The organism is Paraburkholderia sp. CI3 (assembly GCF_050436505.1).
GTDB lineage: Bacteria > Pseudomonadota > Gammaproteobacteria > Burkholderiales > Burkholderiaceae > Paraburkholderia > Paraburkholderia tuberum.
On sequence record NZ_JBNDMI010000004.1, the window covers coordinates 114,780 to 576,152 of the forward strand.

At 63.5% G+C, this 461,373-nt stretch carries 383 protein-coding genes, 4 tRNA genes, 30 pseudogenes and 1 riboswitch (1 of these 418 cut by a window edge); of the genes and pseudogenes, 246 read left to right on the forward strand and 171 right to left on the reverse strand.

Annotated elements, in window-relative coordinates; genetic code table 11:
- The first annotated feature begins 106 nt into the window (after window positions 1-106).
- Together OKW29_RS22075 and OKW29_RS22080 are read left to right on the forward strand one after the other, a co-directional pair.
- Window positions 107-991, forward strand: coding sequence for a LysR family transcriptional regulator (locus OKW29_RS22075; protein ID WP_184039479.1), 885 nt, complete (start codon window positions 107-109; stop codon window positions 989-991).
- Between the two features lie 342 nt (window positions 992-1,333).
- Complete coding sequence (locus tag OKW29_RS22080) at window positions 1,334-1,600, forward strand: hypothetical protein (RefSeq protein WP_429292625.1); 267 nt, start codon at window positions 1,334-1,336, stop codon at window positions 1,598-1,600.
- 58 nt (window positions 1,601-1,658) lie between these two features.
- Here the strand turns inward: OKW29_RS22080 and OKW29_RS22085 are convergent, their stop codons facing one another.
- Complete coding sequence (locus tag OKW29_RS22085) at window positions 1,659-2,651, reverse strand: LacI family DNA-binding transcriptional regulator (protein ID WP_184009354.1); 993 nt, start codon at window positions 2,649-2,651, stop codon at window positions 1,659-1,661.
- Between the two features lie 331 nt (window positions 2,652-2,982).
- Between OKW29_RS22085 and OKW29_RS22090 the strand changes: the two genes are divergently transcribed.
- Both OKW29_RS22090 and OKW29_RS22095 read left to right on the forward strand, forming a co-directional pair.
- On the forward strand, window positions 2,983-3,750 hold the full coding sequence (locus tag OKW29_RS22090) for a sugar phosphate isomerase/epimerase family protein (RefSeq protein ID WP_429292626.1): 768 nt from the start codon (window positions 2,983-2,985) through the stop codon (window positions 3,748-3,750).
- A gap of 3 nt (window positions 3,751-3,753) precedes the next feature.
- On the forward strand, window positions 3,754-4,893 hold the full coding sequence (locus tag OKW29_RS22095) for a Gfo/Idh/MocA family protein (RefSeq protein WP_429292627.1): 1,140 nt from the start codon (window positions 3,754-3,756) through the stop codon (window positions 4,891-4,893).
- Window positions 4,894-4,998: 105 nt separating this feature from the next.
- On the opposite strand, the gene OKW29_RS22100 is transcribed toward OKW29_RS22095, so the two are convergent.
- Together OKW29_RS22100 and OKW29_RS22105 are read right to left on the reverse strand one after the other, a co-directional pair.
- Window positions 4,999-6,246 carry an MFS transporter gene (locus tag OKW29_RS22100; protein WP_187612001.1) on the reverse strand — a complete coding sequence of 416 codons (1,248 nt, stop codon included), beginning with the start codon at window positions 6,244-6,246 and terminating at the stop codon, window positions 4,999-5,001.
- The gene (locus OKW29_RS22105) at window positions 6,243-7,310 is read right to left on the reverse strand and encodes a PRC-barrel domain-containing protein (protein ID WP_429292628.1); all 1,068 of its coding nucleotides are present in this window, start codon (window positions 7,308-7,310) and stop codon (window positions 6,243-6,245) included. Before OKW29_RS22105 ends, OKW29_RS22100 begins: the two co-directional genes overlap by 4 nt.
- Before the next feature lie 444 nt (window positions 7,311-7,754).
- Between OKW29_RS22105 and OKW29_RS22110 the strand changes: the two genes are divergently transcribed.
- Together OKW29_RS22110 and OKW29_RS22115 are read left to right on the forward strand one after the other, a co-directional pair.
- Window positions 7,755-9,149, forward strand: a complete 1,395-nt coding sequence (locus OKW29_RS22110) for an NCS2 family permease (protein ID WP_429294905.1) — start codon at window positions 7,755-7,757, stop codon at window positions 9,147-9,149.
- Window positions 9,150-9,238: 89 nt separating this feature from the next.
- Window positions 9,239-9,985 carry a DUF899 domain-containing protein gene (locus tag OKW29_RS22115; RefSeq protein WP_429292629.1) on the forward strand — a complete coding sequence of 249 codons (747 nt, stop codon included), beginning with the start codon at window positions 9,239-9,241 and terminating at the stop codon, window positions 9,983-9,985.
- Window positions 9,986-10,093: 108 nt separating this feature from the next.
- On the opposite strand, the gene OKW29_RS22120 is transcribed toward OKW29_RS22115, so the two are convergent.
- Window positions 10,094-10,276, reverse strand: a complete 183-nt coding sequence (locus OKW29_RS22120) for a hypothetical protein (protein WP_018418561.1) — start codon at window positions 10,274-10,276, stop codon at window positions 10,094-10,096.
- Between the two features lie 130 nt (window positions 10,277-10,406).
- The gene (locus OKW29_RS22125) at window positions 10,407-11,321 is read right to left on the reverse strand and encodes an NAD-dependent epimerase/dehydratase family protein (RefSeq protein WP_429292630.1); all 915 of its coding nucleotides are present in this window, start codon (window positions 11,319-11,321) and stop codon (window positions 10,407-10,409) included.
- 158 nt (window positions 11,322-11,479) lie between these two features.
- Between OKW29_RS22125 and OKW29_RS22130 the strand changes: the two genes are divergently transcribed.
- The 8 genes from OKW29_RS22130 (at window position 11,480) to hutG (ending at window position 20,961) form a co-directional block, all read left to right on the forward strand.
- Complete coding sequence (locus OKW29_RS22130) at window positions 11,480-12,403, forward strand: LysR substrate-binding domain-containing protein (RefSeq protein ID WP_429292631.1); 924 nt, start codon at window positions 11,480-11,482, stop codon at window positions 12,401-12,403.
- 328 nt (window positions 12,404-12,731) lie between these two features.
- The gene (gene hutH, locus OKW29_RS22135) at window positions 12,732-14,252 is read left to right on the forward strand and encodes a histidine ammonia-lyase (RefSeq protein ID WP_429292632.1); all 1,521 of its coding nucleotides are present in this window, start codon (window positions 12,732-12,734) and stop codon (window positions 14,250-14,252) included.
- 25 nt (window positions 14,253-14,277) lie between these two features.
- Window positions 14,278-14,973, forward strand: coding sequence for a histidine utilization repressor (hutC, locus tag OKW29_RS22140; protein ID WP_090803957.1), 696 nt, complete (start codon window positions 14,278-14,280; stop codon window positions 14,971-14,973).
- 61 nt (window positions 14,974-15,034) lie between these two features.
- Window positions 15,035-16,723, forward strand: coding sequence for a urocanate hydratase (gene hutU, locus OKW29_RS22145; protein ID WP_429292633.1), 1,689 nt, complete (start codon window positions 15,035-15,037; stop codon window positions 16,721-16,723).
- Window positions 16,724-16,731: 8 nt separating this feature from the next.
- Window positions 16,732-17,382, forward strand: coding sequence for a HutD/Ves family protein (locus OKW29_RS22150; protein ID WP_429292634.1), 651 nt, complete (start codon window positions 16,732-16,734; stop codon window positions 17,380-17,382).
- An 84-nt stretch (window positions 17,383-17,466) separates the two neighbouring features.
- A complete protein-coding gene (hutI, locus tag OKW29_RS22155; protein ID WP_429292635.1) occupies window positions 17,467-18,696 on the forward strand; it encodes an imidazolonepropionase in 1,230 nt (409 codons plus the stop codon).
- Window positions 18,697-18,711: 15 nt separating this feature from the next.
- Entirely contained in the window at window positions 18,712-20,097 is a 1,386-nt protein-coding gene (locus OKW29_RS22160) for a formimidoylglutamate deiminase (protein ID WP_429292636.1), read from the forward strand.
- Window positions 20,098-20,148: 51 nt separating this feature from the next.
- Entirely contained in the window at window positions 20,149-20,961 is an 813-nt protein-coding gene (gene hutG, locus OKW29_RS22165; protein WP_429292637.1) for an N-formylglutamate deformylase, read from the forward strand.
- Window positions 20,962-21,239: 278 nt separating this feature from the next.
- On the opposite strand, the gene OKW29_RS22170 is transcribed toward hutG, so the two are convergent.
- Window positions 21,240-21,374 (reverse strand): hypothetical protein, encoded by a 135-nt coding sequence (locus OKW29_RS22170; protein ID WP_277621025.1) that lies wholly within the window; start codon window positions 21,372-21,374, stop codon window positions 21,240-21,242.
- Between the two features lie 342 nt (window positions 21,375-21,716).
- Between OKW29_RS22170 and OKW29_RS22175 the strand changes: the two genes are divergently transcribed.
- Window positions 21,717-22,379: a hypothetical protein gene (locus tag OKW29_RS22175; protein ID WP_429292638.1), complete on the forward strand. Its 663-nt coding sequence runs from the start codon at window positions 21,717-21,719 to the stop codon at window positions 22,377-22,379.
- Between the two features lie 187 nt (window positions 22,380-22,566).
- On the forward strand, window positions 22,567-24,495 hold the full coding sequence (locus tag OKW29_RS22180) for a DUF3857 domain-containing transglutaminase family protein (RefSeq protein ID WP_429294906.1): 1,929 nt from the start codon (window positions 22,567-22,569) through the stop codon (window positions 24,493-24,495).
- A 58-nt stretch (window positions 24,496-24,553) separates the two neighbouring features.
- Here OKW29_RS22180 and OKW29_RS22185 read toward each other — a convergent pair whose 3' ends face one another.
- The 5 genes from OKW29_RS22185 to glgC all read right to left on the reverse strand — a co-directional run bounded on the left by OKW29_RS22185 (window position 24,554) and on the right by glgC (window position 30,721).
- Window positions 24,554-25,705, reverse strand: coding sequence for a branched-chain amino acid ABC transporter substrate-binding protein (locus tag OKW29_RS22185; RefSeq protein ID WP_429292639.1), 1,152 nt, complete (start codon window positions 25,703-25,705; stop codon window positions 24,554-24,556).
- 420 nt (window positions 25,706-26,125) lie between these two features.
- The gene (locus OKW29_RS22190) at window positions 26,126-26,587 is read right to left on the reverse strand and encodes a hypothetical protein (protein ID WP_429292640.1); all 462 of its coding nucleotides are present in this window, start codon (window positions 26,585-26,587) and stop codon (window positions 26,126-26,128) included.
- Window positions 26,588-26,732: 145 nt separating this feature from the next.
- Window positions 26,733-27,599 carry a pyridoxal kinase PdxY gene (gene pdxY, locus OKW29_RS22195; protein ID WP_184070025.1) on the reverse strand — a complete coding sequence of 289 codons (867 nt, stop codon included), beginning with the start codon at window positions 27,597-27,599 and terminating at the stop codon, window positions 26,733-26,735.
- A 268-nt stretch (window positions 27,600-27,867) separates the two neighbouring features.
- Window positions 27,868-29,328 (reverse strand): glycogen synthase GlgA, encoded by a 1,461-nt coding sequence (gene glgA / locus OKW29_RS22200; protein WP_429292641.1) that lies wholly within the window; start codon window positions 29,326-29,328, stop codon window positions 27,868-27,870.
- 130 nt (window positions 29,329-29,458) lie between these two features.
- On the reverse strand, window positions 29,459-30,721 hold the full coding sequence (gene glgC / locus OKW29_RS22205; RefSeq protein ID WP_429292642.1) for a glucose-1-phosphate adenylyltransferase: 1,263 nt from the start codon (window positions 30,719-30,721) through the stop codon (window positions 29,459-29,461).
- 476 nt (window positions 30,722-31,197) lie between these two features.
- Between glgC and OKW29_RS22210 the strand changes: the two genes are divergently transcribed.
- Window positions 31,198-32,310, forward strand: coding sequence for an alpha/beta fold hydrolase (locus tag OKW29_RS22210; protein ID WP_429292643.1), 1,113 nt, complete (start codon window positions 31,198-31,200; stop codon window positions 32,308-32,310).
- Between the two features lie 267 nt (window positions 32,311-32,577).
- Here OKW29_RS22210 and OKW29_RS22215 read toward each other — a convergent pair whose 3' ends face one another.
- Both OKW29_RS22215 and OKW29_RS22220 read right to left on the reverse strand, forming a co-directional pair.
- Window positions 32,578-33,969: a hypothetical protein gene (locus tag OKW29_RS22215; RefSeq protein WP_429292644.1), complete on the reverse strand. Its 1,392-nt coding sequence runs from the start codon at window positions 33,967-33,969 to the stop codon at window positions 32,578-32,580.
- Between the two features lies 1 nt (window position 33,970).
- Entirely contained in the window at window positions 33,971-34,336 is a 366-nt protein-coding gene (locus OKW29_RS22220; RefSeq protein ID WP_429292645.1) for a hypothetical protein, read from the reverse strand.
- A gap of 721 nt (window positions 34,337-35,057) precedes the next feature.
- Here OKW29_RS22220 and OKW29_RS22225 point away from each other — a divergent pair.
- Window positions 35,058-35,387 carry a hypothetical protein gene (locus tag OKW29_RS22225; RefSeq protein ID WP_429292646.1) on the forward strand — a complete coding sequence of 110 codons (330 nt, stop codon included), beginning with the start codon at window positions 35,058-35,060 and terminating at the stop codon, window positions 35,385-35,387.
- Between the two features lie 267 nt (window positions 35,388-35,654).
- Here OKW29_RS22225 and OKW29_RS22230 read toward each other — a convergent pair whose 3' ends face one another.
- Complete coding sequence (locus tag OKW29_RS22230) at window positions 35,655-35,981, reverse strand: HdeA/HdeB family chaperone (protein ID WP_429292647.1); 327 nt, start codon at window positions 35,979-35,981, stop codon at window positions 35,655-35,657.
- Window positions 35,982-36,297: 316 nt separating this feature from the next.
- Here OKW29_RS22230 and OKW29_RS22235 point away from each other — a divergent pair.
- From OKW29_RS22235 to OKW29_RS22245, 3 genes and pseudogenes are all read left to right on the forward strand, one after another.
- Window positions 36,298-36,943, forward strand: a pseudogene (locus OKW29_RS22235) (hypothetical protein).
- Between the two features lie 538 nt (window positions 36,944-37,481).
- Complete coding sequence (locus OKW29_RS22240) at window positions 37,482-39,896, forward strand: filamentous hemagglutinin N-terminal domain-containing protein (protein ID WP_429292648.1); 2,415 nt, start codon at window positions 37,482-37,484, stop codon at window positions 39,894-39,896.
- 124 nt (window positions 39,897-40,020) lie between these two features.
- Window positions 40,021-40,253: pseudogene (locus OKW29_RS22245) on the forward strand (alpha/beta fold hydrolase); the annotation flags it as partial.
- Between the two features lie 159 nt (window positions 40,254-40,412).
- On the opposite strand, the gene OKW29_RS22250 reads toward OKW29_RS22245, so the two are convergent.
- Entirely contained in the window at window positions 40,413-41,345 is a 933-nt protein-coding gene (locus OKW29_RS22250) for a DMT family transporter (protein WP_429292649.1), read from the reverse strand.
- Window positions 41,346-41,474: 129 nt separating this feature from the next.
- Between OKW29_RS22250 and OKW29_RS22255 the strand changes: the two are divergent.
- A pseudogene (locus OKW29_RS22255) lies at window positions 41,475-42,393 on the forward strand (LysR family transcriptional regulator).
- A gap of 272 nt (window positions 42,394-42,665) precedes the next feature.
- Here the strand turns inward: OKW29_RS22255 and OKW29_RS22260 are convergent.
- The gene (locus tag OKW29_RS22260; RefSeq protein WP_184044241.1) at window positions 42,666-42,866 is read right to left on the reverse strand and encodes a hypothetical protein; all 201 of its coding nucleotides are present in this window, start codon (window positions 42,864-42,866) and stop codon (window positions 42,666-42,668) included.
- A gap of 516 nt (window positions 42,867-43,382) precedes the next feature.
- Between OKW29_RS22260 and OKW29_RS22265 the strand changes: the two genes are divergently transcribed.
- The gene (locus OKW29_RS22265; protein WP_429292650.1) at window positions 43,383-44,174 is read left to right on the forward strand and encodes an SDR family NAD(P)-dependent oxidoreductase; all 792 of its coding nucleotides are present in this window, start codon (window positions 43,383-43,385) and stop codon (window positions 44,172-44,174) included.
- Window positions 44,175-44,300: 126 nt separating this feature from the next.
- On the opposite strand, the gene OKW29_RS22270 is transcribed toward OKW29_RS22265, so the two are convergent.
- Complete coding sequence (locus OKW29_RS22270; RefSeq protein WP_090805675.1) at window positions 44,301-45,296, reverse strand: LLM class flavin-dependent oxidoreductase; 996 nt, start codon at window positions 45,294-45,296, stop codon at window positions 44,301-44,303.
- A gap of 325 nt (window positions 45,297-45,621) precedes the next feature.
- On the opposite strand from OKW29_RS22270, the gene OKW29_RS22275 reads away from it, so the two are divergent.
- The 15 genes from OKW29_RS22275 to OKW29_RS22345 all read left to right on the forward strand — a co-directional run bounded on the left by OKW29_RS22275 (window position 45,622) and on the right by OKW29_RS22345 (window position 63,029).
- A complete protein-coding gene (locus tag OKW29_RS22275; RefSeq protein ID WP_429292651.1) occupies window positions 45,622-47,223 on the forward strand; it encodes a rhodanese-related sulfurtransferase in 1,602 nt (533 codons plus the stop codon).
- A gap of 546 nt (window positions 47,224-47,769) precedes the next feature.
- Window positions 47,770-48,321: an outer membrane protein assembly factor BamE domain-containing protein gene (gene bamE / locus OKW29_RS22280; RefSeq protein ID WP_090803993.1), complete on the forward strand. Its 552-nt coding sequence runs from the start codon at window positions 47,770-47,772 to the stop codon at window positions 48,319-48,321.
- A 59-nt stretch (window positions 48,322-48,380) separates the two neighbouring features.
- Entirely contained in the window at window positions 48,381-49,334 is a 954-nt protein-coding gene (locus OKW29_RS22285; protein WP_184069999.1) for a patatin-like phospholipase family protein, read from the forward strand.
- A gap of 355 nt (window positions 49,335-49,689) precedes the next feature.
- Window positions 49,690-50,379, forward strand: coding sequence for an ABC transporter permease (locus OKW29_RS22290; protein WP_090805677.1), 690 nt, complete (start codon window positions 49,690-49,692; stop codon window positions 50,377-50,379).
- A gap of 5 nt (window positions 50,380-50,384) precedes the next feature.
- Complete coding sequence (locus OKW29_RS22295; protein ID WP_184044231.1) at window positions 50,385-51,098, forward strand: ABC transporter permease; 714 nt, start codon at window positions 50,385-50,387, stop codon at window positions 51,096-51,098.
- 91 nt (window positions 51,099-51,189) lie between these two features.
- Window positions 51,190-51,981: an ABC transporter ATP-binding protein gene (locus OKW29_RS22300; protein ID WP_184044229.1), complete on the forward strand. Its 792-nt coding sequence runs from the start codon at window positions 51,190-51,192 to the stop codon at window positions 51,979-51,981.
- A gap of 28 nt (window positions 51,982-52,009) precedes the next feature.
- The gene (locus OKW29_RS22305) at window positions 52,010-53,053 is read left to right on the forward strand and encodes a GlxA family transcriptional regulator (RefSeq protein WP_184032924.1); all 1,044 of its coding nucleotides are present in this window, start codon (window positions 52,010-52,012) and stop codon (window positions 53,051-53,053) included.
- Window positions 53,054-53,210: 157 nt separating this feature from the next.
- The gene (locus OKW29_RS22310) at window positions 53,211-54,446 is read left to right on the forward strand and encodes an aspartate aminotransferase family protein (protein ID WP_429292652.1); all 1,236 of its coding nucleotides are present in this window, start codon (window positions 53,211-53,213) and stop codon (window positions 54,444-54,446) included.
- Between the two features lie 67 nt (window positions 54,447-54,513).
- Window positions 54,514-55,566, forward strand: coding sequence for an arginine/ornithine succinyltransferase subunit alpha (gene aruF / locus OKW29_RS22315; protein WP_429294907.1), 1,053 nt, complete (start codon window positions 54,514-54,516; stop codon window positions 55,564-55,566).
- The gene (gene astA, locus OKW29_RS22320) at window positions 55,563-56,600 is read left to right on the forward strand and encodes an arginine N-succinyltransferase (RefSeq protein WP_187626712.1); all 1,038 of its coding nucleotides are present in this window, start codon (window positions 55,563-55,565) and stop codon (window positions 56,598-56,600) included. Before aruF ends, astA begins: the two co-directional genes overlap by 4 nt.
- 2 nt (window positions 56,601-56,602) lie before the next feature.
- Complete coding sequence (gene astD / locus OKW29_RS22325) at window positions 56,603-58,066, forward strand: succinylglutamate-semialdehyde dehydrogenase (RefSeq protein WP_184069990.1); 1,464 nt, start codon at window positions 56,603-56,605, stop codon at window positions 58,064-58,066.
- A 12-nt stretch (window positions 58,067-58,078) separates the two neighbouring features.
- Window positions 58,079-59,419, forward strand: a complete 1,341-nt coding sequence (gene astB / locus OKW29_RS22330; protein ID WP_090805678.1) for an N-succinylarginine dihydrolase — start codon at window positions 58,079-58,081, stop codon at window positions 59,417-59,419.
- On the forward strand, window positions 59,403-60,461 hold the full coding sequence (gene astE, locus OKW29_RS22335; RefSeq protein WP_429292653.1) for a succinylglutamate desuccinylase: 1,059 nt from the start codon (window positions 59,403-59,405) through the stop codon (window positions 60,459-60,461). The genes astB and astE overlap by 17 nt, the downstream gene beginning before the upstream one ends.
- Before the next feature lie 146 nt (window positions 60,462-60,607).
- Window positions 60,608-61,402 (forward strand): ABC transporter substrate-binding protein, encoded by a 795-nt coding sequence (locus tag OKW29_RS22340; RefSeq protein WP_429292654.1) that lies wholly within the window; start codon window positions 60,608-60,610, stop codon window positions 61,400-61,402.
- Window positions 61,403-61,652: 250 nt separating this feature from the next.
- Window positions 61,653-63,029, forward strand: a complete 1,377-nt coding sequence (locus OKW29_RS22345) for an EAL and HDOD domain-containing protein (protein ID WP_429292655.1) — start codon at window positions 61,653-61,655, stop codon at window positions 63,027-63,029.
- Window positions 63,030-63,129: 100 nt separating this feature from the next.
- On the opposite strand, the gene OKW29_RS22350 is transcribed toward OKW29_RS22345, so the two are convergent.
- Both OKW29_RS22350 and OKW29_RS22355 read right to left on the reverse strand, forming a co-directional pair.
- Window positions 63,130-64,587 carry an HDOD domain-containing protein gene (locus OKW29_RS22350; protein WP_429292656.1) on the reverse strand — a complete coding sequence of 486 codons (1,458 nt, stop codon included), beginning with the start codon at window positions 64,585-64,587 and terminating at the stop codon, window positions 63,130-63,132.
- 95 nt (window positions 64,588-64,682) lie between these two features.
- Window positions 64,683-66,497 (reverse strand): putative bifunctional diguanylate cyclase/phosphodiesterase, encoded by a 1,815-nt coding sequence (locus tag OKW29_RS22355; RefSeq protein ID WP_429292657.1) that lies wholly within the window; start codon window positions 66,495-66,497, stop codon window positions 64,683-64,685.
- 353 nt (window positions 66,498-66,850) lie between these two features.
- Between OKW29_RS22355 and OKW29_RS22360 the strand changes: the two genes are divergently transcribed.
- The 3 genes from OKW29_RS22360 (at window position 66,851) to OKW29_RS22370 (ending at window position 69,439) form a co-directional block, all read left to right on the forward strand.
- Window positions 66,851-68,152 carry an EAL and HDOD domain-containing protein gene (locus OKW29_RS22360; RefSeq protein WP_429292658.1) on the forward strand — a complete coding sequence of 434 codons (1,302 nt, stop codon included), beginning with the start codon at window positions 66,851-66,853 and terminating at the stop codon, window positions 68,150-68,152.
- A gap of 171 nt (window positions 68,153-68,323) precedes the next feature.
- Complete coding sequence (locus tag OKW29_RS22365) at window positions 68,324-68,887, forward strand: peroxiredoxin (RefSeq protein WP_184032947.1); 564 nt, start codon at window positions 68,324-68,326, stop codon at window positions 68,885-68,887.
- Window positions 68,888-68,974: 87 nt separating this feature from the next.
- Window positions 68,975-69,439: a hypothetical protein gene (locus tag OKW29_RS22370; RefSeq protein ID WP_429292659.1), complete on the forward strand. Its 465-nt coding sequence runs from the start codon at window positions 68,975-68,977 to the stop codon at window positions 69,437-69,439.
- Window positions 69,440-69,456: 17 nt separating this feature from the next.
- Here OKW29_RS22370 and OKW29_RS22375 read toward each other — a convergent pair whose 3' ends face one another.
- The 9 genes and pseudogenes from OKW29_RS22375 to otsA all read right to left on the reverse strand — a co-directional run bounded on the left by OKW29_RS22375 (window position 69,457) and on the right by otsA (window position 84,961).
- A complete protein-coding gene (locus tag OKW29_RS22375) occupies window positions 69,457-72,783 on the reverse strand; it encodes an efflux RND transporter permease subunit (protein ID WP_429292660.1) in 3,327 nt (1,108 codons plus the stop codon).
- Between the two features lie 3 nt (window positions 72,784-72,786).
- Window positions 72,787-75,922 (reverse strand): annotated as a pseudogene (locus OKW29_RS22380) (MdtB/MuxB family multidrug efflux RND transporter permease subunit).
- A gap of 23 nt (window positions 75,923-75,945) precedes the next feature.
- Window positions 75,946-77,325, reverse strand: coding sequence for an MdtA/MuxA family multidrug efflux RND transporter periplasmic adaptor subunit (locus tag OKW29_RS22385; RefSeq protein WP_429292661.1), 1,380 nt, complete (start codon window positions 77,323-77,325; stop codon window positions 75,946-75,948).
- A 433-nt stretch (window positions 77,326-77,758) separates the two neighbouring features.
- Complete coding sequence (locus OKW29_RS22390; RefSeq protein WP_184062044.1) at window positions 77,759-78,604, reverse strand: IclR family transcriptional regulator; 846 nt, start codon at window positions 78,602-78,604, stop codon at window positions 77,759-77,761.
- Window positions 78,605-79,069: 465 nt separating this feature from the next.
- Window positions 79,070-79,552 (reverse strand): annotated as a pseudogene (locus OKW29_RS22395) (IS5 family transposase); the annotation flags it as partial.
- Window positions 79,553-80,189: 637 nt separating this feature from the next.
- The gene (locus tag OKW29_RS22400; protein WP_187618878.1) at window positions 80,190-81,434 is read right to left on the reverse strand and encodes a cation:proton antiporter; all 1,245 of its coding nucleotides are present in this window, start codon (window positions 81,432-81,434) and stop codon (window positions 80,190-80,192) included.
- Between the two features lie 256 nt (window positions 81,435-81,690).
- On the reverse strand, window positions 81,691-82,815 hold the full coding sequence (locus tag OKW29_RS22405) for a mechanosensitive ion channel family protein (protein ID WP_429292662.1): 1,125 nt from the start codon (window positions 82,813-82,815) through the stop codon (window positions 81,691-81,693).
- A 335-nt stretch (window positions 82,816-83,150) separates the two neighbouring features.
- Window positions 83,151-83,372 (reverse strand): hypothetical protein, encoded by a 222-nt coding sequence (locus tag OKW29_RS22410; RefSeq protein ID WP_184039803.1) that lies wholly within the window; start codon window positions 83,370-83,372, stop codon window positions 83,151-83,153.
- Between the two features lie 149 nt (window positions 83,373-83,521).
- Window positions 83,522-84,961 (reverse strand): alpha,alpha-trehalose-phosphate synthase (UDP-forming), encoded by a 1,440-nt coding sequence (otsA, locus tag OKW29_RS22415; RefSeq protein ID WP_429292663.1) that lies wholly within the window; start codon window positions 84,959-84,961, stop codon window positions 83,522-83,524.
- Window positions 84,962-85,026: 65 nt separating this feature from the next.
- Here otsA and OKW29_RS22420 point away from each other — a divergent pair, with 65 nt between their 5' ends.
- Complete coding sequence (locus tag OKW29_RS22420) at window positions 85,027-85,716, forward strand: PDC sensor domain-containing protein (protein WP_429292664.1); 690 nt, start codon at window positions 85,027-85,029, stop codon at window positions 85,714-85,716.
- A gap of 238 nt (window positions 85,717-85,954) precedes the next feature.
- Here the strand turns inward: OKW29_RS22420 and OKW29_RS22425 are convergent, their stop codons facing one another.
- The gene (locus OKW29_RS22425) at window positions 85,955-86,314 is read right to left on the reverse strand and encodes an SDR family oxidoreductase (RefSeq protein ID WP_429292665.1); all 360 of its coding nucleotides are present in this window, start codon (window positions 86,312-86,314) and stop codon (window positions 85,955-85,957) included.
- Window positions 86,315-86,694: 380 nt separating this feature from the next.
- On the opposite strand from OKW29_RS22425, the gene OKW29_RS22430 reads away from it, so the two are divergent.
- From OKW29_RS22430 to OKW29_RS22465, 8 genes and pseudogenes are all read left to right on the forward strand, one after another.
- On the forward strand, window positions 86,695-87,441 hold the full coding sequence (locus OKW29_RS22430) for a GntR family transcriptional regulator (RefSeq protein WP_429294908.1): 747 nt from the start codon (window positions 86,695-86,697) through the stop codon (window positions 87,439-87,441).
- A 168-nt stretch (window positions 87,442-87,609) separates the two neighbouring features.
- Window positions 87,610-89,178 (forward strand): gamma-glutamyltransferase family protein, encoded by a 1,569-nt coding sequence (locus tag OKW29_RS22435; RefSeq protein ID WP_429292666.1) that lies wholly within the window; start codon window positions 87,610-87,612, stop codon window positions 89,176-89,178.
- A 112-nt stretch (window positions 89,179-89,290) separates the two neighbouring features.
- The gene (oxlT, locus tag OKW29_RS22440; RefSeq protein WP_429292667.1) at window positions 89,291-90,601 is read left to right on the forward strand and encodes an oxalate/formate MFS antiporter; all 1,311 of its coding nucleotides are present in this window, start codon (window positions 89,291-89,293) and stop codon (window positions 90,599-90,601) included.
- Window positions 90,602-90,653: 52 nt separating this feature from the next.
- Window positions 90,654-91,430, forward strand: coding sequence for an ABC transporter ATP-binding protein (locus OKW29_RS22445; protein ID WP_184044181.1), 777 nt, complete (start codon window positions 90,654-90,656; stop codon window positions 91,428-91,430).
- Window positions 91,427-92,281, forward strand: coding sequence for an ABC transporter permease (locus OKW29_RS22450; RefSeq protein WP_429292668.1), 855 nt, complete (start codon window positions 91,427-91,429; stop codon window positions 92,279-92,281). The genes OKW29_RS22445 and OKW29_RS22450 overlap by 4 nt, the downstream gene beginning before the upstream one ends.
- 41 nt (window positions 92,282-92,322) lie before the next feature.
- On the forward strand, window positions 92,323-93,303 hold the full coding sequence (locus OKW29_RS22455; RefSeq protein WP_184039821.1) for an ABC transporter substrate-binding protein: 981 nt from the start codon (window positions 92,323-92,325) through the stop codon (window positions 93,301-93,303).
- Window positions 93,304-93,323: 20 nt separating this feature from the next.
- Window positions 93,324-94,688 carry an amidase gene (locus OKW29_RS22460; RefSeq protein WP_429292669.1) on the forward strand — a complete coding sequence of 455 codons (1,365 nt, stop codon included), beginning with the start codon at window positions 93,324-93,326 and terminating at the stop codon, window positions 94,686-94,688.
- Between the two features lie 116 nt (window positions 94,689-94,804).
- Window positions 94,805-94,958 (forward strand): annotated as a pseudogene (locus OKW29_RS22465) (IS6 family transposase); the annotation flags it as partial.
- 414 nt (window positions 94,959-95,372) lie between these two features.
- On the opposite strand, the pseudogene OKW29_RS22470 reads toward OKW29_RS22465, so the two are convergent.
- Window positions 95,373-95,615: pseudogene (locus tag OKW29_RS22470) on the reverse strand (transposase); the annotation flags it as partial.
- 183 nt (window positions 95,616-95,798) lie between these two features.
- Here OKW29_RS22470 and OKW29_RS22475 point away from each other — a divergent pair.
- From OKW29_RS22475 to OKW29_RS22520, 10 genes are all read left to right on the forward strand, one after another.
- Complete coding sequence (locus OKW29_RS22475; RefSeq protein ID WP_184071171.1) at window positions 95,799-96,149, forward strand: hypothetical protein; 351 nt, start codon at window positions 95,799-95,801, stop codon at window positions 96,147-96,149.
- A gap of 475 nt (window positions 96,150-96,624) precedes the next feature.
- Window positions 96,625-97,926, forward strand: coding sequence for an ATP-binding protein (locus OKW29_RS22480; protein ID WP_429292670.1), 1,302 nt, complete (start codon window positions 96,625-96,627; stop codon window positions 97,924-97,926).
- Window positions 97,927-98,190: 264 nt separating this feature from the next.
- Window positions 98,191-99,189: an efflux RND transporter periplasmic adaptor subunit gene (locus tag OKW29_RS22485; protein WP_187626734.1), complete on the forward strand. Its 999-nt coding sequence runs from the start codon at window positions 98,191-98,193 to the stop codon at window positions 99,187-99,189.
- A gap of 12 nt (window positions 99,190-99,201) precedes the next feature.
- Window positions 99,202-102,276 (forward strand): efflux RND transporter permease subunit, encoded by a 3,075-nt coding sequence (locus tag OKW29_RS22490; protein WP_429292671.1) that lies wholly within the window; start codon window positions 99,202-99,204, stop codon window positions 102,274-102,276.
- On the forward strand, window positions 102,273-105,425 hold the full coding sequence (locus tag OKW29_RS22495; RefSeq protein ID WP_429292672.1) for an efflux RND transporter permease subunit: 3,153 nt from the start codon (window positions 102,273-102,275) through the stop codon (window positions 105,423-105,425). The genes OKW29_RS22490 and OKW29_RS22495 overlap by 4 nt, the downstream gene beginning before the upstream one ends.
- Window positions 105,422-106,840 (forward strand): efflux transporter outer membrane subunit, encoded by a 1,419-nt coding sequence (locus tag OKW29_RS22500; protein ID WP_429292673.1) that lies wholly within the window; start codon window positions 105,422-105,424, stop codon window positions 106,838-106,840. Before OKW29_RS22495 ends, OKW29_RS22500 begins: the two co-directional genes overlap by 4 nt.
- A gap of 278 nt (window positions 106,841-107,118) precedes the next feature.
- A complete protein-coding gene (locus tag OKW29_RS22505) occupies window positions 107,119-107,259 on the forward strand; it encodes a hypothetical protein (protein WP_429292674.1) in 141 nt (46 codons plus the stop codon).
- A 2-nt stretch (window positions 107,260-107,261) separates the two neighbouring features.
- Window positions 107,262-108,062, forward strand: a complete 801-nt coding sequence (locus OKW29_RS22510) for a MipA/OmpV family protein (RefSeq protein ID WP_429292675.1) — start codon at window positions 107,262-107,264, stop codon at window positions 108,060-108,062.
- Window positions 108,063-108,101: 39 nt separating this feature from the next.
- Complete coding sequence (locus tag OKW29_RS22515) at window positions 108,102-108,656, forward strand: glycine zipper domain-containing protein (RefSeq protein WP_429292676.1); 555 nt, start codon at window positions 108,102-108,104, stop codon at window positions 108,654-108,656.
- 118 nt (window positions 108,657-108,774) lie between these two features.
- Window positions 108,775-109,026 (forward strand): EF-hand domain-containing protein, encoded by a 252-nt coding sequence (locus OKW29_RS22520; protein WP_429294909.1) that lies wholly within the window; start codon window positions 108,775-108,777, stop codon window positions 109,024-109,026.
- 805 nt (window positions 109,027-109,831) lie between these two features.
- Here OKW29_RS22520 and OKW29_RS22525 read toward each other — a convergent pair.
- Window positions 109,832-110,578, reverse strand: a complete 747-nt coding sequence (locus OKW29_RS22525; RefSeq protein ID WP_187619078.1) for a response regulator — start codon at window positions 110,576-110,578, stop codon at window positions 109,832-109,834.
- Between the two features lie 558 nt (window positions 110,579-111,136).
- Here OKW29_RS22525 and OKW29_RS22530 point away from each other — a divergent pair.
- On the forward strand, window positions 111,137-111,883 hold the full coding sequence (locus OKW29_RS22530) for a response regulator (protein ID WP_184071184.1): 747 nt from the start codon (window positions 111,137-111,139) through the stop codon (window positions 111,881-111,883).
- A gap of 223 nt (window positions 111,884-112,106) precedes the next feature.
- Here the strand turns inward: OKW29_RS22530 and OKW29_RS22535 are convergent, their stop codons facing one another.
- A complete protein-coding gene (locus tag OKW29_RS22535) occupies window positions 112,107-113,066 on the reverse strand; it encodes a response regulator (protein WP_429294910.1) in 960 nt (319 codons plus the stop codon).
- A gap of 10 nt (window positions 113,067-113,076) precedes the next feature.
- Window positions 113,077-116,505 carry a hybrid sensor histidine kinase/response regulator gene (locus tag OKW29_RS22540; RefSeq protein WP_429292677.1) on the reverse strand — a complete coding sequence of 1,143 codons (3,429 nt, stop codon included), beginning with the start codon at window positions 116,503-116,505 and terminating at the stop codon, window positions 113,077-113,079.
- Between the two features lie 181 nt (window positions 116,506-116,686).
- Here OKW29_RS22540 and urtA point away from each other — a divergent pair, with 181 nt between their 5' ends.
- From urtA to OKW29_RS22605, 13 genes and pseudogenes are all read left to right on the forward strand, one after another.
- A complete protein-coding gene (urtA, locus tag OKW29_RS22545) occupies window positions 116,687-117,961 on the forward strand; it encodes an urea ABC transporter substrate-binding protein (protein WP_429292678.1) in 1,275 nt (424 codons plus the stop codon).
- Window positions 117,962-118,016: 55 nt separating this feature from the next.
- The gene (urtB, locus tag OKW29_RS22550; RefSeq protein ID WP_429292679.1) at window positions 118,017-118,934 is read left to right on the forward strand and encodes an urea ABC transporter permease subunit UrtB; all 918 of its coding nucleotides are present in this window, start codon (window positions 118,017-118,019) and stop codon (window positions 118,932-118,934) included.
- A 53-nt stretch (window positions 118,935-118,987) separates the two neighbouring features.
- Window positions 118,988-120,154, forward strand: coding sequence for an urea ABC transporter permease subunit UrtC (urtC, locus tag OKW29_RS22555; RefSeq protein ID WP_184071190.1), 1,167 nt, complete (start codon window positions 118,988-118,990; stop codon window positions 120,152-120,154).
- A 3-nt stretch (window positions 120,155-120,157) separates the two neighbouring features.
- Window positions 120,158-120,901, forward strand: coding sequence for an urea ABC transporter ATP-binding protein UrtD (gene urtD, locus OKW29_RS22560; protein WP_090804072.1), 744 nt, complete (start codon window positions 120,158-120,160; stop codon window positions 120,899-120,901).
- Between the two features lie 20 nt (window positions 120,902-120,921).
- A complete protein-coding gene (gene urtE / locus OKW29_RS22565) occupies window positions 120,922-121,611 on the forward strand; it encodes an urea ABC transporter ATP-binding subunit UrtE (RefSeq protein ID WP_429292680.1) in 690 nt (229 codons plus the stop codon).
- A 52-nt stretch (window positions 121,612-121,663) separates the two neighbouring features.
- On the forward strand, window positions 121,664-122,902 hold the full coding sequence (gene fmdA, locus OKW29_RS22570) for a formamidase (RefSeq protein WP_429292681.1): 1,239 nt from the start codon (window positions 121,664-121,666) through the stop codon (window positions 122,900-122,902).
- A gap of 25 nt (window positions 122,903-122,927) precedes the next feature.
- Window positions 122,928-123,263 carry an FmdB family zinc ribbon protein gene (locus OKW29_RS22575; protein WP_184039868.1) on the forward strand — a complete coding sequence of 112 codons (336 nt, stop codon included), beginning with the start codon at window positions 122,928-122,930 and terminating at the stop codon, window positions 123,261-123,263.
- A 72-nt stretch (window positions 123,264-123,335) separates the two neighbouring features.
- Complete coding sequence (locus OKW29_RS22580; protein WP_184039871.1) at window positions 123,336-124,361, forward strand: aliphatic amidase; 1,026 nt, start codon at window positions 123,336-123,338, stop codon at window positions 124,359-124,361.
- 118 nt (window positions 124,362-124,479) lie between these two features.
- Window positions 124,480-124,581, forward strand: a pseudogene (locus OKW29_RS22585) (IS6 family transposase); the annotation flags it as partial.
- Between the two features lie 79 nt (window positions 124,582-124,660).
- Window positions 124,661-125,812: an IS110 family transposase gene (locus tag OKW29_RS22590; protein WP_429290624.1), complete on the forward strand. Its 1,152-nt coding sequence runs from the start codon at window positions 124,661-124,663 to the stop codon at window positions 125,810-125,812.
- A 447-nt stretch (window positions 125,813-126,259) separates the two neighbouring features.
- Window positions 126,260-126,437 (forward strand): annotated as a pseudogene (locus OKW29_RS22595) (IS6 family transposase); the annotation flags it as partial.
- 422 nt (window positions 126,438-126,859) lie between these two features.
- A complete protein-coding gene (locus OKW29_RS22600) occupies window positions 126,860-128,116 on the forward strand; it encodes an acyltransferase family protein (protein ID WP_429292682.1) in 1,257 nt (418 codons plus the stop codon).
- 23 nt (window positions 128,117-128,139) lie between these two features.
- A pseudogene (locus OKW29_RS22605) lies at window positions 128,140-128,313 on the forward strand (ubiquinone-dependent pyruvate dehydrogenase); the annotation flags it as partial.
- Window positions 128,314-128,383: 70 nt separating this feature from the next.
- On the opposite strand, the gene crcB reads toward OKW29_RS22605, so the two are convergent.
- The 3 genes from crcB to OKW29_RS22620 all read right to left on the reverse strand — a co-directional run bounded on the left by crcB (window position 128,384) and on the right by OKW29_RS22620 (window position 130,542).
- Window positions 128,384-128,764: a fluoride efflux transporter CrcB gene (gene crcB / locus OKW29_RS22610; RefSeq protein WP_184071198.1), complete on the reverse strand. Its 381-nt coding sequence runs from the start codon at window positions 128,762-128,764 to the stop codon at window positions 128,384-128,386.
- Between the two features lie 72 nt (window positions 128,765-128,836).
- Window positions 128,837-128,898: riboswitch (Fluoride riboswitch) on the reverse strand.
- 77 nt (window positions 128,899-128,975) lie between these two features.
- A complete protein-coding gene (locus OKW29_RS22615; RefSeq protein WP_090804085.1) occupies window positions 128,976-130,163 on the reverse strand; it encodes an ammonium transporter in 1,188 nt (395 codons plus the stop codon).
- A gap of 31 nt (window positions 130,164-130,194) precedes the next feature.
- Window positions 130,195-130,542 carry a hypothetical protein gene (locus tag OKW29_RS22620; RefSeq protein WP_429292683.1) on the reverse strand — a complete coding sequence of 116 codons (348 nt, stop codon included), beginning with the start codon at window positions 130,540-130,542 and terminating at the stop codon, window positions 130,195-130,197.
- Window positions 130,543-130,594: 52 nt separating this feature from the next.
- Here OKW29_RS22620 and OKW29_RS22625 point away from each other — a divergent pair, with 52 nt between their 5' ends.
- Entirely contained in the window at window positions 130,595-132,352 is a 1,758-nt protein-coding gene (locus OKW29_RS22625) for a sensor histidine kinase (RefSeq protein ID WP_429292684.1), read from the forward strand.
- Window positions 132,353-132,394: 42 nt separating this feature from the next.
- On the opposite strand, the gene OKW29_RS22630 is transcribed toward OKW29_RS22625, so the two are convergent.
- Together OKW29_RS22630 and OKW29_RS22635 are read right to left on the reverse strand one after the other, a co-directional pair.
- Window positions 132,395-132,658: a hypothetical protein gene (locus OKW29_RS22630; protein ID WP_429294911.1), complete on the reverse strand. Its 264-nt coding sequence runs from the start codon at window positions 132,656-132,658 to the stop codon at window positions 132,395-132,397.
- Window positions 132,659-132,734: 76 nt separating this feature from the next.
- Entirely contained in the window at window positions 132,735-133,592 is an 858-nt protein-coding gene (locus tag OKW29_RS22635; RefSeq protein ID WP_429292685.1) for an oxidoreductase, read from the reverse strand.
- A gap of 321 nt (window positions 133,593-133,913) precedes the next feature.
- Between OKW29_RS22635 and OKW29_RS22640 the strand changes: the two genes are divergently transcribed.
- The 4 genes from OKW29_RS22640 (at window position 133,914) to OKW29_RS22655 (ending at window position 138,670) form a co-directional block, all read left to right on the forward strand.
- Window positions 133,914-134,378 carry a hypothetical protein gene (locus OKW29_RS22640; RefSeq protein WP_429292686.1) on the forward strand — a complete coding sequence of 155 codons (465 nt, stop codon included), beginning with the start codon at window positions 133,914-133,916 and terminating at the stop codon, window positions 134,376-134,378.
- 90 nt (window positions 134,379-134,468) lie between these two features.
- Window positions 134,469-134,918 (forward strand): Rrf2 family transcriptional regulator, encoded by a 450-nt coding sequence (locus OKW29_RS22645; RefSeq protein WP_184029975.1) that lies wholly within the window; start codon window positions 134,469-134,471, stop codon window positions 134,916-134,918.
- A gap of 181 nt (window positions 134,919-135,099) precedes the next feature.
- Complete coding sequence (locus tag OKW29_RS22650; protein ID WP_429292687.1) at window positions 135,100-135,747, forward strand: NAD(P)-dependent oxidoreductase; 648 nt, start codon at window positions 135,100-135,102, stop codon at window positions 135,745-135,747.
- Between the two features lie 118 nt (window positions 135,748-135,865).
- On the forward strand, window positions 135,866-138,670 hold the full coding sequence (locus OKW29_RS22655) for a mechanosensitive ion channel family protein (protein WP_429292688.1): 2,805 nt from the start codon (window positions 135,866-135,868) through the stop codon (window positions 138,668-138,670).
- Window positions 138,671-138,701: 31 nt separating this feature from the next.
- On the opposite strand, the gene OKW29_RS22660 is transcribed toward OKW29_RS22655, so the two are convergent.
- Complete coding sequence (locus OKW29_RS22660) at window positions 138,702-139,370, reverse strand: cysteine dioxygenase (RefSeq protein WP_429292689.1); 669 nt, start codon at window positions 139,368-139,370, stop codon at window positions 138,702-138,704.
- A gap of 138 nt (window positions 139,371-139,508) precedes the next feature.
- Between OKW29_RS22660 and OKW29_RS22665 the strand changes: the two genes are divergently transcribed.
- Together OKW29_RS22665 and OKW29_RS22670 are read left to right on the forward strand one after the other, a co-directional pair.
- Entirely contained in the window at window positions 139,509-139,994 is a 486-nt protein-coding gene (locus OKW29_RS22665; protein ID WP_090804098.1) for an Lrp/AsnC family transcriptional regulator, read from the forward strand.
- 286 nt (window positions 139,995-140,280) lie between these two features.
- Window positions 140,281-140,490: a hypothetical protein gene (locus OKW29_RS22670; RefSeq protein ID WP_184029963.1), complete on the forward strand. Its 210-nt coding sequence runs from the start codon at window positions 140,281-140,283 to the stop codon at window positions 140,488-140,490.
- A 19-nt stretch (window positions 140,491-140,509) separates the two neighbouring features.
- On the opposite strand, the gene OKW29_RS22675 is transcribed toward OKW29_RS22670, so the two are convergent.
- A complete protein-coding gene (locus OKW29_RS22675) occupies window positions 140,510-143,038 on the reverse strand; it encodes an FUSC family protein (protein ID WP_429292690.1) in 2,529 nt (842 codons plus the stop codon).
- A 213-nt stretch (window positions 143,039-143,251) separates the two neighbouring features.
- Between OKW29_RS22675 and recC the strand changes: the two genes are divergently transcribed.
- Genes recC through OKW29_RS22690 form a run of 3 tightly spaced genes read left to right on the forward strand, consistent with a single transcriptional unit; the run spans window position 143,252 to window position 152,444 of the window.
- Window positions 143,252-146,644 (forward strand): exodeoxyribonuclease V subunit gamma, encoded by a 3,393-nt coding sequence (gene recC / locus OKW29_RS22680; protein WP_429292691.1) that lies wholly within the window; start codon window positions 143,252-143,254, stop codon window positions 146,642-146,644.
- Window positions 146,641-150,366, forward strand: a complete 3,726-nt coding sequence (gene recB, locus OKW29_RS22685; RefSeq protein ID WP_429292692.1) for an exodeoxyribonuclease V subunit beta — start codon at window positions 146,641-146,643, stop codon at window positions 150,364-150,366. Before recC ends, recB begins: the two co-directional genes overlap by 4 nt.
- On the forward strand, window positions 150,363-152,444 hold the full coding sequence (locus OKW29_RS22690; RefSeq protein ID WP_429292693.1) for an AAA family ATPase: 2,082 nt from the start codon (window positions 150,363-150,365) through the stop codon (window positions 152,442-152,444). The genes recB and OKW29_RS22690 overlap by 4 nt, the downstream gene beginning before the upstream one ends.
- A 55-nt stretch (window positions 152,445-152,499) precedes the next feature.
- Here the strand turns inward: OKW29_RS22690 and OKW29_RS22695 are convergent, their stop codons facing one another.
- Window positions 152,500-153,141 carry a VC0807 family protein gene (locus OKW29_RS22695; RefSeq protein ID WP_090804107.1) on the reverse strand — a complete coding sequence of 214 codons (642 nt, stop codon included), beginning with the start codon at window positions 153,139-153,141 and terminating at the stop codon, window positions 152,500-152,502.
- A gap of 189 nt (window positions 153,142-153,330) precedes the next feature.
- Here OKW29_RS22695 and arfB point away from each other — a divergent pair, with 189 nt between their 5' ends.
- Window positions 153,331-153,735, forward strand: a complete 405-nt coding sequence (gene arfB, locus OKW29_RS22700; RefSeq protein WP_184029945.1) for an alternative ribosome rescue aminoacyl-tRNA hydrolase ArfB — start codon at window positions 153,331-153,333, stop codon at window positions 153,733-153,735.
- 12 nt (window positions 153,736-153,747) lie between these two features.
- Here arfB and OKW29_RS22705 read toward each other — a convergent pair whose 3' ends face one another.
- Window positions 153,748-155,043, reverse strand: a complete 1,296-nt coding sequence (locus OKW29_RS22705; protein ID WP_429294912.1) for a sensor domain-containing phosphodiesterase — start codon at window positions 155,041-155,043, stop codon at window positions 153,748-153,750.
- A 492-nt stretch (window positions 155,044-155,535) separates the two neighbouring features.
- Between OKW29_RS22705 and OKW29_RS22710 the strand changes: the two are divergent.
- A pseudogene (locus OKW29_RS22710) lies at window positions 155,536-155,697 on the forward strand (putative quinol monooxygenase); the annotation flags it as partial.
- Between the two features lie 80 nt (window positions 155,698-155,777).
- On the opposite strand, the gene OKW29_RS22715 reads toward OKW29_RS22710, so the two are convergent.
- The 3 genes from OKW29_RS22715 to OKW29_RS22725 form a co-directional block, all read right to left on the reverse strand.
- Window positions 155,778-156,035 carry a DNA-binding protein gene (locus OKW29_RS22715; RefSeq protein ID WP_090804111.1) on the reverse strand — a complete coding sequence of 86 codons (258 nt, stop codon included), beginning with the start codon at window positions 156,033-156,035 and terminating at the stop codon, window positions 155,778-155,780.
- A 236-nt stretch (window positions 156,036-156,271) separates the two neighbouring features.
- Window positions 156,272-156,511 (reverse strand): hypothetical protein, encoded by a 240-nt coding sequence (locus OKW29_RS22720; RefSeq protein ID WP_429292694.1) that lies wholly within the window; start codon window positions 156,509-156,511, stop codon window positions 156,272-156,274.
- Between the two features lie 202 nt (window positions 156,512-156,713).
- Complete coding sequence (locus tag OKW29_RS22725; RefSeq protein ID WP_429292695.1) at window positions 156,714-157,433, reverse strand: YdcF family protein; 720 nt, start codon at window positions 157,431-157,433, stop codon at window positions 156,714-156,716.
- A gap of 265 nt (window positions 157,434-157,698) precedes the next feature.
- Between OKW29_RS22725 and OKW29_RS22730 the strand changes: the two genes are divergently transcribed.
- Window positions 157,699-158,022 carry a hypothetical protein gene (locus tag OKW29_RS22730; protein ID WP_187626757.1) on the forward strand — a complete coding sequence of 108 codons (324 nt, stop codon included), beginning with the start codon at window positions 157,699-157,701 and terminating at the stop codon, window positions 158,020-158,022.
- Window positions 158,023-158,394: 372 nt separating this feature from the next.
- Here the strand turns inward: OKW29_RS22730 and OKW29_RS22735 are convergent, their stop codons facing one another.
- On the reverse strand, window positions 158,395-158,646 hold the full coding sequence (locus OKW29_RS22735; RefSeq protein ID WP_090804114.1) for a hypothetical protein: 252 nt from the start codon (window positions 158,644-158,646) through the stop codon (window positions 158,395-158,397).
- 332 nt (window positions 158,647-158,978) lie between these two features.
- The gene (locus OKW29_RS22740; protein WP_429292696.1) at window positions 158,979-159,380 is read right to left on the reverse strand and encodes a transposase; all 402 of its coding nucleotides are present in this window, start codon (window positions 159,378-159,380) and stop codon (window positions 158,979-158,981) included.
- 400 nt (window positions 159,381-159,780) lie between these two features.
- On the opposite strand from OKW29_RS22740, the gene OKW29_RS22745 reads away from it, so the two are divergent.
- From OKW29_RS22745 to rluB, 4 genes are all read left to right on the forward strand, one after another.
- Window positions 159,781-160,683, forward strand: coding sequence for a LysR family transcriptional regulator (locus OKW29_RS22745; RefSeq protein ID WP_184071227.1), 903 nt, complete (start codon window positions 159,781-159,783; stop codon window positions 160,681-160,683).
- Window positions 160,684-160,873: 190 nt separating this feature from the next.
- Window positions 160,874-162,094 (forward strand): pyridoxal phosphate-dependent aminotransferase, encoded by a 1,221-nt coding sequence (locus OKW29_RS22750; protein ID WP_429292697.1) that lies wholly within the window; start codon window positions 160,874-160,876, stop codon window positions 162,092-162,094.
- 375 nt (window positions 162,095-162,469) lie between these two features.
- Complete coding sequence (scpB, locus tag OKW29_RS22755; protein WP_429292698.1) at window positions 162,470-163,513, forward strand: SMC-Scp complex subunit ScpB; 1,044 nt, start codon at window positions 162,470-162,472, stop codon at window positions 163,511-163,513.
- Window positions 163,514-163,576: 63 nt separating this feature from the next.
- On the forward strand, window positions 163,577-165,352 hold the full coding sequence (gene rluB, locus OKW29_RS22760; protein WP_429292699.1) for a 23S rRNA pseudouridine(2605) synthase RluB: 1,776 nt from the start codon (window positions 163,577-163,579) through the stop codon (window positions 165,350-165,352).
- 302 nt (window positions 165,353-165,654) lie between these two features.
- Here the strand turns inward: rluB and OKW29_RS22765 are convergent.
- A pseudogene (locus tag OKW29_RS22765) lies at window positions 165,655-166,124 on the reverse strand (IS110 family transposase); the annotation flags it as partial.
- Between the two features lie 654 nt (window positions 166,125-166,778).
- Between OKW29_RS22765 and rimP the strand changes: the two are divergent.
- The 5 genes and pseudogenes from rimP to truB all read left to right on the forward strand — a co-directional run bounded on the left by rimP (window position 166,779) and on the right by truB (window position 173,328).
- Window positions 166,779-167,237, forward strand: coding sequence for a ribosome maturation factor RimP (rimP, locus tag OKW29_RS22770; protein WP_006052964.1), 459 nt, complete (start codon window positions 166,779-166,781; stop codon window positions 167,235-167,237).
- Complete coding sequence (gene nusA / locus OKW29_RS22775) at window positions 167,234-168,709, forward strand: transcription termination factor NusA (RefSeq protein WP_176120042.1); 1,476 nt, start codon at window positions 167,234-167,236, stop codon at window positions 168,707-168,709. The genes rimP and nusA overlap by 4 nt, the downstream gene beginning before the upstream one ends.
- A gap of 94 nt (window positions 168,710-168,803) precedes the next feature.
- Window positions 168,804-171,725 (forward strand): translation initiation factor IF-2, encoded by a 2,922-nt coding sequence (infB, locus tag OKW29_RS22780; protein WP_429292700.1) that lies wholly within the window; start codon window positions 168,804-168,806, stop codon window positions 171,723-171,725.
- A gap of 222 nt (window positions 171,726-171,947) precedes the next feature.
- Entirely contained in the window at window positions 171,948-172,313 is a 366-nt protein-coding gene (gene rbfA / locus OKW29_RS22785; protein WP_008922231.1) for a 30S ribosome-binding factor RbfA, read from the forward strand.
- A gap of 78 nt (window positions 172,314-172,391) precedes the next feature.
- A pseudogene (truB, locus tag OKW29_RS22790) lies at window positions 172,392-173,328 on the forward strand (tRNA pseudouridine(55) synthase TruB).
- A 124-nt stretch (window positions 173,329-173,452) separates the two neighbouring features.
- On the opposite strand, the gene OKW29_RS22795 reads toward truB, so the two are convergent.
- The 4 genes from OKW29_RS22795 to OKW29_RS22810 all read right to left on the reverse strand — a co-directional run bounded on the left by OKW29_RS22795 (window position 173,453) and on the right by OKW29_RS22810 (window position 178,475).
- Window positions 173,453-175,015, reverse strand: coding sequence for a DHA2 family efflux MFS transporter permease subunit (locus tag OKW29_RS22795; RefSeq protein WP_429292701.1), 1,563 nt, complete (start codon window positions 175,013-175,015; stop codon window positions 173,453-173,455).
- A 34-nt stretch (window positions 175,016-175,049) separates the two neighbouring features.
- Window positions 175,050-176,291: an EmrA/EmrK family multidrug efflux transporter periplasmic adaptor subunit gene (locus OKW29_RS22800; protein ID WP_429292702.1), complete on the reverse strand. Its 1,242-nt coding sequence runs from the start codon at window positions 176,289-176,291 to the stop codon at window positions 175,050-175,052.
- Between the two features lie 83 nt (window positions 176,292-176,374).
- Complete coding sequence (locus OKW29_RS22805; protein ID WP_429292703.1) at window positions 176,375-177,907, reverse strand: efflux transporter outer membrane subunit; 1,533 nt, start codon at window positions 177,905-177,907, stop codon at window positions 176,375-176,377.
- A 52-nt stretch (window positions 177,908-177,959) separates the two neighbouring features.
- Window positions 177,960-178,475, reverse strand: a complete 516-nt coding sequence (locus OKW29_RS22810; RefSeq protein WP_429292704.1) for a MarR family winged helix-turn-helix transcriptional regulator — start codon at window positions 178,473-178,475, stop codon at window positions 177,960-177,962.
- 326 nt (window positions 178,476-178,801) lie between these two features.
- On the opposite strand from OKW29_RS22810, the gene typA reads away from it, so the two are divergent.
- From typA to OKW29_RS22840, 6 genes are all read left to right on the forward strand, one after another.
- A complete protein-coding gene (gene typA / locus OKW29_RS22815) occupies window positions 178,802-180,631 on the forward strand; it encodes a translational GTPase TypA (RefSeq protein WP_429292705.1) in 1,830 nt (609 codons plus the stop codon).
- Between the two features lie 405 nt (window positions 180,632-181,036).
- Window positions 181,037-183,898 carry a 2-oxoglutarate dehydrogenase E1 component gene (locus OKW29_RS22820; protein WP_429292706.1) on the forward strand — a complete coding sequence of 954 codons (2,862 nt, stop codon included), beginning with the start codon at window positions 181,037-181,039 and terminating at the stop codon, window positions 183,896-183,898.
- A 141-nt stretch (window positions 183,899-184,039) separates the two neighbouring features.
- The gene (gene odhB / locus OKW29_RS22825; protein WP_184029896.1) at window positions 184,040-185,314 is read left to right on the forward strand and encodes a 2-oxoglutarate dehydrogenase complex dihydrolipoyllysine-residue succinyltransferase; all 1,275 of its coding nucleotides are present in this window, start codon (window positions 184,040-184,042) and stop codon (window positions 185,312-185,314) included.
- Between the two features lie 138 nt (window positions 185,315-185,452).
- Window positions 185,453-186,895 (forward strand): dihydrolipoyl dehydrogenase, encoded by a 1,443-nt coding sequence (lpdA, locus tag OKW29_RS22830; RefSeq protein ID WP_429292707.1) that lies wholly within the window; start codon window positions 185,453-185,455, stop codon window positions 186,893-186,895.
- Between the two features lie 88 nt (window positions 186,896-186,983).
- The gene (zapE, locus tag OKW29_RS22835) at window positions 186,984-188,081 is read left to right on the forward strand and encodes a cell division protein ZapE (protein WP_429292708.1); all 1,098 of its coding nucleotides are present in this window, start codon (window positions 186,984-186,986) and stop codon (window positions 188,079-188,081) included.
- Between the two features lie 99 nt (window positions 188,082-188,180).
- A complete protein-coding gene (locus OKW29_RS22840; protein WP_429292709.1) occupies window positions 188,181-188,639 on the forward strand; it encodes a transposase in 459 nt (152 codons plus the stop codon).
- A 159-nt stretch (window positions 188,640-188,798) separates the two neighbouring features.
- Here OKW29_RS22840 and OKW29_RS22845 read toward each other — a convergent pair whose 3' ends face one another.
- Together OKW29_RS22845 and OKW29_RS22850 are read right to left on the reverse strand one after the other, a co-directional pair.
- The gene (locus OKW29_RS22845) at window positions 188,799-189,284 is read right to left on the reverse strand and encodes a DUF2147 domain-containing protein (protein ID WP_429292710.1); all 486 of its coding nucleotides are present in this window, start codon (window positions 189,282-189,284) and stop codon (window positions 188,799-188,801) included.
- 201 nt (window positions 189,285-189,485) lie between these two features.
- Window positions 189,486-189,683: pseudogene (locus tag OKW29_RS22850) on the reverse strand (ShlB/FhaC/HecB family hemolysin secretion/activation protein); the annotation flags it as partial.
- On the opposite strand from OKW29_RS22850, the gene OKW29_RS22855 reads away from it, so the two are divergent.
- Together OKW29_RS22855 and OKW29_RS22860 are read left to right on the forward strand one after the other, a co-directional pair.
- On the forward strand, window positions 189,604-189,870 hold the full coding sequence (locus tag OKW29_RS22855; RefSeq protein WP_429292711.1) for a hypothetical protein: 267 nt from the start codon (window positions 189,604-189,606) through the stop codon (window positions 189,868-189,870). The pseudogene OKW29_RS22850 and the gene OKW29_RS22855 overlap by 80 nt on opposite strands.
- Window positions 189,871-189,977: 107 nt before the next feature.
- Window positions 189,978-190,694, forward strand: a complete 717-nt coding sequence (locus OKW29_RS22860) for a DUF2968 domain-containing protein (protein ID WP_429292712.1) — start codon at window positions 189,978-189,980, stop codon at window positions 190,692-190,694.
- Between the two features lie 241 nt (window positions 190,695-190,935).
- Here OKW29_RS22860 and OKW29_RS22865 read toward each other — a convergent pair whose 3' ends face one another.
- Window positions 190,936-191,127: a hypothetical protein gene (locus OKW29_RS22865; protein WP_090805694.1), complete on the reverse strand. Its 192-nt coding sequence runs from the start codon at window positions 191,125-191,127 to the stop codon at window positions 190,936-190,938.
- Window positions 191,128-191,335: 208 nt separating this feature from the next.
- Here OKW29_RS22865 and OKW29_RS22870 point away from each other — a divergent pair, with 208 nt between their 5' ends.
- Complete coding sequence (locus tag OKW29_RS22870; RefSeq protein WP_429292713.1) at window positions 191,336-191,563, forward strand: hypothetical protein; 228 nt, start codon at window positions 191,336-191,338, stop codon at window positions 191,561-191,563.
- Between the two features lie 30 nt (window positions 191,564-191,593).
- Here OKW29_RS22870 and hfq read toward each other — a convergent pair whose 3' ends face one another.
- A complete protein-coding gene (gene hfq, locus OKW29_RS22875; protein WP_187626770.1) occupies window positions 191,594-192,079 on the reverse strand; it encodes an RNA chaperone Hfq in 486 nt (161 codons plus the stop codon).
- A gap of 438 nt (window positions 192,080-192,517) precedes the next feature.
- Between hfq and OKW29_RS22880 the strand changes: the two genes are divergently transcribed.
- The 5 genes from OKW29_RS22880 (at window position 192,518) to OKW29_RS22900 (ending at window position 196,313) form a co-directional block, all read left to right on the forward strand.
- Window positions 192,518-192,655, forward strand: coding sequence for a hypothetical protein (locus OKW29_RS22880; RefSeq protein ID WP_167368637.1), 138 nt, complete (start codon window positions 192,518-192,520; stop codon window positions 192,653-192,655).
- 26 nt (window positions 192,656-192,681) lie between these two features.
- Window positions 192,682-193,242: a sigma-70 family RNA polymerase sigma factor gene (locus tag OKW29_RS22885; protein ID WP_184029852.1), complete on the forward strand. Its 561-nt coding sequence runs from the start codon at window positions 192,682-192,684 to the stop codon at window positions 193,240-193,242.
- Window positions 193,242-194,150, forward strand: a complete 909-nt coding sequence (locus tag OKW29_RS22890; protein WP_429292714.1) for an anti-sigma factor family protein — start codon at window positions 193,242-193,244, stop codon at window positions 194,148-194,150. The genes OKW29_RS22885 and OKW29_RS22890 overlap by 1 nt, the downstream gene beginning before the upstream one ends.
- 96 nt (window positions 194,151-194,246) lie before the next feature.
- A complete protein-coding gene (locus OKW29_RS22895; protein ID WP_429292715.1) occupies window positions 194,247-195,824 on the forward strand; it encodes an FAD-binding oxidoreductase in 1,578 nt (525 codons plus the stop codon).
- A gap of 60 nt (window positions 195,825-195,884) precedes the next feature.
- Window positions 195,885-196,313 (forward strand): hypothetical protein, encoded by a 429-nt coding sequence (locus tag OKW29_RS22900; protein ID WP_184071265.1) that lies wholly within the window; start codon window positions 195,885-195,887, stop codon window positions 196,311-196,313.
- On the opposite strand, the gene OKW29_RS22905 is transcribed toward OKW29_RS22900, so the two are convergent.
- From OKW29_RS22905 to OKW29_RS22940, 8 genes are all read right to left on the reverse strand, one after another.
- Window positions 196,310-197,248 (reverse strand): DUF1571 domain-containing protein, encoded by a 939-nt coding sequence (locus OKW29_RS22905; RefSeq protein WP_429292716.1) that lies wholly within the window; start codon window positions 197,246-197,248, stop codon window positions 196,310-196,312. The two genes, OKW29_RS22900 and OKW29_RS22905, sit on opposite strands and share 4 nt — an antisense overlap.
- Before the next feature lie 97 nt (window positions 197,249-197,345).
- Window positions 197,346-199,133, reverse strand: a complete 1,788-nt coding sequence (locus OKW29_RS22910; protein ID WP_429292717.1) for an AMP-binding protein — start codon at window positions 199,131-199,133, stop codon at window positions 197,346-197,348.
- Window positions 199,134-199,458: 325 nt separating this feature from the next.
- Entirely contained in the window at window positions 199,459-200,760 is a 1,302-nt protein-coding gene (locus OKW29_RS22915) for an acetyl-CoA C-acetyltransferase (RefSeq protein ID WP_429292718.1), read from the reverse strand.
- Window positions 200,761-200,819: 59 nt separating this feature from the next.
- Window positions 200,820-201,752 (reverse strand): MaoC/PaaZ C-terminal domain-containing protein, encoded by a 933-nt coding sequence (locus OKW29_RS22920; protein WP_090804158.1) that lies wholly within the window; start codon window positions 201,750-201,752, stop codon window positions 200,820-200,822.
- Between the two features lie 14 nt (window positions 201,753-201,766).
- Window positions 201,767-203,182 carry a 3-oxoacyl-ACP reductase gene (locus OKW29_RS22925; RefSeq protein ID WP_429292719.1) on the reverse strand — a complete coding sequence of 472 codons (1,416 nt, stop codon included), beginning with the start codon at window positions 203,180-203,182 and terminating at the stop codon, window positions 201,767-201,769.
- 144 nt (window positions 203,183-203,326) lie between these two features.
- Window positions 203,327-205,825, reverse strand: a complete 2,499-nt coding sequence (locus OKW29_RS22930; protein ID WP_429292720.1) for an acyl-CoA dehydrogenase — start codon at window positions 205,823-205,825, stop codon at window positions 203,327-203,329.
- 212 nt (window positions 205,826-206,037) lie between these two features.
- Entirely contained in the window at window positions 206,038-206,901 is an 864-nt protein-coding gene (locus tag OKW29_RS22935; RefSeq protein WP_429292721.1) for a TetR/AcrR family transcriptional regulator, read from the reverse strand.
- Between the two features lie 333 nt (window positions 206,902-207,234).
- On the reverse strand, window positions 207,235-208,485 hold the full coding sequence (locus OKW29_RS22940) for an MFS transporter (protein ID WP_429292722.1): 1,251 nt from the start codon (window positions 208,483-208,485) through the stop codon (window positions 207,235-207,237).
- A 371-nt stretch (window positions 208,486-208,856) separates the two neighbouring features.
- Between OKW29_RS22940 and OKW29_RS22945 the strand changes: the two genes are divergently transcribed.
- Window positions 208,857-210,266 carry a 3-deoxy-D-arabino-heptulosonate 7-phosphate synthase gene (locus OKW29_RS22945; RefSeq protein ID WP_429292723.1) on the forward strand — a complete coding sequence of 470 codons (1,410 nt, stop codon included), beginning with the start codon at window positions 208,857-208,859 and terminating at the stop codon, window positions 210,264-210,266.
- A 118-nt stretch (window positions 210,267-210,384) separates the two neighbouring features.
- Window positions 210,385-210,630 (forward strand): hypothetical protein, encoded by a 246-nt coding sequence (locus OKW29_RS22950; RefSeq protein WP_429292724.1) that lies wholly within the window; start codon window positions 210,385-210,387, stop codon window positions 210,628-210,630.
- A 164-nt stretch (window positions 210,631-210,794) separates the two neighbouring features.
- Here OKW29_RS22950 and OKW29_RS22955 read toward each other — a convergent pair whose 3' ends face one another.
- Window positions 210,795-211,196, reverse strand: coding sequence for a DUF6566 family protein (locus OKW29_RS22955; protein WP_429292725.1), 402 nt, complete (start codon window positions 211,194-211,196; stop codon window positions 210,795-210,797).
- A 224-nt stretch (window positions 211,197-211,420) separates the two neighbouring features.
- Between OKW29_RS22955 and OKW29_RS22960 the strand changes: the two genes are divergently transcribed.
- From OKW29_RS22960 to OKW29_RS22970, 3 genes are all read left to right on the forward strand, one after another.
- Window positions 211,421-211,795, forward strand: coding sequence for a phage holin family protein (locus OKW29_RS22960; protein WP_429292726.1), 375 nt, complete (start codon window positions 211,421-211,423; stop codon window positions 211,793-211,795).
- Window positions 211,792-212,094: a hypothetical protein gene (locus tag OKW29_RS22965; RefSeq protein ID WP_429292727.1), complete on the forward strand. Its 303-nt coding sequence runs from the start codon at window positions 211,792-211,794 to the stop codon at window positions 212,092-212,094. The genes OKW29_RS22960 and OKW29_RS22965 overlap by 4 nt, the downstream gene beginning before the upstream one ends.
- Before the next feature lie 208 nt (window positions 212,095-212,302).
- Entirely contained in the window at window positions 212,303-212,491 is a 189-nt protein-coding gene (locus OKW29_RS22970; RefSeq protein ID WP_090805701.1) for a hypothetical protein, read from the forward strand.
- Window positions 212,492-212,721: 230 nt separating this feature from the next.
- On the opposite strand, the gene OKW29_RS22975 is transcribed toward OKW29_RS22970, so the two are convergent.
- Window positions 212,722-213,024, reverse strand: a complete 303-nt coding sequence (locus tag OKW29_RS22975; protein WP_429292728.1) for a DUF4148 domain-containing protein — start codon at window positions 213,022-213,024, stop codon at window positions 212,722-212,724.
- 293 nt (window positions 213,025-213,317) lie between these two features.
- Window positions 213,318-214,082, reverse strand: coding sequence for an SDR family oxidoreductase (locus OKW29_RS22980; RefSeq protein ID WP_184029733.1), 765 nt, complete (start codon window positions 214,080-214,082; stop codon window positions 213,318-213,320).
- Between the two features lie 138 nt (window positions 214,083-214,220).
- On the opposite strand from OKW29_RS22980, the gene OKW29_RS22985 reads away from it, so the two are divergent.
- From OKW29_RS22985 to OKW29_RS23015, 7 genes are all read left to right on the forward strand, one after another.
- Window positions 214,221-215,129 carry a LysR family transcriptional regulator gene (locus OKW29_RS22985; RefSeq protein ID WP_429292729.1) on the forward strand — a complete coding sequence of 303 codons (909 nt, stop codon included), beginning with the start codon at window positions 214,221-214,223 and terminating at the stop codon, window positions 215,127-215,129.
- A 239-nt stretch (window positions 215,130-215,368) separates the two neighbouring features.
- Window positions 215,369-216,439, forward strand: a complete 1,071-nt coding sequence (pstS, locus tag OKW29_RS22990) for a phosphate ABC transporter substrate-binding protein PstS (RefSeq protein ID WP_429292730.1) — start codon at window positions 215,369-215,371, stop codon at window positions 216,437-216,439.
- A gap of 190 nt (window positions 216,440-216,629) precedes the next feature.
- Window positions 216,630-217,058: a YciI family protein gene (locus OKW29_RS22995; protein WP_184071339.1), complete on the forward strand. Its 429-nt coding sequence runs from the start codon at window positions 216,630-216,632 to the stop codon at window positions 217,056-217,058.
- Between the two features lie 338 nt (window positions 217,059-217,396).
- Window positions 217,397-217,792: a tautomerase family protein gene (locus OKW29_RS23000; protein WP_187619013.1), complete on the forward strand. Its 396-nt coding sequence runs from the start codon at window positions 217,397-217,399 to the stop codon at window positions 217,790-217,792.
- A 129-nt stretch (window positions 217,793-217,921) separates the two neighbouring features.
- Window positions 217,922-218,854 (forward strand): hypothetical protein, encoded by a 933-nt coding sequence (locus tag OKW29_RS23005; protein WP_429292731.1) that lies wholly within the window; start codon window positions 217,922-217,924, stop codon window positions 218,852-218,854.
- A gap of 183 nt (window positions 218,855-219,037) precedes the next feature.
- A complete protein-coding gene (locus tag OKW29_RS23010) occupies window positions 219,038-219,466 on the forward strand; it encodes a YybH family protein (protein WP_429292732.1) in 429 nt (142 codons plus the stop codon).
- Between the two features lie 93 nt (window positions 219,467-219,559).
- Window positions 219,560-219,961: a GFA family protein gene (locus OKW29_RS23015; protein WP_429292733.1), complete on the forward strand. Its 402-nt coding sequence runs from the start codon at window positions 219,560-219,562 to the stop codon at window positions 219,959-219,961.
- Window positions 219,962-219,970: 9 nt separating this feature from the next.
- Here OKW29_RS23015 and OKW29_RS23020 read toward each other — a convergent pair whose 3' ends face one another.
- On the reverse strand, window positions 219,971-220,948 hold the full coding sequence (locus OKW29_RS23020; RefSeq protein ID WP_429292734.1) for an alpha/beta hydrolase family protein: 978 nt from the start codon (window positions 220,946-220,948) through the stop codon (window positions 219,971-219,973).
- Between OKW29_RS23020 and OKW29_RS23025 the strand changes: the two genes are divergently transcribed.
- The 6 genes from OKW29_RS23025 (at window position 220,941) to OKW29_RS23050 (ending at window position 226,526) form a co-directional block, all read left to right on the forward strand.
- Window positions 220,941-221,108, forward strand: coding sequence for a hypothetical protein (locus OKW29_RS23025; RefSeq protein ID WP_184071345.1), 168 nt, complete (start codon window positions 220,941-220,943; stop codon window positions 221,106-221,108). The two genes, OKW29_RS23020 and OKW29_RS23025, sit on opposite strands and share 8 nt — an antisense overlap.
- Window positions 221,109-221,237: 129 nt before the next feature.
- Window positions 221,238-222,359 (forward strand): AI-2E family transporter, encoded by a 1,122-nt coding sequence (locus OKW29_RS23030; RefSeq protein WP_184071299.1) that lies wholly within the window; start codon window positions 221,238-221,240, stop codon window positions 222,357-222,359.
- 29 nt (window positions 222,360-222,388) lie between these two features.
- Entirely contained in the window at window positions 222,389-223,930 is a 1,542-nt protein-coding gene (locus tag OKW29_RS23035) for a TolC family protein (RefSeq protein ID WP_429294913.1), read from the forward strand.
- Window positions 223,927-225,063: an HlyD family secretion protein gene (locus OKW29_RS23040; protein WP_429292735.1), complete on the forward strand. Its 1,137-nt coding sequence runs from the start codon at window positions 223,927-223,929 to the stop codon at window positions 225,061-225,063. Before OKW29_RS23035 ends, OKW29_RS23040 begins: the two co-directional genes overlap by 4 nt.
- A 16-nt stretch (window positions 225,064-225,079) precedes the next feature.
- Window positions 225,080-226,093 (forward strand): DUF2955 domain-containing protein, encoded by a 1,014-nt coding sequence (locus OKW29_RS23045; RefSeq protein WP_090804186.1) that lies wholly within the window; start codon window positions 225,080-225,082, stop codon window positions 226,091-226,093.
- A gap of 52 nt (window positions 226,094-226,145) precedes the next feature.
- Window positions 226,146-226,526: a potassium channel family protein gene (locus OKW29_RS23050; protein ID WP_184029705.1), complete on the forward strand. Its 381-nt coding sequence runs from the start codon at window positions 226,146-226,148 to the stop codon at window positions 226,524-226,526.
- A gap of 123 nt (window positions 226,527-226,649) precedes the next feature.
- On the opposite strand, the gene OKW29_RS23055 is transcribed toward OKW29_RS23050, so the two are convergent.
- From OKW29_RS23055 to imuA, 8 genes are all read right to left on the reverse strand, one after another.
- A complete protein-coding gene (locus tag OKW29_RS23055; protein ID WP_429292736.1) occupies window positions 226,650-227,117 on the reverse strand; it encodes a DUF4440 domain-containing protein in 468 nt (155 codons plus the stop codon).
- 116 nt (window positions 227,118-227,233) lie between these two features.
- The gene (gene glgX, locus OKW29_RS23060) at window positions 227,234-229,330 is read right to left on the reverse strand and encodes a glycogen debranching protein GlgX (protein WP_429292737.1); all 2,097 of its coding nucleotides are present in this window, start codon (window positions 229,328-229,330) and stop codon (window positions 227,234-227,236) included.
- On the reverse strand, window positions 229,320-231,815 hold the full coding sequence (locus tag OKW29_RS23065; protein WP_429292738.1) for a glycogen/starch/alpha-glucan phosphorylase: 2,496 nt from the start codon (window positions 231,813-231,815) through the stop codon (window positions 229,320-229,322). Before OKW29_RS23065 ends, glgX begins: the two co-directional genes overlap by 11 nt.
- A 33-nt stretch (window positions 231,816-231,848) precedes the next feature.
- The gene (locus OKW29_RS23070) at window positions 231,849-234,245 is read right to left on the reverse strand and encodes a phosphoketolase family protein (protein ID WP_184071315.1); all 2,397 of its coding nucleotides are present in this window, start codon (window positions 234,243-234,245) and stop codon (window positions 231,849-231,851) included.
- A 232-nt stretch (window positions 234,246-234,477) separates the two neighbouring features.
- Window positions 234,478-235,437 carry an SOS response-associated peptidase family protein gene (locus OKW29_RS23075; RefSeq protein ID WP_429292739.1) on the reverse strand — a complete coding sequence of 320 codons (960 nt, stop codon included), beginning with the start codon at window positions 235,435-235,437 and terminating at the stop codon, window positions 234,478-234,480.
- A gap of 47 nt (window positions 235,438-235,484) precedes the next feature.
- Window positions 235,485-238,634, reverse strand: a complete 3,150-nt coding sequence (locus OKW29_RS23080) for an error-prone DNA polymerase (protein WP_429292740.1) — start codon at window positions 238,632-238,634, stop codon at window positions 235,485-235,487.
- 19 nt (window positions 238,635-238,653) lie between these two features.
- Window positions 238,654-240,123 (reverse strand): Y-family DNA polymerase, encoded by a 1,470-nt coding sequence (locus OKW29_RS23085; protein ID WP_184071321.1) that lies wholly within the window; start codon window positions 240,121-240,123, stop codon window positions 238,654-238,656.
- Window positions 240,053-240,760 (reverse strand): translesion DNA synthesis-associated protein ImuA, encoded by a 708-nt coding sequence (gene imuA, locus OKW29_RS23090; protein ID WP_184029676.1) that lies wholly within the window; start codon window positions 240,758-240,760, stop codon window positions 240,053-240,055. The genes OKW29_RS23085 and imuA overlap by 71 nt, the downstream gene beginning before the upstream one ends.
- An 82-nt stretch (window positions 240,761-240,842) precedes the next feature.
- Here imuA and OKW29_RS23095 point away from each other — a divergent pair, with 82 nt between their 5' ends.
- The 4 genes from OKW29_RS23095 to OKW29_RS23110 all read left to right on the forward strand — a co-directional run bounded on the left by OKW29_RS23095 (window position 240,843) and on the right by OKW29_RS23110 (window position 242,372).
- Window positions 240,843-241,127: a hypothetical protein gene (locus tag OKW29_RS23095; protein WP_429292741.1), complete on the forward strand. Its 285-nt coding sequence runs from the start codon at window positions 240,843-240,845 to the stop codon at window positions 241,125-241,127.
- Between the two features lie 30 nt (window positions 241,128-241,157).
- Window positions 241,158-241,565, forward strand: coding sequence for a GFA family protein (locus tag OKW29_RS23100; RefSeq protein ID WP_429292742.1), 408 nt, complete (start codon window positions 241,158-241,160; stop codon window positions 241,563-241,565).
- A 244-nt stretch (window positions 241,566-241,809) separates the two neighbouring features.
- Window positions 241,810-242,058 carry an AbrB/MazE/SpoVT family DNA-binding domain-containing protein gene (locus OKW29_RS23105; RefSeq protein ID WP_187626797.1) on the forward strand — a complete coding sequence of 83 codons (249 nt, stop codon included), beginning with the start codon at window positions 241,810-241,812 and terminating at the stop codon, window positions 242,056-242,058.
- Complete coding sequence (locus tag OKW29_RS23110) at window positions 242,052-242,372, forward strand: type II toxin-antitoxin system PemK/MazF family toxin (RefSeq protein ID WP_090804212.1); 321 nt, start codon at window positions 242,052-242,054, stop codon at window positions 242,370-242,372. Before OKW29_RS23105 ends, OKW29_RS23110 begins: the two co-directional genes overlap by 7 nt.
- Before the next feature lie 204 nt (window positions 242,373-242,576).
- Here OKW29_RS23110 and OKW29_RS23115 read toward each other — a convergent pair.
- The 5 genes and pseudogenes from OKW29_RS23115 to OKW29_RS23135 form a co-directional block, all read right to left on the reverse strand.
- Window positions 242,577-242,685: pseudogene (locus tag OKW29_RS23115) on the reverse strand (dihydrodipicolinate synthase family protein); the annotation flags it as partial.
- A gap of 247 nt (window positions 242,686-242,932) precedes the next feature.
- A complete protein-coding gene (locus OKW29_RS23120; RefSeq protein ID WP_429292743.1) occupies window positions 242,933-243,364 on the reverse strand; it encodes an RNA polymerase sigma factor region1.1 domain-containing protein in 432 nt (143 codons plus the stop codon).
- Window positions 243,348-243,662, reverse strand: coding sequence for a high-potential iron-sulfur protein (locus OKW29_RS23125; protein WP_429292744.1), 315 nt, complete (start codon window positions 243,660-243,662; stop codon window positions 243,348-243,350). The genes OKW29_RS23120 and OKW29_RS23125 overlap by 17 nt, the downstream gene beginning before the upstream one ends.
- An 86-nt stretch (window positions 243,663-243,748) precedes the next feature.
- Entirely contained in the window at window positions 243,749-245,020 is a 1,272-nt protein-coding gene (locus OKW29_RS23130; RefSeq protein ID WP_429292745.1) for a c-type cytochrome, read from the reverse strand.
- Window positions 245,021-245,136: 116 nt separating this feature from the next.
- A complete protein-coding gene (locus OKW29_RS23135; RefSeq protein ID WP_187626801.1) occupies window positions 245,137-246,864 on the reverse strand; it encodes a methanol/ethanol family PQQ-dependent dehydrogenase in 1,728 nt (575 codons plus the stop codon).
- 369 nt (window positions 246,865-247,233) lie between these two features.
- Here OKW29_RS23135 and OKW29_RS23140 point away from each other — a divergent pair, with 369 nt between their 5' ends.
- From OKW29_RS23140 to pqqD, 4 genes and pseudogenes are all read left to right on the forward strand, one after another.
- Window positions 247,234-249,219 carry a sigma-54-dependent Fis family transcriptional regulator gene (locus OKW29_RS23140; RefSeq protein ID WP_429292746.1) on the forward strand — a complete coding sequence of 662 codons (1,986 nt, stop codon included), beginning with the start codon at window positions 247,234-247,236 and terminating at the stop codon, window positions 249,217-249,219.
- A gap of 304 nt (window positions 249,220-249,523) precedes the next feature.
- Window positions 249,524-249,598 carry a pyrroloquinoline quinone precursor peptide PqqA gene (gene pqqA / locus OKW29_RS23145; protein ID WP_090805708.1) on the forward strand — a complete coding sequence of 25 codons (75 nt, stop codon included), beginning with the start codon at window positions 249,524-249,526 and terminating at the stop codon, window positions 249,596-249,598.
- Window positions 249,599-249,663: 65 nt separating this feature from the next.
- A pseudogene (locus OKW29_RS23150) lies at window positions 249,664-249,762 on the forward strand (pyrroloquinoline-quinone synthase PqqC); the annotation flags it as partial.
- Window positions 249,759-250,040, forward strand: coding sequence for a pyrroloquinoline quinone biosynthesis peptide chaperone PqqD (gene pqqD, locus OKW29_RS23155; RefSeq protein WP_184029584.1), 282 nt, complete (start codon window positions 249,759-249,761; stop codon window positions 250,038-250,040). The pseudogene OKW29_RS23150 and the gene pqqD, both read left to right, overlap by 4 nt.
- Window positions 250,041-250,195: 155 nt before the next feature.
- Here pqqD and OKW29_RS23160 read toward each other — a convergent pair whose 3' ends face one another.
- The gene (locus OKW29_RS23160) at window positions 250,196-250,321 is read right to left on the reverse strand and encodes a hypothetical protein (protein ID WP_429292747.1); all 126 of its coding nucleotides are present in this window, start codon (window positions 250,319-250,321) and stop codon (window positions 250,196-250,198) included.
- Window positions 250,322-250,481: 160 nt separating this feature from the next.
- Here OKW29_RS23160 and OKW29_RS23165 point away from each other — a divergent pair, with 160 nt between their 5' ends.
- Complete coding sequence (locus tag OKW29_RS23165; protein WP_429294914.1) at window positions 250,482-251,231, forward strand: SDR family oxidoreductase; 750 nt, start codon at window positions 250,482-250,484, stop codon at window positions 251,229-251,231.
- Between the two features lie 121 nt (window positions 251,232-251,352).
- Here the strand turns inward: OKW29_RS23165 and OKW29_RS23170 are convergent, their stop codons facing one another.
- The 3 genes and pseudogenes from OKW29_RS23170 to OKW29_RS23180 form a co-directional block, all read right to left on the reverse strand.
- Window positions 251,353-251,637, reverse strand: coding sequence for a VOC family protein (locus OKW29_RS23170; RefSeq protein WP_429292748.1), 285 nt, complete (start codon window positions 251,635-251,637; stop codon window positions 251,353-251,355).
- 14 nt (window positions 251,638-251,651) lie between these two features.
- A complete protein-coding gene (locus OKW29_RS23175) occupies window positions 251,652-251,783 on the reverse strand; it encodes a VOC family protein (protein ID WP_429292749.1) in 132 nt (43 codons plus the stop codon).
- 29 nt (window positions 251,784-251,812) lie between these two features.
- Window positions 251,813-252,286 (reverse strand): annotated as a pseudogene (locus OKW29_RS23180) (glutathione S-transferase C-terminal domain-containing protein); the annotation flags it as partial.
- Between the two features lie 403 nt (window positions 252,287-252,689).
- Here OKW29_RS23180 and OKW29_RS23185 point away from each other — a divergent pair.
- The 6 genes from OKW29_RS23185 (at window position 252,690) to OKW29_RS23210 (ending at window position 257,620) form a co-directional block, all read left to right on the forward strand.
- Window positions 252,690-253,244 carry an RNA polymerase sigma factor gene (locus OKW29_RS23185; protein WP_429292750.1) on the forward strand — a complete coding sequence of 185 codons (555 nt, stop codon included), beginning with the start codon at window positions 252,690-252,692 and terminating at the stop codon, window positions 253,242-253,244.
- Entirely contained in the window at window positions 253,241-254,173 is a 933-nt protein-coding gene (locus OKW29_RS23190) for an anti-sigma factor (RefSeq protein WP_429292751.1), read from the forward strand. Before OKW29_RS23185 ends, OKW29_RS23190 begins: the two co-directional genes overlap by 4 nt.
- Window positions 254,157-255,221 (forward strand): catalase family peroxidase, encoded by a 1,065-nt coding sequence (locus OKW29_RS23195; protein WP_429294915.1) that lies wholly within the window; start codon window positions 254,157-254,159, stop codon window positions 255,219-255,221. The genes OKW29_RS23190 and OKW29_RS23195 overlap by 17 nt, the downstream gene beginning before the upstream one ends.
- Window positions 255,222-255,443: 222 nt before the next feature.
- The gene (locus OKW29_RS23200) at window positions 255,444-256,328 is read left to right on the forward strand and encodes an anti-sigma factor family protein (RefSeq protein ID WP_429292752.1); all 885 of its coding nucleotides are present in this window, start codon (window positions 255,444-255,446) and stop codon (window positions 256,326-256,328) included.
- A 513-nt stretch (window positions 256,329-256,841) separates the two neighbouring features.
- Window positions 256,842-257,396 (forward strand): RNA polymerase sigma factor, encoded by a 555-nt coding sequence (locus OKW29_RS23205; RefSeq protein WP_429292753.1) that lies wholly within the window; start codon window positions 256,842-256,844, stop codon window positions 257,394-257,396.
- Window positions 257,393-257,620, forward strand: a complete 228-nt coding sequence (locus OKW29_RS23210; protein ID WP_090804235.1) for a hypothetical protein — start codon at window positions 257,393-257,395, stop codon at window positions 257,618-257,620. The genes OKW29_RS23205 and OKW29_RS23210 overlap by 4 nt, the downstream gene beginning before the upstream one ends.
- Window positions 257,621-257,649: 29 nt before the next feature.
- Here the strand turns inward: OKW29_RS23210 and OKW29_RS23215 are convergent, their stop codons facing one another.
- The 3 genes from OKW29_RS23215 to OKW29_RS23225 are packed head-to-tail and all read right to left on the reverse strand — an operon-like array spanning window position 257,650 to window position 260,940.
- The gene (locus OKW29_RS23215; RefSeq protein WP_429292754.1) at window positions 257,650-259,056 is read right to left on the reverse strand and encodes a serine/threonine-protein kinase; all 1,407 of its coding nucleotides are present in this window, start codon (window positions 259,054-259,056) and stop codon (window positions 257,650-257,652) included.
- 28 nt (window positions 259,057-259,084) lie between these two features.
- The gene (locus OKW29_RS23220; RefSeq protein ID WP_184064128.1) at window positions 259,085-259,975 is read right to left on the reverse strand and encodes a c-type heme family protein; all 891 of its coding nucleotides are present in this window, start codon (window positions 259,973-259,975) and stop codon (window positions 259,085-259,087) included.
- Entirely contained in the window at window positions 259,972-260,940 is a 969-nt protein-coding gene (locus tag OKW29_RS23225) for a hypothetical protein (RefSeq protein ID WP_429292755.1), read from the reverse strand. Before OKW29_RS23225 ends, OKW29_RS23220 begins: the two co-directional genes overlap by 4 nt.
- 418 nt (window positions 260,941-261,358) lie before the next feature.
- Here OKW29_RS23225 and tssB point away from each other — a divergent pair, with 418 nt between their 5' ends.
- The 18 genes from tssB to OKW29_RS23315 all read left to right on the forward strand — a co-directional run bounded on the left by tssB (window position 261,359) and on the right by OKW29_RS23315 (window position 285,983).
- Window positions 261,359-261,880, forward strand: a complete 522-nt coding sequence (gene tssB / locus OKW29_RS23230; RefSeq protein WP_184064122.1) for a type VI secretion system contractile sheath small subunit — start codon at window positions 261,359-261,361, stop codon at window positions 261,878-261,880.
- Window positions 261,881-261,888: 8 nt separating this feature from the next.
- The gene (tssC, locus tag OKW29_RS23235) at window positions 261,889-263,382 is read left to right on the forward strand and encodes a type VI secretion system contractile sheath large subunit (RefSeq protein WP_429292756.1); all 1,494 of its coding nucleotides are present in this window, start codon (window positions 261,889-261,891) and stop codon (window positions 263,380-263,382) included.
- Between the two features lie 112 nt (window positions 263,383-263,494).
- Window positions 263,495-263,998 carry an Hcp family type VI secretion system effector gene (locus OKW29_RS23240; RefSeq protein ID WP_090804249.1) on the forward strand — a complete coding sequence of 168 codons (504 nt, stop codon included), beginning with the start codon at window positions 263,495-263,497 and terminating at the stop codon, window positions 263,996-263,998.
- Window positions 263,999-264,055: 57 nt separating this feature from the next.
- The gene (locus OKW29_RS23245) at window positions 264,056-264,868 is read left to right on the forward strand and encodes a type VI secretion system accessory protein TagJ (RefSeq protein WP_429292757.1); all 813 of its coding nucleotides are present in this window, start codon (window positions 264,056-264,058) and stop codon (window positions 264,866-264,868) included.
- A gap of 13 nt (window positions 264,869-264,881) precedes the next feature.
- On the forward strand, window positions 264,882-265,385 hold the full coding sequence (tssE, locus tag OKW29_RS23250) for a type VI secretion system baseplate subunit TssE (protein WP_184029511.1): 504 nt from the start codon (window positions 264,882-264,884) through the stop codon (window positions 265,383-265,385).
- Window positions 265,386-265,390: 5 nt separating this feature from the next.
- Window positions 265,391-267,283 (forward strand): type VI secretion system baseplate subunit TssF, encoded by a 1,893-nt coding sequence (gene tssF, locus OKW29_RS23255; protein ID WP_429292758.1) that lies wholly within the window; start codon window positions 265,391-265,393, stop codon window positions 267,281-267,283.
- Window positions 267,247-268,263, forward strand: coding sequence for a type VI secretion system baseplate subunit TssG (tssG, locus tag OKW29_RS23260; RefSeq protein ID WP_429292759.1), 1,017 nt, complete (start codon window positions 267,247-267,249; stop codon window positions 268,261-268,263). The genes tssF and tssG overlap by 37 nt, the downstream gene beginning before the upstream one ends.
- 84 nt (window positions 268,264-268,347) lie before the next feature.
- Window positions 268,348-271,152: a type VI secretion system ATPase TssH gene (tssH, locus tag OKW29_RS23265; RefSeq protein ID WP_429292760.1), complete on the forward strand. Its 2,805-nt coding sequence runs from the start codon at window positions 268,348-268,350 to the stop codon at window positions 271,150-271,152.
- A 64-nt stretch (window positions 271,153-271,216) separates the two neighbouring features.
- The gene (locus OKW29_RS23270) at window positions 271,217-272,221 is read left to right on the forward strand and encodes a TcdA/TcdB catalytic glycosyltransferase domain-containing protein (protein WP_429292761.1); all 1,005 of its coding nucleotides are present in this window, start codon (window positions 271,217-271,219) and stop codon (window positions 272,219-272,221) included.
- Window positions 272,222-272,610: 389 nt separating this feature from the next.
- Window positions 272,611-274,497 (forward strand): type VI secretion system tip protein TssI/VgrG, encoded by a 1,887-nt coding sequence (tssI, locus tag OKW29_RS23275; RefSeq protein WP_429292762.1) that lies wholly within the window; start codon window positions 272,611-272,613, stop codon window positions 274,495-274,497.
- Window positions 274,494-275,048, forward strand: a complete 555-nt coding sequence (locus OKW29_RS23280) for a DUF6931 family protein (protein ID WP_429292763.1) — start codon at window positions 274,494-274,496, stop codon at window positions 275,046-275,048. The genes tssI and OKW29_RS23280 overlap by 4 nt, the downstream gene beginning before the upstream one ends.
- Window positions 275,045-276,640, forward strand: a complete 1,596-nt coding sequence (gene tagH / locus OKW29_RS23285; RefSeq protein WP_429292764.1) for a type VI secretion system-associated FHA domain protein TagH — start codon at window positions 275,045-275,047, stop codon at window positions 276,638-276,640. The genes OKW29_RS23280 and tagH overlap by 4 nt, the downstream gene beginning before the upstream one ends.
- A 105-nt stretch (window positions 276,641-276,745) precedes the next feature.
- Window positions 276,746-278,083: a type VI secretion system baseplate subunit TssK gene (gene tssK, locus OKW29_RS23290; protein ID WP_429292765.1), complete on the forward strand. Its 1,338-nt coding sequence runs from the start codon at window positions 276,746-276,748 to the stop codon at window positions 278,081-278,083.
- On the forward strand, window positions 278,080-279,504 hold the full coding sequence (icmH, locus tag OKW29_RS23295) for a type IVB secretion system protein IcmH/DotU (RefSeq protein WP_429292766.1): 1,425 nt from the start codon (window positions 278,080-278,082) through the stop codon (window positions 279,502-279,504). Before tssK ends, icmH begins: the two co-directional genes overlap by 4 nt.
- Before the next feature lie 4 nt (window positions 279,505-279,508).
- Window positions 279,509-283,105, forward strand: coding sequence for a type VI secretion system membrane subunit TssM (gene tssM / locus OKW29_RS23300; protein WP_429292767.1), 3,597 nt, complete (start codon window positions 279,509-279,511; stop codon window positions 283,103-283,105).
- Window positions 283,102-284,613, forward strand: a complete 1,512-nt coding sequence (gene tagF / locus OKW29_RS23305) for a type VI secretion system-associated protein TagF (protein WP_429292768.1) — start codon at window positions 283,102-283,104, stop codon at window positions 284,611-284,613. Before tssM ends, tagF begins: the two co-directional genes overlap by 4 nt.
- Complete coding sequence (locus tag OKW29_RS23310; protein ID WP_184064080.1) at window positions 284,610-285,329, forward strand: PP2C family protein-serine/threonine phosphatase; 720 nt, start codon at window positions 284,610-284,612, stop codon at window positions 285,327-285,329. The genes tagF and OKW29_RS23310 overlap by 4 nt, the downstream gene beginning before the upstream one ends.
- 300 nt (window positions 285,330-285,629) lie before the next feature.
- Window positions 285,630-285,983, forward strand: coding sequence for a hypothetical protein (locus tag OKW29_RS23315; RefSeq protein ID WP_429292769.1), 354 nt, complete (start codon window positions 285,630-285,632; stop codon window positions 285,981-285,983).
- A 66-nt stretch (window positions 285,984-286,049) separates the two neighbouring features.
- On the opposite strand, the gene tssA is transcribed toward OKW29_RS23315, so the two are convergent.
- The 12 genes and pseudogenes from tssA to OKW29_RS23375 all read right to left on the reverse strand — a co-directional run bounded on the left by tssA (window position 286,050) and on the right by OKW29_RS23375 (window position 297,269).
- The gene (gene tssA / locus OKW29_RS23320) at window positions 286,050-287,093 is read right to left on the reverse strand and encodes a type VI secretion system protein TssA (protein WP_429292770.1); all 1,044 of its coding nucleotides are present in this window, start codon (window positions 287,091-287,093) and stop codon (window positions 286,050-286,052) included.
- Window positions 287,094-287,337: 244 nt separating this feature from the next.
- Window positions 287,338-288,131: pseudogene (locus tag OKW29_RS23325) on the reverse strand (IS630 family transposase).
- 130 nt (window positions 288,132-288,261) lie between these two features.
- Window positions 288,262-288,861, reverse strand: coding sequence for a tyrosine-type recombinase/integrase (locus OKW29_RS23330; RefSeq protein WP_429292771.1), 600 nt, complete (start codon window positions 288,859-288,861; stop codon window positions 288,262-288,264).
- Window positions 288,862-289,263, reverse strand: a pseudogene (locus OKW29_RS23335) (phage integrase central domain-containing protein); the annotation flags it as partial.
- Window positions 289,193-289,369 carry an Arm DNA-binding domain-containing protein gene (locus OKW29_RS23340; protein WP_429294916.1) on the reverse strand — a complete coding sequence of 59 codons (177 nt, stop codon included), beginning with the start codon at window positions 289,367-289,369 and terminating at the stop codon, window positions 289,193-289,195. The gene OKW29_RS23340 and the pseudogene OKW29_RS23335, both read right to left, overlap by 71 nt.
- A gap of 576 nt (window positions 289,370-289,945) precedes the next feature.
- Window positions 289,946-290,896, reverse strand: a pseudogene (locus OKW29_RS23345) (ATP-grasp domain-containing protein); the annotation flags it as partial.
- A 221-nt stretch (window positions 290,897-291,117) separates the two neighbouring features.
- Window positions 291,118-292,434 (reverse strand): MFS transporter, encoded by a 1,317-nt coding sequence (locus OKW29_RS23350; protein WP_429292772.1) that lies wholly within the window; start codon window positions 292,432-292,434, stop codon window positions 291,118-291,120.
- 66 nt (window positions 292,435-292,500) lie between these two features.
- Window positions 292,501-293,715 (reverse strand): tricarballylate utilization 4Fe-4S protein TcuB, encoded by a 1,215-nt coding sequence (gene tcuB / locus OKW29_RS23355; protein WP_429292773.1) that lies wholly within the window; start codon window positions 293,713-293,715, stop codon window positions 292,501-292,503.
- Window positions 293,702-295,111 carry an FAD-dependent tricarballylate dehydrogenase TcuA gene (tcuA, locus tag OKW29_RS23360; protein WP_429292774.1) on the reverse strand — a complete coding sequence of 470 codons (1,410 nt, stop codon included), beginning with the start codon at window positions 295,109-295,111 and terminating at the stop codon, window positions 293,702-293,704. Before tcuA ends, tcuB begins: the two co-directional genes overlap by 14 nt.
- Before the next feature lie 95 nt (window positions 295,112-295,206).
- Window positions 295,207-296,127 carry a LysR family transcriptional regulator gene (locus tag OKW29_RS23365; RefSeq protein WP_429292775.1) on the reverse strand — a complete coding sequence of 307 codons (921 nt, stop codon included), beginning with the start codon at window positions 296,125-296,127 and terminating at the stop codon, window positions 295,207-295,209.
- Window positions 296,128-296,370: 243 nt separating this feature from the next.
- A pseudogene (locus OKW29_RS23370) lies at window positions 296,371-296,466 on the reverse strand (LysR family transcriptional regulator); the annotation flags it as partial.
- Between the two features lie 179 nt (window positions 296,467-296,645).
- On the reverse strand, window positions 296,646-297,269 hold the full coding sequence (locus tag OKW29_RS23375; RefSeq protein ID WP_429292776.1) for an IclR family transcriptional regulator: 624 nt from the start codon (window positions 297,267-297,269) through the stop codon (window positions 296,646-296,648).
- Window positions 297,270-297,550: 281 nt separating this feature from the next.
- Here OKW29_RS23375 and OKW29_RS23380 point away from each other — a divergent pair, with 281 nt between their 5' ends.
- Complete coding sequence (locus OKW29_RS23380) at window positions 297,551-297,733, forward strand: hypothetical protein (RefSeq protein WP_429292777.1); 183 nt, start codon at window positions 297,551-297,553, stop codon at window positions 297,731-297,733.
- A gap of 157 nt (window positions 297,734-297,890) precedes the next feature.
- Here the strand turns inward: OKW29_RS23380 and OKW29_RS23385 are convergent.
- The 3 genes and pseudogenes from OKW29_RS23385 to OKW29_RS23395 form a co-directional block, all read right to left on the reverse strand.
- A pseudogene (locus tag OKW29_RS23385) lies at window positions 297,891-299,052 on the reverse strand (IS30 family transposase).
- A gap of 248 nt (window positions 299,053-299,300) precedes the next feature.
- On the reverse strand, window positions 299,301-299,507 hold the full coding sequence (locus OKW29_RS23390; RefSeq protein ID WP_429292778.1) for a DUF6494 family protein: 207 nt from the start codon (window positions 299,505-299,507) through the stop codon (window positions 299,301-299,303).
- Between the two features lie 1,339 nt (window positions 299,508-300,846).
- Entirely contained in the window at window positions 300,847-301,281 is a 435-nt protein-coding gene (locus tag OKW29_RS23395) for a phosphate-starvation-inducible protein PsiE (RefSeq protein WP_429292779.1), read from the reverse strand.
- 261 nt (window positions 301,282-301,542) lie between these two features.
- Here OKW29_RS23395 and OKW29_RS23400 point away from each other — a divergent pair, with 261 nt between their 5' ends.
- Window positions 301,543-301,761, forward strand: a complete 219-nt coding sequence (locus OKW29_RS23400) for a lytic transglycosylase domain-containing protein (protein ID WP_262413625.1) — start codon at window positions 301,543-301,545, stop codon at window positions 301,759-301,761.
- Window positions 301,762-302,069: 308 nt separating this feature from the next.
- Here the strand turns inward: OKW29_RS23400 and OKW29_RS23405 are convergent, their stop codons facing one another.
- From OKW29_RS23405 to OKW29_RS23420, 4 genes are all read right to left on the reverse strand, one after another.
- The gene (locus OKW29_RS23405; RefSeq protein ID WP_429292780.1) at window positions 302,070-303,098 is read right to left on the reverse strand and encodes an alpha/beta hydrolase; all 1,029 of its coding nucleotides are present in this window, start codon (window positions 303,096-303,098) and stop codon (window positions 302,070-302,072) included.
- A 50-nt stretch (window positions 303,099-303,148) separates the two neighbouring features.
- Window positions 303,149-303,574, reverse strand: a complete 426-nt coding sequence (locus OKW29_RS23410; RefSeq protein WP_429292781.1) for an organic hydroperoxide resistance protein — start codon at window positions 303,572-303,574, stop codon at window positions 303,149-303,151.
- A gap of 293 nt (window positions 303,575-303,867) precedes the next feature.
- Entirely contained in the window at window positions 303,868-304,443 is a 576-nt protein-coding gene (locus tag OKW29_RS23415) for a TetR/AcrR family transcriptional regulator (RefSeq protein ID WP_429294917.1), read from the reverse strand.
- A 161-nt stretch (window positions 304,444-304,604) separates the two neighbouring features.
- On the reverse strand, window positions 304,605-305,825 hold the full coding sequence (locus tag OKW29_RS23420) for a class I SAM-dependent methyltransferase (RefSeq protein WP_429292782.1): 1,221 nt from the start codon (window positions 305,823-305,825) through the stop codon (window positions 304,605-304,607).
- Window positions 305,826-306,298: 473 nt separating this feature from the next.
- On the opposite strand from OKW29_RS23420, the gene OKW29_RS23425 reads away from it, so the two are divergent.
- Window positions 306,299-307,489: a D-alanyl-D-alanine carboxypeptidase family protein gene (locus tag OKW29_RS23425; protein ID WP_429294918.1), complete on the forward strand. Its 1,191-nt coding sequence runs from the start codon at window positions 306,299-306,301 to the stop codon at window positions 307,487-307,489.
- Window positions 307,490-307,590: 101 nt separating this feature from the next.
- On the opposite strand, the gene moaD is transcribed toward OKW29_RS23425, so the two are convergent.
- From moaD to OKW29_RS23455, 6 genes and pseudogenes are all read right to left on the reverse strand, one after another.
- Window positions 307,591-307,848, reverse strand: coding sequence for a molybdopterin converting factor subunit 1 (moaD, locus tag OKW29_RS23430; RefSeq protein ID WP_429292783.1), 258 nt, complete (start codon window positions 307,846-307,848; stop codon window positions 307,591-307,593).
- A 169-nt stretch (window positions 307,849-308,017) separates the two neighbouring features.
- Window positions 308,018-308,737, reverse strand: a pseudogene (locus OKW29_RS23435) (radical SAM protein); the annotation flags it as partial.
- Between the two features lie 146 nt (window positions 308,738-308,883).
- On the reverse strand, window positions 308,884-309,018 hold the full coding sequence (locus OKW29_RS23440) for a hypothetical protein (RefSeq protein WP_429294919.1): 135 nt from the start codon (window positions 309,016-309,018) through the stop codon (window positions 308,884-308,886).
- A gap of 236 nt (window positions 309,019-309,254) precedes the next feature.
- Window positions 309,255-310,241: a cytochrome d ubiquinol oxidase subunit II gene (gene cydB / locus OKW29_RS23445; RefSeq protein ID WP_429292784.1), complete on the reverse strand. Its 987-nt coding sequence runs from the start codon at window positions 310,239-310,241 to the stop codon at window positions 309,255-309,257.
- A 45-nt stretch (window positions 310,242-310,286) separates the two neighbouring features.
- Complete coding sequence (locus OKW29_RS23450; RefSeq protein WP_429292785.1) at window positions 310,287-311,681, reverse strand: cytochrome ubiquinol oxidase subunit I; 1,395 nt, start codon at window positions 311,679-311,681, stop codon at window positions 310,287-310,289.
- A gap of 59 nt (window positions 311,682-311,740) precedes the next feature.
- A complete protein-coding gene (locus OKW29_RS23455; RefSeq protein WP_429292786.1) occupies window positions 311,741-314,068 on the reverse strand; it encodes an FdhF/YdeP family oxidoreductase in 2,328 nt (775 codons plus the stop codon).
- Between the two features lie 197 nt (window positions 314,069-314,265).
- Here OKW29_RS23455 and OKW29_RS23460 point away from each other — a divergent pair, with 197 nt between their 5' ends.
- Window positions 314,266-315,690, forward strand: a complete 1,425-nt coding sequence (locus OKW29_RS23460; protein WP_429292787.1) for a PLP-dependent aminotransferase family protein — start codon at window positions 314,266-314,268, stop codon at window positions 315,688-315,690.
- Between the two features lie 196 nt (window positions 315,691-315,886).
- Here OKW29_RS23460 and OKW29_RS23465 read toward each other — a convergent pair whose 3' ends face one another.
- From OKW29_RS23465 to OKW29_RS23490, 6 genes are all read right to left on the reverse strand, one after another.
- A complete protein-coding gene (locus OKW29_RS23465; RefSeq protein WP_429292788.1) occupies window positions 315,887-316,807 on the reverse strand; it encodes a bestrophin family protein in 921 nt (306 codons plus the stop codon).
- 284 nt (window positions 316,808-317,091) lie between these two features.
- Window positions 317,092-318,027, reverse strand: coding sequence for a sterol desaturase family protein (locus OKW29_RS23470; RefSeq protein WP_429292789.1), 936 nt, complete (start codon window positions 318,025-318,027; stop codon window positions 317,092-317,094).
- 38 nt (window positions 318,028-318,065) lie between these two features.
- Window positions 318,066-319,094 (reverse strand): YncE family protein, encoded by a 1,029-nt coding sequence (locus tag OKW29_RS23475; RefSeq protein ID WP_429292790.1) that lies wholly within the window; start codon window positions 319,092-319,094, stop codon window positions 318,066-318,068.
- Window positions 319,095-319,271: 177 nt separating this feature from the next.
- Window positions 319,272-320,219, reverse strand: a complete 948-nt coding sequence (locus tag OKW29_RS23480; RefSeq protein ID WP_429292791.1) for an NAD(P)-dependent oxidoreductase — start codon at window positions 320,217-320,219, stop codon at window positions 319,272-319,274.
- A 532-nt stretch (window positions 320,220-320,751) separates the two neighbouring features.
- Window positions 320,752-321,678: a LysR substrate-binding domain-containing protein gene (locus tag OKW29_RS23485; RefSeq protein WP_429292792.1), complete on the reverse strand. Its 927-nt coding sequence runs from the start codon at window positions 321,676-321,678 to the stop codon at window positions 320,752-320,754.
- 268 nt (window positions 321,679-321,946) lie between these two features.
- Entirely contained in the window at window positions 321,947-324,088 is a 2,142-nt protein-coding gene (locus tag OKW29_RS23490; RefSeq protein ID WP_429292793.1) for an FUSC family protein, read from the reverse strand.
- A 287-nt stretch (window positions 324,089-324,375) separates the two neighbouring features.
- Between OKW29_RS23490 and OKW29_RS23495 the strand changes: the two genes are divergently transcribed.
- Window positions 324,376-325,320 (forward strand): cupin, encoded by a 945-nt coding sequence (locus tag OKW29_RS23495; protein ID WP_187616210.1) that lies wholly within the window; start codon window positions 324,376-324,378, stop codon window positions 325,318-325,320.
- Between the two features lie 429 nt (window positions 325,321-325,749).
- Here the strand turns inward: OKW29_RS23495 and OKW29_RS23500 are convergent.
- The 6 genes and pseudogenes from OKW29_RS23500 to OKW29_RS23525 all read right to left on the reverse strand — a co-directional run.
- A pseudogene (locus OKW29_RS23500) lies at window positions 325,750-326,568 on the reverse strand (peptidoglycan D,D-transpeptidase FtsI family protein); the annotation flags it as partial.
- Between the two features lie 49 nt (window positions 326,569-326,617).
- Window positions 326,618-327,883 carry an IS256 family transposase gene (locus OKW29_RS23505; RefSeq protein ID WP_429292794.1) on the reverse strand — a complete coding sequence of 422 codons (1,266 nt, stop codon included), beginning with the start codon at window positions 327,881-327,883 and terminating at the stop codon, window positions 326,618-326,620.
- Window positions 327,884-327,998: 115 nt separating this feature from the next.
- A complete protein-coding gene (locus tag OKW29_RS23510) occupies window positions 327,999-328,304 on the reverse strand; it encodes a penicillin-binding transpeptidase domain-containing protein (protein WP_429292795.1) in 306 nt (101 codons plus the stop codon).
- Window positions 328,273-328,806 carry a hypothetical protein gene (locus tag OKW29_RS23515; RefSeq protein ID WP_429292796.1) on the reverse strand — a complete coding sequence of 178 codons (534 nt, stop codon included), beginning with the start codon at window positions 328,804-328,806 and terminating at the stop codon, window positions 328,273-328,275. The genes OKW29_RS23510 and OKW29_RS23515 overlap by 32 nt, the downstream gene beginning before the upstream one ends.
- A 101-nt stretch (window positions 328,807-328,907) precedes the next feature.
- Window positions 328,908-329,720 (reverse strand): IS5 family transposase, encoded by an 813-nt coding sequence (locus OKW29_RS23520; protein WP_429292797.1) that lies wholly within the window; start codon window positions 329,718-329,720, stop codon window positions 328,908-328,910.
- Window positions 329,721-329,971: 251 nt separating this feature from the next.
- Window positions 329,972-330,691, reverse strand: coding sequence for a YoaK family protein (locus tag OKW29_RS23525; protein ID WP_429292798.1), 720 nt, complete (start codon window positions 330,689-330,691; stop codon window positions 329,972-329,974).
- A 482-nt stretch (window positions 330,692-331,173) separates the two neighbouring features.
- Here OKW29_RS23525 and OKW29_RS23530 point away from each other — a divergent pair.
- The 9 genes and pseudogenes from OKW29_RS23530 to OKW29_RS23570 all read left to right on the forward strand — a co-directional run.
- A pseudogene (locus tag OKW29_RS23530) lies at window positions 331,174-331,581 on the forward strand (L-lactate permease); the annotation flags it as partial.
- 521 nt (window positions 331,582-332,102) lie between these two features.
- Window positions 332,103-333,878, forward strand: coding sequence for a glyoxylate carboligase (gene gcl, locus OKW29_RS23535; protein ID WP_429292799.1), 1,776 nt, complete (start codon window positions 332,103-332,105; stop codon window positions 333,876-333,878).
- Window positions 333,879-333,959: 81 nt separating this feature from the next.
- The gene (gene hyi / locus OKW29_RS23540) at window positions 333,960-334,751 is read left to right on the forward strand and encodes a hydroxypyruvate isomerase (RefSeq protein WP_429292800.1); all 792 of its coding nucleotides are present in this window, start codon (window positions 333,960-333,962) and stop codon (window positions 334,749-334,751) included.
- Complete coding sequence (locus OKW29_RS23545) at window positions 334,741-336,057, forward strand: glycerate kinase type-2 family protein (protein ID WP_429292801.1); 1,317 nt, start codon at window positions 334,741-334,743, stop codon at window positions 336,055-336,057. Before hyi ends, OKW29_RS23545 begins: the two co-directional genes overlap by 11 nt.
- Window position 336,058: 1 nt before the next feature.
- Complete coding sequence (gene pyk / locus OKW29_RS23550) at window positions 336,059-337,483, forward strand: pyruvate kinase (RefSeq protein WP_429292802.1); 1,425 nt, start codon at window positions 336,059-336,061, stop codon at window positions 337,481-337,483.
- A gap of 134 nt (window positions 337,484-337,617) precedes the next feature.
- Window positions 337,618-338,901: a phosphopyruvate hydratase gene (gene eno, locus OKW29_RS23555; protein ID WP_429292803.1), complete on the forward strand. Its 1,284-nt coding sequence runs from the start codon at window positions 337,618-337,620 to the stop codon at window positions 338,899-338,901.
- Window positions 338,902-339,226: 325 nt separating this feature from the next.
- The gene (locus tag OKW29_RS23560) at window positions 339,227-339,355 is read left to right on the forward strand and encodes a hypothetical protein (RefSeq protein ID WP_429294920.1); all 129 of its coding nucleotides are present in this window, start codon (window positions 339,227-339,229) and stop codon (window positions 339,353-339,355) included.
- 304 nt (window positions 339,356-339,659) lie between these two features.
- The gene (locus tag OKW29_RS23565; RefSeq protein ID WP_121325038.1) at window positions 339,660-340,337 is read left to right on the forward strand and encodes a heavy metal response regulator transcription factor; all 678 of its coding nucleotides are present in this window, start codon (window positions 339,660-339,662) and stop codon (window positions 340,335-340,337) included.
- A complete protein-coding gene (locus OKW29_RS23570) occupies window positions 340,337-341,911 on the forward strand; it encodes a heavy metal sensor histidine kinase (RefSeq protein WP_429292804.1) in 1,575 nt (524 codons plus the stop codon). Before OKW29_RS23565 ends, OKW29_RS23570 begins: the two co-directional genes overlap by 1 nt.
- Here OKW29_RS23570 and OKW29_RS23575 read toward each other — a convergent pair.
- The 3 genes from OKW29_RS23575 to OKW29_RS23585 form a co-directional block, all read right to left on the reverse strand.
- Complete coding sequence (locus tag OKW29_RS23575) at window positions 341,892-343,400, reverse strand: efflux transporter outer membrane subunit (RefSeq protein ID WP_429292805.1); 1,509 nt, start codon at window positions 343,398-343,400, stop codon at window positions 341,892-341,894. The two genes, OKW29_RS23570 and OKW29_RS23575, sit on opposite strands and share 20 nt — an antisense overlap.
- 27 nt (window positions 343,401-343,427) lie before the next feature.
- Window positions 343,428-344,585, reverse strand: coding sequence for an efflux RND transporter periplasmic adaptor subunit (locus OKW29_RS23580; protein WP_429292806.1), 1,158 nt, complete (start codon window positions 344,583-344,585; stop codon window positions 343,428-343,430).
- A gap of 217 nt (window positions 344,586-344,802) precedes the next feature.
- Entirely contained in the window at window positions 344,803-348,042 is a 3,240-nt protein-coding gene (locus tag OKW29_RS23585) for an efflux RND transporter permease subunit (protein WP_429292807.1), read from the reverse strand.
- Between the two features lie 290 nt (window positions 348,043-348,332).
- Between OKW29_RS23585 and OKW29_RS23590 the strand changes: the two genes are divergently transcribed.
- The 33 genes from OKW29_RS23590 (at window position 348,333) to OKW29_RS23750 (ending at window position 386,653) form a co-directional block, all read left to right on the forward strand.
- A complete protein-coding gene (locus tag OKW29_RS23590; protein ID WP_121323990.1) occupies window positions 348,333-348,623 on the forward strand; it encodes a DUF4148 domain-containing protein in 291 nt (96 codons plus the stop codon).
- 849 nt (window positions 348,624-349,472) lie between these two features.
- Window positions 349,473-349,889: a hypothetical protein gene (locus tag OKW29_RS23595; protein WP_429292808.1), complete on the forward strand. Its 417-nt coding sequence runs from the start codon at window positions 349,473-349,475 to the stop codon at window positions 349,887-349,889.
- A gap of 827 nt (window positions 349,890-350,716) precedes the next feature.
- Complete coding sequence (locus OKW29_RS23600) at window positions 350,717-351,550, forward strand: phytanoyl-CoA dioxygenase family protein (RefSeq protein WP_429292809.1); 834 nt, start codon at window positions 350,717-350,719, stop codon at window positions 351,548-351,550.
- Between the two features lie 17 nt (window positions 351,551-351,567).
- The gene (locus OKW29_RS23605) at window positions 351,568-351,981 is read left to right on the forward strand and encodes a RidA family protein (protein WP_429292810.1); all 414 of its coding nucleotides are present in this window, start codon (window positions 351,568-351,570) and stop codon (window positions 351,979-351,981) included.
- A gap of 76 nt (window positions 351,982-352,057) precedes the next feature.
- Window positions 352,058-353,422: a DUF1329 domain-containing protein gene (locus tag OKW29_RS23610; protein WP_429294921.1), complete on the forward strand. Its 1,365-nt coding sequence runs from the start codon at window positions 352,058-352,060 to the stop codon at window positions 353,420-353,422.
- Between the two features lie 77 nt (window positions 353,423-353,499).
- Entirely contained in the window at window positions 353,500-355,332 is a 1,833-nt protein-coding gene (locus OKW29_RS23615) for a DUF1302 domain-containing protein (protein ID WP_429292811.1), read from the forward strand.
- Window positions 355,333-355,396: 64 nt separating this feature from the next.
- Window positions 355,397-357,757, forward strand: coding sequence for an efflux RND transporter permease subunit (locus OKW29_RS23620; protein ID WP_429292812.1), 2,361 nt, complete (start codon window positions 355,397-355,399; stop codon window positions 357,755-357,757).
- Window positions 357,758-357,774: 17 nt separating this feature from the next.
- Window positions 357,775-358,842: a WD40/YVTN/BNR-like repeat-containing protein gene (locus OKW29_RS23625; RefSeq protein WP_429292813.1), complete on the forward strand. Its 1,068-nt coding sequence runs from the start codon at window positions 357,775-357,777 to the stop codon at window positions 358,840-358,842.
- Between the two features lie 88 nt (window positions 358,843-358,930).
- On the forward strand, window positions 358,931-360,409 hold the full coding sequence (locus tag OKW29_RS23630; RefSeq protein ID WP_429292814.1) for a flavin monoamine oxidase family protein: 1,479 nt from the start codon (window positions 358,931-358,933) through the stop codon (window positions 360,407-360,409).
- Complete coding sequence (locus tag OKW29_RS23635; protein WP_429292815.1) at window positions 360,410-361,090, forward strand: c-type cytochrome; 681 nt, start codon at window positions 360,410-360,412, stop codon at window positions 361,088-361,090. It begins immediately after the preceding gene.
- A gap of 187 nt (window positions 361,091-361,277) precedes the next feature.
- Complete coding sequence (locus OKW29_RS23640) at window positions 361,278-362,411, forward strand: saccharopine dehydrogenase family protein (RefSeq protein ID WP_429292816.1); 1,134 nt, start codon at window positions 361,278-361,280, stop codon at window positions 362,409-362,411.
- Window positions 362,412-362,456: 45 nt separating this feature from the next.
- Window positions 362,457-364,010, forward strand: a complete 1,554-nt coding sequence (locus OKW29_RS23645) for a class I adenylate-forming enzyme family protein (RefSeq protein WP_429292817.1) — start codon at window positions 362,457-362,459, stop codon at window positions 364,008-364,010.
- 25 nt (window positions 364,011-364,035) lie between these two features.
- Window positions 364,036-365,277 carry a thiolase family protein gene (locus tag OKW29_RS23650; RefSeq protein WP_429292818.1) on the forward strand — a complete coding sequence of 414 codons (1,242 nt, stop codon included), beginning with the start codon at window positions 364,036-364,038 and terminating at the stop codon, window positions 365,275-365,277.
- A 178-nt stretch (window positions 365,278-365,455) separates the two neighbouring features.
- Window positions 365,456-366,799 (forward strand): NAD(P)/FAD-dependent oxidoreductase, encoded by a 1,344-nt coding sequence (locus OKW29_RS23655; RefSeq protein ID WP_429294922.1) that lies wholly within the window; start codon window positions 365,456-365,458, stop codon window positions 366,797-366,799.
- A gap of 256 nt (window positions 366,800-367,055) precedes the next feature.
- Window positions 367,056-367,742: a TetR/AcrR family transcriptional regulator gene (locus OKW29_RS23660; protein WP_429292819.1), complete on the forward strand. Its 687-nt coding sequence runs from the start codon at window positions 367,056-367,058 to the stop codon at window positions 367,740-367,742.
- A 197-nt stretch (window positions 367,743-367,939) separates the two neighbouring features.
- The gene (locus tag OKW29_RS23665; protein ID WP_429292820.1) at window positions 367,940-369,229 is read left to right on the forward strand and encodes an acyl-CoA dehydrogenase family protein; all 1,290 of its coding nucleotides are present in this window, start codon (window positions 367,940-367,942) and stop codon (window positions 369,227-369,229) included.
- 281 nt (window positions 369,230-369,510) lie between these two features.
- Window positions 369,511-370,995, forward strand: a complete 1,485-nt coding sequence (locus tag OKW29_RS23670; protein ID WP_429292821.1) for a flavin monoamine oxidase family protein — start codon at window positions 369,511-369,513, stop codon at window positions 370,993-370,995.
- Window positions 370,996-371,005: 10 nt separating this feature from the next.
- Window positions 371,006-371,662, forward strand: coding sequence for a c-type cytochrome (locus tag OKW29_RS23675; RefSeq protein WP_429292822.1), 657 nt, complete (start codon window positions 371,006-371,008; stop codon window positions 371,660-371,662).
- Between the two features lie 34 nt (window positions 371,663-371,696).
- Window positions 371,697-372,374 carry a hypothetical protein gene (locus OKW29_RS23680; RefSeq protein ID WP_429292823.1) on the forward strand — a complete coding sequence of 226 codons (678 nt, stop codon included), beginning with the start codon at window positions 371,697-371,699 and terminating at the stop codon, window positions 372,372-372,374.
- 84 nt (window positions 372,375-372,458) lie between these two features.
- Window positions 372,459-373,190, forward strand: coding sequence for a hypothetical protein (locus OKW29_RS23685; protein ID WP_429292824.1), 732 nt, complete (start codon window positions 372,459-372,461; stop codon window positions 373,188-373,190).
- Between the two features lie 36 nt (window positions 373,191-373,226).
- A complete protein-coding gene (locus OKW29_RS23690; protein WP_429292825.1) occupies window positions 373,227-373,523 on the forward strand; it encodes an EthD family reductase in 297 nt (98 codons plus the stop codon).
- 147 nt (window positions 373,524-373,670) lie between these two features.
- The gene (locus tag OKW29_RS23695; RefSeq protein ID WP_429294923.1) at window positions 373,671-375,263 is read left to right on the forward strand and encodes a Re/Si-specific NAD(P)(+) transhydrogenase subunit alpha; all 1,593 of its coding nucleotides are present in this window, start codon (window positions 373,671-373,673) and stop codon (window positions 375,261-375,263) included.
- Between the two features lie 13 nt (window positions 375,264-375,276).
- Entirely contained in the window at window positions 375,277-376,689 is a 1,413-nt protein-coding gene (pntB, locus tag OKW29_RS23700; protein WP_429292826.1) for a Re/Si-specific NAD(P)(+) transhydrogenase subunit beta, read from the forward strand.
- Window positions 376,690-376,800: 111 nt separating this feature from the next.
- Window positions 376,801-377,112, forward strand: coding sequence for a high-potential iron-sulfur protein (locus tag OKW29_RS23705; protein ID WP_429292827.1), 312 nt, complete (start codon window positions 376,801-376,803; stop codon window positions 377,110-377,112).
- Between the two features lie 199 nt (window positions 377,113-377,311).
- Window positions 377,312-378,880 (forward strand): methyl-accepting chemotaxis protein, encoded by a 1,569-nt coding sequence (locus OKW29_RS23710; RefSeq protein WP_429292828.1) that lies wholly within the window; start codon window positions 377,312-377,314, stop codon window positions 378,878-378,880.
- Window positions 378,881-378,975: 95 nt separating this feature from the next.
- On the forward strand, window positions 378,976-379,875 hold the full coding sequence (locus tag OKW29_RS23715) for a LysR family transcriptional regulator (protein WP_429292829.1): 900 nt from the start codon (window positions 378,976-378,978) through the stop codon (window positions 379,873-379,875).
- 100 nt (window positions 379,876-379,975) lie between these two features.
- A complete protein-coding gene (locus OKW29_RS23720; protein WP_429292830.1) occupies window positions 379,976-380,650 on the forward strand; it encodes a histidine phosphatase family protein in 675 nt (224 codons plus the stop codon).
- Window positions 380,651-380,672: 22 nt separating this feature from the next.
- Window positions 380,673-381,692, forward strand: coding sequence for a phosphotransferase (locus OKW29_RS23725; RefSeq protein WP_429292831.1), 1,020 nt, complete (start codon window positions 380,673-380,675; stop codon window positions 381,690-381,692).
- 46 nt (window positions 381,693-381,738) lie between these two features.
- Window positions 381,739-382,500 (forward strand): SDR family oxidoreductase, encoded by a 762-nt coding sequence (locus tag OKW29_RS23730; RefSeq protein ID WP_429292832.1) that lies wholly within the window; start codon window positions 381,739-381,741, stop codon window positions 382,498-382,500.
- Between the two features lie 67 nt (window positions 382,501-382,567).
- On the forward strand, window positions 382,568-383,812 hold the full coding sequence (locus tag OKW29_RS23735; RefSeq protein WP_429292833.1) for an acyl-CoA dehydrogenase family protein: 1,245 nt from the start codon (window positions 382,568-382,570) through the stop codon (window positions 383,810-383,812).
- A gap of 937 nt (window positions 383,813-384,749) precedes the next feature.
- Window positions 384,750-385,214 carry a hypothetical protein gene (locus OKW29_RS23740; protein WP_429292834.1) on the forward strand — a complete coding sequence of 155 codons (465 nt, stop codon included), beginning with the start codon at window positions 384,750-384,752 and terminating at the stop codon, window positions 385,212-385,214.
- A gap of 10 nt (window positions 385,215-385,224) precedes the next feature.
- Window positions 385,225-385,932, forward strand: a complete 708-nt coding sequence (locus tag OKW29_RS23745; RefSeq protein ID WP_429292835.1) for a protein mobD — start codon at window positions 385,225-385,227, stop codon at window positions 385,930-385,932.
- The gene (locus OKW29_RS23750) at window positions 385,922-386,653 is read left to right on the forward strand and encodes a hypothetical protein (RefSeq protein ID WP_429292836.1); all 732 of its coding nucleotides are present in this window, start codon (window positions 385,922-385,924) and stop codon (window positions 386,651-386,653) included. Before OKW29_RS23745 ends, OKW29_RS23750 begins: the two co-directional genes overlap by 11 nt.
- A 1,017-nt stretch (window positions 386,654-387,670) precedes the next feature.
- Here the strand turns inward: OKW29_RS23750 and OKW29_RS23755 are convergent.
- The 4 genes and pseudogenes from OKW29_RS23755 to OKW29_RS23770 all read right to left on the reverse strand — a co-directional run bounded on the left by OKW29_RS23755 (window position 387,671) and on the right by OKW29_RS23770 (window position 392,243).
- Window positions 387,671-388,504, reverse strand: coding sequence for a DUF932 domain-containing protein (locus OKW29_RS23755; protein WP_429292837.1), 834 nt, complete (start codon window positions 388,502-388,504; stop codon window positions 387,671-387,673).
- Window positions 388,505-389,316: 812 nt separating this feature from the next.
- A pseudogene (locus OKW29_RS23760) lies at window positions 389,317-390,344 on the reverse strand (tyrosine-type recombinase/integrase).
- On the reverse strand, window positions 390,319-391,293 hold the full coding sequence (locus tag OKW29_RS23765; protein ID WP_429292838.1) for a tyrosine-type recombinase/integrase: 975 nt from the start codon (window positions 391,291-391,293) through the stop codon (window positions 390,319-390,321). Before OKW29_RS23765 ends, OKW29_RS23760 begins: the two are co-directional and overlap by 26 nt.
- Entirely contained in the window at window positions 391,290-392,243 is a 954-nt protein-coding gene (locus OKW29_RS23770) for a tyrosine-type recombinase/integrase (protein WP_429290777.1), read from the reverse strand. The genes OKW29_RS23765 and OKW29_RS23770 overlap by 4 nt, the downstream gene beginning before the upstream one ends.
- Window positions 392,244-392,802: 559 nt before the next feature.
- On the opposite strand from OKW29_RS23770, the gene OKW29_RS23775 reads away from it, so the two are divergent.
- Window positions 392,803-395,070, forward strand: a complete 2,268-nt coding sequence (locus OKW29_RS23775) for a filamentous hemagglutinin N-terminal domain-containing protein (protein ID WP_429292839.1) — start codon at window positions 392,803-392,805, stop codon at window positions 395,068-395,070.
- 1,324 nt (window positions 395,071-396,394) lie between these two features.
- Here OKW29_RS23775 and OKW29_RS23780 read toward each other — a convergent pair.
- The 3 genes from OKW29_RS23780 to OKW29_RS23790 form a co-directional block, all read right to left on the reverse strand.
- Entirely contained in the window at window positions 396,395-397,621 is a 1,227-nt protein-coding gene (locus OKW29_RS23780; RefSeq protein WP_429292840.1) for a tyrosine-type recombinase/integrase, read from the reverse strand.
- A gap of 155 nt (window positions 397,622-397,776) precedes the next feature.
- Window positions 397,777-397,863: transfer RNA gene (locus OKW29_RS23785), tRNA-Leu, on the reverse strand.
- Window positions 397,864-398,089: 226 nt separating this feature from the next.
- Window positions 398,090-398,176: transfer RNA gene (locus OKW29_RS23790), tRNA-Leu, on the reverse strand.
- A gap of 414 nt (window positions 398,177-398,590) precedes the next feature.
- Here OKW29_RS23790 and rnr point away from each other — a divergent pair.
- The 3 genes from rnr to rpiA all read left to right on the forward strand — a co-directional run bounded on the left by rnr (window position 398,591) and on the right by rpiA (window position 402,784).
- On the forward strand, window positions 398,591-401,074 hold the full coding sequence (gene rnr, locus OKW29_RS23795) for a ribonuclease R (protein WP_429292841.1): 2,484 nt from the start codon (window positions 398,591-398,593) through the stop codon (window positions 401,072-401,074).
- A gap of 132 nt (window positions 401,075-401,206) precedes the next feature.
- A complete protein-coding gene (gene rlmB, locus OKW29_RS23800) occupies window positions 401,207-401,950 on the forward strand; it encodes a 23S rRNA (guanosine(2251)-2'-O)-methyltransferase RlmB (protein ID WP_184029367.1) in 744 nt (247 codons plus the stop codon).
- 138 nt (window positions 401,951-402,088) lie between these two features.
- A complete protein-coding gene (gene rpiA / locus OKW29_RS23805) occupies window positions 402,089-402,784 on the forward strand; it encodes a ribose-5-phosphate isomerase RpiA (protein ID WP_018418246.1) in 696 nt (231 codons plus the stop codon).
- Between the two features lie 49 nt (window positions 402,785-402,833).
- Here rpiA and OKW29_RS23810 read toward each other — a convergent pair whose 3' ends face one another.
- Window positions 402,834-403,112: a hypothetical protein gene (locus OKW29_RS23810; protein WP_429292842.1), complete on the reverse strand. Its 279-nt coding sequence runs from the start codon at window positions 403,110-403,112 to the stop codon at window positions 402,834-402,836.
- Between the two features lie 311 nt (window positions 403,113-403,423).
- Between OKW29_RS23810 and OKW29_RS23815 the strand changes: the two genes are divergently transcribed.
- Both OKW29_RS23815 and OKW29_RS23820 read left to right on the forward strand, forming a co-directional pair.
- Entirely contained in the window at window positions 403,424-404,653 is a 1,230-nt protein-coding gene (locus OKW29_RS23815) for a glycosyltransferase family 4 protein (RefSeq protein ID WP_429292843.1), read from the forward strand.
- A 494-nt stretch (window positions 404,654-405,147) separates the two neighbouring features.
- Window positions 405,148-405,570 (forward strand): helix-turn-helix domain-containing protein, encoded by a 423-nt coding sequence (locus tag OKW29_RS23820; protein ID WP_429292844.1) that lies wholly within the window; start codon window positions 405,148-405,150, stop codon window positions 405,568-405,570.
- Window positions 405,571-405,846: 276 nt separating this feature from the next.
- On the opposite strand, the gene OKW29_RS23825 is transcribed toward OKW29_RS23820, so the two are convergent.
- Together OKW29_RS23825 and OKW29_RS23830 are read right to left on the reverse strand one after the other, a co-directional pair.
- Window positions 405,847-407,232 (reverse strand): undecaprenyl-phosphate glucose phosphotransferase, encoded by a 1,386-nt coding sequence (locus OKW29_RS23825; protein WP_429292845.1) that lies wholly within the window; start codon window positions 407,230-407,232, stop codon window positions 405,847-405,849.
- 36 nt (window positions 407,233-407,268) lie between these two features.
- Window positions 407,269-408,003, reverse strand: a complete 735-nt coding sequence (locus tag OKW29_RS23830) for a Crp/Fnr family transcriptional regulator (RefSeq protein WP_090804319.1) — start codon at window positions 408,001-408,003, stop codon at window positions 407,269-407,271.
- A 324-nt stretch (window positions 408,004-408,327) separates the two neighbouring features.
- Between OKW29_RS23830 and OKW29_RS23835 the strand changes: the two genes are divergently transcribed.
- A complete protein-coding gene (locus tag OKW29_RS23835) occupies window positions 408,328-408,468 on the forward strand; it encodes a hypothetical protein (protein ID WP_429292846.1) in 141 nt (46 codons plus the stop codon).
- Window positions 408,469-408,632: 164 nt separating this feature from the next.
- Here OKW29_RS23835 and OKW29_RS23840 read toward each other — a convergent pair whose 3' ends face one another.
- The 5 genes from OKW29_RS23840 to OKW29_RS23860 are packed head-to-tail and all read right to left on the reverse strand — an operon-like array spanning window position 408,633 to window position 415,029.
- Entirely contained in the window at window positions 408,633-411,320 is a 2,688-nt protein-coding gene (locus OKW29_RS23840; protein WP_429292847.1) for a glycosyl hydrolase 2 galactose-binding domain-containing protein, read from the reverse strand.
- 15 nt (window positions 411,321-411,335) lie between these two features.
- Window positions 411,336-412,409 carry a DUF1839 family protein gene (locus OKW29_RS23845; protein ID WP_429292848.1) on the reverse strand — a complete coding sequence of 358 codons (1,074 nt, stop codon included), beginning with the start codon at window positions 412,407-412,409 and terminating at the stop codon, window positions 411,336-411,338.
- Window positions 412,406-413,473: an amino acid--[acyl-carrier-protein] ligase gene (locus OKW29_RS23850; protein WP_429292849.1), complete on the reverse strand. Its 1,068-nt coding sequence runs from the start codon at window positions 413,471-413,473 to the stop codon at window positions 412,406-412,408. The genes OKW29_RS23845 and OKW29_RS23850 overlap by 4 nt, the downstream gene beginning before the upstream one ends.
- Window positions 413,474-414,781: an acyl-CoA dehydrogenase family protein gene (locus OKW29_RS23855; RefSeq protein ID WP_429292850.1), complete on the reverse strand. Its 1,308-nt coding sequence runs from the start codon at window positions 414,779-414,781 to the stop codon at window positions 413,474-413,476.
- Window positions 414,778-415,029, reverse strand: a complete 252-nt coding sequence (locus OKW29_RS23860) for an acyl carrier protein (RefSeq protein ID WP_013089253.1) — start codon at window positions 415,027-415,029, stop codon at window positions 414,778-414,780. Before OKW29_RS23860 ends, OKW29_RS23855 begins: the two co-directional genes overlap by 4 nt.
- 368 nt (window positions 415,030-415,397) lie before the next feature.
- Here OKW29_RS23860 and OKW29_RS23865 point away from each other — a divergent pair, with 368 nt between their 5' ends.
- Window positions 415,398-415,931, forward strand: coding sequence for a GNAT family N-acetyltransferase (locus OKW29_RS23865; RefSeq protein ID WP_184029325.1), 534 nt, complete (start codon window positions 415,398-415,400; stop codon window positions 415,929-415,931).
- 98 nt (window positions 415,932-416,029) lie between these two features.
- Here the strand turns inward: OKW29_RS23865 and OKW29_RS23870 are convergent, their stop codons facing one another.
- Window positions 416,030-417,499, reverse strand: coding sequence for an oligosaccharide flippase family protein (locus tag OKW29_RS23870; protein WP_429292851.1), 1,470 nt, complete (start codon window positions 417,497-417,499; stop codon window positions 416,030-416,032).
- Between the two features lie 471 nt (window positions 417,500-417,970).
- On the opposite strand from OKW29_RS23870, the gene OKW29_RS23875 reads away from it, so the two are divergent.
- From OKW29_RS23875 to OKW29_RS23890, 4 genes are all read left to right on the forward strand, one after another.
- Window positions 417,971-419,821 carry an alpha/beta hydrolase gene (locus OKW29_RS23875; protein ID WP_429292852.1) on the forward strand — a complete coding sequence of 617 codons (1,851 nt, stop codon included), beginning with the start codon at window positions 417,971-417,973 and terminating at the stop codon, window positions 419,819-419,821.
- Between the two features lie 135 nt (window positions 419,822-419,956).
- Window positions 419,957-421,099, forward strand: a complete 1,143-nt coding sequence (locus OKW29_RS23880; protein WP_429292853.1) for a mannose-1-phosphate guanylyltransferase — start codon at window positions 419,957-419,959, stop codon at window positions 421,097-421,099.
- A gap of 388 nt (window positions 421,100-421,487) precedes the next feature.
- Window positions 421,488-422,207 carry a FadR/GntR family transcriptional regulator gene (locus tag OKW29_RS23885; protein WP_184029312.1) on the forward strand — a complete coding sequence of 240 codons (720 nt, stop codon included), beginning with the start codon at window positions 421,488-421,490 and terminating at the stop codon, window positions 422,205-422,207.
- A 186-nt stretch (window positions 422,208-422,393) separates the two neighbouring features.
- The gene (locus OKW29_RS23890; protein ID WP_429292854.1) at window positions 422,394-423,440 is read left to right on the forward strand and encodes a Gfo/Idh/MocA family protein; all 1,047 of its coding nucleotides are present in this window, start codon (window positions 422,394-422,396) and stop codon (window positions 423,438-423,440) included.
- Between the two features lie 34 nt (window positions 423,441-423,474).
- Here OKW29_RS23890 and OKW29_RS23895 read toward each other — a convergent pair whose 3' ends face one another.
- The 7 genes from OKW29_RS23895 to OKW29_RS23925 form a co-directional block, all read right to left on the reverse strand.
- Window positions 423,475-424,134 (reverse strand): amino acid ABC transporter permease, encoded by a 660-nt coding sequence (locus OKW29_RS23895; protein WP_027197491.1) that lies wholly within the window; start codon window positions 424,132-424,134, stop codon window positions 423,475-423,477.
- 183 nt (window positions 424,135-424,317) lie between these two features.
- Entirely contained in the window at window positions 424,318-425,112 is a 795-nt protein-coding gene (locus tag OKW29_RS23900; RefSeq protein ID WP_090805719.1) for a cystine ABC transporter substrate-binding protein, read from the reverse strand.
- 105 nt (window positions 425,113-425,217) lie between these two features.
- Window positions 425,218-426,240, reverse strand: coding sequence for a quinone-dependent dihydroorotate dehydrogenase (locus OKW29_RS23905; protein WP_429292855.1), 1,023 nt, complete (start codon window positions 426,238-426,240; stop codon window positions 425,218-425,220).
- Between the two features lie 126 nt (window positions 426,241-426,366).
- Complete coding sequence (locus OKW29_RS23910; protein WP_429292856.1) at window positions 426,367-427,200, reverse strand: arginyltransferase; 834 nt, start codon at window positions 427,198-427,200, stop codon at window positions 426,367-426,369.
- 101 nt (window positions 427,201-427,301) lie between these two features.
- Entirely contained in the window at window positions 427,302-428,039 is a 738-nt protein-coding gene (aat, locus tag OKW29_RS23915) for a leucyl/phenylalanyl-tRNA--protein transferase (RefSeq protein ID WP_429292857.1), read from the reverse strand.
- Window positions 428,040-428,048: 9 nt separating this feature from the next.
- A complete protein-coding gene (locus tag OKW29_RS23920) occupies window positions 428,049-428,594 on the reverse strand; it encodes an NUDIX hydrolase (RefSeq protein ID WP_429292858.1) in 546 nt (181 codons plus the stop codon).
- A 361-nt stretch (window positions 428,595-428,955) separates the two neighbouring features.
- A tRNA-Met gene (locus tag OKW29_RS23925) sits at window positions 428,956-429,032 on the reverse strand.
- 223 nt (window positions 429,033-429,255) lie between these two features.
- Here OKW29_RS23925 and OKW29_RS23930 point away from each other — a divergent pair.
- Together OKW29_RS23930 and OKW29_RS23935 are read left to right on the forward strand one after the other, a co-directional pair.
- Window positions 429,256-429,753, forward strand: a complete 498-nt coding sequence (locus OKW29_RS23930; protein WP_429294924.1) for a heme-degrading domain-containing protein — start codon at window positions 429,256-429,258, stop codon at window positions 429,751-429,753.
- A gap of 4 nt (window positions 429,754-429,757) precedes the next feature.
- Window positions 429,758-430,096, forward strand: a complete 339-nt coding sequence (locus OKW29_RS23935) for a DMT family transporter (protein ID WP_429292859.1) — start codon at window positions 429,758-429,760, stop codon at window positions 430,094-430,096.
- A 46-nt stretch (window positions 430,097-430,142) separates the two neighbouring features.
- Here OKW29_RS23935 and OKW29_RS23940 read toward each other — a convergent pair whose 3' ends face one another.
- Window positions 430,143-430,532: a hypothetical protein gene (locus tag OKW29_RS23940; protein ID WP_429292860.1), complete on the reverse strand. Its 390-nt coding sequence runs from the start codon at window positions 430,530-430,532 to the stop codon at window positions 430,143-430,145.
- A gap of 82 nt (window positions 430,533-430,614) precedes the next feature.
- Window positions 430,615-430,806: a hypothetical protein gene (locus OKW29_RS23945; protein WP_184029291.1), complete on the reverse strand. Its 192-nt coding sequence runs from the start codon at window positions 430,804-430,806 to the stop codon at window positions 430,615-430,617.
- Between the two features lie 288 nt (window positions 430,807-431,094).
- On the opposite strand from OKW29_RS23945, the gene OKW29_RS23950 reads away from it, so the two are divergent.
- Complete coding sequence (locus OKW29_RS23950; RefSeq protein ID WP_429292861.1) at window positions 431,095-431,382, forward strand: hypothetical protein; 288 nt, start codon at window positions 431,095-431,097, stop codon at window positions 431,380-431,382.
- A gap of 197 nt (window positions 431,383-431,579) precedes the next feature.
- A complete protein-coding gene (locus OKW29_RS23955) occupies window positions 431,580-431,864 on the forward strand; it encodes a DUF1488 domain-containing protein (RefSeq protein ID WP_429292862.1) in 285 nt (94 codons plus the stop codon).
- A 93-nt stretch (window positions 431,865-431,957) separates the two neighbouring features.
- Here OKW29_RS23955 and OKW29_RS23960 read toward each other — a convergent pair whose 3' ends face one another.
- A complete protein-coding gene (locus OKW29_RS23960; protein WP_429292863.1) occupies window positions 431,958-432,932 on the reverse strand; it encodes an NAD-dependent epimerase/dehydratase family protein in 975 nt (324 codons plus the stop codon).
- Between the two features lie 143 nt (window positions 432,933-433,075).
- Between OKW29_RS23960 and OKW29_RS23965 the strand changes: the two genes are divergently transcribed.
- The gene (locus OKW29_RS23965; RefSeq protein WP_429292864.1) at window positions 433,076-433,936 is read left to right on the forward strand and encodes a TetR/AcrR family transcriptional regulator; all 861 of its coding nucleotides are present in this window, start codon (window positions 433,076-433,078) and stop codon (window positions 433,934-433,936) included.
- 46 nt (window positions 433,937-433,982) lie between these two features.
- The gene (locus OKW29_RS23970) at window positions 433,983-435,119 is read left to right on the forward strand and encodes an enoyl-CoA hydratase/isomerase family protein (protein ID WP_429292865.1); all 1,137 of its coding nucleotides are present in this window, start codon (window positions 433,983-433,985) and stop codon (window positions 435,117-435,119) included.
- 64 nt (window positions 435,120-435,183) lie between these two features.
- Here the strand turns inward: OKW29_RS23970 and OKW29_RS23975 are convergent, their stop codons facing one another.
- Complete coding sequence (locus OKW29_RS23975) at window positions 435,184-435,609, reverse strand: hypothetical protein (protein WP_429292866.1); 426 nt, start codon at window positions 435,607-435,609, stop codon at window positions 435,184-435,186.
- Between the two features lie 530 nt (window positions 435,610-436,139).
- Between OKW29_RS23975 and ssuD the strand changes: the two genes are divergently transcribed.
- The 4 genes from ssuD to OKW29_RS23995 all read left to right on the forward strand — a co-directional run bounded on the left by ssuD (window position 436,140) and on the right by OKW29_RS23995 (window position 439,512).
- Window positions 436,140-437,255, forward strand: a complete 1,116-nt coding sequence (gene ssuD, locus OKW29_RS23980) for an FMNH2-dependent alkanesulfonate monooxygenase (protein ID WP_429292867.1) — start codon at window positions 436,140-436,142, stop codon at window positions 437,253-437,255.
- Window positions 437,256-437,374: 119 nt separating this feature from the next.
- Window positions 437,375-438,223 (forward strand): aliphatic sulfonate ABC transporter permease SsuC, encoded by an 849-nt coding sequence (gene ssuC / locus OKW29_RS23985; protein WP_429292868.1) that lies wholly within the window; start codon window positions 437,375-437,377, stop codon window positions 438,221-438,223.
- Entirely contained in the window at window positions 438,220-439,239 is a 1,020-nt protein-coding gene (locus tag OKW29_RS23990) for an ATP-binding cassette domain-containing protein (protein ID WP_429292869.1), read from the forward strand. The genes ssuC and OKW29_RS23990 overlap by 4 nt, the downstream gene beginning before the upstream one ends.
- A 57-nt stretch (window positions 439,240-439,296) precedes the next feature.
- Window positions 439,297-439,512, forward strand: coding sequence for a TOBE domain-containing protein (locus OKW29_RS23995; RefSeq protein WP_008922916.1), 216 nt, complete (start codon window positions 439,297-439,299; stop codon window positions 439,510-439,512).
- A 35-nt stretch (window positions 439,513-439,547) separates the two neighbouring features.
- Here OKW29_RS23995 and OKW29_RS24000 read toward each other — a convergent pair whose 3' ends face one another.
- On the reverse strand, window positions 439,548-439,808 hold the full coding sequence (locus OKW29_RS24000) for a hypothetical protein (protein ID WP_429292870.1): 261 nt from the start codon (window positions 439,806-439,808) through the stop codon (window positions 439,548-439,550).
- Window positions 439,809-440,048: 240 nt separating this feature from the next.
- Between OKW29_RS24000 and OKW29_RS24005 the strand changes: the two genes are divergently transcribed.
- Complete coding sequence (locus OKW29_RS24005) at window positions 440,049-440,246, forward strand: hypothetical protein (protein WP_013089281.1); 198 nt, start codon at window positions 440,049-440,051, stop codon at window positions 440,244-440,246.
- A gap of 147 nt (window positions 440,247-440,393) precedes the next feature.
- Window positions 440,394-440,636: a DUF6566 family protein gene (locus OKW29_RS24010; protein ID WP_429292871.1), complete on the forward strand. Its 243-nt coding sequence runs from the start codon at window positions 440,394-440,396 to the stop codon at window positions 440,634-440,636.
- Between the two features lie 224 nt (window positions 440,637-440,860).
- On the opposite strand, the gene OKW29_RS24015 is transcribed toward OKW29_RS24010, so the two are convergent.
- From OKW29_RS24015 to OKW29_RS24025, 3 genes are all read right to left on the reverse strand, one after another.
- Window positions 440,861-441,130 carry a hypothetical protein gene (locus OKW29_RS24015; protein WP_018418204.1) on the reverse strand — a complete coding sequence of 90 codons (270 nt, stop codon included), beginning with the start codon at window positions 441,128-441,130 and terminating at the stop codon, window positions 440,861-440,863.
- Between the two features lie 489 nt (window positions 441,131-441,619).
- Window positions 441,620-442,054 carry a DUF4148 domain-containing protein gene (locus tag OKW29_RS24020; protein ID WP_429292872.1) on the reverse strand — a complete coding sequence of 145 codons (435 nt, stop codon included), beginning with the start codon at window positions 442,052-442,054 and terminating at the stop codon, window positions 441,620-441,622.
- 358 nt (window positions 442,055-442,412) lie between these two features.
- Window positions 442,413-442,778: a hypothetical protein gene (locus OKW29_RS24025; RefSeq protein WP_429292873.1), complete on the reverse strand. Its 366-nt coding sequence runs from the start codon at window positions 442,776-442,778 to the stop codon at window positions 442,413-442,415.
- Here OKW29_RS24025 and OKW29_RS24030 point away from each other — a divergent pair.
- The 5 genes and pseudogenes from OKW29_RS24030 to OKW29_RS24050 all read left to right on the forward strand — a co-directional run.
- Window positions 442,738-443,001: a hypothetical protein gene (locus OKW29_RS24030; RefSeq protein ID WP_429292874.1), complete on the forward strand. Its 264-nt coding sequence runs from the start codon at window positions 442,738-442,740 to the stop codon at window positions 442,999-443,001. The genes OKW29_RS24025 and OKW29_RS24030 overlap by 41 nt on opposite strands.
- Window positions 443,002-443,181: 180 nt before the next feature.
- The gene (locus OKW29_RS24035) at window positions 443,182-444,327 is read left to right on the forward strand and encodes a C1 family peptidase (RefSeq protein WP_429292875.1); all 1,146 of its coding nucleotides are present in this window, start codon (window positions 443,182-443,184) and stop codon (window positions 444,325-444,327) included.
- 496 nt (window positions 444,328-444,823) lie between these two features.
- A complete protein-coding gene (locus OKW29_RS24040; protein ID WP_429292876.1) occupies window positions 444,824-445,294 on the forward strand; it encodes a DNA cytosine methyltransferase in 471 nt (156 codons plus the stop codon).
- The gene (locus OKW29_RS24045; protein WP_429292877.1) at window positions 445,291-446,049 is read left to right on the forward strand and encodes a hypothetical protein; all 759 of its coding nucleotides are present in this window, start codon (window positions 445,291-445,293) and stop codon (window positions 446,047-446,049) included. The genes OKW29_RS24040 and OKW29_RS24045 overlap by 4 nt, the downstream gene beginning before the upstream one ends.
- Window positions 446,046-446,150: pseudogene (locus tag OKW29_RS24050) on the forward strand (phosphoadenosine phosphosulfate reductase family protein); the annotation flags it as partial. The gene OKW29_RS24045 and the pseudogene OKW29_RS24050, both read left to right, overlap by 4 nt.
- 54 nt (window positions 446,151-446,204) lie before the next feature.
- Here OKW29_RS24050 and OKW29_RS24055 read toward each other — a convergent pair.
- The 3 genes and pseudogenes from OKW29_RS24055 to OKW29_RS24065 all read right to left on the reverse strand — a co-directional run.
- On the reverse strand, window positions 446,205-446,405 hold the full coding sequence (locus OKW29_RS24055; RefSeq protein WP_429292878.1) for a hypothetical protein: 201 nt from the start codon (window positions 446,403-446,405) through the stop codon (window positions 446,205-446,207).
- Between the two features lie 32 nt (window positions 446,406-446,437).
- On the reverse strand, window positions 446,438-446,716 hold the full coding sequence (locus tag OKW29_RS24060) for a BrnA antitoxin family protein (protein ID WP_429292879.1): 279 nt from the start codon (window positions 446,714-446,716) through the stop codon (window positions 446,438-446,440).
- A pseudogene (locus OKW29_RS24065) lies at window positions 446,676-446,867 on the reverse strand (BrnT family toxin); the annotation flags it as partial. The gene OKW29_RS24060 and the pseudogene OKW29_RS24065, both read right to left, overlap by 41 nt.
- Window positions 446,868-447,176: 309 nt before the next feature.
- Between OKW29_RS24065 and OKW29_RS24070 the strand changes: the two are divergent.
- Entirely contained in the window at window positions 447,177-447,386 is a 210-nt protein-coding gene (locus tag OKW29_RS24070) for a hypothetical protein (RefSeq protein WP_429292880.1), read from the forward strand.
- Window positions 447,387-447,429: 43 nt separating this feature from the next.
- Window positions 447,430-447,819, forward strand: a pseudogene (locus tag OKW29_RS24075) (SOS response-associated peptidase family protein); the annotation flags it as partial.
- 155 nt (window positions 447,820-447,974) lie between these two features.
- On the opposite strand, the gene OKW29_RS24080 reads toward OKW29_RS24075, so the two are convergent.
- Window positions 447,975-448,241 (reverse strand): hypothetical protein, encoded by a 267-nt coding sequence (locus tag OKW29_RS24080; protein WP_429292881.1) that lies wholly within the window; start codon window positions 448,239-448,241, stop codon window positions 447,975-447,977.
- A 754-nt stretch (window positions 448,242-448,995) separates the two neighbouring features.
- Between OKW29_RS24080 and OKW29_RS24085 the strand changes: the two genes are divergently transcribed.
- Together OKW29_RS24085 and OKW29_RS24090 are read left to right on the forward strand one after the other, a co-directional pair.
- Window positions 448,996-449,982: an aldo/keto reductase gene (locus tag OKW29_RS24085; protein ID WP_429292882.1), complete on the forward strand. Its 987-nt coding sequence runs from the start codon at window positions 448,996-448,998 to the stop codon at window positions 449,980-449,982.
- A gap of 301 nt (window positions 449,983-450,283) precedes the next feature.
- Window positions 450,284-450,464: pseudogene (locus OKW29_RS24090) on the forward strand (SOS response-associated peptidase family protein); the annotation flags it as partial.
- A gap of 310 nt (window positions 450,465-450,774) precedes the next feature.
- On the opposite strand, the gene OKW29_RS24095 reads toward OKW29_RS24090, so the two are convergent.
- The 3 genes from OKW29_RS24095 to OKW29_RS24105 form a co-directional block, all read right to left on the reverse strand.
- Window positions 450,775-450,850 (reverse strand) — tRNA-His (locus OKW29_RS24095).
- Between the two features lie 90 nt (window positions 450,851-450,940).
- Entirely contained in the window at window positions 450,941-451,942 is a 1,002-nt protein-coding gene (gene dusA / locus OKW29_RS24100) for a tRNA dihydrouridine(20/20a) synthase DusA (RefSeq protein ID WP_429292883.1), read from the reverse strand.
- Between the two features lie 124 nt (window positions 451,943-452,066).
- Window positions 452,067-452,432: a hypothetical protein gene (locus OKW29_RS24105; protein WP_429292884.1), complete on the reverse strand. Its 366-nt coding sequence runs from the start codon at window positions 452,430-452,432 to the stop codon at window positions 452,067-452,069.
- Window positions 452,433-452,703: 271 nt separating this feature from the next.
- Here OKW29_RS24105 and OKW29_RS24110 point away from each other — a divergent pair, with 271 nt between their 5' ends.
- Window positions 452,704-453,309: a sulfotransferase family protein gene (locus OKW29_RS24110; protein WP_429292885.1), complete on the forward strand. Its 606-nt coding sequence runs from the start codon at window positions 452,704-452,706 to the stop codon at window positions 453,307-453,309.
- On the opposite strand, the gene OKW29_RS24115 is transcribed toward OKW29_RS24110, so the two are convergent.
- Together OKW29_RS24115 and OKW29_RS24120 are read right to left on the reverse strand one after the other, a co-directional pair.
- Window positions 453,285-453,530 carry a hypothetical protein gene (locus tag OKW29_RS24115; RefSeq protein ID WP_429294925.1) on the reverse strand — a complete coding sequence of 82 codons (246 nt, stop codon included), beginning with the start codon at window positions 453,528-453,530 and terminating at the stop codon, window positions 453,285-453,287. The two genes, OKW29_RS24110 and OKW29_RS24115, sit on opposite strands and share 25 nt — an antisense overlap.
- A 247-nt stretch (window positions 453,531-453,777) precedes the next feature.
- Window positions 453,778-454,005 (reverse strand): DUF3820 family protein, encoded by a 228-nt coding sequence (locus tag OKW29_RS24120; RefSeq protein WP_184029242.1) that lies wholly within the window; start codon window positions 454,003-454,005, stop codon window positions 453,778-453,780.
- 168 nt (window positions 454,006-454,173) lie between these two features.
- On the opposite strand from OKW29_RS24120, the gene OKW29_RS24125 reads away from it, so the two are divergent.
- Window positions 454,174-455,226, forward strand: a complete 1,053-nt coding sequence (locus tag OKW29_RS24125; protein WP_429292886.1) for an NADP(H)-dependent aldo-keto reductase — start codon at window positions 454,174-454,176, stop codon at window positions 455,224-455,226.
- A gap of 95 nt (window positions 455,227-455,321) precedes the next feature.
- Here OKW29_RS24125 and OKW29_RS24130 read toward each other — a convergent pair whose 3' ends face one another.
- A complete protein-coding gene (locus tag OKW29_RS24130; protein WP_429292887.1) occupies window positions 455,322-456,746 on the reverse strand; it encodes a M20 family metallopeptidase in 1,425 nt (474 codons plus the stop codon).
- Between the two features lie 263 nt (window positions 456,747-457,009).
- On the opposite strand from OKW29_RS24130, the gene OKW29_RS24135 reads away from it, so the two are divergent.
- On the forward strand, window positions 457,010-457,993 hold the full coding sequence (locus OKW29_RS24135; RefSeq protein ID WP_429292888.1) for a LysR family transcriptional regulator: 984 nt from the start codon (window positions 457,010-457,012) through the stop codon (window positions 457,991-457,993).
- A 280-nt stretch (window positions 457,994-458,273) separates the two neighbouring features.
- Window positions 458,274-458,696, forward strand: a complete 423-nt coding sequence (locus OKW29_RS24140; RefSeq protein ID WP_090804526.1) for a hypothetical protein — start codon at window positions 458,274-458,276, stop codon at window positions 458,694-458,696.
- Between the two features lie 92 nt (window positions 458,697-458,788).
- Here the strand turns inward: OKW29_RS24140 and OKW29_RS24145 are convergent, their stop codons facing one another.
- Together OKW29_RS24145 and nodI are read right to left on the reverse strand one after the other, a co-directional pair.
- Window positions 458,789-459,616 carry an ABC transporter permease gene (locus OKW29_RS24145; protein WP_429292889.1) on the reverse strand — a complete coding sequence of 276 codons (828 nt, stop codon included), beginning with the start codon at window positions 459,614-459,616 and terminating at the stop codon, window positions 458,789-458,791.
- Between the two features lie 19 nt (window positions 459,617-459,635).
- A complete protein-coding gene (nodI, locus tag OKW29_RS24150; RefSeq protein ID WP_429292890.1) occupies window positions 459,636-460,550 on the reverse strand; it encodes a nodulation factor ABC transporter ATP-binding protein NodI in 915 nt (304 codons plus the stop codon).
- Between the two features lie 421 nt (window positions 460,551-460,971).
- Between nodI and OKW29_RS24155 the strand changes: the two genes are divergently transcribed.
- Window positions 460,972-461,373, forward strand: partial view of a universal stress protein gene (locus OKW29_RS24155; RefSeq protein ID WP_018418191.1) — the 5' portion only. The gene runs 66 nt beyond the window's last position; the window shows 402 of its 468 coding nt (coding positions 1-402); the start codon lies at window positions 460,972-460,974; its stop codon lies off the right edge, out of view.

Here is a 461,373-nt window from a genome sequence, read left to right on the forward strand (position 1 = left end):
TGCGTAACGGAAAAAGACTTTGTAGGCTTGCCGGCATGCCTTGGAAGCATGGTCCGGAAGCATGGCCCGAAGTGGGGCGATAGAACGGAGCAAAACAGGAGAACGCATGGAGCTACGTCATCTGCGCTATTTCGTTGCCGTTGCGGAAACGGGCAGCCTCACCGTCGCCGCAGAACAGCGGTTGTACACGTCGCAGCCTTCGCTGAGCCGACAGATCCGCGATCTCGAGGACGAGGTTCGTGCGGAACTGTTCAGCCGCAGCGCGCGCGGCGTCGAGTTGACCGCGTCCGGCAAGGCTTTTCTCGACCATGCACGGCTTGCGCTAGCGCAGGTCGACGCCGCGATCGAAGCGGCGCGCCGTGCGGCGCGTCCCGCGAAGCAGGTTTTCGCGCTCGGCTTTCTGACAGGCCAGGAAATGACCTGGCTGCCGCGCGCGATGCAGGTGCTGCGCGACGAGTTGCCGAACATCGACGTGACCGTGTCGAGCGGCTATTCGCCCGATCTCGCCGATGCCGTGGCGCGCGGCAAGCTCGATCTTGCATTCGTGCGCATGGAGCCGGGGCTGGATCTCGACTATCGCGTTGTCTATCGCGAGAAACTTGTCGTGCTGATGCCGAGCGATCATCGGCTGACGGCGAAGCAAGCCATTCATCCGTCGGACCTGCAAGGCGAGACGTTTGTGATGGCGTCGAACAAGGCGCGCGTGCTGCACGATGTGGTCGCGGGCTATCTGCACGAGAACGGGCTCGACCCCAAGCCGGAGCACGGCGTCGACAACCTGGCGATGGCCATGTCGCTCGTCGCTTCGACGCGCGGGCTGTCGCTGATGCCCGAGTATGCGATTAACCTGTTGCCGTGGTCGGTGGTGAGCCGGCCGCTGGAAGGCGAAGCGCCGACCGTCGATCTCGCGATCGGCTACAGTCGTTCGAATGCATCGCCTGTGCTTAAGATGTTTCTGTCGAGAGCGGATGAACTGATTGCCGCCAACTGAGTGAGGGAGAATCGCATGGACCGCCTCGCGGCGATCGAGATCGTTGCTGTGCAATGTATCCATTCGCAACCAGCGCGGGAACTGGCGGAAAGGAATGCGGCTCATTCCAGATCGGGATAGGTCCGAGGGACGTTTTGACTGCTTCCCGCCGTTTGCCATCGCGGCGTCGAGGAGCCCGTTGGCTGCTCCACCTCGGGAACCGGTCGTTCGACTTGAGCGGCGGTGAACGTCTATAAAGGGTCGACAACAACCGAGCGCATCGGGTGGTAGCCGGCCCATCTCCAGCCATTCGCTCGCGTGCGCCCGCACGTGCTCTATCGGCGGTTCCGCAGTAGCCAGCGGATGTTCACGCTCGGCGCGTCATCAGCCTTAATCAACAAATACCACAGGGCAACCACTGCGGCGCAAAGGTTGAGCGCTGCCGGGAATTCCGATCTGAACCAGTTCTTCAAGCATTTGCTGATGGGTCTTCGGCTGGCTCGACTGAGCAAAACCGCCACAGCGACGGCGCCAACCACGGCGACCACGAAAGCTTCAACGAACGATTTCATGAGCCGTGGGAGCAAGGTGGCCGAAATGCATCGGCGTCGGCAGCTTCACCAAAACTGAGCCAGCTACAAACCACCTCAGTGGGCAAAGCAGATCTTGACTTCTCCCGATCGACCGCTCAAACCGACTCCCGCAGCACCAGCTGATGCTGCAGGATGCGCGACGCTGGGCGTTGGCCGTCGAGCAGCGCCAGCAGCATTTCGGCCGCCGCGGCGCCCAGCTCGACCATGGGCTGGGCCACGGTCGTCAGCCCCGGCTCGAAAATGCCAGCGATGGGTACGTCGTCGAAGCCCATTACCGCCACGTCGTGCGGCACCCGCCGGCCGGCTTTGCTAAAGCCCTTGATCGCGCCGATGGCCAACGTGTCCGACACGGCGAACACGGCGCTCGGCGGATCCACCACCGCCAGCAGCTTTGCCGCCGCCTGGCTTCCGGCGGCGTAACTATTGTCGCCAGTAACGCAGACAAGCTCGGGCGCAGGCGCGAGACCGGCGCGCAGTAGTGCTGCGTCATAGCCCTCGCGGCGCTGACGCGCATACAGGAAGCGCTCATCGCTGGTGATGAAGCCGATGCGCCGGTGGCCCTTGTTGATGAGGTACTGCACGGCATCCGTACCGGCCTGGCGGTGGTCGATGCTGACATAAGGCACGTCACTACCGGGCAAGAATTCCGAGCAATTGACCCATGGCTTGCCGTTCGCCGCCTCGCGCCGGGCTGCCGGGTCGGACATGGGCACGAGATTGATGACGCCGTCGCTCAGACTGCCAGCCAGCGTCGGCAGCGAGGCGTCCGCCGTGCCAGTCCAGGCTTCCAGGTCCGCCGGAAGCAGCGTGTAACCGGCCTGGCGACTGACCGCGCCGGCCCCGCGCACGATCTCGGCGTAGTAGGGGTTGGCGAAATCCGGCATGAGCATCAGCAGAATGCGACTCTGACCGGTACTCAGGCTGCGGCCGAACGGATTGGCCCGGTAGTTCAGTGCCCGTACGGCTGCCTCGACCCGCTCACGCGTGGCCGCCGTCACGGCCTTCGTCCCGTTGAGCACACGCGACACCGTGGCAATGGAAACGCCAGCCTCGCGGGCAACGGCTTCGATGGAGGGTTTGCTTCGCATTGGTTCGTTCAGGCAGCGGCGCGTCTGTCACCAGCAGGAAGGTAACAATTTTAGCATCACGGGAAAAGGTTTTCCCCTCATGCGTCATCGAACCTCGAAACTGAGCGGGGATTCAGACTCGGCTTGCGGGAATCCATGGTGTTGCTGCAAACCGCGGCGTTATGCAATCCGCTTATCCGAAGCTTCTCGCGTACTCCTGTTTGTGCCGGTCCCTGCTGCATAGGGTAAAGCCCCTGTTCCAGGTAAACGGGAAAGCGCTTACCTTTTGACTTGCGCCCAGCTCCGTAGGCCATCCGTGCCGCATCCACCTTGACTCGTTGGATTGACGACCATGAATCAAGCCTTGCCCATTTCCATCCAGATTTACAGCCTGCGCAATGCGGGCGAACTCGACCGGCAGTTCGACATTGCCGCCCAAGCCGGATTTCGCCAGGTGGAGCTGATCGGGTCCTTGCTCGAAAATGCGGCCGACACCCGGAACAAGCTTCAGGCGCGCGGCCTTAGCGCCTCCTCCAGCCACCTCAGCATGGCCATGCTGCGTGAGCGTTTGCACGAAGTGGCCGCGGCGTGCGAGACCCTCGGTATCACCCAGTTGGTCATGCCCGCGGTGCCGCCCGCCGAGCGCGACAGTGACGCCGCATACTGGCGGGCGCTCGGCAACGAGTTGGGCAGCCTCGCCCATCGGCTAGCCGCTCAGGGCATCGCCCTCGCATACCACAACCATGATTGGGAACTCAGCGCCAAGGAGAATGGCGCAACGGCGCTGGAACTGCTGTTCGAGTCCGCCGGGGCAAGCCCGCTCGGCTGGCAAGTGGATGTAGCCTGGCTCGTGCGCGGCGGCGCCGATCCTCTGCCATGGCTTCGTCGTTATACGGGCCGCGTGGTCTCCGCCCATGCGAAAGACCTCGCGCCCGCGGGTGAAAAACTGGACGAGGACGGCTGGGCCGACGTCGGTCACGGCGTCATGGATTGGTCCACGCTGGCCGCCGCCTGCCGCGAAGCGGGGGCGCGTTTCCTCGCCGCCGAGCACGACAATCCCAGCGACGGCGAACGCTTCGCCCGCAATGCCTTTGCCTATCTGCACCAGCTCGGAGCCTGATCCATGAAACCTGTCTTCGTCGGCATCATCGGTTGCGGCAACATCAGCGATGCCTATTTCACCGGCGCGGCGAATTCGGAATTCGTCCGCATCAAGGCCTGCGCCGACTTGCGTCCGGAGGCCGCCCGGGCCAAGGCCACGCAGCACGGCGTTGCCGCGATGACGGTGGATGCGCTGCTGGCCGACCCCGACATCGAAATCGTCATCAACCTTACGGTGCCGCACGCGCATGTGCCGGTAAGCCTGCAGATTCTGCAGGCGGGCAAGCACGTCTACCTCGAAAAGCCCCTGGGTACCGAGTTTGCGTCCGCACGCGCGATGCTGGCGCGAGCCGAGGCTTCGGGATTACGCGTGGGCTGCGCACCGGACACGTTCTTCGGCGCGGCCCATCAGGCGTGCCGCGCGGCGCTCGATGCGGGCCGCATTGGGCGTGCCATTGGCGGGGCCGTGGCCGTGTTGTCCCGCGGCATGGAGTCCTGGCATCCCAATCCTGAGTTTTTTTTCAAGCCTGGCGGCGGCCCGATTCACGACATGGGCCCGTATTACGTGACGCAGTTGGTCAACCTGCTTGGGCCGGTGGCACGCGTGTCCGCTTGCGCCACCATCGGTTTTCCCCAGCGCATCATCTCCAGTGAGCCGCTGAGGGGCCAGGTCATCGAGGTCGAGGTGCCCACCACGGTCAACGGTATCCTGCATTTTGCGGGTGGGGCCAACGTGGTGATGAGCGCCTCCTGGGACGTGTGGGCCCATCAGCGTGCGCCTATCGAGATCTATGGCACGGAAGGTAGCCTGTTGGGCGTCGATCCCAATTTCTTTGGCGGGAGTCCGCGCGTGGCTGAACGTGATAGCGGCTTTGAGCCGCTCGACACACAGGTCCATGCTTTTGGCGTCGACAACTTCACGTTGAGGAGCGGTGCGCGGGTGGCCAATTACCGCGCTGTGGGCGTGCTGGATATGGCCATGGCGTTGCGCCGAGGTCGGCCGCATCGCGCGAGCGGCGAACTGGCGTTACACGTGCTGGAGGTGCTGGATGCCTTCGAACGCTCGTCGCGCGAGGGGCGGCACATCGATATGGAGACCGTCGTGCAGCGACCCGTCGTCGTGCCATTGGGTCGAGGCGAAGAGGTGTTTCTCGCCGACTGACTCACCTGACTTCCGGAGTGGTCAAGCCGGTTGCGACGTAATCCGACTGCGACCATCAGATCACGCCCCTGCTCATACAGCTCGCGCGCCTCACCTCGCCGCCGACTATCCACGACCGGGCACAGCCGCGCCGTCGCCGTTGCTGGCCGTCGCCGCGTCGCGCGTCTCGGGCATCGCCGCCCACACCAGCAGCACCGCGAGCGCACCGGCCGCCGCGAGGCCGAAGAAGCTCACCGTGTTGCCGAAACGATCGGCGACGAAGCCCGCCGCCGTCGTGCTCAACGTCGCGCCGATGCCGGCCGCGAGCCCGAACAGGCCGATACACAGGTTGTAGCGGCCCTTGTCGCCGGCGACGTCGGCGGCGATCAGCGGCAGCATCACGCCGAACACCGCGGCGCTCAAGCCGTCGAGCATCTGCACCGGCACGAGCAGATAGGGGCTGCTGATGCCCGCGAACAGCAGCGCGCGGATCGGCAACGCGGAGAAGCCGAGCAGCAGAATCGGCCGGCGGCCCCAGCGTTCGGCCGAGCGCCCGACCCACGGCGACATCATCGCGACGATCGCCTGCGGCACGATGATGCATGCCGCGATCACGAGCTGCACGTTGTCTCCCATGCCGGCCGTCACTTCGCCGGCGGCCAGGTTCAGCATCGCCGCGTTCGACAGATGGAACAGCACGATGCACGCGGCGAACAGCAGCATGCGCTTGTCGCGCAGCAGCTCGCGCAGGCTTTCGCGCCGCTCGAGCTGCTCGGGGGTGGGCGCCGCTTGCGGCAGCTCGATCGTGTCGGTGCGCTGGATCATCGCGAGCGCGATCAGCGCGGGAACCGCGAGGCCCGCGGTCAGGACGAACACCGCGCGCGGCGAGTAGTACTCGCCGAACAGTCCCATCAGACCCGCCGCGACCGCGCTGCCGATCGATGCCCAGCGCGCATTGCGGCCGAGCCGGTCGCCGAGATTCGCGCGACCCACCAGCGCGAACGAGATCGCCGCGAGCGCCGGCGTCAGCATGCAGCTCGCGAAGCCGTGGAACACCTCGGCGGCGATCACCGGCAGCACGGTCGGGCTGATCGCGAGCAGCATCGCGCTGAGGATGATCGCGCCGATCGCCCACGCGGCCGCCGCTTTCTTGTTGCGCAACGCGTCGACCGCGGCGCCGCCGGGCACCTGGCTGACCATCGCGCTGATCGTGCCGACCGACAGCACCATGCCGATCTCGCCCTGGGTCCACTTGTGCGATGCGAGGTAGGACGCGATGAACGGCCCGAAGCCCGTCTGCACGTTGGCGACGAAGAAGTTGAGCCAATCGAGCGCGCGCAGACTTCGCGCCGTGACCATAGTACGGACCGTCATCGGACCGCCCGTGCGTTGGAAACCGCGACGGCCGACGACGCGGCCGGCGGCGCCGAGACCGCCGGCGCGGCGCTGGCGGCAGGCTGCGCGGGCGGCGCTGGCGACACCGCGCGAATCGGCTTGTCGCTCGCGTAGGGCGGCGTCGCGTTGATCTGCGCGTCGCTCAGATCGATCTGCGGATGCAGTTCCTTGTCGCGCGTGACGAAGCGCAGCGCCGACCAGTTCGCGGCGATCGTGCGCCGGTCGGGGCTGACCATGCCGCCGACGTCGAGGACGATCGCCTGCGGCTGCGCGTTGCCGTCGATCAGCACGTCGACCACACGGCCCACCTTGGCGCCGTTCGCGCGCTCGACGGTCGCATCGAGCAGCGGCAGTTCCAGCGGGTTCGATTTGTTCGCGGTGCTCGGCACGGCCGTCGGGTTCAGCGTGATCGGCGCCCCCTTCGCGGTCGGCGTGAAGTGGAACGCGCCCCACGGGAAGTTCACCTTGCGGTCGCCGACGCCGAGGAAGCCCTGCAGATTGACGACCATCTCGCGCGGTTTGCCGGCTGCGTCGGCGATCATGTCGACCGCGCGGCCGACCACCTTGCCGTCGGGCTTCTGCACCTGGCTGTCGAGCAGCGCGCGCGCGTCGCTGCGCTCGATCGTGCGCAGCACGATCAGCGGCGGCGGCGGCGGGGGCGGCGGCGGAGCCGGCACGACCACGGGCGGCGGCGGTTCGACCTTGTGCGGCTTCACGACCGGCTTCTTCGGTTTCTTCGGCTCCTCGGGCCCCTCGTTCGCCTCGCTCTCGACCGGCTCGGACGCGGACGCGGCGACCGGCGCGCTTGCCGGCTCGACCGGCATCACCGTCGCATCGACGATCGGCGCCTGCTGCGTACCCCACAGCAGGCTGCTGCAGCCGGACAGCGCGGCGAACGCGAACAGCGCGGCCACGGTGCACAGCCAGCGGAACAGTCGAAGCACATCGAGCGAATCAGGCGAATCGAGCGGGCGAAGCGATCCAAGCGGTCCAAACGGGACAATCGGCAGGCGCCCGGCGGGGCGCGGAAAACCGCCAGTCATCAGGAAAAACTCCACGGGCAGGTGCGGACGGGCGCGATGAGCCGCCGCGGTTGGATGGGGTACGGCCCAGAGTTTAACCTGCGCTGCCGCGCGGGCAGCCTTTCGCCGGTTGCGTTGCAGGCGGTTCCGCCGATGCGCTGGCGGTATGGCGCTGCACGCCGCGTGCCTGGAACGCGATCGCCGGGGTGGGTTCGGCGCGTTTCGCGGCTGCCCGTATGCCGTAGGTGTATACGCGCGCAGCGCTCGCGCGAGCGACCGTCGCGCAAAAGATATAAGTCGCGCGACATGTCCGGCATGCCATTCATGCGATTGGACACATAGTTCGCTTCACCTACATTTCGACTCAGAAAAGCGTTACCCACACCAACCAATCCACGAGACGAACCTGATGACGGCCGCTTTGGCGGCCGTTTCAGCGCGCTGATAAAGGAGGCACTCATCATGATGGAACCCCAGGCCCTCGCGAATTCCGACGTCGCGAGCGAATCCTTCGACACCGAATCATTCCGCGGTAAGGGCTTTCTCGACCGCTACTTCGACATTTCCGCGCGCGGCAGCACGCAGCGCCAGGAGATCGTCGCGGGCATCACGACCTTCCTCGCGATGGTCTATTCCGTGTTCGTCGTGCCCGGCATGTTCGGCAAGGCGGGCTTCGATACCAGCGCGGTGTTCGTCGCCGTGTGTCTGACCACGGCGTTCGGCTCGCTGCTGATGGGCGTGTGGGCGCGTCTGCCGATCGCGATCGGCTGCGCGATCTCGCTCACCGCGTTCACCGCGTTCGGCCTCGTGCTCGGCAAGGGCCTGCATCCAACCGTTGCGCTCGGCGCGGTGTTCCTGATGGGCGTCGTGTTCACGACGATTTCGGTGACCGGCGTGCGCTCGTGGATTTTGCGCAACCTGCCTGTCGGCATCGCGCACGGCACCGGGATCGGCATCGGCCTGTTCCTGCTGCTGATCGCCGCGAACGACGTCGGGCTCGTGGTCAAGAATCCGGGCGCGGGGCTGCCGGTGTCGCTCGGCAAAATTGCGGCGTTGCCGGCGCTGATGTCGGTCGCCGGACTCGCCGCGATCGTCGGGCTCGTGCGGCGGCGCGTGCCGGGCTCGATCCTGATCGTGATCGTCGCGATCTCGGCGATCGGGCTCGCGATCGATCCGGCCGTGGCGTTTCACGGCATCTTCGCGGTGCCGTCGTTGAGCGCGCCGGGGCATGCGTCGCTGATCGGCGCGATGGACGTGAAGGGCGCGCTGTCGATGGCGGTGCTGCCGAGCGTGCTCGCGCTCGTGATGACCGCCGTGTTCGACGCGACCGGCACGATCCGCGCGGTCGCGGGCCAGGCGGGGCAGCTCGACGAAAACGGCCGCATCATCAACGGCGGCCGCGCGCTGAGCGCCGATTCGCTGAGCTCGATCTTCTCGGGCCTGCTCGGCGGCGCGCCGGCGGCCGCGTATATCGAGTCGACGGTCGGCGTCGCGGCGGGCGCGAAGACGGGGATGGCGGCGGCGGTCGTCGGTCTGCTGTTTCTCGTCGTGATGTTCTTCTCGCCGCTCGCCGCGCTGGTGCCTTCGTATGCGACCGCGCCCGCGCTGATGTACGTGGGGCTGCTGATGCTGTCGAACGTCAGCAAGCTGCATATGGACGACATGGTCGACGCGATGGCGGGGCTCGTGTGCGCGGTGTTCATCGTGCTGACCGCGAACATCGTGACCGGCATCATGCTCGGCTTCGCGACGCTCGTGATCGGACGCGTCGTCAGCGGCGAGTATCGCAAGCTCAATGTCGGGACCGTGGCGATCGCAGTCGTGCTGGTCGGGTTTTATGTCGGCGGCTGGGCGATCTGAGTTTCGTTGCGGCTCCTTGACTTTCGCGTCAGCGTCTCTAAACCTTAACCTTGAGGTCAAGCCCTGCATCCGCAGGAAAGGAGACGCAGATGGAACCGCAACATCGCATCGGCAGCCGGGAAGAGTGGCTCGCCGCGAGCCGCGCGCTGCTCGCCGACGAAAAAGCGCATATGCGCGCCGGCGACGAACTCGCGCGCAAGCGCCGCGAATTGCCGTGGGTCAAGGTCGACAAGGTTTATACGTTCGATACGCCGGAAGGCCGCAAGACGCTCGCGGAGCTGTTCGACGGCCGCAGCCAGCTGATCGTTTATCACTTCATGCTGGGCCCGGACTGGGAAGAGGGGTGCGTCGGCTGCTCGTTTCTGTCGGACCATATGAGCGGCATTCTCACGCATCTGGTCCATCACGACGTCAGCTATGTGACGGTATCGCACGCGCCGCTCGAGAAGATCGACGCGTTCAAACGGCGCATGGGGTGGACCTTTCCGTGGGTGTCGTCGAGCGGCAGCGATTTCAATTTCGACTACCACGTGTCGTTCACGCCGGAGCAGCTCGCGAGTAAAAAGGCGTTCTACAACTTCGCCGAGCAGGACGTCGGCATCGACGAACAGCACGGTCACAGCGTGTTCTACAAGGACGCAAACGGCGACGTGTATCACACGTACTCATGCTACGCACGCGGCGACGAGCGCTTCGTGAACACCTACGCGCTTCTGGACATCGCGCCGAAAGGCCGCAACGAGAACAGTAATCTGACCGACTGGGTCAGGCATCACGACCGCTACGACGACCATGCGCGCGCGGCTTGCCCGGCGTGCGGATCGTACACGGTGTGAAGCGGTGAAGTGGTGAAGCGGTGAAGCGGGTCGACGAAGGGGGCGAGGGGCGCGCGCCGCGCTAGCTGGCGCGGCGCCTCTGTGCTGCACGAGCGCTGCATCAGCTCGCTACAGCGCCATCTCGAAGGCGGGTCTGAGGAACATTTCCATCGCCATCACGATGAGGCTCATCGCCGCGGCCGCGAGCGTCAGCACGCCGTATTCGTCGTAGCGCGTGTCGTACAGACACGCGACGACGAACAGAATCGCCATCAGGTTAGTCAGCCAGTCGAAGTTCAGCGCGAAGCTCATCGGTCGAATCGGGGCGTGTGTGCGACGGTGGAATCGCACCGTCAGGTGCCCGCGATTTTATCGAAAGGAGCTTACGGATTCGCAACGACCGCGCTTACACAGCTTACGTCGCGCGGCGCGCAAAGCCGCGTCAAACGGTGCTTTGCGGCCCCATCATGTCGCGTTCGATCCATTCGATCACCGACCTGCGCCGCGGTTGCCAGCCGAGCAGTTTGCGCGCGCGTTCGCCGCGCACGCGGCTGTTCGAGCCAAGACCGTACGAGGCCATTTCGTAGCCCCATTCCTGTATCGCGTCTTCGAGCGGCCAGTCCTGCGGCGCGCCGAGCTTCATCGCGCGTGCGATCGCGGCGCTCATGTCGCGGAACGACGCTTCGCTGCTTTCGACGAAATAGAACGTGCCGGCAGGGGTTTTATCGAGTGCGAGGCGATACAGCTCGGCGACGTCGTCGATATGCACGTTCGACCAGACGTTGCCGCCGCTGCCCACATGACGCACGACGCCGCTTTTCTGCGCCTGGCGCACGAGTCGCGGCAACTGCACGCTCGCGCTGCCGGCCACCGCGCCGTGACCGTAAATCAGCGTGTTGCACAGCACGGCCGAGCGCACGTTGCGTTGCGCGGCGTCGAGCACCAGTTGATCGATCGCGACGCGCGCGGCCTTGTCGGCGGTCGGGGTGGGCAGCGCGTCTTCGTGATAGATGCGTGCTTCACCCGCTTCGCCGCCCGACGCATCGCCGACGATGCTCGACCCGCTCGTGTGCAGGAACACCTTGCCCGAACCGGCGAGTCCGTCGATCAGCGCGCGTACCGCGCCTTCGTGATCGCTGCTCGCGGCGTTGATCACCGCGTCGGCCGCTTGCGCTTCGGCGATCAGCAACGCTCGGTCGTCGAGCGTGCCGGGCACGGGCTCGATGCCGAGCCGCTGCAACTCGCCGCTGTGTTCGGGTTTGCGAATCAGCCCGCGCACCTGATGGCCGGCGCGCGCCAGATGCGCCGCGATCGAGCCGCCGATAAAACCGCTTGCGCCAGTAACGAAAATCTTCAAGACGTTCTCCTGAGGGAAATGCCAAGACCGCAATCTCTTGCATGGGATCGGAGTAAGCGCTAAAGCGCCAACTCCGATCGACAGGCACGCAGTATCGCTCGCGCGGATTCTCGCAAAAAGCGTGTTAGTCTCAAATCAATCTTGATCTGAAATCAACAATGAAAACCTCCACCGACGAATTGCTGGTGTTCGTCACCGTGATCGACAGCGGCTCGATTACCGCAGCGGCCGAGAAGCTGGGGCAGACCGTCTCCGGCGTGAGCCGCGCGCTCACGCGCCTCGAGCAGAAGCTCGACACCGCGCTCGTGCGGCGCACGACGCGGCGTCTGCATCTGACCGAGGAAGGCGACGCGTTCCTGCGCCGCGCCCGCGCGATCCTCGACGCGCTCGAAGAGGCCGAGGAGTCGGTCGCGCGCGGCCGGCAACGGCCGTCGGGGCGCTTGCGCGTCGATGCGGCGTCGCCGTTCATGCTGCATTGCGTGGCGCCGCATATGACCGCGTTTTCGGTGCTGTATCCGGAGATCCGGCTCGAATTGACCAGCAACGAGCGGATCGTCGATCTGCTCGAACAGAAGGTCGACATCGCGATTCGCATCGGCGCGCTGCAGGATTCGACGCTGCATGCGCGCGCGCTCGGCGAGAGCAGACTGCGCGTGCTCGCGAGCCCGGCGTATCTGGCCGAGCACGGTGAGCCGACCACGCTCGACGCGCTGCACGCGCATCGGCTGATCGGCTTTACGGCGCCGGAGCATTTGAATCGCTGGCCGTTGCGCGAAGGGGGCAGGGGAACGAAGCGCGCCAAGGGGCAGCGGGACGAAGCCGCGCTGCTGAAGATCGAACCGTCGATCACCGCGTCGAGCGGCGAAACCTTGCGGCAACTGGCGCTGTCCGGCTGGGGCGTCGCCTGTCTGGCCGACTTCATGACCGCCGGCGACGTGCGCGAAAACCGCCTCGTGCCGATTCTCGGCAACCTGCTCGTCGATGAACGGCAGCCGGTGCATGCGGTGTACTACCAGAGCGCATCGCTCGCGGGGCGCGTGCAGTGCTTTCTGGATTTCATCGCGGCGCGGGTCAAGCTCTGATCCGCGTCGCAGAGCCTTCTGTCCTATAACCCAGATATCGGCGGAGCCGGCGTGTCCGGCTTCCCGCCAGCGAGAGCGCGCCAATTTTGGCCAGATGGCGACCCGCGTCGCGAAGGTGTATATACAACTGTGGGCTAAATCACGGCGGCCACGCCGACCCATGCGTCCAGGACCCGCCGCCTACGACCTGCCGCCAAACCCGCCGCGCTGCCGCCGAGCCATGTGCCAAATAATGGAAATCCCCAGGCACGAAATCTCGAAAAACAAGTTGTATATACAAGGCCCGCCGGCTAGACTTATTTGAACTTGTATAGACAGGACGACAACCATGATTCTGAAGCCCGGCTACCTGACCCTCCCGCAACTGCGCCAGATCGCGCGAGAGCACTTCACCCTGCAACTCGATCCCGCGAGCCATGCCGCCATCGACGCGTGCGCGCAGGCCGTCGCCGACATCACCGCCAGGGGCGAGCCGGCTTATGGCATCAATACCGGCTTCGGCCGCCTCGCCAGCACGCACATTCCGCGCGATCAGCTCGAACTGCTGCAACGCAATCTGGTGCTGTCGCACGCGGTCGGCGTCGGCGAGCCGATGTCGCGACCGGTCGTGCGTCTGTTGATCGCGCTGAAGCTGTCGAGCCTCGGCCGCGGCCACTCGGGCATCCGCCGCGAAGTGATGGAGGCGCTGATCGCGCTGTTCAACGCCGACGTACTGCCGGTGATCCCGGTCAAGGGCTCGGTCGGCGCGTCGGGCGACCTCGCGCCGCTCGCGCATATGTCGGCGACCCTGCTCGGCGTCGGCGAAGTGTTCGCGAAGGGCGAGCGCATGCCGGCCACCGAAGGCCTCGCGCTCGTCGGTCTGAAGCCGCTGACGCTGCAGGCGAAGGAGGGTCTTGCGCTGCTGAACGGCACCCAGGCTTCGACCGCGCTCGCGCTGTACAACATGTTCGCGATCGAAGACCTGTACCGCACGGCGCTCGTCGCCGGCGCGCTATCGGTGGATGCGGCGATGGGTTCGGTCAAGCCGTTCGACGCGCGCATCCACGAACTGCGCGGCCATCGAGGCCAGATCGACGCGGCCGCGGCTTATCGCTCGCTGCTGCAAGGCTCGGCGATCAACGTGTCGCACGCCGATTGCGACAAGGTGCAGGACCCGTACAGCCTGCGCTGCCAGCCGCAGGTGATGGGCGCGTGTCTGGACCAGATGCGTCAGGCCGCCGAAACGCTGCTGAAGGAAGCGAACGCGGTCTCCGACAATCCGCTGATTTTCCCGGACACCGGCGAAGTGCTGTCGGGCGGCAACTTCCACGCCGAGCCGGTCGCGTTCGCGGCCGACAACCTGGCGCTCGCCGTGGCGGAAATCGGCGCGCTCGCCGAACGCCGCATCGCGCTGCTGATCGACGCGACGCTGTCGGGCCTGCCGCCGTTCCTCGTCAAGGATGGCGGCGTGAACTCCGGCTTCATGATTGCGCACGTGACGGCCGCCGCGCTCGCGTCGGAAAACAAGACGCTCGCGCATCCGGCTTCGGTCGATTCGCTGCCTACGTCCGCGAACCAGGAAGACCACGTGTCGATGGCGACGTTCGCCGCGCGCAAGCTCGGCGATATCGCCGACAACACCGCGAACATCCTGTCGATCGAACTGCTCGCCGCCGCCCAGGGTGTCGATCTGCGCGCGCCGCACAAAACCAGCCCGAGCCTGCAGAAGGTGATGGACCTCGTGCGCAAGGACGTCGCGCATTACGAGCTCGATCACTACTTCGCGCCGGACATCGCGGCGGTCACGAAGCTCGTGCAGGCCGGCGCGGTCGCGAAGCTGAGCCCGTTCTCGTTCGCGTCGGAACAATGAGTCGTCGAGAGCGCGGATCACACCGATGAACGCACCCGCTTATCAGGGCATCAAGGACTTCATCCTCGCGCGCATTCATGCGGGCGAGTGGGCCGAAGGCGACCAGGTGCCCTCCGAAAACGAGCTTGCGCGCGAATTCAGCGTCGCACGCATGACGGTCAACCGCGCGTTGCGCGAGTTGACCTCGGAGCAGGTGCTGACACGTGTACAAGGCTCGGGCACTTTCGTCGCCCGTCCCAAGTACGAGTCGACCCTGGTGGCGATCCGCAGCATCTCCGATGAAATCGTTGCGCGCGGTCATCGCTATCAGGCGAGGGTGCTGAACATCGGCGCCAGCATCGCCGATGCGGCGCTCGCCGAAGAGATGCAGGTGAGCGCGGGCAGCCCCGTGTTTCATTCGCGCCTGCTGCATTTCGAAAACGAGGAGCCGGTGCAGCTCGAGGAACGCTGGGTCAATCCGGCCGTCGCACCCGAATACGCGCTGCAGGACTTCACGAACACCACGCCCAACCAGTACCTCGTGCGCGTCGCGCCGCTGCAGCGCGTCGAGTACCGCATCGAGGCGCTCGCCGCCGACGAGATCACGCGCGAGCTGTTGAACATGAGTGAACGCGAGCCGTGTCTCGTGCTGCACCGGCGCACGTGGTCGCAAGGCGAGGTCGCCTCGATCGCGAATCTGTGGCATCCGGGCACCCGTTACCGCTTCACTGGGCATTTCTGAATTCGCTTTTTCGTCTTCGCCGAATCTTTATCGAACCTCTTCACGCATTATTGGGGACACCATGAACAATCCGCAACACGCCGATCCGCGTCTCGATCCGACTCGCACGATCCGCGCACCGCACGGCGCGGAAAAGACCTGCAAGACCTGGATCGCGGAAGCCGCGTACCGGATGATCCAGAATAATCTGGACCCCGAAGTCGCCGAGCACCCGCATGCGCTCGTCGTGTACGGCGGCATTGGCCGCGCCGCGCGCAACTGGGATTGCTTCGATCAGATCCTCGCGTCGCTGAAGGACCTGAACGAAGACGAAACGCTGCTGATTCAGTCGGGCAAGCCGGTCGGCGTGTTCCGCACCCATGCGGACGCGCCGCGCGTGCTGCTCGCGAACTCGAACCTCGTGCCGCACTGGGCGACGTGGGAACACTTTCACGAACTCGACCGCAAGGGCCTGATGATGTACGGCCAGATGACCGCGGGCAGCTGGATCTACATCGGCAGCCAGGGCATCGTCCAGGGCACCTACGAGACCTTCTTCGCGGTCGCGAACCAGCACTTCAACGGTGACCCGACGGGCCGCTGGATTCTGACCGGCGGTCTCGGCGGCATGGGCGGCGCGCAGCCGCTCGCGGCGACGATGGCGGGCTTCTCGATGATCGCGGTCGAATGCGACGAGACGCGCATCGACTTCCGTCTGAAGACGCGCTACGTCGACAAGAAGGCGAAGACGCTCGACGAGGCGCTCGCGATGCTCGACGAAGCGAAGCGCGCCGGCAAGCCGATCTCGGTTGGCCTGCTCGGCAATGCCGCCGACGTGTTCGCCGAGTGCGTCGCGCGCGGCATCACGCCGGACTGCGTGACCGACCAGACGAGCGCGCACGATCCGATTCACGGCTACCTGCCACAGGGCTGGACGGTCGGAGACTGGCGCGAGCGCATGAAGACCGCGCCGGAAAGCATCGTCACGCCGGCCAGGCAGTCGATGGCCACGCAGGTGCAGGCGATGCTGACGCTGCAGGAACGCGGCGCGGCAACGCTCGACTACGGCAACAACATTCGCCAGATGGCGCTCGAAATGGGCGTGGAAAACGCGTTCGATTTCCCGGGCTTCGTGCCGGCGTATATCCGGCCGCTGTTCTGCGAAGGCAAGGGCCCGTTCCGCTGGGTCGCGCTGTCGGGCGATCCCGAGGACATCTACAAGACCGATGCGAAGGTGAAGGAACTGATCCCCGACGATCCGCATCTGCACAACTGGCTCGACATGGCGCGCGAGCGCATCGCGTTCCAGGGTCTGCCGGCGCGGATCTGCTGGGTCGGCGTGAAGGATCGCTATCGTCTCGGCCAGGCGTTCAACGAAATGGTCAGGAACGGCGAGCTGAAGGCGCCGATCGTGATCGGCCGCGATCACCTCGATACCGGTTCGGTCGCGAGCCCGAACCGCGAAACCGAATCGATGAAGGACGGCTCGGACGCGGTCAGCGACTGGCCGTTGCTGAACGCGCTGCTGAACACGGCGGGCGGTGCGTCGTGGGTGTCGTTGCATCACGGCGGCGGCGTCGGAATGGGCTTCTCGCAGCATGCGGGCGTCGTGATCGTCGCGGACGGCACGCAAGCCGCGCACCAGCGCCTCGGCCGCGTGCTGTTGAACGATCCGGCCACCGGCGTGATGCGTCACGCGGACGCGGGCTATGAACTCGCGCAGCAGACGGCGCGCGAGGCCGGTCTCAATCTGCCGATGCTGGGCCGCTGATCGTGACCATGGCCAACCACGCGGGCGGCATGGCAGGCGTCACGCTGATTCGCGGCGCCGACCTCGTGGCGGCGCCGTGGAAAAACGGCGGCGGGCTCACGCGTGAGGTCGCGGCGTTTCCGTCGCCAGGCGGCGGGCAGCGCGCGGCGAGCGCCGACTTCGTGTGGCGCGTGAGCGTCGCCGAGGTTGCGCAGGCGGGACCGTTCTCGCGCTTCGACGGCGTCGACCGGACGCTGGTGTTGCTGTCTGGCGCGGGCATGCTGCTCGATGAGCTGGGCGAGGCGGGCGTTGCCTCGACGCATGTGTTGCGGCAGCCGCTCGACATCGCGCGCTTCGATGGCGCGACGCGCATCGACGCGCGGCTCGTCGACGGCGCGACGCGCGACTTCAACCTGATGGTGCGGCGCGACGTGGCGCAGGGCGAGTTGGACGTGTGGCGCACTGGCACGCAGCAGGATGCGCCGCGCGTGCTCGACGGCGACGTGGCGCTGCTGTTTTGCGCGGGCGGCGCGGTCACGCTCGGACTGGCGGCGGACCACGCGCAAGCCGTGCGGCTCGACACCGGCGACACGCTACGCGTCGATGGGCCGAACGCGCTCACTTGCACGCTGACGGGCGACGGCGCGGTGCTCGCGATCACGATCCGCTACACGCGATGACGAATCAACCGTGATAGGGCCTCACATGCGCTCCATCACGGACAACCCATCCACAGACACGCAACGAGCGGCAAAGAGCACGCGATGAAGCAAACCGTCTGGCATCACCTGAATTTGTGCCCGCAGGGCGATCCTCGCCACACGCTCGCCGATGCCGCGATTGCGGTCGACGGCGGCCGTATCGCGTGGCTCGGCGCTTTCGCCGATTTACCCACGCCCTATGCCGCATGGCCGCGCGAAGATCTGCGCGGCGCATGGGTGACGCCGGGCCTGATCGATTGCCATACGCACCTCGTGTACGGCGGCCAGCGCGCCGACGAATTCGCGCAGCGGCTCGCGGGCGTCAGCTACGAAGCAATCGCGCGACAGGGCGGCGGCATCGTGTCGACGGTGCGCGCGACGCGCGCCGCGGACGAAGCGTCGCTGTTCACGCAAGCGGCCGCGCGGCTCGAACCGCTGCTCGCCGAAGGCGTGACGGCGATCGAAATCAAATCGGGCTACGGCCTCGATCTCGCGAGCGAGCGCAAGATGCTGCGCGTCGCGCGGCAACTCGGCGAGCGCTATCCGGTCACGGTCCATACGACGTTTCTCGGCGCGCACGCGTTGCCGCCCGAATTCGCGGGCCGAGCGGACGCGTATATCGACGAAGTCTGCAACACGATGCTGCCCGCGCTCGCGGACGAAGGCCTCGTCGATGCGGTCGACGTGTTCTGCGAGCGCATCGGTTTTTCGCTGGAACAGAGCGAGCGCGTGTTCAACGCGGCCGCGCGCTACGAGCTGCCGGTCAAGATGCACGCCGAGCAGTTGTCGAACGGCGGCGGCACCGCGCTCGCGGCACGGCATCGCGCGCTATCGGCGGATCACCTGGAGTTTCTCGACGAAGCCGGCGTCGCCGCGATGAAGGAAGCGGGCACCGTCGCGGTGCTGCTGCCGGGCGCGTACTACTTCATCCGCGAGACCCAGTTGCCGCCGCTCGAACTGCTGCGGCGCTACGAGGTGCCGATCGCGATCTCGACCGACAGCAACCCGGGCACCTCACCGGCGACTTCGTTACTGCTGATGATGAACATGGCGAGCACGCTGTTTCGCATGACCGTGCCCGAGGTGCTGCAAGGCGTCACCACGCACGCTGCGCGCGCGCTCGGCAAGAGCGATCGGCACGGTGCGCTGCAGGTCGGTCGCGCGGCCGACTTCGCGGTGTGGTCGGTCGATTCGCTGGCGGAGCTCGCTTACTGGATTGGCCGGCCGCTCTGCGCGCGCGTCGTGCGCGCGGGCGAAACCGTTTATACGCGGCACGAGTCGCGTGTGACCTGAACTAGAACCTGAGAGATGACGCAATCCAATCAATCGCTGTTCGCCGCTGACGCGTATCTGCCTGAGGGCTGGCGCCGCAACGTGCTGCTCGAATGGGACGCTCACGGCACGCTGAGCGCGGTCACGACGAATCAACCCGAGGCGCCGGCGGGTGTGCCGAAGGCGGCGGGCCCGCTGATGCCAGGCATGCCGAATCTTCACTCGCACGCGTTTCAGCGCGCGATGGCGGGGCTCACCGAATATCGCGCCAATGCGACGGATAACTTCTGGTCGTGGCGCGACCTGATGTATCGCTTTGCCGCGCGCATCACGCCGGAAGGCCTCGCGAGCGTCGCGCAGTGGCTCTACATCGAGATGCTGAAGGCGGGCTATACGTCGGTGTGCGAGTTCCACTACGTGCACCACGCGCAGGACGGCCAGCGCTACGCGAATCAGGCCGAGCTTGCGCAACGCGTGGTGGACGCGGCATCGGCGAGCGGTATCGGCATCACGATGCTGCCGGTGCTGTATCAGTACAGCGGCTTCGGCGCGCGCGCGCCGCGCGACGATCAGCGGCGCTTCATCAATACGCCTGAGAGCCTGCTCGATCTGCTCTGCACGCTACGTGCCGCGCGCCCCGAACATGCGGCGCTGCGTTACGGCGTGGCGCCGCATTCGCTGCGCGCGGTATCGGAGGCGTCGCTGCGCACGTTGCTCGGCGGCATCGACGCAACCGTGCCTGTCCACATCCATATCGCCGAACAGACCGCCGAGGTCGACGCGTGCCTCGAAACCGAAGGCACGCGGCCGGTGCAATGGCTGCTCGATCGTTTCGATGTGGACAGCCGCTGGTGTCTCGTGCACGCGACCCACGTCGATGCGAACGAAACGCTCGCGCTCGCGAAGAGCGGCGCGGTCGCGGGTTTGTGTCTGACCACCGAGGCCAATCTCGGCGACGGCATTTTTCCCGCGCAAGACTATCTCGACGCGCACGGCCGCATCGGCGTCGGCTCGGATAGCCATGTCGGCGTCGATTGGCGCGCCGAGTTGCGTCTGCTCGAATACGGCCAGCGTCTGACGCGCCGGCAGCGCAACGTGCTGGCGTCGGCGCAAGCTCCGCATGTCGCGGATCGTCTGTACGCGGCCGCGCTCGGCGGCGGCGCGCGTGCGACCGGCCGCGCGGTCGGCGCGTTGCAGCCGGGCCATCGCGCGGACTGGCTCGTGCTCGACGCCGACCATACGAGCATCGCCGGGCATGAGCGCGAGGCGTGGCTGTCAGGCGTCGTATTCTGCGAGCACGGCGATACGCCGATCCGCGACGTCTACGCGGGCGGCGTCAAGGTCGTCGACGATCGCCGGCATCGCGACGAAGAGGGTGCCTATGCGCGCTATCGCGCGGCGCTCGCGGAACTGCTCAAATAACGGCCATGACCCGCCGAACTGATTCTCCGATCCCACTGATTCCGGACTGACATGACTGCTTCGAACCTCACGCCGGTTTTCTCGCTGCATCAGGGAAGCCTGCCGCTGCTGATCTCGATCCCGCATCTGGGCACGCAAATCCCCGCCGACATCGCCGTGACGATGACACCGGTCGCGCAACGCACCGACGATTGCGACTGGCATCTCGATCGCCTGTACGCATTCGCGAAGCGCCTCGGCGCGTCGATCCTGACGCCGACCTACGCGCGCTACGTGGTCGACCTGAACCGTCCGCCCGACGGCGCGAACCTGTACCCGGGGCAGGACACTACGGGTCTGCTGCCGGTCGATACGTTCGACAGGGAGCCGCTCTATCGCGACGGCCATCTGCCCGACGACGCCGAAATCGCGCGCCGTCGCGACGCTTACTGGAAGCCGTATCACGACGCGCTGACCGGCGAGCTCGCGGCGCTGAAGGCGAAGCACGGCAAGGTGCTGCTGTGGGAAGCGCATTCGATCCGCTCGCGCGTGGCGCGTTTTTTCGACGGACGTCTGCCGGATTTCAACTTCGGCACGTCGAACGGTGCGAGCGCCGCGCCGGGCCTGGCTGACGAACTGGCCGCGCTGGTCGGGCGTCACGGCGGCTATACGGCAATCGCGAATGGCCGTTTCAAGGGCGGCTATATCACGCGGCAATACGGGCAGCCCGAGCAGGGCGTGCATGCGGTGCAACTCGAGCTGTCGCAGATCACGTACATGGAAGAGCGCCTGCCTTATGCATACGATGAAGACCTCGCCGCGAAGGTCGCGCCGCTGCTCGAAGCGCTGGTAACGACGGCGCTCGCTCGCGTGAAATCCGCCTGAAGCTTGTATTCCTTTCTCACCACGCGGATCACGATTGCTGCAGGAACGCGCGGCATCGCGGTCCGCGTCGGCCTGCATCGGTCAGCGTATCGCGAAGGTGTAACAGCATGTGTCCGTGATTGCGTGCCGGCGCGTTCATATGGAATGGTTTGAGCGTCGAGCGCGCACGGCGTATCGTGCGCCGGCTGTTTCAAGACGCGGCGCGCCATGAAAAAAAGCCCCGCGAAAACGGGGCTTTTTGATGTGCACCGCGTCCATCGGACACGGTTTCACCGCCATTAGTGGCAGCGCTTTTCCCAATGATGATGCACGCGCACCTTATGGCACTCGTGGTGATGCTCATCGGCCTGAGCGGGGGCGATCGCGCTCAGGGTGGCAACGGCTGCGGCGATGGCGAGAACGATTTTCTTCATTACAAAACCCTTAAGTCAGTGTTGTGGAGCAAGCCATGCGGCACGACGCGTGCCGCATCGGCGTGTAAGCATGCCACATCAAGCGGCCGCGGATAGGACCGGCGCGCGAATACGTGTGTCAATGCAACACGCGATGTGTCGTAAGCCCTGTTTTAACGCGCTTTGCGCTGAATTGGCCGGTGCGTACCGTGTCAAATGTGTACCTTCGACATCTGGGCCCCACCGCACGCAAAGCGGCATAGCGGCATTGAACGCGACACCGCGAGACGACGACCCTTTCAAAACGATGACATGCGCGACGCGGTCATCGATTCATCAGGCGAAAAGATGGAAGACCCAGCGATGGAAGATTCCGACGAATTGCTGCTGCCAGTCTGGCGCGCGAACCTGGTGTTGCTGACCAGCGAGGTCGGCGCCGCGAGCCGGCTCGCGCGCATGATGACGTTTTCCGCGAGCTACCTGAAGCTGATGCTGTCCGGGCAACGCGAATTCAGCGAGGAATTCGTGCGCGGCGTCGAGGCCGTCACCGGTTTGCCGGGCGGCTGGATGAACGTGCCGCACACCGGTCACGAGATTCCGGCGAATGCGCGCGAGGCGATCGACAACGAGCAGCCGCTCGCGCGCTTTCGGGGCACCGCGCATCCGGTGCGCAAGAAGACGGTGTTGCGGCCCGAGCCGATTTTTGGGCAGCCGCCGCCCGCGCGACGCCTCGAGGAAGAAACGCTCGATGTCGAAGCGCACCGCCGTCATGCGCATTTTCGCAAGGTGCGCGATCTCGCGACGCAGGAAGTGCGGCGCTTCGAGCGGCATCTGCTGCACGCGCCGGTGGAGCTCGCATCGATGCGCACGAAGGTCGAGGACGTGATGGCCGCGGCCGAACTCGACGACCGCATTCAAGCCGACCTGGAGGGCCGGCTTGAACAGATCGACAAGCACCGGCACATGCTGCTGCGGCACGTGGAAAAACTGCAGGCGCTGCTGAGCCAGCTCGACGACGGCGAGTGAAGACGATCGACGCCGGCCGCTGCGTCGCGGGTGCGCCGGTGACTTCAATGCCGCTCGAGCGCGATTCGGCAACGCCGACCCCGGCCCGAAACGCACGGGTCGGTGATGTGCTACAACGACGACACGAACCTGTCCGAGGTGGATCTTGGGGAACGTCGTCGTCACGTTGGCGCACACGTCGATCGCGATGATCGGGCTCGCGTGCCGCGTGCGCGGCGTGCGCGCCGCGGCGTTGCTTGCCGCGCTATCCGCCGCGAGCGGCATCGCCTTGCCCCTTTGCGCGGCAGCCGGCGAAATCGCCACCTCCACCAACGAACGTGCCCCTGCGACGATCGAGCGCGACGTCCATTTGTTCGTGATCCAGAAGGACGGTTCCATCGAGGAACACGACGACACGCTGATGCGCGCGGACACGGCCAGCGGCGTCGACGAGATCGCGCAACGCTACGTGTGGTTCAACAAGGACATCGAGCAGGTGCAACTGCTGGCCGCCGAAACGATCGACCCCGACGGCACCGCGCATGCGGTCGGTCCCGAGGCGATCCGCGACGTGCAGGAGCCGCGCTCGTCCGGCGCGCCGAGCTTCGAGGACGGTGTGTTGCGCACCGTGATCTTCCCCGGCGTCACGATCGGCTCGCGCGTGCACCTGGAATTTCGCAAGACCCGCGCGAAGCCGCTGCAAGCGGGCACCTTCGCCTATCTGGTCGAGCCGTCGCTCGAGCCCGTCGACGAGCAGCGTCTGATCTTCGATCTTCCCGTCGACGTGCCGCTCTATGCGGATGCGCGCGGCTACGTCGCGATGCCGCCCGTCACCGCGAACGGCCGCACGCGCTACGAGTTCGACTACCGGCACGGCCCCTATGCGCGGCTCGAAGCGGGCGCGGTCGGCTACGCGAACTGGGGCGACCGGCTGATGGTGTCGACGGTGCCGGACTTCGCGAGCTTCGCCGCGCGCTATCGCGGTCCCGCCGAGAACGACGCGACCCGCGACGATCCCGCGATCATCGGTCTCGCACAGCAACTGACGGCCGGCCTTACCGATCCTCGCGACAAAGCCCGCGCGCTGTACGACTGGATGCGTCTGAACATCCGCTACGTCGCGCTTTTTCTCGGCGAGACGGCGGCGATTCCGCACAAGGCGGCCGACATCCTGCGCAACCGCTATGGCGACTGCAAGGACCACGTCGCGCTATACGGCGCGCTGCTCGCGGCCGTCGGCATTCGCAGCGAGCCGGTGCTGCTCAATCTCGGTCCGTACTACACGTTGCCCGAGGTCCCCGGCTACGGCGCGAGCGCGATCAATCACGCGATCATCTGGATTCCCGGGCTGGCGCAATTCGCGGACACGACGGCGGGCGGCACCGCGTTCGGCTATCTGCCTGGCGGCGTCATGGACCGGCCGGTGCTGCTCGTCGACGACGGCGTGCTCGCGCGCACGCCGGCCACTCAACGGCGCGAACGCAAGGCGCGCGTGCAGATCGACATCGACGAAAACGGCACCGCACATTATGCGTACCGCGTCGAGGATCGGGGCTATACCGCGGAGCTCGAACGCAACACGTTCCGCCGCGCGACGCGCCAGGGCGCGCAGCAGCTTGCCGCCAGGCGTCTGCTGCAAACGGGCTTGCACGGCTCCGCGCAATTGCAGACCGACGACGTCGCCGTGACCGGCGGTCCGTTCGCGACGACGATGCAGGGCAGCGTGCCGCATCTGATCTGGCCGGACGGCACGACCGCCGTGCGGGCGCTCACGAGCCTCGCCGGCGGCATGGGCTCGCAGGTCGAGGCGTGGCTCGCGGAGCCCGTCAGAACGCAGCCGTGGGCGTGCATCGGCGGGGAGTTCGATGAAACGCTGGAAATGAGCTTGCCGCGCTTCGTGCGCGTGACCGACCTGCCGACCGACAGCACGGTCGAGGACCCGTTGCTCACGTTTGCGTCGCACTACGTCTTCGATCCGGCGACGCGCACGTTGCAGGTCAACCGGCATCTGCGCGCCGCGTTCGGCCATCAGATGTGTACGCCAAACGAATTCGCGGCGATTCGCGACGACCTCGTGCGCATCGAGCGCGATCTCGATGCCGAGGTGGTCGTCCGGGCGGCGAGCGCGTGGCAGTAGCGCGCCCCGCGCCGGCCACGCGCCGGGCAGGGCCGCGACGATCTACTGGACGTGGAGCTTAGGTGCCGCTCTTCGTCACGACCGGCACCCACGCGCCGTTCTTCACCTGATACAGCGTCGACGCGCCGCTCTTCAACGCGCCGGTGCTGTCGAACGAGATCTTGCCGGTCACGCCGTCATAGTCGATCGACTTGAGCGCCGGACGGTACACGTTCGGCGAGTCGGATTTGGCCTGCTGCATCGCCTTGATCGCGACCCACGCGCCGTCGTAGCCGAACGGCGCATAGGACAGCACGTCCGCGCCGAAGCGCTTCTTGAACTTCGCGTTGAAGTCCTTGCCACCCGGCAGTTGCGCGAGCGGGCGGCCGTATTCCCAGGCCATCGCGCCGTCGGACGCATCGCCCGCGAGCTTGATGAAGTCCTCGTCCATCACGCCGCCGCCGCCGACCAGCTGTGCGTTCAGGCCGAGCTGCTTCATGCGCCGCGCGAAGCCCGCCGCCTGGCTGTCGAGGCCGGCGAAGAACACGAGGTCCGCATTGGCGCCCTTGAACTTGGTGATCTGCGTGCTGAAGTCGACCGCGTGGTTGTCGGTGTAGTCGCGCGCGACGATGTTGCCGCCGTGCGCCTTCACGGCCTTCTCGAACTCGTCGGCTTCGCCCTGGCCGAACGCGGTGCGATCGTCGATGATCGCGATGCGCCTGGCCTTCGTCACGTCGACGGCATAGGCGCCCGCATTGCCGGCGTTCTGCGCGTCGGTCGAAATCACCATGAAGGTGTTCGCGAAGCCGCGGCCCGTGATGATCGGATTCGTCGCGGCGGGATCGAGCACCGGAATGCCAGCCTGCTCGTAGACCTGCGAGGCCGGGATCGTCGTGCCCGAGTTGAAGTGGCCGACGACCACCGAGACGCCCGAGTCGACCAGCTTCTGCGCGGCCTGCACGCCGACGCGCGGGTCGGCCTGGTCGTCCTGCGAGACGATCTCGAAATGCGCGACCTTGTCGCCGATCTTGATCTTCTGCGCGTTGGCTTCGTCGATCGCGAGCCGCACACCGTTTTCCAGATCCTTGCCGTAGCCGGCATTGGCGCCCGTCAGCGGCGCGGCAAAACCGATCTTGACCGGCAGGTCGTCGGCGAAACTGGCAACAGGCGCGACGGCAAACATCGCACCCACGAGCATGGCCAGCGGTTTCAGCGTGTTGCGAAGACTCATGGTCTCTCCTTGCATCGACGGTTGTTATGAAAGCGGTACGACAGCAAAGCGGTACGACACGTGAGGCCGAGGCAAGCCCTCGCGCATCGCAAGACTACGAAGGATCGCTCGCCGCTCACAATGCTGGAATACGCGCACTGGCGTTGAGCCTCGCAGCGTGTTCGCGACGTCAATCTGGGGCGAATATAGAAAGCCAAATTGCCGTCGTCTTGGCAATTCGTGGCGTTTTGGATGAGCATTTCGGCATAGGCCGCAACAGGTGCATGTGGTGCACATGGAGCGTGCGTGAGGCATGCAAGCTGGCTTGCCGTGCGAAGGTCCGCCTGAGCTGCGGATTACGGCATATGCTTAAAAAGCCGGCGCGAGCGCGCCGGCCGGTGTTGCGGTGTTGCGTTGTCGGAGGAGATTCGGGCCTTTCGCCTAGCGCTCGCCTTGCTGGCGCAGCAGCTCTTCACGCAGACGCAAAAGCGGCGCTTTCGTGTCTTCGTCGGCCCACGTGTCGAGGTCGTCGATCGCGCGCTGGCAGCCGTCGAGCACCACGTCGAGATCGACCGGCACGCCGTTGTTCAGCGCGAATTCGATCGTCTCGGCGAACTGCTGGCACTCGTCCTCGCCGTACGAGATGTCGAGATTGTCGGCGATGATTTCGGCGATGTTGCTGCGTGCCTTGTCGTCGGCCGTCACCATCTCGACGATGCCGCGCGCGACGGCGGCCGAGTAGTAGAGCGCGATATCGAGCCATTGCGCGGGATCGAAGTCGGGCTGGTCGAACTGGTTCTCGAAGAACTCGATCGCTTCCTGTTCGTGCGCTTCGTCCGCGTCGACGCTGATGCACAACTGCTCAAAAAATTCTTCCCGCTCGCTGCGGATATAACCGTCCATCGAATGCCTCGTCTGCTGAATGCCGGATGCTGAAAATGCCGTGGCGCGAGGGCGCAAGCCCTGGTCCACGCGGCACGCATTATAGGACGGCCGCCAGCAGGGTGTTGGCGAGGGCGCTCGGCAACGAGCGACGTGCCTAAGTTATCTAAGCCGTTTCCGCGACCCACGCATCGAACCACTCGCGCGGCTGGGCGATTTCGTTTTGCATCGCCACCAGTTCGAGTTCATAGCGTCCGGCCTGCCAGGTCGCCTTGACGACCGCGTTGACCGCGGCGAGCGTGTGCTCGAAGGCCGAGCGGATCGAATCGCCGAGCAGCGTGCGCGCGACGAAGACCGCGCTCGTCAGATCGCCGACGCCGACCGGCTGGCGCGCGAACGGATAGAGCGGACGCTGTCCCATCCAAGCTTCGCGTTCGGTGACGACGAGCATGTTGAAGCGGTCGGCGGGGCTGTTGCGATCGAGCAGATGCTTGACGAGCACGAGCTTCGGCCCTCGCGCGAGCAACTCGCGGCACGCGGTGACGGCTTCCTCGAACGTCTCGATCTCGCGACCGACGAGGCGCTGCAATTCGATGTGATTCGGCGCGATCCCGTCGGCGACTTGCGGCATTTCTTTCACGAGGAATTCCTGGATGCCGGGCTCGACCTTGTAGCCGCCCGTGGCGCCCATCACCGGATCGCAAAAGTACCAGGCGCGGGGATTGGCCGCCTTCACGGCCTTGACGATGTCAATCACCGCCTGCGCCTGTTCCTTCGTGCCGAGATAGCCGGAGAGCACTGCGTCGCAGCGCGGCAGCATGCCGATCGCGCCGATGCTGTCGACGAGATCTTCCATCTGCGATGCGTCGATCGCGCTGCCGCTCCAATGCCCGTATTGCGTGTGATTCGAGAGCTGCACGGTGTTGAGCGGCCACACGTTGACGCCGAGCCGGCACATCGGAAACACGGCCGCGCTGTTGCCGGCGTGACCGAACACGACATGGGACTGGATGCTCAGAACGTTTTTCGTCATGGTAAGGCTCGCGCAACCGGTCATGCGCGGTCAGCAAAACACTCGAAGGGGAGGCTCGCGCGGGCGGGCCGATGGCCCGGGCGCCGTGCGGCAGACATGCCTGATACAGATGGTGCAGGAAAAGTGCACGAACTGCATGGCCGGCAAGCCAGCAAACGATACAGGAGTATGACAGCCGCGAGTTGATCCGTCCCCGTGCTGTTGCGCCGAACCATCAAACGCGCGTGAAGATTAACGAAACCTGACAGTTCAGCGTGCGGCGGATGCTTCAGACGAGCTCGCGATACAAGGCCAGATAGCGCTCGGCCGACGCGCCCCAGCCGAAGTCCTGGCGCATCGCGCGCCGCTGCGTGGCCTTCCATTCGGTGCGGCGTCCGTACAGCGCGAACGCGCGCCGGATCGCCGAGGCGAGTCCCTTCGGATCGAAGCGTTCGAACACGAAGCCGGTGGCGAAATCGTCGGCGAGGTTTTCGAGCGATGCGTCGGCGACCGTATCCGCGAGACCGCCGATGCAGTGCACGAGCGGCAGCGACCCGTAGGCGAGCGCATAGAGCTGGGTGAGCCCGCACGGCTCGAAGCGCGACGGCACCGCGACCACGTCGCTGCCGGCGATGATCGTGTGCGCGAGGGTTTCGTCGAAGCCGAGCTCGACCGCGACCGATTCCGGATGCGCCTGCGCGACCATCCTGAGGCCATTCTCGAGCGCCGGATCGCCGGTGCCGAACACGACCAGTTGCCCGCCGCGCTTGACGATCTCGGGCACCGCGCCGAGCAGCAGATCGAGGCCTTTCTGCTCGGTCAGCCGGCTCACCACGCCGAACAGCAGCGCGTCGCTTCTCTGCGCGAGGCCGAAGCGCTTTTGCAGCGCTTCCTTGCAGGCGAGCTTGCCCGCCAGTCTCGACGCGCTGTAGTGCGTCGCGAGCAGCGTATCGGTGGCGGGATTCCACACCGTGTAGTCGACGCCGTTCAGGATGCCGCTCAGATCGTGTGCACGATGGCGCAACAGTGCATCGAGCCCGCCGCCGTGCGCGAGCGTCTGGATTTCGCGCGCATAGGTCGGGCTGACGGTCGTGATGCGCTCGGCGTAGTAGAGCCCCGCCTTCAGGAACGACAGCTGACCATAAAACTCGACGCCGTGCATGTTGAAGAAATCGTGCGGCAGGCCGAGCAGGCCGAACTGATGCGCGGGAAAAATCCCCTGGTAGGCGAGGTTGTGGATCGTGAACACGCTGCGCGCGGGCGCGCGGCCGTGCTCGCGTTCGGCGGCCTTCAGGTAGGCGGGCGCGAGCCCCGCGTGCCAGTCGTGCGCGTGGACGATCTGCGGCGACCACGTCGGGTCCGTTTGCTGCGCGAGTTGCGCGGCGACCCAGCCGAGCAGCGCGAAGCGCTGCGCGTTGTCGCCGTACGGCACGTGTTCGTCGTTCAGATACGGGTTGCCGGGGCGATCGTACAGCGACGCGGCGCGGATCACGTAGACGGCGAGCCCGTTGGTGGGCAGCGTGCCGCGTTCGAGCGTCACGTTCGGCGCGCCGAAGCGGCTGCCCAGTTGCGCGACCGGCTGCAGATCGCGCAGGCCGGCGAGCACGGCCGGAAAGCCCGGCAGCAGCACGCGCACGTCGGCGCCGCGCTCGATCAACGCGGACGGCAACGCGCCCGCGACGTCGGCGAGACCGCCCGTTTTGAGGAGGGGATACAGCTCGCTTGCGACGTGCAGGGCGCGAATCGTCATAGGCCGGGTCTCTGTCGGGGTGGCAGGGTTGCTCGGGGTCGGCAAATAGTCAGCGGTGGTTCGGGCGAAGCCGGGTGACGCCTGGCCGGCGGCGCGTGGCCGCCGGCGCGGGCAGGCGGCGGGCGCGCTACTACGGATGCTCGCGCAACGCCTCCTGCGTGACCAGCACGACGCCTTCGTCGGTGCGATAGAAGCGCTCGGCGTCGCGCGCCGGGTCTTCGCCGATCACCGTGCCTTCCGGAATCGTGCAGCCACGGTCGATCACGACCTTCTGCAGGCGGCAACTCGCGCCGACCGTGACCTGCGGCAATAACACTGCCTCATTGATATTACAGAACGAACTCACTTTCACGTTCGATGACAGCACCGAGCGCGAAATCTGCGAGCCCGAGATCACGCAGCCGCCGCAGACGATCAGATTGGTTCCCGAGCCCTGCAGCCCCTTCATGTCGCGTACGAACTTCGCGGGCGGCAGCTGCTCCTGGTATGTCCAGATCGGCCATGACTCGTCGTACAGGTCGAGCGTCGGTATCGTCGACGCGAGGTCGAGGTTCGCGGCCCAGTATGCGTCGATCGTGCCGACGTCGCGCCAGTACGGCTCGACGCTCGGGTCCGACGACACGCACGACATGCTGAACGGATGCGCGATCGCCACGCCCTGCGTGACGACGCGCGGCAGGATGTCCTTGCCGAAGTCGTGATCGGTATCGATCGCGGCGATGTTCTCTTCGAGCTGGGTGTACAGGTAGTCGGCGCTGAACACGTAGATGCCCATGCTCGCGAGCGCCGTGTCGGGGCGACCGGGTATCGCAGGCGGGTCGGCCGGTTTTTCGACGAAGCCGGTCACGCGACGATTTTCGTCGACGGCCATCACGCCGAACGCGACCGCTTCCATGCGCGGCACCTCGATGCAGCCGACCGTGCAGTCGGCGCCGCTGTCCGCGTGATCGGCGATCATGCGCGTGTAGTCCATCTTGTAGATGTGGTCGCCCGCGAGCACGACTACGTACTTCGGGCGGATCGAGCGGATGATGTCGAGGTTCTGGAACACCGCGTCGGCGGTGCCGCGATACCAGTGCGCGCCTTCGACGCGCTGCTGCGCGGGCCACAGGTCGATGAACTCGCCCATCTCGCCGCGCAGGAAGCTCCAGCCGCGCTGCAGATGCCGCAGCAGCGAATGCGCCTTGTACTGCGTGACCACCGCGATGCGGCGGATGCCGGAATTCAGGCAATTGGACAGCGCGAAGTCGATGATCCGGTATTTGCCGCCGAAGTGCACCGCCGGCTTCACGCGCTTGTTCGTGAGCGGTCCGAGCCGGGTACCGCGTCCGCCGGCGAGGACGATCGCGAGGGTAGTGCGCTGTAAGTCGTTCAGCCGTGCCGGAGTATTCATATTTGTCTCCTGTCGATCGGCGTGAGCCCTTCAGCACTCGCTCCGACCGCATGCAAGATGGTTGCTTGATTGATATACCCCCGGGGATGATCTGGTCGCTTCCTCTGCGCTGATGATTCGGGCTGCCTGGCAGTCGTGCCGCATTGCCGTTCTTCGCTGCCTGTTTTCGCGGGTCCGTCAGTCAGTTCTAGCACCGATTGGACGCGAGCGAATAATCTTTATTGCGGGGGCCGCGTGGCGGACCATCCTCAAACGATCGCCTGTTACGGCGCGCTTTTCGGTGCGGCGCAACACATTGGCCACGAGGTGGTGTCCGGACGATGCTTGAGCCCAGAAGGCGCAATATGCATGCCATCTCGCCGCGGCCGTGTGCCGTGCCTGCAGTGCGCGACTGGCGGCGGAGTTCGGCGGCGCATCGTAGAATCGTGCGCTTCCTGCCTCGTGCATCCCTATTGCGTTTTTTGCAGAGCATCCCGATGAATCTTCACCGCCCATTCCTGCTTGCCCTGTCGAGTGTCTGCGCCTGCGCCATGTTGTGCGCGGCGTCCGTCGCGGAGGCCGCCACGCCGGCGGGCGTGCCGGTCAGCGAGGCGAGCCCGGCCGTCGCGAGCGCCGCGGCCGCGTCTTCGCTCGACGATTCCGGCCCGGCCTACGGTCCGGAGCTGCAGGGCTTCAGCTACCCGGCGCCGGTCGAACGCTTCGAATTCACCTCGCAGGGCGTGCCTTTGCAGATGGCCTACATGGACGTGAAGCCCGCGCATGCGAACGGCCGCACCGTGGTGTTGCTGCACGGCAAGAATTTCTGCTCGGCGACGTGGGACGCGACGATTCGCCGGCTGAGCGATGCCGGCTATCGCGTGATCGCACCGGACCAGATCGGCTTTTGCAAATCGAGCAAGCCCGAGCATTACCAGTACAGCTTCCAGCAACTCGCGCGCAATACGCATGCGCTGCTCGATTCGCTCGGCGTCAGCGAGGTGACGGTGGTTGGCCATTCGACGGGCGGCATGCTCGCCGTCCGCTATGCGCTGATGTATCCGCGCGAAACACAGCAACTGGTGCTCGTGAACCCCATCGGACTCGAGGACTGGAAGGCGAAGGGCGTGCCGTCGCTGTCGGTCGACCAGTGGTATCAGCGGGAGCTGAAGACCACCGCCGACGGCATCCGCCGCTACGAGCAGGCGACCTATTACGCGGGGCAATGGCGCGCGGACTACGAACCGTGGGTGCAGATGCTCGCGGGCATGTATCGTGGGCCGGGCAAGCAGATCGTCGCGTGGAATTCCGCGCTGCTCTACGACATGATTTACACCCAGCCGGTTTTTTATGAGCTCGGCCAGCTCAGCATGCCGACGCTGCTGCTGATCGGTCAGAAGGACACGACCGCGATCGGCAAGGATGCAGCGCCGCCCGAGGTGCGCGCGAAGCTCGGCCATTACCCCGAATTGGGCCGCGCGGCCGCGAAGGCGATTCCCCATGCGACGCTGGTCGAGTTCGCGGGGCTCGGTCACGCGCCGCAGATGCAGGACCCGCAGGCGTTTCATAAGGCGCTGTTGGAGGGGCTGACAGCGGCGCCGGAAAACCGTTGATCGATCACGTGGGTTTCTGTCCCGCAGTCATAGTCCTGCGTCGCTCGCCGTTAAGCGAAGCTGCCTGGGGCTATTTTGCGGTCCGTCGCGGTGTTGCGGAGAGGGCCGGCTGCGGATAGGCGGTAGTCGGCCATGACGCGTCATTCAATACATGACTTGCTTTGAAGTTCCGGTGTCCTGTCGAGACCACAAAACGGTCCTTCAAAGGGCGAATTGCGTTTCGGACCGCGCTTCGTCAGGTCGTAAGCGCTTCGCTCCCTTTTCCCGTCACAACAACTCAAGCGTTGCGACGCCGATTTCGCGAAGTTTCTGCCGAGCAAGCCGGAAGTCCCAATCGTCCCGACTCAAATCAGAAAACAGGTAGTCGGATACCATGAGTTGGATCGCAACGCGGCTGGCGACCCGCCCGTCGATCGCATTGGGTCCGTTGGGATGCAACGTGGCTGTCAACGCGACTTGCTCACGACTCTGACTATCGAGGATCTCAACGTCGACCTCAAAACCGCAGCCTCGCAGCGCATCGGAGCGATAACCCATGTCGAGGAAGTCAACTCGAACCGGCGCGAGAAGATTTCGGCCGCTGTCGATGTACGCGTCTGGATACACGTACGAATCCGGGTTCGCAAGATATACAGAGGCCACTGCGTTATTTGCCGCGATCAGAGTCTGGATGCCTTCACGACAGGTTTCTGTGATTGCGCGAAAGAGCGTGTCGCCGGAGTCTGGCGGTACACTATCAAACCACCGGGCGAATTCCTCGTTCGCCGCCCCATTCTCGCGTATGGCTTCCTCAATCGACACGTAACCGAGAGCCGCATCCCACCCGGCATAGAGATCCTTGAGCCCGCAGCCGAAGTCGCAGGCTTGCTCGCGCGTAAGGTGCTCAAGCAGCCGAAAGAAGCGCTGCGTCGGAGGGTCATCATCAGGTTGCTTGCCAAAGGTCCCAAGCAGCGACCAACTAACCACAGCAGCAAACTCATGGGCATCGGCATCGCGGCCGAGCTCGCGCCAGAGCGTGAAGAGCGAGCGCAATACCCGTACATACCGCGACGGGGCGCTACCATTAACGATCTCTTTAAGGAACATTAACGCGCTCTTCTTCCCGGCGATACGGTCGATCGCGAAGACTTGCGCAAGCACGGCCGACGCCTCGTACAAGTCAACCGGTTGGATCTCAGACTCCGCGACCATGCACCTGCGGATCTGCGCATAGTTTTTTGCGGCTTGCGCAAGCGCGGCCGCATCTAGGCGATCGAGCGGCAATACTTGTTGCGCCCATAGTTGCTCTTGTGAGCGCCGCTCCTCCTCCGTCAACCGAGACCAGCGCAGAAGCGGTGTTGGTACAGGCAGCACGCTAAACCCTGCCCCGATACTTTGCATGCCGTTGAAGAAAGCCGCGAGGCGTAGGCGGAAGATCTTGTTCCCGTGCGTCGACAGCACAAAGTCGTGCAGATGCCGAAACTCGTGATCAAGCACGCTCGCGACTGCAAGATCGTGGAGACTTTCGTGATCGAAATTCGCGTGGGCCGAGGGTTCGCCCGTGACAAGCGCTAAAAGCTTTTCAAATGAGTCGGGCGCGTCCGAATGGAACCGCAGACAGACACCGAGAAACTTTGTGTCAAATGCGCCGTAGTCTGCCTGAAGGAATGGCAGCGTCATGCTAGTCTGGCTTGGCAACCGATTCGATCAGTTTCTTGACCTGATCCTCGGTCAGATCGGCGCGCCAACGAATCTCGACTTCACCTTCTGAGGTCACCACTCTAATTTTCTTCTTCTGATCCGGCGCATTGCGCAAGAAGTTCAGCAACGTGAGGGAGAAGTTTCCAACTGCGAATCCCGACGATACGATGGCGGAGATAGCCGCGGCCTCGATCAATCCAAATTCGAAGCCGCGCGGACCGTCAACCTTCTGCGCGGAATTGACGGTCACGTCATCTGGATGCTTGCGCAACTCCTCCGCGAGCGGGTTAATGAGTTCGGGAGCGCCTACGATTCTGATCTGGATCTTCCGAGTTGCAGCCATCATCTCCTCCGTAGGCGAACCACGGTACCGTTCCCGGTGATGCAGTCGTAGACGTGATACTCGCCTCTGCGGCGCGTTCCCGTCAAGAGGAGCTTCCTCCGGCGTCATAAGCAGCCCTTGGTTCGCGGTGCCGCAGGGACAGTCAAACGTTGGCTGCGCCTTGGGTAGGGCACCTTCGCACTCTCAATGAGCCTGCCACGCGGTCGGCCGCGAACTGGTAGCCGAACTTGCCGTGGTGGGCACTCATCAAGCGAACGCAACTGACGTTACAGAGGAACAAAAGTGTGTGGCTGCGCGATAACCGCCAAATGTGCAAGTTTTGGCTAGCCAGGAAGGGCGGCGGCTGTCTTCGAAACGGTCGTAGCGGTTTCGCGGGCTTGAGTGACCGTTCCGGGTCGAACTGGGACCTTCAAAGTTGCTTTGCCCCTTCACGTGGGCGATAGTTCAGAGGGTGGAATGACAAACCCAAGGCCCGCCAGATATAGCCGCTCACTCCAGCAGTAGCAATTCTGTAGCAAACCAAAATTCACCCCGCGGTACCGCGCCCATAGTCCCGCGCGGCAACAATCGACCGATATCCGAACGTTGCGATATGACAGCGCCTCTTCATCCAAAAAAAATCGTCTTATTTTCGCTCGAAATCTGTCACCATTTCATGCGACACCGACTGTGAGCATAGCGTCGGTCCTGCATTGCGGAAGTGTGTCCTAACGGGAGAGTCCTGATGAGCAAGAAGTCCGAAACGAGCGGTAAGAGCGGCGCGAATGAGTCGACCGCTGCGACGCTGGCCGCGCTGGCGATTTACATCAGTGAGTTCGTCGTCAATGGGACGCTCGACACCAGATGCGCCGCGAAACTAGTTAACCGCCTGAGAAAGGAAGCCGAAACCATTTTGGAAAATGGAAGCGCGACAAAGCTGGCACAAAAGGATCTGAAGAAAGCGTTCGACACGGTTGACGCTGCAGTCCAAGACCACGATGCGAAACTGCTGGTCACAGCTAACGCAGCATTACGTACAGCAGACGAGGGGAAAAAGGCGGAAAAGTCGCACTGAAGACTCGCACGCCTTGACGCTGTAGTAGCTGCGTCCCTCAGATAATGTTTTCAACGGCGAGATACGCCGCAGAATCACCTGTAGAACGGTCAGTACCGCCCAGGAAGCGCCGGTCGCCTGTATCGCCAGGCAGACTTTCGGGTGAGCATTTTGCACCAGCAAGCGGCCGTTCGCGCGCCGACCTCGTCCACGCAACCGCGTGGCATCCGCAGTCCGCGCGGCCGCCTCGTCCTCTCACGTGCACTGACATGGACCCGACCGGCCCGCTCAGTGATGGTCGAAGAGCGCGAGTTGACCGCTCTTGTACATCTGCCGGACCTTCGTACGAAACGACGCCTTCGGCGACTTCTGGCACTCGGCAACAAGCGCGCCGATTGGTGTCGCAGTATCCTCCACCATCGTGTCAGTTTCCGTTACGCCGAGCTTGTCCACTCCCGCCACGTAGTAGACGACAGCGGGTCGGTAAGCTTCATCTACCGCCACGAAGTCCTCGCATTTCATTTTCAGCGGATTCATTTTTGTCGGGGCTTGCGCCCATGCCGGCATCACGATAACGGCTCCCAGAAGACAGGTGGCAGTCACAAAGCGCTTCATGTAACACTCCCAGACTCATGCGGGGGACGGCAAAAAAGGCCACCCGCTATTGATGACCCTCGGAAAGAACAAGGGAACTGACCGATTCGGCGATTCCGCAAGGTCTGCGTGCAGCGTGCGGAATTTCCTTCAAGCAGTATCGACGCCGTCGGGAGTGAAGGCAATTGGACTTTGGTATATATCGCGCCAACTTGACTCAGAACCTAGGCGGCGTCGGTTCGGCGTGGCCTCCCCCGAAATTGCCCGCCTCTTGTAACGAACGCGAAGAGCGATACCGCCGCCCACGTCCCAGCAGTCGGCGTCAGACGCGCGCCAAATGTTTCTTTTCCCTGGCCTTGGCAGTTTGGTCTACTTCTTTGTCATTTACTTGCCCACTCTGCGGCAGTCGCGTGGTGCGAGGGCGGCAACGAGGGCCATCTCGCAGCTTGTCGATCCCAACCGAGCGGTGCGCGAGGCGCGCACGGAATTCGATCGCGCGCCGACCGTCGCGCATCGCATGCGGCTGGGTGCCGCGCTGCTCGATGCCGGAAATGCCGCCGAAGCCCTGGAGCATTACCGATCGGCGGCCAATGGGCCGTTCTCATCGAATCCGGCTGTACTCCAAGGGCTGGCGCGCGCGCAGTTTGCCAACGGCAATGCTTCGGCCACGCAGACACGCTGGAAAAACCGTTCGCCGTTCATCCCCTCGGCCGCCAGCAACCCGAGCCTGCCTTGCTGTATGCACGGCTTTGGCCACGATTTGCGCACCAGGCACGCGCGCCGCGGTCGAGACGGCGCTCACCAGCGCAAGCGACGCTGCACCCCGTCGCCTGTACGCCGATTGGCTAACGGCGCAGCCCGACGATGCCGACCGCCAGCGTGCGCGCGAACTTTTCGTGCACGATGCCAAGCATTGGCCATGCCACGCCCGTGATCATAACAGCGAGTGGCTGCAACGGGCCCAGGCCGCCCTAAGCCGATAATCCACGGGCGCTCGCGGCAGAGCGGCAGACTTTGAAAGGCGCCAGGCGTCAACGAATGGCGGCTGGACTTTTAGAACGGGACGTTGGGGGCACGAAGACCCGAAGGTCTGCAAGGGGTCGGCATGAGCCAAAACGCATCGGGCAGCACGCGGCCATCAAGCGTCATTCGCCCCTCCCGTTAGACAGACGTTCAGACGTCGGCTCCGCATTGCAAACGGTCCCTGGCCTTTGGGACACGAGCGCCGGTATCGTCCGTCGCCATAGGCTGTCCACAGCAGGTGTCACAGGCGACTGGCAGAACCCAGTCGCGTCGTGGCGCAGTTTCGCGTTGATTTCGTAAAAGCATCCGCAGATGCCGGTACACGCCAGGCGGCCACAAGCGCACAGAATAAAAGGCGAAGAAGGCGCAAAACGCAGAGATATCGGCATGCGTCGGCGACGCCAGCGGCTATTCTTCAGACGCTACGACTATTGCGTTTCCGGTCGGCTCTGCGGGTCGTCGGCAGCCATTCCGCACCCCACGCGGAAAGGGGGGTGTATGTCACGTCCAGAACTACCTCGGCCCGCGCGACGCGCACTGCGTCGTCGGCAGTCAGCCGGACGCCGGTGGCTCGTCATCGGCGGCGCGCTCACCGGACTGTCCTTTGCCCATGCGGCGCTCGCAGCAGGCAAACTTCCACAAGGCGGCACCTACGTGGCCGGCGCCGGCGCGATAGCAAGCCAGGCCAACGGCCTCGTGATCACGCAACCGGGTTCGACGCGCGGCGTGATCGAGTGGAACAGTTTTTCGATCGGCAGGAACAACAGCGTGACGTTCGACAACGGCTCGGGCGCGACGCTGAACCGCGTGACGGGCGGCTCGCCGTCCGCCATCTTCGGCCGGCTCAGTGCGACGGGCAGCCTGTATGTGATCAATCCGCAAGGCATCGTTGTGGGGCCATCGGGCGTGATCAGCACGGGAGGCCGTTTCGTCGCGTCAACGCTCGATGTCTGCAACGACGCGTTCATGCAGGGTGGTGGTTCCCTCACGTTGTCGGGCGACCCGAACGCAAGCGTGATCAACCTCGGCAAGATCAGTTCGAGCAGCGGCGATGTGTTCCTGATCGCGCGGCGTGCCGTCATCAACGCCGGGACCGTGGCGGCACCCAATGGCACGGCGGAACTGGCCACGGGCGAGCAGGTGCTGCTGCAGGACTCGGGCAGCAGCAGACAGGTATTCGTGCAGTTGGGCAGTCAGGGCACCGTGGTCAACAAAGGGCGCATTAACGCTGCGCAGGTCAGCCTGCAGGCCGCCGATGGGAACGTCTATGCGTTTGCTGGCGGCGGCACGCGCATCCGCGCGACGGGCACGGCGGATCGTGACGGCCACGTGTGGCTCGTCGCCGATGGCGGTCGTGTGAGTCAACTCGGCAAGATCTCCGCGAGCAACGCGGATGGCAGCGGCGGAACGGTCGACACACAAGCGGCGCAACTCGCATTCGGCAGGCATGCAGCCGTTCACACGGGCCAATGGAACCTTCTGACGCCGGCTTTCACGATCGATGACGCCGCCGCGCGCGCCTTGCAGCGCAGCCTGAACGCGGGCACGTCGATCGATGTCACGACCACAGGCGCGAACGGCGCAACGGGCGACCTGGGCATTGCTTCGAGCCTGAGCTGGAGCGGTCCGGCTTCGCTCACGCTTGCCGCGTACCACGACGTGTCGGTGGCGACGGGCACGACCATCGCCAACTCCGGTGCGGGCAACCTGACGTTGCGCGCCGACGCAGCCGGCATCGACAATGGCGACAGCGTCATCAACAACGGCACGATCGACTGGTCGCGCAGCACGGGCATCGTGAGGGCATTGCATGACATAACCGGTGGATACTTACCCGGAAACATTCTCTCAAACAACACCTGGTCTGCCCCTCCAGACAGTGGTCTGGTGACGCAAGTTACCGCCTATGCGCTGGTGAATACCGTCTCCGATCTGGGCGCAGTTGGACTCAGCCCCTCAGGCAACTACGCGCTCGGCAGGGACATCGACGCCACGCCCCCGCCCGGTGAATTCAGTCCGGCCGTGGCTTCGTTCTCGGGCCAGTTCGATGGCATGGGACACACGATTTCGCATCTTTGGTTATCTGGATCGCTTCTCGGGGACATCGGCTACTCGGGCGTCGTTCGGAACCTCAACATTGAGGGCAGTGCCGCCAACTTCCCCGAGTCTGCCACCTGGGCGGGCCTTCTCGCAGACACGAACTACGGTACGATCGCATCCGTGCACTCAAGCGGCAGTGTTACTTCAAGCGGTCCTCTTTCAACTGGCATCGGTCCTGTTTCAACTGGCGGACTTGTGGGCTTGAACGGCGGCACGATCACGCGTTCGTCCAGCACCGCCGACGTTTCATCCTATTACGCCGCGGGAGGCCTGGTCGGGACTAACGGTTTCGGAGTAATCCGAGAATCGTTCGCATCGGGCGATGTCACCTCGACCCATTACCAGGGAGCGGGCGGTCTGGTCGGCTACAATTTTGGCGTTATCACAGAGTCTTATGCGACTGGAACAGTTCATGTGCAGCCGCAATGTGACACCGTCAATGCGTGCGGGGGTGGGTTAGTTGGCGGGACTTCAGGCACGATCAGTCAGTCGTTCGCAACCGGCAAGATTGACCAGCCATCCGGACCTGCGGGGGGGCCGGGCGGCATCGCGGATTACAACGCAAATTACATCGCGTCTTCCCCGGGGACCATCACCAACGATGTCTACTGGGATACGCAAACGACAGGCGCGACAGTTGGCGTCCGCACCACGCTCCCAGGCGCGACACTAGGGGACGCTAAAGGCTTGACTACTATGCAGATGAGCACGCCGTCCAGTTTCGGTCCGACATACGACTTCGGCCCAGGCGGCGTTTGGGCGATGCCCGTTGGAGCGACGCATCCGATATTGCAGTGGCAACTGGCGCAATGAGACCGACTGATATCCACAACCATCAGCGAACAGTCATCCTGTTTCATTGTGGCGGTAGCGGGTCAACCAGCCGCCGCCCCACGACTGCCGACCGGCGGGAGATTCGCGAACAACCATTTCGGCGCTCCTGATGATCGGCCAGAAGGACACGACGGCGATCGGCAAGGGACGCCTCGCCGCCCGAGGTGCGCGCGAAGCTCGGACATTACCCCGAATTGGGCCGCGGCCGCGAAGGCGATTCCCCATGCGACGCTGGTCGAGTTCGCGGGGCTCGGGCACGCGCCGCAGATGCGGGACCCGGACGCGTTTCATCAGGCACTGCTCGATGGACCCGCGGCGGTGCCGACCAATCGTTGAGCGTTCAAACGGCTTTCTGTCCCGCTACCGTACTCCTGCGTCGTTCACCGCCAGGCGAAACGTCCTGGTAGCTACTTTATGGCTCTTCGCGGATTTTCACGGAGGACGCTTGCGGACAGGCTCTAGTCGGCCAGGAGCTGCTTGCGACCTGAAGACAGGCTAACCGTCGACCGAGGTGGCGGGATGCATTTCAAGCGCCGCGTTGGCGTCCCTTTTAAACGGAACCGCCGCCAGCACCGATGCAAGTACCATCAGACCTCCGCCAAACCATGCCCAGCCAGAAAGATGCTCACCGAGCCATACGTATGCGAATAGCGCACCGAACGCGGGCTCGCTTCCCATCAGCAAAGCGACGCGCGTTGGGTTGCTGCGCTTGACGGCAAAGTTCTGTGCGAAGAAAGCGAACAACGTACAGGCGAGCACGAGGTAAGCGATGCTCGCCCAGAAGTCACCGTGCCCGCTGAGCGACGGCAGCGCATCCCAATGTCGTGACGGCAACACGAACGCCGCCAGGACACTGCCCAATGCAACGACGCCTGCCTGGACCGCCGTCACCGACAGCGCAGCAAGTTCCGATTCGCGCATCACACGCGTGGTCACGCACACCATCAGCGCACGCAGTAACGCCGCAAGAAGAATCAGCGCGTCGCCCGCGGTCGGAATGATCACGCCTCCGTTCACGAACGCGGCGCCCGTCAGCGACAGGCCCACGGCGATCCATTCGCCACTCGACGGCTTTCGTCGTAGCAACACCCATTCGACCAGCGGCGTAAGCGCGACACACAGACTGATAAGGAACGCCGCATTCGACGCGCGTGTGTGCGCTATCCCGAAAGTCTCGGCCAAAAAGATGCTGAGCAGGATTGCACTGGAGCCGAGCGCACCCAGCAAGGCGGACGCTTTGACGTGTCGGAGCGAGCGCAACGCCGGCGACAACACGAGGAACGTCAGTCCGAAGCGCAACGCCAGCAGACCGAGCACGGGATAGATCGTGAGCGCGCCTTTCACGACCCCATAACTCGTGCCCCACACCATCGCGACCGCAAGCAGCATCAGGTCGGATATCCATAACGCGCTCTTTTGCTTCGACACGACGGACCTTCTGTTTTCATTCGAACGGCCCAAATTGTCGGGTATTGCATTGACAAATATAATCCGGGGAAGCGGAACATCTTTTATGTTTGGCATGCACAAATGACTGGTGCGGGTACGAGGGTCGCGATGAATCCCAATGAACTCTTTGCGTTGCTACCCGACATGGCGACGTTCGCGAGGGTTGTCGACGCCGGCAACTTCTCCATTGCAGCGCGGCAACTGGGCAGTACACCGTCGACTGTCAGTCGGCAGATCAAGCGCCTTGAGGATTCGCTTGGCACGCGGTTGCTCGAGCGCTCGACCCGTAGCATCCGTTTGACGGATTCAGGCGCGCAGATCTACCGGTATTGCCGGGATATGGTCGGCGCAGCGTCGGGCGCCGTCGACGTCGCTGGACAAGTGACGGGTGATCCGCGAGGCAAGGTCAGCATCAGTGCGCCGATTTCATTTGCGAGATCTGTCATCCATCCGCTTGTTCCCGAATTTCTGCGCATGTGGCCCGACGTGGATGTCCATCTGGTCTTCGCCGACCACGAAGTCGATCCGCTACGTGACGATGTCGATATGGTGATCCGACTCACGCGTTCGCCTCCGCCGGGCCTTGCTGCCCGGCGACTTGGAGCGGTCAAATGGGTTCTATGCGCGTCACCTGCCTATCTCGCGGAACGGGGGACACCGGCCGAGCCGCACGACCTCGCTCGGCATGCATGCATGTATCTAGGGGGAGACGGTCGACGACAATCGATGGCATTTCCGCCGCGACTCTGAGACACAGTCGCTCGAAGTGAAGGGGCGATACATCGCCAATGATGCGGGCGCGCGATTGGATGCTGCGCTGCATGGCCTGGGCATTGCGAGCTTGCCCGATTTTGCTGCCGCGCAGGCGATTTCGAGGGGCGACATTGTCCGGGTGCTGACCGACTGGGAATTCGAGGCCCGTACATATATGGGACCGGTCTGGCTGCTTTATCCGTCGAGCCGTTTTTTACCGTCTCGAGCACGTGCGCTCATCGATTACCTGGTGAGCCAGCTCCGCGACACGTAGGCTGGGTGACCAATCGCAGCGACGAATGACCGGTTTTCACCCAGCAATGCAGTCGTACGACCGCAGCATGCCTCCAGGCGAATCCCAACGCGACATAGCCCGATCCTGATATGGTCGCAAGGTCGTACGGGGTCCCGAGTGTTGGCCTGGGATTGCAGTTAGGGATGTCATGTGCCAAAGCGTGGCTCGATTCGAACTTCCAGGGTGCCGTCACGCACGCACTGGCCACACCGACGGCATCAGGCGCGCAGGGCTGCGCGCCTCCTTTGCTGTCAGCCGTGATAGAAGCCGTCGGTGACCGAATTTTGCAGCACGCCGTCGACATAGACGCCGACAGGGTCGCCATCAGCGGACGTGAGGATCGAGCCGATGTGCTGGCCGGGTAGTTTCATCCGGCCACCTTGGATTTTGGTCATCTCCTGGTGATCAAGTTCTGCAGCGTTCTGGATGTCGTCGATGGTCAGCGTATTCATGATGTGTCTCCTTGAACAAGAGGGTTGTAGAAACATTTAAGCGGCCGGCTGCTTGCAGCACACAACGCACATGTCATGCCATCCGGGCGTGATCTGCGCGGAGCGCGCATCCCCCGGTGAATCGCGATGATGCCAGTTTGGGCGCCACCATCACTTAGCCAAACGAAGTTGGAAAATCGCTGACATGGCCTTGTTTTCCTTCTCCTACACGTACTTCAGGTCTGCCCGCTTCGCTGTGCGCCCGCCACTCATGTGCGTTCCCCCACATACACGCCGAGGAAGCCGCCGCGCCAAGGTGTTCGTTGCGCCCCGGATTACCGTGCACAGGGCATCTGTGCTCGTGCCACTTTTCGCCGCAGAGACGGGAGACAGAGACGATGCAGACGCGTGAACACTGGCACCAACTGGCGTTTCCCGGCACTGCGGCGATTACACGTACGTGAACCTCACGGCGGCATCCGACGTTCAAGACCCGATGTCGCCATTTTTAATTCATCCATTGAAAGGAAATCACCCATGGACCTGAACCTGACAGGCAAGCTCGCACTGGTGAGCGGCAGCACAGCCGGCATCGGTTTCGCTATCGCCAGCACGTTGGCGCAGGAGGGCGCTCGTGTGATCGTGAACGGCCGCGCCCAGTCATCTGTGGACGACGTGGTCGCGCAGCTGAAAGCGCAGACGGGCAGCGACGTGCAGGGATTTGCGGGCGATCTCAGTACCGCCGCTTCAGCAGAAGAGCTCGCGCGACGCTATCCGGACGTGGAAATTCTGGTCAACAACCTGGGCATCTTCGAGCCCAAGCCGTTTGAAGAGATTCCCGATGCGGACTGGCAGCGGTTCTTCGACGTCAATGTCTTGAGTGGGGTACGCCTCGCTCGCCTGTTTTTGCCTGCGATGAGGCAGGCCAACTGGGGGCGCATCATTTTCATTTCGAGCGAAAGCGCGGTGCAGATTCCAGCAGAAATGATCCACTACGGGATGACGAAAACCGCGCAGCTGGCGGTCTCGCGGGGGCTCGCCGAAGCCGTTGCCGGCACGGGCATTACAGTCAATAGCGTGCTGCCGGGGCCGACGAAATCGCGGGGAGTGGGTGAATTCGTGGAGACCCTTGCCAAGGCCGACGGCAAATCGTTTGAAGCGTTCGAAACAGAGTTCTTCGAGAAGGTCCGTCCCACCTCGCTCATCAAGCGATTTGGTTCGCCGCAGGAAATCGCGTCGCTCGTGGCCTATATCGCCAGTCCGCTTTCGTCCGCCACGACGGGAGCCGCGTTGCGGGCCGACGGGGGCGTTATAAAAAGCGCCTTCTAGACCCCGAAGGCATTGGGCCGGCTTCTCACACGACCGGCCCCAACTCAGTGCAAAGACAAGCGCGGCTTGCCATGAGCCGCCCTTTTTTCGTGCGTCGCCGCGTCCGCCGATCGGTTCGCGAACCGCTTATCTGGCCGCCATCATTTCATCGCGAACCTCGGCGCCGATCTCGAACGAGCGCAGCCGCGCGGCGTGATCGTAAATCTGCGCGGTCAGCATCAACTCGTTCGCGCCGGTCTGCTCGATGATCGATTGCAGACCTTCGCGGATTGCGTCGCGATCGCCGAGCACCGTGCAGGCGAGCGCACGCGCGACGTTGTTCAACTCCATCTCCGACGCGTCGAGCCGCTCGACCGGCGGCTGCAATTGTCCCGGCGTGCCGCGCCGCAGATTGATGAACTGCTGCTGCAGCGACGTGAACAGCCGTGCGGCTTCGTCGTTCGTGTCGGCGGCGAACAGATTGACGCCGACCATCGCATAGGGCTTCGCCAGCGTCGCGGACGGCCGGAACTGCGTGCGATACACCTGCAACGCGGTCATCATGTAATCGGGCGCGAAGTGCGACGCGAACGCGAACGGCAGCCCGAGCGCCGCGGCCAGTTGCGCGCTGTACAGCGACGAACCGAGCAGCCACAGCGGCACGTTCAGGCCCGCGCCCGGCACCGCGCGAATGCGCTGGCCCGCGACCGGCTCGGCGAAATACCGTTGCAATTCGACGACGTCGTCGGGGAAGGTTTCGGCGCTCGCCTGGAGATCGCGGCGCAGCGCGCGAGCGGTGGTCTGATCGGTGCCGGGCGCGCGGCCGAGGCCGAGATCGATCCGCCCCGGATACAGCGACGCGAGCGTGCCGAACTGCTCGGCGATCACGAGCGGCGCATGGTTCGGCAGCATGATGCCGCCGGAGCCGACGCGAATCGTCTTCGTGCCGCCGGCCACGTAGCCGATCACGACCGAGGTCGCCGCGCTCGCGATACCGGTCATGTTGTGATGCTCGGCGAGCCAGTAACGCTTGTAGTTCAGCTTTTCCGCGTGCTGCGCGAGTGACAGTGTGTTCCTGAACGCGTCAGCCGGCGTGGCACCCGCGGTGACCGGCGAAAGATCGAGAACCGAGAAGGGGATCATTGTCTGTTGATTGCGATGGGCGGCGCTTTCGCGCGATGGGGCATTGTGGCAAAGCGGCGCCTTTTCTGCTGGCGGCGCGGCGATGCCCCTGTCGACGGAAGGGTCGGCAGGACCGATGAGGTGCGCTGAGGCGCGACCCATGGCGCGGAAATTGCGCATGCGTAGCGTGTTCGTGCGGCGGTGCTTCGCATTCGCAGTGCGCCCGAATCAGCAATCCAGCGAGTGACCGTGCGCCGATCGGAATTCGAGTGTACGGTTAAGTATCGGTGCGGTGACGCGACCCGTTGCCGGACATCCGGAATGTAGCGAAGGAGTTCCCGATCCCATGAATGTCGTCAAAGAGTTTCGTACCCGGTCATTCCAAGACGTGTCCCATGCATTGCTCGACCGCGAGGAGATCGCGCTTGTCGACGTGCGTGAGGAAGATCCGCACGCGCGCAGTCATCCGTTGTTCGCCGCCAATCTGCCGCTGTCGCGGCTCGAACTCGACGCGCCCCTGCGGCTGCCTCGCCCGGCCGTGCCGATCGTCGTGTTCGATGCCGGCGAAGGCCTCGCGAGGCGTGCGGCCGAGCGCTTCGCCGAACTCGGCTATACCAACGTCGCCTTGCTGGAAGGCGGCCTGCAAGGCTGGCGCGAAGCGGGCGGCGAGTTGTTCAAGGATGTCAACGTGCCGAGCAAGGCGTTCGGCGAACTGGTCGAAAGCGTGCGTCATACGCCGTCGCTGTCCGCGCAGCAGGTGCAGGCGCTGCTCGATCGCGAGGCCGATGTCGTGGTGCTCGACGCGCGCCGCTTCGACGAGTTTCAGATCATGAACATTCCCGGCAGCATCAGCGTGCCGGGTGCGGAGCTGGTGCTGCGCGCGCGGCAGCTCGCGCCGGATCCGGCCACGCGCATCATCGTCAATTGCGCGGGGCGCACGCGCAGCATCATCGGCGCGCAGTCGCTGATCAACGCGGGCGTGCCGAATCCGGTGGCCGCGCTGCGCAACGGCACGATGGGCTGGACGCTCGCCGGTCAACCGCTCGCGCATGGCAGCGCTCGGCGTGTCGAAGGCGCGGTCGACGACGCTTCCCGTCTCGCCGCGGCAGACGGCGCGCGCGCGCTTGCCGACCGGGCGCGCGTGCGCCGCACGTCGCGCGACGAAGCGCGCCGCTGGGCCGACGAAGCGATGCGTACCGTCTATCGCTTCGACGTGCGCAACCCCGAGGAATACGAGGCGGGCCACGTGCCCGGTTTTCGCAGCGCGCCGGGCGGCCAGCTCGTGCAGGAAACCGACCTGTTCGTGACGGTGCGCGGCGCACGCGTGATCCTCGCGGACAGCGACGGTGTGCGCGCGAACATGACCGCATCGTGGCTCGCGCAGATGAACATAGAGGCGTACGTGGTCGATGGCCTGACGGCGGCCGATTTCGCCGAGAAGGGCATGGCGCCGTTGGCGCGCAACGCGGTCACGCCGCCCGACGTCGACGACATCGCGCCGGCCGAGCTCGCCGCGCTGCTGCAGTCGACGGGAACGGTCGTGCTCGACTTCACGAGCAGCACGCACTATCTGAGGCGGCATATTCCGGGCGCGTGGTTCGTGATCCGCAGTCAGCTCGCCGACGCGCTGCGCACACTGCCCGACGCGAAGCGCTACGTGCTCACGTGCGGCAGCGACGTGCTCGCGCGCTTCGTCGCGCCGGAGCTCGCCGCGGCGACCGGGCGGCCGGTGCAGGTGCTGCGCGGCGGCACGATCGCGTGGATCGACGCGGGCTTGCCCGTGGAGTCGGGCGGCACGCGGATGGCGTCGCCGCGGATCGATCGTTATCAGCGGCCGTATGAGGGCACCGAGAACGCGCTCGAAGCGATGAGCGCGTATCTGGAGTGGGAGCATGGGCTCGTCGCGCAACTCGCGCGCGACGGCACGCACGGCTTTCGTGTGATTTGATGGGCCGGCCATCCGGGGGCCGGCGAGCCGGCGGCCGGCCATCCGGCACCCCTCTTGCGCCGCGCGAATCTTCTGCCGATTCGGTGTAAACGCGCTCTCGTCGAAACCCTCCGATGCGTTTAGATTAGCAGCATCTGGAAGGCTTTTCGAGGGACCAGGGCGGCCATAAAAGGCAGCGGTTTGTCATTCGGCGATGGCGCAAGGTGAGTAGCCAAGGTTGCTCATCGCTTCGTCTGGAGCAGACCGCTGCGCGTCGTCCGCGGTGCCTCGCGCAAGGCGGCTAATGAGCCGCCGTCACTTCCGGTTGATCCTATCGACCGACATGGCGACGCTGTACACAGCGTCGCCTTTTTGCTTCTGGCGTGCCCATCTCGACGGACCTCAGCCGATCCATTAGTGCTGCGCGCAACACGTTGCGTGCGTAGCCGCACCCGTCGCGCCCGCGTTGCTCGCGGTTTTCTCCGTGCGCGGTTATCCTTGTAGTACACACTACAGACCGGCCAGGCGCCGCGACGACAGATCCCACACATCCGGACAGGAACCGAAGTGAGCCTCAAACCGCTGGGCGTCACGCTACTGATAGCGTGCTTTGCGCTGACCGGCTGCGACCAACAGCAGAGCGATCAAGCCGTGCAAAAACTCAAGGACTTTTTCAATGCCGTCAAACCGGACGCGTTGCTGCTCAAGAACATGACGCCGGGCGTCACGACCGAAGCGCAAATCCTCGCGCAGATGGGCAAGCCCGAGACCACGCGCACCTTCACCGACGGCTCGAAGCGCTTCGAATATCCGCGCGGCCCGCAAGGCCTGAACACCTACATGGTCGACATCGATCGCGACGGCAAGCTGCAGGCGATCACGCAGGTGCTGACCGCGGACAACTTCGCGCAGGTTCGCTCGGGCATGACCGAGGACGAGGTGCGGCGCTTGCTTGGCAAGCCTGGACAGGTGGCGGTGTTTCCGCTGAAGCCGGAAACCGTGTGGAGCTGGAAATGGCGCGAGGGCGGCGTGACCGAAGAAGGCATCTTCAACGTTCACTTCGACCGGAACCAGAGGGTGTACACCACGTCACGCTCGGACGTGATCCGCGGGCGATAGGCGGGGGCAATGTCGATCAGAAGACGGCCGGATAAGCGGGCCGAAAAAGCGGGGCAGGCATGATACGTCGACGTCGATACAGCCGGATCGGGCTGGTGTTGGGGGGCGGCGCCGCGCGCGGCTGGGCGCATATCGGCGCGATTCGCGCGCTGCAAGACGCGGGCATCAGGCCCGACGTCGTGTGCGGCACGTCGATCGGCGCGCTGGTCGGCGCGGTTTATGCGAACGGCGATCTCGACTGGCTCGAGGAGTGGGTGTCGCGTCTCACGTGGCAGACCGTGGTGCGGCTGCTCGATCTGCGCATCTCGGGCGGCCTGCTTGGCGGGCGCAAGGTGATCCAGCTATTCGCCGACAAATTCGCCGGCCGCTCGATTGCGCAACTGCACATGCCGTTCGCGGCGGTCGCGACCGAACTCGACACGGGCCGCGAAATCTGGCTGCAGGACGGCAGCACGATCGACTCGGTGCGCGCGTCGATTGCGATTCCGGGCATCTTCACGCCGGTATGGCACAACGGCGTGTGGCTCGTCGACGGCGGGCTCAGCAATCCGGTGCCGGTGTCGGTCGCGCGTGGCATGCGCGCGGACTGCGTGATCGCGATCGATCTGAACAACGACATCCTGAACGGCCGCGACTTCGGCGGCGCGGTCATCGAAACGCCCGCGCTCGATCCCACCGCGCCGCCGCCCGTCGCGCTGCGCCGCAACGGCAAGCCGTGGCCGCGCTGGCTCGCGCCAGCCGAGGCGAGCGCCACCGACGACGTGCGCGTGCCGCCGAAGCCAAGCGCGCAGGTGCCGTCGATGCTGAGCTCGATCGCGCAAAGCATCGACATCATGCAAGTGCGCATCACGCGCAGCCGGCTCGCTGGCGAACCGGCCGATATCCTGATCCAGCCGCGTCTCGGCGGCATGGGCATCTTCGATTTTCATCGCGCGGCGCCAGCCATCGAGGAAGGGCGCGAGGCGGTCGAGCAGATGCTGCCGGCGATTCGCGCGCGGCTCGGGCTCGACTGAGCGCGAGCTGTCAGGCGTCGGAGCCGGCGTGGACGCGCTGATGCAACAGCGCGACGCGTTTGGGCGGTGCCACCGCCGTCGGCGCGGCCTATCGAAAAAGCGACCCAAAACTTGCGAAATCGCCGCACGGCCAGGCGCGCGCCGCGCGTGCGACAAGACGATAACCCCTGTGAAACCAAGCGCTACGAGCGTTCCCTCGTGCGTCGAAGTGCCATGTTGCGTCGCAGCAAACCCCCCGCCCGGTATTTGAGAAATTGATTTCAGCTTGCGAGACTCCGCGCCATGCCGGAGCAGCGAGCAGCCCATGAAGCCGCCGCCATCCGCGCCAATTCTACGAACCTGGATGGAGACACGCGTGTTCCTATACGGCTTTGGTCCCGTGCTGCTCGCCGGCACGCTCCAGACGATCGAGTTGTCCGTTCTGTCGCTGGCGGCCGCTGTGTTGCTCGGCCTCGCGGGCGCGGCGGCGAAACTCTCGTTCAACCGGCCCTTGCGGGTCATCGCGACCGGCTACACGACGCTGATCCGCTCGGTGCCCGACCTAGTGCTGATGCTGCTGCTGTTCTACAGCATCCAGATCTGGCTCAATGATCTGACCGACATGTTCAGCATCGAGCAGATCGACATCGATCCGTTCGTGGCCGGCGTGCTGACGCTCGGTTTCATCTACGGCGCGTATTTCACCGAGACTTTTCGCGGCGCCTTTCTCGCGGTGCCGCGCGGCCAGCTCGAAGCGGGCAGCGCGTACGGCATGAGCGGCGTGCGCGTGTTCACGCGCATCCTGTTCCCGCAGATGATGCGCTTCGCGCTACCCGGCATCGGCAACAACTGGCAGGTGCTCGTGAAGGCCACCGCGCTCGTGTCGATCATCGGTCTCGCCGACGTCGTCAAGGCCGCGCAGGACGCGGGCAAGAGTACCTTCAACATGTTCTTCTTCATCCTCGTCGCCGCGCTGATCTATCTGGCGATCACCACCGTATCGAACCTCGTGCTGATCTGGCTGAACCGCCGCTATTCGATCGGCGTGCGACACGCGGAGCTCTGAGCGTCATGATCGACATCCTCAATCAATTCTGGAAGGCGTATCTGTTCTGGGACGGGCAACGCCTGTCGGGTCTCGCGGTCACGCTGTGGTTGCTGGTCGCGTCGATCGCGATCGGCTTCGTGTGCGCCGTGCCGCTCGCGGTTGCGCGCGTGTCGAAGAAGCGCTGGCTGTCGACGCCGGTACGTCTGTACACCTACGTATTTCGTGGCACGCCGCTCTACGTCCAGCTGCTGTTGATCTACACCGGCGTGTACAGTCTCGCGTTCGTGCGTTCGCACAGTCTGCTCGACGCGTTCTTTCGCAGCGGCTTTCACTGTGCGATCCTCGCGTTCGCCTTGAACACCTGCGCGTACACGACCGAGATTTTCGCGGGCGCCATCCGCTCGACCTCGCACGGAGAAGTCGAGGCGGCGCGTGCCTACGGCATGAGCGCGTTCACGATGTACCGGCGCATTGTGATACCGTCCGCGCTGCGCCGCGCGTTGCCGTTGTACAGTAACGAAGTGATCCTGATGCTGCACGCGACGACGGTCGCGTTCACGGCCACGGTGCCCGACATCCTGAAGGTCGCGCGCGACGCGAACTCGGCGACCTACCAGTCGTTCAACGCGTTCGGGCTCGCGGCGCTGATTTATCTCGTGGTGTCGTTCGCGCTGGTTGCGCTGTTCCGGCGCGCCGAGCGTCGCTGGCTCGCGCATCTCGCGGTGCGCACGCACTGAGCGCGCGTTGACGACATAGCATCGGGCGCCTCGAGCTTCGGCAGGGCGGCGTCCGCACCAGACCGATCCGTATTCTCACTGGGAGAGCATCTTGCTCCATACCACTCAAACCGAAGCTTGCAAGCTCGCCGTACAGGACATCCACAAGCGCTACGGCGACAACGAAGTGCTCAAGGGCGTGTCGCTCAACGCGAACAAGGGCGACGTGATCAGCATCATCGGCGCGAGCGGCTCGGGCAAGAGCACTTTCCTGCGTTGCATCAATTTTCTCGAGCGGCCGAACGCCGGGCAGATCATCGTCGACGGCGAAGCGGTCAAGACGAAGACCGATCGCGCCGGCAATCTCGAAGTTGCCGATCACAAGCAGCTGCAGCGCATCCGCACGAAGCTCGCGATGGTGTTCCAGCACTTCAACCTGTGGGCGCACATGAACGTGCTCGAGAACGTGATCGAAGCGCCGATTCATGTGCTCGGTCTGAAGCGCAAGGAGGCCGAGGACCGGGCGCGCGAGTATCTGGAGAAGGTCGGGCTCGCGCCGCGTCTCGAGAAGCAGTATCCGTCGCATCTGTCGGGCGGCCAGCAGCAGCGTGTCGCGATCGCGCGCGCGCTCGCGATGGACCCGGATGTGATGCTGTTCGACGAGCCGACCTCCGCGCTCGACCCCGAACTCGTCGGCGAAGTGCTGAAGGTGATGCAGAAGCTCGCCGAGGAAGGCCGCACGATGATCGTCGTCACGCACGAAATGGGCTTCGCGCGCAATGTGTCGAACCATGTGATGTTCCTGCACCAGGGCCGCACCGAGGAGGAGGGCAATCCCGCCGAGGTGCTGAGCGCGCCGCGCAGCGAGCGCCTGAAGCAGTTCCTGTCCGGCAGCCTGAAGTAACGCGCGGCTCGCTTTTCACGGACACCCGATGGCCCGCACGTCCACCCCGGCTCGCACGACCCAGGTCGCGATCGTGGCCCTGCCGCCCGTGTCGATGTCGGGCGTCGGGCCGATCGTCGACGCGCTCAGTCTCGCCAATGAAATCGACGGCCGCGCGCTGTATCGCGTGCAGGTATGTTCGTGGGACGGCCGCGCGGTGCCGCTCGCGGGCGGCGCGCAATGGCCGGCCGATGCCGCGTTCGGCGACGCGATCGCGTGTGACTGGCTGATCATCGTCAGCGAGCGGTTCCAGCAGTTCGCCGACTACCGGCTGTTTCTCGCGAGCCTCGCGCGCGTCGGTCAGCGCACGCCGCTCGTCACCGGTATCCACCACGGCGTGTGGTGGCTCGCGATGGCGGGGCAACTGTCCGGCTATCGCGTCAGCGTGAACTGGGAAACCTATCAGCAGTTCTCTGAACAGTTCGAACGCTCGATCGTCACGCAGCAGATCTTCGAAATCGATCGCGATCGCGCGACCTGCGCGGGCGGCCAGGCGACCGTCGACTTCATGCTCGCGATGATCGGCCGCGAGCACGGGCCCGAACTCGCGGAGCGCATCGCCGATACGCTGGGCGTAGGCGTGCTGCGCGCGGGCGAGGAGCGTCAGCGCATTCCGTTCGTGACCGCGCCGGGCGAGCGCCACCCGCGCCTGAACGACGCGCTGCTGCTGATGGAAGCCAATATCGAGGACCCGCTGACCACCGATGAAATCGCCGGCCTCGTCGGCGTCTCGCGGCGGCAGCTCGAGCGCCTGTTTCGCCAGTATCTCGGCTCGATGCCGTCCAAATACTATCTGGGGCTGCGGCTGTCGAAGGCGCGCACGCAATTGCAGCGCACCAGCAAATCCGTCGTGCAGATCAGCCTCGCATGCGGGTTTTCGTCGGCGGCGCACTTTTCGAATGCGTATCGGGAGCGCTTCGGCGTCACGCCGCGCGAGGATCGCCGCAACTGGATCGACCGCCAGACCGGCGCGCACGGCGGCGCGAGCGAGCCGCGGCCGGCCGCGCTGATCGAGCGGCCCGAGCTCGATTGACGCAAGCCATCTGAAAGCGAAACCGCGGCAAGTTCAGCGCAAAGCTCGACAGCCGCGACGCGCGGAACCTCATAGAATGCGTCGCGTATGCGCAAGACGTGCCGCGCGCGGTTTCCTACACTAGCTGTATTACCTGTCACCCGTAAAAGGAATTGCCATGAACGACCTGACTGTGACACGCCAGACCTTCGACGAAGTCATGGTGCCGGTGTTTGCCCCCGCCGCCTTCGTACCGGATCGCGGTCTCGGCTCGCGCGTGTGGGACACGCAAGGCCGCGACTATATCGACTTCGCCGGCGGCATCGCCGTCACCGCGCTCGGTCATGCGCATCCGGAGCTGCTGAAGGTACTGCATGAGCAGGGCAGCAAGCTGTGGCACATCGGCAATGGCTACACGAACGAGCCGGTGCTGCGCCTCGCGAAGCGCCTCGAAAGCCTCACGTTCGCCGACCGCGCGTTCTTTGCGAATTCGGGCGCCGAGGCGAACGAGGCCGCGCTGAAGCTCGCGCGCCGCGTCGCGTTCGACCGTCACGGCGCGCAGAAAGATGAAATCATTTCGTTTGCGCAGTCGTTCCACGGCCGCACGCTGTTCACCGTCAGCGTCGGTGGCCAGCCGAAGTACTCGGAAGGCTTCGGCCCGGTGCCGGCCGGCATCACGCATCTGCCGTACAACGACACCGAAGCGGCGAAGAAGGCGATCGGCGCCCAGACCTGCGCGGTGATCGTCGAGCCGATCCAGGGCGAGGGCGGCGTGATCCCGGCCGATCCGGCGTTCCTGAAGGCGCTGCGCGAAGCGTGCGACCGGCACAACGCGCTGCTGATTTTCGATGAAGTGCAAACCGGCGTGGGCCGCAGCGGCTTCTTCTACGCGTACCAGGACACCGGCGTGACGCCGGACATCCTGACCACCGCGAAGGCGCTCGGCAACGGCTTCCCGATCGGCGCGATGCTGACCACCCAAGAGCTCGCCGCGCACTTCAAGGTCGGCGTGCACGGCACGACTTACGGCGGCAATCCGCTCGGCTCGGCGATCGCGGAAAAAGTGGTCGAACTCGTCAGCGACCCGAAGCTGCTCGAAGGCGTACGCTCGCGCAGCGAAGTGCTGAAGGGTCATCTCGCGAAACTGAACGAGCGCTTCGGGCTTTTTACCGAAGTGCGCGGCAAGGGTCTCCTGATCGGCGCCGAACTGAACGACACGTTCCGGGGCCGCGCGAAGGACTTCGTCACCGCGGCCGGCCAGCACGGCGTGATCATGCTGATGGCGGGTCCGGACGTGCTGCGCTTCGTGCCGTCGCTGATCATGCCGCTCGACGACATGGCCGCAGGCTTCGCGCGTCTCGAGACGGCGTTCGGCGAACTCGTCGGCGCGAACGCGCAGGCGGCGTCGCATTGATGTTCAGGCAGTCCCGCACGCCCACGCTGATGCAGCGGATCATGCGTCACATTCAACAGGAACGATGATGCTCTTCGTACGTCCAGGCCGCCTTGCCGATCTCGATGCGCTCGAGCATATGGCGCGCACCGCGCAGCCGGTGCTGCATTCCCTGCCGCACGACCGGCGCGCGCTCGAAGCGCAGGTCGCGTTGTCGGAAGACTCGTTTCGCGCGGAGGTCGATTTTCCGGGCGAGGAGTTTTATCTGTTCGTGCTCGAAGACTCGGAGACCGGCAAGCTGATGGGCACCGCGAGCATCGTCGCGGCGGCCGGTTACGCGGACCCGTTCTACGTGTTTCGCAACGACGCGCTGATTCATGCGTCGCGCGAACTGCATGTGAATCGCAAGATTCACGCGCTGACGATGTCGCACGAGCTGACCGGCAAGAGCCGGCTCGCGGGCTACTACATCGACCCGTCGCTGCGCGGCGACGCGGCTGCGCAACTGATGTCGCGCGCGCGGATGATGTACATCGCCGCGAATCGCAAGCGCTTCACGCCCGAGGTGTTCTCGCTGCTGCTCGGCGTGACGGACGAAAACGGTGTATCGCCGTTCTGGGAAGCGGTGGGGCGCAAGTTTTTCGGCCGCGATTTCGCCGACATCGAAGTCGAATCGGGCGGCCGCAGCCGCACCTTCATCGCCGAAGTGATGCCGACCTATCCCGTGTATGTGCCGCTGTTGCCCGAAGCGGCGCAGCGCGTGCTCGGCGAGCCGGACGCGAACGCGCTGCTCGCCTACGAGATTCATCTCGAGGAAGGCTTCGAGACCGACCGCTACGTCGATATCTTCGACGCGGGTCCGGTACTGACCGCGCAGGTGGATCGCAGTGTCAGCGTGAAGCACAACGAAACGCGCGTCGTGCGCGAGGCATCTGCGACGCACGGCGAAACGTACCTGATCGCGCACAACGGCGCCGCCGGCGAGTTCCGTTGCGTGCTCGGCGATCTCGCGCCCGGCAAGGCGTCGGGCGCCGGGTTGTCACAGGCGGCGCGCGGCGCGCTCGGCGTACGGGAAGGCGATGCGGTGCGCTGCGTGCCGCTGCATCAGCCGCAGGATGAACAATCGGGAGAAGCGCAATGATCGTCGTTCGCGTAGTACAACGAGGCGATGTGGATGCGCTGATGCGGCTCGCGCAGGAAACCGGGCCCGGCCTGACCACCTTCAAACCGGATCGCGATGCGCTCGCGGCGCGTGTCGAGCGCGCGCGCCGCACGATGGAAGATCAGGCCGCGCCGCACGAGGCCGGTTATTTCTTCGTGATGGAAGACACCGCGACCGGCGACGTGGCCGGCGTCTGCGGTATCGAAACGGCGGTGGGTCTGCAGCAGCCGTTCTACAACTATCGCGTGAGCACGGTCGTGCACGCGAGCCAGGATCTCGGCATCTGGACGCGCATGCACGCGCTGAACATCTCGCACGACCTCACCGGTTATGCGGAAGTGTGCTCGCTGTTCCTGAGCCCGCGTTATCGCACGAGCGGCGTCGGCGGCTTGCTGTCGCGCTCGCGCTTCATGTTTCTCGCGCAGTTTCGCGAGCGTTTTCCGCAGCGTCTGTGCGCGGAGTTGCGCGGCCATTTCGACGAGCAGGGCACGTCGCCGTTCTGGCACGCGGTCGGCTCGCATTTTTACCAGATCGATTTCAACGCGGCCGACTATCTGAGCTCGCACGGCCGCAAGGCGTTTCTCGCCGAGCTGATGCCGCGCTATCCGGTGTACGTCGAACTGTTGCCGGAAGAGGCGCAGCGCTGCGTCGGCCTCACGCATAACGACACGATTCCCGCGCGCCGCATGCTCGAAGCCGAAGGGCTGCGCTATGAGAATCACGTCGATATTTTCGACGCGGGTCCGGTGCTCGAATGCCATATCGCCGATTTGCGCACGGTGCGCGAAAGCGTGCTGGTGGCGGCTGAAATTGGCGAGGCAGCGGAGCAAGCCGCGCAGGACGGGCCGAAGTCGATGGTATCGAATACGTCGCTCGGCGATTTTCGCGTTGGCGTCGTGGCGGGCGTGCCGCGCAACGGTGTGTGCCGCCTGAGCGCGGCCGAGGCCGACGCGCTTCGCGTGCAGGCGGGCGATCCGCTGCGGGTGCTGCCGTTGAAACACAAACAGGGATGATCATGAGCGAGCTTTTCATCGACGGCGAATGGGCCGCCGGCACAGGACCCGTATTCGCATCGCGCAATCCCGGCACGGGCGCGGTGGTGTGGCAAGGCAACAGCGCGTCGGCGGACGACGTCGATCGCGCGGTACGTAGCGCGCGCCGCGCGTTCGCCGCATGGTCGGCGCTGACGCTCGACGAGCGCTGCGCGGTGGTGCGCCGCTTCGCCGCGCTCGTGACAGAGCGCAAGGAAGCGCTCGCCGAAGCGATCGGCCGCGAGACCGGCAAGCCGCTGTGGGAAGCGCGCACCGAAGCGGCCTCGATGGCCGCGAAGGTCGAGATCTCGATTCAGTCCTACAACGAACGCACCGGCGAAAAGCGCTCGGCGATGGCCGACGGCACCGCGGTGCTGCGGCATCGTCCGCATGGCGTGGTGGCGGTGTTCGGGCCGTACAACTTCCCGGGCCATCTGCCGAACGGGCATATCGTGCCCGCGCTGATCGCCGGTAACGCGGTCGTGTTCAAGCCGTCCGAACTTGCGCCCGGCGTCGCGGCGCTGACCGTGCAGATCTGGCGCGACGCGGGGCTGCCTGCCGGCGTGCTGAATCTCGTACAGGGTGAGAAGGATACCGGCATCGCGCTCGCGAATCACCGGCAGATCGACGGACTGTTCTTCACCGGTAGTTCGGATACGGGAACATTGCTGCACAAACAGTTCGGCGGACGGCCGGAGATCGTGCTCGCGCTCGAAATGGGCGGCAACAATCCGCTCGTGATCGGCCCGGTCGCGGACCTCGACGCCGCCGTGCACCACACGATTCAATCGGCGTTTCTGTCGGCGGGGCAGCGCTGCACATGCGCGCGCCGCATCTTCGTGCCCGACGATGCGTTCGGCGAGCGTTTCCTCGCGCGCCTGACGGAAGTGAGCGCGCGCATCGGCGTCGGTGAATACAACGCCAAGCCGCAGCCGTTCATGGGCGCCGTGGTGTCGGCGCGCGCGGCCTCGCGTTTGATCGGCGCGCAGGAGCGTCTGCTCGCGAGCGGCGCGAAGGCTCTGCTGAAAATGGAGCAGCGCGATCCGCAACTCGGCTTCGTCACGCCCGCGATTCTCGACGTGACCGACGTAAAGGACCTGCCCGACGAGGAGCACTTCGGTCCGCTCGCGCAGATCATCCGCTACCGCAATTTCGACGACGCGCTCGAACGGGCAAACGATACGGAGTTCGGTCTCTCGGCGGGCCTGCTCGCCGACGACGAAGCGCTGTGGACGCATTTCCAGCGCACGATTCGCGCGGGCATCGTCAACTGGAACCGGCCGACCAATGGCGCTTCTTCAGGAGCGCCGTTCGGCGGGCCGGGCCGCTCCGGCAATCATCGGCCGAGCGCGTACTATGCGGCCGACTACTGCGCATACCCAATGGCCTCGGTCGAGAGCGCGCAACTGAACATGCCCGCGAGCGTCTCGCCAGGCCTTCAATTCTAAGGATCGACGATGCTGCAAGCCACTGAAGCCAATTTCGACGGCCTGGTCGGCCCGACTCACAACTACGCGGGCTTGTCGTTCGGCAACGTCGCGTCGCAGAACAACGAGAAGTCGGTCGCGAATCCGAAGGCCGCCGCGCGCCAGGGTCTGCGCAAGATGAAGCAGCTGGCGGACCTCGGCTTTCATCAGGGCGTGCTGCCGCCGCAGGAGCGTCCGTCGATGCGTCTGTTGCGCGAGCTCGGTTTTTCCGGCGACGATGCTTCGGTGATCGCGCGCGTCGCGAACAACGCGCCCGAACTGCTGGCGGCGGCGAGTTCGGCCTCGGCGATGTGGACCGCGAACGCGGCGACGGTGAGCCCGTCCGCGGATACGCACGACGGCCGCGTGCATTTCACGCCGGCCAATCTGTGCAGCAAGCTGCATCGCGCGATCGAACATGAGTCGACACGCCGCACGCTGCGCGCGATGTTCAGCGACACCGACCGCTTCGTCGTGCACGAGGCGCTGCCCGGCACGCCCGCGCTCGGCGACGAGGGCGCGGCGAATCACACGCGCTTTTGCGAGCAATACAAGGCGCGCGGTGTCGAATTCTTCGTGTATGGCCGCAGCGAGTATCGTCGCGGGCCGGAACCGAAGCGCTATCCGGCGCGCCAGACGTTCGAGGCGAGCCGCGCGGTCGCGCATCGTCATGGCTTGCAGGAAGCGGCGACCGTGTACGCGCAGCAGAACCCTGAAGTGATCGACGCGGGCGTGTTCCATAACGACGTGATCGCGGTCGGCAATCGCAACACGCTGTTCTGCCATCAGCTCGCGTTCGTCGAGCAGCAGGCGGTGTACGACGAGCTGCGCGCGAAGCTCGCGAGCCTGCACGCAGGGTTTAACGTAATCGAAGTGCCCGATGCCCAGGTCAGCGTCGCCGATGCGGTGACGTCGTATCTGTTCAACAGCCAGCTGCTGACTCGGCCCGATGGCAAGCAGGTGCTGGTCGTGCCGCAGGAGTGCCGCGAAAATCCGCGCGTGGCCGCGTATCTGGATGAGCTGACTGCGCACAGCGGTCCGATCGACGAAGTGCTCGTGTTCGATCTGCGCGAGAGCATGAAGAACGGCGGCGGCCCCGCATGTCTGCGGCTGCGCGTCGTACTCGACGACACCGAACGCGCGGCGGTCGCGCCGGGTGTGTGGCTCGACGACACGCTGTTCGGCCGTCTCGATGCGTGGATCGAAAAGCACTACCGCGATCGTCTCGCACCCGCCGATCTCACCGATCCGAAGCTGCTGGTCGAGTCGCGCACCGCGCTCGACGAGCTGACGCAAATCCTCGCTCTGGGCTCGCTGTATGACTTCCAGCGCTGAGCACGCGATGGCGGCCCCGAGCGCGATGCTCGACGATTTTCTCGCGTGGACGCTCGCGGGGTCCCGGCCTGCCGCACATCAAGCGCAAGGCACGGGTGCGAACGGCGTGCGCTGGACGTGGCAGGGCGACGGTGTACTCGTCATCGAGCCCGCGGAGCAGCACGCGGACATCCGTAGCGTGCTCGTGTCGGCCGGCGTGCATGGCGACGAAACCGCGCCGATCGAACTGCTGTCGCGCATCGTCGCCGATATCGCGCAGGGGCGCGCCGTGCTTGCATGCCGGTTGCTCGTGATTCTCGGCAACATCGAGGCGATGCGCGACGGCGGCCGCTATCGCGACGACGATCTGAACCGGCTGTTCAGCGGCCGTCATCTACAACTGCCGCACAGTCATGAGGCGCCGCGCGCGGCCGCGCTCGAACAGGCCGCGACGCGCTTTTTCGCCGACGCGTCAGCCGCGCCCGGCGCGCGCTGGCATATCGACATGCATACGGCGATCCGCGCGTCGGTGTTCGAGCGCTTCGCCCTGTTGCCGCATACCGGCAAGCCGTTTTCGCGCGCGATGTTCGAATGGCTCGGCGACGCGCGTATCAGCGCGGTGCTGCTGCACACGACGAAGGGCAACACCTATTCGCACTTCACCGCGCAAGCGTGTGGCGCTGCTGCGTGCACGCTCGAACTCGGCAAGGTGCGGCCGTTCGGCGAGAACGACCTGACACGCTTCGAGGGCGCGGATCTCGCGGTGCGCGCGCTGCTGGCCGGCACGCGAGCCGACGCGCAAGCCGCTCTGCCGCGTGTGTTCACCGTCGTCGATCAGCTGACCAAGCAAAGCGACGCATTCGAGCTGCTGCTCGCGCCGGACGTGCCGAACTTCACGCCGCTCGTAAAGGGCAGCTTGCTGGCGCGCGACGGCGACTATCAATACACGGTGCAGCGCGACGAAGAGCGCATCGTGTTTCCGAACCCGACGGTCAAGCCCGGCCTGCGCGCCGGTCTGCTCGTCGTCGACACCACCGCCGACACACTGTCCAGGCTTGTCTAGACAGGTTCCATGTACAATCGCGGGCTTCGCGGCTGTCGCACCTAGGGGTCACGCCGGCCGCGCGAGTCCGAAGCGCGGCCGGCGTAATCCGCCTGTGCGCGCACAATCGGCTCCGTTTCAGTCCACACCGTAAAGGAACATCCGTAATGAAGAAGAATTGGCCCAACCTGGCCGCGCTCGCGCTGTTCGCGACGGCGCTGTTGACGGCAGGCAGCGCGTCGGCGGCTGAGATCAAGGAAGTGCGCTTCGGCGTCGAGGCGTCGTATGCGCCGTTCGAATCGAAGTCGCCCGCTGGCGAGCTGCAGGGCTTCGACATCGACGTCGGCAATGCCGTGTGCGCGAAGCTGAAGGCCAAATGCGTGTGGGTCGAGAACTCGTTCGACGGCCTGATCCCGGCGCTCGAAGCGCGCAAGTTCAGCGCGATCAACTCGGACATGACGATCACCGACCAGCGTCGCCAGGCGATCGACTTCACCGATCCGATCTATACGATCCCGAACCAGATGATCGCGAAGAAGGGCAGCGCTCTGCAGCCGACGCCCGCATCGCTGAAGGGCAAGCACGTCGGCGTGCTGCAGGGCACGATCCAGGAAACCTATGCGAAGGCGCGCTGGGCGCCGGCCGGGGTCGACGTGGTGCCCTATCAGACGCAGGACCAGATCTACGCGGACCTCGCGTCGGGCCGTCTCGATGCGTCGTTCCAGGACGCCGAAGCGGCATCGAAGGGCTTTCTGAAGAAGCCGCAGGGCGCGGGCTTCGAGTTCGCCGGTCCGGCCGTCAGCGACGACAAGCTGCTCGGCGCGGGTGTCGGCTACGGCGTGCGCAAGAACGACAAGGCACTGAAGGATGCGCTGAACGGCGCGTTGAAGGAACTGAAGGCGGATGGCACGATCGACCGCCTCGCCGCCAAATACTTCGACGTCAAAGTCGTGCTGAAGTAGCGATGCATCGAAGTGTGCAAAACGGCCGCTCGTTGCGGCCGTTTTGTTTTCTGCACGCATGTCGCAAACGTTCAACAAATATTTCGAGATATTGCCTCGTATGCCTGTTCGTGCCCAATGACGCTGCGATAAAATTGCGACGCACACTGCCGCGCGCGACGGAGCTTGCAACGTCACTGAAACGCGCCAACGTGCAGCGAAAAACAGAACATAGCGGCCAGGCGCCAGCGGCGCCGAGCGGGGGACTGGAATGACCACCATCGCAATCGAGACTCTGAGCCACAGCGGCACGACCGACGACGCGTCGCTCACCGCCAGCTACGCAAGGCAGCCCATTCTGAATCGGGACGGCATGCTGTGCGGCTATGAGATCAAGGTGCGTGCGCCCGAGCTGCCCCTCGCCGACGCGGACCTCACCGCCCCGCAAGCCAATACCAATCTCCCTCCCGAAACCGACGCGTTGCCGGGCCGCGCGCCCACGCCGGTGCAACGCGTCGCGCGCGCGATCGTGCGCGGGCTCGTGCAGGGCGACGTGCGCGGCGCGCTGACCGGCCATCCGGCCTACGTCGACGTGAGCCGCGAGCTGCTGCTCGACGACGCGATCCTGAGACTGCCCGCCGAGCGCTTCATGCTCGAGCTGCCTTCATCGCTCGAAGTCGACGACGCGTTGATCGCGCGTGTCGTGTATCTGCATGGCCGCCGCTACCGCTTCGCGCTCGACGACGTCACGCAGCCCAACGAGACTTTCGCGAAGCTGCTGCCGTACGCCGAAGTCGTCAAGATCGACGTCACGCGCACACCGCGCGCGCTGCTGCCGAAGCTCGCGAGCGTGCTGAAGTCGGCTGGCAAGCTGCTGCTCGCATCAGGTGTCGATGCGCAGGCCGACTTCGAAACGATGCACGAGCTCGGCTTCGACCGCTTCCAGGGTTATTACTTCGCGCGCGCGCAAAGCTCGGCGACGCGCCGCGTCAGCGCGCCGCGCCACGCGCTGCTCAATCTGCTGCAACTGCTCGCGGGCGACCCGACGGTCGCGCAGCTCGAAGCCGAGCTGAAGCTGAACCCGGTGCTCGTCATGCATCTGATGAAGCTCGCGAATTCGAGCGGCCTCGCGGTCGGTCACAAGGTGACGACGCTGCGCGACGCGATCAACGCGACTGGCACCGACCGCATCGCGCGCTGGACGCAGCTGCTGCTCTACGCAGACGGCCGCAAGGTCGCGCTGGAGGACGATCCGCTGCTGCAACTCGCGGCCACGCGCGCGCGCTTCATGGAACTCGCGATCGAGCGCATGCCCGAGGCGGGCCGCGACGAAGCCGATGCGGCCTTCCTGACCGGTGTGTTTTCGTTCGTCGATGCGGTGTTCGGCGGCTCGCTCGAAAATACGCTGAACATCCTTACGCTGTCGCGACCGATCCAGGCCGCGATCCTCCATCGCGAGGGCAGGCTGGGTCTGCTGTTGAGCGCGGTCGAAGCGCTCGAAGGCGGCGCATGGGAGCGCGTCGCCACGCTATGCGAGCGTCTTGCTCCGTTGACCGTGGAAGAGGTGGCGCAGATGGGTCTCGCGGCCGGCGCATGGGCCGGCGTCGCGGATCGCAGCGCGGAAGGGCTCGAGCGGATTGAGGATTGAGTGGGGTAAAAGCCCCGCACGGTGCCCGGATAAAATCGTTTGCGGGCAAACACGGAACGGATCGAAGTGAAGCGGCGTGATCAACGATCACGCCAGGTCTTCACATCGTCTCCATTTCCCGCATCTGCCCCTGGCCGAAAAAACGTCCTAACTCCCGTGCCAGTTCGTTGAGCACGCTCATTTCCTTCTGCGAGATGCGGCGCGCCTCCTGCGTATGCGACCAGTCGCCGTAGAGCAGCGCGACCGTCTGATCGGTTTCGTCGACGATCGGCAGCAGCACGAACGCGCGCGCGTCGTCGAACGAGCGCCGGAACCACTCGGGCAGCCGCGCGACCATCTTCGGATCGCGCGCATTCTCGATGAAGATGCCCACCGAGTTCGCGATCGCGAGATGAAATACGTCGGGTTCGAACGCGGTGCTGAACGAGAGCCGCGGCAGCGCCGCATCGATCTTCGGCCCGAAGCCGAGACGCGCCTTGAACGCGCCGCTGCTGTGCTTGACGTACACCACGGTGCGCGAGAAGCCGAGCGCCGCGAGCACGGTCTCGGCGGCCATCGCGAGCGTCGGTGCGAGCGGGCTGTCCTCGGGCAGGCCGCGCAGATCCTTCACCCCGATCTCGATGCGCGCTTCGGGTGTGAGCGCCTCGCGCGCGATCGCATCGGCATTCGCGCGTAACTCGACGATCTCGCGCATCACGCTGTCGCCGCCATCCTCACGCGATAGCGCGACGCTCATCTGCAGCAGCACCTCGGGGTCGGTGTTCAGCGCGCTGCTGTACTCGTGCGCAAGCTCGCCGATGCGTGCCTCGCGCTCTCCCTCGGGCATGTTCTGCTGGGTGAGCACGTCGGCGACCGCGGTCGAGTAATTGGTGATCGCGCGCAGCCACTGCACCTGGCGCGGTTGTGTCACATCCTCCGGATCGAACTCACCCATGCCCGAGCGGATCGTGTCAGGCAGGCGCCAGCGCACCGCGGCTTCGGCGCCGATTTCATCGAACGTCACGCCGAGCACGAGCACGCACGCATCGGTTTCGAGTGCGCCGCCGTCGATATGGCGGCGAATCTGGTCCCATTCGGCGTCGAGATAGAACACGACCAGCAGCTTGCCGATCTGCCGCATCAGCGTGCAGACCACTGCTTCCTCACCGGCGCGCAGGTCGCCGCGCTCGGTCAGCTTGCGCGCGACGCAGCCCGACAGCAGGGTGCGGTTCAGTTCGAGTTTCGCGTCGATGCGGCGCGGCGCGCTTTGATGAAAGTGATCGACGATTTTCAGACCGACGACCAGATGGCCGACCGCATCCATGCCGAGCACCATCAGCGCGCGCGACACGGTCGTGATGTTGCCGCCGAACGCCATGTACATCGCCGAGTTCGCGAGCCGCAGCACCTTCTGCGTGAGCGCGAAGTCCGACAGCACCACTTGCACGAGGCCGGTGAAGTCGAGGTCGTCGTTGGTCACTGCCGCCATGGTGGTGCGCAGCGATTGCGACAGCATAGGGAAATCGCCGCGCTCGCTCATTCGCGTCCAGAGCCGGTCGAGCACTGCCGCCTTTACCATGTGAGTCCCGCAAAAGCCATACGTGTTCCAGTGAATGCCATGCCGGTCGTGAGCCGGCTTGTTGCGCTGCCTGGGCGTCGTGTCTGCATCGCCCGTTACGCGCCGTGCAACTGAAGCTCGCGCGATTCGAAGCGCTGCGCGAGTTCCTCGGACGGCAGCGCCTTGCAAACGAGCCAGCCCTGAATGTGATCGCAGCCCATCTCGGTGAGCAACGCGCGTTGCGCTTCCGTTTCGACGCCCTCGGCTACCAGTTCGAGGTCGAGCGTCTGCGCAAGGCCGACGACAGCGCTAACGATTGCCTGATCGTTTCGCGAGGTTAGCAGATTCTCGACGAAACTCCGGTCGATCTTCAGCTTCGCGAGCGGAAAACGCTGCAGGTACGCGAGGCTCGAATAGCCGGTGCCGAAGTCGTCGACGGCGAAGCGGATGCCCATCGCGGTCAGCTCTTCGAGCAAGCCTTTCGCGTGCGCCGGATCGTGCATCAGCAGACTTTCGGTGATCTCGAAGACGAGGCGGCGCGGATCGATGCCGGTCAGCTCGATCGCCTCGCGCACCGAGTCCTTGAAGCGCGGATCGCGAAACTGCTGCGGCGACACGTTGACGGCCACGTACTGCAGCACAATGCCCTTCGCGTCCCACTGGATCAGTTGCATGCACGCGACCTTCAGCACCCAGTTGCCGAGAAAGTTGATGAGCCCGATCGACTCCGCGAGCGGAATGAACATCGACGGCGGCACGAGGCCATGCACCGGATGCGTCCAGCGAATCAACGCCTCGACACCGACCACGCCCCGCGTGCGGCTGCTCGTGATCGGCTGGAAGTGTAGCGAAAACTCGCCGTTGCGTACGCCGTCGTAGAGGTCGGCCTCGAGCTTGAGGCGCTCGGCGTCGGCCGGGTTGTCGTCGGGTACGTAGAACGCGAGCGTGTTGCCGCCCGCGGCCTTCGCCTGCAACAGCGCGTGGTCGGCCCAGCGCAGCAGGTGCGTGTCGTGGCCGCCGGTGTCGTTGGCGTGGCGCACGTCCGGGTACAGCGCGATGCCGATGCTGGCCGACAGGTGCACCTGCTGACCCTTGAACACGTACGGCTGCTGGATCGCGGTCAACAGACGCCGCGCCAGCGCTTCGGCGGCCGCCGCCGCGTCGGTACGGCTCGCGGCAGGCTTCACGAGGATCGCGAACTCGTCGCTGGCGACGCGCGCGATCGTTTCGTTCGGGCTCGTCATGTTCAACAGGCGCCGCGACGTGTCGCGCAGCATCTCGTCGCCGGCGTCGTAGCCGAGTGCGCGATTCACGCGCTGATAGTCGTCGAGATCGAGCAGCAAGAGCGCGACCGGCGTGCCGTGCGCGTCGGCCTTCTGTTGCGCGTCGAGCAACGCGTGCAGCAAGCCCGACTGGTTCGGCAGGCTGGTCAGCCGGTCCAGATGCAGCGCCTGGGTCAGGCGCTCTTCGGTGGCACGCCACGACGACACGTCGAAGCCGGCGATCGCGTAGCCGTCGACGCCGTCGTGGCTGCTGCGCACGACCCGCAGCTCGACCGTGATCGGATAGGTCAGCGACTTGACGAGCCCGAGCGTCGCTTTCTCGACGTTGCCCGAGGCCGCCGCGAGCTTGAGCAGCGCGTCGAGGCGCGGTACGTCGGCGGGCGCGACCAGATCGTGCAGCGTCGCGGTTTTCAGGTATTCGCGGTGATAGCCGATGAAGCGCAGGCTCGCGTCGGACACGTAGATGAAGCGCAGCGCATCGTCGACGTGCGCGAGCAGATCGACCGCGCCGACTACCTGTTCCAGTGGGGGCGGGCGGTTCGCGCTGCTCGGCTGGTCGTCGTCCTCGCGCCGGCCGAACGCCCGCAGCCGGTCGATGACCGTGCGCAAGGAGCCCCGGCGGGGCGCGGTGATCGTGTTCGCTTCCATGTTTGTCGCTGGCAACCTCGGTTCGTCCGCGGGCGGGGCTGCTTGTCCGCCGCTCCGGGCGGCCAGGAGATAGCAGGCCGCCCCATCAGAACGAGATAACGACGCATGCGGGGAAATCTTTAGCGGCCCGTGGAGAAAAACATCTGGTAAGGAGAAGCCCGGCGCCGTCGCCGGGACGATTCGGTTAAAGTGACGTCGCCTCGCGGCCGTTAATACGGCGAATCCCCTTTATTTGGCGACGCTGATGACGTCGCGCTGCATAGACTTTCCGAACCTTGCACTGATGATCCATGTCCGAACGCCCCGTCGTCAGGTCCGCCAGAGCCCCACGGCCCGTCCCGCGGGACGTCGAGGTGCGTGATGTCCTCGCCGGCGCGTCGGCCGGCTCTCGTGAGCACGGGGAGCTGGACGCTGCCCCGCAGTACGTCTATGTCGGCCGCCAGCCGATTCTCGATCGCGATGGCGCGCTTCACGCCTACGAGCTATTGTTCCGTGCCGGAACGTACAACTACGCCGAAATCAGCGACGACACGCAGGCCACCGCGCAGGTGGTCGCGCGCACGATCGGCGGAATCGGCGTACCCGCCATGCTCGGCCAGCATCGCGGCTTCGTCAATATCGATCGCGCGCTGCTCTTTAGCGACATCGTCCATCTGATGCCGCCCGAGCGTTTCGTGCTCGAAATCCTCGAAACTGTGCGCTACGACGCCTCGCTCGCGCGTCGTCTCGGCGAGTTGCGCGGCGCCGGCTTCCAGGTCGCGCTCGACGACGTGCACGATCTGTCCGACGAGCTGAGCGCGATGCTGCCGTACGCCGACATCGTCAAGATCGATTTCCTGCAGACGCCGCGCCGCACCGTCGCGAAGCTCGCGTCGACGCTGCGCGGCCACGGCAAGACGCTGCTCGCCGAGAAGGTCGAGACGCGCGAGGACTTCGCGCTCGCCCACGAGCTCGGTTTCGATCTGTTCCAGGGCTACTTTTTCGCGCGGCCGCAGGTGCTGGCCGCGCCGCGCAACCGCTCGCTGCGTCCGGGCCTGCTGCGGCTGCTCGCGCTGCTGTCGCGCGACGCCGGCATCGTCGAGCTCGAGGCGGAGCTGAAGGTCAACCCGGGCGTGGTCGTGCAGCTGCTGCGGCTCGTCAATTCGAGTGCATTCGGCCTCGGGCGCAACATCGCGTCGCTGCGCGAGGCGATCATCGCGACCGGCACGCGGCAGATCGCGCGCTGGGCGCAACTGCTGCTGTACGCGGACACCGGCGAGTTGCCGTGGCGCGCCGATCCGCTCGTGCAACTGGCGGCGATGCGCTCGCGCTTCATGGAACTCGCCGCGAACTGGTTGCGTCCGGCCGACGGCGAATTCGCCGACGCCGCGTTCATGACCGGGATTTTTTCGCTCGTGCACATCGTGCTCGACAGCACGCCGGACACGGTGCTCGAGAAACTCGGCCTCGCGCCGCAGATTCGCGACGCGATCGTCGCGCGCAAGGGCGAACTGGGCGCGCTGCTGCTGATCGCCGAGGTCGCGGGCGAGGGCGGCGACGCGGCGCCGGTCGCGACGGCGGCGGGCTTCCACGCGCTGACGCCCGACGTGCTGTCGGAGCTGAACCTGTCGGCGGCGGCGTGGTTCGGCGCGCACGTGGCGGAATTGGGCGTTTGATGCGTCGAGCTCGCGCGCCGCACCCTTTCGATTCGCTTGTGATCCGGGCGACGAGCCACGCCGCGTGAGCATCCGTGGTCCAATAGGAAGTTCAGCGAAGGCCTGTGACGTCGGCCGAAGCTGTTTCCAATGGGCCCGATCAATTGCGTGCGCTCACGCGTGGAGGAGCAGATGAAGACAAAACACATACCGGCGGTACTGGCCGCCGTCATGGCGTTCGGATTCGCAATGCATTCGCCGCTCGCCTCGGCAACCCTGAAGCCCGGCGATACGGCGCCGACGTTTACCGCCGAGGCCTCGCTCGGCGGCAAGACCTACACGTATTCGCTCGCCGACGAACTGAAGAAGGGCCCGGTCGTGCTGTACTTCTATCCGGCCGCGTTCACGAAGGGCTGCACGATCGAGGCGCACGAGTTCGCCGATGCGGTCGACCAATACAAGAAGTACGGCGCGACGGTGATCGGCGTGTCGCACGACAACATCGATACGCTGACGAAGTTTTCGGTCAGCGAATGCCGCAGCAAATTCCCGGTCGCGGCCGACGCCGACGCGAAGGTGATCAATGCGTACGACGCGGCCATGCCGTTGAAGGCCGGCATGGCGAATCGCGTGTCGTACGTGATCTCGCCCGACGGCAAGATCATCTACGAGTACACGAGCCTGTCGCCCGACAAGCATGTCGAGAACACGCTGAATGCGCTCAAGGCGTGGTCGGCCGCACATAAGGGACAGTGAGGGACAGTGAGGGACAGTGAGGAGCCGAACGCGCCGTCGCGTTTGCCCGCGCTAGCCGACTAAAACCATTTGCCGGATGAGCTTGCGATGCCGATTGTCGTTGCGTTGATTGCGCTGATCGCGCTGGGGTACGGCGCGGCGCGTGCCTTTTATGCGCTGCAGGCCGCTTTCGGGCTGGCGGTGGCGGAGGCTGTGGCTGTGCTGGTTGCGTTGCTGATCGCCGGTGCGCTCGCGTACTGGCGGCAGCGGCGCCGCGAAGTCGCGCCGAACGTGCGCGACGGCGACTGGACGCACGAATTGAAGGGCAGTTGGGGCTCGGTGCGGCTCGCGGCGGCCAAGCGGCTCTGCGAGATTCGCGTCGGCGACCAGCAGGGCGCGTATATCTTCGCCGATCTGCTCGGCGCCGAAGCACAGGGCCGCGACGCACAGGCGCGGCTCGCGCTGAAGGTCAAGGACTCACGGCACGGCGAGTGGCTCGTGCCGATGTCGAACGAGCGGGCGGCGCGCCGATGGCAGCGGATTTTCTCGCTGGCCATCGAGCAGAAGCTGTGAGCGCCACCTTCACTACATCATGACGACGTCGGCGCCGCGCCACCCGCGCGGCGTGCCTTTCTCGCCTCCCAGCGCACGCGGATGCGATCCATGTACAGATAGACGACCGGCGTCGTATAGAGCGTCAGCATCTGGCTGACGATCAGCCCGCCGACGATCGAAATACCGAGCGGCGCGCGCATCTCCGCGCCTTCGCCGCTGCCGAACGCGAGCGGCAACGCGCCGAGCAGCGCGGCGAAGGTGGTCATCATGATCGGCCGGAAGCGCAGCAGACAGGCCTGGTAGATCGCGTCGCGCGACGACATTCCCTTGCGCGACGCGTCGATCGCGAAGTCCACCATCATGATCGCGTTCTTCTTCACGATGCCGATCAGCAGGATCACACCGATCAGCGCGATGATGCTGAACTCGGTCTTGAACAGCAGCAGCGCGAGCAGCGCGCCGACGCCCGCGGACGGCAGCGTCGACAGGATCGTCAGCGGGTGGATATAGCTCTCGTACAGGATGCCGAGCACGATATACACCGCCGCGAGCGCGGCGAGGATCAGGATCGGCTGGTCGGACATCGACTGCTGGAACGCCTGCGCGGTGCCCTGGAAGCTGCCGTGAATCGTGGCGGGCATGCCGATCTCGGCCATCGTGTCGTAGATCGCCTGCGTGGCGGTGGACAGCGACACGCCCGGCGGCAGGTTGAACGAGATCGTCGAGGCGACGAACTGGCTCTGGTGATTGACCGATAGCGGCGTGGTGCCGGGCCCGAAGCTCGCGATCGCCGACAGCGGCACCATCGTCTCCTTCGCGGTCGACACCGCCGAGCCCGACGACGCGCTCGACTTGCCGCTCGCCGCGATGGAGTTGATGGCCTGATTGCGCGCGGAGTCGGCTGCGATGCTGGCCGCGCTCGTCGCGGTGGTGGCGGCCGTGCCGCCGGTTGCCGCGCTCGTCGTGGTCGACGTGCTGGTCGCTCTGGACGTCACGGTGCCGGCCGGCGCGTTGGTAGTCTGCGCGCCGCTCGCGCTGCCGCCCGACGTGCTGATGAAAATCTGCTTCAGCATCTCCGGGCTCTGCCAGTATTGCGGCGCGACTTCCATCACGACGTGATACTGGTTCAGCGGGTTGTAGATCGTCGACACCTGGCGCTGGCCGAACGCGTCATACAGCGTGTTGTCGATCTGCGCGGGCTTGATGCCGAGGCGCGATGCCGTGGCGCGGTCGATCGTCACCATCGCTTCGAGACCGCCCTGCTGCTGGTCGGAGTTCACGTCCGCGAGCTCCTTGCGTGCCTGCAGCGCCTCGGTGAGCTTCGGCCCCCACTTGTACAGATCGGGCGTCGAGTCGGCGAGCAGCGTGAACTGAAACTGCGCGTTCGATTGCCGGCCGCCGACGCGGATGTCCTGCACCGCCTGCAGGAACGTGCGCGCGCCGGCCACGTCGCCGAGCGGCGCACGCAGTTGCTGGATCACCTGGTCGGCGGACAGCTTGCGTTCGCTCTTCGGCTTCAGCGACACGAACATGAAGCCCGAGTTGGTCTGCCGGCCGCCGGTGAAGCCGACCACGCTGTCGACCGCCGGGTTCTTGCCGACGATTTCCATCATCTGCGAGAACTTGCCCTTCATTGCCTGGAACGACGTGCTCTGGTCGGCCTGGATGCCGCCGATCAGGCGCCCCGTGTCCTGCTGCGGGAAGAAGCCCTTTGGCACGATGATGTAGAGCGCGATGTTCAGCGCGATGGTCAGCAGCAGGACGAGGACGATCAGCAGCGGATGCCGCAGCGCCCAGCCGAGCGTGCGCTCGTAGCCGCGCTGCATCGACGTGAAGCCGCGTTCGAGCCAGCGGCCGAAGCGATTTTCCTCATGCTTTTCGTACGGCTCGCGCAGCAGGCGCGAGCACATCATTGGCGTGAGCGTCAGCGATACGACCAGCGACACCGCGATCGCCAGCGACAGCGTCAGCGCGAACTCGCGGAACAGCCGCCCGACGATGCCGCCCATCAGCAGGATCGGCAGGAACACGGCGACCAGCGAGATGCTGATCGACATCACCGTGAAGCCGACCTCGCGCGCGCCGATGAACGCGGCCTTCATGCGCGGCACGCCGTCTTCGATGTGGCGCGAGATGTTTTCGAGCACGACGATCGCGTCGTCGACGACGAAGCCGGTCGCGATGGTCAACGCCATCAGCGACAGATTGTCGATCGAGAAGCCCATCAGGTACATCGCGCCGAAGGTGCCGATGATCGAGATCGGCACGGCCACGCTCGGAATCAGCGTCGCGCGCCAGTTGCGCAGGAACAGGAACACGACCATCACGACGAGCGTGACCGCGATCACGAGGGTGCGCTCGGTGTCGCGCAGCGACGCGCGGATAGTAATGGAACGGTCCGAGGTCGGTGAAATGTCGACGTCGGCGGGCAGCGACGCGTGCAGTTGCGGCAGCATCGCCTTCACGCGGTCGACGGTCTCGATGATGTTCGCGCCCGGCTGCCGGTACAGGATCACGAGCACCGAGCGCTTGCCATTGAAGAGACCGAGATTGCGCAGATCTTCGACCGAATCGACGACTTCGCCCATGTCGGAGAGTTTGACCGGCGCGCCGTTGCGATAGGCAATGACGAGGTCCTTGTATTGCGACGCCTTGCTCGCCTGGTCGTTCGTGTACAACTGCACACGGTTCTCGCCGAACTCGATCGAGCCCTTCGGGCTGTTCGCGTTGGCCGCGGCGAGCGCCGCGCGCACGTCCTCGAGGCCGATGCCGTAATGCGACAGCGCATGCGGCAGCAGCTCGACGCGCACGGCCGGATTCGCCGAGCCGCTCACGTCGACTTCGCCGACCCCCTGCACCTGCGACAGCGACTGCTGCAGCACCGTGGCGGCCGAATCGTAGAGCTGGCCGGCCGTGAGCGTGCTCGACGTCAGCGCGAGAATCAGGATCGGCGCGTCGGCCGGGTTGACCTTGTGGTACGTCGGGTTGCTGCGCAGGCTCGTGGGCAGGTCGGCGCGCGCCGCGTTGATTGCCGCCTGCACGTCGCGCGCGGCGCCGTTGATGTCGCGGTTCAGGCCGAACTGCAGCGTGATGCGCGTCGAGCCGACCGAGCTTTGCGACGTCATCTCGGTCACGTCGGCGATCGAGCCCAGATGCCGTTCCAGCGGACTCGCGACGCTCGTCGCGACGGTCTCCGGGCTCGCGCCCGGCAGCGTCGCCTGCACCGAGATGGTCGGGAAGTCGACCTGCGGCAGCGGCGCGACCGGCAGCTTCGTGAACGCGAATACCCCCGACAACGCGATGCCGATCGCCAGCAGCGTGGTGGCGACCGGACGGGAGATAAACGGACGCGACAGGTTCATCGCTCAATTCCCTGCATCGGTGGCGGGCGGCGTGGCGCTACCGGACGAATCGCCGCGGTTAAAGCGCTCGCGCAGCCGGCGGCCGAGCGAATCGAACGCGAGGTAGATCACCGGCGTCGTGAACAGGGTCAGCAGCTGGCTCACGATCAGGCCGCCGGCGATCGCGATACCGAGCGGCCGGCGCAGCTCCGAGCCCGCGCCGGTGCCGAGCATCAGCGGCAGCGCGCCGAGCAGCGCGGCGAGCGTGGTCATCAGGATCGGCCGGAAGCGCAGCAGACACGCCTGGTAGATCGCCTCGCGCGGCGGCTTGCCTTCCTCGCGCTCGGCGTAGAGCGCGAAGTCGATCATCATGATCGCGTTCTTCTTCACGATACCGATCAGCAGCACGATGCCGATGATGCCGATGATGTCGAGATCGTGGCCGGTGATCAGCAGCGCGAGCAGCGCGCCGACGCCGGCCGACGGCAGCGTCGACAGAATCGTGATCGGATGGATGAAGCTCTCGTACAGCACGCCGAGCACGATGTACATCGTGACGATCGCCGCGAGGATCAGGAACAGCTCGTTGGCGAGCGACGCCTGGAACGCGAGCGCCGCGCCCTGGAAGCGCGTCTGGAACGACGCGGGCAGACCGACGTCCTTCTCGGCCTGCTGGATCGCCTTGACCGCCGCGCCGAGCGACGAGCCCGGCGCGAGGTTGAACGACACCGTGGTGGCCGGGAACTGGCTCAGGTGCGTGACGAGCAGCGGCGCGGGTTGCTCGATGAACTTCGCGATCGACGACAGCGGCACCTGGCCGCCCGTCGACGTGGAAGAGGGCAGGTAGATCGAGTTCAGCGACGTGGTGTAGTGCTGCATCGTCGGCTGCGCTTCGAGAATCACGCGGTACTGGTTCGACTGCGTGAAGATCGTCGAAATGATGCGCTGGCCGAACGCGTCGTACAACGCGTTGTCGATCGTGGCCGGTGTGATGCCGAAGCGCGCGGCGGTCGTGCGGTCGATCTCGATGAACACCGAGCGGCCGTTGTCCTGCAGATTGGTCGCGACGTCCGCGAGCTCGGGCGACTGCTTCAACCGGTCGACCAGCTTCGGCACCCACGTCGTGAATTCGCTGATGTTCGGATCGGTCAGCATGAACTGATACTGCGTCGGGCTGACCGTCGAGTCGATCGTCAGGTCCTGCACCGGCTGCATGTACAGCGACGCGCCCGGAATATGCGCGACGTCTTTCTGCAACTGGCGGATCACCTCGCTCGCGGTATTGCTGCGGTCGTCGCGCGGCTTCAGGTTGATCAGCATGCGGCCGCTGTTCAGCGTGATGTTGCTGCCGTCCACGCCGATGAACGAGGTCAGGCTTTCGACGTCCGGGTTCTTCAGGATCTGGTCGGCGAGCGCCTGCTGACGCTCGGCCATCGATGCGAACGACACCGACTGCGGCATCTGCGTGATCGCCTGGATCACGCCGGTGTCCTGCACCGGGAAGAAGCCCTTCGGCACGAACACGTACAGCAGGCCGGTCAGCACCAGCGTGAGCACCGCGACGACCAGCGTGGAGCGCTGACGGTTCAGCACCCACGTGAGCGCGACCGCGTAGCGCGCGATCACCCAGTCGATGAAGCGGTGCGCCTTCGCCTCGAAACGGTGACTGTCGTGCGGCGGCGTGTGGCGCAACAGCTTCGCGCACATCATCGGCACGAGCGTCAGCGACACGACCGCCGAGATGACGATCGTCACCGCGAGCGTGATCGCGAATTCGTGGAACAGGCGCCCGACCACGTCGCCCATGAAGAGCAGCGGAATCAGCACCGCGATCAGCGAGACCGTCAGCGAAATGATCGTGAAGCCGATCTGCTTCGAGCCCTTCAGCGCGGCTTCGAGCGCCGTGTCGCCTTCCTCGACGTAGCGCGCGATGTTCTCGATCATCACGATCGCGTCGTCGACGACGAAGCCGGTGGCGATGGTCAGCGCCATCAGCGACAGGTTGTCGAGCGAGAAGCCGCACAGGTACATCACCGCGAGCGTGCCGATCAGCGACAGCGGCACCGACAGGCTCGGAATGATCGTCGCGTAGATGTTGGCGAGGAACAGGTACATCACCAGCACGACCAGCACGACCGACATCGCGAGTTCGAACTGCACGTCGCGCACCGACGCGCGGATCGTCGTGGTGCGGTCGGTGACGACCTCGACGTCGAGCGCGGCGGGCAGCGACTGCTGCAACTGCGGCAGCAGCGCCTTGATGCTGTCGACCACCTGGATCACGTTCGCGCCTGGCTGGCGCTGCACGTTGAGAATGATCGCGGGCGTGTTGTCGACCCACGCGCCGAGCTTCGTATTCTCCGGTCCCGCCACGATGCTCGCGACGTCGGTCAGCATCACCGGACGGCCGCTCTTGTACGCGACCACGGCGCTCTTGTATTCGTCGGCGTCGGTCAACTGGTCGTTCGAGTTGATCGTGTAGTTGCGCGTCGGACCGTCGAAATTGCCCTTCGGCGTGTTGACGTTCAGGTTCGAGACCGTGGTGCGCAGGTCGTCGAGATTCAGGCCGTACGCGGCGAGCGCGCGCGGGTTCGCCTGAATGCGGATCGCCGGGCGCTGGCCGCCCGACAGGCTGACGAGACCCACCCCGGCGACCTGCGAAATCTTCTGCGCGAGACGCGTGTCGGCGAGATCCTGCACCTGCGTGAGCGGCAGTGTCTTCGACGTGATCGCGAGCGTGATGATCGGCGCGTCGGCCGGGTTGACCTTCGCGTAGATCGGCGGCGCGGGCAGGTCGGACGGCAGTAGGTTGCCCGCCGCGTTGATCGCCGCCTGGACCTCCTGCTCGGCGATGTCGAGCGGCAGGTCGAGGCTGAACTGCAGCGTGATGATCGACGAGCCGGCCGAGCTTTGCGACGACATCTGGTTCAGCGACGGCATCTGCCCGAACTGCCTCTCGAGCGGGCGCCGTCACGGACGACGTCATCACGTCGGGGCTCGCGCCCGGATAGAAGGTCTGCACCTGGATCGTCGGATAGTCGACCTCGGGCAGCGCGGACAGCGGCAGAAAGCGCAGCGCGACGAGGCCGACCAGCATGATCGCAGCCATCAGCAGCGCGGTGCCGACAGGACGCAGAATAAAAGCGCGGGATGGATTCATGCGGTAAGTGCCGTGCCTTTACTTTATTGCGATGCTTGCGCCGCGTGCCGGCCGCGATGCGCGTGCGCGCCCGAGGCGCTCGCCGGAGCGCTCGCGCCGTGCGCGCCGGATGCGCCACTTGGCCGCTCGGCCGGAATCGTGATCTTCGCGCCTTCGCGCAGCCGGTCCGAACCGTCGATCACGACGCGCTCGCCGACCGCGAGGCCCGACTGGATGCTGGTGCGCTCGCCGTCGACCGGGCCGACCTTGACCTGGCGCACGGTGACCGTGTTGTCGGGCTTCACGACGTACACGAAGGTACCCATCGAGCCGTTGAGCACCGCCGAGGTCGGCACGATCACCGCGTTCCTGATCGTATCGACGAGCAGGCGAGTGTTGACGAACTGGTTCGGGAACAGGCCGTTGTCCTTGTTCTTGAAGATCGCGCGCAGTTTGATCGTGCCGGTGGTCGTGTCGATCTGATTGTCCATCGTCTTTAGCGAGCCGACTTCGAGCGGATGCGTGTTGCTGCGGTCGTACGCGGTGGCCGACAGCGACTCGCCGTTCTGCGTGTGCTGGATGATCTGCTGCAGATTGTCTTCGGAAGTCGTGAACACCACGCTGATCGGATCGAGCTGCGTAATCACGACGATGCCGTTGGTGAGGCCCGAGGTCACGTAGTTGCCCGGGTCGACCTGACGCAGACCGACGCGTCCCGACACCGGCGCGGTGATGCGCGCGTACACGAGGTCGAGCTTGAAGCTGTCGACGTTCGCCTGATCGGACTTCACCGTGCCTTCGTATTGCCGCACCAGCGACGCCTGCGTGTCGACCTGCTGACTCGCGATCGAGTCCTGCGCGAGCAGCGTCTGATAGCGCTTCAGATCGAGACGCGCGGTGGCGAGCAGCGCCTCGTCGCGCACCAGCGTGCCCTCGGCGTTGCGCAGTGAAATTTCGTACGGGCGCGGGTCGATCTGGGCGAGTACGTCGCCCTTCTTGACCATCTGGCCTTCCTTGAAATAGACGTCCTGCAGCACGCCGCTCAGCTGCGGCAGCACGGTGACGGTGGCGAGCGGCGTGACCGTGCCGAGCGCGGTCAGCACGACCGGCATCTCGCCCTGCGTCGCGGCGGCGACGTGCACCGGCTGCGCCATGTTGGCCATCGCGTTCGGACCGCCGCGGCCGAAGCGGCCGCTGCGCGCGCCGCTCGCCGCGCCCGGCGCGCTCGCGCCGCTGCCGGGCCCGCCCCACGGATGCCAGCGCCACAGCACGACGCCGAGCACGACCAGCGCCGCGACGATCAGCGCGACGGTGCGGCCACGATGGCGTTTCACCGCGCCGGGCGCGCTCGATTGCGCGCCGTTCGCGGACGGCTGGGGAGCGGCAGGGCGTTGGGTTTCCGGGTGCTTTTGTTGTTCGTCCATCGGTTCGGTCGGGTGGCTGGCTTGATGATGTGAGCCGCCAATGCGGTCGCCGCCATTCGAAGGGCGGTGGGCCGGCACATGGGCGGCATGTCAGGCGGTCGTGGCGGCGGGCGCCGCGCAATGTTCAGCGCGATGCTACCCGAGGCGCGGGACAGGGATGTTAACGCAATGCGGAATCATCACGGCTGGACGCGGCCGTTTCGACGACGCTCACGGCTCGCGGCGCGCGGTCCCGCGACGGGATGCGTGATCGTACGTTGCGGCGTCTGTAACAGTCCAGCCGCGTATTTTTCGGTTGATTACGAAGGTTAAAGCATGTCGTCGAATCGTCGGGCGAGGGCGGGCCGCCGTCGCCACTCTCGCAGATCACGGGCGGCCGGCGCCGCGTTCGATCCGCGCGGGGCGCCGTTTGGCGCCCGTTGCCCCCGCCGGCTTATTCGTCGAGCCGGCGCCCCGGCGTGCCGCCGATCTCCAGGACGATCTTGTCGATGCATTCGAGCAGCGCGGGCGCGGCGCGCGCGATCAGCCAGTCGCGTGGACATTGGTCGGCCGAGCCGCCGCAATTGACTGCGTAGCGCTCGCCCGACGGCCCGACGAAGCCGAGCGCGATCGCGTTCAGCCCGTTGTACCACTCGCCGGTGGCGATTGCGAAGCCGCGCTCGAGGGTGTCCTGGATCGCGCTTGCGAGACGGCTGCCGATATAGCCCCAATCGTCACCTTCGGCCGTCTGCAGGCCGACCAGTAGACGGTCGCGGTCCGGTTGCGCGAGCGCCGCGAGGTACGCCCGGCCGACGGCGGTGCGCGTCAAGCTCATGCGCGAGCCGATTTCGAGTCGCGACACGAGCACCGCCGAACGCGGCCGGATCGCGTCGATGACGACCATGTCATAGCGGTCGCGCACCGCCAGATGCACCGACAACGCGGTGCGTTCCGCGAGTTCGATCAGAAACGGCCGCGCGCGCGAGCGGATGTCGAAGTTGCGCAGAAAGCCGTTGCTCAGTTCGAGCACCGACGAGGTCAGCACGAAGCGCTCGCTGTCGGGTAGTCGCAGCAGAAAACCTGTGCCGACGAGCGTCGCGGTGATGCGCGACACGGTGGGCTTCGGGATGCCGGTCAACTCCGCGAGTTCGCGATTGCTGAGTGGTGCGTGCGCGGCGGCGACGGCGCGCAGTACTGTCAGGCCGCGCGCGAGCGCGGTGACTTCATCGCCTGGGCCGTCTCGGTCTTTGCTGGCGGGGACCTTGGCGGCGACGGGTTGGTTGGGAGTGGATCGGTTCATGCGTTTTTATGGAACAGCATTTCAAATTGTTCGTGCGACAACCTGTTGATGGCCGCTCACAGTGGCAGGGACATCTCCAAACCGGGGCACCCATTCATACATTTTTAAGAAAAGTCATTGTATTGGAAGGAATTGCCGATTGATGGTCGACTACATCTTTTTGCTTGACTTAGTCAGCATAACCATAAAAAATGGAACCTCATTTCGAAAGTCGCTTGTCTCCGCTGCATTGTGGTGCGCGGGAGCGGAAAAATCCCAAAATCCAGGATCGATTGCCCGTCCAATGCGCTTGCGCCTTTCGAATTACCTTCTCTCAGGTTCTAGCACGGCCCTCGGAATGGCTAGAACTTTTTAAGGCGTCACGGCAACGTGACGCTTTTTTTTTGTTGTTATGGGTGCACAACAAAGTCTGCAGGAACGTAAGCTTCGTCTTTCGGGTACTGCAAAGTCTTGGACTTGCCCCTGCATTTCCGGATCACGCGTGCCGGAGCCATTCTTTGTCGAACTGGGCGCGGCAATCAGAGTGGCGTCGACTGCCGATCCAGCCTTGAGCATCAGGCCTTTCTCCGTCAGGATTTCATTGACCAGCGCCAGCATTTGCACCGCCAGTCCGTGCGTTTCCAGCAGATGGCGGGACCGGAGAATCGTGCTTTCATCCGGCAAGCGAACCATCCCGCCGTCGAGACCCGCGAACTCGCGATACAGCGGAACGTCATAGAGTGCCTCTTCCATGGCAGGGTCTGACAGACCGAACCATTGCTGCATGAAATGAATCTGCAACATCGTTGCAATCGGGAACGGCGGCCGACCGGTTTTGCCCGTGGGATAGTGCGGCTCAATCAGCGCAATCAGCTTCAACCAGGGAACAACACGTCGCATCTCATCGAGAAATTCCCGTTTGCGCGTGCGCTTCGTTGACAGATCCAGACCAAGACCAAGTTGCGTCATCACACTGCTCCTCACCTAATTCGCTTTGTTTCCAGGATAGCTCAGCAGCAACGCAATGCCAGGACTTTTGCAGACCTTCCTTAACACGGTGATGGGGTTCGGCTGAACGGCGACGGTGGATCGAACGATCGCCCGCATATCTGTTTCAAGTTGGGCCGGTTGCTTCATTGATCGTGGCGAGTTGATCCGACTCACGAATCTGATAGAACTGAATGCGGCTGTTACCGTAACAGAAAACGGCTCCGTCACGTTTACGGGGCCGTCGGCTAAGTTGGTGTAACGAAAAAAGCGAAAACGCTCCGTTAGGATCATCGGTTTCGGATTGCCTTCTTAAGGCTAGGCGCGCGGAGCACCTGAAGCAAACGTTCTGTCGGCCGGCCAATGGGTGCCGCCTGTTATATGTTTGGCCTGGAGTCGAGCCACTGATGCCTGAATTCCAGCACGTGTGTTGAGCGGCCGCCGGGGCGAATCAGTCTCTCGGCGGGGTATTTGACTATCCACCTCCCGGGCAATCGCCGGATCTGATTCTCCGATACGGCGTCGCAGTCCTGGTCGAGATCGCGTCTCACGCGCTGTCGTTAGCGGTCGACGCCTGGCAATCCTTTTGTCGTAACTGGCCACCGCATACGGACCGTTTTCATTCTTCCTTTACGCCTGCTGCCCGACGGATAATCCAGCCAACCGTGAGCCCCTGACCCAGGATCGACGAAACGACCACACAGTACGTCAACGCGAGGACGATGTCGCGCCCCGGTCCAGGCTGAATCGATAGTGCCAGTGCAACGGAAATGCCACCGCGCAGGCCGCCCCATGTAAGCACACTCCACGCTCCTTTCGGTAGCCGGGACGCCCGCCCAAGAAGCATGACAGGCAGTCCCACCGACACCAGTCGCGCGAGCAGTGCGACCAGTGCCGCACCGGCGCCAGCGAGTAGTATCCTGCCGGGGAACTCGACGAGCAGAACCTCCATGCCGATCAATACAAAAAGAACGGCATTCAGAATCTCATCGATCAACTCCCAGAACATGTCCACGTATCGCCGGGTCGTCTCGGACATCGCGTCGGCGCGGCCGCGGTTGCCGATCATCACGCCCGCAACCACCATGGCGAGTGGCCCGGAGACATGCAGATGATTAGCGAGCGCGTAGCCGCCGATCACCGATGCGAGCGTCATCAGGACTTCGACCTGGTAATGGTCGACGCTTTTGAGCAGCCGATATGTCAGATAGCCTACGACGCCGCCGAATAGCAGGCCGCCGCCGGCTTCCAGGATAAATGCAGCCAACCCCGTCTGGACGGATGGAGTGACGCCCGTGCTGGCCATCGTGAGCAGCAGAGAGAAAAGCACGACCCCGACGCCGTCGTTGAAGAGCGACTCTCCAGTAATGACCACCTTCAGGCCTTCGGGCGCGCCTGCGGACTTCAGGATGCCGATCACCGCGACAGGGTCCGTCGGCGAAATCAGGGCGCCGAACAGCAGGCAGAAGGGCAGCGCGAGTTCGACTCCGCAAAGGGGGAGCAGTTTCCACATCGCGAATCCGATCAGCAGCGTGGAGGTCGCCGTACTCAGCACAGCCAGACTGATGATCTGGGTCCGGAAAGCCTTCAGCTTGCGTAAATCCACATGCATCGCGCCGGCGAACAGCAAAAGCGACAGCATGCCTTGCAGAAGCACCTCACTGAAATTGATCGAGTTGACGAGATGCTCTTCTGCAACGCGCAGACCGTGCGCGACGCCAAGCTTGTCCAGTCCAACGATCGCAAGGGAGAGTCCGAGCGCCGTTACCATGACGCCGATCGTCGTCGGAAGCCTCAGAAAGCGGTGATTCACATACGCCAGTAGCGCGGTGACGACCAGACAGATGGCAATGATGTCGAGCATGCGGCGTGGTGGGGGATGAAGGTTCTGGGCTGGATTGAGCGGACCAGCGGCGCTGGATCATGTGATCGGATTCGCACGGGAAATCTATGTTGAATTTTCTGCATCCGGACGCCAGCCGTGCCTTGGGAAACGGGAGTATACGCGGTTGCCAAACGGGTCATCCGGCAGACGCGTGGGGCAGCCAGGCGCCTGAAATCCCGTCCCAGGCATTAACCCGGACACGCTCAGAAACGGCCCGGGCGGTATTCGGAAGCGTTTATTGTGCCTCTCGAGTAGCCAATTCCGCGTGCGGTGCGAACGATGTCCTCTTTGCACCGTCCTCCGCCTGTTGCTTGCTCACGACGTGGAGCGTGCGCGTCGGGAAAGCGAATTCAATACCCCGTCTACCAAATTGCGTTATCAACTCGAGATTGATTCCCTGCTGTATGTCCATGTACAGGTTGTAGGCGGGATCGGTGACGTAATACACGACTTCGAAATCGAGCGAGCTGTCGCCGAACCCCTTGAAATGCGCACGATCAAAGCGGGTCTTTCCGGCGGATTCGACTGCCTTCTGTACGATGGCAGGAACGGCGCGCAATTGCTCGGGACTCGCATCGTATGTCACCCCGAAATTAAACAGAATGCGCCGCTCGGCCATTCGCTTGTAGTTGTGAATCGTGTTTTTCAGCAGTTCGGTATTGCTGCAAACGATCTGTTCTCCACTCAGACTCCGGATGCGCGTGGTCTTGAGTCCGATGTGCTCGATGCTCCCGGCAATCTCACCGAAGACGATGAAGTCGCCAATCTCGAATGGCTTGTCGAGTCCGATGGCCAGCGATGCGAAAAGATCACTCAGAATGCTTTGTACCGCGAGTGCGACGGCAACACCACCCACACCCAGGCTCGCGACAAACGCGGTGATGTTCACGCCCATGTTGGCGAGCACCGCCAGCATAAGAACGGACCACAGCAGCGCGCGCAACGTCCACGACAGCATGGTCGTGATGACCGGATTGTGGGCGAGCCTCTCTGTCGCTTCCAGCCGCCTCTCGGTCCATAGCGTCACGCCACGGTTTATCCACAGGGCCAGCTGAAAACCGATGATGAGAAACCAGAGATGGCCAAGACGGGCGTCCCACCTGTCCGGCAATGTCAGAAACTTCGTGCCGACCAGCGCTGCTGCCGCGAGTAGCGTAAGCCGGTGCGTGCCTTCAATGACCTGAACCAGCATATCGTCGAGACGGGTTGACGTTCGTTGGGACAGCATCGAAAGGCGCGTGATGGCGAACTTCAGCAGATAGATCAACGCCAGGTAGCTGACGATGGTCGCGATCGCCGCATAGACCCACTCGCTGGCAGGGATACCCAGAAACACGTTCAGGTCGAGCCACTTTTTCATCGATTTTCCTCCCCAATTGATTCCGAGTGACGGAACTCATAGACGTGAGCGGTGTAAGCGCTCGTACCGGTCTGTCAGGCCTCCAGGAAGATAGTTCCCCCAATCAGCTCGAGTCGGTGGCGTGGATGCGCATTCCCCGTTGACTCGATCTGGCGCGGCCCGGGCGCTCGTCCGGCTCACCTCTTCAGAAATCCAGTGTCGTGCATTTCCTGAGAAACTCGATGCATTCAGGCTGGTTTGGCCAGCACGACGAAGCCGTTGTACTCGTCAAGCTGCTCTCGCCGCTCAGCCATGTCGGTCTCCATCGTCAAGTATGCGGAACCGCCGTGCGCGGCTCAGTCCCAGTTTTCGTCGCACCATTTGATAGCCCACGCTTTCGCGCAAGATATGGCATCGGCCTCGTCGGCGAACGAATCGATATCACCTGAATCATGCGTTTCGACGCGGTCTTCCGCGTCGCCCGGTCCGCGACTGATTCTGGCTCTCGCAACGTAACGACCATCGTTAGCGCGGTGCGCCCGGCAATCGATGTGAAATGTTCCGTAGTCGTACTGCATCGCGGCACCTCAACATTCGTTTGTTACATCAGTTGTCACGCAATCAGTCTGCATGTGCTCTTCAGCGGGGCTGCAACGCGCTGTCGCGTGGGTACTCGAGCCGATTGCGTCGTCGGCGTAGGGCGGCACGATGCGCCAATCGCCGTCGGTTAGCTCGCGCGATCGGCTGAATGTCCCAGCACCGGTTCACGGTCGTCACTGCGCTCAGCAGCCGAGAGATCCCTCAGAAAACTCGAACTCCACCAGTGCACATCGAACTGGCGGATCCGCCTCATCAATGCTGCGTGACGACTGATCCGTTCTTCGATTGACATCGTCAGCGCACGCTGAATGACGTGCGCTGTCCCGTGCGTATAAAAATCGTACGGATTCACAAGAAGAGCTTCTTTCAATTGTTCCGCTGCGCCGGCAAATCGGGAGAGAACCAGCACGCCGGGATCGCCTGGGTCCTGCGCGGCGATAAACTCCTTGGCGACCAGGTTCATCCCATCGCGCAGTGGCGTGACAAGCGCGACGCGGCTTGCGCGATATAGTCCCGGTAGCCGCTTACGGGCGACGTTGCGATGAATATAACGAACCGGCATCCAGTCAAGTTCGCCGAAGTCACCGTTTATCGCGCCGCAGAGGCTGTCCATCTCGCGGCGCAGATCGTCATAGGCACCCACGTCTTCCCGGCTCGGGGACGCGATCTGGATGAGTGTTGCACTGTTGCGGTTCTCGGGGTAGTTCGCGAGAAGCTCACGAAACGCGTGCACGCGCTGCGGTAGACCCTTTGAGTAATCCAGCCTGTCGACGCCGAGAAGCAGGCGGCGTCGGGAGTACTCCTGTCGCATACGATCGAACATTTCGACACCCTCCCGGTCCTGCGCGAGAGCGGCGAACTCATCGACGTCGATTCCTATCGGATACGCCCCGACCCGCAACGTGCGATTGAAGGCCCGAAGCTGTGCGCCGGGTAGCGCGTCAGCGCCGGCTTCGGACTCCACGTAGTGCGTAAAATGCGTTACATCCGCTTCGCTCTGGAAGCCGGCCAGATCGTAGGCGAATAGTGAACGCATGAGCCATTCGTGCTCTGGAATGGCCGCCATGATGAGAGGCGGTGGCATCGGGACATGCAGAAAGAATCCGATCCGGTTGCCGCACCCCATCGCTCTGAGTTCGGCAGCAAGGGGGATCAGGTGATAGTCATGGACCCAGATGATGTCGTCGGGCCCGAGCAACGGTAGCAGCTTTCGCGCGAACAGCTGGTTGACCCGCCGGTACCCTGCTGCGAATCGTACATCAAAATTCGCAAGGTCCAGCCGGTAGTGGAATACCGGCCATAAGACATCGTTCGCGTATCCCAGATAGTAGCTATCGTAATCCTGCTGGTTCAGGTCAAGCGTCACCAGTTGTATGTTCCCGACTGTTTGCAGTCTGACGCTGGTCTCGCTGTCAGATTCGGGTGCCGCGTCGCGAATCTTGCCGCTCCAGCCAAACCACATCCCACCTGTCTGTTGCAGACTCTCTTTTACCGCTACAGCGAGACCTCCCGCTGCGGCCTTCCGGGGGTCAGCAGTGCGATTCGAAACAACAACAAGACGGCTCACTCAATCCCCCGGTTGGATACCGCAGCGCAAGGCAAGGGCGTGAGCGTGTTATCAGCAGGTCCGATTTGCCCAGCGCTACCGCTTGTCGCGAGGACAAAACCGCCTTTACCAAGCGTCCGTTCTTTACTACACAGTGTGTAAGCAATCGTAACACAGTAGTGTTAGCGCTATTCAAAGCCCGCGAAGTTCACTACGAATGGGCTGGAAAAAGGCTCAAGGCCAGGGCCGGTGAGTGGGTGGGACAGGAATTGAGCAAGAAAAACACCTTCCATTCCTATCGAGGCGCCACGGCGAAGTACATCCTGCAGGCGTTGCTGCAGCCTGTAGCTGGCTGCGGGATGTCGGTGGCAATCGTCATGATTGCGCTATCCGCTTTCGTGCTGTATCAGAGCCGTCGCGATGCCGCAGAATATACTCGAATCAACCTTCGCAATATCGCCCTGATTGCAGAGCGGGACATCGAGAGAAATTTTGCACTGTATCAATTGTCGTTGCAAACAATCATCGAGCGGCTGCGGCAACCTCGCATCATGACTTTGCCGCTGGCGGTACGGCGGCAGGTTCTTTTCGATCGCATGGCAACCGCGGGATCGCTTGGAACCGTCCTGGTCGTCGATCGCTCGGGTCGCGTTTTGCTCGACTCGGATGATGCGACGCCTGAACAGGTAAGCGTGGCGAGTCAAAAATATTTCATCGTTCAACGAGACGATCCGCACGCGGGCTTTTATATCAGTGATCCCTATTCTTCCCCATAGCGTTTCGGCACGCCCAGCATAGCCCTGAGCAAGCGGATCTCCGAGTCAGACGGATCGTTCGGTGGAATCGTCGTCCTGGTCATCAGTCTCGACTACTTTCGCGCCTTGCTGTTTCGCTAATCGGGAAGGATGGCGTCACGATCATGCGTCAACCTCTCGGTAATGGAATCCTTGGGAAGGACATCAGCCAGTCCCATACATTGCGGCGATTCATCTCGGCTGAGCATCGTTCGCCAAGTCACGTAGCCCGCGCGAGTGATCGCTGGATATTTCGGTCTCCATGGGGAGTTACTCCCTTCGCGTTCAGTTTTGCGCCCGCCGACGAAGCCAGCATGACAGCCACTCCGGCGATCTCATCGACGTCGCCGAAGGGCTTTGACGGGTTGAGCTGTTCGTACCAGGCGACCATCGCGGGATCTTCCCATTGTGAACGCGCCATCTCTGTCTTGAAGGTGCCGGGTGCGATGCCGTTCGCACGAACCCCCTTGATTAGCGGGCAACAGGCGGTCGGGTATGGACTAGCGGAATCGCGTAGTTGCCTCCGGACAGTTGATGGACGAGGCCCTGAAACTCGCTGACAAGCTGCTCGCCCAGCCACACAACGCCCTTCGGGAGACCAGGAAGATCATGAATACGGTTCTGCGTCAGAGTGCATCGCACGTGCTCGACACGACGCTAGCAGCGCAGCTTTCCGCCACGCTAAGCGATGAGCATCATCAGCTTGCAGGAGCATTTCTCGCTGGCCAGAGGCGCGCCTGGCGCGCCCCGGACTGCGGAGTACTCCATGCGCCCTCAGCTTTTCAGCATCCGTATTACCCAGCTTCTCGACATACGGCACCTGTCCGATTCAAGTTTGTTACTGACGCCTACAATGGCGGCGTCCGCCCGAGCCGCCGGCAGATTAAATTTCTGTTGACGGATGTTTTGAGGCTAGCCGATAGTCACTGCCGAAAAGACCCGTCAATTCCAGGCTCATGCGTGAAAGACACAACCCAATCTCCCTCATCGCGCGCTGACCATGTTTATTTCAGCGTGCGCGACGATATCTTCGACATGCGCCTGCTGCCCGGCGATCGTATGACCGAAGGCAGCATCGCGGATCGCTTCGGCGTTTCCCGCACACCGGCGCGCGAGGCGCTGCAGCGCCTCCAAAGCGACGGGTTGATGCGCGGCTATGTGCGCGGCGGCTGGGAAGTCGTGCCGATCGATTTCAAGCGCTTCGAAGATCTATACGAAATGCGCAAGCTGATCGAGACGTTTTCGGTCAGCCGGTTCTTTGGGGTCGACGGCGCCTTATCCGCGACCGCCTTGCAGATGCTCGAGCGGCTCGAGCGCATCTGGAACGTTCCTCACGCACAGCGCGTTCGCGATGGCCGCGAGATGGTGGCACTCGACGAAGCCTTTCACGAGGCGTTGGTCGCCGCCGCCGGCAACGCCGAGTTGAGCGCGGCCATGCAGCGCGTGACCGACCGCATCCGCGTGGTGCGGCGGCTCGATCTCGTCTATGGTGACTGCATCGATGACACTTACGACGAACACATTGCAATTCTCGCGGCCATCCGCAATCTTGCGACGGACAGTGCCGTCGAGTTGCTGGGACGGCACATAGAAGGGAGCCGGGCGGCCGTGCGCACGCTGACGACCGAGCGCCTGCAACGCGCCCGCACCGCATTGGAGCCTCACAGCGCTCCCTATGCACCACCAAGGTTGCGCGGCACCATCTAGCAACATACGTTGGAGCGGCTCGAGCTTTTAAGCTCCTTCTGCAGTCAGCCTCTGCGGGAATTCTGGCTGATGGCACGGTTTTCGCATAGACACGGGTATGTATACAAGCAAACCCCTGTTGCTCCTATGGCATCCAAATTCCTGAATCCGGGCCGCGGAACCCGCGGCATGGCGGTTGCGCCCCACGCGCTCGCCGCGCAGAGCGCTCTCGCCATCCTGCGTGAAGGCGGCAACGCCGTCGAAGCGATGATTTCCGCCGCCGCGACCATCGCGGTCGTCTATCCGCACATGAACAGCATAGGCGGGGACGGCTTCTGGCTGATCTCCCGTCCCGGCGCCGAGCCGGTCGGCATCGAAGCATGTGGCGCGGCGGCGCTGGCCGCAACAATCGACGAATACCGCGCGCGCGGACTGTCGGCGATTCCCGTGCGCGGCCCGCTCGCAGCCAATACCGTGGCCGGCACGGTGTCGGGCTGGCAGCGCGCGCAGCGCTGGTCGGCTGAAACGCTCGGGGGCAGGCTGCCGGTCAAACGCCTGCTGGAAGACGCGATCCATTACGCGAAGCACGGCGTGCCGGTCACGTGCAGCCACGCGCAGTGTGTGGAGAGCCGCCTTGCCGAATTGCGCCCGATCGCGGGTTTCACCGAAACCTTTCTACCCGGCGGTTCCGCGCCCGTTACCGGCGAGCGCTTCGTCGCACCGCGTCTTGCCGCTACGCTCGAACGTCTGGCCGACGCGGGCTTCGACGACTTCTATCGGGGCGACCTCGCACGCAGCATTGCCGGCGATCTGCAGTCGGCGGGCTCCCTGCTGAGCCTTGCGGATCTCGAACGGCACGAGGCGTGCCTGCGAACGCCGCTCGCGCTCAAGCACTCGCTGGGCACGATCTATAACATGCCCCCGCCGACCCAGGGGCTGGTGTCGCTGCTGATTCTGGGCATCCTCGATCGGGTGCTGACGAAGGACATGGACCCGCTTGGTCCCGAGTTCGTGCATGCGTGCGTCGAAGCGACCAAGCTGGCGTTCGCCGTGCGCGACGCCGAGATTACCGACCCGGATTACATGCGCGTCGATCCGCGTGAGTTGCTGCAGCCGGCCGCGCTTGACGCAATGGCCGCGCAAGTCTCGATCACCCAGGCCGCGCCGTGGGGCGCCGGTCGCGGGCCGGGCGATACGGTGTGGCTTGGCGTGACAGACAGCAACGGCGTCGCGGTGAGCTTCATCCAGAGCATCTATCACGAGTTCGGCAGCGGCATCGTGCTGGCGGGGTCGGGCATCAACTGGCAGAACCGCGGCTGCAGTTTTTCGCTCGACGAGCGCGCACGCAATCCGCTGATGCCGCTGCGCCGGCCTTTTCATACGCTGAACCCGGCGCTCGCACGTTTTGCCGACGGCCGTACGATGGTCTACGGCAACATGGGCGGCGACGGCCAGCCGCAATCGCAGAGCGCGGTTTTCTCACGCATCGCGAAATTCGGCTGGAATCCGCAAGCCGCGATCGATGCGCCGCGTTGGCTGCTGGGCCGGACCTGGGGCCAGTCGACCGACACGCTCAAGCTCGAAGCGCGCTTCGCTCCCGGCACAGTGGCCCGGCTCGAAGCGCTCGGCCACCAGGTCGAGACGATGCAGGCCTACGACGAGGCAATGGGACACGCCGGCGCAATCGTTCGGTATCCAGATGGATTGATTGAAGCGGGCTACGATCCGCGCAGTGACGGGGCAGCCGCGGGCTGGTAGACGCACACGCGCGCTTTTTTTCAATCAGATTGCAGGTCCGGCCTTTGAGGCCCGGAGGACGCTGCACGTCTGCCGGGCGCCGGCAGGCATTTGCTCAGTAAATGGAGTTTCGATGACCACACCCACACGCTCGCAATCCATAGCGTCGGCGGACCTCCGCAGCGCTTCGACCACCGTGACAGACAACCGTTGGCTTCAGCTGGGGCTGGGTCTCGTCTGCATGATGGCGATCTCGAGTCCGCAATATGTATGGACGCTGATGACCAAACCGCTCGCCGCGAAACTCGGCGTAGCGCTACCTGAACTGCAAGTCACGTTCTCGCTGCTGATCATATTGCAGACGTTTTTCTCGGCGTTTCAGGGCAAGCTGATCGACCGCTTCGGACCGCGCATGCCGATCTCGATCGGCACCGCGATGGCGGGCCTGAGCTGGATTCTGGCCTCGCAGGTGCATAGCGCGCCGATGCTCTATCTGACCTACGGTGTGATCGGCGGGCTGGGCACGGGCATTGTGTATGTCGGCGTGGTGGGGCTGATGGTGCGCTGGTTCCCGACCAGGCGCGGCTTCGCGGCGGGCGCGGTGGCTGCCGGCTATGGCATGGGCGCGATCGTCACGACGTTCCCGATCGCCACGTCGCTGCAGACACGCGGCATCGAAGCCACGCTGTGGATGTTCGGCATAGCGTTCGCAGTGGTCGGTCTGCTGGCTTCGCAGGGTTTGCGCGTGCCGCCTTCGCACGACGATGCCGCCGGTTCCGCGGGTTCCGCGGGTTCCATTTCCGCGCCGACGGTCGCGAGTTTTCGCCCGTCTCAGACACTGAAGACGCCGCTCTTCTGGCTGATGTTCGCGATGATGACCATGATGTCCACGTCGGGTCTGATGGTCACCTCGCAGATGGCCACTTTCGCCGCCGACTTCGGCGTGACCAAGGTGCTCGTGTTCGGCTTGGCTGCGCTACCGCTGGCGTTGACAATCGACCGCTTCACGAACGGACTCACGCGGCCGCTGTTCGGCTGGGTGTCGGACAAGGTGGGGCGCGAGAACACGATGTTCTTCGCGTTCGCGCTCGAAGGCGTAGCAATGGCGCTGTGGCTGCTCACGCGCGATAACGCCGTGCTATTCGTACTGCTGTCGGGCGTGGTGTTCTTCGGCTGGGGCGAAATCTTCTCATTGTTCCCGGCGACGCTGACGGACACCTTCGGCACGCGTCACGCCACCGAGAACTACGGCTGGCTCTACATCTCGCAAGGGATCGGCTCGATCTTCGGCGGCCCGCTCGCGGCATTGCTGCATCAGCACGCGGGCAGTTGGGAGCCGGTGTTCTCCACCGCGATCACGCTCGACATCGCCACCGCACTGCTGGCCATTGCCGTGCTTAAGCCGATGCGCCGCCGCTTTCTCGCCGCACAGCGGGGCGTTTGACTCCGCCCGCCGTCTGCCGCAATGCACACCGAACCGTCGTCGAGGAACAAACATGCCCGTTCAGCTTGCCTTACGCAATATCCGCAAATCGTTTTCGAACAAACTCGGCTCGGTCGACGTCCTCGGCGGTCTGACCTTCGATATTCACGAACGCGATTTCGTCAGCATCATCGGGCCTTCGGGCTGCGGGAAAACGACCGTGTTCAATGTGATCGCCGGCCTGCTCGAGGCGGATAGCGGCGATATCGTCTATCGCGGGCAAAGCGTCGACGGCTTACGCGGCAAGGTCGGCTACATGATGCAGCGCGACCTGCTGCTGCCGTGGCGTACCGTGCTGCAAAACGTGCTGATCGGACCGGAACTGTCGAATATGCCGGCCGCTCAGGCGCACGACATGGCGATGGAATACCTCAACACGTATGGCCTCGCGGGCTTCGAACATGCCTATCCCCGCATGCTGTCGGGCGGCATGCGTCAGCGCGTCGCGCTCATCCGCACGCTGATCAACGATCCCGACATCATCTTGCTGGACGAGCCGTTCTCGGCGCTCGACTACCAGACGCGCCTGTACCTGGAAGGCGTGTTGATGGAAGCTGTCGAAACGTTCCATAAGACAGTGGTGCTCGTCACACACGACATCGACGAAGCGGTCGCGTTGTCCAGGCGCGTGGTCGTGCTCGGTGGCCGGCCTTCGCAGGTGAAGAAGATCTATGACATCGACATCGCCGCGCGCTCGCCGATCGGTGCGCGCAGCGACCCCAACTTCGCGGGTTACTTTCATGCATTGTGCGGCGAGCTCGATATTCAGACGGAGGTAAAGGCAGCATGACACAGTCCATTTCCATCGATAAATCGGCACCGGCACGGCGTGCACCGAAGGCTCGCGTGCGGTACGCACTTGACAGCGGCTGGGGCCGCTCGCTGCTGCAACTGGCGGCCGTGATTGCGTTCTTCGCCATCTGGGAAGGGGCGGCGCGCCTGGGCTGGGTATCGAATTTCCTCGTCGGCTCGCCGTCGAAAATCCTCGCGGCGCTCGTGCGCGACATGCAATCGCATCAGCTTTTTATCGACACCGGCTATACGCTTTTCGAAGCCATTCTCGGTTTCGTGTTCGGCACGGCGGTCGGATCGGTGTGCGGGCTCGCGCTGTGGTATTCGCCGTTCGTCGCGCGGCTGATCGAGCCATTCATCGTCGCGATCAACAGTGTGCCGAAGATCGCTTTCGCACCGATCGTGATCTTGTGGTTCGGCACCGGGTTGATCTCGAAGGTCGCGCTGGCCATTTCGCTGACCGCGATCGTCGCGCTGATCGCCGCGTATGAAGCGGCCAAAGACGCCGATCCCGATTTGCAGGCGCTGCTTGTCACGCTCGGCGCGAACAAAAACGATGTCTTCATGAAAGTGGTGGTGCCGTTCACTCTACCCTATGTGATCTCCACCTTTCGCATCAACGTCGGCTTCGGTCTGGTTGGCGCGGTGGTGGGCGAATTCATCTCGTCAGAGGAGGGCCTCGGGCACATGATCTTCACAGCGTCGAGCCTGTATGACCTCAACACCGTGTGGGCGGGCCTGTTCGTACTGATGGCGATCGGCTTCGTTCTGTACTTTTTGATCGACCTGCTCGAGCGCAAGCTGCTGCCGTGGCGGCAGGCGTCGAATACCACCACGCTCAAGGTTTAACCCATTTCCGGCAGTCCAACCACTTCATCTCAGGACAGACGATGGCACTAACCGCAAGAAAGGCGCTGACCGCGCTGAGCATCGCTTTAACAGTGAGCGTTGCAGCTGTTTCGACGCCGGCGCTTGCCGCAGGCAAGAAAGTGACTATTTCGCAGGCGTTCCAGTCGATGCTGTATTTGCCGCTCTATGTAGCGATCGACGGTGGCTTCTTCGAGAAGCAGGGACTCGACGTTAGCAAGCAGACGGCGGGTAGCCCGAGCGCGGCGCTCTCCGCCGTGCTGTCGGGCAGCGCCGATTTCTCGCTGCACGGGCCGGAGTGGACGGCCGTGGCCGCCGAGAAGGGCGCGGATGTCGACGTGATCGCCAACGTCGTGAACGGTGCGGCGGTGTGGATCGCGGTTGCGCCGGACGTGAAGTTCAGCGGCATCAAGGATGTGAAGGATCAGGTTGTCGTGTCGGGACAGATGCCGACTACGAGCACGTCGCTGTTCTTCAAGCTGTTGAAGGAGAACGGCATGTCCCAGAGTGACATCAAGCTGGTTCAGGTGCCGCTCGGCTCGGAGATCGGACCGCTGGTCGCCGGTCAGTCGAAGATCGCGGTGATGTATGAGCCGGGCCTCGATCAGGCCGTCGCGAAGGGCATGAAAGTCGTGCTCGGCTTTCCGAAGCTCTATGGCGAATACGCGTTCTCGTCGATCTCCGCCAAACGCAGCGTCGATCCTGATGCGGCCGCGAGGTTCGTGAAGGGGCTGCAAAACGCGCTGGTTTTCATGCAGGGCCATCCTGCGGAAACCGCGGCGATCGCTCGCAAGGAATTCCCGACGCTCGATCCCGTGGTGGTCGATGCCGCCGTCAAGCGCATGCTGGACGAAGGCGTGTATCCGAAGAACGTCGGCATCACGCCGAAAGCGCTGACCGTCGCGATGGACACGCAGATCGCGCTCGGCAACCTGAAGCAGCAACCCAGCTACGATAGGTTCATCGTTCAGAGTTACATTCAGCCGGCGCTTGCCGCGAAATGACACCGTTTGCCGACGCTTCCATGACCATGTTCCCTGCTTCTTCCACCGTCGCCCCGATTCCCACTATCGCCCGGATTCGCGCCGAGGTCGCCTCGGGCAATGCAGACGTCGCGCAGTACGTCGTGCGCGCCTACGATGCCGCGTGCGAATCGCAGGCGTCATTGCATGCGTCATTGCATGCGTTCTGCTATTTGCCGGAAATCGCGCCGGTCAATGCCGTCGATGCGACGGCGCCGTTGGCGGGCGTGCCTGTCGCGGTGAAGGACGTTCTGGATACCGCCGACATGCCGACCGAATTCAACTCACCGGCCTACAAGGGCCGACGCCCTGAGCACGATGCGTGGGTGGTGGCGCGTCTGCGTGCGGCGGGCGCGTCGATTATCGGCAAGACCGTGACCACCGAATTCGCCTGGCGTCAGCCGGGCGCGACCGTCAACCCGTGGAATGGCGGGTTCACACCGGGTGGTTCGTCGAGTGGCTCCGCGGCGGCGGTGGCGGCGGGCATCGTGCCGCTCGCACTCGGCACGCAGACCCAGGGCTCGGTGATCCGGCCTGCGGCGTACTGCGGCATCGTCGGGTTCAAGCCGACTTATGGCGCGATCGCGCGCACGGGCGTGTTGCCGCTGGCGTGGTCGCTCGATCACGTCGGCATGTTCGCGACGCGCGTCGCCGATGTAGCTTACACACTGGCGCTCGTCACTGGGGCCGATGCAGCCGATCCGCACGTCTCGCACGTTCCGCACACTGCCGCGACGACGCGCGGCACTGGGACGCGGCGCATCGGCGTGCTGTCGAAACAGGTCGGCGGCGAGGTCGAGCCGGCGCAGCAGGCCGCGCTGGACAGGCTCGCGGCCCAGCTCGCGCGAGACGGTGCCGAGATAGTCTCAGTCGATCTGCCTGTCGAGATCTTCGAAACGCCCGCGCATGCATTGAAACTGATGTCCGTGGAAGCGGCCATCACGCACGGCGAACTTGTCGATCGCACGCCCGAGCTCGTGAGCCAGGCAATGCGCGGTCTCGTCGACGAGGGACGCAAGCTGCCCGTCACCGCCTACGCCAGGATCAAGGCGGCGCAGATGCCGATGGCGCATCGCTTTCACGACTGGCTGACGCGCACGATGGCGCTCGATGCGCTGCTGGTCGCGCCGGCCACGGGCGAGCCGCCGCGCGGACTCGACTATACGGGCGACGCATCGTTCTGCGCACCGTGGACGTTCCTCGGTGTACCGGCCGTGACCGTTCCGGTGGGATTCGGGCCGGCGGGCTTGCCGCTTGGCGCACAACTGGTGGGCGCCGCTCGCGGCGACCTGGATTTGCTGATGTTGGCGGAGTGGGTGGAAGCGCGCACTGGCTGGCAAGCGACGGTGGCTCAGCAGCACGGCTGAGCGCAGAGGCAAGGCCGGGGGCAATCGAAAACCGCATAACGCCGAGGGGCCGGTGAGCTGGCCTTTCCCATCGGCCGGTGTTGATGTTCGTAAATTCCGCTAGCCGTGTTCGCAGCAGCTATCCGGCGGCGAAGGCCAATATCCCTGAACTGGCGAACGTCAGGCATGTGTTCGTCAAGGCGAGCGCTCGTGTCAACAACCGCGCAAAGCAGTCATCAGCCGACGCGCGAGCGCGAGCGCCGAATGCGTGGCTTCCGGGCCCCAGAGAAATTGACTAGGGCCTGTTCACGCTAATAACGGGCTTGCGAACGTGCCTTTGCGCGCGTAGTGCAAGGAGAGAGGAGCGCCGTTTGGCCGAGCCAAACAAGCGACGACCGACGCCGCAATACGGGCGCAAAGGCACGTTCCCCTGTTTTAAAAAAACCTTCTGGCGGTCAGCGCAAGCCCGTTATTAGCGTGAACAGGCCCTAGGCATCCGGATCGAAGCAACGCGTCCAGATCGCGTCGACGTCGACCGAGCTTTCGTCGTGCGCGAGCAACTGGCTGTCTGGCAGGCGCAAGGGCACGAGGTTGTCAGCGAGTTCAGGCTGATCTGCGTGTTGACCGCCAACTCCAGTTCGCCATCATGCCTCACACGCGCGCGAATGGACGAACGGGACGAACGGCCCAGCTGAGCCGCTTACGAGTCAATTGCCCGATCTTCGCGTACAACACCTTCACATCGACCGGGGGCTCGGCCGATGTCTGGCCCGTCTCGAACACTTCGGCAACACGCTCTTGCAGTTGCTTCTTCCAGTCCGTGATCCGGTTCGGATGCACATCAAACTGCTGGGCCAGCTCGGCCAGCGTCTTGTCGCCCTTGAGCGCCGCGAGTGCCACCTTTGCCTTGAACGCCGGTGAGTGTGTCCGTCGGTTGCGTTTCGTCATCTTCTGGTTCCTTGTTGCCGGCCATTATGACCGACTCACGTCCCAGCTTTTCCACTTACCCGCCAGTGCCAAAGTGACATTTTTTGACACACCTTTCCAACAGATTTGAGGTCGCGATCTCTGTACATTCTCTTCTCGGCGCGCAATCCACTTCGTGCGCCCTCTATGTAAAGGAGGATGCTCATGAAAACTCGAACGTTTGCCATGCTGGTGGGTGGGGCTTTGCTCACATGCATGACTGCTTCCGCATTCGCCGGCGTGGTCGTCGGTGTCGCCGTGCCGGCCCCCGTCGCTGTCGTTCCGGCGACACCTGTCTATGCGCCGCCGACCGTGGTCGAGCAAAACGGTTACGCAGCCGCCGCCGTGCCGGCGGCAGTCGCACCGGTTGTGACGGTTGCGCCAGCGCCCCCACCTCCCATGGCGGTCGTCGTCATGCCGCGTCGTCCTGAGATGTATGTAGTTACGGTGCCGCGTCGCGTCTGGATGCCTGGTCACTGGGTAGGTGGGGTTTGGGTGGCCGGTCACTGGTCGTGAAATCTCTGCGCCGAACCCGTCTCGTGCGATACATCACCCCGGTCCATCAAAGCAGCAATGCCATGTTGCACATCGCTTCGGCGCCAACGCTGCTCGCCGCGGTCTGCTGGTTGCCGACTTTGTGCTGCTGGGCATCCTCGGTGCACTTACGGTTGCAGGGTGCATGAGGCTGAATGGACGTGCACCCAAACGATGGTCCCCCGCAGCGATAATTCACCATCGTTTAACAGCTTGGCATCGCAGTGCACAGTGCCGTATGCGGCGCTAATGAACCTGGCGGAGCTCGCGCGACGCTATGGCAATTCGTCCGCCATCCTTTTGGACGCGCTGTATGGCATGACCGCGCAAGTGGATGAGTGCCTTTCCCGGGCAAGGATGCACAGGACCCACTGCGATCCCGGGACTGGTCAATCGAATGCAAAAGGCATCTGACTGTTTTATGTATACCTGCGTAGCAGGTCATCGAGAGAGCGAGATGAAAGGAAGCGGTATGTCGGTATGGCGGGGTTCTCTTTTCGCGCGCAACGTATTGCTGTTGATTGTACTGATGCTGACAAGTCAGATCCTGGTCTTTGCCGTCTATCTGAACTTTATCCAGAAGCCCAGAGTTGACGATGGCGCAGCGCTCGTGGCATCGCAGATCCGGATCCTGGACCGGCTGTTGTCAGTGCTGCCGGACGACGAGCGAAACCGGCAACTGCTCGAAATGAACGGAGCGCCCCAAGGTGAACTGCCGCCGCCACAGGCTCACGACGGGTTGCCTCCCGACTACATGGCGCACCGCTTCTTCGCTCGGCTGGCATCGGAACTTGCGCTGGACGAACAGCTTCGCTGGGAGCGCGACGGGCACCGGATCTGGGTGCGTCTACATGTGCAGGACATGCACTACTGGGTGGGGCTGCGTGGAACCTCGGCCATGAGCAGTACGCTGCCTTGGGCGCTGATCGGCCTGTTGTTAAGTGCGGCTACCCTTCCTGCTCTTGGGGCCTATCTGATCCACCGGCCGGTCGAACAGGCGCTGCGCCGGCTGGCGCGCGCTGCCGGCACCATCGAGCGTGGCGTTTGGCCCGAAGCGGTTCCCGTGAGCGGCCCGCGCGAGCTGGCAACAGTAGCGGAGGCGTTCAACCGGATGGCGTCGACGCTCGAAGATCTCGAAGCGACGCGCGCCGAAATGCTTGCGGGCATATCGCATGACATCCGCACGCCGCTGACCAAGCTGCGCATGGCCATCTTCGCGCCGGAGTCATTCGAGGCCCCGGCCGCCAGTGCGGAACGCTTTGTCGAGGAGATCGACACGATCGTCCAGCAGTTTATCGATTTCGCCCGTGGGTGGGATAGCGAACCGGCGACGCACGGCGATCTGAACGCGCTGATCGAACAGCTCGCCGCCGACTATGCAGGTCTCGGTCGCACGTTCGAACTGTCGCTCGCGGAATTGCCACCTGTTGCGTTCCGACCGGTCGGCATGCAGCGCCTGTTGATGAACCTGATGCAGAACGCGGTCGTGTACGGTCAGGTCGGGCTCGCAGTCCGGACTACCATGGACGCGCGAAGTGTCACGATTGCGGTTGAGGATCGGGGGCCGGGCCTGCCTCAAGAGCTTCTGTCGTTGATAAAGCAACCATTCCGGCGCGGCTCAGAGGCGGATCGAAAGGGCGGGAGCGGCCTCGGCCTCGCGATAGCGGAGCACGTCGCACAGCAGCATGGCGGCACGCTCGATCTCTTCCAGAATGCGCCGTCCGGACTCAAGGCCGTGGTGCAAATTCCCATTCCTTAACGGGCACTTGTCGGCGCGATGACTGCGCCGTCGACGTGGTGTGGCAGGGACTACGACTTAATGTGACGCTCGAGCCCCGCCCAAAGGGTCGGGCAGGGCAGCGTAAGCATTTGATGAGATGGCCATTTTTCAGGTTGTGTGATGAAAAACCTTACAAGATACTTTGCGCTACTTAGTATATTCATGGCCGGCGTCGTGGCCGTTGGGTGGTTCCACCAGGCTCACGCTCACCGTCAGACGGCTGTCGCACCAGATCCGATCCCCGTGAGCGCGGTTGCGGCTTCGGTTACCGATGTTCCTGTCTATATCGACTCGCTCGGCACCGTGACACCGACACGTACCGTCACGGTCATCACGCAGGTCAACGGGATACTGCGTTCCGTCGATTTCAGCGAGGGGCAGACGATCAGGAAAGGACAGGTGATTGCACGCATCGATTCGCGGGCGCTCGAAGCGCAGTTGCTGCAGGCACAGGGTACGCTGCGTCATGACCAGGCTGTACTCGCAAACGCGAAACTGGACCTGCAACGTTATCAGCAGCTGATCAAAGCGGGCTCGATTACGCAGCAGACGCTCGATACGCAAGTAGCTACCGTCCAGGAGGACGAAGGCACCGTGCTGGCGGACACGGGCAACGTGAACAATCTGCAGGTTCAGGTCGGCTATTGCACCATCACGTCTCCCGTGGATGGCGTGGTGGGCCTGCGCCTGGTCGACCCCGGCAACTACGTGAGCAGCACCAGCACGACCGGTATCGCGGTCATCACGCAGCTGCAGCCGGCGACCGTGATCTACTCGGTGCCGGAAGACTACCTGGGACGGATCCGGCGGGCGATGTCGCAGGGGGAGGTTCAGGTGCTGGCCTATGACCGTGACGGCAAATCGTTGCTGGCGAAGGGCTCGCTGCTTGCGGTCGACAACCTCGTCAATACGAGCGCCGGCACGATCAACGTCAAGGCCGTCTTCCCCGATTCCGGCAGCGCGCTGTTCCCGAACGAATTTGTGAATGTCCGGATGCAGGTCGACACGCTGCAGCGGATTCCGGTCGTGCCGACTACGGCGATCCAGCATGGCGCGAACGGCGATTTCGTTTTCGTGATCGGCGGCGCAGGCGCAGTGGCATTGCGCAACGTGAAGACCGGACCGGTAAAAGGCGACGACACGGCGATTCTCGATGGCGGGGTGAAGGAAGGAGAGCGGGTCGCGACCGACGGTGCAGACAGGCTCGATACCGGCTCGCTCGTGAAAGTCGTGGCGCACTGAGCGGAGTCGACGATGAACGCTTCACGAATCTTTATCGAGCGACCCATTGCGACCGCGCTGTTGATGATCGCGTTGTTTCTGGCCGGGGTGCTGGGATACATCCTGCTGCCTGTTTCGGCGCTACCGGAAATCGACTATCCGACGATCCAGGTCTACACGCAGTATCCCGGCGCAAGCCCGGATGTGGTCAGTTCGTCCATCACCTCGCCGCTCGAAAGACAGCTCGGCCAGATGTCGGGGCTGAAGGCGATGAACTCGACGAGTTCGAACGGCACATCGGTGATCACGTTGCAGTTCGATCTGTCGTTCTCGCTCGACGTCGCCGAGCAGGAAGTGCAGGCCGCGATCAATGCGTCCTCGAGCTTTCTGCCGGCTAATCTGCCGTATCCGCCTGTCTACAGCAAGGTCAACCCTGCCGACCCCCCGGTGCTCACGCTGTCGCTGACATCCGACGTGCTGCCGCTGACGAAGATCGAGGACCTGGCCGATACCCGGCTTGCGCAGAAGATCTCGCAGATTTCAGGCGTGGGCCTCGTCACAATCAGCGGCGGTCAGCGGCCGGCCGTGCGGGTGCAGACCGATACCGGCGCGCTCAACGCACTCGGCATGTCGATCGACGACGTGCGCACCGCGCTCGGCAGTGCCAACGTTGACCAGGCGAAGGGCAGTCTCGACGGAAAATACCAGTCGTATTCGATCGGTGCGAACGACCAGCTGCAATCGGCGGCGGACTATCGCGACCTGATCATCGCGTACCGGCAAGGCGCACCGGTTCGGCTGGCGCAGATCGCCAGGTCGATCGACAGCGCCGAGAATTTGCAACAGGCGGCATGGACCAACAGCACGCCGTCTATCGTGCTGAACATCCAGCGGCAGCCGGGCGCCAACGTGATCGATGTGGTCGATAGCGTGCAGAAGCTGTTGCCGCAACTGCGGGCGAGCTTGCCCGCATCGGTGAAGGTCGCCGTGCTGACGGATCGCACGAAGACGATCCGCGCGTCGGTTGCCGACGTCGAAACGGAGCTGGCAATCGCCGTGGCGCTCGTCGTGATGGTGATCTTCGTATTCCTGCGCAATGTGCCCGCTACCGTGATTCCCGCAGTCACCGTGCCGCTTTCGCTCGTTGGCACGCTCGCGGTCGCGTACGGGCTCGGCTTTTCGCTGAATAACCTCACGTTGATGTCGCTGACTGTCGCGACAGGCTTTGTCGTCGACGACGCGATCGTAATGATCGAGAACATTACGCGCTACATCGAGGCTGGGCAAACGCCCCTGAGGGCCGCGATCAAGGGTGCGAAGGAGATCGGCTTTACGATCGTCTCGTTGTCCGTGTCGCTGATTGCGGTCATGATCCCGTTGCTGTTCATGGGCGACGTGGTCGGGCGCCTGTTCCGCGAGTTCGCGCTGACGCTGTCGGTCGCGATCGTCCTGTCGGCGTTCGTATCGCTGACGCTTACGCCGATGATGTGCTCGCGCATGTTGAAAGCGCAGCCACACTCGCATCGGGTCGATTTCTTCGACCGGCTCAACAGCAGGTACATACGCGGTCTCGACTGGGTGTTGTCGCATCGGCGCCTGACGATCGCATCGGTGGTGTTGACGGCCACGCTGACGTTCGTCGTGCTGATGCTGATGCCGAAGGGCTTCTTTCCCGAGCAGGACACAGGTCTGATCGAAGGTGTCGTGCAGGCCGCGCCGACCATTTCGTTCCAGCGCATGATCGGCCAACAGCAGCAGGTCGTCGACCGGATCGCACGCGATCCGGCAGTCGCAAGTCTCTCGTCGTTTGTCGGCATCGATCAGACGAGACCGACGATCAATCAGGGCACGCTGTTGATCAACCTGAAGGACAAGGGCGAGCGAGCGCGCATCGACGAGGTGATCCGCCGACTGACCGATGACACCGCAGGCCTCGCGGGCGTGCGCCTGTTTCTGCATCCGGTGCAGGATCTGACGCTCGACGACACCGTCTCGACGACGAGCTACCGTCTCGGCGTACAGTCGACCGATCCGGCGCTGCTCACTCGCTGGACTGGCGAGCTGGTTGGCGCGTTGCGCGGCGATCCGGCGTTTGCCGACGTGCAGAGCGAGGCGATGCAGTCAGGCAATCAGGTGCAACTCACGTTCGACCGCGATACCGCGTCGCGCCTTGGCATCACGCCGCAGGCGATCGACGACGTGCTGTATGACGCGTTTGGGCAGCGCCAGGTGTCGACGATCTACACGCAGCTGAACCAGTATCACGTGGTGCTGGTCGCGAGAAACAACGCCGACGACCTTGCGCATCTGCTTTCAGGACTCTATGTCGATACGTCGTCGGGCAGCCTCGCGCCGCTCGCGTCGATGGCGACGATGAAGGTAATGCCCGCGCCGCTGAGGATTGATCGTAAGGGCCAGTTCCCGTATGCGGACGTGTCGTTCAATCTCGCTCCCGGATACAGCCTCGGCACGGCGATCGCCCGTCTTGAGCGGGTCAAGGAGCAGATAGGGTTGCCGCAGTCCGTCCAGGTGTCGCTGGAAGGATCGGCCGCGACCTTTCAGTCGTCGCTGGCGAGCGAAGGGTATCTGGTCGCCGCTGCCGTGATCGTGGTCTATCTGATGCTCGGCATCCTGTACGAGAGCTTCATTCATCCCGTCACGATCCTGTCCACGCTCCCCTCGGCGGCGCTTGGCGCGCTGCTGGCGCTGCTGATGACCGGAACCCAGTTCGACATCATGGGCCTGATCGGAATCGTGCTGCTGATCGGCATCGTGATGAAGAACGCGATCATGATGATCGACTTCGCGCTGGACGGGCAGCGCAACCACGGCCTGTCCGCACACGCTGCGATCCGGCGTGCGGCTGAACAGCGCTTCCGTCCGATCCTGATGACGACGATGGCGTCGCTGTTCGGCGCACTGCCGCTCGCGTTCGGCTCCGGCATGGGCTCCGAGTTGAGGCATCCACTTGGCATCGCGATTATCGGCGGCCTGTGCGTCAGCCAGTTGCTGACCTTGTTCTCGACGCCGGTGATCTATCTGGCGATGCATCGTCTGGAAAGACGCTTTGCCGCGGACGAGCCGATCGTAACGGAGTATGTGCAATGAACCTGTCTGGCCCATTCGTCAGGCGGCCCATCGCGACGACGTTGCTGGCGGTCGCCCTTGCGCTGTTCGGTATCCTGGCATTCAGGCTGCTGCCGGTTGCGCCGCTGCCCGAAATCGACTTTCCTACGATCCTGGTAGAGGGGCAACTGCCCGGCGCCGATCCGACGACGGTGGCCACCTCGGTCACAACGCCGCTCGAGCGACAGTTCGGCCATATTGCGGGCCTGGCCCAGATGACGTCGGTCAGCTCGCGCGGGCAAACGCAGATCACGTTGCAGTTCGACCTGAGCAGGAATATCGACGGCGCGGCACGCGACGTGCAGGCCGCGATCAACGCGGCGAAAACCAACCTGTCGCCCAACATGGACGGCAGCCCGACGTATCGCAAGGTCAATCCCGCGGATTCGCCCATCCTCGTGATCAGTCTGACGTCCGACACGGCCACGCCAGCCCAGCTTTACGACGCGGCGTCGACGGTGCTGCAACAGAAGCTGATGCAGACAACCGGCGTGGGCAACGTGGTGGTGGGCGGCGCCGCGCTGCCGGCGGTGCGGGTCGAACTGAATCCAGATCGGGTGAGCCACTACGGCATCAGTCTGGAGCAGATCCGCAGCACGATCGGGAATGCGAATGTCGATTTGCCCAAGGGATCGATGTCGGCGAGCGGGCAGAACTATTCGATCGGCGCGAACGACATGCTGTATTCGCCCGCCGACTACGGACGGCTGATCGTCAGGCAGAACAACGGCGACATCGTGCGTGTGTCGGACCTCGGCTATGTACGTCAGGATGTCGAGCAGCTTGAGAACTACGGCCTGTCGAACGGCAAGCCGGCCGTGTTGCTGGTCCTCTATAAGGAACCGGGCGCGAACGTGATCGACGCCGTCGACAACGTGAAGGCCGAACTGCCGGCGCTCGAGGCGGCGATCCCGTCGTCCATCAAGCTGGCGATTTCGGTTGACCGTACGAAGACGATCCGTGGCTCGCTGCTCGACGTCGAAATGACGCTGCTTGTATCCATCGTGCTCGTGACGGCCGTCACGTTCGCGTTCTTCCGCAACTGGCGCGCGACGCTCATTCCGGCGATCGTCGTACCGCTGTCGCTGCTGGGTACGTTCGGGGTCATGTACGTCCTTGGCTACAGCTTGAACAACCTCTCGCTGATGGCCTTGACCATTTCGACCGGTTTCGTGGTCGACGATGCAATCGTCGTCGTCGAAAACATCATGCGGCATCTGGCGCGCGGCAAGAAGCCCATCGAGGCGGCACTCGCAGGGGCGCAGGAAGTGGGCTTCACGGTGTTTTCGATCAGCGTTTCGCTGATCGCGGTATTCGTCCCGCTGCTGTTCATGGGTGGCCTGATGGGCCGGCTGCTGCGTGAGTTCTCGGTGTCGCTTTCCGTTGCGATCGTGATGTCGATGCTGATTTCGCTCACGGTCACGCCGATGCTGACGAGCATTTTCCTGCGCGGAGGACAGCAAGCCGGGAACGGCGACGAGCATCACGAGAGCGGATTTTCTCGCCTGTACGGCACGTCGTTGCGCTGGGTCATCCGGCATCCGCTATTGATGGGTGGCGTGACGGTGCTGGTGTTCGTGCTGAACCTCTGGCTGTTCACCGTGGTTCCGAAAGGCTTCTTCCCGGAGGAAGACACGGGGCTGCTGCTTGGCACGCTGCAGGCGTCGCAAAGCATCTCCTGGCACGAGATGCAGCATCAGTTCCAGATCGTCAACAAGGCGGTGCAGGAGAATCCGAACGTCGCGTTCGTGGGTGGCTTCGTGGGGGGAGCGAACGCGCTCAACAACGCACTGCTGTTCGTCACGCTCAAGCCCCTGGGTGAGCGTCGCGCGACGGCCGATCAGGTGATCGCTCAGGTGCGCCGACGGCTTGCCGATATGCCGGGGACACAGCTCTATCTGCAGTCGTTGCAGGACCTCGCGGCCGGTGGCCGACAGAGCGCCGCGCAGTACCAGTACACCCTTACCGCGGACGACCAGGCGACACTCGATCGATGGGTGCCGAAGTTGGTCGCGCAGATGCACAAGATGCCGGCGCTGGCCGACATCAACACCGACCAGCAGGACAAGAGCATGCAGGTCGGCATCGACGTCGACCGCGACTCCGCCGCGCGAATGGGCGTGAGCTTCAAAGATATCGACGAGGCGCTTTATGACGCGTTCGGCGAACGGCAGGTTTCGGCCATCTACGGGAGCGCGAATCAGTATCACGTCGTGATGGAGGTGGCGCCCGAGTACTGGACAAGTCCTTCGGTACTGAAGGACATCCATGTTCCGGCGAGCCCGGCGCTCGCCACGAGCGGCGCGTCGACGACCGCCGCCGGGGGGGCAACCGGCGCAAGCGCCGCTACGCCGTCGGCCGCGGCCCAGGCGAACGGTTCAGCGTTGGTGTCGCTCGCCGCGATGGCCCGGTTCTCGACCGACCCCAGCGCCATTTCGATCAATCACCAGGCTACGTTCCCCGCCATTACCGTATCGTTCAATCTGCGCCCCGGTGCATCGATCGGACCCGTGACGCAGCAGATCAGTCAGGCCGTCGCTGCGCTCAGAATGCCGGCGAGTATCTCCGGCGCGTTCGCGGGCACGGCAGCAGCGTTTCGTGAGTCGATGGCGAGCGAGCCGCTGCTGATCCTCGCCGCGCTGTTGTCGGTGTACGTCGTGCTCGGCATGCTGTACGAGAATCTGGTTCATCCTTTGACGATTCTCTCGACGCTGCCTTCTGCGGGCGTCGGCGCTTTGATCGCGCTGCTGCTCACTCACACGGAGCTGTCGATCATCGCGTTGATCGGCGTGCTGATGCTGATCGGCATCGTGAAGAAGAACGCGATCATGATGATCGACTTCGCGATTGCCGAAGGGCGTCAGCATGCACTGCCGCCGGAGGAGGCGATCGTGCGCGCGGGCATGATCCGCTTCCGTCCGATCATGATGACGACGGTCGCCGCAATTTTCGGCGCGCTGCCGCTCGTGCTGGGGTCAGGCTACGGATCCGAATTCCGCAAGCCGCTCGGTATCTCGATCATCGGCGGTCTGGTGTTCAGCCAGGTCATCACGCTCTATACCACCCCTGTCATCTATCTCTGGCTCGATCGGGCGTCGCAGCGGTTGCGGCGCCGAAGGAAACACGCATGAAATCGCCCCTCGGATTCCTGTCGGCCGTGTCGGTCGGCATGCGCTGCTGCGCCTGTGCGCTCGGCGCCACGCTTTGGCTTTCGGGCTGCGCGGTCGGCCCGGACTATCGCCAGCCGGCCGTAGCGATTCCAACGCAGTTCAAGGAAGTGGGCACACAGTGGCGACTTGCGGCGCCCAACCCGCAGGCGTCGCTCTCAACCCGGTGGTGGGACGCGTACGACGATCCCGAGCTATCCCGGCTCGTCGACGCAGCACTGCAGTCGAATCAGTCGATCGCAGGCGCGGCGGCCGCCTATCGGCTCGCGCAGGCCACCGTCGCTGCAGACCGGGCGAGCCTGTTTCCGACGCTCGGTGTCGACGCGTCGGCCTCGCACAGCTCGGGCACGACGACGCAATACGCGAAGGCCGACGCGAGTTGGGAAGTCGATCTGTGGGGCGCCGTGCGCCGGCAGATCGAGTCGGGCAAGGCGAACGCGCAGAGCGCGGATGCGACGCTTGCCGGCGAGCGCTTGTCGATTGCCGCGACGCTGGCGACCGACTATTTCGACATCCGCCAGCTCGATATCGACATCGACCTGTTGCGGCAGCAGGAGGCGGTCAACGGGCGGATTCTCGCGATCACGCGCACAGCGCTGGCACAGGGGACCGCATCGCAAGTCGATCTGCTGTACGCGCAGGACACGCAGGAGGCGGTTGTCGCGAACCTGCAAATTTCACAGACCTCGCGCGAGCAGGACGAGCACGCAATCGCGGCGCTCACGGGTGTGCCGCCGGCTTCGTTGTCGATTGCACCGCGGCTCGACTATGTGTTTCGCCAGCCCGAGGTGCCATCCGTGCTGCCGTCTGCGTTGCTGGAAAGACGGCCTGACGTGGTCAGCGCGGAACGCACCGCTGCTGCTGCGAACGCGCTTATTGGGGTAGAGAAGGCCGCATTCTTTCCCGACCTCGATCTACGGGCACAGGGTCTCGTGCAACACAACACCTTCGCGACGCTGTTCTCATTGCCGACCCGGATGTGGACCCTCGGTCCCTCACTTGCCGCCACGCTGTTTGACGGTGGTGCCCGCGTGGCCGCCGTGCACAAGGCGCAGGCGACCTATGACGAAGACGTCGCATCTTACCGCGAAGCCGTGCTCACGGCGTTCCAGAACGTGGAAGACAGCCTGTCGTCGCTGAACCATCTGCGCCAGCAGGAGCACGCGTTTGCCGACATTTACCAGCGCAACCGGCAGTTGCTGGAGAGCGTCGCCGCGCAACTGACGGCCGGAACCGCGAGCGAGCAGTCCGATTTGACTCAGCAAGTGACGCTACTGACGGCCAGACAGAACCTGAACGACACGCAGGGGGCACTGGCGAAAAGCGGCGTTGGGCTCGTGAAGAACCTCGGCGGCGGCTGGATGTCGTCGAAGAGTTAGGCTCGATCCCATGATGGCGGGCGCGCCGTTGTGACGTCGTCTGCCGATCTGCGCGGTCCAGAGTCCGGTAGCGCCCACGGCCGTTTTTCAAAGTCCGCGTCTCGAACTGCGTGCAAGGCCCTGTTACGTCCACTCGTGCGGTATCGCTTCCCCGCGACGTGGCTTGACATGACATGCAACACATTTCCAACAACATGTAGCGCACAGGTTCCCTACATTGGCGGCTGTGTCATGCGGGGTTCGCCAGTGGGGCGAATCCATCACATGGAGAGTGTGCAGTGAAATTTCAAATCGTTCTCGTGTCTGCTGCCAGTGCGGCAATTTCTATGGCTGTCGGCAAGGCGCCTGCGGGGTCCCTGGCGATTGATATCAGCGTGGGCGTTGCGGTTCGCCCGACAACCATCGATGGATGGGCTTGAACATGCATGACAATCGCTTTGTCACCGCAGTTTTCAAGCGAGGCCGCGCACGACGGTGGCTGGGCGCGCTCGCTGTCATTGCCAGCGCGTGCCTGCATAAGTCACCGGCGTTGGCGCAGTCGTCGCCGGACAACACCGTGGGCATCGACGTGACCGCATTGCCCCACTATGAAGGCGGCAAGTCCTATCGTGTGCTGCCGTTGCCCATGCTGTCGCTGTCGAAGGGGGCAATCTTCGTGCAGGGGCTCACGGGCGGCGTCGCCTACCCGTTGGGGCCGAGTGTTGCGGTGGGCCCGCTGATCGGCGTTCAACTGGGCCGCAACCAGGACGATGCGGCGGTGCTCAACGGCATCGGAGATATCGCAACGTCCTTCGACTTCGGTGCGTTCGCGCGCTGGCATTATGGTCCAGCGAGCGCCGGTCTGCGCTTCCTTCAGTCCGCGCATGCCGGCTATGGCAATCGTGTCACGCTGAGCGCGTCCTATGCGCTGGTCCAGAAGCCCGTTGACCGGGTGAAGGTGTCCGCCGACACCGTGTGGTCCAACGGACCTTCGCAGCAGACGCGGTTCGGAATCGACAGCGAGCAGGCTGCGTCCAGCACGACCGGCCTCTCGCCGTATCACCCCTCAGCTGGCTTTTCGCGAGCCGACCTCAAGGTCGACTGGGATCATCGGCTGAACCAGCAGTGGTCACTGCAAAGCACCTTCGGCGTCGGTTCCTTGCTCGGCGATGCTGCGAACAGTCCGATCGTTGAACGACGCGCGGCTGTATTTGGATCGGTGGGCGCTGCTTACCACTTCTGAGCGCTTACTTCGCGCTGCATCATCGTGAGAGCACTATCAATGAACCAGAATCTGACATCGACTCGTATCGCGCCACTGCTTGTCAGCCTCGCTGTTGGGCTGGGCATGGCGGGGTGTGCGGTTACGCCGCCGAGTGCGCCTACCGTCATGGCGGTCCCAGCGAACGGCAAGACCCTCAACCAGTTCCAGCAGGACGACTATAGCTGCCGCACGTACGCGACGCAGGTCGTGAATCCGGCGGCGGCCTCGCATCAGCCGGCAACCTCCGGACTTGCTGCTACCGCCGTCGGCACGGCTGGAGGCGCCGCGGCGGGGGCTCTGATCGGCGCCGGGGCGGGCAACGCCGGTGCCGGCGCCGCAATCGGTGCGGGTGCCGGACTGCTGCTCGGCAGCATGATGGGCTCGGCGCAGCACAATCAGACCGAAGCGTCGTTGCAGCAGCAATACGACAACGCGTACGCGCAATGCATCGCGGCGAAGGGAGATACGATCGAAACACCGCGTCCGGCAGCGATCGTCGTGCCTGTACGCCCCGTGCCACCCCGCGCCGTAATCTATGGCGCCCCCCCACCTTACTACTACGCACCGTACTGATTTCGCTCATATGGTCGTGGCATGGCTTGACCTCGAATTCTGCCGGCTGGAAATCTTGGGTCGAGCTTTGTCCTCCGGCTATTCCGTGCACACCATTCATTTCTTAACGGAGTCTTTGATGAAACGTTTATTCATTATTCTGGCTGCAACGTTCGCTGTGTCGTCTGCGTTCGCGCAGAGCAGCATGCAGCAGATGTTGGAAGCGCGCTTTACTGCCGCGAATGCAACTCATGACGGCAAGCTCACGAAAGAACAGGCGCAGGCAGGTATGCCGCGCGTCGCAGCCCATTTCGATGAGATCGATACTACGCATCAAGGGTACGTGACGCTTGAGCAGATCGAGCAGTTCGCCGCGCAGCATCAGCAGTAAGCGCTTGCAAGGCAAGCTTCAATACCCTCGGCTGGTTTAACCGTGTATTGAATTTGTTCCATCGGGTCGCCTCATCACGTCGAATGATGGGGCTGCTGCGCGCTCCGGTAACCCGACGCTAGCAACCCGCCATGGGCAAGTCGATAGCAGGAAGTCCTGCGGGCCTGGCGCACCGAAATCAATCCCCGCGTGGCGCCCCCAAATGCGGATTACGGTCTGGGACACGAGCGGCGCGGCGTCCCCAGCGGTAATGCCTGAACGCATCCCTAATGCCAGTCGCTGAGCCTCAATTGAAAGGAGTTGAAATAATGCTTGATGCGCGTGTTCTTTGTCGCTTTGCGCTTGCTGCCGGTTTTTGCATGAGTGCCGCGGTGCTTAGCGGCTGTGTAGTCGTTCCGGTGGGTCGTCCAATAGTGGCCCGGCCACTGGTTGTAGTCCCTCGACCGCCACTGATCGTCGCTCCCGCGTACTATTGACCTGAGTCTATTCGTGTCCGCCCCGTGGGCGGGCGGGATGCATAGCGGCCGCTTTGCATCCTGTCCGAAGCTCGCCGCAGGGACGATGCGCAACTGCGTCCAGTTCACGGATAGCGGCCAGGATATAACGGCCGCTCAAAAATCGTGTATATCTGAATGAGTCAGTAAGCCGGCGCTCGACTTATCTTCGATTACCCTTGCCATGGCGTTCGCGGTGGTCACCACCTGGCCGCTGCTACCGTATAGTAGTTTGGCGACTGGTCGCGCTCGAAGCAATAAGCGCATATTCCGCGAAAGGCGCAACAGCAACATGAGGGCAACAAGAGACCTCAGTTATGCGAATGGTGAGTCGATGTGCCGGCAGCATGCTCTTCGAGGTCCGGCACGAAGACGTATCCGCACCCGCGAACGGTCTGGATGAATCGTGGTGTCGACGGGTCAGTTTCCACGATGCGGCGCAGACGATAGACCTGAACGTCGATGCCGCGATCGGCGGACTCGGATTCCGCGCCATGAAGTGACTTGAGCAGACGCCGGCGGGTGAGTGTGCACATGGGAGAATTAACGAAAATCTGCAGCAGCGCAAACTCACTGGCAGATAAGGTAAGAGACGTCTCTCCGCTATTCAGAGTGCGCGACTGAAAGTCCAGCGTGAACGCGCCGAATGTGTAAGGTTGCCGTCGTTGGGGAATGCCCGCATCGGGTACGGCGCGCTGGCGCCGCAGCACTGACTGAATCCGTGCTACCAGCTCACGCGGGTTAAACGGTTTGCGGAGATAGTCATCGGCACCCAATTCGAGGCCAGCGATGCGGTCCTCTTCGTTGGCGCGGGCGGTGAGCATCAAGACTGGAATGTCGTCGCCTGATGCGCGCAACCTACGTAGTGCCGTCAAGCCGTCGACGCCCGGCATCATAAGATCGAGCACTATCAGGTCCGGGCGTTCGTGTTTGAGCCGGTGTTCGAGCGAACGCGCATCATGTAGCACTGACACGTCGAAACCCCACCTTACCAGGTAGCGGCGAGTCGCATCACACAATTCGGCGTCGTCGTCGATTAGAAGAATCTGAGCTGACATAGGAAGAGAATAACGATCACAAACGAGTGATGACCGGGGCCGCGACTAACCGCAATGCGAGCGCACCGCAGAAGCTGCAGCACACGATCGATCGAAGAAATGTAGGCGAATTTCATAACGCCAGGTGTTAGCAATTCATGTCAAGAAATGTCATCGACGAGGCCTGTTTTTCTGTCCGCAAATGCACGGGTGCACTCGCTTTCTCGCTGACCACGAGCGACAGATGTAATATGAGCAGTCAGGATGACATGCCCGGTACATACGGGTGGCGCCGGGCGGTCGTGGGCTTTCGCCAGTCAGTGTTGTGGCCAGCACAATCGATGACATCTTTTGACATACCTTTCCAACACATCCAGTGCGGAGATCCTTGTATATTCCGTTCGTCGAACCATACGGAACTTCCTTTGGCCGGCAGGCCGCCCGGTGCAGCCCGCTTCGACGAGATTGTCGCCGCCCACCGAGGCACGTGACGGCTGTAGCGAAGCTAAGCGGTTCGCCGCGTAGCATCGGAAACAGGAACTAAAAGACAGGCGTTATTAGAGGTGTCTGCTTAATCATATGTCAGATGATCTGCCAACCGGTCGCATCATCGTGCTTGACGATGATGTTGAAATCCGCAATATGCTGCAACGCTTTCTGACGGCACAAGGTTTCTCGGTGCGCGCGGTGAAGACAGGCATTGAGTTGGACGTATTGATCGAGCGCTACCCGTTCGACCTGTTGATTCTCGATATCATGATGCCAGGCGAAGACGGCCTGTCCATCTGCCGTCGGTTGCGTGCTCGGAGAGAGACAATCCCCATCCTCATGCTAACAGCGCGTGGCGATCCCGCGGACAAGGTCGTAGGTTTGGAGATTGGCGCCGACGACTATCTCGCGAAACCGTTTCTGCCGAGCGAACTGATAGCGCGGGTTCGGGCGATGTTACGTCGGCAGCAGTTTCAGGTGCGCCTGCAAAACGTGCGGGGCGAGATGCTGCTCGCAGGCGAGTCGCAATGCTTGCGGTTCGGCGCCTTCAGGCTGGACGTTCGGCGTAGAGAATTGATGTCGGACGAAGCGGGCATCGTCGAACTCGGCGCAGCTGAAATGCGTCTCCTGTGTGCGCTTGCGGAGACGCCAAACCGTCCCGTAAGCCGCGCAAATCTGATAGAGCGCGCGCGCGGGTCGCAATATGAGGCGAGCGCCCGCAGCGTTGACGTGCAAGTTCTTCGCTTACGACAGGTGATTGAGACAGAGGCAACCTCGCCGCGACATATCCGCACAGTGTGGGGCCTCGGCTACATGCTCGTTGCAACCTCAAACTGAAGCGTCACCTGTTGGACGCTCGAAAGTGACATTCAAGCCGCTTCCTCTGCTTTCCGTGTACACCGCGCGCAACGCCGTGGCTACAGCGTTCATCGGGTCTCTTGCGCTGCAACTCCCGCAACTCGTGTGGCTCCCGACAAAGCGTCGAGCGTGCCGCGGCTGCTCGGGTAAAACAACAAGGCAGGGTAGTTTCCGTCATCGCTTCCGCGAACGTTCAGCTATTTCAGGCCCTGTCCAGCGCCTTGATCGCAAGTGCAGCGCCAGCCGCGCGCGTCTCGACGTGCAGCTTACGGAACAGATGTTCGAGGTGCTTGTTCACCGTGCGCGGCGCCATGCCGAGAATGTCGCCGATATCGCGATTCGTCTTGCCGCGAGAGACCCAGAGCAGCACTTCGGCCTCGCGCGCCGTCAAATTGAAGCGCGCCGCGAGTGCGCTGCTGTGCACAGTGTCATCGGTCTCCTTGAGGGTGAGGATCCACTCTCCAGGATCGGGAGCGGAGGTTGCGCTCACAGAACGCCGCACGTGTCCTGCGGTGAATTCGAGGACGGCGCCGGTCGGACTCCCGCGCCCGAGCCAGTCCGCAAACCAGTCGCGCAACAGCGGCGGCAACATGGGGTGCGCAACCGCTTGCACGAGGTCATCGGCGTGGCTGGCCCGGTAGGCAGAAATTTGCCGTGCCGCTTGCGGACTCTGCCAGCGGATCGCACCATCGGCGCCGACGATCAGCGCCGCCCGCGCATCGAGCGACAGTGCCGCGTGCGCATAGAGTTGCGCACGTGAGCGCTGCACGTGTGCGCCAATGCGCGCGCAAACCTCCTCGGGACGCACGGGTTTCGTCACATAGTCGATGCCGCCGACGCGAAACGCGCGCACCACATGCTCGCTTTCCGTTAATGCCGTCATGAAGATCACGGGCAGATGTTCGTGGCGAACGTCCTGCTTCAGGTGGCTGCAGGTCTCGAAGCCATCCATGCCAGGCATCATCGCGTCGAGCAACACGACGTCGGGCGTCACGCGTGCGAGGCGCTTGAGCGCATCTTCGCCCGAGAGCGCGACCAGCACCGCGTAACCATGTGCCTGAAGCGTATCGGAGAGAAATGCCAGGTTGTCCGGCGTGTCGTCGACAATCAACACGACGGGACGCTCGCGCAGCCACTCGGGCGACGCATCGGTGGAGTTCATCGCGCGCGCGTCAGACGTCCGCGGCGCGAGACAGTCGGTCGAGTTCATGCTCAAGCTCCCTTAGCTGAAAGCGTTCCGCCAAAGCGCGCAACACGTCGATCTGCTCCTGTAGCGCGGGCCAGGCCGCGCGCGCCGAGTCGAGTTGTTCGATCACGCCTTGCAGGTAGCCGACTTCGAGGTGTGCGCGCAGCCGCTCAAGCACCGCTTTCGGCCACGCGAGGTCCAGTGACGCGTGCCTGACGGGCGGCGTGGCTTGCGCGGACGTGGACGGCTCGGATGCGATCCAGTCGAGCACGAGTAACTGCGCGAGCTTGTCGAGCAACAAATTGATCTGGAGCGGCTTCACGAGATATCCGGCGCATCCGGTCGCGCTCGCGCGTTCCCGATCGTCGGCAAATGCATTAGCCGAAAGCAGCACGATCGGGGCGTTCGACAACTGGTTTTCGCGGATCAGCCGGCTGGCTTCGTAGCCGTCCATCAGCGGCATTGAGATGTCCATGATGATCACCTCGACGCTGTGTGTCGCCAGCCAGCGCAACGCGTCGGGGCCGCTCTCCGCCTCGGCGACGTCGAAGCCGAGCGGCGTCAGCAGTTGCACGACGATGCCGCGCTGATCCGCGAGATCGTCGACGACGAGAATCGCGCGCTTCGGCCCGGTATAGCCGCGGATCGCCGCGAGTTCAGTGCGCGCGTCGGCTGCGCTGTTCACTGCTGGCGCGAACAGTCGCACGATGAAGCGGGTGCCGCGCCCGACCTCGCTGTCCACTTCCAGACTGCCACCGAGTGCCTGCGTGAGAAGCCGGCAGATCGTGAGCCCCAGTCCCGCGCCGTGATCGTGCGCATGCGCCGCTTCGCCTCGCTCGAACGGCAGGAACAGGCGCTCCATCTCGGCCGGAGGAATTCCGGGGCCGGTGTCGACTACTTCGAACTTCAACGTGTCGAGCACGTGGCTCACGCGCAGCGTCACTGTACCCGTGGACGTGAAGCGAATCGCGTTGCCGATCAGGTTGGTCAAAATCTGACCCATGCATTTCTGGTCGGTACGCACGGTGGCGGGCAGGCGGCCTACGGTCTGCACGTCGAAAGCGAGCGTTTTCTCGAGGGCCTGCGGGCGCAGCATTGAGGTGACGTGCGCGACGAAATCCACCAGTGACACGCGTGCGATGTTCAGTTCCAGCTTGCCCGCCTCGATACGCGCGACGTCGAGCAGCCCATCGACGAGCGCAAGCAGATGTTCGCCACTGCGGTGAATCGTTCGCACGGCGCTGTAGCGCGTCGGCGAAAACTCCTCTTTCGCCTGCAAAAGCAACTGTGCATAGCCGAGAATGCTGTTCAGCGGTGTGCGCAACTCGTGGCTCAAACCGGACACGTAGCGGCTTTTCGCCTGATTCGCCGATTCGGCGGCGGCCGTCGCGCGCTTGAGCGCGGCGTCGGTTTTCTGGTGCGCGTCGATTTCCTGCATCAGCAATTCGTTTTGCCGTTGCGATTCTTCCTGCGTGACGCGACGGCTTTCGCGCTCCAGCACGAACCACCACGCCGCTATGCAGCCGACGAGAGAAAGCGCGAAGAATATCTTCAGAAAACTGTGGCCGATCGCGCTGTCGATCGACGATCCGTCGACGGCGAGCGAGGTCACACTCTGTGACCAGATCAGATAGAGCACGCTCGCGAGCACCGCGAGTATCGCGCACATGAGGCTGGCATAGTGCATGAGACGCAGCGCGGCTGGGCCGAGCCGCACGCGGGGAAACACGCGATGTAGCGCGTGATCGGCTTGCGACGCGAAGCGTGCGTGCGGCTTGCAGCGATCGTGGCAGCGCGAATCGAGCGAACAGCACAGCGAGCAGATCGTGCCGCCGTAGGCAGGGCAGAAGGCTGTGTCTTCCGGTTCGAACGCGTTCTCGCAGATCGCGCAGCGAAGCGAAGTGGCGTTGCCCGTGGGTTGGGCGGCGCGCGCGATGTAGTAGCGTCCGCGCGTGACGATCGCGAGCACCGGAGCACAGGCGAGCGCCACGCCGAACGCGATGAACGACGACATGGCTTGTGCCAGCAAGCCGAACATGCCGCTCCGCGCGAGCATCGCGGCGGCGGCGGCGATCAGCATCGCGCCTACGCCGACGGGATTCACGTCGTACAGGTGTGCGCGTTTGAATTCGATATGACGCGGGCTAAGCCCAAGCGGCTTGTTGATGACGAGATCGGCGAACAGTGCGCCGATCCACGCGATCGCGATGTTTGCGTAGAGCGACAGCACCCTGGCGATCGCCTCGAATACACCCATTTCCACGAGCAGCAGCGCGATCATCACATTGAACACGAGCCACACCACCCGCCCCGGATGGCTATGCGTCAGACGGGCAAAAAAATTCGACCACGCGAGCGAGCCCGCGTACGCATTCGTCACGTTGATCTTCAACTGCGAAACGATCACGAACAGCGTCATCGCGGGCAGCGCCCAGCTCGCGAGCCCAAACGGATCGAGCAGCAAGTGATAGGCGACGAGGTACATCTGGGTGGGCTGCGTGGCCTCCGCCGGACTGACTTCATACTGGATCGCGACGAAGGCGAGGAATGCGCCGCCGAGCATCTTGAGCGCGCCGGGCACGATCCAGCCTGGTCCCGCCGACAGCAGCGCGAGCCACCAGCGCGTGTGGTTCTTTGCAGTCAGCGGCGGCAGGAAGCGCAAGTAATCCACCTGCTCGCCGACCTGCACGATCAATGCAAACACCACGGTCGAGGCCTGCCCGAACGCGATCACGCTGAACGCGCGGCCTTGCGGAGCGAAGCCGGCAAAGGTCGTCCATTCGTGCACCAGACCCGGATGGTGCCACAGCACAGCCGCATAGGGCAGCGCGAACAGTACCAGCCACAGCGGCTGAGTCCAGCTTTGCAGCCGATTGATCAGCGTGATGCCGAACATCACGATCGGAATCACGACGAGCGAGCTCAGTACATAGGCGATCGCCAGCGAGATATGAAAATAGAGTTGCAACGCGAGCGACATGATGGCCGCTTCGAGCGCGAAAAAAATAAACGTGAAGACGGCATAGAGCAGCGACGTGAGCGTCGAGCCGATATAGCCGAAGCCCGCGCCGCGCGTCAGCAGATCCATGTCGACGCCATGGCGTGCGGCGTAAAAGCTGATCGGCAGACTGGTGAGCCAGATGAGCACCGATACGACCGCGATCGCCCAGACCGCGTTCGTAAAGCCATAGTTGACGACGAGACTGCCGCCGATCGCTTCGAGCACCAGAAAAGACACGGCGCCGATTGCCGTGTTGGCGACGCGCAGTTCCGACCAGCGTCGAAACGAACGCGGCGTGAAGCGCAACGCGTAATCCTCAAGCGTTTCGTCGCCGACCCACGCATTGTAGTCGCGCCGCACCTTGACGATGCGTTGGGTACTGGGCGTGCCCACTGACGGGTGACTCTGGGGCATGGAGATGATCTGGATTGGTGCGGAAACGATCGGATCGGTGTCTGATGCAAATTACATTCCAGTGCGACTGCGGGGAATACGTCAATCGACGTATTCCGGTTGCCAATTTGGCTTTCTACATTGCGTCCAACCTCGAACCAGCTCTCGCAAGAAGCGCAGGGCGACCGATAAGGAGAATGTGATGTCCGCAGACGATCGAATCGATGATGATGCCCGCACACCGTCGCCGTTGCGCCGGAAACTGATCGGCGGCCTCGCCGCCGCGCCGTTGATGGCGCTGGGGCTGCCACGTACTTCATTTGCTCAAACGCCGCCCACCGCCAAGGTGAACACCACCGGACTCGCGGTGACCGATACCACGGTGACAGTCGGCCAGTTGCATTCGGCGACCGGCACGATGGCGATCTCCGAAACCGGTTCGATCCAGGCCGAACGCCTCGCGATCGAGCAGATCAACGCAATGGGCGGCGTGCTCGGGCGCAAGATCCAGATCATTCAGGAAGACGGCGCCTCCGACTGGCCGACTTTCGCGGAGAAGTCGAAGAAGCTGCTCGAGAACGACCACGTCACCGCCGTGTTCGGCTGCTGGACCTCGGCCTCGCGCAAGGCAGTGCTGCCGGTGTTCGAGAAGGACAACGGGCTGCTCTATTACCCGACCTTCTACGAAGGCCTCGAACAGTCGAAGAACGTGTTCTACACGGGCCAGGAAGCGACCCAGCAGATTCTCTGGGCGCTCGACTGGGCGTCGAACACGAAGAAGGCCAAGACGTTTTTCCTGATTGGTTCCGACTATATCTGGCCGCGTACGTCGAACAAGATCGCGCGCCGCCATATCGAGCAGCATCTGCACGCGAAGGTCGTCGGCGAGGAGTATTACCCGCTCGGCACGACCGAGTTTGCGTCGCTGATGAACAAGATCAAGCTCGCGCGGCCGGACTGCATTTTCGCGAGCGTGGTGGGCGGCTCGAACGTTGCGTTCTACAAGCAGCTCAAGGCGGCCGGTATCACTCCGCAGAAGCAGTTCCTGCTGACGCTGTCGGTAACCGAGGACGAAGTGCTCGGCATCGGCGGCGACAACTTCGCGGGCTTCTATTCGTCGATGAAATACTTCGAGGCACTCGATAACGAGAACAACAAGAAGTTCGTCGCTGCGTTCAAGGCGCGCTACGGCCAGAAGTCCGTGATCGGCGACGTGACCCAGGCCGCGTATCTCGGCCCATGGATCTGGAAGGCCGCCTGCGAGCGCGCGGGCAGCTTCGACGTGGACAAGGTGGTGGCGTCGTCGGCGGGCATCGACGTGGCCAATGCGCCGCAGGGCTATGCGAAGGTCGATGCGAATCACCACCTGTGGAGCCGCTCGCTGATCGGGCAGGGCCAGGCAGACGGCCAATTCAAGGTCGTCGCGCAGTCCGACCAGCCGATCCAGCCGAATCCGTTCCCGAAGGGCTACATGTAATCCGTCAACCGCAGCTGCGCGGCGACGCAACGCGCCGCCGCGCGAGGAGCGCTCGATGTCCGCCACCGACATTTTCAACATCACGCTGATGCAGGGCTTCGCCGGTCTGAGCCTGTTCAGCGTTCTGCTCCTGATGGGGCTTGGGCTCGCCGTGATCTTCGGCCAGATGGGCGTGATCAACATGGCGCACGGTGAATTCATGACGATCGGCGCTTATACCGTCTACATGTTTTCGTGGTTCTCGCAGAACGTCTGGCACGCGTTCACGCCGGTGTACTTTTTCTTCGCGATCGTCGCGGCGTTCGGCCTCGCGTTCGCGGCGGGCTGGCTCGCCGAATGGGCATTGATCCGCCATCTATACCGCCGTCCGCTCGACACGCTGCTCGCTACCTGGGGTCTGAGTCTCGGCATGCAGCAAGTGTTTCGCTCGACGTTCGGGCCGAAGGAAGTGAGTCCTGCGCTGCCCGACTGGCTGATGGGCTCCTGGGAGCCAGCGCCTGGCCTGGATATTCCAGTCAGCGGCATGTTCGTGATGGGACTCGCGCTGATCATGACAGGTGGACTGCTGCTCGCGCTCTACCGCTCGCGCTGGGGCCTGCGCGTGCGTGCCACGGTTGCCAACCGGCCCATGGCCAACGCTGCCGGCATCAACACGCGGCGCACTGACCGGATGACCTTCGCGATTGGCTGCGGTATTGCGGGGGTGGCGGGCGCGGCGTTCACAGCGATCGGCTCGACCGGACCCACCAGCGGTTCTCTCTATATCGTCGATTCGTTTCTTGTCGTCACCTTTGGCGGCGCGGCGAGCCTGCTCGGCACCGTGGCCTCGGCGTTCGGCATCGCGCAGATGCAGTCGATCAGCGAGTTTTTCCTGTCGGGTTCGATTGCACGTGTTCTTACGCTGCTGACGGTCGTCGTGATCCTGATGCTGCGTCCGCAGGGACTTTTTGCGTCGAAGGTGCGGCGCGTGTGAGTGCGGGGCGCCGTGCACGGCTCATTCACTGATTAATTCGTATGGAGATGCACATGGAACCCATCCAAGCCGTGGCGGGGAGCGTTTCCCCGCGATCCGGTCCCAGCGCGCCGGGAGGCTGGCGCGCGCTCGCGATGCGGCTCGACGCGTCGGGTTACGTGGGCATCGCGATACTCGCGGTGCTGATCGTCGTCGTGTTTCCGCTTGTGCTGGATACGTTTCGCCTGAACCTGATGGGCAAGTACCTCACCTACGCTTTCGTGGCGATTGGCCTCGTGATCGCGTGGGGCTACGGCGGCGTGCTCAGCCTCGGACAAGGCGTGTTCTTCGGCCTCGGCGGTTACGCGATGGCGATGTTCCTCAAGCTTGAGGCGTCCGACCCGGCCGCCACCCACACGCAGACCACGCCCGGCATTCCCGACTTCATGGACTGGAATCAGCTCACCGCGCTGCCTACGTGGTGGAGGCCGTTTCATTCTCTACCGTTCTCGATCCTCGCCGTGCTCGTGGTGCCTACGGCTCTCGCGTTCGTCGTCGGTTATGCGATGTTCAAGCGGCGGGTGGGCGGCGTGTACTTCGCGATCATCACGCAGGCGGTCGCCTTGATTCTTTCGGTGCTGATCATCGGCCAGCAAGGATATACGGGTGGCGTGAACGGGATCACCGATCTGCGCACGCTGCTCGGCTGGGACATCCGCACCGACCACGCGAAGCTGGTTCTTTATTTCGTCAATGCGGTGCTGCTGATCGGCGCGCTGCTCGCGTGTCGCTGGGTCCAGCGCAGCAAGCTCGGCACGCTGCTGCTCGCGATGCGCGACAAGGAGGACCGCGTGCGCTTCTCCGGTTACGACGTCGCGATGTTCAAGGTGTTCGCGTTCTGCCTCGCGGCGCTGCTCGCGGCTGTCGGCGGCGCAATGTTCACGTTGCAGGTGGGTTTCATGTCACCGTCGTTCGTCGGCATCGTGCCGTCGATCGAGATGGTGATCTATGCCGCAGTCGGCGGACGCATGTCACTGGTGGGTGCGGTGTATGGCGCGATTCTCGTCAACCTCGGCAAAAGCTGGTTCTCGGAGAGCCTGCCTGATCTCTGGCTCTATCTGATGGCGGCGATGTTCATCGGCGTGGTGATGGCCTTTCCGAACGGGCTCGCGGGTCTCTACGAAGAGCATGCCCGGCCGCGTATCCGCCGGTGGCTCGGCGCAGCGAACAAGGAGATCTGACGCATGAGCAACACTGACTTTCTGCTTGCGATCGAAGATCTGAGCGTGTCGTTCGACGGTTTCAAGGCGATCGATTCGTTGAACCTCTATCTCGAGCGCGGCGAATTGCGCGTCGTGATCGGCCCGAACGGTGCGGGCAAAACGACGCTGCTCGATCTGATTTGCGGCAAGACCAGGGAAACCGCCGGCAGCATCAAGTTCCGCAACGAGGAAATCACGAATCTCGCCGAGTTCCGGCGGGTGCGCAAGGGCATCGGTCGCAAGTTCCAGACGCCGTCGATCTACGAAAACCTGAGCGTCGCGCAAAACCTCGAAGTGTCGTTTCCGCGCGGACGCAGCGTGTTCGGCGCGCTCGCCTATCGCGAGGATGCCGAAGTGGCCGACCGGGTGCGTGCGGTAGCCGATGAGATCGGTCTTGCCGCTTCGCTCGATCTCGAAGCCGGGCTGCTGTCGCACGGCCAGAAGCAGTGGCTGGAAATCGGCATGTTACTGATGCAGGACCCCGAACTCCTGATGCTGGACGAACCGATTGCAGGCATGAGCGCGCGCGAACGGGAAGTCACAGCGGAACTGCTCGATCACATTTGCCGCAATCGCTCGATGATCGTGATCGAGCACGACATGGCCTTCGTCGAGCGGATCGCGCACAAGGTCACGGTCATGCACCAAGGCAAGATCCTCGCGGAAGGGCCGATGGCGCAGGTGCAATCCGATCCTCGCGTGATCGATGTCTATCTCGGCCACTGAATTTACACGGAGAACACATCATGCTGGAAGTCGACGGTCTCGTGGTCAGCTACGGCCAGAGCGAGGTGCTGCACGGCATCGGATTTTCCGTGGCGAACGGCGAAAGCGTCGCGGTGATGGGCCGCAACGGCATGGGCAAGACGACGCTTTTCAAGGCGCTCATAGGCATGCTGCCCGCCAATCGCGGCACGGTGCGGGTGGGCGGCGCCGACGTGTCCAAAGACGAGAGCTACCGGCGCGTAGCGAAAGGGATCGGCTACGTGCCGCAAGGTCGGCAGATCTTCGCGTCGCTGAGCGTCGAGGAGAACATCCAGACGGGCCTCGAAAAGGCGCGCAGCCAGCTCGTGCCCGACGATCTCTACGCGCTCTTTCCCGTGCTGTTCGACATGCGACGGCGCAAGGGCGGCAACCTCTCGGGCGGCCAGCAACAGCAGCTCGCGATTGCGCGCGCGCTCGCGACCGATCCGAAGGTGTTGCTGCTCGACGAGCCTACCGAGGGCATTCAGCCGTCCGTCATCAAGGACATCGCGAAGGCACTCAATCAGATTCGCACGAGCCGCAACATTGCCATCGTGGTGTCCGAGCAGGTGTTGAGCTTCGCGCTCGACGTCGCCGACCGGCTCTTCGTGATCGAAGGCGGCCGCTTCGTACATCAAAGCACCCGCGATGCAGGCGACACCGACCGCATCCGCGAATACCTCTCGGTATGAGTGCGGCGCACCGAACCGCATTTACTGACCCTCGAACCACGGAGCGAACGCAATGCCCGATACTCTCATCAAGGTGGATCTGAACCAGCCGGCCTACGAAAACACGCAGGTGCACAACCGCTGGCACCCGGATATTCCGATGGCTTGCTGGGTCAAGCCCGGCGACGACTTCATCCTCGAAACCTACGACTGGACCGGCGGCTTCATCAAGAACGATGACAGCGCCGACGACGTGCGCGACATCGATCTGTCGATCGTCCATTTTCTGTCCGGCCCGGTCGGCGTGCATGGCGCGGAACCCGGCGATCTGCTGGTCGTGGACCTGCTCGACATCGGTGCGAAGTCCGAGAGCCAGTGGGGCTTCAACGGATTTTTCTCGAAGTCCAATGGCGGCGGTTTTCTCACCGATCATTTTCCCGCCGCGCAGAAGTCGATCTGGGATTTTCACGGCGTCTACACGAACTCGCGCCACATTCCAGGCGTGAATTTCGCGGGTCTGATTCACCCCGGCCTGATCGGATGCCTGCCTGATCCGAAACTGCTGGAAACCTGGAACGCACGCGAAACCGGCCTGATCGCGACCGCGCCGGAGCGCGTGCCGCCGCTGGCGAATCCGCCGTTCGCCGCGACCGCGCATATGGGGCAACTCACGGGCGACGCGCGTGACAAGGCGGCGGCGCAAGGGGCGCGCACCGTGCCGCCGCGTGAGCACGGCGGTAATTGCGACATCAAGGATCTGTCGCGCGGCTCGAAGGTGTTCTTCCCCGTCTATGTGGATGGCGCAGGACTTTCCGTCGGCGATCTGCACTTCAGCCAGGGCGACGGCGAGATCACGTTTTGCGGCGCGATCGAAATGGCGGGCTGGGTACACATGCGCGTGAATCTGATCAAGGGTGGCATGGCGAAATACGGAATTCGCAATCCGGTATTCCAGCCGAGTCCTATCACGCCGAATTACAACGACTACCTCATTTTCGAAGGCATTTCGGTCGACGAGCAGGGCGCTCAGCATTATCTCGACGTGACGGTCGCGTATCGGCAGGCTTGTCTGAACGCGATCGAGTATCTGAAGAAGTTCGGCTATTCGGGCGCGCAGGCGTATTCGTTGCTCGGTTGTGCGCCGGTGCAGGGGCACATCAGCGGCGTGGTCGATATTCCCAATGCGTGCGCGACCTTGTGGCTGCCGACGCAGATCTTCGACTTCGACATTCGCCCGAATGCCGATGGGCCCATCCAGCACATCAAGGGCGGTGTGGATTTGCCATGCTCGCCGGATCTGGCGAACGTCTGAGCCAACGCTACCAGGAGAGCCTGTCATGCCGATCTACGACTTCGAATGCGTGAGTTGCGGTCCCTTTTCCGTCATGCGGCGCATGGCGGACCGCGAAAAGCCTTGCCGCTGTCCCGAGTGCGGAGGGGAGAGTGGCCGGGTGATCAGCGCGCCGTCGCTAGCCTTGATGGCGAATACACGGCGCTCCGCGTACGCAACGAACGAGCGCGCGCAGCACGCGCCGCGCCAGTCCGGTGACGGGGCGCCGTTGCGTCATCGGGCAGGATGCAGTTGCTGCTCGGGTGGCAGCGCGAAGCTCGCGGGATCGGCTTCGGACGGACTCAAACGGCCGGCAGGACGACCATGGATGATCAGCCACTAGTGAGTGTGTGCTGAAGCGGAGCGGGCGGCCCGAAGTCCGCCTGCGATCTGAGGGACTTAAGGAGGATATGTCATGCGACATGGCGATATTTCGAGCAGCAACGATTGCGTGGGCGTCGCGGTGGTCAACTACAAGATGCCGCGTCTGCATACGAAGGCGGAGGTGCTCGACAATGCGCGCCGCATCGCCGGCATGGTGATCGGCATGAAACAGGGATTGCCAGGCATGGATCTCGTCGTGTTTCCCGAGTATTCGACGCACGGCATCATGTACGACCGGCAGGAGATGTTCGATACGGCGTCGACGGTGCCGGGCGAGGAGACGGAAATATTTGCGGCGGCGTGCCGCCAGGCCAACGTCTGGGGGGTGTTCTCGATCACGGGAGAGCGTCACGAAGAACATCCGCGTAAGGTGCCGTACAACACGCTTGTGCTGATCGACAATCGCGGCGAGATCGTGCAGAAGTATCGCAAGATCATGCCTTGGACGCCGATCGAAGGCTGGTATCCGGGTGATCGTACCTACGTGACGGATGGGCCGAAGGGTTTAAAGATCAGCCTGATCATCTGCGATGACGGCAACTATCCCGAGATCTGGCGCGACTGCGCGATGAACGGCGCGGAATTGATCGTGCGCTGCCAGGGCTACATGTATCCGGCCAAGGAGCAGCAGGTGATGGTGGCTAAGGCAATGGCGTGGATGAATAACACTTACGTCGCCGTGGCGAATGCCACGGGCTGGGACGGCGTGTATTCGTACTTTGGTCACTCGGCGATCGTGGGTTTCGACGGGCGCACGCTCGGCGAGTGCGGCGAGGAGGAGATGGGCGTGCAGTACGCGGAGCTCTCGCTGAGCATGATCCGCGACGCGCGGCGCACGATGCAGTCGCAGAACCATCTATACAAACTTCTGCACCGCGGGTACACGGGCACGATCAATTCGGGCGACGGCGCGAACGGCGTGGCGGCCTGTCCGTTTGGGTTCTATCGCGACTGGATCGAAGACCCCGACGGCACGCGCCGCCGCGTCGAAGCACTCACGCGCCCGACGCCAGGGACGCCGGAGTGTCCGATTGAAGGGATTCCGAACGGGGCGTGAGGATTGGTTCGCCGGGCGTTGTCACGTTCGCGCGCTGGTCAGCTACGATGACGTGATGAAGAAGACGAAATCGCTCTACCATGGCCATCGATTCCCGGCGTCAGTCATCAGCCACGCGGTTCGGAGTTACCCGGCCGCGAAAACAGAGATCCCTGAGCTGGCGAATGTGAAGCACGTGTTCGTCAAGGCCTGCGCGCGCGTGAACAACCGCGCTGAAAACAGATCCTATGACGCATCCAAGTTGTCGACTGGCTAACGCCTAAAATCGGCGTACCGAGGTTTGCTCACGGGAGAGCATCATGCGTACAGATCAGGGATACACGCGTACTGAGGAACCGGCGCTGGCGGTGTCGCTCGAACTCGCCGCGGCGAAGTGGAAGGTAGCGTTGCACGACGGGCAGCGGGAGCAGCCGGCGGTGTACACCGTAGCGCAACCGCAAGCCCCCGCGCGCCTACAGGCCGTGCTGGAAGTGATCGAACAACAGAAGCTGAAGTGGTCGCTGCCCGCGGGCGTGCACCTTGTCGTGAGTTATGAAGCCGGCCAGGACGCGTTCTGGATCTATCGGGCGCTACGGGCACGCGGTATCGAGTGTCATGTGGTCGATCCAGCGAGCATTCCGGTCGAGCGCCACAAGCGGCGTGCCAAGACTGACCGGCTTGATGCAATCAGGCTGGTGATCAGCCTGCGCGCGTGGCTGCGCGGCGAGCGCGACCGCATGCACGTGGTGCACGTGCCGTCACCGCAGGACGAAGCGTCCCGCCATCTGATGCGCGACCGAGGGGAACTGCAGAAGGAGGTGCTACAGCATCGTGACCGGATGCGCAAACTGCTTGTCACGCTCGGCTGCTGGGATGAGGTTGACCACAAGGCCTTCGCCGCCCGCCTCGCCCGTGACCAGGTGCGGTGTCACGACGGTGCGCCACTGCCGCGCGAGCTGCGGGAGCGGCTGCTGCGCGAGTGCGAACGGCTGGCGCTGGCCGTGCAGCAACTCGCGGCACTCGAGAAAACGCAACACGCTGGCCTGCCCGCACCCGCACGCGAAAGGATCGATCTTCTGACGCAGCTAAATGGCATTGGCCCGGTGGGTGGCTCGCGTCTGGCGCTCGAGCTGTTCTGGCGGGACTTCCATAACCGGCGCGAAGTTGGGGCCTGCGTAGGGCTGGTTCCACAACCCTACGACAGTGGCGAGAGCCAGGTGGACCAGGGGATCAGCAGGCAGGGCAACCGTCGCGTGCGCGCACTGCTGATTGAGATGGCGTGGTGCTGGATCCGTTACCAGCCCGGTAGTGCACTGACGCAGTGGTTCAACCAGCGCACGCAAGGCACGGGACCGAATCGCCGCGTGCGGCGCATTGCGATCGTCGCAGTAGCACGACGCCTCGCGATCGCGCTGTGGCGCTACTTGCAGGACGGCGTGATACCCGAAGGCGCACAACTGAAGTCAGTCTGAGTCCGAAAGGTATCGCGACAACGCAATCAAGGGAGGAACGATACCTGTCGATAGAGAGTTTGCAGTGAACATGCCCGTGTTGATGGCGGGTTGCTAACGCGACCGATTAAACAGATGGGGCATGCTCCCGGAACAGGTTCCGGCGTAACGCGCATAAAGGATGAGGCTGGCCATACGCCAGCGGATAGAAGTTGGTGAGACGTTGCTGTCTTACGCGCGCGATAAGCGGCTTCAGGCTAACGACGTTGACCGGACTGTAGCCAATGGTTGACGTTGAGGGCGGTGGGAATCCGCCCGACTATGCCGCGAAAATGCGGCTTGTATGGCGGCGAGCGCCATCACCCGCGCTTGCCGCCATACGCCAGCATGTCACCACTTTGCAGCAAGGAGAAAGAGACTTGACCTATCCTTTGTAAGCCAGTTCGCAAATGGCCTTGACAACTTTCTGCTCATAGAAGCCATCAACCCACGCGTGAACGCGAGCGCGGGATGCGAGGGTTTCGCTTGCCCGAACGCACGCAGTCATCTGCTGAGCGCCTCGCTCTATCGCAATCAGCTCGCCGCGCGATTTGAAGCGTGGCGTCTCTTCGCCGGCATTGCCCAAGCTCCGTCCACCGTGTTCTGAGACACGACTGTCCTTGCCGATATCTCGTCATGGAGTCAGCAACGTGACAGCGCCTTAAGCAGCGCTCAGGTGAAAACTTAAGAAACTGCCGCCTCGCGCAAAAGACGTCACGCGAGAACTGCTGGTCGCCTATTGGTTGCGTTTCTTTACATCGCAGCTCTGCGCATTTATTTTGTCACTGTTTTCTCATTAACGGGATGGCGGGCGGAGAGACGCGCGCGCTGGTTTCGGCCGATCTTCGCACACAGTGGTTTTTTGCAGCTGCTATTGGTGCGGAAGCGCACATACCGGTTGCCGCGCCTCCATGAATCATGCTCCGCATATCGAGCCGCGTAAATGCTTTCAATTTATAAATTAAAGAATATAAAAATGAAAGGAAGCGCAATGAAGCGATATTTCCACGTAAGAAAAAGGAAGGCAAAATGAAGGCGATGCTCCCGGGGCTGGACATCCTGCGGTTCCTGCTGGCCTGCTATCTGGTCGTCTTCCACACGCTCGTCATTTACCCCGAGGCGGGGGCGATGCCAATGGCCGACTTCTTCAAATTCGGCGGCTGCGCGACGAGTATCTTCTTCATTCTGTCAGGATTCATTTTATCGCACGTTTCGGTGGAAAGGAAAACTGGCGAAGCGATGAAGGTTTCGGCATCGAAGTTTTTTATCAACCGTTTTAGCAATATCTATCCAATTCACATTGTTACGTTAGCGCTGAGCGTTGCATTAATGGCTGTGAATTCCCATCCCTTCGACACCGAACTGAGCAACCTCGATTCAGCACCGCCGATTGTGCACACCATGAGCGGTGTGGAAGTGGCGGTCAATGCGGTTTTACAGATCCTGTTATTGCAGGCCTGGAATCCCTTTTATCTGTCATTCAACATTCCGTCGTGGTCGTTGTCGACGCTGTTTTTTTTCTATTTATTGTTTCCGGCGCTCGCGCCACGCCTGCTGTCGATGCGCTTGAAGTCCACGATGCTGATGGCGATGTGGGGCGCCAGCCTGTTGCCGGCCGTGATCGTCGTTGCAGGCGGCTGGTATCAGGGGTGGCCGATCGGTGTGTTGCATACCAATCCGCTGGTGCGGCTTCCAGAGTTTCTGGCGGGCATTCTCGCTTACGGGATATTCGAGGCGAACGCCGAAAGCATTACCGGCATGATCGCGAGTTGCCGGTGGATCATATTCGCTGCTACAGGGGCACTTTTCATCGGCGCTACTTTTCTGTTTACGGCGGGAATGCGTTCGTGGGAAGTACTTCTTCACAACGGCGCACTCTTGCCCGCGCAAGTCGCGGTGATTTTTGTTTGCGCGAGCGCACTGCAAAACGCGTCGCCGCGCGTGGCCGCCTGGACGAGACGGCTCGGCAACGCTTCGTTGTCGATCTTCGCGCTGCAATACCCGCTATTTATCGGCTTTCTCAAAGTGCAGAAGCTGCTTGGCATTCCGTATTCGCTGTTGTCATGCGTGCATCGACCGCATGTTTGCCGGGAGGCGGCAAGCCAGGTGCCCGTGCATTTTTCCGCCTATCCGGTCTATCTGATCCTGGTGCTGGTGGCGTCGGTGCTGTTTCAGGAGCGGGTCGTAGTGCCGCTCAGGACCAGGCTGCGCCGCGTGCTGAAGAGTCGTTGGGACGCGGCGCGGCCCGCGCCGCTGCCTGCGGCGTCGGTGCCGAAGACACAGTGAGACGCGCTGCCGGCCAGCTGCAGGCGTTTGCGCATCCCGGTCCCGCACTCGTCGATGTGACCACATCGAAGCATGAGCTTGCCATGCCTCCGAAGGTGGAACTTGCCCATGCGAAGGGATTCAGCCTTTATATGCTGCGTGCGATATTGAACGGACGCGGCGACGAGATCGTCGAGCTGGTTCGCACCGAGCTCAGATGCAAACGGGCGCTAGCCCGATTGCCGACGGCTCGGGCCCGCGTCCGTGATCCTCGACAACGTGTTCGCCTCAGCGCGCCAGCAACGAAACCGTCGCGATGCCGAGAATCGTCATGATCAGCGAAGTGCTCAGGTGAATCGCCACTTCGCCCGCCGCCCAGCCGAACCGGCCGTCCTGCAGACGCTGCACGACCTCCGCGGAGAACGTCGAGAACGTCGACAGCCCGCCCATCAGACCGGTGATGACGAACAGCCGCCATTCCGGCGTGAGCTGGGGCACACGCGCGAAGCCCGCGACCGCCACGCCGATGATGTAGCCGGCGATCACGTTGGCGGCGAGCGTGCCGAGCGGCAGGTCGCTAAAGACCGGGTTAAGTCGAATGCCGAGGAACCAGCGAAACAGCGAGCCGAGTGCGCCGCCAATCGCGACAGCGAGAAAAGACCAATACATGGAAGAGGATCGAAACCGGAATGTCGACAGACCGGTCGATGCGGGCGAGTTGATGCCGCGTCCGCATAACCGGGCGTAGCAGGCATCATCAGCCCCAAGGGCGGTTAATGGAGAATGCCATCTCCAGCCGCGAAGTCTAACATCGGCGCGCGCATTTGGGGACAGGCGCGTGATTCGCGCCTCTCCCGTTTCCCGCGAGCGCCGCCTTCGTTCACTCCGGCGTTGCCGAAATCTTGTGAATCGACAGATCGGCGCCGTTGTATTCCTCTTCCTGGTCGAGGCGCAGACCGACCGTCATGCGGATCACGCCATACACGACCGTGCCGCCGAGCCCCGACACGACGATTCCGCCGAGCGTGCCGATGACCTGCGAGGCGAACGACACGCCGCCCAGCCCGCCGAGCGAATGGATGCCGAAGATCCCGGCCGCGATGCCGCCCCATGCGCCGCACAGCCCGTGCAGCGGCCACACGCCGAGCACGTCGTCGATGCGCCAGCGGTTCTGCACGCAGGTGAACATGTAGACGAACAGCACGCCAGCGATACCGCCCGTGACCAGCGCGCCGAGCGGATGCATGATGTCCGAGCCCGCGCACACCGCGACGAGCCCGGCGAGCGGGCCGTTGTACGTGAAGCCCGGGTCGTTGCGGCCCGCGAACCACGCGCTCAGCGTGCCGCCGACCATCGCCATCAGCGAATTGACCGCGACGAGGCCGCTGATCTTGTCGAGCGTCTGCGAGCTCATCACGTTGAAGCCGAACCAGCCGACCGTCAGCACCCATGCGCCGAGCGCGAGAAACGGAATGTTCGACGGCGGATGCGCGGCGATACCGCCGTCGCGGTGATAGCGACCGTGGCGCGCGCCGAGCAGCAGCACGGCCGGCAGCGCGACCCAGCCGCCGAACGCGTGCACCACCACCGAGCCCGCGAAGTCATGGAACGGCGCGCCGAAAGCCTGCGTGAGCCAGTCCTGGATGCCGAAGCGGTCATTCCACGCGATGCCTTCGAAGAACGGATAGATGAAACCGACCAGCACGAACGTCGCGAACAGCTGCGGATTGAACTTGGAGCGCTCGGCGATGCCACCTGACACGATCGCAGGGATCGCGGCGGCGAACGTCAGCAGGAAGAAAAAGCGCACGAGCGCATAGCCGTTGTGCTGGGCGAGCGTCGCCGCGCTGTCGAAAAACTGCACGCCGTATGCGATCGTGTAGCCGATGAAGAAGTACGCGATCGTCGAGACCGCGAAGTCCACCAGAATTTTGACCAGCGCATTCACCTGATTCTTCTTGCGCACGGTGCCAAGCTCCAGGAAGGCGAATCCCGCGTGCATCGCCAGCACCATGGCGGCGCCGATCAAAAGAAACTCGGTATCGGCGCCGTATTTCAGACTTTCCATCGATATGTCCCGCTTATGCCAAAAAAGTGCGCTATGTCAGCAAGAAGCGGGCCAAAGCTGTGCTGGTCGCGTCGACACGGTGCAATCGGGCACCGGGATGGGCATCCGGTGGGTTTTGAGCCATGCGCCGCCCGAGCGCGTCATGCACCTGAACAGAGAGAAATGGCACAAGACAAGTGCATAAATCGACGCCCTTGCGCAGATTGACCCAGACGAGGGCGAAATATTCGATGTAAATTACATTTTCATTCAGAATCCTGACGCAGCGAGACGCTGGCCGGCGCGTCGATGCCCATTTCTGGCGCACGGTGCGGGAACGGCAGAAGCTGCCGTCGACGCGTTCGTGCCCCTCTTTCTTTTCCCGCGCAAACCTCGACATAATGTGCCGACTCCGTGCACGATCCGCCGGCCAACCCCTCCCATGGGCACGCATGAGACTGACCACTAAAGGCCTGCTTCTGATTGCGATCCCGGCCGTGTTCGAACTCGCGCTGCTTGCCGGTGTCGTGAAGGCCCAAGCCGATGCGACGATGGCCGAGCGATGGGCGATGCATAGCGAGGAGGTGTTGCGCCAGACCACGGAGATTCTCGATCCGGTGCTGGCCGAATCGGTCGCGCTGCGGGGCGCGGTGCTCGCCAACGACGCGCATTTCACCACCCCGATCGCGGTATGGATGGACGTCGACCGGCGCATCGACGAGCTCGCCGAACTCGTCGCGGACGATCCGGCGCAGGTCAAGCGCGTGGCCGAGGTGCGCCAGGCGGTGCAGACGTACCGCCAGTGGTCCGACCGGATCCAGGACATGCTGCACGCCGGGCGGACCGGCGAGATTCTCGCGCGCTTCCACGATCTCGCCCAAGCCGACGTGCTCGATCATTTCCGTGTGGAGGTGACCGCGTTCCAGGCCGAGGAGCGCCGTCTCGATAGCTCGCGCTCGAATGCCGTCGCCGCCGTGCGCGAACGGGAACAGACGCTGATCGTCGCGGCCGCGTTGGGCTCGCTGCTGTTCGTCGCGCTCGCCGTCTGGATGTTCACGCGCGGTGTGCGCGGCCGGCTCGCGCTGCTGTCCGACAACGCGGGCCGGCTCGCCGGCAACGAGCCGCTCGCGCCGCTCGGCGCGGGTAGCGATGAAATCGCGCGGCTCGATCTGACCTTGCACGAGACGAGCCGCCGACTGCTCGAAGCCGAGCGCATCGAAGCTCGCTTTCACGCGGACCTCGAGCGGCGCGCCGCCGAGCTCGCGCGCAGCAACGAGACGCTGCGCCAGCAGACCCAGGAAAACGAAATGTTCATCTACAGCGTGTCGCACGACCTGCGCGCGCCGCTCGTGAACCTGCAGGGATTTTCCAGGGAGCTGATTCGCGCAAGCGACGAGTTGCGCGACGCGGTGCGCGGTTCGTCGCTCGCGATCAGCACGCGCGAGCGGATCGAGCGCCTCGTCGACGAGGACATCGGCGAGGCGCTGCACTATCTGCAGACCGCGGTGCTGCGCGCGTCGCACATCATCGACGCGCTGCTGCGGCTGTCGCGGGTCGGGCGGGTCGAGTACCGGCGCCAGAATGTCGATGTGCGCGACATCGTGCAACGTGTCGTCGATGCGATGCAGGGCTCGATCCGTGCGCGGCGCGCGCGCGTGACGGTCAGCGAACTGCCCGCGGTATGGGGCGATCCGACCGCGCTCGAACAGATCTTCGCAAACCTGATTGGCAACGCGGTCAACTATCTGGACCCGGCGCGCGAGGGCCGCGTCGAAATTGGCACGACACCTGCGCCGCCGGGCGTGCATTCGCTGCGGATCTTCTACGTGCGCGACAACGGCCTCGGTATCCCGGCGATCGCGCTGCCGCGCCTGTTCACCGCGTTCCAGCGGCTGCACGGCAATGCCGCGGCCGGCGAGGGCATCGGCCTCGCGCTCGTGCGGCGGATGGTCGAGCGACATGGCGGCCGCGTGTGGGCGGAATCGAAGGAGGGGGTGGGCACGACGTTCTATCTGTCGCTGCCAGAGGCGGGTGCTGCGGGCGCGAAACCGGCCGCGGCTGGCGCGGCTGCGCTCGCCGCGGCGGGTCCGGCTCCGGCGGCGCGCGGTGCGCGTCAGAGTGTGCCGGGCGCCGCGGGACCAGGCTTGGGCGCCGGCAGCGGGTCGTCCGCGCGTACGATCGACGCGGTGCGAGGAATCAGCACGCGGTAGGGGGCGCTCGATCGTGCGGCGCGGATGGCGCTCGCCCGCGCATCAACCGGCGAAAATCCGCCGCGGCTTCAGCAGTCTTCTGCCGCGCACCGACCAGTAGCAACCGCATGCCAGCAGCACGGCGATGCCGGCGAACGTTTCGGCCGGTGTTGGCCGAATGCCGGCAAGACCTTCGACGGCAAACAGGCCGTGCGCGACACCCAGCAGCGCCGCCCACAGTGCACACGCGGCCTGCATCAGCACTCGGGGCTCGGTGCGCGATCCGCGTGCCGCCCAGCTGCGAGTACATCGATGTGCTCGCCAGATTGCATCAATCCTCGCAGGGTTCGGGTGCAATGCCAGAACAGCGGCTCAACCCATGCCGAACCGCCGCTTTCCTCACTCAGGCAGCGAAGTCGGTCGAAGACGACAGCTGTTTCCACGTTTCCGTTTCCTGCGTCACATAAGCGTTTTTCGCAGCGATGGCGGCCAGCGTATCCGTCCCAAGCGGCAGGCGCAACGGCGGGGACGCCGCGTCGACCAGCGCGATCATCGCGGCCGCAAGCCTGGTCGGGTCGCCAGGCTGGTTGTGATTCAATTGCATGGCCTTGCGGCGAACCGCACCCGAGGTTTCGTCGTAATCGTCGATCACCTCGGGCGCCACGACCAGCGAGGACGCATCGAGAAAGTCGGTACGAAAATACCCCGGCTCGACGACTGTCGCGTGAATGCCCAGCGGTCTCAACTCGGCATGCAACGCTTCCGTGATGCCTTCGACGGCGAACTTCGTCGACGAATACACGCCAAAGCCCGCCGCGGCACGATAGCCGCCAATCGATGAAACATTGATCACGTGGCCCGAGCGGTTCGCGCGCATGATCGGCAATACAGCGCGCGTGACGTTGAGCAAGCCGAAGACATTCGTGTCGTACATGCGACGCACCTCGTTGTCGGCGGATTCTTCCACCGCGCCAAGGAGACCGAACCCGGCGTTGTTGACCAACACGTCGATGCGGCCGAATTTTTCAATCGCGGCCTGCACCGCCGCCTTTGCCTGGGCCTCGTTGGTCACGTCCAGCTCCACCGGCAGCAACGCAGCCGACTCGCCAAGACGCTCGCTGATCGCCCCGACCTTGCGTCCGGCGGCCACCACCGCGTTGCCGTCCGCGAGCGCAGCTTCAGCTATCAATGCGCCCATGCCTCGCGATGCGCCGGTGATGAACCATACCCGCTTGAAACCACCCTGTTGAACGTTAGCCATGATGTCTCTCCTGCGTGTGTGATGAAGTGATGCCATCGTAAGCTCGGCGATTGACACAAACTAGCCGTACATGATTGGCGACATAATCAACTTTTATTTGCTAATTGGGGCTTCGCAATACTGCCGCGGCAAGAGGCGCGCGACGAAGACGATCGTTGAGGAAAGGGTCGCCTTTTGAATCGCGCGGACGTCAGCTCCATCAGGTTCGACAAAACCGCGACCAACTCGCCGGGGCGATCCGAAGCGGTTGCGCGGCGCAACGGCGGTATCATAGGCACGTCTTCGCATGTGCGAGCCGCCCGACGCGGCTCCTTCCAGATCATGATTTCATCTCTTTCCTCATCGTTATTGCGCCGCGCGGCGGTCGTGGTCCTCGTGTTCGGCACGCTGGCCGCGTGCCAGAAGAACGACGCGTCGGCCGGCCAGGTCGCGGGCAAGCTGAACGACGCCGCGCAGCTTGCCGGTCAGAAGCTCGATCAGGCCGCGAGCTACGTCGGCCAACAGGTCGACGCGACCAAGGACGCCGCGCAACAGAACCTCGACTCGGCCTCCGCGCCGTCGCTCAAGATCGACCCGGCCGCGCTCGCGTCGAGCGCGCAGGCCAACCTGCAGAACGCGGCGAGCGCGGCCAACGCGCAGCTCGGCAAGGCCGCGTCGATCACGGGCCAGGGCCTCGAAACGGCGGGGCGCAAGCTGCAGGCGTGGTCGGCGCAGAATGCGGGCGCGTCGGCTTCGTCGACTGCATCGACCGATTCCGCCGACGCGCAGAAGCAGATGGACAAATGACTCGCGCCGTTCGATCCGGTTTCGCCGTTTGACATTAGCGTTATATGTAATTACCATGGTTACACATTGTTGTTTCGGGACGGATCTGCCGTGAACACGAGTAGCCGGTTTGCCTTTGCCGTGCATGTGCTCGCGCTGTTGTCGCTACAGGGCGGCGTGCCGTTGTCGTCGGAGATGATCGCGGGCAGCGTGAACACCAATCCCGCGCTCATTCGCCGGCTTCTGAGCATGCTCTCCGACGCCGGCCTCACCACCTCGCAGATGGGCGCCGGTGGCGGCGCGTTGCTTGCGCGGCGGCCGGAACGGATCACGTTGCTCGAGGTCTATCGCGCGGTGGAAGACGCACAGTTGTTCGCGTTGCATCGCGAGGAGCCAAATCCAGCGTGCATGGTGGGGCGCAATATCCAGAGCGTGCTGAGCGGGATCATCGACGAAGCGCAGCAGGCAATGGAAGCGACGCTGGCCGCGCGCACGCTCGCCGACGCGACCGCCGACGTGGTCCGCTCGGAGAAGCAGCGCGAGCGCAAGCGCCGTGCTTGAGCGTGTCTTCGCGCGCAAGACGCGGCGGCGGTGAACGATAGAAGCGCAGTGTCGTAGGGCGCGGGTCGAACCTATTCCGGCACGCGTGCCAAACAAGGGAACGGGGTGAGCGCCCCGCTTTTTTTCTCGTTATATGTAACTATAAAAGTTACATATAAGACAACCTGAGGAGTACGCTGATATGAGCAAGCAACTGAAGATCGCCCTGTTTGGCGCGACTGGCATGATCGGTTCGCGGATTGCCGCGGAAGCCGCGCGTCGCGGGCATCAGGTGACGGCGCTGGTGCGCGATCCGGCGCGCGTGCCGACCGGCGTCGCGAATCTGCATGCGGCGCAGGCCGATCTGCTCGACGCCGCGAGCGTCGGCGCGGCGGTGCGCGGTCACGACGTGGTCGCAAGCGCGTATGCGCCGCCGCAGGGCGATCTCGCCACCCTGACGCAAGCGACACGCGCGCTGGTCGAGGGGGTGCGCGCGGCGGGGCTGAAGCGCGTCGTCGTGGTAGGCGGCGCAGGCTCGCTCGAAGTCGCACCGGGCAAACAACTGGTCGATACCGACGGCTTTCCGGACGCGTACAAGGGTATTGCACTCGCGCACCGCGACGCCTTCGAGTACTACCGCGGCGTGACCGGTCTCGACTGGACGTTCTTCGCGCCAGCCGCGCTGATCGCGCCGGGCGAGCGCACCGGCAAGTTCCGCACGGGCGCGAACACGCTGATTGCGGACGCGGACGGCAACAGCCGCATTTCGGCCGAAGACTACGCGATCGCGTTCGTCGACGAACTGGAGCAGGGCCGCTTCATCCGCCAGATCGCGACGGTCGCGTACTGACGAGCGGCGGTTCGAATTCGCCGGCCGCGCAAGCGTACTAACATTCGGTTACGCATGTTCGGCCGCGCCGGGCGAAACTGCGGCTACACTGGCGTCTGCCGTTTTCTCACGGATTGCCATGCAGTCATGCCCGTCGCGGCGTGAGTCCGAGGCTGCGCCGTCTGGCGGCGGGCAGCAGCCGGCGATTCTCAGCGCCCCCCATTTCTCCTCCGCTCACACCGCTCGCGACACGGCCAGCGGCGACGCCCGCCCGCGCGCGAGCACAGATGCCGTCGGTTGGTTTGCCGCGCTGCTGTGCGCCGCGCTGATTCTGTGCCTCGGCGCGCTGCCGCGCATGGCGCAAGCCGCGGGCCCCGCGGTCGGCGGCGGCACGCCGGTGATCCCGGCATTGCAGAGCCTGATCAACAGCGCGACGGTGAACGCGACGCCTGCGTCCGCGGCATCGGGGGCGTCGGCGCCCGAGGCGGCGTCGGCGCCGTCGCCCGCGAGCCAGGCGGAGCTGGCGCGCTCGCTCGACAGCGTGATCGCCACGCTCGACAACGACCGCCAGCGCAGCGCGCTCGTTGCCCAGCTGAAAAAGCTGCGCGACGTGTCGCAAAGCGCCGCGCAAACCGTCGGGCCACCCGCGCCCGCGTCCGCGCAACCTAGCCCGGGCCTGCTCGGCGCGATCGCCTCGGGCATCGCGTCGTTCGAATCCGACGTGCATCAGGGCCGCACGCCGGTGCGCTACTGGAGCGGGCGCATGACCGCGGCCGGCAACGAGCTGTACACGATCGTCTCGGGCCAGGGACACGAGGGTGTCGGCACGATCCTGTTGGCGATGCTGGGGATGCTGGCCGGCTGGGGCGCCTGTGCCGGCGCGCTGATCTATCTGCAGCAACGGCTACACCGGCGCTTCGGTATCGAGCTGGTGCTGCGGCCCAATCCCACCACGCGCGAGCTGCTGATCTTCGCGTTGCGCCGCGTCGGTCCGTGGATCATCGCGTTCATCGCGGCGCTGCTGTTCATGCGCGCGATGCCCGATTCGCTCGGCCGCACGCTCGGCATGGTGGTCGCGTATGCGATCGTCGCGGGCGCGGTGTTTTCCGCGATCTGTCTGATCATGTTTTCGCTGTTCGGCTCGGGCCACCGCCGCGTCGCGGTGCGCCTGCTGATCGATCACGCGCGCCGCGTGCTGTTCGTGATCGGCGTGTGCGGTGCGCTCGGCGACGCAGCCGTCAATTACGACGTCGAGCATCAGCTCGGCACCAACCTCGCCGCGCTGATTTCGACCGCGGCCAACATGACGGCCGCCGTGCTGACCGGCTATTTCGCGCTCGCGTTTCGCCGGCCGGTCGCGCATCTGATCCGCAACCGGCCGTACGAACAGCGCAACGACCACAAGGCCGCGACCGATGCGTTCGAGGTGCTCGCCGCGCTGTGGCACGTGCCGGTGCTGGTGCTCTCGGCCGCGTCGGTGGTCGCGACGCTCGGCGGCTCCGGCTCCAGCGAAAACGTGCTGCAGATCTCGATCGTCACCGCGCTGCTGCTGGTGCTGGCGTTCTTCCTGTCGGCGATCGTGCTGCGCATGACGCGGCCGCGCAGCGCCCGCGCGCGGCGCCGCTCGCCGTATCTGACGCGGCTGCTGCGCTTTTGCGGCACGTTGCTGACATTGTTCATCTGGCTGTTTTTCTTCGAATCCGCGGCGCGTCTGTGGGGCGTGTCGCTGGCCGCGATGATCGAGAGGAACGTGGCGGCACGCGGCATCGCGCATGCGATGACGGCGATCGTCGCCACCGTGTTCATCGCGTGGCTGCTGTGGATTCTGGTCGACACCGCGATCACCGAGACGCTCAATCCGGGCAGCCCGCGCAACAAGGCGCGCAGCCCGAGCATGCGCGCCCGCACGATGTTGCCGCTGGTGCGCAACGTGTTGCTCGTCACGATCATGACGATCGGTGCGATCGTCACCGCCGCGAACCTCGGCATCAACGTGACGCCGCTGCTCGCGGGCGCGGGCGTGATCGGTCTGGCGATCGGTTTCGGCGCGCAGTCGCTGGTGACCGACCTGATCACCGGGCTCTTCATCATCATCGAGGACACGATCTCGGTCGGCGACTGGATCGACGTCGATGGCGGGCATGCGGGCACGGTCGAGCATCTGTCGATCCGCACCGTGCGGCTGCGCGACGGGCAGGGCGCGATCCACGCGATTCCGTTCTCGCAGATCAAGATCGTGAAGAACCTGTCGCGCGATTTCGCGTACGCGGTGTTCGAGGTGCGCATGTCGTTCTCGACCGATGTCGACGAGATCACGCAGCTGATTCGCGAAGTCGGCGCGGAGCTGATGGCCGACTTCCGCTACCGGCGCGAGATGCTCGGGCCGATCGAGGTGTGGGGCCTCGACCGGTTCGATCCGAACTGGATGGTCGTCAAAGGGCAGATCAAGACGCGGCCGCTGCAGCAATGGAGCGTCGCGCGCGCGTTCAATTTGCGGCTCAAGCGCAAGATGGACGAGGCCGGCATCGAGATTCCGGTCGCGCATATGCGGGTGTACACATCGTCGAAGGATCGCGAGGGCGAGCCGCTGCGCGACGATGAGATAACCGGGTTCGTCGCGCCTGTGAATGCCGGTGCCGATGACAGCCGGCATGCGCATGGCGAGGCGCAGCAGCCGGCGCGGGACGGCGAGCGCGGCAAAACCCATCAAAGGGCGCATGAACCCACTCGCGAAAGAGACCGCGAAGCGGCGCACGAGTATCCGCGCGAAGCTGAGTATGAGGTGGGCGTCGTTGGCCCGTCGGCGCGCGCGTCGACACAGGTGCCGCTTGCGCCCGCGCGTGACGTGTCGCACGAACCGCGTCCGGCGCCGCCGACGACCGGACAGACCGCGCCGATTCCGCCGCAGATTCCGACGGCGGGTGATGTGGGTGGGAAGAATTGAGGCGGGGGTGTGTTTGGGGGCCGCGCAACCGTCAAACCATCTCCGCCGCGTCGGCCATGCGCACGATGTCGTTCACGTGCGTGCCGATCCGCGCGCCTTCGACGCCATAGATATGCAGCGACACCGCCGGCGCATCACTGCTGTTGCCAAGCCGATGAATCGCAGCACGGCCGCCGCGCACGAACGACACTGCGCCGCGTTTGCGCGTCTGAGCGCGCAGCGCGCTCGCGCATTGATGCGCGTCGTCCCATTCGAAGACCGTTTCGCTCAGCTTGCCCTCGACCACCGCGTAACCGCACCAGGTGTGATGCGCGTGCACGGGGCTCGCCTGGCCGGGCTGCCAGACCAGCGCGGCAATCGCATAGCGGCCTTGCGGATCGGCGATGAGCAGATGGCGCCGATAGGTGTCGGCGGAACCTTCGCGTTGCATCGGTGCGAGCAGCGCCGGGTCGGCGGCCGCCTCGGCGAGCGCGAGCCGCATGGTGCGCGCGAAGAACGTCGAATGCGACGGCTCCGGAAATTTCGCGCAGGCTTCGAACATCGCGTCGAGCGTGTCGCACAGGCGCTCGAGCGGTGTGCGCCCGATCTCGTCCAGCGTTTGTGTCGGTAACGCGGCCGCTTCAAGTCGGGCCGGGTCCGGCAGCGACTTCAGGTAGTCGGGAAGGTGCTCGAAAGCGGGGGCGCGAAGGTCGTCGCTCATGGTCTTATTGCAGCGCGGGCGCTGCTGTTCGGCAATTTTCGGTATCGATATTTATACCGGTTTTCCCGGAGAAAGAGTTTCCATATAATTCCCTCGACCGTCAGAAAAGTAGAATAATTTCCTATGAGGGGTGGTGGTATGAGTATGGATATCATCGATCGGAAGCTGCTCGAATTGCTGCAGGCAGACGCGACGATGCCGATCGCCGAACTCGCGCAGCGCGTGAACCTGTCACAGACGCCTTGCTGGAAGCGGCTGCAGCGCCTGAAGGAGGCGGGGGTGATTCGCGCGCAGGTGGCGCTGTGCGACGCGCGCAAGCTCGGGGTCGGAACCACGGTGTTCGTGGCGGTGCGGACGAATCAGCACACGGAGACATGGGCCGCCGCATTTACGCAGGCGGTGCGCGATATTCCGGAAGTGGTCGAGGTCTACCGGATGAGCGGCGAGACCGACTATCTGTTGCGCGTGGTGGTCTCCGATATCGACGACTACGACCGGATCTACAAACAGTTGATCACGGCCGTGCCGCTGTACGACGTGAGTTCGAGCTTTGCGATGGAGCAGATCAAGTATTCGACGGCGTTGCCGGTGCGGCCGGCTGTGACTGTCACAAATAACGGCTGACGCGCGACAAGCGATGGGGCGGTGACGAACGAACGGAACACGGGTTCGCTACGATGGCGACGTGGTCGATGCATTTAAGGCGACGGGAGAGCACAGACCAAAATCACCAGCAGCGACACGAGGCAGACCGGGTGCCGTCAGGAGCGCCGCTTGCTGCCTCGACAGTAAACGCGCCACAGCGCATCCGTACTGCTCCCCCGGCTGCAAGCCGCGTGCAAGCCCACGGGGCGTAGAATGCCGCCTTCTCCGACCCATCCGCGACTGCGTCGCGAATCGAGCCCGCTTCATGACCAGACCGCCGCGCAAGAAGAATCCGACCTTTGGCATCTCCGTCTTTATCGTGGTGGCGATCCTGCTGGTGATTGCCACGCTGTTCTATAACGCGATCCGCGAAAAGCACGAGTTCGACAGCCAGTCCACGCAGGTGCCGCCAGTGGCTTCGCAGGCAGCCGCGGCGGCCACCGCGATGAAACCGGCGAGCGGCGCCGCGCAATAACGCCCGCGCGCTTCCTGCCTCACTCCTCCGGTAGCCGGATCATGCTCGCGTCTTTGCGAATCTGCGCGGACGCTGCGAGCATCTGCTTGCATTGATGCACGAGCAGCTTCGTGTCATGCACGGCATCGGCCGTATAGTCCGGCGATTTCTCCGTTTCGACGACCATCGCATCGAGCTCGCGACTCATCAGTTTGATCTGCTCGCCCTGCTCGGCGGGCAACGCGGTGCCGGCTTCGGCGGCGCTCAGGTTGTCGCGCACGAGGCTCAAAGCGCGCTGCAGCGGCTGTAGCGAGATATCCTCGACCTGGTGCTGCTGTTGCGCGGAAGTGCGCAACAGTGGCGCGGCGGCCGTGATCTGCGACGCGAGCACATGGCTGCGCACCAGCAGACCGTTCAACTCCGGCACGAACTTCTGCGCGGACTTCGGTTCGAGCATCATCCGCTGGAACGCCTGACCGAGATTCGCGAACGCAACGTGAACGTTCTTGCGCGCGAGCCGATAACGGTAATCGCGGTCGAGCGCGGTCGCCGCGGCGGCAGCGGCGGCCGATGCACCGCTTGCCGGCCGCGCGGTCGCGTTGCGGATCGTGGTGGCGTCATGGCTGGCCTCGCCCGCGTTCGCCTCGGCATTGGCGTCGGCGACCGGATGTGCCACGCCGGCGCGCCCAGCGCCGCGTGCACCGACGCCACTCGCCACTTCGGCTCCGGCACCGGCACCGGCACCGGCGCCGGCGAGCGCCGGGCCGCCAAAGCCGATCGCCGGATCCGCCATCGCCGCCGCCGGCGCGCGCGCGCCCGCTTCGGTCACGGCCGCGACCACCGCCGCGGCCGGTTTACCGCTCCACCACCAGCTCGCTTCGAGATACTGCCGCGTCGCGCTGATCATGTTGTTGACGAGCTTGCCCATCAAGCGGTACTCCCAGTACGGGAACAGGTGGCTCGCCGCGATCGCGATCGCGCAGCCGACTACGGTGTCGATCGCGCGCTCGCCGATGATGCGCATGCTGCCCGGCGCGAGCAGATGGAACAGCAGCAGCACATACGATGACGTGAACACGACGCTCGCCGTGTAGTTGAACAGCAGCAGGCTGTAGCTCATCACCATCGACGCGAACATCACGACCATCAGGATGTGCGGCTCCTTCACGAAGATGATCAGCGTGATGCTCGCCGCGCAGCCGATCAGCGTGCCGATGATCCGCTGCCCGTTGCGCTGCTTGGTCAGCGAGTAGCCGGGCTTCAGAATGATCACGGTGGTCATCACGATCCAGTACGCGTTCGTGAGCGGCAGCAGGCGGCCGAGCCAGAAGCCCACGGCGACCGCGATCGTCACGCGCAACGCGTGTCGAAAGCTCGGCGAGGCCATCGTCAGATTCGACAGGATCTGCCCGAACGGCACGCGCCGGCTCGACACGAAGCGGCTCAGCGCCTGGTCGATGCGCAGTTCGGTTTCGGTCGGGCTCGGCTCGGTGGCAAGGCTTCGGCGCATCTTGTCGATCAGCCGCGTGGCGCTCCAGATGCGGCGGAAATTCGACGACACGGCCGAATACGCCTCCGGGTTCTGCGTCGGCAGCTCCTGCTTGCGCATCAGTTCGATTTCATACTCGATCGCGCGCAATTCCGCCTTCACGTTCACGCGCATGCGCGGCGCCTGGTTCTGCAGCACCGCGAGGCCGATCTCCTCGAGATCTTCGGCCGCCTTGCGGATCAGATCGCGATAGAACACCAGCAGATCGGAGCCGCCGAACGTGCTGCGCACGAGCGGGTAATCGGTTTGCGCGCCGACGAACAGCTCGTGCAGATCGACGCTATTGATGAACAGGTTGTAGAGCATCGCGCGGCGTGGTTCGAGCTTGCCGCGCTTCAACTTGGGCAGATTGCGCAGCACCATGTCGCGCGCGGCGTCCTGGCGATCGACCGCGGAGATCTGCTTGTCGACGAGGTTGCGATAGCACTCATCGAGATCGTTGTCGAGATCGTAGAAGGCGGCGCGCGCGAGCAGATAGTCTGCGCACGCGAACACGCTTTCGGCGAGCGCCTGCTGCTCGATCCGATGCATCATCCAGCGGCTCACGAAGGTCGACCAGTACGTGTACCAGAGGCCGCCGAGCAGGATCCACGACGCGTTGACGAGCGCCTGCAGCGGCGTGAAGTGTTCCTCCAGCGTCATGATCATCATGAACAGCGTCGCGAAGCTGATCTGCGGCCAGCGATTGCCGTACACGACGATCAGCGACAGCACGAACGTGAGCGGCACGACCGTGCACCACAGCGCGATCGGATTGACGGTGGCGAGGCCGGTGGCGAGCGCGGACAGAAAGCCGATCACCGAGCAGGCCAGCATCTCGTTGTGCTTGTACTTGAGCGGGCCCGGCATGTCGACGACGCAGGCGCCGAGCGCGCCGGTCGCGATCGTGAAGCCGAGGTCACGATTGTGAAACACGATCAGGCACAGGATGGCCGGTAACGACACGCCGACCGCGATGCGCAGGCCGCCATAAAAGTACTGGCTATAAAGGAATTTTCTTATTTCGACCGAATAGCGCATCGACTACCTGAATCCATTCACCGAGAAAACCGCAGTTGGAAAGACAGCGCGAAACTGCCGTCGAGTCTAACTGATTTTGCGCGCGTTCTGACCTCGTCCATTCGGCGAGGTTATGCCCTGGGGATGGGTTTGTTATGCTGTCGCTTCAATGTCCGCCGTGGCTCGCGCGCATCGCTCGCGGGCCATCAGCGTGCCAAATGTGATCTGGAATCCATGCTTCAGCTCTTCTACTCGAACCGCTACGAAACGCTGGTGGGCGCGCTGCTCGGCGACCTCGCGCAATCGCCGTCCGACCCGTGGACCGCGCGGCCCGTGATCGTGCCGAGCGCGGCCGTGCGCCGGCGGCTCGAGCTCGATATCGCCGCGCGCCAGGGCATCTGCGCGAACGTTAACTTTGGTTATCTCGCGCAATGGCTGTGGGCGCAGATCGGCGGCGTGATCGAGGTGCCGAAGCATTCGCCGTTCGCGCCGGACCGGCTCGTGTGGCGCTGCTACCGGCTGCTCGACGACTCAGACGAAGCGCTGCCGTGGAACGCGTCGCCGCGTCTGCGCACCTACCTCGATGCGGCCGACGCGTCGATGCGCTACGAGCTGGCACGGCGCGTCGCGACCGTGCTCGATCACTATCTGACCTATCGTCCCGAATGGCTGCTGCAATGGCACAAGGGCGGCTCGATCTTCGCGAGCGGCGCGGCTGACGACACCGGTCCGCGTCTGACCGGCGCGAGCGACGCGGCGCGCGAGGACGAGCGCTGGCAGGCGGCGCTGTGGCGCGCGGTGCTCGCCGAGCTCGCGCAAGCCGGCGGTCATGCGCAAACATCCGCGGCCGCGCTGCCGCCCGCGTATCGGTTCCTCGATGAAATCGCGGCGCTCGATCTCGAGGCGATCTCGAACGCGCGATGGCCCGAGGCGGTCAGCGTGTTCGCGCTGCCGACCATGCCGCCGCTGCATATCGCGTTGCTGCGCGCGCTGTCGCGCTGGATCGACGTGCGTCTGTACGTGATGAACCCGTGCCGCGAGTTCTGGTTCGACGTGGTCAGCGAAGGGCGCGTGCAGGCACTCGACGCGGCGGGGCAGCTCGACTATCAGGAAGTCGGTCATCCGCTGCTCGCCGAATGGGGCCGCCAGACTCAGGCGCAGCTGCATATGCTGCACGAGCTGACCGAAAGCGCCGCATCGGCCGAGACCGGCGACTTCACCGAAAACCCGGAGCCGAGCTGGCTCGCCGCCGTGCAGAACGGCATCCTCGCTTTGCGTAATGAGGCCGATGCCGACGAGTTGCCTATCGAGCGCGGTATCGAGGTGCACGTCTGTCATAGCCTGTCCCGGCAGCTCGAAGTGCTGCACGATCGCCTGCTCGGCTGGTTCGACGAATTCGACGATCTGCAGCCGTCCGACGTGCTGGTCGCCGTGTCCGATCTCGCGGCGGCCGGTCCGCTGATCGATGCGGTGTTCGGCACCACGCCTGCCGGCGACACGCGCCGCATTCCGTACCGCATTACCGGCCTGCCGCCGTCGCAGGCCAATCCGGTCGCGCGTCTGTTGCTCGACTGGCTCGCGCTGCCCGAGCGCAGCGTCGGCGCGCCGGATCTGATCGAATGGCTGCGCGTCGATGCGGTCGCGGTGCGCTACGGCATCGATGCGAATTCGCTCGAAGCCGCGCAGGAATGGCTCGCGGCCGCCGGCGCGCGGCGCGGGCTCGCGCCGCTCGAACCGTTGGGTGAACACGTGCCGGTCGCGCGTCATACGTTCGCCGATGCGCTGACGCGCCTGTACCTCGGCTACGCGATGCCGGCGGGCGGCGAACCGGTCGATGCGTGGCTGCCGGTCGAAGGCGCGGGCGGTTCGGATGCTGAACTGCTCGGCCGTCTGTCGCGTTTCGTCGACGACATCGACAGCTTCGCGGCGAGCTGCGCGATCGAGCGCACGCCGTCCGACTGGTCGCAACTGCTGCTCGAAACGCTCGGGCAGTGCTTCGACGGCGGCGTCGAGTTCGCCGATTCGCTCGCGGCCGTGCGCGACGCGCTCGATGCGATGAGCGCCGCGATGCAGGCCGGCGCGCATGATGTGTTGCTGCCGGCGTCGGTGGTGCGCACCGCGCTCACCGAAGCGCTCGACGACCCCGCACGCGGCGGCGTGCCGTGGGGCAGCGTGACGTTTTCTTCGCTGACGAGCTTGCGCGGTTTGCCGTTCCGCGTGGTCTGCCTGCTCGGCATGGACGACGGCGTGCTGCCGTCGCTCGCGCGTGCCGACGAGTTCGATCTGATGGCCGCGTTTGGCAAGGCCGGCGACCGTCAGCGCCGCGACGACGAGCGCAATCTGTTCCTCGATCTGCTGCTCGCCGCGCGCGAGCGGCTCTTCATCGCCTACACGGGCCGCAGCATTCGCGATAACGCGCCGCTGCCGCCGGCCGCGCTCGTCGATGAACTGCTCGATCACCTCGCGCAGGTGTCGGCGGGCGAGGACGCGAGTCCGGCCGAGGTCGACAGCGCGCGGCGCGAGTTCATCGTCGAGCATCCGTTGCAGGCGTTCGCGTCGGATTACTTCGCGGCGAAGCCCGACCTGTTCACCTACGACGCCAATCGCGCCGAGCTGGCCACGCTGCTTGCCGAACCGCAGCATGCCGCCGCCACGCCGTTCTTCGATCAACCGCTGCCGCCGGAAGATATGCACGAGGTGGAGTTCGACGATTTGGTGCGCTTCTGGCGTCATCCGGCGCGCGCACTGCTGCGCGACCGGCTCGGAATCGCGTTGTCGGATGCGCAGGGCGAGTTGCTCGACACCGAGCCGTTCGATCTCGACTATGCGGGCCGCGACGCACTCGCCGAGCGCCTGCTGCCGGTCCTGCTAGACGCCGGCACCGACGACGAGGTGATCTATAGCCGCGTGCAGCGCGTCGCCGAGGCGAGCCCCGAGTTGCCCGGCGGCGCGACCGGCGCGGTCTGGCGCGCGCGCGAGCTGTCCGCGCTGCGGCAGTTGGCGCAAAGCGTGCGGCGCGAAGTGGCCGCGGGCGTCGAGCGTTTGCCGTTCGTGCTCGACGTCTCGCCGCGCTGGCCGCAAGGCGGCGATGGCACCGACAGCGCCGTCTCCCTGTTTGGCGACTACGACGCGCTGTTGCTCGAGTCCGCCGAAACGCCGCTGCAATTGCGCGGCACGTTGAACCTGCTGACCGGAACGGGACAAGTGATCTTTCGTTATGCCAAAGCCAGCGCGCGCGACTATCTGTCCGCGTGGCTCGCGCATCTGGTCTATTGCGCGGCGCAGCCGGACGGCCCGCGCCGTACCGTATGGCACGGCAGCGGCGAGAGCTTCGAGCTGGCGCCCGTCGCGGCTCCGCTCGACGAACTCGCGCCGTTGGCTGCGCTCTTCAATGCCGGCCGCCGGCTGCCGCTGCGCTTCTTCCCGAAAAGCGCATGGGCGCGGCTCAGCGAAAGCGAATCGGCGGCGCAAGGCGTATGGGTCAACGACCGCGTGCGCGGCGAATCCGACGACCCCGCGTTGCGCATCGCGCTGCGCGGCACACCGCTCACGCTCGACGAGCCGTTCGGCAGCCTCGCCGCGATCGTTTTCAAGCCACTGATCCAGCATTTGCGGAGCGCCTCATGAGCGACGCGCTGCGCCATCAAAGCCTCGCCGCCGACGAACTCGACGTGTTCGCATGTCCGCTCGACGGCGTGAACCAGATCGAAGCGTCGGCGGGCACCGGCAAGACGTGGAACATCTGCGCGCTGTACGTGCGGCTGCTGCTGGAAAAGAACCTGAACGCGGATCAGATTCTCGTCGTCACGTTCACGAAGGCCGCGACCGCGGAGCTGCACGAGCGCATACGCGGCCGTCTCGCGGAACTGCATCGCGCGATCGAGATGGACGACGACGGCGACGATCCGTTCATCCGCCGGCTGTTCGAAACGACGCTCGCGCCGGAGCGCGGTATCGAGCGCGAGGCCGCGTTGAAGGTCGTGCGCCGCGCGCTGCGCACGTTCGATCAGGCCGCGATCCACACGATCCACGCGTTCTGTCAGCGCGCCTTGCAGGAAGCGCCGTTCGCGGCCGCGATGCCATTCGCGTTCGAGATGGAAGCCGACGACGCGGCGCTGCGTTTCGAACTCGCCGCCGATTTCTGGCGCGAGCAGGTCGAGCCGGTCGCACATGCGCATCCGGCGTTCGCCGCGTGGCTGGTGGCCAAGCGCGCCGGTCCCGCGTCGCTCGACGAGCAGCTGGCCCGGCGCCTGAAAAAGCCGCTCGCGCAATTGCGCTGGGGCAGCGTCGACGCGGACGGCGCAAGCGCCGATCCGCAGGCCGGCTTCGATGTCGCGTGCGCGATCTGGCGGGCCGAACGCGACGCGATCGTCGCGCTACTGGCCGAGGCACAGGAGCGCCTGAGCAAGACCACGCACAAGCCCGATCACGTGAGCGCCGCGATCGCCGCGTGGACCGACTACTTCGCGCAGGGCGACTGCCATGCGCCGCCGCCGCGCGCCGCGCTGAAGCTGACGGCATCGGCGTTGAAGAAGGCAACCAAGGTCAAGTTCGAGCCGCCCGCACATTCGTTCTTCGAGCATGCCGACGCGCTGGCCGCGGCCGTGGTCGCCGCCGAGGCCGCGCAGCGCGCGCGCTGGCTCGCGCTGGTGCAGACATGGCTCGACTACGCGCCGGCCGAGTTGGTGGCGCGCAAGCGCACGCGTCGCGTTGTATCGTTCGACGATCTGCTCGCGAATCTGTATCGCGCACTGGCCGCGCATGCCTGGCTCGCCGATGCATTGCGTAGCCGCTATCCGGCCGCGCTGATCGACGAGTTCCAGGACACCGATCCGCTGCAATTCGCGATCTTCAGCCGCATCTTCGCGCCGGCGGGACCGCTGTTCCTCGTCGGCGATCCGAAGCAGGCGATCTACAGTTTTCGCGCGGCGGATCTGCATACGTATCTCGCGGCGCGCGAGTCGGCGTCCGCGTGCTACACGCTCGCGGTCAACCAGCGTTCGACCGCACCGATCGTCGAGGCGTGCAACCGGATCTTCGAAGCGAACCGCCAGGCGTTCGTGCTCGACGGGCTCGACTATCAGCCAGTGCGTGCGGGCGAGCGGCGCCGCGCGCCGTTTACCGATCCCGACGCGAGCGGCGGCGATTTCCGCATCTGGACGTTGCCGCGCGGCGCAACGCCGCTGGACAAACGCAGCGCGCAGCGCGCCGCGAGCGAAGCGTGCGCGGCCGAGATCGTGCGGCTGTTGCGAGGGGCGCGCGAAGGTGTCGTGACGATCGGCGACAAGCCGCTCGCACCGGGCGATATCGCCGTGCTCGTGCAGACACACAAGCAGGGCAGCCTCGTCAAACGCGTGCTCGCGGCGTGGGGCGTCGGCAGCGTGGAGCTTGCGCAGGCGTCGGTGTTCGCGACGCTCGACGCCGAGCAGATCGAGCGCGTGCTGGCCGCCATCGACACGCCCGGCGATCTGCGTCGCCTGCGCGCCGCGCTCGCCACCGACTGGCTCGGGCTCGATGCCGCCGCGCTGTGGCGTCTCACGCAGGTCGCCGATGCGCCCGCGGCCGCGGCCGTTGACGAACCCGCGCCGGCGCTCGACGCCGCCGACGCGATGGGCTGGGTCGAGCGTTTTTCGCGCTACCGGATGCTGTGGCACGAACGCGGCTTCGCGGTGATGTGGCGCACGCTGGTGCGCGAGCTGCGCGTCGCGCAGCGGCTCGTCGCGGGTGTCGACGGTGAGCGTCGGCTGACCAACGTGAACCATCTCGCCGAGCTCGTACAGGCGCGAGCGGCCACCCAGCCCGGCATCGCGCCGACCTTGCGCTGGCTCGCCGCGCAGTGCGAGCAGGGCGGCGGTGAAGAGGCACAACTGCGGCTCGAGTCGGATCGCAATCTCGTGCAGATCGTCACGGTCCATAAATCGAAGGGACTCGAATACGCGGTCGTGTTCTGTCCGTTCCTGAACGATGGCGGCTTGCGCGAGCCGCCCTCGTCGGGCTTGCCCGACGCGCGCGAGTATCACGACGACAGCGGCGACGCGGTGCTGCACTACGGTTGCGACGAAGAGGAAGCCGAGCGCGCCTCGCGTTACGCGGTGCGCGAGCAGGCGGCGGAACGCGCGCGGCTCGTCTATGTGGCGCTCACGCGCGCGGTGTATCGCTGCTATCTCGTCGCGGGCACGTATCTGTCGTCGCGCTCGACGAAGGAGTCACGGCGCAGCGTGCTGAACTGGCTCGTCGGCGGCAGCGGCCACACGTTCGACGCCTGGCTCGCCGAGCCGCCCGACGAAGCCGCGCTCGCGGCGAGCTGGCAGGCGCTCGCGGGCGGACCGGTCACGTTGCGGGCGCTGCCCGAAGTGACGCGCCGCGTGCCGCTCGAAAGTCTGCGGGATCAGGGCGCGCATCTGCACGCGCGCGCGAATCGGCGGCCGTTGCGCGATCAGTGGCGCATGGCAAGTTTCAGCGGCCTGATCGCGGCCGGCGGCAGGAGCGCGGATGCGCACGCGCACGCGCCGCAGGAAGACGTGCGGCCCGACCACGATGAAATCGCCGACGCGCTACCCTCCGCGCCGCTGCTCACGCCGCTCGCCGCGTCGAGCGCCCCGGCGCATGCCGACGACGACATCCTCGCGTTCCCACGCGGCGCGGCGGCCGGCGATTGCCTGCATCGGATGTTCGAACTCGCCGATTTTACCGAGGCGCGCACCTGGCCCGACGCGATCCGCGGCGCGCTGCGCGAACGTCCGGCGCCGGCCGCGCCCGAGCTCGCCGTGCGCTTGCCCGCGATGATGCATCGGCTGATCGCCGACGTCGTCTCGACCGAACTCGTGCCGGGCATGACGCTCGCGCGGCTCGATCCGCGTCGGCGCCTGAACGAACTCGAGTTTCTGTTCGCGGCCCCGTCGCTGGATTTTCCGGCGCTGCGCAAGCTGCTGATCGAATACGGCTATCCCGACGTCGCGCTGGAGCCCGGCGTGCTGCGCGGGTTCGTCAAAGGATTTATCGACATGATCGTCGAGCACGACGGCCGCTTCTGGATCGTCGACTGGAAGTCGAACCATCTCGGCGACACCGCCGCCGACTACGCGGCCGCGCCGCTCGAAGCGGCGATGACGAGTCACGCGTACCACCTGCAGGCGCTGCTTTATACGGTCGCGCTGCATCGCTATCTGAAGACGCGCGTGCGCGACTATGCATACGACACGCATATCGGCGGCTACCTGTATCTGTTCGTGCGCGGCGTGCGGCCCGACTGGCGCGATGTCGACGGTGCCGCCGGTGTGCACAGGCGGCGTGCGCCGTTCGAACTGGTGGCGCTGCTCGACGCGGCGATGATCGGAGGTGGCGCATGAGCACGCCCGGCACGCTTGATGAGCGCGCGGCCGCGCCGCTCGGGCTCGAAGACATCGGCGTCAACCTGCCCGCACCGGCCGATTTCAGCATCGCGCTCGCCGAAGGGTTCGCGCGCCGTATCGGCATGCTCGCGCGGCGCGGTGGCGCATCGACCGAGGTGGTGAAGTGGGCCGCGCGCGGCGCGTTCGCCGCGAGCCGCGCGACCGCCGAAGGGCACGTGTGCGTGCCGCTCGCGACGCTCGCGCGCCGCTTCGACGCGTCGAGCGCCCAAGTGCGCGCGGCGCTGCTCGCGAGCGGCATGGCAAGCGATGGCGCGGCGGGCGCGGCGGCGTTGCGCCCGCTCGTGATCGACGCGCAGGGGCGTCTCTATCTCGCGCGCTACTACGACTACGAGCGGCGCCTGGCCCACGCCCTGGTCGCGCATGCGACGGGCGAGGCGAGCACCGCGAAGGCCGACGCCGACACCGCCCCCGCCGCTTTGCGCGAACGCCTGCTGCGCTACTTCGGTCCGCCGCGAGACGACGACGTCGACTGGCAACGCGTCGCGGCCGTGATGGCGCTGTCGGGGCGGCTGACGATCGTCAGCGGCGGCCCGGGAACCGGCAAGACCACGACCGTGGTCGGCGTGCTTGCGTGTCTGCTCGATGCGCGGGCCGATTTGCGCATCGCGCTGGCGGCGCCGACCGGCAAGGCGGCGCAACGGATGCAGGAAGCGTTGCTCGCGCGCGCGGGCGACCTGCCGCCCGAACTCGCCGCGCGTTTGCCGCAGACGTCGTACACGCTGCATCGATTGCTGGGGTCGGGGCCGGGCGGGCGCTTCCGGCATCATCGCGATAATCCGTTGCCGTATGACGTGGTCGTGATCGACGAGGCGTCGATGATCGACGTGGCGATGGCCGCGCATCTGCTCGACGCGATCGGGCCGCGAACGCGGCTCGTGATGCTCGGTGACAAGGACCAGCTCGCCGCGGTCGAAGCCGGCGCGGTGTTCGCCGAACTCAGCGCGCAGCCGGCGTTGAGCGCGCGCGGATTGCAATGGGTCGCGCAGGCGCTCGACATCGACGAGGCGCGGCTCGCGCGGGCTTTGCCGCGCGCGTTGCGTGAAGTCGATGAAGCACCGTTGGACGATTTATGTGCGCCGCCCGAGACGCCGCAAACCTTCGAGTCACCCGCGTCGGGCGATCTGTTCGGTGAAGGCGTGACATCGGCGACTGGCGAGCAGGGGGATCGCGATAAGCGATCGGCGATCGAACGCAACCCGCTCGCGGACTGCGTCGTCTGGCTCGAGCGCAACTACCGGTTCGGTCTCGAGTCGCCGATCGGCCGTTTGTCCGTCGCGATTCGCAACGGCTCACCGAGCGCGGCGCTCGACGTATTGCAGATCGACCCGACCGAGGTCTGCGCCGCGGCGCTGCACGAGGACGCTCACACGACGCTGGCCGAGCGCACCACCGCAAGACTTGCCGGTGGCTTCGCGCCGTACGCCGACGCGCTTGCCAAGGCGCTCGCCGTCGATACGCCCGATCCAGTGCCGCTCTTCGACGCGCTCAACCGCTTCCGCATCCTCTGTGCGACGCGGCTCGGACCTCGCGGCGTCGATCAGGTCAACGCGGCGATGGCGGCTGAGGTGCGCCGCGCCGCGGGCGTCACGCTCGCGGTCGGCGCGCAGTGGTTTGCCGGACGTCCGGTGATGGTGACGCGCAACGATTACGCGCTGGGTCTGTTCAATGGCGACATCGGCATTGCGCTGCCGGGCGCGGGTGGCGCGCTGCGCGTGTACTTCCGCACCGGCGACGGCGGTGTGCGCGCGGTGTCGCCGGCCGCGCTGCCGCCGCACGACACCGCGTTCGCGCTGACGGTCCACAAGTCGCAAGGTTCGGAGTTCGAGCAAGCGGTGCTGGTGCTGCCGTCGGCGTTCAGCCGGGTGTTGTCGCGTGAGCTCGTGTATACGGCGATTACTCGCGCGCGCGAACGCGTCGTGGTGATCGGCGCGCGGGCCGTGCTCGCGCAGGCGATCGCGACGCCGACGCAGCGTGATTCGGGGCTGGCCGCGCGGATTGCCGAAGCATCGCGTTGATCGCGCGGCAGCAGGCAGAAAAAGCGAAGTGGCGGACTTGTGGTGCGAGCGGCGCTCAACCGGCAACCCCGCTCGCCCGCTCGATGGCCTCGACGCGGCTGCGCATCGTCCTGCGATACCACAGTGTCCACAGCGCGAGTCCCGCGTAGATGCCGTAGCCGATAAAGGGCGACACGACGAGGAAGCGTTCGATCGGCCACGTCAGCGCCATCCACGCGCGTAGCGCGGTTTCGGCGGTCAGCCCGATGCCCCACACGAGCGTCATGGTTCGCATCGCGGTGGCGAGACCGGGGCGCTCGCGCCATAGCGCCTCGAAATGCGCGGCGCCGCCTTCCATTTCGCGCGCGACCGTCGCGCGCGCGAGGTAGAAGATCAAAGGACGACGCATCGGCAGTGACAGCAGGAACACGACGCCGACCGCGCCGGACACCAGCGACTCGCGCAACAGCAGCATGCGCGGACTGCCCCCGAGCGCCATGGCCGCGACCGACAGCACGATGCCCGCCACCACCATCACGCTGAGCGCATCGACGCGCCTGAAGCGCGCGAGCTCGATCGCGCTCCACACGAGCGGCGGCACGGCGGACGCGATCAGCGCGCCGGTCTCGCCGACCCGCGGCAACGCGAGCCGGTAAGCAAGCCACGGCAGCAGAAAGTTGACGGCCAGTTCGAGCACGAAACCGGGACGGATTTTCATATGAATTTACGCCGTAAGCGAAAGAACCAGTATCGATGAACCGGTCGGGCCGACGCAAATGGTTTTTTTCGTAGCGTTCGCGAGCCGGTGCCGCCGGGCGCCGCACCGGGCGCTCCGCCGCCTTCCCGCGAGTTCGGGCATCTCGCGTCGAGCGCTTGTACACTGACGCATCTTCCTTGCCGACCACCCATGACATCCCGCTATCCGGTCCCGCCCAACGAAATCGAATTGACCGCCGTGCGCGCGCAGGGGGCGGGTGGTCAGAACGTCAACAAGGTGTCGAGCGCGATCCATCTGCGTTTCGACGTGCGTGCCTCGTCGCTGCCGGAAGTGCTGAAGATGCGTCTGCTCGCGCTGTCCGACCACCGGCTCACGCGCGACGGCGTCGTGATCATCAAGGCGCAGGAGCATCGGACCCAGGAGATGAACCGCGCGGCGGCGCTCGCGCGGCTCGATGAACTGATCGAAAGCGTCAGCGTGACCCGCAAGCATCGGGTCGCGACGCGGCCGACCCGCGCGTCGAACCTGCGGCGGCTCGACAGCAAGACCAGGCGCAGCGAGGTCAAGTCGGGGCGCGGCCGCGTGCACGAGTAGCGGCGTGGGTCGCTAACGCCCGGCGCCGCGTCTGCCGGTGCGCACATCCGGCGGCGACGCCTCCGGCACGAAGTCGACGCACAGCACGTGCGTGCCGTCGCGCTCGAACGCGATCGCCGCGGTGTAGCAGTCCTGACCATCGGCGAGCGAATAATGCGGCCCCATCATCGCGACGCGGCCCGGCGCCGCGAGCGCGTGCCGGAAATACGCGCGACGCGACCAGTTGCTGCGCGTCTCCGTATAGAGCGGCGCGAGCCGCTTCGGAGGCGGCGGGACCGACCCCGCCGTCACCGAAGGCTGGGTCTGCTCGCCCAGGCCGTCGGTGAGGAACACGCGGCGCGCTTCGGGCAGATGCCAGATCTTTTGCGCGGCCTGTTCGAGGTCACCGGTCGCCTTGTAGGTGTCGGCGGCGGCCAGCACCGCTTCCGCGAAGCCCTCGAACCCGAGCCGCTGGTGGCCGGCGTGGGCACGCTCGTATTCGGCGAACTTGCTCCAGATCGACGCGACGAGCGCAGGCACCTTCGTGCAGGCGGCCAGCACGCTGCTCTTTGGCTGACCGAACCAGAACCCCTGCACGAAATCGACGTCGGCCTGCATCAGGATCATCAGCTCCTCATCGGTTTCGACGCCTTCGGCGAGCACGAGCGTGCCCGACTGATGGAGCATCGCGATCAGATGGCTGATCATCGATTCGTCGCCCTCGCGCTTGCCCGCGCGCGCGACGAGCGAGCGGTCGAGTTTGACGATGTCGGGGCGGAAGCGCCACACGCGATCGAAGTTCGAGAAGCCGGTGCCGAAGTCGTCGATCGCGATCAGAAAATCGCGCGGCTGCGAGGCGGCGAGCATGCTGGCGACGGCGGATTCATCGTCGGCGGGCTGCTCGAGCACTTCGATCACGATGCGCTCCTGCGGCAGCCCGAAATGCGCGGACAACTCGTCGATGAAAGCGCGCTGCGGCCAGCCGGTTTCGAACACCTGCGGGCGCGTGTTCAGAAACAGCCACCCGGTGCTGATGCCTTGCTCCATGAAGTTCGCCACATGCAGGCAGCGCGCGATGCGATCGAGTTCGCGCGCTTCGGCGGCCGAGCGCGTGCCCGAGAACAATACTTCGGGCGAGACGGGCAGACCGACGGGATCGAACGCGCGCAACAGCCCCTCGTAGCCGACCACGCACTGATGCGTGACCGACAGCACCGGCTGGAACACGCTGTGCAATGTCAACGCGCGCCAGGTCGCGGTCCAGCCCGACTCGTCGCGGACCAGGTGCGGGAGCAGGCCGCTCACGGTCAATTCGCTGACGGATGGCATAGAAGCGGGCATGAAAGCTGACATGGGATCGTTGCGGCAAGGGAATGAAGGGGCACGCAAACCCATTCGGCGCGTAGCGCTCGCACACCCGAAGCGCCGCCGGAACGAAACGAATGCGTCCCGCGAACACGGAGGGCGGTACCAGCCACGCTGGACTCCGGCGAATTGGTCAAAATGAGTCTAGCAGTTTGCAGCGCGCGACAATGTGCGGGTTATCACAAACGCATGGGCGCGAAAATTGTCTGCAAAACGGCTGCCTACGGCCGCGCGGCAATCCGTTGCGGTCATGCGCCGGAGCGTCCCGCGCGCTTGCCACGCGCGAAACCGATTCTCAATCGCAATGAGTTACCGTACCACGCCGAGGGTAGCAGGGCGCCCAGTGGTCGCCCGCCAAACTCCAGGCCGACGGTGCTCACATGCTAGTGCCGCTGTAGGCGCTGATGCGGCCATTCGGGCGGCGAGCTTGGCACTGCTCTGCCGGGCGGATTCTGGCGCGACGTGCAGGAGCCGCGCCGGTTCGTGTTCATCGAGCGCTGGGAAAGCCAGGATGCGCTCGCGGCGCATGCGAAATCCGCGCATATCCAGGCTTATAAGAAGGCGGCCGCGGATTGGAAGGAGCACGTGGAGATTCGCGTGGTGTCGAAGATCGCCTGAATTCGGGCGCGGGCGTCAGCGGCGCGCGGACACGCTGGACAGGTGGGGCGGCCCTGAGGCCGCCGGCGCGCCGTCAGCGATCAGTGGGTTGCTTGCGGGACATCGAGAATCAGGATGATGGTCCAGTCGGCGTCGCCGTCATGGTGATACTGGCGCTCCGCGACAATGAACGGCTCCTGCTTGCCAGCCGGGCCGAGAAACAGCACGTCGCCTTCCATCGGCAGGCATTCGACGGGCGGCAGCGCGAGGTACGCTTCCTGACCGCCACGCGGCATCAGTTTTTCGATCTTGCGAGATGCTGCTTCGGTCCATTCGATATCAAGCTGGATGTTGCTCATGCTGTCCTCCGCACCAGGGTGCGCACGGGTTAGGGGATGCCGGCGGCTCGCCGGTCGGTGCGCGACTTTAGCATACAGAGAGCAGAGCGCCGGCGGCTTGCCAAGCCGGTGCGCGCTCGGAGTGCCTTGCCAGCAGCGAGCGGGTCGCACAAATAAAAAAAAGCCGAAACCGGCGCTGCCAGCTTCGGCTTTTTCACCTTCACGACGAGGCCGCGAGGCGAGATCCGCGAAGTCGTTCAGGTGCCCGACGCGTCGGCACCCTTCTTCGGATGATGCGGAGCCATCTTGTGATGCTTGGCCGGCGCGGCCGGTGCGCTTCCCATCGACTGCTCGCGGTTTTGCAAATCTTGCGCACGCTGCTCGACGTCGGCGGCCTTCGCCGGATCGGTGCTCGTCGAGATGCCGTTGTCCTGCGCGTGAGCCGCGCCGGCTGCGGCACACAAGGAAACCAGGATCGCCATGGACACTTTCTTCATCGTTACCTCCGTAGAATGATGGTGGTGGACCCGAGTATTGCCTGTCCAGTGGGAAAGACAATGCATTCTATCGAGCAAACTCTTCTCCAGCCGATGGCTTTGTAACCGCGCTCAACACTTGTTACGTTTTGTAATAGCTGGACGCTGGTTGAATAAACCGCGACGTCCTCGAGTGCGAGAGCGCAGCGGCCTACATCGTCCGTCAGAACCAGCCGATCGCGCGATACAGGTGAAATTGCGCGAGGCCGATTAGCTCATGCAACGCTATCTCCGCGGCCACGAGATTGGCGAAGCGCGGCAGCACACCGATCCGCGCGCGCCGCGCGCTCGAAATCTGCGGCTGCGGCGCGACGCCGAAGCACTGAAAATCGAGCAGCGCACGCGGCATGTGATACGCGGAGGTGACGAGTATCAACGTGTCGTAATGTGATTGACCGACAATAACCGAGACGTTGCGCGCGTTCTCATAGGTCGTGCGGCTGCTTCGCTCGAGCACGATGTCCGAGCGCGCCACCTGCTGACGCAGCAGATAGGGCAGGTAGGTGTCGGCTTCGGTCGCGCTATGCCGCTGCGGATTACCGCCGCTGACGATCACCCGGCACGTGCTCGCCGTGCGCTTGCAGGCCGCGTAGTTCTGCGCGCTGACCTCGATGCGCGAGAGTACGTCGCGCGGTGGCACCAGCACGTGGTCGTGGTCGTAGACCGTGCCGCCGCCGAGCAGGATGATCGCGGTGCGTGGCGCGAAGGTGGCGGCCGTGGCGCTCTGTCGTTGCGGCTGCGCCAGATGGAGCAGTGGCGCGGTTAGCCAGCCGGCCGCGAGCAGCCAGAACAGCGCGATCATGCAGACGATGAGCGGCCGGCGCGCACGTTTCCATAGCACGATTGCTGCAAAAAAAAGCGCTAATAAAGTGAATAGAATCAATTTAAATGGGGTAACGTATGTCTTTCGGGACAAATCCACGGGCCTGCCATCGCGCCGCGGCGGTTGCATCGTCGGTTCATGGAGAGAACGCTAACATGCCGTTCTGACGGGGGTTCCGAAAACGAGACCAGGCAGCACCTGGCGGAAATCCGCTGTCAGACAGGCGGCGAGCTTCCGACCAGGAGCGGGTGCTACGCGCGTCGCCGGTGGCGCAGTGACGCGTGGGCATGAATGTGTCATAGCTGCACTTTAAGAAAGAAGTGAGATGACCACGTATTCCAACGAAGCGGTACTTGAAGGGCTGCGGCGAGCGCAATATCGTCAGGTTCCCTGGGCCAGAAGGCCGGGTGTCTTCCAATATCTTCGCGCGCTGGGGCTGATGGACACCGTTCGTCAGCGAACCGTCGCACCGGCGCCAGGCTTTCATGCTCCCGTCGACATCGCGGTGCTCACCGAACGCGGCAAAGCGGAGTTTGCGCGGCTCGAGCACGACGAGCGTCTGCTCACATGGACAGCGCAACGCATGAACGATTATGTTCTCGGCGCGGCCGAACCGCAGTCCGCCGCGACAGCCGAAGTCAGATCTTAGCTCAAGGTTCACCGCTTATCTGAACTGAGTCACTGTCCGCCCGGGCCTGTCACCCCCTCGGCGGGCCGTCGCCGACGTCGACCGGTCGCCGTGCGCGTCCGGGGGCGAATCTCCGTTTCCCATCGACATGGCGGCGACGCGATCCGCGCAGGTCGTTGCCGTTGCGCGCCTTTCATGCCATCAACGCCTCGAGGGCAAAAAAAGCCCGTATCACGAAGATACGGGCATACCGGAATTACTACTGCCACGCTGTGCTAATGGCGTTGAGTCAGACTGGTGCCGCGTCCGGTGGTTCCCCGATCGTAAGTGCGCAATGCAAGATACTGGGCGACCGCGTCGCGCCACGCGCCGTCCGAGCGGCGACTTAGCAAATCATCGCCGCCGCTGATCCTCACGCGGCGCATCGGGCCGTGCCCGCACATTGCTGGCGATATCGCCGCGCAGATCGCCACGCGGCGTCGGCGGCGTGAAGTCGCGATTATGGGCCTCGCTCTGCTGCCACGCTTCCAGCGTGGCTTGGCGGTCCGGGCGCCAGTTCCACCCTTGCGGGCGTTGTTGCGCAATTGCGGGCGCGGCCATCGATGAAATCACAATGCCGCACAACACCAGTGACATTGGTTTCATTCCGAAATCCCCCTCAACCTCGAGCCCCTCGACTCAAGGCCTGTTTGCATAAGTATTAACGTATGCCGGGGGACGAAAGCACGTTGTAATTAATAGTAAATGGATGTTTCACCCGGAGCTATCGGGTAGTTTGGCAGTCTGAGGCAGCGCGCAAGGAGCGCTGTGGTGGGCGTGCGGGAGGCGCGACGAAAGGGGCGCGCGAAGCGGAGAAGACAGCGTCTCGCGGCGACCGTCAAATGCTGGCGGGTCGTGGGCGCGCACGCAATCGTGGAAAAGTCGGCAGGATAAAAAACCGGGCGCCTATAGGCGCCCGGTGACCGCGTAGTTTCGCGTCAGGCCATCTTGACCGGCGCGCGCCACGATTCCGGATTGGTCCAGAACGCGCCGCGTAGGCGGTCGCGGCTCGGCGGTGCCGGCGATTTCGCGGCCGTTGCGCCGATCCGGCCGCGCAGCGAGACTTCGCGGCCGCTCGTGCCAAGCCGTTTCACAATTTCAGCGAGCGTGCCATCGGCTTGCCACTCGTCGAAGCGCCGGCGGCAAGTCGGGGGGGACGGGTAGCGGCCCGGCAACTTGGACCAGCCTTCGCCTGTCGACAACACCCAAAGCACGGCGTTGACCACCGCCCGAGCTTCCACGCGCGGTCGACCGCGCCGTTCGCTGCGCGCTGGCTCGGCGCAGAACAAAGCCTCGACCAGCGCCCACTCGTTATCTCTCAAATCGTCGAACAGCATCATGTTTCACCTCAGCGAAGCTAACTCCGGTGCGCTGCCCCGCGCCGCGCACTCTTCACGCACTCGATAGGCGAGTGCCAAAGGGGACGGGCTTGCCACGGATTGCCATCGGAAATCATGGCGCCCTCCCTGTGCGTTTCACAACGCACGAAGTGTGCCAATTTGCTGCCGATTGCCTGAAAGCCCCGTGGCGGCGGGCCAACGCGGGCGCCAACCAGGGGCGTATAAGAATCCAAAAAACCCATCTCGCAAATCGGGACAATCACCAATCTGGGGCACAAAAGCCCGGCCGGCGTGCGTTCGCGCTTTTTTGCTGCATCGCAGCGGCCGCGTGGACGGTGCTATGCCGCATGTATTTGGTTGTACAATGCGCATCAAGCTGCGCTATTGATGAGGTGAACAAATGAATGTGACGCTGCGACAGCTCAGGGTTTTCATCGAGGTGGCGCGCTTGCAAAGCTTCAGTCGGGCCGGCGACGAAATCGGCCTCACGCAGTCGGCGGTCAGTCGCTGCGTACGCGAGCTCGAAAGCGAGATCGGCCTGAAGCTCATCGATCGCACGACGCGCGAAGTGCAACTAACCGACGTAGGCGGCAACCTCGTGGCGAGTGTGTCGCGACTGCTGGGGGATCTCGACGACGCGTTGCGCGAGATCCGCGAAATCGGCGAGCAGCGCCGCGGACGCGTGGTGGTCGCGGCGAGCCCGACCGTCGCGTGCCGGCTGATGCCGCGCGTAGTCGCGTCGTGCGGACAGCAGTTTCCTTATGTGACGCTTGGGCTGCGCGACGACGTGCAAAGCGACGTCGTGCGCAAGGTGAAGTCGGGTGAAGTGGACTTCGGCGTGATCATCGGCCCGTTCTCCGACGACGATCTGCTCAGCGAGACGCTGATGACGGACTCGTTCTGCATCGTGTCGCGTGACGATCACCGGCTCGCCGCGCGCAAACAGGTTACGTGGAAGGACCTCGACGGCGAGCAACTCGTGATGCTCGATTATGCGTCCGGCAGCCGCCCCCTCATCGATGCCGTGATGCAGGCGCAGGGCGTGAACGCCACCGTGGTGCAGGAACTCGGCCATTCGGCGACGGTGTTCGGGCTCGTCGAGGCGGGCGTCGGGATCAGCGTGCTGCCGTGGCTCGCGCTGCCGCTGCCGGCGGGGGCGTCGCTGGTCGCGCGTCCGCTGGTGCCGCGCGCGGAACGCCTCGTCGAACTGGTGCGGCGGCGCGACCGGTCGCTGTCGCCCGCGGCCGAGGCGGTGTGGAATCTGATCCGCCAGTTGCCGGGCCGGGCCGAGGAGTTGAATTAACGGGCGGGATCGCGTGCGATCCGTTCGACTGGTGGATTGGCGCCGGGCGCGGCCCGCCGCCCACACGCCGCCTACCGCTACTCGCTGCGCCGCTGTCCGGTTACCCGGCGCGCTAAACTACCATCTTCATCGCGCACGCCTTCGCGGTTGCGCTTCGAGCCTCTTATCCTTCACCCACCCGGAAGCCTCGATGAGCGAATTGGACCTGCCCGTGCCCTCCATCCCGAATGCGCGCGACGCCGTACGCGCGCTGCGTCCATCGCAAATCCGTGAAGTCGCGAACGCCGGTTTCGGCGTCGACGACGTGCTGCCGTTCTGGTTCGGCGAGTCCGATCGCGTCACACCCGCATTCATTCGCGACGCCGCGAGCGCCGCGCTCGCCGCCGGCGCGACGTTTTACACGCACAATCTCGGCATCGCGCCATTGCGCGCGGCACTTGCGGGCTACGTCAGCGAGTTGCACGGGGCGACGTCGCCCGAGCACGTCGCGGTCACGAGCGCGGGCGTCAACGCGCTGATGCTCGCCGCGCAGCTGGTGGTCGGTGGCGGCGACCGCGTCGTCGCGGTGACGCCGCTATGGCCGAATCTGGTCGAAATCCCGAAGATTCTCGGCGCGCATGTCGAAACCGTCGCGCTCGGCTACGGCGAACGCGGGTGGGAGCTCGACGTCGGGCGATTGCTGACCGCGCTGACGCCTGACACGAAGATGCTGATGATCAACTCGCCGAACAACCCGACCGGCTGGGTGATGAATCGCGACGACCAGCGCAGCGTGCTCGAACACTGCCGGCGGCACGGCATCTGGATCGTCGCGGACGAGGTCTATGAGCGGCTCTACTATCCCGGCGATGACGCCGCCCAGGCGGCCGGTGTGCGCACCGCGCCATCGTTTCTCGACCTCGCGACACGCGACGAACGCGTGATCTGCGTGAATTCGTTCTCGAAAGCCTGGCTGATGACGGGGTGGCGGCTCGGCTGGATCGTCGCGCCGACCGCGTTGATGGACGACCTGGCGAAGCTGGTCGAGTACAACACGTCGTGCGCGCCGTCGTTCGTGCAGCAGGCGGGCATCGCGGCGCTCAAGCAGGGTGAGCGTTTTACGCAGCAGCTGGTGCGCGACCTGAGGGCGTCGCGCGATCATCTGGTGCGCGCGCTGTCGGCGGTTCCCGGCGTCGATGTGAAGGCCCCGCTGGGCGCGATGTATCTGTTCTTCTCGATGCCGGGCTCGACGCGCAGTCTCGATTTGTGCAAGGCGATGGTGCGGGAGGTCGGACTCGGCGTGGCACCGGGCAGCGCGTTCGGGCCGCAGGGCGAGGGATTCGTGCGCTGGTGCTATGCGTGCGATACGGTGCGGCTCGATGCCGGCGTCGAGCGCTTGACGCGGTTTCTGGCGCGCCACGCCGGGGCCTGACCATGCGGCCTCGTACGCCCCCCGCGCTTCGTGTTGACGCACCGCGAGCGGCGAAAAGCCGCGAATCGTGAGAATCTTCTTGCTGTCGACTCGACCCGGGCGGGCGCGGCTACACCGGTCGGCGCCGCAGCAGAAGATGCACGGCAGATCGCGGCTTTACGCCCCGGTCGTTTTTGCGTAATATGGCGCTCAGTCACGCGATTCCTTTCAGGAATATCGCCGCTCCGTCCGGCTGGGTCTGGCTCGATAAGTCTGTTCGCCACCCCCCGGTGCGTGCTCCCATCAATATGACCGATCAGAATCGGGCGAGCGCGTCTTCAGTTCCACATCGTCTGTTTGATCCGGTTCTTTGACCACAGGGTCTGACCTAGCTGCATGAATACCCAAGAGGCGAAGATCGTCCTCGAGACTGCCTTGATCTGCGCGCAGGAGCCGTTAAAGCTCGGCGAATTGCGCAAGCTCTTTGCCGACGGCGTGTCGGCGGACACTGTTCGGACCTTGCTCGAAGACCTGAAGCGGGACTGGTCTGGGCGCGGTGTGGAGCTGGTCGGGCTGGCGTCGGGCTGGCGGTTTCAAAGCAAGCCCGCGATGCGTTCGTACCTGGATCGGCTGCATCCGGAAAAACCGCCGAAATATTCGCGCGCGGTGCTCGAAACGCTCGCGATCATTGCCTACCGGCAACCGGTGACACGGGGCGATATCGAAGAAATTCGCGGTGTGACGGTGAATACGCAGGTCGTCAAGCAGCTCGAGGATCGCGGCTGGATCGAGGTGATCGGTCATCGCGACGTGCCGGGGCGTCCGGCGCTGTATGCGACCACGCGCCAGTTCCTCGATGACCTTGGTCTAACGGCGCTTGACGAGTTGCCTCCGCTTGCCGATCCGTCCGCACAACTGAACGCGGATCTGCTGGGTCAGCACGCGATCGAGTTTGCCGAGGGCGACGCGCAAAGCATGCAGCAGCCGGTGCAGGATGCCGGGCACGACATCGCGGGTGAGGCTGGCGAGCCGGCTCCGCCGGAAGCGGCGCAGCACGCCGCGTCGGGATTTGAGGCAGCGCCTCCCGAGACGGTAGCCGAGTCGACGCTCGAACCGGAGCCCCGTGCGGAAGCGACCGGGCAGGCCGGCACGACGAGTGCGTCAGACGCGTCGAGCGCGCTGCACGACACGCAACAACAGCCCGAACCGGCACCCACGGCAGCGCAGACCAGCGTCGCCGGCTCGGCACAGCATTACGATCCGGTCGCCCAGACCGATCCGGCAATACCCGCGCACGGCTCGGACGTGGCTCACAATACGGAGCACGCTGCTGAGCCGAATCCGATCGAGGCGGCGCACGGCGATCCCGAGGATCGCCGCGATGCCGCGCAGGACGCAGGTTTTCTGACCGACGACGAAACCGAGTCGCGCAGCGCCTGACGTAACCGAACTTTTTTGCCGCGCCCGCAACGGGCGCGCGCGACCTGACATTTTGAGGTTGTTTTGACACATACCCACGACACCGATTCGTCCGAATCCGAGCGCCCCGTGCCGTCGGCGCGGACCGACGAACGCACTACGCAAGCGGCGGCAGGCGAGGGCGAGCGCCCGGCTCATGGCGCGGAAGCAGAGGGCGAAGAGCGCCCCCGCCGCGGTCTGCGTCGCGGGCCGCGCAGCCTGATCGCGCGACGCCGCGCCGGCGCGAAGACGAAGGCAGCCGAGGGCGCGCCCGCGCAAGGCGGGCCGGTCGTCGCCGAAACGCCGCCGGACGGCGAGGTCGTCGCCCAGGTGCGCACGCCGCGCAAGGACGCGGGCGCGAAACAGGGCGGGCGTCGTAACGCTGGCGGTGCGAAGCGCGAGGGCGTATCACGCGAAGACCAGCGCGAACGTCAGCCGCGCGAAGGTCAACGTGAGGGCCAGCGCCAGAATCGCCGCGGCGCCGATGCGGCCGCGGAGTCAGCTCAGGACGATCTGTTCTCATACGTGACGTCGCCCGCATTCGACGCCGACAACACCACGACTGGCGGCGTACGCGCGCCGATGCTGCGCCGTGGCAAGGCAGCGGGCCCGAAGCGCGTGCTGTCGCCCGATGACGACGCGCCGAAGCTGCACAAGGTGCTCGCCGAGGCGGGCATGGGCTCGCGCCGCGACATGGAAGAGCTGATCATCGCCGGCCGCGTGTCGGTGAACGGCGAACCGGCGCACATCGGCCAGCGCATCATGCCGACCGACCAGGTCCGGATCAACGGCAAGCCGGTCAAGCGCAGGCTCGCCAGCAAGCCGCCGCGCGTGCTGCTGTACCACAAACCGACCGGCGAAATCGTCAGCCACGCGGACCCGGAAGGCCGTCCATCGGTGTTCGACAAGCTGCCACCGATGAAAACGGCCAAGTGGGTCGCGGTCGGGCGTCTCGACTTCAACACCGAAGGTCTTCTGATGCTGACCACCTCGGGCGATCTCGCGAACCGGTTCATGCATCCGCGTTATAGCGTCGAGCGCGAATACGCGGTGCGTGTCGTCGGCGAACTCGCCGAGGGTATGCGTCAGAAGCTGCTAAACGGCGTCGAACTCGAGGACGGCCCGGCGAATTTCTTGCGCATCCGCGATGGCGGCGGCGAAGGCACGAATCACTGGTACCACGTCGCGCTCGCCGAAGGGCGGAATCGCGAAGTACGCCGCATGTTCGAAGCGGCCGGCCTGATGGTCAGCCGGCTGATCCGTACGCGCCACGGCCCGATCTCCCTGCCGCGTGGTCTGAAGCGCGGCCGCTGGGAAGAACTCGAGGACAATCAGGTGCGCGCATTGATGGCATCGGTCGGCCTGAAGGCGCCGACTGAGGAGCGCGGTAGCCGCAATGCGGCGCCGGAGCGTCGTCAGCCGGATCCGATGCAGACGTCGATGGGCTTTATCAACCGCGAGCCGGTGTTGATGTCGCACAGCCGCTTCGAGCAGCAGCCGCGCGGACAGGGTCGCCGTGGCGCGGCGGGCGGTGGCTTCGGCGCGGGCATGGGGGGCGGCACTGGTTCCGGTGTCGGTGTGGGCAATCGCGGCGCCGGGGGGCAGCGCGGCCGCGACGTCGACGGCAACCGCGCGTCGTCGCCCAACGGCAACCGTGCGCGCACTGGCGGCAAGCGTGCCGGCGCGTCCGGCGACAGCGGCGGCAATCGCGGGCCGGGCGGCAATCGTGGCGGCAACGCCAACCGTGCCGGCGGCAACGCGGGTTCGGGCGGCGCGATTCGTGGCGGCGGCACGGCGCGCGGTCGCTCGCGCGGCCGTTGAGCGGGGCGCTGTACCGCGTTTGAGGGGTGGCCGTTGAACGGCCATACCCTTTGGTGCAGTTCGCATGACCTGCCAGGCTGATATGACTCCCGGTGTCAATCGGGATCGGGTTTTTAGTTTCTCGAATTTATGTTGCCGGAATTTCCTCAGGGCGGCGTAGCAGTACATTTCGGCGGTGGATCAAGCTGATATCCGCGGGTTGGGTACCGCACTACAGATGTCCGCCCAATGAGCCTGCCGCTATCTGGAACCGCAAGTCGGATGCAGTAGTCCGTTGCGTAGCCTGGTCGCGGGTTACTCGTCCCAAGCGAGAGTAGAAAGGCCTTCACGCGTTGCCGTGCGCGCTTCAGGTCGTCTTTGGCGCCACCCACGTCCGTGCCAGATCGCGGAACGCTTCGTCGTCGTCGCTCGGCACGTACACCGCGGAGAGGTCACCGGCGCGCAAAGACCGCACAAGCTTGATCGCATCACGCCGCTCAGTCTTGACCCGTTCACCCGGTTTTTTCGGAATCAGCGATCGGGCGCACACGATGCACCCGAATCCCTTCTGCACGAACTGCCGGTAAAGTCCGTAGCCGCATGGACCGGCCTCGCAGGCAACGCAGATATGCCGCACTTTCGACTGCAGGCGCCTGCACAGGTGATGGATATCAGCCTGCGTCATACCGATCTTGCCCAGCAGTTCGACTTCGCCCGAGCCCGGCCCATACGCGACTTTGATCGAGTCCTTGTGTACATCGAGACCGACGCACAGCGTGCTATCGTCTTCCATGCTGGCCTCCGTGCCGGAAATCGCCGGGAGCGGCCGTGTCCGCACTGTGCTGCTCTGGCTGCAATGCTAACCCGCGCTTGATTCCTTACGGCGGGCCAGCCATTGCCTCACGGGAGTCATACTGCATACTGACTAGCAATGTCGAGTGCTTCCCGGCCGAGCCGTTTATCGTTCTTGGCGATTTTATGCCGCCTCTTGTTTGCCGCGTTCGCACGGCGTTCCGATGCGTCAAACGCCGTGCGAAACTGCGCTGAAGACCGACAGGACGCATCGCCGCAAAGTGTTGGCGTGGCCAGTCCGGCTCCCCTTCCCGACGGCTCGGGCGGCCTTGCAAAAGCCCGGATTTGCCCCCACATTGCCGAAAGATTCCTATCAAATCAAGCGGAAATGCGCATCGCCCGGCGTTCCGCGGATTGCGTTTGGGCCGGAAAATGGCTACAATCGCGAAGTCGCTGGGCGTACGGTTTCATGTGCGGCTCAGGTGCGACCACCGGCAATAAGATGATGGGCGTTCAGCCCATTTTTTTTTGCCGCTCAGTTCATCGTGGTTCGGCATCTCGGGTTCGCACGAACGTGCGCCGGCTTGGCGCGCGGCCCGCATTGGTTGTTTGCAGAAGAGGCGAGGCTCGCTGCGCGAACATCTAAGAGGGCACTGTGCAACTGACGGAACTGATTGAAACCACGGTCGTGGGACTCGGCTACGAGCTCGTCGATCTCGAGCGCACCGGGCGCGGCATGTTGTGTATCTATATCGACCAGCCAGCCGGCATCGCAATCGAAGACTGCGAGAAAGTCACGCGTCAGCTCCAGCACGTTCTGACGGTCGAAAATATCGATTACGAGCGGCTCGAAGTATCGTCACCCGGTCTCGATCGCCCGCTGAAGAAACTGGCGGATTTTGAACGTTTCGCGGGCAGCGAAGCGGTTATCACACTGAAAAAGCCATTGGACGGTCGGAAATCGTACCGGGGCATTTTGCATGCTCCGCAAGGCGAGACGATCGGTCTGGAATTTGAAGGAAAAGAAGGGGCCGCGATGCTCGATTTCACGCTCGCGGACATGGACAAGGCGCGCCTTGTTCCGAAAGTTGACTTTAGGAGCCGCAAACAATGAGTCGCGAAGTGTTGATGCTGGTGGATGCGCTGGCACGCGAGAAGAATGTCGATAAGGACGTGGTATTTGCCGCGCTCGAAGCGGCTCTCGCTTCGGCCTCCAAGAAACTCTTCGAAGAAGATGCGGACATCCGCGTCCACATCGACCGTGAAAGCGGCGAGCACGAAACGTTTCGCCGCTGGAAGGTGGTGCCGGACGAAGCAGGTCTGCAGGAACCGGATCAGGAAATTCTGCTGTTCGAGGCGCGCGAGCAGCAGCCCGATATTCAGCTCGACGAGTTCATCGAGGAGCCGGTGCCGTCGATCGAATTCGGCCGTATCGGCGCGCAGGCCGCCAAGCAGGTGATCCTGCAGAAGGTGCGCGACGCCGAGCGCGAGCAGATCCTGAACGACTTCCTCGAGCGCGGCGAACACATCATGACCGGCTCGGTGAAGCGCCTCGACAAGGGCAACTTCATCGTCGAATCGGGCCGCGTCGAAGCGTTGCTGCGCCGCGACCAGCTGATCCCGAAGGAAAACCTTCGGGTGGGCGACCGCGTGCGCGCGTATATCGCGAAGGTCGACCGCACCGCGCGTGGTCCGCAGATCGAGCTGTCGCGTACGGCGCCGGAATTCCTGATGAAGCTGTTCGAGATGGAAGTGCCGGAAATCGAGCAGGGCCTGCTCGAGATCAAGGCGGCGGCTCGCGATCCGGGCGTGCGCGCGAAGATCGGTGTGGTGGCTTATGACAAGCGCATCGATCCGATCGGCACCTGCGTCGGTATTCGCGGCTCGCGCGTGCAGGCCGTACGCAACGAGCTCGGTGGCGAAAACGTCGACATCGTGCTATGGTCGGAAGACCCCGCCCAGTTCGTGATCGGCGCGCTCGCGCCGGCAGCCGTGCAGTCGATCGTCGTCGATGAAGAAAAGCATTCGATGGACGTCGTCGTCGACGAGAACGAACTCGCGGTTGCGATCGGCCGCAGCGGCCAGAACGTGCGGCTTGCCAGCGAGCTCACCGGCTGGCAGATCAACATCATGACGCCGGACGAATCTGCGCAGAAGCAGAATCAGGAGCGCGGCGTCCTGCGCGACCTGTTCATGGCGCGTCTCGATGTCGACGAGGAAGTCGCCGACATCCTGATCGACGAAGGCTTCACGAGCCTCGAAGAGATCGCCTACGTGCCGCTCAACGAAATGCTCGAAATCGAGGCATTCGACGAAGACACCGTTCACGAACTGCGCAACCGCTCGCGCGACGCGCTGTTGACGATGGCGATCGCGAACGAAGAAAAGGTCGAGAATGTAGCGCTCGACCTGAAGAGCCTGGACGGCATGGACGCCGACCTGCTCGCGAAACTGGCCGAACATCAGATCCAGACGCGCGACGAACTCGCCGAGCTGGCCGTGGATGAATTGGTCGAGATGACTGGGATGGGAGAGGATGCCGCTAAGGCGTTGATCATGAAAGCACGTGAACACTGGTTCCAGTGAGAAATGACCATGGCGCACTGAATTGAACGCGGCCGTCAGGCCGCATGACCCGATGCTAACCGCAAGGAATCGGTCCTTGCATTAAGAGGAATGAATGGCGAGTAACAACGTAGCCCAATTTGCCGCGGAACTGAAAATGCCTGCAGGCGTGCTGCTTGAGCAGCTGCAGGCAGCTGGCGTCACAAAAGCGAGCGAAGCCGACTCCTTGTCCGAAACGGACAAGGCGCGTCTGCTCGACCACTTGCGCAAGTCTCACGGCTCGACTGATGCAGACAAGCGCAAGATCACGCTGACGAAACGGCATACGTCGGAGATCAAGCAGTCCGATGCGACGGGCAAAGCTCGCACCATTCAGGTCGAGGTGCGCAAGAAGCGCACGTTCGTCCGCCGCGACGAGACTGTCGCGGAAGGCGGGGATGCATCGAATCATGTGGCCGAGAATGCGGACGCAGAAGATCTCGAACTGCAGCGTCGTGAGGAAGAAGCACGTCACGAAGCTGAGCTGCTCGAAAAGCAGGCGCAGGAGCTGAAGGCGCGCCAGGAACAGCTCGAGCGCGAAGAAGTCGACCGTCAGGCGCGCGAGCAGGCCGCGGAAGCCGAGCGTCAGCGCGCGGAAGAAGATGCAAAGAAGCGCGCAGCGGCTGCGGCCGAGGCGGCGGCTCGCGAGAAGGCCCAGCAGGCGGCGGCGAAAGCCGCTGCACCGGTTGCCGAGAAGGCAAACGAGCAGGACGACGAACGCGCGGCAGCGGAACGCGCCGCGCAACGCGAAGCCGCGAAGAAAGCGGAAGACGCCGCGCGCGTGGCCGCCGAAAAGGCGCGCGCCGAACAGGAAGAAATCGCCAAGCGCCGCGCGGCGGCCGAAGCCGAAGCGCGCGCGATTCGCGAAATGATGAACACGCCGCGCAAGGCGCAGGTGAAGGCGCCGGAACCGGCACCGAAGCCCGTCGAGCCGGCCAAGGCGGCCGAAGCCAAGGGCACGCTGCATAAGCCGGCGCGTCCGGCTGGTGAAGCACCGGCGCGCCCGGCAGCGAGAAAGCCGGCAACCGCCGCGACTCCGGCGCCCGCGAGCGCACCGTCGGCGGGCGACAAGAAGAAGCCGGGCGGCGGTAAGAGCGGCTGGCAGGACGACGCAGCGAAGCGCCGCGGCATCAAGACGCGCGGCGATTCGAGCGGCGGCGTCGATCGTGGCTGGCGCGGCGGTCCGAAGGGGCGTGGCAAGCATCAGGAGCAGAACACCACGTTCCAGGCGCCGACCGAACCGATCGTGCGTGAAGTGCATGTGCCGGAAACCATCACGGTCGCGGATCTCGCGCACAAGATGGCGGTGAAGGCTTCGGAAGTCATCAAGGTGATGATGAAGCTCGGCCAGATGGTCACGATCAACCAGATGCTGGACCAGGAAACGGCGATGATCATCGTCGAGGAACTGGGCCACCATGCGCTCGCGGCGAAGCTGGACGATCCGGAAGCCATGCTGGTCGAAGGCGAAGCGGGCGACGCCGAAGCGCTGCCACGTCCGCCGGTCGTCACGGTGATGGGCCACGTCGACCACGGCAAGACCTCGCTGCTCGACTACATCCGCCGCGCGAAGGTTGCGGCAGGCGAAGCGGGCGGTATTACGCAGCACATCGGCGCCTACCACGTCGAAACGCCGCGCGGCGTGATCACGTTCCTCGACACGCCGGGTCACGAAGCCTTTACGGCAATGCGTGCCCGCGGTGCGAAGGCGACCGATATCGTGATCCTGGTGGTGGCCGCCGACGACGGCGTGATGCCGCAGACGAAGGAAGCGATCTCCCACGCGAAGGCTGGCGGCGTGCCGCTCGTCGTCGCGATCAACAAGATCGACAAGCCGGAAGCGAATCCGGAGCGCGTGAAGCAGGAGCTCGTCACGGAAGGCGTCGTGCCGGAAGAGTACGGCGGCGACTCGCCGTTCGTGCCGGTGTCGGCGAAGACCGGCGCGGGCATCGACGATCTGCTCGAAAACGTGCTGCTGCAGGCCGAGGTGCTGGAGCTGAAGGCACCGGTCGAATCGCCGGCCAAGGGTCTCGTCATCGAAGCGAAGCTTGACAAGGGTAAGGGTCCGGTCGCAACGATCCTCGTCCAGTCAGGTACGCTGAACCGCGGCGACGTCGTGCTGGCAGGCAGCGCCTACGGTCGCGTCCGTGCCATGCTCGACGAAACCGGCAAGCCGACCAAGTCCGCGGGTCCGTCGATCCCGGTCGAAATCCAGGGTCTGTCGGAAGTGCCGCAGGCTGGCGAAGAAGTGATCGTGATGCCGGACGAGCGCAAGGCGCGTGAAGTTGCACTGTTCCGTCAGGGCAAGTTCCGCGACGTCAAGCTCGCAAAGCAGCAGGCCGCGAAGCTCGAGAACATGCTCGAGCAGATGGGCGAGGGCGAAGTGCAGTACCTGCCGCTCATCGTCAAGGCCGACGTGCAGGGTTCGCAGGAAGCGCTGGTGCAGTCGCTGCAGAAGCTCTCCACCGACGAAGTACGCGTGCAAATCGTGCACGGAGCGGTCGGCGGCATCAGCGAGTCGGACGTCAATCTCGCGACGGCGTCGAAGGCGGTCATCATCGGCTTCAACACCCGTGCGGATGCGCAGGCTCGCAAGCTCGCGGAAGCTAATGGCGTCGACATCCGCTACTACAACATCATCTACGACGCCGTGGATGACGTGAAGGCGGCAATGTCGGGCATGCTGGCGCCGGAGAAGCGCGAAGTCGTGACGGGCACGGTCGAAGTACGCCAGGTATTCAAGGTGCCGAAGGTCGGCACGGTGGCCGGCTGTATGGTCACGGATGGTTTCGTCAAGCGCTCGTCGTCGGTGCGCGTGCTGCGCAACAACGTCGTGATCTTCACGGGCGAACTCGATTCGCTCAAGCGGTTCAAGGACGATGTGAAAGAAGTCCGTCAGGGCTTCGAGTGCGGTATGTCGATCAAGAACTTCAACGATATCGTCGAAGGCGATCAGTTCGAAGTCTTCGAGGTCACCGAAGTCGCGCGTACGCTGTAATTCGCGCGGCACGGCACAGCGGGCGGAACGGGCTTGACGCCCGCTCCGCCCGTTGTTTTTGAGCCCGCAGTGTCGAATTTGTTGCTGGCTTGGTTGCCGCGTTCGTCGCAAATGGACTCTCACCCCGCCGCGGCGACCGCGACGCCGTGGTATCGAACGAATATCGAACACGGCTCGCGCGAACCAATTTTTTGCATCCGTCTTAGCGGAGCACACAACACCATGCCTAAGAAACGTACTACTCCCAATCGCAACGTGCAGATCGCCGATCAGATCCAGCGCGACCTGGCTGAGCTTCTGCGCGAGGTCAAGGATCCGCGCATCGGCATCGTCACATTTCAGAGCGTCGAGCTAACGCCCGACTACGCGCACGCAAAGGTCTACTTCACGACGCTGACGGGCGACCCGCAGCAAACGCTCGAAGCGCTGACGCACGCTGCCGGCCATCTGCGCAATCTGCTGTTCAAGCGCCTGCATATCCACACGGTGCCGACGCTGCATTTCCACTACGACAAGACGATCGAGCGCGCCGTGGAGATGTCGCGTCTGATCGACGAGGCAAATTCCACGCGCGCGAAAGACGACTGAGCGTCTGCCGTGCCGTGGCGTTCCATGTAGCGCGCGGCGCCTTTTTTCGCATTTCCCGAACGTTCTGCCTCCCTCGACATGACCGCACCTCAACGCCCCCGCGTGCCGCGTCGCGCGCTCGATGGCGTGCTCCTGCTCGACAAGCCGCTCGGCCTGTCGAGCAACGACGCGCTGGTTCGCGCGAAACGTCTTTATCTGGCGAAAAAGGCGGGCCACACCGGCACGCTCGATCCGCTGGCAACCGGCCTGCTGCCGCTGTGTTTCGGCGAGGCCACCAAGTTTTCGCAAGACTTGCTCGAAGCCGACAAGACCTACGAGGCGACGATGCGCCTCGGTATCCGCACGACCACCGGCGACGCCGAAGGCGAGGCGTTCGACATCCGCGCCGTCGACTGCGACGAAGCGGCGGTGCGGGCGGCCTTGCCGAAATTCATCGGCGAGATCGTTCAGATTCCGCCGATGTACTCGGCGCTCAAGCGCGATGGCAAGCCGCTGTACGAGTACGCGCGCGCCGGCCAGACGGTCGAACGGGAAGGGCGGCAGGTGACGATTCGCTCGCTCGAGCTGATTGCGTGCGCGTTGCCGGATGTGACGTTTCGCGTGACGTGCAGCAAGGGCACCTATGTGCGCACGCTTGCCGAGGATATCGGCGAAGCGCTCGGCTGCGGCGCGCATCTGGTCGCGCTGCGGCGCACGGGCGTCGGCGCGCTGACGCTCGAGCATTCGGTCACGCTCGACGCGTTGTCCGACGCGACTGAACTCGAACGCGACGCATGGCTGCAACCGGTCGACGCGCTGCTGTCCACGTTCCCGCAGGTCTGTCTGAACGACGATGACACGCGCCGCTTCCTTCACGGCCAGCGCCTGAAGCTGTCGTCGCTGACGATCGCCGCCGACGCGGTGAATGCCCCCGCGCGTGAGGGTGTACTCGGCGCAGGGGCGGCTTCTCGGGGTCGCGAAGCCGGGCGAAGGCGTGCTCGCACCCGACCGTCTGATCGTGACGACGGAGAGCTAGAGGTCGCCGTTTTGCCAGCCCGGCGCGGACAATAAAAAAACGGGATCGCCATCGAGCGATCCCGTTTTGATCATGCCCTCCGGTGGAGCGGTGTCGAACTAAAGCAACACCACAAACGCCCCCCTCAATGTGCCGCGGCCGCCGCCGCTCCCGCATCGCCGCCTGCCCGTTCCGGCCGCGTGATCCAGATCAGCGCGATCAGCGCGACAAAAATACCGGCCGAAATGAAGAACAGATCGTTTACGCCGAGCTGCGCGGCCTGCTGCGTGACCATGGTGTTGAAGAGACCATAGGTCTGCTGCTGATCCAGGCCCGCCGCGCCCATCTGATGAATCGATTGACCGAACGCTGGGTTGTAAGCATTCGCCTGTTCGGTCAGTTGCGCGTGATGCATGATCGTGCGGTGATCCCAGGCGGTCTGGAAGATCGACGTGCCGATACCGCCGCACATGATCCGCACGAAGTTCGACAGCCCCGAGGCCGCCGGAATCCGATGGCCCGGCAAGCCCGACAGCGTGATCGACACGAGCGGAATAAAGAAGCCGGCCATACCGATACCTTGAATCAGCGTGGGCAGCATCAGCGAGTACGTATCGACGCCCGTCGTATAACGCGAGCGCATCCAGAAACACAGTGCGAAAATCAGGAACGACAGCGTCGCGATATAGCGCGGATCGGTACGCGGCAGCACCTTGCCGGTCAGCGGCGACAACAGGATCGCGAACACACCGACGGGTGCCATCACGAGTCCGGCTTCTGTCGCCGTGTAGCCGATATCGGTCTGGAGCCACAGCGGCAACAGCACGAGATTGCCGAAGTAAAGCCCATAGCCGATCGACAGCGCGATCGTGCCGCCGGTGAAATTGCGTCGGCTGAACAGCGACAGATCAACCACCGGATGCTCGGCCGTCAACTCCCACACGATAAAAAACGCGAGCGCGATCACCGCGACGAGCGCGAGCACGACGACCGTCGTCGACGAGAACCAGTCGAGGTCCTTGCCCTTGTCGAGCATCACCTGAAGCGAGCCGACCCAGACGATCAGAAGACCGAGGCCGACGCCGTCGATTGGCGCCTTCCTGATGACCGAATCGCGGTTACGGAAGATCATCCACGTCGCGGCGGCCGCGACCGCGCCGACGGGAATGTTGACGTAGAAGATCCACGGCCACGAGATGTTGTCGGAAATCCAGCCGCCGAGGATCGGACCGGCAACCGGTGCGATCAGCGTGGTCATCGCCCACATCGATAGCGCCATTGGCGCCTTCGCGCGCGGATAGCTCGCGAGCAGCAGCGTCTGCGACAGCGGGATCATCGGGCCGGCCACCGCGCCTTGCAGCACGCGCGACGCAAGCAGGAACGGCAGGTTCGGCGACAGCCCGCACATCCATGACGACAGCACGAACAGCACGATCGACGCCATGAACAGCCGCACCTGGCCGATGCGGTCGGTGAGCCAGCCGGTCAGCGGCACCGAGATCGCGTTGGCCACCGCGAACGACGTAATCACCCACGTGCCCTGGTCGGACGATACGCCGAGGTCGCCGGAAATCGACGGGATCGACACGTTCGCGATCGACGTGTCGAGCACGTTCATGAACACGGCGAGCGACACCGCGATGGTGCCGATCACCAGTTGCGCGCCCTCGAGCGGCGGGTGAGGGACTTGCGCCTGAGCCTGAGCCATTAAAAGAGCCTTCCATGAATCATCGGGCGGACCCTCAGCTCTTATGGGCCGCCGGTTTCGCGGCGGCCGCGGCGCTCGCCGCGGTCGACTTCTGCGCGCCGCCGTTCGCGTTCGTGCCGGCGTTTTCCGAGATGATGCGCGCGATTTCCGCATCGGCTTCCGCGCCGTACTTGTCGAAGACGTTGGTCTGGTAAACCGTGGACGGCGCCTGACCGAGCTGGCCGCCGGTGTCGTCCTTGATGTTCACGTCAGCTTGCATCGACAGACCGATACGCAGCGGATGCTTCTCCAGTTCCTGCGGATCGAGCGAAATACGCACCGGCAGACGCTGCACGACCTTGATCCAGTTGCCGGTCGCGTTCTGCGCGGGCAGCAGCGAGAACGCCGAACCCGTGCCGGCCGAGAAGCCGACCACCTTGCCGTGATACGGCACCGACGAGCCGTAGACGTCGGCCGTCAGTTCGACCGGCTGGCCGATGCGCATGTGCTTCAGTTGCACTTCCTTGAAGTTCGCCTCGACCCACACGTCATGCAGCGGCACGATCGCCATCAGCGGCGAGCCGGGCGATACGCGCTGGCCGACCTGCACCGAGCGTTTTGCGACATAGCCTGTGACCGGCGCCGGCAGAGTATTGCGAGCGTGGTTCAGGTATGCGTCGCGCAGCTTCGCGGCGGCGGCCTGCACGTTCGGGTGATCGGCGATCGTGGTGTTCGCGGTCAGCGCGCGGTTTGCCGCGAGTTGCTGTTTGGCGGCGTCGAGCGCGGCTTGCGCGCTCTTCACGGAGTCGCGTGCGTGCGAAATTTCTTCCTGCGATACCGCGCCGGTCTGCGCGATCGTCATACGGCGCTTCAGGTCGTCCTGGGCGCGCGACAGATCGGCCTGGCTCGCCGCGACCCGCGCTTCGTACTGGCTGTCGTCAGCGAACAGGCCGCGCACCTGGCGCACCACCTGCGCGAGATTGGCCTCGGCCTGTTCGAGTGCGACGCGCGCGTCGGCCGGGTCGAGCACGACGAGCGGGTCGCCGGCCTTGACGACCTGGGTGTCGTCCGCGTTGACCGCGATCACGGTGCCCGTGACCTGCGGGGTGATCTGCACGACGTTGCCGCTCACGTAGGCATCGTCGGTGTCTTCATGGAAGCGCGCGACGAGGAAGTAGTACAGGCCGTACGCGACCGCGGCAATCAGGATCACGATGACGAGCAGCGTCATCATGCGCTTGCGCTTGCCGTTGTTCGCCGCTTGCGGTGGAGTGGCGGGCTGCTGGGGGGTGCTCATTGATGTGCTCCGGGTTCTTTTGAACGTCGTCGTTTATTCGGGTGTTCGTGTGTATGCGTGTGCGTCGGCGCGGGCGGGCTCGCTCAGTTCGCGGCGGTGCTCGTGGCGTGGTTCGCGGCGTGGTTCGCGGCGTTGGCCGATGCGGGAGCATCGGTCGGCACGACGAGACCGGTCTGGGTTGCGTCGAAGCCGCCGCCCAGTGCCTTGATCAGACCGATCTGCAGACTACGGCGGCGCATCTGCAGACCCGTGACCGTCTGCTCGGCGGCAAGGCGGTTTTCGTCGGCGGTGAGCACCTGCAGCTGCGGCGACAGGCCGGCCTTGTAGCGGATTACGGCGAGCTGGTACGCCTTGCTCGACGCGTCGAGCGCGCGCTGGGCGTCACCCTCCTGGCGGTCGATCGAGCGGATCGACGAGACCTGCGTCGAGACGTCCTGCAGCGCGTTGATCAGCGTCTGGTTGTAGTTCGCGACGTCGCCCTCGAAGTCGGCGTAGCGGCCCTTCAACTGCGCGCGCAACGCGCCGGCGTCGAAGATCGGCAGATGGATCGCCGGGCCGAACTGGATCTGACGGCTCGACGCGGTCAGGAAACGGCCCCAGCCGAACGCGTCGAAGCCGAAGCCGGCCGCGAGATTCACGTCCGGGTAGAACTCGGCTTTCGCTTCCTTCACGTCATGCATCGCGGCTTCGACCTGCCAGCGCGCGGCGACGATGTCCGCGCGACGCGCCACGAGGTCGGCCGGGATGTTGTCCGGCAGAGCGACCACGTCGCCGCCGGTGAGCACCGGCTTGTCGATCTGCAGGCCACGGTCCGGGCCTTTGCCGAGCAGCGCGCCCAACTGGTAGCGCACGACGGTGATCTGTCCGTCGAGGTCGGTCAGGTTCGACTGGCTCGTCGCGACGTTGCCGGCGGCGGTCTGCTTCTCGACGTTGGTGTCGAGGCCGGCCGTCACGCGGTCATTCGTGATACGGCCGACGTCCTGGCGGTTCGCGATTTCACGCGCGGCGATGTCGCGAAACGCATACAGCTGCGAGAGCTGGTTGTAGGTGCTCGCGACCGACGCGGCGAGCGTCACGCGCGCCTGCTGCATATCGGCCTCGGCGGCTTTCTGCTGCGACACGGCCTGGCCGAGCCGCTGACGGTTCTTGCCCCACAGGTCGAGATCCCACGACGCGCTCGCGAGCACGTTGTTCTCGCTAAACCAGGTGCCGCCGAACGGAGGCGGGTAAAGGGAGTTTGCCGAGTACAGCTCGCGGGTCCACGAATAGCTCGCGCTGACCTTCGGGAACAGCGCCGCGCGCGAGCTTTCGATATACGACGAAGCCTTTGCGAGCCGCGCTTGCGCCTGGGCGATCGACGGGCTGCCCTCGAGCGCTTCCGCGATCAGCTTCGGCAGTTGCGGGTCGCCGAACTGGTTGGCCCAGTCGAGCGATGGCCACTGGCCGCCCTCGTTGGGCAGACTCTGCGTCGACTCGTACTGCGTCGGCGACGCGATCTGCTTGTCGCTTTTGACGCCGAAGTAGTTCGCGCACCCCGTGAGGGCGAGCGCCGTCGCCGCGGCGGCGACAGCGGCCCGGCTCGACAGCGCGGGCGCGGACAGGGAAAGGGATTTCATCGCTCGACTCTTCTTTGAGTGGAATGTATTGATGGACGCAGCAAGCAAGCTATTACGATTTGCTATCGGGATGGCTTGCGGGGTCGCGGGAAAGTCCCGTGTGTTCGCCGGAATTAACGAGCACGCGACGCAGCATGCTCTTCAGGAAGCCCACTTCTTCCGGGGTGAACCCGTTCAGCAGGTTATCGAGCACGCCGTTGAAAATGGCCGGCATGCGAGCCGCGATCGCATGGCCTTCCGGCGTCAACGCGAGGCGCACGACGCGCCGGTCTTCGTTACTGCGCACCCGCGTGAGCAGGCCGCGCTTTTCGAGCCGATCGATCAGGCGCGTGACGGCGCTTGCGTCGATACCGTATTCACGCGCCAACTCAGCCGCGAGCAGGCATTTGCCGCTTGCCACCATGAACAGGATGCTGCCTTGCTGGCTGGTGATGCCGAGTTCGGCCATGCTGCGCTGCGAGATCAGGTTTGATAGCGTCGATTTCACCCGTGAGATGAGATAGCCGACGCTTTCGCCGAGCTGGTACTCGCTGAGATCCGGGGTGGATTCGTTGGACGGCTGCGTCATGATTCTCGTGCAAATGCAATGGTTGACTAGGCATTAGTATAGCTGGCTGTTGATTGACGCGACAAGCGTTAATACAGCTTAGGCAAGGATTATTTCGCGCTCAAGCAACAAACCGTACGGAATGACGTAGGGCGGGGCAAGGCGCGATTCGCGCAACTCGCGCAGGCGCGGAGAGCGGACGGTCTATCGGGGAATACCAGAAAAGGATCATCCGTGCGTGCTATAATTTTGGGTTCCCAAAAGTGCGCTTTGGGCTTGTTGTCGTGGTTTGGCTCCTCAACCAGCAGCATAAGCAAGCGGCGCACTCAACCGTCTTCAGGTTTCCTATGACCCGCGCCCTACGCAACATCGCCATCATTGCTCACGTCGACCACGGCAAGACCACGCTCGTCGACCAGCTCCTCCGTCAGACCGCCACGTTCCGCGAGAACCAGCAGATCGCCGAGCGCGTGATGGACTCGAACGACATCGAAAAAGAGCGCGGCATCACGATCCTGTCGAAGAACTGCGCGGTGGAGTATGAGGGCACGCACATCAATATCGTCGACACGCCGGGGCACGCCGACTTCGGCGGCGAAGTGGAGCGCGTGCTGTCGATGGTCGACTCGGTGCTGCTGCTCGTTGACGCGGTGGAAGGCCCGATGCCGCAAACCCGCTTCGTCACGAAGAAGGCGCTCGCACTGGGTTTGAAGCCGATCGTCGTGGTCAACAAGGTCGACCGTCCGGGCGCGCGGATCGACTGGGTGATCAACCAGACCTTCGACCTGTTCGACAAGCTCGGCGCCAGCGAAGAGCAGCTCGACTTTCCGATCGTCTACGCATCGGGCCTGAACGGCTACGCAGGTCTCACGCCTGATGTACGCGACGGCGACATGCGTCCTTTGTTCGAGGCAATCCTGCAGCACGTGCCGGTGCGCCCGGCCGACCCGGAAGGTCCGCTGCAACTGCAAATCACGTCGCTCGACTACTCGTCGTACGTTGGTCGTATCGGCATTGGCCGTATCACGCGCGGCCGCATCAAGCCGGGCATGGCCGTCACGGTGCGATCGGGCCCGGAAGGCGAAATCCTCAATCGCAAGATCAACCAGGTGCTGTCGTTCAAGGGTCTCGATCGCGTGCAGGTCGACTCGGCCGAGGCGGGCGACATCGTGCTGATCAACGGTATCGAGGAAGTGGGCATCGGCGTGACGATCTGCTCGCCGGAACAGCCGGAAGCGCTGCCGATGATCACCGTCGACGAACCCACGCTGACAATGAACTTCCTCGTCAACTCGTCGCCGCTCGCGGGCCGTGAAGGCAAGTTCGTCACGAGCCGCCAGATTCGCGACCGCCTGATGAAGGAACTGAATCACAACGTCGCGCTGCGCGTGCGCGATACCGGCGACGAAACGACGTTCGAAGTGGCCGGCCGCGGTGAGCTGCACCTGACCATTCTGGTCGAAAACATGCGCCGCGAAGGCTACGAGCTGGCCGTGTCGCGTCCGCGCGTCGTGATGCAGGAAATCGACGGCGAGAAGCACGAGCCGTATGAAAATCTGACCGTCGACATGGAAGACACCCACCAGGGCGGCGTAATGGAAGAACTTGGCCGCCGCAAGGGCGAAATGCTCGACATGGCATCGGACGGCCGTGGCCGCACGCGTCTCGAGTACCGTATTTCGGCGCGTGGTCTGATCGGCTTCCAGTCGGAATTCCTCACGCTCACGCGCGGTACGGGTCTGATGAGCCACACGTTCGATTCTTACCAGCCGGTCAAGGAAGGCGCAGTCGGCGAACGTCGCAACGGCGTGCTGATCTCGCAGGACGACGGCGCGGCAGTCGCGTACGCACTGTGGAAGCTGCAGGACCGCGGCCGCATGTTCGTGGCGCCGGGAGAAGCGCTGTATGAAGGCATGATCATCGGCATCCACAGCCGCGACAACGATCTCGTCGTGAACCCGATCAAGGGCAAGCAGCTTACCAACGTGCGCGCGTCTGGCACCGACGAAGCCGTGCGTCTCGTGCCGCCGGTTCAGCTGTCGCTCGAATACGCGGTCGAGTTCATCGACGACGACGAGCTGGTCGAAGTCACGCCAAAGTCGATCCGTCTGCGCAAGCGCTACCTGAAGGAACACGAGCGCCGCAGCGCGAGCCGCAACAAGGTTGCCGGCGAATAAGCCGGACTCGAATATCCGTCTGGATAGCAGGAAGCGGAAGCCACCTTCGGGTGGCTTCCTTGTTTTTGGCGCATCAAAACGTTTGGCGCTGCACCATGCCTGCCACTTTCCGGGGCGGCACACATGTAGACACCCATTGCGCCGTTCGCCTTCATTTCTCACAGAACACTGTTGCGCGCTGTGAAAAGGCACCCCGTCGCCCGCGAAACGCCCGCCATCACAGGCTTTGCGCCTGTGCCGTTCGCTATCTGGGCTATTCGTTCTGTGCTATGCTCCCGGGTGCAAAGTTTTAGGTCCTTCCAAGCAAGACTTGATTCGCGCAATCCGCTAAACGGTCAGGCCGTGTCGCGGAAGGTTCGGTAACCCGCTATTTCTCGAGAAACTCGAAGAAAGGTGAGCGTAAAAATGATGAAGCAATTCCAGTCGAACTCTTATCTGTTCGGCGGCAATGCTCCGTACGTTGAAGAAATGTACGAAGCGTATCTCGATAATCCGGCGTCAGTGCCCGAGACCTGGCGCAGCTATTTCGATGCGTTGCAGAACGTGCCCGCATCGGACGGCAGCAACGCCAACGACGTGGCCCATGGCCCGATCGTCGAATCGTTTGCCCAGCGCGCCAAGGCCAATGCCTTCCTGCCGCGCGCAACGGCCGGCGGCGAAGATCTCGCAACCGCCCGCAAACAGGTTTACGTCCAGTCCCTCATCGGCGCATATCGCTTCCTCGGCTCGCAATGGGCCAATCTCGATCCTCTGAAGCGCCGCGAGCGTCCCGCGATCCCCGAACTTGAACCCGCGTTCTACGACTTCACCGAAGCCGACATGGACCAGGAGTTCAGCGCAACGAATCTGTACTTCGGGTTCGAGCGCGCAACGCTGCGCGAGATCGTCAAAGCCCTGCGCGACACGTACTGCGGCACGATCGGCGCCGAGTACATGTACATCAGCGATCCGGAGCAGAAGCGCTGGTGGAAGGAACGCCTCGAATCGATCCGTTCGACGCCGAGCTTCAACAACGACAAGAAGAAGCACATCCTGAATCGCCTGACGGCCGCCGAAGGCCTCGAGCGTTTCCTGCACACCAAGTACGTCGGCCAGAAGCGCTTCTCGCTCGAAGGCGGCGAGAGCTTCATCGCGGCGATGGACGAAGTCGTGCGTCACGGCGGTCTGCGCGGCGTTCAGGAAATCGTCATCGCGATGGCTCACCGTGGCCGTTTGAACGTGCTGGTCAATACGCTCGGCAAGATGCCGGCAGACCTGTTCGCCGAATTCGAAGGCAAGCACGTCGATGATCTGCCTGCTGGCGACGTGAAGTACCACAAGGGCTTCTCGTCGGACGTCGCGACGGAAGGCGGCCCGGTTCACCTGTCGCTCGCGTTCAACCCGTCGCACCTCGAAATCGTCAACCCGGTGGTCGAGGGCTCGGCGAAGGCGCGTATGGACCGTCGCGGCGACGAAAACGGCGTTCAGGTGCTGCCGGTGCAGATCCACGGCGACGCGGCTTTCGCCGGCCAGGGCGTCGTGATGGAAACGCTGAACCTCGCGCAAACGCGCGGTTATGGCACGCACGGCACGCTGCACATCGTCATCAACAACCAGATCGGCTTCACGACGTCGGACCCGCGCGACTCGCGCTCCACGTTGTACTGCTCGGACGTCGTCAAGATGATCGAAGCGCCGGTGCTGCACGTGAACGGTGACGATCCCGAAGCGGTCGTGCTGGCCACCCAGATGGCGATCGACTTCCGCATGCAGTTCCACAAGGACGTCGTCGTCGACATCGTCTGCTTCCGCAAGCTGGGCCACAACGAGCAGGACACCCCGGCGGTCACGCAGCCGCTGATGTACAAGACGATTTCGAAGCACCCCGGCACGCGCGCGCTGTACGCTGAAAAGCTCGTTCAGCAGGGCGTCATCAAGGCCGAGGATGGCGAGGAATTCGTCAAGGCTTATCGCAGGGCGATGGACGAGGGCCACCACACGGTCGACCCGGTGCTCTCGAACTACAAGAGCAAGTACGCGGTGGACTGGGTGCCGTTCCTGAACCGCAAGTGGACCGACGCGGCCGACACGGCCGTGCCGCTCGCGGAACTGAAGCGCCTCGCCGAACGCATCACCACGATTCCGGAAAACTTCAAGGTTCACCCGCTCGTCGAGCGCGTGATCAACGACCGTCGCGCCATGGGCCGCGGCGAAGCGAAGCTCGACTGGGGCATGGGCGAGCACCTCGCGTTCGCGTCGCTGGTCGCTTCGGGCTACGCAGTTCGCCTGACCGGTCAGGATTCGGGCCGCGGCACGTTCACGCACCGTCACGCAGTGCTGCACGACCAGAACCGCGAGCGCTGGAACGACGGCACCTACGTGCCGCTGCAGAACATCGCCGATGGTCAGGCGAAGTTCACGGTGATCGACTCGGTGCTGTCGGAAGAAGCGGTGCTCGGCTTCGAATACGGTTACTCGACCGCTGAACCGAACACGTTCGTCGCGTGGGAAGCGCAGTTCGGCGACTTCGTGAATGGCGCGCAAGTCGTGATCGACCAGTTCATCTCGTCGGGCGAAGTGAAGTGGGGCCGCGTGTCGGGCCTGACCATGCTGCTGCCGCACGGCTACGAAGGCCAGGGTCCGGAACACTCGTCGGCGCGTATCGAGCGTTTCCTGCAACTGTGCGCAGACCACAACATGCAGGTCGTTCAGCCGACCACGCCGGCGCAGGTCTTCCACCTGCTGCGTCGCCAGATGATCCGCCTGTTCCGCAAGCCGCTGATCGTCGCGACGCCGAAGTCGTTGCTGCGTCACAAGGAAGCCGTGTCGGATCTGTCGGAACTCGCGAAGGGTTCGTTCCAGCCGGTCATCGGCGAAGTGGACGAAACCATCGACGCGAAGAAGGTCAAGCGCGTGCTGGCCTGCTCGGGCCGCGTGTACTACGACCTGGTCGCGCATCGCCGCGAAGCGAAGGTGAACGACGTCGCGATCATCCGTATCGAACAGCTGTATCCGTTCGCGCACAAGCAGTTCGAAGCGGAAATGAAGAAGTACGACAACGCAACCGAAGTGGTGTGGGTGCAGGACGAGCCGCAGAATCAGGGCCCGTGGTTCTACATCGAGCACCATCTGAAGGAAGGCATGAAGGAAGGGCAGAAGCTGGCGTACAGCGGCCGTCCGGCTTCGGCTTCGCCTGCAGTCGGCTACTACGCGAAGCACTACGAGCAGCAGAAGGCGCTGATCGAAGGCGCTTTCGGCCGTCTCAAGAGCGCGTCGATCGCTAAATAAAGAAACAGACGAGCCGGGAAAGCGCAGTGCGCTTTCCCGCGCCGCGCCGAACGTTTCCCATGAGGTTCAGGCGCGGCGTTCACGGTTCGCAGGCGGTCGTGAAGAAGCGCCGTCACCCGATACGTATTCAGGATACTCATAATGGCTATTGTTGAAGTCAAGGTTCCCCAGCTCTCCGAGTCGGTCTCGGAGGCAACCATGCTGCAGTGGAAGAAGAAGCCCGGCGAGGCTGTCGCTCAGGACGAAATCCTCATCGAAATCGAGACCGACAAGGTCGTGCTCGAAGTGCCGGCACCGGCAGCAGGCGTGCTCGCGCAAGTCATTTCGAACGACGGCGACACGGTCACGGCTGAGCAGGTGATCGCGAAGATCGACACGGAAGGCACCGCAGGCGCCGCCGCTGTCGAAGCCGAAGTGAAGCCGGCTCCGGTCGCTGCCGCGGCTCCCGCACCGGCGGCTCAGGCCGCTGTCGCAACGGGGTCGAACACCGCTGCTTCGCCGGCTGCCGGCAAGCTGATGGCAGAGAAGGGTCTGGCTGCGGGCGACGTCGCCGGCACCGGCCGCGACGGCCGTATCACGAAGGGCGACGTGCTCGTCGCCGGCCAGGCTGCTCCGGCTGCCAAGGCTGCACCGGCTCCGGCTGCCGCACCGAAGGCTGCGAAGCCGTCGCTGCCGGACGTCAAGGCCCCGGCATCGGCCGATCAATGGCTGAAGGACCGTCCGGAACAGCGCGTGCCGATGTCGCGTCTGCGTGCTCGTATCGCCGAGCGTCTGCTCGAGTCGCAGCAAACCAACGCCATCCTCACGACGTTCAACGAAGTGAACATGGCGCCGGTCATGGAACTGCGCAACAAGTACAAGGACAAGTTCGAGAAGGAACACGGCGTGAAGCTCGGCTTCATGTCGTTCTTCGTGAAGGCAGCTGTTCACGCGCTGAAGAAGTTCCCGCTCGTGAACGCGTCGATCGACGGTAACGACATCGTCTACCACGGCTACTTCGACATCGGTATCGCTGTCGGTTCGCCGCGCGGTCTGGTGGTGCCGATCCTGCGCAATGCAGATCAGCTGAGCCTCGCCGACATCGAGAAGAAGATCGCCGAATTTGGCCAGAAGGCGAAGGACGGCAAGCTGTCCATCGAAGAAATGACTGGCGGTACATTCTCGATCTCGAACGGCGGCGTGTTCGGCTCGATGCTGTCCACCCCGATCATCAACCCGCCGCAGTCCGCGATTCTCGGCGTGCACGCCACCAAGGAACGCGCAGTGGTCGAAAACGGCCAGATCGTGATCCGCCCGATGAACTACCTCGCGCTGTCGTACGACCACCGTATCATCGACGGCCGCGAAGCAGTGCTGTCGCTGGTCGCGATGAAGGATGCGCTGGAAGATCCGGCTCGCCTGCTGCTCGACCTGTAAGCGCACGTTCCACCGACGCCGGCCGGCGGTTTGCGCGGGCCGGCGTCATCCGTAGCACGTCTTTAGCATTCCGCAGTACAGGAACGGCGCGCGCCACCTCGAGTGGCCCGGCGCCGTTCCGCCATCAAAGGGATTGTCATGTCCAAAGAATTTGACGTCGTCGTGATCGGCGCAGGCCCTGGCGGTTATATCGCCGCCATCCGCGCAGCGCAGCTCGGCAAGACCGTCGCATGTATCGAAAAGTGGAAGAACCCGGCCGGCACGCTGAAGCTCGGCGGCACCTGCCTGAACGTCGGCTGCATTCCGTCGAAGGCGCTGCTCGCTTCGTCGGAAGAGTTCGAGAACGCGTCGCATCACCTTGCCGACCACGGCATCTCGGTGGAAAACGTCTCGGTCGATATCTCGAAGATGATGGGCCGCAAGGACGGCATCGTCGAGAAGATGACCAAGGGCATCGAATTCCTGTTCCGCAAGAACAAGATAACGTGGCTCAAGGGCCATGGCAAGTTCACCGGCAAGACGGACGCCGGTGTGCAGATCGAAGTGAGCGGCGAAGGCGAAGATGGTGCAAGCAGCGAAGTCGTCACGGCGAAGAACGTGATCATCGCAACGGGTTCGAAGGCGCGTCATCTGCCGGGCATTCCGGTCGACAACAAGCTGATCGCCGACAACGAAGGCGCACTCTCGTTCGACACGGCACCGAAGAAGCTCGCCGTGATCGGCGCAGGCGTGATCGGTCTGGAACTCGGCTCGGTGTGGCGCCGCCTCGGCGCGGACGTGACCGTGCTCGAAGCGCTGCCGGAATTCCTCGGCGTGGCTGACCAGGCGCTGTCCAAGGAAGCGGCCAAGCAGTTCAAGAAGCAAGGTCTCGACATCCACGTCGGCGTGAAGGTCGGCGAAGTGAAGACGAGCGCGAACGGCGTGACGATCGCCTACACGGACAAGGACGGCAACGCGCAGACGCTCGAAGCCGACCGCCTGGTCGTGTCGGTCGGCCGCGTGCCGAACACCGACAACCTCGGCCTCGAAGCGATCGGCCTGAAGGCCAACGAGCGCGGCTTCATCGACGTGGACGACCACTGCGCGACGGCCGTGCCGAACGTGTACGCGATCGGTGACGTGGTGCGTGGCCCGATGCTCGCGCACAAAGCTGAGGACGAAGGCGTACTGGTTGCCGAAGTGATCGACGGTCAGAAGCCGCACATCGACTACAACTGCATTCCGTGGGTGATCTACACCGAACCGGAAATCGCGTGGGTCGGCAAGACGGAGCAGCAACTGAAGGCGGAAGGCCGCGAGATCAAGACCGGCCAGTTCCCGTTCATGGCGAACGGCCGCGCGCTCGGCATCAACAAGGCGGACGGTTTCGTCAAGATGATCGCCGACGCGAAGACCGACGAACTGCTCGGCGTGCACATCATCTCGGCGGACGCATCGGACCTGATCGCGGAAGCCGTGGTGGCGATGGAGTTCAAGGCGGCGTCGGAAGACATCGGCCGTATTTGCCATCCGCACCCGTCGCTGTCGGAAGTCATGCGCGAAGCGGCACTCGCCGTCGACAAGCGCGCGCTGAACATGTAAGCACGCACGCCTGACCGAAACGCAACCTTGGCATCACCAAAGGCGGGCGGGGTTCAATCCCTCCCGCCTTTCTTTTTGCAGCAACACGATGAACGTCACCGAATACTACGAAAAAGAACTGCTGACGCGCGGTTATCAATCCGATCCGGCGCAGCGCGCGGCGGTCGACCGCCTGCAGCGGTGCTATGAAGAGTGGGTCGCATACAAGTCGCGCCGCTCGAACGCGTTCACGAAGCTGATCATTCACCCCGATCTGCCGCGCGGCGTGTACATGTGGGGCGGCGTGGGCCGCGGCAAGAGCTTCCTGATGGACAGCTTCTACATGATCGTGCCGTTGCATCGCAAAACCCGTCTGCACTTCCACGAGTTCATGCGCGAAGTGCATCGCGAACTCGAAGAACTCAAAGGCCGGGCCGATCCGCTCGACGAACTCGCGCGGCGCATTGCGAAGCGCTATCGGCTGATCTGTTTCGACGAATTCCACGTGTCGGATATCGCCGACGCGATGATCCTGTATCGCCTGCTCGACAAGCTGTTCGAGAACGGCGTGCAGTTCGTGATGACGTCAAACTACGCGCCCGACACGCTGTACCCGGACGGCCTGCATCGCGACCGCATGCTGCCCGCGATCGAGCTGATCAAGCAGAAGCTCGACGTGATCAACGTCGACGCGGGGATCGATTATCGCCAGCGCACGCTCGCGCAGGTGGAGGTCTATCACACGCCACTGGACGCCGCCGCCGGCAAGGCGCTGCGCGACGCCTTCGCGCGCCTCGCCGCGGTGCCCGACGAAAGCCCGCTGCTGCATATCGAGAAGCGCGAGCTGAAGGCGCTGCGCCGCGCGGACGGCGTGGTCTGGTTCGACTTCGCGACGCTGTGCGGGGGCCCGCGCTCGCAGAACGACTACCTCGAACTCGCGACCCGCTTTCACGCGGTGATCCTGTCGGACGTGCCGCAGATGTCGGTGCGCATGGCGTCGGAAGCGCGCCGCTTCACGTGGCTCATCGACGTGTTCTACGACCACAAGGTCAAGCTGTTGATGTCGGCTGCGGTGCCGCCGGAGCAGTTGTACGTCGACGGTCCGATGGCTAATGAATTCACGCGTACGGTGTCGCGCATCGTCGAGATGCAGTCGAAGGAGTATCTCGACACGCCGCGCCGGATTGTCGACACGTCCCTAACCTGAGCTACCGCGCACGACACATTTTCAGGAATCGGAGTGGTCTGATATTCCGCGCACGGATGACTGGCTATCTTTTGTCGTTGTTCTGACAAAGGAGGAAGCATGAACCCGTATCGCGAAATCACCGATGAAGAATGGCAGCGCGTTGCGCCACTGCTGCCCGAACTCCGGCCGCGTACCGAAATGCGTGGCCGTCCACTTGCCAATACCCGCTCGGTGCTCAACGGCGTGCTTTGGGTCATGTATAGCGGCGCCACCTGGTCCGCAATGCCGCGCCGCTACCCGTCATATCAGACCTGTCATCGCCGCTTCAAGTCGTGGTACGAATCGGGCGTGCTCAAGCACGTCACGGAGCAACTGCTCGGCACCGCGAGCGAAGATTTCTGCAGATTGATGGAAGCGCGTATGCGCACGCACGCGAGCGTGCAGCACAAGCGCGCCGCGTCCAAGCGCGTGCCCGCGGCGTTTCGTGTTCCGGCCGCCGTATACAATCCGGTACCGGCCACGTCGGTGCCGGCGTCGCCAATCGCTTACGCTGCACCGCTCAAGCAGGCAGCATGACCATCGCAAACAGCTTGCCCCAATGAAAACGGCCGCGCGATTCTTGATCGCCGGCCGTTTTTTATGTTGCACCTCCTGGCGCAGAGCGCGCATCGTTGCAGCATCATGCGCACATTCAGGCGACGTGCCAGGCGCCACGCATGCGCCGCACGTCGACCCTCATTGCTGCCGTATCCACGTTTGCGAGCGGCCAAGCAGCGCGACCCCAATGTAGCCACGCACCACGAGCTTGTTGCCGCCGTCCTCGAGATGCATCTTGCATTTGTAGACCTTGCCGTTTTCAGGATCGAGAATCTGGCCGTGATCCCACGCGTCGCCATCCTTCTTCATGCTGTTGATGATGGTCATGCCGAGGACCGGTTGATCCTTGCGCGCGTCGGTGCATTCGGTGCAACGGCGATCCGGCTGATCGTTCGCGCCGAGACCCTTGATAACCTTGCCGTTCAGTTCGCCATTGCCGTCTTGAGTGATCTGCACGAGCGCCTTCGGCTGGCCCGTGTGATCGTCGATGGTTTGCCACGTGCCGATCGGTGTATCGGTCTGCGCCATTGCGGTCACGGCGCTGGCGAGCAGGGCGCCGGCGAGCGCGGCGTGACGGGCGGTGCGCAGCGCAAGCGCGCAGGCACGTCGAGTGAATTGCGTCATTGCGTTCCTCCTTGATATGAGACAGCGTGATCATGGTCGCGCGGCGTTATGGGCATCGTGGTCGGATGTGCGGTACCGGCCCTCGCGATGCGGAACGGTGCCAGCGGTGTGCCGTTTGCATCGTCAGCGCAGAATACGCGAAAGTGCATGCGTCGTTTGATAGTGGAGCTTCTAATCCGCTCGCGGCACTTCTGAAGCGTGTCAATTCAGCTGGTAGCAGAACCTCGCGTTGACGCGCGGACTGTGCGATGCGCTCTCCACCGGCGCATCACCGACCGCTTTTCCGACGGACACATCGAGGCTGTCGCAGTACGCATAGGTGAAGCCGAGCGTGATCGGCCGGTTGGCCGCGACCGTCGCGCCCCAGCCGGAATCGCCCGACGCATCGCCCGGCTCATGGCATGTCCTCGTCGACGAGCGGTGTGTAGCGTTGCGCGACTTCGTCGAACGAAATCGACTTCCCGCCGTCGACCTGCACGGTCAGGTTCGGACCGCGGTGGGGCGCCTCGATCGGCGGCAGGGAATCGAACGGATCGTCGTCTACCGCCGCGCCGGTGAGGCGGGACTACGCTTGTGCCTGTTATAGAAGCAAACGCGCAAGTACCATATTTTCGACGAAGAGCCCGAAACCCGCGAAAGTGAGTAATAATTCCCCGTTTTCTACTAAAACAAAATCTGTTCAACAGGTATCACATGGACCGAAAGTCGAAGCTACGAGAGATTGCTCTGGCCGCATGCATCGTATTGGGGGCCCTTCAGGGCGCGAATGCACAGGCTCTGGAGAACAGTGGTGCGAGCGGTACGGTCGTGTCCCAGCCGGGTACGACGAGTGCGTTGCCCGACACCTCGCAGGCCGGCCAGGCGGAAACCACTGCACTGACGCCGGATGAAAACCGGCAATCCGCCACCGGGAACGTGGCTGAATTGCAGCAGATGATCCACGGCCCGGATCTGAGCGAATTGCGCACCACGTATAACGGCAGCTATGGCGCGAGCCTGCTGTTCTACGGCAAGGAGATGACCTACTACGTCGCGCTGTTCCAGCAGAAAAACTTCTGGCGCGTGATCAAGTCGCAGGACGCCGCGCGCGCCGAGCTGATCTACAAGGATTTCGCGCGGCAGACAATGCAACTGTCGGACATCGAGATCCGCCGTACGCAACTCGAAGCGCAGAAGGCGTTCACGCAGCGCATGGTCGCGCTGTCGCAGCAACGCGCGAGCCGGCTGCAGGCCGACCTCGACGTCGCGCGTCAGCAGCAAAGCATCGTCGCGAGCCAGCAGGAGCAGAAGCGCGCCGAGGCGACCGAACTGGCGCAGCAGAAGGCCGCCGCGCAGGATCAGTTGCGCGTCGCGCAGCGCCAGGTGCGCGACCTGCAGCGTCAGCTCAATAGCGGCTTGCCGGTGCATTGAGCACGACGGTGTGAGCCTGGGTGGAGTGGCGGGACGGCGCGGAAATCGGTGCGCCGTCCGGCTCGTCCTCGGGCGTTACCATTGTTATGTTTGATCGGTGCTTTCCACACCCCGCCAGCCCGCGCATCGCACTTTTACCGCCGGGCTTTTCGGCATTTGCACTCGGTATTTTTCGCGAGCCCTGACGGCTCGTTGCCGCGTCGTTGTGCGCCGCCGTCGTACGACGCAAGACGGCGCGACTTCAATGCCGCTTGCGCGTATCCGCTTGCGTTTTGCGCATCCGTTCGCGAGGCGGCTGCGTCACGTCGACGGCGATCGGATCGCTGGCGGGAAAGCTTTCCATCAGCGCTTCGTCGAGCCGCGTATCGGCGGACGTCGGCGGCGTCCGGCGCGTGCGCGCCGGTCGGGAGGCATGCTGGTTTTTGCTGGTCATGGCGCGCTCCATCGGTAGAGGGTCGATCATTCAGCATAGCGCATCGCGGCTATCGGCGAACGACCGCCAGATGGCGCAGGCCCGTCGTTTAAAGCCGGGCCGGCATCGATTCGTTCTCCGAGTGGTGTCCCGGCCGCGCTCGAGCCGCGCTTGAGCCGCGCTTGAGCCGCGAACGACACCTCCATCGATCCATCACACAGCGAACCTGATGAACGGGAAAAAGCCGGCGGGCTCGCGACGAGTGCTCGCAGCCCACGTCGTGGAAACCGAACTGGAACACCTGGATTGGGCGACGCGGCAACCGGCGCTGCACCTGTTCGACGCCGGCTTCTGGCGGCGCCGCGTGCTGGCGGTCAAGGGGAGATTCGAGCTGACCGAGCGTCAGCTGACCCAACTGGAGAAAATTCTGCGGCGCCTCGGTTCGTCCGCGGAGTAGCGAGGCGCGGCCGCTACAGCTTCTTCGTATTTATTCCTGATTGCCGCCGGGGCTGCCGCCGCCGTGGTTGCCGCCGTGGTTGCCGCCATGATTGCCGCTTTCGCCGCCGGTGCCGAACAGACGCCGCCGCCGCGTGACGACCACCGGACCTTCGGAGTTGCCGCTGCGCTCGCTCGGCGTGCGTTCGGCCGACGGCGTGCCGTACGATTCACGCCCTTCGCGCGGCTCGCGATGTTCGCGCGAACCATGGGGACCGCGCGCGCCATGTTCGCCATGCGACGTTCGGCCCGTGCGCGGCGCCGGCCGCGTGCCGGTGTCGAGCTGGATCGTGGAGATCGCGCGCTTGTAGATGCCTTGCAGGCCAACCGGCGTGCGCAGCATCACCAGGTACTGATCGAACGACTCGATGCATCCGGTCAGGCGGATGCCGTTGACCAGATAGATCTCGACGCGCTTTCGTTCCTTGCGCGCAGCGTTCATGAAGTCGTTTTGCGGATGCGATTCTGCGGAAGCCATGGACAATTCAGGTTAGATAGACGGTGGTTCGCCGCGATTTTACCCTTTCTACCCTATGCGGGGGCAGAACGCGTCGACGGGGCGAACTTTGTCCACTATAACGACTTGCGAGCACATAAGCATCCGATAACGCGGGACTGTAACGTTGAGTTACGAATCTGCTGGTCAATGTCGTCTTCTTCCGGTCTCTCCAGGCATTGCCGGCATGGTTGGCGGAAAAGGAAGAACATAGGGGCATGTTGCGCGACCACGGCGGCGGCGTCGAAGCGCCGCGAAAAAGCCCGGAGAAACAGCGCAGCGAAACAGCGCCACGACGGCGATGGAATAAACCACGCGATCGCGGCGTTAAGTCCAGTATGGCAGTACCGCATTCCGCGGCCTGCCGCCCGCCGTGCCGGTCGGTCGATCGCGTGCCGGGCATCTGCCAGGAGGCTCACCATGAAAGCATCCCGTATTCTGTCAGCGCTCTTCGTCCTGCTCGCGCTCGCGTGCGGCTCCCTCGCGCACGCGGCCGATACCGACAACGCCGCGTCGGGTTCGAGCAACAACAGCAACAGCAGCGGCGGCGGCTACTAACGCCGCGACCGGGCCTGGCACGCCGGGTGACATTCGAAGCGGAAGTGATCGCGTGGCTGCCCCAGCTGCGCCGCTATGCGCGCGCACTGACGGGCGACCGCGCCTGGGCCGACGATCTCGTGCAGGATACGGCGGAGCGCGCGCTTGCGCGCTGGTCGGCATTCCGGCCGAACAGCAACCTGCGCGCGTGGCTGCTGACGATCCTGAGGCATCTGTACATCGACCAGCTGCGCGGGCGCCGCGAGATCGCCGTCGACGACGAAAGCGCGCCGTGGCGCAATCTCGAGGCGCCGCACGGTGAGGTCGACGGTCTGGTGCTGCGCGACGTGCAGCGCGCGCTGTACTGCCTGCCGCTCGAGCAGCGTGAGGTGCTGCTGCTGGTGTGCGTCGAGGAGCTGTCGTATCAGGAGGCATCGAGCGCGCTGGGGGTGCCGATCGGTACGGTGATGTCGCGGCTGTCGCGGGCGCGCGAGCATATGCGCGCGTTGCTGTGCGAGGAGCCGCCAGGGCCGATGCACGGACCGCAGCCCCGTGCGCCGCGGGCGGCGCATAAAGTCGCGCCGCTGAAAGTGGTGAGAAACCGATAATGAACAACGATGACTCCGATTCCGGCTTGCATGACGAGCTCGATCTGCGCGCGCTGTCGGCCTATGTCGATGGCGAATTGCCGGAAGAGCAGCGCGCCGCGATCGAAACGCAGCTTCGCCAGCATCCGGAGGCCACCGCGCGCGTGGCCGCGTGGCGCGCGCAGAAGGCGGCGCTGCGGGCGCTGTGCGGCGCGCCGCACAGCGATGCGCGGCAAGCGCAAACAGGGCAGCGGGCCGACGATCGGCAGCAAGCCGCCGAATCCGGCGAGCGAAGCTATGCAGGCAGCCAGCCCACGGAGGCGGAGGAGCCGGCTTTTATCGTCGTGCGTCGGACGCGGCCGTGGTGGAAGCGCGCGGGTCTCGCCGCCTGCTGGCTCGCGGCTGGCGCCGGGCTCGCGCTGACCCTCGGTCCGCTCGCGCCGCGGCTGACCCGCGGCGCGTGGAGCGGCTTCGGCGGACAGCCGGCCGGTTTTGCGCAGCGCGCGGATGTCGCGTACGCAGTGTACTCGCCGGAGCGGCGTCATCCGGTCGAAGTCGCCGCGAGCGAAGAGGAGCATCTGATCACCTGGCTGTCGAAGCGGCTGAATCGTCCGCTGTCGGTGCCGTCGCTGCAGGAGTATGGTTATTCGCTGGTGGGCGGCCGGCTGTTGCCCGGCGAGGCCGGCCCGGCTGCGCAGTTCATGTACGAGAACCAGGCCGGCGCGCGCCTGACGCTGTACGTGACCGGCGTCACCCGCGACGAAACCGCGTTCCGCCTGTTTCGCGACGGCAACCGCCGCACCTTCTACTGGATCAGCGACGGCATGGGCTACGCGCTGTCTGGCGCGATCGCGGAAGGCAAGCTGCGCGAGATCGCGATCGACGTGTGCAGCGCGCTCGGTGGTAAGCCTGAGACGTGGCAGCAGTAGCGGGCGGTAGCGTGTCGTCAAGGCCGTCAGCGGCGACGCACGCATAGCTGCCCGCGCGACTGCACCCGCGGGTTACCCGACCGACGAGGAGACGCCTTGCCCCAGACGCTGCCGCCCAACCTGTCCGCCGCGCAGTTCGAGCGGGCGCTCGCCGGCTGGCGCGCGATCGTCGGTGAAGCGCACGTGCTGCGTTCCGACGCCGGCCTCGCCGCCTATGTCGATCCGTTCGCTCCTGGCGAGCCGGGGGCGTTTGTCGCGAGCGCCGCGCTGCTGCCCGCGTCGGTCGATGAAATCCGCGCGGTGCTGCGCATCGCCAATCAGTACCGGATTCCGCTGTGGACCGTCTCGACCGGGCGCAACTTCGCGTACGGCGGCGCGGCGCCGCGTCTCAGCGGCTCGGTCGTGCTCGACTTGCAGCGCATGAACCGCATCCTCGAAGTCAACGAAACGCTCGCCTACGCGCTGGTCGAACCGGGCGTCAGCTATTTCGATCTGTACGCGCATCTGCGCGACAAGGGTTACAAGCTTTGGGTCGATCCACCGGCTGCCGGCTGGGGCAGCGTGGTCGGCAACACGCTGGAGCGCGGCTTCGGCTATACCGACTACGGCGATCACGCGGCGGCCCAATGCGGGATGGAGGTCGTGCTCGCCAACGGCGACGTGCTGCGCACCGGCATGGGCGGCGTCGAGATCGGCACTGCGTGGCAGCTGTATCAGCCTGGCTACGGGCCGTCGTTCGATGCGATGTTCATGCAGTCGAACTACGGCATCGTGACGAAGCTCGGCGTGTGGCTGATGCCCGCGCCGCCCGCGTATCTGCTCGGCGAAATCCAGTTTCGTCGCGAGGCCGATCTGGAGGAGATCGTCGAGATTCTGCGGCCGTTGCGGCTCGACGGCACGATCCGCAATCACGCGGTGATCGAGGGCGGATTGCGGCGCGCGGCGAGCCTGTCGCCACGCCGGCAGTGGTACGACGGCGCGGGCGCGATGCCCGAAAGCGCGGTGCAGGCGATGCTCGACAAACTCGGCGTCGGGCGCTGGAACCTGCATTTCGCGCTGTACGGCACGCCCGAGTTGATCGATGCGCGCTACGCGCTGATCGAGCGCGCGTTCGCGCGGGTGCCAGAGGCGCGGCTCACGGCGGCGCGCTATGCGGGCGATGCTCAGCCGACTGGCGGCGGCGATCGCAACATGGCCGGCATTCCCGCGATGACCGCGTTTCGCATGCTCGACTGGCGCGGCGTCGCGGGCGCGCACGTCGACTTCGCGCCGATCTGTCCGGCGACCGGGCGCGACGCGATGCGCCAGTACACGATGGTGAAAGCGCGCGCCGCCGAATACGGCTTTGACTACTACGGTGGCTTCACCGCGGGCGCGCGGCATCTGCATCATATTTTCGCGGCGATTTTCGATCGCGACGACGCGAACCAGGTGGAGCAGGCCGGCGCGCTGCTGCGCTCGCTGATGAGCGACGCGCGCGCGGCCGGCTACGGCGAATATCGCGCGCATCTCGCGTACATGGATTTCGCGGCCGCGCAATACAGCTTCAACGACGGTGCGTCGCTGCGCTTCGCCGAAACGCTGAAGGATGCGCTCGACCCGAACGGCATTCTCGCGCCGGGCAAGCAGGGCATCTGGCCGGCGGCATGGCGCGACCGGCGGGGGTACACGTGAACGACGCGTGCGGACACGCAGGGCAGACCGAAGCGCAAACAGAACGGAACGTACACGCCAATGGATCGACGCACTTTCATGCTCACCGGTGCATGCCTCGCGACGGCCGCGGGCGGCGCATGGCCGTGGCTCGCGCAAGCCGCCGCGTGCGCTGACGATGCGCGCGCGTTCGCGATCGTCGACTCGACGCTCGAATGCGGCGCGTCGTTCGCACGCTATGCCGCGCATCTTCGCTTGCCGACCTTCGAGACTGGCGACGATGCGGGTGCGCTCTGGTTCACCACCCTTGCGCCACTGCTCGACGATGGGCGGACCCCGCACGTGATGCCCGCGCTGATCGGCTTCACGCGCGCGTCCGATTACTTCGTCCTGCAACACCTCGCGCTTCGCACGGGACGCTTCGTCGAGCATCGTCACGAAGCGCGCGAGGGGCTGGATGCGCAACCCGCCCACGTGGCCTTCGCGCTGACGCCGCGCAGCGCGCGCTAGAACTTGTAGTCCTTGTTCTTCGGATCGAAGGTCGAATCGTCGAATGTCTTCGGCGTGATGCTCTCGAACACGATCTGCTCGAAAATCTTGCCGTCGTTGTCGTAAGACTGGACGCTGCGAAAGAACGGATGACGCAGATCGAGCCCGAGCGTTTCCTTTTTCGAGTAGAACTGTGGCTGGCCGACCGGTGTTTCGAACGTGAACGCGACGACGCGCACACCGTCGATGGTCTTCACTTCGATCTGCACCGAACGAGGCAAGCCGGCCTCGGTGTATTTTTTTCCTTCAATCAGGTATTGATCGGCAACGTACTCGGTGCCGAGATCGCGCACGCTGTGATTCGATTGCGAGCGTGCGAGCGCGCCGGTCAGCGACGTCCACAACGGCATCACGTTCATGATGCCGCCGAGGTGGCCGTAGGTTTCGTCGCTACGTTTCGATTCGTCGTAGATGATTTCCTGGCCCGCGTGCGCGCCGTCGGGCAGCCACTTCGCGTAGATGCGCAGCGGGTCGTGCGCGACGCGCACCAGCATGTGATCGGGCTTGTCGGGCCAGATGCCGCGAATGCGCTCGGAGCGCGACATCGTGAACTCGTACGACGGGTAGTCGTTCGGCCCTTCCTTGATATAGCGCGGCAGCGCGAGCGGATCGAGCGACTGGAACAGCGCGACCAGTTGCGCGTCGTCGAGCTTTTCGAGCGTGCCGCTTTGCTGCGCGGCGCGCAGCCATTTGACCTGCTGGTCGAGCGTCAGCTTGCCGACCTGCGCGGCCGGCGTGGTGGGCGGTTTGACGGCGCTCGCGGTGTTGAGCGGGGGCGGGCGATCGTCGTTCTGCGCGAAGGCCGTCGGCACCGACAGCAGGCCGAGCGCGACGAGCAGCGCACCCGGCAAGCGCTGTCGCCGGCGATGCGAACGGGCGGACATGCGGTGCTTCATGAATTTCTCCAGAAAGTGACGCGGCCGCTCATGCAACATGCAAGGCAATAACGCGAAGCAACAAAGCAACAACGCTTTGAAGCAACGCTTATTCCCGTCAGGCAGACCTCTGTTTCGCGAGTTCCTCGTCGCGCAACGCACGACGCAGAATTTTGCCGACGTTGGTTTGCGGCAGCTCGTCGCGGAATTCGACGAGCTTCGGCACCTTGTAGCCAGTCAGATTCTTGCGGCAGTACGCAATCACCTGCTCGGCGGTCAGTGTCGGCGTGCGCCGCACGATGAACACCTTCACGCGCTCGCCCTGCGCGGGGTCGGACACGCCGATCGCGGCGACTTCGCGCACGTCCGGATGCGCGGCGATCACGTCCTCGATTTCGTTCGGATACACGTTGAAGCCCGACACGAGAATCATGTCCTTCTTGCGATCGATCAGACGGATAAAGCCGCGCGAGTCCATCACGCCGATGTCGCCGGTCGCGAGCCAGCCGTCGTCGTCGATCACCTTCGCGGTTTCGTCGGGGCGGTTCCAGTAGCCCTTCATGACCTGCGGGCCCTTCACGCACAGCTCGCCCGCCTCGCCGATATTGGCCCAGCTGCCGTCGTCTTTCCTGAAGCGCACCTGCGTGGACGGCGCGGGCAAGCCGATCGAACCCTCGAAGTCGCGCAGATTGGTCAGATCGACCGGATTCATCGAGACGATCGGCGAGCACTCGGTGAGTCCGTAGCCCTCGATGATCGGCTTGCCCGTCACCGCCTTGAAGCGCTCGGCGACGGCTTTCTGCGTCGCCATGCCGCCCGCCATCGCGAGCTTCAGGTCCGAGAAGTCGCGCCGACAGAATTCCTCGTTGTCGAGGAACGCGTTATAGAGCGTGTTGACCGCGGTCATGCCGGTGAATTTTTCGTGACGGATGATCATCATCACGCGCTTCATGTCGCGCGGATTCGCGATCAGGATGTTGCGCCCGCCGAGCCCCATGAAGATCAGCGCATTCACGGTCAGCGAGTAGATGTGATAAAGCGGCAGCGGCGTGAGCACCGTTTCGCCCTCGCCGGACAACTGCCCCGCGGCCCACGCCTTCGCCTGCAACAGATTGGCGAGGATGTTCCGGTGCGTGAGCATCGCGCCTTTCGCGACGCCGGTCGTGCCGCCCGTGTATTGCAGGAACGCGATGTCTTCGTGGGTCGCGCGCACCGGTGTGTGCGGCCGCGCATAACCGGCCGAAAGCGCTTTCAGGAGCGGCACCGCCTGCGGCAGCTTGAAAGGGGGCACCATCTTTTTCACGTGACGCAGCATGAAATTGAGCAGGTGTCCCTTCAGGTTCGCGCCGTCGGCGAGCAGATCGCCGAGCCCGGTCACGATCACGTTGCGCACCTTGGTGCCGGGCAATGCATCTTCGAGCGTCTTCGCGAAGTTCTCGAACACGACGATCGTCTGCGCGCCGCTGTCTTTCAGCTGGTGCGCGAGTTCGCGCACCGTGTAGAGCGGATTCACGTTGACGACCACCGCGCCCGCCTTGATCGTGCCGAACAGCGCGACCGGATACTGGAAGGTGTTCGGCAGCATGATCGCGACGCGCTCGCCCGGCTCCACGCCGATGCTTTGCAGGTACGCCGCGAACGCGCTCGCCTTGCGGCCCAGTTCACCGTACGTCAGGTTGGCGCCGACGCTCACGTACGCGACGCGCTCGCGGAACTGTGCGATGCATTCGTCGAAGAACTGATCGATCGACTCGTATTGCGTGACGTCGATGTCGCGCGGCACGTCGTCCGGATAGGACGCGTACCAGATGCCGTCGGTGTTCGGAGCGGGGTGGGGCACCGGGTTTTGACGAGGCGTGCCGCCTGCGTCCGGCACGTGCAGCGGGGCTTGGGTGGGCTCGGTCATCGGTTGCCTCCTGAAAATGTTGGTATGCGCTGCCGCGCTAGGGCCTGTTCACGCTAATAACGGGCTTGCGAACGTGCCTTTCCGCGCGTAGTGCAAGGAGAGAGGAGCGCCGTTTGGCCGAGCCAAACAAGCGACGACCGACGCCGCAATACGGGCGGAAAGGCACGTTCCCCTGTTTTAAAAAAACCTTCAAGGGGCTGGCCGCCAGAAGGGCCGATCGCCGCGTCATGCTCCTTGCGAATACGTCGAGTATTCGCTGCGTCGCAATCCTTGCGCTCGGCCCTTCTGGCGGCCAGCGCAAGCCCGTTATTAGCGTGAACAGGCCCTAGCGTTCCAGAATCGCGACGACCCCCTGGCCGCCCGCCGCGCAGATCGAGATCAGCCCGCGTGCGCTGCCGGCCGGTTTGTCGAGTTGCGCCAGCATCTTCGCGAGCGCGGCGACGATACGTCCGCCCGTCGCTGCAAACGGATGGCCGGTCGCGAGCGAACCGCCGTTCACGTTGAACCTGGCGCGGTCGATCGCACCAGGCGCGCCGGCGAGGCCAAGCTGCGTGCGGCAATATTCGTCATCCTGCCATGCCGCGAGCGTGCACAACACCTGGGCCGCGAACGCTTCGTGGATTTCGTAGAAATCGAAGTCCTGCAACGTGAGGCCGGCGCGCGCGAGCATGCGCGGCACCGCGTAGGCGGGCGCCATCAGAAGGCCTTCCTGCTTGTCGAAAAAGTCGACCGCCGCGGTTTCCGACCAGCTCAGATACGCGAGCACGGGCAAGCCACGCTCGGCCGCCCACGCTTCGCTCGCGAGCAGTACCGCGGATGCGCCATCGGTCAGCGGCGTCGAGTTGCCGGCGGTCAGCGTGCCCGCGTCGCGGTCGAACACGGGCTTCAGGTTCGCAAGCCTTTCGAGCGACAGGTCGGCGCGCAGGTTGTTGTCGCGCGCGAGGCCTTTGTACGGCGTCATCAGATCGTTGACGAAGCCGCGCGCGTACGCATCGGCGAGCTTGCGATGGCTCTCGTACGCGAGCACGTCCTGCGCCTCGCGCGAGATGTTCCAGCGCTTGGCCATCAGCTCGCAATGCTCGCCCATCGACAGCCCCGTGCGGGGCTCGCCGTTGCGCGGCAACAGCGGCTTGAACAACATGCCGGGCCGCAGCCTGCTGAGCGCGGCGATACGCTGACCGGTACTCTTGCCGCGATTCGCTTCGAGCAGGATCTTGCGCATGCGCTCGTTGACGCCAATCGGCGCGTCGGACGTGGTATCGACGCCGCCCGCGATGCCCGCGTCGATCTGCCCGAGCGCGATCTTGTTGGCGACGAGGATCGCGGCTTCGAGGCCGGTGCCGCAGGCCTGCTGAACGTCGTAGGCGGGCGTTTCCTTCGCGAGCGTGGTGGACAGCACGGACTCGCGCGTCAGGTTGAAGTCGCGCGAATGCTTGATGACGGCGCCCGCCGCGACTTCGCCGAGACGCACGCCGTGCAGGTCATAGCGATCGATCAGCCCTTGCAGCGTGAAGGTCAGCATGTCCTGATTCGATGCGCTCGCGTACGCGGTGTTCGAGCGGGCAAACGGAATCCGGTTGCCCCCGATGACGGCGACGCGGCGCGCGGCAGGTTGCGGGTGGGACATGCTCGGCTCCTTTGGGTCGTTCCCAGATTATTGGTCGATGCGAACGGCGCGCTCGCGGTTCACAGCAGCCGCCACTGCATGCGCCCGCGCAAATGCGGCTTTTCCCCGGCGATATCGCGCACCTCGAGATCGCGCTCGATCAGCGAAGGCGATGCGCTCCACAGCGACGCTTCGCCCGGCAGCAGCATCGGCACCTTGAACTCGGCGCTGAGCGTTGCTTCGGCGAGCGGCTTCGGCGGCTGCAGCGACGACGCCGCGCGCGCGAGCGTCCACATGCCATGCGCGATCGCGCGCGGAAAGCCGAACGCCTTCGCCGACAGCGCGCTGATGTGGATCGGGTTGTAGTCGCCGGACGCGCTCGCGTAGTCGCGGCCCAGTTGCGGCGCGAGCTGCCAGCGCGCGATCCGTTGCAGCGCATCGGGGCCGAGCGTCAACGCTTCGAGCGGATGGCCGAGCGCCGGCACCGCGCGCTTCAGGTAGATGCTGTCGCCGTCCCACACCGCCTCCCCGCGCCGATAGATGCGCGTATGCACGACGAACGCCTGGCCCTTGTCGTGACGCAGCAGCGCGCCGAATTCGACCTCGATGCGCAGCAGGTCCTTGTAGGCGAGCGGGCGGCGCAGCCGCACGTGATTGGCCAGATGCACGAGACCGAGCGCGGGCCACGGAAACGCGGGGTCGGTCAGCATCAGCAGATGCAGCGGAAACGCGAGCAGGTGCGGGTAGGTCAGCGGCACGCCGTGCTCGGGAATGAAGCCGCACACGCGCGCATAGCGCCACACGGGGCCGGGCTCGAGCACGACGGCGGGGCGCACGAGCCGCAACGGCGGCAGCCGCGTGTCGCGGCCGCGCTTGACGATGCCCGTCAGCGCGCGCCCGTACAGCTTTGCCGGCGCGGGCAGCGTTTCGATGACGACGGTTTTCGGCCGCGCGCCGTCGCCCGGCGCGGGAGCGAGCTGACGGCTGCCGAACGGATCACGCGGTTCGTCCATACCCATGCTCCCGTTCAGGCGCCAATCAGGCTTTGACCGCACACGCGCACAACCTGGCCCGTCACGCCGGCCGAGCCCGGATGCGCGAGCCACGCGATGGTCTGCGCGACGTCGACGGGCTGGCCGCCCTGGCTCATCGAGTTCATGCGGCGGCCGGCCTCGCGGATCGCGAGCGGAATCTTCGCGGTCATCTGCGTTTCGATGAAGCCGGGCGCGACCGCGTTGATCGTGATGCCGCGCGCGCGCAGTGGCGGCGCCATGCTCTGCACCCGGCCGATCACGCCAGCCTTGGACGTCGCGTAGTTGGTCTGGCCGGGATTGCCCGCAATGCCGCTGATCGACGACACCGCGACGATGCGCCCGCCGTCGCGCAGGATGCCGCCCGCGAGCAGCGCGTCGTCGATGCGTTCCTGCGCGCTCAGGTTGATGTCGATCACGCTTTGCCAGACGGCGCCGGTCATCTTCGCGATGGTCTTGTCCTTCGTGATGCCGGCGTTGTGCACGACGATGTCGACGCCGAGCTCGTCGAGCGCGGCGGCGATCTGCGCGGGCGCTTCGGGCGCGGCGACGTCGAACGCGAGCGGGCTGCCGTTCAGCTGCCGCATCGTCGCATCGAGCGCGTCGCGCGCGGACGGAATGTCGAGGCCGATCACATGCGCGCCCTCGGCCGCGAGCACGCTCGCGATCGCCGCGCCGATGCCGCGTGCCGCGCCCGTGACCAGAGCACGCCGGCCGGCGAGCGGCTGGCGCCAGTCGAACGCGGGCGCGTCGTGCGGCAGCGCGCCATGTGCCGCGATCCGCACCACCTGACCGGACACATAGGCCGAGCGCGGCGACAGGAAAAAGCGCAGCGTCGCCTCGATGGCGTTTTCAGCGCCTTCCTCCACGTACACGAGATTCGCGGCGATGCCGCGCCGCGCTTCCTTACCGAGCGAGCGCACGAGCCCTTCGAGCGCTCGCTGGGCAGTCCACTGACGCGGGCTCGCGCAGGCCTCGGGCGGCCGGCCCAGCACGACGATGCGCCCACACTTGCCGAGCGAGCGCAGCGTGTCGTGGAAAAAGCCGTGCAGCGGTTCGAGCAGGCTGCTGTCGTCGATACCGCTCGCGTCGAACATCAACGCGGCAAGCTTGCCCGGCGCACCGGCTTCGGCCGGCTCGAAGCGGCCGGTCATCAGGCCGTGGCGATGGGCGAGCGGCACCCACAGCCCGGCGCTTTCGTGCGCGACGCTCGTCATGCCGATGGTGGCGATCAGACTCGCGAGCGCGTCGAACAGGCGCGGCTCGCGGCCCGCGCCGATCGCGATCAGTCCGTCGAACTCGGGCCGGTCCGCGCGATAGCGCCGCAGCACCTCGGGCTTCGGCAGCCCGAGCGAGCGCGCGAGACGGCCGCCGAACGGCGAGTTGACGAACTTCAGGTAGGAGTCGTTCATGTTATCGGTTGCTCTGCTGGACGCGCCGCGGGCAGCCCCGTGATTTTCAGGGGCGCCGGACGTGTGTCAGTGTGCCTTGAGTTGCGTGACTCGGGTACGGTTTGCCGCGCCGGGTCGGTCGTTTTTTCTGCGTGAGCGCGGGCATCAGGCCACCAGCTCCAGCGCCTTTTCGAGCGCGTGCTTGCGCTGTTGCAAGCTCGCGAGCAGGTCGAAGTCGGCCGGGAAATCGTCGACCTTGACGACCTGCGCGCCGTAGCGCGCGTAGTCGTCGAGCACGCGCCGCTCGTCCGCGTCGACGAGGCCCTGGCGTTGCGCCGCATCGGTCCATGCGGCGAACTGCGGCAGGCTTTGCGGCAGCGGTTCGAGCAGACCCTGCTTCACCGCCTCGCGCAGCTTCTGCTCGATTTGCGTGAACTGCGGATTGAGCGCGAACGCGAGCTCGCCATAGCCGAGCGCATCGACGTCGGGGTGCGGCACGTACGAGTCGGCGACGAGCCGCTCGCGCGCGGCGCCGGGCGTTTGCATCAGTTCGGCGATCTCGCTGCCGAGCCGGTCCGACGGCTCGCGATGCGGCAGGCCGAATGGGAATGCGAGCACACGCACGAGCGTCGCGGCGACCCGGTTCGGGTAGTTCGCGAGCACGCCGTCGAGCGCGTGCTGCGCCTTGTACAGCGCATCCTCGACGCCCCACCGCACGAGCGGCAGGTCGTCGTGCTGTCGGCCTTCGTCCTCGAAGCGCTTCAGCGTCGCCGAGATCAGGAACAGCTGCGACAGCACGTCCCCGAGGCGTCCCGAGATGCGTTCGCGACGCTTCAGATCGCCGCCGAGCACGAACATCGACACGTCGGCGAGCAACGCGAACACGGCCGACAGACGTGTCGCCGCGCGATAGTACGCATGGAGCGGCGCATACGCGCGGCGCGGCTTCGCGATCAGCGCGCCGCCGCTCAGCCCATACACGGCGCTGCGCACCACGTTCGACACCGTGAAATTCACGTGACCGAAGAACGCCGCGTCGAACTCGCGCAAGGCTTTCGCGCGATCGGGCTCGCGCGTCGCCGTCATTTCCTTCAACACGTACGGATGGCAGCGAATCGCGCCCTGGCCGAAGATGATCAGACAGCGCGTCAGAATGTTCGCGCCTTCGACGGTGATCGAGATCGGCATTTGCTGATACGCACGCGCCAGAAAGTTCGACGGCCCCATGCAAATACCCTTGCCGGCGACGACGTCCATGCCGTCGTTGATGACCTGGCGCGCGCGCTCGGTGATGTGATATTTGGCGATCGCCGAAATGACGGACGGCTTTTCGCCGAGGTCGACCGCCTGCGCGGACAGGCGGCGCGCGGCGTCCATCACGTACAGGTTGCCGCCCATGCGGCCGAGCGCTTCCTGCACGCCCTCGAACTTGCCGACGGCGGTGCGGAACTGGCGCCGAATCGCGGCATATGCGCCGGTGCCGCGCACGGCAATCTTCGCCATCCCGACGTTCGACGACGGCAGCGAGATCGCGCGGCCTGCCGCCAGACACTCCATCAGCATGCGCCAGCCGTTGCCGACCTGGGCGCGTCCGCCGATCACCCAGTCGAGCGGAATGAACACGTCCTTGCCCGAGTTCGGGCCGTTCTGGAACACCGCGTTCAACGGCCAGTGACGCCGGCCGATATCGACGCCAGGGTGGTCGGTCGGAATCAGCGCGCAGGTGATGCCGGGTTCGTCGTTCGCGCCGAGCAGATGGTCGGGGTCGAGCGCGCGGAACGCGAGGCCGAGTACGGTCGCGATCGGCCCGAGCGTGATGTAGCGCTTGTCCCACGTGACGCGAAAGCCGAGCGTCTCGCGGCCCTCGTGCAGGTCCTTGCAGACGACGCCGACATCGGGAATCGCGGCGGCGTCGGACCCGGCATACGGGCTCGTCAGCGCGAAGCAGGGGATTTCCTCGCCGCGCGCGAGACGCGGCAGATAGTAGTTCTTCTGCGCGTCGGTGCCGTAGTGCATCAGCAACTCGGCCGGGCCGAGCGAGTTCGGCACCATCACCGACACGGCCGCGGCCGAGCAGCGCGTCGCGAGCTTCATGATCACCTGCGAATGCGCGTACGCGGAGAACTGTTTGCCGCCGTACTGCTTCGGAATGATCATGCCGAGAAAGCCGTGCTGCTTGATGAACTGCCATGTTGGCGGCGACAGGTCCTGCCAGACCATCGTGGTTTCCCAGTCGTTCGCGAGGTCGCACAGCTGCTCGCATTCGACGTCGAGGAACGTCTGCTCTTCGGCGCTGAGCATGGCCGGGCCATAGCCGAGCAGCGTGTCCCAGTGCGGGCGGCCCGAGAACAGCTCGGCGTCCCACCAGACCGTGCCCGCCTCGATCGCGTCGCGCTCGGTCGGCGACATCTGCGGCAGGATCTTGCGGAACGTGTCGAGCACCGGTTTCGCGAGCCATGCGCGGCGCAGCGGTTTGATCGTCAGCACGAGGGCGGGGAGTACGAACACGATCGCGAGCAGTGTCGTCAGCAGCGGGCCGGCCGCGCCGCTCACGAGCGCGGCCGCGACCCAGACGATCAGCGCCGCGAGCCACCATGAGGCGCGGGCCTGAACGTAGACGAGAGCGAATGCGGCGATGACGAGCGCCAGGATGAACCACGGCATGACGTTTCCTCCTCTGTGGTGACGCAATCGCCGGGCCAGCTGCGAGTCGCTCTCTTGCGTCGGGCGTTACCGCGTCTTACCGACTCGACTGACGGGCACGGCGCAGCTGCGCAACGTAGATGTACTGCTCGGGTAAGCGAGCTCGATCGGGTTCCATGTACGACGTGTGGTGGTTACGTCGAGTGATGACGCGATGACGCCGTGAGACTTCGTCAGGCGGTGCCGTGCAGCCCATGCTGATAGCTTGCCGGCGCCGCTTCGATAGTGCCGCCGCGGCTGTTGCTGTCGAACGTGTCGCGTGCCACTGCGCACGCGGTCTCCTCGCCGCTGGTGTGTTCTTGCGCACTGGCGAACGTGCTATCCACGCCGCCGTCGGTCGCATCGCCGAGCACGGCGCCGAACGCGGCCAGTTGCGTGCCGTCCGGCAGCGGCGCCTTCAGCGCGGAGACCATCAGCGACGCCAGGCGCGCGATGAGCTGCAGATCGTTCATCGACTTGCCTTGCGAGAACTCGGCAATCAGGCTGTCGGTATCGGTGCCGGCGAGCACCCCCGACAGCGCGCCGATCGCGAAATGCAACCGCCAGCCGAGCTCCTCGCGCGGCAGATGCGGCAGCGCGCGCTGGAACGCGTCGAAGAAGCGCATCGCCACCGCTTCGTAATGCGCGTTCAGAAAGTCGCGGATGAACGACGAGGGATCGGTGTAGGCGCGCCCGAGCAGGCGCAGAAACGCTTTGCCGCCGACACGCGGATCGCGCGACAGACGCAGCGCCGGAATGAACATCGCGCCGAGCACGTGCTCGCAGGTCAGGCGCGCGCCGAGCATGACGTCGAAGCGGTCGAGCAGCTTCAGGCGCTCCCGGTTCAGCTGATCGAGCCGGCGCGACAGCATCGAGTGAATCAGCGATTCCTTGCTGCCGAAGTGATAGTTGACCGCCGCGAGATTGACTTCGGCGCGCGAAGTGATCTGGCGCAGCGACATCGCCTCATAGCCGCATTCGATGAACAGCGTCTCCGCGGCGTCGAGAATGCGTGACTTCGTATCGCCGGCATGCCGGCCGGGTGTGCGAACTGCCATGTTGCCGTCTCCCACTTGCCGGGGCTGCCGGCTCGCAAACACGCGATTCAAATCGATATTTGAAACGACCGTTTTTTTTAGGATAAGAAAGGATGGTCGGTGCGATCAAGGGACGGGCTCGACGAACTCCTCTAGAAGAGCTGTCGGGGAGCCATGCTGGCGAAGCGCGGCGCGTCATGCCGCGCGGAAAATAAAAAGGCCGTCCCGAACGAATCGGAACGGCCTCGTGTCGTGTTGCGATGTAATCTGGCCTTGCGCTCGACGGCCGGGTTGACCCGGCTCCCACGCGTTGACGCGTATTGGCTAGCCGTCTGGTTCGAAAGCCTCGAGCTCTTAAACTTGTCCTCCGACCGCGCCGCCCGTCGATTCCGCGCCGACGACTTCACGCGCGGACTGCGTCATGTCGATGCCGCGGCGCTCGCGGCTGAACGGAATCAGCGCGCAGATCAAGATCGCGACGATGCCGATCACGACCGCCATCACGAGCGCGTAGTTGTTGCCGTGCAGTTCGGCGATTTTCGCTTGCAGCGGCCCGTTGACCGACGCAATCAGATTGCCGAGCTGATACACGAGACCGGGGAAGGTCGCGCGGATTTCATCGGGCGAGATTTCGTTCAGGTGCACCGGAATCACGCCCCAGGCGCCTTGCACCGAGATCTGCATCAGGAACGCGCCGAGCGCGAGCAGCATCGGCGTGGTCGAGAAGACCCACAGCGGCAGCACCGGCAGCGCGATCAGCGCGGCGATGAAAATCGCGCGCTTGCGGCCGATCTTCTCCGACGCCCAGCCGAAGAACAGACCCCCGCAGATCGCGCCGATGTTCAGCGTGATCGTGATCCACGACACCGTGTGCGCATCGAACTGGTGCTGTACGCGCAGGAAGGTCGGATACAGATCCTGCGAGCCGTGCGAGAAGAAGTTGAAGGCGGTCATCAGGATGATCGCGTAGATCGACAGACCGACGTTCTGCTTGAGCGTTGCGACGAGGCCGGGACGGACCTTCTTCTCGAGCGTCTTGAACGCGGGCGACTCCGGCACGTGCGCGCGAATGTACAGCACGAGCAGCGCGGGCAGCACGCCGACGAAGAACATGCCGCGCCAGCCGATGTATTGATAGAACAGGCCGAACACGATCGAGGCGAGCAGGTAGCCGCTCGGATAACCGGCTTGCAGAAGACCCGAGACGATACCGCGCGACTTCGGCGGCACGGTTTCCATGGTCAGCGCGCCGCCGACACCCCATTCGCCGCCCATCGCGATACCGAACAGCGCGCGCAGCACGAGCAGCGTCATCAGGTTCGGCGACAGACCGGACAGCAGTTCGAGCAACGAGAAGCACGCGATATTGAGCATCAGCGTCGGACGGCGGCCGTATTTGTCGGCGAGCCAGCCGAAAATTAATGCACCGAGCGGGCGCATCATCAAGGTCAGCATGATCGCGACCGCGACCGACGGAATGTCCGTATTGAATTCCTGCGCGATATCTTTCAATACGAACACCATCAGAAAGAAATCGAATGCGTCGAGCGTCCAGCCTAGATAGGCGGCGATCGTGACGTTTCTCTGTTCCCGAGTCCAGCTCATTGATCGTTCTCCTGAGTCTCCACAAAACCGCGTTTGATCGCGGACGGCACCGTAGCCTTTGCGCCTTATGACAAGCGCTTCCCGGCGAGTGTACGCCGAGCATTAAGCGTCTGCGTGATTGAAGCCGGTTTTCTCCGTGTTAATCCGGAGCGCAATTTTCGTGCTGAATTCGTCATGCATGTTTAATGTCGGAAAAATGTAATTGCCGGTTCGAATCATGTTGGTATTTCGTAATGTTTATCGGGATTTCCCTACGCCCATTTTTTATGAAGTTTATGGCAATGGCGTTTTGACGGGGCGGCCCGTACCGGTCCGCGCGCCGCATCGAACCTTCATGTACAGTTATTTCGCCAACTGATCGACATATCGCTATGTCCTTGACGCCACCGCCTTCGTTGCTCGACGAGATGCTCGACGCTGTCGCGCGTCGCTATCGCCTGCCGGCGCTCGCGGCCGTCTGCGCGCCGACGCAGCAAGCGAGACCCGCCACCGTGCTCGCGCTCGCGATCGAGCAGGCTCGCGAGGCGAGCGCGCGTGGCGAAGCGCCGGATGCGGCGAACCAGCGCTTCTTCGTCGAGGCGCTCGCGCGCATGATTCGGGAGGCGATGCGCGAGGAAGCCGGCGACCCGGTGTTTCAGGCGATGCTGCTACGGCATCGCAGCACGGTGGTGCGCGAGTACGCGTCGCTGGCCGCGCACGCGAGCGTCGATCGCCGGCTGATCTACGCGGCCGTCAATGCGATCGCACATCCGGCCAAACAGCAGCGGCTGCTACCCGGCCTGCAACGCGACGCGCTGGCGCGTCTGCACGCGCTGGCGTTCGCCGAAGCGTGGCCCGAGCTGGCCGAAGCCGTGCAAGCTTGCATCGATACGCCGCAAATCGCGCACGACGCGGCGCTGCAACGCGGCCTCGCGCAATTGCTGGAGAGTGCCGCTTTGCAGCGCTTGCGCCGTCTTTACGCGCTCGCGTCCGACGAGCGCGTGCGTCAGTACCAGACGCTGTGGGATCGCCAGGGACCGCGCCCGGGAAGCTCGACTGCCGTGGCACGAGGCTTGAGTTCGAAGCAGCGCGGCGCCGCGGTCGAGGCATCGGCCGCCGACGCGCTCGACGCGCTCGCGCGGCGCCTCAATGATGCGCAGGGTGCGCTCGCCTCTTACCGTGTGGTGAACTCGATGCGCGTGCCGGCCGCGATACCCGCGAGCCACGAGCGCGCGAAAACCGAATGGGACGTGGTGCTGCTGCGCCAGGCACAACCCCCGGCCGACGCGGCGGCGTGGGACGTCTGCCTGCTCGTCGAAGCGAAGGCATCGGTCGATGCGGCCACCACCGATCTGCCGCGGCTCGTGCGTGGACTGACGCTGCTTGCGCATGCGGACCCGCACACCGTCTACCCGTTTCGGACGCAGCAGGGGACGGTGGGTTTGAGCGGCGCGTCGCTCGCCGCGCTGACGAGCGACAGGGCCGGTCTTCGCAGGACCGTGCTCTATTGCTGCGACGCACCCGTCGAAGCGGCGCCGCGCGTGCTGGGCCCTGCGAGCCGGATGCAGCTGCTGTCGGCGCACGCCAGCCTCGATTTCGCGGCCGCACTGGCGGATGGCCGCGATGCCGATTGCGCGGTGCTGGAACCGGTGTGGCATCAGTTGCTCGAATCGCCGAGATGGCGGACGGTGGTCGACCAGTACGCGACGCTGCGCGAGGTCCGCGAATTGATGGTTCATCCGGACGACTTGCGGGCCGCCGTCGGCATCGCCGACGCAAGACGGTTGAGCGCGGCGCGCTAGGCCTGCCAGGTCTGCCTGGGGCCAACGCAAGCGCTGTGCCGCAGTCGCGGCGCGATTGCATTGGAGGTGGCGCGCGCGTTGCTCGTAGCGATAGATCGTCCAGCAAAAAGGAGTGGTGATGGAAACGCCGTCGAAGCGACTGTCGGACACACAGGTGCAGGTTGCCAGCAAGATCTACGGATTTCGTTCGCCAGAGGAGGCGGACCGTTTCGTGCAATGTCTGCGCGACGGCGACGCGAGCCGCTGCGTCGCGGACGTTCCGCCCGAGACAGCAACCGATGCCTATCCCCCCGGAACCCGCACAGGGTCGGGCGCGGGCATGACGATCGGGCCGCTGCCGGGCGGGCTCGATAGCGACGAGTAACGCGTTTGCACCGGGTCGCCGGGGCGGGCACGGTTCTAACGCCTCGGCGATCAGAAAGACAATCTCGACCCGGGCAATCCGTCGAACCTGCAATCACGACATTTGCGACATGCGCGTATTGCGACATGCGCGTATCGCGACGTGCGCGTATTGCGACGCCCGCGTCAGCGCACCGGCCCCAGCGACGCCGACAGAGGTGCGGAGCCGCCGCCCAACGTCCGGTCGATCAGATAGCGGCCCTGTTCGACGCCGGCGCGCAACGCTTCCGCCTCGGTGAGCCATTCCGGCGTCACGGGCTCCACGTTGGCCAGATTGGCGGGTATCTCCAGCGGCCGGCCCTCGCGGGAAATCGACACGTCGGCGATCCAGGCGCCTCGCGAGTTCCGATGCGCGGTCACCGTGATCAGCGCGCCGCGGTGCGCGTCATACATCGCGTGGTGGGAGCCGCGCTCGGCGCGTGCGGCCGGCATCGCGCGTCCGTCCGCGCTAGCCATATCGGAGCCGGTCTCGCCGATGCTTGCGTCGGCGCTGCGGTCAGTGTGATCGGTTGGGGGGAGCGGGGTCATGCTGTCCTCGGCGAGCGAATGATCTGCCTGATTCGAGCAAGCGCTGTGCCGACAGGGCGAACGCGTGCCGGCATCCGTCCATGAACGGGCACGCGGCGTGCGATCGCTCAGCGCGGGCCCGGCTCTTGCGCTGCGTTCAGCACTGGCGTCGCTTCGCTCTGTCGGCCGAGAGGCGAAGTCTTTGCTGATGGCGGCCGCCGCAAATGAATCGTAAGGAGGACGGAATGTCGATCCATGCGAAGGTCACGAGGTGGCGCAACGTCGGGCGATTCTGCGTCGAACGCGTCACCGACTATAGCGAACTGTTCGCGCTGGAAGTCGAGGAGACGCGAAAGCGTCTGGTGCGCGAGTTGAGCGCACTCATGGCGTTGGCAGTCGCGGGCCTGTTCACGCTGTCCTTCATTTGCATCGCGATCATCGCCACCGCGTGGCAGACGCCTTACTTCCTTGCGGTGGTCTGGGGCGTGGCCGCCGCGTGGCTGCTCGTGTGCATCGTGTCCTTGCTCTTCTTGCGGGCGCAGAAACCGGCGCAATCGCTTCACGTGCTCAAGGCCGAGATTCACTCCGATCTCGACGCTCTCAGGGAGTCGCTCAAATGAGTCAGCCACATCACGCAAATGAGCTTGCCCGGGTCACCATTCTGGAACGCATGGAGGCATCGCGAGCCGCATTGGTCGCGGCGAACCAGACTGCCGCGTTGCCGGCGGTGCGGGCAGCCTCGCGGTCTTCCGCCGGCAATGTGCTCGCGTCGCTCGCCGAGGCGCCGCATGTTGCGCTGCTTCTCGCGCTGGTGATCGGCGGCATCGTGCTGGGGCCGCGCCGCACGCTGTCGATCGCGGGCCGTTCCGGTCTTGCGGCGTGGATCGCCCGCAATGTGCGGCGGTCGATCGCGCATTGACGCCCTGAGCGAAAGCAGCGATCGGACCAGGCAAAGCAGAATCGCCTGGTTCTTGAACGCACGACGGTCGCTATCGTCACGTGTTGCCGCGATGCCCGGCAACGCGACTTTTCCTCGCTTCCTTTTCCAGCCCATCGCCTCAGCGAACCGTGTGCAACCCTACCAGCCTGCTAGACTGGAAGTTCCCCTGCAAGCCATGGAGGGAGATATGACGACCGTCTACGTCGTAAAGACCGGCGAAAAGTTCCTCTGCACCGCAGAGGACGGCGATATCGGCATGGCACCGGAGATCAAGGAAGCCACGTCCTTTCGCTCGTATGAGGAAGCGAATAAAGTCGCGAACGAGCACGCCGACCCCGGATACGAAATCCTGACCATCGACGTTAAGAAACGCTGACGAGGTGTTAGCTGTTCGCGCCCAGGCGCTCAGCGAATGAACGCTGGCAATTCAACAGGCGCCATGCAATATGGCGCTCGATCGGGTGCGTCCGAAATCGTCGTCATGACGGCTTCGGGCATTCAGGCGGCGGCCGAAACCACTCTGCAAGCGCGCATAGCACGACACTCCACGCCGTCCCCGGCGGGGAGGGCATGCTCTGCAGCGGCGAACTGGTCAGACGGGCAGGCTTACGATCCGCCAAAGAACACCGGCTTCATCCCACTCGTGCTGGCCGGATTACCCATCTGCTGCGTACCGCTGGTCGCGGGGCCGTAGCCGCTGCTCTGGCCTGCGGCAGTGGCGTTGGTGGTCGGCATGTTGGCAGGAAAGTCGACGGTATTCGCATTGGCCGGATTGAAGCCGGCTTGCTCGAGCTGAGCGATTTCTGCCTGCACTTGCGCGTGCGTCAGCGCCCCGTCCGACTGCGCCAGCGATGCAACTGACACAGCCATGACCGCGACCGCGCAAGCTGTGTGGACTAACGTCTTCATGATGGCCCGCCTCCTTGTTGGTTACTCCGGCTGACTCGCGCTTCGCTTTTCGCGGTTCAGCTCATCAAAGGTTAGGTGAGGAACCGTACAGTGGTCGTTTATTTTTCATGGTAGGGGGTTCGTCCATCAGCCGACGCCGGTCGACGCTCGCGCCCGAACGCTCCGATGTCGGCCGCGCATCCGAGATGCGTACCTCCGGACACGAGCCGACATCATCGAAGCGTGGGTCAAGCAGCCCTTCGCGGGTCGTCGTCGAACATCCGCGTTCCCGCGGGTGCCGTCGTCAAGGAAGCTCAGGTGCGCGTAATCGAAGCCCCACCGTCCACCAACGAAGCGGTACCCGTCACGAAGGACGAATCGTCGGAAGCAAGGTAGAGCGCCGAGCGGGCAATCTCTTCCGGCTTTGCGACCCGCTTGAGCGCGTGCAGCCCGGTCACGAACGTCTGCGATTCGGCCGTATCGTTCATACCGCGATACATCTGCGTGTCCACCGCGCCCGGGAGGATCGCGTTGACGCGCACGCCTTGCGGGCCGTATTCAGCCGCGAGCGCTTGCGTCAGTCCGATCAGCCCGGCTTTGCTCGCGGCATAGGCGGCGGTCCCGGGGAAGGCGAACGAGTAGCCGACGAACGTCGACGTGAAGATGATCGACCCACCGCCTTGCTTGATCATTTCAGGAATCTGATGCTTGGCGCCGACAAACGCGCTCGTCAGGTTGGTGGCCAGCGTCGCTGACCAGCCCGCTTCCGATACGCCTGTGGACGGTCCCATTTCACCGAGCGTCCCCGCGTTGTTGTAGGCGATGTCGAGGCGGCCGAAGCGGCTGACGGCGAGTTCGACCAGCGCTTTCGCGAATTCTTCGGATTGCACGTCCCCTGCCAGCGAGACAGCCGTGCCGCCGTCGCGAGCGATCTCGCTCACCAGCGCCTCGAGCTCAGCTTCGCGGCGTGCGGCCACGACAACTTTCGCGCCTTCCGCGGCGAACAGCCTGGCGGCGGCGCGACCAATGCCCGCGCTGGCGCCAGTGACGATAGCGACTTTTCCTGTCAAGCGTTGCATGTTGAATCTCCGGTTTGATCATCGGCCGATGCCCAATGCGTCGGCTCGTTGAGACGTACTATAAGATTCCGTTCTTGAGACAAAAAGATCAAAAATATGGCGATATCATTCAGCTTTTATGAATGACAGGAGTGCCATATGGACCGGCTGCGCGCGTTTGAGATCTTCGTCACCGTAGTCGACCGGGGCAGCTTTGCGCGCGCGGCCGATGCGCTCGAAACCTCGCCCGCGAACGTGACCCGCTACGTGAATGAACTGGAGGCGCATCTCGGTGCGCGGCTTCTGAATCGCACCTCACGCAGATTGTCTGTTACCGAGGCCGGTGAAACGCTTTATTCGCGATGCAAGGCAATCCTCGAAGACGTTGCGGAAACGGAAGGGCTCGTGTCGACAACGTCGATCGAACCGCGTGGACGGCTGCGTATCAATGCACCGGTCAGCTTCGGCATCCTGCATCTCGCGCCGCTGTGGCCACGGTTCATGCAGCAATATCCCGACGTCGAACTCGACATCACGCTGATAGATCGCGTCGTCGATATCGTCGAGGAGGGCTTCGATCTCGCCATCCGCATCTCGCGCGCCGGCACGGTCGATCACGCGGCGCGCAAACTGGCGACGTCGACAAACATCCTGTGTGCATCTCCCGACTATCTGAAGCGTTGGGGACATCCTGAAACGCCGACGGACCTGCTCGGACATCGATGTATCGGCTATACGTATGCCGCCACGGCGGACGAGTGGCAACTGATGGACAAAGACGGCAAAACGCATGCTGTCGAGGTCGACTGCCACATGCACACCAATAACGGCGACACCGCGCGCGCGGCGGCGCTCGCGGGGCACGGCGTGATCTGGCAGCCGACGTTTCTGATCGGCGAGGACCTACGCGCAGGCCGGCTCGTCCAGGTATTGCCTGAATACCGTTTGCCGGATATCGATGTGCTCGCGCTGTATCCGAGCCGTCGCCACGTGAGCGCAAAAGTTCGTGCGGCAATCGATTTCCTGGTCAACGCGTTCTCGGGCGTGCCGCCGTGGGACGAGACGTGAAGGGGATGTCTGATGTGTGTCGCCTACCCGGAAACCGGATGCCTGCAATTGGGGAAGAGGCCGCCGGGCACGGCGCGTTCGATAGCACGATTCAACTGGAATTCGGTCTGTCACCGTTCTTTAATGTGTCGTATGGCGCGTCATGCAGGAGACCTGACACACCCGATGAAAACTGCACATTGAATCACCGGCACGGTCGCCCTCCAACGAGTTCACGCAGTGGCAGGTCTGGATCAGCGATGTCCCGGAACAAGAACCGACGGGAGACATTCGTGAGAACATTCGACGCCATCATGGCTGGTCTGATCTGCTGTTCATGCGCAGCCGCGGCCTACGCCGCCGACATCAAGGGAGCCGGCAGCACGTTCGCCGCTCCCCTCTACACCCGATGGGCCGCCGACTACCAGAAGTCGGGTGGCAGCAGGGTGATCTATCAGGGCACGGGTTCGTCCGATGGGCTCAAGCAGGTCATCGCCCGGGAAGTCGACTTTGCGGGCTCGGACGCGCCACTGACCGACGATCAACTGACCCGCAACGGCTTGCGGCAATTTCCAATCGTAATCGGCGGCGTGGTACCCGTCGTGAACCTTCCGGGGCTCAAAGCCGGCGAGGTGATGTTGACGGGGCCGGTCGTCGCCGACATCTTTCTCGGCAAGATTCAGTTCTGGGACGACCCGGCAATCGTGCGGTTGAACCCAAAGATCAAGATGCCTAACTACCCGATTGCCGTGGTGCGTCGCCAGGATGGCTCGGGCACGACGCTGATCTGGACTCACTACCTCGCGCAGGTCAGTCCCGAATGGAAGCGCAGGGTAGGCGAAGGCACTAGCGTGCGATGGCCGCTCGGCATCGGCGGCAAAGGCAACGAGGGCATTGCCACGTACGTCGGTTATCTGCCCGGCGCAATCGGCTATGTCGCATGGGATTTCACGAAACAGAACCGCTTGAAGTACGTTGCCATGACCAATGCGGCGGGTAATGTCGTTCAGCCCAGCGCCGCGACCTTCAGGGCAGCCGCGGCGAGCGCCGACTGGTCGGGTTCTCTCTCGCAAGCGCTGACCAACCAGCCGGGCAAGGATGCCTGGCCGATCATGGGCGCGACTTATGTGTTGCTTCCCGCGACGCCGATCAAGCCGGGCCACGACGAAGCCACCTTGAAGTTTTTCGAATGGGCGTTGAGTCATGGTGGGCCGACGGTCAACGCGCTGGATTACATACCGCTTCCGGACCTGGTCGTGACGAAGATCCGCGCACAATGGCCCGCCGATGCAGGCGAAAAGTCGGTGCACAACGCGGTCGCGGTGCCGTGACCACCTCGTGGCGGATCGGGGAGTTCTGTCAATGCTCACGGCAGCCAGACGCCGTTACGCTCATCGAGAAACGTTCTGAAAAATCGCGCAATCGTGTCTTGCGCGTGTCGATTTCTCCTATGATCATTCGTCGTAGTCACTGGAGGCGCCGTTGCCTCCAGACACTTTCGTCTTCAAAGGGAAAACCCAAATGCGCGTTATGGTCATGATCAAGGCAACCCCCGAATCGGAAGCCGGGCAAATGCCGAGTACGGAACTCCTCACGGCGATGGGGCAGTACAACGAGCAACTGGTCAAGGCCGGCATCATGCAGGGCGGCGACGGGTTGAAGCCGAGTTCGGCCGGCGCTCGCGTGAGGTTCTCAGGGAAGGACCGCACCGTCATTGACGGCCCGTTTGCGGAAACCAAGGAACTGATCGCCGGGTACTGGCTCTGGCAGGTTCAATCGATGGACGAAGCGATCGAATGGGTAAAGCGCTGCCCGAATCCGATGGTCAGTGATTCAGAGATCGAGATTCGCCCGTTCTTTGAGCCTGCGGACTTTGGCGAAGCTTTTACGCCCGAGCTTCAAGACGAGGAAAATCGTCTGCGCAAGCAAATTGACGGGCAGATGCGTTGACGATTTTCACCGCATCGGTCTGCGCGGTATGCGCAGGCAATCCCACTCCGACTGTCTGAGACCTGACGCGGGCTTCCGATACATTGTCCGGAAGCCCGATGCCACGGGTCGATGATTGCCGTCGTCAGTGGCTGTCGCCCGGCCAGGCGTTCGAAGCCGGTCGGTGCGAAGGTATCTGCTCGATCTTTTCGGCGCTCAGGTCACTCGGGAAGCAATCACCCACATCCGGTTCGGCTTGAAGATCCCGCCGTTGGCATTGGGCGGGTTCACGACCGTAGGCAACTGCTTTTCGGCATATAGTTGGCGCGTGCGAAACGCTTTCCCCGGAGATCGACGCAATGCCTTATCTACAGCTTGATGTAAACGACCACTACTCTGTCGAGAGTAAAAGACTGCTCGCGGCGAAAATGAGTGAAACCTATGCTCGGATGATGTCGGTGGACGTCAGGCGAATCAGCGTAGCCATACGCGAACTCGGTCCCGGTAGCGTCTGGCGCATTGCGCAGGAGAGCGGAGAACCGGTGCCCGTCGCGTTGATGATGCTCGATATCAGAAGGGGGCGGCCGCCCGAGTCGCGCATGGAGGTGGCCAAAGCGCTTTGCGCGCTGTGCATCGACATTCTTGGCTTGCGCGAGGACCGACTCAACGTTGAGTTCACTCAGCACTCCGGCGATGAGATGTATCACCCGGCGCTTGGAGGTTACAGCCCGGAATGGGAGCCGGGCGAGCGATGAGGGTCCGGCTTCCGCGGCCTGTATTTGCGCATGGCCGTGTGACGTCGCCGATATGCGGGAACCACGAGGGCGCCAGGATCGGATCCGCCTGCGTTGCGCCACGACCTGAGCCAAAGTAGGAGGAGGGCCATGAGCGGGCTTGCCACATACCTGGCGGGTAATCGGCGGACGCGACCGTGGTGGATTGTCCTGATCACGACGGTGTTCTGTTTCTTATGCCAGAGCGTCGTCGCGCAAGCGGACGACGGCGCGGCTCGCCTGCACGCGAAATATCAAAGTCTGACGCAGCAACTCGCGCACAACCAGTTTCAGCGACCGCTGTACCTCGAATCGCAGGAGTTGCCGTCGGCGCTCAAGGGCGATATTTACGGGCTGCTCAACTATCCTTTCGCGGTGGTCAGCGGCGCGCTCAACGACCCGACTCAGGGCCCGGCCAACTGGTGCGACGTGCTGATCCTGCATCTGAACACCAAATACTGCCACGCGTCGACCAGCGACAGCGGTACGATCCTCACCGTGAACATCGGCAAGAAAACCAGGGAATCGCTTTCGTCGTCGTACCGCGTGAAATTCGACTTTCGTGCGGTAGCGAGCACCCCTGATTATTTTCGCGTCGAGCTCACTGCCGCCACGGGTCCGCTGAGCACGAAAGACTACCGTATCGTGCTGGAAGCGATACCGGTGGGCGATAACCGCACCTTTATTCACCTGACCTACGCGTACGGATATGGCACGGCGGGACGGATTGCCATGAAAACCTACCTGGCGACGATCGGCAGCGACAAGGTCGGCTTTTCCGCTACGCCCGATTCGTCGACGAGCGAGCCGCAATACATCGGCGGCGTGCGCGGCCTGGTCGAACGCAATACGATGCGCTACTACCTCGCCATCGATGCCTATCTTGGCGCGCTTTCCAGCCCGCCCAACGCCCGCCTCGACAAACGCCTCGCTGACTGGTTCGATGCGACCGAGCAGTATCCGCGGCAATTGCACGAGGTCAGCCGCGCCGACTATATGCAAATGAAGCACGACGAGTATCAACGTCAGCAGATCGCCCAGTGATCCGCGCAGCGGGCGGGGATCTGGTCAATGCGACGCAATATCGTGTTGAAGGTTTTTTCGGGGGGATGTCGATCCGATGGTGCGTCGATCGTCGTTACCTGGTAAGACAATTGGTCAGGAACCTTGGATCTGCCGTTTTGCGCCAAGTCTGGCCGCCATCGTCATCCGACCTGGGAGCACACTGTGAACCGACTCGACAATCCGATCCTGCAAGTCCTGGAAGGCTACAAAGCCGCGGTATTGGCAAAAGACGTGGACGCGTTCGTTGCGCTATACGACCGCGATGCGGTGGTCTTCGACATGTGGGGGACATGGTCGTACAACGGCATCGCATCGTGGCGCGCCATGGTGGAGGGCTGGTTCGGTTCGCTGGGTACGGAACGTGTGATAGTCGATTTCAGCGAGGCGCGAACGATCGTCGCCGCGGACCTCGCCGTCGTTCACGCCTTCGCGACATATAAAGCCGTCGACGCCGACGGATCGGAACTGCGCTCGATGGACAATCGCCTGACCATGACGCTGAGGCAGCAGGCCGACGGATGGAAAATTGTCCACCAGCACACCTCCTCTCCGATCGAGGTCGGCACGGCGCAGGTAATTTTCAGGCGCTAGCGCTCTGGCGGTTCGACATCGCGCGTCGGCTCGCGAATAATCACGGCTGCGTGACTTTCCAATTTGCGACGTACCTTCTGTTTAAAAGCAGCCATGAAACCATTGCTTGCCGGCCGATGCCTTTGCGGTGCCGTCCATTACTCGGTGAAGGACGAATTCGTCTATGCGTTGAACTGCCACTGTTCAAGCTGCCGGCGCGCGACCGGCTCGGCGTTCAAACCCTTCGCGGGAATCGAGCGCGACAAGCTGCGCATCACTCGGGGCGAAGACAGCCTGTTGATTTTCGGCGATGAACGAGCGTCGCATGATGTGCGCTGCAAAATATGTGGAAGCCTGATGTTCTCAGTGGTTCGTCAGGGGCAGTACGTTCACGTCACGCTGGGAACACTCACGGACTCGCCCGCCATGTCTCCCACTGCCCACATTTTCGTGGGTTCAAAGGCACCGTGGTATTCGATCACTGACCCATTGCCGCAACACGACGAATTCGGGTGAGTCTCTTTCCTATCGCAACATCGACTCGAAAGATCGCACCACAGCGGCGTTGAATCGCTGATGGAACGCCGCCCGATCGAAGCCCGGCGCGCTGTCGCAGATCTCCGGGCGCAGCCGCGCAAGACGCGCATCGCAAGGTGGCAGAAAGTCGTAATGGCCGGCGTTGGCCACCACGCGATAGTCGGGAGCGCGGGGCAGGTCGTCCCGCACCGGCTCGTCGTACCAGGGATGCGGCTGATGACGATCGTCGGCGGCGCTCCACAGCTGGACCGGGACGCGCACGCCGCTCAAGCCCGCGCGGCCGAACGCGAAGCCGAACGAAGGCGCCGCGATGACGACGGCCTTGATGCGCGCATCGTGGACCCATACGCCGGTGGGAACATTCGCGCCGAAACGAACGTCGACGCCCGCATGCCGCAACGCTTCGCAGAGGTCATGATCCGGGTGAACTTCGCAAAACGGGGCGATTTTCGAAAGATCCGGGACGCCGCCCGCGGCCACGAGCACGGTGAAGCCACCGTTGGAAAAGCCGAATGCGCCGACGCGGTTCGCATCGAGCCGCTCGCGCCCACGCCAGTCGTCGAGCATGTAGTCCACCAGCCGATGAAGCTGTGCGGGCCGGCGCCAGAGTTGCAGCACGCGGCTCTGGTCATCGAAAGTGTCGCCGGCGTGACTGACCGCCGCCGCGACGAAGCCCGCGCGAGCCAGCGCGAGAGCCGTGTCGTAATGGGCGCCGTACCAGCCGCCGCCGCCGTGCGACAGCACGATCAGCGGCAGGTGATGGCCTGCGATCGGCGCGTCGGCCGCGACGGTCTGGGTGACGTCGCCCAGGGCGTGCGGCGTGGCCGGCGCATCGGTGGGATACCAGATTCCGGCAGTGAGCGGCGGCTCGGCGCCATTCGGTATGTCGACCTTCTGAAAGCCGACCCCGGCGGCGAGGGCAGGCGCGCCAGGCGTCATGGCCAGAAGAAGGGCGACGATGGCCATCAATCTCACGGTTTTCTCCATGATCGTCGGCGGCGGGCTGAGCTCCGGACGGCTCGAGGTCTATGAGACCAAAGTCCAATTGAATATTTCAGGCGCGGGTTCAATAGTAGTGAAACGCCGCGTTCTGTCGACGACAAAGCCGGCGCGATTCTCTTCCTAAGATGCCGGAATTGCAGGCAGGCCTTGGTATTGGCGTCAGGAACGTTCCAGTGGGTTTGAGTTTTCGCGATTGCAGGCCTATCACGGTGTCGCCGCCGAACCGCGACGCGACCTGGCGGGAGAACAACTTATGCTGCTCACACCGATTCCCCAACGGACTCCGTCCCGAGAGATGCTCGACGTCCTGATCCGCGCCGGACTCGTCGCGGTCCTGGCCGTATTCTGTTTTCGGATCTTCGCGCCGTTTCTTAACCTGATGGCCTGGTCGGTGATTCTTGCGATCACGCTCTATCCACTGCAGGTCCTGCTTCGCTCCATGCTCGGCGGCAAGGATGGCCTGATCGCCACGCTGATCGTCCTTGTCGCGCTTGTCGTGATTCTGGTGCCAACGTATGCGCTGGGTCTCGCGGTAGCCGATTCGGTCGAGAAATCGATCGCCATTGCCAGGAGCGGTACCTTCCGGATTCCGCCTCCCGCGGAGTCGGTGGCGAGTTGGCCGCTGGTCGGCCAGCGTGTGTACGACTTCTGGCAACAGGCATCGACGGACCTGACCGGTCTTGCGCATAAATTCGCCCCGCAGCTGAAGGAGGCCGGGCTCGCTGTGCTTGCAACGGTGACGGGTCTCGGTGCCGGCCTGGTGATATTTTTCGTCGCGCTGATCGTCGCAGGAATCCTGATGGCCCACGGTGAGAAGGGCTATCACAGCGCGGTGCAGATCGCCTCGCGCATCTCGGGCCCCGAGAACGGCGCTCAGATCGCCGACTTGTGCACGGCGACGATTCGCGCGGTGGCCCAGGGGGTAGTGGGCATCGCGTTTATCCAGATGCTGCTGATCGGCATCGGCTTCGTCGTGAAGGGGATACCCGGCGCGGGGTTGCTCGCGCTGGCCGTGCTGCTGCTCGGCATCATGCAATTGCCGGCCACGCTGATCACCATTCCAGTGATCGCCTTCGTGATCGTCACGGACGGCGTGAACACCGCAAACATCATCTTCTCGGTTTACGTGTTCGTCGCGGGCCTCGCCGACAACGTGCTCAAGCCACTGATGCTGGGCCGTGGCGTCGCGGTGCCGATGCCCGTCGTGCTGATCGGAGCGCTCGGCGGCATGGTGACGGGAGGCGTCATCGGGCTATTCGTTGGGCCCGTGATGCTGGCCGTCGGTTATCAGCTGTTCTGGCGCTGGGTCCGAGACCAGCCTCAACCCAAACAACCCACGCAACCCACGCAGACCCACGAACAGAAGCAGACCTGAAGCTCGAGGATGGCTCCGTGTCACCGTTGATGCGTCCGTACGGGATCGCAGTGCTTTTCGGGGCGGCGGTTGGCCTGAGCGGATGCATGCGGGTGGGCCCGGACTTCAAGCCGCAGCATGAAGCGTGGAGCGAGCACTGGAGTAGCGAATCGATCACGCGGGTCACGCAACAGGGTGCACAGCCCGATGTGCGCCAGTGGTGGCTGATCTTCGACGATAGGAATCTCGAACGTCTGATCGCCGAAGCCGACGCGAACAACGGCGACCTGAAGATCGCCGGACTGCGCGTGCTCGAGGCGCGCGCACAGCTCGGCATCGCGCTCGCGGGACGCTATCCGCAGGTGCAGCAGGCAAGTGCCGATGTACTGGCTTCGGCGCGCAAGCGCTCGGATGGTTCCAATCCGCGCTCGGGCGCCTTCGTGCAGTACGGCGCGGGCTTCAGCATCGGCTGGGAACTCGATTTCTGGGGACGTTTCAGCCGCGCGATCGAATCGGCCGACGCCGGGTTCTTCGCCGCGCAAGCCAACCGCGACGATGCGCTGGTTCTGTTGCACGCGCAGGTCGCGGATACGTATTTCACGCTGCGGGTCGCGCAGGCGCGGCTACGCATCGCTCGCGAGAACGCCCAGTTGCAAAAACGCAGCTACGACATCGCTCAAAAGCTCTTCAAGGCTGGCGAATCCGACGAACTCGACTTCCAGCAGGCGAAGACGCAGTACCTTGGGACGCTGAGCAGCATCCCCGATCTCGAAAGCCAGATCGTGCTTGCGCGTCATGCGCTGGCGGTGCTGATCGGGCGAGCGCCGGGTCCGCTGCCGGAACTCGACGTGCAGTCGGGCAAGGAAGGCGTGGTGCCGCTGGTGGATCATGCGGTGCTGCAGGACGTGCCGGCCGATCTGCTGTTGCGCCGCCCTGACGTTCGCGCGGCCGAGTATCAGATGGCTTCGCAGTCGGCGCTCATCGGCGTGGCACAAGCGGATCTGTACCCGTCGGTATCGTTGCTCGGCACGCTGACGTGGACCGCCAGTTCGCTCGCGGGCGCACCGAGCACACTGCTCTTTGCCGCGGGCCCGAGCGTGACGTGGAACGTGTTCGATTACGGCAGGATCACGAACAACGTGCGCGTCCAGGACGCACGGCTGCAAGAGTTGACGGTCGCTTATCAGAACACGGTGCGCGAGGCGGCGCGCGAGGCCGACGACGCCGCGACGGCGCTGCTCGCCGCCTTGCAGCGCGACACCATTCTGAATGATGCGCAGGGCGCGGCGCGGCGCTCGCTGACGCTCGCCAATACGATCTATCGGGAAGGGTATTCGGACTTCCAGCGGGTCCTCGATGCGCAGCGCGCGCTGTTCGCGCAGCAGGACGCGTACGTGGTCAATCGCAGCAATGCGCTCGGCAGTGTGATCGCGCTTTACAAGGCGCTCGGAGGCGGCTGGGAAACCGAACAGCCGCTCGTCGACGCGGCGACGCGCGCGCAGATGCGGCAACGCACCGATTGGGGCGACCTGCTCGACCAAACGGCGCCGTCTTCCGGTACGCCGGGGCAAGCCGAAGGGGCGTCACGATGAGCGATACCCAGGATACCCGCGAGCCTCGAACCGCCGCCCCGCCGAAGTCGTCGACGCCTGCCGCCGACCCTTCGGGCAGGGCGGTCAAATGGGTCGTCTGTCTGATCGTGCTGAGCCTGATCTGGTATCTGCTCGCCGACCGTTTCACGCCGTATACGCAGCAGGCGCGGATTCAGGCCTATGTCGTGCCCGTTGCCGCCGAGGTGTCGGGACGCGTGACGCGGGTGTTCGTCCATAACAACCAGGATGTCAACGCGGGGGACGTGCTGTTCGAAGTCGATAGCGAGCCCTACCGCATTGCCGCTGACCGCGCGCGCGCCGATCTGGAGTCCACGCGCCGGCAGGTCGGTGCCAGCACGGCCGGCATCGAGTCGGCACTCGCGGCGTTGCGGGCCGCCATCGCGAACGAGGTCAAGGCGCGCCAGGACAGCGACCGTCTCGAGCGGCTCTATCGTGAAGACGAGGGCACCGTCTCCCTGCGACGCCTCGAGGTCGCGCGGGCGACGCATCAACAGGCGCTGAGCCAGGTCGACGGGGCCCGTGCCGAAGTCGAGCGGGCGCGGGAGCAGCAGGGCGGAAGCGAGGCGGAGAATGCGCAATTGCGCAGCGCCGCTGGCGCGCTGGAGAAGGCCGAACTCGATCTCGCCAACGCGCGGATCAGAGCCCGCTCGAGCGGCGTCGTGACGGATCTGCGCACGGAAGTCGGTCAGTTCGCCGCGGCGGGCAATCCGGTCATGACGCTGATTGCGATCCGCGACGTGTGGGTCAGCGCCGACATGACGGAGAACAATCTGGGCCATCTCAAACCCGGCACGCGCGTCGAGATCGCATTGGACGTGCTGCCCGGCGAAGTGTTCGGCGGGCGGGTTCGCAGTGTCGGCTATGGCGTGAGCGTGGGGCAGAGCACGCCGGCGGGCAGCCTGCCCACCGTGCAGAATAGCCGCGACTGGCTGCGTCCCGCGCAGCGTTTCCCGGTAATCGTCGAATTCGACGACAGCGAGCGCGCGCGTCTGCGCGATCTGCGGGTGGGCGGGCAGGCCGAAGTGATGGCGTTTCCGACCCAGGGCAATCCGCTCAATCCGCTGGGACACGCGTTCATCCGGCTGATGAGCTGGCTCTCCTACGTCTATTGAGAAGCCCATGCAGCCCATGCAGCCCGTGACCCAGCGCCTCGGTTATCGCGCGATACGTGTGGCCATCGGAACGGCGATCGCGCTTGCCGTCAGCTTTGGACTCGATTTCCCGATACCCGTCGTCGCGCCGGTATTCACGGTTTTTCTGCTGGCCACGCAGAATCGCCCGCTATCGTTGAAGGCCGGCGTGATTCTTTCGCTGGTCGTGGCGTCGACCACCGGCAGCGGCCTGCTCCTCGTTCCATTGCTTCGTCACTATGCGTTGGCCGGCATCATGATCGTCGGCCTCATGCTGTTCTTCGCGTTTCGTTACGGGCTGCGTGGCGGCAACAATCTCGTCGCGACTTTTCTGGTCGCGGGACTGACGATGATTTCCGCCGCGGGCACGGCCGACTTCGAACTGGCCCTGACGGTCGTCGGCGCGCTGGCGAAGGGACTTCTGCTTGCCGTGCTGGCGTCGACGCTGGCGCACAGATTGTTTCCTGAAAGCATGGGCGCGCGAGAACAGCCCGCCGCGGCAGCGATGGCGGAAGACGAGGCGGCCTATATCGCGCTGCGTGCCGCGCTCGTCGTCATGCCGGCCTATCTGCTCGCGATGACCGACCCGGCGAACTACATGCCGATCATCATGAAGTCCGTCAGCCTCGGCAGACAAACCTGCACGACCTCGGCCCGCGGCGCCGCACGCGATCTGATCGGCTCGACGCTGCTCGGCGGTCTGCTCGCCATCGCGTTCTGGTTTGCGCTGAGGCTGTTCGTGCATTTGTGGATGTTCTTTCTGTGGATGCTGTTGTTCGGCCTGCTGGTGGGACGCAAGCTGTACGGCCTGCAACCCACGCGTTGTTCGCCGGGCTTCTGGCTGAACAGTCTCGTGACGATGATCATTCTGCTCGGGCAATCGGTGCAGGACAGCGTGGCGGGCAAGGATGTCTACACCGCGTTTGCCGTGCGAATGGGGCTCTTTCTGGCCGTAACGGCCTATGCGTATTTGATGCTTCTGCTTTTCGAGCAGCACCGCCGTGCGGAGTGAGCCGGGGCGGCATGCTGCAAAGCCGACCCGATGATCGCAACAGGAGCGTGCAATGGGAAATGCGACAGGCGATGGCGCGGTCCGTCCTCGGGCCGGCGAGATCCTGAAGGAAATGGCGATAACCCTGTGGTTTCTGAGAGCGATTCTGATCGGCCTGCTTCTACTGTTCGTCCTGCTGACGTTTGGCATGTACTACTGGGGCGCGCCCGTCGAGACAGCGAACCGGACACCGTCGCCGCTGGGTGAAACCGTGTACTTCTGCGCGATCACGGCGCTCACCATCGGGTACGGCGATGTCGTGCCCACTTCGGCGTTCGGCCGGATCGACGCCGCATGCCTCGGGCTGATCGGCGTGGTATTCACCGGCTTGATCGTGGCCGCGGCTGTACGAGGTGTGCAGGAGGCCGCGCATCGGGCGGAAAGGACGGGATAGCGAGGGGCGCAACAGAATGAGGCGGACTGGACGGTATTGAAAGCGGCAGTCAAGGCTGGACGTATTCAGGTCATTCGTGAATGAGGTTCAAGTCCCAGCCTGACTTTTTCTAAACCACATCGGCTAATTGCCTTCCGGCATTTTCGACGAATGATGGCTGGTAATCAGCCACTTGTGCCCATTCCACGCGTAGGTGAACGTATAGCGCGCCTTGACGACCGAGCCGTCCGCGAACTTGAAGGTGTAGAGCCCCGAGTCGATCGCCGTGTTGCATTCGATCATGATGTCACGGAAGTCGATCGTGCCGACCGGTTTGTTTTCGAGGAAGTGTTTGAAATAGTCGAGCTTTTCGTCGGCGGTCAAACGCGGCTTGTTCGAGACGGTCGGCAGCAGGATCGAGTTCGGCGCGTAGTTCGCCACGACCTTCTGCGGGTCGCCGGTTTTCAGCGAGTCGTTCCAGCGATCGAACAGTGCGGAAATCTGCTTTTCCGAGGTGGGATGGCAGGCTTCGGACCTCGCGAATGCGTTGCCATGGGCCACGACCGCAACCATCGCAAAGACGAGGGACGGCCCGTCTACGCTGATTCTCATGATGCCCTCCGCGATCGTTGCCGCTGGATTGTTCCGCCAGTAAATCGAAACTGTGCACGGCATATCCGCCACAGCATCGACATTCGAGGACAAGAACCCGGGTTATTTGCGTCGGTTCAACTCGCTTCTTCCAGAACCACGACGCTGCGTGCCTCGACGCGAAATTGATCGTTTTCGACAGCGGCCTGTTGCGCCGCTTGCACGATGTCATGCGGACTGTCGCGCGCGGTATCGACGATACGCCGCCAGTGCCGCCCGTCGGGCGCGGGCAACTGGACCGTGCGGGCGCAGTCGTCCATGTTGAACACCGCGTGCAGTGCCGGCTCGCCAGGCGCTTCGCCGCCCAGCGTGACGGCGAGAAGCCGCGCGCCAGGATCGTGCCAGCCCGGCTCGTTCAGGCGCTCGCCGTGCCATGCCGCATCCGGCCGAGTCTGCCCCGGCGAGGGCCGGCCGGTCAGGAAATACCGCCGCCGCAAACTTGCGTGGCGCTTGCGCAGCGCGATCAGCTCGCGCACGAAGCGCGACATGGCCGAGCCGGCTTCAGTGGGTGTCCAGTCGAACCAGCTGAGGGTGTTGTCCTGACAATAGGCGTTGTTGTTGCCGCGCTGGCTGCGCAGCACCTCGTCGCCGGCGAGCATCATCGGCACACCCAGACTCAGGAACAGGATGGCCATCGCGTTGCGCGCCTGGCGGTGTCGCAGACCGAGAATCCCGGCGTCGCCGGTCTCGCCCTCGGCGCCACAGTTCCACGACAGGTTGTCGGAGCTGCCGTCGCGATTCGCGTCGCCGTTGGCTTCGTTGTGCTTCGATTCGTAGCTGACGAGATCGATCAGCGTGAAGCCGTCGTGGCACGTCACGAAGTTGACGCTGTTGTTGGGCAGCCTGCCGTCGTCCGCATAGAGGTCCGAGCTGCCCGCGATGCAGGTCGCGACGGCCCCGATGAGCCCCGGGTCGCCGCGCACGAAACGGCGAATCAAGTCCCGATAGCGGCCGTTCCACTCGGCCCATGCCATGCCGGGAAAGGCGCCGACCTGATACATGCCGGCGGCGTCCCACGCCTCCGCGATCAATGGCACGCGCGACAGCACACGCGAAGACTCGATCGCCCAGGGCAGCGGTGGATCGACCATCAGCTCGCCGCGCTGGTCGCGCGCGAAGATACTCGCCAGATCGAACCGGAAGCCATCGACGCCGAGTTCTTCCACCCAGTATTCGAGGCAGCGCACGATGAACGTCGTCACCAGTGGATGGTTGCAATTGATCGTGTTGCCGCAGCCGGTGTAGTCCCGGTAGCGGCGCCGGTCGGCCGCGTCGAGGTGGTAGAAGATATCGTTGACGAGGCCCTTGAAGTTGATGACGGGGCCCGTCTCGCCCGCTTCGGCCGTATGGTTGAACACGACGTCGAGCAGCACGGCGATGCCCGCGGCGTGCATGGCGTCGGTCAGCGCGCGAAACTCCTGGGGCGCGCGCGCGGGATCGCGGCAGTAGCGAGGATGCGGGCTGTAATAGCTATGCGTGCTGTAACCCCAGTAGTTGCTCAGGCCGAGGGCCGCCGTGGCGGGCGGAACGTCCTGTTCGTCGAAGGCCATCACCGGCAGCAGCTCGACGTGGGTCACGCCAAGCTGCGTCAGGTACGGAATCTTTTCGATCAGGCCGGCGAAGGTACCGGGATGCTGCACGCCGCTCGACGGATCACGTGTAAAGCCGCCGACATGCAGCTCGTAGATGATCGCGTCGTCGAGTCCGCGCGAGATACGCCCAGGGGACGAGGGCAGGGGTTCCGTCACGATCGCGCGGTGGGTTTTGTGCCCGTCGGGATTCGGCTGGCCGAGCGCAGGCCGCGTCCACAGCACGTCGCTAATCGCGCGGGCATACGGGTCGAGGAGTTCGCGGTCGGGGTCGAACGCGTAGCCGCTAGCGCGCGTATCGCGCGGACCGTCCACCCGCCACGTGTAGCAGGTGCCGAACGGCAGCGCTTCGACCATCACATGCCAGTAGTAGAAGGTGCGGTTGCAACCGGCGGCGAGCGTGATGATCTGGAACGGCTCGGGGCTGTCAGCCGCGTCGTACAGCAACAGCTCGACGCGCGTCGCGTGACGGCAGAAGATGCAGAAATTGATGCCGCCGGGCACCGCCGACGCGCCCACGGGAAACCGCGACCCGGAGCGAACCGCATGAGCACGCACCGATCCCGTTTCAGGGTCATTGATCAAGGGTGATCCTCATCGGGCGGATCTTCCAGATCTTGTCGCAGTATTCGCCGATGGCGCGGTCGGAAGAGAACTTGCCCGAGCGCGCGGTGTTCAGGATCGACATCCGGGTCCAGCGCCGCGTGTCCTGCCAGGCGGCGCTCACGTCGTCCTGACGCGCCACGTAGGCGGCATAGTCGGCGAGCACGAGAAACGGGTCCGCGTGCGTCAGATTGTCGATCAGCGGGCGGAACATCTCGCGGTCTCCTCGCGAGAAATGACCGTCGGCGATCAGTTGCAGCACTTCGCTCAGTTCCGCGTCGTCCTTCACATAGTCCGCGGGGCGATAACCCGCGCGCTTCATACGTTCCACTTCGTCGGCGCTCAGGCCGAACAGGAAGAAGTTTTCGTCGCCGACCTCTTCGCGGATTTCGACGTTGGCGCCGTCGAGCGTGCCGATCGTCAACGCGCCGTTCATCATGAACTTCATGTTGCCGGTGCCCGATGCTTCCTTGCCGGCCGTCGAAATCTGCTCGGACAGGTCGGCGGCAGGGTAGATGAAGTGCGCGTTCTTCACATTGAAGTCCGGATAGAACACGACTTTCAGCCGCCCGTTCACCACCGGGTCGTTATTCACGACTTCGGCGATGCCGTTGATCAAACGGATGATCAGCTTGGCCGTCGCGTAGCCGGGCGCCGCCTTGCCGCCGAATACGAAACAGCGCGGTGTCAGCGCGAGCTGCGGATCACGCAGCAGGCGCCGGTACAGCGTGACGATCAGCAACGCGTTCAGATGTTGCCGCTTGTATTCGTGGATGCGCTTGACCTGCACGTCGAACAGCGCGGCAGTGTCGACGCCGATGCCCGTGACGCTCCGGATATGCTCGGCGAGCACGGCCTTGTTCGCCAGCTTCACGCTACGCCAATGCTGCTGAAACGCGGCGTCGTCGGCATAGGCTTCGAGCTTGCGCAGTCGCGCGAGATCAGTGACCCAGCCAGCGCCGATGGTCTCGTCGATTAGCCGCGCGAGCGCCGGATTGCAAAGCAGCATGAAACGGCGCGGCGTGACGCCGTTCGTGACGTTGTGAAAACGCTCGGGCCACAATTCGGCGAAGTCCCGCAGCACGGTCTGCTTGAGCAGCCCGGAATGCAGTTCGGCGACGCCGTTGATCGCGTGGCTGCCGACCGTTGCCAGATGCGCCATGCGCACGAGCTTGTCACCGCGCTCGTCGATCAGCGACATGCGTGCGATGCGCGCGTCGTCGCCCGGATAGCGCTGCCGGACCTCGTCGAGGAAGCGGCGGTTGATCTCGTAGATGATTTCGAGCAGGCGCGGCAGCAGGTTGCGCATCAGCGGCAGCCCCCAGGTTTCAAGCGCTTCGGGCAGCAGGGTGTGATTGGTGTACGCGAGCGCGCGCCGCGTGATGTCCCAGGCCTCGTCCCACGGCACCTGCCTGTCGTCCACGAGGAGACGCATCAGCTCGGCGACGGCGATCGACGGGTGCGTGTCGTTCAACTGCACGTTGAACAACTGCGCGAAGTGTCCGACCGGTTCGCCCTTGATTTCGAGCAGGCGCAGCATGTCCTGCAGCGAGCACGACACGAAGAAGTATTGCTGCGCGAGACGCAGGCGCTTGCCGATCTCGGGCTCGTCGTTCGGATACAGCACCTTCGACAGCGTCTCGGAGATGACCTTTTCGTTGACGGCCTCGTAATAGTCGCCGGCATTGAAGTCCTGCAGGTCGAACGACTCGACCGCCTCGCTCTTCCACAGCCGCAAGGTGTTGCACGTGTTGACGTGATAGCCGGGCATCGGCGTGTCGCAAGCCACGCCCTTGACCTGCCGCGTGGGTGTCCAGCGCACGCACAGGTGCCCGCGTGCATCGGTTTCGTCGTGGGTGCTGCCGCCGAACCCCACGTAGTACGCAACCTCCGGGCGCACGATCTCCCATGGATTGCCCTTTTGCAGCCACTTGTCGGTGGTTTCGACCTGCCAGCCGTCGCGAATCTGCTGGTCGAAGATGCCGAACTCGTAGCGGATGCCATAGCCGATGGCCGGTATTTCCAAACTTGCGAGCGAATCCAGATAGCAGGCCGCGAGGCGGCCAAGTCCGCCATTGCCGAGCCCCGGCTCTTCCTCGAGTTCGAGCAGCATATCGAGGTCGACGCCGAGCGCGCGCAGCGCTTCGCGTGTGTTGGCCTCGATGCCGAGATTGACGAGGTTGTTGCCGAGTTGCGGGCCGATCAGGAACTCGGCGGACAGGTAGCAGGCGACCCGCACATCGCTTCCGGCGTAGGTCTGTACGGAGGTTGCCCAGCGGGCCAGCAGCCGGTCGCGCACGCTATACGCGAGCGCCATGTACCAGTCATGCGGGGAAGCGATCGCCGGATAGCGGCCCCGCAGGCACAGCAGATTGTCGAGCACGCCGCGTTGGAGCGCGGCGGCGCTCAGGCCGGTGCGCGCTGCATCCGCGCTTTGCTGCGAGGTCGTGGTGGGAGCGTCGGCCATGATGCTTTCCTCGGTGCATGCTGCGCGTGACGTTCAGAAGGGCCAGACCCAGTCGACGATCTCGGCGCGGTCCGTGCCATGCGTATGCGCATAGTTCAGGTTGCTGACGATCGCGTTCCTCATGTCTTCCCTGAGATGCGCGGATCTGCCCTGCAAGCGCGGCACGCGGTCGAGCACGTCGATCACCAGATTGAAGCGGTCCACCTGATTGAGAATCGCCAGTTCGAGCGGCGTGTTGATGTTGCCTTTCTCCTTGTAGCCCCGCACGTGCAGATTCTCGTGATTGCGAAAGCGATAAGCGAGCTTGTGGATCAGCCACGGGTAACCGTGGAAATTGAAGATCACCGGCTTATTGGTCGTAAACAGGCTGTCGAATTCGCGTTCGGTCGAGCCGTGCGGGTGCTCGCTCGCCGGCTGCATCCTGAACAGGTCGACCACGTTGACGAAACGCAGCTTCAGTTCGGGCAGACGTTCGCGCAGGATCGCCGTCGCCGCCAGCGCTTCCTGGGTGGCGACGTCGCCGCACGAGGCCATCACCACGTCCGGTTCGGCGTCCTCGTCGTTGCTCGCGCGCCGCCACACGCCGATGCCTTTGGCGCAGTGCACGACGGCTTCGTCGATGGTGGTGAATTGCAGGTGTTTCTGCTTGTCGGCGACGATCACGTTGATGCAGTCGGTGGTGCGCAGACAGTGGTCGGCGACCACCAGCAGCGTGTTCGCGTCGGGCGGAAGATAGACGCGCGTGACCGAGGGGCTCTTGTTGGTGACGAGATCGATGAACCCGGGGTCCTGATGCGAAAAGCCGTTGTGATCCTGCCGCCACACGGTCGACGACAGCAGAATGTTTTCCGCCGACACCCAGGCGCGCCATGGCACGTGATTGCGGCTGATGTCGAGCCACTTCGCATGCTGGTTGAACATCGAATCCACCACGTGCGCAAACGCTTCATAGGTATGGAAGAAGCCGTGGCGGCCCGTCAGCAGATAGCCTTCGAGCCATCCCATCAGCGTATGTTCGGACAGCATCTCCATCACGCGGCCGTCGCGCGCCAGTTCGCCGCCGTCCTCGTCCTCGGGGAGCATCTCGGCCATCCACACCTTCTTGCTGACCTCGTAGATCGACTGCAGACGGTTCGAGGCCGTTTCGTCCGGGCCGAACACGCGGAAGGTGTTCATGTTCGCGCGCATCGTGTCGCGCAGAAATTCGCCGAGTGGCCGCGTGTTCTCCTGCAGCACCTTGCCCGCGTGCTGCACATCCACCGCGTACGCGCGGATGTCGGGCAGCTTCAGTTCGCGGCGCAGCACGCCGCCGTTCGCGTGCGGATTGGCGCTCATGCGCCGCGGGCCCTGGGGCGACAGCGCCTTGAGTTCGGGGATCAGCCGGCCCTCGGCATCGAAAAGTTCGGCGGGCCGGTAGCTGCGCATCCATTCTTCGAGCACTTCGAGATTCGCGGAATTGTTGCGCACATCGGAAAAAGGCACCTGATGCGAGCGCCACGAGCCTTCGACCTTGTGCCCGTTGATCTGCTTCGGTCCGGTCCAGCCCTTGGGCGTGCGCAGCACGATCATCGGCCAGAGCGGCCGCTCGAGATTGCCGTTCGCGCGTGCCTGCTGATGAATTGCGCGAATTTCGCCGAGCACGGTATCGAGCGTGTGCGCCATCTTCCGATGCATTTCCGCGTGATCCGATCCTTCGACGAAATGCGGGGTGTAGCCGTAGCCGACAAAGAGCGCTTCCAGTTCTCTGCTGCTGATGCGCGACAGGATGGTCGGATTGGCGATCTTGTAGCCGTTCAGATTCAGGATCGGCAGCACGGTGCCGTCGCGGGCCGGGTTGATGAATTTATTCGAATGCCACGCGGTGGCGAGCGGCCCGGTCTCCGCTTCTCCATCGCCGACCACGCAGGCCACGATCAGGTCCGGGTTGTCGAGCACGGCGCCATACGCATGCGACAGGCTGTAGCCAAGCTCGCCGCCTTCATGGATGGACCCGGGCGTCTCCGGCGTCACATGCGAACCGATATGGCCGGGAAACGAGAACTGCTTGAAGAACTTCTGCATGCCCTCGGCATCCGCGCTCTTGTCCGGATAGATCTCCGAGTAGGTGCCTTCCAGATAGGTGGGGCCGAGCACGCCCGGTGCGCCGTGTCCGGGACCGGCCATGAAGACGACGTCGAGATCGTCGCGTTTGATCACGCGGTTCAGATGCGCCCAGACGAACGATAACGCCGGGCTCGCGCCCCAGTGTCCGAGCAGGCGATACTTGACGTGTTCGACTTTCAGCGGCTCCCGCAGCAGCGGGTTGTCCAGCAGATAGATCATGCCGACCGAAAGGTAATTGCATGCGCGCCACCACGCATCGATCAGCTGAAGTTCGTCGCTGCCGAGCGCGGTCTGCTGCGAAGCGTCCGCCGCGGGATGTTTGCCCATACCGACGTCTCCTGTGCTTGCAGCCGCAACCCGAGGGTGTGGATCGTGTCGGGCCCGCTGCGCAGGCGCTTCGATGATTGATGGGGTCCGAATCGCGCCTGTTGGCGGACCTCTACAACCGGGTATTCTTCGCCAGCCGATGAACATCCATAACGCAGAATATGTTACTGCGTGAAGATTGCAAGGATGATCCGACACCGTCTCGCGCGCCGTGCGAAACCACGTCTTGTATTCAGGCCGCGATCCGATGTTCGTAGAACGGCCGGTCCCGATCATCGAGAATCGCGTACAACGCCGCCAGATCGCGCGGATCGGGATTCAACCACGCGTCGATATGCTCAGGCTTGATCGGAATGATGCAGCGATCATGGCCGGCAGCGGCCACCTCGGGTGGCGGATCATCGGTGATGGCCGCGAAGGACAATAGATCGGGCTCGCCTTTGCCGCTCCAGCGGGACCATAAGCATGCAACCAGCATGTCGTGAGGCGGATTGGGCCGGAACTCGAGCCGGACATTTTCATCTTTCTCGCCGGGCGCCAGTTCGCGGCCTTCCATTCGCGCGCGCGAGACGTTCTCATAGAAAGAACTGGCCAGCATGAGTCCATGCGAATAGCCGAATAGCGCTTTCCAGAAACTTTCGAGACTGTCCCGACGAGCGTTGTACGTGCCGGGATAGCGGGTGTCGTACGATGCGGGCTTGCCGGCCAGGCGGCACTGATAGCGCATCGGTTTGACGACGCGCTGGCCGTTCTCCATCACCATCACCGGCGCGTAGTAGCCGGGAAAGATGCGCGAGTCGCCTGCTTGGGGAGCGGTTCGGCCGAGGTCGTCGAGTCGCTCGAGCGTGCGGTCGATCTTGTCTTTGGCGATCCGTTTGCTCTCGGTCGCCGCCTTGGTGGCTTTGGTCTGCAAAGAGCGCTCGGCATCGGCGAAGCGGGTGCGCTGTTTGAACAGTTCCTGTTCGAGCTTCACGGTCTGCTGCGATCTGAAGCGCTCGATCAGCGCCCAGACTTCCCTTTCCGCGTCGGACTGCGGTTCCGAGAAGGCGTCTTCCATCGCTTTGGGAATCCTGGCCTGACCGTCCTCTGCGCGTTCGAAGAAAAGACGCGCGAATTCCTCGATGCTCATGTGCGCGCCGAACATGCGGACGTAGCGCCGGTAGTCCGCCAGAATCTGAGCCGAATAGCACATGGATGCCTCCGTTTGCTGTTCCGATGATACGCATTTGCGCGCTCGCGTCAGCAGAAGTCTCTGCTCGTCGTCTGCAACTCGCCCAGCAGATGAGACATGTCGACGAGCCGCTGCGCGACGAGGTGCCGTACTTCTCCCTGACACTGCCATGTGCCGTACACAGCGAGCAGCGCGGCGCCCAACGCTTCTTTGCGCTGTTTTTCGAGCAGACTCGGCCAGATGATCACATTGACGTTGCCCGTCTCGTCTTCGAGCGTGACGAACACGACGCCCTTGGCCGTGCCGGGACGCTGACGCACCGTCACCAGTCCGCAGCCGCGCGCGAGGCGGCCGTCGCGATAGGTCCGCAGCGTCGAGGCCGGCATCAGCCGGTTCGCGAGCAACTGCGGCCGGAGCAGTTCCAGCGGATGGCGGTTGAGCGTCAGGCCGAGCGAACGGTAGTCGGCGACGATGTCGTTCGCTTCGCTCGGTGCGCCCAGTTCGGGCGTTTCGTCCTGAGTCGCCGCGGCCGCGAGCATATCCTTGTCCGGCACCGCGACGACCGACTGCCACAGCGCTTCGCGGCGGTTTCCCGCGAGCGCTGCCAACGCATTCGCATCCGCGAGCGCATGCAGGTCTTTGCGGTCGAGCTGCGCGCGGCGCGCGAGATCGTTGACGCTCGCGAACGGGCGAACCGCGCGCGCGTTCTCGATCCGTTCGGCGGCGCCGTCCTTCATGCCGCGCAGCAGCGAAAGACCGAGACGCACGGCGGGGCGCGTCGCCCCCGCACGGTGTTCGAGCGAGGAGTCCCAACCGCTGATCGTCACATCGACCGGCAACACCGTGACGCCGTGCCGCTGCGCATCCTGAACCAGTTGCGACGGCGAATAGAAGCCCATCGGCTGGCTGTTCAGCATCGCGGCGAGAAAGGCTTCGGGTTCGTGACGCTTGAGCCAGCTGCTCGCATAGACCAGCAGCGCGAAACTGGCCGCGTGACTTTCGGGGAAGCCATATTCGCCGAAGCCCTTGATCTGCTCGAAGATCGCCTCGGCGAAGGCCTGGTCGTAGCCGCGCTCCTGCATGCCGAGCACGATGCGGTCATAGTATTTTTCGAGTCCGCCCTTGCGTTTCCACGCGGCCATCGCGCGGCGCAGCTGGTCGGCTTCGCCGGCGGTGAAGCCGGCCGCGAGAATCGCCACCTGCATCACCTGCTCCTGGAAGATCGGCACGCCGAGTGTGCGGCCCAGCGCGGTCTTCAACGCGTCGCTCGGATAGGTCACGGGCTCGAAGCCCTGACGGCGCTGCAGATAGGGATGCACGGCGCCGCCCTGAATCGGACCGGGCCGCACGATCGCGACTTCGATGACGAGGTCGTAGAACTTCTCTGGCCGCATGCGCGGCAGCATGCTCATCTGCGCGCGCGATTCGATCTGGAACACGCCGACCGTATCGGCGGCCGAAATCATCGCGTAGGTCGCCTCATCCTCGGCGGGGATGTCCTGCATTTCGAAGCGTTCTCCGCGCTGTTCCGAAACGAGGTCGAGGGTGCGCCGGATCGCCGACAGCATGCCGAGCGCGAGCACGTCGACCTTCAGCAAGCCCAATGATTCGAGGTCGTCCTTGTCCCACTCGATCACCGAGCGGTCGGCCATCGCCGCGTTTTCCACCGGCACGAGCCGGGTGAGCTTGCCGCGGCTGATCACGAAGCCGCCCGAATGCTGCGACAGGTGGCGCGGAAAATTCAGCAGTTGCGAGGCGAGCTTCGCCCAGGCCTGAATCAGGGGCTGGTTCGGATCGAGGCCGGATTCCGCGAAACGCGCGAGCAGATCCCGACTGGTATCGAACCAGTGATGCGACTTCGCGACCGCGTCGACGATCTGCGGATCGACGCCGAGTGCCTTGCCCGTTTCCCGCAGCGCACCACGCGGACGATAGGTCGACACCGCCGCCGCGATCGCCGCCCGGTCGCGGCCGTATTTGCGATAGATGTACTGGATCACTTCTTCGCGCCGCTGGTGCTCGAAGTCGACGTCGATATCGGGCGGCTCGCCGCGCTCCTTGCTGATGAAGCGCTCGAACAGCATGTTGCCGCGCGCGGGGTCCACCTCGGTCACGCCGAGGCAATAGCAGACCGCCGAGTTCGCGGCCGACCCGCGCCCCTGACACAGAATGTGCTGGCTGCGCGCGAAGCGGACGATGTCGTAGACGGTCAGGAAATATGGCTCGTACTGCAGGTCCGCGATCAGTTCGAGTTCATGCTCGATCTGCTGCTGCACGTGATGCGCAATCCCCGCGGGAAAACGCCGCTGCGCGCCGATATAGGTTTCCTGACGAAGATACGAGGCCGGCGTATGGCCGGCCGGCACCAGCTCGTCGGGATACTCGTAGCGCAGCTCGTCGAGCGAAAACGTGCAGCGGCTCATGATGTCGACCGTCGCGGCCAGCGCGTCTTGCGGGTACAGGTTGGCGAGCCGCAACCTCGAGCGCAGATGCTGCTCGGCGTTCGGCGCCAGATCATAGCCGCACTGATGGACCGGTTTGCCGACCCGGATCGCGGTCATCGTGTCCTGCAGCGGCTTGCGCGAGCGCACGTGCATCACGACTTCGCCGAGCGCGACGGCGGGCACGTCGCGGCTGCGCGCGACGAACTCGACCGCGCCGCGATGCAGGTCGTCCATCGCGCGTTGATGGAGCACGAGGCCGACCCATGCGCGGCCGGTGAACGTTTCGTCGAGCCATTCGACCTGCGCATCGAGCGCGTCTTCGCTGGCCGGGAAATCCGGCACGAGAATCGCGAGGCAGTCGGGCATGCCGAGCAGGTGGCGATACTCCTTCTCCGGCCGCGACAGATCCTGCGGCGTGAGCCGGTATTCGCCCTTGGGCGCGCGCATGCGCGCCAGCGTGATCAGCTCGGACAGATTGCCGTAGCCGTTGCGGTTGCGGGCGAGCAAGATCAGGCCGAACGCCGGCGAACCATCGGCATTGACGAGCCGGAAATACGAACCGACGATGAACGGCAGCTTCGCTTCTTTCGCCGCGACATGCGCGCGCACGACTCCCGCGAGCGAGCATTCGTCGGTGATCGCGAGCGCGGAGTAGCCGAGTTGCGCGGCACGCTCGGCCAGTTCCTCAGCGTGCGATGCGCCCCGCAGAAACGTGAAGTTGGAAAAGCAGAACAGCTCGGCATACGCCGGCAGCATCGTGAAGGTGGTGTCCATGGCCGCTCATCCGCGCATATCAGCCGAACAGGCCATGCAGGAACCAGCGTTGCTCTTCTTCCGCGTCGCGGCTGCTCACGCGCTCGCGGTAGATCCAGTAGCAGCTCTGGTCGTCCGCCTGCGCGACGAAGTAGTCGCGCGTGACGAGCTCGCCGTCGAACCAGCCGCTCTCGATGCGCTCGCCCGGCGACACCATGCGCAACGGCGAGCCATAGAACGGGCGGTGCTGGCGCATCAGCAGACGCACGGGCGTATCGAGCATCCACGTCGGGCGGGGCAGATTCTGCGGCAGCGGGCCGGGCTTGACCGGCTGCGACACCGGCAGCCAGCGGTTCGCGATCTCCGGACGATGATCGGCGCTCGGCGCGGGTTTCAGCACGTTCTCTTCGCCGAGCCGCGCGACCAGCAGTTCGAGCAGCCGCGCGTGATCCTCCTGCGAGCCGCCCGGTTCTGGAAACAGCGTGTCGGACGCGGGCGCGGCCGACTCGACGTTCGACGCGTCGAGCCGCAACGCGATCACGGGCGCGGCGAGCTCGATACGATGCAGCCGCTCCTTCAGCAGGCGCATCAGATGTTCTTCGCGCCAGGTCGGCTCGCCAAGTGCGACGTCGATCGTGGTCGGCTCGATCGCAGCGCGTCCGCGCTCGTGTTCGAGCGACAGGCGAATGCCGGTGAGCGCGAGCTGTTTTGCGCACAGCCATCCGCACAGTTGCACGATCAGGCGCTGCGCGCCGAACACCGCGCCATCCGCGTGTTCGAGCCGGTCCGGCATCTCGATGCGCGCCGAGAACGTGGGTGGCAGTTCGAGCCAGTCGAACAGTTCGGGCGCGGTCCCGAACGCGCGGTCGAGCGAGTCGAGCAGATGTTCGCCGCAGCGGCGCTGCAAGCCGGCGCGGGGCAGGCGGCGCAGATCGGCGATGCGCTCGCAACCGAGGCCCGTGAACCAGTCGGCGAACGGGCGGACTTCGGGCACGGCGAGCATCGGCAGGGCGGACAGGCGCTGGTCGAGCGACGCGAGCTTCAGCACGCGCCGGTTGCCGAACTTCGCGAGCAGCCACGCGCCCTGGCCGGTCGGCGCGGCACTGATGCGCGCGGTGAAGCCGAGCGCGTCGAGGATGGCTTTCGTATCGCGGCACAGCGCGAGCAGGCCGCCGAAGAGCCGCAAACTCGCGCCGATCTCGACGACGACCGTCGCCTCATCGAGCAGCGCGACTTCGGGCGAGAAGCGCATCAGCGCGATACCCACCTCGCGATGGGCTGCCGTTTCACGACCGCTATCGCGCTCATACATCTCGGTCTGCGGCGACAGCGTCAGCACGCCGCCGCGCTTCATGCCCGGACGCACGCCTGCCGAGCGCGCGGCGGGGTCGGCCATGACCACCTTGTCTTTCTCCAGCACCGCGCAGCCATGCGCGGGCTCAGGCGACCACTTCGGTCTGAAGACCTCGAGCGGCAACTTTGGCAGATGAACGGCGAGAAAGACGCGCATGTCGGGAAAGCAGAACGGGAGTGGGTTGAAGGGGAATCGACAGGGGCTCTGCGCGAGCGGGCCCTCGTCGTTTCACGATGTCGATGGTGAGACCTTCGGCCGATGGCCTGAGCGCGAGCCGCAGCAGCGCGGGGGATGCCTCCTGCGCGGTGGCGAGCGGCCGCACCATGATGAAAAGCGTCTCCGACGACTGCGCGGCCAGATGCAAACGGCGCAGCGAGGACGCCTGCGCGTACTGCGCCCAGAAGATCAGCGCGCCGCAACTGCCGGCGCGCAGGATCTGCTCGGCGGACCACAGCGCGTCGGCGGTTTTCGGCGCATTGATCCGCAGCACCTGCTGCAGCGACAGGCCGATGTAGTTGAGCCCGAGGCCGTCCGGCGTATGCGGCGGTTGCACGAAGACGAGCGGACGCTCGCCGACGGCGCTGAGCGCCGGCTGCAACAGCCGCAGTTCGCCGACGCCGGCCTGCTGCACGAGCAGATCGACCAGCGCGCCGAGCGGCCAGCCACCGCCGGGCAACTCCGCCGACAGGGCCGGATAGCCGGTATCGACGCTGCGGCCGCGGCCAGCGCCAAGCTGGGACGCCCGCCACAAGGACGGGTGAATGGCTTCCGGTGCTGGCAGGGCGGCTGTCATTTGCGAAAATACCTGTATGGATATACAGTATCCTACATGGTTTTATGAGATAGCGAACAGGCACTTTTTTGGGGGCGGGTTCATGGACATGCGAGTGCACAAGCCAGCCGGGCATCCGATGCCGGAGATCGCGGCGTTCGTGGCCGAACTGAAAGCGGTGTTCGGCGAGCCGGGCATCGATGAAGCGATTCGCCGCGGCAAGGCAGGCGAGCCGACGTTTCATGCGCGGGAAAACGGACGCTCGGCGGGGACGGCGGCGCCGGTTGCGGCGAACGTCTGGCGCGTGGATCGCGCAGTGCGCGACCGCCATTACTGCGAGGGTTGCGACGGCTCGTGCATTGGCAGCGCGAAGTCGTGCCGTCCATAATGGCAGCGGCCCTCAACCCCGGAGAACCCCATGTTGCGCACGTACCTCGGAAGTTGCCATTGCCAATTCGTGAAGTTCGAGGCTCGCATCGATTTCGACGAGGGCACGTCGAAGTGCAATTGCAGCTACTGCAGCAGGCTGCGATTCTGGCACGTGCCGGTTCGCCGGGAAGATTTTCGTCTTCTTTCGGATGAAGCCGCGCTCAGCGAATATCAGGGGCACAATGCGGTCGCGCATCACCCGTTCTGCAAACGCTGCGGGGTCCACGTATTCGATCGCATCGATATGCCGAACGGCACAGGGTATCCGTATGTCAACGTGAACATCATGTGCATTGACGAACTCGATCTCGACGCAGCGCTGAATGCGCCGGTGACCTATCGGAATGGCCTGCACAACGACTGGGGCAATCCGCCTTCGGAAACGCGGCAGCTTTGATTGCGCCGGTCAGGGCGCTCTGCGCGGATGGTGAGGCATGTCTGGCTGGTGGGCGTCCAGTTGATGGCGTTCGGACGTGAATTGAACGAATTCGGGCTTGAAAGATCGCCGCGAGGCGATAGCGGGCCTTGACGCGTTGTACGACTGAGCGCGCGCTAGATTCATTTCAAAACCTCGAAAAATGTAATAACATTGTGTTTACCTCGCATTGGGCTGGGTATAACATTGTATATACGGTATAGCCATGAAAACGACGATTCGCAAAATGGGCAACTCGCAAGGGGTGTTGATCCCCAAGCCGATACTTGCCCAGCTTGGTTTAGAGAATGAGGTAGACATGGAAGTCGAGAACGACGCGCTAGTAATTCGTCGTCCGCAGAAAGCTGTGCGCGAAGGCTGGGCCGTTGCAAGCAAACGGGTTGCGGAAACCGGCGACGACGCACTGGTGATGGGTGAGTTCGGCAACGCAGGTGATGCGGAGATAACGTGGTAGTGCGCGGCGAGGTTTGGCTAGTCGCTCTCGATCCGACGTTAGGTAGCGAAATCCAAAAGACACGTCCTTGCGTCGTAGTCTCTCCGCCTGAACTGCACGATCACCTTCGCACGGTCATTGTCGCCCCGATGACCTCGAAGGGCCGCCCCGCGCCCTTCCGCGTGCCGGTGACTTTCAAGCGAAAGCAAGGATTGATTTTGCTAGACCAAATTCGCACCGTTGATAAGGTGCGGCTGGTCAAGAAAGAGGGTTTTGTTGCCGGGAATACTTTGATGGACACCCTGAGAACGTTGCAGGAAGTGTTCGCTGAATGAAGGGGAAAGTACTTGGCGCGCAAGCGCTCCGCACGCCGGCCGGTAGCCGATCTGGACAGATTGAAGATGGCAAACCTACTTTACGTCGACAACTCGAACGTCTGGATCGAAGGAATGCATGTGGCGGCTGGCAGAGCATCGTCCTGGTCTTCGATGCATGGCATACCGTCTCGAGGTACTCGCGGCCCATCGACACGCTCATACGGCCGGCCGCGATCAGCGATTCGAGCACGTCGGCAAAGGGCGTCTTGTCGATTTGCCCTTGCGCGGTCAACGGCGTGATAGCAGGGGTGTAGATGCCTTCGAATTTCATGATGTTGTTCCGGATAGAGGGAAACGGGAGTCGAGACGATGGGCGTGCCGTTGCCTGATCGGCAACGGCACGCCGGTGAGCGGGTTAGTGATTCAGCGATGCCGCCTCTTGCCGGCTCAGCGAGCACGTCTCTGGCGCGAGGGCAAGCGAAGCGGCGAGACCGATGAACGACACCGCCGCGGCTGCGACGCAGCATCATCCGACCGGAGACGGCGTCAGAACGTGTGATGGATCCCGACGTTCGCGCTTACTGTACCGCGCGTTCGAGGCGCTCGAGCAGCGGTCTCGTTCCCATTTCGCGCAGGTACGGTTTCACCCGATCGCTCGTGTGGCCCACGAGCGGATCGACGGGCGCGCCCGGCACGGCGTCGGCGTTCGCGAAATGCCGTTCGGGCGCCCATGCCGCTTGCGTAGCGGCGGCTTCGCGCACGGCGATGCCCAACTCGCGGAGCGTCATCGTTGCCGCGGCGATTGGAGTGTCGTCGGCTGCATGCTGCGGGAGGGCGTCGACGATGTCGCCGCGGGTGAGGAAGTCACGCCTGAGGCCGAGTTCGATCAGCGCCTGAAGGGGGGCCGACGCGTCCCCGTCCGACGGACCGATCACGGCATCGGCCGCGGCCATCGCGCGTGCGCCGCTTGGCGGCGCACCCACGGACCAGCGCTCAAACGCGTGGCGCATAGACGTTGCACCAGCCGTCGGCCGAAACGGATTTGCCCGGGAACATCGGGCACGGTCCGGCGGAGTCGCCCGCTGCGCCGGTATAGAAACGACAGTTCGCGCAGTTCTGGCCCGCGTGGTACTTGGGGAACTTCGCGGCGTCGACGCTGCTCGCTTTCGCACGATAGCCGAGCGAACTGGCCGCGGTGTCGTTTTCATCGACGGGGGGAGGCGCTGCGAGCGTGACGTCGGCGCTGGCGAGCGCGGCACACAGGCCCGCGGCCTGGAGAATGAAGTGTCTGCGGTTGTGAGAGACCATGATGATGCCCTGAGAAAAGAAATGGGTCGTCCATGCCGCATTCGCTTGAAGCGGCGTGGCGTCGTAATGCGGTGCGAAGCAACGTGTTAGTGGCGCGGTCCAGCGTTCAGCGGTGTGGTCGAGGATTGCGCGGCTTGCGCGGTCAGCTTCGCGCTGCCGGTGTCGTAGCCATTCGTATAGAGCAGGAAGGCCATCAGATCGGCGTACTCCTCGTCGCTCATCTTGCCGGGATGATCCGCGGGCATGTTGGTCGACATGTACTGGTAAATGCCGCCGATCGTCAGATGCGAGTTCGCCGCTGGCGCGAAGGCCGGTCCGATCAACGACGGCGCGGTGTTGCCTTCGAGCTTCTCGCCGTGGCATTTCGCACACGAATCCGCATACAGATGTTCACCGTGGGTGACCTGATCGTGATCGAACGACGGTGTCTCGGTCGTCGCCGCAACCTTGATGAAGCCGCCGGCGGCGGGCATGCCGCCCACGCGCCATAGGTCCGCACGCGGCGGCGCCTGGGTCGGGCCGTCGAGATAGCGCGCGAGATTCGCGTGAGTGCTGGCCGTGGTCGCCGAACCGCTCGCGAGGGTGGTTGGCAGCGCCCAGTTGCGCGTGAGCGCTGCGAGCTGGCCATCGCTGCGCAGACGCGTGAGCGCGTCATCGATGCGCTTTTGCAGCGGCTGCGTGTCGGGCCCCGACGCGAACACCAGATTCCAGTCGGCATAGGGCGACTCGGCGACGGCAACCTCGAAGTGCTGCTGCGGGTGCGCATGCCGATACGCCACCACGGCCGGGTACCAGACGATCGCGCGCTGGGCGCGCCCTTTCGCGAGGGCGTCGACGGTCAGCTCGGAGGTGGTTTCCAGATCGAAGCGCGCGTTCTTCTGCTGGACCGCGATCAGTTGCGACGGGCTCGACCAGGTGGCGGCAATGGTGATCTTGCCGTCCGGCGCCGTGACCGGGGTGTTGGCCGCATGGGCGCCGCGCAGCGTAACGCTGACGTAACCGGAGTGCAGATAGCTGTCGGAAAAGAGCAGGTGCGATTCGGAGCCGTCGGCCACGCTCGAACGCGGAAAGCCCGCGATCACGTCGCAGTTGCGCTGCAGCGATGTCGAGAGCTCGCGAGCGGAGATGCCGTCGTCGCCGCCGTCGTCGTCGATGCCGCGCGGCGCGAATGTCGCGGTAATGCCCGCCGCGCTCAACACCGCGCGTGCAACGGACTTGTCCAGCTCGGCCGAAGGGCTGCCGGGCATCGTGCACACGCGGACGCTGGACGACGTCCGCGCGGCCGCCTGGGCGGCAACATGTGCGGCGCCGGCGACGAGCGCGCTGGCGAGAGCAAGGTGAGTGAATCGAATGTTCATGATGGTGCGTTCCTGTGATGGCGGGAACACCGCGCCCGCATGGGCTGCGTGGGGGCGCGGAAAGATGCGGCTGCGAAGGCCGGATGGGCAGAACGGTGCGGGTGCGGTGGCTGCGCCTAGCTGCGATCGAGCGCGAACACGTACAGCGTGCCGCCGCGCGGAACGTCCTTCGCGACGTCGGCCATCGGGCCGCCCCAGATCGGATTCGCACCGCCGTAGCCCGCGAGCACGGCCACGTATTCCTTGCCGTCGACTTCGAACACGGAAGGTTGCGCGACGATGCCGCTCGCGAGTTGCGGGCTCTCCCACAGCACCTTGCCCGTCGTCACGTCGAACGCGTACAGATGGCCGTCGAGCGAGCCGCTGAAGGCGAGGCCGCTGGCCGTGGTGGCGACGCCACCATTCCAGGGCATCCTGGTCCAGTGACCCCACAGCTTCTTGCCCGTATTGACATCGATGGCCTGAAGCTCGCCATAACCCTGGCTGCCCGGTTCAGGCTGGATCTCGAAGCCTTCGCCGAGGTAGGGCAGACCCTCCATGTAGCTGACCGACTTGCCGGACAGGCTCATGCACGCATGCAGCGAGGGCACCACCGCGATGTGACGCTCGGGATCGTAGGAAGTCGACCACCAGTTCTTGCCGCCGAGAAAGCTCGGGCAGGTGTTGATCGTCGTGCCGGCCTTGGGAAACCGGCTGGCGTCCTGAACTGGTTTGCCGTCGGCGGTATAGCCCGTCACCGACAGCGCCTTGACGAACGGCTCCGCGTAGATCAGCTTGCCGGTCTTGCGGTCGATCGCGTGGAAGAAGCCGTTGCGGTCGGCATGGATGATGGCGTCATACTGCTTGCCCTTGTAGCTGATGTTGGCAAGAACCGGCGTGTTGACGCCGTCGTAGTCCCACGTGTCGTTACTCGTGTACTGATAGTGCCACTTCAGGTCGCCGTTCTTCGGATCGAGCGCGAGCAGGGAATCGGAGTACAGATTGTCGCCGGGACGCAGCGCGGCGAGCCACGGTCCCGGATTGCCGACGCCCCAGTACAGCGTCCGCGTGGCGGCGTCGTAGGTGCCGGTCAGCCACGCCGCGCCGCCGCCATGTTCCTGCATGCCGTCGGGCCACGTATCGCCGCCCTTGTCGCCGGCATTCGGGATCGTATAGCGCTTCCAGATGATCGAGCCGTCGTCGGGATTGAGTGCGGCGATATAGCCGCGAATCCCATACTCGCCGCCTGATGTACCGACCACGATCGCGCCGTCGAGCGCGAGCGGCGCGAGCGAGAACGCGTAGCCGAGACCCGGTTCGAACATCTGCTTCTTCCACACGACATTGCCGCTCTGCGCGTCGATCGCGGCTACCTCGCCGCTCAGCATGGCCACGTAGACGTTCTTGCCATACAGCGCGACGCCGCGATTCACTACGTCGCAGCATGCGGTCTTGAACGATTCCGCGCCGAGCTTCGGCTCGTATTTCCAGAGCTTGGTGCCGCTCTTGACATCGAATGCATAGACGTTGTCTTTCGGCGTGCTGACGAAAAGGTAGCCGCCATTGACGATCGGGGTTGCTTCGAAGCCTTGCTTGAGTTCCGCGGGGAACTGATAGCTCCAGGCCTCCTTGAGCCCGGCGACATTCGATGCATCGATCTGCTTCAGTGGCGAATGTGACTGGCCGCTATAGCTGCGGTAGTAGGTGAGCCAGCCTGGGTCGCTCTGTGCTTGAGCGAGGCGCTCGTAGGTCACGGCGGGGTAGTCCGGGGCGGCGTGCACCGCAGCCACGTTCAGTGCCATCGCGATCGCGATGCTCGCTCCAAGGACAGCCAGCCGGCCTGCGGCGGGCGAACGGTTCTTCATGGTCGTCTCCTGAGTGTTTGTCGACGCAGTGCCGGCAGAGGCGTCGCCCCTTTGTTCCGTGTCGATCCGGTTGCGGTGCCGTTACTGCAAGTCACATGCCATTTTTGTGGGCGAGTCCGAAAGGGCGGCACGCCTGAAACGTGCGGCGGCACATATCGCGCATAGAGCGCTCCATGTGTTGCATCCCGGTACAACGCCGGGCGATGGAGTGTTGAGAAACAGGACAGTTGCAGCGCTGGCGCGCATCGCTCGGGTCGAGGGCGACGCCAGGATCGCGGGCGAAGCTGTCGCTGAAATGGATGGCCCGGAGCTTGCTTAAGAGGACGGAGAAAAGTCTGGCAAGGTACCAGGCTTTCCAGGAGGGAGACAATGCGCGATGACGTTCACCGGGCCGTGGCTCAGACTGCCATACGGTCCAATGACTTTCCCGTGCCGGCAATTCAGAAAGCGCACGAACGCTCCGAAACGTTTGGTCTGTGCGCGTCGGCGCGGCCGGAATACGAGGTTCTTTCGAACGCGGGTCTCGTGCTCAAACGCGAGCAGAACCGGGTGTTGTGCGCGCATGCGATGCCGGTGATGGAGTCGCTGCACGAGCAGATCGCCGACACGCAAAGCATGATCGTGCTGACCAATGCCGAAGGGCTGATCCTGCATTCGATCGGCGACGACGACTTCCTCGCGCGCGCGGAGAAAGTCGCGCTGCGGCCCGGCGCGAACTGGGCCGAGGACCGCCAGGGCACCAATGCGATCGGTACGGCGCTGGCCGAGCGCTGCGCGATGGTCGTGCACGGCGACCAGCACTACCTGGCGGCAAACCGCTTCCTGACCTGCTCGAGCGTGCCGATTCTCGATCCGTATGGCGACGCGATCGGGGTGCTCGACGTGACGGGCGACTATCGCAGCTACCATCAGCACACGATGGCGCTCGCCAAAATGTCGGTGCAGATGATCGAGAATCATCTCTTTACGACCACCTTTCACGAAACGCTGCAAGTGTCCTTCCATAGTCGTCCGGAGTTTCTGGGCACGCTGATGGAAGGGATCGTGGCGTTCACGAGCGACGGACGCTTTCTGTCGGCCAATCGCAGTGCCCAGTTCCAGCTCGGCATGTCGCTCGCCGGGCTGCGCGCGCATACGCTGTCGTCGCTGTTCCAGGCCACGAGCGCGCAACTGATCGATCGCGCGCGCGTGAGCCTCGACCCGCACCTGATGCTCAATCTGAGCAGCGGCGCGGTCGTCTGCGCGCGCGTGCAGTTCAGGCGGGCGTCGCTGGCCGAGGGCAGCCGCCCGGTCGCCGTGCACGACGGCGCCCGCGCGGTGGCGCGCGAGGAGCCGCCGCAGGCGGCCGCCGGACTCTCGCGTCTGAGCTATCTCGACACGGGTGACCCGCAGGTCGCCGCGGTCATTGCGAAGGTCAGGAGGGTGATCGGCAAGGACATTCCGATCCTGATCAATGGGGAGACCGGCACGGGAAAGGAACTGCTCGCGCAGGCGATCCACAACGATTCGCCGCGCTGCGCCGGGCCGTTCGTGGCGGTCAACTGTGCTTCGATTCCCGAGACGCTGATCGAATCCGAGCTGTTCGGCTACGAGGAGGGCGCATTCACCGGGGCGCGGCGCAAAGGCGCGATCGGCAAGCTGCTGCAGACAAACGGCGGCACGCTGTTTCTCGACGAGATCGGCGACATGCCGTACTCGCTGCAAGTGCGGCTGTTGCGCGTGCTGCAGGAACGCGTCGTCAACCCGCTCGGCTCGACGAGGAGCATCGCGGTGGACGTCGCGATCATCTGCGCGACGCACCGGGACTTGCGCGAGATGATCGCGCAAAACCGCTTCCGCGAGGATCTCTACTACCGGCTCAATGGCCTCGTGGTGCGTCTGCCGCGGCTGCGCGACCGTACCGACCTCGCGGTCGTGATCCAGAAGATGTTGCTGCGCGAATCGATCGCCAGCGCGAGCGGACGGCCGCTTCACGTCGCACCCGATGTCATGGCGATGTTCGAGCGCTGTCCATGGCCGGGCAACTTCAGGCAGCTTGGCAACCTGCTGCGCACCGCGGCGGCCATGGTCGACGCGGACGGCGAGATCCGGCGCGAGCATTTGCCCGATGACTTCTTCGATGATCTGCGCTGCGGCGTTTCGTCGAGCGGCGCGGCGGATACGCCGGGCTCGGGCAATGCGTTCGCGCCGGAGTGCGCGCGCCTGCAGGACGTGACCGTGTCGGTGATTGCCGCCGCGCTCGCGCGGCATGGCGGCAACGTTTCGGCGGCCGCGCGCGAGCTCGGCGTGTCGCGCAACACGATCTATCGCAAGATGCCCGCGGTCGAGCCGGATCGTGAGGTGGACGACTTCTGAACCCCACCGCGCCGCTTTCATCAGCACTTCTGTTTCGCCCACGTGCTGTCACACCGTTGTTGCATCCCGCAACAGTGGTGCTCCAAAAATCAACACTGCCCATCTCCCGAAACGCGTCGTATGGCGACGCGTTTGTCCCGCTTACGTCAGCGAATTGACGATGTCGGTGCCCATACCCAGGCGAAGGCTTGTGCGCGAGCCAAACGAGCCTCGCGTGGCGACATCGGCATGTCCTTTGCTTTGAAGGGAACGGCCGCGCATCGAGTGCGGTTCTTCCGTCCCATCGCAAACAAGGAGACATGCCATGCAATGGATCACTCCGTCGTACGCCGAGGTCCGTTTCGGCTTTGAAGTCACGATGTATATCGCCAATCGCTGAGCGGGCTGCGGCGTGCCGCCCGCAGTGCCGTAGTGGCGCCGCGGGCGGCGCTCGCCACGCCGGGCACGCCCGAGGCGCAGCAGCGCGCGCTCGATATCCTGCGGTTCAAACTCGATATTCTCTGGTCGATCCTCGATGCGGTCGAAAAGGCCTGGCCCCTATGAACACGCGTGACGCGGATAGCGGCGTGCCGCTGCGCCCCCGCCTGCGGAGCGTCTTCCGCCTGCAGTGGGAAGCGGCGCAGGACGCCTACGTGCTGCTCTATCCCGAAGGGATGGTGAAGCTCAACACTAGCGCCGGCGCGATCCTCGCGCGTTGCGACGGAGAACACGAGCTCGACGACATCATCGGCGAACTCGAACGGCTTTTCAGCACGTCTGAACTTGCACCCGACGTCTACCGCTTTCTCGATCACGCGCGGCTGCGCGGCTGGCTAGACTGACCTGGCCCACGACCATCCCGGTCCTTCCGTGCCTGTGCGGCGGCTCGCCGAATTGACGTACCGATGCCTCCGAACGCGTGCATGAAGGGCTGGGACTCGGTGTTTCCTGGTGTCGCGCCGGGTGGAGTTGCCCACCGTGCCACTCGGCGCGCCAATCAATGACCAGCGGCTCCCGCTGCTCCTGCATCGGCACCTTTGTGCGGTTTGGTCAGCCAGATCAGCGGAATGATCGCGATAAAGATCACCGCCGATAACCAGAAAATGTCGTTTAAGCCCAGCATCGAGGCTGTTAATCGTTATAAAACGCCGCACGGACCACGCGAGCGTCTGATCAAATGTTCGATAATCTCGAACGATTGCATCGCCCAGATCGTACGGCATTTCAATTGAAGCGGCGCATCACTGAATTGCAGTAACTCACCTGACTCATTGGAGAAAAACATGGCTCGATTTCATGGCAAATCTGTATTGATCACTGGCGGTAGCAGCGGGATCGGTCTCGCCGCAGCAAAGGCGTTCGCCGCGGAAGGTGCGCGAGTCGTCATCACGGGCCGTGACAGCGCGGCTCTCGAAGAGGCTAGGCGGGTGCTTGGCGCGGACGCGGTGGCTGTTCGTAACGACACAGGCTCGGTTGCGGCGGCGCGCGAACTCGCCATTGCGATCGGCGAGGCGGGCATCAAGCTGGATGCGGTCTTCATCAACGCGGGCGCTGCAAAGTTCGCGCCTTTCAGTGACGTGGACGAAGCGCTCTGGGACGCGAGCTTCAATACCAACGTCAAGGGCGCCTATTTTCAGATCCAGTCGCTGCTGACGTATTTGAATAAGGGTGCTTCGGTGGTGATCAATGGCTCGATAAACGCGCACATCGGCATGCCGGGTTCATCCGTTTATGCGGCCAGCAAGGCTGCCGTGATCTCGCTCGCCAAGACCTTGTCCGCGGAGCTATTGCCGCGCGGCGTGCGCGTGAATGTCGTCAGCCCCGGGCCGGTGCAAACGCCGCTGTACGGCAAGCTCGGCATGGATGCAGCGACCCTCGAAGCCACTGCCGCTCAAATTCTCAATCAGATTCCCCTGGGACGCTTCGGCACGCCCGAGGAAATCGCCGCCACCGTCTTGCATCTGTCGTCACCCGAATCGGCATTTATCGTCGGCACGGAGATCATCGCTGATGGTGGCATGAGTCAGCTTTAAACGACTCGATCGCAACAGCCTGCAATCCGTGCGCCGTACCGGCACCGTCGTGAGAGAGCTTCGCGAGATTGTCACCAGCGGGCCTCCGGCATTTCGTCGGTGGCCCCGCCCTGATGCGGTCTCAAGTGTGGCGCAACATCGGGCCGAAGATATGAATCAGATTTCCCTCCGGATCGCGCAACAAGGTTGAGCGCCGCTCGGCGCTCAACGGCTGGTCGGCCCACACCATGTCTACCTGATGCTCCGTCAGCAAGGCCGTGATCGCCTCCAGGTCGTCGGTTTCGAACACCATCGCTTTGAGGCCAAGCCCCGCCAGATGATCTGGCGGGGACGTCCGGTCGACCGGACGTTGCACCGCGCTTGCGCGTGACACCAGTTCAATGCGCAAACCAGCGGCATCGAGCATTGCGTAGTCCGCGCCTACCGCGTCGAAACGGCCGCGCCGGTCGCAACGAAACCGAGTCGGGATTCGTACCACGCGACCATCGCGTTCAGGTCGCTCACGGCGAGCGCGATGTTATTGAGTCGCAGGCCACGAACGGGAGGGAGCATGGGATGAGCCTTGTACATGACTGAGGTTCCTACTTTGCAGGTGCGAATCGCGCGCGATCGTGAGGGATGAAGAAATCGAGAACCGGTCCAGCCGGCACGATGCCAGTAGGGTTGACCCCAGGATGGCTTTCGTAATGGTGCCGTTTGATGTGATCGAAATTGACCGATTCCGCGACGCCCGGCAACTGATAGATATCGCGCGTATAGGCGGAAAGATTGGGGTAGTCGGCGATCCGGTGCAGGTTGCACTTGAAGTGACCGACATAAACAGCGTCGAAGCGTATCAACGTCGTGAAGAGACGGATGTCCGCTTCCGTGAAGGTATCGCCAATCAGAAAGCGTTGCGTCGAGAGCCGCTCCTCGAGCCACGCCAGCGTCTCGAATAGCGGCTTGACGGCTTCCTTGTACGCGCTTTGCGTCGTTGCAAAGCCGCATTTGTAAACGCCGTTATTCAGCGTGTCGTACACGCGGTCGTTTACTTCGTCGATCTTGCGGCGCAATGGCGTTTGTCGCTTGGTGTTGCCGGGTCGGCAAATCAGAACAGCCGAGCGGTCCGATCTATTCCATCCGGCTCGATCGCAGAAAATTCGCGCGATTGAAGGTGAGCGGCACTCGCTGGTATGGCAATTTCCACAACACATTGGCGCCGGTGAGGACACCGGCGACCATGGATCATGAAGTAAGCGGAGGAAGGCGCGTCGAATGCCGACGCGACCGTCAAAGACGGCGCGCGTGCTTCGCCGATCTGACGCTCATTGCCCGCGGATGATGTTTGCGAGCCGATTGCCGCGCGTCAGCAAACATTTTGCGAACGTTGCACAATACGGCTTGGGGACACCAGCCGGAATTGGCCAGTCGTTAGCCGCCACGCCCGGCCGCCATCAAGCCGCCATTAGCCAGTCAATCATGCCAACAGCAGAGGTTGAGAGTCTGCCCAGTCAACTGCCGGGAATGCTGCCGCGATTATGGGCGTTCTCGCTGCGCCTGTGCGGCAACCAGCACGACGCCGAGGATCTCGTCCAGCGGGCCTGTGTCCGCGGACTCGAACGCGCCCATCAATTGCAGCCAGGCACTTCTCCTCTGAGCTGGATGTTTTCGATCGTTCATTCCACCTGGATCAACGAGCTGAGAGCGCGCAACGTGCGCAACCGCTCGAGCATGGAATGGGACGACGATTTTCTGCAGACCGTTGCTGATCCCGATGCGCGCACGCCGGAAGAGAACCTGCTGAATGGCGAGATCATCGCGGCCGTCAACCGTCTGCCCGAGGCACAACGGATCGTCATGCTGCTCGTGGCCGTCGAGGGCCTGAGCTACGCCGAGGCCGCCAAGGCGCTCGACGTGCCGATCGGCACGATCATGAGCCGCCTGTCCCGCGCGCGGCAGACCCTTGGGGCGCAATTCGGCAATCGTGAAGCCACGGCGGCGCGCTCATCCAGCAGCGAGCGAGCGGCGCGATGACGATCGACGACACCACCCTGTTAGCGTACGTCGACGGAGAATTGCCACCGGACGAATGCACGCATGTCGAGAGTGCGATCCGCGAGTCGGACGACGTGGCATCGCGCCTGTCGATACTGCGGGCCTCGCAATTGCCGTACGCGGAAGCGTTCAGCCAGCAGGCTTTGCCGCCGGTACCGGAGACGTTGCGCCGCAAAGTCGACGAACTGATTCGACAGCATCTGGCGGGTGCGTCGGCACAAGGCGCGGTCAATGCCGCCGACGCAATCGATACCGCGACCAGCGGTGAGTCATCGATCCCGTCCGGTGGCAATGTGCATCGGCTGAAGCCGCGCGCATCATTGCCGTGGCTGGCGGTGGCGTTCGTCGCGGGCGTGTTCTCCTGCGGCATCGCGTTCCGTCTGTTGCCGCAACTGACCGGTGGCGGCGCCATCACGACGGCATCGAATGATCCGGGCGTGTCGCCGTGGATCGCTGCGGCGGCCGGCTATCAGCAGCTTTACACACGCGACACCGTCGCCTCGTTGCAACCCGACATGCGCGCGACCGCCGCCACCGCCGCCAATATTCGTCAATACGACAATCTGGCCTTGCAGATTCCCGACCTGCGCAGTCAAGGGCTCTCGTTCAAGCGCGTGCAGCGCCTGAGATTTCGTGGCAAACCACTCGTGCAGATCGTCTACCTGCCGGAGCATGGCGGCCCCGTCGCGTTATGCGTGCTGAAAGAAGCGAAGGCCGACGCGGCGCCCGCGCGCGATCGCGTCGGCGGCATGGACGTGGTGGCGTGGCGGCGCGGCCAACTCGGTTATGCGCTGATCGGCGAGCACGGCGGCGTCGATCTCGAAGCACTCGGCAAACGCCTTTACGACGGCCAGGTGTCGACCACCATCGGCCGCACGGACGCGCATGACGATGCCCGGTCGGGCTGATCACCAGCGAGGCCATGGCTTGCTGCTGCGCTGGCTCGCGGTTTTCGGGGCGCCTATGTTACTGCTGGCGCTGTTCGTCTGGTGCGCCGGATGGTTCCCGCCGCGCCTGACTTCGCAGCGGATCGTCGATGCATTCGAAGCGACGACGACGCCGCACCCGGGCTTCCGGCGCAACCACGCGAAGGGCATCTGCATCACCGGACACTTCGACAGCAACGGCAACGGCGCGTCGGTATCGCGCGCAAGCGTGTTCGAACGCGGCAGCTACGCCGTCGTCGGGCGACTGTCGAGGCCCGGCGGCAATCCGCAACAAGACGACGGCGAAGCCCTGGTGCGCAGCTTCGCGTTGCTGATCGCGCTGCCGCGCGGCGAGCAATGGCGTCTCGCGATGAATTCGACGCCGATTTTCGCGGTGCGCACGCCGCAGGCGCTATTCGAACAGCTTCAGGCGGAAGCGCTGGATCCGCACACCGGTCAGGCGAACCCCGAAAAAATGCAGGCGTTTCTCGACGGCCATCCTGAGGCCCGCGCGTTTCTCGAATGGGTCCGCTTGCACCCGCCATCGTCCCGCTTCGACAACGAAGCCTATTTCGGTATCAGTTCGTTCCAGACTACGGATGCGCAGGGCGTGAAGCGTTTCGTGCGTTGGGAGGTGGTGCCGGACAGTCCCTGGCGTCCTGTCGAAGCCCGCGCGCAAAGCGATCCAGACTTTCTGTCGCACGCTCTGATGACGCAACTCGCGAAGGGGCCATTGCGCTGGCATCTGGTGCTGAACGTCGCGATGCCCGGCGATCCGATCGACGACTCGACGCGGCAATGGGTCGACTCACCGCAACGCGAGCGGGTCGACGTGGGGACGATCGTCATCGATCGCGCGCAGGCGCAGATCGATGGTCCCTGTCGCGACATCACGTTCAATCCGACCATCCTGCCCGATGGCATCGCGCCATCCGCCGATCCGTTGCTGGCCGCGCGGTCGTCGACGTATAGCGTATCGTTCAATCGCCGAACTCGGGAGGAGGCCGTTGCCGGATCGAATGGTCATTGAATCTCGTCTCTACCGCGAGGTTTCGGGAGCGACGCCTGAGAAAACGGCTGGCAATAGCAAGTCCTGGCCAGTGCTCCACGCTCCATCCGCGTGCTGCGTACGACCTGCGAACAACGCGCAACTACGGTTATCATAGGAATTTGATGACCAACGGGCGGTGCCCGCCCTGCGCCTTGCAGGCGAATGCTGATCGCGCTCAACCTCCTTTAAGCCTATCGTCCTATGAGACCCGACGACAGTAAATTGATCGCGTATGTCGATGGCGAACTTGACCCGTCCGAGGCGGCATCGATCGAAAAGGAAATCGCCGTTTCGCCTGAGTTGCAGGAGAGCGTCGATTTGCTGCGCGCGTCGCAGCTCCCTTATCGCGAGGCGTTTGCAACGCAGAAGCTACCGCCTTTACCGGGCGAATTGCAGCGCCGTATCGAAGCAATGGCGAGCGCCGCACGGCGCGACGAATCGAATCACGCATCCCATCAGCCGATACCCGCAAGAAAGCCGCAGGCGCGGCTGTGGCTTGCCGCGGCATTTGTCGCCGGCGCGTTTTGCGCGGGCCTCGCGATGCGGCTCGGACCTGCATGGCTGGGCGTGCCCGGCAGTGGCGGCGCGATTGTCGCGTCGAACGACGCGACGTCGTGGATCCATGCAGCGGTGGGCTATCAACGGCTCTATACACGCGATACCGTTGCCGACATCACGCCCGACCTCGGCGCGTCGGCGAAGACCGTCACGGCGATCCGGTACGTCGACGGCATTGCATTGCGTGTGCCGGATTTGCGGGAGGCGGGGCTGTCGTTCAAGGCAGTCGCGCGCCTGCGCTTCAACGACAAGCCGCTGGTCCAGATCGTCTATCTGCCCGACCACGGCGCGCCGGTTGCGCTGTGTGTGATGAAGGACGCGCGACCGGACCAGGCGATCGCGCAACAGCAGTTGAACGGCATGACCGTCGTATCGTGGCGGCAGAACGATCTTGTCTATGCGCTGATCGGCAAACCGGACTCAACCGATCTCCAGTCGATCGCACAGCGGATCTCGAACAGGAGCGTGGACGCGTTGTTCGCGCTTAACGATGCGCCTGATGCGAAGCCGAGGGATGCGCGTACATAAGCGCGGCGCGATCTGATCGCAGTGCGGGCCATTCCGCGTGACGGCGTCCGGAGTCAAGTTCTGCCGGTTTTTTGCGTGACGGGGTATGACAGGAGAGTCGTAGTGAAACGAAACGATGACCTCGCTGGTCGTTGTTTCGCTCTATTCAGTAAACGGCGAGCCGTGAGCCGTGATTCGTAATCGAGGTCATAGCCACAAACGATTGGTCGCAACCGTGGTTTTTGGATAAAGATGCCCTGCGCACGCGTTAGGACAAAATCGAAATGGAGCGGCGCTGCCTTTGGCAATTCTGCAAGTATCCGCGTTTAAGCCGTTGACGAACTCCATGCAACGGTCCCAGATAAAGAGGTGGCGTCAGATCCGCCAAACCTCTGCTCGGCGAAGAGACCAATCAACCGGTCCAGAGAAATTCTGTCTGGCCTTGTTCCTGATGTGACCGGTGTTACGACGTGACCCTCAAGCGGCACGTCGAGCCGTCGTTCAAGGGCTCTACTCGAAATTGGCCACTCAACCATGTCCACCACTGTCGTTGAGAGTTTGTCGGATCTTTTACCCGCAATGCTGCCCAGATTGTGGGCTTTCTCGTTGCGCCTGTCCGGCAATCAGCACGACGCCGAAGACCTGCTGCAACGTTCGTGCGTACGCGGACTCGAACGGGCGCATCAACTGCAGCCCGGCACGGCACCGCTCAGCTGGATGTTCTCGATCATCCATTCCACGTGGCTCAACGAATTGCGGGCACGCAGCGTACGAGGCCGGGCGAGTGTCGAGTGGGATGACGCATTGCTAGCCGTCTCCGATCCTGCCGCGCGTTCTCCCGAAGATGTGCTGCTCAGCCGTGAGATCATCGCCGCCGTCGGGCGCTTGCCCGAGGCTCAGCGCGTGGTGATGCTGCTCGTCGCGTTCGAAGGATTGAGTTACGCCGAAGCCGCGCAGGTGCTCGATGTTCCGATCGGCACGATCATGAGCCGCCTGTCGCGCGCGCGGCAAAGCATCGGCGCGCGCTTCGACAGCGGCGCGGGACCGGCCGCACGTTCGGCTCCACCTCGGGTCGAAGTCGGGCGATGACGATCGACGACGCCGACCTGCTTGCTTATGTCGATCGTACGTTGGCTCACGCGCGCGTGGCCGACATAGAGCGAGCGATGCACGAGTCCGTCGATATTGCGAATCGCGTGATATGGCTGATGGCATCGAAGTTTCCATACACTGAGATCGTTGGCCGGCAAAGCTTGCCCGCATTGCCGGTAGCGCTGCGGTTACGGATCGATCGCCTGATCGCGGCCGCCTGACGATCGATCGGCGGCGCGAGCCGGGAGATTCAGGGTGGCGGGTCGTCGAAGGTACGCAAAAAAGCCTCGCGATCCACCGACGCCGGCAGCGCGTCGGCCAGTCGCGCACGGAAGGTCGCTGCGTCCGCGCCACGCGCGGCCCGCTCGGCGATCACGTGTGCGAACGGTCCGACGTGCGATGCGAGCCGCCGCGCAGCGGCCTCGACGTGCCCGGCATCGAGCGGCATGCACGCCGCGGATGTCGATTCGATGGGCGGCGTACCGCGCTTCGATGCATCGTCCGAAGCGATCACGTGCTGCTTGAGCAGCGTATCGAACTCACGACGAGCGGCGTCGTTGGACAAATGGCGCGCAAGCCGAGCCGCCAGTGTTTGCGAGTCGGTCGCGTGCGACGCGGCGCGCCGCACGAGCAGCGAGGCAATGGGGCCGACGTGGCTGGCGAGCCGTTGCTCCAGCTGGGCCAGAAACTCGGGTGGCCAGTCTGGTCTGGCAGCCCCCGCCGCTGGCGCAAGCGCCTGGCGCAACGGCTGCGCGCGCACGACGGTATGGTCGGGATCGAGCCGCGCCATGAACGAGTCGTGCAGCGTCAACAAGGCGTTGCGCCAGCTTTGCGCGGACGCATAGCGGTCGTCTGGCCGTTTGGCGAGCGCCTTCAGCACCATGGCATCGAGTTCGGCGGGCAGGCTTGTGACATGCGTCGATGGGGGCGGCGGCATCTCGTTCATCACCTGATGCATCACGGCGGCTGGCGCGCCGCTAAACGGGCATTGCCCGCTCAGCATCTCGTACAGAACGACGCCGGCGGAAAACAGGTCGCTGCGTGCGTCGATCTCCGCGCCTGCATACTGCTCCGGCGACATGTAGCTTGGCGTGCCGATCATCATGCCGGCCTGCGTCAGGCGTCCTGTATCGAGCTGTGCGATGCCGAAGTCGGTCACCTTGCATTCGCCGCGCGGCGCGATCAGCAGGTTGGCGGGCTTGATGTCGCGATGGATCACGCCGAGTTCGTGCGCATAAGCGAGTGCATCGAGCAGTTGCGCGAACCACGTGAGCGCATCGAGCAACGGCATCATGCTGCCATCGCGGGCGTGCTGCGCGAGCCGTTGCGCGAGGTTCTCGCCGCGTACGTATTCGAGCGCGATGAACGCGACGCCTTGCGCCTCGCCATAGTCGAACACGCCGACGATGTGCGGATGCACGAGACGGCCGGCAGCGCGCGCTTCGTTGAGAAAGCGTGCGGTCAGCTCCGCACCGGATGGCTCCGCCGTGCCTTGTCCGTCGTTCAGTGACGGGGTGCGAATCGTTTTTAGTGCTACCTCGCGCTGGATATGCGGATCGGTCGCGAGATAGACCGTGCCCATCGCGCCGTGACCGAGCACCCGTTCGACCCGATAGCGGCCGATCTGTCGCGGAGTCGCGCTGGTTCGGGAAGTCATGGAGTCGTCCACGATGTGTGCGGCACGCTTACGCCTGGCGCTCTTCGATCATCTCGAACGCTGCGACGAGGCTCGTGCGCATCCGTCCGAACGACACCGCGAGCGACGCTATTTCATCGCTGCCGCCGGCCGGCAGTTCGACGTCGCCGAGTTTGCCGAGACTCACTTCGTCCGCGGCGCGCGACAACATCTGCAAACGCCGCGTGACGAGGAAGTGCACCATCGCGTTCAGCACGACGAGCACCACCGCGAATACAGCGGTCAGTGAGACCATCAGGCTGCGCCATACCGCACGGCCGCGCGCGATCGACTCCGACATCGGCACCGACACGAACTCTGCGCCGATCACGTCGTTCATGGTCCAGCCGAAACCATTGGCCGGCCCGTACTTGTCGATCATCGTGTGCGGCGCCGCGGACGGCGTGCTGTGACATTGCATGCACGCGGCGTCGGTAATGCGGCTCGGATGGGCGAGAAACAGCAACTGCTCGCCGCCCGGCGTATGACGCTGTCCGGTGGCCTGTTTCAATTCCGGATGGTCGTGCAGATGGGCGATCACTTCGCTTTCCCAGTCGCTTGGCCGGTCGCGCGGATTGGTCGGATTGAGCATCGCCGACTTGTACGAGAAGTTCGGAAACGCGCTCTGCAACGAGTTCAGCATTTCGATCGCCGAGTACGCCGGCACCGACTCGGGCACGAACGAATATTTGATCTGTGTCGCGAGCAGCGGCGTGATGTGTTGCGCCGTGTAGTTCTGCATCGCGCTGGCGGCGTTCAGAAGGACGTCCGCATCGTGACGGGTTTCGTCGAGCGCCTGCTGTTGCAACACACGATCCGCGACGAATCCGATGGCGGTCAGTCCGATCGCGAAGATCGCGATGAACACGAGATTGAACTTGATGGCGAGTGACAGCTTCATGGGCGAACCGGAGCGGATGGGTAAGCGGAACGGTAAGCGGAACCGGTCTGGATTGCGGTGCTCCGTATCACCACACGCGGTGGCGGCGGAAAGACCAGCGCACGCCAGTCCGGCAAATCGCGAATGCGCTGCACGACTGCGCGGCGAAACGCGGGATCGGTCAGGCGCGCCCGAAAGCGTGAAGAGAAACGCGTCGATGGATCCCTGCGCACCGCGAGTTCGCTGTCGAGCCAGTCCGATACGTCGTCGTAAGCGACCGGTCGGATGCTGCCCGGCGGCTCGTTGCGTGGATGGGCCGGCATCGGCAGCACACGCAACGCGTCGCGGAATGTAACCGGCATCGCGGCGACGAATGCGGGATCAGGGCCTGCTGTCACGGCAATCGTGTCGCTCGCCGCGGGATGCATGGCGAAGCGATGCGCATCGAGCTTGAGCGGCGCAACATTGCCGTGCGAAGCGCCGATGCCGAGAATGCTGGCCGCGCCGCTCTCACAGAACACTGCGTCGCGGTCTTGCGCGTGGGCGATCTGCTCATTGGCACTCCGATAATTCGTTGCTGTTGCCGCGATGACCAGCACGGTGTCGTTCGAGGGCGTGAATCGCGTGCGCGCGGTTTCGATCACAGGCGCGGCGCAATTCGCCGTGTTTGCGTCGCACGCGTGCAGCACCTTCAGCCAGCCGCCGAGCACCGCGATATGCCCGTCGCGCATCAGCATCACGCGAGTGCCATGACCCAGCGCGACGCTATTGCCCGCGTCGTCCTGGATCTGCACGCCTGCGCTCGTCGGCGTTTCGACCATATCGTCAAGCGCAAAGCGCTGCCCGACATCTGCCTGATAACGCCCCGTCTCATGAATGACGGTGGCGGGCGCATCGGCCTGCACGAGCGTCCACGCCGCATTGGCATAGGGTGCGAGCAGCAGCAAGGCGAACGGTACAGACCGCTTGAAAAGTCCGAAGATCATCCAGATGAGCCTGGTTGAGCGTTTCAATTGGCGAAGCGCGGTGAATACGGCGCGTTATATCGCGCGAGTATCAACAGAACAGCCGGCTCGCGGGTTTATTCCAGGGTTTCGATGATCACAAACTCGCCTTCGCGTGTCCCATATGGTGAGCCTGTCTCTGCGTGACGCACGCACGAAAAGATCCAGTCCACGACACAACGGAATATCTGCCCGGCTGGGCTGTTCTGATTTGCGCAGACGGCGGCGAGTGTGATCTGGAACATGAACGCAACAGTTTCGACAGACGTGGAATAGATCGCGATGCTGCGCTGTTCTGGGTGCATGGACGACGCGTCTGCAACGCGGCAAGTCGAGTGCAGGCTCGTAAGATGCATCGCCGGATTCACGAAACCCTACGGATACCAGAGGAAATCAGCGCATGGCAACGAGACAGAGCAGTCAGAAATTCATCGCGCGCAATCGGGCGCCACGCGTACAGATCGAGTACGACGTGGAACTGTACGGCGCGCAGAAAAAAGTGCAGATCCCGTTCGTGATGGGTGTGATGTCGGATCTGTCAGGCGCCAATGCCGGCGATCTTCCGCCGCTCGAAGCGCGCAAGGCGGTGGAAGTGGACGTCGATAACTTCGACAGCCGCATGCAGTCGATGAAGCCGCGGGTGAACTTCAGCGTGCCCAACACGCTGACGGGCGAAGGCAATCTGGCGGTCGATATCACCTTCGAAGGCATGGACGATTTTTCGCCCGCCGAAGTGGCGCGCAAGGTCGACTCGCTCGCGAAGCTGCTCGAGGCGCGCACGCAGCTCGCCAACCTCGGCACTTATCTCGATGGCAAGTCGGGCGCGGAGAAGCTGATCGCGCAGGCGATCAAGGATCCCGCCTTGCTGCAATCGCTGGGCGCGGCGCCGAAAGCCGCCGACACCGAACCCGCACAGGAGTGAGCGCGATCATGGAAAGCCAGAATCAGATCGAGCAAGACGTCGAGGGTGCATTGAGCGACACCGACGATTTCGCCGCGCTGCTCAACAGGGAGTTCAAGCCGAAGAACGAGCGCGCGAAGCAGGAAGTCGAATCGGCCGTGCGCACGCTCGCTGCACAGGTGCTGCAGGATTCGCACATCGTTTCGGATGACTTGACGCAAACCATCAACGCGTATGTTGCCGAGATCGACCGCAAGCTCAGCGAGCAGTTGAACCAGATCATGCACCACGCGGACTTTCAGAAGCTGGAAGGCGCATGGCGAGGGCTGCACCATCTCGTTACCAACACCGAAACGGATCCGATGCTGAAGATCCGGGTGGTGAACATATCGAAGAAGGAACTCGCAAAAAATCTCAAGCGCTTCAAGGGCGTTGCATGGGACCAGAGCCCTGTATTCAAGCGCATCTATGAAGAAGAATATGGTCAGCTGGGCGGCGAACCGTATGGCTGCCTCATCGGCGACTACTACTTCGATCACGGTCCGCAGGACGTCGAACTGCTACGCGGCATTTCGCAGGTCGCCGCCGCCGCGCATGCGCCGTTCATCTCGGCGGCGGATTCGACGTTGCTCGGCATGGAAGGCTGGAACGAGCTGGCCAATCCGCGCGATCTGTCGATGATCTTCACGACGCCGGACTACGCGGGCTGGCGTTCGCTTCGCGAAATGGACGACGCCCGCTATCTCGCGCTGACGATGCCGCGCACGCTTGCACGCCTGCCGTACGGCGCGAAGACCGACCCAGTCGACGGGTTCGACTTCGAAGAAGACACCGAAGGCGCGGATTCATCGAAGTACACATGGCAGAACGCTGCGTATGCGATGGCGGTAAACATCAACCGTTCGTTCAAGTACTACGGATGGTGCACGCGGATTCGCGGCGTCGAGTCGGGAGGAGCAGTCGACAGTCTGCCGGTGCATACCTTCCCGAGCGACGACGGTGGCGTCGACATGAAGTGCCCGACCGAGATCGCGATCACCGATCGGCGCTCGGCCGAACTCGACAAGATGGGGTTGATGCCGCTCGTGCATCGCAAGAATTCGGACATCGCGGCATTCATCGGCGCGCAATCGGTCGCGAAGCCGGAAGAGTACGACGATCCGGCCGCCACGGCGAATTCGAATCTGTCGGCACGTTTGCCATACATGTTCGCGTGCTGCCGTTTCGCGCACTACCTCAAATGCATCGTGCGCGACAAGATCGGCTCATTCAGCACGCGCGAGCAGATGGAGAGCTGGCTGTCGAACTGGGTCATGAATTATGTCGATGGCGATCCGGTGAATTCCAGCGAGGAAACCAAGGCCCGCAAGCCGCTCGCTGCCGCGCAAGTCGTCGTCGAGGACGTCGAAGGCAATCCCGGCTACTACACCTCGAAGTTCTTCCTGAAGCCGCACTACCAGCTCGAAGGACTCACCGTATCGCTGCGGCTCGTATCGCGACTGCCTTCCGCGCAGGCGGCCTGAGGCTTTCTGCTGCATCTCACCTTGCAGGTAATCGTCCGGAGCGGCAGCGTTCCGGTCCTGATCGTTCGTCGCTACGGCGAGCGCACTCTTTGACTCACAAATAGAGGTCACTATGGCATTCGACATGCACCTGAAATTCGGCTCCGGAGCGGTCACGATCCAGGGCGCTTCCAATCACTCGAAGCACAAGAACCAGGTTCCGATCATCGCGTGGTCGTGGGGCGCCAGCAATACCGGCAATCTGCACACGGGTGCGGGCTATGCATCGGGCGGCAAGGCCAACATTCAGGACATCACCGTCACGAAGTACATCGACAGTTGCTCGAACGCGTTGCTAAACGCTTGCTGCACGGGCGCGCGAGTCGACAACGCCTATCTGTACGTCACCAACGCAACGGGTCAGCAGACCGACTTCCTGACCATCGAGCTGAGCGAAGGGGTGCTGGTCACGTCGGTATCCACGGGCGGCAGCGGTGGCGACGAACGACTCACCGAGAACATCACGTTGCATTTCGGGAAGTTCAAGTACTCGTTCCAGCCGCAGGACGATGAAGGCAAGGCAAACGGCGGCACCAAGGATTTCACATTCGATATCCAGCAGGTCACCAAGCAGTAAGCAGGCGGCGATACCGGTCTTTTCGCCCGCTTTCTTTCATTGAATGGAGCACATCCAGTGACACTTTCTTCAGTCGATGTCAAACCTGAAAAGCTGCTCGCGGACGGTCATTTGAACGACGCGTTGCAAGCGTTGGCCGCGAAAGTGAAAAACTCGCCGGCGGACGCGACGCTGCGCGTGTTTCTGTTTCAGTTGCTTGCGTTGCGGGGTGACTGGGAGCGTGCCGGAACCCAGTTGACCGTGGCGGGCGAACTGGAACGACAAAACGCGTTGATGGTCGCCGCCTACCGCGCGGCACTGGTCGGCGAACGCGAACGCGAAGCCGTGCTGGCCGCCCTGCGTAACCCGGCAACGGTCGGCGAGCGGTCGGAATGGGAGCGCTTGCTGTTGCAGTCGCTGCAACAACTGTGCGGCGGACGGATCGCCGAAGCGCTCGCATTGCGCGCGCGAGCCTTCGACGAAGCGGAAACGGTGCGCGGCAGCATCGACGGCGTGCCGTTCGAATGGATCGCCGACGCAGACCCGCGTTTCGGGCCGTGCCTCGAAGTGATCCTGAAGGACAGCTATGCGTGGGTGCCGTTCTCGCGCGTCGCTGCGCTGTCTTTCGATGCGCCCACTGATCTGCGCGACAAGATCTGGGCGCCGGTGCGAATCACCTGGAAGAGCGGTGATGAGGCGATCGGCTTCGTGCCTTGCCGCTATTGCGGCAGCGAGCGAGGTGAAGACGTCGCGCTCGCGCTGGCAAAGCGTACGGCGTGGACCGATCTCGGCGACGGCTGTTTCGTCGGCGTTGGTCAGCGCATGCTGATCACCGACGTCGACGAATATCCCTTGCTCGACGTGCGGTCGATCACGTTCGAAACAGCTTGAGGGGGCGCACGTCATGGCAGAACTGATGCCCCAGGAGCGTCTGCAGCCGTCGCTGCTCGATCGTCTCACCGATTTCGATCCTGCGCAGCGCGAGGAGAGCCGGGAGCAGCGCGTCATTACGGCCGCGCGCTTGCGCGAATACGTGACACGCGATATCGCGTGGCTGCTCAACTGCACGCGGCACTGGAGCAGCGACGAGCTGACCGGATTCGCGCAGGTGGGTAATTCCGTACTGAATTTCGGTATCCCCGATCTTGCGGGTGCGGCGTTATCGGGTATCGATGCCGAGCTGTTGCAGAACCGGATCCGTTCGGCGCTGCTCGACTTCGAACCCCGTCTGATCGCCAGCACTGTTCAGGTGAGCGTCGAGGTCGACGAAGCGCGCATGGGTAGCCGTTCGCTGCGTTTCCTGATCGAAGCCGACATGTGGGCGAACCCGATGCCGCTTTCTCTCTATCTTCGCACCGACGTCGATCTCGAGACCGGCGTGTTTCACGTGTCGCAACACTTCGGCTGATCGTCATGGACCCACGACACTTGCGCTATTACAACCGCGAACTGCAACACGTCCGCGAGATGGGCGCGGAGTTTGCGAGCGAGTATCCGAAGATTGCCGGCCGTCTCGGGATGGAAGGTCTCGATTGCGCTGACCCGTACGTCGAACGGTTGCTCGAAGGCTTCGCGTTTCTGGCGGCGCGCGTGCAAATGAAGCTTGATGCGCAGTATCCGGTGTTCACGCAGCATCTGCTGGAGATGATCTACCCGCATTACCTGACGCCGATTCCATCGATGGCGGTCGTGCAGTTGTATCCGGATCAAGCCGAAGACCTTCCTGCCACCGGACACCCGGTCGCGCGGCACACGGTGTTGCGCAGTCTCACCGGCTTCGGTGAGCGCACGGCGTGCGAATACCGCACCGCGCACGACGTGACGCTGTGGCCGCTCGCGATCACCGAGGCGAGATACCTGGACACACCTGCGGCGCTTGCCGCCGCTGAGCTCGTGCCGCCGCCGTCGAAAGCCGGGCAGGTCCGCGCGGGTTTGCGCCTGAAGTTCGCAACGCTTTGCGGCGTGCCGGCGAACACGCTCGCGCTCGACAGCCTGCCGGTCTATCTCGCCGGCGCCGACGATCTGCCGCGATGGCTCTACGAGCAGCTGATGGCCAACCGCATCGGCTATACGGTGCGCGCAACCGCGCCGGATGGGCAAACCATCGAGACACAGCATGACGCGTCGGCGCTGCGCGCCAAAGGCTTCGACGAAGATGACGCGATACTGCCCTACGGTGGCCGTTCGTTCAGCGGTTACCGGCTGCTGCAGGAGTATTTCGCGTGTCCGGAGCGTTTCCTGTTTGCCGAGTTCACGGAGCTGCACCCGCTGCTCGCACGTTCGCGGGGCAACGAGTTCGAGATCGTGGTGTGGCTCGAGCGCAGCGTGACGCGCCTGCACAACGCGATCGATGCAGCCAACTTCCGCCTGTTCTGCGCGCCGGCAATCAATCTGTTCGAGCGCCGCGCGGACCGTATTCATGTGCAGCAGGGCGACACCGAGTATCACGTGCTCGGCGACCACACCCGGCCGATGGATTTCGAAGTGCATAGCGTGCTGGAAGTGCAGGGCTACGGCGATCGCCAGGAGCCGGAGCAAAGCTTCCTGCCGTTCTATGACAGCACCGCTCGCACATGGCACGGCGGGCAGGCGGCCTTCTACACGCTGCGCCGCGAGCCGCGGCTGGTCTCGAGCCGCCAGAAGCAACGCGGCGCACGCTCGAGCTACGTCGGCAGCGAAACGTTTATCGCACTCGTGGATGCCAACGACGCGCCCTATGCGACCACGCTGCGCCAGTTAGGACTGCAGCTGCTGTGCACGAATCGCGATTTGCCGCTGCATATGCCGGTGGGCAAGTCGTACACCGATTTCACGCTCGATACCGACGCGCCCGTGTCGTCGATCCGCTGCGTGGCTGGACCGACCCGGCCACGCGCGCCGACCGCGACCGGCGAATCCGCGTGGCGGCTCATCAGCCACCTGCAGTTGAACTATCTGTCACTGCTCGACGAGGAAGGCGAAACGGGCGCGGCGGCGCTGCGCGAAATGCTCGGCCTGTATCACGACGAGTTCGACGCCGCGACGCGACGGCAGATCGAAGGCATCAAGCATGTCGCGGCGAAGCCCATCACGCGTCGCGTGCCGGTGCCCGGGCCGATCACGTATGGCCGCGGGCTCGAGATTACGCTGAGCTGCGACGATGCCGCTTTTGAAGGCAGCGGCGCATTTCTGCTCGCGTCGGTATTGCAGCATTTCTTTGCGCGCTATGTCTCGCTGAATTCGTTTGCCGAGACGGTGTTGCGCACGCTCGAACGAAACGAGGTGGCCCGATGGCCCGCGAATCCCGGCAAGCGCCCGATCCTGTAGTGCTCGAAGCCGCGTTGCGCGCGAGCCCGGAAGATTTCGAGTTCTTCGAGGCAATGCGCCGTCTCGAATGCGCGTATCCGGAACGGCCGCGGTTCGGTCATTCGACCAGGCCGGCCGAAGATCCTGTGCGTCTCGCCCATGCCGCGGCACTGGAATTTCCGTCGCGCAGCATCGCGCGTTTCGAGGCGGGAAAGGCCGGCCGGCCGGCGCGGCTGGTTGGGCTGTTTCTCGGTTTGTTCGGACCGAACGGGCCGCTGCCGTTGCACCTCACCGAATACGCCGTCGATCGGGAGCGGAACGCGAAAGACGCGACGTTCGTCGCGTTTGCCGACGTGTTTCATCACCGGATGCTGAGCCTCTTCTATCGCGCGTGGGCCGATGCGCAGCCCACCGTGCAGCTGGACCGTCCGGAACAGGATCGGTTTCGCACCTATGTCGGCGCGCTGATCGGCATCGCCACGCCGCACCTCGACGCACGCGACGCGCTGCCCGATCAGTACAAGCGCTTTTTCGCCGGGCGTCTGGTGCCGCAAGCGCGCAATGCCGAAGGACTCAGGCGTTTTCTCGAGCACTTCTTCGGTGTGCCGGTGCGCGTGCTCGAGTTCGTCGCCGGGTGGATGCAATTGCCTCGGGACGCGCGTTTGCATATCGGCAAGAGCATGGCCTCGATGGGCCGCGACGCATTGCTCGGCACGCATGTGCGCGGCGCGCAGCAGCGCTTCCGGCTGCGCGTCGGGCCGCTGACCCGCAACGAGTTCAACCGTTTTTTGCCGGGCGGCGACACGCTCCTGCAACTGGTAGCGGCGGTCAAGTTGTATGTGGGCGAAGAGAAGGGGTGGGACGTGCAGCTCGTGCTGAAGAAAGAAGAAGTGCCGCTGACGCATCTGGGTCAGGCGGCCCGCATGGGCTTCAACACGTGGATGGGCCGCTATCCGCAGCACAACGATGCCGACCAGGTCGTGTTGAACCCGGCCGAGTGAAGTCCGGCGTACGCATGTCCGGGCATCTTGCAACTGAACTGGCGACCGCTTCGCGGCCGCCTCTGGTCATACAGGATTGGAATCATGGCTGAAATAAGTCGTGGCGCCTTGTTCGGCAAGCTCAACGCGCTGGCCTATCGGGGTATCGAAAGCGCTACCGTGTTTTGCAGGCTACGCGGCAACCCGTACGTCGAACTGGCGCACTGGATTCATCAGATCCTGCAGCTGCAGGATTCGGATCTGCATCGCATCGTCAGGCATTTCGGCCTGGATCCGTCGCACCTTGCACGCGACGTCACGGTCGCACTCGAACGTTTGCCGCGCGGCAGTACGAGCATCTCCGATCTGTCGGCCGAGGTGGAAGAAGCGGTCGAGCGCGGCTGGGTATTCGCTACGCTGCTGTTCGGCGAATCCCAGGTGCGCACCGGCTATCTGATCGTCGGCCTGTTGCGTACGCGACACTTGCGCCACGCATTGCTCGATGTTTCGGGGGAATTCGACAAGCTACGCGCCGAGACGTTGGCCGACGACTTCGCCGGCATCGTCGAAGGCTCGCCGGAAGACGGCCAGCTTGCCACCGACGGGTTTCGTGCCGGCGCGGTTGCGTCCGGCGAGGTTGCGCCGGGCGAGAGCAGCGGTGCGATGGCGCCCGCGCAGATGGGCAGGCAACAGGCGTTGCAGCAGTTCACGGTCGAGCTGACCGCGCAGGCGCGCGACGGCAAGATCGACCCGGTGGTCGGCCGCGACGCCGAGATTCGCCAATTGGTCGACGTACTGATGCGCCGGCGCCAGAACAACCCCATGCTGGTCGGCGAAGCGGGTGTCGGCAAGACGGCTGTGGTGGAGGGGTTCGCACTGCGCATTGCGCGTGCCGACGTGCCGCCGCCATTGCGCAACGTGCAGGTACGTGCGCTCGATATCGGCCTGTTGCAGGCCGGCGCGAGCATGAAGGGCGAGTTCGAAAACCGCCTGCGTCAGGTGATCGACGAAGTGCAGTCTTCGCGCAAGCCGATCGTCCTGTTCATCGACGAAGCGCATACGCTGGTGGGCGCGGGCGGTACGGCGGGCACCGGCGACGCGGCGAACCTGCTCAAGCCCGCGCTCGCGCGCGGCAATCTGCGCACGATCGGCGCGACCACCTGGGCCGAATACCGCAAGCACATCGAGAAGGATCCGGCGCTGACGCGACGTTTCCAGCCCGTGCAGGTGGACGAACCGAGCGAAGAGAAGACCATCCTGATGATGCGCGGTACCGCGAGCGTGATGGAGCAGCATCATCGTGTGCAGATTCTCGACGAAGCGCTCGAAGCAGCCGTCAAGTTGTCGCATCGCTATATTCCCGCGCGTCAGTTGCCGGACAAGGCCGTGAGCCTGCTCGATACCGCGTGCGCGCGTGTCGCGATCAGCCAGCACGCGGTGCCGGCGAAGATCGACGACACACTCAAGCGGATCGAGGCGCTGGAGACCGAGCAGACGATCATCGCACGCGAGAAAAGCGTCGGCATGGAGGTGGAGGCTCGCGAGTCGCTGGCTGCAGCGACGCTCGAAGCGGAACGGCTGCGTTTGCAGCAGTTCGAAGCCGCGTGGGACAACGAGAAATCGCTGGTCCAGCAGATTCTGGCGTTGCGCGCGCGGCTAGGAGGCGAGGCCGCGCCGGGCGAACGCGCCGGCAGTGCGCGGGAACCGACCGCGCACGGCGACGCGAAGTCCGACGCATCGACGAACTCGTTCGCGCCGCCGGCGCTCGACGATGACACGAGGGCAGAGGTGCTTGCCGAGTTGAAACAACTGCAGGCGCAGCTCGCCGTGCGGCAGGGCGAAAACCCGCTGATCCTGGCGAATGTCGACTACCAGGCGGTCGCGTCGGTCGTCGCTGACTGGACCGGCATTCCGGTCGGGCGCATGGTCCGTGGCGAACTGCGGACCGTGATGAATCTCGCCGACCTGATGTGCGAGCGCGTCGTCGGTCAGGACCACGCGATGGAGATGATCGCCAGGCGCATCCAGACATCGCGCGCCGGTCTCGACAACCCCAACCGTCCGATCGGCGTGTTCATGCTCGCCGGCACGTCGGGCGTCGGCAAGACCGAGACCGCGCTGGCGCTCGCCGAGGCGCTGTACGGCGGCGAGCACAATCTGATCACGATCAACATGAGCGAGTTTCAGGAAGCGCACACGGTTTCGACGCTGAAGGGCGCGCCGCCAGGCTATGTCGGTTATGGCGAAGGCGGAGTGCTGACCGAGGCCGTGCGGCGTAAGCCGTATTCGGTGGTGCTGCTCGACGAAGTGGAGAAAGCGCATCCCGATGTCCACGAAATCTTCTTTCAGGTGTTCGACAAGGGCGTGATGGATGACGGTGAAGGCCGCTCGATCAATTTCAGGAACACCTTGATCCTGCTGACCACGAACGTCGGCACGGATCTGATCGCCGGCCTGTGCCAGGACCCGGAGTTGATGCCGGATGCGCAGGGCCTCGCCAAAGCGCTGCGCGAACCGTTGCTCGAGGTGTTTCCCCCCGCGCTGCTAGGCCGGCTCGTGCCTATCCCTTATTTCCCGCTCAGTGGCGCGATGCTCGCGAAGATCGTGAGACTGCAACTGGACCGCATCAAGCGGCGTATCGAGGATCGCTATCGCGTGCCGCTCGACTATGACGACGCCGTGGCGCAACTGGTCGTGAGTCGCTGCACGGAGAGCGAATCGGGTGGCCGCATGATCGATGCGATTCTGACCAACACGATGTTGCCTGCGATCAGCCGCGAGTTTCTCGCACGCATGATCGACGGCGTCGCGATCGAGCGGGTTGGCGTGAGCGTCGAGGACGGCGATTTTGCGTATCGCTTCGACGAGCGTGCGCCGCTCATCGCCGCGATTCCCGGCATTCCTGATTAGTGTGACCGGGGCGCCGAACGCTGGGGCGGTCGAAAGAAATTGACCTTTACGAGGAGTTCAAAACGTGAAAGCTATTCCAAAGATAATTCATATTATCTGGATTGGCGGCGATATCCCGCAACGAAACCGCGATTGCATCATAACGTTTCCGAGGTTGAACCCCGATTGGGAGGTGAATCTCTGGATCGACGCCAATCAGTTACTGACAGGCGAACGTCGCCGCCAGATCAGCGTACAACACAATGCCAGCATTACGCCGAACCAATGGGATGAGGTGGCTCAACGATTGGGTGAGGACGGGGGCGATTCGGCAACGATGAGATATCTGAATCAGTATCTGAACATGCGCGGCGAGGATTTGCGTGGAATGCGGGGCCGCCAGGTCAACTCGATCATAAACTTCTGCGAGCAGAACAGGCTCAAGCTGCGCGAGGTGCAGCATGATTTGAAGATGGGTAAGAACTCGACGATTTACCGACGCGAATTGGTCAATCGCGGAGCCAACTTCGGTTCGGCCAGCGATATTCTGCGAATCGAGATTCTTCTTCAGCATGGCGGTCTCTATGTCGATACCGACGTCAGCTGCGTCAGTCCCTTGGGGGAAATCATCTGCCACCAGTCTTACCCGCGATTCTCCGCCGTGCATTCCGCCTGGTATCACGGAATAAGCGAGAGCGACTGGGTGAATTCAAACTGGTGGGAACAGCACGTCAGAGACGACCAGACGCCATCGATCAGCAACTCAATCATCGCGAGTCACGCTGGCAGCGGTGGCTTGAAGTCCTACAAATCGCTCATACACAGCAACTTCAGATCGATCAGGAACAGCGATGCTCTGCGAACAGAATATATGAATGACGTCCGGACGAGCACGATCAGAATGACGGGACCAAAGGCAGCGGCGGAGAGTTCAGGCTTCAAAAAGGTCCGGGACAAAATGTTCGAGGAGCAAGTCCGTTCTCAGACCTCGGATCAGAAACTGCAGAACAATCTATTCATGCGAGATAACTGGTACTTCCCCATGCACAAGGTCAAGGACAGTTACTTTCACGATTGGCTTGGCGTATGAGTTCTTCGAGCGAATCCGGGGTCACGTCAATATCGGGTTGATCCATGACACGCAGGACGACCGTCCTGTGGTCGCGAACGACCCGGTGGACAATTCGCGGCAACTGGTCAATAAGGGTTCGGATCCGCTCACTCAGGAGACCTATAAGGAGACCTATATCAAATTCATTTGCGCCATGGCGAAGGAATAGATCGCGTGGGCCGGGTGTTCTGTTTGCCAAAGGGCGTACTAATCGCGCCGGGAGATGGAGCGATGCCAGCAGGCAAAAACCGTCAACCTGGAGGCGTCCGGTTCGCAACAGCGGCGCCGATACCGGTTCCATCACCGCGCTGCGGCTTTCCGTCCAGTACGACTTACCCGCAACGTAAAGAAGGTTCGCAGATCACGTCATGGCCCACGCAATCACACTCACTTCCAGTCTCGGCAGCAGTCTCCTGTTCGCAAACATGACCGCGACCGAGTCGCTCGGTCGGCTGTTTTCATATCGGCTCGAAGCGATCAGCAAGAACGCGGAAGTCGACCTGCGTTCGCTGCTGGGTACGCCGATGACGGTGAAGCTTGTCACGCCGCAAGGCTATACGCGTTACTTCAACGCGATTGTCCGCGAAGGCGAGCAAGGCGGCTTCGTCAACATCGACAACGTGCGCTATGCGGTCTACACGTTCACGCTCGTGCCGAAACCGTGGTTAGCGACGCGTAGACGCGACTGCCGCATCTATCGAAGCATGAGTGTGCCGCAGATCGTCCAGTCGGTACTTGGCGACATCGGCTATAGCGATCTGAAGGTGAGCCTCAGCGGTAGCTATCCGCCGCGCGACTATTGCGTGCAGTACCGCGAAAGCGACTTCGACTTCGTCAGCCGGCTGATGGAGCAGGAAGGCATCTACTACTTCTTCACGCATACGCAGAGCACGCACACGATGGTGCTCGCCGATGCGCTCGGCGCGCACTCGAGCGTGGCTGGCTTCGAGCAGATTCCCTATGCGCCGCCGATCGAGCGGGGCAAGCGCATGAAGGCGTCGATCAGCGACTGGGAGACCTCTCGCGCGGTCAACGCGACGAAGGTGCAACTCGACGACTACGACTATCTGAAGCCGAAAGCATCGCTGCTTGCCACCGAAGAGCTGACCGACATGGAGGACGCGCACAACGTGAGCGGCCTCGACATCTACGACTATGGGTACGACTACGTTGGCTACGATGAGCGTCTGCCCGACGGCCAGCGCTACGCGCAGGTGCGCGCGGATGCGTTGAATGTGCCGCTCGCGATGAGCGCCGGCCACACCGACGCCTGTGGTCTCGCCACGGGTGCGCTGTTCAGGCTCAAGGACTTTCCGCTTGCCGACGCGAATCACGAATACCTCGTGATCGACGCGGTGACGCGGCTCGTCGAGCCGGACTACTCGGCGGGCGGCGGTGGAGACGATGGCGAGGCGCCGTTCAGGTGCGGCTTCAAGGCGATCCGCAGCCGCCAGCTGTTTCGCACGATGCCGACGACGCCGCGTCCGGTGATCGCTGGCCTGCAGACGGCGGTGGTGTACGGCGATACGCCCGAAGACATCGCCGTCGACAAATACGGCCGCGTGCAGGTCACGTTCTTCTGGAATCGTCAGGGCAAACCGAACGCGCGGAACTCGTGCCCGGTGCGGGTCGCGCAGATGTGGGCCGGCAAGCGCTGGGGCGCGCAGTTCATCCCGCGCGTCGGACAGGAAGTGGTGGTCAGCTTTCTCGACGGCAATCCGGACCGGCCGCTGATCATCGGCAGTGTCTACAACGCCGACAACATGCCGCCGTACAACCTGCCGGACAACAAAACCCAAAGCGGTGTGAAAAGCCGCAGCCACGAAGGTGGCGGTAGTGACGACTACAACGAGATCCGCTTCGAAGACCGGATGGGCAGCGAGCAGGTCCTGATTCACGCGCAAAAGGATCTGCGCGAAGAGTCGGAGCACGACCACGATGTACAGGTCGCGCGCAACTACACGCTGACGGCGGGCAACCAGATCAGGCTGGTCACCGGACTTGCCAGCATCACGATGAACAGCACCGGCGAGATCGCGATTCAAGGCACCAGCATCTCGCTTAACGGAGACATGAACGTGACGATGGCTTCGGGTCTTGCGATGGAAATCAACTCGAAAGCGAATCTGAACATGAGTTCGATCGCGGCGATGGAAATCCTGTCCGAGGCCGATTGCCTCGTGCAGTCCACCAACCTGCAGTTGATCGGGACCGCGACGGCGGTACTGGGCGGCGCGGCTCCGATGATCTTATGAGCACGCCGTCGATTTTCGAAGCAGCGCGCCAGATGCGGCTTTCCACGCGCGCGCAAGCGTGCCTGCGGCCGTCGATGGCGGCGCGTTCGGCGGTGCAGACATTGCTCGACGCCGGACATTCAGCCGATGCGTTGAGCCTGCTTGGTCGTCTTCTGCCGCGCCGTTATGCGGTGGCGTGGGCGTGCCAGTGCGGCCGCCGTCAGACGCTCGACGAACACGACCGCGCAGGTCTCGAACTCGCGGAAGCGTGGGTGCGCGATCCCATGGAAGCGCAACGCGCCGCGGCGCTCGCGTTCGCGAAGACGCATCGCTACCAGACGATCGGCGCATGGACGGCTGCTGCCGCAGGTTGGTCGGGCGGCAACCTGAATCCGCAGCACGAGCGGCCGACGCCGCCGCCGGAGCATCTGACGGCGATCGCGGCAACGGCCGCGGTGAGCTACATGGCCGCGCTGGTTCCCGCGCGGTTCGATGCACGCCGTGCCGCGTTCGTGCGCGATGCGCTGGGCCTGCTGAGTGTTCCTGAAGGTATCGATGGAGGTATGCAATGAGCGCCGCGCAGAGGCTGATTCTCTCGATAGAAGGCGAGGGGACTGGCGGCTTCGACGCAAGCCGCGAGCAGGTGTTCGACTGCCGCGATGGCAGCATCGGCCGTTCCGACGAGTGCGACTGGGTGCTGGGCACGGAAGGCGTGTCGCGTCTGCACGCGCTGGTGCGCTACCTGAACGGCATGTATTTCATCGAGGACCGCAGCACGAACGGCATGTCGCTGAACGGCGCGCCACTGCGAAAAGGCGATCCGGCCGCCCTGAAGCAAGGCGACCGCTTGCAGATCGACACGTTCGATGTCAGCGTGCGCTTGAGCGGCAACGGATCGACCGAACCGGACCCGCGGGCCGGCGCGGTCGATCCGGGGCGCACCGCGTCTTTCGGTGCTGCCGCGCCGGCCCCTGCCTGCGCACCGGCGCCTGCGCCTGCGCAAAACAGGGGTCCGCTGGACCTGAGCCTGCTGCTCGCGCCACGGCGCGCCACCCCGGCGCAGGAGCATGCGGGCGAGGCCGAAGGCCTGATTCCGGGCGTCGCCGATGGATCGGCGCCGGGTGCGAGTCTCGATCCACTCGCGTTGTTCGATGTGCCATCGTCCTACGCCGACGAACCGCTGCCTCGTGTGCCGTCCGCGCCCGGTTGGAACCACACGCCTGCGGCGGCCGACCGCTTCCGGCCGCCGCAGGCCGAGGCAGCACGGCTTGGCGGGCCCGTCCTCCCGGAAGACTGGGACGCGAGCGCGAGCCAGGTCGTCGCGCGTTCCGGGCAGGGGCGGATCGAACCTTCTGAAGATGTGTCCATGACGACTGGCGGGATCCCGGCGCTTGTGCCCGCACCGTCGCCGCGACAGCAACGCGTGTCGGGAGATCTGACCGGACCATTCGCGGTTGCGCCAACGCACGCATCGAGGCCGACGCAGGTGCCGCCGCAAAATCAACCGCAGTCGGAAACGCCGATGCATTCGCACGCGTCGCCGGACACAACACCGGTCGTCATCGCTGCGGCAGTTGCAGCGCCGGCAGTGCCTGCGGTTCCGACCGCTCCGCTCGCCTCTGCCGCCCCGTCGTCCGCCGGCGAATACGCTCCCGAATTGATGGAAATGTTCCACATTGCCGTCGACGCGATGATGGACGTGCTACGCGCGCGCGCCGAACTGAAGAACAGCTTCCGGCTGCCCGCGACGTTGATCCAGCGTTCTGAAAACAACCCGTTGAAGTTCGCGCCGACCGCGCAGGAAGCCGTCATGAGGCTGCTCGCGCCGCCCGATGGCGGCTTCCTCCGCGGCAACGCCGCGCTGAACGATGCCGCCGACGACATCCGCAATCACCAGATGGCGATGCTTGCTGGCGTGCGTTCCGCGTTCCAGTCGCTGCTCGCGCATTTCGATCCGGCGAAGATCGAACGGGAAGCCGAAGGCAGCGTGCGCCGTTTGCCGCTCGGTGGCCGGCCGCGTCACTGGGAGCGCTACAAGGAACAGTTTGAAGAAGTCACGAGAAATCCCGATGAATGCTTCAGGCGGCTTTTCGGCGATGAATTCGCGCGCGCCTACGAAGAACAGCTCGGACGCCTGAAAAGGCGGCGCAACGAGCCAACGTAACCAGCCAACGCGACCCGCCGGCGTAACGCGGTGCGGCGAGGCCCGAGGCCGTCGCGACCCGCACTCGTCGCGCGACGTGTGACAACCCCTATCCGGTTCACCGACATGACCCAGAGCAACAAGGTGGTATGGAGCGAGGGCCTGTTCCTCAGGCCGCAGCACATGCAGCAGCAGGAACGCTATTTCGAGCGTTACGTCGAGCTGCGCGCGGGCAATCTGCGTCCGCACGCATGGGGCTTTCACGAACTCGAACTGGAAAGCGATCTGCTCGCAATCGGCAAGCTCGGCATCAAGCGCGCACGCGGCGTGTTTCCCGACGGCACGCCGTTCGCAATGCCCGGCGATGATCCACTGCCGCCGCCGCTCGATATCGATGCGAACTGGCGCGACCAGATCGTTCATCTGACCTTGCCGCTGCGTTCGCCCACGCAGCCGGACAGCGCATGGCCCGGCGCCGGCAGCGATCAACTGTTCCGCTATCGCGTGCGCGAAGCCGAAGTGCGCGATGCGTCGGGCAGCATGGAAGGCGTCACCGCGCTGGAAGTCGCGGGCATGAGCACACGTCTTTTACCCGAATCGCAGCCGATGGAAGGCCTGATGCAGATTCCGTTGGCACGAGTCGTCGAATGCCGCGCCGATCGGCGGGTGATCCTCGACGATGGCTTCGTGCCGACCTCGCAGAGCACTGAAGCGGCCGGGCGGCTTGTCACCTTCCTGTCCGAGCTGCTAGGCCTGCTGCATCAGCGCGGCGAGGCGCTCGCGGGACGTGTGAGCGAGACCGATCGCGGCGGGGCCGCGGAAATCGCGGACTTTCTGCTGCTGCAGGTGATCAACCGCTATCAGCCGCTCGTCGCGCATCTTGCCGAGGCGCCGCTGCTGCACCCCGAAGCGCTTTACCGGCTGCTGCTCGAACTGGCCGGCGAGCTGGCTACATTCACGACGCCGGGCAAGCGCGCGCAGGCTTTTCCGCCGTATCGGCACGAACTGCTGCGCGAAAGCTTCGAGCCGGTGATCGCGGCGCTGCGCATTGCGTTGAGCGCGGTGCTCGAACAGAGTGCTGTCGCGATTCCGCTGCAGCAGCGCAAGTATGGCGTGTGGGTCGGCATGGTGCCCGATCTCACGCTGCTCGATACGGCGACCTTCGTGCTCGCCGCGAAGGCCGACCTGAAGTCCGAAGACATGCGCCGGCAACTGCCGACTCAATCGAAGATCGGTCCTGTCGAAAAGATCCGCGATCTGGTGAACCTGCAACTGCCGGGCATCGGCGTATCGCCGATGGCGGTCGCGCCGCGCCAGTTGCCCTACATGTCGGGCTTCCTCTATTTCGAGTGCGACAGAAACTCGCCGATGTGGCGCATGTTGAAGACGTCCGGCGGCATCGCGATGCACTTCGGCAGCGGCTTCGCCGGTCTCGACCTGCAACTGTGGGCGGTACGCGCATGAATACCACCAACGACCGTTCCGCCGACGCAACCCGGCGCGGCGATGCGACGATGATGCGCCCGCAGCGCGCCGTCAACGGCGATCCCAACGGCGATCCCAACGCCGATCCCAACACCGATCCCAACGCCGACGCCGGCGACGTCACGCGCATCGTGCGGCCGGCATCGCCCACTTCGCGCGTGATGCCGGCAAACCGGCCGTCGCAGCCGCCTGGCCCGCCGCCGCTGCGCGCCGAGCTGGGCGACTTCCTGAGCGGTGTCGCCAATCCGCTCGTCCGTGCGGCCAATCCGCTGCTGCTGCTGACGGTGCAATTGCGGCACAGCGTTGCGCCGCCCACCGACGTCGGCCGTCTGCGCGAACAGGCGGTCGCCCAGGTGCGCAGCTTCGAGCGCTACGCACAGGGCGCGGGCATCGACACGCAAACCATCGTGGCAGCGCGCTACGTGCTATGCACGATGCTCGACGAGTCGGTGAACAATGCGCCGTGGGGCGACCTGAGCGGCTGGGCGCAAAAGACGCTGCTCGTGACATTCCACGGCGAGGCCTACGGTGGCGCGAAGTTCTTTCAGATCCTCGATCGCCTGAGCGTCGACTTCTCGCGCCATCTCGATCTGATCGAGCTGATGTACATCTGTCTCGCGCTGGGCTTCGGCGGACGCTATCTCGTGGAACCAGGCGGCCTCGCGCGCCTGGCCGACATTCAGGATGATCTCTATCGACGCATTCGCGGGCTGCGCGAAGCGCCCGCCGCGGAACTGGCGCCGCATTGGCGCGGCGTCGAAGACCGCCGCAATCCGGTGATGCGGCATGTGCCGATGTGGGTCGCCGCGTCGGCGGCGGCCGTCGTGCTGCTGGGTGCATTCCTGGTGTTTTTCACGAAGCTCAACGCGCTCGCTGCGCCAGTCGGCGCACAGCTTGCCGCAATCGGTCTCGAGAACACGCCGCCGCCGCAAACCGTCGCGACGCCCGCGCCCACGGCCGCGCGCGTAACGCTCAAGCAACTGCTCGCGCCACAGGAACAGGCCGGCCAGTTGAGCGTCGACGAACAAACCGATGGCCGCGCCACGGTGCGTCTCGCCGCCGCCGAACTGTTCCCGTCGGGCGGCGCCGACATCGCGCCCGACGTGGTGTCGCTCCTGCACCGGATCACGTCGGCGCTGAATCAGGTGAAGGGCAGGGTGATCGTCGTCGGCCACACCGACGACCAGCCCGTGCGTTCGCTGACCTTCAAGGACAACTTCGCGCTGTCGACGGCGCGCGCGCAGAACACGCAGCAGATTCTCGCGCAGGGGCTCGACGATCCGCGTCGTCTCGAAGCGAGCGGCGCTGGCTCGTCGCAGCCGATCGCGACGCCGGCCGATCTGCCGGCGAACCGCACGCGCAACCGTCGCGTGGAAATCCTGTATATCCCGGAGCACTGAACCCATGAACACGCTGAAAACCTGGGTGACGTCCCGGTGGTTCACCGTCGCGATCGGATTGCTATTGATCGCTGCGCTGATCTGGCTGGGCGGCCCCTATCTCGGGATCGGAGAACGGCAACCGCTCGCGAGCGCCGCGGCCCGGCTGGCGCTGATCTTCGCGATCGTGCTCGGCTGGCTGCTGGTCGAACAGGTCATGCAATGGCGCGCGCGGCGCAAGACGTCGCAACTGTCCGGCGAGCTGGCTGGACAGGACGCGCAGCTTCCGCTCGACGAACCCGGCAGCGCCGAACGCGAGCAGTTGCAGCGTCGCTTTCGCGAAGCAATCGATATGTTGCGCAAGACCCGCAGGAATGGCAGCAATCTCTACGCGCTGCCGTGGTATGTGGTGATCGGTCCGCCGGGCTCGGGCAAGAGCACCCTGGTGCAGAATTCCGGGCTCGAGTTTCCGCTCTCGGAGCGCTTCGGCAAGGAGGCGCTGCGCGGCATCGGCGGCACGCGCAACTGCGACTGGTGGTTCACCGACGAGGCGGTGTTTCTCGACACCGCGGGCCGCTACACGACGCAGGACTCCGATGCGGCCGCCGACGCGTCCGCGTGGCAGGCGTTTCTGTCGCTGCTGCGCCGCTATCGGCGGCGCCGTCCGTTGAACGGCGTGATCGTGACCATGAGTGTGTCCGATCTGTTGACGCTCGACGAAGACGCGCGTCAGCAGCACATCCGCACCGTGCGCCGGCGCCTCGACGAACTCGCGCAGCACCTGAAGGTGGCGGTGCCCGTGTATCTCGTGTTCACCAAGTGCGATCTCGTGGCGGGCTTCACCGAGTTCTTCGACGATCTCGGGCCCGATCTGCGCAGTCAGGTCTGGGGCATGACGTTTCCCGTCGACGCGAGTATTGAAGGTAGCGCCTGCGCGCGCTTCGCGGGCGAGTTCGACCTGTTGCTGGAGCGTCTGAATACGCGCGTGATCGAGCGTCTGCATGGGGAGCGCGATCGCAGCCGACGCGCCGCCGTGCTCAGCTTTCCGCAGCAGCTCGGCGCGTTTCGCGAAATTGCGCGGCAGTTCGTCGAAGGCGCGTTCGGGCGTCATCAGTACGGCGCAGCGCCGCTGTTGCGCGGCGTCTATCTGACCTCCGGCACCCAGCAGGGCGCGCCGATCGACCGCATGCTGAGCGCCGTCGCGCGCACCTTCGGCGTCGACGTGGCGCGCGTGCAGGGCGGCGGCACGCAACGCCGGACCTTTTTCGTCGAACGGCTGCTGAAGGAAGTGCTGTTCCGGGAGTCGGGCTTCGCCGGCACCAATCCGCGGCTGGAACGGCAGAAGCTCCTGATGCAAGCCGGGATGTATATCGGCATCGCGCTCGTCACGGCGCTGCTGATCACCGGCTTCGCCACCAGTTACACGCGCAACCGTCTCTACGTCGCGCAGGTGCAGGACACCCTGGAAGACCTGCCGCCAGCCAGCAGCCTCGCCGGCGCACCGGATCTCAAGACGTATTTCGCGCGTGCGCTCGCGCGCCTCGAAGTCATCTCCGGCGCGCAGGGCGTCGCGGGCCAGTATCAGGGCCACGTGCCCTGGCTGATGCGCTTCGGCCTGTTCCAGGGCCACGCGTTGTTCGGGCAGGTGCATGCCGCGTATCTGCGCGAACTCGACGGCACCTTGCTGCCCGGCGTCGGCGTGCGCTTTCGGGAAGGACTCAACGCCAGTGCCAACGCTCCGCAGGCACTCTACGACTACCTGAAGGGCTATCTGATGCTCGGCCAGCCGCAGCATCTCGATCCCGGCGAGCTGGCCGCGCTCGCGCGCATCGAATGGCAACGCATGTTCCCGCAGGATCCGGCGATCCAGAACGCGCTCGACAAACACTTTTCCGCGCTGGTCGACGATCCGGCGAAGCCGCGCGCGCTGACGCTCGACAACGCGCTGATCGATCAGGCGCGCGCGACGCTGAAGACCGCTGATCTCGCGACGCTGATCTACGGCAGCGTCCAGCTCGACGCCGGGCGTTCGGGGGCGCCGCCGGTGCGACTCGACCAGTCGCTCGGACTGCTTGGCAGCGTGTTTCGCCGCAAGAGTGGCGCGCCGCTGTCGCAACCGTTTCCCGCGCTGTTCACGAGGCCGGTTTTCGCCGCCGAGGTGAACGGCGGGATCGATCGATCGGTGGACGGCTTCGTGAAGGACTACTGGGTCTTCAACGCCAGCCGCATCGATCCGCTCGCGCGCTCGCGCTACGAACAGCAGGTGCTGGCACTGTACGAGCAGGACTACATCAAGGCGTGGGACGCGCTGCTCGCCGACCTGCAACTTCAGCAGGTGTCTGACATCCAGGGCGCAAGTGCGCTGGCCGCGAAACTGTCGGGTCCGAGTTCGCCGCTGAAAGCGCTGCTGCATCTCGTGCATGACAACACCAGTGACATGTTGCGCGGCGCCACGGCTGACGGTGCAACTTCGGCTTCATCGGCCTTGTCGGCTTCGGCGGTGGGCGCGCAGGCGGCGTCCGTCGGCGGGAACCTGGTCGCGAGACGCGCTGCGAACACGCGCCTTGCCGGCGAATTGCGCGATGCGGGCGCAACGTTGCCGGACGGCACCACGACCAACGGCACCGCAAGCACCAAACCGGGTTCGGGCGAAGCGCCGGCCAGCCGGGCGGGCGCCGCCATCGAGGCGCATTTCGCGCAGTTGAACCAGGTGAGCGTCGGCACGCCGGGCTCGACGCCGCTCGATCAGATGTCCACCGTGCTCGACCAGCTCGGCAAGAACCTGTTGACGATGACTGACCTGAGCGCACCCGGCGCGCAGAACAATCCGGCCGTGCTCGCGGCGCGCCAGGAGAGCGACCAGTTGCCGCCGCAGGTGGCTTCGCTGATTTCCGGCCTCACCGGCAAGAGTGCGGATCTGGTCGCGAGCGGAAGCAGCGCCGCGCTCGCCAGCCAGTTTCGCGAGGCAGCGGGCAACGACTGCGCGAGCTTTGTCGATGGCCGCTATCCGTTTGCGTCGAACCGTGCATCGGACATCCCCGTGCAGAACTTCGCCGAGCTGTTCGGCAATGGCGGACGGTTCGACAGTTTCTTCAAGTCGACGCTCGCGAAATCAGTCGACACGAGTGGCCGCAACTGGCGCTGGAAGCCCGGCGCGCCAACCGGCCCCGACGCCGTGCTGAGCGAAGCGCAGAGTGCCGACGCGATCCGCCAGATCTATTTCCGCAACGGCGCGCAACTGCAGGTCGGCTTTACGCTGCTCGCGCCGCAGCTCGATCCGGCAATCGCGAAGCTGACCGTCGAAATCGACGGGCAGAAGTACGACTACGCGGCGAACGGCCCCGCGAGCATGACGATGACGTGGCCTGGACCGCAGCCTGGACATGTGGTCGTCAGTGCGTTCGATACGTCCGGCCAGCCGGTCGGCACGCCGCTGAAATTCAATGGCGACTGGGCGTTCTTCCACGCGCTCGATGCGGCCCGTCTGCAAAAGCAAAGCGACCTGCGCTATCTCGCGACCTTCGACTTCGGCGGCCATGCAGTGAAGCTGCCGATCGCGCCCGCGAGTCTGAAGAACCCGTTCCTCAACGACGAAGTCCGTCGTTTCAGGTGTCCGCGATGAACGGTGGAGTCGGCTTCTTCGGGAAATTGCCCAGCGCGGGCGATTTTGTTCAGCGACGGCTGCCGTCCGCGTTCGTCGAAGGCTGGGACCGTGACTTCCAGCGCGCGGTCGAAACCGGGCGCCGCGAACTCGGAGCGCACTGGGATGCCGCATGGCGACAGGGCGCGGCGTGGCGCTTCGTGCTGCCCGCACCGGTGTGCGGCAACGTCGCGTGGTGCGGTCTGATCGGACCGGCCGTCGATCGGCTCGGCCGTGCCTTTCCGATGGTGCTGGCCGCGCCCTGTGGCGGCGATGTCGCGACCGTGCTCGGCAATCACGCGTGGTTCGACGCACTCGAGCGCGTCTATCGCAATGCGCAGCACGAGGTCGTGAGCGTCGAAACCTTCGATGTGCGCGTGGCGGCGTTGCCCGGTCCGCTGACGCACGTGCGACCTGCGACCGCCATGGCTGCGTTCTGGCGCGCGCTGCCGTGGGACAGCGGTCAATGGCGACTGGCGATGCCCGAAGGCGCGGCCGTTGGGATGGTGCTGGCCGAGGCATGGTCGCAACTCGGCAAGCGGCCGGGGCCGTGGTGCCTCTGGTGGACCGAACGTGCTGCGTGCCTGCTGGCGACGCGTGGTTTGCCGTCGAGCTACGCAGCGCTACTGGAGCCGGTGGTGTCGAGGGTGGGCGACATGGGTGACATGGGTGACATGGGCGATGCGCTGCGCGAGTTCGGCTCGGCATCCGCTCGTCAGTGGGAGTCTGTTGCGTTGCAGGGCGCTGAAGAGATCGCTGCCGGGCAATCCGGTCTGCATGCGGAGGATGGTCACGATGATCGAGTGTTGCCCGTCGGTTCATCGGCAGCCGGTCACGCTGCAGATGCCAGCGATGCGCTGCTGCTACTCGACGACGGCCGCACGCTGGTGCTGAGTGCCGATGACGGCCCGTCTCACTCGCACCAACGTGCAGCGCGCGCCATCCGCGAGACGGCGCAGCGCAGTGCGGCGGATCTGCCCAGTCTGCGGACCGGCCTGCTGGCGCTGCACGCGCAACTGCGCGGCGCCCGGCACGATGCGCACGATGCGCACGATGCGCGTTACGCAGCGGCAGCAAACGGCGCTGCCCTCGTCGCGCGCTTTGACGCAGCGCAGGTGCGACTGCTGCGGATCGGCGCCGCAGCAGCCTGGCACTGGCGGCGCGGCCAGTTGCAACCACTGTTCGTCGAGCGGGCGGCAGGCGCGGGCGGCGAATTTGACGATCTGCTGTTCGGCGATGCATGGCTCGCGATGCCCGGCATCGGCGCCTCCGAAGAGCCGGATTGCGACGAAGCGTGCATCACGCTCGAGGATGACGATCGCCTGCTGTTGCTCGTCAGCCGCGCGCTCATCCAGCTTCCGCAAGCGTGTCTGCTCGAGGCGCTGGCATTGACCACGAACGAGGACGCCCGCCTGCATCTCGCGATGTGCGCGGGCCTCGGCACGCAGCCCGCGCAATGGCCGCTGGCCGTGATTGAAGCCGGCTCATGACGACGCATTGTTGCTCCGCCGGCCGCACCGAGACAGGCAAGGTGCGCCGCCGCAATGAAGATGCGATTCTGGTTCGCGAGGACCTCGGACTGTGGGCTGTGGCCGACGGTCTGGGCGGCCATTCGGCCGGCGACTACGCGAGCACGCTGATCATCGAACGCCTTGGTGCGCTGACGCGCGAAGGCAGCGTCTTCGACTTCATTGCTGCGATCGAAGACAGCCTGCAGCAGGTGAACACCGAACTGCGCGAGGCCGCCGTCGCTCGACAAACCGACGTGATCGGTTCGACCGTCGCGCTGCTGGTGCATGACCAGCAGTTCGTGCTGTGCGGCTGGGTCGGCGATAGCCGCGTGTACGTTCAGGAAAACGGCGCACTGACGCAACTCACTCGCGACCACGTGCATGGTCAACCGGTCGACATCACGCATTTCGGACCACGCGCGCCGGCAGGCGTGGGCACTGGCGTGCTGACCCGGGCGGTCGGCGTCGACGAGACGCTCTACGTCGACTGGGCCATGGCCGGCAGCCGTCCCGGCATGCAGTTCCTGCTGTGCTCGGATGGCGTCAACAAGGAGCTCAGTGATGGCGAATTGACCGCCGCCTGTCGCGAGCAGCACAGTCCACGCCGGCAGATCGAGCGCCTGTTCGAACTCGCCCTTGCGCGTCGCGCGCGCGACAACATTTCCGCCGTCATCGTGCGGCTCGAAGCATCGTGAAATTTCCGCCATGATCCATCCGGACCCCATCCCTTCCGCTTATCACGGGCGCACGCCGAAGCTGGCCGCGCTATCCGACGCTTTCAGGACACGTTGTGAGCGTCAGATCGACGTTCTTCGCAGCGGGTCGGCACCCGCGAGAACTGGCGCGCGTTCCACCATTTCATCGTCCGCACGGATGGCCGGTGCGTTATCGGCATCCGTGCGCCGCAACCACGGCATGACTATCGTGCCGCCCGCGCTGTCGGTCCGCAGCGATGTCGTGCAGTGCGAGTGGCTGCGACCGAGGAGGCAGCAGGCATGAATGTGGACGAGCAGCAGGTCAACGACGCGTTGCGCGCGCTCGACGAAGCCCATCGACTACAGCGGATTCAGCGCAACGAATACCGGTACCGCCGACGCATGTTGTTCGAATCGCTGGGGCGGGACACTGCGGGTACAGGCGACACCGTGCGGCGGGTCGTGCTGTCGGGCGTCATGCAACAGCCGGACGTGTTGGCGGAAGGTCACGATGCCGGAAGTGCGGCAAGTGCTGAAGGGGGGGCAGTGCGCACGGACCTCGGCGCGCGACCGCTCGCCGCGCGGGCTGCCGTGCTGCTCGGCGTGGCCGCGGTGGGCGTCATGCTGTTTTGCTGGTTTGTCTTCGCATATTGAGCCCGCGTTTTCGAAGCAGCCAGTCCGAGCGCAACAGCCGCTCGATGTTGCGCCGATCTGCAGGGATCATTCTTCGTCCGGCCCGGATAGCGTCTGCAGTTCTGCGAGGCCGCCGGGCGCGATGTTTTGAAGGACTTCCGCGAAGCGCTTGCCGACCAGACGTCTGGCTCGCTTGAGCAGGATCGGCAGCGGACTGGACGGTTCGTGACGTTCGTAGTAGTCGCAGATTTCGTCGATGCACAGGACGACGTCATCGGGTCCCTGGATTCGTCCGTTATCGCGCCGAGGGGCAGGGTTCGTGGGCGCGTCTTCGCCGGTCGACACCAATCCGGCGGCGAGCGCTTCGCCGCGCTCTGGAAAGCGCCGCGCCAACTGTGCATCGACGAACTTCTTCAACTCTTCGATATCGTCGGTCAGGTGGCCCAGATCGGGTCCAGCGGTACCCAGCTTTTCGCTCGCAATTGCATCAATGGCGCGCGCGTGCTCTAGCGCCATCGCGAGTGCTGCGGCCGCATCGGGCAACTGGTGTTCGGGGCAATCCATGCAGCACGCTTCGAGATCGATCAGCGTGGGCGCAGGCATGCCCTCCGCAGAGGGTGGCGGGGTGATTGCGCCCGTCGCGATACGCAAATCACGCAACGAAAAGCGGCCGAGTCGCGGTGAGCTCACGAAGGGCGCGTTGCGGAAATAGGCGAGTACGCTCCGGGGATCGCCGAGCGGCATGATCGCGTTGGTGCGCGCGGTAGCATCGTTGTCGTCGGCGGCGTCCAATTGCGGGTGCGCCGCTTCCCAGTATCGTTCCAGCAGACCGCGAACCAGCCCCAGACCGGCACTCCAGCCTGCAATGCCATGAATGCGGGTCGAGGCGGCGGTCAGATGGATGGCCACACGCAGGTCGTTGGTACGGTTGAACAAAGCCTCGGCGGCGGTTGCCACCTTATCCCAGTCCGGTTCTACGGCGGCCTTCAGGCTGTCGCCCATCGCCCGCTCGGATGTCGGTGTGGCGAGCCGCTCCAGCGCGATGAATTCTGGATCGTATTCGAGGTTCTCGCCTGTCGGCGTGCTGTCATCGATGGGGCGGAGCAGGTGATCTGGATCGAATGGCGTCATGATTGGCTGGCGAAAAAAGAAGGGCGCTGAGACTACAACGACAGGGCGCGTCCAACGAGCGCGCGGCATCAAACGGACAACAGCTAATGCCCCGTAGTTATTCCGTCTCAACTGATCGTCAGCCTGGTACGCAGATCGAACGCTTTGCTAGCGAGCGCCAGGCGCTTGCTACCTTGCAAGACTTAGAACCTGGGTTCGAAAATCGCTGGCGTGCGTTTATTTGAGACTTCCATAATTCATGACGTCACCGCAGCGTAGCCTGCATCCAGCAAGCGGCAATGAGCGAAGGCCGCTTTTGAGCGTTCTTGAGCTTGTTGCGGGCGCTCGTGTGCAGTTCGCCGAGATCATTGGGGCAGTAGTTGGCCAGCGCGTGGCGCTTCAGCCAGGCCCACAGGTATTCGACCGGGTTCATGTCCGGCCCGTACGGCGGCAGGCACGCGATCTGGATGCGTCCGTCCAGTTGAAGTTGAATGATGGACGTCTGTCCCTTGGGCGCCCAGGTGCGGACTCTGGTCGGGCGCTCGCTGATGCGGGACTCGCGCACGAAGACAATCAGCCGCCCTTCTCGTCGGGCTTTTTTTTAAGGGCCGGCCAGGTGCGGCGCTTCCAGTTGCGCACGGCATCCTCGTTGCGCTCGATGGCCCGCTTCTCGGGTTTTTGCGGGCTAAAGCCCAGTGAGCCCAGGATGCGCCAAACCTGCGTCTGGCCACAGCGAACGCCGTGCATGCGTTCGATGACCGCGCCCACACGCTTGAGAGTCCACAGTTCAGTGCCAAATCCATGCTCGACGGGGCTTTGCAGCAGGGCGGCGCGAACAGCCGCCAACTGTTGCTCATCGAGTTGGGCCGGGCGCCCTCGCTCGCGCACCTCTCGCAGCGCATCGATGCCGCCTTCATCGAGCAGCCGCTTCCATGTGTACACCGTCTGCCGAGCCACACCCACCGCCAACGCCACCTCGGCGCAGCCCTTGCCCGCCAGCAGCAGCCGACCCGCCTTCAATCGCTTCTTTGCTGCTGCGCTCATTCGCCTTTGCGCCATGCCAACCTGTCTCCAGGACCGTCCTGAAAATATAACGCTTGAGACGCTCAAACTTGTCATGATTTACGGAAAAATCAATAGTCGATCAATGTAGTCGGCCCATTCCTGCATGACCCTGCGACGATCGTCGTCAAACGTTGTTCTGTCGTAGGGCCTTTTGCACGTCGCCACGTTTGGCGTGCGCCAGTTGCGCCGCGAGTACATCTACATCAATGCCGAGCCGTTCTCGTCCGACCGTACGAAGCGTGCCGCGAAATCCGTGCGTTGCATGTTTTCCCTGAAATCCCATTTCCCGCAATGCTTTGCTCAACGCGTCCCGATGTAAATGAGGCTTTTTTTGACGGGCTGGTGACGGAAACACGTAATGACCCTTTCCGGTAAGTGCCTGCAACTCGTTCAAAGCGGCGATTGCCTGCGTTGGCAATGGCACGATGTGATCGTGGCGCATTTTCATCCGCTCGGCCGCGACACGCCATTCCCCTGTCTTGAGATTCACCTCATCCCACGGCACTGCGGCCACCACGCCGGGGCGAAGGCCGGTCAACATGGTTAGCTTGAGGGCGGCGCGGGTGATGCGCGAGTTGTAGGCATTGATGGCCACGACGAGGGGAGCAATGTCCGCAGGCTTGGTAATCGCTGGTATGTGGCCTTTCTTGTGGCGTGGCTCAACGCCGCGGAGTGTCAAGGCGGCACCATGTTCGCGCAGTCCGTTCTGGACGGCGTATGTCACGATGCCTCCGACATACTGCCTTGCTTTGGTTGCGAGGTTGGGCGCGTGGGAGGCGATCGCTTCGAGTATGGGTTTGACCTCTGGCGTGGCGAGCGTCGAGATGGGCTTGTTGCGGAGCGCGGGATTTAGATATTCGCGGACAGCAAACTCTGCCTTCCGGTAGGTTTCATCTGCCCATTCCTTGCGTTTGAAGTCAAGCCAGCGGTGGGCGACGAGATGGAAGGCGCATTCGGCTGCGCGCTTGCGGGCCGTGGACTCCGCCCGGCGATGTTCGATCGGATCGGTGCCTTCGCGTACAAGATTGCGCGCGGTAGTGGCCGACCGTCGCGCATCAACGAGCGTGATATCGGGGGTAGGGGCCGAGGCTGAGGGAGTTCTCCTTGCTCGTGCTCGGTCGTCGATAGCGGAACAGCAAGGTTTTGGTGCCGTTCGGCTGGACCCTCAGGGCGAGCCCGTTTCCATCCGCGAGAAGGTAGGAACGGTCGCGAGCTCTGGCGGCACGGAACACCAACTCTGACTTCGGTTCGACGCGTCTGGGCTTGGGTTTGCCCCCGAATCTGGTATACGCAAAAATCGTCGATGTCAGTGGAACGCAAGGGATCCGTAGAGAACAAAAAACCCCGTAAGACGTTGATCTTACGGGGTTTCTCGAACTACATCGGCTTACGCCGGAAGAACTTGTGGTGCAGGAGAGGACTCGAATGTGAAGTTCAAGTATTTGATTTTAAATCAAAAAAATAGTTTATTTATGGCATATATACGCACTTGTATACGCAAAAATGTTGGATTCCACAGGACGCTCTGCAGTCTGCTGTGACGCTGAGCAACTCATTCATGCCGGATTTGACCGGTCGAATCAGTTTGTACTGAAGTACAAGGCTGGGGCTATAGAGAGTGCGGATGTCAACCGGGTGGTAATGGACGTACCTGAAGGGGCATCGCCAGCTTTCGATAATCGACGCGACAAATGCCGTCAATGACCTGCAGCAGGGTTGCCGATGCCAATTTGTAGATTCGGGATCACGTGGTCGAGGTTTCGATCTCGAGCGTTTACCGGCCTTCAAATCGTGCTAGTGCTTCCTATCTGTTCGAGCCAGTGCCTGAAACAGATGCGCGCCACTTCCTTCATCTTCGCGTAAGGCGGATTGCCGCCGAAATCCGACGAGATGATCGCGGCATCGCCCAGCATTTCGGTGACGAGCGAGTTGGCGCCGCCGCCGAAGGTCGGCGCGAGGATCGTCCCCTTCTCGTTGATGACATACACGTCGCTCTGGCCCTGATGGGTGCGAAGCTGGTTGATCTCCTGCTCAAAATCCGAGTAATCGGCGGCGAACAGATGAGGCGGCAGGCCAAGACGCGCCCACCGCGGATCGTCGCGATCGAAGCCGCACTTGAAGTCGCACGCAACCGGCGTAAGGCGACCGCTCCTATCCTCGCGCATGCGGATCGGGTTCAACTCGAGCGTCGTCATGCCGAAGTCGTGAAAGAGTTCCCAGAGTTTCGGCAACTGCTGCACGAGCGGCGAAATGATCTCCTTCGGCGCGCCGATCTCGCTCAGTGCATTCGCTACGACGAACGCCTTCAGCCCGGTCAGCGCATCGAACGGCACCATCGCCACCTGCTTCGGGTCGACTTCCTCGATGTCCATGCCGCCCACGTGCGAAAGCGTCATGGTCGGCGCACGAAAGCGGGTGGAATCCGTGATCGAGAAGTAGACTTCGTGCGTGGCCGGCACACCGGCTTCGAAGGTGACGCCATTCGCCTTCGCCTTGATGTGGCCGACGGTATGCCCGGCGAAGTAGAGCCGCTCCTTTTCCGCGAGCGCGGTCTTCAGGTCGGTCGCGCGGCCAAGCAAACCTGCCTTGCCTTTCTTGCCGACTCCGCCCTTGAAGACGGGCTTGATGAAGATCTGGCGATGACGGTCGATCAGCGCCTTGACTTCCTCTTCGCTGGCGCTCGGACCCAAAATTTCGCTGGCCGGAAATCCGACGAATTGCAGCAGGCGCGCGCCGTGCAACATACCCGTGATTTGCATGGAAATGTCTCCTGAAGTTTAAGCAATGCATTTCGCTTGCCTACAAAACAGCACATTGCGGGCGGACAGCGGTGAACCCAGTCGTGAGATGCCGGTTCGCCGGGACGCGGCGATCCGCGAGCAAAGATTGTTGGAACCGAATCATTCGGAGCGGGGCGCATAGGCATTTCATCCCGCCGCTCTGCGGGCCAGGCGACAAGATGCGCGCCTTGCGCGACTCGTCAGGCGACGGTCGCCGATCGCTCCGCTGCACCGCCTCGTCGATAGAGCACAAGCGTCGCGACGAGGCCGCATACGGCTGCGAAACTCAGCCAGTAACCGGGCGCCGCCTTGTCGCCGGTCACCTGAATGAGATAGGTCGACACGGCGGGAGTAAATCCGCCAAAGACGGCGGTTGCAAGGCTGAAAGCGAGCGAGAAACCAGCGACGCGCACATTGACCGGCATGACTTCAGTCAGCGCCGCGACCATCGCGCCGTTATACATCCCGAAAAAGAACGACAACCACAGCAGCACCGCGAGCATTCGGCCAAAGCTTGGCGCGGCCGCCAACCAGGAAAGAGCCGGGTAGGACGTGCAGATGGCAAGCAGTGTGATCGCGATCAGGATCGGCCGGCGCCCAATACGATCCGACAACGCACCGCCGATCGGTAGCCAGATAAAGTTGGATATGCCGACACAGATAGTGACCAGCAGGCTGTCCGCAGTCGTGAGCTTCAGCACCGTCTTGCCGAAAGTCGGGGTGTACACGGTGATCAGGTAGAACGTGGTGGTCGTCATCGCGACGAGCAGCATGCCTGCAAAGACGGTGCGCCAGTTCGCCAGCATCGTCCGAAACACCTCGCCGACGCGCGGGTGATGGCGCTGCTTCTTGAACGCTTCCGTCTCCTGCAATGAGCGCCGCAGGAAGAAAATGAACGGCACGATCGCACAGCCGATGAAGAACGGAATACGCCAGCCCCACGCGCCAATCTCATTCGCCGTCATCCAGCTATTAAGGAAATAGCCGAGCGCCGCTGCGACCACGATGGCGACCTGCTGGCTCGCCGATTGCCAGCTCGTATAAAAGCCTTTGCGGCCTGGGGACGCCATTTCCGCAAGGTACACCGAGACGCCGCCGAGTTCGGCGCCGGCCGAAAAGCCCTGCAGAAGTCGTCCCGCCAGCACCAGTGCAGGCGCGAGCATGCCGATCGTCGTATACCCCGGCACGCATGCAATCAGGATCGTGCCGCTCGCCATGATCGACAACGTCACGATGAGCCCCTTACGGCGGCCGACTTCGTCGATGTACGCCCCAAGCACGATGGCGCCGAGTGGTCGCATCAGGAACCCCGCCCCAAAGACGGAAAACGTCAACATCAGCGATGCGAACTCGCTACTGGACGGGAAGAACACCCTGGCAATCTGGGCGGCATAAAAGCCGAATAGAAAAAAGTCGAACTGTTCCAGGAAGTTGCCGCTGGTGACGCGCAGGACTGCGCTGAACTTTGATGTGCGAGCGCTAAGCGGGTCTTGCACCGTCAACGATGAGGGATTCATGATTTGTCTCCATGGATGTATTTTTATGGCATAACGGCCGGTCGACAGCGTTCGACCGGTTTGCGGTCAGTCGGACCCGGTTTGCAGGGTATTGGCTTGTCGCTTTTCTATCGACGACTTCAGGAGTGCGGCCGATCGATAGACTCCGTGGGCAAATTTGCCGTACGGCAGCGTGGCGAAGAGCGCCATGACCACGCCGAGGTGTGCCGCGAGCAACCATGCCATTTGAGCGGTGTCGCGCCAGGCCAGAAGCGCGAGCCCGGTTGCACTGGTGAGCAGGAGCAGCGCAATGAACCCCCTGTCCATCGGTCGCTGCTTCGGATCGCCGTGATTCGGGTGGCGGCGCAGGTTGAGCCATAGCAGCCCCGCCGGTCCAACAAGCAGGCCAATCCCGCCCGCAGTGCCGAGGAGCACAGGCAGGGTGAACAATGCGTAGGGCGCGTGCAGTCCGAGCGCGTAGTGATAGAACGTCGCGACGACGGTGGCCGCGAAGCACAGCATGAAGCCGTAGAACGTGAAATGGTGAAAGCGGCGACGTGCGAGTGTGAACGCGTCGCTCGATTCATTGCAGCCGTCTCCGTGCCCGCCGTCGAGGTAAGTGAGTCCAAGCACATGCTTCGTCGCCTCGGCGACGGCGGGAACCGAGGGCGCCGTCCCGGCGGACACATCACGCCAGAATCGCGTCACGCCGGCTCCGAGTGCAAGGATCGCAAAGCCGAATACCGCGCCAAAAAGCGCAGCCAGCAGGTTGTGCGGGAACACAGCATAGAAGTTTCCGCCCATGCGCTCGCCGGTGAGTGACCCTTTCAGCCAGACGCCGAGAATGAGGAAAAACGCGAGACCGGCTGCAAGTGCGAGCGAGACGGTCAGGCCGTTGCGCTTGTAAAGCGCGCCCATAAAGGACGGCCATGCGTATTCGGCGTAGGTCTCTATCCGAACCTGAGCCATCGCCTTCGGTACATTGACCGCGAACTCATGCGGCGGAGCGTACTGGCACGCGTGATAACACGCGCCGCAGTTGTGGCAAAGGTTGGCGAGATAGTTGACGTCGGCCTTGCCAAACTCGAGTCGGCGCGTCATGGCCGGAAAGACTGCGCAGAACCCTTCGCAATAGCGGCAGGCATTGCATATCTGCATCTGTCTTGCGACTTCAGCTTCGTTGCCAGTCAACGGAAGGACGCGAATCACCGGGGACGGCAGCTCGCTCATGGAGCGATGGGTACCGGAGGGAGGCGACGCGAGTTCCTGAGCCTCGCGAGCCAGTGCTTCAAGCTTGTGCACGGTGAACTCCATTGTGTTGGGTAGCGGCCTCTGCCGCTTCAGCGCCCGCAATGCGTCCAAAGGCGGTGCCGATTGACATGCCGACGCCCGCCGTATAACCCTTGCCGAGCACATTGCCGGCCATCATTTCGCCTGCTACGAAAAGGTTGTCGCTTGGTCGCCCGCCGAAATGCACCTGCGCTTTGTCGTTGACCTTTAGGCCAAGGTACGTGAACGTGATGCCGGGTCGCAATGCATAGCCATAGAAGGGTGGCGTATCGATCGGACGCGCCCAGTGAGTCTTCGGTGGCAGCAGATTTTCGGTGTGACAGTCATCGAGCGCAGTATGGTCAAACGTTCCAATCCTGCACGCAGCGTTGTACGCGTCGATCGTCTTGACGAAGGTTGACTCGGGCAACTTCAGTTTTCGGGCGAGGTCCGGAAGTGTGTCGGATCTTTCACCCGGGAAGACCGGCGGCATGAATCGGCCGACGGCCTTGGCATCGATAATCGAGTAGCCGATCTGGTCGGGCTGCTGCGCCACAAGGCGGCCCCAGATCGCGTACCGCTTTGGCCAGAAGTCTTCGCCCTCGTCATAGAAGCGCTTCGCGTCGCGGTTAAGGACTACGCCAAGCGATACACAATCGATCCGGGTGCAGATTCCACCGTCATACAAAGGCGCGCGTGCGTCGATTGCCACACAATGCGATTGCGAGGGGTCGCCGATTGCATCCGCGCCCGCATCGATCATGAATTTCAGCAATACGCCCTTGTTGAAGCGGGTCCCGCGAATCAGGAAGTTGTCGGCGGGCCACTCGCCGCGTTCATTCTGGCCCCACGCCTTTCGCAACCATTCGCGATTGGATTCGAAGCCGCCGGCTGCCAGCACGCACGCGCGTGCTTCAAAACGTTGTTTGCCGCTTCTCGCTGCGACGAACCGGTCGCCATCGAGCTCGACGGCGTCTATCGGGGTGTCGTAGCGAATCTGGACGCCATACGCTTCAGCGCTGCGGTAATACGCATTGACCAGCGCCTTCCCGCCGCCCATGAAAAACGCGTTGGTCCGGGCCACATGCAGCGCGCCTGACAGGGGTGGCTGGAACCGCACGCCGTGCTTCTGCATCCACGGCCGGCAACTGGACGACGCACGGATCACGAGACGCGCCAGATGCTCGTTTGTCAGGCCGCCAGTGACCTTGAGCAGGTCCTCCCAGTATTCTTCTTCGGGATAGGCGTCGACCAGCACATCCTGGGGCGCATCGTGCATGCAGCGCAGATTTCGTGTGTGCTGGGAGTTGCCGCCGCGCCATTCCCTGGGTGCCGATTCGAGCAGTTGCACGGAGGCGCCGGCTTCGCGGGCCATGAGGGCGGCGCATAGCGCCGCATTCCCGCCGCCTATGATGAGAACGTCGATCATCTCAGTTGTCTCCTTTGAGACGAACTGTAGGAGGCGACGACATCCGCCGCCATCAGCAAAGCGGCAAGGGGGCTTCAGGTTTCGTGAAGGGTTCTCTAGCGCAAAGTCGCGCCCGGCCAGCGGCCTTCGGCTACGACCGCCCGGGCGACATCGGCAAGCACGACCCGCGCAGCGAGCCCGGCGGGCGACAATTCGTCATCGGAGACGCTGACGATCAGGTTCGGTCTTCTCGCGTCGGCATCCGCGATCTGGACGCTCGCGAGAGCCGCGTTTTCCGGGCGCGCCAGCGCCGCGCCTGGCTGGATCGTTGCCCCAAGCCAGCCGCGCACCGCGTCCATCAGCATGGCAAGGCCATCGACTTCGGCGACGATACGCGGCTCGTACCTTGCGCGTTTGAATGAGGCGGCCAGCAGCGCGCGCAGGCCGTGTGATCCGCTCGGCAGAATGAGCGGCAGCTCGCCGAGCTTCGCGATGTGTACTTGTGAGCCGGCAGGCATGCCGCGAAGCGTGCTGGTGCCGATGACGAACAGCCGTTCGTCAAGCAACGGTATGACGCTCCAACGTTGGGCCGGCTCCTCGTGGAACAGGATCGCGAGATCGATCTGTCGCGCGCCAAGCATGGAAGCAAGATACCCCGACAAACTCTCGACCATGCGCAGCCGGACATCGGGGTAGCGTTCGCGCATCGCCTGCATGAAGGTCAGGCCCAGTACGCCCGTCGTACTCGGTGCGAGGCCTACGCTCACATGGCCCGAAAGACGGGCCTGGCGCGCGGCGAGTGCTGCATCGTCGACATGACGCAGTGCAAGCTGCGCTTGCCGCCAGAACGCGAGACCTGCGTCGGTTGGCACCACGCCGCTAGATGTGCGCTGCAGCAGACGGGTCGAGAGCTCGCTCTCCAGCCGGCTGATCTGCTGGCTCAGCGCGGACGTGACCACGCCGAGTTCGAGCGCCGCGCGGCCCATGCTTCCGTGCTCCACGACGCTGACGAAATATCGTAACTGTCGCAATTCCATGCGTTTCTCCGGAGCCTTTGCATGGGCTGCATTCTCGCAGAGCAACGGAAAAGGGCAAACTAAACGCGCCCGCAACGTAACTCTTTGATTGGTCGGGAAGCCGATAAGCTCGGGATCTCAATCGGTCCTGGCGTCGCGCTTCTGCCTGTCCTCTTCAATCGGTAGAGCGGTTCGGACCGAGATCGCTCGATCCGCAGGCGGGCTGTCAGGCAGCTATGGAACGCGCCATCAAGACGACCCCCAGAGGGGAGTCTGGTCGATGTGCACTCGTTCCGCAGCGCGACGGAAGTTGAGTTCTTCTGCAACGGCGACGAAGTCGCGAAGGTGTCGTAACTCGATCATCGTAAATTCCTCGGCTGACAGCCAGAAGCGGAAAGGCAGCACTCCAAGGAAGCAAATCGGGCGAAGCGACGAGGCGGGACGGAGACGGCAAGGATCATGGTCCATTCCTCCCGTTTTCCGCCCCTGATCACTGATTGCTTCTATGCCTTGTTCCCCTCGTGCGGCGTGCCGCGCTCTCATAAAGGATGAGGCAGACTGGTTGCGCGCTTGCGCATCGAGATTTCGACGGACCTTGTCGCACTGAGGAGCATCTCCGCGACCTGGTTGGTGCGACGCTGATTCAGTCGCTGGGTCAGGGCCGCAACGCTCAATGCGCCGACTGCCTGATCCATCGAGTCGCGAAAGGCGACACCGACAGCCCGCACGCCGAGAGTGACGCGGTTCTGAATCACGGCCGCGCCGATCTCGCGTGATTGCTCGCAGGCTTCGGCCAGATCTTCTGCGGACAGCTTGCCGAAAGCGGACAGACTGGGCGCCACCCTGGTGATGATCTCGGCGCGCTCCTCGTCGCCGATGGCCGAGAGGATGGCGAGTCCGCCCGCGCCCACGCCGAGCGGGCGTCGGCTGCCGACCTCCAGCACCAGGGTGCGGATCGGGAATTCGCCCTCGCGCCGGTGCATGCACACCGCATTGAAGCCGCTGCGCACGACTAGGTAGATCGTGTCGCCGGTCTCCTGGGCCAGCACGTTCATTGCCGGTTCGCACAGGTCACGGATGTCATGCATCGTCGAGCCGGCCACGCCCAGCTCGAAGGCCAGCGGCCCCAGCTTGTAGCCCCGCGTCTCGCTGTTGTGGGTCACCAGCGGCTCGGCCGCGAGCTGGCGCAGCAGGCGATAGTTCCGACAGTGCGAGTCCGCGGTTGCCGGCCGTCGCCAGCAGTTTCAGCAGAACGACTCCCCGCTTGAGTGAGCCTGCATCGGAGCTTGTTTTCATGTTCGATTAGTGGACAAAGCGCTGGTTTGTGTCCGGCCATTAGACAACAATTCGTCGAGTGGTTGCCCTGGAATGTTATGTTAATTGGACATCCATCACAGGGCGCTATAGGCACCGAGTGAACCGGGCCCAACCAGAAGGAGACAGGATGAATTCTCGAAACATGCGTCGCTGGACCACCGTGGCGCTGAGCGCTGCCTGCCTGTGGGGTGCCTTCGGCGCCGCGCAGGCGCAGAACGGCAAGGTGCGCATTGCTGTGGTCACGCCGCTGACTGGTCCGCTGACGTTCGTGTGCGTGAGCAGTGAGTGCGTGAAAGTCCACGTGCATTGAATGGAACTGAGGTAAATCCAAAAAATATTTCTTGTTCCGCCACATTCCTCTGTATTCCGATCTATTCCATCCACACCGACAACTCCACGCAATGGGTGTTGACGCCACGTGAACACCTGCGCAAGATGCAATGAAGGTCGTGTGTCGGAGGGCGGATTCAACCGGTCGATGCAATAGTTCGATGGAATCGTTCAGCCGGTGTTCCGTAATTCAGTGTCTTTCGTGGTCGCTCGTTCAGCCTTCGTGCCACGGCGTTGAGTTTAGTCTGGGAGTAGACCGACAGTTCGATGCCTTTCGGAAAGTACTGTCTTAACAGGCCATTGGTGTTTTCATTCGAGCCACGTTGCCAGGGGTGTTTCGGATCGCAGAAATACACGGCAATGTCGGTGGCGATGGTGAACCGTTTATGGTCCGCCATCTCTGATCCCCGATCCCAGGTAAGCGATTTATACAGTTCCTTCGGCAGCTTTCCAGCATGTCTGATGAGCGCATTGACTACTGTTTCGCTGTCCTTGCTCGCGATCTTCACCAGCATGACGTAGCGTGTCTGACGCTCTACCAACGTTGCAATCTGGCTGCCGCCGCTGCCACACAGGAGATCTCCCTCCCAGTGCCCCGGCACCGCACGGTCTTCCACGGTGGCGGGGCGCTCACGGATTGATACCGCGTCACGGATCCTGCCGTGATCGTCCGTTTTCTGCGTGTGATGGCGCGAGCGACGCATGGCCCGGGTGCGCCGTAGATGCTCCAGCAGCTCTTTCTTCAATGCACCCCGTGCCTGAATGAAAAGACTGCGGTAGATGGTCTCGTGTGACACGTGGTAGTCCTCGCTGCCTGGCCAGGCGCGTTTGAGCCATCCAGCAATCTGCTGGGGCGACCACTGCAACTGGAGCTTGTCGGCCGCGATATGGGCCAGCATCCGGTGCTCGACCAGTTTGCAGACTTTGCGGCGCAGCGACTGATCCCATGCCAGCTGGTCGGCGTGGCTGGCCCGATAGCTGCCCTGTCCACTGTTGCGCTTGATCTCGCGACGGATCGTGGACGGTGATCGCGACAGTCGCCGGGCGATTGCCTGAATTGAATCGCCCGCGACGAGGCCTCGCGAAATCTCCTCGCGTTCGGCATGCGTCAGCGCCAGCCCGGATCGCTGGCGGGGTGCCGGCTGGATTCCTCCAGTTTGCGCCAGAATTCCCTGTACCGACGAATGATTGCGGTCAAATAGCTGGGCGATGTCCTGCAACGACTCGCCTTTACGCCAGCGTTCCCACATCAATGCTTTCTGGCTTTCGCGGTAATAAGATCCGGCGCCTCTGTTTCATCTGCAACACCCCCGCCGCTCATGCGACGTTCATTGTGTTGCATCGACCGGTTGAATCCGCCGGGTAAAGCCGACGTTCGAATGCCCGAACGAAAGCATGGTCGAAGGGGCAGTAGATGGCCCGGTGCCTGCCTTTGGCGACAGCGATCCTTCGTGGTTGACGTCGCCGAAGGCACATTGGTCGAAAAACCGTCGCGAACCGTTGCCGATAGTCGTCGCGGCTGCCGTGCAGAAAACGTCATCTCGCACTTACTGGAGCGTGATTTCGCCATCAAACTCCACTTTCAGCTTGAGCCCTGCAACTTCCAGCGTTACTTTTGCGGGAAACGATTCCGTACCTGCGATGGTGCCGTCAGCAAGGGCCTTGGTTACCGCGTGCTCGATCTCGCGCTGCGAATTGACGCCAACCATTTTTAAGAACTTGCGTATGCTGAGGTTGAAGACTTCTTCATTCATTGACAGCTCCCATTTTCCGATGAAGGAGAGATTCCCGACAGTGAAGTTAAACCCAGCCGGCGGGCATCGACATGCTATCGAGAGCAACTGCCCCCGATGACGATGGCGACGATCTTGTCGCCGCCGAGGGTGGTGAGTTCGACTTCCGCATTCACTGCTCCATCGGCGAGGGACGTGATCTTGCCGCCACGTTACGCGACTGCTACGCGGCCTGAGCTAGTTCAAAAGGTGAGCGCGGCAGGGATTCGCCATCCACGAATGCAGTGGCACTGCGCGCGGCAAACGCGAAAGCGCATTCTTGACTCGCGAACTCTCCGAGATTCCCGAGTGAAGTAGCTTCACCGCCTTCCGCTAAGATTGATGCACGCGCTACAAAGGCTTTGCCATGCTTCGTGACGCAGGGCTGAATTACTGCGCCGTGGTGATATAGAACCATGGCAACTCCTCTCATTGATGTTCGCGGAATCGGCGATGGCAGTTTAATGCCCATCCTGGTCAAGGGAAAAATGTTACCTTTCCTCGCAGGACGCATAAATAATACATAAAGGCCAATTGGTTTGGCGGGGAGAAATTTTAGCCCGTTTGCCAAAGGGGTTCTGATGGCCAGCCGATTACCACGTGCCCCGCTAACCCTTCCCTACGTGTGGATGGTTCCGCGTCGCGGCATGCCGGAGCCTTTGGCCCGAAGTGAACGTCATACGCCACATCAGCTCTCATTTGGCAACGTCAAGAAGTCACGGGTTACGCATGCAACGCCTTGGCACGCAACACGTCATCATGATCCAGGGTCGACGCGCCCGGAACGTACCCTCGGGACTCGTTCGATCGAATCGTTCAACGCGATGATAGACAGTTACACCTGCAAGGAACTCAGCCGGTCGACACCACAGATGGGAGGTAACGAAGGGGGTGCAATGAGTGAATCGTTGATGGGAACTTTGATCGGCTCGTTGGTGCTAGTAATTGCGGCGATTTCCATGGTAAGCCACTATCGTCGCGAACATCGTCGCGCTCAGTCCCTGCGCATTCAACCGGTCGCGTATCCATCCCAAAGTCGAAATTCATAAGCGTTCTTTGAAAACTGCGCGTCCAAAATAAAATGCCAGTCGCACCAACAACGGACTGGCTTTCTTCGCGCTCAAGTATCGGGCGTACTTCGCCCGCTCGATCCATATAACCGCGACGCCACTCCCGCGTCAGTCCCTCGCGCAGAGTAAGCGCAAAGTGGCCGTCTCTCCGGCACCCTTCACACCGCGACGCACCCGCGGGCGCGGACATGCATACCTCGGTGAAAACGACGCGGAGTTGTCCCGCGACTACCGCCATCTCCAGTGCCCGCTTAACGCGCCTCCTCGTCAGGCCGTTCGTTGGTATCGCTTGGATACTTGGACTCTCCATAACGAATCAACAGCACACCTAGAGCTATCAGCAAGATGGCGCCGGCCGAGGCGGCAAGATGCAGCTCCGTATTCGCGCCAGCGCGCAGGATCACGTCGCGCGCGATCGAGACCATCGCTATGTAGAGCGGAAAACGCACCGGCAATTGCCCCGCCTTCAGGTATTGCCCGACCATGGCGAACACTTCGAGGTATAGAAACATGAGCAGCAGATCGGTCAGTGTAACGTCGCCGGAGTCCGCCATGTTCCAGATTAGGTGCCCCATCGCCAGGGCGGTCCCGATGCCGATGACCAGCAAGCCGACCAGTTCGGCCATCTCTATCACTTGCTCGAGCCGCCTCTTGATGCTGTGGTGCAGGGCACCTTCATACTTCATGCACATTGCTCCTCGTGGGGTTGGAATGGTATTGCAACGTAGCGGCTCGTCGGCACCAGTGCACCGAGTGCTTGCCGCGCCTGCAGCGGACGCAGTGTGACCGCGCAGGGCGTGCCGTTGAGAAAGAGGGATAGTGACCAGTGCCGATGGACGCAGCACAGATTGCGGGCTTCACGCGGATCAAACGGGCAGCGCCCATTTGCAGCTGTCTCCCGCTGTTTGGGAAACGACACCCGAGGCGCCGCTATGTAACGTAGCATATTGGCGTGGCGCACAGCTGCGTCACAGAGTCGCCACAGGTTTGGCATAGTATCGGGATTCGACCGTCACGCGATCAGCGCGGCTGGTGCGAAAGGCCTCATGCAGGTTCTGCCGACCGCCCATCCGCAGGTGGTCGCGCTGAACAAGGACTTGTCCGACCCCGCCGAGAACGTGCGCATCGGCTCTTCGATCCTTCGTGGTTATCTCGACGCGACGTAAGGCGATCTGAATCTGGCATTAATGCGCTACAGCGGCGGCAGCAAGGGCTACGCGCGTCGCGTCGCGCTCAGTATGCGGCAGTTTGCGATCGGTCTGCGCAGGGGTGAGTCCCTTTCCCGCGCTGCTCGACCTGCATTTACACGATTTCCAGGCGCGGCGCCGGATTGTCTCCCAAGGCGTCGAATGATCTGACGCATGCGTAACGCGGCTTCGTTGTTCGCAGGCCGTGGGCCGTAGCCGGTGGGTTGTCGTGCCAACCGCTGCGCAGTGGCACTTCGCTACCGCACCGCGATCGGGGTTATGTGCAATTACTGCAATCGCGTCTTCAACTCGTTCGCGAGCTGGCGAATCGCGGCTTTTGTCTCCGCATCTTCGGCGAGCGCGTTCAGCAAACCGAAGTCGTGGATGGTGCCGTCATAACGGAACGTCGCGGCTTCGTTACCCGCTGCGTCGAGCTTGCGGCCGTAGGCTTCACCCTCGTCGCTCAGCACGTCGAACTGCGCAACCTGAATCAGCGCAGGCGGCAGGCCCTTCAACTGATCCACCGAGGCACGCAACGGCGACGCGTAGATCTCGTTACGCTGGGCCTGATCCGTCGTGTAGGCATCCCAGAACCATTTCATCATGGGGCGCGTCAGGAAGTGGCCCTCCGCGTAGGCGTTGTAGGATCCATCAGCGAAATTGTTATCCGTCACCGGCCACATCAAGCCCTGGAAGCGGATCGCCGGGCCTTGCCTGTTCTTCGCCATCAGGCTGACGACCGCGGCCATGTTGCCGCCCACGCTGTTGCCGACCACCGCGAGGCGGCTACCATCCACGCCGATTTCTCCGCCATGGGCAGCAACCCACTTCGTGGCGGCATAGGCCTGATTGATTGCGACCGGGTAATGCGCCTCCGGCGACGGCGTGTAGTTCACGAATACCGCCACTGCGCCGGATTGCACGACGAGGTCGCGCACCAGACGCTCGTGCGTCTGGAAGTCGCCGAGAATCCAGCCGCCGCCGTGGAAGAACATGAACACCGGCAGGGTGCCCGTCGCCCCTTTAGGACGGACGATGGTCAACGGCACGGTGATGCCGTCCTGTTCGATGGTCTTGCTGGATACGTCGATTCCGGACAGATCGACCTTCACGCCGTTCTGCGCGTCGACCAGCACCTGACGCGCCTTCGCTGGCGGCAGTGTGTTGAGGGCGGGTCCCGTGCCGCTGTTCAGCGCCTGGAGGAACTGGCTTGTCACGTGGTCGGGCGTAGCGGGCGCAGCGGAGTTCGCCGCGACTGCACACGTAGTGCTGGCAGCAAGGGTGACGGCAACCAGCAGGGGCTTCAATGATTTCATGGCGGATGCTTTCTTCAGATCGGGTTAGAGGATGGTCGTAACGAATTGGATCAAACGAGGGTGAGCGTGACGTCGATGTTGCCGCGCGTAGCGTTGGAGTACGGGCAGACGATATGAGCCTCGTCGACCAGGGCCCGCGCCGCTTCGCGCTCCATGCCGGGTAGCGCTATCTTCAGTTCGACCTCGATGCCGAAGCCGTTCGGGAGGGCGCCGATGCCGACGCTGCCGTCAATCGAGACATCTGCCGGGATGGCGATCTTGTCGCGGGCAGCGACGAACTTCATCGCGCCGAGAAAGCACGCGCTGTAGCCGGCGGCGAACAGCTGTTCGGGATTGGCGCCTTCACCGCCTGCCCCGCCCAGTTCCCTCGGGGTGGTGAGCCTGAAGTCGAGCTTGCCTTCGGGGACGACGGCACGGCCGTCGCGACCGCCTGTGGCGTAGGCGTGAGCGCGATAGAGAACTTTTTCGAGTGACATGGTGAAGTTCCAATACAAAGGTGTGGTTGAGGAAATAGTTGGCTGTGGGCGTTACGCGCGGCCGCCATCGGTCAATGCGCGGGCGGCGATCGCGCCGGATAGTACAAAAACGCCAATGAGTTTCATGTTCATGGTCATTGATTCTCCGCTATGCATCTACTGCTAGATAGATGAATCAGCGAGGGAAGATATGATGTCCTCACTTTCCGTCTAACCCTCGACTATCTATGCAAAGATAGATAGACGGCCAATTAAAGAGGTGAATCACCACCTCACCATACAGCTTTACTGCACTACCGCTTTACCGCACTTACTTTCAAGGTAGCCTCGATATCTTCGAGCCGGGCCCTCATCTTAAACAACCGGCTTGCCAGTACACTGCCCTGATAAGCCGCGAAGAGGGCGCGCGCGGCATTTTCCGGTTTGCCGTTGACCGTCAGCGTATGCTCCTGCGCACCTTGCGCGAGCACTTTCGCCAGCCAGCTTTCGTTGGCCTTGAAAAAAGCCTGTATCGCATGCCGGATGTTGTCCGGCAGCGATTCGATGTCGGCCGCGAGCATGCCGCACAGACAAATCTGATTGCCGTCCCCCAGGGTCCTGCCAAACAACTTCGTGTACTTGCTGAGCTTCGCATCGGCCGGCAACGCAGCGTCGATTGCCTTGACGGTATTGAGTACTTCGCTGCTGTACTCATTGACCGCTTCCAGTACCAAATCGTCCTTCGACGGGAAGTAGTAGTGGATACTCGACGTCTTCACGCCGACCAGTTCCGACAGGTCACGGTAGCTAAAGCCGTTGTAACCGCGGAGCATGATCAGTGTGATCGCGTGGTCGAGAATCTGCTCGCGTACTGTTGATGTCGTGTCCATAGGCTTGACTTTATCTACTGATAGGTAGTCGGTCAAGGGAATTTTTCTAACTATGTTGTTTCAGAGCTCGATGGTCGGATCGGAAAGGCCGCGTGCCCGCGCCGTGCGTTCTCTTGCACGCTGACACCGCGCGGCCGCGTGTATCGATCCGGGCCAATGCGCTAGCGCGGCAGCGTCTGCTCGTACATGTATCGGCGCGACCACGGCAGCGTCGCCGCGCTGCGCCCGGCCTTGCGGCAGACGATCTGGTAGATCGAGACGTCGTCGTGCTCAAACGCGTAGGCGCAACCCGCCAGATAGACGCGCCAGATGCGGAACTTCACTTCATCGACGAGCTTTCTGGCCTGCTCGGCTTGCGCCTCGAAGTTCCCGCTCCAGGTGTTGAGCGTGCGGGCATAGTGTCGCCTCAGGTTCTCGATGTCGATCGCCTCCAGTCCGCCGCTCTGCAGCGCCTCGAGCGCGACACTAATGTTCGGTAGTTCGCCGTCCGGGAACACGTATCGGTCGATGAACTCGTTGCCGCCGAGGCTGGTCTCGCGACTGTCCGCGCCGGTGGACGTTATCCCATGGTTCATCGCGATGCCGTCGTCGGTGAGCAACGCGCGGATCCGAGAGAAATAGTCAGGCAGATTCCTGCAGCCGACGTGCTCGAACATGCCGACACTCGTGATGCGGTCGAACTGGCCTTCGACGTCGCGATAGTCCTGCAGGCGGATCTCAATGCGGTCCTCGAGTCCCGCTGCTTTCACGCGCGCAGCGGCGAGATCGAACTGGCTCTGCGAAAGCGTGATACCTACACAGCGCGCGCCGAACTTCTGGGCCGCGCGCAGCACGAGCGCGCCCCAGCCGCAGCCGATGTCGAGCAGGCGCTGTCCGGGCTGCAACTGGATCTTGGTGAGGATGTGGTCGATCTTCTTGAGTTGGGCGGCGGCGAGGTCTTCGTCGCCGTTCTCGAAGTACGCGCACGAGTAGACCATGTTTTCGTCGAGCCACAGTTGGTAGAACTCGTTAGAGACATCGTAGTGATATTGGATTGCCCGCTTGTCGGACCGCCTCGTGTGACTCATGGCGCGCATGACGCGCACAGCAGAGAGGGTGTTCGTCACAGTGCTACGGGCGAGCGCATAGCCGATGTCGATGATGTCCGTGAGCCTGCCTTCGATATCGATCTTGCCGTTCACGTAGGCCTCGCCGAGATTGTCGAGACTCGGATCGAGGAGCAACGGCAACGCGGATGCGCTCCTGACGTTCAGCGTGACATGAGGCTCGGCGAACGTCCCAAAATCGAAGTGCTCACCATTCCACAACACAAGGCGCGCTGGAAGGTTTGACGTCGACCGTATTTCCTCCGACCAGTGGGCCAGTTTTTTTCCCCAAAGCATCAAGATTCTCCTTTTTCCGTTGTAGCGATTTCTGCCTGGCTGCCGATCGGGCACCGGGCGTGAAGAGGCGAGCCCGCGGGTGCCGCATGCGAGACGGGCGCCGCCTGCCCATGCGACGCGAGCAGTCTGGACACTCGGCGCCCAGATCCGCTGCCCGTCCGATCGGCGGAGAGCGAGGGAGCAGAAGCCGGCCCGTGTAGTCTAGGACGCGTGGTTTGGGGGCCGCTATACCGGTTGCGCAAAGCAGATTTTCGAAGATGGTGAGTTGCCGAGAGGCGGCGTCTGTGCGTCAGGGCGGTGCCCAGCGCGCAAAACAGTATTCTGGAAAAGGGACTTCCGGGGCGCACGGGCTGCCCTTTACCGTACTTGTCCCGCAATCGGCCGGATGAAGATGGATGCGCACCGCGCGGTTGCGTGCGCGCGTCGCTACTGCCTTAGCACATTCCAGCAACACTGAACGTCACAAGGAGCGTATGAGTCTGTGCAAGTCCCTCCGTAAGAGATGTGTCCTCCTCGCGTTGCTTTGCTCGATCGCGCTGCTTTCGAATAGCGCACCGGCCCAGACCGCACCGCCCGCGGTCAAGGCGCGCGCCTGGGGCTTAATGGACTCGTCGAGCAATCAGATCCTCGCCTCGCAGGACGCCGAGGCGCGCATGGAGCCTGCGTCGCTCACGAAAATCATGACCGCGTATCTGGTCTTTCAGGCGCTGCAAGACAATAAAATCCGCATGGACGAAACAGTGTTGCCCAGCGATGCCGTTCGCTCCGTCGGCAAGGACGAATCGAGGATGTTCATCGAGGCGAACAAGCCGGTGTCCGTTCACGATCTGCTCTACGGGTTGATTGTAGAGTCCGGCTACGATGCCGCGATTGCACTGGCGGAAATCGTGGGCGGCACGCAATCGCATTTCGTCGACATGATGAATGCCCAGGCCCAGGCGCTAGGGATGAGCCACACGCACTTTGCGGACGTCAACGGCATGCCTGAACCGAATCACTACACGACGACAGGCGATCTGGCGATTCTCGCGATGCGCCTGATTCACGATTTCCCGCAGGACTATCCAATCTTTTCGGTCAGGACGTTCACCTACGACAACATCCGGCAGTTAAACCGTAATCGCCTGCTCTGGCTCGATCCGACTGTTGACGGTCTCAAGACCGGACATACCGATGCCGCCGGATATTGCCTGATCGCCAGCGCCCTGCGGCCCGTACCCGGCGCCCCCGGCATGACGCGGCGTGTTATCAGTGTCGTGATGGGCGACCCGACAGGATCCGACCGTGTGCGCGACAGCCTGAAAATGCTCGACTTCGCCTACGATGCGTTCGAGGAAGTCGCGTTCTACAAGACCGGTCAGGCGGTCAAGACGTCCCGCCTCTACGAGGGCAAGGCATTGAGCGTCAGGGTGGGCGTGGCGAAGGACCTGATGCTGACTGTGCCCGCCGGTCAGGATCGCGGCGTCAAGCCGAAGGTCTCAATCGTGTCACCGCTCGTCGCGCCGCTCGCCATGGACCAGAAGGTGGGCAACGTCGAACTCGTCTCAACGGACGGCCGGGTTCTCGCACAGGCGCCGCTTGTCGCGCTCGACGCAGTTCCGCAGGCCGGACTCCTTGCGCGAGCGTGGGACTTCATGCTGCTGCACCTCAATCGGCCCGGCTGACGGGATCGGGGCACGGCTCGCGGCGTCCTGCGCCAGCATGCCGGGCGACGGCGTCCGTGCGCGGACGCGCGCCGGCGCGCGGCCTGCGTTGTCCGTCCTCGTCAGCCGCCGGTGACAGGCGGGAAAAACGCGACTTCGCTGTCCTGACGCACGACGAACGTGCCAGCGACCAACTCGTGGTTGACCGCGGTGCGCACCGGGCGGCCCTCGCTCAGGGCGTCGGCCATCCGTGCGTTGCGCGAGGCGAGTCTCGCCCGGAGGGCGTCCACCGTCAGATGCGGCGCATCGATATCGACGGTTTCGTGCTGGATGGCAACTTGTTCGCGAATGCTCGCGAAATACTGGATGGTGAGTTTCATCGTTGCATTCCTGTTGCTTGGGCGGTGGGGCAACGCTAAGTCAGCCCCTCCGCGTCATGGCCTGCTCGTCGCGCGTTCTGGCTTCGACCCACTCGGCAGAGCCGTCGCGGCGAACCTCTTTCTTCCAGAACGGCGTATGTGCCTTCGGAAGGTCCATCACGAACTCGGCCCGGATTTCGCGTGCGGTGAGCACCGTCTCGCTCGACCAGGCGCTCGCGCCACCGACGTCCATGTATTCGATAAAGCGCACAGCGACATCTGTATTCCTGAAGGCGCACGCGCGGCAGGATCTCGCTGTCGTTGACGCCGCGCTCGATTACGGCATTCACCTTGACTGGGGCGAGTCCGACCGCGCAGGCCTGCTCGATGCCGTCGAGAATGCGCGACACGGATAGCGCGACGTCGCTCATGCGGCGGAACACGGCGTCATCGACGGCGTCGAGGTTCACCGTGACGCGGCCGAGACCTGCATCGCGTAGGGCGCGCGCCCGGGCCGCGACCAACGAGCCGTTCGTCGTCGTCGCGATGCCCATCGGCTTGCCGCTGACTGTCGTAAGACGTGCGAGTTGTTCAACGAGCGATTCGAGTCCGCGCCGCAGGAGCGGTTCGCCGCCGGTGATGCGAATGTTTTCGACGCCGAGCGACGCGAATGCTCCCGCGACCTTCTCCATCTGATCGAACGACAGCCGCTCGGACGCGCGCAGGGACGGGTAATCGGCATCGAAGACGTCGAGCGGCATGCAGTAGGCGCAGCGGAAGTTGCACTGGTCGATGACGGAAAGACGCAGACTGCGCAACGGGCGCGCAAGCGTGTCGAGAACGGCGTCGTGACCGGTCTGCTCTGGGGTACGGCGGCGTCGGTGATGGGGGGCTCGGCGATGGCGTTCACGATCTCTTCGAGAGTCCGTAGCTGGCGACAAGGGTAGGGCATCGGGCTTCACTGCACTGGCCTCCAAAGCCGGACGATGCCCGCGAACAAGGTGCGCTTAGGATAGTGCGCCAGCCTTCCGCCCAGAATGCACAGTCGGCGTCTGATTAAAGCAGTACGTTGCGCGAGCGCGGCCGGCTTGCGGGCTTCATGCGCATGCCGCACAGAACGAAGGAAGCTCCGAGCGACGTCAACGCGCTGCGGGTCATGTCGCGCTCGCCGACTGACGCGCCGCCCGACATCACGATCAGGTCGGACTGCGCACGCAATGCGCGCAGGGTCGCGTGGATCGCACGAGCGCGAGTCTCCTCGCGGCCGTGGTCCGAGGTGCGCTGGTGGCTTCGTCGAGCGCTTCTGCGGGCACTGGCGCGCCGAAGGGTCGCTTGCCGGTGACGCTTCGCACGCGGCGACACTAAGAAAAATGCCGTGCGCACAGTGTCCCGCGCGCAAGGCGTTGTTGACGTAGCGCGGTGGCCGCCTAGTGCTTGACCGGCACCAACTTGCCGCGGAACAGATGGTATTGGTAAAGATTGTAGCCGACCATGATCGGGAAGACGGTGCCGATGCCGAAGAGCATGAAAGTGAGCGTCGCGCTATCCGAGGCGGCGTCGGCAACGGTCAGCTGGCCCGGCACGATGTACGGGAACAGGCTGATGGCGAGCCCCGCGAACGAGATCACGAAGAGCAGCGTCGCCCCGATGAACGGGCCGTGTTCGCCACGCATGTGGATCGCGTAAAGCACATACAGGAACGCCAGCGCAGCGAGCACCGCAAGCGCGATCAGTAGATGGAAGACGCCCTGTTCCTGCCAGCGCGTCACGCCGACCGGGCTCAGCTTCAGCGTCGCGAACGAAACCACGAGGGCGGCGGCCACGGTCGTGAAGACGGAAACGATGGCGTAGCGGCGCGCCGAGCTCTCGAGTCCGCCCGTGGTCTTCTTCACGAGCCAGGTCGCGCCGAGCAGGCAATAACCGGATACGACGCCGATCGCCGTGACTGCGACGAAGCCGAGGCTCGATGCGCCCGGCACGAAGCCGGTAAGAATCTTGCCGAGCACGATGCCTTGCGAGACCGCGGCGAGCAGGCTGCCGATGCCGAAAACGCGGTCCCACACGATCTTGCTCGAGTGGGCCGAGTGACGGAACTCGATGGCCGCGCCACGCATGATGAAGCTCGCGATCAGCACCATCACGGGGACGTAGAGATCAGAGAGGATCATCGCATAGGCTGCTGGAAAGGCGCCAAAGAGGGCGCCGCCGAGCACGACGAGCCAGGTTTCGTTGGCGTCCCAGACGTGGCCGATGGACTGGACCATGAGGTCGCGGTCGCTCTCGCGGCGCTGCAGCAGCGTGAGCACGCCCACGCCGAGGTCAAAGCCGTCCGTGACGACGTAGAGCACGAGCATCAGGCCGATGAGCCCGAACCATGCGTGATTCAACAGGTCCTGGGTTGATGCGGGGGTCATGATGATTTCCTGTAAGGTCAAAGCGAACTGGGGAGACGGCGCAGATCAATACTCCACGGCGTGCGCGACGGCCTGGCGTGCGGGCTCGGCCGGCGGCATCAGGTCGAGATCGGGACCTTGACGCAGCCAGCGCCGGGCGAACACGAAGAACGACACGATCAGGATGACGAACAACGCGCAGAACATGATCATGCTGCCCAAAACGGTGCCGGCCGGAATGGCGGAGGCGGCGTGCTCGGTGCGCAGCAGACCGTAGACGAGCCACGGCTGGCGGCCCACCTCGCGCACGATCCACCCGCTTTCGACGGCAATGTACGGCAGTGGGATCGCCAGCACCCAGGCGAGCAGCAGCTTGCGCTGTGCAAGCAGCTTGTCGAGGTGGCGGCCCGACTTGCGCAATGCGTAGAGGGTCCAGAATGCGAGCACCATCAACAGGAAACCGATCCCGGCCATGACGCGAAACGCGTAGTAAAGCAGCGGGATCATCGGCGGCTGATTCTGGACGGGAATGTCTTTCAGGCCCGTGACCTGACCGTGCAGGCTGTGCGTGCCGAGAACGCTCAGCAGGCCGGGCACTTCAAGCGACCAGTCGTTGCGTTGTTTGGCGGCATCCGGCCATGCAAGGAGCGACCAGTTCGCACCGGTGCCGGGTGCGTTCGTTTCCCAGTGGCCCTCGATCGCGGCGCCCTTGGCTGGCTGCGTTTTGAAGACGTCGACGCCGCTCGAATCGCCGAGCCAGATCTGCACGGGCGCGACGAATACCAGCAGCAGGAGCGCGAGCTTGAACGAGCGGACAAAGAACGCCGGATCGCGACGCTTGAACAGGTAGTACGCCGAGATGCCGGCGATCACGACAAGGCCCGTTTCGAGTGCGGCGAACCACATGTGCGACGTGCCCCAAGGCATGTCCGGGCTGAAGATCGCCTTGAGGTAGTCGGTGACGACGAGCTTGCCGTCCACCACCGTCACGCCGCTCGGCGTTTGCAGCCACGAGTTCGCGACCATGATCCAGAAAGCGGAGAGGGACGAGCCGAACGCGACCATCGCGGTGGCGAACAGGTGCACGCCTTTGGGCACGCGACCCCATCCGAGCATCATGATGCCGACGAAGCCCGCCTCCAGCATGAACGCCATGGCCCCCTCGAAGCCGAGGATATTGCCGAAGAACTGGCCGGTGTATTGGGAAAACGGTCCCCAGTTCGTGCCGAACTCCAATTCCAGGGGAATGCCGCTCACGACGCCGACGGCGAAGTTCAGCAGCAGCAGCTTGCTCCAGAACCGCGCGTGGCGGTACCAGACGACGTCGCTCGTCTTGACCCAAAGGATTTCGACGACGAGCAGAAAGGCGGACAGGCTGATCGTGAGGATCGGCCAGAGTATGTGGAAGATCGCGGTCAAGGCGAACTGACCGCGGGCCAGATTCAGGGCTTCGATAGACATGGTGATCACCAGGTGATTAGAGAACAGGAAAGCGCGCGACTCGACCCGACAGTGGGGAATCAGAACGCAGGCAGCACGGGCGGCTCGGACGAACGGTGCAGCAACACCGGAATCGACTTCGAGGTCGGGGTGTTGCAGACGTCGCCCACGCTCGACAGCGGGACGAGCGGATTCGTCTCCGGGTAGTACGCCCCGATGCAGCCGCGCGGAATGTCGTATTCGACGAGGCGGAAGTGGTCCGCACGGCGTTCGATGCCGTCGTCCCAGACCGTGGTCATGTCGACCCAGTCGCCGTTCTCGAAACCGAGCGTGGCTATGTCGGTCGGGTTGATGAAAACAACGCGTCGCTGGCCGAAGACGCCGCGATAGCGATCGTCGAGCGCGTAGACCGTCGTGTTGTACTGGTCGTGAGAGCGCGTGGTCATCAGCGTCATCAGGCGTTCGCCGTGAATCGCCTTCGCACGGGCGATCGGCGTGTCCTGCTGCACGGCGTGCACGACGAAGTTCGCCTTGCCGGTCGAGGTCTTCCAGTCGCGCTCGCGCGAGGCGACGCGCAGATGGAAGCCGCCCGGGTGCTGGATGCGCTCGTTGTACCGGTCGAAGCCCTCGATGGCCTGCTCGATGGCGTCGCGGATCTTCGCGTAGTCGCGGGCATACGCGAGCCAGTCCACCTTCTCGTCGCCGAGCGTGGCGTGCGCGATGTTCGCGACGATTGCCGTCTCGGACATCAGGTTCGGCGAGGCGGGCTTGTTCATGCCATACGATATGTGCACCATGCTCATCGAGTCTTCGACCGTGACCCCCTGAGCGATGCCATTTTGCACGTCAATCTCGGTGCGGCCGAGCGTCGGCAGGATCAGCGCATCGGCACCGTGCACAAGATGGCTGCGGTTGAGCTTGGTCGTGATGTGGACCGTGAGGTCGCAGGAACGCAGGCCGTCGAAGGTGCGACGGGTGTCCGGGGTCGCCATGGCGAAGTTGCCGCCCAGCCCCATGAACACCTTCACTTTGCCTTCGATCATGTGCTCGACCGTCTCGACGACGTCGAGACCATGCTCGCGCGGTGGATCGAAGTCGAACACCTTGCCCAGCCGGTCAAGGAAGGCCTGCGTGGGCTTGTCCTCGATGCCCACGGTCCGGTTGCCCTGCACGTTCGAGTGGCCGCGCACGGGACACAGGCCGGCGCCCTCGCGGCCGATATTGCCGCGCATCATCAGCAGATTTGAGAGCATGTGCACGGTCTGCACCGAATGCTTGTGCTGCGTAATGCCCATGCCCCAGGTGGCGATCACGCGCTTGCCGTTGGCATAGATGCGCGCGAGACCTTCGACGTCTTCGCGGGCGACGCCGGACTGCGCTTCGAGAAGCGGCCAGCTCTCGCTGCGCAGGTCGTCGGCGAACGCGCTGAAGCCGAGGGTGTGCTGGTTGATGAAGTCGAGATCGAGCACGCGTTCCGTGCGGTTTTCAATCGCCTTGTCGTCGAGCTCGATGAGATGCTTGGCCACCCCCTTGATGAGCGCGAAGTCCCCGCCCAGTTTCGGCTGGATGAACGTCGAGGCGATCTTCGTGCTGCTGAAGGTCAGCATTTCGACCGGGTGCTGCGGGCTCGCGAAGCGTTCGAGACCGCGTTCGCGCAACGGATTCACCGATACGATTGTGGCGCCGCGGCGCGACGCTTCACGCAGTTCGCCCAGCATGCGCGGATGGTTCGTGGCCGGGTTTTGCCCGAAGACGATAATGGTGTCCGCCAGTTCGAAGTCGTCGAGCGTGACCGTGCCCTTGCCTACGCCCACCGTCGTCGGCAGGCCGCGGCTGGTTGCTTCGTGGCACATATTCGAGCAGTCGGGGAAGTTGTTCGTGCCGTACATGCGCACGAACAGCTGGTAGAGGAACGCGGCCTCGTTGCTCGCGCGTCCCGACGTGTAGAACGCGGCTTCGTCCGGCGAATCCAGCTGGTTGAGATGCCTTGCAATGAGCGCGAAGGCGTCGTCCCAGGCTATGGGCCGGTAGCGGTCCGTGCGGGCGTCGTACACCATCGGGTCGGTGAGCCGGCCATGCTGCTCGAGTTCGTAATCGGTCTGCTTCATGAGCGATTCGACCGTGTTCGCCTCGAAAGTCGCCGGTGTGACGCGCTTGGTCGTGGCTTCGGCCGCGACGGCCTTCACGCCGTTCTCGCAGAATTCGAATGTCGACGCGTGCTGGCGATCGGGCCATGCGCAGCCGGGGCAATCGAAGCCGTCCGGCTGGTTCTGCTTGAACAGGGTACGATAGTTGCTGCCGGCAACGCGCTCCTTGATCAGATTGATGGCGACGTACTTCAGTGCGCCCCAGCCGGCGGCGGGGTGGTGATACGCCTCGATTTTGCCTTTTTGCTTTGCCTTGTCCATGCCCTTGGCTCCGTTGACTTCGCGCGGGCCCCGGTCTTTTTTCGACAGAGCCGCATACTGCGATTGATTGGCGTAAGCGTAAAAGCAAAGGCCGCGTTCACGAGTGCACAGAATCCCCCGACTTGCTCGAGTACAGTTCGTCGAGTGGCAGCACAGTCGAAGCGCTGTGCTGCGTGCGGCGTTCAGGGGGAAGGACTGTGAACCTTTATGAAAGGCTCGCCGACGACATCGAAAATCTGATTCGTAAAGGCGTGTATCGGCCCGGCGACCGGGTGCCATCCGTTCGACAGGCGAGCCAGCAGCACCGCATCAGCATCACGACGGTGATTCGCGCGTATCTGCTGCTGGAAAGCCGGGGAATGCTGGAAAGCCGCCCCCAGTCAGGCTACTTTGTGAGCCTGCGCGCGCAAGAAGGCGACCGCTCCGCGCACGGGTTGTGTCCGACACGACCGATTGCCGTGTCTGCTTCCGTCGACGTGAGCCGGCTCGTGCTCTCGACGCTGCGCTCGATCAGTGTCGACCGCGCCGTGCCGCTCGGCTCGCCCTATCCCGATCCCGAGCTCTTTCCGTTCGAGAAGCTCAATCGCTATGCGTGGGCGGTCGGCCGCAACAAGGCGCTGTGGGGAGTGACGAACGGCTTGCCGCCCGGCAGCCCTGACCTCCTGCGGCAAATTGCCCGGCGCTACCTCGAGAACGGCATGACCGTCGATCCGAACGAGATCATCGTGACGGTAGGCGCAACGGAGGCCATCAATCTGTGCCTGCAGGCCGTCGCCAAGGCGGGCGACGTCATTGCGGTCGAATCGCCGACCTTCTACGCGATGCTCCACGCCATCGAGCGTTCGGGCATGAAGGCGATCGAGGTGGCGACGCACCCGGAGTACGGCATCGACATCGACGAGCTCGCGCGGATCATCGACTCGCAGCCGATTGCCGCCTGCATGGTGATGCCGAACTTCCAGAATCCCCTCGGTTTTCAGATGCCGGACGAGCGCAAGCGCGCGCTCGTGGAACTGCTTGCCGGCGCGGACATTCCGATCATCGAAAACGGCGTCTGCAACGAGCTGTACTTCGGCAAATCGCATCCGAGCACGCTGAAGTCGTTTGACAAAAAAGGAACGGTGCTGCACTGCGCGTCATTTTCGAAGAGTCTCACGGCGGCTTACCGCATCGGCTGGGCGCTGCCCGGCCGCTATCGCGACCAGGTAGAGAAGCTGAAATTTCTGAACACGCTGACTACCCCGGTCATTCCACAACTGGCGATTGCGGAATATCTCGAGCGCGACGGCTATGAGCATCACTTGCGGCGCGTGCGCAGGAACTACGCGCAGCAGGCCAGTCTGATGAGAGCGATGGTCACGCGCTTCTTTCCTGCCGGCACGCGAATATCGAGCCCGGCGGGAGGCTACGTGCTGTGGGTCGAGTTACCTTCGAAGGTCGACTCGATGATGCTCTACAAGCTTTTGCTCGAAAAGCGCATCACGATTGGCCCCGGCTACATGTTCTCGGTATCGGACAGCTACCGGAATTTCATCCGCCTCAACTACAGCAGCTCGTGGTCGACCGAAATCGAGCAGGCTGTCATCACGGTCGGCAAGCTGGCGACGGCGTGCGCGCGCTGAAGCAGGCGGCCAGGCACGCTAAGGCCTCTGAAAGCGGCCGGTCTCGTCGGCTTTATCATCGCACCGGAGAAAAGGGGAGCGGGTTCGCCACACCGACCGAGCGGACATGGCCCATCGTTCGAAGCACACCAAGGCGCGTGGCACGCTGGTTTCGCCATCAAAGGGCTAGACATGAGATGTTCTCCGGATCTGGACGTTAGCTAAGCTCGTAGCGCGGGCCGGGCTGGATCGCGGGCGGCACTTCCTCGTCGGTCAGTTCGAGCACGGCGCGTTCGATGTTGCGCGTCATGGCATCGAGTGCCAGGCTGTTCGGCGCGAGGCCGAAGGGGTCCGCGATTTCGCTCGCGATGGCTTCCAGCGCGAGCAAGGTGTAGGACACGAATACGCATATGAGCGGCGTGGCAAAGCCAATTGAGTCGATGAGACCGAAGGGGAGCAGGGCACAGTAGGCGTAGACGGTTCGATGGAGCAGAACGCCGTAGGCGAAGGGAATCGGCGTCGCGTGGATCCGCTCGCATCCGCCGACAGCCGCGCCGAGTTCGTCGAGCGGCCTGTCGAGCATCCAGAGGTGGATGTCGGCCAGCACGCCCGCGCGATTGAGCGCGGCGAGACGCATACGCGCTTCGTCGAGCAGCAGCATCGGCGTGAAGAGGCGGCCGCGAAGCTCCGCGGCCTGTGCGGTGCCGAGCAGCTTCGCAAGGTCGGCCGACGGGTCCGAGTGACGGAGTTGATGCTTGAGCGCATAGGCGAATGCGATCAAGAGGCGAACAAAAGCGGCGTTGTCGAACATGGCGCTGTCGCCGGGCACGTAGCGGCGGACCTGCGAGGTGAGCGTACGCGCGGCGATGAGCACGTTGCCCCAAAGGCGGCGTGCTTCCCAATAGCGCTCATAGCTGGCGCTGTTGCGAAACGCGAGGAAGATCGTCAACGCGACGCCGCACAGCGTGAAGGGCGTCGTATTCAACGGAACCTTTTCGCCGAAGATGCGGCCGTGCGTGCACATGGCCAGCACGCTCACGAGTGTCATCAGCGCCAGTTGCGGAAGGATTGCCTTAAGGACAGATCCGTGCCACACAAAGAGCATGCGAAACCAGTTGGGCGCCGGGCGGACGATCATGACGGAGATAACGTGTGGGCAGTCAAATGGGGCGTTTCACTCTCTGTGAGAGGGTGAATCACGGTGCAGGACGTGTTTGCCTGCTGCTCGCGGGTGCATAGCAGGAGATTAAATGCGATCGGCTGCAGGGTTGAGATACATTTTGGCGGCTTCGTCAGGGGTACAGTTCCGATAGTTGTATGTGCCTGCCGAGGCATCCTGGCAATCGTCAGCGGTTCTTCAGCCTGGCGCTATTGGTATCGTTTTTCCATGGCAACACCTTATACGAGTGAAGGTGTTGCACTTCAACTTTGAGAACGCGCAGCCTTCGCCGCTTGTCGCCATTCTTCAAGGAAAAACTGGAAGCCGCCCAGTTGCTGCGCGAGGTAGCCGCCCGTGGCCATCGATTCCGGTGCGCGACGATCTCCGGTAGGTGGGTACTCGTCAGAAAAATTGGCTGTACGAAACACGATGTCCCAGATCGGAAACACAGCGCCGTAATTGCAGGAGTTTCGCCCCGCCGCCCGCAGGCCGTGATGCAGCCTGTGAAAGCGCGGCGAGACGATCAACCGGTCGCCGAGCCAGCCGAACGAAAGCTTGATATTCGCATGGCTCAGGCTTTCGATGAAGCGCATGATCAGGAACAGCAGCGGAAATTGCAGCGGGGGAATGCCGATCGCGAGACCAACGGCGCCGAACCAGACGCCGGCGACCAGTTCATCGAGCACATGGTTGCGGTCATCCGACCAGAAACTCATCTGCCGCTGCGCATGGTGCAATGCATGAAGTGCGTATGCGCTGCGAGATGAATGCGACAGGCGGTGACGCCAATAGTCGGTACAGTCGAGTATCAACGCATACGCAATGAAGGTGACGACCGGATGCCCGAGAAGCGGCGGTATAAGCATCTCGAGCGTCGGAGGTATGTAGCCGTGCGCGATCACAAAACCGTACACCCATACCTGTACCTGGTAAAACAGCAGGAAACTAAAGACAGGCAATACGCCGACCCGGTTGAAAATCGTATAGAACGCGTCGATCACCACGGCTTTCCGGTTTTCCCAGCGCTCGATCGGAAAGAACACTTCGAGCGGCCAGCACACTGCGTACGTGACGATCACCGCGAATAGGCCGTAGACGCCGACAAGCGCCCAGTCGAACGACAACTCCTCCCAGTCCATCCAGCCGAAGTGATACAGCACCGGCAGAATGAGATGCGTGTCGATTTCACCGGCCAGCATACTGAACCACCTGTCGAGAAATACAAGCATGATGCGCCCTACAGGTTTTCAGCTGTAACGAAACCAGGCCGGCTCATTTGAGTGCTGAGGAAGATGCCGTGCGGCGAGCGCCCCACGTCGATGGTTTCGTAGTTGCCACTGGCCGGATCCAGCACGGCGACCTGTTCACGGAAACGCAGCGTCACCCATAGCTTGCCGTCGGGTGCAACGCTGATATCGTCTGGCCCCCCAGCGTGAAGCGGATACGTGCGAAGCAGTTCAAGCGTGGCGGAGTCGAGCGCTGCCAGCGAGCCTCCGACACGGTTCGTGACGTAAAGCGTCCTGCGGTCCGGCGTGAGGAAGACATTGTGTGGACCGACACCGGTTTTGACCCGCCGCAGCACGTTACCCGTTACTGGGTCGACTTCCGCCACATGGTCGCTGCCCATCACGCAGACCAGCACCTTGCCGTTGTGCCAAAGCACGCCGGCGGGCGTTGAGCCGAGTTCCGACTTCCAGCGGATCGTCATGTTCGTCAGGTCGAACGACACGAGCGTGCCAGACTCCTGCATCGAATTGAAGCTCCACCGCGAGTCCGGCGAGAAGCCCAGATGGCTTGGCATCTCGCCGGGCGAGAAGCGCTTGACCAGCGTCAGGTCATCGGACCGGTACACGTCGACGTAGTTGATCCGCAGTGCGTTGATGACGAGGTAACGTTGATCGGGTGTAAAGCCGAGCTGATAGGGATCGGCAATGACTTTGTGGCCAAGCGACGTGCCGTTGCGCGGGTCGACTATGAACAGCGCATTGCCGCTGGCGTCGGCGATATAGAGCTTGCTTTTATCCGGTGAAAGGGCCCAGTGGCTGGGCTCACGCATTGTCGGCAAGGTTCGGACAACTTTGCGCGACGTCATGTCGATGACCGAGACGCTGGCTTCGCCGGAGTTCATCACAATCGCGAGAGAGGGGGAGGCCGCATTGGCGAGGCTCGAACGAAGGGCGAGAAATGGCGACAGGCCGAGTCCCAGCGGAACGGCGAGCCCACCGCCAAGCAGCGCGCGACGTGAAAGCTTGATGGAATAGGGCATTTCGGAATTAGATTGCGCAATGATGCTCAAAGCTCAACGAGTGCAAGGCCTTCCTTGCCGACTCCACAGAGGGGGAAAAGGCCAATCTCCAGGAATACCTGCCAGCCGCGTGCCGGGCGCTATTCCGAGTTCGGGCGAACCCGCCGCTTCGTCGAGCCCGACACTTAGCGATGCCGGTCAAATGCCTGCGCTAAATTCGGCGAGCTTGCCGAGCGCTGACCAGTCGAGATCTTCCCAACCGCGAGCGACAGCAGCTACCAGACGGTCACGAACGACGCTTGCAACTGGCATCGGCACTGAAAGCTGTTCCGCTTCCGCCAAAGCGAGACGCAGATCTTTGACCGCCAGCGGCAAAGTCATACCGGGTGGCGAATATCGTTGTTCGACGATCTTTCTTCCGTATGCCTTATGCACTTTTCCATCAAAGAGGGACTCCGTGAAGACGGAGAACGCGACCTTGGGGTCAACGCCTGCCTTATGCAGAAAGGCCAGCACTTCACCCATACTCTGCAACGTGGCCGCCGTCAGCGCATTGCCGGCGAGCTTGAACGTGTTGGCTAACTCAGGGTTTTGCCCAACATTGAAAATGCGTTGCCCTAGCCGATCAAGTAAAGGAAGCGATCGCTCCACATACTCATCGGGGCCCGCAGCGAGAATGTACAGCTTCCGGGCGGCAGCGAGGTCTGGGTTCCCAAGGACGGGGGCTGCAACGTAGCCTTGCCCCAGACGGGAGTGGCGCTCCGACGCCCGGCGTGACGCGTCAGGGCTTATCGTGCTCATTGAAATGTGGATTGCATGCGTATCGAGCACATTGGCCAATGATATCGAGACCGAGTCGGTCGCTTCATCGTCAGGCACCATGCTAATGACGATTTCGCAGTGGGCGAGATCAATCCACTTCATTGCAGCCTTGGCCCCCGCTGCCTCTAGAGCGGCTACGTTATTCCCACACTTGCTGAAGATGACCGTTTCATAGCCGTCGTCCAGCAGATTTCGGGCGAATGCAGTTCCCATGCGCCCGAGACCTACAATGCCGACACGGGTTGGCTGTGGCGCTGTACCTTGCTTGCTGGTACTCCGGTCTAAAGCGCTTGCGTCTGAATTTCGTGTGGAGGTCGTCATCATTATTCAATGAAGGTGTATCACCGGACACCATTGCACGCGCGTAACTCGCCCGGTCTCGGGGAGCGTGCGAAACAGCGGTGCTGCGTAGTCACGTGCAGAATAGCTGTCGCATGCATGGTGCGGAAGGACCTAATGGGGAACTCTGCTTTGCGCACAGGGGTATGCCGCAATGGCGTCTGCGCATCTGGCGATGCGTGCGCCGGGCATCGGGTGTCGCGTTTGTCCGGGCCCCACTGTGCTTGCAGTGGATCGTTGGGGCGCCGCGGCGAAGAACTGCGTCCGTTTGCGGGGCAGTAACGGCTGTTTTGCCGGTGTTTTAGCGTTACCGTCCTTGGCATCGATGTCTCGCGCGCCGGTGCGGCCCGCCGTGTCGGCATCTACAGCAGACGCGACTGTGACCGCTCGAAGTGGTCTGCACAGCGCGCCATTCGCTTTTGAGGATAGGGCCGCCAGAATTCGCGGCGGTCATGCTGCTCGCGGAGATTGACCCGGGGCGGAGCTTGTCAACCCGCATGGGTCACCGCCGGGCCGTTCAGCTTTCCCAGTAGCCTTCCTGACCGAATATCGCTGCGTAGAAGTCGAGAAACGCCCGTACCTTTGATGACACAGTCTTTTTGGGGGGATAAACGCCCCATACCGCAGGCGCCGCGCGCGTAGGTTGCGCTTCCCACTCAGGAAGGATCTGCACCAGCTTGCCTTTCCGGAAAGCGGGGCCGATGGCCCAGGTGGGTAGCAGGGCTATGCCGCGGCCGGCAATGGCGAGATCCAGTACCGCTTCGGTATCGTTGACACGCAAGCGGCTCTGGAGTCGTACAGATACTTCTTGAGGAACCGTGCGATGCGTGCGGTTGACGAAATACCATGTGTCGTCTGTCGACAGGGGCATGCGTAGCGTCGTGTGGCTTGCAAGTTCCTCCGGAGACGCTGGGGTGCCGTGCTGTGCCAGATAGGCCGGGCTCGAACATACAATCCTTCGATGTACTGCCAGTTGCCGCGCCATCAATTGCGAATCCGGGAGAACACCAATTCTGATCGCGAGGTCGATGCCCGAATCAATGATGTTCAGGACGTCGTCGGTGACGACCGCATCGATATCGATTTTGGGGTAGCGATCCATGAAATCCGGCAGATGGCGTATCACATGTCTGCGCCCAAATGATGTCGGCATCGTAACGCGCAGGAGCCCGCGCGGGGACGTGTTGAGTGAGGCTGTGATTTCGCGTGCTTCGTCCAGGCTCTTGATGACGATGAGCGCGTGTTCCCTGAAGACCCGTCCCCCTTCGGTGGTCACCAGGCCTCGCGTCGATCGATTGAACAGCGCGATTCCCAGATCCTGTTCCAGTTCGTTGATATAGCGCGAAACGGTAGACGTCTTAATCCCGACTTTATCTGCCGCCTTGCTGAAACTTCCGAGCTCCGCCGCATGAAGAAAAGCGCGTATTGCAGAGAAGTAGTCCATGGTCCGCTTCCGGGATAGCTAGTCGAGGTTGTTGCCCAATGCCTGCCGCACTCTCGAGCCATGCATGCAGCTCGGGCAATCGCCTGGGGGGGCTGAATATTCTACTGTACCGGGCGTGAGCTGATGGTACGAATGGCAACGCGCTCTGAACACATGGACGCGGGTTGCCTGTTTTGGGCTCCACGCAAGGTTTAAGTCGCGAGCTGCAACGGGAAGGACAGGGCCTGGCACCCTTGTCGGAGAAGCAACCGAAGGACTGGTGTATCCGCTAGGTTGCCGGCTCGCCTTCGCGCTCTTTCACGACGATGGTGCGCCGCAGCGTCCACAGTTCCATTAACTGGCGCAGCAATTCATACTCGATGGGACGCAGCCGAATGTCACGTGGAATACCTGGTGGCGCGTCGGTGCTCGTGTGTGCCTGTGCGTGGATCTTGTCGATAGCGGTGCAGAGAACATCGCGCAACGGTGCACTTCCTTCCGTCGGAATTGGGGAGTTCCGGACAACGGCTGCCGTTCCCAGAATGCGCCGTAGCAGCGAGAGCGTCGCAACGGTCTTGCGTCGCTGAGGCGTGCGGCTTGGCCAACTGCGTCGATAGATCTCCTCGGCGTGCGTGCTTGCGAGGCCCGCGGTGCGCCGTAGCGACTCGATCTCACCGTCGCATCGATGCGAAATTCCTGCCGCAGCGGCCAGATACGCGAGGTTGGCTTCGACCGCGTATTCAACGGCGTCGCCGGGACTTTCGCCGCCTTTCGCTGACCAGACGATCCAGGTAGCGAGCACTGCGGCCAGACAGCCGAGCAGGTTGTTTCCGAGTCGGTCGAGTGCGTACATGAACTCGTTCGCCGGCTTGGCGAAATCGGCGACCAGCACGAACGACGGGGTAAGGAACACGACATACAAGCTATAGCTGACGCGCCGTAGTCCCATCGTAAGGCACACCAGCGGGAAGACGACCAACGAGATCGCAAGCGGGCTGTGAATAATAAGCCCGATTACCGCGGCGAGCGCGGCGCCAGCCGCACTTCCGGCCGCGCGTTCCAGGCTTCTGGACAGCGTCGTGCCGCTAGCGGGTTGCAGCACGAACAGTGTCGCCATGGTTGCCCAATAACCAAACGGAATGTGAAAGCTTCGCACGACGACGAACGCGGACGTCGTCGCCAGGCAAAGCCGCGCTGCGTGGCGCAGGCCGGGCGAACCGGGCCGCAGGTTCGCCCGCAGCGTTTTGAGCGCGTTGCGCGTGGTGCCGAGCGTGGCGCGCCACCAGTCCTGTTCCGTTGCTGCGGGCGGATAGCGCTGCGCGTTGACTGACAAAAGGCGGATGGAGAGCGAATGATCCATGGCCTGTTCGAGTCGCCGGGCGATTGTCGGCAGGCGCGCCCGCAGTTGATACGGGAATGGCGAAAGCGGCTTTTCAAGGACCAACGCGATGCGGGCAAGCACTTCTGCGAGCATGCCGAGGCAGCGTGCGAGCCGTACTGCGCGGTCTCGCCCAAGCCGGCACGGAGCGTTTCCGGGAATCAACGCATTGTCGGCCGCCGTTGAGACGACGATCAGGGTGACGAGGATCTGGTCGGCGTCGTCGAGGGCGAGTTGCAGATCGCCGAACAGCTCGCGTCCTTCTACGCGCGAATGGGGCAAACTGATCAGCGCTTTGCGTGCCGCTTCCAGCGACTGCCGGACCATTGCACGAAATTCGGTCGCGTGCCGCGTCCAATCGGCGCGCGTGGCGACGGGATCAGTGGCCAGCGAGGCAATATCGCGTGCCGAATCGGACAGACGCTGATACACGAGCCGGACGGCATAACGGCTTGGCCCGAACGGGTGAATGCGCCAGATGCTAAAGCTGAGGACAGTCGCCACGAGGCAACCGCTCAGGTAGATACCGAGTAGCGGTGCACCGCCGCTGATGCTGTGCATCGGACTGTCCACCATGACGATGCAGGTGGTCGCCGTCACGAGCGCTAGCTGGTAGGCGGCGGGCGACCAGATGGAGGCAAGCCCGGCGCAGAACGAGACGGCTAGCACCGCGGCGCAGGCCGCGAATGCGCCCGCGCCTGAGGCAAGCGCTGTCAGGCCGCCGCACACGGTGGAGAGCATGGCGAATCCCATCATCGACGCGAAGCGGCGGCGCGACGAACCAGCCGCGTCGGCGAGGCACGTCCAGAACGCGCCGATCGCGGCCCAGGAGAAAAGAGGGTTATGCAAAATCTGTCCGACGAGCAGCATCGCGGTCGACGCGCTAGCTGCCCGGAGGCCCTCGGACAGGCTTGCTTCCTCGATGGCGAAAGAAACCATCCACGCGGGGCGCTGACGCGCGAGGGTGCGAAAGAAGGTCTGCTTTCGATGCGCCAGGCGACGAAAGATAGAAAGGATCACGCGACGCTCCTCTTCACTGATGGCGACGCGCACACGTCGTGGCGAAGACAAGGCGAGCGTACCAGATGCCGCAGGTGTCAGGCCTAACGGACGACAACGGCTATGTGTTCTCGGCCAACCGATGCGCGTTTATCGCGAGGTTTCAATTGTGGGGGAATAGCAGGGCCGAAGTTATCCCCTTTTTGCAAAGGTGATTCTTGGTGCGCGCGATTCTAGCCACGAAAATTTGCTCCTATAGTGACATCAACTTGTTGCGCAACGCCCTATCTCACGCGCATAAGTGTGCCGTTCTTCACTAGCCCACTTTCTGGAGGTATTCCATGCTGGACAAAACCGTAGCTTCAACGCTTGAGTTCAATGATGAAGTGACTCAAGGCGCTCAATACTTCGAATACACTTCGTCGGCCAATCCGATCGGCGCGAAGCTGATTTCGCGAGTTCCGTATCGTTCTTTCCTGACTTCGCTTTACGACAGCGGTCCGACGCGTGTAGTGCCGCTTGACCTGTCTGCTGAACTGCGTTGCGAGGGCCCCGCTACCGGTCCTGGGCTGATCGCCAACTTCGTGCGTATTCTCGCAGGCGAGAAGGTTTCATTGAACCCGAACGCGACTTCGCAGGTTTTTTACGTTCTGGAAGGCTCGGGCGCCGTAGTACAGCCAAAGACTTCATTCCAGTTCGCCAAGGGGGATTTTTTTGCGCTTCCCGGTGGCGCAGAAGCAGTGCTGACGGCTGACTCGACCGCGCGGCTCTACTACGTCAACGATGCGCCGTTGCTCGCCTATCTGGGTGCGGACGTCGGGCAAGCGCGCTTTTCGCCGACGCTTTACCCCGCAGTCCGCGCGGAAGAGGAACTGCTGAAGGTCGCTGGAGCACCGGGCGCTGGTCAGCGCAGTCGCGTCAGCATTCTGCTTGGCAACGCGAAATTTCCGCAGACTCGCACGGTGACCCACACCATGTGGGCAATGTTTGGCGTTATTGCGCCGAACACGGTGCAAAAGCCACACCGCCACCAGTCGATCGCGCTCGACTTCATTTCGGAGTGCAAGCCCGGTTGCTATACGCTGGTCGGAACGGAACTGGATGAGCAGGGCAACATCGTCAACCCGGAGCGCGTCGACTGGGAACCAGGCATGGCTTTCGTCACGCCGCCGGGCTACTGGCACGCACACTTCAATGAGTCCGGAGAAAACGGCTACGTGATCCCAATCCAGGACGCGGGTCTTCAGACGTATCTGCGTTCGCTGGATATCCAGTTCGCACATTGATTGCGCACCGGGTGCTTTGCTCCGGGTTGCGTGTGCGCGTCTTGACGGAACAAGGCGGTCAGCGTTTCATCGCAACAGACGCAGCGCACGCGGTCTCTGGATTCGAGGTGTCGCGGCACGCGATGTGCCGTTGGCAGAAATTGCTCACCGCAAAGCATCCGGAACAACCGACGACACGAGGGGGCTAACCAGCCCAAAGTCTGGCGGAGACCAAAAGTCTCCGCCTTTTCGCTGCACCCGGGTTTCGTCGAGCAATCGCAAGGGCGTCCTTATGCCGTGAAGCCGGCTTTCGTAATTCAAATTTCCAACGGTGAACTGGTCCATATCGTATGACCGTGGGATCCTCCGGCAACCGGCAGCTAAGCACCATCTACGTACCGAGCTTTTTCTCACGCCACGCTAGTTCAACAACGGCTCTGGATGGGCCGCTTCGGTCACGGGCTCGTCCGGCTGGACGTTGAGCACGCGCATCGCTGCCTGCGCAATCTCGGCGAACGCAGGTCCTGAAACGTCACCGCCATAGTGCTTCGCGCCTTTGGGCTTGTCGATCGAAACAGCAATCACGAGCCTCGGGTTTCTGATCGGAATAACCCCTACGAACGATGCGCGGTAGGCGTTCCTCTCATATCCGTGGCGGGTGGCGGTATAGGCCGTTCCTGTCTTTCCCCCGACGCTGTATCCAGGGATTTCGGCCTGAGGAGCAGTACCGCCTTTCGCCACCACACTCTCCAGCATTACCCTGACTTCATCCGTTGTGTGCTCTGTGAAAATCTGCGTACCTTTGACGGACGCTTCGTCCGTCTTGTACAGCGAAAGCGGCACGAGCCTGCCGTTGTTCGCGAAGACCGTGTAGGCGTGCGCGAGCTGGATTAGCGATACGGACACGCCGTATCCGTAGGACATCGTCGCCTGCTCGATGCGATGCCACTTTCGCCACGGTCTCACGATGCCGACACCAGCGCCGGGGAAACCGAGGTCTGGGGCGTGCCCGAATCCGAGGGCAGTGTACATCTTCCATATTTCCTCGGGCTTCATCGTTAGGGCTATCTTCGTTGCGCCGATATTGCTTGACTTCTGGATAACCCCAGCAACAGTCAAAGCGCCGAAATTTGCGTCGTCCGTGATGGTGGCTCCGTCCAAGGAGAACGTTCGGTTCGTCTCCACGAGCGAATCAGGCGAAACCCGGCGCAGGTCGAGAGCGAGTGAGACCGTAAACGGTTTCATTATCGAACCCGGTTCGAATACGTCCGGAGCTAGCGTCAAGACTGGTGTATAGGCAATTTGATGAGCAGGGACTTCAGGCGGCGAGTTTCTGCTGAACCGGTTGATCGTCTTTCACCGGTTCGCCATCCCTGAAGGCAATGCCTTCCAGCAACAGCTTGATCTTTTCGGGCCCGTTGACGCGGCGCCAGGTTTTCTCGGCTTCCTCGATCAGCTTGAATGCCAGACCAAGGAAGGTTGGTCGCGACACACAGTTGCGCGTGCGCGTCGTACGGTGTCGCACCGTCGCGAACGTCGACTCAATCGCATTCGTGGTCCGCAAATGCTGCCAGTGCTCAGCCGGGAAGTCGTAAAACGCCAGCAGGCTTTCCCGGTCCTTCTTCAACGTTGCCGTTGCCTTCGGATATTTCGCCGCGTAGACCGTCACGAAACGATCAAACGCGGCATACGCGTCGGCGCGCGTGGCGGCCATCCAGATCGCCTGCAGATCTGCCTTAGCTCTGCCTTGCTGCGACTTCGGCAGCATGTTCAGGACGTTGCCCATCTTGTGGAACCAGCAGCGCTGGCCGCGCGTTGCAGGAAACACTTCCTCCAGTGCGGCCCAGAAGCCCATCGCGCCATCGCCGACGGCAAGCAGCGGCCCAGCCTGCAGGCCTCTCGATTTCAGGTCGAGCAGCAACTCCTGCCATGACGCCTTCGACTCGCGATACCCGTCACCGATCGCCACACGCTCCTTGCGTCCATCCGGCCTCACGCCGATGATCACCAGCAGACATTGACCGTCCGAGTTCTCGCTGCGCAGCCCGGTGTGAATGCCGTCGACCCACCAATATACGTAGCGCGATTTCGACAGATCGCGTCGGCTCCAGCTCGCATGCTCGTCGGCCCACTGCGCCTTCACACGGCTCACCACATTGGCCGACAGGCCTTTGGCGTCGTCACCGAGCAACACGCTCAGCGCTTCGCTCATGTCGCCCGTGGAGATGCCTTTCAGATAAAGCCATGGCAGCGCGGCACTCACGCGCGGCGACTTCCTCACATACGGCGGCACAATCGACGAATTGAACTTCACACCTGATCCTGAGCGATCGCGAACCTTCGGCACCTTCACGGCAATCGGGCCGGCCGCCGTCAACACCTCGCGCTCCGGCAAATAGCCGTTGCGCACCACGGCGCGCTGCCCATGCAGGGTCTTGACGTTCTCGAACCGCTCCAGCAGCGACGCGAGCTCCGCTTCGATCGCCTGCTGGATCACCTGCCGCGCTCCATGACGCACCAACTCGTCCAGTCCCAGACCGACTTCCGATAGACCTACAACCGCTTTTTCCGTAAACTTCTTCATGGTGGATGGTTTGTTGTTTGCTGGGTTCCGACTTCGACAATCAGATTCTCAGCTAAAACCTCCACCGCCTTCAATCTCCCGCGTCAACTCCCCGTACACCAGAATCGAGCTTAGCTCATACGTCCGTCACCACACGGTTACGCAACGCAGGCCCTCGTAGCAAGGAACGATCGTTCGGGTCGTAGCTCGGATAATTTGCGAGAGCCAGAATCTCGCCGGTATGGCCATCGACGACAACTGCGGAGCCGGCCTGCGCGTTGCTATTGATGACGGCTGAGCGCAGCGCGTTGAAGGCGCTGTACTGGATACTACCGTTGAGGGCAAGCTGGACGTCGACGCCAGGACGTGCAGCATTCACGTTCCCCAGATCTTCGACGACGTGTCCCACTCTATCGCGGATGACCAACTTGGTGCCGTCCACGGCCCCAAGCTTCGCGTCTTGGGCAAGCTCTACGCCCGTCTTCGCCCGCACCCGTGATGCCGGTAAAGCCGACCAGTTGTGCGGTGACTTCCTCTTCAGGGTATAGACGCTTGTACTCCGTGGTCTGGTAGATTCCCGGGATGCCTAGAGACTTGATTTTTGTCAGCCTCGCCAAGCGGCACTGATGCTTCAGGTAGACGAATGTTTTGTCCCTGTCGAATTGTGCGGTGATCTGCTGCGCAGGCATGTCGAGTAGCCGCGACAGCATCGCAAGTTTGCCGGGTTCAAGGTCTTCGGGAATTTCCTTAGGGTCGACCCAGATGGACTTCACGAGAACATTTGTAGCCAGCACCATCCCGTTCGTGTCTATTATCTTTCCGCGCTCAGCAGGAACGTCGATGATGTGTTCAACTCGCGAGGCGCCTTCCTTTTCATAGAACCTGCGGTCGATGACCTGAATCCAGAAGGCACGGGCCGCGCAGGACGCAAACGCAATCGACATGAATATCATCACTAGCGTCGACCGTCCGCGGGAAACGTTTGCCTTTACGAGTGGCGTTTGATTGAAAGTGACGTTTCGCGGCATCTAATAACTAGACGGTGTTAGGAACTTCGAAGTACTGGGATTGCATGGACAAGCATAAGCATGGCGAAGACGACAAAATGCAGACCTGCGAGTGTTTCGGGCAAGCGTTCGTAGTCACGTGCGAGGCGTCGAAAGCGGTTGAGCCATCCGAAGCTGCGCTCGACTACCCATCGACGTGGCAACAGCACGAAACCCTTTTTCGCTTCATCGAGCTTGACCACCTGGAGATCAATTCCCTGAGCGCGCGCGGCCTGCGCAGGAGCTTCGCCCGTGTAACCCTGATCGGCAAAGGCCACTTTCACGGTTTCTCCCGTTGCCTGCTGCACCTGGCGCGCCAGCTCTGCCACCTGTGCCCGCTCCTGCTCGTTGGCCGGTGTCACGTGTACGGCGAGCAACTGACCCAGCGTGTCGACCGCCATATGCACCTTGCTGCCACGCTTGCGCTTGTAGCCGTCATAGCCTGCGCGTGGACCGCTCTCACATGTCGATTGCATCGTACGGCCATCAAGGATCACCGCGCTGGGCTGCCCCTGCCGCCCCTGCGCGACACGGATGATCGAACGAAGATCGCTCACCATGCACTCGAAACAGCCGGCCGCCAGCCATCGTTGCGTCTGCTGGTACACGAGTTCCCACGGCGGAAAGTTGGTCGGCAGCATTCGCCACGCAGCCCCAGCGCGAGCCATCCAGCGCAACGCATTGAACATCTCGCGCAACTCGTATTTACGCTGTGGTGCACTCTCATCCATCAACGTCAGATACGCTGCTACGAAGCTCCATTCTTCGTCTGACACGTCTGTCGGGTAGGCCTTACGTTTCTCTCTTGTCATCCCTCCAGGGTACCAGGTTTTGACCGGAAGTTCCTAACACCGTCTAGTGAGTGTGATTTCCGAAACGATCGACGATCCGCTGGCACACTGGGAATTTCTTTGCTTGTGCTGTCGAAAGACGGATTCGGCAAAGAAGCGAGCGGGTGTGCGGAGTCAGAAAAATAAAAAAATCCGAAACCTACGGGGTTGGACGCGACAATACGTCGCTCGGATTGGGCATGTGGTTGGCGCCCCCACAGGCATTGCAAAAACTACGCTGATACCTGCGGGCTGCGCGAAACGACGAGCGGCGGGATCGAGAGAAAAACGATCCCGAGCGCGGATATAAGTAGGTTCATTTTCCCGGCCACGCTATACGAGGTCACACCGGCGACGCCACCCACGCAAAATGCTGCCATCGTCAGCGCTTTGGCTCTCAGTTCGTGGAAGTGCTCAACCTGATCAGACAGCTTATTCCTCTGAAGTGCATGAGCGAAGATAAGACCGAGTTTCACTCCGATATCGGTCGATGTGCCCGAAAAATGGGTAGTGCGCACCCGGAAATTGGAAACGACGGCGGCGGTTGCGTTCTGGCAACCCATGAGAAAACTCAGTCCGAAAATGAGCACCAGGCCGCTTGCAGTGTGAACCTTCACGTCTATAACTGCGAGAACCACAAGCGACACGGCTTCCGCCATGAAGATGATCGCGCACGCGTGCGCCCGGTTACCTGCACCGCGAAACTCCAGAAGAAGCGCAGAAAGCATCGCTCCGACAATGAAGAGCACGATGATCACGAGGAGTGAGAGCCCCGAACGCGGGTCGCCTGTGGCGATCCTGTCTGCCAATGACGTCACATTGCCAGTCATGTTGCCCGAGAAAATACCCGCGACACAAAAGCCCGTCGCATTGAGAAAGCCGGCGACTGCCGCGAGCGACCAGGCCAAACGCAGTTCGTGACGTGACGACAGGACGGTTTGGTCTGGAGGCATTTGCTGGGGATCCCTGTTTCTGGCGTGGTGACGTATCGATCCGCGATGCTCGGAAAGAGACCAGATGTTTTCCGCCTTGGCTTGTGTTCATGTGCATCAAGCATGACAGCGGACACGCAAAGGATACCGATGTGACTCACGTCACAAGAAGCTCTCTGCCGGGAAATCAGATTTGCGGGAAAGGGTCCACCTCGACGGCCCGCCTGTAGAAGTGCATGCAGGTCATTAGGCCATCAAACATGGCGGCGTGGGTTTTGTGACATGGCGCTTGGGGAGGCAGAACACGTTGCGGCTTCCATGCCCGTCGCCAGCGTCGTGTGTGATAGGGGAGCTGCTGCAGTCGCATGTGGTTGGGAGGATCTCGACTGGACAGCGTTGGTACACTCGCCGAATTTGGCGCCGGTACTTAAGCTTTAGCATCCTTGCGAATACTTCAGCGGGTGCTTTTCGGCGGTCCTCGGGCCAGTGAGTCCGAAAACGCTCTTCCTAACTATTCGGGGATGAGCTACACGTTAGGCTTGGGCGTGGCGTCAACGGGGGCATTTTTCCCCTTGGTATCAGCATCGCTCGGCTGGATAGCGGTGTTTCTCTCCGGAAGCGATACGTCGGGCAATGCGCCATTTGGCAACTTGCAGGTCGTGGCAGCCCGACAATTGGGGCTTGATCCAGTCTTGATGGCGGCAACCAATTCATCCGGCGGGGTGATGGGTAAGATGATTTCGCCGCAAAACATCGCGACTGGCGTTTCAACGACGGAATTGAAGGGGAAGGAAGGCATCGTTTTCGCACGGACCTTCTGGCATAGCGTATTTCTGACGTTCCTTCTTGGACTGCTCGTGATTCTGCAACAGCACGTGCTGTCATGGATGATCCCGACTTTGCATCATTAAGCTGGTACCGCCCCGGCAGACGGCTTTCCGCCCGCCGCAGGAGTGGCTGGTTTGCGATGCGGCTGACCTGCGATGGGTACTGAACGGCATTGGCATACTTCGGGTATGCCGTTCTCTTCCTTTGCATCCGCTATCAAGCCAAAGGTTGGCGATTACCAGGCCGGACGTCCGACTCTCGCCGCCAGTCATTCGATCTAGCCCGGCCGGCCCTGGCCACTGAGTCGTGAGCAATCGTAGACAGCCACTCCGAAACGTTTAAGCACCATCGTCCGCTGCGGCGGCGTCTTCCTCGAATGCGTGATTATGAGGGCCGCAATTCGCCCTGTATTGAGCGTAGTTGATCGATGTTGACGAGGACGTCGGCTACTTGAGAGCGGACTGAAACTTTCACTAACCGTCGATCTATTCAATACATTTAATATCGACTTATGTGATCTTTTCTGGCCTTATGCAAACTAAAACGCAGTAATAAAGTATCGATGAGGTGTAGTTCGTCCACGAAATAATTGAAGGATACGATCATGGCAAGGATGAGAGCGGTTGACGCCGCCGTTCTGGTGCTCGAAAAAGAAGGCATCGATACCGCGTTCGGCGTGCCGGGCGCCGCGATCAACCCGTTCTACTCGGCGATGCGCAAAGCCGGCGGCATCAGCCACGTGCTCGCGCGCCATGTGGAGGGCGCATCGCACATGGCCGAGGGCTACACCCGCGCGCAGCCGGGCAACATCGGCGTGTGCATCGGCACCTCGGGCCCCGCGGGCACCGACATGATCACCGGTTTGTACTCCGCGCAGGCCGACTCGATTCCTATTCTGGCTATCACAGGCCAGGCGCCGCGCGCGCGTCTGTACAAGGAAGACTTCCAGGCCGTCGATATCGAATCGATCGCCAAGCCCGTCACCAAGTGGGCCGTGACCGTGCGCGAGCCGGCGCTGGTGCCGCGTGTGTTCCAGCAGGCGTTCCATCTGATGCGCTCGGGCCGCCCGGGCCCGGTGCTGGTCGATCTGCCGATCGACGTGCAGCTCGCCGAAATCGAATTCGACATCGACACGTACGAGCCGCTGCCGGTCTACAAGCCGAAGGCGACCCGCAAGCAGATCGAGGCAGCGCTGACGCTGCTCAACGATGCCGACAAGCCGTTGATCGTGTCGGGCGGCGGCGTGCTGAACGCCGTGGCCGAGGACCTGCTCGTGAAGTTCGTCGAAACGCTCGGCGTGCCGGTGATCCCGACGCTGATGTCGTGGGGCGCGATTCCCGACGACCATCCGCTGATGGCCGGCATGGTCGGTCTGCAGACCTCGCATCGCTACGGCAACGCGACGATGCTCGCGTCCGACTTCGTGCTCGGCATCGGCAACCGCTGGGCCAACCGTCACACCGGCAGCGTCGATGTCTATACGAAGGGGCGCAAGTTCGTGCACGTCGATATTGAACCGACGCAGATCGGCCGCGTGTTCGGCCCGGATCTCGGCATCGTGTCGGACGCGAAGGCCGCGCTCGAACTGTTCGTCGAAGTCGCCAGCGAATGGAAGGCCGCGGGCAAGCTGAAGGATCGCGCCGCGTGGGTTGCCGATTGCCAGCAACGCAAGCGCACGATGCTGCGCAAGACGCACTTCGACAACGTGCCGATGAAGCCGCAGCGCGTCTACGAAGAGATGAACCAGGTGTTCGGCCGCGACACGTGCTACGTGAGCACGATCGGCCTGTCGCAGATCGCCGCCGCGCAATTCCTGCACGTGTACAAGGCGCGCAACTGGATCAACTGCGGCCAGGCCGGCCCGCTCGGCTGGACGATTCCGGCGGCGCTCGGCGTGCGCGCGGCCGACCCGCAACGGCCGATCGTCGCGCTGTCCGGCGACTACGACTTCCAGTTCATGATCGAGGAGCTCGCGGCCGGCGCGCAATTCAAGCTGCCGTATGTGCATGTCGTCGTGAACAACTCGTACCTCGGGCTGATTCGCCAGGCGCAGCGCGCGTTCGAAATGGACTACTGCGTGCAGCTCGGCTTCGAGAACATCAACTCGCCGGAGACGAACGGCTATGGCGTCGATCACGTGGCCGTCGCGGAAGGTCTCGGCTGCAAGGCGATTCGCGTGTTCAAGCCGGAAGAGTTGAAGCCGGCGCTGCAAAAAGCGCAGTCGATGCTCGCCGAGTTCAACGTGCCGGTGATCGTCGAAGTGATTCTCGAGCGCGTGACCAACATCTCGATGGGCACCGAGATCGACGCCATCAACGAGTTTGAAGAGCTCGCCGTGACACGTGCCGATGCGCCGAGCGCCGTCAGCCTGTTGGATTGAGTTCGACGGGGTATCAGCCGGGCGAACCTTCCGTTCGCCCGGGATCCGCTATACAACTGACCGACCAGAGAGAAAGGGACCATGCCGAAATTTGCAGCCAACTTGACCATGCTGTTCAACGAAGTCCCGTTCCTCGAGCGCTTCGCCGCGGCGGCAAATGTGGGCTTCAATGCGGTGGAGTTTCTCTTTCCGTACCCGTACAAGATTGCCGAACTGAGCGACCGTTTGCAGCAAAACCGCCTCAAGCTTGTGCTGCATAACCTGCCCGCCGGCGACTGGGATGCCGGAGAACGCGGCATCGCGTCACTGCCGGATCGCGTGAGCGAGTTCCAGGATGGCGTCGGCCGCGCGATCGAATACGCGAAAGCGCTGAAGGTGCCGCAACTGAACTGTCTGGTCGGCATTCGGAAGGGCGTGGACGCGGACAAGGCGCGTTCGACGATTGTTGACAACCTGCGCTTCGCCGCCACTGCGCTGAAGCTGGAGGGCATCAAGCTGCTCGTCGAGCCGTGCAACTCGTATGACATTCCAGGCTTCGCGTTGAACCGTTCGTCGGAAGCGTTGGACGTCATCCGCGCCACCGGCTCGGACAATCTCTTCCTGCAGTACGACATCTATCACATGCAGAGGACGGAAGGCGAGCTAGCGGCGACCATCAGGAAGAACCTGCCGTTGATCGCGCATATCCAGCTTACCGACAACCCGGGCCGCAACGAGCCCGGCACCGGCGAAATCAACTACCCGTTCCTGTTCGAATTCCTCGATTCGCTTGGCTATGGCGGCTACATTGGCTGCGAATACAAGCCGCACACGGCGACTGCAGAAGGCCTGGGCTGGCTGAAAAGCATCGACCGATCGTCCTATGCCAAATGAGCCTCATACCGCTATGAAGAACGAGCCACGCGAGTTGCTTAACAAAATGTTTTCGGCTGCTGTGGAAGCTGCTCAGCCGTCGCGATGTATAGCGCCGTTTCTGCCACCGCCGCCAAAGGGCAGGACGATTGTAATTGGCGCGGGAAAGGCATCGGCTTCGATGGCCAGTGCGCTCGAGAAGATTTGGCCTGGTGAACTGACGGGCATGGTGGTAACGCGATATGGGTACGCGGTCCAATGCGGCCGGATCGAGATAGTCGAAGCAGCGCATCCAGTTCCCGATATTAACGGCTTGCGCGGAACCCGGACCATCCTCGACCTGGTAAGCGGCCTGACCGAAGACGATCTCGTAATTTGCCTTATGTCTGGAGGTGCGTCATCGCTGCTGTCTTTGCCGCTTGATCCATTAACCTTGGAAGAAAAGAAGGATATCAACCGTGCGTTGCTTAATTCGGGCGCAGCGATTAGCGAAATCAACTGCGTTCGTCGCCACCTCTCGGCTGTAAAGGGAGGGCGTCTTGCTGCCGCATGTTATCCGGCGCAACTATTGACGCTGTTGATCTCGGATGTGCCCGGTGACTCGCCGGTCGATATCGGATCCGGCCCAACTGTTGCTGACCCATCGACCTGCGCGGACGCGTTGAACATTATCCGACGCTACGGCATTGCGATGCCACTGGCCGCCATGCAAATCCTGGAGAGCGGGGCGGGAGAATCGATAAAGCCGGGTAACCCCTCTTTGGCGAGTTCTGCTTATCAGATAATCACCGCCCCACAGATTGCGCTTGAGGCTGCGGCGGAGGTTGCGAAGGCAGCAGGAATTCCTTGCTACATATTGAGCGACCGGATAGAAGGTGAGGCACGAGATGTCGGGAAGGTCATGGCGGGAATTGCTCTCCAGGTCGCCCGACGTAATCAGCCCTTTAAGGCGCCCTCTATTTTGCTCTCCGGCGGCGAGACCACCGTCTCGGTGAAGGGCGACGGGCGTGGAGGACGAAATGTCGAATTCCTCTTGTCGCTAGCCATTGCCCTGGAGGGCGAAGATGGGGTGCATGCAATCGCCTGTGATACCGATGGTGTTGACGGTCGGGACGAGATAGCAGGGGCCTTTATCTCACCCAATACGTTAGACCGTGCCTGGAAGAGTGGGATGAACCCACAGGCGAGTCTTGATAACAACGACGGCCACACCTTTTTCGGAGGGCTTGGGAACTCGGTCATTTGTGGGCCGACGCTGACGAATGTGAATGACTTTCGCGCTGTTCTAGTACTTCCGAAAAGCGCTGACCATCAGCAGGAGAATTGAAATGAAGCGGTCTCGCAATGCAAAAATCGTCGCGACTCTTGGTCCGGCTAGCTCAGAAAGTGGAATGATCCAACGGCTATTCGATGCTGGCGTTGACGTCTTCAGGCTGAATTTCAGCCACGGGAGCCACGAAGACCACTTACAACGCCTTTCGGCCATCAGAAACCTCGAAAAGGAATCCGGTCGGCCGATCGGCGTCCTCCTGGATCTGCAGGGACCGAAGCTCCGGCTCGGAACGTTTCAGGCCGGAGCGGTCGAGCTTTCGGTCGGTCAAAAGTTTCGGCTCGACCTGGATCCGACAGCGGGCGATAGTGAACGCGCGCCTTTGCCGCACCCTGAAATTTTTGCAGCAATCGAAGCAGGCTCAGAGTTGTTGCTCGATGACGGCAAGGTGAAGCTGCGTGTAGAAGCGAAAGGTAGTGACTTTGCCGAAACCTCCGTCATCGTCGCAGGTCGGATAACGGACAGGAAGGGTGTCAACGTTCCAGGCGTGATGCTGCCTATATCGCCGCTTACCCGCAAGGATCGTGAGGACCTTTCGTTCGGGCTCGAGAACGGGGTCGACTGGGTTGCACTCTCATTCGTGCAGCGCCCGGAAGATATTGATGAAGCCCGTGCCATCATCGGCGATCGGGCGTGGATCATGGCGAAGCTTGAGAAGCCGCTTGCGATTGAGCATCTCGACGAAATCATTGAGCGTTGCGATGGGATTATGGTGGCACGGGGAGATCTTGGGGTCGAACTGCCTGCGGAACAGATCCCAGAATTGCAACGGCGAATCGTCCGGCGCTGTCGGGAAGCCGGAAAACCCGTCATCGTCGCAACGCAGATGCTCGAATCGATGACAAATTCGCCGATTCCAACGCGAGCGGAAACCTCGGACGTGGCGGGCGCTATTTACATAGGTGCGGACGCTGTCATGCTTTCCGCGGAATCGGCTAGTGGAAGATTTCCGTTGGACGCGGTATCTGTCATGAATCGGATCATTGAACGGGTCGAACGCGATCCCGAGTATCGAACCGGAATCGATGCGTCACATACCAAGGCGCAGTCAACAACGGCAGACGCAATTTGTTGCGCCTTGCGGCAAGTCGTTCGGATAATCGAGCCCGCAGTCACCGTGACGTACACATCGTCGGGATCCACGAGCCTTCGCGCGGCTAGAGAGCGGGTATCCACAGCGATTATAGCGATGACACCTTCGGTGGTTATCGCTCGCAGACTCGCCCTTGTCTGGGGTGTCCACGCGGTGCCGTTTAGAAACGCACACGACGTCGGCGAGATGATCGAACTCGCTTGCGAAGCGGCCGCGAGCGAAGGCTTTGCGCTTCAAGGTGATTCGGTGGTGATTGCCGCGGGATTGCCATTTGGGGAATCAGGGACTACCAATCTCCTGCAAATAGCCAAACTCGGTGCAATGGTGTGAGCATCAAGTTGGGTAACGGCACTCTTGGGTAACGGGACTATTTTGGTAGCGCACTGTTAAAAGTAATGTAATTAGCCCGTTACCCTCGGCAGTTTCAACTAAGCATCCGCAGCGGTCACTTTTTTGAAGGAACCATGGGCACCATCGTAGATATGATCGGTCGAGAGATTCTCGATTCGCGAGGCAACCCCACCGTCGAATGCGACGTGCTGCTCGAGTCGGGCACGATGGGCCGCGCCGCGGTGCCGTCGGGCGCGTCCACGGGTTCGCGCGAAGCGATCGAACTGCGCGACGGCGAGGCCGGCCGCTACGGCGGCAAGGGCGTGCTGAAGGCCGTCGAGCACATCAACACTGAAATGTCCGAAGCGATCATGGGCCTCGACGCTTCCGAGCAGGCTTTCCTCGACAAGACCCTGCTGGAACTCGACGGCACCGACAACAAGTCGCGCCTGGGCGCGAACGCGATGCTGGCCGTGTCGATGGCCGTTGCGAAGGCTGCCGCTGAAGAAGCCGGCCTGCCGCTGTACCGCTACTTCGGCGGCTCGGGCGCCATGCAACTGCCGGTGCCGATGATGAACATCGTCAACGGTGGCGCGCACGCGAACAACAGCCTGGACATCCAGAAATTCATGATCGTGCCGGTCAGCCAGCCGACCTTCCGCGAAGCACTGCGCTGCGGCGCCGAAGTGTTCCACGCGTTGAAGAAAATCCTGTCGGATCGCGGCATGAGCACGGCGGTGGGTGACGAAGGCGGCTTCGCGCCGAACTTCGGCAGCAACGACGAATGCCTGTCGACCATCCTGCAAGCAATCGAGAAAGCGGGCTACCGCGCCGGTGAAGACGTGCTGCTCGCGCTCGACTGCGCAGCCAGCGAGTTCTACCACGACGGCAAATACCAGCTGGCCGGCGAAGGCCTGCAACTGTCGTCGACGGAATTCGCGGACTATCTGGCGAACCTCGCCGACAAGTTCCCGATCGTGTCGATCGAAGACGGCATGCACGAAAGCGACTGGGCAGGCTGGAAGACGCTGACCGAGAAGCTCGGCAAGAAGGTGCAGCTGGTGGGCGACGACCTGTTCGTCACCAACACGCGCATCCTCAAGGAAGGCATCGAGAAGGGCATCGCGAACTCGATCCTGATCAAGATCAACCAGATCGGTACGCTGACGGAAACCTTCGCGGCCATTGAAATGGCGAAGCGCGCCGGCTACACGGCCGTGATCTCGCACCGTTCGGGCGAAACCGAAGATTCGACGATTGCGCATATCGCAGTCGGCCTGAACGCCGGTCAGATCAAGACCGGTTCGCTGTCGCGTTCGGACCGCATCTCGAAGTACAACCAGTTGCTGCGCATCGAGGAAGACCTCGGTGATATCGCCAGCTACCCAGGCAAGTCGGCGTTCTACAACTTGAGATAGTTGTGGGACACGTGACTTTAGGTCAGTTGCATGGCGCGCGACGCAACTCTCCGCATAGGAACCCAGAGCGGTTATTAAGAGTCCCCAACAGTGGTCGCTCAATGGGAGGGGCAGATAAACCACCGTCCATCATGGCAAGCGTGGCGAACTGCGCCGTAACCGTCCGACCATCGCCGTGTAGACGCCAGTCAGACGCAACGCCAGGCTTCCCCTCGGACACAAATGTCACTGTGTCCATCAGAGGAATCATGGGCACAGTGACCGAATCCGCTGAAGCGAAGGTCGCGCGGACGTATCGACGGCGTAACCGGATGAGAAACGCCGAATTGTCGAGGAGACGCTGTCCAGCGGTCGCTCAGTGGCGGAGATCGCGCGAGGCCATGAGGTGGATGCCAATCAGGTCTTCGACTGCGCAGACAATACCAAGGCCCTGAATCCGACCGCGCAGGACTGATGCCCCAATACGCAGGCGACACCGGCACCAAAACAGCCGGCGTTTTGCCGACGTCCGCTGACGATCACGCAAATAGTCGCGAAGCCGTTTGATAAGTTGATATCCGGCCGCCGGTAAGGTGACCCTGCGCACATCTGCCGGTCAGCACACTGCGGATGTCCATGTTCAACGGGACAGCGGGCAGCGGCGCCTGGTCTTCGCCCTTGATGGCCGGTGCCCGTGCGTACGCACATTACCGGGACGTAATCACCGGCCGGAGCGCTTGCCGGTATGATTTCATTGTCAACGCAAAGCGGAGCAACCGATGCGAATCCTGGTAATCGAGGACGAACTGAAAACAGCGGCGTATCTGAAGAAAGGTCTGGAGGAATCCGGCTACGCGGTCGATGTAGCCAACGACGGCCCGCAAGGGCTGATCCTCGCGCAGGAAGAAGAGTACGACGTGATCGTGCTCGACGTGATGCTGCCCGGCATGGACGGCTGGACCATCGTCAAGACCTTGCGCAGCACGCGAACCACACCGGTGCTGTTCCTCACCGCGCGCGACGACGTCGACGACCGGGTGCGCGGCCTCGAGCTCGGCGCAGACGATTACCTCGTCAAGCCCTTCGCCTTCGTCGAGCTGCTGGCCCGTGTGCGCACGCTGGCGCGCCGGGGGCCGCCGCGCGAAAGCGAACTGATCAAGGTGGGCGATCTGGAAATGGACGTGAACCGCCGTCGCGTGAAACGCGGTGGCACGCGTATCGATCTCACGCCGCGCGAGTTCTCGCTGCTGCAACTGCTCGCGCGCCGCCAGGGCGAAGTGTTGAGCCGCACGCAGATTGCGTCGTATGTGTGGGACATGAACTTCGACAGCGACACCAATGTCGTCGAAGTCGCGATCCGCCGCTTGCGCACCAAGATCGACGATAACTTTCCCGTCAAGCTGATTCATACGGTGCGCGGCGTTGGCTACGTGCTCGAACTGAAGGACGCCGCCTGATGCGCGGCCGATCGCTCGCCGCGACGCTCGCGCTTGCCTTCGGCGTCACTACGCTCGCGGTGTTCGTGCTCGTCGGGAGTTTTCTGTACCTCGCGCTGGAGAAGCAGATCAAGGCGCAGGACGATCTGGACATTGTGCTTGCCGCGCGCCATGCACGGCGGCTCGTTGAAGAACTCGATACGTCGGAAGGGATTCGCGAGCACGGCGACCGGTTAAGCAGCATCGTGCTGGGCAATGAAGCGATGTCGATGGAGGTATTCGGTCCCGATGGGCGCATGGCGATCGAGCACAACGCCGGAGAGACGTTTGCGGCGCAGGGCGGCGCGGCGAGCAGCGCTGCCTCGGCGGCCCCAAATGCGCCTGATGCTTCCGCTGCACCCAATGGAACGAGCGAAGCAGGCACGGCAAGCGACCTCCATGATCCAGGCGAGACCGCCGAAGCCGGCGGCGTCAAGACGATCGCCGCGCTGCCGCCGCTCACGCGCATTCCCGCTACGGCGCGCATCACCGACGTGGATATCGGCAACTGGACTGGCCGCAACGGCGCACCGATTCGCGGCATCCTCACGGACGCGCGGCTGCACAACGGCGATACGGCGACCGTGCTGATCGCGCGCAACATGAGCGACCGCTGGCGGCTGCTCGACCGCTATCGCGACAAGCTCAACCTGGCAGGCGCCGCCGGCGTGATTCTGGCGATGCTGCTGAGCTATCTGCTGATTCGTGCCGCGTTGCGGCCGCTACGCGATATCGCGGCGAGTGCGGGCCTCGTCACGGTCAATCGCCTGAATACGCGGATCACGGTGGCGCGCGTGCCGAGCGAACTTGAAGCACTGGTGAACGCGCTCAATGCCATGCTCGGACGGGTCGAACACGGCTTTCAACGTCTGTCGCGTTTCACCGCCGACCTTGCGCACGATATGCGTACACCGATTAGCAACATGCGCGGCGCTGCGGAAGTTGCGCTCGCTCGCCCTCGCTCTTCTGACGAATATGAATCCTTGCTCGCCTCGAATCTGGAAGAGTGCGACCGGCTCTCGCGAATGATCGAAAACGTGCTCTTCCTTGCACGCGCTGAGCATCCGCAGTTCGTCAAACACATGCGCAAATTCGATGCCGGTCAGGAACTGACGCGGATTGCCGAATACTTCGAGGGCATCGCCGACGATGCGAATGTCAGGGTGCAGGTCACCGGCGCGGCAACGTTGACGGCGGATCTTGAACTGTTTCGCCGCGCCGCCAGCAATCTGTTGGCCAATGCGATCCGCTATACGCCGACCGGCGGCGAGATCGCGCTCGACGTTCGCGCATCGGCCGATGCGGTGCGCGTAACCGTGTCGAACGAGGGGCGGCCGATCGCCGCCGAGCATCTCGAGCGGATTTTCGACCGTTTCTATCGCGTCGATCCGTCACGCAGTTCCTTGCCTTCGTCCGGTATGTCGCAAGGGTCCACAGGGTCGACGGGGCTCGGGCTTGCCATTGTCCGCACGATCATGGAGTTGCACGGCGGCACGGTGCATGCGGAGAGCGATGCGCAGAGCACGCGATTCGTTCTTACGTTCCGGCGGGTCTAGGGGTTGGCGCAGTCGGAGCTGTCGCGGCTGCTACATCCGGCATCGCTGCGGTGTCACTCTGCCCGTGCCACGTCCCACCCAGCGCCTTCAACAGCAGCACACTTGACTCCAACTGCCGTGCCGCAATCTGATCCGCGGTGCGCTCGTTCGTTAGTGCGATCGTCTGTGCCGTCACCACGTCGAGATAACTGACGGCTCCCGCATTGAAGCGGTTTGTCGTGAGCCGCAATGAAAGATCGGCGGCCGTAGTCGCGCGCTGCTGGCTGGTGGCTTCGTCGGCGAGCGAATGCAAGGCGGACAGATTGTCTTCGACCTGCTGGAAGGCCACCAACACCGACTGCCGGTAATCGGCGACCGCGCCGTCGTACTGCGCCGTCGCGCCATGCAGGCTGGCCGTGCGCTTGCCGCCGTCGAACAGCGTGCCGACCAGTTGCGGGCCGAGCGACCAGAACAAACTCGGCGCACTGAGCCACGGCGCAAAGAAGGTGCTCTCCAGCCCCGCGCTCGCCGACAGCACCAGGTCGGGGAAGAAAGCTGCGTGCGCCACGCCGATCTGTGCATTCGCCGACGCCACGCGCCGTTCGGCGGCGGCAATGTCGGGGCGCCGCTCGAGCAGTTGCGACGGCACGCCTACGGGAATCGCCGGCGGCGTCGCAGCCGAGCCGTTCGGCGGCAGCGTGAATGTCGAAGCCGGTTCGCCGATCAACGTGGCAATCGCATGCTGCATCTGCGCGCGCGTCACGTCGATATCGGTGTCCTGGGTGCGCGTCGCTTCGAGTTGGGTGGTGGCCTGAGCGACCGCGGAGGCATCGATCGCGCCGTCCTTCAGTTGCTGCTGCAGGAGCTTCAAGGCGGCGGCGTAGGCGGTCACGCTGTCGTCGAGCAGCTTCTTTTGCGTGTCGAGCGAGCGCAAGGCGAAATAGTCAACAGCAAGATCGGCGCTCATCGACAGGCGCACGGCTTCGAGGTCCGCTTCGCTAGCCTGGGCATCGGCCTTCGCGCCGGTCACGCTATCGCGCACCCGGCCGAACAGATCCGGCTCCCAGCTCGCCGAGACGCCGGCCGAATAGTCAGGCACGGTCTTGCCCGCGAGCGATTTGCCTTCGACGTTCTGCGAGGTCCGGAAGCGATCCTGTGCGGCACCGGCGGTGATGGTCGGGAAAAAACCCGCACGTTGATAGTCCACCATCGAACGCGCTTGCTGCACCTGCGCAACCGCCTTGCGCACGGTCTGATTCGAGACGTCGACGCGCGCTTCGAGTTGATTCAGCAACGGATCGTTGAAGATCGTCCACCACGGGCCACGGAGCGCTGTGTCAGCAGGCGCGGCCTGTGCCCAGCCGGGCGCCGCGCCCGCATATTGCGTTGGGATCTCGGCGGTCGGGCGCTGGTAAGGCGGCAGTGTCGAGCAGGCGCTCAGCAGCGCGCCGATCAGCGTGGCCACAATCGAACGGCGCAGCAACGGGCGTGAAAGAGAGATTGAATACATTCGACTCATCCTTTCGATCATTCGCGCTCAGCCGTGCGCGGCCGGCGCGACCTGCACGGCCTGCCCGGTACTCAGCGAATCGCCGGGGTTATCGATCACGCGGTCGGTCGCCGCGAGGCCCGTGGTGATTTCCACATGCGTGCCGAAATCGCGGCCGATGTGCACCGTCTTGAGCGCCGCACGACCATTGCCGTCGACCACGGCGACGGTCACGCCGTCGGGGCGGAAGAGCAGGGCACTGACTGGCAGGTCGAGCGCCGGTGTGGTCGATTGCAACTGCAGATGCACCTGCACGTAAGCGCCTGGCATCAACGCACCATCCTTGTTATCGACGTCGACCTCCACGCGCAACGTGCGGCTCGACGGATCGATTGAATCGGTTGTGCGCGCGACTTTTGCGGCAATGCGCCGCCCGGGATATTGCTGTGCGGTTAGATACACGCCGGTGTCGGGCGTCACGTAGGGCGCGTCGTTCTGCGGCACGTCGACGAATACGCGCAGCACGCCGGTCTGCTGGATATGAAACAGCTCGCCCGACATACCCGCCGTGCCGGGCGTGCCGCCCGCCGTCACCAGTGCGCCGACATCGACATGGCGCGCGGTGATCGTGCCGTCGAACGGTGCGGTGATCTTCTCGTACGACACCAGCTCGGCGAGATGCGCGACATTGGCCTGCGCCGACGCCAGCATCGCGCGACGCGCTTCCATGTCGCTGACTTTCGTATCCGCATCCTGTTGCGCGACCGATTGGGTTTTCAGCATCTCCTGCCAGCGTTGCGCTGTCGTTTTCGCGAAGTCGAAGTTGGCCTGGGCGGTGGCTTCGTCGGCGCGGGCCTGGCGCAGTTGGGCGTCCAGATCGGGCGCGTCGATCGTGGCGAGCGTCTGACCGCTTTTCACCTGGGCGCCGATGTCGGTGTTCCAGTGCGCCAGATACCCGCTCGTGCGCGCATAGATCGATGCTTCGGCGAACGGTGTCACCGCGCCTGGCAGCAGCAATTCGTTGACGGCCGGTGCGGGGCGCGGCGTGACCACGGACACGCTGAGCACGCTTTGCGCTTGCGTCTGTTGTGTCAGCGCGGCGCTTGCGTGTAGACGCGGCACGATGCCCACGATCAGTAACGCTGCGGCGAGGCCAGCCAATGCGAACGGCCACACGCGGCGACGCGGCTTCGGGCTTGTGGTCATGTCGGCTGAGCGTTCGGTTCCGGCGGCGGTGGGGTGCGAGTATTCGTTGCCGCTCGCGCGCTGAGCGGACGGAGCCGCTTGAACGGTCTCAGTGGCATGCGCGGTATCGGTGGCTCGAGCAGCTTCTGCGGCTCTATCAACCTCAACAGCCGGTTCAGACCTGTCGCCGAGGTCCGGCGGAAGTGATGGATTGTTCATGAGCTAGTTCTCGTCGGAGTCAAAGTGTGCGGGCGGGAACGCGGGATTCTTCCGCGGCGGTGCGAGCCGCGCGTCGTTTATCGAGCCACGCATGCACCATCCCGTAGACGACCGGAACAAACAGCAAGGTGGACACCGTGCCAAGCGCAAGGCCGCCGATCACCGCGCGGCCAAGCGGCGCGTTCTGTTCGCCACCGTCGCCGAGGCCGAGCGCCATCGGCAGCATGCCGATCAGCATGGCGAGCGCGGTCATCAGCACCGGACGGAAACGGCTGAAGCCTGCCTCGAGCGCGGCCCGCAGCGGCGGCTTGCCGCCGTGGTGAAATTCGCGCGCGGTGTTGATCACGAGAATGCTGTTGGCCGTGGCGATGCCGATGCACAGAATGGTGCCAGTGAGTGCCGGCACGCTCAGGCGAGTGCCGGTGCTGAACAGCATCCATGCGATGCCCGCGAGCGAGCCCGGCAAGCCGCTGATGATGATGAACGGGTCGAGCCACGACTGGAAATTGACGACCATCAGCAGATAGACGAGGCCGATGGCGAACACCAGGCCGCTCGCGAGTCCGCTGAACGAGTCGTGCATCGCCTGCACCTGGCCGCGCATGACGATCGACGCGCCCGGCGGCAATTGCGGTCGGATCCGATCGACGATCCGGGTCACGTCCGCTGCCACGCCGCCAAGGTCGCGTCCTTGCGCCGACGCGAAAATGTCGAGCACCGGCTGCACGTTGTAGTGCGAGACGACCGCTTGCTGGGTGACGCGTGTCAGTGTGCTCAACGCGCCGAGCAGGTTTTGCGGCGCCGGACCGCCCGTGTTCGCGGCCGTGGTCATCACGCCGGACCCGGTGTCTCCGGTTTGCGCGACCGGAATATTGGCGAGCGCCTGCAACGAGTTGATGTCGTACTGCGGCATCATCGCCATCAGCGGATAGCTCACGCCGTTGTGCGGATCGAGCCAGAAGTTCGGCGTGGTCTGCGAGCTGCCGGACAGCGCGATCAGCAGGTTCTGCGACACGTCGCGTTGCAACAGGCCGGCCTGAATTGCTCGCGTACGGTCGACATTCACGTTGATCGCGGGTTCGTCGCCCGGTTGCTGGATGCGTGCATCGACGAGGCCGCGTACACCGCGCAGTTGAGCAAGCAATCGGTTCGCCACGACGCGATTGGCGTCGAGCTTGTTGCCGACGATCTGGATATCGATTGGCGCAGGCAAGCCAAAGTTGAGAATCTGACTGACGATATCGGCGGGCAGGAAGGCGAACGTAACGCCGGGGAAATCCTTGAAGAGCGTGGTGCGCAGCGTCGCCACATAGGCAGCGGTGGGCTTGTGTCCGGCTGCGAGTGTGATCATCACGTCGGCGTCTTCGGGGCCGATCGGGTCGGAGGAATCGTAGGTCAGGTTGATACCGCTCACCGGCACGCCGATGTTGTCGAGCATGGCCGCGAGTTCCGGCTTCGGGATCACGCTGCGCATCCGGGCCTCGACTTCATCGGTGATGCGCGCGGTGTCTTCGATACGCGTGCCAGTTGGCGCACGCAGGTGCAGGCGGATTTCCCCTGTGTCGACAGCGGGGAAGAAATCGCGGCCGGAGAATGGCACCAGGACGAGCGAGCCGATACACAGCAGCAGAAAGATCGCAATGAAACGGCGCGGGCTAGCGATAGCCGACGCAAGCACGCCGCGATAGCGTTCGCGCAACATCTCGAAGCGATGTTCGAAGGCTGCCTGGAAGCGGATCAGGCGTGCAATCGGTCCGTTGCTCGTGACAGGCGCGTCACTGCGCGCACGCATCAAATACATCGCGAGGGTCGGCACCAGCGTACGCGAGAAGAAATACGATGCGATCATCGCGAACACCACCGCCTCGGCGAGCGGCACGAACAGGTAGCGCGCCACGCCGGAGAGTAGAAACATCGGCACGAACACGATGCAGATGGACAGTGTCGAGACGAACGTCGGCACCGCGATTTCGCCCGAGCCGTTCAGAATCGCGTCGTGCAGCGGCTCGCCGTTCTCCAGATGGTGCGTAATGTTCTCGATCGCGACGGTGGCGTCGTCGACGAGAATACCCACCGCTAGAGCGAGCCCGCCAAGCGTCATGATGTTGATGGTCTGGCCGAGCGCGGAAAGTGCGATCAGTGAGGTCAGCACCGCGAGCGGAATCGACACTGCGATGATCAACGTTGCGCGCCAGCTGCCGAGAAACAGCAGGATCATCACCGCGGTCAGGGCCGCGGCGATCACGGCCTCGCGCGCCACACCCACTACGGCAGACTTCACGAACACCGATTGATCGGACAGCGCGGTGATATGCAGCGCGCTCGGCAAACCCGCCGCGATATGCGGCAGCATCGCCTTGACCTGCTGGATGATGGTCAAGGTGGACGTGCTGCCGGATTTTTCGATGGTGAGGAGCGCCGCGCGTTTGCCGTCGCTGCGCACGATGTTGGTTTGCGGCGCATAGCCGTCGCGCACATGGGCAACGTCGCGCACATACACCACGCCGCCGGCTACCGTCTTGATCGGCAGGTCGTTCAGCGCGGCCACCGTGTCAGTGCTGCCATTCATCTGCACGTTGTATTCCTTCGTGCCGATTTTGGCGGTGCCGCCCGGAAGAATCAGGTTCTGCGCGTTGACGGCGTTGACCACGTCGAGTGGTGACAGGCCTTTTGCCTGCAGCGCGCGCGGATCGATATCGACCATGATCTGCCGCACCTTGCCGCCGAACGGCAGCGGCACCGACGCGCCTTGCACCGTCGCCAGTTGCGTGCGGATCTGGCTGTTGCCGAGATCATAGAGCTGCTGTTCGGACAGCGTGTCGCTGGAGAGCCCAAGTTGCAGGATTGGCACCGTCGACGCGTTGTACGTGATGATGTTCGGCGGCAACGTGCCGGGCGGCAGCACGCGCAGGATCGAAGCCGAATTGGAGGCCGCCTCGGCAATCGCGCGATTGATGTCAGCGCCCGGGTGAAAAAAGATCTTCACTACCGAGACGCCGTTCAGCGATTGCGACTCGATATGCTCGATATCGTCGACGTCGGAGGTCAGCGCGCGCTCGTAGTTCGACGTGATGCGGTTAGCCATGTCCTGTGCGGAAAAGCCGTTATACGTCCAGACGATGCTGACCACCGGGATGTCGATGTTCGGAAAGATATCGGTGGGTGTACGCAGTATCGCGAGCGGGCCGACGATAAAAATCAACACCGCAAGAACCACGAATGTATATGGGCGGCGCAGCGCGAGCTTGACGATCCACATGACGGTTTCCTGAAAAGAGGCAGAGGGAAGCGCACGGTTTGTTTCAACGCCTGGCGGCGCGGGACGCAGGCTTCTTCGTGAGTCAGGAGTGTGTGGGGGTGGCGCTTACCGGCGGTGGTCGGATAGATTACCGTTCTGTTATCTGGAGTTTGGGTTTTCTGTTCTGATTCAGGCGCGGTGCGTAGATAACAAAACGGTAATCCGAAGGTCAGTGCTCCGACAGCTGAAATGACAAGAATGGGAAGCGTGGTTCAGGCCACTCATTTCTTGCACATATTCGGAGAGACATCATGAAACGTTTTACCGCTTTGGCTGTTGCTGTTGCCGCGCTTGGTTTGTCGATTGGGTCGACTGCTTTTGCTCAGTCGAATTCGCCAGGGTTGACGCGGGCTGAAGTGCTGGCCCAGTTGCAGCAGGCCCAGGCAGAAGGGCTCGTGCCGGCGCCTAAGGATGACTATCCGCCTAGTGAGGCGACGATTGCCCGGAATCGGGAGATTTATGCTATTCAGCATCCGGGGGAAGCAGCGGCTGTGAAGACGGCCGGAGCGGGTGGTGTGGGTGCTGCGGCGGCTTCCAATTGAGGCTGGGTTTGTTCGCCTGCTGCTTTGGTCTTTCCTTGATTTCTTATTGGTTTATTAGCGTTGCCCCTGTGCGGGGCAACGCTCTCAACTTAAGCCTCACTGCATGAAGCGAGTTTGTACGCGAGATGGAAGTGGGGCTTGGCTTTTCTGGGTGGCCTTGGATAGGAGCGCGAGGCTGGATCCGGCATCGAGTCTGGTGGATCATTTCCAGCACACCGGCGAGGCCGTCCAGACAGCGCTGGATGCACCGAGGATGGGCTTGAGTGCGGCCAGTGCGTACATCCGGTTAGTACCCGAATCGGTGGTTGGTGTCGCGTGATCTGGGCGATGCCGATATCGCCGCAACGATGGAGTTCTATCGCACTATCGAAGGTCGAGTGAGCTCGTTGTTTGGATGATGAGCTGCACCAGTGGAATCAAACCCTAGCTAGGCTTGAAACCAGTCACAAGACTATCCTCGACTTTAAGAGGTGATAGGTGTCCGGAGATTCAGGGGGCCGCTCCACGCCCCATCGGTTAGTCTTCGAGACCGATATCCTTGTACGCAGCGACCTGCTCGACCTGCAGACATGAGTGAAGTTCGACATATTCTAAAACAAGAAAGATAGGACTATGACTGGTTGCTATTGTTGTGAAAAAGCTGGTACTACAACGGAGCACGTTCCTCCGCGAGGCTTCTTTCCGGAAAGAGGGCGGGGTATCTCAACACTGATGAGTGTTCCGTCGTGTCCAAATCACAATACGGGAAAGTCTAACGCGGACGAGTACCTGCGGTTCGTCCTTGCTGCTACTGGCAAGTTCGTGCATAGGGAAGTTAGAGACCGAGCCAGCCGCGGGATTGTTCGCCTGATGAAAAAAGGGAGCGGTAATCAGACTCTGGGGAAATTCGGAGTATGCAGAAGTGATGAGACGCCTGACGCTTACTCGCTCGAAGGCTCCGCCTTCATTGACTACCATGCTGCTGTAGATGCGTTAAGTGCCATTGCAAAGGCTGTCTATCACTACCATAACAAGATGACGAAGAAGCTGACGGCTGCTGTAACGGTGTTTCCGCTGTTCCTTGGGGTGGATCAGGACTCGGCACCTGATGAGCGGGCGAAACTCGCTCGCTTGGAAGCGGAAACGAGGCGAGATTTGATGCTTCATCCTGTCTTAGGAACGAACCGAGACGTCTTCGAGTATCAAGTGATTGAGGATGACAAGATGATCATCATAAATATGGTGTTTTATAAGGAAAAGCTCGCTTGCGTGGCGTCTCTCAAATGATCTGGTCGTCTTAGAGTTATGTCGGAGTTCCTGCCTCAGGGCCTCCTCGTCACCCGCTATCCGGTCTTTTTGCCCAGGAAGTTACAGCATGCAGACTCGGCTAAAGTCTACAGTCCGACGGTAGACGTTCCGGTTCAGCCAGGGAACAAACGTGTATTCGTCGTATGCGTTGCTGCCCATATAAATCCAATTGCTGAGAATGTTGGACATTACCGTCTCCTACCCTTTCCGTTGCTAGTTGGTCGCGCCTGGTTTGCGGCATACCCGCTCCAAGCCACGTTCTAGCGTCTTCTGATCCCATGGTGCCGGGCTGCTACCCGAGCGGCTGCAGCACGTCACCGCCATAGAGCAAGACCGTACGCCGCATCGACACCGCCATTTCGCCTAAAAAGTGATCCGAGAAGCCGGTCTTTACGATTGGTATCCGGATCGTGGATGTTTGCAGAGGAACACGGCTGACGCGACACCATTCGTCTGCCGCGGCCAGCGCGACCGCAGATACCGGATATTTTCATTACGTAGTACACGATGACTAAGATAGGTCAAAGTGCAAAATAAAGCAAGGAAGCCTGGACAGTACGCCCATCGCCTCGTGTCAACCGAAGGCAGGGACTCGGTCGCCCACGCCGCCTGGCGGAGCGGAAAGCCCTATCCCGCGACTAACGGAGTGGCTGGCTGATCCGTACGCTCACAAAGGCAGGGAATTCCCTGTCTTTCTTCTTTTTTGGAGTTTTGTATCATGACCTAACTTTGGTGGTATTTTCTACTTATGGCGCCACGGGAAGCGTTTGCGACCTGGTCGCCGATTGACGGTTCAGGAGTCGATCATGGATGAAGTCGCGCACAAGGCGTTTGCGGAAGACGGCGCCGTTCTGGTCAAAGGTCTTCTCAGCGAGCAACAGTTGGCACGGTGCCGGCAGGTCTTCGACTGGGGCATTGAAAACCCAGGGCCCATGGCCTGCAGCCTGTTCGAAGGCACGGAGCACAAGACGCACAACGACAACGCCAATCCGTTTGCGAAAGAGCGTCTGGACGAGCTGGCTGGAGAATTGCCATTCGGCCGACTGCTCACGGATCTGTGGGGCTCGGATAGCGTCTGGTATTTCGCGGAGGAGCTGTTTCTCAAAAGCGGAGGCAAGAGTGGTCGCTCGCCGTGGCATCAGGACACGTCCTACCTGCCATGGGAGGGGTTGCACTTCGCCAATGCGTGGATCAGCTTCGAGGCCGTACCCAAACAAAATGCGCTCGAGATCGTGCGCGGCTCGCATCGAGGCCCGCGTCACGATGGCACGACCTTTCAAAATGCTGAAGATCCGACTGATCCTCTGCATGGCGGCGATGCGTGGCCGCGCCTACCGAATATCGAAGCTGAGCGCCGGGTCGACCCCGCTGCCTACGACATCATTTCGTGGGCGACGGAGCCGGGCGACGTCCTGCTGCTGCATCCCGGCGTGCTGCACGGCGGCGGCGCGGTGGACGCCGCATTTCCAGATCGCCACACGCTCGTGCTGCGCTTCTTCGGCGACGACGCGGTTTTCAGTCCACTTCCACAGCCGAGCGTCTCGGGCTTCACACCGGCGGGCGTCCTGTTCCTCCGTGACCTTGCCGGGTTAAAAGAAGGTGATCCGTTTCGCGCGCCGTGTTTCCGTCAACTCGTGTGACCATAGGAACCCACATCATGACAACGTCCACCAGGCGGCAATCGATCGTTCCGCCGCCGTTCCAGGCGTTCTACGACGCTTACCATTTTTCGCCCGCGACACGCGTGGGCGACACGATCTGGGTCTCCGGCCAGGTTGGCATCGGCCCCGATATGAAAGCCGGCGAAGGTATGGAGGCGCAGGCCCACATTGCCTTCGAGTCCCTGAAAGCCGTGCTCGAGAGCGCGGGCGGCAGCCTTGCAGACATTGTGGAGCTGACCACGTTCCACACGGACCTGCGCGGCGAGATCGAGGCCTTTTCGGCGGTCAAGGACGCGTACTTCCCGGCGCGCTATCCGTCGTGGACCGCGGTTGGCGTAACACAACTGGCGCTTCCCGAGTTGTGCATCGAGATTCGGGCTGTGGCGGTGGCAGGGTGCGGCGAGGGCTGAGCGGTCCGGTCCCGGGACGCCTGGTTTGAATCAAACGATATGTACTGCAAATGAACGTGGTATAGGACGGAGAGTCATGATGAGAAAGCACACAATCGGAGCCGCATCTGCCATCACGGCGGCGTTATTGTTCATGGCCGGCGTGGCCGCTGCCGACGACCTCACGCCGGTCGGCGGCGAGCGAGCGGCCAGCAAGGACGGGCTCGTCCCGGCGTTTGCCGGCAGGGAGGCCACGCCTGCAGGCTGGGAATGGGGCAAGGTTCGCGGCGAGTTCTGGTCGCACAAGAACGAGAAACCCTTGTACACGATCGATGCGTCGAACGTCGACAAGTACGCCGACAAATTAGCGCCGGGGCAGATCCAGCTCATCAAGCAGTCGAAGGGTTACCGCATGGACGTCTATCCGTCCCACCGCGAATGCCAGTTGCCGGACTTCGCCGAGCAGAATTCGAAGGCTAATCTCACGACGGCGAAACTCGCTTCGGATGGTGAGACGGTGCAGGCCGCAGTGCTTCCCGGGGTGGCTTTCCCGCAGCCGAAGAGCGGCGCCGAAGCGATCCTCAACTACGAGACGCGCTATCGCGGCGAGGGTATCGAGTGGTCACCGGTTGTGACATCCATTTCTCCGCGCCCCGGCAGTAGTGACTGGATCGACGCAATCGGCCCGCAGGCGTTCTATTTCCCGGCGGGCAAGGAGGGCAAGACCACACCGCAGGACGTCGATCAGTTCAACCTCGGCGCCTATTTCTCGGTCGATTCGCCCGCGGCGCTGGCCGGACAGGCATTCGTGCAACGCCAGTACTTCGACAAGGACTCGGAGACCTACTACTACTTCCCTGGACAGCGGCGCGTGAGACGCATGCCGGCCTATACGCACGATGCGCCGCTGATCGGCTTCGAAAACCAGTACCTGATCGACGAATCCAACATGTTCAACGGCTCCATCGACCGCTTCAACTGGAAGCTCGTGGGCAAGAAGGAAATGATCGTCCCGTATGACGATTTCGGCATGTACACCTTCAAGGACAAGCTGCACGACGTCGCCACGCCCAACGGCATTTCGTCCGATCATCGTCGTTACGAGGTGCACCGCGTCTGGGTGGTCGAGGCAACGCTTAAGCCATCGGCCCGCCACGTCGCTTCGAAAAAGGTCTTCTATCTGGATGAGGACAGCTGGCTCGCGCTCGTGGGCGAGGACTATGACGCGCAGGGCAAGCTCTGGAAGATGCGCGAGAGCTACCCGATCCCGGTATGGGAGTTGGGCGGCGCCTGCGATAACGAGCCGATGGCGCAGTACGACCTCAACAATGCACGCTACGTCTTTGACGCCTCGTCGATCGGCCAGGGCAAGGACGTCCGCTGGTACCAGCAGGTCAACGATCCTCGTTTCAAGACGGACTTCTACTCGGCCGAATCCCTGCGATCGGTGAGCGAGCGCTGAAGTTCGGCAAACCACAAAGGGGGCCGGCGCGCATCGATGAGGCGCGCTGGCAATGAGATTGGCGGCAGGGGAGGGTGATGAAAACGAAGACGATAGGAAGGACTGCGACAGTTTCGCTGGCGATCGCCGGCGCGGCTGCCACCTCCAGCGCGTATGGCTACGAGTTTACGACCGGGATCAACGATCTTACCGGCTCGTGGGTGACCAACCTCACGGCGGGCGCAGGCATCCGCACCAAAAACCCGAGCTGCTCGCTCACGGGTGACCCGAACGCGTTCGACTGTGGAGCAGGCGCTAACGTGAACCAGTGGGGCGTTGGCGACAACGGCAACCTGAACTATCGCAAGGGTCAGCCCTTCAGCACCTACGTCAGCGCGACGAGCGAGCTGCTCTTCAAGATGCCGAGCGAGGGACTCAAGTTCATGATTCGCGGCACCGGCATGTACGACTTTCTTGCCGGTGATACGAACAGAACCCCGCTATCGAGCACCGCGTCGGCACAGGTCGTCTATGACGTGCAGTTGCTCGATCTATGGGGCGAGAAGGACTTTACGATCGGTGGTAACGCCGCGCATGTGCGGCTCGGCAATCAGGTGATCAACTGGGGAGAAAGTATCTTCGCGATGGGTGGCGTGAACGCCACTAATTCTCTTGATGTCCAGAAGCTGCTGATTCCCGGCTCGCAACTGAAGCAGGCGCTGCTTCCGGCGCCCATGATTAGCTTCGCCGCCGATCTTTCTCATGGTTTTAGTACTGAGGGTTACTATCAATTTTGGTGGAACGGCAACCGCTATCCACCGGTCGGTTCCTACTGGTCAGTGTCCAACAGCCTCGGCCGCGGGACGGAGCCATATACGGTCAGCACCAACAACCTCAACGTAGCCGGCCCGAGTGCAGGCACGATCGCCGGGCCTGCCAGCGGCAACCAGGACACGCTCAACGGCATCTACACGGGTCTCGTCAACGGCGCTTTCGCCGGGCCGCCGTACAACGTGATTGGCCTTCCGGTCGAGTGGCAGGCACCATCAAAGTACAAGCCCCAGTTCGGCGTGAAGTTCAACTATTCGCCGCGCTCGTTTGACGCAAACTTCGCGATTTACTACCTCAACTATACCGACAAGTCGCCGGTGCTTTCGTCGCTGGCCAACGGGACATTGCAGTGGTCGTATCTGCAGAACCGTCAGCTCTTTGGAGCGAGCGCAAACTTCGGGCTTGGTCCCTGGGCGATCGGCACGGAGCTTTCGTACCGGCCTCATGATGCCGTGGCGCTGTCGAGCTGCTATGGCGCGGGTGGCCCGCTGGACCTGAACACCAACGGCGTGGCAGGCATCGACTGCCAGCAATGGGCCGATAAAAAGAGATTCCAGTACGACATCAACGGCATTCTCGCGCTCACGCGCAGCGAATATCCGTTTCTCAAACTGATCGGCGCAGACGCTGCGGCGCTCACCTGGGAACTCACGTGGATCTACTACCCGGGCCTGGGCTCGAATGGCGTTACGCGCACGGTCAACGGGCAGAGCGTCACGCAGGTGCCGATGGCGGGATATTTCCCATGGCTGAACAACAACTCGAACCTGGGCTATCCCATCGCTATGGGACAGGGAACGTCGAGCTCGGTGGGCGCCACGGTGGACTTCAACTGGACCTATGACGGTTCTCTGATTCATGGCTGGCAGGTGACGCCGGGCATTACATTTGCCGATGGCCTGTACGGCTATACACCAACGCTGAGCGCGAACTACATGCAGGGGGCGAAGTCGTTGAACCTCTACGTGCTGTTCAACCAGAACCCGACGGTGTGGCAGGCGGGGATCAACTACACGCTGTTCTGGGGAGGGCACAACACGGTCGGACAGCCTTATGCGGACCGAAACTTCGTCGGGATGTTCGTCACCCGCAACTTCTGACGATTCATCAGCCAGAGGGCGATCCCACGTATGGGATCGTCGAAACACCTGAAGGGATAATGCCGTGTTAAATCGCCTGGTAAAAACGCTGGAAAGGGTCTTCTTCGGTTACCGTGCGGCGGTGCTCGTGAGCATCGTCCTGTTCACCGCCGTCATGGCCTTTTTCGCGGTGCAACTGCGGATGGACGCGGGCTTCGAGAAGCAGATGCCGATCGGCCACGAATACATCCAGACCTTCCAGAAATACCGCTCCGACCTGCTCGGTGCGAACCGGGTCACCGTGGTCGTGCGCGCCCGCAAGGGCCCGATCTGGACGAAGGAGGGCCTTACGCGTCTGTACAAGGTGACCCAGGCCGTCTCGTACCTGCCGAACGTGGACCGCATTGGCGTGCAGTCGCTGTGGACGCCAAACGCCTACGTGAACGAGATCACCGACGAGGGCTTCCGCGCAGAGCCGATCATCTCCGGCACGATCACGCCGGACCAGCTCACGCCGGACGTCGTCGCGAAGATCCGCCGCGCGACCACACTCGGCGGCTATGTCGGCACGCTCGTTTCGCACAACGAAGACAGCGCCATGATTACGGCCGAGCTCAACGAGCGCGACCGCAACGGCAAGGTGCTCGACTACGTAGCGTTCAACCACCTGCTGGAAGCGCAGATCCGCAAGCCGTTCGAAGACGCGGGCTATGAAATCCAGATCATCGGCTTTGCCAAGCAGATTGGCGATATCGCCGATGGCGCGACCGCCGTGCTCGGCTTCTGCGGCATCGCACTGCTGCTGACTGCGCTCGCGGTCTACTGGTACTGCCATTCGGTGCGCTTCACGGTGCTGCTGATTTCATGCTCGCTGACGTCGCTCGTCTGGCAATTCGGCACGCTCAAGCTGCTGGGCTTCGGACTGGATCCGCTCGCGGTGCTGGTGCCATTCCTCGTCTTTGCGATTGGCGTCTCGCACGGCGTGCAGCAGGTCAACTTCATCGTGCGCGAGATCGCGCACGGCAACAGCTCGTTCGACGCAGCGCGGCACAGCTTCAGCGGTCTGCTGATTCCGGGCGTGCTGGCACTTGTCACCGCATTCGTCTCGTTCATCACGCTGCTGCTGATTCCGATTCCGATGGTGCGGGAACTGGCCATCACGGCCTCGCTGGGGGTCGCATACAAGATCGTGACGAACCTCGTGCTGCTGCCGGTCGCGGCGTCGTGCTTCAACTTCACGAAGCGCTATGCGGACAGTGCGCTCAAGCGCAGCGAGCGGCGCTCGTCGTGGCTGCGGGGGCTCGCGCGCATCGCGCAGCCGCGCTATGCAGGCGCGACCGTGGCATTGACGCTGGTGGTGTTCGCACTGGCCGCCTGGCAAAGCCGCGACCGCGTGATCGGCACGCTTCAGCCGGGCGCGCCGGAACTGCGTGCGGATGCGCGTTTCAACCGCGATGCCGCGTCGATTGCGTCGAGCTACGACATCGGCCTCGACTGGCTCACGGTCGCGATCGAGTCGGCGCAGAAGGGCTGCGATAACCCGGCGGTCGGCCTGTACGAGGACGACCTCACGAGTGCGATGCGCACCGAGCCCGGCGTGGTATCGGCACAGTCGTACTCGGCGATGCTGCGCCGTTACAACCAGGGCTACAACGAGGACTATCCGAAGATGAATGTCGTGCCGATCGACCCGGAGAACTATGGGGCGGTGTCGGTGGACGTCGGTCGTGTCAAAGGCTTCATGAAGGCGGATTGCAGCATGACGGCCGTGCATCTGTTCCTCACCGATCACAAGGCCACGACGATCAGCCGGATTCTGGATGACGTGAAGACGTATCGCGCAACGCATCGGTTCCCGGGCATTGCCGTGCGTCTCGCAGCCGGCAATGCGGGCGTACTCGCCGCCACCAACGAGGAAGTGGCGGCAAGCGAGCTGCCGATGATGCTTTACGTGTACGCGGCGATCCTGATCCTCGTGTTCCTCGCCTACCGCGACTGGCGCGCGATGCTGGCGTGCTGCCTGCCGCTATCGGTGGCGACGTTCATCGGTTACTGGTTCATGAAGGAACTGCAGATCGGGCTTACGGTAGCCACGCTTCCGGTGATGGTGCTGGCCGTGGGCATTGGCGTTGATTACGCGTTCTATATCTACAACCGGCTGCAGGTGCATCTGGCGGGTGGGCAGAACATCGTCAAGGCGGTGCAGCACGCGATGCTCGAAGTGGGCGTGGCGACGATTTTCACCGCGATCACGCTGGCGATCGGGGTGGCGACCTGGAGCTTCTCGGCGCTGAAGTTCCAGGCCGACATGGGCAAGCTGCTGGCGTTCATGTTCCTCGTGAACCTGCTGATGGCGATGACGGCGCTGCCCGCACTGGCTTCGGTGCTGGAACGGTGGTTCCCGAGGCGCAAACCGGCGCGCGCGCCCGGACTCTTCAGTCATTGAACATGGGAGACGCAGTCATGATCAAGATGCTTGTTGCCTGTGCCGCGCTGTGCGCGAGTGCGGCAGTCTGGGCCCTGCCGCCGGGAACCGTTGCGCAGTGGGCGGCGATGCCGGCGCGCGCATGGGCGGGCCCATCCCACATGATGTTGCTGGACGCCGCGCGTGCGGGCAAACGCATCGTGGCGGTGGGCGAGCACGGCGTGATCGTTCTATCGGATGACGAAGGAAAGACGTGGCGCCAGGCCCGGCAGTCGCCGGTCTCGGCCACGCTTTCGGCGGTGACGTTCATCGATGCGCAGCGCGGCTGGGCGGTCGGCCAGTGGGGCGTGATTCTCGCGACCACCGATGGCGGAGAAACGTGGGAGAGGCAGCGCATGAATCTCTCGGTGGACCAGCCGCTGTTCTCGGTTCTGTTCACGAACGAGAGGGATGGCCTGGCGGTAGGCCTGTGGTCGCTGATGCTGGCCACACACGATGGCGGCAAGACGTGGGCCAAAGTGACCGTGCCGAAGCCGCCGGGCAGCACGAGGGCGGACCGCAACCTGTACCACATCTTCGCGGACCGCCAGGGCGCGATTTATATCGATTCGGAACAAGGCATGGTGCTGAAGTCCACGGACGGTGGCGCGAACTGGAGCTATCTGGCGACGGGCGGAAAGGGCACGCTGTGGAGCGGCGTGGCGCTGCCTGACGGGCGGATCGTGGTGGGCGGCCTGCTGGGCAGCCTGTACCAGAGCAGCGACGGCGGAGCGACGTGGGCCGCGCTCAACTCGGGTACGAAGAGTTCGATCACCGATCTCGTGGCGACTCAAAACGGACTGATGGGCGTCGGGCTCGATGGCCTCGTGTTCCGGCAACGCGAGGGCAGCATGTCGTTCGAGGTTCAGCAGCGCGACGATCGCGCGAGGCTCACCGCTGCAGTGATCGATGACGCCGGCAAACCGGTGTTGATTTGGCAACGCGAGGGCAGCATGTCGTTCGAGGTTCAGCAGCGCGACGATCGCGCGAGGCTCACCGCTGCAGTGATCGATGACGCCGGCAAACCGGTGTTGATTTCGCAGGACGGGGCGCTGACGGCACGTTGAGAAACGCCAGTCGCTACCTTGTCAGAACGTTCTCCTTAGGTGCAGAGAAGAAAGGGGAGAAATAATGAAACTGAATTGGGCATCAAGCATGGATCGGAAAAATAAGCCGGATGCACAGACCCGGCGTCAGCTGCTACGTGTTACGGCGTTGGGGGCGGCGTCACTCGCCGCCGGCGGCATGTCGCTGGCACAAGCCGCCGTAACCAAGCCCATCAACGGCGACATTCTGGACGTCGCGATCGTCGGCGCGGGTCTAGCAGGACTGACCGCGGGTCGCGACCTCAAACAGGCCGGATGTGATTCGTTCGTCGTGCTCGAGGCACGCAACCGCGTCGGTGGACGCACGTATAACCATGACCTCGGGCATGGCGTCGTTTCCGAAGCCGGAGGGCAGTGGATCGGTCCCGGCCAGACGGCGATCTTCGATCTGGCGCGTCAACTCGAGATCGATACGTTTCCGAGTTGGTACACCGGCAAGACCGTGGTGATGGCGGAAGACGCCACGGTGGCCCAGGACTTCCATGGTGGGACTGGCGGCGATGACACGATCGGGAACCGGCTTGCCGAACTGTCGCGCGGTGTGCCGTCCGGCGCGCCGTGGACGGCGCCTCATCTGGCGGAACTGGACAAACTCTCCTACGGCGAGTGGCTCTTGCAGCAGGGGGTGAAATACGAGGACGGCTACTTCCGCGCACTAGCCGCGAAGCTGACCACGGGCGGCGCGCCGGCGCAGCTGGGTCTGCTGCATTACTTATCGATGATCAACAGTGCAAGCTGCAACTACACGCAGCTCGAAGCGTTCAAGGGCGGCGCGCAGGAAACACGCATCGTCGGCGGCTCGCAGCGTCTGAGCATCAAGATGGCCGAGCAACTGGGCGACAAGGTCAGGCTGTCCTCGCCGGTGCGCAGGATCGCGGGCTGGGATCGTGATGTCGTTGAGCTTCACACCGATCAGGGCGTCCTCAAGGCGCGTCGTGTGATCGTTGCGATGAATCCGGCCCTGTGCAATCAGGTGGTTTTCGATCCGGCGTTGCCCGGCGGACGGGCGCAACTCCAGCAGAACTGGCCCACGAACGCCCCCATGCGCAAGACGGTCCACGTCTACGACAAGCCGTTCTGGCGTGACGCCGGATACTGCGGAACGATCTTCCAGGTCGGCGGCCCGGTCTTCATGGCCTACGACAACTCGCCTCCCGATGCATCGCTCGGCGTGATCGCCGCATTCGTTGCACCGGGGATGCTGCCGCACGACTCGGCGATGGCCGAAAAGACACTGTCGGCCACTTATGCCAAGGCATTCGGGGACCGCGCGCTGCATCCGACGCAGTTCCACGATTACGACTGGGGCCGGGTCGATCCCTGGACCCTGCATTGCATCAATCCTATGCCGCCGGGCTTCTGGACGAAGTGGGGCAAGTATCTGCATCCCGAAGTGGGGCGTCTGATCTGGTCAGGGACCGAAACCGCGGACATCTGGGCCGGCGCAATGGACGGCGCAGTGCGTTCGGGCCACCGCGCTGCCTTGCAGGCGCTGGCCGGCTTCACTCGACGCGGCGAGGTGGCGTGAATGAAACGCACATGGATCGTGAGCGCAGCCGTCTTGCTGGCAGGTGTCGTGAGCGTTGGAGCGCTCTACGGACGCGATTACATCGACGGCATGCAGTTTGAGAAAGCGATGAGCGAGGTCGACAAGACAGAGGTGGCCAACGGCGGCCCCTGGCCGCAACGTCAGGAGACCTGCTACTTCTGTCACGGTGCGCACGGGCAATCTGTCAACGCCTCGTATCCGGCGCTGTCCGGACAGCCCGAGGCTTATCTCGTCGCGCAGTTGCACGCGTTTGCCGATGGGCAGCGACTCGACCCCTACATGGGTGCGATTGCGAGGGAGCTTACGGATGAGCAGATCAAAACACTGGCTGTCTATTTCTCGCGGCAGATGCCGGTCCAAAGTGAAGCGGAGCGCGGCCAGCCGGCGCTCGAACAGCGCGGCATGGCACTCGTCGCGGCGAAAAGCTGCCAGGCCTGCCACGGGGCATCGTTCATGGGCCGGGAACAGATTCCACGGCTGGCCGGCCAGGGCGAAGCCTATCTCGCGAAGCAGCTTGCTGCGTTCAAGACGGGCGAACGTCGTGACCCGAGCGGCGCAATGAACGGGATGGCCGCTACATTGTCCGGCGAAGACATCCACGCGGTGGCCAGCTACCTTGCGGGGTTGAGCCCGGGAGGCGGCAGCGCAGGCATGCAATAGCCGCTATGGCGTAGAGCTACAGGAGTCGGGAAGAAGCAGGAAATAACCTGCTTTTTTTTAAATCTATGTATTTTGTAACATGACCTATATTTGGTATTATGTTCTATAACATCGGAGCGCATTATCGCGGCAAGCCCGGCATCTAGCCGACGCAAACATTCCACCAATCAGGTTTCAGGAGGCAGGTATGGCAAAGCACCCCGTCGTCGTTTATGGCGCAAGCGGTTACACCGGCATGTTGATCATGGACTGGCTCATCGACCAGGACATTCCCTTTACGGCGGTTGCGCGCAATGCGAAGCGTACGCAGGACATGATGGCGCAGCGAGTCGTGCGCCTCGAATCAGCGAACTACGAAATCATCGAGGCCGACCACAATGTTGATGCGCTCGTGAATGCATTTCGAGGTGCGAAGGTCATGTGCACCACCGTCGGGCCGTTCTTCGATTTCGGGCTGGTTGCGGTAGAGGCGGCACTCAAGGCAGGTTGTCACTACCTCGACACTACTGGCGAGCAACACTTCATCCGCCAGGCGCGCGATCAATTTGGCGAGTTGTACCGTCAGGCTGGGCTGCTGTTGTCGCCGTCGAACGCGTACATGTACACGTTCGCGGAAATTGCCGCCGAGCTGGCACTCGAGACGCCGGGTGTCGACGCGCTCGAGACGGCGACCTTGACGCGGGGCCCCCGCGGTGCCGGCGCCGGTGTGAGCGTCGGCTCCACGGCGACCATCTTCGGAGGCTATCGCCAGGAGTCGTGCTATCTGTGGGAAAAGGAGCTGGTGCCGCATGAGAAGCACGCTTCATTCAACGTTGCCTCCCCCGATTTCCTTCAGCCCGTGTTCGCGCTCCCTTGGGGTGGCACGTCGCTGCCGGTGTACTTCGAGCACGATCCGCGCGTGCGCAGCTGCATTTCTTGCGTGGGCTTCTACGACAACAACGCGATGCAGATGGTGCATGCGCTCGGACAAAAGTGGGATGCCGAGTACGCGAACCTGCCCCGCGAGCACCAGGATGCGGTGCTCAAGCAGCTCGTCGATTCCACCACGCCGGCCATGCCGCCGCGCGAGCGCACGTCGCTTCATCGCACGGTCGACTTCGCGATCGGTCGCGGCCAGCTTGCAGCGGTGCGTGCAACCCTGCACGGCATCACGCCGTACATCTCCACTGGCGCCATTCATGCGGCCGGTGCCATCAAGCTGCTTGACGGCGAGACCGCCAGGGTGGGCTTCGCTTCAGGTTCGAAGGCATTCGGACATCGCTATTTGCTCGGGTTCCTCGAGCAGCGTGGGCTCGCGCGCGCAACGATCGCGCAGCTGTAAGCACCGCGCGCGCAGATTCCGGACTGACTCAGGGAAACATGGGACATGGCAATCATTGACTTCTTCGACCGCGGTTGGCGCATCAACCCCAATGGCGTCGCCTACATTCAGGACGAGCGTAGCTATTCGTTCAGTGAGGTTCACACACTGTCGTGCCGCATCGCCAACGGCCTGCTCGCAGCCGGCTTCGAAAAAGAAGCGAAGGCGGCGGTCTGGGCCGACAACGACGTCACGGCATGGACTTGCACGCTGGGGCTGTGGCGTGCCGGGGTGGTGTGGATACCCGTGAACGGACGCACCGCACCGCAGGAGAATCAGTACCTGCTCGACGCGTTCGATTGCGAAGCGCTTTTCTTTCATCAGGCGTTCGCACCGGCGATCGAAGCGCTGCGTCCCAGCCTGCCCAAGGTCAGGCTCTGGGTCTGTATCGATGCCGATCTGCCGTGGGCGCCGTCGCTCGAGAAATGGAGCGCGGCGCAGCCCGCGACCGAACCGCGCGTCGATTACGACATGGACGACATCGTGACGCTTTCGGGTACGGGCGGGACGACCGGATTGCCCAAGGGCGTGATGAACACGCATCGTGCGTTTCAGACTTACTTCGCGCAGTTCATGATGGCGTATCCCTATGGCGTGGAGCGCCCGGTGAATCTCGCTGCAGCGCCCATGACACATACCGCGGGGATGCTGTCGCTGCCTTGCACCGCTCGCGGCGGTACGGTGGTCGTGCTGCCGAAGCCCGATCCGGCGCTTCTTCTCGCGGCGATCGCGAAGCATCGGGTCACGGAGTTCTTCCTGCCGCCGACGGTCATCTATCGACTGCTGGATATCCCGGGCATCGAGAGCCAGGATTTTTCGTCGCTCAAATGCTTCCTCTATGGTGCCGCGCCGATGTCGGTGGAGAAGCTCAAGCGCGCGATCGCGGTGTTCGGTCCGGTCATGGCGGGTGGCTATGGCCAGACGGAAGCCCCCGCGTCCATCTCCTATCTCACGCCTGCCGAGCACTTCGTCGACGGCAAGCTTGCGCCGGATAGCCGGCTCTCGTCGGTCGGCAGGCCCAACCCGCTGATCCGTGTCGAAATCATGAACGATCGCGGTGAAATCGTGCCGCAGGGCGAGACCGGCGAAATCTGCGTACGCGGCGACCTCGTCATGAAGGGCTACTACAAGGCGCCGGAGAAAACCGCGGAAACGATCGTGAACGGCTGGCTGCACACGGGCGACGTCGGCCATCTTGACCCGGAAGGGTACCTGCACATCACGGACCGCAAGAAGGACATGATCATCAGCGGCGGCTTCAACGTCTATCCGAGCGAAGTCGAGCAGGTGATCTGGGCGCATCCGGCGGTGCAGGATTGCGCGGTGATCGGCGTGCCCGACGAAAAGTGGGGCGAAGCCGTGAAGGCGGTAGTGGAGCTCAACGCGGGTCATAGCGTCAGTGCCGAAGAGCTCGTGGCGTTGTGCAAGGAGAAGCTCGGCTCGGTCAAGTCACCGAAGAGCGTGGACTTCATTGCAGCATTGCCGCGCAGCACGGCCGGCAAGGTGCTGAAAAAGGATCTGCGCGAGCAGTACTGGCAGGGAGAAACCCGCCGGATCTAAGTCAGCCACGTAGAGAAAAAACACCATGAGCGACATTTACATTGCCGGCATTGCGATGACCGTGTTCGGCCGGCACTTCGAACGCAGCATCGACGATCTCGCGGGCGAAGCATTACGCGGCGCGTTGAAGGATGCGGATTGTGGCGCCGAGGCGATCGGCGCGGCTTTCTACGCTGGCATCACTGCGGGGCCGTTGCAAGGCCAGCTGTCGATTCCGGGGCAGGTCGTCTTCAGCAAGATCGGCATTGAAGGCATCCCGGTCTACAACGTCGAAAACGCCTGTGCATCGGGCAGCACCGCCGTGCATCTCGCGGTACAGGCATTGAGGTCGGGTGCCTGCGATGTTGCGCTGGCGCTCGGTGCGGAGAAGATGAACGTCGCGGACAAGGCGAAGTCATTCGCCCTGTTCGAGGCGGGTTGGGACGTGACGCGCGTCGATGAGAACTTCGCCAGCCTGTTGAAGCTTGGCGAAGGCGTCGAGCCGCCGCCCGGTTCCGAGTCGGATCGCCCCTATAGCCGCTTCATGTCGGTCTATGCCGCGCTGTGCCGGTATCACATGAAGACCTACGGCACCACGCAGCGCCAGATCGGCGCCGTGTCGTCGAAGAACCATCTGCATTCGGTGCACAACCCGTATTCCCAGTTCCGCCAGGCTTTCACGATCGACGAGGTGCTCGCGGCGCCGCCGATCACATATCCGATCACGCTGCCCATGTGCGCGCCGGTTTCGGACGGCGCGGCGGCGGCGATCCTGTGCACGGGGGAGGGCTTGCGACGCATCGGTGCCGACCGCAGCCGCTGCATCCGGGTCGCGGCGAGCGTGGTTCGTAGCTTCACGCATCGTCGCCTCGACGAGCCGCAGAAGAACATCGGCCGCCTCGCGGCGCTGCAGGCCTACGAGCAGGCGAGTCTCGGTCCCGATGACATCGATGTCGCCGAGGTGCACGACGCGTCGGCGATGGGCGAAATCATCCAGGCCGAAAACCTCCAACTGGTTCCACCCGGTCAGGGCGGTCCGGCTGCCGAGCGCGGCGAGTTCACGCTGGGCGGGCGCATTCCCATCAACACGTCGGGCGGACTCGAATCGAAGGGACATCCATTGGGTGCGACGGGGATCGGTCAGCTTTACGAACTGGTTACCCAACTGCGGGGTGAAGCGGGGGCGCGTCAGGTACCTGAGGCGCGTCATGCGATTCAGGAAAATGGCGGTGGATTTCAAGGCGTCGAAGAGGCGGCGCTTGCCGTCCACATTCTGAGCAAGTCTTGACGGAGCAGGTATGGACGAAATGACGGAAACCCAGGCAGGGCGGCAAGACGACTCGCGCTCCGGAGTGAATCGCCGCACTTTCCTCAAGGGCGCGGCGGCTGCTGCCGTGGTGGTGCCAGCAGTGGCGGCCACGCAATGCTCACGTGTCGATTCTGCTGGACCCGTTGCGGAGGGCAGAATGTCTGCGGACATGGAGAAGTACCGCGCGCTAGGCGGCTGGGTTGAAAGGCCGGACGATATGCAACCCGAACTCGCTGGCGACGTGAGCGCGGATGTGGTTATCGTCGGCGCCGGTTTTGCTGGACTTTCGGCGGCGCTGGAGCTGGTCAGCCACGGAGCGAAAGTGGTCGTGCTCGAGCGTGAGTTCGCCGGATTTGGCGCGAGCGGACGCAACGCGGGCTATCTGGCCGGCGCGCTCGCGCTCGAATACGATCTGTTTCTCAAGGACATCGGCAATGAGAAAGGGAAGTCGATCGTCCGCTACTACGAGGACGCCGTCCCCTTCGTGGAAGGCAAGCTCAAAGAGTACGAGATCGACTGTGACTACAACCAGACGGGGATCATCCGCGCGGGAATCGATCCCGCCCAGGAGGAGAAGGTACGCGAGGACATGCGAACTGGCGCCGAGCTGGGCTTTCAGTCGGAGTTTCTTGATCAGGCTGAGATGCGCGCGCGCGGTATTCCGCCGGCATTTCTGTTTGGCAACTACGTGCCGCGCGGTGGCACGCTCCACCCCGGCAAGTACGTGATGGGTCTCAGGCGCGCGGCTCTGCGAGCCGGGGTTAAGCTCTACGAGAATACGCCGCTGCTGTCTTACACGGAGGGGCCGGTCATCAAGGTGCAAACCCCACGAGGCAGTGCGAGCGCCCCGGTGCTGATGCTGGCCACCAACGCCTATACGCCGCAGCTTGGCCTTCTTGCAGACAAGGTCATACCGTTGCGGGTCTCGGCCATCGAGACCGAGCCGCTTTCCGATGCTCAGCGCAAGACCTTGGGCTGGCCGCGGCGCGAAGGCATCGTGACGGCACACTGGACCATGGAAAGCCACCGTCTGACCGTCAACAACACGCTCGTTGTGACGACGAAGCGGATACATTATCCATACGGCTCCAAAACGCCGAACGTGCCGGACTACGAGTCGTATCGCGAGCTGCGCACGGCGCTGCACGACCGCTTCCCGACACTCCAAGGTATTGCGTTGCGGGCCTGCTGGAGCGGCTATATCAGTTTGGCCAATGACGCGCTGCCGGTTGTAGGGGCGACAGGGGCGCACCGGAACATCTTCTACAGTGCCGGGTGCTCCGGACATGGCGTGGCCGCCCAATCCATGGCGGGAAACATGATTGCCGGGCGGATTCGCGGCATCGACAATCCGCTCCTTTCTGCGCTGGATCACAAGACACCATCAACGCTTCCCGAGCCCTTGCGATGGTGTGTGGTCAACGGGGCGCTGGGCGTGGTGAACGCGCTCGACGACCGCGTAAACCACAAGGCGCGCGCAGCGCAAGCGCAGCGGGCGTAATGTGCATAGCGCCATGGAATGCTTGCGGAGACCATGCCGCTCGCGGCCCGATTCGAGCATTGGGAGAGTCGCTCGATGATTGGCTACTGTGAATAGGGGTCCTATTAGGCGGGGACGAACGCTGCGTCACGCGCCCTCCATGTGGATGGTTGTTCAGCCTGGCGTAAGGTATAGTCATGTTTACCTAGAGAACGGTTCGTGTGACCGCGTTGCTTCGCTTCGGCGAGGCGTCATACTTCACTCAGGACGGAAAGCGATGACAGTGCCAAAAGAACCAAGCACCCGTAAGCGGCGCACGTCGAGTGTGGCAGCCTCCGCGGGAACCGCCCCGGACGGCCTGCGTGCCCAGGGCTTACGTACGCGGAATGCCATTATTCGTGTGGCAAGGAAGCTCTTGCTCGAGAGTGGTCCCATGGACTTCTCGCTGCGTGCCGTCGCCCTCAAAGCGGGAATCAGTGTCAGCAACCTCCAGTATTACTTCCCGACGCGGCCTGCCGTCCTGCGGGCGGTCATGGCGCCCATCATCGACACGTATCTCGATACGCTGAAACAGGCGCTCCAGAGCAACGTTTCGCCGCGTGCGACGATCGACGCCATTTTCGATCAGTCTGTGAAAGACGCGAAGGACTCGAAGAACATCGCGCTGTGGTGGCATTTCTTTTCGTTTGCGTCTACCGACCCGGAGTGCGGACAGTTGCGCGACGAATGGTACGACACCTTGACGACCGAACTTGCCACGCTCATTCGCGCGGCGAATCCGGAGCGTGGGGCGGCCGAGAGTGCACACATTGCCGTGCTGCTCATTTCGATGGCGGACGGCATGACAATGCATCTGGGCACTCCACGCGCCAAGCGCGCGTACATGCGAGGTTTCGAAGCGAAGTTTCTTCAGATCGCGCATGAGCTGGTATGGGGAAAGACGGTGGACGCAGAGGCCGCGTAGGGCAGCTCACGCCAGGAGAGGCACTGGCAGCCGCAGCGCCATGCCAGTGAAGAAAGAGGACAGGGGAATACCCTGTCTTTTTTTTTCACTCCATGTTTTGTATTGTTACCTATGTTTGGTATGTTGATCTATAAATGTGGTGGCCGGGTTGCAGGGCGGTCCGGTCGACATGCGTCCAGGAGAGGAGGAGTACCGAAATGATTCGACTGCACAAGTCCGTAGGGTTGCCGCTGGCAGGATTGACCGGTTTCGAAACACCGATGAGCGAGGAGGAACGTGCGATCCAGGACACGGTCCACCGTTTCGCACGCGACGTACTGAAGCCCGTCGGCCGCGAACTCGACCGCATGACGCCGGAAGAAGTGATCGCGCCCGGTTCGCCGTACTGGGCGGCCATGATGGAAAGCGCGAAACTCGGCCTCGATCCGCAGCTTCTCGCGCAGCTTCCTGCGGACATGGCGGTGCGGATCGAATCGTTGATCGGCGAAGAACTCGGCTGGGGTGATGCCGGGTTTGCCATCTCGATCGGTGTGGCGCCCGCGCCGTTGATGATGGCGCAGTCAGTCGGCAATCAGGAGCTGATTGATATGTGCACGGGCAAGATTGGTTGCTGGATGAACACGCAGCCCGACCGTGGCACCGATGCCGCGATTCTCTACCGCGACGAGATCGGCGCGGGCGGCAAGCAACCGGTGGGTAACCTCACGGCGAAGGTGGGCGCGGACGAAATCGTCATCAACGGGCAGAGTTCGGCGTGGATCTCGAACGGCTCGGTCGCACAGGTGGCGCTCGCGTACATGGCGGCGGACTATGGCGATGGCTTCTATGGCACCGGCGAACATGGCTCATTCACCAATGGCGTGGGCATGATCATTCCGCTCGATCTGCCGGGTATCTCGCGCGGCAAACCGCTCGACAAGATTGGCCAGCGCTCGCTGCCGCAAGGCGAGATCTACTTCGACAACGTGAAGGTGCCCAAGCGTTTCGCCATTGCGTTGCAGGACGATTATCTCGGCAATCTGGCCTCGACCTGGTCGTTCGCAGGCACACACATGTGTCAGGTGTTCGTGGGGGTGGCGCGCGCCGCGTTCGACCTCGCGCTGGCGTATTGCCACGAGCGCAAGCAGGGTGGCGCGTTGTTGATCGACCACCAGATGACGCAACTGCGGGTTGGCGAGATGCTGCGCCGGCTGGAGATGGCGCGTGCGATCGCGCGGCGCAGCCTCGCTTTCTCGCGTCTGTCTCCGAAGAGCCATCCCTATGCGACGGCCCAGGCAAAGGTAAGCGTGACCGAAGAGGCGATGAAGATCACGCACGAGGCGTTCCAGCTGTTCGGCGGCAACGGCACTACCCGTGAATTTGCGATCGAGAAACTGTTCCGCGACGTGCGATCCGCACTGATCGAAGATGGCGAGAACTACCACCTCACGTTGCGTCTGGGCGTGCTGGCAGGAAAGCTCTATCAGAACGGGTGGACGAAGGAGTAACCACGCCTTCGGCGCCGAAGAATCGGTTCGGCGTTGGAGCTCGATGGCACTCGGATCGGGTTATCAGTTAGCAGCTAGTGTGAGGGCAGTGCCGTCAATCTAGGTTCGCTGAAGCGACAGATCTCGCGGTTCCCCGTTGAGGCGCACAAGTGATTCTCAAAGGAGTGCGAATGAGCTGCGCGGCAAGGTGTATCGACAAGATATGGAGACTTGCCTTTGACCGGGCAGTCGCGGTGACCCGCGCGGAGCGGGAGCGCCCTCATCACGTAGACAGAGTCAATATGGCAAAAAAATCTTCCGCGGACAACGCTGCAAACCCGCAGCGCAGGCAATGGCTCAAATATGCCGGTGCCTCGGCTGCCGCGGGCACGCTCGCGATGGGTGCGCAACAGACGTATGCCGCAATTACCAGGACCGCTCCAGGCGCGGACGGCGTTCTCGACGTCGCCATCATCGGCGCGGGGCTGGCCGGACTGACCGCCGCGCGCGACCTGCGTCAGGCAGGCTGCGAGTCCTTTCTCGTGCTGGAAGCCCGGGACCGCGTGGGGGGGCGAACGCTCAACTACAACATCCCCGGCGGATACGTTTCGGAAGTCGGCGGCCAATGGATCGGGCCCGGCCAGACCGCCGTCGCGGATCTCGCACGCGAACTGGGCGTCGGGACCTTCCCGACCTACTACGACGGGAATACGGTCATTCTGGGCGGAGACGGTCGCGTGGCAGTCGATCTGAAGGGCACGTTCGGCACCGACGAGTCGGTCGGGGCAAAGCTCAGCAGGCTCTCGCGCGACGTGCCTTGTGGCGAACCATGGACGTCCCCGAAGGCCAGCGAACTGGACAAGCTCTCGGTCGGTGATTGGCTGGAAAAGCAGAATATCAAGCCTGAAGACCAGGTTGCATGGAATGGCAGCATCACGCTTTCGGGCGGCGCAGCGCCGGCGAAGATGGGGCTGCTGCATTTCCTTTCGATGGTCAATTCGGCGGATTGCGATTACTCGCAGCTCGATTCCATCAAGCACAGCGCCCAGGAGACCCGCTTCATCGGCGGCTCGCAAATCCTCAGCATCAAGATGGCCCAGCAACTTGGCGACAAGGTGCGCATGTCCTCACCGGTCCGCCAGATTTCCGGTTGGGACGGCGACATCGTCACCGTGCATACCGACCACGGCGAAGTGCGGGCACGGACCGTCATCATGGCCATCCATCCGGCTTTGTGTCATCGGGTGCAGTTCGATCCGCCCCTGCCCGAGAAGCGCGCGGCCCTGCAGCGAGCCTGGCCCGCGCATTCCCCTGCACGGAAGACGGCCATGGTCTATCGCCGCCCGTTCTGGCGTGACAAGGGCATGAACGGCAGCATTTTCCAGTTCAATGGCCCGATCCTCTGGGCCTTTGACAACTCCCCGCCGGCCGCAGAGATCGGGGTCATCAACGCATTCGTCGAGAATGCGATGGTCCCGTCGGATCGGGACGCGGCAATGGCCATGCATAAGCAGTTCTACGCGCAGGCATGGGGCGACGAAGCGCTGTCTCCCATCGCCTATCACGATCAGGACTGGGGCCGGGCCGATCCGTGGACCATTACCTGCGTTTCCGCGATTCCGCCGGGATTCTGGAGCGCCCACGGCGAAGCGCTGCGCCCGTCGTGCGGCAAGCTGATCTGGTCGGGGACGGAGACTGCGAATATCTGGGCCGGCTACATGGATGGTGCCGTGCGTTCTGGCCATCATGGCGCGCTTCAGGCGCTGAATGCCCTGCGTCCGGCGTAGGAAGGCGACGATGAAAAAAATTCTATTGATTGGCATTCCTTTGGTTGTCGTCCTGTTGCTCGCAATTTTCGGTTCGGATCTGCTGGGTCTTTATCGCTTTCAGAGCTATATCACGACGTCGACCACGGCTTACCTGGCCGACGGCGGCGCCTGGCCGCATATGACCGATGTCTGCATGGGCTGCCATGGGGTCAAAGGCAATTCGCTCGATCAGGGGTATCCGAGCCTGGCGGGGCAGCCAGCGCCTTACCTGGAAGCCCAGCTCCACAGTTTCGCGACTGAGGCGCGGCGCAATCCGAACATGGGGCCTCTCGCGATGACGATGAGCGATCCGCAGATCAAATCGCTTGCTGAATATTTCTCCACTGTCACTCCTGCCGCGAATCGCTGCTTCAAGCCGGATGCGCAACTGCGCGAGCAGGGGCAGCGCCTGGTGGCCACGGGCAACTGTGTCGCATGTCACGGTGCCCAATTGACGGGCCACGACCAGTTTCCGCGTCTGGCTGGTCAGGGATATGACTATCTGCTCGCGCAGTTCGACGAGTTCGCTTCCGGAATCCGCAGCGAACCCACTGGCGTCATGAAGAACCTTGCAACGGGCTTTTCGGCCGAAGACCGCAAGGCCATTGCCACCTATCTGGCAAGCCTGGAGCCGAAGAAAAATTGACCAATCAGATGCAACCGGAGTTAGGAGTTTAGTCATGGACCTCAGAACCTTAGTTCTTATGCTATCCAGTGCTGTGCTGGCATTGAGTTCATTTTTTTTCGGCTGGAAGATCGTCAGGAAACGAAACTATCTTCTCGGGCTGGAGATGTGGATCGTCGGTACCTCGGCCACGAACGCCATCGGATTTTTTGCTACTGGCAATGCAGTTTCCTATGAGATAGCACACTTCTTTGACGCGTTTTCTCGTGGGTTCGGCATGCCCATTATTGCCGTCGCGGGCTTGATGGCGATTACGCACGGCTACAGGCCATCAATTCGCCAGGACGTCGTGGTATTCGTCGCTTGCTTTGCGCTCACATTCGTCCTCGTCGGGGCGGATTTCATCTCCGGAGTTTTGCCCTACTTCTATCTGGCGATGTGGATCTGGCTGTCGATCTATCTCGCTTATTTCGTCAAGCGATTACTGGACATCGGCGCGATGCTCGAGGCGTTGGGAGTGGCAGTGGCGCTGGTGACATCGCTCGCGATTGCCGGCATTTACGACTTCTACAAGATCCCTGGAGAGGAAACCAACGTCGTGCTCAATTTCTTCACGCTTGCGTTGTGCACGTGGGCCTACTTCATGCCAGCCATCTATTACGGCTATTGCGCCTTGGAGCGGGTCCAAAGCAGGAGTGTGGCGTCAAATAACCCCATTCCTTATGGCAATTGAGCAAAAGCCCCCGCGGTTGCCGCGGTCCGATGCGACCGGAAGTCAAACGCGGGCAACGCTGAACGTTTCTCCTGGAGATTTGTGATGAATCAGACCTCGCGCGGGTTAATGCGCTTCACGGCCTGGAGCGCCATCATCGGCGCTCTGCTGGCGTACGCGAATGTTGGATTGTCCGTGGCGGTGACGGGCTCGGATGCGGATATCGTCCTGCACGGTGCATCGATGCTGGCATTGCCACCGGAGACCCGCGACCTGTTTCGCTGGAGCATGGCTGCCGACGTGTTCGGCTTCTACCTGCCTTTCCTCGCCATCGGTGGCTACTTTGTGCACGCATTTCGCGAGGAACTGGGCGCACTCGGCAACATGGTGGCGATGGCCGTCGTGCTGTACGTCATGGTGGGCGTGAGCGGCGCGGTCCTCCAGTTCGCAATCCTTCACCCGCTGGCGCACCTATATGCGGGCGGCGACGATGCCACGAGAAACGCCGCGGCGGCGGTATGGACGGCAATAGCCAATGGGACGCAAAACGGCCTTTGGTGGATCGAGGGTCCCCTCGTGCTCTTCTGGACGCCGATTGCCGCCAACGTGCTCAAGAGGGCAGGGTGGAAGGGATCGATCCTGCTGAAGATCGTCGGCGGGGCTTTCGGGATCTTCTTCCTGTTCGGCTTTTTCCCGGATCTCGACGCGCTTTCGAATGCGAGCGAGATGGTCGTCGTGCTGGTTCTGCCGTTGTGGATGTTGTTGTTCGGCTGGCAGTTGCTGCGCCGCGCACGAACGTTGCCGGCAAGCTTGCAGGGCGCTGGCGTGCCCACTTGAATCTACTCTCACATACATTTCAACACGGAATTGAATATGACTACCCTGATCGTGAGCTACCCGAGCACAGAAGGCGGGACGTTTGACCGCGAGTATTACCTTTCGACCCATGCTCCGCTTGTCCACTCGGCGTGGAGTGAGTTCGGTCTGCAATCGGCCGAGGTCCTGTTTCCATCATCAGAGCCGCAACCGTTCGCATGCGTAGCGATACTGCTTTTCAGGGATCAGGCCGGGATCGATAACGCCCTTTCCTCCGCGAAGGCCGCCGAGGTCATCGGCGACGTAAAGAACTTCACCAATACCACACCGACGATTTTCTGCGCGGACGACTGACCGATCGCGCGGCCTGACTGACTTCGCCCTTGCCGCCATCCCTGCATCGCATCACTGCGCTTTCGATTGCCGGAAAGTGAAAGGGGGCTCGACTCGCTCGACCCTTCTTGCGATGGCCCATACCAATGTGAACAATCAACTTGCCCTATGACATTACTGATTGGCATTCCTCTGGAAGTGGCCACCGGGGAGCGGCGTGTAGCAACCGTGCCCGAGGTGGTCGAGAAACTGATCAAGCTGGGGTTCGCAGTTGCCGTGCAAAGCGGCGCCGGCGCAGGTGCGAACTTTGGCGATGATGATTACCGTGCCGCGGGTGCCGAAGTCGTGGCAACGGCCGCCGAACTCTGGGCCCGCAGCGACATCGTGTTCAAGGTTCGCCTCCCGAGTAGCGAAGAAGTGGCCCTGATGCGCGAGGGTGGCACGCTGATCGGATTCGTGTGGCCGGCCCAGAACCCCGAACTGATGCAACAGCTGGCAGCGAAACGGGCCACCGTGCTGGCGATCGACTCGCTGCCGCGCACGCTCTCACGCGCGCAGAAGATGGACGCGCTCACCTCGATGGCGGGCATCAGCGGCTACCGGGCCGTCATCGAGGCAGCCCATGCGTTCGGCCGCTTCCTGAACGGTCAGGTCACCGCCGCCGGCAAGGTTCCGCCTGCCAAGGTCTTCATCGCCGGCGCCGGCGTCGCAGGCCTGGCTGCCATCGGCACCGCGGCGAGTCTCGGCGCGATCGTGCGCGCCAACGACACGCGCGCCGAGGTGGCCGACCAGGTCAAGTCCCTCGGTGGCGAATTCGTCAAGGTGGACTACGACGAGGAAGGCTCGGGCGGCGGCGGCTACGCCAGGGTCATGAGCGAGGGCTTCCAGCAGGCGCAGCGCGCGATGTACGCGCAGCAGGCCAAAGACGCGGACATCATCATCACGACCGCGCTGATTCCCGGCAAGCCTGCTCCGAAGCTCATCACGGCCGAAATGGTGCAGTCGATGAAGCCGGGCAGCGTGATCGTGGACATGGCAGCGGAGCAGGGCGGCAACTGCGAGCTGACCGTGCCCGGCGAGGCGGTGGTGTGCCACGGCGTGACGATCGTCGGCTACACGGATCTCGCCTCGCGCCTCGCCCGGCAGTCGTCCACGCTGTATGCGTCCAACCTGCTGCGCGTGGTCGAAGAACTGTGCAAGACCAAGGACGGCAAGATCAATGTCGACTTCGACGACGACGCCATCCGCGGCCTCACGGTCATCAAGGAAGGCAACATCACCTGGCCGCCGCCGCCGATCAAGCAGGCGGCAGCCGCACCGAAGCCTCAGACGCCGCCGCCTGCGGTGGCCACGCCGAAAGGCCATGGCCACGGCGCTGGCGAGCCGATGTCTGCAAAGACGCTTGCCATCGTCTTTGCTCTCGGCGCACTGGCTTTCCTGCTGGTTGGCCAGTTTGCGCCCGCCGCGTTCCTGTCGCACTTCACGGTGTTCGTGCTGGCCTGCTTCGTCGGCTACATGGTGATCTGGAACGTCACGCCGTCGCTGCACACGCCGCTGATGAGCGTGACCAACGCGATCTCGTCGATCATCGCGATCGGTGCGCTGGTGCAGGTCGCGCCGCCGCTGGATGGGGCCACGGTAGGCAACCGGCCATCGGGGCTGATCCTTGGCCTCGCCGTGGGCACGCTGGCCCTCACGGCCGTCAACATGTTCGGCGGCTTCGCGGTGACGCGACGCATGCTGGCGATGTTCCGCAAATAAGGGAACGACAACAATGACTTCCAATCTGACTACCGTTTCCTACATCGGCGCGGCCATCCTCTTCATCCTCAGCCTCGGCGGGCTGGCCAATCCCGAGACCGCGCGCCGCGGCAACCTGCTCGGCATGATCGGCATGGTCATCGCCGTGCTGGCCACCGTACTCGGTCCACGCGTATCGGCAGCGGGCATTCCGTACGTCGTCGCTGCGCTGGTCGTCGGCGGCGCGATCGGCCTCATCGCCGCGAAGAAAGTACAGATGACGCAGATGCCCGAACTGGTCGCGCTGATGCACAGCCTGGTCGGCCTCGCGGCTTGCCTCGTCGGCTTTGCCAGCTACATCGACAGCTCCGTGCAGTTGACCGGCGCCGAGAAGGCCATCCACGAAGTGGAGATCTACGTCGGCATCCTGATCGGCGCGGTGACCTTCGCGGGCTCGGTCATCGCGTTCGGCAAACTGTCGGGCAAGATCGGCGGCAAACCGCTGCTGCTGCCGGCGCGCCACTGGCTCAATCTGGCCGCGCTGCTGGTGGTGATCGTGTTCGGCCGCGCGTTCCTGCAGGCGGAGACGATTCAGGACGGCATGATGCCGCTCGTCGTGATGACCGTGATCGCGCTGCTGTTCGGCGTGCACATGGTGATGGCGATCGGCGGTGCCGACATGCCCGTGGTGGTGTCGATGCTCAACAGCTACTCGGGCTGGGCGGCGGCGGCTACCGGCTTCATGCTCAGCAACGACCTGCTGATCGTGATCGGCGCGCTGGTGGGCTCGTCGGGCGCGATTCTGTCCTACATCATGTGTCGTGCGATGAACCGCAACTTCATCAGCGTGATCGCTGGCGGCTTCGGCAGCGGCGCGTCCGCGCCGGCGGTGGCGGGCGGCGGCGCGCAGCCGGCCGGCGAGGTGGTGGCGGTGAGCTCCGCCGAAACCGCCGAGCTGCTGCGCGACGCGAAGAGCGTGATCATCGTGCCCGGCTATGGCATGGCGGTGGCGCAGGCCCAGCACACGGTGTTCGAACTCACCAGCCTGCTGCGCGAAAAGGGCGTCGACGTGCGCTTCGCGATCCACCCGGTCGCTGGCCGGATGCCGGGCCACATGAACGTGCTACTGGCCGAAGCGAGGGTGCCCTACAACATCGTGATGGAGATGGACGAGATCAACGCCGACTTCCCCGAGGCGGACGTCTCGATGGTCATTGGCGCGAACGACATCGTGAACCCCGCGGCGCAGGAGGATCCGGCGAGCCCAATCGCCGGCATGCCGGTGCTGGAGGTGTGGAAGGCCAAAACCTCGATCGTGATGAAACGCAGCATGGCCTCGGGCTATGCCGGCGTGGACAACCCGCTCTTCTACAAAGACAACAATCGCATGCTGTTCGGCGATGCGAAGACGATGTTGAGTGAGATCTTCGGGGTGTTGAAGGCCTGAACGCGGCGATGTGCGCTTCCCATGCGCAAATCCACGCACCTTTGTCTATCCATAATTTACTGATATCCCTGTGTCTTATTGGCATGCCATTTCAAATAAAGGAGTATTTGCATGAGTAATTCGCGCCGTACTTTTATGACCATTACCGCAGGTATTGCTTCTGGACTAGCGCTGTCTCGCATTGCTTTTGCCGATGAGGCCAAGGTGTCGGAAGCCGACTCGACGTCGCTCGCGCTCGGTTACAGGATCGACGCGGCGAACGTCGACAAGACGAAGTATGCAAAGTACGCAGCGGGTCAGGTCTGTCGAAACTGCGCCTTCTATCAGGGTAAATCGAATGATGCGTTCGCTCCGTGCCCGATTTTCGGCGGCAAGCAGGTGGCGGGCAAGGGCTGGTGTAGTGCCTATAACAAAAAGGTCTGATCGCACACAGGCTGCTCGAACACGAAAGAAGTGTGCATGCCGCGCATCGTTTCGCGCCCCCAGCACACAACCGATCGGCGCGAGCGATTCGGGTTCACACTACATAGTGGACTCCGTCGGCGGATTCACCAGATAGCCAGGATATCTGTTGGCAAGGTGGTAACGCATTAAAGCATGCTCAATTAAAGGGCTTGTCTAAATGAGCGCATTCACAGGTACGATCCGGTTCAAAATCATGCTCGCGCTAGGCGTTTGCGTCGCGCTGATGGCGTCCATCGGTCTGATGGGGCTTCGCGGTCTCGCGAGGCTCAGCGCGGATATGGGCAGCATGTATTCGGTGAGCACGGTCCCGATCGAAGATCTTGCCTCGGTACAGGCAGCCGCACTGAAAATCCGCCTTCAGATGCGTTACATCCAGGCGCTGCATGACGAGGACAAGGCTACAGAGCTCGTAGCAAGCATCGGCGAAGAGCAGCAAAAGCTCGATCGAGCCTGGCATGACTATTACCCGGCGAAAATTGCCACGGCCGATGAGCGTCGAGTGGCCGATCGCGTGGCGAAGGAACTCGCGGTCTTCCGGACTCAGTCGGACGACATCGTTTCGGTGCTGCGCGCCGGAAATCTGGAGATGGCGGCATTCACGATCGACGAACTCACAGAGACTGGCGATGCGGTGTCCGACGCGATCGGCCGCGACGTTGCGTTGAGCGCGATGCAGGCGCAGCAGTTGGCTGAACGGGGCAATGCCACGTTCAACGCGTTGCGATGGAAGGTGCTTGGCGCAATCGGTCTGGGTATTGCAGCAGCATCCGCCGCGTCCGCGTGGCTGGTGTGGGCGATTACGAGTCCGTTGAAGGCCGCACTTGGAGTAGCCCGGCGAATTGCCGAGGGTCGGCTGGGGGACGCCGAGGGGATACGCTTGCGCGGTGAGTTTGGGCAGTTGCTTCGGGCGCTCCGGGCGATGGACAGACATCTCGCAAGAACCGTTCAGACGATCAAGGCTTCAAGCGACGCGATTCTGAATGCATCCAGCCAGATAGCCGACGGCAGTACCGACCTCTCAGCAGGCGCGAGGCGGCAAGCCGCGTCACTTGAGGAAACGGCGGCAAGCATGGATGAACTCATCCTCTCGGTTCGCCGCAATTCGGATCATGTGCGCCTGGCAGCGGAGTTTGCCAACGCGACGTCGCTCGCGGCCGATACCAGCATGGCCGCGGTCGAGCAGATGAGAGGCACGATGGACAACATCTCCGCCAGCTCGGCGAAGATCGTGGAAATTACCGCGCTCATCGAAGAAATCGCTCTGCAGACTAACATTCTTGCGCTGAATGCGGCTGTCGAGGCTGCACGCGCAGGCGAGCATGGGCGGGGGTTTGCGGTGGTCGCCGGAGAAGTTCGTAGCCTCGCGCAGCGCGCAGCCATCGCAGCGAAGGAGATCAAGGCTCTGGTCCGGACCTCCGCCGAGGCGATTTCCGGGGGGGCCGTGCACGCTGACCGCGTCGTGCAAGCCATGGTGGACGTTCGGGGAGCGATCCAGCGCGTGGTCGAGATCAACGACAATATTTTCGACGCTTCAGAAGAACAGCGCGGGGGAATCGGGCAAGTCAACGAGGCCGTGGGCCGTATGGACCAGGTCATTCGCAAGAACGCGGCGGTAGTTCAACAAGCGGCAGAAGCGGCGGCGTCGCTAAAAGAGCAGGTGCGCGCCCAGCGGCGCGCCATTGCCGTATTCGACATGCAATCGCTATCGGACGCGTCATCTGCCTGATTCGCCTCCGCCAGGACGTCTTCTGCAGGTCTGGCGAATCAGCTGGCTCGCGCCCTCGATTGACGGCATTGCGATGGCCCGGTTAGGCTCGCGACATGCGCCCATCCAAAGTCGATCTGAATCTCTTTGTCGTGTTCGAAGCCGTCTATCGAACGCGCAACCTCACACGCGCGGCGGAGTTGCTGTTCATCACGCAGCCCGCGGTGAGCAATGCGCTCGCACGCATGCGCAAGGCATTCGACGATCCGCTGTTCGTGAGCACACCGGCCGGCATGATGCCCACGCCGGTTTCCGAGAACATCATTGGCCGCGTGCGTGAGGCGCTGCAGCTACTCGATTCGAGCACGCATGCTGGCGAGCGTTTCGATCCGGCCACGTCGCAGCGGACCTTCCGGCTCAGCATGAACGATCTGACTGAGGCGATGCTGCTGCCTGCGCTGGAGGAGGTGCTGCAGCACCTCGCGCCGGGCATCCGCATCGAGAGCTACTTCACGACGCGACGCGACGTGTCCGAAGCGCTCGCGAGCGGCGCGGTCCATCTTGCGATCGATGCGCCTCTCATCGACGATCCGTACCTGGAACAGGAGCCGATGGGCCGTGACCGTTACGCCTGCATGCTGCGTCAGGATCATCCGTTCGCGAAGAAGAAGCTCACGATCGACGACTACTTGCGCTTTGGACATATCCACGTGTCCAGTCGCAGGCAGGGGCCAGGCCTCGTCGATACGGAACTCAACAAGCTGGGGCTCAGGCGCACCATCCAGACGCGGGTCCAGCACTATCTCGTTGCGCCCTTGATCGCGATGCGCACCGATCTCGTCCTGACTGCGCCACTCACGCTGCTTAAGCGCTATGACGCGCGCATCCTCGCGCTCCCCTTCGACCTCCCCGTTCTCGACACGCATGGCTACTGGCACCGCAGCGTCGCGGCGGACCCGGCGCATCGCTGGCTGCGCGAGCAGATCGGCCGTCTCATGCGCAAGCAGAGGCAGTAGACGGGGTGTCACGAAACGTTATGGCGAACCATCACCAGAATAAATTTCCTGAATGTCATGGGCCCCGATATCGTTTCAGTCATGTTCAGACGAGGTTGGCATGGCGGAACTCTATCTGGTGCGGCATGGGCAAGCGTCTTTCGGCGCTGAAAACTATGACGAGCTTTCATCTTCGGGCTTTGCCCAGTCGCGCTGGCTAGGCGAATACTTCGCGCAGTCGCACCTGAGCTTCGATCGCGTCGTGACCGGCACGATGCGGCGGCACGCTCAAACCGCCGACGCCTTGCTCACCGCAATGGGCGGCCAGCCGGTAGAGATCGTGCAGGACGCCGGTTTGAACGAGTACGATTTTCACGCGCTGTTTTCCGCGCTGGGAGAAAGCGGTCCGGCGTCGGGTCCCGTGGCCGAAAGCTCGATGAAGCACTTCTACAAGGGACTCAGGCAGGTCTTGCAGCTTTGGTCCGAAGATAAATTGCCGGGATGCATTCCCGAGACCTGGGGAGAGTTCCAGGCGCGTGTAGAGCACGCGCGTCTCGCCATTCAGCGTTCGGGCGGCAAGCGCGTTCTGGTGGTGAGTTCGGGGGGGCCGATCGCCGTCTTCACCCAGCAGATCCTGAACGCACCCGCGGCCGCGGCCATCGCGCTCAACATGCAAATCCGCAACAGCAGCGTGAGCCAGTACGTCTTCAACGACAGCGCGATGTCGCTGGTCACCTTCAACGCGTTGCCGCATCTCGAACAGATCGAGGGGCGCGAACTCGTTACCTACGGCTGATTCGAATCCGGATTCCCGCGCCATGATGAATGCAAGTCTTCAGTTCGATGTCGTTGCCCTCACACGCTACCTCGAGGCACACGTACCTGCCTTTCAGGGACCTATGTCCGTCGAGAAGTTCGCGGGCGGCCAGTCGAACCCCACGTTTCTCCTCGAAGCGCAAAGTGGCCGCTATGTGCTGCGGCGTCAGCCGCTGGGTGAACTGCTCAAGTCGGCCCACGCCGTGGACCGCGAATTTCGTGTGTTGAGGGCGCTTAGCGGTACGCCGGTTCCTGTTGCGCGGGTCTTGCACCTTTGCGAGGACCGAGAAATGATCGGCAGCATGTTCTACGTGATGAGCTTCGAAGAGGGTGAAATCTACTGGGATCCGTCCTTGCCCGCATTGGACGTTAGCGAGCGCGGCGCCATCTACGACGCGCTGATCGGCACGATGGCCGCTCTGCACGATGTGGATGTCGTGGCCGTTGGCCTTGCCGACTATGGCCGCGCGGGCAACTACTTCTCGCGCCAGATCGACGTGTGGACCAAGCAGTATCGCGCGGCGCAGACCGAAGACCTCGACACCATGGAAGCCCTGATCGACTGGCTGCCGGCGCACTGTCCGGCCGAAATGGGGAAGCCTTCGCTCGTGCACGGCGACTTTCGCATCGACAACCTGATTTTTCACCGCGGCACGCCGCAGGTTCGCGCGGTGCTCGACTGGGAACTCTCCACGCTTGGCAATCCGCTGGCGGACCTCGCGTACTTCTGCATGTGCCTGCGGCTTCCGCCCAAAGGTCATATCGTCGGTCTCGCCGGGCTGGACCGGGCTGCGCTTGGCGTGCCGGACGAGGCTGCGATCGTAGAGCGGTATTGCCGGCTGCGGGGCATAGGGGCGATCGAGAACTGGAATTTTTACCTCGCGTTCAGCTTCTTCCGGCTTGCCGCCATTGCGCAGGGCGTGAAGAGGCGTGCGCTTGGCGGCAACGCGTCGAACGAGAAGGCGCGTCAGGTCGGTGAAATGGCCGGTGCGCTCGCGCAGATGGGTTTCGACCTCATCTGACGCCTGGCGGTTGATACATACACGTGGATATGTCGAGGAGACAGTTGTGAGTACCCATTTATTCGATCTGCAGGGCAAGATTGCATTGGTCACGGGAGCGAGCCGTGGCATTGGCGAAGAGATCGCGAAGCTGCTCGCAGAACAGGGCGCCCATGTGATCGTATCGAGCCGGAAGCTCGAAGACTGCGAGACGGTGGCACGCGGGATCAAGGAGGCGGGCGGCAGCGCCGAGGCGTACCCGTGCCACGTGGGGCGTCTCGACGACATTCAGGGCGTTTTCCAGCACATCCGCTCGCGGCATGGCCGGCTTAACATCCTCGTGAACAACGCGGCGGCGAATCCGTATTTCGGCCACATTCTCGATACCGATCTTTCGTCGTTCGAAAAAACGGTGGAGGTCAACTTGCGTGGCTACTTCTTCATGTCGGTCGAAGCGGGCAAGCTGATGCGCGAGCACGGCGGCGCGATCGTCAACACGGCTTCTGTCAATGCGCTGCAGCCCGGCGACAAGCAGGGCATCTATTCGATCACGAAGGCCGCCGTGGTCAATATGACGCGCGCGTTCGCTAAGGAATGCGGCCCGTTCGGCATTCGCGTGAATGCGTTGCTGCCGGGCCTCACCAAGACCAAATTCGCCGGCGCCCTGTTCGAAGACCAGGCCATCTACGAAGCGTGGATGACGAAGATTCCTCTGCGCCGGCATGCAGAGCCGGGCGAGATGGCCGGCACGGTGCTGTATCTCGTCTCCGATGCGGCGAGCTACACCAACGGCGAGTGCATCGTCGTTGATGGCGGACTGACGATCTGATCAAGCGAGCGGCGCACGATTGATGCTCGCGCCGCACGACATTCACAAGGATTCAAGGGAGAGCAAAATGGACTTCGCCTATAGCCCGAAAGTCGAAGCGCTGTGCGCGCAGGTGCGTGCGTTCATGGACACGCATATCGTGCCGCGCATCCACCAATGGCACGAAGAAGTGAGCGCGGGACAATATCCCGTTTCCTTCATGGATGACTTGAAGGAGAAGGCGCGTGCGGAGGGCCTCTGGAACCTGTTCTTGCCGCATCTGCACGACGACGAGCCCGGCACGCGGCTGACCAACCTCGAGTACGCCCCCCTTGCTGAGATCATGGGGCGAGTTTCCTGGGCCTCGGAAGTATTCAACTGCAATGCGCCGGATACGGGCAACATGGAGCTGCTCCATATGTTCGCCACGCCTGCCCAACGCAAGAAGTGGCTCCAGCCGCTGCTCGACGGCAAGATCCGTTCGGCGTTTGCGATGACCGAACCCGCGGTGGCTTCTTCGGATGCAACCAATATCACCACGTCCATTCGTCTCGATGGCGACGACTACGTGATCGACGGCCGCAAGTGGTTCATCACGAATGCAGCGCATCCGAATTGCGAGCTGTTTATCGTCATGGGCAAAACGGACCCGGACGCACCCGCGCATCGTCAGCAAAGCATGATTCTCGTGCCGCGCGACACACCGGGTGTGAGGGTCATCCGCAATATCACGGTGGTCAATCACACGGCGCCCGAAGGCCACTGCGAGATCGAATTCAGGAGCGTGCGCGTGCCGCGCTCGAATCTTCTGGGCGAAGAGGGTAACGGCTTTGCGCTCGCCCAGGCGCGTCTTGGCCCGGGGCGCATTCACCACTGCATGCGCTCGATCGGCGCTGCCGAGCTCGCGCTCGAGTTGATGATCGAACGCGCGCAGGCGCGCACGGCGTTCGGCAAGAAGCTATATGAGCACGGCAGTGTTGCGGAGTGGATCGCGAAGTCGCGCATCGAAATCGATCAGGCTCGTCTCTTCGTGCTGAAGGCTGCGTGGATGATCGACAACGTGGGCGCCAAGGAGGCACGCAAGGAAATCTCGATGATCAAGGCGCTCGTGCCGAGCGTGCACACCGCCGTGTGCGAGCGGGCGATACAGACCTTCGGCGCGATGGGCCTGAGTCCCGACACGCCGCTGGCGGACAGCTGGACCTGGGGGCGCGCGCTGCGTTTCGCCGATGGCCCGGACGAGGTGCATCTCCAGAGCATTGCGCGCATGGAGATCAAGACGCGGCCCTATGAGCCGGGCCATGAGAATCCATACCTGACGCCTGCGGTGTAGGGCATGGTAGCGCGCGCATGGGCTGCCGCTCGTGCGTTAGCGAGACGTCTCGCGATTGCTTCGGGACTCGTCCAATAGCGATCGCGTTTCTGCCGAAGACTCTGCAACGACTTCTGTCCGGGGGGTCAGTGTTGGGCATTCAACCATATGCCGCCGGCGATCAAGATGACTGGGACGAGCATGATCACGACGTGGATGTGGCGCGGATAGATTTCTGTAATCAAGCGTTGGTCATTGGGCGCCCAAAACCGGCGCAAGCCTATCCTGCCATCACTTTTTGAATCTTGTTTTTCAGGCGTGCAGCTCGCCATTTTCTGCGAGACTGATCCGCTGAGTTTGTGAAGTCACCACTGTGATTCCGTTGACCCTTTGCAGAAATTCTGTCGGCGTGTCGGGGCGATTCTGATCATGGAATCTAGCGCGTCGGTGAGACCGACGGTGTCCGTGTGTCGACTCCTTGCCTAAATATCGCGAGGTTGTCGATGCGAGTACGAACACGGCAATGCTGCGGGTCGTATCAACGCTTAGCATGAGTCTGACGGGTCGCTGCTCAACGTCGGCCGGATCAAGTTTGCAAGTCTGCGATGTGCGCTCAAACGGCCCGCCGAACTACGCGACCATGTTTGCCGGTTTGGTCGCTCTACTTTTCAGGCGCTCCATTCGGAGTTGCTCACTACTTGGCCCCGAGTTCGCAAGCTTTTGGTCCTGAGCCAGCATGCCATTGCGCACCAGTTTGCTTACCCGTCAACCCGGGTTTGTGACGAGGCCTCTTGTACGCGGTTGATCTGCGCAGCACAACGAAAATATTCTTCCGTTCCGTCGGCTCCCTGTGTATTCCGACTTGTTCCGATCGTGCGGCCAAGCCATTGGAAGGGGTATTGACGAGCCTTTTCCCGGTTCTCATGATGGTGACGAAGATGATCCATGGGAGCGAATCGTGCCGGGCGCAAAAAGCTACACACGGGCGCAGTGGGATGGGTTTGTTGGTGCGCTTGAAGCGCTACCTGAGAAGCCCCGGAGCGAACAGCGCGTCACGGTGAGCGATGCGATGAAAGAGATTCGGGCGCATATCACTGCCACCCAGGCGAAAGGGTACACGCTTGATGAAATCGTCCAGGAAGCCGGGCGCAACGGGCTCGATGTCAGCATTGGCGCTGTCAGGTATGCGCTGTATCGTCCGGAACCTGCCGGTGCGGCCTCGAGATCGGCCAATCCGCAAGGGAAGAACGAGGCGGGGCCGTTGTCCCGTCAGAAGCGGACTGTAAAGCGAAAAGGCACGCGCGCGGGTGACCGGCATGACGATGCACGACAACCAAGGGGAAGGGAAGTCAGCGAGCCGGGATCAATGGAGATTCAGGACAGGTTCTCGTTCGAGATCCGGCCTGATATCGAAAACCTTTAGGAGGTCGGTCATGGATATAACTCATCCCATTTATCTGGTCGGTGGCAGTAAGGGCGCTGTTGGGAAAAGCATGGTAACGCTCGCGCTGGCTCATTACCTGCAGCGGCAGGACATTCACGCTGTTCTGGTCGAAACCGATACGTCGAATCCCGACGTCATGAAAGCGCTTAGAGACGAGATCACATGCGCGGCTTATGACCTTGATGTTGCGGACGGCTGGATTGGATTCGTCAACTTCTGCGATATGCATCGGGGTGCGGCAGTGATTGTCAATACCGCGGCACGTAATCAGACGGGCGTGACACGATATGGCAGCACACTCGCACGGACACTGGATGAACTGGGGCGACAGCTTGTCGTGCTATGGGTGATCAACCGGCAGCGCGACAGCCTGGAGTTGCTGCATATTTTCGGGCAGACGTTTCCGGATACCGTGACGCATGTCGTTCGCAACGGCTACTTCGGTGCACCCGACAAATTCGCTTTGTATCAGGAGTCTCAGGTTCGCAAAACGATCGAGACGAAGGGCCGCTCACTCGATTTTCCTGATCTGGCGGATCGCGTTGCGGACGAACTACGCAGTCAACGTGTCTCGATCCGCAGGGCGGCAGAAACCATGCACATTGGACAGCGGGCGGAGTTGTTTCGCTGGCGGGAGTTGTGCGACGCCATGTTCTCAAAAGTCATCAGCAGCGAGAGGACGCCCCATGACCAATAGGCGGTCGAAATCGGTCGATCCGATCATTCACCTGTTTCGTGAGGTGTCCGGCGACGTCCCGGACGGAGCCAGTCTCGCCCGCATGCACCGGGTCTCGAACGCATTGAACCTGCATGACAATGACGCGCTATGGTCGATCATTGCGGTGCTCGAATACTACGCGCGCCTGTATGAGGCCATGCCGGAGCGAATCCGGTGGGCGAGCGAGGGTAGCCTCGAAGCCGCGCGTCGCGAGGTCGGCGGCGCGACCGATGCGCTGATGCAGCAGCACCGGGACGCGCTTGAGCGATGCAAGGCGACGATCCAGTTGGCGGAAAACCTGATGCGGGAGCATGAGGAACGGTACCGGGCAGCACTGGCAGCCCTCAATGAGACTGCCATGATGGCGTTGACCGAGCGTATGGCAAATCAGGTCGCGCGTACGGCGGGTAACCGGCTGATCGGTGCGGCGGCGCTTTCGGCGCGGGAGCAGCGCCAGCGGTTGGAAAGTACAATCCACACGTTCGTTCGGGCGGTTGAAGCAGCGACGGAGCGGGTAGAGGCGATGGCTACAAGGGTGGAAAGGCGTTTCGCGCGCTCGATATATCGCCTGCTGCTGGTGGGCGGTGCCGTCCTCTGCCTTCTCGCCGCAGGCGGTCTGGTTGGCCGGCGGACGGGATGCCAACCGTCGGCCACGGACTGTCGCGCAGTTCAGTTCCGGTCGGCAGACGGCAGGCCCTGAATGGACTGTCTGCCTTGCCTGGTTACCGGACGAGGGCTGGAGCTTACGTCGCCCGCGAGTCAGGTTGCGCGGGGTCAATGCATGTAATCAGTCGGGAAAGGCCACGGCGGCTGATTACTGTCGGTGGCGGGAGGTACTGCGTCCCTCGGCGCGCTGCTGGTGTACTCGCCGCCGCTCTTCGCATCAGGACCATTGCTGGCGTCTTCGCCGTCCCGTGTATCACCGGTGTTGCCTACAGCGTCCGGGTCGCCTTCGTCCTCGTTTTCGTGGACAGCCCAGGAGGGCGTGGCCGGGACTTCGTGATCGGTGAGTATTTCCGGGAGCCATGCAGACTTCGCAAGTCGCAGTTCGGCTGCCGCTGCGGCGTCGACCTTCTACATCTTACTGAGGTCGGAGGCAACCTTGGGCGACAGGGCAGTGGTCACCACTCCGGCGATGCGCGCTTTGCTGACATGATCGAAATACGAAGCGCGCGTGGGCGTCCAGTATCGCGTCATATCGAGGTGCAGCGCAGTGCTGATGGCGTACCGGCACAGGATAGTCGGCGGTGATATGGCCGTTCGCGTACAGCAGGTCGAGCGCTGCATGACGGCGCTGACCCGCGCGTACGCCGTGTCTGCGCGCCTTGCCACGTGATCCCTTCATTTCGTGTACAAAGATTCTGTAACAGGCCCTTCGCGCGGATGTTGTCCCCGAGCGCTGGAATGACCGACAGGGGTTTGGTCCGGGCGTTATGGGGTAAGGGGCACAGACTCGAATAGGGCACGGTCGCGACCGGTTGCTCGTTACCGAAATTCGTTTCGAGCAGGGATACGGCAGTGGCTTCCGCTGTTGCTCCGTCGGAAGGCGTTGTACTGGTTTGTGCGATGACTTCGGATTTGCATGATCGACTCCAGAATGACTGACAGAGATCGTCCGGGTCACGGTGTTACGGATCACGTCAGGACTGGACCCGGGTAGGTATCCTGATCGCCAATCTGCTGGGAGGGCGGCGATGCACGGTCGCCCCTCCGGTCCTTACGCCTTGATCTGGCGCATTGCATCGGCAAGCATCCAGAGCGCGCGGTTCAGCTTCACGTTCTGATCGATGCCGACGACTGGGCGCGTGGACATGGCCCGACCAGTGCGCGAGCGGCCGTGCAGACCTCCCCTGGTCATGTTTTCCTGAACGCGGTTGAAGACGGTCCAGAGGTCATCGCGGTGATCTTCGAAGCGGCGCACGTTGAGCAACTGGCTCCCGGTGATCGGAGCCGCTGTGCTGGCGTCAGTCGGGTCGTAGCGCAGGGCGAGGGCGGAGCGGGCAAACGCGTGCTGTTCGTCACGGGTGAGTTTGGCGGCGCGCATGCCGTCCTTCTGCTCGCGGATCAGGTCGAAGCCGTCGAGCACGTGGAATGCACCATTGATGACGTTCTGCACGATGTCGCCCTTGTGCGGCACGCGCACCGCACCCACTGTGTCGCCCGCGACCATGCCGTTCTGGCAGACGAACCTGAACGCGCCAGCGAGCATCTGATAGCTGCTGGTGCCATCGTGCGAGTTGAGGAGGATGATCTCATTGGCTTCCTCGCCAGCAATTTCGTCGGCGTGGCGCATGCGGATCATGTGTTTCGTGAATTCGCGTTTGTACTGATCGCGCACACGTGTCTGGCACACCATGAAGGGCTGGAAGCCTTCGTTGCGCAGGCCCTTCAGTACATCGGTGGTCGGAATGTAGGTGTAGCGTTCCGAGCGGCTTTGATGCTTGCCTTCGGCGAAGATGGACGGCGCGATGCGACGGATCTGGTCATCGGAGAGGGGCGAGTCGGAACGAAGCATCGGGGAGCCGTAGCGGAAAGAGGAAGCGAGTTGCATGGCAATCTCCACATCAAGAGGTTGATCGGTGTTGCGCTGACCGGGCTCCAAGATTCTGCCCCGTCGTAGGGGTTGGTTTCATCCTGGTCGAAGCTGGAGGTTGGCTTTGCTGCCGCCAGTCTCCTGAGTTCGCGCCCGTGCGACTCAAGGAGCCGGCGCCGGGCGGCCGTCAAGGAAAGAAGTGAGGGGTGGGTGCGGGACGGAGCGAAGCGCAGGACACGGCCCCGAACGCCTTGACGGCCGTCTGGTGTCGGCTACGGTCGCGGGTTAGGGCGGGAACGGTGGAGACTGGTGGCGGCGAAACTGCGCAGTTGAGCGGGATGAAACGCCGCGCGGCGAGCGCGAATGTGGAGGCCGCGTGCGGCCTTCACCTGACTAGTCTTTGAGGGGTAGGGCTCTTTCGGGATTGACGCTCTGCGGAGTCGAGACACCCGATGAGGCTTAACGGATGCGCGAAAGCCGATCTAACGGCGCAGGGATATGCCTGGGAGGCTCCTTGCAATCCGAATCGTGATAGACAGCGCTCATCGTGGTCGTCAGTGCGGATCCTCCTCGCGGGAGAAAGGGATACGTCGGAAGCAAGGAAAGGGAACGCCGGAACCGGCGCCGAGCGGATCGATCGGCGCAGGAGCGCAGATGTTTCATTGGTTCCTGAGCTTTTGGCGGCGTTGTGCGACCGTCTCAAAATCGGCCTTATGCGAAGCTTTCCATAAGGCCGATTATGCCAAGTCGTTGATTATGGAAAGTAGCTGGCCGGCGCCCCCCAGAGAGCCGATGGGCAGCGGCCAGTTCGAATTCCAGCCTTTGCATAATTACAGTGCCTTCAGGAAGTTGATCAGCGAGTCCGGTGCCCGATAGCGCTGAATTCCGGTCTGCGGTTCGTGAAGCCTGGCCAGAGCACGTTCCTTCATGTTGAGATCGGCTTCGACATAGTGGTCGTGATGGGGCTCTCATGTCCGAGCCATAGTGCAATGACGCTGATGTCGACACCTGCCTGAAGTAAATGCATGGCGGTGGCGTGACGGACGGTATGAGGCGATACATGTCGCTTTGCAAGGCTGGGGCAGGTTCCGGCTGCGTTCCCGGTAGCCAGTGTTAGCCTCAATGCAACATTGGCTCTCGTCATTGCATGGCCATTCCGGTTCGGAAACAGCGGCGATGTGGGTTGGAATTCAGGATTTACCTTCAGCCATGCCCGTATCGTCTTCGCAGTTGACCGCCACAACGGGACGCTGCGCTGCTTTCGTCCTTTGCCACGCAAATGGACGCAGGCAGAACCCTCGTCCAGGACCACGTCGCCAACTTTTACCCCGATGATCTCCGAGACACGCGCTCCGGTGTTGTACATCAGCAGGAACAGCGCATGATCGCGTTGGCTTAGCCAGGAATCATCCGGCTTACCGATCACAGCCAGCATCTCTTCGCGCGACAGATAGCTAAGCGTTGGGCGCTCGAAGCGCTTGACTGGAACGCCCAAGGCGCATTCGATCACGTGCAATGACGCTACATCGCGATGCGCTGCGAACTTCAGGAACGAGCGAAGCGCCGCAAGTCGCGCATTGCGACTGCGCACGCAATTGTGCCGCTGGCGTTCCAGATGATCGAGGAAGCCCATGATCAGTTCCGGCGTCATATCCGCCAGTGTCATCGTGGCTGGCGACTTGACCAGGCGCGCCTCGGCGAACTCAAGGAAGAGGACGAAGCTGTCGCGATAGGCGGCTATGGTATGTGCACTAAGCGCTCGCTGCTGGGTGAGGTATTCGGCGAACCACGCTTGCACGAGCGCTGCAAACGAAGGCGGTGCCTTGGATCGCCTATTCATTGCCGTCTCCCGCGACATCGGCGAAACGCTCGAACCTGGCGCCGGCGACGGCCATCAGTTCCGGAACTGCCGTCAGATACCAGTACGTGTAGAAGATTTCCGCATGGCCCAGATAGGTTGATAGCGCCAGCATCATCTGCTCGATGTCGGTGCCCTCGGCATGCCAGAGCATCATGCGACGCACCGCAAAGGTATGTCGCAGATCATGAAGCCGGGGCGCTGCGTGGGCACCACGATTCACCCAGCCGAGGCTGTCACGCAGCGCGTTGAAGACACGTTGAGCCTGTCGTTCACCAAGAGGTTGTCCCAACCGCTGACCACGGCTGCTGACCAGGAACGACATGCTGGGGTTCGTGGCAACCCGCCGTTCGCGCTGCCGCCGGTACCGCGCTAACGCGGCAACCGTGCTCGTATGAATGGGCAACTGTCGTGACTTGGCGAACTTGGTCTGCCGCACAGTCAGCATCCCGCGCTTCAGATCGACATCGGCATCGCGTAGGTGGATGGCCTCCGAGATTCGCAACCCTGTTGAGGCCATCAGGCCAAACAGGGTCTCATACGTCGCTGGGCGCAGACTCCCCTTTGGCCCGAGCCGACGGGCCGCAGCCAGCAATGCAATGACTTCCTCTTCATGGAAGATGTGCGGGGCGACGCGTGCCCGCTCAGGGCCGAAGACCGGTTCCTCCGGAATCTCAGTGTCAGGCTCGAACTGCCTCAGGTAGCGGGCGAAGTGGCGAACAATCGCTAAACGTGCAGCCCAGGTAGCAGGGGTGTCATGGTGCCATTTATCCTGTCGCGCCCAATCCGCCATGAGCTCTGTCGTCAGCGCTCCACGATGATTCAGGCTCGCGACATAACGGGCGAAGCTGGCTAATAGCGTGCTCCGCGAGCGCAACTCGAAACCCAAACGGTGCCGTTCGGCAAGGTAGTTGTCGATCCTCTTCTGCAAGCTGACCCGTGCGCTCATGATTGGCTCCCGGGCCACGGCAGGGCAACAGCCGCCAGCTTCGGCGTGTCGAGCTTGGCGTAGATCAGGGTGGTATTGAGCGAACGGTGGCGCAGCAGGTCGGCTACTTCCTTGAGCGAACTGCCGTTCTCAACCAGGCGGCATGCCAGGGTATGTCGAAGCGCGTGAGCACTGTGGTGTGGCAAGCCGATGCGACAGCAGGCCCGTTTGATCACCTTCTGGATCGCCCTGGGCGTAATCGGCTGGTCTCGCTGCGCCACCTGCCGGACGAAGATCGCCGGATGGCCGCTCATCGGACGCTCATGTTGCAGATAGTCAGCGAGTGCCTGCCCGGTTTCCATCGGCAGCGGTAGTACGTCCTGCCGCAGCGACTTTGTGCCCCTCAACGTCGCTGTGCCTGCGCGCCAGTCGATGTCGCTGATCATGAGTTGCGCGATTTCGGCAGAACGCAGCCCCATGTCCAGCGCCAGACGGACAATCGCATAGCTACGCTTCGGCCAGCGGCGAGCGCCTGCAACCGCGCCCAGGAGGTACTCAACTTCCTCTGGCGCGAGCGCGCGTGGCAGCGATGCGAGCTTCCAATGGACGGGATTCAGGATGACGGCGCTGAGCTTGCAGACCTGGTCGCCGCACGTCGCCCGGTAACGCAAATAACTGCGTAAGGTACAAGCCAGTTGAGAAGCATAGGAGGCCGAGCCTCCGGCCCCTGACTGTGACGAAAGGAACCGACGAATATCGTCAGGGCGCAGCTTTCTCGGATCGACTGCGCGCCGCTCGAAATTCTGTCGCAAGAACAAACCGACTATGCAGAGTTGATTACTCCGTGTTGTGGCTGCCAGTCCCCGCGCATCGTGCAGATACGCATCGTAGCGGCGCAATTCGTCAGTAATGTGAGCCGGAAGTGGTCTACAAGACCGGGCCCTGGCTTCGTGCAAACTGGTTGGCTTCATAACGGTCCCCTGAAGTGGAACCGTTACTCCAGATCAACGCTGAAATTATGTCGAGTTCCCGGCTGAACCGCCTGCTGCCGGCCCCTTGTTTGCCGGGCCTCGTCGGCAATCGGCTCGGCTACTTTCCATAATCAACGACTTTGCATAATCGGCCTTATGCGAAGCTTTCCATAAGGCCGAAGCGCGCACGTCGTCCATCCGGCAGGACTCGGCCAGGAACTGTCATTCGCCGCTGCTGTTGACCAGACATTTAGACGTCGGTTCTGCAGCCGCCAGCGGCCATTGGCCACCGGAACACAACTGATCTTCTTGGTCCGCCTTCTTCGGGTTCGGTATGTCTACAGCCTTGGTTTGGACCTTCCCTTGTTTCCCTTGTGGTAACCACGTTCTGACCAAGCGAGGTGGCACAAAAGTCCGATAGGAAGGCGCGAAGCGCTGAGATATAGGCACGCATGCGCGACGCCAACTGGCTATTCTTCAGACGCCGCCACTCACGCGTCTCCGGTCGGCTATGTGGGTCGTTGGTGGCCGTTCCGCATGCATGCGGAAAGGGGGCTGTATGTCACGTCCAGAACAACCTCGGTCCGCGCGATGCGCACCCCATCGTCAACAGTCAAACCGACGCATCTGGCTCGCCATTGGCATTTCGCTGACTGGGCTGTCCCTGACACCCGTGGCGTTCGCGGCGGGCAGCCTTCCGCAGGGCGGCCGTTACGTCGCCGGCACGGGCACGATAGCGGGCGCGGGCAACAGCCTCGTGATCACACAACCAGGTTCGACGCGCGGCGTGATCGACTGGAACAGCTTTTCGATTGGCAAAACCAACAGCGTGACGTTCGACAACGGCTCGGGCGCGACGCTGAACCGGGTGACGGGCGGTTCGCCCTCTGCCATCGTCGGCAGGCTCGGTGCGACGGGCAGCGTCTATGTGATCAATCCGCAGGGCATCGTCGTCGGGCCATCGGGCGTTATTACCACCGGCGGACGTTTCGTCGCGTCGACGCTGGACATCTGCAACGACGCGTTCATACAGGGCGGCGGCTCGCTCACGCTGTCAGGCAACTCGAACGCAGCCGTGATCAATCTCGGCAAGATCAGTTCGGGCGGCGGCGATGTATTCCTGATTGCGCGACACGACGTCATCAACGCAGGCACCGTCGCAGCGCCCAACGGCACGGCGGAACTGGCCGTGGGCGAGCAGGTACTGCTGCAGGACTCGGCCGGCAGCAGGCAGGTGTTTGTGCAGACAGGCAGTCAGGGCACGGTCGTCAACAAGGGGCGGATAACCGCCGCGCAGATCAGTCTGCAGGCTGCTGACGGCAACGTGTATGCGCTCGCAGGCAGCGGCACGCGCATCCGCGCGACGGGCACGGCCAGCCGCGACGGCCATGTGTGGCTGGTCGCCGACAGCGGCCGTGTCGAACAGTACGGCACGATCACCGCAAACAACGCGGACGGCAGCGGCGGAACCGTCGATACGCAAGCGGCGCAACTCACTTTCGGCAGGCACGCAGCGGTCCACGCGGGGCAGTGGAATCTGTCGACGCCCGACTTCACGATCGACGACTCCGCCGCGCATACGTTGCAGCGCAGCCTGAACGCGGGCACCTCGGTGGACGTCGAGACGACGGGCGCCAACGGCGCGACGGGCGACCTGGGCGTCGCGTCGAGCCTGCGCTGGCACGGTCCCGCTTCGCTCACGCTCGCCGCGTATCACAGCGTCTCGGTGGCGTCGGGCATGACGATAGCCAACAGCGGTGCGGGCAATCTGACCTTGCGTGCCGACGCGTCGGGCATCGACAACGGCGGCAGCGTCATCAACGGCGGCACGGTCGACTGGTCGAAGAGCACGGGCATCGTCAGCGCGCTCTACGATATGAACGGCAGTTTCAGCCCCGGCACGCTCGTCAGCAATGCGACCTGGCAAGCGCCGCTCTACAGCGGACTCGTCACGCAGATAACCGGCTATCAACTCGTCAATTCGGTCACGGACCTTCAGAACATCGGAAACAATCTTGCCGGCAATTACGCGCTAGGCAAAGACCTCGACGCTGGCAATTCCGCGTTCCAGACGCTTGGTTTCGCTGCCGGCACGTCGTTCACGGGGCAGTTCGACGGTATGTGGCATACGATCTCCAACCTCTTGCCGAGCTTCGATGCGGTGTTTGGCGATATCGGTCCAAGCGGCGTCGTGCGCGACCTGAACGTCAACGCGAACGTCGGCCAGGTGTTTTTTTTCTTTGCTAACGGGACCGCGATACTGGCCATTCAGAATCACGGCGCCATTGCCAACGTGTTTACGTCCGGGGTCATTGCCTCAGAGAACCTTGGCAACGACTACGCCGGACTTGTCGCGACCAACTTCGGGTTGATCGCGCGCTCGGGCAGCAGCGCTACCGTCACGGCGGATAGTGTTGTCGGCGGGCTGGTTATCAGTAACGAAGGCACGATCACCGAGTCATATGCCACCGGCCCGGTCTCCGGATTTAGCTCGCACAGTTCAGCCGGAGGACTCGTTGGATCATTCGTTGGGAACACCGGCACGATCACACAGTCGTTTGCGTCCGGAAGGGTGTCCGCATTATCGGGGATAGCTGGCGGCATCTGCGCCACGTGCGGTGCTCTTGGGAGCGACGTTTACTGGAACGTCCAGACGACGGGACAACCGGCGAGCGGCGGCAATCTGCCGGCGGCGAACGGGCTCACTACCGCCCAGATGAGCGACCCGACAAGTTTTGCTGGGTGGAACTTCGGTCCCAACGGCGTGTGGGTGATGCTGCCCGGTGCCACCCACCCCGTTCTCGCCTGGCAGGTCGCCCCGCACTGAACCCAGGGTTCGTCTTGCGGAGCATCAATAGCACAGCCTCAGTCGCATAGTCGGATTGCGGGCACCACGGTCATTGGATGAGTCGGAAATGCGGGCAGTGGAAATTGCGTTCTCTCTGGAACTGGCCGGTTGACCCATCGTCTTCGACCGATTGATTGCTGCTCTAATTGAGGAGTTGTCAGGGGAAGTGGGCACGGACGAGATTGTGATAGCTTCACGGATCTCGCTCGACGGCGAAGTCATCCGAGATGACGCCTGTGTGCCTTGGCGTGATACGCACCGAGAACGCTTTTGTGTACGCGTATCGCATCGCCGATTACCGGTCGCCGGCAGCAACGCGCGGACGTCTCAAAGACTTCGAAAACGGTCGTTCATGGCGACCGTGCCCGAGGGACCGTTGAGGGTCGGGAGTGTGAGTTCGCTGATGCAGGAAGCGGCCGCTCGGCCGCTCGATGCTGCCACTGTCGGCAATCCGTCCCACTGCCGACATACAACCACGTCCTCTCCAACGTCGGCATTGGCCGAACTCCAGTCTCCCTGTGCGAGTAGACGAATGGCCGTTGTACCGTTGAAAGCCGAAGTGGAGCGCGCCGGGACGACGGCCCGCCATGGAGGCGAACTCCGACTCAGCCCGACGCGTGCTAGCGTGTCCTGATCGGCTCTGAGAATCGCGCGGGCTCCCCGATGCGGGGTTTCGCGATACGCACAATTGCCCTTGACATGAGTTTGATCGCGCCTGCTGAAGATTGAGACACTTGCCAGTCGTGGTTGCGCAGCATCTTCCGGTCGAGCGGCCGCTGGGCTCGCCGGGGTTGCAGCACGGTTTGCATCGTTTCCGGTCGGTAACATGGCCGCAGTTGGGATCATGGCTTCTTCAAGCTTTGCGAGGATCGCGCTGGAAAGTGTCTGACGGTATCGAAGACGGTATTCCTGAAGAAGTCGGCATTCGGATGCCCTGTGTTCGCGATGTTTGAACGAAAGTGCGCGTGGATTCTCTGTTGCGATCTGTCCAGAGTCTGAAGACTGCCGACTGGATTTTTCGGTATGGCTGACGGTATCGTCACTCCCGACCGGCCGGAGAAGCCGTATACACAAGGGTCCCCGTCACCGATTGACGATCGAGTGGGAATTGCGGGCTTCGGCTCGGTTTCGGTAAATGGCCGGGGCCAGCCGGGTGCGAACTTCGAGACGTTTGAGAAACGCGAGAAGATGGCCATGACGCCACCGAGTCAGCCATGGCGCCGCCGGTGTTCGGCAAGCTAGGGTTCGTCGATGTTTCGCTGATGACCTGACATCCCCGGAGCTTGTTTTTTTACAAGCAATTTCACTTTGCCGCGCCCCCTGGCGGTGTTGTTGTACATAGTCCGTCGATGTAGTCCGCCCACTCTTGCATCACGTGGCGACGGTCATCGTCAAAGGTTGTCCTGTCGTAGGCCTTCTGTACGTCACCTCGTTTCGCGTGTGCGAGTTGCGCTTCGAGAACATCGATGTCGATACCAAGCCGCTCCCTGCCAACGGTTCGCAGCATACCGCGGAACCCATGAGTTGCATGTTTTCCTTGGAACCCCATGTCGCGCAAAGCCTTGCTTAACGCGTCCCGGTGCAAATGCGGCGTCTTCTGGCGGGCGGGCGACGGAAACACATAGTGCCCGCGGCCTGTGAGCGACTGTAATTCGCCGAGCAACGCAACCGCCTGTTTAGGTAACGGCACGATGTGGTCGTGGCGCATCTTCATCCGGCTGGCCGGGATATGCCACTCGCCCGCGTCAAGATCGATTTCGTCCCACGGTGCAGTCGCCACTACTCCGGGACGTAGGCCAGTGAGCATGGTCAGCTTTAGAGCTGCCCTCGTGATTGGCGACTGGTATGTATTGATGGCCTGCACAAGCGGAACGATTTCGGTGGGCTTCGTAATCGCCGGTATGTGACCTTTCTCGTGTCGCGGGATGACGCCGCGCAGCGACAACGGAATACCGTCCTCTCTCAGGCTATGGTGGATCGCGTAGGTTACGATGCCGCCGACGTATTGGCGCGCCTTGGTTGCGAGGTTGGGGGCATGCGCCGCTATTGCTTCCAACACCGGCTTGACTTCCGATGTAGCGAGCGTCGAGATGGGCTTGTTGCGTAGTGGTGGGATCAGGTATTGCCGGACTACAAATTCCGCTTTGCGATAGGTCTCGGCGGCCCACTCCTTCCGTTTGAAGGCGAGCCAATTCTCGGCGACGAGGTGGAACGCCCCTTCGGCGACCCGTTTGCGTGCGGCAGATTCCGCCCTGCGGTGCTCGACGGGATCAGTACCCTCTCGTACGAGGCTCCGAGCAATCACGGCAGACTTGCGCGCGTCGACGAGCGCAACCTCAGGGTAGGGGCCGAGGCTGAGGAAGTTTTCCTTCCCAGTGCCCGGGCGGCGATAGCGGAGCAGCCAGGTCTTGCTCCCGTCCGGCCAGACGCGCAGAGCGAGCCCATTCCCGTCGGTGAGCAGATAGGGGCGCTCGCGCGGTTTGGCGACGCGAAAGACCACCTCGGACTTCGGTTCGACGCGTTTAGGCATGACCCGGCACCTCGATTCCGCATATACGCAAGTGTATACGCAAAAATCGTCGATGCCACCGGAACTCGACAGTCGTCCGCGGAAACAAAAAACCCCGTAAGACCATGATCTTACGGGGTTTCTCGGACTACATCGGCTTACGCCGGAACTACTGTTGGTGCCCAGGAGAGGACTCGAACCTCCACGGTGTTGCCACCGCTAGGACCTGAACCTAGTGCGTCTACCAATTCCGCCACCTGGGCACGTCTTCAAGCGAGACCGCTATTTTAGCAAGATGATTAAATTTGTCAATTCCTGCTTCAAACAAACTTGCTTTTCTCATCCGCCCGGTTGAACGCGCAGCGAAGTAATGCAATCGCTACTGAACCACCGTCCTGCTGATCCGGCAATCGAAACACGAACAACGATTTCGACTACCAGGCCTTATAAAAAAAGAGAGCCACCAAAAGGCGGCTCTACTTTTGAATCTGGTGCCCAAGAGAGGACTCGAACCTCCACAGTGTTGCCACCGCTAGGACCTGAACCTAGTGCGTCTACCAATTTCGCCACCTGGGCAGGTGATGAACAGCAAAGACCGCAATTATAGCGACAGATTCCGACCTGTCAAGCGATTTGCCGAACGCGATTCAACCTCGCGGCGAGCCCGGCGCACTATGCGTCCCAACCACCGCCGCAGGCCCGCGTGGCGCCCGACACGGGTGTTAGAATGCCTCGCAGTAGTTCGTTGGCTCGATGCACATCCGGCGTCCCGACGCGAGTGTCGACATGCGATCAGGCAGACGCGCGTCGGCTGGCGTCGAACGAGCCGGACCCAGGCAGTTTCCGGTGCAAATCGCAGTGGAGCAGAAGAGCAGAAAGCAGCAGGTGCAATGACCGAGCCAGCGCAGCCGCCGTGCAGATGCAGCCGAGCGTGACTGCGCGCATTACGCAAACGCCTTCCAGGCCGGATCACATCGCCGACCGACGTCCATGCAACGAGAAAAAATCATCGATAAGCCCTTGAGCAAATTTCCGTATCCGATTCCAAGCCGCGAAGAAATCCTCGGCGTGCTGCGCACGAGTGAAATGCCGCTTGCCGCGAACGACATCGCCGAAGCCCTGTCGATCAAGCGCCAGGAGCGCGAAGGATTTTTCAAGCGTCTCGGCGCAATGGAGCGCGACGGCCAGATCCGGCTCGATCAGCGCAATCTCTATCAACTGACCCATCCGTCGAACTTCGTCGCGGGCCGCGTCCAGGGCCATCGCGACGGCTACGGTTTCCTGATTCGCGACGACGGCCAGGACGACCTGTTCCTGCCCAACGGCGAGATGCAGAAGGTCATGCACAACGACCGCGTGCTCGCGCGCATCGTCGGCTATGACCGGCGTGGGCGGCCCGAAGGGCACATCGTCGAGGTCACCGACCGCGCGAACAAGCGCGTGATCGGCCGTCTGCTCAACGAGAACGGCGCGCTGATCGTCGCGCCCGAAGACAAGCGCATCGGCCACGACATCCTGATCACGCAGAACACCCGCAAGGCGAAGGTTGGCCAGGTCGTGGTGGTCGAGCTGACCGATTTTCCTAGCCGTCATTCGCAGCCGCTCGGCCGCGTGGTCGAAGTGCTGGGCGATATCGACGACCCCGGCATGGAAATCGAAATCGCGGTGCGCAAATACGGCGTGCCGCACGAGTTCGGCGAAGCCGCGCTGGCCGAAGCGGCGAAGCTGCCCGACGAAGTGCGCCCGGCCGACATTCGCCATCGCGTCGATCTGCGCGACGTGCCGCTCGTCACGATCGACGGCGAGGACGCGCGCGACTTCGACGACGCCGTCTATTGCGAGCCGGTGCAGGTGGGCCGCGGCGACGGCTTCCGCCTGATCGTCGCGATCGCGGACGTGTCGCATTACGTGCTTCCGCAAAGCGGGCTCGATACCGACGCGATCGAGCGCAGCACGTCGGTGTATTTCCCGCGCCGCGTGATCCCGATGCTGCCGGAGAAGCTGTCGAACGGACTGTGCTCGCTGAATCCGCAAGTCGACCGCTGCGTGCTCGTGTGCGACATGATCGTCACCGCGCGTGGCGACGTGAAGGCGTATCAGTTCTATCCGGGCGTCATGCATTCGGCCGCGCGGCTCACCTACACCGAAGTCGCCGCGGTGCTGAAAAACACCAAAGGCCCGGAAGCGACCCGCCGCGCCGCGTTGCTGCCGCAACTGCAGAATCTGTATGGCGTCTACAAGGCGCTGTTCGCGGCGCGTCAGAAGCGCGGCGCGATCGACTTCGATACGACGGAGACGTACATCGTCTGCAACGCGCAGGGCAAGATCGAGCAGATCGTGCCGCGCACGCGCAACGATGCGCACAAGCTGATCGAGGAATGCATGCTGGCCGCGAACGTGTGCGCGGCGGACTTCCTCAAGCGCAACAAGCATCCGGGCCTGTTCCGCGTGCATGCGGGCCCGAGCGCGGAAAAGCTCGAGAACCTGCGTACCTTCCTGCGCGGCATGGGCCTGACGCTCGGCGGCGGCGACACGCCGCACGCGAGCGACTACGCCGCACTGATGGCGCAGATCCGCGACCGGCCCGACGCCTCGATGCTGCAGACGATGCTGCTGCGCTCGATGCAGCAGGCGGTCTACAGCCCCGACAACATCGGCCACTTTGGCCTCGCCTACGAGGCCTACGCGCACTTCACGAGCCCGATCCGCCGTTACCCCGACCTGCTCACGCATCGCGCGATCTACGCGATCCTGCAGGGCCGCAAGTATCAGCCGCAGCCGCCGCACGGCGTCGAGCTCAATACCGCACTGTCGCCGCGCGCCCGCGCGATGCAGCAGGCCGACGAGGAAAAGCGCGGCGCCCGCGGGCGCGCGAACAACGTGGCGATCTGGGAAGAACTTGGGCTGCACTGCTCGGCGAACGAGCGCCGCGCGGACGAAGCATCGCGCGATGTCGAAGCGTGGCTCAAGTGCTATTTCATGCGCGACAAGCTCGGCGAAGAGTATGGCGGCATGGTCAACGGCGTCACGTCGTTTGGTATTTTCGTGCAGCTCGATTCGCTGTTCATCGAAGGCCTCGTGCATGTGACCGAACTCGGCTCCGACTACTTCCAGTACGACGAGATCAAGAACGAGTTGCGCGGCGAGCGCACCGGCATTCGCTACCGGCTGTCGGATCGCGTGCGCGTGCAGGTGAGCCGCGTCGATCTCGACGCGCGCAAGATCGACTTCCGCCTTGTGCGCGATACGCCGATCAAGCCGCCTTTGGCACGCGGTATCGCGGCGGACAAGGGAGAAGGCGCTGGCCCGCGCGTGCGCGTGATGCCGCCGGTGGAAAGTGGCGCGTCGGTGCCGGGTCCGCGGCGCAGGAAGGCCGCGCCCGCGCAGGGCGCGGCGGTCAAGGAAGCGCGCGTGGCGAGGAAGCACGGTGTCGCGACCAAGGCGGCGTCGAAGCAGGCACGCAAGAAGCGCTGAGGCTTTCACAGCGCCGGGACCGCGCGCAGCGGGCACGTGAGCACGTGCCGGTTGCGCGCGGTCTGCCTTTTGGTTTCATATTCATCACAGTGGCGCGCGTTGAATGCGCGCCCCATCAAAGGTTGTTCAGTCATGGCACGTCATAAGGTCTTATACGGTTTCCACGCAGTGACCGCGCGTATCCGGCACGATGCGTCGACGGTCGAGGATGTCTATTACGACGCGACGCGCAAGGACCGTCGTATGACCGAATTCCTGCATGCGGCGAAGGACGCGGGCGTGCGTCTGATCGCCGCCGACGAAACGCGTCTGTGGGGCCTCGCGCGCACCGAACGTCATCAGGGCGTGGTCGCGCGCGCGGGCGATCTGCCGCTTGCGCAGAATCTCGCCGAACTGCTCGACGGCATCAGCGGCTCGCCGCTGATCCTCGTGCTCGACGGCGTGACCGATCCGCACAATCTCGGCGCCTGCCTGCGCGTCGCCGACGCGGCCGGCGCCCACGCGGTGATCGCGCCGCGCGATCGCGCGGTGGGACTGAACGCGACCGCCGCGAAAGTCGCGAGCGGCGCGGCCGACACGGTCCCGTACATCACGGTCACGAATCTGGCGCGCGCGCTGCGCGAACTGAAGGACGCGGGTGTCTGGGTGGTCGGCACGGCCGACGACGCGCAGAAGAGTGTCTACGAAACGGAACTCGACGGGCCTGTGGCGCTCGTGATGGGGGCCGAAGGCGAGGGCATGCGACGCCTGACGCGTGAAACCTGCGATGTCGTCATGAACATTCCGATGGCGGGGACGGTGGAGAGTTTGAATGTATCCGTGGCTAGCGGAGTGTGTCTGTTCGAGGCGGTGCGGCAGCGGGCGGTGAAGAAGTAGTTTTTCTGTCGTCGTTCTTGTTGTTGGCCGATTGTGGGCGCCCGGAACGCGGTGGTGGTTCCGGGCGTTTTGCTTTGAGCGCCTTCTCCGCGCCACTCCGGTAAACTACGGGTTTTTCACGCTTTTTCCGCCTCTCCCATGACTCAAGACGAACTCAAGCAACTGGTCGGCCAGGCCGCCGCCGATTACGTGAATGCCAACGTGCCGCAAGGCTCGGTGATCGGCGTCGGCACGGGCTCCACCGCGAACTGCTTCATCGACGCGCTGGCCGCCACCAAATCCCGCTATCGCGGCGCGGTGTCGAGTTCGCTCGCCACCACCGCGCGTCTGCAATCGCACGGCTTCAAGGTGCTCGACCTGAATGAGATCGACTCGCTGCCGGTGTACGTCGACGGCGCCGACGAAATCGATCACAGCGGCGCGATGATCAAGGGCGGCGGCGGCGCGCTCACGCGCGAGAAGATCGTCGCGTCGGTGTCGGAAGTATTCGTCTGCATCGCGGATGCGAGCAAGGTCGTCGAGACGCTGGGCCATTTCCCGCTGCCGATCGAAGTCGTGCCGATGGCGCGCACCGCGATCGGCCGGCGCGTGACGGCGCTCGGCGGCGTGCCCGTCGTGCGTGTGACGAAAGAGGGTGTGCCGTTCATCACCGACAACGGCAACGAGATCATCGACGTGAAGGGCTTGAGCATCAGCGACCCGCGCACGCTCGAGGCGCATATCAACGCATGGCCCGGCGTCGTCACGGTCGGCCTGTTCGCGGGCCGCGGCGCGAACCTGTGCCTGCTCGGCACGGACACCGGCGTGCAAACGATCACGTACGGCCAGAATTAAGCGAATTGCGTTTCTGTTCGCTCTGACGCGTGTGAGCCGCTCCAACGGTTCACACGCGTTTTTTGTTGCGGTCGTGCCGCACGATCCCGCTTGTACCACCCGCCGCGGCGGCAATCGCGCGCACCTGGAGGAAAATGCCTGGCACCGTGCGCAGACAATTAGCCGCCGATGCCCGCCGCGCGATGCCCGACACGCGCGCGTCGCCGATCATCCGCGCGCCAAGCGCTTCGAAGCGCACGCGCAACGGACCGTCCGACAGCAGTACCACTGCGTCGCGCGCCGTGCAGCGCACGGCGAATTCCCCCAGGGCCGAACCCGGCCCTCCCAACTGACTGCTCCGATCGCCAAACGGCACGCGAGGCACGGCGGCCGTCGAGGTCGCTCGCCCGTCGCTCGCGCAGCGCTCCGATCGTAAAGGTGTGGGCTGGACTGGCGAGCAGGCGCGGGGCGATACGTCAGGCGTAGTGCACATACGAAAGCGCCGGAATGAAGCCGTGTTTTTGCAAACGCGAACGGACTCTCCGAATTACTCGCGTACTGTCGCACGTCGAATGTGGGCACGCGCACGCACAGTCAGGAACGTGGCACATACACTCTTCTCTGAGGCCAGGTGGCGATTCGTGACAGATAGGACGGGATATGAAAGTGGCGATCGTGCACGATTGGCTGGTCGCTCCCGGCGGCGCCGAGAAAGTGCTCGGGCAGATCATCGAGTGCTTTCCCGATGCCGACGTTTTCAGCGTCGTCGATTTTCTCGAAGATCGCACGCCGCTTGCCGGTAAGCCGGTCACCACGTCGTTCATTCAAGGCCTGCCGTTTGCGCGCAGCCGTTATCGCGCCTATTTGCCCTTGATGCCGCTCGCCGTCGAACGGTTCGATCTGTCGAGCTATGACCTGATCATCACGAGTTCTTGCGCAGTCGCGAAGGGCGTATTGGTCGGCCCTCATCAGACGCACATCAGTTACGTGCACTCGCTGATGCGATATGCGTGGGATCTGCAGCATCAGTATCTGCGCGAAGCGAATCTGCTGCGCGGGCCGAAGTCGTGGGCCGCGCGGGTGTTGCTGCATTACCTGCGCGGCTGGGACGCGCAGTCGACGAATGGTGTCGATCGTCTGATCGCGAATTCGCAATCGGTCGCGCGGCGCATGATGAAAACCTATCGGCGCGATGCCGCGGTGATTCCGCCGCCCGTCGACGTGAACGAATTCGAACTGCGCACCGAAAAAGACGATTTCTATCTAACCGTGTCGCGGATGGTGCCGCACCAACGCATCGATCTGATCGTCGAGACGTTCAACGCCACGCCGCAGCGCAAGCTGATCGCGATCGGCGACGGGCCGCAGATGGCGTCGATCCGCGCGAAGGCAGGACCGAACGTGACGGTCCTCGGCTATCAGCCATTCGGCGTACTGAAGGAGTATCTGGCGCGTGCGCGAGCCTTCGTGTGCGCCGCCGAGGAAGATTTCGGCATCGTGCCGCTCGAAGCGCAGGCCTGCGGCACGCCGGTCATTGCGTTCGCCAGTGGCGGGGCGCTCGAAACGGTAGTGCCGGTCGGCGACCCGCACCCGACCGGCGTTTTCTTCGCGCGTCAGACGGCGGTGTCAATGCTCGACGCGATCGACCGCTTCGAGCGGTTGAGCGCGTACATCACGCCGGCGGCCTGTCGCGCGAATGCCGAGCGGTTTTCGGCTCAGGTGTTCCGGCGGGCGTTCATGGCCGAGGTCACGCGCACGATTGCGGCGGTCGCTCAGGGTCTGCCGGCGATGGAGCTGGGGGAGCAGGTGAGGTGGGCGCAGCCCGATCTCGCGACCCGGGAACTCGGCATCGCCAGCGACACGGCGCCGAAAAGCAGGTGGAGGCAATGAGGTGAGGGTCTTTCGCTGTTCTCGCCTCGTGGAGTTTTCGATAGGAGAGAAAGAGGTTTTCGTCGTCATGCAGTGATTTCGCAACGGGCAGTAACGAGCCGTTCTGACCAACGCGTCCGGGCGGCTCTTGGTGTGGGCGCGTCCGCTTCGCGCTTTGTGTCGGCAGCGCGTATCGCGTATCGCGCGATAGGCGCCGCGCGTGCAAGGCCAGCCGCGGCGGGTCATTGTCAAGCAAGCAGTATTGGACTTCAAAAAACGACATCGGGGTGCGCGCCACGCGCTATGGGCGAGATATTCGCTGGCGCGGCATGCCTCGCGTGGCCATAACGACCTGAAGCAGACGTTCGCTATCGTGATCGCTGAATTTCCTCACTGCGAAGTTCGCCGTGCCGGCAATTCGGCGTGTCACGGCGATTCACTACAACAGGCAGTCGTCATTCGCGCGTCACCGATTAACGCGCCGACGGCTTTTGGACGAGGACGAATTTAAACTCATGAATGCCGATCGCCTTCCGGGACCCTTTCCCGACATCTCCGCAACGTGGGCTACGCTGAAGAGCCAGTTGCCGATCACGCCGATTCGCACCGAAGAGGATTATCACCAGATGGTGCGAGTCGCCAATTCGCTGTCCGATCATCTCAGCGGCAACGACAACGATCCGCTCGCCGATCTGCACGCGATCGTGACGGAACTGGTCGGTCACTGGCAAGCGCGCAACCTGACGATGCCAAAAGCGGAGCCGCGCGAGGTCCTGCGCCATCTGCTGATCACGCATGGTCTCAAGCAGAAGGATCTGGCCGGCATCGCGTCGCCGACCGTGGTCAGCGATATTCTCGCGGGGCGCCGCGCGATCAGCAAGAAAGTCGCCAAGGCGCTCGCGGTACGGTTTCAGACCGATGTCAGCGCGTTCCTGTAGAGGCGGTGTCGCGCGGCGGACCCGTCCATGACGTGGTCCGTGGCGGCTGCTCATCTTGCGTCAACCACGGCGGCTGTCGATCGGGCCGCCGGCGTTGGCGCTTCTATTCGCAGCGGCGTGTACGCGTTGTTGCCCGGTTGGGTGTTTTTCTCGAATGGAACGCAGGCGCATTCCGGCGATCCTTCAGCGCACCGCCTTCAGTACCCGCACTTCGCATGCGCCGCAGTGCCGGCACGATGACCGACACTCCCGGATGCGATTGCCTCGATGGCGTGGTCAGAACGCGTTGCGGCCGACAAAGCCCTTGAAAATCGTGATGAAGACGATCTTCATGTCGAACCAGAACGACCAGTTCTGGATATAGAAGAGATCGAACTTCACGCGCGCTTCCATCTTCTCGACCTTGGTGGTCGCGCCGCGATAGCCGTTGACCTGGGCCCAGCCGGTGATGCCGGGCTTGATGCGGTAACGGTGCATGTAGCCGTATACCTGGTCCTTGTACAGATCATCGTGTTCGACCGCATGCGGACGCGGACCCACCACCGACATCTGACCGAGCAGCACGTTCAGAAACTGCGGCAGCTCGTCGAGACTCGTGCGGCGCATGAAGCTGCCGAGCTTCGTCACGCGCAAGTCGTTGCGGGTCGCCTGCGTGATCTGGCCGCGCTCTTCCTGGTGCACGGTCATCGAGCGGAACTTGTAGATGCCGAACGGCTGGCCGTCGACGCCCTTGCGGACCTGCCGGAAAAACACCGGTCCCGGCGACGTGAGCTTGATGCCGATCGCGAGCACGGCGAACACCGGTGCGAGCACGATGAGCGCGAGCACGGCGAACAGGCGGTCGAACATCAGCTTGGGCCACATCTGCGGCGACGAGAATGGCGTCGCGCTCAGATTCAGCGTCGGCAAACCGACGACATCGACGATCGCATGATTGAACAGCGACAGACTGCGCACGTCGGGAATGAAGCGCAGATTGACGAAGTCGTGTCTGAAGGTGCGCGTGAAGCGGTAGATCGTGTGTTCCTCGGAAAGCGGCAACGCGAGCCACACTTCGTTCACGCGGTCATTGCGTACCTTCGTCGCGAACGCTTCCAGATCCGTCAGCACGGGTAGGCGGGTCAGACGCGCGCCATACGCGTCGTGGCCTTGCACGCTGGTGTCGAACACGCACACCGGTTTGAAGCCCGCTTGCGGCGCATGCTCGAGATGCGCGAGCAGCGTGCGCGCAAACCCCGGTTCGCCGACGAGCGCGACGGTGCGCGCGTTCATGCCGCGGCGACGTACGAAGCGCAGCACCACGTGCATGATGCAGCGTGTCGCGATGATCAACGCGCCGGAGATCAGCGTCGAGTAGCCGAGCCACAGGCGCGACACCGCATCCGTCCGATGCAGCGTGAACGCGAGCAGGAGCGCGGTCGCGACCACCATGAGCCACGCGGCGGCGATTCGCGCGAGCACCGGCGCGAGCGCCTTGCCGCGCCACGTCTCATAGACCCCGAAGCCCGGAAACAGCAACAGAACCAGCACACACTTGAACGCGATCAGAAGACGCTCGGTATCGGCCAACGCGATCGGCGCGGAAAAGCGCATCCAGTGGGCGAGCAGACCGCCTGCAATCACGAACAGTGCGTCGAGACATCGAGCAGTAATCCTGAACATAGGAAAATCGACCCCGGTCATCGAGCCGCGTGCCGCTTATTCGACGGTCTCGGCCTGGCGCAGTCGCGGCAGCAGACGATCGAATTCGCGTTTCACGAGGCCGTAGCATTCGCACGCGCGGGCTTCGAGGCCCTTGCGGTCGAGCACCTTGATATGACCGCGGCTATGATGAATCAGGCCTTCGTCGTGCAGCTTGCCGGCCGCTTCGGTGATGCCTTCGCGGCGCACGCCGAGCATGTCGGCAATCAGCTGCTGCGTGACGTTCAGATCGTTCGACGCCACGCGGTCCACCTCGATCAGCAGCCAGCGGCACAGTTGCTTGTTGAGCGCGTGATGGCGATTGCACGCGGCGGTCTGCGCGACCTGGGTCAGAAGAGCGTGCATATACAGCAGCATCAGGCGGCGCAGAAAGTCGGACCGCGCGAACTGCTGCTTGAGCGCCTGTGCGCTCATCCGGTAGGCGAAGCCCGCGCATTGCACCTGTACGCGGTTGGGCATGGTTTCGCCACCCGTGAGGACCGGCACGCCGGTCATGCCTTCGCGGCCGACCGCGGCGATCTCGACGGAGCTGCCGTCTTCCATCGTCGAGAGCATCGAGATGATCGCGGTGGTGGGGAAGTACACATGATGGATCCGTTGACCCGAGTCGCATAGCAGTTGCTCGGTGCGCAGATGAACCAGTTCGAGGTGGGGAGCTAGTGCCTGCCATTCGTGCGACGGCATTGCGCCCAGCAGATGGTTACCGTGCAAATCGGATTGAAGCGTCAACATGATCGGTCCTCGCATGAAAGTCGCGCCTCGCGCGACTCTCTCCGTTTATTTGATCCGATGCCCGCATCCCCGGGAGTGGGCTGCCCGGCGAGCAGCTTGGATGAACAGCATCGGCCCCGTTTTAGGCCTGTCTGCCACCGCCTCTGTTGTTGCGCTCGTGTGCGGTGGCACTCTGTTGCGTAGAGGTAGTAGCGAGGACCGTGCCAACGTTAGGGAAAACGCCTGCTGATGCGGCGCAGCGAAGAAACCCGGAGCGCGTCGGGAGAGTAAAAGCGGCTTTTTGTTTCAGTTCTGCACACCCCCGCCGGACGGGGAATGCATCGTATGAAAGCTTTGGGTTTGGGCGAATCCCTTGATATCAAAGGCTTCACAACCAAAAACGGGGGTGCTGCCGAAGTTGTATCAGATTTGAACCTGGCGCCGCATGCACGTTTTGAAGCGCTCCTCGTGAAGTGCCGGAAATGATTCAGAAGTGTTAAATGGAGTGCGTGCGCTGTCGCACGTAAGGCCTTTCAAAGCAGGCAACAGTCGCGTTCGAGCCAACAGTGAGCGAGCCGGGCAGACAGTTCGAGACCTGCGAAGCGAGCTTTGGGGCGCTTCGCGTCCGTGCGACTAGTTCGGAATGACCACTAGCCGTAGAAGATGGCGGATAGCGCATTGATCGCGCGGACTTCCCCCTGGGGTGCCCCGCATGTTTCATCCGCTTTAAAGGCCGCGTTTGATGCGGGAGCAACGAGTTCTTGCGGCGACGCCGCGAAGGCGCTCGGCAGCGGTTCGAGCGCATGCAGCGGCACGATACAGCGCCGGTTCGGCGCGAGATGGAACCAGTCGCGCGCCGCGCGATAACGGGGGTCAACGATATGAACGAAGCGCGCAAAGCGCTTCGTTTCGATCGCAAGCTGCCAGCCGCTGCCGTCGCCACGACGTTCGACCTCGACGGTCATATCGAGGTCATCACGCGCGTGCACGCTACGCTCGGGCAGATGAAACGCTTCGGACACGATCTCGCCACTCGCGGCATCGTAGAGCGTTGCAATCGTGACATCGTGCGCGCGTGGGCCGAAGCGGTACGCATGCGTGAAATCGAAGAACTGGCCCAGATGCGCGGCCGCACTGATGCGTTGCAGGCTGCGCGGGGCAAGCGTCAGCGCGCGTCGCGCGGACGTGACCTTCACGCTGCCGTCGCGCAGACAGACCAGCTCGAGTTCGCCGCAAAACGTTTGCGCGCGCTCGTTGATCAGATGAATATCGAGGCCGTTCAGGCCTTCGTCGGTGAGCGTGATCTGCAATGGCTGCAGTGTCTGCGCGAAGCCGTGGAACGCGCTTTTCGGCCGTCCCGTCGCGTCGATCACGCCCCAGCCCGCGCCCGCGCGCAGATCCTGCAACTGCCACACGAGGCCGCCGCCGCACGACGAGCCCGCGCGCCGCCACTCGGCGAACACGTCGCCGATCAGCTCGGCAACCACCGCGCGCGACAGATCCAGATAACGCGCCGCATCTTCATAGCGCAAGCGCGCCGGCTCGACGCCGTAAAGCGCCTGCAAATAATGATCGCGCACGTCGTCGAAATCCCAGCCTGCGCCAGGATCGCGCGGCACTGCGGCTTTCCAGCGCGGATCGTGCGTGTGGATCGTGCCAAGCGCGTCGTGCAGCGTCGCCTCGTCGGGGACGTTGGCGAATGCCAGGCATTCGGCCGCGAAGCGCACCTGCGCGCGGCGCACGTCGGCAAGCGGGCGCTGATACGCGCCGACGCCGTAGTAGTGCGTGACGCCCTCGTTAGTCGAAAACGGCCACGCGCCGCCCGATGGCGAATTGCTGACATAGGGCACGTCCTCGCGATCGCGCGCGACGAGCGCAGGCAGCAGCTCGGTAAACAACGCTTGCGCTCGCTGCGCCGCGGGCAGTCCGAACATCGCCGCCTGCTGGTCGACCTCGCTGCCGCCGCACAGCACCGCGAGCGAGGCAAAGCGACGCGTGCGGCTCAGGAACTGGCTCGCTTCGCGCTCGATCAATGCGCTGAACGCTGCATCGTTCGGGTAGTCGAAATTCGCCAGCGCGAAGTCCTGCCAGATCAACAGGCCGTACTCGTCGGCGAGCGCATAAAACAGATCGGACTCATAGAGCATCGTGCCGCCGACGCGCAGCATGTTCATGCCGGCGGCGCGCGCGAGCTCGAACGTATGGCGCAATTGCGTTTCGGTGCCTGCTAGCGTGACGAGATCGGCGCTGGTCCAGCACGCGCCGCGACAAAATACGGGCACTTCGTTCACGCGCAAGGCGAAACCCGCAGCATCGGCGCCGCGGTCCACTTCGATACGACGAAAGCCGATCGAGCCCAGGGACTGAGAGATTACGTTGTCGTCGATGAGCTGCAACGTCAGAGGATATAAAGTGGGCTCTCCATGCGTATGCGGCCACCAGCGTTTCGCGTGGGGCACGCGCACGTCGCCGGTGAGTGTATATGCATCGTGCCATTGCAAAGACGAAACATGGTCGCCGCAAGAAAGTGTCGCGCGGCAGGCCGCGACGTCGTGGGGGCGTACGAAACGTAAAGTCAACGAAACAACCCCATCCTCTTGCTCGAGCCGGCTGGTCAGATCAATCGTGTCGAATGCGTGCGGCGCGTCGCCGAGTATTTCGATCGGACGCCACGGGCCGACCGTCTGAATCGACGGACACCAGCCGGGCATGTGGCCGAGCAGCGTGGTGCGCACGCTGCGAAGCGTCGGCGGCGACACGAGCCGCGGCCGCCAGCGCGCACGCGAGCGTTTGGCCGCCAACGCTGGCGTCAGCGAGCGAAAGCACAGCACGAGCGTCGCGCGGCCGTCCAGGTCGATATCCAGATCATGGGCGATGAACATCGATGCGGACTCGAGCCGCTTCACATCGTCGAGCCACACTTGCGCGAGCGTCGCGAGTCCATGAAAACGCAAGCGGCGCCGCCCCGTACCGATCAGCGTGACGCGATACCAGTGATCGTCAAATGCGAGCGGTGGGGGGTGATCGACATCGAGCAGACCGGCGGCGAGCCGCGCGCTCGCGACGGTGCCGGGCACCTGCGCGGCGAGCCAGCCTTGCGCGGGCAGATCGGCCGGCGACTCATAGGCGTGCGGCGGGGTGCTCAGACAGGCCCAGCCGGTGTCGAGCCGTTGCGGCCATAGCGAGGGCGCGGCGCGGGCAGTGCCTGCATGATGCGCTTGCGCGATCGCGCCGGTCGTGCGCGCACGGCCAGCATCGCCCTCGTCAGCGGGCGGATCGAGTGTCGACACATCCACGGTCAATTCCCGGAAAAACCGCGCGGCACGAAGTGCGCGCAACAACGCATCACCGTATTAGCGCACCAGAGCGGCCAGCGGTGGCAGCGTTTTTTCATAAGCGCTTTCAAGCACGTCGAAGCAGTCTTCGCAGGTATCGCGACGGCCGCGCGCGATCGCGCGAATGAGCCGGAACTGCATCACCATCGACTCCGACGCGATGCGTTGCGCGGCGGCCGGTATCGTCGGCGGGATCTCGAAGCCTTGCGCGAACAGCCACTGCAGATACTTCGACAGGAACTCGAAGTTCGCGCCGAGCTGCCGCATCAGATTGAACGAGTACAGATGGAAGTACGCCTCGTCGCGCTCGAACAGCGTATCGAGATGCGCGGGAAACGCGGCACGCCATTGCGAAATCGGATTGGTCAACGGACGCCGTTCCAGATGCGCGCACAGCAGTTCCGCCGACGCCTCCGCGAGCGCGGTGCCTTCGAGCGCGGGCCGCGCCTGCTTGGCGAACTCGACGTAGGGAAACAGCAGATCGGGCTGCGCGGTGAAATGCGGAAGCTTGCGAAACACGCCGTCGTAGTCGTCGCCCTCGAGCCGGTGGTAGCCGGTGTTGTGGAAATAGCCGAGGCGGCGCGCGGCGGTATCGACGAAGTCGATGCCGATCGTGGTCTTCGGATGCTCGCGGCGATACGAGGTCGCGCGCGTATCGGGGAGGTAGTAGCCGTCGACCTCGACGAGCACGGTGTGGCCGCGCAGCGTCTGCGCGAGCACGCGTTCTTCGAGCGAGTCGTAGATCGCGAGCTCCTGCACCTGGGTGCCATACAGACGTTCGAGATCGTCGAGCGGAAACTTGAAGAACGTGAACTGATCGCCTTCGAAATCCTGCGTGACCGTGAACGCGAGCGCCGCGCGCGGATCGAGCCCGAAGCCGTGCAGCAGCTCGATCCACAGATCGACATAGCAGTTGGTCTCCTGCCACACGCGTTCGCCCTGATGCAGCGCGTGCGCTACGTGCTCGCGCAACTGCGTGCCGGCATCGGGCAACGCGTGGGTCTGCTGATGCGTCGGCGGATCGCCTGCGCGCCGCGGCAACGACGAGTTGGCGAGCGCGCCGGCAAGCGTCGAAGTTGGCGATGGATTCATGCGCGCTCCCCGGCGAGGGTCGCGGTTTGCGTAGATTGCGCCGCCTGCAGCGCATCCGCGACGCGGGTCTCGGTATCGCCCCACAGCAGCGCGCGCACGTCGTCGGGCCACGCGTCGACGTCGAGCCCATGATGACGGAATAGCGCGAGCGTGATGCGTTCCATGCCGAAGCCGACACAGCCCGTATGCGCGGTCGCGCCGTCTTCGCAGGTGATCTTCCAGATCGCGCCGAAGTGGTCCATGTGATAGTTGAACGACAGGCAGGCCGTCTTGCCGCGCGGATCGGCGACCGCGATCAGCAACTCGAACTTGAGCGCCTGCGCGCGCTGACTATCGGCGACGATCTTGCCGCCGCGGCCGAAGAACGGATCGTTCGCGAGATCGACTTCGACCGGCAAGCCTAGCAGCTTCACAAGCAGCGAGCCGCGCTCGATCCACATCTGCCGGAACGCCATCACCTGCTCGGGGCTGCCGAGACGCACGTATTCCCGTTGACGGAACATCTGCATGCGGCCCGGATCGAGCGACGGCTCATGACGGAAGCAGTACGACAGCACGTCGACGGTGCGGCCGTCGGCGGGCAGCGCGCCGCGCCGCGCCATCACCGGATAGATCGGATAGCAGGCGGCCGGCGTCAGCACGACGCGCGTCGGTTTCTGTTGCGCGAGCCACGCGTCGCCGCGGTCGTCGTCGCTGTCGGCCATCGCATCGTCGAGCGCGCGCAGCAGACGGTGGTGGCCCATGTCGTCGCCGCGAAATGAATGGATGGTGCCCGCGAGATTCGGAAAGCTTTTCAGGTATTCGCTATCCTCGAAGTCGGTGCGGCGCATCGCGGGCGGAAAGCGCAATACTTCGGCTTGCTGATCTTTACCCAACTGCGTAATCGCGAGGTTCAGTCGCTCGATCACGTCCTCGAAAACCTGGCTGCGGCCATACAGTCCGTTTTCACCGGTATCGATCAGCAGGCCGGCGGCCAGCATCTCGTCGCGCAGCGTGAGCGAAGGCCCCACGTCCGCGGCGGCGGCGGCCGCGGCGATAGCGGCGGTATCGGTCATCAGCTTCATTCAGGGTCTCCCCGGCGCGGCAGGACGTTGCGCGAGCAGCAGACTCGCGGTGTTCTGCGCGATACGGTCGTTATTGATCATCAAGGGCGCCGAGTGCAGGTCGCGCAGATGGCGGCCGACGCTATAGGGCGTGCCGTTCTTGTAGCCCGCCATGCCGCAGATCATCAGCACTTCCTGTACCACCTGCAGCGCGGTGGTCGAAATGCTGGTCTTCAGCGTGTTCATGTCCGATGCGAAACCGAGCAGCGCCGCGAGCGGGGCGTCCGCCTGGGTCGCGCCCTCGCGTGCCTGATGCGCGGCGCGCGCGGCCTCCAGCGCGACCGATAGACGCGCCTGCATCATCTGCAGCAGCCCGACCGCTTCGGCGAGCCGCAGGCCCGCCGGCGGCATCGTGCCGGGCTTCGCGCGCGCCTGCGCGCGGAAGAACGCTTTCGCGCGATTGACCGCGTCGACGGCGATGCCGGTCCATACCGACGCCCACAGCGTGTGCGACACGGGCAGCATGGTCTGATCGGCGATGTCGGCGAACGGCGTCGCGAGGATCTGTTCGGCCAGTCCCGTCGCGACGAGCCGGAAGCCCTCGCTGCAGGTGCCGCGCATGCCCATCGCGTCCCAGCCGCCACGCCGCTCGAGCTGCGTATCGGCGCGCAGCGCGACGATCAGCACCTGGTCGGACGCGGCCGCGTCGGCGGTGCGCCGCGCGGTCACGAGGATGCCGTCGGCGTACGCGCCGTACGAGATCGTCGGTGCGAGCTTTTCGATCCGAAAACGCGCGCCAACGAGCTCCACCGAGCACGCGCTTGTGCGCATGTTGCCGCCGATCGTCTCTTCCGACGTCGCCGACGCGAGCAGCCATTGCTGCTCGGCCAGTTGTGCAAGCAGGCTCGCTTGCCAGGCGGAGGCGCCGCGATGAGAGTCGATGCACGCGACCTGGATCTGATGCATCGCATAGATCATCGCGGTCGATGCGCAGCCCTGCGCCAGCGTTTCGCAGATCGCACCGATATCGGCAAGCGACAGGCCCGCGCCGCCGAAAGCGGTCGGCACCATCGCCGACAGCAAACGCTCGGCCTTGAGCGCGTCGAACGCCTCGACCGGAAAGCGCGCCTCGCGGTCCACGGCGTCCGCGTACTGCGCGGCGATCGCCGCGCAACGATGCGCTGCAGCACGCCATTCGGGACCGGTATCGAGCGCGCTCAGCGCCCCGGTGGCAGCGCCCTGGCCAGCGCCGGTCCGGGCGTCAGTAGTCGAGTTCGAGGCCGCCCCGCAGGCCGCTGCGGCGGCCTGACCCAGCAGCGGCGCACTCATGCCGCCGCCTTGGCCTGCTGCAACTCCGTCATCGCGGCGGCCATCGAGTCGATGCTCGAGAACAGGCGGCGCGTCAGCATACGGTCAGGAATTTCGACGTTGAATTCGTCTTCCATGGCAAGCATCAGATGCACGGTCGCGAGCGATGAGAGTCCGGCAGCATAGAGGTCGGCGTCGTCGGCGAGGCTTTCCACCGGGACATCCAGGCGTGCGGATTCGGAAAGGATGCGTCTCAATGCAGTTTTCATGCAGTGCTCCCCTTATGGTCAAAGGTCTGCCGATCGGTGCCGAGGTCGAATGACGTCGGCACCTGATTTTCGTGTGCAGGTTCGTGCGGTGCGAAGACCGCGGCGTGCGTTCGCGATGGTGCAGTGCGGTGTTGCAGGCGGGCCTGCGTGAAGCCATCCGCGATACCGGGCGCACGTGGCAAGACTGCGCTTCGTTGGCTCGTATTTAAGATTCGTCAACCCCGAGCGTCAGTGCGATGGCGCACGGAAGCACATCTTTCGCGCACGTTACCGTGTAGTCGATGATGAGGGACCGTCATGGATCGGCCCGCCGTCGCGCACGGCAGGCATCGCCGGACCCGCCGAAAATTTTGACAGCCGGGGGCGTGATGAACTGGAAAACGCTGGAGTTCGATCAGCTATCTGCACGTGAGTTGTATGTCGTGCTGCGTGCCCGCAGTGCGGTATTCGTCGTCGAGCAGTCGCATGTGTGCCTCGACGCGGACGGTCGCGACGAGCAGGCCTTGCATGTGTTCGCGGTCGAAGACATGGCGCGGCCGATGCCGGTGCTCGCCTATGCGCGGGTGCAGCCCGGCGATTCCGAAGATCCGGAAGTGACGATCGACAAGGTGCTGACGAGTCCGCTGCGGCGCGGCGACGGCACCGCCGAGATGCTGATCGAGCGTGTGCTCGAAGCGGTCGCCCAACGCTGGCCGGGCCGCGCCACGCGCGTGAGCGCACCGCTTGGCTTGCGCGGGTTCTACGAGCAGTTCGGCTTTCGCAAGACGGAGGGACCGTACCTCGAACACGGTATGCCGTTCATCGGTCTCACGCGTCAGGTGCGCGGCGCTCAGGCGCGCTTCGGTCTGAGGCGCCGCGAGCGCGACGGCGCATCGTTCGTCAATACGTTCGAACTGTTGTGATGCCGCGTCGGCTGGGTACGTGTTTTCAGCCTTGGCATTCAGGTCCACCGACCGTGAACCAGCGGTGGACCGGCGTCATTGATTGCGCGCGCCGGGACTCAGCCTTGTGCCCGTCCGGACGACGGCGCGCAACGCAGCCAGAGCCTGTAAAGCGCGTCGCGCAACTCGCTCGACCCGCGCAGCGACATGCCGAAGTTCGCCGCGCTCAACGCGAGCGCGACGACGATCGCCAGCAGCAACGCGCTGATCGAATCCGCGAGCGCGAGCGCGACGAGCAGAAACGCGAGATGCGCGAGCATGTTGCGCACGATCGTCCATGCATGCAGCCGTGAGAACGCGAGCAACACCGAGTAATCGAGCAGCGCCTTCAGCACGACGACGACCGCCGCGCCCATGATGCCGAACCAGTGGATGCCGCACCATAACGCGCCGGTAAAGAACGGCAACTGAAGCCAGCTGACGCTCGCCACTGCCACGGGATGGGTCTGCGCCTGCAACAGGCTGCCGAGGATGCTCGACTGGCCGCTCAGCCACACGCCGAGGATCAGCACGCTCGCGACCGGCGCCGCGGCGGCGAGCTGCGGTCCGAGCCACAGCAGCAAAAACGGCTTCAGGGCGAACAGCGCCATGATCACGCATGGCGTAAATGCTCCATTGAGAAACGCGAGCGCGTTGTGCGCGAGCGCATCCGCATCCTCGCGCGACGCCGCCGACAGTCGCGGAAACAGGGTGCGCACCATCGCGAGCGGCAGCAGGTTCAATCGATTGATCAGGTTTTGCGGCGTCGCGTAGTAAGTGACGAAGCGCGCGCCGAGCAGTCCGCCGATGAACACGCGGTCGAGCGTCGACGCGATCATGTTGGCGCCGGAAAACATCAGCAGCCAGCGGCCGTTGCGGAACAGCCCGATCATCAAGCGCCATTGCGGCATCCGCATACGGCGAATGCCGAGCGCTCGAATGGCGGCCACGCCCAGCATCAGGCCGCCGACGAAACGCGCGATCACGGCGGCTGGAATCGCGATCGCGAGTGACGGCGAAAAGCAGAGGACCGCCGCAATCGGCAGCAACTGGAACAGCGCGGTGCCGAGCGTCTGGTTGATGTTGTAGCTCGTGAAGCACTCGACGCCGGTAATCGCGCCCGCGAACACCCACGTCACGTTCGCGATCGGCACAGCGAGCGCGATCCACGGCAGGCTCGCCATCACTTCATGCTGGAACGTCGGCTCGATTTTCACGCCGTAGGTGATGTAGACGATGGCTCCGGCATAAATCAGCGCGCCGCCGATGATGCCGGTACCGAGATTCATGAACCACGCACTCCAGAAGATCGGTTCGATCGAATCGTCGCTGGCCGCGCGAGCTTTGGCGATCTGGTTTTCGGTCGCCAGACTGGTGCCCAGATCGAGGACGCTGAAGTAGCCGATCAGCGCCCACACCAGATTGATCACCCCGTAACGCTCGGCGCCCAGCAGATGAATGTAGGTGGGCACGGTCACGAGGGAAACGAAGGTCGGCGCGACGGCGCCGGCAAAGTTGATGAAGATGTTCCTGACGATGCTTCGTTCCATGTTCCATTGCCGGGCCGGTGAGAAGGGCCGCGCGGAAACACGCGGCGGCATCAACTTTTCGCAGGTCTTGCATCTTGCCCCCGGGCGCCGCGTGACTGTGTGGGTGGCCGTACAGATAGCCGCGATCGGGAGGGGGTTAAATGGCAAAGGTCATAGGGTAGCGCGGTGGTTGGCCACGAGCCGGCCGCGCGCACCGCATTGCGGAGCATTCCTAAGCGCGCCCGCGCCGTCTCCATCACGTAATGCTCGCGGCACGCTGCACGCAGTCGCGGGCATCGACCATAGCGCATGACCGACGCGATCCGCCGCGCGTCGGTCCACGTGCAGGGCATGCTGCACTGCACAGCACGCTCATCGACACACGCCAGCGCAGCGCGATTCGGAACCCAAACTAATGTGGCGCGACGCACATATGCGCGAGAGCACCTTTGTTGTAATCACTTGAAAGGAAGAAATCGTAAGGAGCGGACCGTGAGACCCATCGTCTTCGACGGCAAATTCGGCTGGTTGCATCCAGCCAACGGCCCGGATGGCGTTGTGATGTGTTCCCCGTTTGGCTACGACACGCTGTGCACGTATCGCGGCATGCGCCGGCTCGCCGAGCGCCTCGCCGCGCGCGGCATGCCGGTGCTGCGCTTCGACTACCCGGCGACCGGCGATTCAGCCGGCGACCCGACCGACGCCGGCCTGTGGCGCGCATGGATCGACAGCGTGAAGCAGGCGGTCGCGCAGCTGCGCGAGGCGACCGGCGTCGAGCGTGTCAGCGTGTGCGGTCTGCGTCTCGGCGGCATGCTGGCCGCGCTTGCCGCGCAGGAACTTGGGGATGTGCACGGTCTCGTGCTGATGTCGCCGGTGCTGTCGGGCAAGACTTACCAGCGCGAATTGCGCGCGCATTACCGGCAGTGGTTGAACGATCCGGCCGCGATGGATTGCGTGGTCGAGCCCGATACCGACGAGTTCGTCGAAGCGTATGGCTTTCGCATGTATCGCGACACGCTGCAAAGCCTGCTCGTGGCGGATCTGTATCGCGAGACGAGCCGGCCGGCCGCGCGCGTGCTGTTGCTCGATTCACTGAACCCGGCGCGCGCCGGTGCGCTCGCGGCGCATTACAGCGAACATGGCGTCGAGCTCGAGCGTCACCCGTTCGACGAATACAGCCGCTTCATGATGGAACCGCTCGAAAGCGAAATACCGCACGCCGCGTTCGAGACCATCGAGAACTGGCTGCTGGCGGGGAGCGCGCAAACGGCCCAAACGGTGGCGCGCGTGCCCGAGCGAGGCGAAGAGCCGGCGGGCGGCCACTATGTCGCGCCGAGGCTGCACGAGACGCCGGTGTGGCTGAACGAGGGCAAGGTGTTCGGCATCTACTGCCGGCCCGACGGCGCCGCGGCGGCGCGCGCCCCGGCGGTGCTGCTGCTCAATACCGGCGCGGTGTCGCGGATCGGCAATGGGCGTTTCGGCGTACATTTCGCGCGGCGTCTCGCACGCCAGGGGATCGCGTCGCTGCGCATCGACGTCGGTGGTGTCGGCGACAGCATGCCGTCGTGCGACACGTTGAGCCTCGACGCGCTGTACTCTCAGTCGAGTGCCGGCGACGCCGCGTACGCGGCGCGCTGGCTTGCCGCGCGCGGTCATGCGGGCGCGCTGCTGCTCGGCATCTGCTCGGGCGCCTACACCGGCCTGCATGCGGCGACGCGCGAAGCGGCGGTGGTGGGCGCGGTGATCGTCAACGTACAGAAGTTCAGATGGCATAACGTCTGCGACGAACACGGCAAGCCGATGATCCCGGTGTCCGCGTTCGGCTCGACGCGCAACTACATGCGCTCGATGAAGCAGCCGGGCAAATGGCTGCGCGTGCTCAAGGGCGAGACGGGCGGCTGGGGCCTCGTGCGCGAGCTGGTGGTACGCCAGCTCGCGCGGACCGGCGAAACGCTGGCCGACCGGATCGAGCAACTGTGTGGCCTCGAATTCGGCGCGCGTGACGAGCGGCATCTGTTCGCGAACCTCGAAGCACGGGGCGTCGACACGCACCTGGTGTTCGGTGTGCTGGACGAAGGCGTCGAGGAGCTCGAGCGCTACTTCGGCGTGCGCGGCGCGCGGCTCGCGCGCTTCACGCGCATTCACGTGGCCTTCTGCAAGCACACCGATCACGCGATCCTGTCGTCGGTGGCGCAGGAAAACATCATGTCGTACGTCGAGAACGTCTATCGCGGCGGCTTCACGAAGCTGCGTCAGCCCGACAGCGCGGCGCTCGACGGCGAGCTGCACAGGCACGATGAACATCGCGCCGCGGGGGCGTTGCGTCCGTTCGGAGAAGCATAGGGAGCCGCGGACAGACAGGGCCGCCCAGGCCGCAGTGTGTGTCGCGCGCATACGACTGAACGCGCGTGCGACCACGAGGCACTTGCTGGCGTCATGCCGGCCCGTGAACAGGATCTGGATTCGACAGGATCGCAAATGAATCGAATGGTAGAACCAGGTAATCCGCCCGCGCCGCAGGCCGGGACCGCCGCCGCGCTGCGCGAACTGACCGTGCAACCGGTGATTCTCGCGAGCGGCTCCGGTGCGAGGCTGTGGACGCTGTCGCGCGAACGCAATCCGAAGCAGCGGATCGGGCTGATGGGCGACCAGTCGCTGCTCGAAGCGACGCTGCGCCGGCTCGACGACGCGTTCGTCCCGGCCGCGCCCGACGCGGCCCGCACCACGCCGCCCGCCGCGCCGCTGGTGGTCTGCTGCGAGGAACTGCGGCTGCCGACGCTCGAGCGCGTCGAGCAGTACCGCAAGCCGGTGCGCATACTGCTCGAACCGATGGCGCGCAACACCGCTCCGGCGCTGACCGTCGCGGCGCTCGCCGCGCGCTCGTCGGCCGCGGCCGGCGACGATCCGATCCTGGTCGCGCTGCCCGCCGATCATCCGATCGTCGATCAAGCGGCGTTCGGCGCGGCGCTCAACGAAGCGCTCGCGCATGCTTCGCGGGGCACGATCGTCACGCTCGGCGTGCCGCCGCAGCGCGCGGCGACCGGCTACAGCTATATCCGCACCGCCGCGGCCTTGGGAAACCGGGGCGCGCGGACGATCGAGCGCTTCGTCGAGAAGCCCGATGCCGAGCTGGCCGAGCGCTACTTCGCGTCGGGCGAGTACTGGTGGAACAGTGGCATGTTCGTGGTGCGCGCGTCGGTGTGGCTCGACGCGATCGGCCTGTGCCGTCCGCTGATCGCGGCGGCCTGCAAGGACGCATTCGCAGGCGCGAGCATCGACGATGCCGGCGCGCTGCATCTCGCGCGCGACGCGTTCGCCGCGTGTCCGTCCGACTCAGTCGACTATGCGGTGATGGAGCGCATGGGCAGCGACGCGCGTCTCGTCGGCGTGACGGTGCCGCTCGACGCGGGCTGGTCGGACCTCGGCGCCTGGGACTCGGTGTGGGACGCGTCGAGCAAGGACGGCGACGAGCGCTTCCTGCTGTCGGAGAATCAGTCGACGTTGATTCCGCTGGGCGTCAGGCATCGGCTCGAAAATGCTGGCAAGCCGCCGCTGGAAATCATCGAGGTGCATTCGGGCGGCGATCCCGGCGAAGACGACATCGTGCGCTTGCACGGCTGATGGACACCGAGCTGTTCGGCGTCAGCACTCCGCGGACCCAGCTGCGCCGCTTGCGCTTCGCACGACACCTTTGTTCGCCGGAACACGCAGGCGTCCGACCACGTCTGCGCAAATCAGACAATTTCATCACGCCAACGTGCGAATGCGCACAAATCAATCCCCACAACGCAGGCACGCTTGACGAGCGAGCTTTGTGCCTGACGAAACAGATGGCGTTACACGAACGAAACAAATCTTCAGAGGGATAACCCTGTCAGGAAGTGTCCCACTGGCGCATCCGTTTCGAAGCTTGCAACGTATCGAAAAACGATTCTATTGGCATAACAGATACGTACGGGCCCTTCAATCAACAGGCCACGCGGGGTCAACACCGCTTCGGGGATATGTCATGGAACACGCAAACAAGGATCGCTCGTTGGTGAGCAAAGTCATGGACGGGCTCGTCAGCGGCATCGTCGAGGAAAAATACGGCGCGATTCTGCCGCCGCAGGATGTGCTGTCGAAGGAATTCGATGTGAGCCGCACCGTGATGCGCGAGGCGCTATCGATGCTGCTCGCGCGCGACATGCTCGACGTGCGGCCGAAGATCGGCACGCGCATCCGGCCGATGAGCGACTGGCGCATGATCGACGAGGACGTCGTCAATTGGCGTTTCCGCGCGAAGCCCGATCCGATGTTTCTGCGTGACGTGATCGAGTTTCGCATGCTGATCGAACCGCGCGCGTCGGCGCAGGCGGCCGCGCGCGGCAGTGCCGCGGAAGTCGCGGCGATTCGCGAGGCGTTCGAGGCGTTTCGCATGATCCGTCCGGGCGAGGCCGGCTATCAGGAAGCCGACGAGCTGTTCCATACGCGCATCGTGATCGCGAGCGGCAACCAGTTCTTCAAGCAGATGGCGGCGATCATTCGCGGCGCGCTGTCGACCCTCAATCCGATCGTGCACGACCGGGAAGGGCTGTGGGAGAGTGCGATCGCATCGCATCAGCGCGTCATCGAAGCGATCGAGCGGCGCGATCCGAAGGAGGCCGAGATCGCTGCGCTCGCGATGATCGATTACGCGGCCGAGGAGGTCGGCGGGCGGTTTTCCTCGGAGCCGCCAGCGCGGGTTTGAGCGTGATTGCGAGCGCGGGCTGAGCGTATCTGTGAACGTCCGGCCGCGGGAGCGGCGGGGTGGGGTGTCGAAGGTCGGTGCGCGGCAGTGATGCCGCATGGTTCGATTGGCCGGGTTCGCCGCGTTCGCAAGCGGCATCGGTGACAATAGCGGCTGTTCCGAACCGCATGGACCTTTGCACACACGATGACAGATACGACAGCGGCACCGCACGCAGCCACCACCCAACCGACCGATCGGGCAGCGCAGGACACCACTTCATCGCGCGAGATCCGCTGGGGGATCGTCGGCACCGGCCGGATTGCGCGCCGCTTCGCGCAAGGGCTCGCGGTCGTGCCGCGGACGCGGCTCGCGGCGCTGTGGTCGCGTCGCGTGGAACCGGTCCAGGCGTTCGCCGATGAATTCGGCGGCGCCGTCTGCGACAGTTTCGACACTCTGCTCGCGCGCGGCATCGACGCGCTCTATATCGCGACGCTGCAGGACAGTCACGCCGACTATGCGATCGCCGCGTTGCAAGCGGGGCTGCACGTGCTGTGCGAGAAGCCCGCGTGTATCAATCGTCCGCAGCTCGAGCGCGTGCTCGACACCGCGCGCGCTTCGCAACGGCTCTTCATGGAAGCGATGAAGCCGCCGTTCTATCCGCTCTACAGAAGGTTGCGCCAGCACCTCGCGACCGAGCCGATCGGCGAGGTCGGGCTCGTGCGCGCGGGCTGCTCGGTGCCGGGCGTGCCGGCCGATCATCCGTCGCTGTCGTTCGAGCATGCGGGCGGCGCGCTGCTCGATATCGGCATCTACGAGATGTTTCTCGCGGTCGACTGGCTCGGCGCGCCACGCGACGTGCAGACCTTCGGCCGGCTTGGCGCGACCGGCGTCGATACGTTCGCGAGTCTGAACAGCCAGCACGAGCGCGGTGGTATCGCGCAGCTATTCTGCGGGCTCGATCTGCATGGCAAGGGCGATGCGCTGCTGATGGCCCAAGGCGGTCACGTGACGCTGCACGAGCCGTGGTGGAACCCGTCGCGCGCGACGATCCGTTACGCGGATGGCCGCGTCGTCGAACTCGACGAACCGTTCGAAGGCGGCGGCTTGAACTACGAGACCGCGCACTTTTGCGAGCTGATCCGCGCGGGTGTGCTGGAGAGTCCGCTGATGCCGCACGACACGTCGCGACAGATGATCGCGATGGCCGACGCGGCGCGCGCGGCGTTGGGGCTCAAGTTCGCTGGGGAATGAGCCGCTGCGGGCAACGAAAAGGTGCGGGCGGCGCTCAGTGCCGCGTGGGCAGCGACAGCCGCCGCTCGTACCAGCGCTGCGCCCACTCGAGCACCTGACACAGCACCCAGTACACGGCCGCGGCCGCAAGATAAAGCGGCAGCGGCTGGTAGGTCGACGCGATGATTTCCTGCGCGCTGCGCAGCAACTCGGTCACCGTGATGACGGACACGAGCGAGGTGTCCTTGATCAGGCTGATCAGGCTGTTCGACAGACTCGGCACCGCGATGCGCAGCGCCTGCGGCGCGATCACGTAGCGCAGCGTCTGACGCCGCGACAGCCCGAGGCTGTACGAGGCGAGCCACTGGCCCTGGTGGATGCCCAGAATCGCGCCGCGCATGCTCTCGGACAGATACGCGGCGACGTTCGCCGACAGCGCGATCACGCCGGCCGGCGTCGGATCGAGCGAAATGCCGAAGCTCGGCAGACCGTAATAAATCACGAAGATCTGCACGAGCAGCGGCGTGCCGCGCATCACGCTCACATAGACGCGCGCGATCCAGTTCAGCGGACGGCTGTGGCTGATGCCCATCAGCGCGAGCACGGCGCCGCCGATCAGGCCGAAGATCATCGACAGGATCGCGAACTTGATCGTCAGCAGCGCGCCTTGTGCGAGCACCGGCAGCGATTGGAGCAGCAGGGATGTGATGGACATGGGCATTGTTCTTATTGACGCACAAAGCGCACATCATAAACTTTGGCGCGCGTTCAGGCGCGGGTCGCGCGATGCGGCTTGGGGTATACGCGACGCGGTTGGGCTCCCGCAGCTCGAGTGGGCCGCAAAAGCGCGAAGGGCGGCATCGTGATCGATGCCGCCCTTCGTTCGACTCCACGCGTGTTACTTGATCGGCTTGCTGACGTCGATGCCGAACCACTTGTCCGAGATCTTCGTGAAGGTGCCGTCCGCTTCGAGCTGGGTCATTGCGTCGTCGATCGCCTGCGCGAACTTCGGGTTGCCCTTTCTGAACGGAATGCCCGACGGGTTGCCCGGGCCGACGTTCGCGCCGGTGCGCAGCGGCAGGTTCGAGTTCTTCAGCAGGTACGCGAGCATCAGACGGTCGTTCAACGCCGCGTCGAGCCGGCCGGCGGCCAGATCACGCAGGTATTCGGGTGCGCCCGGGTAGGTCTTCACGTCGATGCCCGGCACTGCCTTCGCCATGTCCATGTAGTTCGTGCCGAGACCGACGCCGAGCTTCTTGCCCTTCAGGTCTTCGAGCGAGGTGAACTGGCGCGTGTCGTTCTTGCGCTGGATCAGTTGCGCCGCCGAGTACGTGTACGCCGGCGAGAAGTCGAGCGTCTGCTTGCGCGCGTCGGTGATGCCGACCTGGTTGACGATCACATCGAACTTGCCCGCCTGCAGACCGGCGATGATGCCGCTCCACTCGGTCGTGACGAACTCGGGCTTCACGCCGAGCCTGGCCGCGACGGCCTTGGCGATGTCGACGTCATAGCCGACCAGCTCGCCCGACGGCGCTTTCGAGTTGAACGGCGGGAAGGTGCCTTCGAGACCGATACGCAGCGTGCCGCGCTGCTTGACCTGGTCGAGCAGGTCTTCCGCGTGCGCGGTAACGGCGCTCAGCGACGCGCCGATCAGCGCGGTGGCGAGGAGCTTCTTCAGCAGGCCGAATTTCATCGTGTTCCTTGTACGTCTGATGTTTTGACGGTCGAGAGCATAGCAAACGAGCCTATCGCAACCTAAATACCGTTTGTTTATGTCTATATGCGGCGGCGCGGATGCCTAGCGCAACGCCTGCGCGCATTCGGCGACGAGCGCCGGACCGCGGTAGATGAAACCCGTATAAAGCTGCACCAGCGACGCGCCGGCCGCGAGCTTCGCGCGCGCATCGTCGCCCGAGAAAATGCCGCCGACGCCGATGATCGGCACGGCCTCGCCGACTTCGGCGCGCAGCTTGCGGATCACCTCGTTCGACGCGTCGAACACCGGCTTGCCCGACAGGCCGCCGGCTTCGCCAGCATGCTGCATGCCGGCGACGGCGGTGCGCGACAGCGTAGTGTTGGTCGCGATGACGCCTTCGAATTTGTGGCGCAGCAAGGTGTCGGCGATCGACTTGACCTGCTCGTCGTCGAGGTCGGGCGCGATCTTCAGTGCGAGCGGCACGAGCTTGCCGTGCATGTCGGCGAGTCTTTGCTGCTTGTCCTTCAGCGCGGCGAGCAGCGCGTCGAGTTCGTCGGCGCCCTGCAGCTGGCGCAGGTTCTTCGTATTCGGCGACGAGATGTTGACCGTCACGTAGCTCGCGAACGGGTACACGCGCTCGAGGCAGTACAGATAGTCTTCAGCGGCGCGCTCGATCGGCGTGTCGGCGTTCTTGCCGATGTTAAGACCGAGGATGCCGCTATAGCGCGCGGCCTGGACGTTCTTCACGAACTGGTCGACGCCGGCGTTGTTGAAGCCCATCCGGTTGATCACTGCGTTCGCCTGCGGCAGCCGGAACATGCGCGGACGCGGATTGCCCGGCTGCGCGCGCGGTGTCACGGTGCCCACTTCGATGAAGCCGAAGCCGAGCGCCGCCAGACCGTCGATGCACGCGCCGTCTTTGTCGAGGCCCGCCGCGAGTCCGACCGGGTTTCGGAACGTCAGGCCCATCAGGGTGCGCGGCGAATCCGGCACGCGCGCCGCGAGCGCGCCGGCGAGGCCGGTGCGACCTGCGGCGCCGAGCATGCGCAAAGTCAGATGGTGAGCGTCTTCCGCGTCCATGCGAAAGAGTTGGGCGCGAACGAGCGGATAAAGGGAGCTGAGCACGGGATGAAGCCGGACGGCCGGAAAATGGGAACCCGCTATTTTACCGGCTTTGGGCTTTGATGAGACCGGTGGGGCGTTGCCGGCGACGAGCAGGACCCGGCAACGACTCGACGGACGGCGCCTCGACTACGGCCTGAGCGGCCCGCGTCGTCCATGCATCGCGAAATCGACCGGCGGCAGCTCGATGCTGGCCGGATCGAGCACGCGCCACGCGCCGTCGATCAAGCCTTCGAGCGGCCGGAAATTCGCCTTGTACGCCATTTTCGGGCTTTCGCGAATCCAGTAGCCGAGATACACGTACGGCAGGTTCAGGCTGCGCGCCTGCTCGATCTGCCAGAAGATGTTGTAGGTGCCGAAGCTCGCGTGCGGCAGGCTCGGCTCGAAGAACGTGTACACCGACGACAACCCGTCGCCGAGGATATCGATCATGCTGATCATGCGCAGCGCGCCCCGCGCGTCAGGTCGCCCGTCAGGCTGCAGCGGCGCCGGCTCGCGAAACTCGACGAGCCGCGAGTTGATCCGGCTTTGCAGCAGGAACTGCTCGTACTGGTCGCGGCTGTCGCGATCCATGCCGCCGCCCGCGTGGCGCGCCGACTGGTAGCGCATATACAGCGCGTAATGCTCCTCGTCGTAGTGCAGCGGCGCGACGGTCGCAATCAGGTCGCCGTGCTTTCTCCATACACGCCGCTGCGTGCGGTTCGGCTGAAAACGCTCGACCGGCACGCGCACCGGCACGCACGCGCGGCAGCCGTCGCAATACGGGCGATACGTGAACACGCCCGAGCGCCGGAAGCCCGCCTTGACGAGGTCGGTGTAGACGTCCGAATTGATCAGGTGACTGGGTGTGGCGACCTGCGAGCGCGCGATGCGGCCGTCGAGGTAACTGCAGGGATAGGGCGCCGTTGCATAAAATTGCAGCGCGGAAAGCGGAGAAAGAGGCAGCTCGTTGGGATGAGTCACGTTGGCAGCTCTCGAAGCGTCTCTGGTAATGCAAACCCGGCACGCCCGGCGGTTGATGCCGCTATTCGATGGGCGGCGGACCGGATTCGGCCTGATTTTTCCTACGCCGCCCGCGCGAGGATGTCGAGCAGGGCGGTCTTGTCGAAGCGCCACGGGATGGCCGGCGCGCCGACAGACGCGCGAACATGCGCGACAAACGCCTTGCGCGCTATCTCGCGGCCGCCGAGCGACGCCAGATGCGACGTGTTCTGCTGGCAGTCTATCATTTCTATTTCGTGACGTCGCAAGTGGCCGACCAGCGCGGCCAGCGCCATTTTCGAGCCGTCGGTGACGTCGGTGTACATCGATTCGCCGAAGAACATCCGCCCGAGCGACACGCCATACAATCCCGCTACACGCTTGCCCTCGAGCCAGGTTTCGATGCTGTGCGCGTCGCCCAGGCGGTGCAGCGACGAATAGGCTTCGACGACGTCGGCGGTGATCCACGTGCCGCGCTGCCCGTGGCGCGGCGCCTGCGCGCAGGCGCGCATCACGGCGGCGAAATCGTGATCGACGCGGATTTCCCACGCGTCCTCGCGCAACACGCGCTTGAGCGTCTTGCGCAGCGATGGCGACACCTTGAACTCGGCGGGGCGCAGGATCATGCGCGGATCGGGGCTCCACCACAACACCGGCTGGCCGTCCGAATACCACGGGAAGATGCCGCGCCGATACGCGTCGATGAGGCGCGACGGCAGCAGATCGCCGCTTGCCGCCAGCAGACCGGGCGCGCCGCTCGCGGCGCCGAGCGCGCGCTCGACGGGCGGAAACGGGTCGTCAGCTCCGAGCCAGGGAACCATGCGCGCCGCTCAGCCTTCGCGCAGGGAGCGGAAGATGTCGCCGGTATGCAGGCCGAAACTGCCGGCCGCGCGGTCGGCGAAAAAAAAGCGCAGCGTCTGGCCGACGGTCGGAAACGCGATCTCGTCCCACGGAATCTCGTGCTCCTCGAACAGCTTCACTTCGAGACTCTCCTCGCCGGCGACGACGTCGAGATCGAGCAGCCGCGCCATGTAGAACAGATGCACCTGATGCACGTGCGGCACATTCAGCAGCGAAAACAGGTTCTGCACCTCGACGCGGGCGCCGGCCTCCTCGCGCGTTTCGCGCGAGGCGGCTTCGGCCGTCGTTTCTCCCATTTCCATGAAGCCGGCGGGCAGTGTCCAGTAACCGTAGCGCGGCTCGATCGCGCGACGGCACAGCAGCACCTTGTCGTCCCACACCGGAACGGTGCCGACCACGTTACGCGGATTCTGATAATGCACGGTGCCGCAACTGCTGCATACGAAGCGCTCGCGATTGTCGCCCGGCGGAATGCTCAGACTGACGCCGTGGCCGCAGACAGAACAGAATTTCATTGGAAAGGGGACGAGAAAGGGTGATAGGAGTTTATCACCGGGGCGGGGGATTACTGAGGCGCCGACAGGGGCTGCGCGAGACGACGTCCAAGGCGGCGAGCGCCGTCGCGTCTGACATTGATTGACAGTCGATTTTTGGATGCGCTGATAGCATCGGTCCTGATGGTTGCGATCGAGGCCACCGCGTCCACCGCAGTCATCTTTTCTCTCTTGTACATTGCCTCGTAGCTTGGCGCGTCATTCAGTTGACGCGCTTTTTTTTCGCCTGAGGGTGGGACGGTCAAGGGGATCGCCAGAGCAAGGCCACAAAAACAAAAAAGGGTTACACGCCAATGCGTTGTAACCCTTCAATGATTTCGGTTGGTTGCGGGGGTAGGATTTGAACCTACGACCTTCGGGTTATGAGCCCGACGAGCTGCCAGACTGCTCCACCCCGCGTCCGTCGAAGAAAAGATTATAGACCAGCCAGACGACCAGCGCAATAGCCATGTAAGAATTGGCTTCATTGCGCTTCGCTCTGCCCGCGCGACATCGCCTATCGGAAAGGCTCTGGAAATCCGTGCGCGGACGCTGCGCTAGAATTCAGATTCTCCACGCGGCTCGCCGGATCTTCACGACGGCGGCCCCTTTGACTCTGATGCTCCGACCCGTTCTGAACCCCATGGATATCGCTCACGACCTGCAGGTCATCGCCATTCAGGAAAAGACCCTCGTGTTTCCCCGCTTCGATGCCGACCGCGCGTGGCAAGTCGGCGCGTATCTGCACGAAGTCGCGAAAGCGCGCGGCATTGCCGCTGCGATCGACGTGCGCACGTTCGGCCAGCCGCTGTTCTTCAGCCTGCTCGACGGCGCGACGCCCGACAACGTCGACTGGGCGCGCCGCAAGGGCAACACCGTCGCGCAATTTCGCCGTAGCTCGTACGCGATCGGTCTGAAAATGCAGCTTGCAGGCGCGACGCTCGCCGACAAGCACGGACTGCCGGCCACCGAGTACGCATCGCACGGCGGCGCGTTTCCGCTGGTGGTGGAAGGGGCGGGCGTGATCGGTTCGATCACGGTGTCCGGTCTGCCGCAGCGCGGCGATCATGAACTCGTGGTCGAAGCGCTGTGCGCGCATCTCGGTCACGACTACGGCAAGCTCGCGCTCGCGAAAAACTGACGCGATGCGCGTACCCCCGTATGCGCTGCTCGCGATCGCGATCGTCGCCGAAGTGATCGCGACTTCCGCGATGCGGGCCTCGGACGGCTTTTCACGGCTGCTGCCGTCGATGGTCGTCGTGCTCGGCTACGGCATCGCGTTCTATTGCATGTCGTTGACGCTCCGAAGCATTCCAGTCGGCATCGTCTACGCGATCTGGTCCGGCGCGGGCATCGTGCTGATCACGCTGGCCGCGCTAGTGCTGTACCGGCAGGTACCCGACGTGCCGGCGATCATCGGGCTGGGATTGATCGTCGCTGGCGTCGCGGTGTTGAATCTCTTCTCGAAGATGCAGGCGCATTGAGCGCCCGCGCCAGCCGCCGCGATTGCCGCCAGGCACGTAAATCGGCTTACTTGCAGCGCACGACCATCGAGCGGCCCTTCACGTTCGCCGACGCCACGTTCGTGACGCTGCCGCCGGCGGTGCCGCCTTCGTCGTTATCCTTCGACACGATATCGTAGCCGGTCGCGCCGCAGGCCTTACCCGCTTGCACGTAGCACGAGGCCCAACTCGAGCCGGCGTCGGCGCCGCTGCAGTTGACCGCGAAGCCGGTCTGGCCGTTCGGCAGATTGATCAGCGTGGTCGTGTTCGACGACGCGCAGCCGCCCAGTCCCGCGGCGAGCAGCAGCGCGGCGGGCAAGGCGGCCGACAGCGACGCGCGACGCACGAGGGCAAGCGCGGCGCTGGATCGGAGGCGGTGGAATCGGCCGGCGCGTCGCGGTTGCGTCGTGAATTGCATCGTGTTGTGTCCTTTCATTCAGATAGAGGGGGTCTGCCCGGTCGGGTCGGCCGCTGTGGAGCGCGAGGGCGTGCGCCACGGCTCAGGTCATTTCGACCGTGATGCCCGCCGCGTTGAGCAGCCGCCGGGCTTCCGCGCCTTCTTCAGTGGCTGCGTCTTCCCAGATGCCGATCGCTTTCGGGATGTCGATGCCGTGACTTTCGGCGTACTCGAACCAGCGATTCGCCGCATCCGGCTCGGGCAGTTCATGATCCTGCAGAAAATATTTTCCCATATTGCGCTCGCTGGCCTCGAAATGGCGTCGTAACAGGTACCGTGCGACAGCATGGAGCATGCCGGTATGGACCGTTCGACCAGCGCGCGCGGCTGAAGTGCGGCGCGGCTCTTTTGGCGCGGCGCGGGGGCGCGTCTCGCGAGCAGAACTTATCGCGCTGCAACGCGCCTTATCGCTATGGGACGGCTGCCCGCACACACCCAGTGCAGCGGCGCGCCGCATGCTGAAGCATCAGGGCGGCGCCGTTGCGACTGGCGCCAGCTCTGCAACCGCAACAGGAGGACGAAGATGGCTGAACGGGTCAGTGGCCCTTATCGCGGCTATTACATCAGCGCCGCCGCGCGCCTCGTGCCAGGGGGCAGCACGTCGGGCCCGTCGGGCGACGCGCACACCAAAGCGGACGGTACTTACGTCGGCACGGTCAGCCTCGCCGAGTTCGGCCCGGACGATCCGCACCGGATGGAAACGCTGCTCGAGCTCGGCGACCGGCAACGCTTCGACAGTGAAGAAGAGGCGCTCGCGTTCGTCGAACGGGCGGCCCGCGAGTATGTCGACCGATTGCTGGATGGGCCGTGAGCATGTCGGCGATTTCCGTGCAAAGGGCCCGCCGATGGGCTCGCCAAGGCAGCGCGCGATGCCCTGAATCAGGCCCCCGCGCGCGCTGGACCGTGATCCGGCGGCGCGAGTACCATAGCGGGACTTGCGAGGATCGGCGGCGCGCAGGGCCTTCCGCGCAAGCTACGTTCCCGCGGCCAACTTCTGACGAGGCGACCATGAAAATCCGTTTTTCCGAAGACGCGCCTGCTTACCGCGACTCCAACCTGACCGTCGTGTTTTCCGCGCTGGTGGACGGTGAGCCGGTGCCGTGCGCGATCTCGGTGGAAGCGCTCGAGGATCATTTCGGCGCTTACAGCGAGGACCTCGACGGCTGGCTGCGTGCGTTCGATGCGGGCCGGCCGCGCATCGAGGCCGTTGCGCGTGAGCATCTGCAGATCAGTAACGGCACACCCGTGCTGCTCAAGAGTGGCCACTTTCCGCCGGGGCAGATGGCAGGCTAAGCGGACCTGCCGACGGACCGTCGGCGCCAGAGGCCGGGTGCAGGTCCATCTCTGCGGTTTTCATTTCACCTACGCATCGCCAACGCCTTGCCGCTAATTCATATCGCGTGCCGGCACTACCTCGCGCGCCGCTTCGAAGCACCGCCTGATCCCTTCCTGATACGACGTCTTCCTGAGCGGCCCGATCAACGTCGCGAGCGCCGAATCATCGAGCACGACCGGCTCGGTCATCAGATAGTTCATCTCGACCAACTCGCGCATCAGCGGATTGAATAGCCCGAGCACGCGCAGCATGCCCTTGCCGGCCACCATCAGCTTCGGCCCGGAGCCCGCAAGCGCGTAGGCCTCGCGAGCCACCTCGCGCTGCGTGATCGTGCCGGCGCCCGCGAGATGCCACCAGCGACCGTAGGCTTCGGGCGTGCGCGTGAGTCGTTCGACCACGGGACCGACATCCGGCAGATAGATGAATTCGTGCGGTACGTCGACGGGACCGAGCACCTGCGCGCGCTTGCCGGTAGCGGCGCCAACGAAGACACCGTGCAACAGGCTGCGCTCGACCCCCGGTCCGTAGAAATCGGGCAGTCGCAATACCAGCGTTTCGAGACCTTTCTGGCCATGCGCGGCCAGCACGAGCTTTTCCTGTTCAAGCCGCATGCGGCCCTTGAACGTGTGCGGCTCGCGCGGATGATCTTCTCGGACCGGGTTGCCGCGCGCGCGGCCATACGGATACACGGTGCCGATCAGAATGAAGCGCTCGACACCGGCGGCCGTCACGCCAGCCAGCGTTTTCTCCATCAACGGCGGGTGCTGCGCGAACTGGTCGTAGGGCACGCCGACGAGGTAGATCACGGTCTGCAGACCGGCGGCCGCGGCGCGGATCGAGGCGGGGTCGTCGGGGTTCCAGGTGACGATCTCCGCGTGCGGGTCGTCACCGAAAGTCCGTTGCAATACCTCGCGCGAGCGGCCGACCACCCGGTAATCGCGGCCCGCCGCGCCAAGCGCCGTCGCGATGCTTTGACCCACAGCGCCCGCTGCACCGAATAAACCGACCTTTCCCGTGGCTTGCATGACGACCCCTCAGATGGCGGCACGACATCGTCGCGCGCTCGTGGCTGCTCGATTTGACAGATGAAAATTTACTGAACATTGTTCAGTAAACGATGTTCAGTTTAAATTGACTTTTCAGTTTGTCAATCTGAAAATTGCGAGTCATGGGAATCGCCGAACGAAAAAACCGCCAGAAGCAGGCACTGCGCGAACGCATCCTCGATGCCGCGCGGTGCATCGTCGTGGGCGAGGGCTTTGCCGCGCTGTCGATGCGCAAGATCGCTGACGCGATCGAATATTCGCCCGCCACGTTGTATCTGCATTTCGCGAGTCGCGACGACATCGCGCGGGCCTTGTGCGCCGAAGGCTACGCGCGGTTGCTCGCGACCTTCGTGCCACTCGTGCAGATCGCGGATCCCGCCGAACGGCTGAAGGCGCTCGGGCGCGCGTACGTCGCGTTTGGCGTCGAGCATCCTGAAACGTACCGGCTGATTTTCATGGAGGACCCGAGCTATACCGGCGCGGCGCTCAGGGGCGGGGTTGGCACTGGCAAACACGACGGCAACACGGGCGAGACAAGCGCGAACGCCGGGACCGGTGGTTCGACCGCCTCCCTGGGCAACGCCGCCGGCGGCGTGGCCGACGACGACCCCGACGACGATCCCGACGAGGCCGCGCTGCACATCATGATCGACGCGCTCGACGAGTTGCGAGCAGCGGGGCGTCTGTCGGCGTCGGTCGCATCGATGGAGCCGGCCATCTGGGCCGAGGCGTTGTGGGCGAGTCTGCATGGCATCGTCGCGCTGAATCTCACGTGCCCGGTGTTTCCGAGCGTGCCGCTCGAGACGCTCGTCGGCGTGACGCTCGACGCATGGCTCGGTGTGCCGCAGGCCGTGGCGGCGGGCGCATCGAACAGCGCCGCAGTCCGCGGCAAGAAAACCGTCGCGCGGCGTCACGCCAAGTCGGCCGGCTCCACGCACCCGGCCCCCGAGCTCCCCACCAAACGCAAAGCGGCAGGCCCGTGATAACGTTCAGTTCCACCTCATGCCGCGCCGCCGCGCCCAGTTCTCCATGTCAACGTCCGCCTCGCCCGCCACTAGCGACGAAATCGCGACCCACGTAGCCAACCGCATCGGTCTCATCGAACTGGAGCGGCCGAAAGCGCTGAACGCGCTGTCGACCGGCATGATCCGCGCGATCCACGCGGCGCTCGACCAGTGGCGCGAGGACCCCGGGGTGCTGGCCGTCGTCGTGCGCAGCCGGCACGAGCGCGCGTTCTGCGCGGGCGGCGACATCCGCTTCATGTACGAAGCGGCGCAAACCGGCGACCAGGGGGCGCGCGATACGTTCTTCAGCGAGGAATACCGGCTCAATCACGCGATCTTCGTGTATCCGAAGCCGTATATCGCGTTGATGAACGGCATCGTGATGGGCGGCGGCATGGGCATTTCGCAGGGCGCACATCGCACCGGCGGCCTGCGCGTCGTCACGCAATCGACGAAGATGGCGATGCCCGAAACCCGTATCGGCCTCTTTCCGGATGTCGGCGCGAGTTGGTTTCTCGCGCGCACGCCCGGCGCGATCGGCCGCTATCTGGCGGTGACCGGCGAGACGATCGGCGCGGCCGACGCGCTGTACGCGGGCCTCGCCGATGCCTACATCGACGACGCGGCGTTGCCCGCGCTCGTCGATACGTTGAGCCGCGAACCGTTCGAGCGCGGGGCTGATGTGGTTGCGTGCGTCGAGCGCGAGACGCTCGCGTATCAGGTCGCGCTGCGGCCCGAGCAGAGCGCGCTCGCGAAGGCGCGGACGTTGATCGACCGGCATTTCGCGCTGCCCGACGTCGCGCGGATCCTCAAGTCGCTCGAACAGGAACGCGAGCGCGGTGGCGACGCGGCGGAGTGGGCCGAGCAGACGATCGCGGTGCTGCGCGAGCGCTCGCCGCTGTCGATGGCGGTCTCGCTCGAAGTGGTCACGCGCGCGGAAGGGTCGATGGCCGACGTGCTGCGCACTGATCTCGATCTGACGCGCTCGAGCTTTCTGCGCGGCGATACGGTGGAAGGCATTCGCGCACGCATCATCGATAAGGACAACGCGCCGCGCTGGCGTTTCGCGCGCATCGAGGACGTCAACCGGGCCGATGTGGAGCAGATGTTCGACAGCCCGTGGCCGGCGAACGAGCACCCGCTGGGCGCTCTGCGCGGCTGAACGCGCGGCCTCGCGAACCCGCCCGCGCGAATCTACGCGTTGCGCGAATTCATGTTCGCCGCGTTTATTCCTCTGCCTCGCTCGCCATGAACGCGCGCATGAACACGAGCGCACCCCAGCCCCACATCGCGTTCGCCGTGAAGCCCACCGCGAGGCGCGGCAGCATGTTGCCGCTCGGCCAGATGCCGCGCAGCGGATCGACGACGAACACGCTCGCCGCCGTCATCACGATGCCGCCGAACACGAACGCGGGTACCCACGGCGCGCGCCGATGCGGCGCGACGCGCAGCAGCCAGGCCATCAGCACGGCCCAGCACGCGCTCCAGATTCCGTTCGCGATGAACTCAGGCAGGCCGAGCGGCAAAAACGGCGCGGTCGAAAAACCGCTGGGGTCGATCATGCCGGCGGCGTGCATCAGCGCCAGCGTCGATTCGCGAAAGAACAAAGAAGCCAGAAAACCGGCGACGAACGGCAGAATAATTTTTTGCATGCATTGCACCGGCAACGTACAGGCGACTCGCAAGACCTGTACCGGGTGATTGGAAACGAGCGCCATTATATCGACCGGGGTTGGGCGGCCGGGGCCGCGTGTATAAAGCGCAACAACCGTATGCGTTAGAACCGGGCAAATCACGAAAGCGGAAATCCTAAGCTCAATAAAATCGTTCAAAAGCCGCGGACCGCTCCATAGACTGTTTCCTCATGCAGACGGCTCGGGTGTCGCCGTCGTCCGATAAATCGGGCGCATCACGCGCACGTTGGTCGAGGAAAGCCGTCGCAATGTCGAGCCCCACGCCGAATCTCCGTTGTCGCAGGGCCCACGCGCGGTCGTGTTCGCGGTGTCGTCCGCCAGGCGCATAGCCTTCATCGATTTGACGCAGTTGCCGATGGCCTGAGTCCATCGTCCGTTTCTCAATCCTTCAACGCGTCGCAGCGCCTTGCCGGTTGCCGGCTCGATGCGCGCGGCCGGCGCTCGCGCTCACCGTTTTCATTACGTCAGGAACAGGCAGGAGTAACAACATGAATGTGTTCTGGTTCATTCCGACTCACGGCGACAGCCGCTATCTCGGTACGTCCCAAGGCGCACGCGCAGCCGACTACGACTACTTCCGGCAGATCGCCGTCGCCGCCGACACGCTCGGCTACGAGGGCGTGCTGCTGCCGACCGGCCGCTCGTGCGAGGACGCCTGGGTTGTCGCGTCGAGCCTGATTCCCGCGACGCAGCGGCTGAAGTTCCTCGTCGCGATTCGCCCGGGGCTGTTGTCGCCGGGACTCGCCGCGCGTATGGCGGCGACGTTCGACCGGCTGTCGAACGGGCGTCTGTTGATCAACGTGGTGACGGGCGGCGACGCGGCCGAACTGGCCGGCGACGGCGTGTTCGTCGATCACGACACGCGCTACGAAATCACCGACGAATTCCTGCATATCTGGCGCAAGCTGCTCGCCGCGTCGCACAGCAACGAAGCGATCGATTTCGACGGCAAGCATTTGCGGTCGAAGGGCGGCAAGGCGCTATATCCGCCGGTGCAAAACCCGCATCCGCCGCTGTGGTTCGGCGGCTCGTCGACGGCCGCGCACGATATCGCGGCCGAGCACATCGACACCTATCTGACGTGGGGCGAGCTACCCGAAGCGGTCGCGAAGAAGATCGCCGACATTCGCGTACGCGCCGCGGCGCGCGGCCGGCAGATTCGCTTCGGGATCCGTCTGCACGTGATCGTGCGCGAGACCGAGGAGGAAGCGTGGGCCGCGGCCGACAAGCTGATCAGCAAGCTCGACGGCGACACGGTCGCGCGTGCGCAGGCGTCGTTCGCGAAGATGGATTCGGAAGGGCAGCGCCGTATGGCCGCGCTGCACGGCGGCAAGCGCGGCGGGCGCGAGCAGCTCGAGGTCTATCCGAACCTGTGGGCGGGCGTGGGGCTCGTGCGTGGCGGCGCGGGCACCGCGCTGGTCGGCAGTCCGGAGCAGGTGGCCGCGCGTATGAAGGAGTACGCGGCGCTCGGCATCGAGACGTTCATCCTGTCGGGCTATCCGCATCTCGAGGAATCCTACCGCTTCGCCGAACTCGTGTTTCCGCTGCTGCCGCAACGCTTCAGCAAGGTTGCCAATGGGCCGTTGTCGGGGCCGTTCGGCTAAATCGTCGGCACCAGCTATCTGCCGAAGGCGGCGAGCGCGAGTTCAGCGCGCCCATAGCGTGGGTCGCGCGGCTTGCGCGACACGCGCACGACGATCGACAGGCAAGGAGAAAAGCCAACATGAGTGATACCACTTTGAGCTCGGGAACGGCGGCAACCCCGCAGCCCGCGTCCACGGCGCGCGCTGCCGCGCTGCGCCGTTTCGGCGCGCACCTGCTGCCGTGGCTCGCGCCGATCGCGATCCTGCTCGCGTGGGAAATCGCCGCGCGCAGCGGTGCGCTGTCGACGCGCGTGCTGCCCGAGCCGCTCGCGGTCGTGAAGGCCGCATGGTCGCTGATCCGGTCCGGCGAAATGTGGGCCGACGTGAAGGTCAGCACCTGGCGCGCGGTGTCGGGCTTCGCGATCGGCGGCGGCATCGGTCTGGTGCTCGGACTGGCGACGGGTCTCTTCAAACCCGCGGAAATCGTGCTCGATTCGACCGTACAGATGATCCGCAACATTCCCGCGCTCGCGATGATTCCGCTCGTGATCCTGTGGTTCGGCATCGAGGAACAAGCGAAGGTGTTCCTCGTCGCGCTCGGCGTGTTCTTCCCGGTCTATGTGAGCACGTTTCACGGCATCCGTTCGGTCGACGCGAACCTGACCGAGATGGCGCGCAGCTATGGCGTCAAAGGTTTCGCGCTGTACCGCCACGTGATTCTGCCGGGTGCGCTGCCGTCGATTCTGGTCGGCGTGCGTTTCGCCTTCGGCTTGATGTGGGTCACGCTGATCGTCGCCGAGACCATTTCCGCGCAATCCGGCATCGGCTACATGACGATGAACGCGCGCGAATTCCTGCAAACCGATGTGGTGGTGGTCGGCATTCTGCTGTACGCGGCGCTCGGCAAGCTCGCGGACATGCTCGCGAAGAGCCTCGAGCGCGTGTCGCTGCGCTGGCATCCGGCCTATCAGCGAGGAGCAAAAGCATGAGCGCAACGACGCTATCGACGACGTTCGGCGGTATCGCGGGCAGCGATCTCGAGACCGAACTCGCGCAGCCGCGGCTCGCGGATCACGACGCGAACGAGGCTGCGGGGGTTGAGCGGGACGGGGCGGCCGGGACTCATCACGGCTCGCAAGCCGGCTTGCAACCCGCTCCCGCGCTGGCCCGCAGTGACGCGCGTCCCGCAAGCGACTACGCGGTGCAATTGCGCGGCGTCGGCAAGCGCTATGGCGAGCGCGAGGTGCTGTCGGGCTTCGATCTGTCGATCGAGCGGGGCAGCTTCGTCGCGATCGTCGGCCGCAGCGGTTGCGGCAAGTCGACCTTGCTGCGGCTCGTCGCGGGTCTCGAAGAAGCCAGCTCGGGTGTGCTCGAAAAGCGCGCCGGGAACGGCGGTCCGCTCGACACCCGCATCATGTTTCAGGATGCGCGTCTGCTGCCGTGGAAAAGCGTGCTGCAAAACGTGATGCTCGGCCTCGGCCGCGGCGCGCGCGACGATGCGCGCGCGGTGCTCGCCGAAGTCGGTCTGCTCGAACGCGCGAACGACTGGCCCGCGCAACTATCGGGCGGTCAGCGGCAGCGCGTCGCGCTCGCGCGGGCGCTCGTGCATCGTCCGCAATTGCTGCTGCTCGACGAGCCGCTCGGCGCGCTCGATGCGTTGACGCGCATCGAAATGCACACGCTGATCGAAAGGCTGTGGCGCGAGCATCGCTTCACTGCGCTGCTCGTCACGCACGACGTGCACGAAGCCGTCGCGCTCGGCGACCGGATTCTGCTGATCGAGGAAGGCCGCATCGCGCTCGATCAGCCGGTCGCGCTCGCACGTCCGCGTGCGCGGGCGTCGGCGGGCTTCGCCGCACTCGAAGACCACGTGCTGCAGCGCGTGCTGAGAAACGCGCCGAACGACAACACGCTGGCGAATCGCGCGTATCAGCCCTATGACCCGTTTGGCTTGCCCGAACCCGGTCGTCTCACGCGGCCGACCGAAGTGCGCTGGGCCGTCTGAGTTTTCCTGGCAAATCGATCCGATCCGTTATCAACTGCTTCTATGGAGTTATCTGAAATGAGCATTTCCGCCATCAACGTGCGCAATCAGTTCAAAGGCAAGGTCAAGGAAATCATCCGCGGCTCGGTGGTGTCCGAGGTCGACGTAGAGACGCCGTTCGGCATCGTCACGTCGGTGATCACGACGCGCTCGGTCGACGAACTCGAACTGAAAGTCGGCTCGGAGGTGGTCGCGCTCGTGAAGTCGACCGAGGTGTCGATCGCGCGGCTTTGATGACGCTCCGCCAATGCGAGCGGCGTGCGCAGCGGCTATTTCGCGTTTGCGCCGCTGGCGGGCGGCTCGTGCGACATGTGGTCGTTGGTCGGCTTCGCCGGCCGCTTGATCGGCATGTTGTCCGGGTTGCTCGAACTGCCGGCGCCCGATGCCGCCTCGGGCGGTTTGGCCATCGGCGCATGGCTGTCCGGCGGCGCGCTGGGCGCCGTCTGCGCGACGGCGCTCGCGCCGCTCGCGAAGAGCGCCGCCAGCGCGGCGGCGGTGGCCGTCAACGTGGCCCGATTGCCTCGCTTCATGTCGTTCTCCTTCGATGTCGCGTGCCGTCTGCAGACACGCGGCTGTGTGCACGATTAGCTAGTAGCAGGCCGCGTTCCGGGGCCGCTGCTGGCGCGTTGAGGCGTGCTCCTAACGGTCACGCCGGTTTCAGACGCCGATTGCCAGGCTCGACGCTCCGGGGAGCGGCTCGTCAGGCGCGCACACCTGCATCCGCCGATGAAACTTGCTACGATGAATTGAGCATTCCGACGGAGACGGCCATGTCGAAGTCCTTGAGTCCTGAAGCGGTCGAAGCGTTGCGGCGTCTGAACGACGTCGGCGTCGGACAGACGGCGCCCGAAGTCGCGCAGTCCGTTGCGGCGGAGTTGCTGGCATGCGACCTGGTTGCCGAAGCGGGCAGTGGTGGGGTCGAAATCAACTGCAACGGCCGGCAGTATCTTTCCGGCGATTGCAACTGATCCGCTGATCGGCGTCCGGCCTCACGGCCGGTGTGTAGAGCGAGGCGGCGCGTCGCGGGTGAGTCGCGAGCAGGTGATTGGCCAGCGCGACGCCAGCTGGACGCGTGTGTCCGCCTACCCGCGATCAGCGAAACCACGGAGACGAGCATGGAGCCGAAGGGCGTCGACATGGGCGACTATCAGGCGCGCTATGGCGACTACGACGTCGAGGTGGCGGTCGAACAGGTGCTGACCGGCGTCAAGGCGCATTTCCGGGTGCTGCGCGACGATTCGACGGTGGTCGACTGGCAGCTCGTGCATATCGATAGCTTGTGGTCCACCGAGCATGCGGCCGCCGAGGCGGCTTTTCGCGCGGCGCGCGAATTGATCGATGCGGGGCTGGCGAGTTAGACGCGGATAGCCGCGTCGCGATGGAAGGGGGGGGCCGTGTTCGGATGAGGCAAGGAAGCGGCAGGCGCACGAGACAACGGTCGCAAACCGAACGCTACCCGGGCAACGTACCGGGTACCACGGCTGCCGTAAATGCAACTGGGCGCCGGCATCGATACTGCATGCGCGGCGCCCAGTTTGATCGCTGCCTCAGAGGCAGCGGATCTGACGGTACTCCTGGCGGCTTAGTGGCCGAAGAACACCGATTGCGGACCCGACGTGGGTTCGCTGCGCGTGCCCGATTGCGTCGACACGCTATTCACGCCGCCGTATGCATTCGATTGCGCGTTGGCGCGTTCAGCAGCGACGGTCTGCGCGTTCTGGCCTTGTTGCGAAGCCGGCGCGCCAACCGACGGACGGTAGTACGGTGCCGGACCATAGCCGCTGGCGAAAGCGGGAGCGGCGATCGAGGCGGAAGCGGCAACCAGCAGGGCGGCGATAAACTTGGTCTTCATGGTAGGACTCCGATAACGTTTCGACTGCATTTCAGGAAGATGTTGCAGGAGCCAGTGACCCAGGTGTCTGCAACGTCGATGGAAGCCAGTGTATACCCCTACTATTGAAAATTTGTGCCGATAATCTGAAATTACTATTCCCGACGAAGAAACAATCGTTCAGACGTACGCGCCGCAAGGCGGACCGGTGATCCGGCCCTGTTGGCCAAGCGGTTTTTGAGAGGCGGGAGAAGGCGGGAAGGGGTGATTGCGGGGCGGAAAACCGCACAGACATCGTGGAAAACGCAGAAGGCCGTCAGCAAAACAAAAACGGATAACGAATTCGCTCCGGCGCCAAACGCAATGAAACTGTCGCCAGTTCTGGAAGACGATGGAAGGCCAACCTACGCGACGCAGTGTTGCAGACGACGAAGCGGCGACGATGCCGCTCGCCATGTGTGTCACTGCGCCGGGCGGTTCAAACCGCGCGGCCATTCGGCCGATAGCCGATCAGCTTCCTTTGTAGATTGAATGATCCCAGTCCGGCTGGGCGGGTGCGGCGGTGCCTGACGAGCCCGGCTTGGTGGGTGCACCGGAGGCTGCGGAGCCCGAGTACGCCCCACCGTAGCCACTGAGCGCCTGCTGGTGGTCCCCCACGCTCTCCAGCGCGGCCTGGAGGTGCGTGGGATAGTGCGCGTCACCGTGGTTGCGGTCGTAGCCGGCTTGGTGCAGCTGGACGAGTTCCGCGCGCACCTGCTCACGCGTCAGGGGACCGTTGCTGCTAGCGGACGCGATCGTGGGCAGCGCGAGGATGGGCACGAGTACGAGAGCGGAGATAAACGTTTTAGCCATGGTTAATTCTCCAATTTTAAAAGTCAGAAACAGAAATATCAGGTTGGCGAAACGACAATCACGGGGCGCCGGTATGGAAGCGGACAGCTTCAATGTCGCGCGACCTGAACAGGGCTTGCATGTGACACCTCCTCGATAACCATGAATAATCGTACGGAGAGGAGCTATCCACAGAAAGCAGAAGAAAAGATGCATGAGGTTCGAAAAAACCGAACTTCCTCCGTCGTGCGCATCGGCACCTGAACGCTCAGGCATGCAGCGAAGCCAGCACCTTTTGCGTCACCCGATGGTGTCGTCCGGGCCGGGATCCGCTGGCGTAGATTTCCTCTTTCACGGCCGGCAGCCGGCCGGGCCAGCGCAGGCTGCTATATCGGGTCGCTGGGGGGCGCCCTTCATCGCCGCTACATGGTCTACGGGAGTTCGGCTGCAACGACACCCCCTGATAGCCGATTTACCGTCCTCCGCGGCGCCGCAACTGCGCCTTCTTTCGCGCCAGGACCGACTCAGCGTCCGCTGAAAACAAAATAACAACATCAAAGTTGACGATAAAATCAACTTTGGGTGTAATGTCGCCACTCGTCGTCGCGGGCGAGCGATTGGGCGGCGTTAATTTCAGGATCCCGAAATCAACCGAACCGCTCTGTTGATGTTGGCGCTGCTTGCCAGTCAGGGATAACTGGTGATAGCTGAGAGGTTCGCGCGTAACCAGAGCCACCAATTGGGCATAGTTCCCCGATGCCGCGCTGGCGTCCCATTTAAATGGAGTGAAGGCAAAGATGAAGAAGATTCTGATCGCCGCTGCAGTTGTTTTCAGCACTGGCGTCTTTGCAGGCGAAGTCCACGTACCGCAGGTCTATCACGAAATCGCGTCGCTATTCGATCGGTGCAATGCGGCGCTAGTAAGGGGCGACGCGGACTCCGTTGCCAAGGTGGTGTACGCACCCGATCCTGAAGGCATCACTATGCGCCCGTATATCCAGGCAACGCTAAACGCGGTGCCGGTATATCCCACCGGACAGGCGTTCCAGACTTTCGTGTGATAGCCCAATTCCGGTGGCGGCTGTAGTGTAAGGCCATACCCGATGCAGTCGCGCTTTACGCCACAATGGTCCCCGGTCTGACCCGCGCAGGCGGCTTTGAGCCAAATCGGGGTTCGTCAAAACATCGCGTCGTTTGTGTTCGCGGCAGCGCCGTCGCGCCGGCGCCGACAAGAAAATCTCATGAAACTTGCCCGTGTAACTCTGCTCGTCATTCTCTTTTCGCTTCAAGCTTGTGGGGGCGGCGGGGGCGATGGCAGCAGTGGAAACAGTAGCAGTAACAGTAACAGTAACAGCTCCTCAGATACCGGCTTCTACGCGCCGAGCTACGGTGACGCGAGAAGCGACACCCGCTATGAGGCCGACCTCTCCAGCGTCACCCGTCAGGTGATTAGCTACCAGGACGTGGGAAAGGACCTTGTTTCCAACGTCGGGGTCTCCGACTCGATGGTCCAACTCTTCGGCAACTACAAGGTGCGGCTGACCCAGGCGAGCAAGAACAGTTGCCCGAGCGGCCTGGAAGGTTGTGACACGGCCGATTCGGACTCCTTGGGGGTGGGCCACAGCGCTCTTATCACGAATCTCGAATCCCTGAAGAGCGATATCAAAGATCAGAGCGAACGGGGCACGTGCGTAGCGTTCTCCCTGAACGCCGCAACGGAATTGCTGCTCTCGAGGCAGCAGAACAGTACTAAACTGTCGGAACAGAACACGTACTTCCAGGGAAAGCGACTGACCAACACCTGGAACAACGCCGGACTCGACCCGTACGACACCATCGCTGCATTCGTCGACAACAAGACCAAGTTCGTTCCGGAGAAATCCTGGCCATACAATGGCGATGACAAGTATTGCACCAACTACAACCGCAAGTATCCCAATGCCACCTGCTCGGCTACCGAGGCGCAGGGTGGCGGCAGCGATACCCGGCAGCAGGATCCTACCGCAGCGAGTTCCTCAGGATTTCGGACGACCACGGCGCACAAGCTCTATGCGTCCATTGGCCGGATCAAGCAAGCGCTGTATCGCGGCTACCCCGTGGTCATGGCCATCAACGCGAACCTCGACTTTCAGGTTGCGACGTACAAGGGCGGCGTCGTGTCGTGGGTCATCAAGGCGGACAGCTGCGGGACCAGCCTGTGCGGTCACGAAATTCTAGTCGTCGGCTACCAGGACAGCGATCAGGTCGCGGGCGGCGGATATTTCATCATTAAGAACTCCTGGTCATCGGGCTGGGGCGACGGCGGGCTGGCCTATGTCACTTACGAATGGCTGCAACACAGCTTGCTGGACGCACAAGCGCTGGTTCGGATCGACAGCGCGGATTAGTAGCGCGAAACGGTATCGTCAACTGACATTACTGGTCAGCTTGACGTTGCCCTCGTCTCGCGAGTCCTATAGCTGAGGGAACTATGCCGCTTCGCCCTGCCGAGCGGTGAATCAGTTCTGTCGAATGTCATGGGAGGGGGCGGCTGCGCCGCCCCCTCCCCAGAACCCTGAAGAAAGATAGGGCAAAACCAGCAGCAAGCCCGACATCTCTTACATGGTCGCCTCCCATTCGCAAGGCAATTCTTGATCACGAGAAAGGGTGGTTGTGGACTTATGTCCGGACTCTATCGCGGGCATGGCACAAGCGAGAAGCCGAGTGCCAGGCAATCGCGGCAGTGTCCCGCGTCGGCAGGCTCACCGCCACGGCGCTGGTCGAGAAAGCCTGCGCGGGCATCCTCCGCCGAGCCGCAAATCGGGGCAAGGAATTGCCCCAACCCTTAGCGCGCGCACTCAAGGCGGTGGTGGACTCGGGACGGACTTCGAGTGCGACGGTGGCTTGATACCCGAAATCGCGCGAGCGCTCACGACGAGCAATCAGCGCATCGACGCGGAATCTGAAACGTTGCTCGTCGCGCACTCATTGCGAGGAGAGGGCTTCGACGCGAGCGAGGACGGAACTGGGCGCGGCACGCCGCTCGTCCCCGTCGCTGGCACCCTGACAAGCTATTGGCACCACAGCGGCGGTGCATCGGCTGGAAACAATCCCGGCCTTATTAACCCGGTATTCCACCGCTCGGGGGTGCGCCGTCTCACCCCCCCCCTCGAATGCGAGCGCCTTCAAGGCTTCCCGGACGGATACACCGCTATCGCATTCTGCGGCAAACCGGCAGCCGATGGCTCGCGTTACAAGTCGCTTGGCAACAGCATGGCCGCCAACGCGATGCGTTGGATTGGCGAGCGCATCCAGCTCGTCGACGCGTTTTCCGTAGATTCGCGCGTTTCTTTGCCGCGGGAGTTGATCGGATGATCCCTTACCACGGACTTCCTATCACGCCGAACACTGCCGCCCTGCGCGCGATCGCTGGGGGACATGCGTTTGTGTCGTTCGAATATCCCGAACAATTAGGGCTTGTGCTCGACGTGGCACAGACGTTCGCCGTTGACAACGGCGCGTTTAGTGCATGGTGCGCGGGGCGGCCGGTTACGGATTGGTCGCGCTACTACGCGTGGGTCGCGGAATTGCATCGCTATCCGCCGTTCGATTTCGCCGTGATCCCCGATGTGATCGACGGCGACGAGGTGGCAAACGACGCGCTAGTCGCCGAATGGCCGTGGCGCTATCGTGCGCCGTGGACAGGCGCGCCGGTCTGGCACCTGCATGAATCGCTCGGGCGGCTGGGACGTCTCGCGCTCGCGTTTCCGCGCGTCTGTCTCGGCAGTTCGGGGCAGTACGCGGAGATCGGCACCGCCCAGTGGTGGACGCGAATGGAGGAGGCGATGAACGTCGTCTGCGATCGCGACGGTCGGCCAGTTTGCAAACTGCACGGATTGCGAATGCTCGACGTGGACGTGTTCACGCGGTTTCCGTTTGCGAGTGCCGACAGTACAAACATCGGGCGCAACGTCGGTATTGATTCCCGCTGGCGCGGGCCGTACACCCCTGTGTCGAAAGAGGCTCGCGCACAGGTCATGCGCGAGCGTATCGAGGTGCACCAGCCTCCGATTTTCTGGCAGCGCGAACACACGCCAATCCAGTCAGCGTTACCTCTGGAGGCGGTGTGAACGAGCGCCCAATCCTCCATGTCATTTCCATGTCAGGCGGTGAGGACAGCACGGCGATGCTACTGGTCGCACTCGAGTTGCACGGCCGTGACGGCGTGCGCGTCTGCCTGTGGACTGTGCGAATGAACGGGGCCCACGACAACCAGCGGAGCGATTCACTTGCGCATGTCGCGCGGATATCGCGCGGCGTCGAAGTATTGCTTGCCGTCCTTGTCCATCGTCCACGTGCTGGAGTGTTCATGGTGGCTTTGCGGCACGTATTCGGTGCCCGCGACCTTCAGTCGTTCGCCTTCGGCGCGCCGGTGCCGCCGATGCCACTTGCCCTTATCCCACGCTTCGCTGTCCGAGGACGTCATTCCGCGAATTGGGGTCTTTCGCTTGCTGCGGCTCACGTCGTTATCTCATCGGGCGAATGTGTTTTTAACCAGTCGCGCACGGCAGCATTCAAGCGCGACTGCCAGCGCGGCCCGGTTGACTTGAAGGCATCCAGGATGTCGTCGTCGAATCGGATCGTTGTTGCTGTCTTGTGGCTACCTGTCGGCCGGCCGCGACGCACAAGCTTGTCGCCTTGCCGAAGGTCGGCCTGTTCGACCCACTCGTCAGTAATTTCAGGCGCGTCGTCTGGATCAACCCAGGTGGGACGCAAGTTTGGCGATTTCGCGTTCATTTGCTTTCCTCATGCTGATGATGCGCCGGGCTTCCCCGCGCGCGGTCCAAACCACAATGACGATGCGGTCGTCCAGCCATCCCGCTGTTGCAAACCTCTCTTCGCCGTAGTCCTGCCGATCGTCGATCCGGGTCAGCGTACGCCCCAGGAAAACCTCATCGGCTCGTGCGAATCCAGACCGCGTTCGGTCATGGTTTTGTCGCGCTTGTTTTGGTCGAACTCGATCTGCATCGGAATTATTGTACTAACAATAAATCAGTAATGCAAGGTCTGCCTGCTGTCACGGGAGGCTAGATGACAGGTCTCCCCGAACCATTGACGCCGCCTGATTGCGATCGGTGCGTTAGCGTGACTGATCATCAGCTTTCCAGTCGGGCAGCCGGTGGCCACCGGCGCGCCTTCTTTGCCTGCCAGATGGCGCGCGCCCGACACCTCTTTCTGGCAGGCGAGGAACATAGGCATGGGCATCAAACTCAAGGCAACACTCGAAACCGAGGTCTATATCAGTCAGGGCGGTTATCTTGCCATCAACCAGGAGAACAACATTGGCGAGGAGTCGACTGTGATTCTTTCTCCGGACCAGGCGCGAGTGGTCGTAAAAGAAATCGAACGTCAGCTCGAGGATACGAGTTGGTGGGAAGAGAGTGTTCCGACCGGCGACAGCGCGTAAGCGCGTCCATCGTATGTGTCCTCTTGGGAAGGAGGGCACATGTCTATTCGGCTACTCGCACGGGGTGATGATCGTGTCCACGTTCTATGAGAACGTCAGCCGGGCAAAGATGGAGGGGCGCGAGCTGGAGGAGGGCGAGCAAGACGAGAGCGTCGTTCTTGAATTCCGCCCGGGCGCCGGCGGCGAAATGCTCATTGCGTGCCTCTGGTCGCGCTGGACGGGATCCGGCGAGCCGGACCTCCTGTCGTTTGCTGCGATCACAGACGAGCCGCCGCCCGAGGTGGCCGCCGCGGGACATGATCGCTGTATCGTGCCGATCAAACCAGAAAATATCGACGCGTGGTTGTCGCCGGATCCCGCGAATCTGGCGGCGCTGCACGCAATCCTGGATGATCGATATCGACCGTACTACGAGCATCGATTGGCGGCGTGACGGGACACCGGTGCGGGTGTAACCGTCGACCGTGCGCCTAGGGTGGAAGACGGTCCAGCGGCAGGAGGCGGCCAGGTCCGGTCAGTCCGACTTCATGCGCGAATGACGGGTGCTTAGACCGAACCGGCCGGTCGTGTGCACTGCTGCAGCGCGGCTTAAAGATCCTGGCCAGTAATCTCGATGCGCTCTCCACTCGATGGAGGTATTTTGCGTTCCGCAACTCCCACTAACTTTTGCTTTCCCAACTGAAACGCGAGCAGCAACTGCTTCTGGCTGTCGTCTGCCGCTCCGAGGTATTCGCAAACAACCTCCGGTCTGAGTTCGAAGGCGCAGTATCCCCACCCGAAGCCATACGCGGAGAACCACAGCGCTGACCGGCTGTCGACGATTGGGGTTGTCAGTTTGATGTATGACGAATCCATGGCGTTCGCCCTCCAGACTGGTGGTTGCCGAACTGGATTGTCCCACAACGCGTCCTCATGGCCGGGTGCTAGGCGACATCACGCCGCACTGATGACAGGCGGCTTCGGCTGGTAGTCGAAGGCTGCCCGGCGGGGTGGCATCTTCTGGCTGCATACCAGTCACCTAAATTGGGGCTTTGAATGGCGCATAGGGGTGGCGGACTGCCGATCGCAGCTCGTGCGAAGTTCAGGCAGCGTATGCTCATCGCATGAGACTGCAACCGGCCATCTTCAGCCCTTCGACCGCGCGCCGTGGCGAACATTCGGATATCGGCTCTGAGCCGGACATCGGACGCTCGCCGGCCGGCCATCATGTAACTCGTAGCCATTGACGGAGGGCGGAGGCCGGCGACGCGATACCCTGCGGTGCAGAGTACGAGGCCGGCTTACGCTGAAACGGCTGGATCGACGGGTACCGTGAACTGAAAGATGGCGCCGTTACCGCCAGATTTTGCACGGATCGAACGATTACCCCGAGATCAAGGCAGGCACGCCGGCATGTAATCGCGCGCGGTTGACACATGGCTTGAGCACGCTGCCGGAGTCGGTAGGCTAAATACCGGCTGGGTTTAAGGTCTGTCTTGGTCGAGAAGAAGTTATGACTCTCATTGCGCGCCTGTCCGGAACAATCAGGCAATGAATCAAGAGGATCTGACTAACATCCCCTTCCTGCATATGCCATCGTAAACGGAGCACTTTTCGATGGAGGAGCAGCATGCTTAAGACTCGGAAGCTTGGACGTGAAGGACTTGTGGTGTCGGAGATCGCGCTGGGTTGCATGGGGATGTCCTTTGCATACGGCACGCCGGACGACGAGGAATCGGTCGCAACGATCCATCGGGCGATCGAACGGGGTTGTACGTTTCTCGATACTGCGGAAATCTATGGCCCATTCACCAACGAAGAACTGCTCGGCCGTGCGTTGAAGGGGCGCCGGCACGAGGTCACGATCGCGACCAAGTTCGGTTTTGCCTTTGAAAATGGTGTGCGCGGCCTCAATAGCCGCCCCGCGCACATCAAGGGAGTGATTGATGCTTCGCTAAAGCGCTTGCAGACCGATCACCTCGATTTACTGTATCAGCATCGGGTCGATCCCGATGTGCCGATCGAAGATGTTGCGGGCACGGTGAAGGATGCGATCGCGGCCGGCAAGGTGCGCTTTTTTGGCTTGTCCGAAGCGAGCGTCGATACCATCCGGCGTGCGCACGCGGTGCAACCGGTTTCCGCCCTGCAGAGTGAATATTCGCTGTTCGAGCGCGGTGTCGAAGACAAGCTCTTGCCGGCGCTTCGTGAACTCGGCATTGGTTTTGTGCCATATAGTCCGCTTGGCCGCGGGTTTCTGACCGGCACGGCGAAGCGGGCGGAAGAGTTGCCCGCCGATGACTGGCGTGCTGCCAACGATCCGCGCATTCAGGGCAGCAATTTCGACGCGAACATCAAGCTCGCCGACTTCGTCAAGGCGCTGGCGAAGGACAAGTCCGTGACGCCGGGCCAGATTGCCCTCGCATGGCTGCTTCATCAAGGCAACGATCTGGTGCCGATCCCGGGCACCAAGCGGCGCAAGTACCTCGAGGAAAACCTGGGGGCGGCTTCAGTCACGCTCACGGCCGCCGAGCTGGAAAGCATTCGCGCTTTCCTCTCGCAGCACAAGACGGCGGGTGCGCGCTACCTGCCGGCGATGCTATCGAATCTCGATCGGTAGCGCAGCGCGGACGATCAGGCGAGCTCCGCGAGGCAAGCCTCGAAGGTGGCGATCAGGCGGTCGACGTCAGTCGTAGAGGTTTGGTTTGTTTTTATTGAGCGCCTTGTAGTACCTTCGTCAGTTCCACATTCTGATGCATTGGCGCTGGATGATCGTCAGGTCATCCAGCCGCTCCTGACGAGCGACAACGCAAATAGCAGCTTTGGCCAAGGGTGCTTGAATCGTACATCGTGAACGTCTGCTCTACCTCGGGAAGAGCCATAGATGGCTCGCCATGTCGAACGTCGGTTCAGGGTCGTGTGCGGTCGCCGACGAACCGCCGCCCGGAAGTCTCGGCAACTGGTGATGACCGTTGCATCGTGCCGATCAAACGCGAGAATGTCGACGAGTGGCTGAACCCCGATCCGGCGAATCTTTCCGCGCTCCATGCGATTTTGGACGATCGGGAGCGGCCGTATTACGAGTATCGGGTGGCGGCATGATCCAGTGGCGCAGCGGCGGTCGAATGACAGCTTTTTGCCAGCATTGTTCATCAGAGCCCGCATTTACAAGGAATTGTAGGGGTTCGAGTCCCCTCCCTCGCACCACTATTGGTAGTCAAGAAAAAACCGGCCCTTCGTCATTTTCGGGCGCCAGCCAGACTTCGGAGCGGGGACGTGTCCTCTTCGCCCCGACTGAGACGCAAAAAAGCCCGCTCGATGGCGGGCTTATTCCGAAATCCTCGTTTTCGTTCCGAATTTCACTTTGTGAAATCCACGAACTTCGATAAACGATTGATTCTAATGAATTCTTTGGGGTGGCTGATGGGACTCGAACCCACGACGACAGGAATCACAATCCTGGACTCTACCAACTGAGCTACAGCCACCACTAACATCCGCTTGACTTGCTCTAAAAAACCTGTCTCGCCGACGAAGAAACGAGATTATAGGGACTAGATGGTAGTTTGCCTAGTCCTTTATTCAAAAATTTCGATGGGCTCGCGCAGATGCTGTCTTGCTTCGTCGAAGATGGTCAGATCACGGGCCGCAAGTCGCTTGCTGTCGGACAAAACTCGACGCCAACCACGCGCACCCGCTTCGCCGCGATACAGCCCAAGCGCATGGCGCGTGATCGCGCCGAGATAGGTGCCGCGCGCCATTTCGGTCGCGCAATACTCGATCAGTTTCGCTTCGACCTGCTCGCGCGTCAGCGGCGCCTGCGCGGAGCCGTAGAAGCGCGCGTCGACATCGGCGAGCAGGTAGGGGTTGTGATACGCCTCGCGCCCGAGCATCACGCCGTCGACGTGGTGAAGATGCGCGTCGACTTCGTCGAGCGTCTTGATACCGCCATTGATGACGATTTCCAGCTGCGGAAAATCGCGCTTCAACTGATACGCGTAGTCGTACTTGAGCGGCGGAATCTCGCGGTTTTCCTTCGGGCTCAGGCCTTTCAGTATCGCGTTACGCGCATGAACGATAAAGACCTCACAGCCGGCTTGTGCGATCGTGCCGACAAAATCGCGGACGAAGCCGTATTCCTCGACCGTATCGACGCCGATGCGGTGCTTGATCGTGACTGGCACCGATACGACGTCGCGCATCGCCTTCACGCAATCGGCGACGAGTTGCGGCTCGTTCATCAGGCATGCGCCGAACGCGCCGCGTTGCACGCGCTCGGATGGGCAGCCGCAATTCAGGTTGATTTCGTCATAGCCCCATTGCTCGCCGAGCTTGGCCGAACGCGCGAGATCGTCGGGCTCGCTGCCGCCGAGTTGCAGCGCGACTGGCGCTTCGTCGGGCGTGAATGCGAGATGACGCGGCACGTCGCCGTGCAGCAGCGCGCCGGTCGTCACCATCTCCGTGTAAAGCCAGGTATGGCGCGAAATCATTCGATGCAGCGAGCGGCAATGGCGATCCGTCCAGTCCATCATCGGGGCAACGGACACGCGGCGGGGGCTGGGAGTGCGAGGTAAAGACATGGAGCGGCCAGGCGGCTTGAATCAAAACAATAATTTTACCGCAAGGCCAGAAACCGCCGGGCGCGCTGGAGCCCTATCACTGTCGCGACAGAGGCGGGCACCGGTTCGTCAGTGCGTCAATGCCTTAATGTCCATGTCCCCCCATCCCGCCACCACTGCTCCACGAGCTGCCGCCGCCGTGCATGCCGCCGTATCCGCCACCGTGCCATCCGCCGTCCCCGCCATGCGATCCGCCGTGCCCGCCGTGCGAGCCACCGCCATGCCATCCGCCGCGCCCGTGCCAATACCCATGTCCGTAATAGCAGCACGACCCTCCGAAACCGCCATAGATACCAACCGAGCCGTACGCCGGTCCGTAGTAAGGCGGTCCATACGCGTAGGGATAGTAGGGTTGCGCATAGCCGTAGTCCGCTGGCGGCGCGACGACGCATCCAGTGATGCTCGCTGCCGCGGCCGCTAGCAGCGTCATCGATGCAATGAGCCTGGTCACGATTTTCTCCTTCACGTAAACCTCAGAAAAACCGCGCGCAACGGAGTTCAGTCGCGTTTGTGTCCGAGCGTTACCGGCGCCGGCGCGGCGGTGCGCGCTCGGGGCTTCACCACGCGAGCCGTTGCCGCGACGCTCGACCGTTTCGCCAATCTTCTCGCGTATTACCGAGCGGCGTTGCGGTAACACTTCGCTAACGATCTGATACGTTACTGAAGGGCGTGGCTGTTAACTTCCATCGGACGATTCGTCGTTTAAGTCGGAAGCGATTCGCTTGCCCGCCCCGTTCGATCATCTGCTCAAAGGCAACGTGCTGTATCGCCACGGCATGCGCTACAACGAGGCGGAATCGCTTGGACCGCTCGTGCGCTTTGCCGACAAATACCCGTTCAACTTCATCAACGTCGGCCTCATTCATCTCGCGCTGCCGAACGCGCGCATCAATCATGGCCGCCGCTCGCGATTACAGACCTGTCTATCGATTTTCTCGCGCATTTTTCACGACGTGGCGTTCGGCTGCCACCTCGGCGAGCTGGGCCGCTGTCAGCGCGCGTACGATGCGTTGATAACGCACTGGCGGCGCGTTCTACACGCGGGCGTGACGATCGAGATCGAGCACGAGGAGCTGGTCGACGCTTGCGAAGCGAACGTGCGTCGCATGCTCGCGCATTGCGGGCTCGAGTGGGACGAACGTTGCCTTGCATTTCGCGAGACGATGCGGCGTGTCAGCACCGCGAGTTCGGCACAGATGCGCCGACCGTTGTATCGAACGTCGATGCGGCGCTGGCAGCCGCGAGGCGAATTGCGTGAATCGCTATGGGAAGGTCTCGGCCCGAACCTGACGGCGGCCGACGCTCAACGCGCGATCACCGATACGTGATGCAGCCACGGGTACACGCCGGCAATGAACGCCGCGTAGATCACGGCCATCGTTACGCCGGCGGCCGTGCCCCAGATGTCGCGCGAGGCCGCGCCCTGGCGAAAATGCACAGGCAGTCCGACCACGACGTAGCCGATCACGAAGAACAGGATGACCGCGCGCACCGGCGACAGATCGTGGCCGATGAATTCGAGCAACGCCGACAGGCTGAATTGCGACATGGACATGCAGGGAGTCACGATGGCGGGGGATCGCACGGCGCCGGAACACATCGAAATTGTTCAGCGAATGACGACTGATCCGCTTCACTCCCGACGTTTCACAGCGCGACGACCTATGCCGATTAAAGGCCACGCAAACGCGATCCGCAAGAAAAAACCTGTATGAATTTGTACTGTCCTACATTGCTTGCAGTTTGCCTGCGCCGCGACTTTCAGCCGGCCTGGCAACGCTTTCACGGCCACGGTCTCAACGCTCCAGGGGCTTCGGTTTGCGCAAGGGGGCGAGCAGCGGTTTCAAGCCGTTGTGATCGATCTCGTGCATCAACGCGAGCAGACGGCCAATCTCGCCGGGCGGAAAGCCCTGGCTCGCGAACCAGTTCAGATAGTGGCCGGGCAGGTCGGCGATCACGCGGCCTTTATATTTCCCGTAGGGCATCACGCGCGTGACCAGCAATTCGAGGTGTTCGTGATTCATGGCAACGAAGTCATGATGAAACGCGCATCGAGGGCGCAAAGCGCGCAACGCGCAAGCACCAGGCGGCGCGCTGCAACGCATGGCCCCGCATTCTAGCCGTGCTGCAGGTAATGCGTCGGCGTGGTAACGTCTGCGCTTTCCGTTCACCTCTTCAACAGGACAAGTTAGATGGAATACCGCAGACTCGGCGACTCCGACGTGCAGGTTAGCCTGATTGGTCTCGGCACGATGACGTGGGGCGAGCAGAACACCGAGCAGGAAGCGCACGCGCAGATCGACTACGCGCTCGATCACGGCGTGAACCTGATCGACACCGCGGAAATGTATCCGGTGCCGCCGCGCGCCGAAACGCAAGGCTCGACGGAGCGCTACATCGGCACGTGGCTCGCGCAGCACAAGAGCGCGCGCGAGAAGATCGTGCTCGCCACCAAGATCGCGGGCCCCGCGCGTCAGCCGCACAATCCGCGCCATATTCGCGGCGAGGGCAACCAGTTCGATCGCAAGAACCTGACCGAGGCGCTCAACGACAGCCTCGAACGTCTGCAAACGGACTACGTCGATCTGTATCAGCTGCACTGGCCCGATCGCAGCACGATGACGTTCGGCCGTCCGTCGTATCCGTGGGTCGACGACGCGTACACGGTGCCGATCGAGGAAACGCTGACGGTACTCGCCGAATTCGTGAAGGCTGGCAAGGTGCGCCATATCGGCGTGTCGAACGAAACGCCGTGGGGTGTCGCGCAGTTTCTGCGCGCGGCCGAAAGACTCGGCTTGCCGCGCATCGTCAGCATCCAGAATCCGTACAGCCTGTTGAACCGCACGTACGAAGTGGGTCTGTCCGAGTACGCGCATCGCGACAACATCGGTCTGCTCGCGTATTCACCGCTCGCGTTCGGCTGGCTGTCGGGCAAGTACGAAGGCGGCGTGCGTCCTGCCGGCGCGCGCATCACGCTGTTCGAGCGCTTCCAGCGCTATAGCAAGCCGCAAGCCGTGCAGGCGACCACGCGTTACGTCGAGCTCGCGAAGCGCCACGGCATGACCCCCGCGCAATTCGCGCTCGCGTTCGTCAATAGCCGGCCGTTCGTGACCAGCAATCTGATCGGCGCGACCTCGCTCGAACAATTGAAGGAAAACATCGCCAGCGCGGACGTGAAGCTGTCGCCGGAAGTGCTGGCGGAAATCGACAGGCTGCACGAGCTGCAGCCGAATCCGGCGCCTTGATGTCAAGGTAAGCGCGACGCGCTTGCCGCGGTGGCCCCGGTCGATTGCCGGGGCGGCCGCGGAAGGCGCAGCGAATCACTCGGCGTCGGCCGAACTCAACCCGCGGCCTTTGCCGTATCCACCGTCTCGCGCTTCGCCGCAAGCGGCGAATTCTCGCCGAGATCCCAGAACAGTCCCGCCATCATCTGCAGGCCCTCGCGCACCACCGGAGCCAGAAGGTGCTCGTTCGGCGCATGCTGCGAGCAGGCCGGATAAGAATGCGGCACCCAGATCGTCGGCAGACCGAGCGTGTCGGCGAATACCTCGTTCGGCAGCGTGCCGCCGAGATTCGGCAGCAGCGCGGTCTTCTTGCCGGTGGTCGCTTCGAGCGACGCGATCGCCCACGTGACCCACGGATCGTCGGGATCCAGCCGCGTGGCTGGCGCGCCGCGCTCGACGTCGATTTCGACCAGCTGAAAACCGTGCGCATCGAGATGCGCGCGCAGATGCTTGCCGAGGTTTTCCCAATCGGTGCCGACCACGAAACGCAACTGGCAGACCGCGAACGCCGACGGCGGAATCGCGTTGACCGGGTTCTCCGGATTACCCGCCTTGAAGGCCAGCACTTCGAAGCTGTTCCAGCCGAACGCGCGCTCGGGCGCGGAAAGACCCGGCTCGCCCCAGTTGTCATCGACGGTGGGGTCGCCCGGACCGTTGCCCACCGTGATGTCGGCAAGTGCGCGGCGCACGGCCTCGGGGATCGGCGGCGGACGCAGGCCGTCGACTGCGATCACGCCGCGCGCATCGACTAGACTCGCGAGCGCGTTGGCGAGCACCGTCGCCGGATTGCGCAGCAAGCCGCCCCAGTTGCCCGAGTGATGCGCGCCGTCGCGCAGGTTCAGCGACAGCCTGAAATTGACCGCGCCGCGCGAGCCGAGAAACACGGTCGGACGACGCGCTGCGAGACGCGGACCGTCGGAGGCGATCAGCACGTCGGCGGCAAGTTCGTCGCGATGCGCATGGCAGATCGCGTCGAGCCCCGGTGAGCCGGTTTCCTCGCCCATCTCGATCAACAGCTTCGTATTGAAGCCGAGTTTGCCGTCGCGCGCGGCGAGCGTGCTCGCGAGCGCGGCGAGGTTGATCGAGTGCTGGCCTTTGTTGTCGGCGGTGCCGCGACCGAACCAGCGCTCGCCTTCCACGGTCACCGCCCACGGCGTCAGCGGCGCGCGCCACTGGCTGTCGTAGCCGCGGACGACGTCGCCGTGGCCGTAGATCAGCACGGTCGGCAGATGATCGCCTTCGTGACGGTTGGCGATCAGGAATGGACCGAAGCCATCGACCGGGTTATCGACGATGCGCGTGCTGAAGCCGAGGCGCTCCGCTTCGGGCTGGATTTCGTCGGTCAGATAGGACAGCAGCAGTGCGCCGCGATCGCTTTCCTGGCTTTCGGTGCGAAAACCGACGCGACGGTTCAGATCGGCGAGAAAAGCGCCGGATTCGAAGTGCCGGGTGGCAAGCTCGATGGCCTGGTTGCGGCTCATGTCGATGTCTCCGATGCAGGGGATGGGTGAAGGGGCGGAGGGCCGCGAGGCTCGATGGCTCGATGGCTCGATGCTCGGCGCGGCGTTCAGGCGAATCGCCTGCAACGTGATTGCGACCGATTCTAGAAGCGCGCCATTTTTGTCACAATGATCATGTTTCGAAGCTTGCCTTGCCGGAAAAGCAAAGCGTCGCGCGTCGGCTCGAACCGCGGCACCCGCCCACCCATGGCACCGTTGCAAATGACTCGATCGAGGCGTCCAGGATGGCACGTTCACTGCATGGCATCGCGTTGCGTTATTTCGTCGAAGTCGCGCGCAGCGGCTCGCTGAGCGACGCGTCCGAGCGGCTGCACGTCGCGGTATCGGCGATCAGCCGGCAAATCGTGCGGCTCGAAAGCGAGCTCGGCGTGACGCTGTTCGAGCGGCGTCCGCGCGGCATGACGCTGTCCGAGGCCGGTGAGCGGCTGCTTGCGTACGCGCAACGCAGCCTGCTCGAAGCCGAGCACGTGATGAAAGAGATTAGCGGCCTCGCGAGCTTGCACGGCAGCCGGATCAAGATCGCGACCGCCGAGGGTTTTGCGGTCGACTTCCTGCCCGCCGCGATTGCGGGTTTCCGCGCCGAGCACCCCGGCATCGATTTCACGCTGACCGTGATGTCGCCGGCCGACGCCACTCGCCACGTGCGCGACGGCGACGTCGATATCGCGCTCTCGTTCAGCCTCGCGCCGGAGAAGGGCGTGAAGGTCGAGCACACCGAACGCGCGCCGGTGTTCGTGCTGCTGCGCGCCGATCATCCCCTTGCGGCGCGCGCGAAACTGTCGCTCGCCGAGGTGAGTCGCTATCCGCTCGTGTTGTCGGAGACGGGGACCACGATTCGCCAGTTGATCGACATCACGTGCGCGCTCGAAGGCATCCTCCTCGAGCCGGACCTGATCTGCAACAACAGCGGCGCGAGTTATCGCTACGCGCAGCGGTCCGGAGCGATCATGTTCACGGGGCTGCTGTCGGTGCGCGACCGCTATGCCAACGACGGCTTCGTCGTGATTCCGCTCACCGACCCGCAGATGCGCCAGCGCAGCATCCAGGTGCAGACGATGGCGAGGCGCGAGTTGCCCCCGTCGGTGCGCACGTTTCGCGACCATCTGATCGCGCGGATCGCGGATGCGAAGCCGGCTGGGGCGCAGGCTTCGAAGGTCACCGGTGGACGCGGTAAACGTACGCCGCGGCGCCCGCGAGCCGATGCATGAAATGCGACACATGCCCCGCACTAAGCGGCAAATGTTCTCCCGGAATCCGAATCACGACCTAAACTGTGGTGGACGGCAAGGACGGCCCTGAGAAAACGACCCTGATGGTGCGCGCCACGATCAGGGGAAACGCGGAACAATGACAGTCGAACCGCGGACCTGCCGCCCAGTCCGCGATGCTGCAATGCACACAAGCGGCAATAGATGGACCCAAATAGAAACGCGGCGCGTCGTCCCGATGGCGCGTTGCCCACGACAGAGCGATAGGACCAACACAGCCATGGCGCAACAGAAAACCAATCCAAAACTCGAGCAGGCTCTCACGCGCGGTGATCTCGCGATCCGTCAGGCGAACTCGGCGCGGGCGACCGCCTTGTTGCGTGCGCTCGCCAAGATGATCGTCGATGCCTCGGCGACCATCGGCGTGGAAGCCTTCACGCTGATTCACGACGGCGACAAGATCTACGATCCCGCCGATGGTCTATGGCCACAGGCGCTGCTGATTTCGCTCGACGGTCCGGTCGAGGACGCCGATCCCGACGAATTGCGCACGGTGCGGCTGATCGCGGATGATCCGGTCACCGTGTTCCGGGTGGAATGGCAGCGCGCCGATGGCAAGATCGGGCGTCACGAGGGCGGCCCGTTCGCGACGGTCGCGTTCATCTCCGACGTCGATATTCCGTGGACCGATGACGAGGACTGAGCGCGCGCAACGATAGCAAACACGCCGTGCGACGACCGACGCGGCGTCGTCTTGCGCGGGTGCAGGCGCAACGCGCCGCGCGCGCGTTCGGCTTACTTCATCATGCGACGCCGAAACAGGATCGCCGACACGATGAAGCCGCCGATCGCATAAGCGGCCAGCACGCTCACATGCAGCGCCGCGTGCTCCATCGGCCGACCGAGCATCGCCGGGCGCATCAGATCGACCGCATTGGCGAGGGGCAGCGCGGCAGTCACCGCTTGCGCGGCGCCGGGCAGTTGCGAGATCGGAAAGAACACGCCGGAGAGCAGCAGCATCGGCGTGAGCACGAGCGTCTGATAGAACATGAAAAAGTCGTATGACGGCGCGAGCGCCGTCACGATCATCGCGAGGCTCGCGAACGCGAGACCGGCCAGCACGATGACCGGCAGCGCGAGCAGCATCGACGGAAAACTCGCATAGCCGAGCGCGCCTGCCACCAGCATGATCGCCACACCCGACAACACCGATTTGCTGGCGGCCCACACCACCTCGCCGAGCACGATATCGCCGAGCGTGAGCGGCGTATGCATGATCGCTTCCCACGTACGCTGCACGTGCATGCGCGAAAAGCCCGAATACATCGACTCGAAGCTCGCCGACATCATCACGCTCGACGCCACCGTGCCCGCCGCGAGGAACGAGATATACGACACGCCGTCGACGTGCCCGACCATCAGCCCGAGCCCGAGGCCGAGACCGAACAGATAGATCATCGGATCGGCGAAGTTGCCGAACATCGACGCGATCGCGAGCTTTTTCCACACCAGGTAATTGCGGCGCCACACCGCGATCCAGTTCGTGGCATTGGCGGGGAAGGCACCGAACGGTTCTTGCGCCGATGGCGTGCCGTCGTGGGTTTCGTAAGTACGTGCGTCCATCAAGTGTCTCGCTATGGATTCAGTCCTGCATTTCGCGACCGGTGAGCCGCAGAAACACATCCTCGAGATTCGCCGGCCGATGCAGATAGCGCAAATCGGCGCGCTGCTTGAGGCGCATATGCACGGGCTGCGCGTCGTTCACATAACAGAACAGCGTCTCGCCGCTGATCTCGGTGCGCTCGGCGAGCGGCGCGAGTTCGTCGCGCAACGCAAACGGATCGGGGCCGTAGATCTCGATCACGTCGCAGCCGATCTCGGACTCGATCAACTCGCGCGGCGCGCCTTCGGCGATCTTGCGGCCTTCCTCGATCACGCACAGGCGATGACAGAGCCGTTCGGCTTCTTCCATGAAGTGCGTGGTCAGCAGGATGGTCTTGCCGTGCGCGAGCAGCGAGCGCAGCCGCTCCCAGATCAGATGGCGCGCTTGCGGATCGAGACCGGTGGTCGGCTCGTCCATGATCAGCACGTCGGGATCGTTGATCAGCGCACGCGCGAGCGTGAGGCGCCGCTTCATGCCGCCCGACAGTTCGCTCACGCGCGCGTCCGCCTTGTTCTCGAGGCGAGCGAATTCGAGCAGACCCGGCACCGCCGCGCGACACTGCGCGGCGCTCAGACCGAAGTAGCGACCGAATACGAGCAGATTTTCGCGCACCGTGAAATCGGGATCGAGGTTGTCGAACTGCGGCACCACGCCGACGCGCGAGCGCGCGAGGCGCGCGCGGCCCGGGATCGGCTCGTCGCACAGCCGGATCGCGCCGGCGTCGGGCGCCGCAATGCCGAGCAGCATGCGCAATGTCGTGGTCTTACCGGCGCCGTTGGGGCCGAGCAGCCCGAAGCATTCGCCGGTGTTCACATGAAACGACAATCCGTCGACGACCGTTTTTTCGCCGTAGCTTTTCCTGACCTGATGGAATTCGATGGGGGCGGTGGGCATGGCTCGAGCAAGGCTCCGGAAGAAGACACAACGTACGCGCAAGACACACAACATACCTGCGATGCACGCATTGCGCACGCGAAGCCGCTTACTCCAGGTATCGGATCGCCGATGCGAGCGGGTGTCCGGGAACGCGTCGTGCGTGGGGTGCGATGCGCTCGTCGGTGTCGATTGGCGCCGCTGATTGGCGGTGGCACGACTGGCACGTCAACCGGCCCGCAGTGTGTCGACGCAGCGTTCGCAAACGAAGTTTTGCATTGCGGCATCCGTGTGCAAACGCTGCGTCGGGTCGCCCAACGCTTGTGCAGACTGGATCGGCATGCACCGAGTATGCACTTAGCGTTTTCCATCCCTTGCAAGCCGAATTGCGGCGCACCATGATTGATTCAGACCGCGCTTTCCGCGCGAATGGAGAAAACAGATGGCGAGCTACCAGAAAATCCTGTTGTGCTACGACGGCTCGCGCGAAGGCCGCAAAGCCCTGCGTTGCGGTGCCGATCTGGCGTTGGAACTGAAGGCGGAAACGCATCTGCTGTCGGTCGTCGACATGCGTTCGAGCATCGCGCAGAGCGCGGGCCTGTTGACGGACGTCGCCTGCGGCAGCTTCGAAAAAACGGCCCGCGAGATTCTGCAGGAGGGCGTGAACTGGCTGACCGAGCGAGGCGTGAGCGCGCAAGGGCATTTCGCATTCGGTCATCCGATCGACGAGATCGCCAATCTTGCCAACGAGTTGCAGGTCGACCTCGTGGTGGTGGGTCATCGCTGCCGGACTGGTTTGTCGCGGTGGTGGATGGGGGCGGGCAACACGCCGCTGCTCGACCGC

Bases quoted from the DNA above. Each gene is read 5' to 3' on its own strand.
- hutC (WP_090803957.1), top strand. From the start codon at position 14,278: ATGAACGCACCCGCTTATCAGGGCATCAAGGACTTCATCCTCGCGCGC.
- OKW29_RS23710 (WP_429292828.1), top strand. From the start codon at position 377,312: ATGAGCGCATTCACAGGTACGATCCGGTTCAAAATCATGCTCGCGCTA.
- OKW29_RS23990 (WP_429292869.1), top strand. From the start codon at position 438,220: ATGAGCGCAACGACGCTATCGACGACGTTCGGCGGTATCGCGGGCAGC.
- OKW29_RS23280 (WP_429292763.1), top strand. From the start codon at position 274,494: ATGAGCACGCCGTCGATTTTCGAAGCAGCGCGCCAGATGCGGCTTTCC.
- OKW29_RS22590 (WP_429290624.1), top strand. From the start codon at position 124,661: ATGCGTACAGATCAGGGATACACGCGTACTGAGGAACCGGCGCTGGCG.
- OKW29_RS23140 (WP_429292746.1), top strand. From the start codon at position 247,234: ATGCGCGATGACGTTCACCGGGCCGTGGCTCAGACTGCCATACGGTCC.
- OKW29_RS23850 (WP_429292849.1), bottom strand. From the start codon at position 413,473: ATGAAGCTGATGACCGATACCGCCGCTATCGCCGCGGCCGCCGCCGCC.
- OKW29_RS22890 (WP_429292714.1), top strand. From the start codon at position 193,242: ATGAACAACGATGACTCCGATTCCGGCTTGCATGACGAGCTCGATCTG.
- OKW29_RS23030 (WP_184071299.1), top strand. From the start codon at position 221,238: ATGCTGCTCACACCGATTCCCCAACGGACTCCGTCCCGAGAGATGCTC.
- OKW29_RS23160 (WP_429292747.1), bottom strand. From the start codon at position 250,321: ATGCTGGGCTTAAACGACATTTTCTGGTTATCGGCGGTGATCTTTATC.
- OKW29_RS22075 (WP_184039479.1), top strand. From the start codon at position 107: ATGGAGCTACGTCATCTGCGCTATTTCGTTGCCGTTGCGGAAACGGGC.
- OKW29_RS23080 (WP_429292740.1), bottom strand. From the start codon at position 238,634: ATGGACACCACCTTCACGATGCTGCCGGCGTATGCCGAGCTGTTCTGC.
- OKW29_RS22090 (WP_429292626.1), top strand. From the start codon at position 2,983: ATGAATCAAGCCTTGCCCATTTCCATCCAGATTTACAGCCTGCGCAAT.
- OKW29_RS22975 (WP_429292728.1), bottom strand. From the start codon at position 213,024: ATGAAGACGTTAGTCCACACAGCTTGCGCGGTCGCGGTCATGGCTGTG.
- OKW29_RS23585 (WP_429292807.1), bottom strand. From the start codon at position 348,042: ATGTGGATCGTCAAGCTCGCGCTGCGCCGCCCATATACATTCGTGGTT.
- OKW29_RS23705 (WP_429292827.1), top strand. From the start codon at position 376,801: ATGAGTAATTCGCGCCGTACTTTTATGACCATTACCGCAGGTATTGCT.
- rbfA (WP_008922231.1), top strand. From the start codon at position 171,948: ATGCCTAAGAAACGTACTACTCCCAATCGCAACGTGCAGATCGCCGAT.
- OKW29_RS22150 (WP_429292634.1), top strand. From the start codon at position 16,732: ATGGCCAACCACGCGGGCGGCATGGCAGGCGTCACGCTGATTCGCGGC.
- OKW29_RS22385 (WP_429292661.1), bottom strand. From the start codon at position 77,325: ATGGACGAACAACAAAAGCACCCGGAAACCCAACGCCCTGCCGCTCCC.
- OKW29_RS23205 (WP_429292753.1), top strand. From the start codon at position 256,842: ATGTCCACCACTGTCGTTGAGAGTTTGTCGGATCTTTTACCCGCAATG.
- OKW29_RS22615 (WP_090804085.1), bottom strand. From the start codon at position 130,163: ATGGAAAGTCTGAAATACGGCGCCGATACCGAGTTTCTTTTGATCGGC.
- urtE (WP_429292680.1), top strand. From the start codon at position 120,922: ATGCTGGAAGTCGACGGTCTCGTGGTCAGCTACGGCCAGAGCGAGGTG.
- OKW29_RS23900 (WP_090805719.1), bottom strand. From the start codon at position 425,112: ATGAAATTCGGCCTGCTGAAGAAGCTCCTCGCCACCGCGCTGATCGGC.
- tssG (WP_429292759.1), top strand. From the start codon at position 267,247: ATGGCCCGCGAATCCCGGCAAGCGCCCGATCCTGTAGTGCTCGAAGCC.
- OKW29_RS22340 (WP_429292654.1), top strand. From the start codon at position 60,608: ATGAAGAAGAATTGGCCCAACCTGGCCGCGCTCGCGCTGTTCGCGACG.
- OKW29_RS22405 (WP_429292662.1), bottom strand. From the start codon at position 82,815: ATGAAAAAGTGGCTCGACCTGAACGTGTTTCTGGGTATCCCTGCCAGC.
- OKW29_RS23930 (WP_429294924.1), top strand. From the start codon at position 429,256: ATGGATATCGCTCACGACCTGCAGGTCATCGCCATTCAGGAAAAGACC.
- OKW29_RS22960 (WP_429292726.1), top strand. From the start codon at position 211,421: ATGTCGATCCATGCGAAGGTCACGAGGTGGCGCAACGTCGGGCGATTC.
- OKW29_RS23625 (WP_429292813.1), top strand. From the start codon at position 357,775: ATGATCAAGATGCTTGTTGCCTGTGCCGCGCTGTGCGCGAGTGCGGCA.
- OKW29_RS23600 (WP_429292809.1), top strand. From the start codon at position 350,717: ATGGATGAAGTCGCGCACAAGGCGTTTGCGGAAGACGGCGCCGTTCTG.
- OKW29_RS23410 (WP_429292781.1), bottom strand. From the start codon at position 303,574: ATGTCACTCGAAAAAGTTCTCTATCGCGCTCACGCCTACGCCACAGGC.
- OKW29_RS23735 (WP_429292833.1), top strand. From the start codon at position 382,568: ATGGACTTCGCCTATAGCCCGAAAGTCGAAGCGCTGTGCGCGCAGGTG.
- tssA (WP_429292770.1), bottom strand. From the start codon at position 287,093: ATGACGCCATTCGATCCAGATCACCTGCTCCGCCCCATCGATGACAGC.
- OKW29_RS23670 (WP_429292821.1), top strand. From the start codon at position 369,511: ATGGCAAAAAAATCTTCCGCGGACAACGCTGCAAACCCGCAGCGCAGG.
- OKW29_RS24130 (WP_429292887.1), bottom strand. From the start codon at position 456,746: ATGAGCCGCAACCAGGCCATCGAGCTTGCCACCCGGCACTTCGAATCC.
- OKW29_RS23780 (WP_429292840.1), bottom strand. From the start codon at position 397,621: ATGCCTAAACGCGTCGAACCGAAGTCCGAGGTGGTCTTTCGCGTCGCC.
- OKW29_RS22400 (WP_187618878.1), bottom strand. From the start codon at position 81,434: ATGCTCGACATCATTGCCATCTGTCTGGTCGTCACCGCGCTACTGGCG.
- OKW29_RS22100 (WP_187612001.1), bottom strand. From the start codon at position 6,246: ATGACGGTCCGTACTATGGTCACGGCGCGAAGTCTGCGCGCGCTCGAT.
- OKW29_RS22345 (WP_429292655.1), top strand. From the start codon at position 61,653: ATGACCACCATCGCAATCGAGACTCTGAGCCACAGCGGCACGACCGAC.
- OKW29_RS24145 (WP_429292889.1), bottom strand. From the start codon at position 459,616: ATGGACGCACGTACTTACGAAACCCACGACGGCACGCCATCGGCGCAA.
- OKW29_RS22920 (WP_090804158.1), bottom strand. From the start codon at position 201,752: ATGGACGAACCGCGTGATCCGTTCGGCAGCCGTCAGCTCGCTCCCGCG.
- nodI (WP_429292890.1), bottom strand. From the start codon at position 460,550: ATGCCCACCGCCCCCATCGAATTCCATCAGGTCAGGAAAAGCTACGGC.
- nusA (WP_176120042.1), top strand. From the start codon at position 167,234: ATGAGTCGCGAAGTGTTGATGCTGGTGGATGCGCTGGCACGCGAGAAG.
- OKW29_RS23425 (WP_429294918.1), top strand. From the start codon at position 306,299: ATGAGTCTGTGCAAGTCCCTCCGTAAGAGATGTGTCCTCCTCGCGTTG.
- OKW29_RS22225 (WP_429292646.1), top strand. From the start codon at position 35,058: ATGAGCAAGAAGTCCGAAACGAGCGGTAAGAGCGGCGCGAATGAGTCG.
- pstS (WP_429292730.1), top strand. From the start codon at position 215,369: ATGTCCCGGAACAAGAACCGACGGGAGACATTCGTGAGAACATTCGAC.
- tssC (WP_429292756.1), top strand. From the start codon at position 261,889: ATGGAAAGCCAGAATCAGATCGAGCAAGACGTCGAGGGTGCATTGAGC.
- odhB (WP_184029896.1), top strand. From the start codon at position 184,040: ATGGCTATTGTTGAAGTCAAGGTTCCCCAGCTCTCCGAGTCGGTCTCG.
- OKW29_RS23130 (WP_429292745.1), bottom strand. From the start codon at position 245,020: ATGAACATTCGATTCACTCACCTTGCTCTCGCCAGCGCGCTCGTCGCC.
- OKW29_RS22720 (WP_429292694.1), bottom strand. From the start codon at position 156,511: ATGAAGAAAGTGTCCATGGCGATCCTGGTTTCCTTGTGTGCCGCAGCC.
- OKW29_RS22230 (WP_429292647.1), bottom strand. From the start codon at position 35,981: ATGAAGCGCTTTGTGACTGCCACCTGTCTTCTGGGAGCCGTTATCGTG.
- OKW29_RS23165 (WP_429294914.1), top strand. From the start codon at position 250,482: ATGGCTCGATTTCATGGCAAATCTGTATTGATCACTGGCGGTAGCAGC.
- OKW29_RS23715 (WP_429292829.1), top strand. From the start codon at position 378,976: ATGCGCCCATCCAAAGTCGATCTGAATCTCTTTGTCGTGTTCGAAGCC.
- OKW29_RS24115 (WP_429294925.1), bottom strand. From the start codon at position 453,530: ATGTCGCAATTCAGCCTGTCGGCGTTGCTCGAATTCATCGGCCACGAT.
- OKW29_RS24140 (WP_090804526.1), top strand. From the start codon at position 458,274: ATGGCGCAACAGAAAACCAATCCAAAACTCGAGCAGGCTCTCACGCGC.
- OKW29_RS23895 (WP_027197491.1), bottom strand. From the start codon at position 424,134: ATGTCCATCACATCCCTGCTGCTCCAATCGCTGCCGGTGCTCGCACAA.
- OKW29_RS24030 (WP_429292874.1), top strand. From the start codon at position 442,738: ATGAAGAAGATTCTGATCGCCGCTGCAGTTGTTTTCAGCACTGGCGTC.
- OKW29_RS22580 (WP_184039871.1), top strand. From the start codon at position 123,336: ATGCGACATGGCGATATTTCGAGCAGCAACGATTGCGTGGGCGTCGCG.
- OKW29_RS22540 (WP_429292677.1), bottom strand. From the start codon at position 116,505: ATGCCCCAGAGTCACCCGTCAGTGGGCACGCCCAGTACCCAACGCATC.
- glgA (WP_429292641.1), bottom strand. From the start codon at position 29,328: ATGACGATTCGCGCCCTGCACGTCGCAAGCGAGCTGTATCCCCTCCTC.
- glgC (WP_429292642.1), bottom strand. From the start codon at position 30,721: ATGAATACTCCGGCACGGCTGAACGACTTACAGCGCACTACCCTCGCG.
- OKW29_RS23195 (WP_429294915.1), top strand. From the start codon at position 254,157: ATGCCCGGTCGGGCTGATCACCAGCGAGGCCATGGCTTGCTGCTGCGC.
- OKW29_RS23610 (WP_429294921.1), top strand. From the start codon at position 352,058: ATGATGAGAAAGCACACAATCGGAGCCGCATCTGCCATCACGGCGGCG.
- tcuA (WP_429292774.1), bottom strand. From the start codon at position 295,111: ATGATCGACGTTCTCATCATAGGCGGCGGGAATGCGGCGCTATGCGCC.
- OKW29_RS22520 (WP_429294909.1), top strand. From the start codon at position 108,775: ATGAAACGTTTATTCATTATTCTGGCTGCAACGTTCGCTGTGTCGTCT.
- OKW29_RS22130 (WP_429292631.1), top strand. From the start codon at position 11,480: ATGAAAACCTCCACCGACGAATTGCTGGTGTTCGTCACCGTGATCGAC.
- OKW29_RS23615 (WP_429292811.1), top strand. From the start codon at position 353,500: ATGAAAACGAAGACGATAGGAAGGACTGCGACAGTTTCGCTGGCGATC.
- OKW29_RS23210 (WP_090804235.1), top strand. From the start codon at position 257,393: ATGACGATCGACGACGCCGACCTGCTTGCTTATGTCGATCGTACGTTG.
- OKW29_RS23820 (WP_429292844.1), top strand. From the start codon at position 405,148: ATGAATGCCGATCGCCTTCCGGGACCCTTTCCCGACATCTCCGCAACG.
- OKW29_RS23870 (WP_429292851.1), bottom strand. From the start codon at position 417,499: ATGGAACGAAGCATCGTCAGGAACATCTTCATCAACTTTGCCGGCGCC.
- OKW29_RS22940 (WP_429292722.1), bottom strand. From the start codon at position 208,485: ATGAGCTGGACTCGGGAACAGAGAAACGTCACGATCGCCGCCTATCTA.
- OKW29_RS23070 (WP_184071315.1), bottom strand. From the start codon at position 234,245: ATGGGCAAACATCCCGCGGCGGACGCTTCGCAGCAGACCGCGCTCGGC.
- fmdA (WP_429292681.1), top strand. From the start codon at position 121,664: ATGCCCGATACTCTCATCAAGGTGGATCTGAACCAGCCGGCCTACGAA.
- OKW29_RS23135 (WP_187626801.1), bottom strand. From the start codon at position 246,864: ATGAAGAACCGTTCGCCCGCCGCAGGCCGGCTGGCTGTCCTTGGAGCG.
- OKW29_RS23120 (WP_429292743.1), bottom strand. From the start codon at position 243,364: ATGCGCCACGCGTTTGAGCGCTGGTCCGTGGGTGCGCCGCCAAGCGGC.
- OKW29_RS23450 (WP_429292785.1), bottom strand. From the start codon at position 311,681: ATGTCTATCGAAGCCCTGAATCTGGCCCGCGGTCAGTTCGCCTTGACC.
- ssuC (WP_429292868.1), top strand. From the start codon at position 437,375: ATGAGTGATACCACTTTGAGCTCGGGAACGGCGGCAACCCCGCAGCCC.
- aruF (WP_429294907.1), top strand. From the start codon at position 54,514: ATGCTCTTCGTACGTCCAGGCCGCCTTGCCGATCTCGATGCGCTCGAG.
- OKW29_RS23845 (WP_429292848.1), bottom strand. From the start codon at position 412,409: ATGAATCCATCGCCAACTTCGACGCTTGCCGGCGCGCTCGCCAACTCG.
- infB (WP_429292700.1), top strand. From the start codon at position 168,804: ATGGCGAGTAACAACGTAGCCCAATTTGCCGCGGAACTGAAAATGCCT.
- OKW29_RS22635 (WP_429292685.1), bottom strand. From the start codon at position 133,592: ATGGCTAACGTTCAACAGGGTGGTTTCAAGCGGGTATGGTTCATCACC.
- OKW29_RS23055 (WP_429292736.1), bottom strand. From the start codon at position 227,117: ATGAGAATCAGCGTAGACGGGCCGTCCCTCGTCTTTGCGATGGTTGCG.
- OKW29_RS22670 (WP_184029963.1), top strand. From the start codon at position 140,281: ATGACCAGACCGCCGCGCAAGAAGAATCCGACCTTTGGCATCTCCGTC.
- OKW29_RS23020 (WP_429292734.1), bottom strand. From the start codon at position 220,948: ATGGCCATCGTCGCCCTTCTTCTGGCCATGACGCCTGGCGCGCCTGCC.
- OKW29_RS23440 (WP_429294919.1), bottom strand. From the start codon at position 309,018: ATGTCGGGCGGCGCGTCAGTCGGCGAGCGCGACATGACCCGCAGCGCG.
- OKW29_RS23695 (WP_429294923.1), top strand. From the start codon at position 373,671: ATGACATTACTGATTGGCATTCCTCTGGAAGTGGCCACCGGGGAGCGG.
- oxlT (WP_429292667.1), top strand. From the start codon at position 89,291: ATGACCACACCCACACGCTCGCAATCCATAGCGTCGGCGGACCTCCGC.
- OKW29_RS24005 (WP_013089281.1), top strand. From the start codon at position 440,049: ATGTCGAAGTCCTTGAGTCCTGAAGCGGTCGAAGCGTTGCGGCGTCTG.
- OKW29_RS23935 (WP_429292859.1), top strand. From the start codon at position 429,758: ATGCGCGTACCCCCGTATGCGCTGCTCGCGATCGCGATCGTCGCCGAA.
- OKW29_RS23750 (WP_429292836.1), top strand. From the start codon at position 385,922: ATGACCAATAGGCGGTCGAAATCGGTCGATCCGATCATTCACCTGTTT.
- OKW29_RS22355 (WP_429292657.1), bottom strand. From the start codon at position 66,497: ATGGAAGCGAACACGATCACCGCGCCCCGCCGGGGCTCCTTGCGCACG.
- rnr (WP_429292841.1), top strand. From the start codon at position 398,591: ATGCAACGAGAAAAAATCATCGATAAGCCCTTGAGCAAATTTCCGTAT.
- OKW29_RS22295 (WP_184044231.1), top strand. From the start codon at position 50,385: ATGATCGACATCCTCAATCAATTCTGGAAGGCGTATCTGTTCTGGGAC.
- OKW29_RS22625 (WP_429292684.1), top strand. From the start codon at position 130,595: ATGAGACTGACCACTAAAGGCCTGCTTCTGATTGCGATCCCGGCCGTG.
- OKW29_RS23635 (WP_429292815.1), top strand. From the start codon at position 360,410: ATGAAACGCACATGGATCGTGAGCGCAGCCGTCTTGCTGGCAGGTGTC.
- hutH (WP_429292632.1), top strand. From the start codon at position 12,732: ATGATTCTGAAGCCCGGCTACCTGACCCTCCCGCAACTGCGCCAGATC.
- OKW29_RS23475 (WP_429292790.1), bottom strand. From the start codon at position 319,094: ATGCCCTATTCCATCAAGCTTTCACGTCGCGCGCTGCTTGGCGGTGGG.
- OKW29_RS23725 (WP_429292831.1), top strand. From the start codon at position 380,673: ATGATGAATGCAAGTCTTCAGTTCGATGTCGTTGCCCTCACACGCTAC.
- OKW29_RS22495 (WP_429292672.1), top strand. From the start codon at position 102,273: ATGAACCTGTCTGGCCCATTCGTCAGGCGGCCCATCGCGACGACGTTG.
- OKW29_RS22160 (WP_429292636.1), top strand. From the start codon at position 18,712: ATGACGCAATCCAATCAATCGCTGTTCGCCGCTGACGCGTATCTGCCT.
- OKW29_RS22260 (WP_184044241.1), bottom strand. From the start codon at position 42,866: ATGAATACGCTGACCATCGACGACATCCAGAACGCTGCAGAACTTGAT.
- OKW29_RS23365 (WP_429292775.1), bottom strand. From the start codon at position 296,127: ATGGAATTGCGACAGTTACGATATTTCGTCAGCGTCGTGGAGCACGGA.
- OKW29_RS23675 (WP_429292822.1), top strand. From the start codon at position 371,006: ATGAAAAAAATTCTATTGATTGGCATTCCTTTGGTTGTCGTCCTGTTG.
- OKW29_RS23665 (WP_429292820.1), top strand. From the start codon at position 367,940: ATGATTCGACTGCACAAGTCCGTAGGGTTGCCGCTGGCAGGATTGACC.
- OKW29_RS22745 (WP_184071227.1), top strand. From the start codon at position 159,781: ATGAATGTGACGCTGCGACAGCTCAGGGTTTTCATCGAGGTGGCGCGC.
- urtC (WP_184071190.1), top strand. From the start codon at position 118,988: ATGGAACCCATCCAAGCCGTGGCGGGGAGCGTTTCCCCGCGATCCGGT.
- OKW29_RS22860 (WP_429292712.1), top strand. From the start codon at position 189,978: ATGGACCGAAAGTCGAAGCTACGAGAGATTGCTCTGGCCGCATGCATC.
- OKW29_RS23390 (WP_429292778.1), bottom strand. From the start codon at position 299,507: ATGAATGAAGAAGTCTTCAACCTCAGCATACGCAAGTTCTTAAAAATG.
- OKW29_RS23650 (WP_429292818.1), top strand. From the start codon at position 364,036: ATGAGCGACATTTACATTGCCGGCATTGCGATGACCGTGTTCGGCCGG.
- OKW29_RS23470 (WP_429292789.1), bottom strand. From the start codon at position 318,027: ATGCTGGCCGGTGAAATCGACACGCATCTCATTCTGCCGGTGCTGTAT.
- hyi (WP_429292800.1), top strand. From the start codon at position 333,960: ATGCCGAAATTTGCAGCCAACTTGACCATGCTGTTCAACGAAGTCCCG.
- OKW29_RS23815 (WP_429292843.1), top strand. From the start codon at position 403,424: ATGAAAGTGGCGATCGTGCACGATTGGCTGGTCGCTCCCGGCGGCGCC.
- OKW29_RS23465 (WP_429292788.1), bottom strand. From the start codon at position 316,807: ATGATCGTCCGCCCGGCGCCCAACTGGTTTCGCATGCTCTTTGTGTGG.
- OKW29_RS22515 (WP_429292676.1), top strand. From the start codon at position 108,102: ATGAACCAGAATCTGACATCGACTCGTATCGCGCCACTGCTTGTCAGC.
- OKW29_RS22115 (WP_429292629.1), top strand. From the start codon at position 9,239: ATGGAACCGCAACATCGCATCGGCAGCCGGGAAGAGTGGCTCGCCGCG.
- tssM (WP_429292767.1), top strand. From the start codon at position 279,509: ATGAACACGCTGAAAACCTGGGTGACGTCCCGGTGGTTCACCGTCGCG.
- tagH (WP_429292764.1), top strand. From the start codon at position 275,045: ATGAGCGCCGCGCAGAGGCTGATTCTCTCGATAGAAGGCGAGGGGACT.
- OKW29_RS23825 (WP_429292845.1), bottom strand. From the start codon at position 407,232: ATGTTCAGGATTACTGCTCGATGTCTCGACGCACTGTTCGTGATTGCA.
- OKW29_RS23690 (WP_429292825.1), top strand. From the start codon at position 373,227: ATGACTACCCTGATCGTGAGCTACCCGAGCACAGAAGGCGGGACGTTT.
- typA (WP_429292705.1), top strand. From the start codon at position 178,802: ATGACCCGCGCCCTACGCAACATCGCCATCATTGCTCACGTCGACCAC.
- urtD (WP_090804072.1), top strand. From the start codon at position 120,158: ATGAGCAACACTGACTTTCTGCTTGCGATCGAAGATCTGAGCGTGTCG.
- OKW29_RS23920 (WP_429292858.1), bottom strand. From the start codon at position 428,594: ATGAAATTCTGTTCTGTCTGCGGCCACGGCGTCAGTCTGAGCATTCCG.
- arfB (WP_184029945.1), top strand. From the start codon at position 153,331: ATGACATCCCGCTATCCGGTCCCGCCCAACGAAATCGAATTGACCGCC.
- OKW29_RS24010 (WP_429292871.1), top strand. From the start codon at position 440,394: ATGGAGCCGAAGGGCGTCGACATGGGCGACTATCAGGCGCGCTATGGC.
- OKW29_RS23225 (WP_429292755.1), bottom strand. From the start codon at position 260,940: ATGATCTTCGGACTTTTCAAGCGGTCTGTACCGTTCGCCTTGCTGCTG.
- OKW29_RS22840 (WP_429292709.1), top strand. From the start codon at position 188,181: ATGAACCCGTATCGCGAAATCACCGATGAAGAATGGCAGCGCGTTGCG.
- OKW29_RS23505 (WP_429292794.1), bottom strand. From the start codon at position 327,883: ATGAAGAAGTTTACGGAAAAAGCGGTTGTAGGTCTATCGGAAGTCGGT.
- OKW29_RS22460 (WP_429292669.1), top strand. From the start codon at position 93,324: ATGACCATGTTCCCTGCTTCTTCCACCGTCGCCCCGATTCCCACTATC.
- OKW29_RS23885 (WP_184029312.1), top strand. From the start codon at position 421,488: ATGGAACACGCAAACAAGGATCGCTCGTTGGTGAGCAAAGTCATGGAC.
- OKW29_RS23545 (WP_429292801.1), top strand. From the start codon at position 334,741: ATGCCAAATGAGCCTCATACCGCTATGAAGAACGAGCCACGCGAGTTG.
- OKW29_RS22910 (WP_429292717.1), bottom strand. From the start codon at position 199,133: ATGACCGAGCCCACCCAAGCCCCGCTGCACGTGCCGGACGCAGGCGGC.
- OKW29_RS23175 (WP_429292749.1), bottom strand. From the start codon at position 251,783: ATGCTCCCTCCCGTTCGTGGCCTGCGACTCAATAACATCGCGCTCGCC.
- OKW29_RS23655 (WP_429294922.1), top strand. From the start codon at position 365,456: ATGTCTGCGGACATGGAGAAGTACCGCGCGCTAGGCGGCTGGGTTGAA.
- OKW29_RS22455 (WP_184039821.1), top strand. From the start codon at position 92,323: ATGGCACTAACCGCAAGAAAGGCGCTGACCGCGCTGAGCATCGCTTTA.
- ssuD (WP_429292867.1), top strand. From the start codon at position 436,140: ATGAATGTGTTCTGGTTCATTCCGACTCACGGCGACAGCCGCTATCTC.
- OKW29_RS22480 (WP_429292670.1), top strand. From the start codon at position 96,625: ATGAAAGGAAGCGGTATGTCGGTATGGCGGGGTTCTCTTTTCGCGCGC.
- OKW29_RS23170 (WP_429292748.1), bottom strand. From the start codon at position 251,637: ATGCTCGATGCCGCTGGTTTGCGCATTGAACTGGTGTCACGCGCAAGC.
- OKW29_RS22370 (WP_429292659.1), top strand. From the start codon at position 68,975: ATGCCGATTGTCGTTGCGTTGATTGCGCTGATCGCGCTGGGGTACGGC.
- tssE (WP_184029511.1), top strand. From the start codon at position 264,882: ATGGCAGAACTGATGCCCCAGGAGCGTCTGCAGCCGTCGCTGCTCGAT.
- OKW29_RS23775 (WP_429292839.1), top strand. From the start codon at position 392,803: ATGTCACGTCCAGAACAACCTCGGTCCGCGCGATGCGCACCCCATCGT.
- OKW29_RS24120 (WP_184029242.1), bottom strand. From the start codon at position 454,005: ATGAATCACGAACACCTCGAATTGCTGGTCACGCGCGTGATGCCCTAC.
- OKW29_RS22365 (WP_184032947.1), top strand. From the start codon at position 68,324: ATGAAGACAAAACACATACCGGCGGTACTGGCCGCCGTCATGGCGTTC.
- OKW29_RS23420 (WP_429292782.1), bottom strand. From the start codon at position 305,825: ATGCTTTGGGGAAAAAAACTGGCCCACTGGTCGGAGGAAATACGGTCG.
- scpB (WP_429292698.1), top strand. From the start codon at position 162,470: ATGAATACCCAAGAGGCGAAGATCGTCCTCGAGACTGCCTTGATCTGC.
- OKW29_RS23455 (WP_429292786.1), bottom strand. From the start codon at position 314,068: ATGGACAAGGCAAAGCAAAAAGGCAAAATCGAGGCGTATCACCACCCC.
- tagF (WP_429292768.1), top strand. From the start codon at position 283,102: ATGAACGGTGGAGTCGGCTTCTTCGGGAAATTGCCCAGCGCGGGCGAT.
- imuA (WP_184029676.1), bottom strand. From the start codon at position 240,760: ATGACAGCCGCCCTGCCAGCACCGGAAGCCATTCACCCGTCCTTGTGG.
- eno (WP_429292803.1), top strand. From the start codon at position 337,618: ATGGGCACCATCGTAGATATGATCGGTCGAGAGATTCTCGATTCGCGA.
- OKW29_RS24060 (WP_429292879.1), bottom strand. From the start codon at position 446,716: ATGAACGCGAAATCGCCAAACTTGCGTCCCACCTGGGTTGATCCAGAC.
- OKW29_RS22285 (WP_184069999.1), top strand. From the start codon at position 48,381: ATGATACGTCGACGTCGATACAGCCGGATCGGGCTGGTGTTGGGGGGC.
- OKW29_RS22490 (WP_429292671.1), top strand. From the start codon at position 99,202: ATGAACGCTTCACGAATCTTTATCGAGCGACCCATTGCGACCGCGCTG.
- OKW29_RS23045 (WP_090804186.1), top strand. From the start codon at position 225,080: ATGCAGCCCGTGACCCAGCGCCTCGGTTATCGCGCGATACGTGTGGCC.
- OKW29_RS23315 (WP_429292769.1), top strand. From the start codon at position 285,630: ATGAATGTGGACGAGCAGCAGGTCAACGACGCGTTGCGCGCGCTCGAC.
- OKW29_RS22390 (WP_184062044.1), bottom strand. From the start codon at position 78,604: ATGAACCGATCCACTCCCAACCAACCCGTCGCCGCCAAGGTCCCCGCC.
- OKW29_RS23190 (WP_429292751.1), top strand. From the start codon at position 253,241: ATGACGATCGACGACACCACCCTGTTAGCGTACGTCGACGGAGAATTG.
- OKW29_RS23240 (WP_090804249.1), top strand. From the start codon at position 263,495: ATGGCATTCGACATGCACCTGAAATTCGGCTCCGGAGCGGTCACGATC.
- OKW29_RS23770 (WP_429290777.1), bottom strand. From the start codon at position 392,243: ATGAAGCCAACCAGTTTGCACGAAGCCAGGGCCCGGTCTTGTAGACCA.
- OKW29_RS23855 (WP_429292850.1), bottom strand. From the start codon at position 414,781: ATGAGTGCGCCGCTGCTGGGTCAGGCCGCCGCAGCGGCCTGCGGGGCG.
- OKW29_RS22375 (WP_429292660.1), bottom strand. From the start codon at position 72,783: ATGAACCTGTCGCGTCCGTTTATCTCCCGTCCGGTCGCCACCACGCTG.
- astA (WP_187626712.1), top strand. From the start codon at position 55,563: ATGATCGTCGTTCGCGTAGTACAACGAGGCGATGTGGATGCGCTGATG.
- OKW29_RS22740 (WP_429292696.1), bottom strand. From the start codon at position 159,380: ATGATGCTGTTCGACGATTTGAGAGATAACGAGTGGGCGCTGGTCGAG.
- OKW29_RS23015 (WP_429292733.1), top strand. From the start codon at position 219,560: ATGAAACCATTGCTTGCCGGCCGATGCCTTTGCGGTGCCGTCCATTAC.
- OKW29_RS22600 (WP_429292682.1), top strand. From the start codon at position 126,860: ATGAAGGCGATGCTCCCGGGGCTGGACATCCTGCGGTTCCTGCTGGCC.
- OKW29_RS23125 (WP_429292744.1), bottom strand. From the start codon at position 243,662: ATGGTCTCTCACAACCGCAGACACTTCATTCTCCAGGCCGCGGGCCTG.
- pdxY (WP_184070025.1), bottom strand. From the start codon at position 27,599: ATGACGAAAAACGTTCTGAGCATCCAGTCCCATGTCGTGTTCGGTCAC.
- OKW29_RS23865 (WP_184029325.1), top strand. From the start codon at position 415,398: ATGAACTGGAAAACGCTGGAGTTCGATCAGCTATCTGCACGTGAGTTG.
- OKW29_RS24000 (WP_429292870.1), bottom strand. From the start codon at position 439,808: ATGAAGCGAGGCAATCGGGCCACGTTGACGGCCACCGCCGCCGCGCTG.
- tssB (WP_184064122.1), top strand. From the start codon at position 261,359: ATGGCAACGAGACAGAGCAGTCAGAAATTCATCGCGCGCAATCGGGCG.
- OKW29_RS23395 (WP_429292779.1), bottom strand. From the start codon at position 301,281: ATGAAGTATGAAGGTGCCCTGCACCACAGCATCAAGAGGCGGCTCGAG.
- OKW29_RS22995 (WP_184071339.1), top strand. From the start codon at position 216,630: ATGCGCGTTATGGTCATGATCAAGGCAACCCCCGAATCGGAAGCCGGG.
- OKW29_RS22955 (WP_429292725.1), bottom strand. From the start codon at position 211,196: ATGACCCCGCTCCCCCCAACCGATCACACTGACCGCAGCGCCGACGCA.
- rlmB (WP_184029367.1), top strand. From the start codon at position 401,207: ATGGCACGTCATAAGGTCTTATACGGTTTCCACGCAGTGACCGCGCGT.
- OKW29_RS23415 (WP_429294917.1), bottom strand. From the start codon at position 304,443: ATGGACACGACATCAACAGTACGCGAGCAGATTCTCGACCACGCGATC.
- OKW29_RS22970 (WP_090805701.1), top strand. From the start codon at position 212,303: ATGACGACCGTCTACGTCGTAAAGACCGGCGAAAAGTTCCTCTGCACC.
- OKW29_RS22220 (WP_429292645.1), bottom strand. From the start codon at position 34,336: ATGATGGCTGCAACTCGGAAGATCCAGATCAGAATCGTAGGCGCTCCC.
- OKW29_RS23645 (WP_429292817.1), top strand. From the start codon at position 362,457: ATGGCAATCATTGACTTCTTCGACCGCGGTTGGCGCATCAACCCCAAT.
- OKW29_RS23595 (WP_429292808.1), top strand. From the start codon at position 349,473: ATGAAAAAAGGGAGCGGTAATCAGACTCTGGGGAAATTCGGAGTATGC.
- hutU (WP_429292633.1), top strand. From the start codon at position 15,035: ATGAACAATCCGCAACACGCCGATCCGCGTCTCGATCCGACTCGCACG.
- OKW29_RS23480 (WP_429292791.1), bottom strand. From the start codon at position 320,219: ATGATGACGACCTCCACACGAAATTCAGACGCAAGCGCTTTAGACCGG.
- OKW29_RS24045 (WP_429292877.1), top strand. From the start codon at position 445,291: ATGATCCCTTACCACGGACTTCCTATCACGCCGAACACTGCCGCCCTG.
- zapE (WP_429292708.1), top strand. From the start codon at position 186,984: ATGAACGTCACCGAATACTACGAAAAAGAACTGCTGACGCGCGGTTAT.
- OKW29_RS23570 (WP_429292804.1), top strand. From the start codon at position 340,337: ATGCGCGGCCGATCGCTCGCCGCGACGCTCGCGCTTGCCTTCGGCGTC.
- OKW29_RS22350 (WP_429292656.1), bottom strand. From the start codon at position 64,587: ATGGTAAAGGCGGCAGTGCTCGACCGGCTCTGGACGCGAATGAGCGAG.
- OKW29_RS23680 (WP_429292823.1), top strand. From the start codon at position 371,697: ATGGACCTCAGAACCTTAGTTCTTATGCTATCCAGTGCTGTGCTGGCA.
- OKW29_RS24015 (WP_018418204.1), bottom strand. From the start codon at position 441,130: ATGAAGACCAAGTTTATCGCCGCCCTGCTGGTTGCCGCTTCCGCCTCG.
- OKW29_RS22665 (WP_090804098.1), top strand. From the start codon at position 139,509: ATGAGTATGGATATCATCGATCGGAAGCTGCTCGAATTGCTGCAGGCA.
- OKW29_RS22265 (WP_429292650.1), top strand. From the start codon at position 43,383: ATGGACCTGAACCTGACAGGCAAGCTCGCACTGGTGAGCGGCAGCACA.
- OKW29_RS22535 (WP_429294910.1), bottom strand. From the start codon at position 113,066: ATGAACTCCACCGATGCGTCGCCCGAGTGGCTGCGCGAGCGTCCCGTC.
- OKW29_RS23350 (WP_429292772.1), bottom strand. From the start codon at position 292,434: ATGAATCCCTCATCGTTGACGGTGCAAGACCCGCTTAGCGCTCGCACA.
- OKW29_RS23085 (WP_184071321.1), bottom strand. From the start codon at position 240,123: ATGCGCGTCTTTCTCGCCGTTCATCTGCCAAAGTTGCCGCTCGAGGTC.
- OKW29_RS22180 (WP_429294906.1), top strand. From the start codon at position 22,567: ATGATCGGGCTCGCGTGCCGCGTGCGCGGCGTGCGCGCCGCGGCGTTG.
- recB (WP_429292692.1), top strand. From the start codon at position 146,641: ATGAGCGACGCGCTGCGCCATCAAAGCCTCGCCGCCGACGAACTCGAC.
- icmH (WP_429292766.1), top strand. From the start codon at position 278,080: ATGAATACCACCAACGACCGTTCCGCCGACGCAACCCGGCGCGGCGAT.
- OKW29_RS23065 (WP_429292738.1), bottom strand. From the start codon at position 231,815: ATGGCCGACGCTCCCACCACGACCTCGCAGCAAAGCGCGGATGCAGCG.
- OKW29_RS22820 (WP_429292706.1), top strand. From the start codon at position 181,037: ATGATGAAGCAATTCCAGTCGAACTCTTATCTGTTCGGCGGCAATGCT.
- OKW29_RS23050 (WP_184029705.1), top strand. From the start codon at position 226,146: ATGGGAAATGCGACAGGCGATGGCGCGGTCCGTCCTCGGGCCGGCGAG.
- OKW29_RS22080 (WP_429292625.1), top strand. From the start codon at position 1,334: ATGTTCACGCTCGGCGCGTCATCAGCCTTAATCAACAAATACCACAGG.
- OKW29_RS22190 (WP_429292640.1), bottom strand. From the start codon at position 26,587: ATGGACGGTTATATCCGCAGCGAGCGGGAAGAATTTTTTGAGCAGTTG.
- urtA (WP_429292678.1), top strand. From the start codon at position 116,687: ATGTCCGCAGACGATCGAATCGATGATGATGCCCGCACACCGTCGCCG.
- OKW29_RS22170 (WP_277621025.1), bottom strand. From the start codon at position 21,374: ATGAAGAAAATCGTTCTCGCCATCGCCGCAGCCGTTGCCACCCTGAGC.
- astD (WP_184069990.1), top strand. From the start codon at position 56,603: ATGAGCGAGCTTTTCATCGACGGCGAATGGGCCGCCGGCACAGGACCC.
- OKW29_RS23035 (WP_429294913.1), top strand. From the start codon at position 222,389: ATGCGTCCGTACGGGATCGCAGTGCTTTTCGGGGCGGCGGTTGGCCTG.
- OKW29_RS23000 (WP_187619013.1), top strand. From the start codon at position 217,397: ATGCCTTATCTACAGCTTGATGTAAACGACCACTACTCTGTCGAGAGT.
- OKW29_RS23025 (WP_184071345.1), top strand. From the start codon at position 220,941: ATGGCCATCAATCTCACGGTTTTCTCCATGATCGTCGGCGGCGGGCTG.
- OKW29_RS23485 (WP_429292792.1), bottom strand. From the start codon at position 321,678: ATGGACTACTTCTCTGCAATACGCGCTTTTCTTCATGCGGCGGAGCTC.
- OKW29_RS23975 (WP_429292866.1), bottom strand. From the start codon at position 435,609: ATGCAAAAAATTATTCTGCCGTTCGTCGCCGGTTTTCTGGCTTCTTTG.
- OKW29_RS23950 (WP_429292861.1), top strand. From the start codon at position 431,095: ATGGCTGAACGGGTCAGTGGCCCTTATCGCGGCTATTACATCAGCGCC.
- lpdA (WP_429292707.1), top strand. From the start codon at position 185,453: ATGTCCAAAGAATTTGACGTCGTCGTGATCGGCGCAGGCCCTGGCGGT.
- OKW29_RS22085 (WP_184009354.1), bottom strand. From the start codon at position 2,651: ATGCGAAGCAAACCCTCCATCGAAGCCGTTGCCCGCGAGGCTGGCGTT.
- OKW29_RS23495 (WP_187616210.1), top strand. From the start codon at position 324,376: ATGCTGGACAAAACCGTAGCTTCAACGCTTGAGTTCAATGATGAAGTG.
- OKW29_RS23765 (WP_429292838.1), bottom strand. From the start codon at position 391,293: ATGAGCGCACGGGTCAGCTTGCAGAAGAGGATCGACAACTACCTTGCC.
- OKW29_RS22735 (WP_090804114.1), bottom strand. From the start codon at position 158,646: ATGAAACCAATGTCACTGGTGTTGTGCGGCATTGTGATTTCATCGATG.
- OKW29_RS22935 (WP_429292721.1), bottom strand. From the start codon at position 206,901: ATGGCAGTTCGCACACCCGGCCGGCATGCCGGCGATACGAAGTCACGC.
- OKW29_RS22110 (WP_429294905.1), top strand. From the start codon at position 7,755: ATGGAACCCCAGGCCCTCGCGAATTCCGACGTCGCGAGCGAATCCTTC.
- tssF (WP_429292758.1), top strand. From the start codon at position 265,391: ATGGACCCACGACACTTGCGCTATTACAACCGCGAACTGCAACACGTC.
- OKW29_RS23860 (WP_013089253.1), bottom strand. From the start codon at position 415,029: ATGAAAACTGCATTGAGACGCATCCTTTCCGAATCCGCACGCCTGGAT.
- OKW29_RS22095 (WP_429292627.1), top strand. From the start codon at position 3,754: ATGAAACCTGTCTTCGTCGGCATCATCGGTTGCGGCAACATCAGCGAT.
- tssH (WP_429292760.1), top strand. From the start codon at position 268,348: ATGGCTGAAATAAGTCGTGGCGCCTTGTTCGGCAAGCTCAACGCGCTG.
- OKW29_RS24135 (WP_429292888.1), top strand. From the start codon at position 457,010: ATGGCACGTTCACTGCATGGCATCGCGTTGCGTTATTTCGTCGAAGTC.
- OKW29_RS23830 (WP_090804319.1), bottom strand. From the start codon at position 408,003: ATGTTGACGCTTCAATCCGATTTGCACGGTAACCATCTGCTGGGCGCA.
- OKW29_RS23525 (WP_429292798.1), bottom strand. From the start codon at position 330,691: ATGCCTCCAGACCAAACCGTCCTGTCGTCACGTCACGAACTGCGTTTG.
- OKW29_RS23515 (WP_429292796.1), bottom strand. From the start codon at position 328,806: ATGTCGATTGCGTTTGCGTCCTGCGCGGCCCGTGCCTTCTGGATTCAG.
- OKW29_RS23890 (WP_429292854.1), top strand. From the start codon at position 422,394: ATGACAGATACGACAGCGGCACCGCACGCAGCCACCACCCAACCGACC.
- OKW29_RS23720 (WP_429292830.1), top strand. From the start codon at position 379,976: ATGGCGGAACTCTATCTGGTGCGGCATGGGCAAGCGTCTTTCGGCGCT.
- OKW29_RS22660 (WP_429292689.1), bottom strand. From the start codon at position 139,370: ATGAGCGACGACCTTCGCGCCCCCGCTTTCGAGCACCTTCCCGACTAC.
- OKW29_RS22805 (WP_429292703.1), bottom strand. From the start codon at position 177,907: ATGAAATCCCTTTCCCTGTCCGCGCCCGCGCTGTCGAGCCGGGCCGCT.
- OKW29_RS22175 (WP_429292638.1), top strand. From the start codon at position 21,717: ATGGAAGATTCCGACGAATTGCTGCTGCCAGTCTGGCGCGCGAACCTG.
- OKW29_RS22270 (WP_090805675.1), bottom strand. From the start codon at position 45,296: ATGATCCCCTTCTCGGTTCTCGATCTTTCGCCGGTCACCGCGGGTGCC.
- urtB (WP_429292679.1), top strand. From the start codon at position 118,017: ATGTCCGCCACCGACATTTTCAACATCACGCTGATGCAGGGCTTCGCC.
- OKW29_RS24055 (WP_429292878.1), bottom strand. From the start codon at position 446,405: ATGACGTCCTCGGACAGCGAAGCGTGGGATAAGGGCAAGTGGCATCGG.
- OKW29_RS22530 (WP_184071184.1), top strand. From the start codon at position 111,137: ATGTCAGATGATCTGCCAACCGGTCGCATCATCGTGCTTGACGATGAT.
- OKW29_RS23405 (WP_429292780.1), bottom strand. From the start codon at position 303,098: ATGAAATCATTGAAGCCCCTGCTGGTTGCCGTCACCCTTGCTGCCAGC.
- OKW29_RS22500 (WP_429292673.1), top strand. From the start codon at position 105,422: ATGAAATCGCCCCTCGGATTCCTGTCGGCCGTGTCGGTCGGCATGCGC.
- OKW29_RS22865 (WP_090805694.1), bottom strand. From the start codon at position 191,127: ATGACCAGCAAAAACCAGCATGCCTCCCGACCGGCGCGCACGCGCCGG.
- OKW29_RS22950 (WP_429292724.1), top strand. From the start codon at position 210,385: ATGGAAACGCCGTCGAAGCGACTGTCGGACACACAGGTGCAGGTTGCC.
- OKW29_RS22965 (WP_429292727.1), top strand. From the start codon at position 211,792: ATGAGTCAGCCACATCACGCAAATGAGCTTGCCCGGGTCACCATTCTG.
- OKW29_RS23640 (WP_429292816.1), top strand. From the start codon at position 361,278: ATGGCAAAGCACCCCGTCGTCGTTTATGGCGCAAGCGGTTACACCGGC.
- tssK (WP_429292765.1), top strand. From the start codon at position 276,746: ATGACCCAGAGCAACAAGGTGGTATGGAGCGAGGGCCTGTTCCTCAGG.
- OKW29_RS23565 (WP_121325038.1), top strand. From the start codon at position 339,660: ATGCGAATCCTGGTAATCGAGGACGAACTGAAAACAGCGGCGTATCTG.
- OKW29_RS23880 (WP_429292853.1), top strand. From the start codon at position 419,957: ATGAATCGAATGGTAGAACCAGGTAATCCGCCCGCGCCGCAGGCCGGG.
- OKW29_RS23590 (WP_121323990.1), top strand. From the start codon at position 348,333: ATGAAACGTTTTACCGCTTTGGCTGTTGCTGTTGCCGCGCTTGGTTTG.
- hfq (WP_187626770.1), bottom strand. From the start codon at position 192,079: ATGGCTTCCGCAGAATCGCATCCGCAAAACGACTTCATGAACGCTGCG.
- tssI (WP_429292762.1), top strand. From the start codon at position 272,611: ATGGCCCACGCAATCACACTCACTTCCAGTCTCGGCAGCAGTCTCCTG.
- OKW29_RS23310 (WP_184064080.1), top strand. From the start codon at position 284,610: ATGACGACGCATTGTTGCTCCGCCGGCCGCACCGAGACAGGCAAGGTG.
- OKW29_RS23745 (WP_429292835.1), top strand. From the start codon at position 385,225: ATGGATATAACTCATCCCATTTATCTGGTCGGTGGCAGTAAGGGCGCT.
- OKW29_RS23755 (WP_429292837.1), bottom strand. From the start codon at position 388,504: ATGCAACTCGCTTCCTCTTTCCGCTACGGCTCCCCGATGCTTCGTTCC.
- OKW29_RS23960 (WP_429292863.1), bottom strand. From the start codon at position 432,932: ATGCAAGCCACGGGAAAGGTCGGTTTATTCGGTGCAGCGGGCGCTGTG.
- OKW29_RS22715 (WP_090804111.1), bottom strand. From the start codon at position 156,035: ATGAGCAACATCCAGCTTGATATCGAATGGACCGAAGCAGCATCTCGC.
- OKW29_RS22810 (WP_429292704.1), bottom strand. From the start codon at position 178,475: ATGACGCAGCCGTCCAACGAATCCACCCCGGATCTCAGCGAGTACCAG.
- OKW29_RS22105 (WP_429292628.1), bottom strand. From the start codon at position 7,310: ATGACTGGCGGTTTTCCGCGCCCCGCCGGGCGCCTGCCGATTGTCCCG.
- OKW29_RS23970 (WP_429292865.1), top strand. From the start codon at position 433,983: ATGTCAACGTCCGCCTCGCCCGCCACTAGCGACGAAATCGCGACCCAC.
- OKW29_RS23185 (WP_429292750.1), top strand. From the start codon at position 252,690: ATGCCAACAGCAGAGGTTGAGAGTCTGCCCAGTCAACTGCCGGGAATG.
- recC (WP_429292691.1), top strand. From the start codon at position 143,252: ATGCTTCAGCTCTTCTACTCGAACCGCTACGAAACGCTGGTGGGCGCG.
- OKW29_RS22985 (WP_429292729.1), top strand. From the start codon at position 214,221: ATGGACCGGCTGCGCGCGTTTGAGATCTTCGTCACCGTAGTCGACCGG.
- OKW29_RS22675 (WP_429292690.1), bottom strand. From the start codon at position 143,038: ATGCGCTATTCGGTCGAAATAAGAAAATTCCTTTATAGCCAGTACTTT.
- OKW29_RS24070 (WP_429292880.1), top strand. From the start codon at position 447,177: ATGGGCATCAAACTCAAGGCAACACTCGAAACCGAGGTCTATATCAGT.
- OKW29_RS23945 (WP_184029291.1), bottom strand. From the start codon at position 430,806: ATGGGAAAATATTTTCTGCAGGATCATGAACTGCCCGAGCCGGATGCG.
- OKW29_RS22945 (WP_429292723.1), top strand. From the start codon at position 208,857: ATGTCCTTGACGCCACCGCCTTCGTTGCTCGACGAGATGCTCGACGCT.
- OKW29_RS22845 (WP_429292710.1), bottom strand. From the start codon at position 189,284: ATGACGCAATTCACTCGACGTGCCTGCGCGCTTGCGCTGCGCACCGCC.
- OKW29_RS22435 (WP_429292666.1), top strand. From the start codon at position 87,610: ATGGCGGTTGCGCCCCACGCGCTCGCCGCGCAGAGCGCTCTCGCCATC.
- OKW29_RS22450 (WP_429292668.1), top strand. From the start codon at position 91,427: ATGACACAGTCCATTTCCATCGATAAATCGGCACCGGCACGGCGTGCA.
- OKW29_RS23580 (WP_429292806.1), bottom strand. From the start codon at position 344,585: ATGACCACAAGCCCGAAGCCGCGTCGCCGCGTGTGGCCGTTCGCATTG.
- OKW29_RS22690 (WP_429292693.1), top strand. From the start codon at position 150,363: ATGAGCACGCCCGGCACGCTTGATGAGCGCGCGGCCGCGCCGCTCGGG.
- OKW29_RS23200 (WP_429292752.1), top strand. From the start codon at position 255,444: ATGAGACCCGACGACAGTAAATTGATCGCGTATGTCGATGGCGAACTT.
- OKW29_RS23660 (WP_429292819.1), top strand. From the start codon at position 367,056: ATGACAGTGCCAAAAGAACCAAGCACCCGTAAGCGGCGCACGTCGAGT.
- astE (WP_429292653.1), top strand. From the start codon at position 59,403: ATGACTTCCAGCGCTGAGCACGCGATGGCGGCCCCGAGCGCGATGCTC.
- OKW29_RS23220 (WP_184064128.1), bottom strand. From the start codon at position 259,975: ATGAAGCTGTCACTCGCCATCAAGTTCAATCTCGTGTTCATCGCGATC.
- OKW29_RS23095 (WP_429292741.1), top strand. From the start codon at position 240,843: ATGGACATGCGAGTGCACAAGCCAGCCGGGCATCCGATGCCGGAGATC.
- OKW29_RS23965 (WP_429292864.1), top strand. From the start codon at position 433,076: ATGGGAATCGCCGAACGAAAAAACCGCCAGAAGCAGGCACTGCGCGAA.
- OKW29_RS23835 (WP_429292846.1), top strand. From the start codon at position 408,328: ATGAAAGCTTTGGGTTTGGGCGAATCCCTTGATATCAAAGGCTTCACA.
- OKW29_RS22620 (WP_429292683.1), bottom strand. From the start codon at position 130,542: ATGTCGAGGTTTGCGCGGGAAAAGAAAGAGGGGCACGAACGCGTCGAC.
- OKW29_RS23575 (WP_429292805.1), bottom strand. From the start codon at position 343,400: ATGTATTCAATCTCTCTTTCACGCCCGTTGCTGCGCCGTTCGATTGTG.
- OKW29_RS22240 (WP_429292648.1), top strand. From the start codon at position 37,482: ATGTCACGTCCAGAACTACCTCGGCCCGCGCGACGCGCACTGCGTCGT.
- OKW29_RS22925 (WP_429292719.1), bottom strand. From the start codon at position 203,182: ATGAACGACTCCTACCTGAAGTTCGTCAACTCGCCGTTCGGCGGCCGT.
- OKW29_RS22980 (WP_184029733.1), bottom strand. From the start codon at position 214,082: ATGCAACGCTTGACAGGAAAAGTCGCTATCGTCACTGGCGCCAGCGCG.
- OKW29_RS22650 (WP_429292687.1), top strand. From the start codon at position 135,100: ATGAGCAAGCAACTGAAGATCGCCCTGTTTGGCGCGACTGGCATGATC.
- OKW29_RS23215 (WP_429292754.1), bottom strand. From the start codon at position 259,056: ATGACTTCCCGAACCAGCGCGACTCCGCGACAGATCGGCCGCTATCGG.
- OKW29_RS22510 (WP_429292675.1), top strand. From the start codon at position 107,262: ATGCATGACAATCGCTTTGTCACCGCAGTTTTCAAGCGAGGCCGCGCA.
- OKW29_RS22275 (WP_429292651.1), top strand. From the start codon at position 45,622: ATGAATGTCGTCAAAGAGTTTCGTACCCGGTCATTCCAAGACGTGTCC.
- OKW29_RS22215 (WP_429292644.1), bottom strand. From the start codon at position 33,969: ATGACGCTGCCATTCCTTCAGGCAGACTACGGCGCATTTGACACAAAG.
- cydB (WP_429292784.1), bottom strand. From the start codon at position 310,241: ATGACCCCCGCATCAACCCAGGACCTGTTGAATCACGCATGGTTCGGG.
- OKW29_RS22185 (WP_429292639.1), bottom strand. From the start codon at position 25,705: ATGAGTCTTCGCAACACGCTGAAACCGCTGGCCATGCTCGTGGGTGCG.
- hutG (WP_429292637.1), top strand. From the start codon at position 20,149: ATGACTGCTTCGAACCTCACGCCGGTTTTCTCGCTGCATCAGGGAAGC.
- OKW29_RS22305 (WP_184032924.1), top strand. From the start codon at position 52,010: ATGGCCCGCACGTCCACCCCGGCTCGCACGACCCAGGTCGCGATCGTG.
- OKW29_RS22310 (WP_429292652.1), top strand. From the start codon at position 53,211: ATGAACGACCTGACTGTGACACGCCAGACCTTCGACGAAGTCATGGTG.
- OKW29_RS23630 (WP_429292814.1), top strand. From the start codon at position 358,931: ATGGATCGGAAAAATAAGCCGGATGCACAGACCCGGCGTCAGCTGCTA.
- OKW29_RS23075 (WP_429292739.1), bottom strand. From the start codon at position 235,437: ATGTGCTATTCGGCTCAGATTCTGGCGGACTACCGGCGCTACGTCCGC.
- OKW29_RS23380 (WP_429292777.1), top strand. From the start codon at position 297,551: ATGAATTCTCGAAACATGCGTCGCTGGACCACCGTGGCGCTGAGCGCT.
- moaD (WP_429292783.1), bottom strand. From the start codon at position 307,848: ATGAAACTCACCATCCAGTATTTCGCGAGCATTCGCGAACAAGTTGCC.
- OKW29_RS23685 (WP_429292824.1), top strand. From the start codon at position 372,459: ATGAATCAGACCTCGCGCGGGTTAATGCGCTTCACGGCCTGGAGCGCC.
- aat (WP_429292857.1), bottom strand. From the start codon at position 428,039: ATGGTTCCCTGGCTCGGAGCTGACGACCCGTTTCCGCCCGTCGAGCGC.
- OKW29_RS22525 (WP_187619078.1), bottom strand. From the start codon at position 110,578: ATGTCAGCTCAGATTCTTCTAATCGACGACGACGCCGAATTGTGTGAT.
- OKW29_RS23995 (WP_008922916.1), top strand. From the start codon at position 439,297: ATGAGCATTTCCGCCATCAACGTGCGCAATCAGTTCAAAGGCAAGGTC.
- OKW29_RS22210 (WP_429292643.1), top strand. From the start codon at position 31,198: ATGAATCTTCACCGCCCATTCCTGCTTGCCCTGTCGAGTGTCTGCGCC.
- OKW29_RS23605 (WP_429292810.1), top strand. From the start codon at position 351,568: ATGACAACGTCCACCAGGCGGCAATCGATCGTTCCGCCGCCGTTCCAG.
- OKW29_RS24080 (WP_429292881.1), bottom strand. From the start codon at position 448,241: ATGGATTCGTCATACATCAAACTGACAACCCCAATCGTCGACAGCCGG.
- OKW29_RS22870 (WP_429292713.1), top strand. From the start codon at position 191,336: ATGAACGGGAAAAAGCCGGCGGGCTCGCGACGAGTGCTCGCAGCCCAC.
- OKW29_RS23040 (WP_429292735.1), top strand. From the start codon at position 223,927: ATGAGCGATACCCAGGATACCCGCGAGCCTCGAACCGCCGCCCCGCCG.
- OKW29_RS23005 (WP_429292731.1), top strand. From the start codon at position 217,922: ATGAGCGGGCTTGCCACATACCTGGCGGGTAATCGGCGGACGCGACCG.
- OKW29_RS22880 (WP_167368637.1), top strand. From the start codon at position 192,518: ATGAAAGCATCCCGTATTCTGTCAGCGCTCTTCGTCCTGCTCGCGCTC.
- OKW29_RS22640 (WP_429292686.1), top strand. From the start codon at position 133,914: ATGATTTCATCTCTTTCCTCATCGTTATTGCGCCGCGCGGCGGTCGTG.
- OKW29_RS22750 (WP_429292697.1), top strand. From the start codon at position 160,874: ATGAGCGAATTGGACCTGCCCGTGCCCTCCATCCCGAATGCGCGCGAC.
- gcl (WP_429292799.1), top strand. From the start codon at position 332,103: ATGGCAAGGATGAGAGCGGTTGACGCCGCCGTTCTGGTGCTCGAAAAA.
- OKW29_RS22475 (WP_184071171.1), top strand. From the start codon at position 95,799: ATGAAAACTCGAACGTTTGCCATGCTGGTGGGTGGGGCTTTGCTCACA.
- OKW29_RS22445 (WP_184044181.1), top strand. From the start codon at position 90,654: ATGCCCGTTCAGCTTGCCTTACGCAATATCCGCAAATCGTTTTCGAAC.
- OKW29_RS23940 (WP_429292860.1), bottom strand. From the start codon at position 430,532: ATGCAATTCACGACGCAACCGCGACGCGCCGGCCGATTCCACCGCCTC.
- pyk (WP_429292802.1), top strand. From the start codon at position 336,059: ATGAAGCGGTCTCGCAATGCAAAAATCGTCGCGACTCTTGGTCCGGCT.
- OKW29_RS22800 (WP_429292702.1), bottom strand. From the start codon at position 176,291: ATGAGCACCCCCCAGCAGCCCGCCACTCCACCGCAAGCGGCGAACAAC.
- OKW29_RS24035 (WP_429292875.1), top strand. From the start codon at position 443,182: ATGAAACTTGCCCGTGTAACTCTGCTCGTCATTCTCTTTTCGCTTCAA.
- OKW29_RS22905 (WP_429292716.1), bottom strand. From the start codon at position 197,248: ATGAAGCACCGCATGTCCGCCCGTTCGCATCGCCGGCGACAGCGCTTG.
- OKW29_RS22120 (WP_018418561.1), bottom strand. From the start codon at position 10,276: ATGAGCTTCGCGCTGAACTTCGACTGGCTGACTAACCTGATGGCGATT.
- OKW29_RS23105 (WP_187626797.1), top strand. From the start codon at position 241,810: ATGAAAACGACGATTCGCAAAATGGGCAACTCGCAAGGGGTGTTGATC.
- OKW29_RS24125 (WP_429292886.1), top strand. From the start codon at position 454,174: ATGGAATACCGCAGACTCGGCGACTCCGACGTGCAGGTTAGCCTGATT.
- pqqD (WP_184029584.1), top strand. From the start codon at position 249,759: ATGAACACGCGTGACGCGGATAGCGGCGTGCCGCTGCGCCCCCGCCTG.
- OKW29_RS22575 (WP_184039868.1), top strand. From the start codon at position 122,928: ATGCCGATCTACGACTTCGAATGCGTGAGTTGCGGTCCCTTTTCCGTC.
- OKW29_RS22915 (WP_429292718.1), bottom strand. From the start codon at position 200,760: ATGTCCCACCCGCAACCTGCCGCGCGCCGCGTCGCCGTCATCGGGGGC.
- OKW29_RS23100 (WP_429292742.1), top strand. From the start codon at position 241,158: ATGTTGCGCACGTACCTCGGAAGTTGCCATTGCCAATTCGTGAAGTTC.
- dusA (WP_429292883.1), bottom strand. From the start codon at position 451,942: ATGTCTTTACCTCGCACTCCCAGCCCCCGCCGCGTGTCCGTTGCCCCG.
- OKW29_RS22655 (WP_429292688.1), top strand. From the start codon at position 135,866: ATGCAGTCATGCCCGTCGCGGCGTGAGTCCGAGGCTGCGCCGTCTGGC.
- OKW29_RS23955 (WP_429292862.1), top strand. From the start codon at position 431,580: ATGAAAATCCGTTTTTCCGAAGACGCGCCTGCTTACCGCGACTCCAAC.
- OKW29_RS24085 (WP_429292882.1), top strand. From the start codon at position 448,996: ATGCTTAAGACTCGGAAGCTTGGACGTGAAGGACTTGTGGTGTCGGAG.
- OKW29_RS22410 (WP_184039803.1), bottom strand. From the start codon at position 83,372: ATGCAGTACGACTACGGAACATTTCACATCGATTGCCGGGCGCACCGC.
- OKW29_RS22930 (WP_429292720.1), bottom strand. From the start codon at position 205,825: ATGCCGTGGTTCATCCTGGCGCTCGTCATCGCCGCATTCGCTCTCGTC.
- OKW29_RS22705 (WP_429294912.1), bottom strand. From the start codon at position 155,043: ATGCCATCCGTCAGCGAATTGACCGTGAGCGGCCTGCTCCCGCACCTG.
- rpiA (WP_018418246.1), top strand. From the start codon at position 402,089: ATGACTCAAGACGAACTCAAGCAACTGGTCGGCCAGGCCGCCGCCGAT.
- OKW29_RS22900 (WP_184071265.1), top strand. From the start codon at position 195,885: ATGGATCGACGCACTTTCATGCTCACCGGTGCATGCCTCGCGACGGCC.
- OKW29_RS22730 (WP_187626757.1), top strand. From the start codon at position 157,699: ATGACCACGTATTCCAACGAAGCGGTACTTGAAGGGCTGCGGCGAGCG.
- OKW29_RS22695 (WP_090804107.1), bottom strand. From the start codon at position 153,141: ATGAAAATCCGTCCCGGTTTCGTGCTCGAACTGGCCGTCAACTTTCTG.
- hutI (WP_429292635.1), top strand. From the start codon at position 17,467: ATGAAGCAAACCGTCTGGCATCACCTGAATTTGTGCCCGCAGGGCGAT.
- pntB (WP_429292826.1), top strand. From the start codon at position 375,277: ATGACTTCCAATCTGACTACCGTTTCCTACATCGGCGCGGCCATCCTC.
- OKW29_RS22795 (WP_429292701.1), bottom strand. From the start codon at position 175,015: ATGGCTCAGGCTCAGGCGCAAGTCCCTCACCCGCCGCTCGAGGGCGCG.
- crcB (WP_184071198.1), bottom strand. From the start codon at position 128,764: ATGTATTGGTCTTTTCTCGCTGTCGCGATTGGCGGCGCACTCGGCTCG.
- OKW29_RS23520 (WP_429292797.1), bottom strand. From the start codon at position 329,720: ATGACAAGAGAGAAACGTAAGGCCTACCCGACAGACGTGTCAGACGAA.